The organism is Pseudomonas azerbaijanoccidentalis (assembly GCF_019145495.1).
GTDB classification, from domain to species: domain Bacteria; phylum Pseudomonadota; class Gammaproteobacteria; order Pseudomonadales; family Pseudomonadaceae; genus Aquipseudomonas; species Aquipseudomonas azerbaijanoccidentalis.
In genome coordinates, this window is the sequence record NZ_JAHSTU010000001.1 from 1,142,441 (window position 1) to 1,487,456 (window position 345,016).

Consider the following 345,016-nt stretch of genomic DNA (forward strand, 5'->3'; position numbering starts at 1 on the left):
GGCCACCACCAAACCGGCCAGATCCCGCAACGGAATCTGATGCCAGATGCCTTCGATCACCGCTTCACTGAACGCGCCATACACCACCAGCAAAATCGAACCCTGGTCCACGAACTTCAGCCAGCTCTTGTTGCGCGCCACCCACGCGCCGATCCAGCGACGGGCGATCTGCCCGGCCACGAACGGCAGCAACAGTTGCACGCTGATTTTCAGGATGGCATCGACTGTCGAGCCGCCATCGCCGTGCACGTCCAGCAACAACGTCACCAGCAACGGCGTGAGAAAGATCCCGAACAGGCTCGACGCCGCCGCGCTGCAAATCGCCGCCGGAATATTCCCTCGCGCCAACGACGTAAAGGCAATCGCCGACTGCACCGTGGCGGGCAATGCGCAGAGGTAGAGCATGCCCATGTAGAGGTTGTCGCCAATCAACGGCGACAGGAACGGCTTGAGCGCCAGACCCAGCAACGGGAACAGGACAAAGGTCAGGCCGAACACCAGCAAATGCAGGCGCCAGTGGCCGGCGCCGGCAATGATCGATTCGCGCGACAGCTTGGCCCCGTGCAGGAAAAACAGCAGGGCAATGGCAATGTTGGTCAGCCAACCGAAGCCAACGGCGACTTGACCGCTGGCCGGCAGCAAACTGGCGAGAATGACCACCCCGATCAGGGTCAGGGTGAAGTTGTCGGGTAAAAAGCGCGGGCGAGTCATCGGGATCATCCGGGTTGGCCAGGAACGTGATCTCGACTGTACGCCTGCGGCGAATTACCGACTAACGCTAATAAGCCAGTACATGTCGCCTAAAGGACAAATCAGCGCTTCAATTTGATCAAACCTTCGGCTGATGGCTGGTCACGCAGTGAATACCGCCGCCACCGGCAGAGATCGCGTCGATATTCAGCTGCACCACTTCCCGGTCAGGATAAAGCCCCGACAGCAGATCGAAGGCTTTGCGGTCGGCGGCCTTGTCACCAAACTCTGGCGCGATGATGGCGCCGTTGATCACGAAGTAGTTGATATAGCCCGCGGCGAAATCCGGGTTGTTACGGCTGAACTTGCTCTGCCGCGGCTTGAGCGGTGGCGACACGGTATGCACCTGCAACGGCCGGCCATCGGCGTCCGTGGCGTTTTTCAGGATCTCCAGGTGAACACGGGTGACCTTGTAGTCGTAGGACTGCGGGTCATTGTCGAGGTTGGCGATCACCACGCCCGGCTTGACGAAGCGGGCATAAAAATCGACGTGGGCGTCAGTGATGTCCTTGCCCTTGATGCCGGGCAACCAGATGATTTTGCGCAAACCCAGGCGCTCCTTCAGCGCCTGTTCGACCTCGGCTTTGGTCCAGTCGGGGTTGCGATTTTTATTGATCCAGCTGCTTTCGGTCATGATCCCGGTGCCGTGGCCATCGACCTCGATGCCACCGCCCTCACCCACCAGCTCGCTGCGCAAGTAACGTGCTTCTTCGGTTTCGGCCACCAGCGCGGCCACCTGCGCGTCCTTGCTGTGGCGCTGCTTGTTGCCCCAGCCGTTGAAGTTGAAATCCACCGCGCCGAGGCCACCCTTGTCATCGATGACGAAATTGGCGCCGATGTCGCGCATCCAGATGTCGTCGAGTTCGGTGATGACGTAGGTGACGTTCTTCGTACCGCAATGTTCTTCGGCCAGATCCCGTTCGCTGTCGCGACAGAACACGGTGACGGGTTCATAACCGGCGATGGTCCGCGCGATCAGGCCCAGTGCCGCTTGAACGTCGACGGTGAAGTCTTCCCAGATGGCGTCCTGGGCGCCAAACGCGATGAACGCCTGTTGATGCTTGTCGCCTTCATCCGGCATGTACCAACGGCCCTCGCCTGCTGCAAGCACTTGCGCGGGGCTCAGGCCAAGGCCCATGAAAGCGGCTGTCATGCCGGCGGCAACCGATACTTGTTTGATGAATTCGCGACGCGTGGGCATGTGTCTGTTTCCTGAAGGGTGGGCAAAGGCCGGCGTGGGTGTGCCGGCCTGCGATCATTGGCTTGTGGCCGTCTTGAACTTGGTCCAGGTGCGCATGCGGGCACGCATGTCGGCCTGGGGAATGTCCTTGCCCGGGATCAATCGAGCATAGGTGGCTTCATCGATATAGATGTCGGGGTTGTCGCGCATCGCGGCATCGACATCGGCCCGCGCCTTGGCGTTGGAGGTCGGGTAACCGGTGAAATTACTGATGGCGGCCATGTTTTGCGGGCGCATGACGAAGTTGATGAACGCGTAGGCGTATTCCGGGTGTTTGGCATCGACCGGGATCGCCATGGTGTCCATCCACACCGTGGTGCCTTCACGGGGGATGCGGTACTGGAACGTGGTTTTCTTGCCGGCCGAATCCGCCGTGCGCTGCGCCTGGGTCATGTCACCGCTGTAGCCGAGGGACAGACACAGGTTGCCATTGACCAGATCGGTCACCGGTTGCGACTGGAATTTGCGAATGTACGGTCGCAATTTCATCAGCAACTCGCTCGCCGCCTTCAGGTCTTCAGGCTTGGCGCTGCGCGGCTCGCGACCGAGGTAGTTGAGCACCACCGCCAGCACTTCGTCCGGCGAGTCGATCATCGAGATCCCGCAATCGGCAAACTTCGCCGCCAGTTCCGGTTTGAACAGCATGTCGAGGCTGTTGACCGGAGCGTCCGGCACGCGTTGTTTGACCTGCTCGGCGTTGTAGGTCAGGCCGATGGTGCCCCAGGTGTACGGAACCGTGGCCTGGCTGGAATGCTCGTATTGCTTGCGCAGCTTCTGCAGGCCGGGCTCGATATCGGCCAGCTCGGTGAGTTTCGAACGGTCCAGCGGCATCAGGCTGCCGGCGCGCACCAGCCGCTCGGCCACGGTATCGCCGGGGAAAATCAGGTCATAGCCGCTGCCACCCGCGAGCATCTTGGCTTCCAGGGTTTCGCTGCCATCCATCACGTCGTAGATCACCTTGATCCCGGTTTCGGCGGTGAAACGGCTCAGGGTGTCTTCAGCAAAATAGTCGGCCCAGTTGTACAGCCGCAGGGTTTTCTCCTCGGCGTGCAGCGATGGTAGAACGCAGCACAATGAGAAACCCAAAGCGGTGAGCAAGCGTTTGTGGGAAACCTGCATATCAAACTCCTTGGGTGTTCCAGCGAGCGTTGATGTGGCGACCGTCCTGACTCAACAGCGCCCCGTACATTTCCGGACGGCGGTCGCGGTAGATGCCCCAGCTCAGGCGCTCTTCGCGCATGGCCGCCAGGTCGAGGCTGTGCACAAGCACGCCGGTGCTGTCGCGGTCGGCCTCGGCGAGCAATTTGCCCTTGTGATTGCAGATAAAAGACGAGCCGTAAAAGCTCATCTGCAAAGTAGGGTCAGTGGTCGCGGCTTCCCGGCCGACGCGGTTGGACGCCACCACCGGCAGGATGTTGGCCGCCGCGTGGCCGCGCATGGTCATTTGCCAATGGTCGCGGGAATCGAGGCTCGCGCAGCCCGGTTCAGAGCCGATTGCCGTGGGGTACAGCAGGACTTCCGCGCCCATCAGCGCCAGGCAACGCGCTGTCTCGGGGAACCACTGGTCCCAGCAGATCCCGGCACCGATGCGCCCGAACGCGGTGTCCCAAACGCGGAAACCGGTGTCGCCGGGGCTGAAATATTCCTTCTCCTGATAACCGATGGCGTTGGGGATATGGGTTTTGCGGTACACACCGAGCAACTGCCCGTCGGCATCGGCCACGCTCAAAGAATTGAAGAACGCATTGCCGGCCTTCTCGAACCAGCTCAGCGGCAGCACCACGCCCAACTCTTTGGCCAGCGCAGCGAAACGCTTGAGGACCGGGCTGTCGCAAAACTCCTCGGCCAGGGCCAGGTGTTTATGGTTTTGCTCGATGCAGAAATACGGCGTGGCAAACAGCTCTTGCAGCAGGATGACCTGGGCACCCTTGGCCGCGGCCTCGCGAACCAGTTGTTCGGCTTGATCGAGGTTGTTTTTCAGGTCCCAGGTGCACGGCATCTGGGTGGTGGCGATGGTCAGGAGTGTCATTGCATCAACCCTCCACCGGCCAGGCAGGCTGTTGCTGGGTGATGCAATGCACACCGCCACCGCCATGGGCCAGATGATTGATTCGCACCGGCACCACTTCACGTCCGGGGAACGCCTGGGCGAGCGTTTCGGCGGCGACGTGATCGGCATCAATGCCGTAGGCCGGCATGATGATTGCGCCGTTGGCGATGTAGAAATTGGTGTACGAAGCGCAGAACACTTCGGCCTCGGTGTCCACGGCGTCGCTGGCTTCATACAACTCGATCAGTTGGAATTGACGCCCTTGTGCATCTGTTGCCAGTTCCAAGGCTCGGCGGTTTTCACGGGCCACTTCGGCGTACACCGATTGGGTGTCGTGGGTCGCGTCGAGCAGCAATACGCCGGGACGGGCAAATGCGCAGACGCCATCAACATGGCCGTCGGTCATGTCGCCGGTGACGTAGTCGCGATCGCCCGGCAGCCAGATGGTTTTCTTCACGCCCAGTAACTGCGCAAACATTTCCTCCATCTCGGCCTTGCTCATACCGGGATTGCGATTGGGGTTGAGCAACACCGATTCGGTGGTGATCAGCGTGCCTTCGCCATCGACGTGAATGGCCCCGCCTTCGTTGCTCAGCGGTGTGCCGAAGCACGGCAGGCCGAGGTGATTGAGTGCGCGACGCGCCAGGCCCTCGTCCAGCTCATGGGCCGACTTGCCGCCCCACGCATTGAAGCGCCAGCTGACCCCCGCCAGACCTTGCTGCGGATGGCAGACAAAGGTCGGGCCGGAGTCGCGGCACCAACTGTCGTTCACCGCCAACTCGATCAGTTCGATGTTCGGCCCGCACAACGCCTTGGCAGAGGCTACAGCCGACGGATCAACAACCATTTTCACCGGTTCGAAACGAGCGATGGCGTTGGCCACGCGGGCAAAGTCCGCCTGCACGTCCGGCAGGGTTACTCGCCAGCCGGATTCCCACAACGCCTGGTTGTGCGGCCAGACCATCCAGGTCGCCGCGTGCCGGACCCACTCCGCGGGCATCATCCATTCGCTGTTTTTAGAGTTGTTGTACTGCATGATGCTCTCCAGGTTAAATCGGCCTTATAGTTAAGCCATTGTGTTCAATGAAAACTGCTTCGGCGGTCTTGGCATGCATGCTACGGCTGTAAAAACAGGCAAACAAACGATGGATTTTGTAGAAAACTGATTAGAGGAACTTATCGATATGCTCAAACACTGGCCGCCACTGAGCACGCTTCGAGGCTTCGAAGCCGCTGCACGGCTGGGGAGTTTTCACAAGGCTGCCGAAGAGTTGCACCTCACGCAGTCGGCCATCAGCCAACAGATCCGCAGCCTTGAGGCGTACCTTGAACAGCCGCTGTTTTTTCGCAGTGGGCGCAGCGTCAGCCTGACCGATGCCGGTCACGACCTGCTCAGCACCACCCAGGCGCTGTTGCAGCAACTGGCGGTAGGCATTCGACGGTTGGGGCAGTATCAGAAGCCCAATCAATTGGTGCTCAACACCACCCCGGCGTTTGCCCGGCACTGGTTGCTGCCACGTCTGGGGGATTTTCGACGCCGGCATCCAGACGTCGACCTGTGGATTTTCAGCACCGATGAGGTGCCGGACATGACCACCCAGACCATCGACATCGCCGTGCGCGATGACATCAGTTCCCAGGCCGAATGCAGTTTCAAGGTGCTGCACGCTGACCGCCTCTACCCGGCCTGCCACCCGAACCTGCTGGCGCAACCACAGGAACAGCGCAGCACGCTGCATGGCGAACGGGAGATGGATTGGAGCCACTGGGCGGTCGAGGCCGGGATCGACGTCGGCCAGCGGGATCAGGGTTTGAACTTCTCCGATCCCGGCCTGCTGCTGGACGCCGCTTGCGCAGGCTTGGGCATCGCCCTGGTCAGCCAGTTATTGAGTCGGCAGGCGCGCGCCAATGGTTTGTTGCAGCCGTTGGTGGAGCAAACCATTCGCGGGCCGAACTGGGCCATGCTGACCCATCGCGACAGCGAAACCAATGCGCGCAGCTTCAACGAATGGTTGCTGAGCAACCTGGAAAACGACAGCCCGACGATGCCGGGCTGAGGGGCGGGAAACCGGCGCTCGATCAGCCGCGCCGGGCTTACGTCACTTAGTCGACTGGACGATGGCCTTGAGCTTGTCCAGCGCGTCACTGGCGTTCTTCTCGTCCGAATCTTTCTTGTCGAACCAGCTGGTGCCGTTCTGCAGAATCTCTGCAAGGATCGGGAAATACAGCTGCTTTTTCTTCGCCAGCTCCACCGGGTCGGCGGCGGTGGCCTGGTCCAGTGCGGTTTGCAGCGTGTTGCGCTGGGACAGCCATTGCGGCGTGGCTTTTTCCTCAGGGCTCATGTTGTCCATGAAGCTCAGCGCAGCCTTGGCCCGCCCGACCGGGTCATTGGCGAATGGATCCCGCCAGTTTTTCTTCTGATCTTCCGGCCCGACGTAGTAGCCGGTGGCGAGCTGAGCCTGCTGGCGCATGACGTCCTGCGCGGCGGTTTGCTCTTCCTTGGTGAACTTCCCGCCTTCGTTGGTGGCAACGGCGTACAACGAACGCCGGTCCAGATCGCCCATCAACGCATTGCGGTCGGCCATGCTGTTGTCGTAGGGCTTGCCGCTGTCCTTCATCAGCGCATATTTTTCATCCATGCGCTTGCGTGCATCGAGGGCGACGTCGGCAAAGGTTTTGTCCTTGGAACTGGAAATCGCTCCAGGCTTGGCCACACCGAGTATCAGCGCATCGGCGTTCATCCCCGCACGCACCGGAAAGTACGGCGCGTTGCTGGCAATCGCATCGCTGTAATCGGTGGCCGTGCTGGAAAAGCTCACCGCATCATCATTTTGCGTTGGGTCCGACGCCTGGCTGCTGTCCGCCACGCTGCCCTTGGCATCGCTCGCCTTGTTATTGTCGGCAGTGGTATAGGCAGCGATCAAGGCACTGGATGACGAAGAGGACGACGTGACGTTCATTGATTCTTCCTTGTGGACGAGGCACGAGTGCGGGCACATCGGGCGGCGTCATTCTATATCGGCACGTTACGCCGATCTTTATACCTTGGTGTTAAAACTTCACACCCTGGTCTGGTGGTCAGGACAAGGTTTTAACCCTAAATTCCTGCCCCCCGAAACCTTCACCGCCGCTGGCATCACGACAGGCTGTTGTTTGCAAAAAAAGCCTGTCGCACTTTGAACAGCCGGAACTAAAATCGGTTATAGCGGATGCAAGTTCGTGTGACGCAGAGTCTTGCTGAAGTGGAGATGTACGAAAACGGCCAAGGGATTGCAAAGCGACACCTTGCGCTGCTACTCATGCGTTTCCACGACCTTGGTTTTTACTGCCTGCTTCGACAACGGACACTCATCCATGGACATAGCTCCACACTTCATCATCCATGAAACGGCACACTGGATCGTTAATCACCACATGTCGTCGAAGCTCCCTGGCTATCTGGTGCTGGGGACGCGACACAATGCCAGCTCCCTGGCCGAATTGCCCGAAGCGGCGCTCGCCGAACTCGGTGGCCTGATGGGCAAGGTGCAGCGAATCCTGCAAACGCAGTTGCAGCCCAAATGGCTCTACATCAGTCGTTTCGGCCACGACCCAGGCTTCCCCATCCATTTTCACTGCATTCCGGTGTACCACTGGGTCGAAGAACTGTTCTGGCAGGATGAACGCTACAGGCTGCTGAAAAATTTCGGCGCGGGGGCCAACGCTCACACGCTGACCGACGGCGCCGAGCTGACGCTGTTCATCTGGCGCGAGTTTGGCGAAAGCCCGGAGCCACCGAGCATCCAGGGCCCTGGCGTCGACCCGATCATCGAGCGCTTGCGTCTGTCATTCCGGCATGAGGGCTGATTGACGCGTTCGCCTTGGGCTGGTGCACCGCTGCGTGCATCGCCATATAAAAGTGCATGCAGCGCGCGTACTCAACAGCCCTTCCTGCCCTGAACCCCCGACCCGGCGCGGCCCCAACCATTGTGGCGCGCTGTTTGCTAAGTACCTGAATCGCAGTCAACGCTGATTGCACCTATACGACAAAGGCGCCGTGTAGCCCCCGTTTAACGACGGAGGGCCGCATGGCGCCTTTTGCGTTTCTGGACCGGTCAGCTGCCGGCAGAGATTCGAGGGACGAGGATGGCAAACAAAACCGTGCGCAGCGTGTGCCCCTATTGTGGCGTGGGCTGCGGCATCGTCATGCAGGTCGAGGGCAACCGGGTCGTCAAGGTCACGGGGGATAAAACCCATCCGGCCAATTTCGGCCGGCTATGCACCAAGGGCACGACATGCGGCAAGGCGATTGCCGACTCGGGCCGCATGGAAAATGCCTACCTGCGCCAGGAACGCAGCCGCGATCCGGTGCGGATGGCGATGGACTCGGCCATCAGTGAAACGGCGGCCCGCCTGCGCAACATCCTTGATAACCACGGTCCCGATGCGTTGTCGTTCTACGTGTCGGGGCAGATGTCGCTTGAGGCCCAGTACCTGATCAACAAACTGGCCAAGGGCTTTGTGCGCACCGCCAACATCGAATCCAACTCGCGCCTGTGCATGGCCAGCGCCAGCAGCGGCTACAAACTGTCCCTCGGTGCCGACGGGCCACCGGGTTCTTACCAGGACTTCGACCGGTCGAACCTGTTCCTGGTGATCGGCGCCAACATGGCCGACTGTCACCCGATCCTGTTTTTACGAATGATGGACCGGGTCAAGGCCGGGGCGAAACTGATCGTGGTCGATCCCCGGCGCAGCGCTACGGCCGACAAGGCCGACCTGTTTCTGCCGATCAAACCCGGCACCGACCTGGCCTTGCTCAATGGCCTGCTGCACCTGCTGGTGAAAAACGGCCACACCGACCCGGCCTTCATCGCCGCCTTCACCCAAGGCTGGGAAGCCATGCCCGGTTTCCTGGAGGACTACCCGCCCGCCACCGTCGCGCAAATCACCGGCCTGCCCGAAGCGGACATCCGTCAGGCCGCGCAATGGATCGGCGAGGCCGCCGAGTGGATGAGCTGCTGGACCATGGGCCTGAATCAAAGCACCCACGGCACCTGGAACACCAATGCCCTGTGCAACCTGCACCTGGCCACCGGCGCCATCTGCCGTCCGGGCAGCGGGCCGTTTTCTCTGACCGGCCAGCCGAATGCCATGGGCGGCCGCGAGATGGGTTACATGGGCCCAGGCCTGCCCGGCCAGCGTTCGGTGCTGGTCGAGGCGGATCGCGCCTTCATCGAGGACTTGTGGGACATCCCCCACGACAGCCTGCCGCGCTCCGGCGGTGCCGGCACCGTGGCGATGTTCGAACAAATGCGCGCCGGCCAGATCAAGGCGTGCTGGATCATCTGCACCAACCCGGTGGCGTCGGCGCCGAATCGACAGACCGTCATCGAAGCGTTGCAGGCCGCTGAACTGGTGATCACCCAGGACGCCTTTCTCGACACCGAGACCAACCGTTACGCCGATATCCTCCTGCCGGGCGCACTCTGGGCCGAGGCCGAAGGAGTGATGATCAACTCCGAGCGCAACCTGACGCTGATGCAAAAAGCCGTGGATGCACCGGGAGAAACGCTGCCCGACTGGCAGATCATCGCCAGGGTCGCGTGCGAAATGGGCTTCGCCGAGGCCTTCAGCTACCGCAACGCTGATGAGGTGTTCGAAGAGATCAAACGCGCCTGGAACCCGCAGACCGGTTACGACATTCGTGGCGCCAGCCATGCCCGCCTGCGTGAGCAACCGCTGCAATGGCCTTGCGCGTCCGCCAGCGCAGAGGTGCGCAACCCGGTTCGCTACCTCAATGATGGCGTGAGCCAGGCACTCAAGGTCGAGGCCGACGGCAGCCAACCGGCCATCGTGTTCCCGACCGCGCACGGCAAGGGCATCTTCCTCCCCCGCCCGCATATGCCGCCCGCTGAAATGCCCGATGAATCCTTTCCGTTCGTGCTCAACACCGGTCGCCTGCAACACCAGTGGCACACCCTGACCAAGACCGGCAAGGTCGACACCCTGAACAAACTCAACCCCGGCCCGTTCATCGAGGTTCACCCCGAGGACGCCCGCCGCCTGGGCATCAGCGACAAAGACCCGGTCGAAGTGCGTTCGCTGCGGGGACGCGCGGTATTGCCGGCGGTCGTCACTGAGCGCGTGCGTCAGGGCAACTGTTTTGCCCCTTTTCACTGGAACGACGTGTTTGGCGAAAACCTCGCCATCAACGCGGTCACCAGCGACGCCGTCGATCCGATCTCGCAGCAGCCTGAATTCAAGTTTTGCGCGGTCGCCCTGCAACGGGTCGAGCTGATCAACCATCAGTTTTTGCAATCGCCAGCGCCTGCCGCCGCCCCACTCCCCGCTTGCACCCACTCCGAGGAACTCGCCATGTCGAGCATCGAGACCTTTGCCGATCTCGCGGGCATCCGTAGCCTGCCCTCCCCGCCGCTCAACGATCACGAACGCACGTACCTCGCCGGTTTTCTCAGTGGCCTGCAATCCACTGCCGGCCGCCAGGCCAGTGGCGTACCGGTCATGCCGCCTAACGCGCCCCTCGCCGCTGAAACCCGGTTATGGCTGGACGGCCTGCTGGGCGGTTTGTTCAGCCGCGTCGAACCGGCCGCCAATCCCTCGCTCACAGCGCCGGATTCCGCAGACGGCTCGCCTGCACTCACCCTGTTATGGGCCTCGCAAACCGGCAACGCCGAAGCGCTGGCCGAGCGTTTTGCTGCGCGCCTGCGTAGCGATGGAGTGGCTGTCGAGTTGAGCGCGATGGCTGACTTCCCCGCGAACAAACTGGCCAGCACCCACAACCTGGCGCTGATCAGCAGCACCTTCGGTGATGGTGACCCACCGGACAATGGCGAGGGTTTCTGGCACACCTTGAGCACCGCCCCGACGCGTCTGGAGTCGCTGCGCTTTGCCGTTTTGGCCTTGGGCGATCCGAACTACGACCAGTTCTGCCAGCACGGCAAGCACCTCGATCAACGCCTGCATGAGCTGGGCGCCACTCGCCTGCTGGAGCGGGTCGATTGCGACACCGAATTCGAAGAACGAGCCGATACCTGGCTCGCGCAGCTGCACGCCATCCTGAAACCATCGACCGTTGTCGAGGCAGCTGAAAGCACGCCTTCCAGCCCGCTCGAGGCCTCCGGCAAAACCCAACCGCACGCGTCACGCTTGCTGACCAACCTTCATCTCAACCGCCAGAGCAGCAACAAAGAAACCCGCATGTTTTCCCTGGACCTGGCGCAGAGCAGCCTCCGCTATGAGGCCGGGGATGCGCTGGGGGTGATACCGCGCAACTGCCCTGAACTGGTCGGCGAACTGCTCGAACTGACGCGGCTGAATGCCGACGCCGCCGTCAACCTCGGCAAATTCGGCGACGTGCCTTTGCACCAGGCGCTGACCGAACATTATGAAATCGCCCGTCCCAGCCCAGACACCCTGGCATTCATTGCCGAGCGCAGTGGCAACCCGACGCTGAAACAACTGCTGGGCAGCGATCGCAAGGCTGAACTGAAAGACTGGCTGTGGGGCCGGCAACTGGCGGACGTGCTGCAAGCATTTCCGGTCGACTGTTCGGCGAGCGAACTGCTGGGCACCCTCAAGCGTCTGCAACCGCGCCTGTATTCCATCGCGTCCAGCCCCAAGGCCCATCCGCAGGAAGTGCACCTGACCGTCGCCGCCGTGCGCTACGGCAAACGCAAGGGCGTGTCCTCGACGTTTCTGGCCGACCGGGCGCAGAACGGCGATGTGCCGGTTTTCGTCCAGCCGGCGAAACACTTCCGCGCACCGACCGATGGCGATGTGCCGATGATCATGATAGGCCCCGGCACCGGCGTGGCGCCTTTCCGCGCGTTCCTGCAAGAGCGCCGGGCGCGGGGTGATCAGGGCCGCAACTGGCTGTTCTTCGGCGAACAACATGCCGCGACCGATTTCTACTATCAGGATGAATTGCAGGGCATGCACAGCGATGGCCTGCTGACCCGGTTGAGCCTGGCGTTTTCCCGCGATCAGGCGCAGAAAATCTACGTGCAGGATCGCATTCGCGAACAAGGCGCCGAACTGTGGCGCTGGTTGCAGGAAGGCGCGCAGGTGTACATCTGCGGGGATGCCAGCCACATGGCCAAGGACGTCGATCAGGCCTTGCGGCAAGTCGCGCAACAGCATGGCGGCCTTGGTGCGGAGTCCGCCGCCGATTACTGGCGGCAGATGAGCGAGCAAAAACGTTATCTGCGCGATGTTTACTGACGGCGTCTGGCGGCTGCCTCGAGCCGCCAGACTGTCTGATCAGCGCCTGTAAACCGCCTTCATCGGCAATGCAGGAGTTCATGCTGTCGCTCCGTTTCGGCTACCCTCTCACTGCGCGATGCCACCCACCGCCCATGCGGGGCGCATCGCCTCTTTTTGTAGTGAATGAAACGGAGAACTTTCATGCTCAAGCGTACCCTGGCATTGGCCGTCGGCTTGACCCTGTCCATCAGTACTTTGCTGGCGCAGGCCGCCGACACCCTGAAAGTCAGCGCGATTCCTGACGAAGCCCCCACCGAACTGCTGCGCAAGTTCAAGCCCTTGGGCGCCTACCTGGAACAACAGTTGGGCATGAAAGTCGAGTTCGTGCCCGTCAGTGACTACCCGGCGGTGGTCGAGGCGCTGGCCACCGACCGCATCGACCTGGCCTGGCTCGGCGGCTTCACGTTTGTGCAGGCGCGCCTGAAAACCGGCAATGCCATTCCGTTGGTCCAGCGTGAGCAGGACGCCCAGTTCACCAGTAAATTCATCACCGCAGACCCGGCGGTCAAATCCCTCGCCGACCTCAAGGGCAAGACCTTTGCCTTCGGCTCGGTGTCTTCCACGTCCGGCAGCCTGATGCCGCGTTACTTCATGCTCAAGGACGGCATCAAGCCGGAAAGCTATTTCAGCCGCGTCGGCTATTCCGGCGCTCATGACGCCACGGTTGCCTGGGTCCAGGCCGGCAAAGTCGATGCCGGTGTGCTCAACGCCAGCGTCTGGGAAAAACTGGTGGCGGCCGGCAAGGTCGACACCAACAAGGTCAAAGTGTTTGCCACCACACCGGCCTATTTCGATTACAACTGGACCGTGCGCGGCACCCTCGACCCGGCGCTGGCCGCAAAAATCAAGGCAGCTTTCCTGGCCCTCGACCCGGCCAAACCGGCTGACAAGGAAATCCTCGACTTGCAGGCCGCCAGCCGCTTCATCGAAACCAACCCTGAAAACTACAAGGGCATCGAGGAAGCCGCGCGCGCTGCCGACCTGCTCAAATGACACTGCAACTGACGCGGGTCAACCTGACCCACAACAATGGGGTCCACGCGCTGCATGGCGTGGACCTGCACATCGGCGCCAGCGAACAGGTCGCCATCATCGGCCCGTCCGGTGCAGGTAAATCGAGCCTGCTCAACCTGCTGGGCACCGCACTGCAACCGAGCAGCGGTGAATTGCAGGTCTTGGGTGAGCATGCTTGGCAGCTGTCTGCCCGTCAGCGCCAGCGTTTGCGTGCACGCATCGGCCTGGTGCACCAGTCGCCGCCGCTGCCACCGCGGCAACGGGTGGTCACGGCGGTGCTGGCCGGCAAGATTGGCCAGTGGGGCCTGGGCAAAAGCCTGATGAACCTGCTGCATCCGCAGGACATTGCCGGCGCACGCGCGGCGCTGGCCCGGCTGGATTTGGGCGACAAGTTGTTCGCACAGTGCCAGCAACTGTCTGGCGGCCAACTACAGCGCGTGGGCATTGCCCGCGTGTTGTATCAGGCGCCCGAAGTATTGCTGGCCGATGAACCGGTGTCGGCGATGGACCCGGTGTTGGCCGAGCACACCCTTTCAGTGCTGTGTCGCCATGCCCGCGAGCGCAACGTCACGCTGGTCGCCAGCCTGCATGCGGTGGAACTGGCGCTGGCGCATTTTTCTCGCATCATCGGCCTGCGCGACGGGCAGATTCTGTTCGATCTGCCGGCCAGCGCGGTTGACCGCGAACTGCTCGACCGGCTCTACGCCAACGAACAATTGCTTTCCCCGCCGATCCCACCGGCACCTCTGGTTGTGCAGATTCCCCGATGCTGAAGCGCGATACCCGAGACCCCGCCACCCGCCCGCGCCTGTTGCTGACCCTGTTGGCCATCGCCTTGCTGTGGCCGGGCATCCGTTTCAGTGAGCTGGATTTGAGTGTGCTGGTGGCCAGCGACAGCCAAAGCGAAATGGGCCGTTTTGTCGCCGCGTTCTGGCCGCCGGCCCATGGCGAAGAATTCCTGCCATTACTGCTGCAAGCCACCCTGCAAACCCTGGCCATCGCCACGGCGGGCATGGCCCTGGCGCTGTTGCTGGCGGTGCCCGCCAGTTTGCTGGCCAGCCGCGCATTGTCGCTGTCGGCGGCGTCCCGTGCCGGTCATCCGGGCTATTGGGGACGATGGCTGCGCTGGCCGGTGCGTGGTGTGCTGATCTTCCTGCGCAGTGTGCCGGAGATCGTCTGGGCGCTGCTGTTCGTGCGCGCCGTCGGCCTCGGCCCCACCGCCGGGGTGTTGGCCATCGCCATTACTTACAGCGGCATGCTGGGCAAGGTCTACGCGGAAATTTACGAGTCGGTGGACCAGCGCCCGGCCCACGCCCTGCTGCAAGCCGGCAGTGGCCGCCTGGCTGCGTTCGCTTACGGCATCTTGCCCAATGTCGCGTCAGAATTGACGTCGTACACGGTGTACCGCTGGGAATGCGCGATCCGCGCCTCGGTGGTGATGGGGTTTGTCGGTGCCGGGGGCCTCGGCCAGCAGATGGACCTGTCGTTGCGCATGTTTGCCGGGGGTGAAGTGGCCAGCCTGTTGCTGACGTTCCTGGTGCTGGTGCTGTTCGCCGATCAACTCAGCCGCCTGCTGCGCTGGAGGCTGGCATGAATCGCCTGATCAACGTGGCGCTGTTGCTGGGCATCGGTGTGGCAGTCATCGCTTCCTTCATTTACCTGGGCATCGACCTTGCCGAGTTGGGCGCGACGGGCAACTTCGAGCGCATGACGGCGTATGCCCAGCGTTTCCTCAGCCCTGACCTGAGCGCCAATCACCTGCAGGCCATCGTTCACGGCGCACTGGAAACCATCGCCATGTCGGCGCTGGGCACGCTGCTCGCGGCGGTGTTCGGCCTGGTGCTGGCGTTGCCGGCGGCGGGACGATTCGGCTGGCCATTGCAGAGCGCCTCGCGCTTGGTGCTCAACGCCCTGCGCGCGGTGCCGGAGTTGGTGTGGGCCGCGTTGATGGTGCTGGCCGCTGGGCTCGGCCCCAACGCCGGCACCCTGGCCCTGGCCCTGCATACCACCGGCGTACTCGGTCGGCTGTTCGCCGAAGCGCTGGAAAACACCCCGCCGCAACCCGCCGACGCCATCCGCCTGCAAGGGGGCAACGCGGTGTGGGCATTCTGCTACGGCACGCTGCCCAACCTGTGGCCGCAACTGGTGGCCTACATCCTGTACCGCTGGGAAAACAACATCCGCATGGCCAGCGTGCTCGGTTTTGTCGGTGCCGGTGGTCTGGGACAGATGCTGTACGTCAGCCTCAGCCTGTTTCAGGAGGCGCAAGCCAGCACGGTCATCCTGGCCATGCTATTACTGGTATTCGCTGTCGATACGTTGAGCAGCTGGAGCCGTCAACGCTGGGTCAAGGCCTGACGGCTTTTGCAGCGCATCCGGCCCCTGAAAGATTTCGCCTATCGGCTGCCAATACTGCGGCTATTAGCTGACTTCCCAAGGGGCGACTAGCATTATCAAACGCCGGTGCCATCTGGCCGGCCTAGACCTGATAACGAGATAAGAACGAGTCAGCAACTGACTGGGCATACCGTGGGTCATCCTGTCGGCAATTGCGTTGCCAGCGTTCAGAATACCCGCATGGCCACAACGATCTGAGGATCGAAATGCAGGGCCAGAAGCCTGAGTCATTGATTTCAATCACCGCTGTCCGACCACGAACCGGGGCGGACAGCTGAATGACACGACCGAGGGTAGCTCACACATGGCAACTGAATCGAAATGCCCGTTTCATCAGGCCGCTGGCGGTGGCACAACCAACCGCGACTGGTGGCCCAACCAACTGAATCTGAAGATCCTTCACCAGCACTCGTCCCTGTCCGACCCCATGGACGAGGGCTTCAACTACGCCGAAGCGTTCAAGCAGCTGGACTTTGCGGCCGTCAAACGAGACCTGACGGCGCTGATGACCGACTCGCAAGACTGGTGGCCCGCCGACTTCGGCCACTATGGCCCGCTCTTCGTGCGCATGGCCTGGCACGCCGCCGGCACCTATCGCACCGGTGATGGCCGTGGCGGCGCCGGTTCCGGCCAGCAACGCTTCGCCCCGCTCAACAGCTGGCCAGACAACGTCAGCCTCGACAAGGCCCGCCGGCTGCTGTGGCCGATCAAGCAAAAATACGGCCGCAACATTTCCTGGGCCGATCTGATCGTGCTTACCGGCAACGTTGCGCTGGAGTCCATGGGCTTCAAGACCTTCGGCTTTTCCGGTGGCCGTGCGGACGTCTGGGAACCGGACGAGGACGTGTATTGGGGTTCGGAAAGCAAATGGCTGGCCGGCGACACCCGTTACGGCAAAAACGATGAACCCATGCAGAAACCTGGCGAAGGCCCGCTCGTGGCCGAGCCAGGGGAAAACGAAGACACCCGAGTCGAGCCTGGCCGCAATCTGGAAAACCCGCTGGCCGCCGTGCAAATGGGCCTGATCTATGTGAACCCGGAAGGCCCCGAAGCCAATCCGGACCCAGTCGCGGCCGGTTTGGACATTCGCGAAACCTTCGGCCGCATGGCGATGAACGATGAAGAAACCGTGGCGCTGATTGCCGGTGGCCACGCCTTCGGTAAAACCCACGGTGCAGGCCCGGCAGACAATGTCGGGGCCGAGCCCGAAGCGGCCGGTCTTGAAGAGCAAGGTCTTGGCTGGCGCAACAAATTCGGTACAGGTAAAGGCCCCGACACCATCACCAGCGGCCTGGAAGTGACCTGGACCACGACCCCGACCCAATGGAGCAACAACTTCCTGGAGAACGTGTTCGGCTTCGAGTGGGAACTGACCAAAAGTCCGGCAGGCGCGCATCAGTGGAAGCCCAAAAACGGCGCCGGCGCCGGCATCATCCCGGATGCCCACGACCCGTCAAAACGTCGCGACCCGACCATGCTGACCACCGACCTGGCGCTGCGCTTCGACCCGATCTACGAGCCGATTTCGCGGCGTTTCCTGGAGAATCCGGACCAGTTGGCAGACGCCTTCGCCCGTGCCTGGTTCAAACTGATCCACCGCGACATGGGGCCACTGTCACGTTACCTCGGCCCGGAAATGCCCAGCGAAGAATTGCTCTGGCAAGACCCGATCCCACCGCTCGACCATGCGTTGGTCAACGACAGCGATGTCGCGGCACTGAAGAGCAAACTGCTGGCCTCGGGGCTGACGGTTTCGCAACTGGTCTCTACCGCCTGGGCGGCGGCCTCGACCTTCCGCGGTTCCGACAAACGCGGCGGTGCCAACGGTGGGCGCCTGCGTCTGGCGCCACAGAAATTCTGGCAAGCCAACCAGCCGGAGCAACTGGGCAACGTGCTGGGCAAACTCGAAGGTATCCAGCAGGAGTTCAATGCGAGCGGCAAGAAGATCTCGCTGGCCGACCTGATCGTGCTGGCCGGTTGCGCCGGTGTCGAGCAGGCTGCGAAAAATGCCGGGCAAACCGTCACGGTGCCGTTCACGCCTGGACGTATGGACGCCAGCCAGGAGCAGACCGATGTCGAATCGTTTGGCTTCCTTGAGCCCATTGCCGACGGCTTCCGCAATTACCTCAAGGGCCGCTACACCGTCCCGGCGGAAAAACTGCTGATCGACAAGGCACAATTGCTGACCCTCACCGCACCGGAGATGACCGCACTGATCGGCGGCATGCGCGTGCTCAACACCAACGTCGGCAAAACCGCCCACGGCGTCTTCACCAGCCGGCCGGAAGCGCTGACCAACGACTTCTTCACTCACCTGCTGGACATGGGCGTGGAATGGAAACCCGTGTCCGAGGCCAATGAAGAATTCACCGGGCGCGACCGCAAGAGCGGGCAACAGAAGTGGACGGCGACCCGCGTCGACCTACTCTTCGGGTCCAACTCTCAACTGCGGGCCTTGGCTGAAGTCTATGCCAGCGCTGGCGGGCAGGAGAAATTGGTCAAGGACTTCGTGGCGGCGTGGACCAAAGTGATGAACCTGGATCGATTTGATCTGAAGTGAGATAGCGGCCGGGCTACCTCGGCGGTCAACGCCGGGGTGGCCCATTCCCAGAGCCATTCCCGATAAACAAGGGCAACGCAATGTTGCCCTTGCTGCTTTGATTCACGACTGCTGCGCAGCCGAACGCAGGCTTCGCCAGCGGCTACAAAAGATACTTTGCATGAACGGTTCAAATGTTTTTGCAAAGCTGGCCCCGCCTGGAACCCATTTCCAGCGGCCCCAACACCCTGTAGCAGCTGGCGCAGCCTGCGTTCGGCTGCGCAGCAGTCGTAAAACCATGCCCACCGTATTTGACCTCGAGATGTACGATCGCGTCGAAGTGCTGCGCGGCCCGTAGGGCCTGTATCAAGGGGCCGGCGAACCGGGCGGGACGATCAACGTGTTGCGCAAGCGCGCCCTGAACACTTTCGCCCTCGGTGGCCAACTGGCCACGGGATTTTACGACCACTACTGCGCAAGATGAAATCCGAAAACCATGCTTAGCTTAAGCATCAACGACACTACAGTCTCGGAGCGCACCCATGAAACGCTGTGCAATGCTCATCGCGATCTCTTTGCTGACCACGGCTTGTCAAAGCAACAACGACGGCATCACCCGCCTCGATAATTGTGTCTGCTACAAAGCGCCCGAGGCACAACATCTGAAAGCCTCGCAAATTGCCTGGAACGACCCCGACACGCTAAAAGAACAGTTCTCACATTGCGTTTGCCGAGCCTTGGTTGACCCGAAACAGGTGGATGATCCCGGTAAACTGTTCGTTCCCGGGACCGAAGTGAAATGACTGTGCCTTAATCGGTCGCTTTCGGTAGATGACTTTCAATGGTTGATCTCAGCCTCAAACTTTCGCAAACCGCTTCATAAAAGGAATTTAACCGTTGTCCGAACATCGCATCCGTCCCCTCGCCCTCTGTATTTTTCATCATCGTGGAAAGATTCTGGTCAATCAGTTCCAGGATACGGAACAAGAACAACGCACGCTCTATCGTCCCCTTGGCGGCGGTATCGAATTTGGCGAGCGAAGCGCTGACGCCATTGCCAGGGAAGTACAGGAAGAACTTGGTTTATCGATTCATGGCATTCGCTTGCTGGGCACATTGGAAAGCCTCTTCACCCACGCCGGTAAGCCGGGGCACGAAATCGTCCAGGTCTATGACGCGACGTTCGACGACGCGCGTGTTTACGAAAGAAACGAGATACAAGGCCATGAAAGCGACGGGGCAGCCTTTCAGGCGAAATGGTGCGACACCACAAACTTCAGCCCCGCCTCGCCTTTGGTACCTGAAGGTCTTGAAGACCTGCTCAAGTCCCTTTCGCTGCTGAAGTAAGTCAACGAGTTACGTGATGGGAAATGCCAATTGAAGTTGCCAACATCACGTCAGTCCTTCAGCCTGTAGCGCCTGTTGAACCGCTGGACGCTGAAGGACCCGGCCGTACCAGGCCTGAAGGTTTCTCAGTTCGTCGAAGTAAATGTCGGCCTTGTAGTAAGACTTCAACCAATCCGCCTGCCCCCACCCCGTCAGTGCAAACAAGTAGGCATCGGCGACCGTGAACGTATCGCCCAGCATCGTAGTAATCGGCGGCGCCATCAACAGTGTGCGAGCGGTGTTCGACTTTGCACAACGCCACATCAAGGCCCAATTCATTGATCACGATATGCGGCGAAAGAGAGCAACTGCCAGGGATGTAGTAAAGCTTCACACGCGATCTCCTAAGTAGGTCGGCTACATCACTTCCGTCTGAAAAGTGCTGAGCGGCCATCTTAGGGGCGTGGTATATAAATGGAAGAAGGCACTTTTTTATCATCTAGGTACATAAAATATACCTGCGACAACCCGGGGAAACGCCATGAAAAAGAATGTGACGGGCTGCTCCGTAGAAGAAGCCATGCGCCTGCTCGGTGGACGCTGGCGCCTGCTGCTGGTGTCCTACCTTCTCGACGGCCCCAAGCGTTTCAACGAACTGCGACGCGACGTCCCCGGTATCTCACAACGCATGCTGACCCTCGACTTGCGGGCCCTTGAAGAAATCGGCCTGGTGAAACGCACGGTTTACCCGACCGTCCCTGTGAAAGTGGAATACCAACTGACCGAAGACGGCGATCGACTCAGACCTGTCGTCAGCGTGATGCGCGACTTTGGGTTGTGGCTCAAGGAGAGTGGGAGAACCGGGATGGTTTTGGAGGAAGAGACAGAGGTTTGAAGGGTGTCTATAGCCTTCGCGACAGGTTGCAGTCGGCCAGGAGCGGCCATTGGCGCTCGTGCAAACTCCTCCGTACGCACTTTTCAAACTGCCAACGTTCGTGCAGCATGCGTTGACTTCTAAGCAGAGGCTGAGCACCCGTTCAGTCACTTTCGAAGCTAACCCTACACATGGAAGCGAGACGGGAAATGAAGCTAATCGCTGCGCAGATCCTCCCTGTACCCGGGGAATATGAGAAAAACATCACCAGACACATTGATGTCATCCACCAGGCTGCAAGCCAAGGCGCCGATCTCGTGCTTTTTCCCGAGCTTTCCCTCACCGGTTACGAACCGAGGCTGGCTGAGGTCTTGGCGGTGCATCCGAGTGACGGCCGTTTTGACGAGTTCCAGAGGTTAAGCGACCTATATGGGATGACCATCGCTGTTGGCGCGCCAACAAAGGGAACCAAAGGCACCGAGATCAGCATGATCACCTTCCAGCCCGGCCTGGAGCGCACGAGCTATTCAAAACAGCATCTGCATTTCGACGAATTACCTTTTTTCACTCCGGGAACCGAGAAGCTTGTGCTGAGTCAGGCAAATTTTGTCCTTGCACCCGCCATTTGCTACGAGTCACTGCAACCAAGCCACGCCGCACAAGCCGCAGAGTCAGGCGCTCAGGTGTATTTGGCAAGCGTGGCCAAATCTGAGAGAGGTATTACATCGGCAAACAGTCATTATCCGATGATTGCTAAAAAGCATTCCATGACGGTGATGATGGCGAACTGTATAGGCAGCGCCGACGACTTTGTAGCAGCAGGTTGTTCTGCCATCTGGAACAATCACGGTGAACTCGTTTGCAGCGCCAACGCCTTTCAAGAGGCATTAGTTGCGTACGATGTACAGACTGGAGAAGCGAGCATTTTCAGCCTGGCTTGAAATCCCATTCATGCTCACCGTCGCTTCCAGAATGACCGGCTGTTTTGGGCCGTTAACCGCCCTTTCACCACCTGCCGCATTCACGCGCGTAAAAAAGCCCGCTGACCATCATCGTCCAGCGGGCTTTCCCATTACAGCGCCATGTCGGCCGGCGCGTTTTCCTTCACCGGTTTACTCGCCTCTGTTTCAACATTCAGCGTAGCCACCTGGCTGATCGCCGGTGGTGGCATCAGTTCCAGCACCTTGGCGGTGTAAGTCCACGCAGTGCTAAGCCACTGAAAGACACGATGTGAGCCGCACCGGATCATCCCCTCCACTCTCGCGGGCTGACCCCGGTTTTGCGGCGAAACGCCCGGGCCAGTGCCGAAGGGCTTTCATAGCCGACCTCTTCGGCGATCAGGGCGATGGGCTTGCCCTCGCGCAAGCGTTTCTGCGCCAGGCTGATGCGCCAGCTCACCAGATAATCCACCGGGGCCTGGCCGACCACGCGTTTGAAATGCTCGGCGAAGCTGGCCCGCGACATGTTGGCCGCCGCCGATAATTCGGCCACGCTCCAGGGCTTGCCCGGCGCTTCGTGCATGAGGTTCAAGGAGCGCGACAGCCGTGGATCGGCGAGGCCGGCCATCATGCCCGGCTGTTGATGGCGACTGCTGAGGATGTGGCGCAACAACAGGATCACCACCAGCTCGAACAGCCGATCCATCACCGCTTCACGACCGCAGGTACCCGCGAAGGCCTCGTCGAACAACCATTGCAGCGTGTTGGCCATGGTGGGGATTTCATCCAGTTTCAGCACCATGAAGTCCGGCAGCGCTGTAGCCAAAGCATTGCCGGCCCCGCCGTCGAAATCCAGCGACGCGCATACCAACTGAGTGCCGAAGGTTTCAGGGGCAAACAAGCGGTGACGGTAGGGTCGCGGGAAAAAGATCAGCGTTGGTTCGCTGAGGTGCAGTTCGCGTTCATCTGCCAGTTTCAGGGACAACTCACCGCCCTGCAGCAGATGCAGGTGACCGCACGTTTGGCTGCCATCGAACGCCGTGGTGCCGCAAAACGCACCGCTGTGGAAAGTGCCGGCGTTGACGCCGAAGTGGCTGAGCAAAGTGGACAAGCGATCCATGGAGGCTCCCGAGAGCAGTTCTGGACGATGGGTCGCATATCGTCGACGATTTGCATCCAATTGACCAGCGCGAATCACTAGCATGAACTCCGTACCCAGCGCCTGTCGCGCTGCAAAACTCGGAGTATCACCATGACCCGCATTACCCCTGTCAGCCTCGAACTCGCCACCGACGCCACCCGCTCACTGCTGGAAGGTGTGCAGAAGAAAATTGGCTTCCTGCCCAACGTTTTCCGGGTGTTGGCCCAAGCGCCCGCCGTGCTGGCCTCGTACCTGCAAAACTCGACGGCACTGAGCAAGACCTCCCTCAGTGCTACACAGAAGGAAGCGATCTTCCTTGCCACTTCACAGGTAAATGGCTGCGATTACTGCTTGGCGGCGCACACGCTGTTCGCCGGCAAGGCCGGGCTTTCCAGTGAGCAAATCCTCAGTGCCCGCGAAGGCCAACTCAATGCCTATGCCCTGCTCGCGCAGCAGATCACTGAAAGCCGTGGCCACTTGAGCAGCGAGCAGATCGCCGCCGCCCGCGCTGCCGGGATCGATGACACGAAGATCGTCGAAGTGATCGCCCACGTGGCCTCGCAGACACTGACCAATTACCTGAACAACGTCGCGTTGACCGATATCGACTTCCCGGCCATCGACGCCTGATCAACCCCGCTGCGGAGACTACGCGCATGAACACCGTGACCCTTTACACCACCGACACCTGCCCTTACTGCCGCAGCGCCAAATCACTGTTGGCCAGCAAAGGCGTGACGATGCATGAGATCAACATCCAGCGTGAGGCGGGCAAGCTTGAAGAGATGATGGAACGCAGCGGCCGTCGCAGCGTGCCGCAGATCTTCATCGGCGACGCGCACATCGGCGGGTTTGATGACCTGGCCAAGCTGGATCGCCAGGGCGGATTGATGTCGATGCTGGCTTGAACACAGCCTGCGCCATCGCGAGCAAGCTTGCTCGCGATGACGTCAGCACATTCAACATCAATGCACCTGACACACCGCCGCGCGAGCAGACTCACTCCTGCACAGGACCTGCGCCAATCAGGTATTGGTTTTCAGTTTGGTCCACAGGCGTGTGGTCAACCGGGCGATGGAGGCGGGCAAATCTTCCACGGTGAACAGCTTGTCCATGACCGCTTTGGGCGGGTAGATCGCCAGGTCTTGCTTCACCGCGGGCACCACATCGGCATCCGCTGCGCTGTTGGGATTGGCGTAATGAATGCTGTTGCTGATGTTCGCAATCACCTGCGGTTGCAGCAGGTAATTCATGTAGGTGTAGCCGTTCTTTTCATGCGGTGCGCTCTTGGGCATCACCACCATGTCAAACCACAACGTGGAGCCTTCATCCGGAATCGAATACGCAATGTCGATCCCGTTTTTCGCCTCCCTGGCGCTGGCCGCTGCCTGGACGATGTCGCCGTTGAAACCGATCACCGCGCAGACATTGCCGTTGGCCAGATCGCTGATGTACTTGGAGGCGTGGAAGTACTGAACGTACGGGCGGATTTTCAGCAACGCCTGTTCGGCTTTCTTGTAATCCGCAGGCTCGTGACTGTGCGGTGGTAGCCCCAGATAATTGAGGGTGATGGGCAGCACTTGTGTCGGGTTATCGATGATCGCCACACCGCATTCGCTGAGCTTCTTGATATTGGCCTCATCGAAAAACAGGCTCCAGGAACGGGTGACGTCGGTGTTGCCGAAAATCGCCTTGATCTTCTCGACGTTGTAGCCGATGCCCGCCGTGCCCCACATGTACGGATAGCCGTATTGGTTGCCCGGATCGTTGACTTCAAGTTTTTGCATCAGCACCAGGTCGAGGTTCTTCCATCCCGGCAATTGGCTCTTGTCGAGTTTCTGGATCGCGCCGGCCTTGATCAGCCGCGACAGAAAATGGTTCGACGGGCTGACCACGTCATAACCGGTGTTGCCGGTCATCAATTTCGACTCCAGCACCTCGTTACTGTCGTGGATGTCGTAGGTCGCCTTGATCCCGGTTTCCTTGGTGAAATTTGTCAGGGTGTCATCGGCGATGTAGCCGTTCCAGTTGGAAATGTTCACGGTTTCGTCAGCGTACGCGGCTGCACAAAACGTCGAGAGCAAAGCCGCCAGGGAAAGTGTTTTGACGCGCATGTTCGATCACCTTCGTGTTGAAGTGCTTTTGTTGTGTGTGAAAGGCTGGGTTCTAGATTTCCGTTCTGGCTCGTGCGGTCTCGACGCGCATACGCAGCATGGCACCGATGTCGAGCAACGGTTTTGGCGGCAGCCAACCGGGCTGGGCGCGCTGGATGACCGATTGCAGCAGCGGCGAGCCGGTACCCGAGGCCATTTCCGCGAGCAACCGGCCCCACAGCGTGCCGCGCGCCACACCAGAGCCATTGCATCCGGCCACGGCAAACACGCCCTCCTCGACCTTGGCAAAGTACGGTTGCCCGGAACGCGAGGCGCTGAGGTGCCCGGTCCAGGTGTATTGGATGTCCCGCTCGCCGAGCATGGGGAAACGCCGTTGCAAACCCAGCACGTGGTGTTGGCGACGAATCGCCAGTTCCACGAGGGACAAATCCCGGCTGCGATATTCCGCGGTATTGCGGATCATCACCCGTCGGTCCGGCGTCAGGCGCACCGTGGCGCCCAATGGCCGGGTGGACAGCACGCCCCAGGGCTCGACGGCACCGATGGCTGTAAATTCCTCATCGCTCAGCGGCCGGGTGAGGCTGGCACTCAGCTCCATGGGGAACGTTCCACTGTCGCTGATGCCCGAGCGAGGAATGAAAGCGTTCAGGCAGACCAAAACCTGTTTCGCCTCGATGCAGCCGTTGACCCCGTTGGCGCGAACCCGTCCGCCGCCCAGGCGTTGCAGCCCGTTGATCTCGGTGTTCTCAAACAGCGTCACTGTTTCCGGCAACGCATCGAGTAAACCCTTCACGTACTTCGCCGGTTGCAGTAATGCGTTGCCATTGCCGCACCAGATGCCGGCCTGGTAGTGCCGGGTGCCCAGTTTTTTGATCAGCTGTTCACCTTGCAGAAATTGCGCATCGGCGCCGACGGCGCGCAGCGTCTGCAACTTGGCTTCGATATGGGTCAACTTGCGCGGGTCGCTGACCGCGAAGAAATAGCCCGACTCGCGGAAATCGCAGTTGATGCCATGCCGGGCAATGCGCGTGCACACTTCGTCGCTGGCGGCGCGGGAAATCGTGGTGTCCACTTGAAAGTCGGCAAATCCCGCGTTGCCTTGCAGCTCAGTCACGGCCGGGTGTTCGTGGGCCACCACGAAGCCCGAATTGCGCGCCGACGCCCCTTGCGCGGCGCGTTGTCTGTCGACCACAACGATGCGCGCCTGAGGATGCATTTCAGCCAGTGAATGCGCCGCGCACAAGCCGGTGATACCGGCGCCGATGACGAGCCAGTCGGCGTGTTGCGTGCCTATGAGCGAGTCGCGCAGCGGCGAATCCCCGGCTTGCGCAATCCAGCCACATACGTTTTCCATGCCTCACCTCATTGACGGTAGTCCTGCGAACCGCCTGGCAGAACTGCATGCAGTTTTTGCATGAGCTGTTTGAGATGACGGCCGCTATGACTAGAATCTAAAGGGACTTCACAACCACAACCAACGTTATTAAATCATCCAGGTATTCCGTAAACGCATGGATAACATTCGCCACATTCCGTCACTGCAAGGCTTGCAGGCATTGGTCGAGGTCGCTGATTCGGGCAGTTTCACCCAGGCTGCGCAAACGCTGTGCCTGACCCAAAGTGCTGTCAGCCGGAAAATTCAGCAACTGGAAAGTCATTTCGGTGTGCCAATGTTCGTCAGGACCAGTCGCAGCCTGCGATTGACCCCGGAGGGTGAGCAGGTGCTGGCCAGTGCGCGGCAAATCCTTGAGCAGCTTAAAACCCTTGAGGACCGAATCGCACCGCAAAAACGTCCGTTCCGCATTCGCATGCACGTGTCATTGGCAGTGCGTTGGTTGCTGCCCAAGCTGAGTGATTTCTACCGCCATCATCCGGAGGTGTCGCTGGCAATCGAGACCGTTGCCACGGAAATCGTCGAGCCCGCCAGCGACAGCGACGCCTACATCCTTTACTTGCCCGAACCGTCGGGCGCTGCAGATTGCCTGACGTTGTTCGAGGAAGCGTTGGTGCCGGTGTGCGCGCCAACGCTGGCGCTGACTTCGCAGGAGGACCTTGCGGGCTTTGCGTTGTTGCACCGTTCAAGCGACAAGAATGACTGGCGGTATTGGTTGATGGCCAATGGCGGCAAGTCGCTGGAGGACTTCCGGCACATCCCGTTCAACCTCGACGAACTTGCCCTCGATGCCGCGGCACGGGGCTTGGGTGTGGCGATGACCGACATGACCCTGGCGGGCGAATCGATTGACCGGGGCGTGCTTATTATCCCGTTCGGCGAGCCGTTGAAGACTCGCGGGATTTATTCGCTTTGCCTGCAACCCTCAGCCACCGCGCATCCAGCGTGCGGAGCGGTCATGCAGTGGTTTACCGCGCAGGCCTGCTGAGTCAATCGTCTTCGTGCAACTTGATCCCGCGCTTGTGCAGCAGGTATGGCACCAGCAGCACCAACAAGGTCAGGGCCAGGAAAAACGCCGAGATCGGTTGCGTTAAAAATATCGTCCAGTCGCCCTCGCTGATGGACAACGCATTGCGCAGTTGCTTCTCCGCCATCGGCCCAAGGAGCATGCCGACAATCACCGGTGCCACTGGAAAATCGAAGCGGCGCATCAGCACTCCGGCCCAGCCGATGGCCAACATCAGCAACAAGTCGAATGAAGAATGGCGCATGCCATAGACACCGATGGTGGCGAACACCAGGATCCCGGCGTTCAGGTAGGGCCGGGGAATTTGCAGCAGCTTGACCCACAACCCCACCAGCGGCAGGTTCAACACCAGCAGGATCACATTGCCGATGTACAGCGATGCCACCAGCGTCCAGACCAGGTCGGCGGAGGTTTCAAAGAGCATCGGCCCCGGTTGCAGGTTGTAGTTCTGAAACGCCGCCAACAGAATCGCCGCCGTGGCGGACGTAGGAATACCCAGGGTCAGCAACGGCACCAGCGAGCCCGTCGCGCTGGCGTTGTTGGCCGCTTCCGGGCCAGCTACGCCTTCGATGGCGCCCTGGCCTTTGTTGGCGGAAAACTCTTTCGGGTATTTGCTGAGCTTGCGTTCGGTGGAGTAGGACAGGAACGTCGGAATCTCCGCGCCACCGGCCGGAATCGAGCCAAACGGGAAGCCAATCAGCGTGCCGCGTAGCCAGGCGGGTACCGAGCGCTTCCAGTCGGCGCGGGTCATCCACAACGACGTCAGGCGATGCCGCCCTTCAGCCTGTTCGGTTTGATAAAGCAAGCTGTACAGCGCCTCGCCCACCGCAAACAAGCCGACCGCCACCAGCACCACTTCGATGCCGTCCACCAGTTCCGGCACGCCCAGGGTGTAGCGCGCAATGCCCGAGGTGGAGTCGAGGCCGATCATGCCGATGGTCAGGCCGATCCCCAGCGAAGCAAAGCCGCGCAGCATCGATGCGCCGAGCACCGCCGATACGGTGGTGAATGACAACACCAGAATTGCGAAGTACTCGGCCGGGCCGAAATTCAGCGCCAGCCTGGCCACCACCGGCGCGAACAACGTCAGCAAAATCGTCGCAATGGTGCCGGCCACGAATGAACCGATGGCCGCCGTTGCCAAGGCCGGCCCTGCCCGCCCGTTGCGGGCCATGAGGTTGCCTTCCAGCGCGGTGACCATGGATGACGATTCACCGGGCGTGTTGAGCAAAATCGAAGTCGTCGAGCCGCCGAACTGCGCGCCGTAATAGATCCCGGCGAACATGATCAGCGCGCCGGTAGGGTCGACCTTGGCGGTGATCGGCAGCAGCAAGGCCACCGTCAGCGCCGGCCCGATACCCGGCAAAACGCCAATGGCGGTGCCGAGCAAGCAGCCGATGAAACCCCACATCAGATTGATCGGCGTCAGTGCTGCCGAAAACCCCATTGCCAGGCTTGCAAGAATGTCCACGCGGTCGATCTCCTTCGGTCAAATCCAGGCGTTGACCAGCGGCGGCAGGGAAACTCCCAGCCCTGCGTTGAACAGCCAGTAAATCGGCAAGGTCAAGGCAATGCCGATCGCCAGATCGCGCAGCGGATGACGGCTGCCAAAGCCCCGTGCCGAGCAGGCAAACAGCAACCCGGCGGCCAGCACGAAGCCGATCAGGTTGATCAGCAACGCCACGCCCACCAACCCGCCGGTCACCCAGGCCGCACCGGTTCTTCCGCCGACAACGCGGCCATTGACGCTGTCGAGTTCACGAAAACCGCCCGTGAACGCCTGATAACTCAGCAGCACGCCCACCGCACAGAGAAACCCCGCCACCACATACGGATAGACATATGCCGGCAGAATCACGAAGCCCATTTCCGGTGGAAACCGAAAGGCGCCCACCGCCAACACGGCGCTGAGGGCGATCAGGCCAATGCCGATCGCCAATTGCACCGGCACGACTGCGCGCGCCCCGGCCATCTCAGAGCAACCCGACCTTGACCAGCATCGCGCGCAACCGCACGTGCTCTTCGTCGACGAATTTGCCGAACTCGTCACCGGTCAGCACGCTTTCGGTCCAGGCATTGATCCGAATGTTGTCCTGCCAGACTTTGCTTTTGCTGGCGGCCAGCACGGCGTCGGTCACTTCTTTACGCTGCTCGGGCGTGAGATTCGCCGCACCGTAGACACCCCGCCAGTTGCCGATCACCACGTCGTAGCCGCTTTCCTTGAGGGTGGGCGCGTCGATCTCCGGAACGCGCTCGGGCGCGCCGATGGCGAGGACGCGGATCTGGCCGTTCTTGATGTATTGGCCGAGTTCGGCGTAGCCACCGGTCAGCACTTTGATCTGGCCGCCCAGGGTCTGGGCAACGATTTCGCCGCCACCGCCAGTGGCGATGTAGTTCACCTTGTTGACCGGTACATCCAGCTTGCCAGCCAGTTCAGCGATGCCGATGTGGTCAATCGAACCTTTGGAACCGCCGCCCCAAGTGACGCTGGAGGGCTTGGCCTTGAAGTCCTTGATCAGGTCGTCGAGGGTCTTGTAAGGCGATTCCTTGCGCACCGCAATCACGTTGTATTCGGTGAAAAGCCGGGCGATCGGTGTCACATCCTTCAAGCTGATTTGCGGTTTGTTCTGCTCAATGCCCGCGACCATGATCGCACCGACCACCAGTAGCGCATTCGGGTCGCCTTTGGTGCTGTTGGCGAACTGCGCCAGACCCAGCGTACCGCCCGCGCCGCCCTTGTTTTCAAAGGTGACGGACTTGGCGACATTGGCCTCGATCAAGGCCTTGCCCAACACACGGGCCGTCTGGTCATAGCCGCCGCCCACGGAACCGGGGGCCATGAATTTAACGGTGTCCAGCGCCAGCGCGGGGGTGGTGAGTGCGGCAGCGACAAGGCCCACAGCCAGGCAATGACTGACGCGACGAAACAAAGCGGACATGGTGATTCTCCCTTTGGCATTGTTTTTATGGGTGCCATCGGCGCGTCGATCAGGGGATGAAACCTGTCCGATGCACATTGGCCTGCGCCTAAGCGTAGGACATGCCTGCGTTTATTGAAGTTCTTTCAATCAAAGCCTTGCGGCGGGCACGTCACAGACGGATACATACTTTTGGCCCGGGCGTTGCCGCCCTCCTGAATGCGCCGTCTATTCTGAAAACATCGACCCAAAACGCTCTGTAACAGGAGAACCCTGCCATGAACATTATGCTCAAGGGCATCGGCGCGTCATTGGCGCTGGTCGCCTCGGCGGCCTTCGCTCATCACGGCTGGAGCGAGTACGACGCCAGCAAACCCTTGCAACTGAGCGGCACCATCGAAGAAGCCGGTTATTCCCATCCCCACGGCTTCGTGAACCTCAAGACCGCAGACAAGACCTGGAACGTGGTCCTCGCGCCGCCTTCACGTATGGAAAATCGCGGATTGTCGAAGGACATGCTCGCGGTAGGCACTCAAGCCACCGTGGTCGGTTATCAGAACCGCAATAAACCTGATGAGTTGCGTGCCGAACGCATCACGATTGGCGAAAAAACCACCGAGTTACGCTAATGCCAACCGAGCAGGGGTGGATGGACTGGCTGAATGATTCGTCGCTGGGATCGGCCATGCGCGGTGATTTGTGGCTGTACCCGCTGGTTGAGGTGGTGCACATTCTCGGTTTTGCGATCCTGGTCGGCTCGGTGGTGATGTTTGACCTGCGGGTGCTCGGGGTGTCGCGCACTATTGCGGTGACCGCCCTCGCCCGACATCTACTGCCATGGTCGCTGGCGGCCTTGCTGTTGGTTGTCCCGGCCGGGCTGATGATGTTTTCGGCCCATCCGCACGACTTCGCGTCCAACGATATTTTCATCCTCAAACTGTGCCTGATTGCTACGGCAGGTCTCAACGCGGTGTTGTTTCACGTTGGCGTGTACCGCTCCGTTACAGCGTGGGATACAGCCAACCCGGCACCGAGCGTGGCCAAACTGCAGGCGGTGTTTTCCATTGCGCTGTGGGTCAGCGTGATCCTCTGCGGCCGATTGCTGGCCTACACCTGAACCTGCAAAGCGCTTCCTGTGGCTTTTGCGATGCCTCGAAAAGCGCCTGCTACGCAGCCGAACGCAGCCTCGCTGGGGCTTGACAGCTGCTACGCAGCGGACGCGGATCCTGTAGCAGCTGGCGAAGCCTGCGTTCTTCGGTGAATCGGGAAGCGTCTGCTACGCAGCGGTGTGGTCAAGAAGGTAGGTGTGGTTTGCATTACAAACTTGTCATTGAGTTGTCAGCGTAGCCAGCACCCTCGATTCATACAGTGGAGTCGTCAGTCACCCGCACCGGGTGACGCGCTTTCCACTGATGATGACAAGGGTCGATACCATGAATCCATTGAGCAAACTCTGCCTGATCGCCGCCAGCCTGTTCGTCCTGGGCACCGGTTCCGCCATGGCCGCCACCACCGCTCCGGTCAAAGCCAACAACGTCGTGCTGGTGCACGGTTCCTGGGCCGACGGCTCGAGTTGGTCGGACGTGATTTCCCGTTTGCAGGCGGCTGGCTTGCACGTCACCGCCGTGCAGAACCCGCTGACATCGGTGGCCGATGACGTCGCCGCCACCCAGCGTGTGCTCGATCAACAAGACGGCCCGACCGTGCTCGTCGGCCACTCCTACGCCGGCACCGTGGTCAGCGAGGCCGGGGTCAATCCGAAAGTCAGCTCCTTGGTGTACGTGGCAGCCCGGGCGCCGGATGCCGGGGAAGATTTCGTCGCGCTGTCGGCCAAATACCCGACCATGCCCGTGCGTGCCGGCACTGAAGAACACGACGGATTTGTCAGCCTCAAGCAAGACGCCTTCCTCAAATACTTCGCCAGCGATGTACCTCACGACAAAGCCATGCAGTTGTTCGCGGAGCAGCAACCCATCGCCAAAACCCTGTTCGGCGAGCGCACCACCGCCGCCGCCTGGCACACCAAGCCGTCGTGGTACGCCGTGTCCAGCCAGGACCAGACCATCAACCCGGACCTGGAACGCTTCCTCGCCAAGCGCATGGACGCCACCACCATCGAACTGCCGTCGAGCCACTTGTCGCTGGTCTCCCACTCCAAGGAAATCGCTGACTTGATCCTCGCTGCCGCCGGTCGCCAGCCGTAACCCGACGCCGTTTATTACAACTTTGTCATTGTTCTGTTGGTTGGCTGTTCGGATCGCCTGGTTAACCTGAACTCACTGCCAGGCTCACTCGCCGACAGCCACCTCAAACCTGAAAAGAGAGCACTATCATGAAAATGTACATCCTCGGTTTCGCCGCCCTCCTCGCCACCGGCTCGGCTTTTGCCGATACCCAAAGCACCGCGCCCGTGATCCACGACAAAGACGCAGCCTTCGTCCACCTCGACGTCGCCAAAGTCACCGGCAGTACCGACATTTCCCAAGCGTGCGGCATAATCCCCGCGCAACTGAGCTACCTCGACCATCAAGGTCGCCAGCATGAGCTGGATTACCTGGTCCAGGGCAGCGGTTGCACCAATGAGCATTGATCGTCATCCCTGCGTACCGGCAGATGAACGGGCTACACTGGCGGCACCGGTATGCCGCTGTAGCCCGCCCGCGCGGCGCTGAATTCAGCTGACTTCAAACCAGGCAGAGCCCATGAACATTCTTGTCGTCGAAGATGAACCCAAGGCTGGTAATTACCTGCTCAACGGCCTGCAGGAACTCGGTTACACCGTGAGCCTGGCTCGCGATGGCGTTGATGGCTTGCACCTGGCCCTGGAGCACGATTTCGATGTGATCGTACTCGACGTGATGATGCCGAAAATGGACGGCTGGGAAGTCCTGCGCCGCCTGCGCAAAGAAGCCGACACCCCGGTGCTGTTCCTCACCGCCCGCGATGACATCGCCGACCGCATCAAGGGCCTGGAATTGGGCGCCGACGATTACCTGATCAAGCCGTTTTCCTTTGCCGAACTGGTCGCCCGCCTGCGCACCCTGACCCGGCGCGGCCCCACCCGCGAAGAAGAACAGTTGCACATCGAAGACTTGCAGATCGACGTGCTCAAGCGCCGCGTCACCCGTGCCGGCACGCGCATCACCCTGACCAACAAAGAGTTCGCCCTGCTGCACCTGTTCGCCACGCATCAGGGTGAAGTGCTGTCACGCTCGATGATCGCCTCACGGGTCTGGGACATGAATTTCGACAGTGACACCAACGTGGTGGACGTCGCCGTGCGGCGTTTGCGATTGAAGATCGACGACCCGTTCCGGCTGAAGTTGATCCACAGCGTGCGCGGTATCGGTTACCGCTTCGATACACAGCCATGAATGGCCTGTCGAAGCTGCGCCACTCCCTGACGCTGCGCCTGGCGCTGGTGTTTGCGTTCCTCGCGTTTGTCTCGCTGACGGCTCTGGGCGTGGCGTTGTACCGCGATCTGGAACGCGAATTGATCCGCCGCGATGACGCGGCATTGATCAACCGCATCGATCAATTGCGCACATTTCTTAACGACAGCAATACCCTTGAGCTGATTCGCACCAAGCCTGCGCTGTTTCAGAACATGCTCGGTAACCACGAGGCGCTGTTAAGCATCAGTGCGCCCGGGCGACCGCCATTGCTGGTGGTCAATCCGGGCAATCTGAACATGCCCGCGTTGGCCCCCATGGCTATCGACCATCCGTTGAGCCTGAGCGATGTGCAGCATTTGCCCAACGTGAACGGCGTGCCCTTTTCGGCACTGGCGGCGACTATCGACTCTGGCGATCAAGGCACCCTGCAAGTGGTGACCGGGCGCCTGATGACCGAACGCACGGCGGTGCTCGCCAGCTACCGCTTCAATGTCTACCTGTTCGCCAGCCTGGCGGCGATTCTGCTGGCGCTGTCCGGTTACATCCTGGTGCAACGCGGTCTGTTGCCTTTGCGCCGCGTGGCCCGGCATGCCCACGGTATCGGCGTCGGCAACCTCGGCGAACGCCTCGACAGCCAGGGCGCACCGCTGGAGTTGCTGCCGATGATCGAGGCCTTCAATGCCATGCTCGACCGCCTCGGTAAAGGTTTCGTGCAACTGGGCCAGGTGTCCACCGACATGGCCCATGAGCTGCGCACACCGATCAACAATCTGCTGGGCGAAACCCAGGTCGCCTTGCAGCAAAACCGCAGCATCGAAGCCTATCAACAGTTGCTCGCCTCCAATGTCGAGGAACTGGAAAGGCTGGCGCGCATGCTCGACAACATGCTGTTCTTGGCCCGCACCGACCCGGCCAGCGCCCTGCGCCAGCGCCAGGAGCTGGACGCGGCCGATGAAATGGAACGCATGGCCGACTACTTTGAAGGGCTCGCGGCGGATGTCGGTATCCACATCAACGCCCAAGGCAGCGGCGTGATCTGGGCCGAGCCGATGCTGCTGCGTCGCGCCCTGGCCAACCTCTGCGCCAATGCCATCAAGTACGGCGCGGCGGACTCCGAACTGTCGATCTGCGCCACGCCGACCGCCGACGGCATTCACTTGCAGGTGCGTAACCGTGGCCAGACGATCCCCGCTGAACACCTGCCACGGTTGTTCGAACGTTTCTACCGTGTCGATGAATCCCGCGAACGCTCGGCGCAATCCAATGGCCTGGGGCTGTCGATCGTGGCGACGATCATGCAACTGCACAATGGCGGGTACAGCGTCACGAGCACCGATGGCGTGACCTGCTTCGAGCTGTTTTTCCCGGCACGGCGGGTAGGCGAGTAGACAAACATTCAAAAGATCGAAGCCCGCGGTGATCTCCTGTAGGAGCTGCCGCAGGCTGCGATCTTTTGATCTTGCCGTTGTGCATCCGACCAATAAACCTTCGATTGTGTGAGTCATGACCTAACCTCATAGGCTGAATGACACACAACCAGTCGAGCAAGCCGATGCGCAATGCTTTGAGCTTCGTGATTCTCATCGCTTTATTGTTCGGACCGAACGCCGGGATGCTGTCGGCGGCGCAAGCTCTGGATCCCTCTTCCGCCTCTGGCACGCCCGCGCCCACCAGCGTGTCAGAGGGCGATCTGGACGCGTTGATGGGGCAACTCAGCACGCTCAAACAGCAGGTGTCACTGGCCAGCAATTACAGCCAGCTGGAAGCCCCGCAGGATCTGGTCCAGGCCCTCATCCGGGAAATTGATCGGCTGACAGCGCTGGTCATGCCCGAGCAGGCACAGTTGCAGGCGCAGTTGGGCGTGTTGGGACCCACGCCGCTGGCCGATGCCGGGCTCGAAAAATCTGAAATCGCCGCGCAACGGATAGCCCTGACCGAACAAAAAATCCGCGTCGACGCCCGCCTGAAAACCCTGGCAACCCTCAAGACCAGCGCCGCCGAACTGTTGATCCAGATTGCCGCCATCCGCCGCAGCCTGCTGGAAACCGAAGTAACCCAGCAAACCCGCAGCGTCCTCAACCCCTGGTTCTGGGCACCGTTGTTCAACCCGCCGGCGGACGACCGGCAGAAATTTCGCGCATTCATCCAGGAGATCGGCGCGACGCTGGCCGCCGCGTGGCGGCCGGGCGAGCGTCTGTTGACCAGCCTGTTGCTTGCCGTGGCCGTGGCCTTCTGGATATTCGGTCGCCGGGTGGCCGAACGCGGACTGACCTGGTTGTGCATTCACCGAATGCCCGAAGGTCGCCTGCGACGCAGCGCCCTGGCGCTGGCTTCGGTCATAGCGACGATCTTGTCGGCGTGGATTGCCCTGCAATTGCTGTTTTTTACCGTCACTCGAGAGCTGCCATTGACGCCGCAGCTGATGGGGTTTTCTCAGGACTTTGAAAAGATCGTCTACACCTGCGTGATGATCACCGGCCTGAGCCGCGCGCTACTGTCCACCGAACACCCTTCCTGGCGGCTGCCGGCCTTCGCCGACCCCCTCGCGCTGGTGCTCAAGCCCTATCCCCTGCGCTTGGCCGGTGCGCTGCTGGTGCTGGTGTCGCTGGCGCAAATGACCAATGCCACCGGCATGAGCACGCAGATGGTGATTTCTGTCAGGGGCTTTGTTGCATTGGTCATTTCGGCATTGATCGCGACGTTGCTGGTGCGTGTCAGCAAAACCCGCCGGGCGATGGTCATGGCCGGCACGGCCCCCGAAGGAGGTCGAACGCTGGCCGGGGTGATCTATGCCGTTGCCAGCATTGCGATTGTGGTTTCGTTCCTGGCCTTGATGATCGGCTATGTGTCGCTCTCGCGCTTCATCACGTATGAGTTGGTCTGGTTTTTCATCATCTTTGCCGGCTTCTACTTGCTGATCCAACTGCTCAGGGACGGCTGCGAGTTCCTGTTTTCGCCGCGATATTCCACAGGTAAAGCCATCAAGCAGCTGCTGGGCATTGGCGATACACGCCTGGAGCAGATTTCGATCATCCTCTCCGGCGCCGGTCGCGCCGCCCTGCTGCTGATCGCGCTGATCACCTTGCTGGTGGGTGGGGTCGGTTCGACGCTAAGCCAACTGGCCACCAACATTCTGGCCATCCTCGGCGGTGATGGCCTGCGCAAACTGAACATCGTCCCTGCCAACCTGTTGCAAGCCTTGCTGGCATTGATCATCGGCGTCTACCTGATCCGTTCACTGCGCCGCTGGCTGGACAATGAGTTCCTGCCGAAAACCGAAATGGACCCCGGCATGTGTGCCTCGCTCAGCACCTTGTTCTCCAACATCGGCTACGCCTTGGTGTTGCTGTTGATGCTGTCTTCGCTCGGCGTGAAATGGACCAACCTGGCCTGGATCGTCAGCGCACTGTCGGTGGGCATCGGCTTCGGCTTGCAGGAGATCGTCAAGAACTTCGTCTCGGGCATCATCCTGTTGACCGAGCGCCCGGTGAAGGTCGGCGATCTGATCAGCATCAGCGGCGTCGAGGGCGACATCCGCCGCATCAACGTACGCGCCACCGAAATTCAGCTGGCCGACCGCTCCATCGTTATCGTGCCTAACTCGCAGTTGATCTCGCAGAATTTGCGCAACGTCACCCTGGGCGGCAGTGCCCAAGGGGTGGCGACGCTCGAACTGATGTTCCCGCTGGACATCGACCCGGAGCAGGTGCGCAGCCTGCTGTACAACACTTACGTCGAGCACGAGGCGATTCTGGAGAAACCGGCGCCGGTGGTGCGCTTCAGCCAGCTCAAGCCTGAAGGCATTACCCTCACCGTGACCGGTTATGTCAGCAGCCCGCGCATGGTGCTCGCGATCAAGAGTGAGCTGCTGTTTGAGATTCTCAAGCAGCTGAGCACCGCCGGGATTGAACTGGCAAAACCCCCTGCGGCGTGACGCCAACCACCCTGTAGGAGCTGTCGAGTGAAACGAGGCTGCGATCTTTTGATCTGGTTTCGAAAAACCAAAATAAAAAGATCGCAACCTTCGGCAGCTCCGACAAGTAGAACATCAATGCGCGATGCACACCGATTTGAGCTCGGTGTAAGCCTCGATCACAGCGCGACCGAACTCACGGCCCATACCGGATTGCTTGACCCCGCCAAATGGCATGGCCGGGTCGAGCAGCACGTGGGCGTTGACCCACACCGTGCCGGCTTCGATGCGTGGCACCAGATTCATGGCTTTGCCCAGATCGTTGGTCCACAGGCTGGCAGCCAGGCCGTAGCGGTTGTCGTTGGCCAGCGCGATGACCGCGTCTTCATCGTCGAACGGCATTACACCCAGCACCGGACCGAACACCTCTTCGCGGGCCACGGCCATGCTGTGGTCGATGTCGGCCAGGATGGTCGGTTGCACAAAGAAACCGTCGCCTTCGATCAACTCGCCACCCGTGACCACGCGCGCACCTTCCTTGCGCGCCAGTTCAATGTGCTTGAGCACGCTTTGCTGTTGCTTGCGCGATACCAGCGGGTTGATCGCGGCATCACAGTTCATGCCGTCGCCAATCGGCATCGACGAGACCGCTGCAGCCAGGGCTTCGACGAACTGGTCGTGAATCGAGCGATGCACGTAGAAACGCGAGGCCGCTGCGCACACCTGGCCGTTGTTCAGCAGACCGCCGAGAATCGCGCCCTGCACGGCTTTTTCGATGTCGGCATCGGCGAGCACGATCATCGGGTTTTTGCCGCCCAGTTCCAGGGAGAAACGCGTCATGTTTTCCATGCACGCCACGCCGACGCTTTTGCCCACGGCGGTGGAGCCGGTGAACGACACTTTGCTCACCAGCGGGTGCGAAGTCAGCACGCCACCCACCGAGGCACCGCCACCGGTGACGACGTTGAACACGCCGGCCGGAATCCCGGCTTCGAGGGCCAGCTCAGCCAGACGCATGGCGGTCAACGGGGTTTCCATCGCCGGTTTGATGATAACGGTGCAACCGGTGGCCAGCGCCGGCATCAATTTCCAGGCGGCAATCAGCAGCGGGAAGTTCCACGGCACGATGCCGACGACCACACCCACCGGCTCACGCTTGGTGAATGCAGTGAACTTGGCACCCGGTGGCAGCGGGATCGACACATCGAAGGTCTGGCCTTCGATCTTGGTCGCCCAGCCGGACATGTAGCGCATGAACTCCACGGTGGCGTTCAAATCCAGCGCGCGGGCCATGTTGATCGACTTGCCCTGGCTCAGGGTTTCCAGTTGCGCGAGTTCTTCAGCGTGCTCTTCCACCAGGCGGGTGAAATTCAGCAGGATGCGTTCTCGGTCGGCCGGACGCAGGCTCGACCAGACGCCGGACTTGAACGCCTTGTGCGATGACTGCACGGCACGCTCGACGATTTCCAGCGGCGCGTCCAGGGTTTCGCACAGGGTCTGCCCGGTGGCCGGGTTGACCACGGCAATGCGTTCGCCTTCGGCAAACACCCATTGCCCGTCGATGTAGCAACCGTGACGACGGTCGAGGAATGCAGCGACCTGCGGCAGAATTTCAACGTTGCTCATAAATCACCTTTCGTTAAGACGAATTGTTCAGGCGGCAAATCCGGCTGATTAGTGTTGTTCTTTGAGGTAGCAAACGACCGCCTGGCGATCGTCTGCCGAGGCCAGCCCCATGTAGGGCATGTAGGTGCCAGGCACATAAGCCTGGGGTTGGGTGATGAGTTGTTCGATGTTCTCGGCTTGCCAGTCGATGTTCTTGCTGCGCATGGCCTGGGAATAGTTGAAGCCTTCCAGCGAGCCGGATTTGCGCCCGACCACACCGGCCAGGTTCGGCCCCATCATGCCGGTCGTGCCTTTGCTCACCGCATGGCAGACCCCGCATTCATTGGCGAACACTTCGGCGCCCCGGCTTTGTACCGGTGCGCAATCGGCAGCCAGTGCGGCCTGGGCCAGGGTCAATGAGAGCAAACCAATGAGGGGCAAACGCAGGGAGGTGAACATAAGAAACGACCTTGAAAATCCACGCGCCCGCCAACAGACGAACGCCAACACTGAAAGCGCCGGGGCAACGGTGCTCCGGCAGGTTGAGCTGGATTGTCGGCGGTCGCTGACGCGCAGGATTTGCCCTGCGTGCCAGTTATGTTGGCGCTTCTGCCAAACCGACCAATCTGGCACGCACGACCAACTAATTGGCAAACAGGCAAAAGGCTGAAAAAAGGGCGCGACTTAGTATCCGGGCAGACCGCAAACCTGCGCTCAAGAACAAGAACGGATGCCACACCATGCTCAAGTCCCCCTTGCTTCGCCTTTCGACTCTCGCGCTGATGATCAGCGCCGGCCAGGCTGGAGCCTATGAACTCTACGCCGATGACGACAGTCACCTGAACGCTACGCTGGAAGCGGTTTTCGGCGTTTTCCACAGTCAGGAAAACTACGCCCTGTCGGGTCGTCTCGATGAAGGTTCGTCGTCGTGGCGCGAGGGCTACATCAAGTACGGCCTGAGTTTCGACCAGGGCCTGGCCGGTGTCGGCACGGCGTATGGCGCGGCAAACATGCTCAGTTCCGGCACCTGGGGTGACGGCGATGCGGCCGGCTTCAGTGACGGTTCAGAACGCACCACCAAGTTCGAAGACGCCTACCTCGGCTGGCGCTCGTCCGACCTGTTCCCGGCGCTGGGCGCCGATGGCATCGACCTGTCGTTCGGTCGCCAGAACATCATGGTCGGCGACGGTTTCCTGATCAACGGCGATGCCCTGAACCTGGGCAAAGGCCTGGCCGATGGTGAGTTCAACCGTGGCGGCGCCTACTGGCTGGCCGCGCGCAAGGCTTTCGACGAAACCGCCGTGTTGCGCATCGGTGGCAAGGAAGGCTGGCGCGGCGACCTGATGTGGCTCAAGTCCAACAACCGCGCCCAAGCCATGACCGAAATGTACGTCGGCACCCTGGAGCACGTGTCTGAGGTCGGCACCGTCGGCTTGACCTACATCGACACCAAAGACATCGACGAACAATACGCCTCCCCCGCGCAACTCGAACGCGACGGCATGAAAACCTACAGCCTGCGCGCGACCGGCAACGCCGGGGTCAAAGACTTGTTCCTCTCCGGCGAATACGCCAAGCAGGACAAACCGCACACCGCCACCGAAGACGCCTGGTACCTGGAAGCCGGCTGGACTTTCTCCGACGCGCCATGGACGCCGTATGCCGGTTACCGCTACAGCCGTTTCTCGGAAGGCTACGACACGTTGTTCTACGGTTTCAGCCGCGGTTTCGGCACCTGGTTCCAGGGTGAAGTGGCGGGTAACTATGCCGGCCCGTTCAACAGCAACTCGCGCATCCAGCAACTCAAATTCACCGTTACACCGCTGGAGAACCTGACCGTCGGCGCGATGTACTTCAACTTCGACACCATCGACCGTGACCTGGGCAACACCGATGGTCACGAAATCGACCTGTACGCCGAATGGCACCTCAACGACCACATCACGGTGATGCCGCTGGTGGGTCTGTTCCAGCCAGACAAGAGCGCCGACCAGGGTGGTACGCAGTTGGGCAACAACGACAAAAACCTCTACAGCCAACTGATATTCGCCACGACTTTCTAAACTCGCCGGCGGTCGCACACGACCTGTAGGAGCTGCCGCAGGCTGCGATCTTTTGATCCTGTTTTTAAAAGTCAAAAGATCGCAGCCTGCGGCAGCTCCTACGAGTTCGTGACAGCAGTGCAATTGCTTTCCAAGGAAAAAGGTATTTCCAATGCAGAAAAGATTCCTCACGATCCAGAGCAAAATCGCCCTGCTCGCCGGCCTCTGCCTGCTGTTGGTGGTGGGTCTGTTGATGGGGTTGTCGCTCTATCAAACCCATAAAAGCAGCCAGCAAGTGGCGACGGCCAGTGGCGACATGCTCGCCGATGCCGCCAAGGAACACATGCAGGCGCTGGGCAAAGTGCAGGCCATGCAGGTGCAACGCACCTTCATGCAAACCCATGAGTTCGGCCAGGGGCTGTCGCGGTATTTGCTTTACCTCAGGCAACTTCAGCATCAGGGCCATCTGTCCCGCCAACAACTGCGCCAGGAGCTGAGTACCCAGCTTCACCAGGCCCTGATCGACAAGCCCGACCTGCTCGGGCTTTACGTCATTTTTGAACCCGACGCCCTAGACGGTGCCGACGCCGGTTTCGCCGACAAAGCGGATCTGGGCAGCAACGAAACAGGACGCTTCTCCCTCTACTGGGTGCAGAGCAAACCCGGCGAGCTGCAAGCGGTGATCGGCGACGAGGGCCTGCTCGCCAACACCGAGCCCGGCCCGAGCGGCGCACCGTACAACGCCTTCTACACCTGCGCCCGCGACACCCGTCAGGCTTGCGTGCTGGAACCGTACTTCGACGAAGCATCCGGAAGCCGCAAACTGGTGACCAGCGTGGCCTTCCCTTTGCTGGAGAACGGCAAAGTCATCGCCGTGGTCGGCCTCGACATCAACCTCGCCGCGCTGCAAAAGAACAGCGAAGCCAGTGCGCTGGAACTGTTCGACGGCCACGGCCAGATCAGCATCGTCAGCCCCCGGGGTGTGATCTCCGCCGATAGCCAGGACATCAACCGTCTCGGCCAACCGATGGACAATACCGAGGTGATGGACGCCTTGCGTCAGGGCCAGCCAAAAGTGTTTGTCGACCCGCAACAGATCAAGGTCCTCGAACCGCTGCCACCGATTGCCGGCGCCGCGCCGTGGGGCGTGTTGGTCGGCGTGCCGCAGGACGTGTTACTGGCGCCCGTGACCACCCTGCAAAAGGAGCTGGACGCCCAAGGCGTGCAAAGTACGGCGCTGGAGTTGTTGCTGGGGGGTGGTTCTGCCCTGCTCGGCCTGCTGTTGATCTGGTACACCGCCCAGCGCATCACTCGACCGTTGCAAGTGCTGACGCGAGTCATGGAGGACATCTCACTCGGTGAAGGCGACCTGACCCGACGCCTGCAAGTGCAGTCGCGCGATGAAATCGGTCAGCTGGCCACCGCGTTCAACCGTTTCGTGGAGCGCATCCACCACTCGATTCGCGAAGTGTCGTCCGCGGCCCTCGGCGTCAACGAAGGTGCGCGCCGGGTGCTCGATGCATCCAATTCGTCGTTGAGCAACTTCGACGATCAGTCCAGCCGCACCAACAGCGTGGCCGCCGCGATCAACCAGTTGGGCGCCGCAGCGCAGGAGATCGCGCACAACGCCTCCGATGCCTCGCATCAGGCTTCCGCGGCACGGCAACAGGCCGAAGACGGACGCCAGGTGGTGCAACGCACGATCGAGGTGATGAATGAGCTGTCGGGCAAGATCAGTGCTTCGTGCGCCAACATCGAAGTGCTCAACGACAAGACCGTGAACATCGGGCAGATCCTCGAAGTGATCAAGGGCATCTCGCAGCAGACCAACTTGCTGGCGCTCAACGCCGCGATCGAAGCGGCCCGCGCCGGTGAAGCGGGACGCGGTTTTGCCGTGGTCGCCGACGAAGTTCGCAGCCTCGCCGGACGCACCCAGGCCTCGGCGCTGGAGATCCAGCAGATGATCGAAGAGCTGCAAGTCGGCGCCCGCGACTCGGTCATCACCATGACCGAAAGCCAGCAGCACAGCGAAGAAAGCGTCACCATCGCCAACCTCGCCGGCACCCGCCTGGGCAGCGTCACCCAACGGATCGGCGAGATCGACAACGTCAACCAGTCCGTCGCCGCCGCCACCGAGGAACAGACCGCCGTGGTCGAAGCCTTGAACGTCGACATCACCCAGATCAACACCCTGAACCAGCAAGGCGTGGAAAACCTGCAAGCGACGTTGCGCGCGTGTACCGAACTGGAGCAGCAGGCCGGGCGGTTGAATCAGTTGGTGGGGAGTTTTCGGATCTAACGTTTGTGTTATCTGACACTCCGTCTTCGCGGGCAAGCCCGCTCCCACAGTGATGTGTGGTGTACGCAAATTTTGCAGTCACCGCTAAAACCTGTGGGAGCGGGCTTGCCCGCGATGGGGCCGGCACTGGCTACCTCAACTGTTAAACAGAGGAAAGATCCATCTTGTAACCCGCCCCCGGAGCACCCTCGTGTAACGCCGCCTGTATTTTTGAGTACAAACTATTTGCCTCGGCCGCGGTGATTGAGCGCGAACAATCACGCAGTACAACGCGCAGCAGCACATTCTCCTGCCCAGGCAACATCCCCAGACGATCAATTGCCTGTGGCGGTAGATCAGAAATTTGCCAACGCCCCTTGATGTTCATCTCTTCGATCCAGTCAGAACAATCGCCAGCAGCCTGCAACATTTTTTCGGTCAATATTTCTTCGCTTTGTCCCGGTGTCACAGCTAACGAAATGTCGCGAGCAATCGAAGGCAAACGTGAGACGGCGTTCCACGGATTCAAATCATGCATTTGCGCCCTCACTCGTTCGTTCTGGTCACGCAACAAACGAATATCCGGGATACCTTTGCGCAGCATGGTCAGGCGATCCAGGCCCATTCCCAAGGCCAGACCTCCATGAAGCAAAGGATCAATCTCCAACCGTTCCAATAAGGATTTGGCAATTCGACCGCACTCCAGGACCTCCACTGGAAAACCATCATTCAGCACATTCACTTCGATCCCGCCCTCGGTGTAGTGATGCGGGCTGTCGCTGTAGATCCAGGTTTTGTCTGGCACGCAAGCGTGAAGAACATCGTTTACCAGTCGCAACAAGTGCTCATGAGTCGCCAACTCAGGATCACCGAGAACCCAAATATCCATCTGATGCGGTTCCGCACAATGCCAGCGGTCCCGGGTATCGCGACGGAATGTGATGCCAGGGGCGGCTAATAATATGGTCTGCCCTGACTGTCGTATTTTGGCCGCTCGCTGAAGTGCCGCCGGAATATGACTAGTGGTTTGCGTACGCAGCAAAGAGCATGCATCAACCCATCGGGTGTGCGCACTTCCAAGAGTGATTTCGGATGGGTCGTAACCCAGCAATCCGTAGTTTTCCTCCGCCGAGACAATTCTCGCTCCAGTCTGAACTTGGGCTGGCGGCCAACCCTGATCAACCAATCCCTGAAGGATGCCAGTGAGTAATAAACGGACGGCGTGATCGGGTGCCGCTGGTTCTGTTAAATCGGTCAGCAACATGGCTTTTTGTATGGATGTTTGTGTCAGATACTTTTTGGTTTCCTGCACTGAATAGGCCCCTAAAAACAGTTGATGGTTGAGACCGTCTAAAAATCGGCCCCAAAAATCAACCTAACGAGTTCTATTCGTCGCCGACAACCAAAACTCAACGAAACAACCAGATTTCAGAAGGAGACTACAGATATGCCTTACACAAATAACCTGCCCTAGCGCACATGAGCGATTAAAAGCATTATTAATTCTAAAAAACTAAAAATAAATAGTTCAAGACCTCAAAAAAATCTGTATTAATTATTCCGCGCCTCAAATTCACCGAGGAGCACATAACCAAAAAATTGAAAAAGGATGATCAAATGACTAACGAAATCACAACAAAAGAAAAACTCAACCGCATCACTTCCGGTCCGGAAAACTTTGGCTGGGCTCCACTGGCATGGGCTCACTTTGAAGGATAAATGATGTAAATGGGCGCCAAGGGAGATCTTGCCGCCCATCGACTAAACAGGGAGGTATTCATGTCCATATCAACAATGACAAAAACACTCTTTGGTGTAGATCAGCCTGCGATAATCGCCGACTCTCAATCATTCCTGCAGGAATGTTCAAAACTAGGATTCAAGACCGCCAACATATCCCACATTAATAAGTTACCGAAACACAGCATTGTTTTCTCTTTTTCCAATGACGCAGCAAAACGGGTGTTTGAGCTAGCAAATAACACAGAAAGCAAGAAGTGTGTTTTTTGCGCAACACAGGTATTCGATCCAACACTGGATAGCGCCCTTTATAGCTTGGACCTTCTATTGAAGAGTGACTTTGAGCAGGCATTAATCGCACAGAGGCGTGTGTTGAGCAGGCTGAATTCAAACGACTCATTTGCTATGACTGGAAATGGTGCCAATGCGCAGATAGAGATTTTTTCACACGCACAGCCCTATGCGTTGATTTCGGAAGATATTGAGGAAAACTTTATCCAGTCTGTAGCGGAATTTTTCGAAGTTCATTACGCCCACATGAATCCAAAAACCCCAAGTCCATTTTCCTTTCATGGAACCTTGGAAATTTCCGGCATACTCACAGTCCTCAGAAAACCCAATCCAACCCTGCCATCAGGATTGAAAATTGCTTTAAGATGGTTAAGCGATCTGATATCTGAAAATGGGGCCACGCTTTCCGTTACGAACAACGTCATTACATCATTAAAAACAAATAATGATGAGCATGTGAAATTACTTGATCTGGCTGCGGGCCATCGAGGCCTAAAATTGACAGAATTCGCCATCGGCGTGAACGAGAACATCGCGACGAGCATTAATTACAAAACCAACTCTCAATTAAACGAAGGCATCCGTGGAGTTCACCTTGCTATCGGGGATGGATCTTCTGGTTATCACATTGACTTCCTCAGCCCAGAAGTAAACGTAACTCCCACGTATCGATAGCTGCCTACATCAATGGTGTCTGACATGCCGCCATCGCTAGCAGGCTGGCACCCACATGGCCCGTGTCGAATCTGGCACCCACAACCAACCACATGGCATGCACGCAAACATGCCGCTCAACCCCCCCGGCGTAGTATCGAAACAGCCGCCTCCAGTGGGCGGCAAAGCAACGCTGAACCCTTCCATTTCTCACTAAAACAATAAATCGGCCTTCGGGTCGCGGGAGACTTTTGTGCTTAAGAAAAGTGCGTTGGGCTGGCCAAAAATCGCCGGCCTCGGAATTGCGTTGGTGGTGGCCGGGCAGTTTTCCGGCTGGAACTTCGGGTTGGCGGCCGGTGGCTGGTTGAACATGCTGATCGCCACGCTGTTGATGGCCCTGCTCTGCGGTGGCCTGGCGTTGTGCGTGGCGGAACTGTCCACGGCCCTGCCCAGCGCTGGCGGTGTGTTTGTTTATGCGCAAAGTGCCTTCGGGCCGTTTGTGGGTTATCTGGTTGGCGTGGCTTGTGCGCTGGCACTAGCCATCGGCACCGGTGCGGCGGCGACATTCATTTGCGCCTACACCGAATCGATTTTCGGCTTCGGAGGCTGGCCGGTGAAGATCGCCCTGTTCGTGGTGATCATCGGCATTCATCTGCGCGGTGTCGGTGAGGCCATGGGGCTGACGTTCATTGCTGGCGTGATCGCTGTCGTCGCGCTGCTGACCTTCGGCGTGGCCATGGCGCCGCATGTTGAACTGGCCAACCTGCTGACATTGCCAGCCAATGTCACAACGCCGGTCAGTCTCGGCGGCATCTTCGCCTGCGTGCCGTTCGCCATTTGGCTGTTCATCACCGTCGAGCAAACCGGCTCGGCGGCGGAAGAAGCTGCCAACCCCGGTCGCACCATGCCCCGCGGCATTCTCGCGGCCATCGGTACGTTACTGGTGACTGCTTTGGTCGTGCTGGTGTGCGCACCGGGCGCCGGCGGTGTCGAGCTGGTGGGCTCGGCGGGTGATCCGCTGTACGCGGCGATGTCCAGCAATAGCGCGTTCGGTGAAGGCTCGTGGCTGGCCAAGGTGATTGGCTGCGGCGGCGTGTTCGGCCTGATCGCGACATTCTTTTCACTGGTCTACGCAGCGTCGCGGCAACTGTTCGCCATGGCCCGCGATGGTCTGTTCCCACAATGGCTGGGCAAGACCGGCAAACGCGGCACGCCTTATCCGGCGCTGTTGCTGATCGGCGTGATCGGCCTGCCGCTGTCGGCAATAGACCCGGCCACCGTAATGCTCGCGGTCGTGCTGCTGCTCAACGTTTGTTACCTGTTCATTTTCGGCGCCTACCTGCGCATCAAAAACAGCCAGCCTGACTTGCCACGCCCGTTCACTTTGATCGGCGGAAAACTGGTGGCCTGGCTCGGCCTGGCCCTGACCCTGGTGGTGATCGCCGCCTGCTTCCAACTCGACATGCTGATGCTGATCGCCCTCGCGGTGACCTTCACCCTGTGCATTTTCAATTACCTGCTGCGCACTCGCCGCAGCGTTATCGAGGTTCCAGACCATGCCTGAAGACACTCTTCTGCAACGCCGCCATCGCGTACTCGGCAGTGCTTCGCCGCTGTTCTACGACAAACCGCTGCACCTGGTGCGCGGCGAAGGCGTCTGGCTGTTCGATGTCGATGGCCGGCGCTACCTCGACGTCTACAACAACGTGCCCTGCGTCGGTCACTGCAACCCCCACGTGACCGACGCCATGCACCGCCAGGCCACCACGCTGAACATCCACACCCGCTACCTTGATGAGCAAGTGGTGCGTTACGCCGAACGTCTGACCGCCACCTTCGCCGAGCCGCTGGACACCGCGATGTTCACCTGCACCGGCAGCGAGGCCAATGAGCTGGCGCTGCGCCTGGCGCGGTTCGCCAGCGGCGGCACCGGCATCATCGTCAGCGACTACAACTACCACGGCAATTCGGCGTCGCTGGCCGAGGTCACCACCGCCCTGCCCTCGCCGGAACCCTTCGCCGCCCATGCCCGTGCGGTGCCGATTCCCTGCCTGTACCACGCACCGGCCGGCACCACTGAGCTGCAACTGGCCGAGGAATACGCGGCGAACATCGCGGCGGCGATTGCCTCGATGCAGGCCCAGGGCATTCGCCCGGCTGCGCTGCTGATCGACACCCTGTTCGCCAACGAAGGGTTGCCGCGGGTGCCGGCCAGTTTCGTCAACAAGGCTGCGGCGCTGATCCGTGCGGCGGGCGGTTTGTTCATCGCTGACGAAGTGCAATCGGGTTTCGGGCGCACCGGCGATCACCTGTGGGGTCATCAGGCCCACGGCGTAGTGCCGGACATCGTCACCCTTGGCAAACCGATGGGTAACGGCTATCCGCTGGCCGGGTTGATCACCCACAAGGCCTTGGTCGAATCGTTCGGGCGCCACGCCATGTACTTCAACACGTTCGGCGGCTCGCCCGTGGCGGCGGCGGTCGGTATGGCGGTGCTCGATGTGATTGAGCAACAGCAACTGCTGAGCAACGCGAAGCGCGTCGGCGCTTATGTGCAGCAACGCCTGCAAGCGTTGGCCGCCAAGCACTCGATCATCGGCGATGTGCGCGGCAAGGGTCTGTTCTTCGCCATGGAACTGGTGCGCGACCACGCCAGCAAGGAACCGGCCGGGCTGGAGGCGCGCAAGGTGGTCAACGACATGCGCGAGAACGGCGTGCTGATCAGCAAGATCGGCGCCGGCGACAACATTCTCAAGTTACGCCCGCCGCTGGTGTTCAGCCGCGATCACGCGGACTTGTTCGTCGACACCCTGGACCACGCCCTGAGCGCCATTTGAGGCCCTGACATGAATGAATTCCACACCCTCCCCCACGATCAGCAAGTCAGCCGTCTGCACGAACTGGCGCGCCATGCCCTGCAACAGTGGGACGGCGAGTTCGCCGAGATAGAACTGGTGAAATTCCGCGAGAACGCGGTGTTCTCGGCTCGCCGTCACGATGGCCAGCGCGTCGCCCTGCGCATCCATCGCAACGGCTATCACTGCGAAGCCGCGCTGCGTTCCGAGTTGCAATGGATGGAGGCGCTGGCCAGTGCGGGTATCACCGTGCCGCAAATCATCCGTGCGCAGAATGAGCGTCACCTGATCGAAGTCACCCACCAGGCCATCGGCGAGGCGCGACACATCGACATGCTCGCCTGGCTGCCCGGCGCCACCGCAGGCACTTCCGAAGCCGGGGTGCAGGCCGATACCGAAATCGAATTTCTATTCAACGAAGCCGGTGCGATTGCCGCGCGTATTCATCTGCATTCGGCGGACTGGCAGCAGCCGGACGAATTTGTCCGGCATGCCTGGGATGAAGAAGGCTTGATCGGTGCCAATCCGTTCTGGGGGCGCTTCTGGGAGCTTGCGCAGCTCAGCGATGCGCAGCGGGATTTACTGCAGCAGGCCCGGCGTACGGCGCGCAAGGACTTGCGCCAGTACGGTCGGCATTTGGGCAACTTCGGCATGATTCACGCCGATCTGGTGCCTGAGAACCTGCTGGTCGAAGGCCCACAGCTACGCCTGATCGACTTCGATGACGCCGGGTTTGGCTGGCACATGTTCGAGCTGGCCACGGCATTGTACTTCTGCCTGGATGACCCGCGATATGAGCAGATCAAAGCGGCGCTGCTTGACGGCTACCACGCGGTCAAACCGCTGACAGAGGCCGATCGCAAGACCTTGGCGCTGTTCCTGATGCTGCGCGGTACCACGTACCTGGGCTGGATTCACACCCGCCAAGGCACACCGACGGCGATTGAGATGGCGCCGATGTTGATTGAGCGGGCTTGTGAGTTGGCTCGGGCGTATCTGCAAGTCTGATACATCGCCATCGCGGGCAAACCCGCTCCCACAGAGATCTCCAGCGAACAGAGCATTTAAGTACGACGCTGTTCCTGTGGGAGCGGGCTTGCCCGCGATGAACGATGACGCGGTCTCAATCAAGCCGCGCTGGCATGCTCAACGCGATGAAACAAGCGGTTGAAATACACCAGACTGTCACGCGGCTCGCGTACGCCGACCTTCGTCAACTCCACGAACATCACCGAATGCGAACCCACTTCCTTGCACTCGCTGATCCGCCCTTCCAGCTGAACCAGCGCATCGCGCAACACCGGCACATCAGCAGCGCCGTCGTCCCACAGGTCCCAGGCAAAGCGCTCTTCCATCGGCACCTTGGTCATGCCGGCGAAGTGGCGCGCCAGCTCTTCCTGCTCGCCACACAGCACGTTGACGCACAGGTGGCCGTTAGTGCGGAACACATCGTGGGTCGCGCTGTTGCGGTTGACGCACACCAGCACGGTGGGCGGCGAGTCGGTGACCGAGCACACAGCGCTGGCGGTGATGCCGCAGCGACCGCCAGGGCCGTTGGTGGTGATAATGTTCACCGCAGCCGGCAGCTGCGCCATGGCGTTGCGAAAGTCGATTTGCTGCTGGCTCAAGTCGGCCATGTCGATGCCCCTTCCTTCAGGAGGACCGCCATCGTGCGGCCCGTAGGTGATGGAACAAGACTAAGGCTGCGGCTACGGCGCAACCATTCTGACGATCCCCATGGTGAGGTTGGGTTTCCGCTAGTCGACTAGGTGGTTTCTTTATCGCAAGGGCCGGCCACAGTGGGTATTCTGCACACTGGCCTCACAAAGATGAGCCGCTGTGTGCCGTACGTTCGCGTGCGAAAACAATAATTAGAAGACTTTCGTGGCAGCCCTGATGGAAACCCGCAAACCGATTGTTTACATCGTTGACGACGACAAGGACCTGCGCACTTCGCTGGCGTGGCTGCTGGAGTCCGTCAGTGTGCAGGCGCAGTGCTTTGCCGGCGCCGAAGAGTTCCTGAGCCAATACGACCCCAAGCAGCCCGCCTGCCTGGTGCTCGACGTGCGCATGCCGGAGACCAGCGGTTTCCAGTTGCAGGAAATCCTCAACCAGCGCGGCAGCACCTTGCCGACCATTTTCGTCTCGGCCCATGGCGACATCCCGATGTCGGTCACGGCAATGAAGAACGGTGCGCTGGATTTCGTCGAGAAGCCCTACAACCCGCAGCAGATGATCGACCGCATCCAGGCCGCGCTGAAGACCGCCGTGCACGCCCAGGCGGACCAGCAGCAGCGTCAGAACCTGCAAGGCAAACTCGCACTGCTGACCACCCGCGAGCGTGAAGTGTTGATGCTGGTGATCGATGGCAAGGCCAGCAAGGTGATCGCCCGGGAGCTGAACATCAGCGTGAAGACCGTTGACGTGCATCGCACCAAGATCAAGGAAAAGATGGGCGTGAGCAGCATCGCCATGCTGGTGCGCGAGGTGCTGCATTTGCCGGTGGATGAGCCGGTGCGGCATTGAGGGATTTGTGGCGGTCATGAGGCCGCCATCGCGGGCAAGCCCGCTCCCACAGGGATCTCGGATGTACGCAACACTTGCGTACGACAACAATCACTGTGGGAGCGGGCTTGCCCGCGATGAACGATAACGCGGTGTCAGACCTGGCTATACCGCTTGCGATAAGCACCCGGCGACACGCCAAAGCGTGATTTGAACGCCGACGAGAAGTAGCTGGAATCCGAGAATCCCCACGCATAACACAACGCCGAGAGCTTCTGCTCGACATCGGCGCGGCGCAGGTTTTCCGCGCAGAAGTCCAGCCGGCGATGCTTGATGTATTGCGCCACCACCAGCCCGCGCTTGGAGAACATCCGGTACAGCCCTCGCACCGACACCCCCACCTCCCGTGCGATCAGCTCGGGGCAAAGCGCTTCGTCACTGATGTGCTGGTCGATGAAAGCGATGATCTTGCGAAATTGCCGCTCGTGGGAATCGCCGCCACTGTCCTGGGCGCTGATGCCCGGCAGCAACAGGCTGGCCAGCGCATCGAGCACGGCCTCGCTTTCCTGCATGTCCAGGCCTTCCTGCTGGCGCGTCTCCAGCACCAGCTTGTTGGCCATCGACGCCAAAGGGCTGCTGGCGGCGATGCGGGTGGCGCAATTGACCGCATTGAAATGCGAGCCACGCTCGACCACCTGACGCGGCAGAATCAACGACAACTGTCGGCAATCATCGTTGTAGATCATGTCGCTCGGACGGCTGGCGTCGATCAAGGCGATGTCTCCACAACCCAGTTGTGCGCGGTTGTCGCCCTGCTCCAGATGCGAGCTGCCACGCAGCTGGAACACCGCGTAATAGTGGCCGTCGCTGCTGGTGCTGACGTCCTTGCTGGTGCGATACAAATGCACGTGCGCCATGTCGACCACACTCAGGTTGATCGCACCGCTGCGAAATTCCGCCAGTTCGCCATAGAAATCGGAGTCCAGTGCCCGGGCATCGAAACGCCCACAGGCCTGGTTCACCTGGCTCAACCAACTTTCGAACGCCTCGTTGCGCACCGTCGATGCTGTAATCATGTCCGCAAAGCCTCACGTGTTTTTGTTGTTATTGCCGACCGCTTCGTCGAGCGGTTCGGTAAAAAAGTTTCGTCTTCCAGCCATCGCCTCCCTCGATGGTCGCCGGGCGCCATTCAACAGGCTCCGGCGTCAGCTTTCCAGTGAAGAAAGCGCTTAGATGTCCAATACCAGACGAGCGGAAAGTGCCCGGGAAACACAGGCGCAAATCTGCTTGTTGGAAGCCTTTTCCTTGTTGGAAAGGCAGTTGTCACGGTGCTCCGGCACGCCGTCAAGCACTTCGACGATGCAGGTGCCGCAGATGCCTTCGCGGCACTCGGTGTCGATGTCGCAACCGTGGGCCTGCAACACGTCGACCAGGCTGGTGTTGGCCGGCACTTGCAGCACCACGCCGGAGCTGGCCAGTTCCACTTCGAAGGTGCCGGCGGGGGCGCTGTTGGCGGCCGGGTCTGCGGCGAAGTGTTCAAGGTGAATCGAATCATCGGAGCGACTGCGCGCAGCCACTTCCACCACTTTGTTCATGAACGGTGCCGGGCCGCAGGTGTAGACGTGGGCCGCCGGATTGGCGCGCTCCAGGCACGCACTTAATGCGCCGTCCAGGTCCGCCGGCTCGATGCCGTAGTGGAACTCAACATGGTCGGCAAAGGTGTTGGCCAACAGCTCGGTAAACGCCGCGTATTGGGCCGAGCGCGCGAAGTAATGCAGGCGATACGGCTGGCCGCTTTCCGCCAGCTTGTAGGCCATGCTCAGCAGTGGCGTGACGCCAATGCCCGCGGCGAACAGCACATGTTCGCTGGCGCTTTCATCGAGACGGAACAGGTTGCGCGGCGCACCCATTTCCAGCTCCATGCCCTCTTCCACTTGCTCGTGCAGCGCCAGCGAGCCGCCACGCGACTGCGCTTCTTTCTTCACTGCCACCAGGTAGGCGCGGCGATCCTGCGGCGGGCTGCACAGCGAATACTGGCGGGTTACGCCGGTCGGCCCGGTGAGGTCGACGTGGGCACCCGGTTCATAGGTGTCGAGCGGCTGGCCGTCACTGCGCACGAGGCGAAAGGAACGGATATCCAGCGCTTCGTCGACGATCCTTTCGATCTTCACCTTCATCATTGCATCACCTGAATACTTATTTTTCGTTTAACACATCACTTGTAGGAGCTGCCGCAGGCTGCGATCTTTTGATCTTGACCTTAAAAACAAGATCAAAAGATCGCAGCCTGCGGCAGCTCCTACAGGGTCATTTTCCGGCCTTTGAATCAGCGCATGAACAAGCCGCCATTGACGTCCAGGCACGCGCCCGTCACGGAGGTCGCGTTATCGGCGATCAGCAGCAACACGCTGTCGGCGATGAACGCAGGGTCTCCGAGGGTGCCGGCCGGGATCATCTTGAGGATCTGTTCCAGACGCTCCGGGGCCACACTTTCACGCACTATCGGCAAGTCCAGCGGGCCCGGCGAAATGCTGTTGACCGTCACGCCCTGAGGCGCCAGTTCACGGGCGAAAACCTTGGTCAGTGTCGCCACGCCACCCTTGGCCGCCGCGTAATGCGCGCCGGTGGCGGTGCCGCCGTTCTGCCCGGCCAGGGACGCGATGTTGACGATTCGGCCGAAGCCACGTTCGGCAAAGTGCGCGCCGAACACCTGGCACGCCACGAAAGTGCCGCGCAGGTTGATCGCCATCGACTCGTCGAACTCTTCCGGCGTGATGTCCATCAACGCCGCGACTTTCGACACACCGGCGTTGTTCACCAGAATGTCGGTGCCGCCCCAGCGCTCGGCAAGCAGATCACGGGCAAGCTGGAACGCCGCTTTGCTGCGCACGTCGAGCTCGATGGCCATGGCGCTGGCGCCGCTGCTATCGAGTTCCAAAGCCAAACGTTGCACGCCATCGAGGCGCACATCCGCCAGACCGACGCGGTATCCCGCGGCATGCAGACGACGGGCGATGCACTCGCCCAGCCCGCGCGAGGCACCCGTTACAAGGGCTACTCGACTCATGATGTTGCCCTCACAAAAGGAAGCCGAGCGCGCTCAGGCTGTCGGTGGAGTTGATCAGGCGCACCACTTTGCGCTCCAGGCTCGGCACACCATCGGTGAAGCGAATGCGGTGGTTCAGGTCGGCCACGAACGGCGTGTGCACGCCGCGCTTGTAGGCGTACAGCAACTGCGCCGAGTTCACTTCGACGATGTCACCGGCCGCTTCCACCAGGCGGAAACGCGAAACCGTGCGAATGGTTTTCGCCGCGTCCACCGCAGACGGCGAGTAGCCGGCGGTCAGGCGTTCGATACGCAAATCACGCATGCGTGCATCGTCGTAGGCGTAGTTGAGCGTTGCTTCGAAATCTTCGGTGTCCGGGTCGATCGGCACGATGTACTTGCCGCTTTCGCTCCACAAGGTCGCCCATTCGGCGTAGTTCTTGTGATCGAGCAGTTCGGCTTCGCGCCAGATGAATTCGATGGCCTGGGCCAACGGGCCGGAAAAACCGTTCAGGGTGTCTTGATTGCTCATTGGCTCATCATCCTTTTCCACATGTCGTAGGCACCGCGCATGCCGCCTTCGTCGGTGGCGTGGCTGACCTTGTCGCCGTTTTCAGCGGTGATTTCGCGGTTCAGGCCGCGGTTGACCAGGATTGGCGCATCGACGCCGGCGTACGAGCCGCGCTGCACGCGGTCCCAGGCCTCGGCATCGTCTGGGCTGCCGAAACCGAACGGGCCCTGGAAGTGTTCGTGGATGCGCATGCGTTCGCGGTTGGCGATTTCCGGGCCGCCGTCCATGCCGAGGGCGACGTGACGGATCTCGGTTTCGGTGACCGACACCGGGCGCAGCACGCGGAAGAACGACATCGACATCGCCACGTTCGGGAACAGGTTCAGGTTGAAACCGGCGCCGTGCAGCGAGCGCACGATGCGACGGACCTGATCGGCCGGCATGGTTTTCGACAGTTCTTCGGTGACGTGAGCAAAGCGTTCCTGCAACTGCTCGGTGCCGTCGTCGTGATCAAGGTCGACGTGCTCCGGCACCATGACCATCACGCTGTGGCCGTTGCCCAGCGAATGGGTCACGGCTTGTTCGTCGGTCATGAACGAGAGCATTTCGGAGGTTTCTTCATCGACCGACGACATGAACGACTTGTGCACGATCGGGAAGTGGTAACCGTCGGTGGTGTTTTCCAGCTGGATCTTCCAGTTGCCCTTGAAGCTGAACTTGTGTTCGCCCTGGGTCTTGATCGGGTAGCCGGCGCCCTGCTTCATGAACAGGTCCATCCAGTGCTTGGCCCCGCCGAGGAAGTCTTCCAGCGGCTCGATCTCGTCGTTGTAGCTGGCGAACACCATGCCGGCGTAGCTTTCGACGCGCAGGCTGGTCAGCGGCAATTCGGATTTTTCCAGGATGCCTTCGTAGCCATCCGGATACGGCAGCGCACGCAATTTGCCGTCCAGGCCATACGACCAGCTGTGGTACGGGCAGGTGAAACCCGTAGCGTTGCCCTTGTGCTTCTCGCACACGGTCGCACCACGGTGGCGGCACCGGTTTTCCAACACATTGATGTTGTTCTTCTTGTCGCGCACGACGATCACCGGGCGACGGCCGATCATGGCGGTTTTGAAGTCGCCGCTGTTGCGCACTTCGCTTTCGTGGGCAACCCACACCCAGGTGCGGTAGAAAATCTTGTCCAGTTCGGCTTCGAACAGCGCCGGGTCGTTGTACAGCGAGACGTCAACGCGGTCGTGCTGGACCAGCTCTTCGGGGCTTTTCGACGTCGCGATCAGCGGATATTCATGAGTGCTCATGCGGTTCTCCTCATGGCTTCTTTTTATGATTGATTGGTTGAGGCTTGCAGCTGCGCACCAAAGGCGCAGACCAGTTCGTCCTGACCTTTGCGACCGACGATCTGCAGACCGACTTTCAGCCCGCCGCAATCGAGTTCCACCGGCACCGTCAGGGCCGGGTGGCCGCTGAGGTTGAAAGGCCGAACCAGCGGGGTCATGCCGGCCACGGCTTTGCTGCCTGCGCGGGCTTCGCTGAGGGTCGGCGGCAAGGTCGGCAGCGTCGGCAGCAGCAATACGGAAAAATCTTCCAACGCCGCGTCCACTTGTTGGGTGAACGCCGTGCGCACGGCTTCGGCCTGGGCCAGTTCTTCACGGGTGGTGCGGCTGGCCGCCAGCAGACGAGTCTCCACATCGGCGCCGATCAGGCCTTTGCCGGTGAGGTGACCGAACGCGGCCCAGTTTTCAAAATTGATCACGGTCAGGCCGGCGGCGAACGCTGCTTCGAATTCGCTCAGGTGCAGGTTGCCGCGGCGCCATCCGGCACGGTCGGCGGCGGCCCCCAGGCAGGCTTGCAGGTGCGGATCGCAGCCCACGTCAAGGAAGGCGACTTTTGCCCCGGCGCCCGGCAGGCCCTGCATTTCAAAGCCCGGGCAGATCACCTGCATCGCGGCAATCAAGTCATCCATGGAGCGGGCGAATGGGCCGACGCAATCGAGGCTGGATTCCAGAGGATGCGCACCGACGCGGCTGACGCGACCGTAAGTCGGTTTGAGTCCGGCCACCCCGCAGCACGCTGCCGGTACTCGCACCGAACCACCGGTGTCGGTGCCAATGGAGATGTCGGCCAAACCCGCCGCGACCGCCGAAGCCGAACCGCTGGACGAGCCGCCAGGCACGCGATCCGGCGCTTGCGGGTTGATCGGTGTGCCGGTCCAGTCGTTGATGCCGGTGACGCCGAACGCCAGTTCATGCAGGTTGGTCTTGCCGACAATCTGCCAGCCCGCGCCCAGGATCGCGTCGACCACTTCGGCGTTTTTGGTCGCCGCCGGTGCATCGGCAAACGCGCGGCTGCCCGAACGTGTCGGGTGACCGGTGATGTCGATGGAGTCCTTGATGGCGACGCGTTTGCCGTTGCCGCCGAGGAGGAATTCGCTGATGAACGTACTCATGCATTCAGCTCCGTATTGAACAAGCGTTGCGTGCGGAAATGCGCGATTTGCCAGACGCCGTCCACGCAGCGGAAATCAATGTTCAGGCGCGTGCCGAACAGCTCATTACGGCCATCGGCGTAGGTGGAAATCTGCTGCATGATCCACTGCCCTTGCGCCGCCCTGCCGTCGACCACGATCGACTCGCTGGTGAGGTAATGCAGGTTGAGCTGGAAGTGGTCAGACGGCGGCAGGTAACCACCGACGAACGCCGCGATGGCCTCACGCCCCTGATGCTGGCCGAAGGTTTTTGCGGTCTTGGTGCCGAGGCCTTCCCAGATCGCATCTTCGGTGAACAATTGCGCCAACTGGCTCAGATGAATCGCCGCCCGCGGCACATCGCACAGGTCCATGTAGCGCGCCATCAGGCGGCGCACTGCACTTTCCCCTTCGAGCGTCGCCAGACGCTGCAGCAAGGCTTCGTTCATGGCTTACACCTTGGCCGCATCAGGAATGGTCAGCGGACGACCGATGCGCGCTTCGATCTTGGCGTAGCGCCACAGGCTGTACTGGCCAACCGGCGTGGTGCGGAACAGGTTGCAGGCGTCGATCACCGACTGGTGGCAGTCGACGTCGGCCATGATGTAGACGGTCCACGGCGAGGTGGTGGACGGGCCGACCATCAAACGGTCGTCGTCCATCGCGCCGAGCACGGTGATGCCGGGCATGGCGCCGAGGTCACCCATCATCTGGCTGAAGCCCTTCCAGACGCTCAGGCCTTCACCGGTCGGCAGGTCGAAAAAGTTCTGGGTGATGCCGATGCAGAAGACGACGCGCAATGGTTCCTGGGTAGCTTGGGACATGCTGTTGATCCTTTGAAAAATGGATGGAAATTCAGATGTAGCCCGGGAACGGCGGGACGCCGAGGAACACCGAGCCGGCGCCGTCGTACAGGCCTTCGCTGAGGAAGGCGTGTTGGGTCACTACCATCGAGTCGCGCAGGTAGCGTTGCAGCGGATGGCGCAGGTAAATGGCGGTGGTGCCGGCGAGGCTGTAGGCGCTTTGCACCACTTCGGCACCGGCCTGGGAAACGTGGATCGCCGACAGGCGCAACAGGCTGGTCTGCTCCGGCGTGACCGGGTTGCCTTTGATGATCGAGTTCCACACCTGTTCGGTGGCGTTGTAGAAAAATCCGCGTGCGGCGGCGAGCTTGGCTTCGGCCTTGGCGATTTCGATGCGCACGTAAGCGCGGTCGGACAGTTTCGGTGCGCCGGTGATGCCCGAACCACCCGCCATGCGGCTGATTTCGTCGAGGGCCGCACGGGCCAGACCGAGGTTGACCACTGCCAGCACTTGCGCGGCGTAGGCAATCGACGGATAGCGGAACAGCGGTTCGTCGATGGTCGAGGCACCGCCACGGATGAAGGTCCAGCGTTCGTCAACGCGCTTATCGGTCACACGCAGGTCATGGCTGCCGGTGCCTTTGAGGCCGACTACATCCCAGTTCTCGACGATGTCGACTTGCTCCGGGCGAAATACCGCAGTGCGCGGCTTGCCGCCAGCGGCGCCGATGCCCACGCCCAACAGGTCTGCGCCTTTGCAGCCGCTGGCGAATTTCCAGGTGCCGTTGACTTGGTAGCCGCCTTCCACGGCTTCGGCCGGTTGCAACGGGAACAAGCCGCCGGCGAACACCAGGTCGGGGCTGTCGGCGTAGAGTTCCGCCAGGGTTTCGCGTGGCAAAGCCGCCAGGTAAACACCGGCGCTGCCGAAGCTGGCCACCCAGCCCGCCGAGCCATCGGCTTCGGAGATGCGTTCGATCATTTGCAGGAACAGCGCTGGCGCCAGCGCATCACCGCCGAAGCATTTCGGCGTGGCGGCACGGTAGATGCCCACTTGTTTGAAACGCTCGATCATGTCCCGTGGCACATGAGAGACCGCGTCGAATTCTTCACGACGCTGGCGCACTTCATCCAGTACCTGCGCAAAGGCCTGGCTATCGACGACGTTCTCGTCAACACCGATCAGAGCGTCTTGTTGCGCAACCGCTGAACGCAGCATGGGCTTTCTCCGTTTTGCTTATTGTTAGTGGGGCCTCACCGTTACCTGTAGGAGCTGCCGAAGGCTGCGATCTTTTGATGTTGATGTTCAAGAATCGAAAGATCGCAGCCTTCGGCAGCGCCTACAGGGTGTGGTGGTCACCCTTGCATTGCGGTCCAGTGTAAAAACCGCACCCCGGCGCAACTATTGGTGCGTGCAGCCCCCCGACTAAAGAAAACCCCTAGGCCGATACCCCATACCTCTGAGCGCATCCCCATGCGCGAGCGGGTATAAAACGCCATACTTCCGGCTCCACCGGTCGGAACTCACTGCCACCAAGGGCTGCGCGATGTACTTGCCGAAACCGAACGACTTTTATGCGCTGATCGAAGCCATGCCGCTGTGCATCATTCTTCACGACGCGCACACCAAGGAAATTCTCTGGGCCAACGCCGCCGCCCTGGCCGCGCTGGGCTTTACCCTGGAAGAACTGACGCCGCTCAAGGCGCCGGACATGACCCGCGACGCCCCGAAATACCGGCGCTCGGTGGGCTTGCGCTGGCTCGAAGGCGCCGCGCGCACAGGCCAGCGCGCCATCGAGTGGTGCTATCGCTCCAAGCAAGGCGTGGAGATTCTTTCCGAAGCGGTGGCGACGCTGGTGCACCTGGACGGTCGCGATGTGCTGATGGTGCAGTTCCGCGACATCTCCAAAGAAGACAAGGTCAAACGCGATCTCAAGCGCTTCGAGAGCCGGCTCAAGGCCTTCATGCAGGATCTGGCCGAAGGGGTGGCTGTGCTGGGGCCAGACGGTGATATCCGTTTTATCAGCGACTCCGGTGCGCACTTGCTCGATAGCGAAGTGCATCAGTTGATGGGCAAGAATTTTCTCGGCTGGTGCGACGACGCTTCACGCCAGCGGCTGTTGCAACAGCTCGCCAACGAAACGCCGGAACACGCGCCGTTCAGCGTTCACTACAAAGTGCAGCGGTGCGACGGCGAGTGGCGCTGGCATGACGCGACTTGCCGCTACATCGAGATTGAGGACGATCTGGTCGGTCATCTGCTGTTGTTCCGCGATGTCACCGAGCAGGTGCAGGCTGAAGAGGCGCGGCGGGTCAGCGAGCAGAAACTGGAATACCTGGCGCGTTACAACGCCATGGGAGAAATGGCCGTGGCCATCGCCCACGAGTTGAGCCAGCCACTGGCCGCGACGCGTAATTTCATTGAAGGCACGGTGATTCGTCTGGGCAACGTGGCCGATGCCGACCCCGGCGTCACCTGGGGTTTGCAGAGCGCCGTGCGGCAAATCGAGCACGCTTCGGTGATCATCAAGAGCGTGCGCGATTACGTGGTCAAGCTTGAGCAAAGCGAAGAGCTGGTCGACCTTAACGAGTTGCTGCGCGAGACCCGCTACTTCATCAGTTTGCGCGCCGATCCGAGTCTGGTACGCGTGGAAATCGTCACCTCGGCCGAGCCGCTGCGGGTGAGCTGCGAGAAAGTGTTGATCGGCCAGGTGATCCTCAATCTGGCGTTCAACGCCATTGAAGAAATGGCCGACCTGCCCATCGAGCGCCGATTGCTGCGCATCCATGCCCGCGCCGACAACGGCGTGGCGCTGGTGCGCATTGAAGACAGCGGGCGCGGCATCCAGGCCCAGGCGCAAGAAAAGCTGTTCGACGGTTTCTTCTCGTCCAAGGTCAGCGGCAACGGCATCGGCCTGGCGCTGTGCAAGAACATCATCGGCCGTCATCGCGGCGATATCTGGGCGCAAAACCAGGAGCCTTGCGGCGCTGTTTTCAGCTTCTCCCTCCCCCTCGCTTCCTCCCTCTAAAAGCAAAAGATCGCAGCCTGCGGCAGCTCCTACAGGAGAAATACGAACCCTGTAGGAGCTGCCGCAGGCTGCGATCTTTTGATCTTTGGCCATCACTGGCACAGATACACAAACACTTGGCAGACAGCGCAATTCCCCGATTTGCCGGGCGAGGCACTATTCGATGGTCAGAATCTGCCCACTCACCCGCGATCCGCGTTACCAACAATTCAGGAAGTTCCCCTTATGCGAACAAACAGGATCTCCGTACAGTCAGCGCTAGGCCTGAGCCTGCTTGTACTCGGCTTGAACAGTGCCCGTGCGGACCTGCCGGCCGACACCGGCATCGGCCAGACCACCCTGGCCTTCCCCGCTGAACCGCACCGCGCGTTCGTCGTCGATGTCGAATTCGAAAGCTTCGTCGCCGGCCGCGTCACCGTGGTCGACCCGGATCAGAAGCGCGTGTTGGGCATGGTGCCGACCGGTTTCGCCGCGCCTTCGGCCCTGAGCCATGACGGCAAGCTGCTCTACAGCGCCGACATCTGGTATTCCCGTGGCACCCGTGGCACCCGTACCGACGTGCTGACCGCTTGGGACACCTCGACCCTGTCGCCGGCCTGGGAAGTGCTGATCCCGAACAAGCGCGCCGAATCGCTGACCCAGCGCTACGGCCTGAAGACCAGCGGCGATGACCGCTTCGTCTACGTCTACAACTTCACCCCGTCGACCTCGGTGACCGTGGTCGATACCCAGAGCAAAGCCGTTGCGACCGAGATCGCGATCCCTGGCTGCGTGCTCAACTACCCGGTCGGCAAACGTCGCTTCGCCTCGCTGTGCGGCGACGGCAGCCTGCAAGTGGTGACACTGAACGATCAGGGACAGGAAACCGCTCGCAACCGCACGCCGTTCTTTGACCCGAACGCCGAGAAACTGGTCGAGCGTGCGGTCAACGTCGGCGACACCTACTACTTCACCACCACCACCGGCACCGTGCGCGGCGTGGACTTCTCCGGCGACACGCCGAAAATCCTGCCGAGCTGGTCGCTGACCACCGACGAGGAAAAGAAGGCCGGCTGGGCGCCGGGTGGCTGGCAGTTGATGGCCGTCGCACCCAAGCTGAACCGCTTGTACGTGCTGATGCACGACGCTCATGAACCGATGAAGTGGGAAGACCCAAGCACCTTCATCTGGGCCTATGACCTCAAGACCATGAAGAAAATCGCCACCCTGGAAGCCCCGGCACCGGTGTGGAGCATGCAGGCAACCGGCGACGACAAGCCGCTGTTGCTGGGCACCGATGTTGAAGGTGGCTTGCAGATTTTCGACCTCAAGACCAACAAGCACACCGGCAGCATGGCCAAGGTCGCCAAAACCGCGACTCAGGTCATGAGCTACTAAACGAGGTTCGGCCATGCAATCAGATCCGATCTTCATCATAGCCAGCGCGCTCGCCGTTTCGGCGCTGCTGGCCAGTGCCGCAACGCACAAGGTGCGGGCGCCGGCACGCTTCGCCAAACAGCTGGCGGACTACCAATTGCTGCCCGCTGCACTGGTGCGCCCGAGCGCTCGGTTGATTCCGCTGCTGGAACTCGCCATTGCTTTCGCGCTGCTGGTTCCGCTCAGCCGCGGCTGGGCGGCGTTGAGTGCGGCCAGCCTGCTGGCGCTGTACGCGGCGGCTATCGGCATCAACCTGTGGCGCGGTCGTCGTGACATCGACTGCGGCTGTGCCGGCCCGGACCAGGCGCAACCGCTGCGCCCGGTCCTGCTGCTGCGCAACAGCGTGCTGGTGGCGGTAGCGCTGCTGGCGAGCGTGGCGCCGGTGGTGCGTGACATGACTGTGTTCGATGGCTTTGTGACCGTGGCCGCCGCCGCTGTTGCGCTGCTCATCTACGCCGCGGCCGCAGGCCTGATGGCGAACTCCCCTCTTCTGCTCAAATTGATTGGTAGGTAATCAAAATGGAAGGCTTGATCGTTTCCAACGTTCTGCTCTGGGTACTGCTGGTGGCCGTGGCGTTCGTCGTCATGGGCCTGGTTCGTCAGATTGGTGTGCTGCACGGTCGCCTGGCCCCGGCCGGCGCGCTGATGGTCGACAAAGGCGTGGCCGTCAACGAAGCCGCACCGCAAATCACCGCCGCCGACCGTAACGGTCGCCCGGTGAACTTCGGTTATGCCGGCGAGAAATCGCAACTGCTGTTCTTCCTCTCGCCGACCTGCCCGATCTGCAAATCCTTGCTGCCGGCGATCAAATCCATCGCCAAGGAACAGGCCGGGACTCTCGACGTGGTGTTTGTCAGCGATGGCGACATGGACGCCCAGCAAGCACTGATCCGCGAACACAAACTGGAAGACGCGACCTACGTGGTCGGTCCGGAAGTGGGCATGACCTACCAGATCGGCAAGCTGCCGTACGCCGCGCTGATCGACAAGGCCGGCACCCTGCGCGCCAAAGGCCTGGTCAACTCTCGCGAGCACCTGGACAGCCTGTTCGAAGTCGAGCACTTGAAGCACGCCACGCTGCAGCAGTACCTCAATGCTCAGCCTCACGATCATGACCACAGCCACGGCCATAGCCACTGATAAGGCAGGGAGACGTTTATGAAACTGCTGGATCTGTTGTTCGAGCGCTCGACGCGCCGTGTTGCCGACACCACCTCGCGCCGCAAACTGCTGTCGCGCATGGGCTCGCTGATGGTGGCCGGTGCCGCCCTGCCGCTGCTGTTGCCACTGGATCGCACCAGCAAGGCGCTGGCCGCCACTGACCCGAAGGCGGGCGACCCCGGTGATCCGAACAGCTGCGACTACTGGCGTTACTGTTCCATCGACGGCTTTCTGTGCAGCTGCTGCGGTGGTTCGGTGACGTCCTGCCCACCGGGCACCGAAGCCTCGCAAGTGACCTGGATCGGCACCTGCCGCAACCCGGCCGACGGCAAGGACTACATCATTTCGTATAACGACTGCTGCGGTAAGCAAAGCTGCGCCCAGTGCGCCTGCACCCGCAACGACAGTGAAGAACCGGCCTACCGCCCGTTCAACAACAACGATGTGAACTGGTGCCTGGCCGCCAAATCGCACATCTACCACTGCACCGTTTCGATCATCCGCGGCGTGGCGGTCTGACACGCGCTTTGCCGCCGGTTGCCTGTGCACCGGCGGTTTTTTTACAAGATCGCAGCCTACGGCAGCTCCTACATTGTCCGCGTACTCCTGTAGGAGCTGCCGCAGGCTGCGATCTTTTCAGGGCACAACAAACAAGAAGGGGTTGTCATGCGTAAGTTGCTCATCTTCGGCCTGGCCTGCCTCATGACCACCCCGCTCGTCCATGCCCGGGCCATCCCAAACCCTGGCCAGCGCCATGCGCCGGGCAACGAAGAACTGCAAAAGCCCATCGCCGAGGCCAATTACAGCGTTGGCGTGAATTACCAATTGCAATGCGCGGGCTGCCACTTGGGCGACGGCAGCGGTTCCGCCGCCAACGACACGCCGCGGATGAAAGGCTTTGTCGGCAACTTCCTGAAAGTCCCCGGTGGCCGCGAATTCCTGGTGCGGGTGCCAGGCATGTCGCAGTCGGCGTTGAACAACGCGCAACTGGCAGACTTGCTCAACTGGCTGATGCGCGAAGACGGCATGGCCGGCCAGAGCATGCCGGCGGACTATCAGCCTTACAGCGCAGAAGAAGTCGCGGCATTGCGCGCCAAAACCATGCTCAACCTGCCGGGCACCCGAGGCGAGCTGATCAAGGCCATGCGTGCGCAAGGCATCGCGATTGATGACGGGATGAACTACTGAGGCGACTCGAAAGCAGTCCGCCTGAGTTGCTGGTAGGCAACCACCAATTGCTCCAGGTTGAACGCCAGGTTTCGTCCACTGGGGTTGGGCAAGATCCACACGGCGGCATTGCCGATAGTCCTATCCTGAAGTCCCCACTCCACGTTGCGCTGACCGGATAGCGCCGAGTACGCCGCTTTCCCGAGAAACGCCACATAGCGCGGTGCATAACGAGCGATTTTCTGTTCGAAAGCCGCCGCCGCTGCGGTGAACTCTTGCTTCGACAGCTGATCTGCCCGCGCCGTCGGTCGGTCGACCACCGCCGTCAAGCCGCACTGATATTGAAGAATCGTCCGATCGCTTTCCGGCGGCACTAGCCCGGGGGTAAACCCAGCCAGATGCAGCGTGCGCCAGAAGCGATTGCCCCGGCCCGCAAAGTGATGCCCTTGGGCGGCAGCGGTCATGCCGGGGTTGATCCCGCAAAACACCACCGCCAATCCCTCGGCCAATAAGTCTTCAAGCCCCTCACTCACCGCAGATCACGCTCACCGCATTGCGCGCCAACTCGGTCAGTTCGCTGCGGGACTTACCCGCCCGCGCTCGAATCGAAATGCTGTGCAGCAGCGATGACGCCAGTACCGCCAACGCCGCCACGTCGACATCGCCTTTCAATTCGCCGGATTCGATGGCCGTTCGCAGGCGCGCTTCCAGATCGGCGTCGAGGCGGCTGAGCCGATCCGAAAGAACCCCGCGAATTTCCGGGTCCTCAACCGCTTCGGTAGTCGCCGTGCCGATCGCGAAGCAGCCGCGTGGCTGGCCTTCGCCCGAGAAGTAGATCGACAACTGCCCTTCGTAGAAACGCATCAGCGCTTCACGCAGCGTCAGGCCTGGGTCTGTCAGCGCGCCCTGCATCTCGGCCGAGGCCACTTCCCAGTACTGCTCCAGCGCCTTGATGTACAGGGAATGTTTGTCACCGAAGGCTGCATAGAGGCTCGGGCGATTCATTCCCGCCGCCGTGGCGATGCTGTCCAGGGACGCGCCCGAATAGCCGGTGCTCCAGAAAACCCCGAGTGCTTGTTGCAGCGCTGTCTGCGGGTCATACGCACGGGGCCGGCCGCGGCCTTTACCCTCTGTCAGTTTATTTTGTGCCATGTCGTACAAAATCCTTGCAGGAAGGTGAATGTGGGGATATTTTTACACCATCGCACAAAAATAAGGAACCACAAATTCCTTGATCCATGTTTGTTCACGCGAAGCTCGAACCGGGTGTTGCAACGACGAAACAGAGGCGGCGGAGTGATCCTCCCAACCGCCTGCGGGTTTGCTTTCCAACAGCATTTATTCATGTCGGTGCCAGGCGATGACGCCAGGCCCGAATTCCCGGTTAAAGGTGCTTTCGATCATGACGACACAAATCGATATCCCCGCTTCGCAGGCCTTTGAGGCCCAATCGCCCATCAAGAAACCCTTGAAGGAAAAACTCCGGCCCTGGCTGATGGTTGGGGTGCCTGCACTCTTCGCCGCCATTGGCTACACCCACTACATGGCCGGCGTGCCTTTCGTCACCACCGATAACGCCTATGCCCGGGTGGCCAAGGCCTCGATCAACGCACGGATTTCCGGACAGGTTGTCGAAATCGCCGTTGAAGACAATCAGAAGGTGACCAAGGGCCAGGTGCTGTTTCGCATCGATCCCAAGCCGTTGCAGATCGCGATCAATCGTGCCGAAGCACAACTGAGCGTCGCGCGGTTGCGCATCGATGGCCTCAAGGCCAGCTATCGCCAGCAACAAGCGGAACTGCAATCGGCCAAAGAATCGGCGGGTTTCGATCAGAAGGAATTTGCCCGCAAGAAAGCGCTGGTGGCGACCGAGTTCGTTTCCCGCTCGCTTTATGAACGCTCGGAAACCGACCTCAAAGTGTCACGGCAGCGCATCGCCTCGATCGAGCAACAGATCGCCAGCACCGTTGTGGCCTTGAACGGCAACCCGAACATCGAAGCCGACAGCCATCCGAGCGTTCGCGAGGCCAAGGCGCATCTGGACGAAGCGCAGTTGTACCTCGCGTACGCCACGGTTTATGCGCCGGCTGACGGCATCGTTGCCAAGGTCGATGACTTGCAGGTGGGCAACTACCTGAACAACGGCGCACCGGCCTTTGCGTTGATTTCCGATCACGAGATCTGGGTCGAGGCCAACTTCCGTGAAACCCAGGTGACGCACATGCGCCCCGGCCAGGAAGCAACCATCCGCATCGACACCTACCCGGACCGCGTGTTCAAGGCCCACGTCACCAGCATGAGCCCCGGTGCCGGTTCGGACTTCGCCCTGCTGCCGCCGGAAAACGCCACCGGCAACTGGGTGAAGGTTGTTCAGCGGGTACCGGTTCGCCTCGAACTGGATGACGCCGACCCTGCCCTGCCGCTGTTTTCGGGCACCAGTGCCACGGTCAAGGTCGACACCGGATACAGCACGCCATGGTGGCAACCACTCAAATCGTTGCTGACGGCAGGTAACTTCTAATGAACGCCCATGCAGATACAACCCCGAATGCAAGCAGTGCGCGCTCGCTCAGGTTGGCCGTTCTGCTCGCGACTTACATGCAGTCGGCAAACCTGCCGTTGCCAAACGCGGTACTGCGGCTGATTCAAGGCAGCCTGTCGATGACCGACGACCAGGCGGGCTGGATTTTCACCGCGTACCTTGCGGCGAGTGCGATCACCATGCCCGTTGCGCAGTGGCTGGCCGCGCGTTTCGGTTTGAAGTTCGTGTATCAGGCTGCCCTGGCTTTCTTCGTCCTCGGCTTGCTGCTGGCCACGGTGTCCAGCACGCCGCTGGAATTCATCGGCGCTCGCATCATCCAGGGCCTGGCCAGTGGCGTGTTGGCGCCGTTGTCGATGGCGATTGCCATGGAGACATTGGCCCCCGAGAAACGCATGAAGTTTGGCGCGACCTGGACCGCCATCGTCCTCGTGGGCATTGTCAGCGGCCCGAGCATCGGTGGCTGGATCGCCGAGCATTACGACTGGCGTCCGATCTTCTACATCAGCCTGCCGTTGTCGGCGTACATCTTCCTGGTCGTGGCACTGCTGCTGGCGGAGAAAAAAGCCGCGAAGGCGCCGGCGTTCGATTTCTTCGGTTTCGGCACTTTCACGCTGGCGTTGATCAGCCTGCAAATGCTGCTCGACCGCGGCGAACGCCTGGACTGGTTCGACTCGCCGGAAATCTGGATCGAGGCGCTCGCCAGTGCGCTGGGCCTGTACTTGTTCATGATGCACAGGCTGACCAGACAGGTGCACTTCCTCAACAAGCGTCTGTTCGGCGATCGCAATTTCGTGCTGTCGACGATCATCTTTTTCGCCGTCGGTTTCGTGCTGCTGTCGACCATGGCGCTGACCTCGCCGATGCTCGATGAAATCCTCGGCTACCCGCCTGACACCACCGGTGCCTTGACCATCCCGCGCGGTATCGGGCTGGTTGGCGCGTTCCTGTTGATGGGGCGTGTGCCGGAGCGTTTCGACCGTCGGTGGTTCGTGGCGGCGGGTGCGGGCGCGGTGATTTACGCCAATTGGTTGATGCTCGGCTATTCGCCGTTGATGGACTGGTCGCCCGTTGCAGTCACCGGCGCGATCCAGGGGATCGGCATCGGCATGTTGATGCCGTCGCTGACCAAGGTGGCGTTCAGCACCCTTGACCCTGCGCTGCGTCCGGAAGGCACCGGTCTGTTCAATCTTTCGCGGGTGTACGGCAGCACCATTGGTGTGGCGATCGTGCAGGTTTTCTTCTTCAACAATACGCAGGCGATGCATCTGGCGCTTGGCAACAACGTGACGCCCTATAGCGCCGCCGCGCATTTCGGTACCGCGTCGTTGCCACTGCCGGCGCTTGAAGGGCTCAACCACCTGATCACCCACCAGGCTGCGTTCATCGCCGTTGTCGACCAATTCAAGATCCTGATGGTGGCAATGCTGGTGGTCAGCCCGCTGATTCTCTTTCTTCGCAAACCTGCTGCGGCCAACTAGTTTTCGTGGAGTGTGCCCAATGAAATCCAGTCATCTGTTCCAACCGAAACTCACGGCACTGTCGGCGCTGGTTTTTCTCTCGGCCTGCACCGTCGGCCCTGACTTCAAAACACCTGAAGCGAGCCCGTCACAGCATTACGATCAACAGGCCGAACAACATCTCGGCGGTCAGCAGCGCATCGCGCTCGGCCAGAAAGTCAGCGGGCAATGGTGGTCGGCTTTCCGCTCACCCAAGCTGGACCAGGTGGTGCGCCGGGCCATCGACGGCAACCTTGAGCTGGTCGCTGCCGATGCAACCATTCGCCAGGCGTCGCAATCCGTAGCGGCGGCGCAAGGTGCGCTGTACCCGCAGGTCGACTTCGGCGCGACGGCGGGTCGCCAACGGGTGCACAACGCCAAGGAGCCTTCGATCTCCAACTTCTACGCCATCGGGCCACGGGTCGGTTTCGACCTGGATGTGTTCGGCGGCAACAAACGTCTGGTCGAACAACAGCAAGCGTTCACCGATCTGCAAAAGCATCGCTTCGAAGCGGCGTATCTGACCCTGACCGGCGAGGTTGCCAGCCAGTCGTTGTTGATCGCATCGGCCAATGCGCAAATCCTGGCCGTGGAGAAACTGCTGGCCAACGACACCAAGAACCTCGAACTGGTGCGCGCGGCGCTGATCAACGGCACGACCACGCAGATTGATGTTTCGCTAGCCGAGACGCGGCTTGCCCAAGACCGCACGCTGCTGCCGCCATTGGCCCAGCAACGTGACGCGGCCCGCCATGCGCTGTCGATTCTGACCGGCAAGGGCCCGGCTGACTGGATCGCGCCGGACTTCCACCTTGACGAATTCGCTTTGCCGTCGAACGTGCCGGTGAGTCTGCCCTCGGAAATGGCCCACGACCGGCCGGACGTGCGCCAGGCCGAGGCCGAGCTGCACATCGCCAGCGCCGCCGTTGGCGTGGCGACCGCCAATCTTTATCCACGGGTGACGTTGTCCGCCTCGTTGGCCCAGGCCGCGTCAGGCAATGGAGGGGCCGCGCTCTGGGGCTTCGCGGCGGGCATCGCCGGGCCGATCTTCAATGGCGGAACGCTCAAGGCTGAGCAGCTGGCCGCCGTCGAAGGCTACAACGCGACGCTCGCCGGCTATCAGCAGACCGTCATCAGTTCGTTCGGCCAGGTCGCGGACACGCTGCAAGCCATCAACCATGACGCCGAAGAATTCCGCGCCCAGGAAGAGGCTCTGCAAGCGGCCGAAACCAGCCTGCGGTTGAACCGGCAAGCCTACGCCCAAGGTGAAAACAGCATCCTCCAGGTGCTGGAAGCCGAGCGCGCCTATGAACAGTCGCTGCTGGGCCATATCCGCGTGAAGACCGCGCAGTACCTCGACACCGTGCAGCTGTTTGTAGCCCTCGGCGGCAACTCGGTTGGCGTCTTCGAGCAACGGGTTGCCAGTCGCCAAGCCCCACAACGTGCGTATCAGTAGAGGCTGCGGCCTCGATATTTGGAGTAATGACATGTCCTACGAAGCGTTTCACGATGAACTTCGCGATACAAAATTTGCGCTGAATCACGGTACGGGCAAGATGCCTGCCGTCGGCTTCGGCACCCTGTTCAAAGACCTCAGCGTCACCACCGAGGCGATCACCCACGCACTGGAAACCGGGTTCCGTCATTTCGATTGCGCCGAGCGGTATCGCAATGAAGAAAGTGTTGGCGTGGCCTTCAAAGCGTTCATCGACGCGGGCAAGGCGCGCCGTGAAGATCTGTTCATCACCACCAAGCTGTGGAACACCAACCACCGCCCCGAGCGCGTGTTGCCGGCGTTCGAAGCCAGTTGCCGTCGGCTCCAGGTGGACTACATCGATTGCTACCTGATCCACACGCCTTTCGCCTTCAAAGCGGGTGACGATCAAGACCCACGGGACGCGTTCGGGCATGTCCTCTACGACGGCGACGTGAAGCTGATCGACACCTGGCGGGCGCTTGAGCAACTGGTGGATGACGGCCGTTGCGGCGCTATCGGCTTGTCCGATATCACCCTCGAAGCGTTGAATGAAATCGTCGCCGAGGCGCGGATCAAGCCTGCCGTGGTGCAAGTCGAATCCCACCCTTACCTGCCGGAATGGGAGTTGCTGGAGTTTTGCCAACAGCATGGAATTGTCGTCCTCGCCTTTGCTCCGCTCGGCCATGGCATGGAACCGAACGTGCTGGAAGACGAGGTGATTACCGGCATCGCCCGGCATTTGCAGCGCACTCCGGCCCAAGTCTTACTGGCCTGGGCTGTGCAACGCGGTGTAGCGTTCCTGACCACCTCGGCGACACCGAGACATATCCGCGAAAACTTCGACATCACCACCCTGCCCCACAGGGCCATGGTAGAAATTCGCGAAGAGATCACAACGCGGATACGCTTCAACTCGGTGGTAGAGACGGGTGTGCCCGGATTCATCCCGCGCAAGTCCTGACGTCATACATTTTTGTAGCAGCTGGCGCAGCCTGCGTTGGGCTGCGCAGCAGTCGTGAGTTCAGATGTTGCGCTCTGTCAGGTAGATCGCGCGCATGGATCTCACGACTGCTTCGCAGCCGAACGCAGGCTTTGCCAGCTGCTACAAAGTATGTGTTGTCGCTGATTTCGCTTGATCCCAGAGGTAAAGACGATGGATGTTTTCCAGACCATGCGCTTCTTTTCGGCGGTTGCCCAAACCGGTAGCTTTACCGCAGCGGCCCAGTTGCTGGACACCACCACGACCAACGTTTCCAAAGCGGTCTCCAGCCTGGAGGCCCGGTTGCAAACACGCCTGATCAACCGCACGACCCGACGCCTGGCCCTGACCGAGGCCGGCACACGCTATTTGCAACGCTGCGAGAAGATTCTGGAAGAGCTGCGCGAGGCAGAAGAGGAAGCCGGCACCGCACAGGTCACACCCGTGGGCCGCTTGAAGATTCATGCTCTGTCGGCCATTGGCAATCACTACGTGATCGACGCCATCGCCAAATACCGCGAGACACATCCCTCGGTGTTGTTTGATTTGACCCTGACCAATCGGCTGCCGGATTTGCTGGAAGAAGGCTACGACATGTCGATTGTGTTGGCGCGGGACCTGCCGGATTCAGGCTTCGTTGCGCAGCGGCTGGGCATCACTTACAGCATCCTCTGTGCCTCGCCGCAGTACCTGGAGAAACGCGGAATGCCCGACACGCCGGGTTCGCTGGGTGCGCATGATTGCCTGAGAATCGTCAACACGGTGATGCCGGCCGAGCACTGGGTTTTCGAGGGGCCAGAAGGCGTGGAAACCGTGAATACACCGGTGTCGCTGTTTCACGTCAACACCGCCGACGCCATGACCGTCGCCATCACCCGTGGCATGGGCATTGGCATTCAGCCCATTGCGTCTGCCGTGGCCGGCCTCAAGGCAGGCACCCTGGTGCGGGTCCTGCCGGACTATCACTTCGAAGAGTTGAACCTGTTTGCGATCTACCCTTCACGAAAATTCGTCGATGCAAAAATAAAAACCTGGGTGGAGTTTCTCAAAGACTACCTGCCCGGGTTGCTGGCGACCGATGACAAAATTGCGCGCTCGTCAATACGCGCCAAAAACAACTGAAAGAACCCGCCCTGGCCGGATGGAGTGTCGACCCTCCACCGTCATCACAGTACTCAACCGTTCGAGCATCCGGTGCCCATGACCTGATACTGCAGGACATGCCGTTGACCTTGGGAATCTTCATAAGTCATTTGCGCCGATACCGGGCCACATTCTGGCGGAACATCGGTCACGGAAATGACCTTTTTCACGTCCAGTTTCGAACCGTAGGTGTAGGTCTCAACCGGTGGCTGGTCTCTCGACACTTTGGCGTGGCTTTCTTCGGCAAAGCCCTGCGCGCCGATACAACTGAGTGCAAGGAAAATCGCGATTTTTGAGATGTTCATGAGGTTCACCGTCTCGTTCAAGTGGGTTTGCTTGTACGTTGTGAACCCATGGCGTGGGCCCATTCCGTAGAGACGATGCTAGGTGTTTACCCCGGCGCCAAACAGCGCAGAGCCGGACAAACACTGTGAACAGAATGAGGGGGAATGCAGGGCGCAATCGATAACGCGTAGGGTCTGAATAACCGCATCTGCGCAGTTTCGGCGACACCCGATAAAACTGTGGGAGCTAGCCTGCTAGCGATGAGGCCGGCACATCCAGCATTCCGGTTGCCTGACACGCCGCCATCGCGAGCAGGCTCGCTCCCACAGGGATTTGCAACGATGCCGCGCCTTACGCCTGCGCAGCAGCCAACGAACCCACACGCACCACAGCCGACTCTGATTCACGACGCTCAACTTCCGGCAAAACACCCGCCGTGGGTGCCCAGGCCGGCAGACTAGGCATCTCTTTGCGCAAGCTGTGAATCAAGGTGTACGACATCACCAGCAGCAACATCGCAATCGGCAACCCTGCCGCGATACTCGCCATCTGGATGGCCTTGAGTCCACCCGCCAGCAGCAACCCCGCAGCAATCGCCCCTTCTAGAATGCACCACAGCAACCTGATCCAGTTGGGCGGATTGGTGCTGCCCAGGGCACACAAGGTACACAACACCTGGGTTCCGGCATCTGCCGTGGTAACAAAGTGCACGCCCAGCAATACGCACACCAGTATCGAGAGTATGGCGCCAACAGTAGGGCCATCAAGTGACTGAACCAGCGTGAACATGGCCGCCGTGGTTTCTTTTTTGGTGGCGAGCAGCACCGTGCCGCCTTCGAACTTCGGCTGCTCCTGTGCAACAACCTGACTGGCGACAGTCGCCTGATACGCCTGACGGTCCTGCTGTTCGTTTTTCAACGCCGCACCACCGAACACCGACATCCACAGAATGGTCACCATGGTTGGCACCAGCAGCGCGCCGATCACCAGCTCACGGATGGTCCGGCCTTTGGAAATTCGCGCAATGAACAGGCCGACGAAAGGCCCCCAGGTCATCCACCACGGCCAGTAGAACGCGGTCCACCAGTTTTGCCATTCGCTGTCTTTTTGCGTGTCCATCCAAAAGCTCAGACCGACAATGTTTTGCACATAGTCGCCGGTGGACTCAAACATGAGGTTCAGAATGTAGCGAGTCGGGCCAATTGCAAGCACCGCCAACATCAAAATGAAGGACAGATACATATTAAGCGTGGAGATACGCTTCATGCCCTTGGACAACCCGGCCAGTAGCGAAATACAGGCAATAATACTGACAAACAGAATAATGGATAATTGCAATCCGACACTTACCGGAATACCGAATACCTGATGCAACCCGGTATTGATTTGAACGACGCCCAGCCCCAAAGATTGCGAAACACCGAACGCGGTAATAACCACGCCCATGATGTCTACGACATGACCTATCCAGCCGTAGATGCGGTCGCCAATCAACGGGTACAGCAACGAACGGAGGGCCAGCGGCAAGCCTTTACGGTAGGCGAAATACGCCAGGCTCAGGCCAATCATGGAGAAAATCGCCCACGGGTGCAGGCCCCAGTGGAACAGGGTGATGCGCATCGCCAGAGTCGCCGATTCGTCCGTCAGGCCCTTGGAAAACGGGTTGTCGGCATAGTGCAGCATGGGTTCGGCGACGGACCAGAAGATCAGTCCGATGCCCATCCCGGCGCTGAACAGCATGGCGATCCACGAGGCGAAGCTGAACTCGGGCCGGTCATGTTCGGTGCCCAGTTTGAGATTGCCGAAACGGCTGACGGAGATATAAAGCAGCAGACCGAGTACACCACTGATCAGGGTGAGGTAATACCACTTGAAATTATGCAGGATAAACACCGAAGCCATTTCGAAGGCCTTGGCTGCCTGCTCATCTTTAAATGCACAAAATAGAACAAATGAGATCACCGCTAATATCGAAGCGACTGTCACATTCGGGTTCAAGCCTTTTAACATGCCTGATTGCGCACGCATTGTTTTCCCCTTTTGTTTTTGTTTAAGGGTTTTAGAGAGTATTCCGCAAGATGCTTATCGCCTGATATCAACTGATGCCAGCGCGCTGTTTATCTGCAGTTTAATTCCGGTCTATCTCGGTTTTGGCAGCATCGCCAAGATGATTGATACCTGACCATCGTTCAAACCATTTTTAATCACCGACTCATGAGAAAAACGCATCAATAAATCCGTTCCGCCCTCCTTCGCTCAACGCCCGTCCACGCACTCACTGACAGGCTCGACCACCGACGCCAGACTGGAGCTGGCGATGCCGTTGGGAGTCGAGGGGTGTTGCAGTGGCGCATCCTTTTGCAGGTGCTTGCCCGTGACTTTCGCCTGGCCCACGCACAGCGCGAGCAACGCTGCACTGCCCGCATAGAACAGGTAAAAACTCGACGTGCCGAAGTGCTCCATCAACACACCCGCGATCAGCGGACCGAAGCACGCGCCGACACCGAAGGTGATCAACAACATGCCCGACAGCGATACGCGCAGTTGCGGCTCCATATTGTCGTTGGCCAACGCCACGCCGAGCGGGTACAGACAGAACTGCAAAAAGCCGATGCCTGCACCGAACCACAGCAAGGTCATGAACGAAGGCGCTTGATAGAAACCCAGCGGCAGGCTGATGAGCACCAGCAACACCGCCACGGCGCGGATCAGACTCGCGCGGGGCAATCGTTCCGAGAGCCAGCCCAGCGGTAACTGCGCCAACAGCCCGGCGCCGATGGTCAACGCCATGAACTGGCCGACCTGCGCCGTGCCCAGCCCCTGCTTGCTCGCATAGATCGAGGCCAGGCCGTAGAAGCTGCCGTTGATCATGCCCGACACCAGAATCGTCACCAGCGACTGAGGAATGCGCCGCAGGAACAACCGCAAATCAATCGAGGCCGACGGCACCGCCGTCGGATGGGCGCTGCGGGTGAGTGCCACCGGCACCGAACACAGCGCGAACACCATCGCCACCGCCAGCAACGCACGGATCCCCAAGCCCTCATCAAGGCTCAAGGCCAGTTGCCCGAGCATCATGCCGACGTAACTGGCGACCATGTACAACGCCAATACACTGCCGCGCTGTTCAGTTTTGGCCTGGTCATTGAGCCAGCTTTCCAACACCATCAATTGGCACATCATTGCCAACCCGACCAGCCCCCGCAGCACCAGCCAGAACGGCAAGGAGGTGCTGAACTCATGCGCCAGCACCGCCGCCGCAATCGTTCCGGCACAAGCCGCATAGGTTCGAATGTGGCCGACCTGTGTGATCAGGCTGCGCCCGACCCAGCCACCCAGCACCATCCCCAGCGCGTTGGCGGCCATCAACGCACCGCCAGCCGTTTCGGTCGCGCCCATCGCATTCAGGCGCAGCGCCAGGTAGGTCATCAGCAAGGTCGATCCCAACTGCATCAACAAGCTGGCCAGGTAGAGGGCGCCGAAGGTTTTTGTCAGTCTTATCACCGTGCGATCCCCGGATAATACGGCTCAAGCCAAGCCGTGAAGCTGCTTCCAGTTGCCCGGGTGCACCACATACCCGAACAACGCATGCCCGCCATAAACCAGTTCGGTGCCTTCGGGAATCCACAGCAACTGCCCGGGCGTGACGTGGAAAGGCTCGTCGCCGACCTGCAGTTCGAAGCAGCCCTCGATCACGAAAATCACTTCGTCGTAGAGCACCGTCCAGGCCACCTGCGCACCTTCCCAGCGGGCGAAGCCCACACCGATGTTCGGCGAGACTTCGTTGCTGAGGGCTCGCGCTACATAAGCGGCGCCGGGCGGACCGCCACGGAAGGTAAAGTCCAGGTCTTGATGATCAATGCGCAGCACCCGGCTTTTGCTTTTTTCCGCGTGGTTCATAGCTCGCTCCGACTGTTCCACGCCGCCAGATGAATGCGCGAGCGCACGCCCAGGCCGAGGAACGGCTCCGGCGGATTGAGCGACGGCATGCCGGTCACGGCGCGAATATCATTCAACTGCGCCGACTCGGCACCGACAGCGAGATCGGCCAGCATCGTCCCGGAAATCGTGCCCCAGGCCGCCCCCACGCCGTTGTCGCAGGCTGACGCGTGCACGCCAGGTTCCAGCTCACCGAAGAAATTGGTGAAGTTGCGCGAGATCGCATAAACACCGCCCCACGTATGGCTGAAAGGCACGTCGGCCAATTGCGGAAAGCGCGCCAGGAATGCCTTGCGGTGCGAATCGCGCACTTTCGAACGCATGCCATCGCTGGTGCTGCGACCGTATTTGGGCACGTGTTTGTAGGTGTTGCGGATGATCAGCCGACGATCCTGAGTCATGCGCACGGTCGTGCCGGCATGGTCCGCCGGGGTCAAGCCCCAGTCCAGTTGGCCGCCGTAAGTGGCCAGTTCCGCATCGGTCAGCGGACGAGTCCAGCTGGCGAACGTCATCACCGGCAACAGGCGATTGCGCAGGTAGCCGAACTCCTGAGTGAAGATGCTGGTTCCCAACAGCAGTTGCGGTGTGCGGATCAGTCCCGCCGTGCCGTGCAGAATCCAGCCGCCACGACCATCACGCTCCAGACGCTGGATGGGGGATTCTTCCAACAGTTCGATGTTGTCCGGCAAGGTACGAGCCAGGCCGGTGACCAGCGCTGCCGGTTGCATCAGGTAGCAGCCGGGGGTGTAAATCGCGCCGCTGTAATGACCGGTGCCCAATACTTTCGTCAGCTCGGCGGAATCGGCCCGGCGGAACGGTTCGCCGAGGTCGCTCATCAGGCGTTCGAAATGATCAAGATAAGCCTCGCCACGGGCGCCAACGGCACCTTGATACTTGCCGGCATGGGACCACTGGCAATCGATGCCATGGTTTTGCACGAGCCCTTGCAGCTGCGAAATCGCGGTACGGTTGAGCGACAACAGGCGTTGTTTGTGCGCGGGGTCCGGGTGCTCCAGGGCGAACTTGTGCGGCAGGTCAATCACAAAACCGGAATTGCGCCCCGAGGCACCGTGGGCCACCCGTTGCGCGTCCACCAGCAGGATACGGGCCTGCGGATGATGTTCGGCCAGGCGACGGGCAGCGGCCAGTCCAGCGAAGCCCGCGCCAATCACGGCGTAGTCTGCACGCTGTTCGCCCGACAGACGCTTGCAAGCCGGTTGCGCAGGCAGCGCTGAGTACCAGCCGCAACTCGTGTCATCGAATGGAAGGTTAATGGTGTTTTTCATGATTCGGGCCTCAGGCAACCGCCTGCTGGGAATGCTGACAGGACTGCAGCAACACGCTGCGTTGCGTTTGCGCTTGGCGACCAAGCAAGACAAAGCCATTGAGCCGACCCGACGCGTCGTAGAACCCGGCGCTCAAGCCATCATCGGTCGGCGTGCAGCGCCATTCACCTTCACTGGCTACTGCAGGCGCCAACAGACACAGCGGTGCGGCCGGCGTCTTCACCGTCACCGGCATCAACGGATAATCGACCGGCGTCGGCTGGCCGAGCAGTGTCTTGGCCAGCGCTGCAATCCCTTGATTGATCGGCGCCAGGTAAGGCAGCAGTTGCCCATCGATTTCGATGCAGTCACCCAAGGCAAAAATCCCCGGTACGCTGGTCTGCATCTGGGCATTCACTTGAATGCCCCGCCCAACCGCTGCGCCGGCGCTTTCTGCCAGGCTCAGGTCAGGGCGAAGACCCACAGCGGACAACACCAGATCGGCCTCGATGGCTTGGCCATTGGCAAGTTTCAAGTGATAACCCTGTGCGTTGGCTTCGATGGCCTCCAGGGTGTTTTGCAGATGCCACTTCACCCCCAGATCGCTGAGCGCATTTTGCAGTACGTGCCCGGCCTCAACCGGCAGCAGACGCTCCATTGGCCAGCGGCCCAGACCGATGACATTGACGTCAAAACCGTTGTGGGCCAGGTCATTGGCGAACTCGCAACCAATCAGGCCGTCCCCCAAAATAGCCACGCGCCGCACACCGGTCAGGCGCTCACGAAAGCCGTGGTAATCCTGCAGGTTGTTGACGCTGATCAACGCTGAAGTGTCGCCCTGAATCGGCAAGCGAATCGGTTGTGCACCGCTGGCAAGCACCAACTGGCCGTATTCCATTTCACCGAAACTGGTGCGCAAGCGTCGTGCCGAACTGTCGATGCCCAACACTTTGCAGTGCGGATACACGCGGATGTTCAGACGCTGCTCGATGGCCAGCGGCGATTCGCCGGACAACGCCTCAGCGCTTTTGCCCTGGGACAGTCCGATGGACAGCGCAGGCTTCGAATACAGGTGACCGGATTCTTGCGTCAGCACGCGGATATCGACCTTGGGGTCTGCCTTGCGCAATGCCTGGGCCAGGCCATAACCGGCATAACCGCTGCCGATGATGACGATCGGCTGGCGCGGTGCCGTAGCAACGACAGGCGCCGCTACCGCTACCGGCGGCGTGCTGACGGCGGTAACCGCCTGCGTGTACTCACTGATGTCGAGCATTTCGAAATCAGCCTTGCCGACATGACATTCCGGGCAGACCCAGTCTTCGGGCACATCTTCCCAGCGTGTGCCGGCGAGGATGCCATCCTCAGGCCAACCCAGCGCTTCGTCGTAAATCAGGCCGCAAACGATGCAAAGCCAAGTCTTGAACATGGTGTTCACTCCCCAGCAATCCGGATCGCTATGTTTTTGGTGCGCACGTAGCTGTACAAGGCTTCCTGGCCCTTCTCCCGACCGAAGCCCGACAACCCGACGCCGCCAAACGGCGTTTCGATGCCACCGGCGTACCATTCGTTGACGAACACCTGGCCCGATTTCAGGCGACGGGTGCAGCGCATGGCGCGGCTGATGTCCTGGGTAAACACCCCGGCCACCAGGCCGAACTCGGTGCCATTGGCAATCGCGATGGCCTCTTCTTCGGTGTCGAAGGCCATGATGGCCAACACCGGCCCGAACACCTCTTCCTGGGCGATGCACATGTCGGCGGTGACGTCGCGGAACACCGTCGGGCGCATGAAGTGCCCGGCACGGTCAGCGAAGGCTTCGCCGCCAGTGACTGCTACGGCGCCGTCTTCGATGGCTCGCCGGCACAAGGCTTCGATGCCCGCCAGTTGCCCGGCGCTGACGACCGGCGTGAGGTCGGCATTGTCGTGCCCCAGACCAACGCTGAGGCCTTCGGCCATGGCGACCACCGCCTCGACCACTTCTTCATAAATCTCGCGTTGCACCAGCAACCGCGACATCGCCGAGCAAACCTGGCCGGCATTGAAAAAGATGCCCGACTGAACACTGGCCAACAGTTGCTCGCGATCGGCATCGGCGAAAGCGATGGCGGCCGACTTGCCGCCCAGTTCCATCACACTCGGAATCGCATGCTGCGCGGCATCGCGCAAAATCGACTGGCCGGTTGGCACTGAACCGGTAAACACAATCTGATCGACACCCCGATGGCTGACCAAATGTGAACCGACTTCGCGACCACGACCGCAAATCAGGTTGACCGCGCCGTCTGGCAGACCAGCCTTGGCGATGGCACGGATCAGCACGCACATGCCCAACGGCGAAAGCTCGGGGGACTTGATCACCACCGCGTTGCCGGCCGCCAGTGCCGGCGCCAGCGAACGGGCGCAGATCGACACCGGGAAATTCCACGGCACGATCTGCGCCGAAACCCCCATTGGGTCGTACAGGGTGAAGTCGATGTAGCCGTTGCCCAACGGGATCGAGGTGCCCTCGATCTTGTCCGCCATACCGGCGTAGTACTCGAAGTAACGCGCCGCCTCGATGAATTCGTCCTTGGCATCGCTCAGGCGCTTGCCGTTTTCCTGGCACAGCACCCAGGCGCCTTCTTCCGCCACGGCGCGAATTTCTTCGGCAATGCGCAACAACCAGGTGACGCGCTGCGCCGGACGCTCGCGGGTCAACTCGCCGCTGTCAGCGCAACGACGGGCCGCGAGCAACGCACGCTCGGCGTCAGCCACGGTGGCCTGGGCGATGGTCGCCAGCTGTTCGCCGGTACCGGGGTTGCTCACCGTCAGGCGCTGGACGCTGTCGATCCATTGCCCGTCGATGTAATTGAGCCAGTGGGAGGCTATCGGATACATGGGACCTCCTCAGGCGGACGGCGTGGTGGCGAGCAGTTGACGCGCAGCCCACTGGTGGAAGAAGTGCGTCGGGATGTCCATTTCCGGAGAGAACGCGCCGCCCTTGTAGCCCGGGGAGTGACGGCCCTTCTGCATGCCTTCGACCGAGCTGATGTCTTCGGCGAACACCACTTTCCAGGACTCCAGAATCGCATCGCGGCAAGCGCTGTATTCATCGCTGCTCGCGGCTTCATCACCGACATAGAACAGGCGCAGGTGCTCGATGGTGCGGCCCGGCGCGACCGGCTCCAGCTGCATGGCAAAGGCATGGTCAGCCTGGATGCCGAGCAGAACGTTCGGAAAAAACGCGACGTATTCGGCGTTGCGCAAGCGGTCCAGCGGCCAGCCCGGGAATTTCGGCAGGTGCGTACCGGCGACGTCCGACAGGTTGTAGGCGTAGCTGCCCTGACCGGCGAAATGCTCGCCAAAAATGATGTTGTAGTGATCTTCCAGACGCGAGTACGAGTTCAGGCTCGGGTGCACCCACGGCAAGTGGTAGGCCTCGCAGTAGTTTTCGACGGCCAGTTTCCAGTTGCAGTTGATGTCCAGCGTGGTCGCGTCATGGCCCGGACGACGGCGCATCAGGCTCATACCGTCTTCGCCAAGGAACTGGGTCCAGCGTTGGGTCAACGGCGCCAGCATGTCTTCGAGCGGTTGCGCATCGCCGGACAGGTTGATGAACACCATGTCCATCCAGATCGCGCTGCGGATGGCCTTCAAGCCATGTTTTTCACAGGCGAAACGCTCATCTTTGTGCTGATCGATACCGCCGACGTGCGGCGTGCCACGCAGACCACCGTTGAGGTCGTAAGTCCAGGAGTGGTAAGGGCAGCGAATGACGCCCTGCACTTCACCGGCCTCTTCGACCAGCTTCATGCCACGGTGGCTGCACACGTTGTGGAACACTTGCACCAGGCCTTCGCGGTTGCGCATCAACAGCAACGGCAGGCCCATGAAATCGATTGGCTTGACCGAACCGGCCTTGCCCAGATCGCTGGCGAAACCGACGCAGGCCCAGGTTTTACCCATGACCTGATCGCGTTCCAGTTCGAAGTAGCGTTGCTCGGTATAGAACTCGTTGCTCAGGCCGGTGGCTTCGTGGATCGGATTGAGGACAGTTTCGAGATGATGCACAGGAATTTGCTGGATGCTGCTCATTATTGTTTTCCCCTGCTGGGCACGGTTTGGATGATCGGCGGGCTCATTGGCCCGGGGTCCGCTGGCAGCAAGTTTGGGAAAACGGGGAGTGTCTCGACAAACGATATTTCGGCAGGGATTAATGACTTTTGATCATAAATACAGACACACCAACCTGTAGCCGCGGGCTTCGCCAGCGGCTACCTGGATCTGTCGGGTTTTAACTTTGATCGGGCGCGGCGGGCAGTTGATTCATCAACCAGCTACGGAAGCGTTTTACGCTCTGGCGCATGCCACCGCGGGAAAGAGGTTCGAGCAGGCAAAACTTGGCATCGGTTCTCAGCACGGTATCCAGCGGTCGAACCAGCGCACCGGTTTGCAGGTGATCGTCGACAAGGTTGGACCAAGCCAGCGCAATGCCTTGACCGCCGATCGCCGACTGGATCAGCATCGAGTAACTATTGATGTTGATTCGGCGTTTGGGCTCGACGTTTTTCAGCCCCTGGCTCTGGAACCAATCGGCCCAGCCGATCCAGTCGCGTTGCGGGTCGTCAAGGAACAGCCAGGTGCAGGCTGCGAGGTCCACCGGTTTGTTCAGTGCCGGGTGTTTGGCGAGGTAAGTGGGGCTGCACACCGGGAACACCTCCTCGGAAAACAAGGGTGTGACCTGCATGTCTCTGGGCGGTGTCCGGCAGTAATACAACGCCAGATCGCAATCCAGGCGAGAGAAATCCTTGACCTGATCGTGGGCGATAATGCGCAGATCGATCTCTTCGTTCTCCCGTTGAAACTCGGCCACCTTCGGCAGCAGCCACAGCGAAGCCATGGCGGTACTGGTCGCGACGGTTACCTGTTCGGCGCCCTGCCAGTGGCGAATTTCCCCCGTGGCCTGTGCCACTTGCAGCAATGCAGCACGCACCGTTTCATAGTATTGACTGGCGGCCGGGCTCAGGTGAATGGTGCGGGTGGTACGCTCGAACAAGACCTTGCCCAGATAATCTTCAAGCAACCGAACCTGCCGGCTGATTGCACCTTGCGTCACGTTCAACTCTTGCGCTGCCAGGGTAAAACTCAAATGGCGCGCCGCCGCTTCAAACGCGACCAGACTATTGAGTGGCGGTAACGGGTGGATTTTCATACAAGGCCGATCACGTCGTTATTGTGGTTTTATCGCGGCATATTAGCCCCTGCCATAGACGCTGGACAGCGCCGTTAATAGCTCAATGGATCCATCGCTATAGTCTTGACTCTCACACTCTCTTGTAGGAGCTGCCGAGTGCAACGAGGCTGCGATCTTTTGACTTGGATTTTTATAGCAAGATCAAAAGATCGCAGCCTTCGGCAGCTCCTACAGGTTGGTCAACAACGGAGTCGCCTTCACCGATGACGCTGTAAACACAACATCGACCTGTGCCACCTCAGGCTTTTCCTCAACAACCTCACCATTCAGCGCCTTGTGCATTTTCACCGTATCCAGCGCGCCCACCCACTTGGCAATCGCCATGGTGCCGACGCCGTTGCCGATGGTGTTGGTGATCGCCCGCGCTTCCGACATGAAGCGATCAACGCCCAGCAGCAGGACCATGCCCGCCACCGGTATGGTGCCGAGGGACGACAGCGTTGCCGCCAGAATGATGAAGCCGGAACCGGTGACACCCGCCGAGCCCTTGGAGGTGAACATCAGCACCGCCAGCACAATCAATTGGTCGGTCAGGGTCAGCGGCGTGTTGGTCGCCTGGGCAATGAAAATCGCGGCGATGGTGTAGTAGATCGCCTGCCCGTCCGGGTTGAAGGTCAGGCCGGAGGGAATGATCATCCCCGCCACCGGTTTCGACACGCCGGCCTTCTCCATTTTGGAAATCATCTGCGGCAGCACCGATTCCGACGAGCTGGTGCCCAGCACGGTGAACAGTTCTTCCTTGATGAACTTGAGAAACTTCCACAAGCTGAAACCGCTGTAGCGGCAGATCGGGCCAAGGACAAAGATCACGAACACCGCGCAGGTCAGATACACGCAGGCCATCAGCTTACCGAGGGAGAACAGCGAGCCGAAACCGTATTTGCCGATGGTGAACGCAATGGCGCCGAAAGCGCCAATCGGTGCCAGGCGCATGACCATGTTGACGATGCGGAACATGCCCTGCATCAGGCTGTCCAGCGTATCGACAAAGACTTTGCCGCGCGGTCCGACATGGGCCAGGGCAATACCGAGCAGGATCGAAAACAGCAGGATCTGCAGGACGTTGCCCTTGGCGAAGGCATCGACAATGGTGTCGGGAATGATGTTCATGACGAAGTCCATGAACGAGGCATGTTTCACCGCCGTGGTGTAGGTCGCCAGGCTGGAAGTGTCCAGCGTCGCGACATCGATGTTCATCCCCGCGCCGGGTTTGAACACGTCCACCACGACCAGGCCGACCACCAGCGCCAATGTCGACACCACCTCGAAATACAGCAGCGCGCGAAAGCCCACGCGCCCCAGTTCCTTCATGTTTTCCATGCGCGCAATGCCCGTGACCACCGTCAGGAAAATCACCGGTGCGAGGAGCATTTTGATCAGTTTGATGAAGGCGTCGCCCAAGGGCTTGAGCGCTGCGCCGGTTTCGGGAACGAACACCCCGACGATGGCGCCGAGGATCACCGCGATGAGCACTTGTACGTAGAGTTTGCCAAATATTCTTTTCATGACAGGGCCCTGATTTTTATTGTTGTCAGGAAATGCCCAGGGGTCAGGTCCACGGACCTGCCCCTTGGCGTTATGCCGCAGCTTGAATCGTCGGAAAAAATCAGCGGTTGATCAGTGCGATGACCGCATCGGTGATCTGCCGGGTGGTGGCGTTACCGCCGAGGTCCGGGGTGTGCAAACCGCTTTCGGTCACCGCTTCGATGGCCGACATCAAGTGCTTGGCCGCCGCGGCTTCACCCAGGTGTTCGAGCATCATCGCAGCGGTCCAGAAGGTGGCGATCGGGTTGGCCACGCCTTTGCCGGTGATATCGAAGGCCGAGCCGTGGATCGGTTCGAACATCGACGGGAATTTACGCGATGGGTTGAGGTTGGCGGTCGGTGCAATGCCGAGGCTGCCGGACAGCGCGGCCGCGAGGTCGGACAGGATGTCGGCATGCAGGTTGGTGGCGACGATCACGTCCAGCGTCGAGGGTTTGAGCACCATGCGCGTGGTCACGGCGTCGACCAGTTCCTTGTCGATTTTCACGTCCGGAAAATCCTTGGCCACTTCGTAGAAAATCTCGTCCCACAGCACCATGCCGTGGCGCTGGGCGTTGGACTTGGTGACCATGGTCAGGTGCTTGCGCGGACGGCTTTGCGCCAGTTCGAAAGCGAAACGGTGAATGCGTTCGACCCCGGCCCGGGTGAACACCGACACTTCCGTGGCGACCTCTTCCGGCAGGCCCCGGTGCACACGACCACCGTTGCCCGAATATTCGCCTTCGGAGTTTTCCCGCACCACCACCCAGTCGATCTGGTCGCCGTTATGCAGCGGACTTTTCACCCCCGGCAAGACACGGGCCGGACGCACGTTGGCGTACTGATCGAAGCCCTGGCAGATCGGCAGGCGCAGGCCCCACAGGGAGATGTGATCCGGCACGTTGAGCGCACCGACCGCGCCGAAGAAGATCGCGTCGAAGGTTTTCAGCTCTTCAAGCCCACCTTCGGGAATGTAGTAACCGTTTTTCAGGTAGTTGTCGGAGTTCCAGTCGAAGTGCTTGAAGTCCAGATTGAAGCCGGACTTTTTCGACAGGGCTTGCAGCACCTCGACGCCTGCGGCGATCACTTCCACGCCGATGCCGTCACCGGGCACTGCAGCAATTTTGTATGCGCTCATTGTTGTCTCCACTCTTGTCGATTTCTTGTTGTTCCCGCTGTTCAGGCGGGGTGTGAGCGGAGTATATGTAGTGAACAAATAGGTGTGAGTTCCTCAAAATCACTACATAAATAACTTTGAGTTACGAATGAGCCAGACTCTGGATTTGTCGTTTTTCTATCTGTTGGCCAACAAAGGCAGCCTCGCGGCGACAGCGCGGGAACTGGGTATCACGCCGCCGGCGGTGAGCAAACGCCTGACGGCGCTGGAGGCTCGCTTGGGTATCCGCCTGGTCAATCGCACTACGCGCTCGATGAGCCTGACCTCCGAAGGCGAACTGTATTTCTCCCAGGCTGCGCGCATCCTTACCCAGATCAATGAGCTTGAGCAGTTGGTCAGCAGCAGCCGCGCCACGCCCAAGGGCTTGATTCGGGTCAACGCATCGCTCGGCTTTGGTCGTCGGCATATCGGCCCTGCCCTCGCTGCTTTCTACGCTCAATACCCGGAGGTGGAAATACAACTGGAGATCAGCGACCACCCGCTGGACCTGGCCACCCACGGCTTCGACTTGGGCATTCGTTTCGGCACCCTGCCGGACGCCGCGTTTCATGCCCGCAAAATCGCCTCCAACCGCCGCTTGCTGTGTGCTTCGCCGCTGTACCTGGACAAACACGGCACGCCACAGAAACTGGCTGACCTGCAAAACCACAACTGCATTTTCATCCGGCAGAACGAGTCGCCCTATGGTGTCTGGAGCTTCACCAATGGCGGGCACACGGACAACATCAAGGTGCATGGTGCTTTGGGTTGCAATGACGGAGAGGTGGCGCTGAACTGGGCGCTGGACGGGCATGGCATCTTGCTGCGGGCCGAATGGGACATCGCCCGCTATGTGCGCAGCGGCCGCTTGCGCCTGGTACTGGAAGACCAGACGCCCACCCGGGCCGACGTGTATGCGGTGTACCCGCAACAACTGCACTTATCGGCGCGGGTGCGCAGCCTGATCGATTTTCTGATCGAGCGGTTCAAGCACATCGACAATGTCGAGGAAGGCTGAGGCATGGGCTCAATTGCCCGACACCACTTTGAGCCCGATAACGCCCGCCAGAATCACCCCGATGCACAGCAACCGCATCGGCGCTGTTGAATCCCCCAGCAGCGCCATGCCGACAATCGCCGTGCCCGCCGCGCCGATACCGGTCCATACCGCATAAGCCGTGCCTACCGGCAGCGTGCGCAGCGACAGTGAAAGCAGGAAGACGCTCGACAGGCCGGTGATAACGGTCAATACGCCAGGGACCAGTCGCGTGAAACCTTCGGAACCCTTCATGTAAAAAGCGAAAGCGATTTCCAGGATGCCTGCGATACCGAGTAATGCCCAAGCCATGTGTCATCGCTCCTCTAAAGGGCTCGCCGGGCTGGATGCCTGGCGAGCGATGGAACCGATCAGGCTTTGGCGGCGGCCGGTTTCGAGCGGAATGCCACACCGAGTCGGTTGAAGGCGTTCATCAAGCTGATGGCGTAGGTGAGGTCTGTCAGTTCCTTGTCGCTGAACTCAGCGGCAGCGGCTGCATAGACGTTCTCGGGAACACCGGTTTCGGCGACTTGAGTGACACTTTCGGCCCAAGCCAACGCTGTGCGCTCACGTGGGATGAAGTGATCCCCGGCATCGCGCCACACGGCCAACAGCGCCAGTTTTTCGGCGGCAACATTGAGATTACGCAGATCGCGAGAATGCATGTCGATGCAGAACGCGCAGCCATTGATTTGCGAAACCCGCAGGTAAACCAGATCGATCAGTTCGGTGGGCAGGCCGCTCTTTTGCACGTAGCCGTAGACGTTGCCGAAAGCCTTGTAACCTTCAGGGGAAGCACTGGAGTAGTTGATACGTTGAGTCATGATGAGTCCTCGATTTGGCTGTTTGGAGGACTGCATCGTGCGACGGCTTGGCCTATGCTCAAAGGGCCATGTTCCGGTGAGTGAAATGGGCCATATGGCAGTCTTCATGGCCCAGTCGCCCAAACGATTCATGGACCTTTGAAGCAGGTCATAGCACTTGTACGATTCCTGTTTAAGTCGGCAACACTGTTGCCTTCAGAGCCTGACCATGAGCCAACCCGCCAAGAGCTTTTCACCCCTCGACCCCACTTCTCGGGAACCGATCTATCGGCAAATCTATTGGCGGTTCCGCGAAGCAATCAGCGACGGCGCACTCGCACCGGGCGAGCGCATTCCTGCGGCGCGGGCGCTGGCCAAAGAGCTGGGGCTGGCCCGGGGTACGGTCGATAACGCCTATTCATTACTCACGGCTGAAGGTTACATCCAGTCGCGTGGCCAGGCCGGCACGGTGGTGGCGGCAGGACTGAATGTCAGGCCCCTCAATGCCCATGACGACCGTGCGGTGAGTCCGCCCGCGGGAGCCTCGGTCCGGCACAAGGCGCCGGTACTGCCCTTTCAGATGGCCCTGCCGGCGCTGGATGAGTTTCCGCGCAAGATCTGGGCGCAGATCGGCGCTCGCTGCGTGCGCGCCACGGGCATTGCGGACATGGCCAACCCATCGGCCCATGGCCTGGAATCCCTGCGCAATGCGATTGCCAGCTACCTGCAAGTGGCGCGCGGCATCCATTGCCAGCCTGCGCAGGTGTTCGTCACCTCGGGCTACCGCAACACGCTGACGCTGATCGCCCACGCCTTGCTGCAACCGGGCGACCGCGTCCTGGTTGAAAACCCCGGCTACCGCCCTACCCGTCAATTACTCGAATATTTGCAGATCGGGGTGCAACCCGTTGCGGTGGATCAGGACGGCATGCAAGTGGCGCAAGGCGTCAGCGATTCAGCTGGCGCTCGTGCCGCCGTAGTTACGCCCGCCCATCAGAGCCCGTTGTGTATGTCGCTGTCATTGCCGCGACGCCTGCAACTGCTGGAGTGGGCAAGTCGCGAACACGCATGGATCATCGAAGACGATTACGACGGCGAGTATCGTTACATCAGCCGCCCACTGCCCGCGCTCAAAAGCCTGGATCGCGAAGGTCGCGTGCTCTACGCCGGCACGTTCAGCAAAGTGCTGTTTCCCGGTATCCGCGTTGCCTATCTGGTGGTGCCGCCAGCGCAGGTCGAGCGCTTCGAACACGTCAGCCAGACCTTTCTCGGCGGCGTCCCGGAACTGACCCAGGCCATCGTTGCGACGTTTGTCACCGAGGGTCATTTCGCCCGGCATATCCAGCGCATGCGCAAACTCTACGGCGAACGCCGTAAGGCCGCCGTCAGAGGACTGAACTCCGTCCTGAGCGAGCACATTCACATCGATACCCAACCCGGAGGCATGCACCTGATCCTGCGATTGATCCGCCCACAATCAGACCGGGCGCTGGTCGAGCGCCTACTGCAGGCGGGGATCTATGCCGAAGCCTTGAGCGAATGTTGCATCGGCCCTGAAAGCCATTGCGGGCTGATGCTCGGCTTCGCCAATATCGACTCGCAACCCCGTGCCGAACACCTTGGAAAACAAATTCTCGCGCTGCTCTGAAACACCATACATGGCCCACACGCGAAGGCAGTTCTTGGCTCTTTGTGACTGGTCCAAGCAGCCACATCATGAGGCCCTTGTCACCACAAACGTCAAAGGGTCCCATGAAAATACTCCGCGTGATTTGCAGCCCGCGAGGGACATCGTCCGAGAGTTATCGACTCTCGCAAACCCTCATCAATCAACTGATCGACAGACATCCCGGCAGCGACTTCATGATCACCGAGCGCGGTGTCACGGGGCTGGCGCATATCGATGCCGACTATGCCGAAGCCGTGAGCAAACGGCGTGATCCAACACGTCCAGTAGCCGCCAAAGGCGCCTTGCTGCAATCCGAGCAGTTGATCCGCGAACTGGAAAACGCTGACTGCGTGGTGATCGCCACGCCCATGCATAACCTGATGGTGCCTTCGGCGCTGAAGGCCTGGCTCGACCATGTGGTTCAGGCTGACCGAACCTTTCGCATCACCGCTGAAGGCAAGGTGGGCACCCTGCGCGACCGGCCGGTGTTTATCGCCATTGCTTCGGGCGGCACCTTCACCGGCGTCAATGCTCAGCAACCGGACTTTCTGCGGCCCTGGCTGCAGGCCGTACTGGCGGGCATCGGTTTGCTCGACGTGAGGTTTTTCTCGGTGGAAGGCACCGGGCAAAAGCCAGAGGTTGTCGATGGCATCCGGGCAAAAACCGAGCGCGAAACCGCGCTGTATTTTGCCGGCCATGTACCAACTCCCGCCTGAACTCGCCTAACAGGAATCATTCGATGAACATTTCTACTCCCCTGCGCAGCGTTGCCGTGTTCTGCGGTTCCAACTATGGCTTCAAGCCTGACTACGTCGAAGGCGCCCGGGCCCTGGGCCGGGAGATCGCCAGGCGTGGCTTGCGTCTGGTCTATGGCGGTACAGATAAAGGATTGATGGGCGTGATGGCCGATACCGTGCTCGCCGAGGGCGGTGAAGCCGTGGGCATCATCACCCGTCGGTTGTGCGACCTCGGGCATCTGCACCCAGGGCTGACCCGGCATGAAGTGACACCCGACATGCGCAGCCGCAAGGCACGCATGAGCGACTGCGCCGACGCATTCATTGCCTTGCCTGGTGGGCTGGGGACTTTTGAAGAGTTGTTTGAAGTGGCGACGCTGATCCAATTGGGTGATCACCACAAAGGGGTTGCCTGCCTGAACATCGGCGGCTTCTTCGAGCCGGTGCGCAACGTGCTCGAACATGCCGTGAATGAAGGTTTCATGAAAACCGAACACAGCCAAATGGTGCTGTTCGATACCGACCCGGTGGCGCTGATTGATGCGCTTGAACGGTGGCAGGCACCTACCGTGACGAAGTGGCTGGGCACGCCCGTAGCCTGACCTTTTTCAGGTCTTGGCGATGCTGCTCCCTGAAATCTGTCGCCAAGACCTTTTTTATTTCAGCTCAAACGAGCTTGACCACGGCGTTGATGTTGTTGCGCGTGGCTTTCGAATACGGGCAGTACTGGTGCCCGGTTTCGACGATTTTCTGTGCGGTTTCCCGGTCCAGCCCTGGCAGGCTTACATTCAAGCGCGCCTGGAGCAGGTAACCGCCTTCATTGGTACCCAGGTCGACTTCGGTATCGACGGCGACATCCTTGGGCAGTGCCACTTTCATTTCCTTGGCGGCGACCTGCATGGCACCGATGAAACAGGCTGACCACCCGGCGGCGAACAGTTGCTCCGGATTGGTGCCCCCGCCGCCGGCGCCCGGCGATGACAGTTTTACGTCCAGAATGCCGTCGGAACTGCGCGAGGCGCCATCGCGACCGCCAGTGGTGTGGGTTTTGGCGGTGTACAGAACTTTGTCGAGCTGGGTCATGATGATCTCCTGATTGAATTGAGGTTCATGCAATGTCAGGTGAATCAGAAAAATGGGTCGTCTGTTAAGCCGGAGTACGGCGTCGGACCCGGCCTTTCAATATAGACGTCGCCAGCAAAACAGGGGGCTGAACTGACAAAGACCAGATCACGAACCTTAACCCAGGCCCAAAAACAAAAATCCCGCCCAGAAAGACCGGGCAGGATTCAGTTCAAGCAATCAACATCAGGCAATCGGAATCAACGGATCCGCTGCTGCCCACGCCACTGCACGATCCGCCACCGGCGGGTAGATCCAGACCGTGTTGATCTGGGTCTTGAGCTCCTTGCCTTCCTGCCCGGTCAGTTTGACCTGACGATCCCAACCCTCGGTGTAAACCGCGCCCCACGCGCCCAGATCCAGACAGGTCACGTACTTTGGCTGGCTGTACGGCGTCGGGAACACGCCCAGGATCTGCGCCGCCACGTTATTGCCGGCATGTCGCCCCAGCACAATGGCGTGCTGACAGGTCATCAACGCATGGTTGCCGATGTCATCGCTGGCCGCGTAGGCAACGTCGCCGGTGGCGTAGATGTCGTCCTGGCCGATGACTTTCAGGTGTGCATCGACGTGCAGGCGGCCCAGGTTGTCGCGTTCGGCCGGGATCTGCTCGGTCAGCGAGCTGGCACGCACGCCAGTGGTCCAGACGACGGTTTTGGCGTCGATGCGCTGGCCATCGGACAAGGTCACACCGTTTTCATCGACCGCGACAACCGAGGCATTCAGGTGCCATTTCACCCCGGTTTCAATACTGGCTTCAGCGATTTTCTCTGCGATTTGCGGGCCCATGGAGCCGCCGACCTTACTGCCGCGGTCAACGATGATCACGTTGAGGTCCGCCTTGTCGCCCAGAATGGCACGCAGACGCGTGGGCATTTCAGTCGCCGTTTCGATGCCGGTGAAACCGCCGCCGGCTACCACCACGGTGTTACGTGCCTGGCTTTCAGGCTGGTCAGCCAGGGACTTGAGGTGGTTTTCCAGGCGCACGGCCTGTTCGATCTGATCAACATCGAACGCATGCTCAGCCACGCCCGGGGTGCCTGGCAACGCCAAACGGCTGCCGGTGGCCAGAACGAGTTTGTCGTAGATGCAAACCTGTTTTTCACCGGCGGCGTCGATGTAGCCCACACGCTTTTGCGCTACGTCGATGGTGTCGGCGGCGCCCTTTATGAACTTCACGCCGACCGCATCGAACAGCTCGCCAATCGGAGCGGCCAGTTGATGGGCGTTCGGTTCGTAAAAGCGTGGACGCACACGCAGCTCGGCCTGGGGAGCCAGCACGGTTACTTCAAAGTCGTTGTGACCGTGGATGTCGAACAGTCGCGTGGCGCTCAAAGCGGTCCACATGCCACCGAAACCTGCGCCGATTACCAAAATGTGCTGTTTCATTTGTCGCTCCAGAGAGGCATTGAAATTCGTTGAATGATCAGGGGATTGGTGGGCTCGTCCTCGTGAACGCAGCGCTTGGCTCCCGACCTGACAACGGCGACTCTATTAGTCCGAGTTAAAAGCCGCAACAGATATTTTCAAATGCTTGCAATCAATCAAATCGATACACCGGGCAACCCCGCTTAAATCCTGAGCTTCAGTGGATTTATCGGAAAAATTCAAAAGAGGATCGGCGCGTTGAATGGTCGGTCATCAGCTGTTAATATTTGCGACAACATTAGTCGGAGATCGAGATGTCTCTTTACAGCGCAGGTGTCGAGTACGGCATCCACTGCCTGATTTTCCTGGTGGGCAATTGCGGCGACACCCGTGAAGCGAGCGTGCGCGACCTTGCGGAACTGCAAGGCGTGCCTCTGGACTATCTGGCAAAAATCTTCACCAAACTGGCCAAGGCAAAACTGGTGGTCGCCACTGAGGGCGTGCGAGGTGGCTTCAAGTTGGCGCGGCCTGCTGACGAGATCACACTGCTGGATATCGTCAACGCCATCGACGGGCGCAAAGCCATTTTCGAATGCCGGGAAATCCGCGGCCGCTGCGCGTTGTTCGAGGGTGAAGCTCCCGATTGGGCGCTAGACGGGCATTGCTCAGTGCATGGCGCAATGATGACGGCGCAAAAGCGCATGGAAGAGGCCCTCGCCCAGCAAACCATTCTGGATATCGCCAGAAAAGTTGGGCGTAAAGCCCCGGCCGAGTTCAATGCGCAGGTCGACCACTGGATGAATGAGCGCCGGGAAAAGAAAGGCACAGCGAGTGCCCAGGCAGGCGACGATCAACTCATCCAGGTGACTGACATCTCCAGTTGAAGCCTAGATGCAATCACGCACTGCTTCGCGCAGTGCGCCTGATTTCGCCCAGGGTGGCCCCTGGTACAACGACACCCGGCTGCCGTCCTTCGATTTAACAATGTCCAGCACCTCGTCGGCCGTAATGATGCTCGGCGCGGTGATCCGGTAGCCATTGGAAATCGACGACTGACTGGTGTTGGAAACCTCTTTTTTCCAGACCGGCAATACGCACGCAGCAAAGTCCTTGGGTGTTTTTTCACTGTACTTGCTGACATTCGGTTCACCGGGCACCACCGACGCCGGTAACGAACAGCCCCCCAACAACGCCAAGACCACACCCCCCAACCACAACCGACTCTGCATAAAGCATCCTTATCCTGAAAACATGAAATGTAGCCTGCCCTGCGCACCTGAGGAAATTCGCTACGTCACTACGACAGCGAATTTTGCCGATCACGCAAATTTCCCGACCAAAGGAAGCTGCGAAGAACCAGACGAACACAACGTCCCAACGCGCTAAAGGGTCTAAAATTTCGTAGCAGCGCGTGACAGGAGAACATCATGTGGCTTAACGAAAGCGAACAAGCGCTTCGGCGCGACCTGCAAGGACTTGCATCGGATCTGCGCTGGTCGGCAGTAGAACTTTTGCGTATTGGGGAACAGTTGCGCCTGAGCGGCAATGATGTCGATGCCGAAGCCGTCAAGCGCCTGTGCGACCTGTTCCAGGGCGATGAACAGCGGTTGGCGGGCTATGCCGAAGAGGTCAAAGCCAAGGTCATCACTCGTAACAAGGCGGGTTAGCTGCCCGCACCCTCACCTTCCGACACAATAAAAAGCCCCGGCATGCCGGGGCTTTTGCGTACGCTTGATCCGCTTACTGGTTGTTCACTTGCCTGCTCGACTTCGACCGATAGCCGGGAAGGGACGCTGCAAACGCCAGTGCTTCCTCTCGGCTACCAAAGGACCCAAGCCGGTCACCTTTGGTGCAAACCCGCCATGGGCCGTTGTTCACGCTGAGTACGTCATAACCGTTCATGTGCATTTTGTTCAACATCGGAACACTCATGGTCACCTCCATTTCGGCAACGATATCCAAGGCTAACGCACCTACCTTACACCCACCCTTCGGCAAAATGACGACCAGACGTCGTGTGGGCTGTTCAGCAGAAGATGGCACTTTCCTGCCGTCGCGCTGCTCAAAACAGCCAAGCGCTCATGAAAGAGTATCGGCCTGAATATTGCAGTTTTGTTACCATTTGATGACAGCGATTGATCGAAGAACCCATGAAAGTACGCGCAACCGTCATTTGCGAGCAGGACCGACACATTTTGCTGGTACGCAAGCCAAGATGTCGCTGGACGCTGCCTGGTGGAAAAGTCGAGCCCGGGGAAACCACGGCGGCTGCCGCACTGCGAGAACTGCAGGAAGAAACCGGATTAGGCGCCGACGACATGCTGTACCTGATGGAATTGGAAACAGGCAGTACGCGGCACCATGTCTTCGAGGCCTCGGTACCGGACTACCACGCCGCCAGGCCCTTGAATGAAATCTTCGATTGCATTTGGTTCCCGCTGGATGCCGTACAGAACCTCAACACCAGCGACGCTACGCTGAGAATCGTCAAAGCGTTTCAGCGTCGCCTGTAGCGCATTCAACCCTGATCGCCGCCGCCCACGGGCATGATCATGCCGGTGATGTACGACGCCTCATCGCTGGCCAGAAACAGAATGGCTCCGGCCTGTTCATCCAGCGTCCCGTAGCGTTTCATCAAGCTGCTGTCGAGTGTCTGGTCGACGATTTGCTGATACCAGACTTTCTCCTGCGGGCTTTGCTCGTCGGTGTTGCGTGGCACTCGGCGCGGCGGCGCTTCGGTGCCACCCGGCGCAGTGGCATTGACCCGAACCCCGCGCCCGGCAGTTTCGAACGCCAGGCACGCGGTCAGTGCATTCACGCCGCCCTTCGCCGCGCCGTAGGGCACCCGGTTGACGCTGCGGGTGGCGATTGAAGAAACGTTGACGATGGCGCCACTGCCCTGCTCCAGCATGAACGGCAGTGCGGCGTGGCAGCACCACAACGTCGGGAACAGCGAGCGACGGACTTCGGCTTCGATCTGCGAAGCTTCGTAATGCTCGAAAGGTTTGGCCCAGATCGTCCCGCCGACATTGTTGATCAGCACATCCAGGCGCCCGAAACGCTCGACGGCGGTCTGCATCACGCGGTTGCACTCTTCGTACTGCTCAAGGTCGGCGGTTAGCGCCAGCACCTGGCAGTCCGGCGCCAATTGCTGCTGCAACTCGAACACCAGTTCGGAACGATCGACCAGAATCAGCTTCGCCCCTTCTGCCGCCATACGCTCGGCAACACGCCGACCGATGCCCTGCGCGGCGCCGGTGATCAGCGCGACTTTTTCATGGAATCTGTTCATGGACACCTCAAGATCGACTGCGCGACGCCACTCTTCTGTAGGAGCTGTCGAGTGCAACGAGGCTGCGATCCTTTGATTTTGTTCTTCAAAGATCGCAGCCTCGTTGCACTCGACAGCTCCTACATGGCGGGGCGTAGCCGCAGGGAATGGTTATGCCGCGCTGGCGGCGAACTTTTCGTAGTAGAAGTTCGCGGGCGCGATACCTTTTTCGCGAATGAACTGGCTGACCGCTTCGACCATGGGCGGCGGGCCGCACAGGTAGACGTCGACGTCACCATCGTTCAGGTGCTTGGGCTCGATGTGCTGGGTCACGTAGCCCTTGAGCGGGTGCTGGCTGTCCGGGCTGGCGACGCAGGCGCTGTAGGTGAAATTCGGGATGCGCGCGGCGAAGGCTTCCAGGCGATCGAGTTCCACCAGGTCGAAATCGTGGGTCACGCCGTAGATCAAATGCAGCGGATGATCACTGCCCTGCTCGGCGATTTTCTCCAGCATCGCGGTGAACGGCGCCAACCCGGTGCCGCCGGCCAGCAACAGCAACGGACGGCGGATATCGCGCAGGTAGAAACTGCCCAGAGGACCGGCCAGGCTCATGCTGTCGCCCGCCTTGGCCATGCCGGTGAGAAAACTGCTCATCAGCCCGCCCGGTACGTTGCGGATCAGAAAGCTGACCTCGCCGTCGCGCTGCAACGAGCTGAACGAATAGGCGCGGGTCTGCTCGCTGCCGGGAATACCAAGGTTCACGTACTGCCCCGGCAGGAACGCCAGTTTGCTCAACGCCTCGCCCTTGATCGACAGCGCAATGGTGCTGTCGGACAACTGGCGCACGGCGCTGATGGTCGCGTCGTAGCTGGCCTGGCGGGTACGGCAGACTTCCGAAGAGGTCGGCACGCGCACCACGCAATCGCTCTGGGCGCGCATCTGGCAAGTCAGGACGAACCCTTGCTCGGCCTCTTCCGGGCTGAGGGCATCTTCGATGTATTCCTCGCCCAGATCATAACGGCCGGCTTCGGCAAAGCACTTGCAGGTGCCGCAAGCGCCGTCGCGGCAGTCCAGCGGAATGTTGATGCCCTGGCGGTACGCGGCATCGGCCACGGTTTCGCCCACGTTGGCGTCGATGAAACGAGTGACGCCGTCTTCGAAATTGAACGCAATGGAATGGGTCATGACGGCAGTCTCACAAGTGGTAAACATCGATGACCTGGCGAACATAGTCGTTCTTCAGGATCACTTTCTTGGCCTTGATCAGCGGGTTTTCACCACGCACGTCGAGGGTGTAGAAACTGCTGCCGAAATAGCTGTCGACGGTCTTGTAGCGAAAGCTCAAGGTGTGCCAGTTGAATCGCAGCTTGCACAGTCCGTCGGCTTGTTCCAGCAGTTCGATGTTGCTGATGTTGTGGGAGGTTCGGGTGTCCGGCACGCTGGCGCTGGAACGCTCGGTCTTGATGCGAAAGATGCGGTCTTCAAGGCCGGTGCGGTTGCCGTACCAGATCAGCGAGATTTCCCGCTGCGGGTCTTCGGTCAACTCATCGTTGTCGTCCCAGGACGGCATCCAGTACGTCGCGTCGGGGGCGTACAGTTCCAGCCATTCATCCCACTGACGGTCATCGAGGTAGCGCGCTTCGCGATAGAGGAAATCGCGCACCGCTTCATAGGAAATGGTCATTGCACGTCCTCCACGGCGATCAGCTTCGACTGCTCGGCCGCCAGCGCCTTGAGCATGGTCTGCTGCCAATACTTGTGTTGCAGCACGAACAGGCCTTCGTCTTCGGTGCGCACGCCGCTGAGCAGCGGGTGCAGGTCAATTTCCTTGGCCGCATCGTCGGCGCCTTCGATCCAGTGTTCAGCGCCGCGGGACATGTCATTCCACGTCGTGACGCTGCCCTGATAGCTGGTTTGGCAAGAGCGGAACTCTTCCAGGTCGTCCGGTGTGGCCATGCCGCTGACGTTGAAGAAGTCTTCGTACTGGCGAATCCGGCTTGACCGCGCGTGGTCGCTCTCGCCTTTGGGGGCGATGCAGTAGATGGTGATTTCGGTGCGGTTGACCGAGATCGGCCGGGCGATGCGGATTTGCGAGCTGAACTGGTCCATCAGGTACACGTTCGGGTACAGGCACAGGTTGCGCGAGTTCTCGATCATCCAATCGGCGCGCGCCTTGCCGAAGTCTTGCGCCAGCTCATCGCGACGCTCGTACAGCGGGCGGTCCTCAGGGTTGGACCAACGGGTCCAGAGCAGCATGTGGCCCTTGTCGAAAGAATAGAAACCACCGCCCTGCTTGGCCCAGCTGCCGGCGCTCATGGTCGGGTTGGCGTCACCCGCTTCGCGCTGCTTGCGCTGATTCTGGGTGGCCGCGTAGTTCCAGTGCACGGAGCTGACGTGGTAACCGTCGGCACCGTTTTCGGCGGTGAGTTTCCAGTTGCCTTCGTAGATGTAGCTCGAAGAACCGCGCAGCACTTCCAGGCCATCGGCGGACTGGTCGACGATCATGTCGATGATCTTCGCCGACTCGCCCAGGTGTTCGACCAGTGGCAAGACATCGGCTTTCAGGCTGCCGAACAGAAAACCGCGGTAGGACTCGAAACGCGCGACTTTGGTCAGGTCGTGGGAGCCTTCGCAATTGAAACTCGATGGGTAACCGGCGTTGGCCGGGTCCTTGACCTTGAGCAACTTGCCGGAGTTGTTGAACGTCCAGCCGTGGAACGGGCAGGTGTAGGAGCTCTTGTTACCGGACTTGTGCCGGCACAGGGTCGCGCCGCGGTGGCTGCAGGCATTGATAAAAGCGTTGAGCACACCGTCCTTGTTGCGCGCGATGAAAATCGACTGGCGCCCCATGGTGGTGGTGTAGAAATCGTTGATGTTGGGGATCTGGCTTTCGTGGGCCAGGTACAGCCAGTTGCCCTCGAAGATGTGTTCCATCTCCAGATCGAACAACCGGGGGTCGGTGAACATCTCGCGTTTGCAGCGATAGAGGCCCTGCTCGGGATCGTCTTCAAGCAGGGAATGCACGTATTCGGGTCGCAGGGTCATGGCCGCCGCCTCCATTGTTATTGTTCAGGCAGGGGTCATGCTAGGACGGGGCGATGGGATGGACTATCCGCGGGGTGCAGACCTTTATCCGTTTTGTGCAGGGCTCACAGATCGCTATTGGCGGCGACTCTGTTATGAAATACGCACTCATGTAGGAGCTGCCGAAGGCTGCGATCTTTTGATTTGCTTTTTAGACAAGATCAAAAGATCGCAGCCTACGGCAGCTCCTACGGGGGATATTGATTCAGTGACGGCGCTTGAGGGTATCGGACGGCAATTCACCGAACTGCTTGCGGTAGCTGTCGGAGAACCGCCCCAGGTGCAGGAAGCCGTAGTCCATCGCCACTTCCGTGACATTTCGCACGTTGCAGGTCGGATCGCTCAGGCAGGCGTTGATACGCTCCAGGCGTTTTTGGCGCAGGTAGTTTTTCGGTGTAACGCCGGCATTGCGCTCGAACAGCCCATACAGCGAGCGCAGGCTCATGTGTGCCTGGCGCGCCAGTTCTTCGCTGTCGATGTCTTGCTTGAGGTTATTGGCGATGTAATCGGCAATCGCCTCGAAGGTGGCGGTCTGCGAGCCCAGTTCGAGGCGGCAGACATTGGTTTTCATCAGGCTGAGCATCTTGCTGACGATGATCTGCGTGTAATGCTCCTGCACCCTGGGAATCTGCTCGGTGGATTCGGCCTCCTGGCAAATCATTGCCAACAGGTTGACGAAACCTTCCAGTTCATTGAGCTGATAACGGTTTTCCAGAAACCGCACGCCCTGCCCCGGATAGCGCCAGCGCTGCTCATCGCAGACCGATTCAAACAAACGGGTCGGGACTTTGAGGATGAATTTTTCGCAATCGTCGGAGTACGTCAGGTCCACCGGATCGTCGGGATTGATCAACAGCAATTCGCCCGGGGCGAAGTAATGTTCCTGGCCGTGGCCACGCCACAGGCAATTGCCGCGCAACAGCACTTGCAGGTGATAAATGCTGTCCAGCGAACCGGACGTCACGCGCACACTGGCACCGTAGCTGATGCGACACAAATCGAGACTGGCGAACTTGCGATGATCGAGACTGGCCAGCGGGCTGCCGGCTCGGGGCATGAGAATGCAGTGGTTACCGACATGCTGATTGACGTAGCCCGACACCGCGTAAGGGTCGGCATGGTCGAATACTCTGCTGCGCTGACTCAACAGTTGAGCTTGCATCATCGGGTCACTCTCATTGTTGTTATGGATTGCGTCGGGTCATTCTAAGGCAGTCCTTGCAGCGGTGTATCAATGCACTGACCTGTGGGGGTCATCGAACAACGTCAATCCCCTGTAGGAGCTGCCGCAGGCTGCCATCTTTTGATTTTGAAAGATCGCAGCCTCGTTGCACTCGACAGCTCCTACAGTGGAGCGCGGTTATCAGTCTTCCAGGGCGCGAACCCGCTCGTGACGCTCCTGCTCTTCAGGCTGTGCAGACGATTGCAGGGTGAAATCGAAATCGATCTCGGCAAAACGACCGCTCACACCGTGAGCCGCTGCGCGCTGCTGGTCATCGCTGAAGGTGATCTTGGCGATCAGCTCGTCGCGGGTAGCGTAGGCGAAGTCGTCATGCAGGTACTTCTCGCCATCCAGGTTGATCTGGGTGGTCAGGTGGCGATGATCCGGCGCGGAAATGAAGAAGTGCACGTGCGCTGGACGCTGGCCATGACGGCCCAATTGGTCGAGCAGTTGCTGGGTCGGACCGTCCGGTGGGCAGCCATAGCCCGACGGCACGATGCTGCGGAAACGGTAGCGGCCTTCGGCGTCGGTGACGATGCGGCGACGCAGGTTGAATTCCGATTGGGTCGGGTCGAAGTACGAATAGGTGCCGCCCGTGTTGGCGTGCCACACGTCTACCACGGCGCCGGCCAGAGGTTCGCCAGCGGTGTTGAACACGCGACCTTGCATGAACAGGGTCACACCCGGATCGACGCCGTCGTCCAGACGCGCTTCGCCTTGCGACAGCGGCGCGCCGGCCACGTACAGCGGGCCTTCGATGGTGCGCGGGGTGCCACCGGATTTGCCTGCCTGTTCGTCTTCGGCGTCCATCAGCAGGTCAAGGTAATGTTCCAGGCCCAGACCGGCCACCACCAGACCCGCTTCCTGACGCGCGCCCAGCACGTTTAGGTAGTTGACCGCTTTCCAGAACTCTTCGGGGGTCACGGCGAGGTCTTCGATGAGGTTCACCGAGTCACGCAGGATGCGGTAGATCAGCGCCTTGGTCCGTGGATTGCCGGCGTCGTTATGCAGGCCGCTGGCCTCTTCGAGAAACTTCTGGACTTCGGCAGTGTGGGAAATCTTGACGTTCATTTTGGTGGGTTCCTCATCTTGTAATTATTAGGCTAGCGCGCTGAACAGGCTGGGCTCAGCGGTCGTCGTCACGGATGGAAGAAGGATGCCGGCACATCGCGTCGATTTCGATGGCCATGTACGGGAACAATGGCAGTTGCATCAACAGGTCATGCAATTCCTGGACGCTGTCGACATCGAACACGCTGTAGTTGGCGTAGTGTCCGGCTATTCGCCACAGGTGACGCCACTTGCCTTGATCTTGCAGGCGCAGCGCCAGGGCTTTTTCGTCAGCCTTCAATTTGGCCGCCGCTTCGGGATTCATGTCGACCGGCAGGTTCACGGTCATTTTTACGTGGAACAGCATAATGCTCTCCTCAGGCTTGATGAATGGCGGTGGATGTTTTGTCACGGCGGAAAAACGCCAGGCGTTCTTCATCCAGGCTCAGGCCCAGACCCGGAGTGTTCGGCACATGCAGTTCGAAATCGCGATAAACCAGCGGCTCGCTGAGAATGTCTTCGGTCAGCAGCAACGGGCCGAACAGCTCAGTGTCCCATGCCAGTTTATTCAGGGTGACGAAGGCGTGAGCCGATGCCATGCTGCCCAGGCCGCCTTCGAGCATGGTGCCGCCGTACAGGGCAATACCGGCTGCTTCGGCGATGGAGGCGGTGCGCAATACGGCGCGCGGGCCGCCGTTCTTGGCGATTTTCAGGGCGAACACCGAAGCCGCGCCTTCGCGGGCCAGGTTGAACGCATCTTCTACACATTCAATGGATTCGTCGGCCATGATCGGCGCCGGGCTCATGGCGTTCAGGCGGGCCATACCGGCGCGGTTGTTGCGTGAGATGGGTTGTTCGATCAGGTCGATGCCATTGGTCCCGAGAATCCGGCAGGCACGCAGCGCGACGGCTTCGTCCCAGGCCTGATTGACGTCGACCCGCACGCTGGCGCGGTCGCCGAGGGCTTTCTTGATGGCGATGACGTGGGCCAGATCGCGGTTGACCTCGCCGGCGCCGATCTTCAGTTTGAAGATGCGGTGGCGACGCAGGTCGAGCATTTTTTCCGCTTCGGCGATGTCTTTTTCGGTATCGCCACTGGCCAGCGTCCAGGCCACCGGCAGCGCATCACGCACGCGGCCACCGAGCAGTTCGCTGACCGGCAGGCCCAGGCGTTTGCCCTGAGCGTCGAGCAGCGCGGTTTCGATACCGGATTTGGCGAAGGTGTTGCCACGGATGCTGCGATCAAGGCGCAACATGGCGGCATTCACGTTGCCGCTGTCCTGGCCGATCAACAGGGGCGCGAAGTGCTTGTCGATGTTGGTCTTGATGCTGTCCGGGCTTTCGTTGCCGTAGGCCAGGCCACCGATGGTGGTGGATTCACCGATGCCTTCGATGCCGTCGGCGCACCGCACACGAATGATCACCAGGGTCTGGTTCTGCATGGTGTGCATCGCCAGCTTGTGCGGGCGGATGGTCGGCAGGTCGACGATGATCGTCTCGATCGACTCAATGGCGGTAGCTAGCATTTCAATACCCGTCAGGTTCTTGGAGTTCTTGAATCGATTCTCGTACGGCTTTTTTCTCGATGCCAATATAGAATTGGTCTGACTTGATACCTTTAAGGTATGCAATCGACTGACTTCTGGAGGCTCCATGGAACTGCGGCACCTGCGTTATTTCCAGGTTTTGGCGCAAACCCTTAACTTCACCCGCGCCGCCGAGTTGCTGCACATCGCGCAACCGCCCTTGAGCCGTCAAATCCAACAATTGGAGGATGAACTCGGGGTGATCCTGCTGGAGCGCGGGCGGCCGCTGAAGTTGACCGACGCCGGGCGGTTCTTCCATGAACACTCCACCGCCCTGCTCGAACAACTGAACAAGATTTGCGACAACACGCGACGCATCGGGCTGGGAGAAAAGACCTGGCTGGGCATCGGCTTTGCGCCGTCGACGTTGTACGGCGTGCTGCCGGAGCTGATCCGTCGGCTGCGCAGTGGCGAGCCGTTGGAGCTGGAGTTGGGGTTGTCGGAAATGACCACCCTGCAACAGGTGCAGGCGCTGAAGGCCGGGCGCATCGATATCGGCTTCGGGCGTATCCGCATCGACGATCCGGCCATCATCCAGACCGTATTGACCGAGGACCGCCTGGTTGCCGCCCTGCCCGCCGGCCACCCGCTGCTCGCTGGCCCCATCAGCCTGCGCGATCTAGCCAAAGAACCCTTTGTGCTGTACCCCGGCAATCCGCGACCGAGCTATGCCGACCACGTCATCGCACTGTTCGAATCCTATGGGGTGAGCATTCACGTGGCGCAATGGACCAACGAACTACAAACGGCGATCGGGCTAGTCGGGGCCGGAATTGGGGTCACGCTGGTGCCGGCCTCGGTGCAACTGCTGCACCGCGACGACATAGGCTTCACGCCCTTACTGGAAGACAACGCGACCTCGCCGATCATTCTCAGTCGGCGGGTGGGTGATGTATCACCGGGTTTGAACCATTGTTTGCGGATGATCGATGAGCTGCTGCCGCAGGGCTAAACCACATTTAACTGGGACGTTTCAGCCGGCAAACGCCCGGCGACCGGCACTCATCTCGGTGCGCAATTCGCCGATCAGGTCGGAGATGGCGCGCACGCTGGTCAGTTGCTCGGTCGAAACACCGTCGAGCAACAACTTGACGTCCCCGGAAACAGGTTCAAAAACTTCAATGCGCAGCAACCCCAAGGTTTCCGTGCACTCGCAGGACAAGGGCTCAAAACCAGACTCGACGATGTTGCAAAGAACCGAAATGGGAAGCATGGCTGACGCCTCCGGCGACAGTTGATCGGTTTGGATCCGTTTCAGCATAGATCGGCTTTTCAGAGTTTGCGCCAGCAAACAATGTTAAATACTTCTCACTTTGAGCAGATTGTTCAGTGAGGATTGTCCTTCCAGATCCAGTTCCACACGCCCGGCAGCTCAACAGGCTGCGAACTGTCACGCAACGTGCGCGCCATCGCCGCCCGTTGCAGTTCGGCGGTGTCGATGTAAAACGGCTGGTCTGCGGTCTTCACCCCCGTGGCCTGCGCACTGTCGAGCAGGATTTGCAGGTACTCGCGGGTATGCCGGGCGGTGTAGCGATTGAGGTCGTGGAAGGTCACCACCACCGGAATCACCCCGTCCACCACTGGCAGTTCACCCCGGGCGATGCGCTCGCGCACTTCAGACATCGAACGCAGCATGTGCGAGCGACGGCGCGGGCTGGCATTGAAGCCCCAGATCTTGCCGTCATTGGCGCTCAGGTCGGTCAGCAAGACGTGCAAGCCATGCTGTTGATAGGCGGCGAAGGTGCGCTTGTCGTAGCTCCAGAATGGCGGACGCACCAGGGTTGGCGGCGCACCGCTGATCGCGGCGATATCGGCACTGCCATCGGTGAGCGCTTGCTGCAGTGCTTGCGCGTCCAGAGAACGGTGGTTGGTGTGTGAAGGCGTGGCCGTATGAAAGGCCAGAATGTGCCCGGCATCGCGCTCGCGGTGCATGACCGCGCGGCCAATCTCACTGTTGCCAGCCCGAGTGGCGCGGGTCTGCACGAAGAACACGGCTTTGATATCCGGTTGCAGCGGATTCACCGCCAGGCTGTCGAGCACCGTTTCGGTGGGATTCCAGAAACTCGACGCACTGGGACCGTCATCGAATGTCAGCAGAAAGCGGATTGGCGGTTGCGCGCGCAGCCGTTGTTCGGTCTGCGGCGTCATTTCGATGGGGGCAGCGATGCAGCCCAGCAGACCGGCCGCCATGGCCAACACCGATAGAACCTTGAACATCTGTTTCATTTTTTGCCTTGGGCCGGACCGTTTCGGTCAACACGTCAAACGGCAAAATTACTTCGCCCGTTCATCCTTCTTCGGCCCGCAGAGTGCTGCGAGCCGAGGTTGGATAAGGGTACACAGTGTTTGGTTCCGAGGCTCGTTTACTGCGCCAGCGCCTGCTGGAATGAGCCATCGATGATCGGCGCGGTGGCCAGTTCCGCCGGCAGAGCCTTGACCTTGAACAGGAAGTCCGCGGTGCTCTGCAAATCCTTGGCAGCCTGCGCATCGACCGGGCCGACCGTCATGTGCGCCTGGCGCAGCCAGTGGCGGGATACGTTCTGGTCGAGATTGGCCTTCTTCGCCCACAGGTCGGCGTATTCGTCAGTGTTGTTATCGACCCAGGCCCGGGCTTTTTTCAGGCGACCGAGAAAGTCGGCAATGGCTTCACGCTTGCTGTCGATCGATGGCGTCGATGCGGCAATGGCACTCAGGCCCGGCATCAGGTTCTTGGCGGTGAGAATGGGCCGCGCGCCGGAGAACAGGATTTGCTGGGAAATGTACGGTTCCCACACGGGAAACGCATCAATGCTGCCCTGGGGCAATGCCGCAGCGGCATCGATTGGCATCAGCTTGATGAAGTCGACGTAGTCTTCCGGCAGGTCGGCTTTTTCCAGGGCGCGCAAGGTCAGCTGCTGGCTCCAGGCACCGGGCCAATAGGCGACTTTCTTGCCTTTGAGGTCCGCAATGGTTTTCACCGGCGAGTCCTTGGGCACCAGCAAGGCGATGGTGTCGGGGTTCTGCCGCGACACGCCGATCAACTTGACCGGTGCCTGCTTGGCCGCCAGAAACAGAAAGCCCGAATCACCGAGAAAGCCCAGGTCCAGCGCGCCGGTGTTAAGCGCCTCGGCCAATGGAGCGGCGGCCTGGAAATGTTTCCAGTCGACGGTGTACGGCGCGTCTTTCAACACCCCCGAGGCTTCCACCGAGGCGCGAATGTTGTAGTAGTTCTGGTCCCCGACATGCAGGACGACAGGCTCGGCAGCGTAGGCCAAAGGCGCGGTAAACAAAGCGCTGGTCAACAGACCGCGCACGAATCGGGACAGGTTCATCAGGGACTCCTTGAAGGCGAATGCGATAGACCATAACGCTCTTACAAGAAGCAGTTGAAATTCGATTTATGCATAAGCTCATGACTCGCCCGACCAAGTGTTCGCCCACCAACAGTGACTCAACAGACTGTGTTCTGCGGTGCAGCCCTGTGTCGCTTGAATCGCCCTGTAAGCCTTGAAAACCGCTGCATCCGCGAACATGGCACAGAGCCTGCAATATTCCTTTTATGCAGGAAGCAGCTGTGAAAAATAATTTTTTGGACATAAGAATCTCGCCGCCTTGCCCGGAGCCGCCCCATGAAACCCGCCTTCCGTTTTCCATTGATCAAGTCCCTGCTCGGCGCGTGCGCCCTGGCCCTGAGCTTGCAATCCGTCGCCCAAGCGGCGGAAGCGCCGCCGGCCGAAGTGCACCTGGATTACGCCTATTACTCACCGGTCAGCCTGGTGCTCAAGCATTTCGGTTTTCTGGAAAAGGCCCTGCCCCAGACCAAAGTCGGCTGGGTGCTGAGCCAGGGCAGCAACCGTTCGCTGGAATACCTCAACAGCGGCGGTGTCGACTTCGCCTCGTCCGCCAGCCTCGCGGCGGTTTTGAGCCGCGCCAACGGCAGCCCGATCAAATCGGTTTACGTTTATAGCCGCGCTGAATGGACGGCGTTGGTGGTGCGCAAAGATTCACCGTACAAAACCGTGGCCGACCTCAAGGGCAAGAAAATCGCCGCCACCAAAGGCACCGATCCGTACCTGTTCACCCTGCGCAGCCTGCAACAGGCCGGTCTGAGCAAAGACGATGTGGAGCTGGTGCATTTGCAGCACCCGGACGGTCGCACGGCGCTGGAAAAAGGAGACGTCGACGCGTGGGCCGGTCTCGATCCGCACATGGCCGCCAGCCAGGTCCAGGCCGGTTCGCGCCTGCTGTACCGCAACACCGGTTTCAACAGCTATGGCGTGGTCAGCGTCACGGACAGCTACGCCAAGGAACATCCGCAAACCATCGACACCGTACTGAAAGCCTACGAACAGGCCCGGGAATGGGCGGTAAAAAATCCTGAAGAACTGGCCAAACTGCTCGCCACCGAATCCGGATTGCCACTGGAAGTGGCCAAGCTGCAACTGTCACGTACCGACCTGAGCAGCCCGCAGTTGACCGCCAAGGATGTGATCGCCTCAAAAGCCGCCGCACCGATTCTGGTTTCCGAGGAACTGGTACGTCGTGGTGTGAACGTCGATCAGGTCATTGATCAATTGATCGACACCGGTTTCAAGGAAACCGTCGCTCGTCAGTAACAGCAAAAGATCGCAGCCTGCGGCAGCGCCTCCATTGGGTCCCTGTAGGAGCTGCCGCAGGCTGCGATCTTTTGATCTTGTCGTGACTGGAGAACCTCATGACCAGTAAAAGCAAAACCCTCCCCGCGCCTCTGGCTTTATCGGTGCCGCGTCGCCTGAACACGGTCTGGCGCCTGCGCCTCAAGGCTCTGGCGCTACCGGTGCTGATCCTGCTGATGCTGGAGTTCGTCGTGCGCATCGGCTGGCTGCCGTCCTACCAAATGCCTGCTCCCAGCGAAATCGCCCTGACCCTCAAGGAGCTGGCCGAAGGTGCGCTGTGGAAACACATTGGCGCCAGTCTGTTGCGCGTATTGCTGGGGTTCGTCATCGGCGCAAGCCTGGCCCTGGTGTTTGCCGCGTGGGTGGGGTTGAGCCGTGAAGCCGAAGCCTGGCTGGAACCGACGTTCGCCGGCCTGCGCTCGATCCCGAGCCTGGCCTGGGTGCCTTTGTTACTGTTGTGGCTGGGCATCGACGAGACCTCGAAAATCGTCCTGATCGCCATTGGCGCGTTTTTCCCGGTGTACCTCAACGGCGTCGCGGCCATCCGCAACATCGACCGCAAACTGGTAGAGGTCGGGCAAATGTACGGTTTCAGCCGTCGTCGCCTGGTGCAGCGGATTCTGCTGCCCGCCGCCCTGCCCGGCCTGTTCACCGGTTTGCGCAGCGGCTTGAGCCTGGCCTGGATGTTTCTGGTGGCTGCCGAGCTGATCGCTGCCACCAAAGGCCTGGGTTATCTGCTCAGCGACGGTCGCGAGACGTCACGCCCGGACATCGTGCTGGCAGCGATCATCGTTTTGGCGCTGCTGGGCAAACTCAGCGACGGCCTGCTTGCCAGCCTGGAAAAACGCTTCCTGGCCTGGCGCGATACGTTCAACGGCCAAAGCGCGGAGGGTTGAGCCATGACCGGACACTTGCTGGATATCCACGTCGAGCGCAAATCCTTCGCCGCGACGACCGTTCTCAACAACGTCCATTTACAGTTGAAGGCCCGGGAAGCCGTCAGCCTGCTCGGCCCCAGCGGTTGCGGCAAAAGTACTTTGCTGCGGATCGTCGCCGGGCTGGAAAAAGACTTCCAGGGCACGCTGCGCAGCAGCGCCGGTGAAGTGGCTTTCGTGTTTCAGGAACCGCGGCTGATGCCTTGGCTGACGGTCGAGCAAAACATCGGCTTCAGCGCCGACAAGCATTACGACAAAGCCTGGGTCGCGCAATTGATCAAGGAAGTCGGCCTCGATGGTTTTGCCCAGGCGTTGCCCAAGGCACTTTCCGGTGGCATGGCGCAGCGTGTGGCGATCGCCCGCGGGCTCTATTCGCGACCGCAAGTGTTGCTGCTCGACGAACCCTTCAGCGCGGTGGATGCGTTTACCCGGATGAAACTCCAGGACCTGCTGCTGCAACTGGCCGAACGCCACGCCATCGCCCTGCTGCTGGTGACCCACGATGTCGACGAGGCGTTGTACCTCAGTGATCGCGTGCTGGTGATGGACAATCGCCCCAGCAGTATTCGTCAGGAACTGGCGGTGCAACTGGCGCATCCCCGTGATCGGCGCGACCCGCTGCTGGCGCAACTGAAAGCGTTGTCGTTGACCGAGTTGCAACGGGCGCATGTGATTTGAGGCAACTAGACTGAAAATCCCGAGCGGAGGATTCAGTCGATGTGCGGACGCTTGTCGCAATACCGGGGCATCCACGACTTTGTGGCGGCGCTGAGCATTCCCGATGCGCTGATCAATCACGTCGGGGATCAGCCTTTGGCGCGTTACAACGCCGCGCCGACCACACAACTGGCGCTGTTGCATCTAGAGGAGGACGGCTTGCATGCCGACTCTCAGCGCTGGGGCTGGCGCCCGCACTGGGCCAAGGATCGCGCCGCACCGATCAATGCCCGGGTCGAGAAAGTGGCCCACGGGCCGTTTTTCCGGGCGATCTGGCCCCACCGCGCGATCTGCCCGGTCGACAACTGGTTTGAATGGGTCGATGCCGGGGACGGTACGCGGCAACCCTGGCTGATTCGACGTCGTGACCAAGGGCCGGTGTTCTGTGCCGCGATCGGCCAGTTTCCGACAGGCAATGCCGCGCCCAGGGAAGACGACGGTTTTGTCATCATCACTGCCGACAGCGCCGGCGGCATGCTGGACATTCATGACCGTCGCCCCGTGGTGTTTTCGGCGGAACTGGCACGGGAATGGCTGGACCCGGCCACGCCCAGGGAGCGCGCCGAGCAAATGGTACTTTTGCAAGGTGAAAACAGCGACGCCTTCAACTGGCACAAGGTCGGCAAAGCGGTTGGCAATACCCGACACCAAGGGCCGGAATTAATTGTTGAAGTGAACTGAAACTGTCAATAACGACAGTGATACAGACATAATTAACAGCATTGCCTGAAATATTAAGTTACTAACTTTACAACCACTGTTTCAATCATTTAACGCTTGCGTTGAAGCGTTAACCGCTGGTCTGACCACTCAGTCGCATTGCATACATTTTATGTCGCTAACGCTAGTATTCGCGCCGTATTTCCAGTTGCCTCACCAGTTGACCAAAGAGTCAATAATTCAGGAAATCCCATACACCAAGCCTTGCAGAGAACTAAATTGCGCGACGATTTTACAAATGATCAAGTCGTGAGTCTGGCGTGCGTTTATCTTACAAAGACAGAGCACTATCAACTCGACTGTTTCATCGGGCAATACATACAGACCCGTAACTTGCGTTCTATCCCCAATATCAATGAAGTCCTGGTTTCAACCCTCGAAAACTACCCTGGCAAACCGCCGGTAATGGTCAACGAGCTGAACGCCTGGATCGACAAGACATTGGGTTTTCGAGCCGCTCATCCGGACTTCCCGATCACTCTGGAATAATCCAGGTAACGGTCCGCAGACATGACAAAGCCCCGCTAAAAAACGGGGCTTTGTCGTGTCTGGAACCCGGTCAGGGTTTCAACGGACGCTCAATATCGCGATCCGACAGCTCGCGGCTGTCGTCGTGCTTCCAGGTCTTCTCCGCTTTTCTCTGCTGCTCCAGCTCTTCTTCAGTCGGTTCATCCTTGTCGTCTTCCGGTTCCGCACGCGTGGGGTCGTTTGCCATGTTCACCTCTCTTCCTGAAGGGATCAGCCATCCGTTTTAAGCGTAGAACAGATTCCCGTGCCCGGCTCACAGCCACCAGCGCAGCAAAAAGAAGAAGCCCATGCTCAACAACATGCTGAGCAACGTGTTGCGGGTATAAAGGACCAGGCCAACCGCCACCAGCGAGCTGATCAGGTACGGGTTGTGCCATTGCAGGTTCAATTGCTTGTCCGGCATGAACACAATCGGCCCGCAAATCGCCGTCAACATCCCCGGCACGGCGAAACCGAGAAACTGCCGCGCGTTGCTGCTCAGGCGTACCGGCAGCCGAGGTTCGAGGAACACGTAGCGATTGAGAAACACCAACACGCCCATGCCGATAATCACTGCCCAGACCATCATGTGCGCGCTCCCTGGAATTTGTTGCAGATAAAGCCGGCGGTCATCCCCGCCAGACCCGACAACACCAGCGCCGAGCCCCATTGCCAGTAGCTGAACAGCACCGAGCAGAACAACGAAACCGCGACACAGACCACCGTCGGCACGTTGCGCACCACCGGGGTGATCAACGCAATGAACGTGGCCGCGATGGAGAAATCCAGCCCAATGTGTTCAAGACCGGGAATACTGCTGCCCAGCACGATGCCGGCCAGGGTGAAGAGGTTCCACGCGATGTAAAACGTCAGACCGACGCCCAGCGCATACCAGCGATCAAATTGTTGTTTGTCGTGCTGGCTGGTCAAGGCAAACAACTCGTCGGTCAGCAGAAACCCCAACCCGACCCGCCAGCGACCCGGCAACGGCGAAATGACCGAACGCATGCTCATTCCATAGAGCAAATGCTGGGAAGTCAGCAACAGCGTGGTCAACAGGATTGAAAAAATCCCGGCACCGCCCTTCAGCATGCCGATGGCCACCAGTTGCGCGGCGCCGGCAAATACGATGCTCGACAAACCCTGGCCTTGCAGGGGTGTGAGATTGGCCTCGATGGCCATGGAACCGGCCAGCAAGCCCCAAGGCGCGGTGGCCAAAGACAACGGCATGATCGCTGCGGCACCGCGAAGAAACGCACTGCGCGGCAAGTGTGAATTGGACATAACACTCTACAACCAAAGAAAGTCGCCAGACTGTGCCAGCAGTCGCCGCCAATGGCTTGAACAATCTTGCGCACATTGCCGCTCATCGGCTGACCGCTTGCGCAGGCCCGGTAGTAGCAACATGATGGCGCTGCATTTTTTCCCACCCGGTGCAGCCCCATGAGTTCAGTCGATACCGACAGCGATGTCTACAAAACCCTGCTTGAATCGACCAAGGCGATTCCTTGGCGCATCGACTGGAAAACCATGACGTTCAGCTACATTGGCCCGCAGATCGAGAGCCTGCTGGGCTGGAAGCAGGACAGCTGGGTCGGCGTCAACGACTGGGTCGAACGCATGCACCCGGATGATCGCGATTACGTGGTGGGCTTCTGCGTCTCTCAGTCGCGGGCCGGCGTGGACCATGAGGCGGACTACCGCGCGTTGACCCTCAGCGGCGATTACGTGTGGATCCGCGATGTGGTGCACGTGGTGCGCAAGGACGGTGAAGTCGAAGCGCTGGTGGGGTTCATGTTCGACATCAGCGAGCGCAAGAAAACCGAAGAACACCTGCTGCGCCTGCAAAAGCAACTCGAAGAGTATTCCTTCCAGGACGGCCTGACCGGCATCGCCAACCGGCGAATGTTCGACACCGTGCTGGAACGCGAATGGAGCACCGCGCAACGCACCGGCTCGCCGTTGTCGCTGATCATTCTGGATATCGACTACTTCAAGCAGTACAACGACCACTACGGCCACATCAAGGGCGACGAATGCCTGCGCGAGGTGGCCCGCACGCTGTCGAAGGCCGCCAACCGCCCTCGGGACTTCATTGCCCGCATCGGCGGTGAAGAGTTCGTCTGGCTGTTGCCCGACACCGATGCCGAATCGGCCGGGCTGGTGGCGCACAAATGCCTTCACCTGATTCGCCAGCAGCGGATCACCCACGCGTTTTCCGCCGTTTCACCGTTGTTGAGCGTGAGCCTGGGTGTCGGCGTCACCCACGCGTCGTTGCACAATACGGCTCTGGAATTCGTCGAACAGGTCGACAAGTTGCTGTATCAGGCCAAGCACAACGGACGCGCGCGCGCGCAGATCAGCGATTTTCGCGATTGACAAACAGCGCGCCGACTTTTAAAACTGGGCGCCTCACTTAGGGTGTAAGCAAAGATGTCCGCAACCTTCAATCTCGACTCTTCCGTCATTGGCTTGATTGCCAAGGCGCAAGGTTGCGTTGCGAACGCCCTCAAATCGAAGAAACAGTCGCTCATGTGACCGGGGCGCGCTGTCCCGTCAGATGAGCTGACAGGACATTGAGCGCGACGGACCACCCTCCCCTTGCTTACTCTCCTTCCACGCTCCTGACGGTGACGAATTCGGTCAACCATCAGGAGAAAGTGCATGTCATCGTTTCAAGGTATCTGGGTTCCACTCGTCACACCGTTCCACAATGGCGCCATCGATTTCGTCGGGTTGCGGCGGCTGGTCAACCATTTGCTGGAAAAAGGCGTCGACGGCGTGATTGTCTGCGGCACCACCGGAGAGCCGGCGGCCATGGGCAAGCACGAACAACTGGCGGTACTCGATGCCGTGCTGGAGCAAGTGCCCCCCCATCGCGTTGTCATGGGCCTGGCCGGCAACAACCTGACCGAACTGCTGCAATTTCAGAGTGAAATTCTCAAACGCCCGGTCGCGGGCTTGCTGGTTCCGGCGCCGTATTACATTCGCCCGTCCCAGGCCGGGCTTGAAGGGTTTTTCAAGACCGTTGCCGATGCGTCCAGCGTACCCCTGATTCTCTATGACATTCCCTATCGCACCGGCGCGACCTTCGAACAGGCGACCCTGCTCAACATCGTTGCCCATGAGCGCATCGTCGCGATCAAGGACTGCGGCGGCAACCTGACCAACACGCTGGCGCTGATCGCTTCGGGGCATGTCGATGTGCTGTGTGGTGAAGACAACCAGATTTTCAGTGCCTTGTGCCTGGGCGCCAAAGGCGCGATTGCGGCGTCGGCCCATGTGCATCCCGAGCGCTTCGTGACGTTGTTCCAACAGCTGCGAGACCACCAATTAGCGCAAGGCCGCGCAACATTTTTCGAACTGCTGCCGCTGATTCAAAGCCTGTTCATCGAGCCCAATCCCGCCCCGGTGAAAACCGCCCTGGCCCTCCAAGGCTTGATCGGCGATGAACTGCGCGCCCCGATGCAACGCAGCAGCGAGGCCATGGTGGCGCGGTTGAAGGTTGTGCTGGCGGCGTTGAACAATCGATAGGGTGGCGGCCATCCGCCCGAGTACCATGGTGCGATCGCCTGACGCCTGCGGGAGTCAACATGTTCTACCGAATCGCCGCCGATGGGCTGGTGCTGTTTCATCTGGCGTTCATTGTCTTCGTTTTGTTCGGCGGGTTGCTGGTGCTCAAATGGCGCCACCTGATTTGGTGGCACCTGCCCGCCGCCGCGTGGGGTATGGCGGTGGAGCTTTTTCACCTGCCCTGCCCGTTGACACGCTGGGAAAACCTGATGCGCCACGCCGCCGGACAAAGCGGTTATGGCGCCGGCTTCATCGAACATTATGTGTGGCCGGTGATTTACCCGGCCGGCCTGACCCCGGCCATTCAACTGTGGCTGGGCGCTCTGGTGTTGTTGGTCAACGGGCTGGTCTATCTTCGATTGATCAAACAGTGGTCAGCCTGAAAAGATCGCAGCCTTCGTCAACTCCTAGACTCGATCACCGTAGGAGCTGCCGAAGGCTGCGATCTTTTGATCTACCCCTCAAGGAACTTGAACATGCTGTCGACTGAAGACCTGACGCTGCTGCAAGCCATCCGCGAAACCGGCAGCCTGTCGCGGGCCGCGGCCGCACTGGGCAAGGCGCCGTCGACCGTGTCTTATGCCGCGCGGCAACTGGAGGAGCGTTTCGATGCCCTGTTATTTGACCGTCGCCGCTACCGCCTGCAACTGACCCCGGCGGGCGAACTGCTGGTCAACGAAGCAGCGCGGTTGATGCAGGACGTCTCGCGCCTGACCAAACGGGTGCAGCAAGTGGCCAATGGCTGGGAGAGCCGCTTGTGGATCGTCACCGACGAACTGCTGGAGTTCGAAACGCTGATCCCGGTGATTCACGAATTCGATGCCCTGGGCTCCGGGGTTCCGTTGCGCATCACCCAGGAAGTGCTCAGGGGTGTCTGGGAAGCCCTGCGAGAAGGTCGCGCGGATCTGATCATCGGCGCCACCAACGAACCCCCGCCGATCCCGTCCCTGCGCTGGATGCAACTGGGCGAAATGGAATGGGTCTTCGCCGTCTCGCCCAAGCACGCGCTGGCCAAGGCCGCGGAACCGCTCTCCCGTGCCGTGGTGGCGCAGCACCGGGCGATTGTCGTGGCCGATTCCTCCCGCGCCACCGAGGGCAGCACGTATGGCGTTTCCGGTGGGCAAGCGGTGTTGGCGGTGCCGACCATGCGCGCAAAAATCCTCGCGCAATGCGATGGATTGGGCGTGGGCTGGCTGCCAAGGCATCGCGTCGGCTCGTTGCTGAAAAACGGTACGCTGGTTGAAAAACAGATGGCCGACCCGCGTGAACCGAACATTCTGTATGCCGGCTGGCGCGGTGATCACGATGGCCGAGCCTTGGGCTGGTGGCTGGAAAAGCTCAAGCAATCGTACCTGTCCAGCAAACTGGTGCAGGGCAGTGACCGTTTTGTCTGAACTTCAGTTGGCGATCACGCTCATGTTGCGACCGCTGGCCTTGGCCACGTACAACGCCTTGTCGGCCGCCCCGATCAAGTCGTCGGTAGCAAACTGCGAAGCCGGGTCGTAACCGCAGACGCCGACGCTCACCGTCACCACGCCTTCGGGACTTTCACTGTGCTGCAGGCCGCTGGCAAGTACCGCGTTACGGATTTTCTCCGCCAGCAGAAATGCCCCCACGTAATCGGTAGCGGGCAGCACCACGGCAAACTCTTCCCCGCCAAAACGTGAAGCCAGATCACCGGGACGCTTGATGTTGTCGACGATGATCGCGCCGATCTTGCGCAAGCAATCGTCGCCAGCCAGGTGACCGTAGCGATCGTTGAACGCTTTGAAATAGTCGACATCGATCATCAACAGCGCCAGACCGGTCATGTTGCGCCGGGCACGTCCCGCTTCGGCCTGGATAAACAGATCGAACTGACGCCGGTTGGCCAACCCGGTGAGCGCGTCTTCCAGCGCCAGCAGCTCCAGGTTGCGATTGACCTCCAGCAGTTTGTCCTGGGCACCGAGCAATTCCACTTGAATGCGGTTCTGCTGCTGCATCAACTTGATCAGGCGATAACCCAGTACACCCAGAAATCCCAGCAGCAACGAGACGATGGCCGCACTGAGTAACGACTCCTTGCGCCAGCTGGCCAACACTTCGTCCTGGTTCAGCGCGGCAAAAACCACCAGCGGATAACCTTCGACCCGTCGATAGCCCGTAACACGCTCAACGCCGTCGATGATCGATTTGAGTCTGGCTGTTCCCGAACTACTGGTGGGCAGCAGTTGGGTGAACAACGGGCTCTTGGCCAAACTGCTGCCGATGTCCGCTTCATGGAACGGCCGACGGACGACAATGCGGGCATCGTCGGCAATCAGGTTGATCACACCGTTGTTGCCGATGTCGATGCTGTCGTAGAGCTGCAGGAAGTGGCTGAGATAGATTGTCGCCAGCGCAACGCCGGCAAAGCTGCCGTCGGGGTGATTGATCCGTCGCGACACAGTCATGATCCATTCGCCGCTGGAGCGGCTTTTGATCGATGGCCCGATGTGCGGACCGCGATCAGGGTGATCGCGGTGAAAGATGAAGTACTCACGGTCGGAATTGTTGGCGACGCCCACTTCGGCGCCGTTTGAATTGGCAATCCACTGCCCGGTTTCGTCATACACGAACAGCCCGTGAATCTGGCTCAGTTCACTACGCTGGGCACTGAGCAGGCGCTGCAAGCGATTGATCCGGCCTTCGTCGATGCCCTCGTTTTCCAGGCGGTCGACCAGGGTAAACAGCAAGGTATCCGCCTGTTTGATCGACGCCTGCGCTTGCGAGGCCAATGTCTGCGCAAGGTTGGACATCGCCACTTCCTTGTCATGCAGATGATATTGGCGCGAACTCCAGGCTTCCCAGATGACAATCACCGCCATCGACAGGCACACCGCGACCATCAGCGTTACCGCAGAGCGGATCTTGAGCCGGGCCACGCCGGGGCGGCTTTTTTCGATTCGGTCGTAAATGGATGGATGGCCCATGAAGCTCGCTCCTTGAAGCTTACAAAAAACAGGCTTCCTGTCAGTCAGTCAAGCCATGACAACAATCCGTAGCAGTTGGCGAAGCCTGCTGCTACAAGGTAAGCAGCGGAACAGGATCAGCGCTTCACCGCCTCCAGCCACACCGGGTCCAGTTGTGTCTGTTCGGTGTCCAGGCCCAGTGCCTCCATTCGCACCTTGTGCTGCTCCATTTCCCGGGCCAGTTGCCCATGATCGCTGGAATTACCGTCCAGTTGATGCATCTGGTTCAACCCCAGATGATAGAACCGTAGCAGCTTCATCGCCGTCGGATCTCCCGCCTCTACCGCCGCAGTGACGTGGTGCATCACATTGGTGACGCTCATCAGGCTGCGCTTGAGCTGCCAACTATAGACCGCGGGCGCCATCCATTCCTGGGTCCAGAACACTTTGCGCATCAGGGCCGCCATCAGCAACACCGCGGCGAACACACCGCCGATGTTGAACCGCAGGTTGTCGCCGCCAGGCTCGCCGAACATGGCCACAGCCGCCGTGGAGAGCACCATCGCCAGCGCCACGAAAGTCAGCGCAATGATCAGCGTGCTGCGCCGCGTCTGCTGCCGGTAGGTTTGCGCGTCCATTGGCTGGATTTCGAACATTGCGTCGGGGTTCCTTGGCTTCAGTGGTAAAAAACAATCCGAGTCGAAAAAGACTGCGGGCCATTATCGCCTCTGCGAAGGACTTAGCTATGCTGGGGCTCCTTTTCATCTTTTCATCGTCAAACGGGGACATGGCGAGACCGCGCAGTTCGTGCCATCTTCTTTCATGGATACACACTATTCGGATGCCATTCGTTGTTTTTGTAGGAATGACATCGTTTTAAGGATCATTGAATGACCCAACGACAAGTAATCAACGCTTCGGTCAGCCCGAAAGGCAGCCTGGAAACACTCTCCCAGCGGGAAGTCCAGCAACTGAGCGAAGCCGGATCCGGCAGCACCTACAACATCTTCCGCCAATGCGCCCTGGCCATCCTCAACACCGGCGCCCATGTCGATAACGCCAAGACCATCCTCGAAGCCTACAAGGACTTCGAAATCCGCATTCACCAACAAGACCGCGGCGTGCGCCTGGAACTGCTGAACGCCCCGGCCGACGCTTTCGTCGACGGCGAAATGATCGCCAGCACCCGCGAAATGCTGTTCAGCGCCCTGCGCGACATTGTCTATACCGAAAACGAACTCGACAGCCAACGCATCGACCTGAGCACCTCCCAGGGTATCAGCGACTACGTGTTCCACCTGCTGCGCAACGCCCGCACCCTGCGCCCCGGCGTCGAGCCGAAGATCGTGGTGTGCTGGGGTGGCCACTCGATCAACACCGAAGAATACAAATACACCAAGAAAGTCGGCCACGAACTGGGCCTGCGCAGCCTCGACGTGTGCACCGGTTGCGGCCCCGGCGTGATGAAAGGCCCGATGAAAGGCGCCACCATCGCCCACGCCAAGCAGCGCATCCACGGCGGCCGATATCTGGGCCTGACCGAACCCGGCATCATCGCTGCCGAAGCGCCGAACCCGATCGTCAACGAACTGGTGATCCTGCCGGACATCGAGAAGCGCCTGGAAGCCTTCGTGCGCGTTGGCCACGGCATCATCATTTTCCCGGGCGGCGCCGGTACGGCCGAAGAGTTCCTGTACCTGCTCGGCATCCTGATGCACCCGGACAACGAAGGCCTGCCCTTCCCGGTCATCCTCACCGGCCCTAAACATGCCGCGCCGTATCTGGAGCAACTCGACGCCTTCGTCGGCGCCACGCTGGGTGAAGCCGCCAAGCAGCATTACCAGATCATCATCGACGACCCGGCCGAAGTCGCCCGGCAAATGACCGCGGGTCTCAAAGCGGTGAAACAGTTCCGCCGCGAGCGCAACGACGCGTTCCACTTCAACTGGTTGCTGAAAATCGACGAGGGCTTCCAGCGCCCATTCGACCCGACCCACGAAAACATGGCCAACCTCAAACTGAGCCGCGACCTGCCGGCCCACGAGCTGGCCGCCAACCTGCGCCGCGCGTTCTCTGGCATCGTCGCCGGCAACGTCAAGGACAAGGGCATCCGCCTGATCGAGGAACACGGTCCGTACCAGATCCGCGGTGACGCGGCGATCATGCAGCCGCTGGACCAACTGCTCAAAGCCTTCGTCGCCCAGCACCGGATGAAGTTGCCCGGTGGCGCCGCGTATGTGCCGTGTTATCGCGTGGTTGCCTGACAACCGACGCGACTCGACTGTAGGCGCTGTCGAGTGCAACGAGGCTGCGATCTTTTGATTTTGTTTTTCTAGAACAAGATCAACCGGTCGCAGCCTTCGGCAGCGCCTGCGAAGTCGTGATTTACCCCTATTTGCGCGCCAACTTGTACTTCACACAATCATCATAAAAACTCTGTCGGACCGCCGCCGGCTTCATCCGTGTCGGGCTGTCATAAGTTTGTTCAGTAATGCCCATCGCCATCATCCGCATCCACGATTTAGCGAACTTATAAGTCTGGAGTTTCTGCCGCGCGGCATACAGCGAAACCCCGGACAACTTGAGTTCCTGCGCTCTGGCAGCCGTTCCCGCCCCCCAACTGCACATATAAGTATCACCGGACTTCAGTTCCTTGGCCTGGGCAGAAACTGCAAGGCCCGCAACGCTGAGCGAGATCAGCCCGATCCACACATTCCGCATGTAAAAGCCACCCTAACCGCCTGAAAATACGGCGATTCTGGCGACAATCAACAGCCGTGGGGGCCAGCATATTGCCTTCCGTCAACAAACTGATCTGCGTCATTAAACAAAAGTCATTTTCTTGCGACATTTCAATCCTTTGCTATAGCTAAGACTCTCTCCGCCAACTAATGAGGCAACGGAATGTCAGTCGCAAAAAAAATGAGTGTGGGGCAACTGACAATGTTGACCGCCGTCAACATGTTGGGCTCAGGCATCGTGTTACTCCCTACAAAACTGGCGGAAGTGGGCGCCATTTCCATACTTTCCTGGCTGGTGACAGCCACCGGCTCACTCGCCTTGGCCTATGCCTTTGCGCGTTGCGGGATGCTCAGTCGAAAGACCGGCGGCATGGGCGGTTATGCCGAATACACCTTCGGCAAGGCCGGTAACTACATCACCAACTACACCTATGGCCTGTCACTGTTGATTGCCAACGTGGCGATCAGCATCACCGCCGTGGGTTACATCCAGGTGCTGTTCAACATCAAGCTCGACTCACTGCAAGTGGGCCTGGCGACCATCGCGCTGTTGTGGCTCACCACCTTCGCCAACTTCGGCGGTGCGCGGATCACTGGCCGGATCGGCGCTATCACCGTCTGGGGTGTGATCGCCCCCGTGGTGCTGGTGTCGACCGTGGGCTGGTTCTGGTTCGACAGCAGCATCTACGCCGCTGGCTGGAACCCTCACGACAAGTCCTGGTTCGAAGCGGCCGGTGCCTCGGTGGCGATCACCCTGTGGGCGTTCCTCGGCCTGGAGTCGGCTTGCGCCAACACCGATGCGGTGGAAAACCCCGAGAAGAACGTGCCGATTGCGGTCCTTGGCGGCACGCTGGGGGCGGCGGTGATCTACATCGTCTCCACCAACGTCATCTTCGGCATCGTCGGCAACGCGGAGCTGGTTTCATCCACGGCGCCGTTTGGCCTGGTGTTCGCCAAAATGTTCACCCCGCTGATCGGCGACATCGTGATGGCCGCGATGGTGCTCGCCTGCATCGGCTCGTTGCTCGGCTGGCAGTTCACCATCGCTCAGGTGTACAAAAGCTCGGCCGACACCGGTTACTTCCTGTCGATCTTCGCCAAGGCCAACAAGGCGGGCACGCCGATTGTCGGCATGCTGGTGCTCTTGGCGGCGCAGACTGCGCTGGCACTGCTCACCATCAGTCCCGACCTGAGCAAACAGTTCGACACCCTGGTCAACCTCGCAGTGGTCACCAACCTGGTGCCGTACATCCTGTCGATGGCCGCGTTGATGACCATGCAAAAGGTCTCCAACGTTCCTGCGAGCAAGGCCCTGGCCACCAACATCATCGCCTGGGTCGCGGCGGCCTACAGCTACCTGGCGCTGTACAGCTCCGGTGAACAGGCACTGATGCTCGGCGGCGTGGCGACCATCTTCGGCTACACGCTGTTCGGTTTCGTCAACAACCGCCTGATTCGTCTTGAAGCGCTCAACAACAGCGTACCGACACAGACCGTGAGTGCGCAGCACCTCACCGCTGAACCGGTACCGGTCAACAATCTGAAATCTGTCGCACTGGAGACTCAATCATGACGGAATATCGACACTCGCTCGGCATGCTGACCCTGCTGGTCAGCAGCCCGCCGGACAAACGCACCGTCTTCGGCCGCGCCCTGCAACAACTGGTCAACGACGTGGAAGAGCGAGCGATCCATGTGCTGGCCTCCGAATCCTTGAGCGACGCCACCTCGATCCTGCGTTCGGACCCGGCCATTCAATGCGTGCTGCTGAGCTGGGAAATGGACGACAGCGAGGACCACGAAGAATGCATCAAACTGCTGGTCAGCCTGCGTGAACGCAACACTCGCGTGCCGGTGTTCCTGATCAGTGACCGCAGCACCGCGTCGAACATTCCGCTGGTGGTCATGCAGCACGCCGATGACTTCATCTGGCTGCCGGAAGACACCAGCCGTTTCCTCAGCGGACGCATTTTGGCGGCCATCGAGCGCTATCGTCAGGCCGCCCTGCCGCCGATGTTCGGCGCGCTGGTGAAGTTCGCAAGGTCCTATGAGTACTCTTGGCACACGCCGGGTCATGCCGGTGGCACCGCGTTTCTGAAAAGCACCGCAGGCCGGGCGTTCTACGAGTTCTTCGGGGAAAACCTGTTGCGTTCCGACCTGTCGATTTCCGTCGGTGAGCTCGGTTCGCTGCTCGATCACAGCGGCCCCATCGGCCAGGGCGAGCGGTATGCCGCCAAGGTGTTCGGCGCCCACCGCACCTACTACGTAACCAACGGTTCGTCGATGTCCAACCGCGTGATCCTGATGGCCAGCGTCACGCGCAACCAGATTGCCCTGTGCGACCGTAACTGCCACAAGTCCGCCGAACATGCGATGACCCTCTCCGGGGCGCTGCCGACCTACCTGGTGCCGACCCGCAACCGCTACGGCATCATCGGTCCGATCCTCCCGCAGACCCTGAGCGCCGAAGGCGTGAAAGCGGCCATCGCCAACAACCCGATGGTCAAGGACGGCATCGACCCGACGCCGGTGCACGCGATCATTACCAACTCGACCTACGACGGCCTGACCTACAACGTCACGCGCGTTGAAGAGCTGCTGGGCCAGAGTGTCGACCGCCTGCACTTCGACGAGGCCTGGTACGGATACGCGCGCTTCAACCCGCTGTACCGCGACCGCCACGCCATGCACGGCAGCCCCGACGATCACGATGATTCGAAGCCCACCGTGTTCGCCACCCAATCAACCCACAAGCTGCTCGCGGCGCTGTCCCAGGCCTCGATGATTCACGTGCGCAACGGCCGTAACCCGATCGAGCACGGGCGTTTCAACGAGTCGTACATGATGCACGCCTCGACCTCGCCCAACTACGCGATCATGGCCTCCTGCGATGTCAGTTCGGCGATGATGGAAGCGCCCAGCGGGCAGATCCTCACCAACGAATCCATCGAGGAAGCCGTGTCTTTCCGGCAGGTCATCTCGCGCATGCACAACGAGATGCTGAGCAAGAACGACTGGTTCTTCACCTGCTGGCAGCCGCCGACCGTGCAAGTCGGTAATGCCACGGTGCCGTTCCATGAAGTCGACCCGGTGCTGCTCAAAACCGAACCGAACTGCTGGGTCCTGCACCCGAACGAGGTGTGGCACGGTTTCGGCGACATCGAAGAAGGCTACTGCATGCTGGACCCGATCAAGGTCTCGGTGCTCAGCCCTGGCATGGGCGACGACGGCAACCTGCTCCCGACCGGCATCCCGGCGTGCGTGTTGACTGCATACCTTGGGCGCCAGGGCATCGTCGTCGAGAAAACCACCGACTTCACCATCCTGTTCCTGTTCTCCATCGGCATTACCAAAGGCAAGTGGGGCACACTGGTCAACGCCCTCCTCGACTTCAAGCGCGACTATGACGACAACGTCGAACTGGAGCTGTGCCTGCCGGACCTGCTGGCCGGCAACCAGACCCGTTACGCCGGCATGGGCCTCAAAGACCTGGCCGACGAAATCTTCGCCGCCATGAAGCAACACAAGACCACCTCGGCTATGGCCAATGCATTCGGCACCTTGCCGCAAGCGGTCTTCAGCCCGGTGGAGGCGTACGAGAAACTGGTGCGCAACGACATCGAACTGGTCACCCTGGAGGAAGCCGCCGGACGCATCGCCGCCACCGGCATCGTGCCGTATCCACCGGGTATTCCACTGCTGATGCCGGGCGAAAACGCCGGCCCTGCGGACGGGCCGTTGCTGGCCTATCTCAAGGCGCTGGAAACCTTCGACAAATCCTTCCCCGGCTTCACCCATGACACCCACGGGATTGAGGCCGAGAACGGGGTCTATCGGATGTTGGTACTCAAGTAATAGGTCTGCAACAACCCCATGTGGGAGCTAGCCTGCTAGCGATGGAGTGTCAGTCGACATCAATGTGGCTGATCCACCATCGCCAGCAGGCTAGCTCCCACAGGGGATCTCCTGCAAATGCTCGATCCGTTCAATCCCTATGGGCAAACTCAATCACAGCGCTCTATGATTGAACCCCATGACCACCTCTGCTCCGATCCGCCAACCCTGCCCACCCGGCGCCTGCGATTGCGGGCGTGACCCGTTGCTTGAAACACCGGGCGCGGACGTGCGCATCCTGTTCCTGACGCGCACGGAAGAAAAGCGCCTGATCGAGCGCCTGGAAAACCTTTCCAGCCTCCAGGACCTAGAGCACCTGCAACGCCGAATGCTCGAGCAACTGGGCATCCGCGTCGACATCGTCCCAAGCTTCAATGAAGTGCGAACCATGCGCGGCATCGGCATCCACGTCGGCGACCTGCCGGGGCTGTGCAGAAAGACCCGCGCAGCCATCCCGGCCGCCATCCGCCGCGCCATGGAAAAACGCCCGGAGATCGCCTACGAAGTCCTTAACGCCAATGACCTGTTGCGCGATGCGTGATGCTCCGCTTCTGAGCGTGACTTATTGCTAGAAGCCCGCCGGCGTCATGCAGCGATCGCCATCATGGGCAATTAATACTGGCGATTTCCCAATTAAAACCTACTCTTTTCGCGGAGAGCTCAATGCATTGGAAGCATCGCCAGGGGAATGCTTTATGGGTGTCAAAAGACCACTGAGAACAACGACCCTTCCCACCTTTACATTACTTACCTTGTGCTGCCAGAACGCTTTGGCCGGCGGCATCATGCTGTACGAAGTCGGCACCGATAACGTCGGCCTGGCCAACGCCGGTGCCGCCGCCAGGGCACAAGGACCGTCGACCATTGCCAGCAATCCGGCGGGCATGAGTTATCTGCCGGGCACGCAAATCACTGGCGGCTTGCAGGTGCTTTACGGCAACCTCAAATTCAATCGCGACGACGACACCAATGTGCCCGGTACCGGCAGTGGCGCCTCGCTCGATCCAATGCCCGGCGCCAGCTTTTTCGTCAGCCATGAACTGGACGATCACTGGAGCGTCGGCTTTGGCCAGTACGGCGACTTTGGCCTGGCCGTCAACTACGACAACGATTGGTCCGGGCGCTACTTCGCCCAGAATTCCAGCCTGCTCGGTTTGTCGATGGTGCCCAGCGTGGCGTATCGCTTCAATGATCAATGGTCAGTGGGCGTTGGCGTCAGAGCGATGTACGGCATGCTGCAAGCACAAACGGCCATCGATCGCTCGCCGTTCGGCTTCACCGACCGCAGTGACGGGCAGTACAAATACAAGGACAACGACTGGGGATTCGGTGCCAATGTGGGGGTGATCTATGCCCCGCAACCCGGCACCCGCATCGGCCTGACCTATACCAGCAAAGTCGATCTGGAGTTCGAGGACGGCCTCGACATCAAGGGTGACGGGCCCTTGCTACGCCGACTGGACGGCGCCAAGACCGAACTGGACATGACCGTCCCCCAAACACTCACCTTGAGCCTGTTCCAGCAGCTGGACCCGCGGTGGGCGCTGCTCGCGTCCGTTAATTGGCAAGACTGGTCAGAATTCGGCGAGATCGCCGCGCAAATCGATACCTCGGCCGCCGACGCCCGATCGACAACGGTCGATGCCAACTTCAAGGACACCTGGCACCTCTCGCTCGGTGCGCAGTACCAGGCCACCCCGCAACTGCTGTGGAACGTCGGCATGGCTTACGACAGCAGCGCTGTGTCGGATGGCGATCGCAGCGTGACCATCCCCATGGCTGAATCCTGGCGCCTGGCGACCGGGGCCACTTATGCGCTCAACAAGGACACCGACGTCAACGTCAGTTGGGCGATGATCTGGATGGGCGACATGTCCGTGGACCAGACAAAATCCCTGACAGGCAGCCGAATTTCCGGACAGTTCGACAATGCCTGGATTCAAACAGTGACCGGCAACATGACCTGGCGTTTCTGATTTTTGCGATAAAAAAACGACTTTACTCAAGGAGCACACCGCACTATGAACCTGTCCAGAAAATTGCTGATCGGCGTCGCACTGTCCGGGCTTCTGCTCGGTGGTTGCACCTCGAAAGTCACCGAGAAAGAGCAGTACTCCGGCTACCTGTCCAACTACAACAACCTGCAGGAAGTCGAAACGCCCAGCGGCGGCACGGCCATGCGTTGGGTAAGCCCGTCGTGGAACCCGCATGCCTATGACACCGTGGCGTTTACCCGTCTGGAAATGTATCCGGCGCCCAAGCCCAACGAGCGGGTCAACCAGCAGACGCTGACTGACATTCAGAACTACATGTCCAACAAAGCCAAATCCACGCTGGGGCAAAAGTACCGGGTCGTTTCAAGCCCGAGCGCTGCCCCGGCCGGCGCCAAAACCCTGGTCATGCGTGCCGCGATCACCGGGGTAAGCGCTTCGCCGGAAGGCATGCACTGGTATGAAGTGGTGCCTATCGCAGCGGTCGTGGGCGGTGTTTCCGCCGCCACCGGCATCAGGGACGAAAACACCGAGTTGTATATCGAGGCCGAGTTCATCGACGCCAAAAACAACCAGACCGTAGCCAAAGTGGTGCGCAAGGTCTTCGGTACCACGCTGGAAAATGACAAACAGAAAATCACGGCCCAAGACTTCAAGGCAGCGATCGACAAACTGGGTTCCGACTTCCAGGCATTCATCAAATAACATCTGTGCTCTGTAGGAGCTGCCGCAGGCTGCGATCTTCTGATTTTAAAAAGCAAGATCAGAAGATCGCAGCCTGCGGCAGCTCCTACAAAATCACGTTTTCTTCATCCCCACCCGCCGTCGCATCTCGGCCGTGATCGTCTGCCGGGTTTTCTTCAGGTCTGCCCAAGGCTCGTCCCCCACCTCCGCCAGCCGTTCATGAACATTGTGAATATTCCACTGGTTGCCGCCCTTGAGCGTTTCAACCTCCTCACGAAAAATCGGCACCGACACCGGCAACCCTTCACGGGTGCGCGCGGCGTAGGCGCAAATGGTGGTCGCACCCAGACCGTTGCGCAGGTAATCGATGAAGATGCGCCCTACCCGATTCTTCGGCCCTGATACCGCGGAAAAGCGCTCCGGTAATAATTTGGCCATATGGCTGACGATGGCGTGGCTGAAGTCCTTGACCTCATCCCAACCCAGCTTGCGGGTCAGCGGCACCACCAGGTGAATGCCCTTGCCGCCGCTGGTCTTGAGAAACGCCTTAAGCCCCAGTTCATCGAGTATTGAAAGGGTGAGCTGCGTCGCCTCGACCATGCGCTTCCACGGCAATGCCGGGTCCGGATCGAGGTCGAGGACGAAACGGTCGGGCTTGTCGAGGTTGTCTGACGTGGCATTCCAGGTGTGCAATTCCACAGTGCTCATCTGCACCGCACCGATCAGCGCCTCGGCGTTGTTGATGACCATCATCGGCTGGCCCGTGAGTTTTTGATCCAGTGTGGTAATGCCCGGAATGGCCAGGCGCTCGGCGTTCTTCTGGAAAAACAGTTCACCGGCAATCCCGTCCGGCGCGCGCACCAGCGCCACCGGGCGATCCTTGAGCTGCGGCAAAATCCACTCGGCGACGCTGGCGTAATACTGCGCCAGTTGCACTTTGGTGGTGCCGCTGCTGGCATCGATGACCCGATCGGGGTGGGTGATGCGCACCTTGCCCTCATCCAGACCGATCTGTGAGGGTGCCGGCTCAGCTTTTTTCCTGGACGCGGCAGATGGCTTGGCAGCGGTTTTTTTCGCGGAGGCAGTTTTCACGGCAGTCGCACGCTCCTCAGTGATGTCTTGGGCGGGTTTGTCGTCACGCAGACCATGGAACACCGCGTGACGGACCGAACCGTCCTTGGTCATTTCAGCGAAGGCCACTTCGGCCAACAGTTCAGGCTTGAGCCAGTGCACACCCTTGAGTTCGACACCCGTAGGCGGGTTGACCACAGGCACCTTTTTCACCTGCAAGGGCTTGAGCTGTTGATGAATGCTGTTGAGCGTCGCTTCAGTGAATCCGGTGCCAACCTTGCCGGCATAACGCAGTTCGCCACTGTCACGGTCGTGCAGCCCCAGCAACAGGGCACCGAAGGCATTACGCGAGCCTTTGGGGTCGGTGAAGCCGACAATCACGAATTCCTGGCGATGCTTGCACTTGAGTTTGATCCAGTCGCTGCTGCGCCGGGAGACATAAGGCGACCCGAGGCGTTTGCCGATCAGGCCTTCCATGCGCATCTGGCAAGCGCTGTTGAGCAACGCTTGCGGGTCTTCGCCGAACGCGTCGGAGAAACGCAGCAGCGGATTTTTGCTGGCATTGAGCACCGTCGCGAGTGCGGCCCTGCGTTCTTCGACCGGCACCTCGCGCAGGTCCACGCCGTTGAGGTAGGGCATGTCGAACAGGTAATAAAGGATGCCGGCGCTGCGCCCGGCCTCGAAAGCATTCTGCAGCGCCTGAAAGTCCGGCACGCCCTGCTCGTCGGCCACGACCATTTCGCCATCGAGCCATGCCGATTCCAGGCCCATGCCGGCCAAGGCCTTGGCTTGTTCAGGTAGCTTGTGGGTCCAGTCGTGGCCGTTGCGGGTGAAGAGTCTGACCTCATCGTGGTCGATGCGCGCCATGATCCGGTAACCGTCGAACTTGACCTCATAACTCCACGGCCCGTCGGGGGCCTTTTCCACCAGGGTCGCCAGTTCGGGTTTTAACGTGTCGGGCAGTTTGGCCTTGCGGGCGCCGGTGAGTGGCGCTGACGCTGGCTTGCGCGCCGCAGCCGCCAGTTTCTTGATGGGTTTGGGTTTGCCGGCCTCGGGCGCCTTGCCGACAATGGTGCGTTCGCTGAGCACGCTGTCGGGTTCGGCGCTGACCACGTCGTAGTCACTTTCGGGGCGCGCCGCGCCATCCTGATGCTTGATCAGGAACCATTGCTCCTGCTTGCCCGGCATGTGCGTGCGCACCAGGTTCCACAGGCCTTCGAGCTTCTCGCCTTGCAACTCGAACTTGAGACGGCCCTTGGCGTAAGCCTTCGCCGGATCATCCTGAGGAATCCACACACCGCGGTCCCAAACAATCACATCACCCGCGCCATAGTGCCCTTCGGGAATGCTGCCCTCGAACGTGGCGTAGTCCAGCGGATGGTCTTCGACGTGCACTGCCAGGCGCTTGACCTTGGGGTCCAGCGACGGACCCTTGGGCACCGCCCAGCTTTTGAGCGCGCCGTCCAGTTCCAGGCGAAAGTCGTAATGCAGGCGCGAGGCGTCGTGCTTCTGAATGCAGAACTGCAGCGCGTGGTTTTTGGCGTTTTTTCTACCCGTGCGTTTGACGGCAGCCGGTTCCGACGTCGCCGAAAAATCGCGCATGCGGTTGTAGTCGTCGAGGTTTTTGTTCATGGCTCACCTGCGGATCGCTGCAGGGCGCTGAATCAGCGTGTCCCTTCACTCAGCAGAGCGAACGCCCGGGGCAAAAATTCCATCGGCGTTCAAAGTGCCCGGACAAACGGGCCTGAATGCCGCATCGGGTCTGGGGTTGAGGGAATATTGCCCAGACCGCCGAGCACCTGATCCCCAACACCCTCCATGAAATCGACTGATCTCTGTAGGAGCTGCCGCAGGCTGCGATCTTTTGATTTTTTGCGTTTGAAAATTGCTGAAGATCAAAAGATCGCAGCCTGCGGCAGCTCCTACACAACCCCGCCCTTGGCCTGCTGTTCCAGATGCACCTGCAAATCCGGATCTATCTGTAAAGCCGCAGCCAGTTCATCCAAATAATTGCGCTCAGCATCTTGCTGATCATCCACCAGCATCACGCTGGCCAGGTACATTTCCGCCGCTATGCCAGGGTCGGTAGCCGACTGAGCCACTTCATTGGGGTTCAACGGCTTGGCCACTTCGTCGTCCAGCCATTGCTGCAAATCGGGATCATCGGTGTGCTTACCGATTTCAGTGCTGATCATGTGTTTCTCGGCCTCATCAATCCGGCCATCGGCCTTGGCCGCCGCAATCAATGCACGCAGGATCGCATGGCTGTGCTCTTCGACTTCCGGCCCGGCGAGCATGTCCACCGTGCGCATCGCCTGTTGCGGCGCTTGTTGCTGCTGGGTGGCCTGACTGCGTTGCCAGGCTTGATAGGCCTGGAATGCCATCATGCCCAGAGACGCGAGCGCCGCGTAGTTGGTACCGCCGCCAGAACGCGATTGCGGCGCACCGCCCATCGGCGACCCTCCACCGAGCAAGCCGCCCAGCAAGCCACCCAGCCCGCCCATTCCACCGGCTCCGGCCCCGCCGCTGCTGGCCCCTCCACCCAACAGGCCTCCGAGCAATCCGCCCAGATCGCCGAGGCCGCCCGGAGCCGAAGCCCCGGCGCCGCCCTGTCGCGACATCGAGCCTTGGCCGGCCCGCAGTAATTGTTCGAGCAGATCGCTGGTGTTCATGACGACGTCCTCAACGAAGGGAGTGATCCGTCAGGCAACGATAGACCTCGCCGGTAAATGCGCCACCACCGTTTGGCTGACGCCCGGTCGTCAAGGCGCAGACTTGCCCAAGGTGTTTTCTGGCGCCTTGGCTAAGATTCATAGGTGGTGAACCTTATTCGCGCAAACCCGGTCGATACCTGCAACCCGACCCGGTTTGCCGCCGCCCGCTCAATGAAGGCAATGACTGGCTTGCTTCACTTTCTGGAGAACGCCCCCGTGATATCGACCCTACACATCGCCAGACTCAAAGCATGGGGAGCCCATGGATTCACCGCCACTGGCGTGGTCACCGCTTTTCTCGCCACGCTGGCCCTGCTCGATAACCAGCCGACCAATTGCCTGCTGTGGCTCGGCGTGGCCCTGATCGTCGACGGTCTGGATGGCGCGCTGGCGCGCAAGGTCAATGTGCAGTCGGTGCTGCCCAGTTTCGACGGTTCGATTCTCGATCTGGTGATCGACTATCTGACGTATGTGTTCATCCCGGCCCTGTTCATCTATCGCTACATTCCGCTGCCGGACTACACACTGTTGCTGACTGTGTCGCTGATCCTGGTGTCGTCGCTGTTCTGTTTCTGCAACGTCAACATGAAAAGCAAAGACAACTACTTCCAGGGTTTTCCCGCCGCGTGGAACGTGGTCGCCCTGTGCCTGTACATCATCGCCCCGTCACCGTGGATCACCTTCCTCACCGTCATCGGCCTGGCCCTGCTGACGTTGACCCGGATGAAGTTCCTGCACCCGTTCCGCGTGCGCCGCTTCATGCCGATCAACATCGCCGTGACTGCAATATGGTTGCTGTGCAGCTTGTCGCTGGTGATCAACCACCCGGTGATCAACCCGCTGGTGATGGGCTTGTGGCTACTGATGTCGGCGTACTTCCTGGGGATCTGCTTGTGGCGTACGGCGCTGGAGTGGTTCGATGGATCGCGGCATTGAACATCAATCACCTACACCCCCCTGTAGCAGTGAGCCTGTTCGCGATGGCGATGTGTCAGTCACTTCATTTGAATTGAAAGACCGCTATCGCGAGCAGGCTCGCTCCTACAGGGAAGCTGTGTTTTAGCGCCGGGTGATCACCACCTCCAGGTATTCACTCGGCACCACCAGTGACTTGTCCCCCGCCCGGTTAGAACGGTTGATCAGATCTGCCAGGTCATTTTCCAGGGCCAAACCGCTTTCCGGTGGCAGTGCCGCGAACGCCTTGTGCACCGGGCCGTACCACGCGCGGAAGGTGTCGATGAAATGCGCGGCGCTGCGATAGCGGAAATTGAAGGTCTTGCGCGTCACCTGCACCAGGAAATTGCGTTCATCGAAGTGCGTGTGCAGCCAGGCTTCAGTGCCCCACTGCGAAGGCGGTTGCGCGCCGGGGGGTGGCGGTAAATGTCGGCCGAGGGTCTTGAACATCTGGCCGACGAAACCTTCAGGCGTCCAGTTGGCCAGGCCAATCCGGCCACCGGGCCGACAAACCCGCGCCAGCTCCGCGGCCGCTTTGGCCTGATCCGGGGTAAACATCACGCCGAAGGTCGATAGCACGGCATCGAAACTGGCATCGTCGAATGGCAACGCTTCGGCATCGGCCACCTGGAACGTCACGTTCAGGCGTTCCGCCCTGGCGCGATCTTCGCCGCGTTCGAGCAAGGCGGCCACGTAGTCAGTGGAGATGACCCGGCAACCGCGACGCGCCGCCGCCAGTGTCGCGTTGCCATTGCCGGCCGCGACGTCCAGCACTTGCTCGTCGCACAGCAGGTCACAGGCTTCGGCCAGTTGCTCGCCGACAATTTGCAGGGTGGTGCCGATTACGGCGTAGTCACCGCTGGCCCAAGCGGCCATTTGACGGTTTTTCAAGGCAGTAAGATCAATGGGTGTACTCATGGAGACAATCTCTGGTTGGAGCACTGCTCAGTGTCCGACGGGGGTTATTCCGCCGTGGTGGGATCGATGATGTTCATGACCTGGGAAACACGATTGGCCGGGAAACCACTCAGCCGGGCATGCTCCTGGATCTGTTCTTCATTCGGCGCGATGTACACGCAATAGAGCTTGTCACCGGTGACATAACTCTGCAGCCACTGCACTTGCGGCAAATCGCGCAAGGTCCGGCAGGACTTTTGCGAAGCGGCTTTCAAATCCCTTTCTGACAGTGTTCCAGCACCTGGTATCTCGCGTTCTATAACGAACTTAGGCATGGCAACCTCTCATTCTTGTTATTGAAGACAGGGTCGGCAGACCCTGTGCAGCCACTATCGCGCTGCCGGCTGCCGCCGTCCTGCCCGATCGTCGGCCAACCCTGCCCGATCGTCCGGCGGTTTCACGCACGGCTGCGACAGGCTCACAATCGAGAACATTCGTCCGCACGGGAAACCCACCATGGATGCCCTGTCACAGACCCTGCGCGTCGTCCGCCTGGTCGGCGCGATTTTCATCAATGCCAGGTTCACCGCGCCTTGGTGCTATCAATCGCCAAGTGCCGACACGGCCGCACCGTTTCTGGAGCCAAATGCCGAGCGGGTGGTGATCTTTCATCTGATCACCGAGGGCGAGTGTTACGTCGAACTGGGGGACGATCCGCCCCTGCTGCTGAGTGCTGGCGATGTCGTGGTTTTCCCCCAGGGCCATGCCCATTGCATGAGCTCCCAACCCGGATTGCCCCCGGCCAGCGGCGGACGACTGGACAAGGTGCTGGCCCGCAGGCCCAGGCAATTAAGCTATGGCGGTGGCGGTGCGGTGACGCGTCTGGTGTGCGGTTATCTGGCGTGCGATACGCGATTGGCGGGGATGTTGTTGACCGGACTGCCACCGGTGGTGCGGGTCAATGTGCGCGGTTCGAATGCCGGGATCTGGCTGGAATCCTCGGTGCGCTATGCCTTGGCCGAAGCCCGTTCGCCAAGGCCTGGCGGTGAAGGGGTTTTGGCCAAGCTGGCCGAAGTGTTGTTCATTGAAGTGCTGCGCCTGCACATGCACGAACACGGCAAGGGCCGCACCGGATGGTTGGCGGGTGTGAGCGACCGGATCGTCGGCTCCGCCCTCAATGCCTTGCACAAAAAGCCCTGTCATACCTGGACCCTGGAAGAGCTGGCTCGCACTGCCGGCACCTCTCGATCGGTTCTGGCAGAGCGTTTTCAGCAATTGGTGGGCGTGTCGCCGATGCAGTACCTGACGCAATGGCGCATGTTGCTGGCGGCCAACCTGTTACGCAGCAGCAACAGTTCGTTGATGCGCATCGCCGAGGAAGTCGGTTACCAGACTGACACGGCGTTCAGCCGTGCTTTTCGTCGCGAGTACGGAGCGCCGCCAGCGGCGTGGCGGCGCAGTCAGGAGAATCGTTCAATGGCCCACGGTGAAGTGAGCCATTGATACCTCAAAAAGATCGCAGCCTGCGACAGGTCCTACGGGAAACGCGTTCCACCTGTAGGAGCTGCCGCAGGCTGCGATCTTTTGACTTCAAGCTGCCGGAGCAGCGGCCTTGGCCTCTTCCAGCAACTGCTGGATCATCTTTTCCTGAGTGTCGTACTGGCCTTCACCAAAGTGGGTGAAACGCACCTGGCCTTTGGCGTCGATCAGGTAATGCGCAGGCCAGTACTGGTTGTCGAAGTTGCGCCAGATTGCGTAATTGTTGTCGATCGCCACCGGGTAGGTGATGCCGTATTCCTTCACCTTGTCCTTGACGTTGTCGATGATGCGTTCGAAACCGTACTCAGGGGTGTGCACGCCGATTACCACCAGGCCGTCCTTCTCGTATTTCTTCGCCCAGTCCTTCACGTACGGCAGCGTGTGCTTGCAGTTGATGCAGTCGAAGGTCCAGAAGTCCACCAGCACCACTTTACCCTTGAGCGATTCGTTGGTCAGGGCCGGCGAATTCAACCATTGCACGGCACCGTCCAGCGAAGGCATGGCGCCCTGGGCGTTGTCCATGGACTCGGCCTTGACCTTGCTGACGAAGTAGTCGACGACCTTCGGCACCGTTTCCAGCACGCCTTTTTCGACGCTGCTGACACCTTGCGACGATGTGCCGGCGAGCAACACACTGTCGGCACCGGTGGAGATCACCGCCGCACCTGCCAACACCGCGACACCGGCGCCACGACGCAACCAGCCCGTCACCGGAATCGAGGGTTTCAAGCGATTGACCAGGCCGCGACCGGCAAAGATCAGGATACCCAGCGACAACGCACTGCCCGCCCCATAAGCCACCAGCAACAGGCTGGTCCCGGCGTTTGCGCCCTGCAACATGGCGCTGGTCAGGATGACGCCAAGGATCGGCCCGGCGCACGGCGCCCACAGCAAGCCGGTGGCGACGCCGATCATCAGCGACTTCAGCGGGCCGGAGGCTTTGCGGCTGTTGGGGTCCAGGCGATTGCCCAGCAACACGAACGGACGCGCCAGCCAGTCGCCGACCCGGGCGGAAATCAGCGACAAGGCGAACAACACCATCACGATCAACGCCACATGACGCCCGGCGTTGCTGGCTTGAATCACCCACTCGCTGCTGACCACCGCCAGGCTGGCGACCAGGGCAAAGGTCACGGCCATGCCGCCGAGGGTCAGCAGGATCGATGAACGTGTACGGTCGGCACCGGCGAACAGGAACGGCACAACCGGCAGGATGCACGGGCTGAGGACGGTCAATATGCCGCCCAGAAAAGCGATGAGAAACATGGGATCACCTGTTTAGATTTTGAGGGCGACATACATCTCCTGTTAGAGCGAGCCTGCTCGCTCCAACAGGGGTTCGGTGGTTATCAGTTGTCCGAGTTGCAGCTATCGGAAAGCTTGCGGTAGTCCAGGACCTGGGTTTTGCTCTGGGAGTCGAGGTAGGTCAGTTGGGCATCCACCACGCCGCAGGAAGGCGTGGCGTCCTGTTTCAGCGACACCACTTTCTTGATGTCCAGTTGGGTACCGTAGGTGTAGGGCTTGGCGCTGACATCGGATTCGGCACGGGCCGACAAGGTGCAGATGTTCAGGGCGGCAAACAGGCAAGCGGCGTAGATGGCTTTGGTGTTCATGGTGTTTTCCTCAAGGTTTCAATAGGTAGTTGTTCGTTGGGTAGAGGCAGCTGGGCTTGCCTCGATGGAACCTATTTAAAACTCGCGAGGTATCTCGTATGTGTCGGGAACAAGCCCGTGTAAATCGGTACGTATCTGAGCCGGCCCGGGATACAGAGCGATACAAAACCCCGGAAAATTCGCTTTTTTACCTCCGTGTGTATCCACCCACAAGCCAGATACACTGCAATACAAACCCCTGCGGGCGAGCAGGAAAAGGCTCGGTAGACTGTGCGACATCCCCCATTGATAGAGGCAAGCCCCATGGAACACGTCGATCACATTCTCATCGTTGACGATGACCGCGAAATCCGCGAACTGGTCGGCAACTACCTGAAGAAGAACGGTCTGCGCACCACCGTCGTCGCCGATGGCCGGCAGATGCGCACCTTCCTCGAATCCACGCCGGTGGACCTGATCGTGCTGGACATCATGATGCCGGGGGACGATGGCCTGATGCTTTGCCGCGAACTGCGCTCGGGCAAACACAAGGCAACGCCGGTATTGATGCTCACCGCACGCAACGATGAAACCGACCGCATCATCGGCCTGGAAATGGGCGCTGACGATTACCTGGTCAAACCGTTCGCCGCCCGCGAATTGCTGGCGCGAATCAACGCCGTGTTGCGCCGCACGCGGATGCTGCCGCCCAACCTGGTGGTCACCGAAAGCAGCCGGCTGCTGGCCTTCGGGCGCTGGAAGCTGGACACGTCCGCCCGCCATCTGCTCGACGGTGACGGCACCATGGTCGCCCTCAGCGGCGCTGAATACCGCCTGCTGCGGGTGTTTCTCGATCATCCGCAGCGGGTGCTCAACCGCGATCAGTTGCTCAACCTGACCCAGGGCCGTGACGCCGATTTGTTCGACCGTTCCATCGACCTGTTGGTCAGCCGCCTGCGCCAGCGCCTGCTGGACGATGCCCGTGAACCGGCCTACATCAAGACCGTGCGCAGCGAGGGCTATGTGTTCTCGCTGCCGGTGGAAATCGTCGGTGCGCCAGCATGAACCTGTCGCTACGCTGGCCCCGCACCCTGGCCTCACGGCTGTCGCTGATCTTCCTGATCGGTCTGATCCTCGCTCAGGCGCTGTCCTTCGGTGCGCAGTATTACGAGCGCTACGAAAGCGCGAAAAACACCATGCTCGGCAACCTGGAAACCGATGTCTCGACCTCCATCGCCATCCTCGACCGCTTGCCGGCCGATGAGCGCATGGGCTGGCTGCGTCAATTGCAGCGCAACAATTACGGCTACCTGTTGAGTGAAGGCGCCAGCGGCAAGCCCATGGACACGGACATGCCCGAAGCGCCCATCGCGATGGCTTCGATCAAGGACGCCATCGGCAAGGATTACCCGATGACGTTCACCGACATTCCGGGGCCGAGAAAGCACTTTCAGGTGCACCTGAAACTGTCCGACGGCAGCCCGCTGACCATCGACGTGCGGCCTTCGATGGTGCCACTGTCACCGTGGTTGCCCATCGTCCTGTTCGGGCAACTGGCGTTGATGATCGCCTGCACCTGGCTGGCGGTGCGCATCGCCATCCGCCCCCTCACCCGCCTCGCCGAAGCCGTGGACACCCTCGACCCCAACACCCACCCGGTGCTGCTGGACGAAAAAGGCCCGACCGAAGTGGCCCACGCCGCCAAGGCCTTCAACGCCATGCAAGCACGCATCGCTGCCTACCTCAAAGAGCGCATGCAACTGCTGGCGGCGATTTCCCATGACCTGCAAACGCCGATCACCCGGATGAAATTGCGCGCCGAGTTCATGGAAGACTGCATCGAAAAAGACAAACTGTGGAACGACCTTGGCGAAATGGAACACCTGGTGCGCGAAGGCGTGGCCTATGCCCGCAGCGTCCATGGCGCCACCGAAGAAAGTCGCCGCACCGATCTGGATTCATTCCTCGACAGCCTGGTGTTCGACTATCAGGACGTGGGCAAGGACGTGCAGTTGAACGGCAAGAGCACCACGGTCATCGACACCCGCCCCCACGCCTTGCGCCGGGTGCTGGTGAACCTGACCGACAACGCCCTTAAATTCGCCGGCGCCGCCGAGTTGCAGGTAGCAAAGAAAACCGATGGCAGCGTCTCGGTCAAAGTCATGGACCGCGGCCCGGGCATTGCCGAAGCGGAACTGGCCCAGGTCATGGAACCGTTCTACCGCGTGGAGAACTCGCGCAACCGCAGCACCGGCGGCACCGGGCTGGGGTTGGCAATCGCGCAGCAGCTGGCGTTGGCGATCGGGGGATCGCTGACGTTGAGCAACCGCGAAGGCGGAGGTTTGTGCGCCGAACTCATCCTGAAGAAAACATGATTACCCGACCACGCTTGTAGCAGCTGGCGAAGCCTGCGTTCGGTTCGGGCCGCGTTCGGACGCAGCAGGCGTGAAACCTGCGCACGGGATCTGCCTGACACACCGCGACGCCTGAATTTACGACTGCTTCGCAGTCGAACGCAGGCTGCGCCAGCTGCTACGGGTTGAGTGATGAAAAACCGGTAAAGCCGCTGATTGCATATGCGCTTAGTGAAACCCCGCGACAGGGACAGGATTCGATCTGCTTCGCCGCGCCGATCTTCTTTCACCTGACGCGGTACTTCTTTTGCGCGCAGTAAAGGATTGAAGCGCCGACCGTTCGTCACTACTGGCATATCTGACAGTAGCTGGAACCCCCGACATCCTGTGGGATAGGCCACTCTTCAGGATGACGGAAAACCGCCATGGAGCTGCTCCAACAGGTTACCAAGCTCTGCGCACGGTTGGCCCCCGGCGGCTGGCACTCACTGCTATTGGCCCATGGCCTGGACATCACGGCAGTACCACTTGGCACCGAGCTGATCAAACCGCTGAACATCGACCGCAGCCTGCGAGGATTCGAGGATTTCGCCAGCACCGGCAACCGCGCGATTGAACCGGGCCAACCGGCGTATAGCTTGCTCTATCACGCGCTGGCCTCACCCGAAGTAACCCACGACCAGACCGGGCAACCGTTGCGCCTGTTCCCCACGCCGGCCGAAATCGAAACCGTGCTCAATTTTGTTTATGCCACCAACCGTTCCTCGCTTCAGCGCCTGCGCAAGCAGGCTGGTGACAACCCCATGGCTGTGGTGGTGTTTGCCAGTGAATACCGCAACGCCGCCCAAACCGTGCACAGCGAACACGCCGACCTGTGCTTCTCGCGCACTGGCATCGCTCGGGTAGGCACAGCTCCCTGCCGCTACGACGCGCCACTGCGTAGCTTTCTGCCTTTTGTCGACGACGACCCCTACGGTATTCGGGTCATGCCGGTGCGGTACAGCGCCTACATCGCCATGCAACTCAAGGGCGATCCCAAACGCTTTGGGCCGATGGACGCGCAGCCAGGGGATGCAGAACTGGATTTCTGGGTGCCGATGCACAAATTGTTCAACGGCTCGCAGTGCCTGGTCGGGTTGAACCTGACACTCGATCTGGACAACCATCAAATCAACGAAAAATTGCGCCACATCCACCGCAGTTACACCGGAACCGGTTGGCAGGAGCCACAGATCAGTCAGCCGCCCTTTGTCGTCACCGACAATCTTGCGCACTGGGCCACCCCGCAGGACATGGGGCTGGGCCTGCTGCTGCCCAACGCCACACCGAAACTGGTGGAAGCGGCCAGCCTTGAGGGCCAGCCTTTGTCCTTCTGGATGCCGAGGGGCACCGGCGGCATGGTGCACGGCCGACACACACTGGATGAGGAAGGTCGCTTCGAGGATCTGAATGATCGAGAGGGAGTGGCTGAACTGGTCAAACAAGGCGGTTATCGCGCCCTGCACTATCACGACAATACGGCCGACGGCTGGGTCCGCGCACGCTGCCCGGCCTTGCAGAAGTTGTTGCCTTCGATAGCGGCATACTCGGTGATTGGCGCCCCGGATTTCTTTCCGCTGTGCAACCAGCGACAACTCTTGCGCTGGGCAAGTACGGAACCTGATCCGAACATCTGGCATGCCCGACTGGAGGCGTTGTCGAACGTTCGCTACTGCGCAAATCTGAGCTTGAAGCAACAGCCATTTTCGGCAAACGACCTTGGAGTGACGGCCATTGTGGGGTTGCCGCACCGGGCCAAATCCAAGTCATCGCCCTCAAAAAACCACCCCGTCGTTGACCGCCCTTCTTCGTTACCGGACGCCGCCGCCGGGATCTTTGGCCCCGGCTGGGAAGTCGGTCGGTATCCGCCCTTCGGGAGCGGACCTTTTTCCCTGTCCGGCTACCAGATGGCCAGCCCGTTTACCGAAGACGTGCGCATTTGCGCGGCGCTGGGTTCTTACTGGCCAGGTGTGGCGCCGGACTCTGCCCGGACCTTTGAGCCGCGATCTAACCTGCACAGCATCATCCCGCTGACCGATGAAGAAATCGGACAACACGGAGCAACGGCCTGGGACAATCAACAAGGGCCACAACTGATAGCGCACGAAGGCCGCATGATCGCTCGCTACCGCGCCTACGAATACACCGACTACACCCGGGTGGCCCTCGATGGGCGTTTTTCCTTGCATCTGACCGGGCGCATCACCCAGCGGCAATATCAGGACCGAGTGCGTTCGATGCGCCGTGTGTACAACGTGCTCGAGGCAGGCTCTGACCCTGTATTGCGTAAAGACTGGCCGTTGTTGTCCTTTCGCCTGATACATCGACCGGATGCCGAACTCGCAACCGCCGAGCAAGAGTCGGGGCTGACGCTCGCTGGCTGGACCCATCGTTTTCACGTGTACAAACGCGGAGCCGACTGGACGCCACAGAATGATTTCAAACTGCGCTACGTGGACATCGAACGCCAGGTAACACTGCTGATCAGTGAACAGGCGATGCTGATCAGATATGGGCAATTGCCTTGGCAGATCGCGCTTGAAGCCCTTTGATGCACTGGTGATCGGCGGCGGCCCGGCGGGCTCTGCAGCGGCGATCAGTTGTGCGCAGCGCGGCTTGCGCGTGGCACTGGTGGAGCGCCAGAGATTTCCGCGGTTTCGTCCTGGCGAAAGCCTGCATCCGGCCATCGAACCGTTGCTGGAGCAGCTCGGCGTTGCGCATTTATGTGCGTCAGGTGCGGTACGCTTTTCCGGTCAATGGGTGCATTGGGACGGCCCCTCACGCTTCATTGGATTTGGCGGTGACGACGCCGGCCCGTGGCAGGGATTCCAGATCGCCAGAAGCTCACTGGACAGCGCGTTGTTGCAGCAGGCCGCAGCGCTTGGCGTCAGCGTCATGCAGCCGTGTCACGCGCAACACCTGCTCACTCACGACCGCCGGGTAGTTGGCGTGGAAACCGACAAAGGCCCGATGTTGAGCGCCTATGTGATCGATGCCAGCGGCGTCGCGGGCTGGTTGAGCCGCCAGCACCAGTTGACGGTCCGGCGTTGTTCGCCGCTGCTGGTGGCTCGGTACGGTTATCTCTTTGGCAACCTTGAGGCTTATGCGCACGCTCCGCACCTGCAGGCGGATGCCGATGGCTGGACGTGGGTGGCACAAGTCGAGAATCACCGACTGCACTGGACTCGCCTGTGTTTCAGCGAAGGCACGTCCACCGCTCGAACCGTGCCTGAAGCTTTGCGCGGCTTGCCTCAGTCAGACTTGGTGCTGGGCGCCGACGTGACCTGGCGCCTCTGCACCGAAGCGGCCGGTGCTGGCTATTTCATGGTGGGTGATGCGGCGAGCCTGCTCGACCCGGCCGCGTCCCACGGGGTACTCAAGGCGTTGATGAGCGGCATGCAGGCTGCGCAAGCCGTGTTCGACTGCCTGCAACAACCTTCGATCCAATACTCCGCACACGTGCAATACAACCGCTGGGTCAACGATTGGTTTGAGCGCGATCTGACGCAGATGCGTCATTTCTACGCCACTCATCCAAGCCCGCCAGGCTGGCTCAAGTCATGGACCTGAAACCGGCCGGGCCTACACGCATCGCTTAAACGACGAACCGCGCCACCAGTGCGTTCAGATCCACTGCCAGACGTGACAGCTCATGGGTGGCGGTGCTGGTCTGGTTGGCGCCCGCGGCGGACTGCGTGGCCAGATCGCGAATGTTCACCAGGTTGCGATCGACTTCGCGGGACACTTGCGCCTGTTCTTCCGAGGCACTGGCGATCACCAGGTTTCGCTCGTTGATCAAATGGATCGACTGGGTGATCTGCTCCAGCGCCACACCGGCGGCGCGGGCCATTTCCAGGGTGCTTTGGGTGCGTTGATTGCTTTGTTGCATCGACGCCACCGCTTCACCGGTGCCGTTCTGGATGCCGGCGACCATCTTCTCGATTTCCTGGGTCGATTGCGCCGTGCGATGGGCCAGCGCCCGCACCTCGTCCGCCACCACGGCAAAACCGCGCCCTGCTTCACCGGCACGGGCCGCTTCGATGGCTGCGTTCAGCGCCAACAGGTTGGTTTGCTCGGCGATGGCGCGAATCACGTCCAACACCTTGCCGATGTCACGTCCCTGCGCCGCCAGGCCTTCGATCATCAGCGACGTGTTGTGCACATCGTGAGTCATGGTCTGGATCGCATCGACAGTTTGCACTACCCGGTCACGCCCCTCGCGGGCCGCCTGGGTCGACTCGTTCGAGGCTTCGGAAGTCGACACGGCATTGCGTGCCACTTCTTCCACGGCGGCGGTCATTTCGTTGACGGCAGTGGCGGCCTGTTCAATTTCGTTGTTCTGTTGTTGCAGGCCACGGGACGCGTCCTGCGTCACTGCACTGAGCTCTTCGGCGGCGGTGCCCAATTGGGTGGCAGAGCCGGCGATCTGTTCGATGGTCTTGCGCAGACTGGCCTGCATGGACGCCAAGGCTCCGAGCAACCGCGCCGGTTCATCCTTGCCATCGACCTCGATGGTTTTGCTCAGATTGCCTTCGGCGATGGTCTGCGCGGCCCGCACGGCGCGGTTCAACGGGGTGACGATGCTGCGGGTCAGCAACCAGGCCAACAGCACGGTCAGTAATGCCGCGATCACGGCGACCAAGATGATGCCGGTGATGGCGCTGTCGTAGTTGTCACCCGCAGCGGTCGAGGCAGCCTTGGCATCGGCGTTATTGAGCGCCACCAGCTTGTTCAGTTGCTCGCCCATCTGATCGGTGCCGTCCTTGATCCGCGTGTTGATCAGCGAGCGCATTTCATCGAGTTTGTTCTGCCGCGACAGTTCCATCATCTGGTTCTGCGCCTGCATGTAGTTTTCCAGCGTGGTCTCGAATGTTTTATACAACTGCGCTTCTTCGGTGCCGGCCGGCAGCGCGGCATAACTGGCTTGCGCACTGCGCAGCTTGTCGACCAACACACCGATACGCGTCTGGGCTTCCTGCAAGGCTGCGGGATCACGGTTGACCAGTACCCGAAACGACAGAATGCGCATGCGCAGGACGTTTTCGGTCATATTGCCGAGAAACCCGACGCTGGGCAGTTGTGTGGTTCCCATGTCGATGGAGGCCTGGCGGATAACGGACATGCGGTTCACGGCGAACACACCCAGCACGATGACCAGCAAGGCAATGAAGGCAAAACCCAGGAAAGCTCGAGGCGCGATGTTCAGATTACGCAATGACATAGGACGATACTCGGGTGGTGTGGCTGCGAGCATCCTTGCCGTTTTTTCTGAAAGGCGGGCATTGGCGCACCACCCTTCAGGCCGGCGCCATTGTTGGAATCAATTTGTCTGCGCCTGAAGGTTGTATCGGCCAGGCTTGAGGTTTATTGCGGGGATTTAGCAAATAATTTTCAAAGAGTTAGCGTTGTTTCACAGGCGAGACATTTGGGACGGATGTACCCATATTCCACCGACACCCACACGCCCTGTAGGAGCGAGCCTGCTCGCGATTAGCCGACTATCAGCCGATATAGATGCTGCTCCTACAAGGGAAGTGCGTTCCGTCAATGAGCCATGCCCACCACACCTTGATCATGCAACTGCTGCAACAACGCCAAACCGTTATCGAAGAACTCGACTGAACCGGTCATTCCCGCCTCTTGGGCCAGTGCTTGCAACTGCGCTTGCCCATCCAGCCCGGGAAGCTCATCGATGCGCTGCAACAACCGAAACGCCAACGGGCTCAACCCGGAAAACTTCACGCTGAAATCCAGGTCCCTACGCACCAGTAATAGCGTCGGCTGGTCCGGTGCCGCGTCCGGTTGATAATCGGCCCCCAACAATTGCACCGGCCAGGCATACGCCAACGGCCAGGCCAGCGGCGAAACCCTTAACGGACGTTCCAGCAACAACTCGGCATGATCCGTTGGCAAAGGCTCGGCTTCGGATTGTTGCAGGGCCATTTCCACCCATTCGTAATGCGCCAGTTCCACCATGAACGGCGGCCATTTGCCGTCAGCCAACGCCGCAGGTTCGGAGGCGAGAAACTCGACAAACTCCTCAGCGATCTCACCGAATTTTGGCGTGTGGGCGCGGTAGTCGCGCAAGAAAATCCGCACCAGCGCCCGCCACTGTTGGTCACCCAGAACCTTCACCAGCACCGGAAAAGTGCCGCTGATCAACGCCGACAGATTGGCAAACACCAGGTCGCGATACACCTGCGCCCGTGCCGGATCCATCTCGGGCGGTGGTGCGCACTGGTCGGGGTCGCGCAGGTACAGGCCCATGCTGTTTTGCTGTTCGAGCAGCGAGCGCTTAACCACGGTTCACCTCCTCGCCCTGCAAGCGGCGGATGGTCTGCAATTCTGCAACCAGTTCGGAAAACGCCGGGAAGTTGAAATCGCGCTCCAGCAAGGTCGGCTGGGCGCCGAACCGGGCGTAGGCCTGAGCGAGCAACGACCACACCGCCGGTTTGACCGAGGCGCCGTGAGTGTCGATTTTCAAAGTGTCGGACTCATCGAAGTGCCCGGCGATGTGCATCGCCACCACGCGATCCGCATCGATGCCCGCCAGAAACGTGCGTGGGTCGAAGCCATGGTTGATCGAGTTGACGTACACGTTGTTGACGTCCAGCAGCAGGTCACAATCGGCCTCGCGCAGCACGGCGTTGGTGAACGTCACCTCGTCCATGTCCTGCTGCGGTGCGGCGTAGTACGAGACGTTTTCCACGGCCAGGCGCCGGCCGAGAATGTCCTGGGCCTGACGAATGCGCGCGGCAACGTGATGCACCGCTTCTTCGGTGAAGGGCAGCGGCAACAGGTCATAGAGATGACCGTCATCGCTGCAATAACTGAGGTGTTCGCTGTACAGCGGCACGTTGTAGTGATCGAGGAAAACCCGCACCTCCTGCAGAAATCCGACATCCAGCGGCGACGGCCCGCCCAGCGACAGTGACAAGCCGTGGCAGGACAACGGATAACGCTCGGCCAGGCCTCGCAACGCCGCGCCATGGGCGCCGCCGATGCCGATCCAGTTTTCCGGTGCGACTTCGAGAAAATCGAAATGGCCGGCCGGGGCTGCTTGCAGGTCTTTCATTAAACCGCGACGCAAGCCGAGCCCGGCGCTGACTTTGTCTGAAGTGGAGGTTTGCATGATGTCGATCTCAAGGTTGTCAGGACGTAAGCACAGTTAACCGGGGCGATGTATCGGGCCTGTGTTGCGGGCCGACTGAAAACAGCAGGACTTGTATCGGCAGCGGGTCTGTACTCACTCTGGTACAGACCCGCTGCCCGGCCTTACACCAGGGCGTATTTCTCGCGTACCAGATGGCCGATGCCCATGCGATCGAGCACATGCATCGGGCACAGGAACGTCACGCGGATGGTGCCCGGCAGGCGGCTGATATCGATCGAACCGGTGATGGTGGCGCGGTTGAGCACTTCGTCATACGGCAGGCCGGTGACGGAGGCCGCACGCTGCAAGCCGTTTTCCACCGCGAGGTTGAGGTTTTCGCCGCTGCCGATGAAGGTGATCGGGCCACTCTGCTCAATCTCGTGCTGGCCCCACCGCTCGCCTAGCTCCCGGACTTTGGCCCGCTGTTCGGCGCTCATCGGCCGGGCCATCGGTGGCAGGTCATCAAGGTTTTGCAGGAGGATCGGCCCTTCCAGCGTGAGGTTTTTCACCACTTGCACCACCACTTCGGTTTCCCCGGAGCAATCGGTGGCGTGCCCGGCAATTTCGCCGTTGCCCTGCTGGGCATGCATGTCGCCCATGTACACCCCGGCGCCTGGCACTTTCACCGGGCAAATCAACACGCAGCCTTCGCGGATCGAGTTGGTGTCCATGTGGCCGTCGGTCTTGGCCGCGTGCAGTTCTTCGCGGCTCATGCCGAAACGGTGCGGTGCGTTGATCAGGTACTGGCCGAAATCGGCGCAGTTGTGCGAATCGGGAATGTCCCGCGATGGCATGGTGCCGATGTTGCCGAGGAACGGGCGCATGTGCGCGGCGACGCCGGGGATGTCGGCGCGGGCCAGCGACAGGATCGAGTGCTGTGCGGCGAATTCCGGAAGCGCCGACATTTCGGAGGCATTGCCGGCCAGTTGATTGGCGATGTCCTGGTTGACCGTCAGGCTGACCTGGTTCTGCGCATCGAACACAATCACGTAACCGTGGCTGAAGCGAAATGCACTGACCTCAGCGTTGCAGTTATTGCAGCGAATGGCGTCTTCGCCGATGCCTTCGACATGGCTGGGCGGATGTTCGGTGCCGCACTTGGAGCAGAACTTGGCGACGAACGGATCGCCGTTGTAGCGCCCTTCGACGAAGCTCATGACCCCGGACGAAGTGGCCAGCGAGGTAACGCGCATGCTCTTGATCTTGATCGCCACGGCATCGCCGATTTCCGCACCGGCGATGGCCACCGGTTGCGTGACTTCGTGGCCGCCTTCGAAGGCCGGCGTGATCATCGGCCCCCAGCAACCCGGCGGCGTGCCGGTGATCAGGGTGCCACCGTCGGCCAGCGGACCCAGCATCGGCTGGCTCGGGCCGATGATGCCGTTGGTGTAGCGGTCGACCCGCAGGCGATTGACCGGCGTGGCGTCGAGATTGGATTCAGGCACAAGCGTTGTCATTGTGGTCCCCTTGTCCGCATCAGGCGCGGAACAGAGTCAGTGCAAATGGCCGCCGGTGAATGCGGCCAGGGAAAGTGGCTTGCACAGTTCAGCGCAGGTTTGTATCTGGTCTGTGTTCGGCTGTGCGCCGCAATTGAGCGGGACTGTATCGGGAGACCTGTTAGATACAGTGGGATACATGCAAAACCGGTGGTCACTGCAAAACCCTGTGGGAGCGGGCTTGCCCGCGATAGCGTCCTTTCAGCGATGGAAATGTAGGCTGACCCATCGTCATCGCGGGCAAGCCCGCTCCCAAGGGGGCAAGTGTCAGCCACAGGGGCTTTCGTCGCTCCAGGCCACTCTGTACGGCCCGGGAACTAGACTTAATGCACACAGGACCTGCTCAGCGTCCTGTTCATTCCCACGACCACCGCCCGGATGAACAACGCCTCCGGACCGTGATCCTTCTGAAGGAGCACACGTGATGGACGAGGCCAGACTCAATGACTTCATGGGCAAACTGGTGAATGACATGGGCGGCGCGGCGATGCTTGCCAACGTCATCCTCGGCGAGGAGCTCGGCCTGTACCGGGCCATGGCCGACAGCCAGCCGATCAGCCCTGAAGCACTCGCCGACAAGACCGGCTGCAACCCCCGACTGGTGCGCGAATGGCTCAGCGCCCACGCCGCCTCCGGTTACATGGAACACAGCGACGGCCAATTCCGCCTGCCCGAAGAACAGGCCCTGGCCCTGGCCATCGAAGATTCACCGGTCTATATCGCCGGCGGTATCGGCGTGGTCGCGTCGTTCTTTCATGACAAGGACAAACTGGTCAAAGCCATGCGCGGCGATGGCGCCCTACCGTGGGGCGATCACCATCCGTGCATGTTCAGCGGTACTGAACGGTTCTTCCGGCCCGGCTACAAGGCGCACCTGATCGCCGAATGGTTACCGGCCCTCAACGGGGTGATGACCAAACTGGAGGAAGGCGCCAAAGTCGCCGACATCGGCTGCGGCCATGGCGCGTCGACGGTAATCATGGCTCAGGCATTTCCAAATTCGCGGTTCGTCGGTTTCGACTACCACGCGCCCTCGGTCACCGTGGCCACCCAGCGTGCCGAAGAAGGGGGTGTGTCCAGCCGCGCACGGTTCTTCCAGGGCACCGCCAAAAGCTACCCCGGCGACGACTATGACCTGGTCTGCTATTTCGACTGCCTGCACGACATGGGCGACCCGGTGGGCGCGGCGAAACATGCCTACGAATCGCTGAAACCGGATGGCACGGTGTTGCTGGTGGAACCGTTTGCCAATGACTCGCTGGATGACAACATCACCCCGGTCGGCCGGTTGTTCTACGCCGCCTCGACCTTCATCTGCACCCCCAACTCGCTGTCCCAGGAAGTCGGCCTGGGCCTCGGCGCCCAGGCCGGTGAAGCGCGGTTGCGCAAGGTGTTCACCGAGGCCGGGTTCTCAAGTTTCCGCCGGGCCACGGAAACGCCGTTCAACCTGATCCTTGAAGCACGCAAGTAACCCGCCCGCACCCTGTAGGAGCTGCCGCAGGCTGCGATCTTTTGATTTTGATGTTAAAAAGCAAGATCAAAAGATCGCAGCCTGCGGCAGCTCCTACATGCGTTCGTCCGTGGCCCCCGGAGTGTTGAAGATGCTCGACCACCAGATCCACGAACAACTCGATCGCCTCCAGCACCTGATGGCCGACGAGCCGTTCGCGGTCCTGACCGGTGCCGGTATCAGCACACCATCGGGCATTCCAGACTATCGCGACAATCAGGGCGTGCGCCGTGGCCGCCAACCGATGATGTATCAGGAGTTTCTCTCCGCTCCCGAATCCCGAAGGCGCTACTGGGCGCGGGCGATGCTCGGCTGGCCGCGGGTGCGTCAGGCGCAGCCCAATGTGGCCCATGAGACATTGGCCCGTTTGCAGAGCACCCGGCAGATCTGCGAGCTGATCACGCAAAACGTCGACACCCTGCACGACCAGGCCGGCAGCCACGATGTGATTGAACTGCACGGCAGCCTGCACCGGGTGCTGTGCCTGGACTGCGGCCAGCGCAGCGAGCGGGACTCGATCCAGCACCTGATGGAAACCCAGAACCCGTACCTCGCAGGCGTAGACGCGGTGCAGGCACCGGACGGCGACACCCTGCTCGACCCGGCCTTCGAAGCGCGCTTTCAAGTGCCGCACTGCCCGCACTGCGCCGGGGAGCGCATGAAGCCGGACGTGGTGTTTTTCGGGGAGAACGTCGCGCAGGCCACTGCCGCCAAAGCGATGGCCGCGGTGGAAAAGGCAGCGGGGTTGCTGGTGGTCGGTTCGTCGCTGATGGCGTACTCGGCGTTTCGCTTGTGCCGCGCGGTGGTGGATCAGGGCAAACCGCTGATTGCGATCAACCTGGGCAAGACCCGGGCGGATGAGATTCTGGACTTGAAGATCGAGGGGTCGTGCGAACAGCTGCTGCCCTTGTTGGCCCAACGCCTAAACCACTGACAAAACCACACACCGTAGGAGCTGCCGTAGGCTGCGATCTTTTGATCTTGCTTTTATTAAGTCAAAAGATCGCAGCCTGCGGCAGCTCCTACAGGGCAATTGTGATCAGCTCATAGCCACTCGCTGGCCCAGGTTTTCTTCTTTCAACACATCAAACAACGCCTGCGCCGCCGCCGACAGCTCGCCCCCCGGTAACGTCAAAACTCCAAGCGCCCGCTCCACAATCGGATCACGCAACGTGATGCAACGCGCACCCAGCTCACGCATCTGCCCGGCACACAACGCCGGCACCGCGCTCACCCCCAACCCGCTGGCGACCATTCGCCCGACCGTCGCCAGTTGATGGCTCTCGAACTCCACCGGCAGTTTCATGCCCCTCGCCTGCAAGTGTTCCTCCAGCATCACCCGCACGGTAGAAGGCCGCTGCAAGGTGATGAACGGTTCCTTGAGCAAGGTCTGCCAATCGATTTCGTCCAGCTCGACCAGCGGCGAATCATGGGGCACCACCGCGACGAAACGGTCGATGTACAGCGGCGTGAATTGCAGCGACGAACTCTGGGTCGGCTCGAACGCCACGCCCAGTTCCACCTGGCGGTCGCGGACCATTTCCAGCACCTGCTCGTTGATCACGTCGTTGACCGTGACATTGACTTTCGGATACCGGGCGCGGAATGTCTTGAGGATCGGTGGCAGCAGGTTGCCGGCAAATGAAGGCATGGCGGCCAACGTCACGCGACCGCGTTGCAGGGTGAAACGCTGGCGCAGTTCATCCTCGGCATTGTCCCAATCGGCAATCAAGCGGCGGGCCAGCGGCACCAGGGATTCGCCCTCGGCCGTCAACGCCACGTTGCGCGTGTTGCGCGTGAAGAGACGCCCGCCCAGCCCCTCCTCCAGCGCCTTGATGGTCAGGCTCAACGCCGATTGCGACAGGTGCAGGCGCTCGCAAGCCACGGCAAAACTCAGGCTCTGGGCCACGGCCAGAAAGGCGCGGATCTGCTTGACGGTCATGTTTGGTCTCTCCGAGGTCTTGTAGGAGCTGCCGAAGGCTGCGATCTTTTGATCTTGTTTTGGCCGGTCTCGAATCGTTGAATATCCAAATCAACAGATCGCAACCTTCGGCAGCGCCTACGAACTATTGAGTTTTATCTATCAATCAACATTAAAAATCAACTTAACAAATGAATCTCGCGGCGTGACACTCATCCCATACGGCTAGCCAGCCGCCCACAAAGAATAAAAGAGGTGCATATGGCAGGTTTCGACAAGCGCGTGAGTTCCTACGAGGAAGCTCTGGCAGGTCTTGAAGACGGCATGACCGTGATCGCTGGCGGCTTCGGCCTGTGCGGCATTCCGGAAAACCTGATCGCCGAGATCAAGCGCAAAGGCACTCGCGACCTCACCGTCGTTTCCAACAACTGCGGCGTCGACGGTTTCGGCCTGGGCGTACTGCTCACCGACCGCCAGATCAGCAAGGTCGTGGCCTCCTACGTCGGCGAAAACAAGTTGTTCGAAGAGCAACTGCTCAAAGGCGAAATCGAAGTCACCCTGACCCCGCAAGGCACCCTCGCCGAAAAAATGCGCGCAGGCGGCGCCGGCATCCCGGCCTTCTTCACCGCCACCGGCGTCGGCACCCCGGTTGCCGAAGGCAAGGAAGTACGCGAATTCAATGGCCGCAAGTACCTGATGGAAGAATCCATCACCGGCGACTTCGCCATCGTCAAAGGCTGGAAAGCCGACCATTTCGGTAACGTGATCTATCGCCACACCGCTCAGAACTTCAACCCGCTGGCCGCTACCGCCGGCAAGATCACGGTGGTCGAAGTCGAAGAAATCGTCGAACCCGGCGAGCTGGACCCGGCGCAGATCCACACCCCTGGCATCTACGTCGACCGGATCATCTGCGGCACGTTCGAGAAGCGCATCGAACAGCGCACCGTACGTAAGTAATCCCCTGCCCCCGGACCGAATGAAGGAATAACAACAATGGCACTTTCCCGCGAACAAATGGCTCAACGCGTCGCCCGCGAAATGCAGGACGGCTTCTACGTGAACCTGGGCATCGGCATTCCGACCCTGGTTGCCAACTACATCCCCGAAGGCATGGAAGTCATGCTGCAATCGGAAAACGGCTTGCTCGGCATGGGTCCTTTTCCAACTGAAGAAACCATCGATGCCGACATGATCAACGCCGGCAAGCAAACCGTGACCGCACGGACCGGCGCGTCGATTTTCTCCTCCGCCGAGTCCTTCGCGATGATCCGCGGCGGTCATGTCGACCTGACCGTGCTGGGCGCGTTCGAAGTGGACGTGCAAGGCAACATCGCCTCGTGGATGATCCCCGGCAAACTCGTCAAGGGCATGGGCGGTGCGATGGACCTGGTGGCTGGCGCCGACAACATCATCGTGATCATGACCCACGCGTCCAAGGACGGTGAGTCCAAGCTGTTGTCGCAATGCAGCCTGCCGCTGACCGGCGCCGGGTGCATCAAGCGCGTATTGACCGACCTGGCCTACCTGGAAATCGAAAACGGCGCGTTCATTCTCAAGGAGCGTGCACCGGGCGTCAGCGTTGAAGAGATCGTCGCCAAGACCGCCGGTAAACTGATCGTGCCCGACCACGTGCCGGAAATGCAGTTCGCTGCCCAGTGAGGAATCATTCCATGCAAGAAGTCGTCATTGTTGCCGCCACGCGCACCGCGATCGGCACTTTCCAGGGTTCCCTGGCCAATGTGTCCGCCGTCGACCTCGGCGCTGCGGTGATCCGTCAGTTGCTGGCGCAAACCGGCCTCGACCCCGCTGAAGTCGATGAAGTGATCATGGGCCAGGTGCTGACTGCCGGCGCCGGGCAAAACCCTGCGCGCCAGGCCTCGATCAAGGCCGGCTTGCCCTTCGCCGTGCCGGCCATGACCCTGAACAAGGTCTGCGGTTCGGGCCTCAAGGCCCTGCACCTGGGCGCCCAGGCGATCCGTTGCGGCGACGCCGACGTGATCATCGCCGGTGGCCAGGAAAACATGAGCCTGTCCAATTACGTCATGCCCGGTGCCCGCACTGGCCTGCGCATGGGTCACGCACAAATCGTCGACACCATGATCAGCGATGGCCTGTGGGATGCGTTCAACGATTACCACATGGGCATCACTGCCGAGAACCTGGCCGAGAAGTACAGCCTGAGCCGGGAGCAGCAGGACGCGTTCGCCGCGGCCTCGCAGCAGAAAGCCGTGGCGGCCATCGAAGCCGGGCGCTTCGTCGATGAAATCACCCCGATCCTGATCCCGCAGCGCAAAGGCGATCCATTGTCCTTCGCCACCGACGAGCAGCCACGGGCCGGCACTACCGCCGAATCCCTGGGCAAGCTCAAGGCCGCTTTCAAGAAAGATGGCTCGGTGACGGCCGGTAACGCTTCGTCGCTGAACGACGGTGCCGCCGCCGTGATCCTGATGAGCGCCGAAAAAGCCAAGGCTTTGGGCCTGCCGGTATTGGCGAAAATCGCGGCCTACGCCAACGCGGGCGTCGACCCGGCGATCATGGGCATCGGCCCGGTGTCAGCGACTCGTCGTTGCCTGGACAAGGCTGGCTGGAACATTGGCCAACTGGACCTGATCGAAGCCAACGAAGCCTTCGCCGCACAATCGCTGGCCGTGGCCAAGGACCTGGAATGGGACTTGAACAAGGTCAACGTCAACGGTGGCGCAATCGCCCTCGGCCACCCGATCGGTGCCTCGGGCTGCCGCGTGCTGGTGACCCTGCTGCATGAAATGCTCAAGCGTGATGCCAAGAAAGGTCTCGCCACCCTGTGCATCGGTGGTGGTCAAGGCGTGGCCCTGGCGCTCGAACGAGCGTAAACGCGTTCAACAGATTGCGCGGGGACCCACGAATAACCGCGCGGTTTGGCAAACACCCGGTGCGACTCACGTCGCACCGGGTTCTTTTTGTCTGGCACTCAGGCAAATTTCACCAGATTCAGTGCTGGCAGCGGTCCGCCCGGAAACTGCACCAGCCGCCCGCCGACACTCAAGCTGCCAAGGTCGACGCCGAAGAAGCCAAGACGCTCGATCAGCGCCGCCACTCCAACCTTGGCCTGTGCCGAATCGCCCGAGAAAAACAGCACTCTGCGACCACCTTCCGCCGCTGGGTCGCCATCGACCAGATGCGCCTGAAGATGATTGAACGCCTTCACCACCCGCGCGCCCGGCACCCATTCGGCAAAGACTTCGCTGGACACCCGGCCCTGCAAATCCACGGCCTTGAACAGCGGTGCCTCGATCGGATTGTTCGCATCGATCACGGTCCGTCCGGCGAAATCCGGCAGACCGGCCAGTGCCATCGGCAGTTTCGACCAGTTCACCGCGACCAGCACGATGGGCTGGGCGGCGGCTTCTTCGCGAGTGCCGGCACGAGCCGTTGGCCCGAGTTCAGCCACCAATGAAGCCAGTGTTTCTGGCCCGCGACTGTTGGCGATGACCACTTCAATGCCTTGACGCGACAGTGACCGGGCGAAGGCTGCACCGATTGCACCGGCACCAATAATTCCAATTCTGCTCATGGTTTTGTCCTCTCAGGAAGGTGATCAGGCGGTGAAACCGCCATCGGCAATGATGTCTGCGGCGGTGACGAACGCCGCTTCCGGGCTGGCCAGGAAAGCCACGACGCTGGCGATGTCTTCCGGTTTGCCATAGCGGCCAATGGCGATGCCCGGGCCGACGATTTCGCTGACCGGGCCGCCGTCCGGGTTCATGTCGGTGTCGGTCGGGCCGGGGTGAACGGTATTGACGGTGATGCCCAGCGGACCGAGATCACGGGCGAGGCTACGGTTGAATCCGGCGATAGCGCCCTTGGTCAAGGTGTACAGCGATGCGGTGGGAAACGCCGCGTAATGGGTCATCGACGAACCGATGTGGATGATCCGACCGCCCGTCTTCATGATCCGCGCCGCTTCCTGGGTAGCGACAAATACCCCGGTCACGTTGACCGCGATCATGCGCTGGTAGTCTTCGAAGCTGATGTCCTGGATCGGCCCGCCGAGGGCGATGCCGGCGTTGTTGACCAAAATATCCAGGCTGCCGAACGCCTCGACGGTGCGGGTGACGGCTGCACGCACGGCGGCCGGATCACCGGCATCGGCGGCAATCGCCAGGGCACGGCCGCCCGCGGCTTCAATGGCCTGAACCACCTCAAAGGCTTTGCCCGGGGATGCACTGAAGGTCAGCACAACATTGGCTCCGTCGGCGGCCAGGCGCTTGGCAATCGCCGCGCCGATGGAGCGGGAACCGCCGGTGACCAGTGCGGTTTTGCCTTCAAGTGGAAGTCGGTTCGTCATGGAATTTCACTCCGTGGGTTGGGGATGGAGTGAATACTGCGCTTGCCATTAGTGCGTTATTAGCCGGTAATGCCTTGAATGATTTTCAAGCATCAGTAGCAGGTGTGTTGCCATGGAAACCCTCGCCAACCTCGAATCCTTTGTGCGCAGCGCCGAAACCGGGAGCTTTTCCGCAGCCGCCCGCTTGCTCGCGCTGACCCCCGCTGCCGTCAGCCGCAACGTGGCGATACTGGAACGCAACATCGGCGTGCGCCTGTTCCAGCGTTCGACCCGCAAGCTATCCCTTACCGAGGCCGGTGAAAGCTTCCTGGCCAACATCGGTGGCAATCTGGAAGCGCTGCAAACAGCGATCAACGCGGTCACTACCGATCAGGGTGAGCCGGCAGGTGTGCTCAAGGTCAGCCTGGCGCCGACCTTCGGCATCGGCCATATCCTGCCGCTGCTGCCGGCGTTCCTGGCCCGCTACCCGCTGATCCGCCCGGAATGGCACTTCGAAAATCGCGCCGTGGATTTGATCGCCGAGGGTTATGACGCCGCCATTGGCGGCGGTTTCGAACTGACGCCCGGGGTCATCTCGCGAACCCTGGCACCCGCTGAAGTGGTGGCGGTTGCTTCACCGGCCTATCTGGCGCAGCGCACCCTGCCCGCCAGCCCCGCAGACCTGGCCCGGCACATCGGCATCGTGATGCGCGGCAGCCGCACCGGGCGAATTCGGCAATGGCTCATGCGTGATGGTGCAGGCAATGAGGTGCCGGCGAGCATGAACGAAAGCATCGTCCTGAACGATCCCGCTGCCATGCGCGAGGCAGCGGTCTTGGGATTGGGGGTGACGTTACTGGTGCTGTCCGATGTGCAGCCGAATATTCAGCGCGGTGAACTGGTGCGCCTGTTACCGGATTGGCAGGCCGATGCGGGGGCTATTTCGCTGTACTACCCGAGCCGGACGCTGATGCCAGCCAAGACCCGGGTGTTCATTGATTTTGTGGTGGCGGCGTTTGAAACAAAGACCGCGTAATCGTTCAACGCGAGCAAGCTCGCTCCCACAGGGGAACGCGGTTAACTGTAGGAGCGAGCCTGCTCGCGATGAGGCCGGTACAGTCACTCAAAAAGCTGCAAGATCAACCAGCTATTCGCCCCACTGATCACCACGAACAACCCCCACGCCAGCACCCGCGTCGGCAACCGATTCACAAACGGCCCCATGAGTTTTTGATCATTGGTCATGCGTATCAATGGATACAGCGCAAACGGCAACTGCAAACTCAACACCACCTGACTCAACACCAGCAACTTGCCGATTGCATCGTCGCCCATCAGCCAGACGCCGATGAACGCCGGGATCAGTGCCAGCCCGCGTGTAATCAAACGCCGTTGCCAGCACGGCAGGCGCAGGTTGAGGAAACCCTCCATGATCACCTGGCCGGCGATGGTGCCGGTGAAGGTCGAACTCTGCCCCGACGCCAACAGCGCAACGCCGAACAACACACTGGCCAACGCCCCACCCACCAGCGGATCCAGCAAGTGATAGGCGTCTTGAATGTCCACCACATCGGTGTGCCCGGTCTTGTGAAACGCCGCTGCCGCGAGAATCAGGATCGCCGCATTGACCAGCAGTGCCAGCGCCAGGGAGCCGATGGTGTCGATGCGCGCCAGTTTCACCGCGTCCTGCTTGCTGGCCAGGTCCTTGCCGATCATCCGGGTCTGCACAATCGATGTGTGCAGGTACAGGTTATGCGGCATCACCGTGGCGCCGAGAATACCGATAGCCAGATAGAGCGGTGCGGCATCACTGATTGCCGCCAGTGACGGTTTGAAGCCTTGGGCAACCTCCGGCCAGTACGGTTTGATGAGCAGCAATTCGACGAAGAAACACGCGCCGATGGTCGCCACCAGCACCAGCATGATCGCTTCCAAACGGCGAAAACCGCGGTTCTGCAGGGCCAGCACCAGCAAGGTGTCGAACGCCGTGAGGGCGATGCCGAAGGTCAGCGAACACCCCAGCAGCAAATGGAAAGCCAGGGCACAGCCGAGCACTTCGGCCAGGTCGGTGGCGATGATCGAGATTTCCGCCAACACCCACTGCGTGCGCGCCGTCCACTTGCTGTAGCGCTCCCGAGACAATTGCGCCAGGTCACGTCCGGTGGCAATGCCCAACCGCGAACACAGGCACTGCACCACCATCCCCGCCAGGCTCGCCAGCAACACCACGAACAACAGGTTGTAGCCGAACCGGGAGCCGGCCTCGATGGCGGTCGCCCAGTTGCCCGGGTCCATGTAGCCGATGGAGACCAACAGCCCCGGGCCGGCAAAGCGCAGGACGCGTTTGAAGAACGAGGCACCGGGGTCTACGGCAACGGAGCCGGCGACTTCCGGCGGGCAGAACGGCGCTGTGCCGACTTTGGGCAAACTGAATTTCACACGATGATCCATCAACAGGTGGGAGGGCGCAGGGACGCCGGGTGATCATCGCAAACTTTACGGGGCGATGCCCAGCAACTGCTGGCGCAACTCGGGATTGCTGGTGCGCGGATCGAGCCAGATGGCGAAAAACGCCTCGGCAAACTGCAGGTCGTCCACTTCACGCAGCAACTGCTGGCCGATATAGAAGCGCGCCCCCTGCCCTGGCAAATAGACCCCGGTCAGCCGTGTTCCGGCCTGCACATCGACGAACGACTGCTGCATCTGCGCTTTCCATGCGGCCAGTTGTTCGTCGCTCACCGAACTGCCGGACAGACGCTTTATCTCCCTGACGCTGGCCTGCACCAGATTCTCACGGGAAATCGAGCGCTGGTAGATCAATTCAAGAGCGAACGGCTGGCCGCTGGCCAATGGACGCGAGGTACTCCAGAGCCGGGCGCTGTAGACGTCGAAGCCGAACTTGCGGAATTCACCGGTGCCGATGATCTGCGCACCGGGCAGAGTCTCCTGCCAACCGGCCAGTGTCTGACCACCGAGCAATACCAGAAGCCACAGGACATGGCGCAATGCTGAGCGTTGGCGGTTCATGCTGAGTTCAATCTCATCGAGCAAGGCCTTACTGAAACCTATGCGTAAAAGTCGAGTTCGTACAATTTTCAATGCTTTTATTTTTGTATACAAAATCACTGAACCTGCAGCGCAATCTACTGCCTGAAATGTTACCGTTGCTACCTCACACTGAGGGAGATGTGCGCGTGTTGATCCTTAAACTGCTGGTGATTCCTGGTTTCCTGCTGCTGATTTCCCTGGCCGGCAAACGCTGGGGGCCAAGCGTGGCGGGTTGGTTGTCGGGGTTGCCGGTGGTGGTCGGGCCGATTCTGTTTTTCCTCGCCATTGAACAAGGCGAGGCGTTTGCCGCCCAGTCGGCCATGGCCGCCTTGTCGGCGATGTTCGCCATGATTGCCTTTTGCGTGACCTATGCGCAGGTCTGCCAACGGTCGGGATGGCCACTGGCATTGATGGTTTCGTTGCTGGTGTGGGCCGTGATCGCCGTGGTGCTGTCGCTGATTCCACCCTCGCTGCTGCTATCCGTGCTCGCCGCCGCGACAGCGCTTTTGGCCGCGCCCTACCTGTTCCCGTCGGTGAAGCCGATCCTTGCTGGCCCGGCCCCGAAGTCCGACAAACTGCTGCTGCGCATGCTGGCCGGCGCCCTGCTCACCCTCGCGGTGACCTGGCTCGCCAGTACCGTCGGCGATCGCTGGAGCGGTCTGCTCGCCGTGTTCCCGGTGCTGGGCAGCGTGATGGCGGTGTTCTCCCAGCAAACCCGTGGCCCGGCATTTACTGCCGCCCTGCTGCGGGCGACGGCCACCGGCATGTATTCGTTTTCGGCGTTCTGCCTGGTGGTAACGCTGACCCTGCCCAGCCTGGGCCTCACCGGATTCGTTCTCGGCGTCGCTGTCTCAGTGGCCATGCTCGGGGTGACCAAACGCCTGTTGGCAAAACCGGCACGGACTACAACACCTTCAACAATTTCGAACGAGTAGGACAACAATCCCGTACGTCAATCGAACGGGTTTCGCCCAACATCAGCCTCAGTTCAAACCCCTGACCACTGAGGCCTACACCATGAAATTTTTTTTCCACCCTTCGCCAAACCCGATGAAAGTCGCCCTGCTGCTCGAAGAACTGCAAACGCCGTACGAACTGATTGGCGTCGATACCTTCAAGGGCGAACAGCATCAGCCAGAATTCCTGGCCATCAACCCGAACGCCAAAGTGCCCGCGCTGATGGATGGCGACGCCACGGTTTTCGATTCCCAGGCAATCCTGTTGCACCTCGCGCAAAAGCATCAGCGCTTTATGCCGACCAGCGTCGCCGGGAATGCCGAACTGTTGTCCTGGCTGATGTTTATCGCCACCGGTCTGTCGCCGTTTTCCGGCCAGGCCGTGCACTTCCTGCACCACGCTCCGGAAGACCTGCCCTACGCAAAAAACCGCTACTTCAAGGAAGTCGAACGCCACTACCGCGTCCTCGACCAGCGTCTGGCCGACCATCAGTACCTGGCCGGCGACACTTACAGCATCGCCGACATGGCGCTCTGGGGCTGGGCCAACTACGCGCCGTACATCCTCGGTGAAAACGGCCTGGCCGCGTACCCGAACGTCAAGCGCCTGTTCGACGAAATCAGCGCCCGCCCGGCCGCCCAACGCGCGCTCGGCCTTAAAGAGAAACTGGTCCTGAAAGCGGAATTCGACGAAGAAACCCGTCGCAGCCTGTTCCCGCAGAACCAGGCGTAATCCAGCACTTCCGGCATTCGAGGGTGATGAAATGAGTGATCAAATCGCGTTTATCGTTTACCTGCCGGCCAAGCCGGAACGATTCGCCGAAACCAGAGAACGCTTGCTTGAAGTCGTGCACCAGATGTCAGCCGAGCCGGACTTCGTCAACACCTGGGTACACCAACTGCAGGACGAACCGAACACCCTGGTGCTTTACGAAACCTGGAATTGCAGCAAAGAAGACTTCATCGCTCGTCACCTGAGCAAACCGTATCGCCAGGCATACGAAAAACTGCTGCCCGAGTTGTTGGCCAGCGATCGGCGGATCGAGTTTCTGGATGTGATTGAGCGTTATCCGGTGCGGCGGGAGGTTTGATGGTGGCTGTCCCCTCTGCGGTGACCAGCGGTCACTGCAGAGCTATTGCCTTGATGAGGTCCCACAAGGAGTGGCGAAATAATCAAAAACCAAGAAATCTCCCACATGTTTTTCGGGTTGGCCGTCGGAAGCCGGGGGTTTAGCATTTGATCCGTGAAGTGAACAACCGGCGCTAATCGGGGGTGTACTTCATCCCGACCGCGACGACAATGAACCGCATAATCATTAGACTGCTACGCATTGATCATGGAGATCACTATGAGCGCCCAACTGTCCCCCATCGATTCAGAATTCGACACTGAAGAACAAGCGGCCAGCTATGACCGCTGGTACCGTGCCAAGGTACAGGCATCGCTCGACGATCCGCGCCCCAGCGTTGCACACGATGAAGCCATGGCTCAGGTTGAGCAAATGTTGGAAGTCAAGCGCAAAGCTCGCCGTGCGGCTCGTTAAGTGGAAGCTTCCGGCTCTCGACGCCTTGACCGACATCATCGATTACATTGAGCAATTCAACCCCATAGCCGCCGCTTCCCTGCACAGCACGATTGTGACTTCCACTAAAGGTCTATCTGAAATGCCCCACAGTTTCAGGTCCGGCCGATTGCCCGGCACCCGGGAAATGGTTGTCCACCCGAACTACCTGGTGGTCTACCAAGTGGTAGATCATGTTGAGATCCTGACCGTTTTGCACGCCAAGCAGAAATACCCGTGACACCGAAGCATTGATGACCGTCCGTTACCCCGCACTGGAACGCCTCACAACCTCCGTGGGATGATCGCCCCCCACCGCGCGACCATCCCTGGAGATTTCGAATGTCACTGTTGAGTAAAAAAGCCGTTGTCCTGTTGTTGGCAGCGGCTGCCAGCCTGGGGGCCATGAGTGCGCAGGCGGCGAAGGCGCCGGCCAAGGAAGCGGCGCAGACCCAAAAGGTTTCGATGCTGGGCGGCAAGTTCACGTTCACCCTGCCCAAGGGTTTCGTCGCCAATCCGCTGCCAACCAGCCCTACCGGCGCAAGCGGCACCATGTACGCCAACGAAGCCACCAAGACAGTGGTGATCGCCGCAGAAAACAATTTGCCGGAAGGGGTGAAGGTCAAGGACAACGACGGCGAATTTCTTGACGGCACGGCGGCCGATTTTGACTCGGCACAACGCAAGGCGCTGGCGGATTACAACAAACTCAGTGAAAAAAGCCTGACCCTGAAAAGTACCGGCTTGGGCCTGCGCCAGGTCGACAGCACCGCCACCCAGGGCGGCGGCCAGACCCTCAACACCACACTGATGGCCGCGTCCGGCGGGCGCATGACGGTGGTTCAGGTCATTTCCCGCCCCGGTGACATGGCCGCCCACGAAACGCTGATCAAGCAGATCGTCAGCGGCAAGTGAGTATCAAGGGTTGAGCCGCTGCAACCAGGCGTTCAAGTCCTGCATTTCTTCGGCGCTGATGCTGTGGCCAACGCCCTGATAGGCGTGAAATTCGGGCTCCAGTGACACGCTTTGCAACAGGCTGTTGGCTTCGGTGCCGTCGCTCAGAGGCAGGCGTTTGTCTGCGGTGCCATGACCGATGAAAATCGCCAGTGACTGGCGTTTTTCATCCGGTTTCAATTCAGCCTGCAGCACCGGCAGAATTCGCCCGCTCAACGCGGCAATTCCGCCCACGGCCTCAGGATGGCGCAGGGCAACTTCGTAGGACATGATCGCGCCCTGGCTGAACCCCACCAGGTACACCTTGTCCGGTTCGGTGTGATATTTCTTCGCGGCCTGAACGACGAAATCCAGCAGCAACTGGCCGCTGGACTTCAAGTCGTCAGTCTCGCCGTTGTAGGCGCCTTCGCCTTTCTTGCGAAACCATTGATAACTGCCCTCTTGCATCACCATCGGCGCCCGCACCGACAGATAGGTGTATGGCTTGGGCAATTCATCCTTGATGCCGAACAGATCCTGCTCGTTACTGCCGTAACCGTGGAGGAAAATCACCAAAGGTTGATCGCGAGAATCGGCGGTGGCCTGCTCCAGATATTTGAGGGGCAGATCGGTTTGCAGCGGGGTTTGAGCGTGTACAGCGGCGGATGCCAGCAGCGTGAGCAGAGCGAGAATCTTCAACATAAGCCTTCCTTCACAGTGCGCAGGATTCGGGGAAGAGCCTAACACTGTGAAGCGGGCCGAAGCATCTCGGGTGTGGCTAAAACCGTCATCGCCAGCAGGCTGGCGCCCACCGGGGACTGCATTGCAAATGTGGGAGCCAGCCTGCTGGCGATGGGGCCTTTTGCGATGCCAACGAACATCCAGCTCAATCGTTGATCAATTTACCCACCCGAATCGGCTCGCGTCCCGCCACTTTCGCCTGCCAGGTCCCAGGCTGCGTGTATCGCCCACGATCAATCGCGAACAGCACGCCGCTGGTGCCCGCGCACACCGTCGTGACCTTGTCGCTCAACGGGTCAACCACCTCAAACAGGGCATCGCCCTTCTCCACCCACTCACCCGCCTCACGCAGGAAACTCACCACGCCGTGATGCGGTGCGAACAGGTATTGAGTGCCTTCGAACGGCATGCCCTCGCAGCATTCATCCGGCGCCTTCGGCCACTGCCCCAGGATAAACCCCTGTTCGGCGAGAAAGCCCAGGATCGCCTCGCAATTGGCTTGTGCCTGATCAACCCGGGTGTCGCCCATGCTGCCGAGCTCCAGGGTGGTAGCCAGGTTGGCCGGCGGAATCGCTGCCTCGGGGAATGCTCTGGCCAGGCGCAACCACGGCGAAGAGCAGGACTCGTCGAATGAACTGCCGCCGGAATCCTCGCACAGCAACGCCACGCCCGCCCGCAAACGCGCGGCCAGGGATCGCCACTGCGGCCAATGCTGCGGCAGCGCATAAATGTGAATCGCCGCCTCGAAATCGCAATGCAGGTCGAGGGTGATGTCAGCGTCGCAGGCATGGCGCAGCAACAGACGATGCATGGCTTCGAGCTGTGAGGCCGGAGCCGGCAAATCATCGAGCACCTGGCCCATGGTCTGGCGGATCAGCGCGATGTTCGCTTCGGCATCGCTGCCCAGACGATCACCGATCAACTGCGCCACGGGCGTGCTGAGTTCAACGAACGAGCGGTTGAAGTTCTTGCCGCTGCCCAGTTCAAAGCGGCCCATGTGACTGCCTTGCAGGTGCTGATCGAGCCCGATGGGGTTGGCCACCGGCACCAGTTCGATCACGCCTTGCAGTTGCCCCTGGCTTTCGAGTTCGGCCAGGCGCTTTTTCAGCTCCCAGGCGGTGCGCATGCCCGGCAATTCGTCGGCGTGCAGGCTGGCCTGGATATAAACCTTGCGAGTACCCGCGCCATAACGAAACACGCTGAGAGTGCGCTCGCTACCGAGGTGGCTCCAGGGCAGTGGATGGTCGATGCGTTGCATGGCAAAACTCCAGAGTTTGCGTAGGAGCTGTCGAGTGCAACGAGGCTGCGATCTTCTAACAGGTTTAAAAGATCGCAGCCTGCGGCAGCTCCTACACCTACGGCGTATTAATGGCCGTAAACGTCAAAGTCGAAGTACTTGTCCTGCACTTGCTTGTACTTGCCGTTGGCGCGGATTTCAGTGATGGCGGTGTTGAACTTGTCCGCCAGCTCTTTATCGCCTTTGCGCACAGCGATACCGGCGCCGCCGCCGAAGTACTTGGCGTCTTCATAGGTCGGACCTACGAAGGCGAAACCTTTACCGGCGTCGGTCTTCAGGAAACCGTCGTCCAGGTTGACCGAGTCAGCCAGCAATGCGTCAACACGGCCCGAGACCATGTCCAGGTTGGCTTCCTGCTGGGAGCCGTAGCGCACCAGTTCAATACCGGCCGGCACCAGCACTTCAGTGGCGAAGCGGTCGTGGGTACTGGCGCGCAGCACACCGACTTTCTTGCCTTTGAGTTCGGTCAGCGGGTCTTTGATGTCAGTGCCGGCCTTCATCACGAAGCGCGCCGGGGTGTGGTAGTACTTGATGGTGAAATCGACGTTCTTCTTGCGGTCGTCAGTGATGGTCATGGACGACAGGATTGCGTCGATTTTCTTGACCTTCAGCGCCGGGATCAGGCCGTCGAACTCTTGCTCGACCCAGATACACTTCACTTTCATCTGCTCGCACAGCGCGTCGCCGATGTCGACGTCGAAGCCGGTGAGCTTGCCGTCAGCGGTTTTCATCGAGAATGGCGGGTAACCGGCTTCGATACCGATGCGGATCGGTTTGGCGTCTTCGGCCACGGCGGTCAGGGACAACATCGACAGTGCCAGGGCACCGAACATCACTAGCTTCTTCATTTATAACTCCTGTGTGCGGAGGCTTTTATTGGCAGCTTCGATTGGCAGCATTCGGTCGCAGCTTGTGGCTGACGAGGACCGAAGTGGCCGGCAGTCTATGGTGGCTTCAGCCACGTCAATTATTCCGAAGCGACAAATAAATACAGAAAAAGGCCAGGATGTTGCGGTGCCGCTGGATGACTATTTAAGAGATCAGCACTCGCAACCGATTACGTTGCTCACCGGGCGCGACGTTGCCACATTGAGCGCGAACCCTTCATCCAGCCAGCCGGTGACGCCGCCAATCATTTCCTTGACCGGGTAGCCCAGCGCCGCCAGTTTCACCGCGGCCTTGTTCGCGCCGTTGCAGTGCGGCCCCGCACAATAGACCACGAACAAACTGTTTTTCGGGTAAGCCGCCAAGCCCTCAGCGTTGAGCAGTCGCCCCGGAATGTTGATCGCACCCGGTACGTGCCCGCGCTCGAACGCCAGCGGACCGCGCACATCCACCAAAATAAAATCCACTTCGCCAGCGGCTTGGCTGCCATGAACGTCGGAACAATCGGTTTCGAATGTCAGGCGATTGCTGAAGTGCATCAGGGCAATGGCTGAAGGGGCGGCAGGAATTTCGCGAACCAGGCTGGTCATGGGTGGTGCTCCAGAGTGTCATTGGGTGTGAACAGACTTTATCCGCCCGCGACTTACGGCTAAAGTGGCGCACAAGACACTCACCGGGAACTTTCCGCCAAATGCAGCCTACCCCTGGATTGGTCGCGATTCTGGCCTATGACGGCCTGTGCACATTCGAATTCGGCATCGCCGTGGAGATTTTCGGCCTCGCGCGCCCGGAGTTCGAATTCCCTTGGTACAGCCATCGGATCGCCGCTGTCGATCCAGGACCGATGCGCGCCATGGGCGGCATTCAAGTGCTGGCCGATGGCGGCCTGGAACTGCTGGAGCAGGCGCGGACCATCATCATTCCCGGTTGGCGTGACCGCAGCGCTGCAGTGCCCGAAGCTCTACTCGCCGCCCTGCGTCAGGCTCACGCCCGGGGCGCGCGCTTGCTGTCGATTTGCTCGGGTGTGTTTGTGCTGGCCGCCACCGGTTTGCTCGACGGTCGCAGCGCTACCACGCACTGGCGCTACACCCGCGAATTGGCGGAACGCTTTCCAAATATTCTGGTGGACCCGGATGTGCTGTATGTCGACTCAGGCCAGTTGATCACCTCCGCCGGCAGTGCGGCCGGCATCGACGCTTGCCTGCATCTGGTGGCGCGGGACTTCGGCACCCAAGTGGCCAACTCGGTCGCTCGACGGCTGGTGATGTCGCCGCAACGCACCGGTGGTCAGGCGCAGTTCATTCCGACGCCGGTCAGCCCTACCCCACGCAGCGATCTGTCCCGCGTCATGCAGTGGGCGCGCGAGCGTTTGCATGAACCGCTGGAGGTGCGCGACCTGGCCAGCGAAGCCGCCATGAGCGAACGCACATTTCTGCGGCGCTTCACTGAGGCCAGCGGCCAGTCTCCCAAGACGTGGCTGCAACACGAACGCCTGGGCCGGGCCCGCGAGTTGCTGGAGAGTACCGATCAAAACACCGAGCAGGTTGCCCTGCGCTGTGGTTATCGCTCGGTGGAAAGCTTTCGGGTGGCGTTCCGCAGTGTGGTCGGAGTGCCACCGTCGGTGTATCGGGAGCGGTTTGGCCGGGAGACAAGGGCCATTTCCTGAGGCGGCCTTCGGGCCGCCATCGCGAGCACGCTTGCTCCTACAGGGGAGCAGCTTGTCCGGGCCTCGGTTTACTGGTCAGAACCTTCGCCTTCAGGGGTCACTTTGTTCTGGCTCAGGTAGCGTTCCAGCGTCTCGTTCTGCGGCGGCTGGGAGTTGTCCCCGGCGATCTGCCATAAGCGCCGCTCGATCCCCTGCGCCAGCAGATGCCCCACCGCCGATTCGATCGCCGACAGTACACACAATTGCGCGGGCTCGTTGGTGGTGTAGCCGACCTCGGCCTCGAGCAGTTTCTTGAACTCGATGAACTTGAACACCCCTGCACTGCGGCCCACGGAGTAGATGGTTTTGCTGGTCATCACGTTGGCGAGTATCTGGCCGCTACGCACGTCCACCGCCCGCAGGTTCACGGTGACCTGGTCCACCCGATATTCGCGGGAGATGTCGATACCCAGGTAGCGTGCCCCTTCCCCGCCGCTCTTGACGTTGGTGTCGTAGGCGATGATCCCGCCTTCGAGCATCATGTTCGCCGCTTGCAGCGGTGGCAGTTCAGCCTGGATGTTCACCGGCGTGTTCGGTTTCTTTTGCGACGCGCGGATGATCTTGCGTTCGGTCAGCAGGTTTTGCAGCCCTTCACGCTCCAGCACCACGAACCATCCGCTGGCCTGCATGGCGTCCATCAGCATGCTCGCCGCACCTTGGGTGACGCTGGTGGAAAACGAGCTGGCGGGGGTCGGTTTGTACTGTCCGGTCTGGTCACGGAAACCGTACACCACCGCCATCAACCGGCCTTTGGGCCGTGGCATGTTGATCAAGTCGTAGTAGGTCGACGCCCGGGGTGTCAGGGTCGGGGTTTCGGTGTCCTGCTCGGCACCGATCGGCTCACGCAGGCTGCAGCCTTGAAGCGCTGCCAACAGCATCCCTAGCAAAATTATCTTTTTCATGTCCGTTGCTCCCCATCCGCCCAATTCCCCGTCAAGGGGCCAGGCCATTAACCTTGATTTCCGAAATTTCACCGGTCGCTCGGTCAGTCACTTCAATCGTCAGTTGCCCCGAATCGTCGAGGACGTTGACGATAAAAGCGTCTGTGGACAGGCTCCCGGTGTTGCCGGTGGAGATGTTGTCCAGCAGTTGCCCCAGCAATCGCGATTGCAACTGGCTGCTGAAGCGTTCCAGGGCCGAGGTGCCGGTCAGGGCGGCGCGGTCCTTCAGGTCCGGGTCGTCATAATCGTTTTGCGCCTGGGCGTTGTTGAGCAGCCAGGTGCCGTTCAACGGGTTGCCGCCAAACGATGGATTGATCGGCGTGTACACCAGCTCCGTGGCCTGGACCAGGCCGTAACTGCCGAGGCCGAGCAAGCACAAACCGGTGCGCTGCAAGAACGTTTTCGTTTTCATAGTTCGTCCCTCTCAAGGTCCGTGGTGTCCTGCAACAAGGCTTCCAGCTTGCGCTGGACAATCTGCCCGCGTACCCAGTCGGCGGCGTCATAAGCCTCGTCCTTGAGCTCCACGGTGTTCGGCGGCAGGAAGCGCCGATAAACCAAACGTTGTTGAAATTCCACGGTCACCAGGCTGCCCCAGCGAGCCGAAGGTCGTTCGCGAACCACCAGGTTGAAATCCATCGGGCTGGTGGCGCGCAGGCGTTCACTGAACGAGTAGTAAAAGTCGTGACCGATGTGCGAGATCGTGTCGTCGATGATGAAGCCGAGCATTTCTTCCTCTTCGCCCGCTGAGGCTGCAGAGGTGCTCAACACCAGAATCAATGCCAGGCAATATCTGTTCATGGCTGCAACGCCTGTGGCTGTTGCGACTGACCCTTGGCCGGGCCGGATGCGCCGTCGATAAAGGCTTTCTCGGCCACGAACTGCCAGTCCTTGTAACTGGCCATGCCGTTGAAATCCGACCATTGCGTGGGAAAGTCCGCCTGCTTGAGCGGCTTGTCCGTGGCCGGGCTGCTGATGCCGGTGATGCGTCCGTCGAAGCCGCGCATCAGGAACCATTCGCCGCCGCCAATCGGGTCCGGGTACAGCTGGCGGATGTGGTGTTTGGCGTTGGGAAAACGCTCGTCCTGCAACAAGTCGGCGAGTTCTTTCGGGTACTGGGCCAGGCCTGGCGAACTGCGGTAATAGCTGCGCAGCGCCTGAGCGTACTGGGTGCCGACCCAGAGCAACTGACGTTCACGATCACGCCGCGAAGCGGTGGACCACAACTCGCCGGCACTGGCCAGGCCCATGCCCATCACCATGATCAGAAACAGCACACCCAGGTAGGTGAAGCCGTCTTCTGAAGCAGGCTTACCACTCGGAATAAAGGCTGCCATCACGCGCCCTCCCTGTGGCACCGCTCTTGATATCGGCGACGCCGCCGGCCACGCCATCAGGCGGTGCAACCATGACCCAGGCGTCTTTGCGTTCGGTAATCGGGTCAGTCGGCGGGTTGCGCAGGTAACGCTGCTCGACCAGTTGCTCGATGGAGTCCGGATAGCGCCCGGTGTCGCCGTAGTAGTGATCCAGGGCTTCGCGCATGGCCGACAGGCTCTGGCGCAAGGTGGTCTCTTTCGAGGCCTCCAGACTGTTGAAATAGCGTGGCAAGGCGATGGTCATCAGCGTCGCGATGATTGCCATGACCACCATCAGTTCCAGTAGGGTAAAACCCTTTTCCCGACGCATATGCTCACCACTCCCGGTACGCGATGCCGTTGAGCCCTTTGCCCCGGGCCTTGGAGTACACATCGAAGATGTCCTCGCCTTCACGCGGGTTTTGCGCCGTGCTGTCGTAGGAGCGCACACCCCAGCCGCCTTCATCGTCACGCTTGACCGGCGCCAGCGGGTCGTGGGGCACGCGCCGCAGGAAATAGAACTTGGCCCCTTTGGCGCTGCGCACATCCCGTACGCCTTCGACCAGTACTTGCAGGTTCGGCGGGTAGCCGCTGCTGTTCAGCGATTTCTCGATGTAGCCGGCGTCGAATGCACGCTTGTAGGCATCGATGGCATCGCGGATCTGGTACAGCGCCGTACGCAGTTCCTGCTCTTTACCCCGGCGCACCACGGTCTCGGTCAGCGGCGCGGCCATGCCGGCCAGCAGGCCGATCAGGGCCAGCGTCACTACGACTTCGATCAAGGTAAAACCGCGTTGCGAGGCGTTCATGATCAAGGCTTCCCGACGGTAACGGTGGTAGCGATCGGGGCGCTCATGCCATGGGTCCGTACCTCTTCAACGCCGACCTTCGAACGGTCTGGCGCCTGGATGTGCATGCTGGTTTCAGTGCCGGTAGGGAACTCCATGTCCGACGGGCTCTGGTACGGCAAGTTGCGCACGATCCGCGGGGTGATCGACAGCACCAGCTCGGATTTGCTGACGTCGTCCTTGTTGCTGCCGAACAACCGGCCCAGGCCAGGAATGTCACCCAAGCCAGGAATCTTGTTGCCGGTGCTGCCGTGGTCGTTGCGCATCAGGCCGGCGAGGATCTGGGTTTCACCGTCATGCAGGCGCAGCGTGGTCTGCGCGTTACGGGTATCGACCTGGACCGGAATCGTGCCCTGGCGGGTCGGCTCCAGCGGCGTGGCGTTACTCACTTCCAGCGCCACTTTGATCGCCACTTCGTTGTTCAGGTGCACGGTAGGCTGGACTTCCAGTTTCAAACCGACATCGAGGTAAGTCACGCTTTCGGTGATCACCGGCCCTTGGGTCGAAGGCACCGACGTGGCGCTGATGATCGGTACGCGTTGGCCGATGTGGATGCGCGCCTGCTCACGGTTGCTCACGCGGATCACCGGGCTGGCCAAGGTGTTGATGTCCTTGTCCTGGGCGTTGATCTTGGCTTGTGGCGATGGCGAGATGGTGATGCGGCTGGAGTTGATGCCTTTGAGCTGATCGAGGATGGTCACCGCCGACCCGTCGCTGTTGACCACGCCGAAGGTGTTGGGCCATTGCAGGCCGAGGTCGAGAATCCGCTGGGTGGCGACTTCCATGACCTCCACTTCCAGCACCACTTCGGGGTTGGACTGATCCTGCGATTGCAGGAGTTTCTCGGCCATGCGAATCGCGTCACCGGTGTCGCGCATGGTCAGGGTGTTTAGGCGTTCATCGACGAACACATCGCGGGTCTTGAGCATGGTCTTGATCATGTTCAGCGCGGTGTTGGCGTCGATGCTGGTCAGGTAGAAGGTGCGCATGACCAGTTCCTGGTAATCCTTGAGTTTTTGCGGCGAGTCCGGGTAGATCAGCAAGGTGTTTTCGTTCACCACTTTCTGGTGCAGCTGGTTCTGTTGCAGCAGCAGCTCCACGGCGTCTTCGATGCGAACGTCACGCACGAAGATCGTGGCTTTCATGTCCGGGCGCAGGTCTTTGTCGAAGATGAAATTCAAACCGGCAACCTGAGACAGCACTTCGAAAATGGTTTTCAGGTTGGCGTCGCGAAACTCCAGGGTCACCGGCTTATCGAGGCGGGTGCGCAGTTGCGGATACGCCACCACGTTGCGGCTCTGCACCAGTCGGACGTTGCCTTGCAGTTCCAGAGCGCCTTCGTTGTTGGGGTCCAGTTCGAGGATCTGCCGCACCTGACGCTCGGCACCGTAGATGTCGCCGCGACGCAAGTCGCCACGGGCCAGTTCGAGTTTTTCATCGAGGCTGCGCATGTGTTCGAGCTGACGCATGGCGTCCTGGGCGCGACGGTTGTTCGGCTCGATGGTCAGCACCCGGCCGTACCCCATGCGTGCTGAAGCAAAGTCACGTTGCGTGCGATCCATGTCGGCCTGGGTCAACAGCGCGGTGATGGCGCGGGCGCGGGCACTGTTGAGCGCGATGTGCAGTTCGGTGTCGCGAGGGTTTTCGCGCAATCCTTCCTCGATCCGCGCCAGGCCGGCTTCATACTGACCCTGCTCGATCAGATCAGAAGCCTCTTCCTTGGCAACCTGCGCCGAGCTGCACGCGGCCAGCCCTGCACAGAGGCAAAGGCTCATCAGCAAACGGGATTTGTTCATTGCGCGCTCCCCACAGACAAGGTCTGGGACAAATGCAGAGGCAAATAGACCAGGCTCAGTTCCAGATCGGAAATCCCCTCGATCTTCCATGTTTCGTCGATCACATCCCCCTTGCGCACGACGTAGATCTTTTCGCCGTTCTGCAAAAACACTTGCAGGTCGGTGCGATCATCCATCCGGCCAATGAACTGGAAAGGCATCGGCGGTGCAGTGGGGGCCTGCACGACCGGCGCAACGTTGACGGCTTGTTCGGTGACACTGGCCAGTGTTGGCGCCGCCTTCCAACTACGGGCGGCAAACAGGTCGCCGGCCGGGCTCAGGTCCTTGATCGGTGCTGACGCGGCGGCGGCTTTGGCGGCCGACGAGGTCTTGCCTTTGGCAGGCGTGGCGACGGCAGCCACGTCGACGTCAGCGTCGTCGGCCTGCTTGAAATATTCGGGCAACCAGGTCAGCGCCGCTGCCACACCGAAGAAAGCCACCCAACCCACTACTCGTTTGCTGTTCATCATGACCTCGACAGGTAAAGGGTCATGCGGATCCGGCCGTTGAGGTCGGTGTCGGCGATCTTTTTGCGCTGCAGTTCCAGGTCCTCGACCACCACCGCCGGCAACTGGCGGAGCAAGGCGTGCATGAAGCGCCGCAGTTGCGGGTAGCTGCCCCGCACCGGCAGCAGAATCTGATAGCGCGCCAGGTGTGTCTTCGGATCAATGCCCAGCGAGTATTCGCCACGGGACAGGGTGATGCGTTCCTGGGCGGCCAGCGCGTAGATCTTGTCGATGGCGACGGTGGCCTGTGGCTGGGTCGGCAATTTGCTGCGGAAATCATCAAGCTGACGCTGCGGCACCACCGGTGCAGCGACGCTGCCCTCCTCGACCTTGGCCAGGTATTCGCTGGCTTCGCGGGTCTGCTGACTCAGGTCCTGGAGTGACTGCCAGTCCGGCAGCAAACCGCCCAGACCCCAGGTCAGCGCAACCACCAGCATGACCAGCCCCGCCAGGCCGGGCACGCCCAGGCTTTGCAGGTATTCGTGGACGATCAATCTAGGGATTTGCATCGCCGATCTCCCAGGTAGCCGACAGGTTGAAGCGGACCGGTTGTTCCGGCACGTTGGCGACGATTTCGTGGCTGAGCAGCGACACGTCGGACAACTCGTCGCTGGCTTCCAGACGACGGTGGAAGTCGAGCATCGCGTCCAGGTCGCGTGCCTCAGCGCTGATCCGCACCTGGCCTTTACGGGCGTCCGGGGTCAGGGCCAGCAAGGCAATGTTGTCGCGGGGCATGGATTCGAGCGTGGCGAACAGGCGTTCCCAAGGGCGGCGCAGCTGTTGCGACACCTTGCGCATCTCGGCCAGGTTCTGCGCTTGCTCGCGGGTTTCGGCCGGGGTCAGGCTGACCTTGGTGCCGGTATCGCCGGTGAGCACACGTTGCGCGGTTTGCAGGTGACCTTGCTGTTGCTCGGCCTCCCCGCTCAAATGTTGCTGGATCAGCATGCAGCTCAGCGCCAGCAGCACGCCCCCGGCCAGCAGGCTCCAGCCCAGAGGGCTCGAGCGGCGGCGCGGTTGAAAGTCGAGCATCAGCGGGCGCATGTCAGGCCACCGCCCGGGACATGACGTACAGGCAATCGCGTACGGCAGTCCGGTCCTCTTCAAGGGTGCGCAGGTGCACACCGGGCACTTCAGGGTGCGAGTCGATGCGGGCCGGTGCGTGCAGGTAAACGTTCAGTGGCCGTTCACTGCTGGAAGCCTGCAATTGGCTCTCACGGCCGATCAGTGCGGTGAGTGCCGCATCGCTGTCGCTGCTGCCCACCGAACGCACCGACGTCCAGCGGCCTTCGCGTGCCAGCAGCAGCACACTGCGCACTGGCTCGGCGACGACGAACAGGAAGTCGCCGGCGTCGAAGCTTTTGTCGAAGTGATTGAACGCCGCCATCAGGTACGGCTGCACCGAGCGCAGACGCAGGCCACGACCACTGACCAGCGTGCGCAGACGGTCGAGCAAGTCTTGTGGCAGCGCGGTCGCGATGCGGTCGTAACCGGCCGGCTCAGCCGAGAGCACCAGGCTCCAGGGTTGGTTCATCGCACCGTAGAGGTCTTCGAAGCACAGCTGGGCAAACCCGCGCAGCTCATCGGGGCTGCTGATCTGATCGCTCCAGGGCACCAGGCAAAAACGGCTGAAGTGCCCGGAAACCACCACGGTCAATTCCGCACCGGCGCGGGTGTGTTCACCCAGCAGACGGTCGAGGGTTTCCAGGGCAACAGCCCAGGCGTGGAAACCTTCATCGATGAAGCCGACGCTGCCCAGCCACAGGGTTTCGCTGCCCTTGCGTTGGCCGAGGCCGACACCGCTGGCGCCGAGTACGGCGACATAACGCTCACGAGATAAATGTGACACGATTGATCTCCTCGAGAGTGGTCCGGCCTTGTTGCACCAGTTCCAGGGCAGACTCGCGCAACAGGCGCAAGCCACGTTTGCAGGCATGCGCCTTGATTTTCGAAATGGGTTGGCGCTCGACGATCATTTGCCGCAGTTCGTCGTCCAGGTGCAGCAGTTCGGCGATTGCACTGCGCCCGCGATACCCGGTGCCGCGGCAGTGACCGCAACCTTTGCCGTGGACGAACTGGTAGTGAGCGACCTGCTGCGGATCGAGCCCCGAGATTTCCAGTTCTTCTTCGCTCGGGCTGTACGGTGTGCTGCAACTGCCGCACACCAGGCGGATCAAGCGTTGCGCCAACACTGCGTTGAGTGCCGAGACCAGGCTGTAGGGGTCGATTTCCATCTGGGTGAAACGGCCGATCACGTCGAACACGTTGTTGGCGTGAATGGTGGTGAACACCAGGTGCCCGGTGAGGGCCGATTGCACGGCGATCTGCGCGGTGTCCGGGTCGCGGATTTCACCCACCATGATCTTGTCCGGGTCGTGACGCAGGATCGAGCGCAGGCCCCGGGCGAAGGTCAGGCCTTTCTTTTCGTTGACCGGAATTTGCAGCACGCCCGGCAGCTGGTACTCGACCGGATCTTCGATGGTGATGATCTTGTCCACGCCGTGGTTGATCTCGGTGATCATCGCGTACAGCGTGGTGGTCTTGCCGCTACCGGTAGGGCCGGTCACCAGCACCATGCCGTAGGGTTCGGCGGCGAGGCGGCGCAGTTGGCGCAGGGTTTCTTCTTCGAAGCCCAGGGCCTGCAGCTGCACGCCGCAGACCTTGTCGGCCAGGTCCTGTTTGTCGAGGACCCGCAGTACCGCGTCTTCACCAAAAATGCTCGGCATGATCGACACCCGGAAGTCGATCTGCCGGCCACTGATACCGATTTTGAAGCGACCGTCCTGGGGCACGCGTTTTTCGCCGATGTCCAGTTCGGCCATGACTTTCACCCGGGAAATCACCTGTTCAGCGAACTCGTTGCCCTGGATCTTGCTGATGTTGTTCAGCACGCCGTCGATGCGGTATTTGATCACCAGACCGCTGCCGGTGGTGCCCAGGTGGATATCGCTGGCGTGCATTTTCAGCGCGTCATACAGGGTCGAGTTGACCAGTTTGACGACCACGCTGGAGTCTTCGCTGATGCTGGTCAGGGACAGACTTTGCAGGTTATCGATTTCGGCGCCGGCGTCGCTCTGGGCGTTGAGCGATTCGACCGCGTGGAAGCTCTCTTCGTGACGCGCCAGGTAGGCTTTCAGGTCGTCGGCATGCACCAGGTACAACGCCGCGCCGTGCAGGCAATCGTCGATCCAGGCCAGCCGTGCGGTGTCGAAGGGGTCGGCAAACACACCGATGATCGCGTCTTCGTGACGCAGCAGGGTGAATTCGCGCTTGAGGCATTGGGCCAGGGTGACCCGATCGAAAACAGGGGTGGATTGAAACAGGCTGTCGGTGTCGAGCACCGGGTAGTGCAAGGTGGCGCCGAGGCAGTGGATGAAGGGCATCGGGGCCAGTTCAGACAGTTCCCCCAGAGCATCCAGCATGCGTTCGCCGGAAGTGGCGGCCAGTGCCCGCGCCTGGGCCAATTGCTCACTGGTAAACCGGGTCGGTACACAGTCCAGCGGCGCAGCATCGACGACAAGTGATAGACGGTCCATGGCTTGCTCTCCAACGCCCGGGGCTTTGAGCCCTGTCGGCGCGGCGAGCTATTTCGGCGGGGGCCGGAACGTCTTGTCGCGCCACTACTCCCCGGTGAGCAATTGTTCGTCGTCTGGCGCTGTGGAGACCGATGAACCTCGTCGGCGATCCGCAAGCACCCAACTACCGTCGTACAACTGCAGCGGGAAACTTTCGGTCCTGCTCTGGCGTCGTTCGACGAATCCTTCGGAAATGCTCGCACCTGCTCTGGGTTCGCGCTCCCTGCCTAGAAGGTCCAGCACTGCCCGGGCCAATTCCGCCAATGGAAACGGTTTGAACAGGATGTGGCTGACTCCCAGTTGGTGCGCCCGTTCGCAAACTTCTGCGGTGGGGTGCCCGGTGATCAGCACAAAATGACAGTTCCTGTTCTGGCGGACGGCATCGAGCACCTCAAAGCCTTCCATATCGGGCAAGCGGTAATCGAACACCATCACATCGGGTGCGAAATCGTTAGCTTCAGCGATTCCCTGTGCACCGTCGTGAGCAATCCGGACGTCCAACTCTTGCGCCTGCAGGTAACCCTGGAGGTTTTCTGCAAGAAGTTGTTCGTCGTCAACAACCAGTACTTTGTTTAACAAGGTGGACTCCTTGAAACCGCAGGTCCGAATACCGAGCCTGGTGGAGTGTGCGCCTTGATAGGTCTAACGCACACTTCATGCCAGGCTGAGCGCCGGTAATTTTATGTATTCATGTCCTTGAATTTAAACGCAATGCCCTTTCGCCCACATGCCCCACCCCCCAAAAGCGGGGAAAAGCGAACGGATGTGCATTGATGCTTTTCCCCACTGTTGGGGAATGCTCAATCGTCGTCAACCCGTTCGATTCGATTGCTGGAACGCAGCTGTGCCAGCGCCTGTAGACGAGCCTGGACCTGTTTCTGTCGGGCAAGGTAAGCCCGAACCATGTCAAGTCCTTGCTCTTGTGTGACATCGGCGGCCTCCATTCGGTTCTGTACGTAAATCAAATGCCATCCCACCGCTGTACGCACCGGCTCACTGACCGATCCTGGCGCCAGGGCAAATGCTGCGGCCTCGAACTCAGGCAGCATGCGCCCGCGCGGGAAATAGCCCAGATCACCGCCGTCACTGGCCGAAGCGTCTTCGGAGCCGGTCTGGGCCACACTGGCAAAATCTTCGCCTGCAGCGATACGTTTACCCATTGCCTCCAAGCGTAGTCTCGCGGATGAAACAGTGGAAGCATCCGCACCCTGAGGCACTTTGATCAGGATATGCCTGGCCTGGACTTGCTCGGGCCGGTTCATTTCGGCGCGATGCGCCTGGAAAAACGCCTGCACTTCTTTTTCGTCCGGCTCGCTGATTCTGGTCAGCTCGGCAAACATCTGCTGGGCCGCCAGGTCGCGGCGGGTGTATTCGATGTAGGCCGCTTCATCGAAACCGGCATCCTCCAGGCGCCGGGCAAACACGTCGGCACCGCCGAAGGCCTGACGCGTTTGGTCGACCTGGCTTTGCACCGTGGCATCGCTGATAACCACGCCGCGCTTGACCGCCTCCTGCCAAAGCAATTCTTTGTCGATCAAGGCGTCCAGCGCGGCCTTGCGTAATTGCTTGTACGCCTTCGGATTGCGGATGCTGCCGACCGCGCGGCCCTGATCTTCCAGGTACTCGACGAAATAGCGCTCCAGGCGTAGCTGGGAAATTTCCTCGCCATTGACCCGTGCCACGGCCGGGCCATTGCTGCAAAACGCAGCCGGAACCCACAACATCAACAGAACCAGCACAGTCTTGAGTCTCATGGTGGGCCTCCGGTCAGGGCATGGCGGCAATGGGTTTGTACGGGGCAACCAGATAAAAACGCTGATCGGGCAGATCCACGGTGACAATGTGCGCGCCGCTCAGGCCGAGCCGGCGCCCCGGTCCGAAGCTGATCAGTGGGGTCAGGCCGGTGTCGAAGTCATGCAGGCCCTCCAGAGCGGTGATCAATTTCTCGCGACTGGCATCCCGCCCCGCCTGCTTCATGCCTTCGCTGAGCAGCATCAGCGAACTGAGTGCGCCGACCTGCAGAACCGCGTGCTCGCCACCGAGCTTCTGACGCTCGCGCAACTGGGTCAGCGCCAAGCGTCCAGCAATCGTCCAATCGCTGGGCACGAACGGATAGGCGAGAAACACCCGTCGGGAAAATCCGCTGGGCACCTGCAACAGATCACCCGCTACCTGATTCGACGCGGCAAACAGATAAGGCACCTGCCCCGCCATTTGCAGACGCTCGGCCAACCGGCTGAAACCACCGCTGCTGCCCAGGTAAAACACCGAACGCGAGCCCAAGGGCAGCTCGTCCTGCGCCGATTCGTAAGGTTGCAGGCGTACTTTTTGCCAGGCGTTGTCTTGCAGGTATTGCGCGAGTTTTTCCGCTGCCAGGCGCTGGCCGGGTTCGTCCGGGTAGGCGATCAGCGTCGGCCCTTGCAGCACGCGCAAACTGGTGGCGGCGTAATTAGCCAAAGCGATCATCTGTTCACGCAGTCCCGGCAGCGGTTCGAAAATCTGCCGGCTGAGCTGGGCCGTGCCTTGCAGTGACAGCGGTCCTATCAGCGGCACACCGGCATGTTCCAGACGCGGTGCCAACTCGTTATCCAGCGCTGGCGCCAGCGGTGCAATCAGGGCGAAGACCTGTTCCTGATCGATCAATTGGTCCAACGCCTGCTCGGCGCTGGCACGGTCAGGCCCGGGATCGAGAATGGTCAGGCGCAACTGCCGGCCGTGTATCCCGCCCGTTTCGTTGATCCGCGCGACACTGCCCCGCAACACTGCCGCGACCGTCGCGCCTTCCTCGCTCAGGGCCCCGGTGCTCGGCAACAGCGTGCCCAGGTGCAGGCTGTCGGGGTTCAGCCCCGGATCACGTTCATCGGCCAGACGCTTGAGGTACGCTGTGAGGTTGCGCTGATCATTCATCGACAGCACGAACCGCGGCATCGCCGGGTCGAGCCGATTATTGCCAGGATCGCGCCCTTCCTGGATCGCTCTGGCCAAGGTGCCTTCGGTATACGCAGGGTAAGCGCGCCCATTGATGTGCTGCTGGCCATAGGTGCTGGTCAGCCGCGACCAGCTCAGGTCCGGCGGCCGTACCCCGCCTTCGGGTCGCCCCAGGCCATCGCTGCCATGACAATTGGCGCACGGCAGGCTGCTGGCCGGCAGCAACATGCCTGACGCCCCGACCCGGGCCATGATCGGCTCACCGCTCGCCGACACGCCCTCGCGGTACAACCGCTTGCCCGCACTTTCGCTGGGGCTCAGCGGCAATGCATGGGCGGCGCAGCTGATGCCACCGAGAATGAGCAGGCCGAGGATGAGGGCGTTTTTCATGGCGCGGACTCAACGGCCAGCCACAGGCATTGTCAGCAACTGCAAGCGCTGGGCAATGGCCGCGGCCGGGGCATCAGGACGGATTTTACTCCAGCGTTTGTTGGCCACATCACCCACGATCAACTGTGTGGAGTGCTGCTCGGGGCTCGGGATGATCTGACCGATGCGTCCCAGTACCAGGTCCATTTGCGCTTTGTCGCCGGTAAGAAAAAGCCAGTGGGGCTCATCGACGCCCTGCTTCAAGGTGTAAGCCTTGAGTACCGCCGGTGTGTCTCGCAGCGGATCACTGGTAAGGGAGATGAAGGTGACGCCGTCCGCCTTGTCGCCCAGCGCTTCACGTACTTCTTTGAGCTTTTGGGTGATCAACGGGCAGGCATCGGTGCAACTGGTGAAAATCACATTGAGCAGCACCACGCGGTTTTGCAGGGCGTCGCTGTAGAAACGCAGGGTGTTGCCGTTCTGGTCCTGCAACGGCGTGTCGGTGAACCAGGTTTTCGCATCGCGGGTTCCCGTAGCCGGTTGTGCGGCAGCCACTGCCGGCGCCGTCGCTCCGGCCGGTGCAGCCTGCTCATGCCCTTCATGGGAAAACGCCAGAAAACTGATCAGGCAAAAACACATGGTCAGGAAGATCAAGGCGAGCGCTTTCATGGCTGGTGCTCCATGGCAATGGCGGTGTGCTTGGCGTGGGCGTTGCGCTCGCCGCTGAGTTTCTCGACTTCACGACTCAACACCGTCGGGTCGGTGAAACCGTAGTAGCGGGTCCAGTGGCGACTGTTGCCGTCACCCACCAGGATCAACGGCTGGTGATTCTTGAAGTCGCCGCTGAACGAGCCCAGTCCCTTGAGCGTTTCGTTGACCGACTGTGGTGAGCCCGTCAGCCAGCTCCAGCCCGGCCCTTTCTGGAACGTGCGCGCGTAGTCATTCAGGCGCTTGGCGTCGTCGCGCTGTGGGTCGATGCTGATCGACACCAGTTGCACCTCGGTGCCGACCCGCGCCCCGAGCTGTTTCTGCACCTTGCCCATGATCGACGACACCACCGGGCACACCGTGGTGCAGCTGGTGTAGATGAAGCTCATGACCACGATCTTGTTGCTGATCAGGTCTTTCTCCAGGCGCACGGTCTTGCCGTTCTGGTCCACCAGCGCCACGTCGGCGAACTTGACCTGGGCGCTTTCCGAACTGGCGCTTTTGGCCGGTGTGTGGCCGGCGTGTTCATCGGCCGAGTGAGCCAGTGCCTGGCCGATACCGACCGCCAACAGGCAAAGCGTCAGCAGTCCACGATGTGCAAATCGGTTCATGTCGATACCCTCTTCAATGAGCGGCGCCGGGCAGCACCCGGACGCTGGCAAAAGTCTGGTCGCCGAATTCCGCGCCCAGCGACGCGGCACGTACGTGCAGGTACCAGGCGCCCTTCTGGTCGAGGGTCACCGGTGCTTCATAAATCCCGTTGCCGACGTCCAGCGCCGCGACGATCTGAGGCCGAGAGGATGGCGCCAGGAAGTAGCGCACCTGAACATCCTTGACGCCGCTGCGCTCGACCTTCTGCTTGCCCTGCACGATGCGGAAACGCACGGTGTACGGGCTGCCCAGGGCGGCGGTGGTCTTGTCCAGCAGGAACTCCACTTTCGCCGCGCCCAGCGGCTGGTCAATCGATGGATTGGCCTGCACCACTGTGCTGAAGCAATGGATGATGTTCGGCTGATTGAGCAGGAACGCCACGTCGAAACGCCCGGCCGATGGCAACTGGATCCGCGCGCTGTACACCCCCGGCTCGACTTCGCGCAGGCTGCGATCAATGACCATCGCCGCCCGCGCCACTTGCCCGCGATTGGGGTAGCCGGACATCGGCGCGTTCATGCCCTCGGCGTAGAAGTACGTGGTGTTGTCGGTCGGGTTGACCACGAACACCGCATTGTCGTCCCGCGACACCGCCAGGCTCGACGCCAGCGGCAGGTCACCGGCCAGCCGTGGCGGTTTGGGTCCGGCTTCGAAACCCTGGGTGATCGGCTTGCGGCCTTCGCCCAGGGAAGCCAGGTTGATCATCGTCACCTTGGGCGAGGCCAGCCCACGGATGTAGGCGTAAGCCTTGGTGAACACCACTTGATAGGGTTCGGCAGCCACGTCCAGTTCGTGTATCAGCGAGTCGTTGGCTGCGTCGATCACCGAAGCCTGGTTCTCCAGGGTGTTGAGCACGACGCCGAAACGGCCATCGGCGCTGAACCCCATCGGGCCAAGTCCCTGTTTCATCTTGATCACCCGGCGCACCGACTGGCTGCTGGCGTCGACCACGGTCACCGTGCCGTCCTTGCCATCGGCCACATAGGCAGCGCCGGACAGCGACGAGTACACCACCGACAACGGGTGCGAACCGGTCTTGAGCTGTTTGCTGATGGTCAGGCTGGCGATATCGATGATGCTCACGGTGCCGTCGTCGCGGTTGGTCACGAAGGCAAAACGGCTGTCCTTGCTGAAGGCGATTTCGTGATGGCCGCTGCCGGTGGCCAGGTGTTTGAGAGTTTTCAGGCTACCGGTGTCGATCACCGTGACCCCCGATTGCTCGGCTGACGAGGCATTATTGCCCACCCACAGCAGGCGTTCGTCCGGCTGCAAGACCACGCGCACCGGGTTGCTGCCCGCCGCGACCGAATCGATGACTTTGAATTGTTCGCTGTCGATCACCGCCACTTCGCCCGCGCCGGGCATCGAGACAAACACCCGTTTGTTATCGCGTGGGGTCACCCAATCCATCGGTGCCTGTTTGATGTCGATGCGTGCCATGGTGCTGGTGATGCCGCCCACCGACACCGACGGGTCCACCACCGAAATGCTCGCATCGCGGTTCATGACCAGCAGGAAGTAGCTATTGAGGTCCAGCAACGGCCGTGCGCCGATGCTCGACTTGAGGAACACCCCGACCCGGGATTTGCAGCTCTTGTCACGGCCCTGGGCCAGGTCGGCAGCCACGGCTTCCGGGTCCAGCCAGGCGCCGGGGGCGACACCGGAAAGTGGCTGGCCGGAGGCCTTGTCGGTGACCCGGAACTGCACGTCGGCGAACTCACCTTCGCGCAGCACGCCATCATCGGCCAGCGGCCGCAACTGCAGCGCGACCGCTACGCCGTCACGCTCAAGCGTCTGGCCGGTCCAGGTGTCGGGCAACGCCACTTCGCTGAGCAAGGTCGGCGGCGTGGTACGCGATACCCCGAGCCAGATCAGCGCCCCGGCAACAACCAGCGCACAACTGGCGAACGTGATGGTCCTGTTCATGGCAAAACTCCCCTTCAGATCTGTGTCTGCCTCACTGCCCTAATGTGGGAGCGGGCTTGCCCGCGAAGAGGCCGGCACATTCACCATTGATGTGCCTGACACTCCGTCATCGCGGGCAAGCCCGCTCCCACAGGTGCTGCGTTGTTTCCATGCCTACGGCGCAGGCGCGGGCGCCGGCTCCGGCTCGTTGGTCACCCGCAACAGCCCCCACAACCCGGCGGTATTACCGAAGGACGCGTTGTCGCGGTACAGGTAGTCCCCTGCGATTGCATTGCTGCCCCCGGCGCTCGGGTGCATGAAGCTGAAGTGAGCCGCCGGCAACACGCTCTCCCGGGCGCCGATGTACATCGACATCGGGTTGTAGCCGAACTTCACTGAACCGATCCCCGGTGTGCCCATCGGGTACCCGCCCACATCGCTCTTCTCCGACACGAACGGGTTGACCGACCAGACGTGACCGTCAAGCTGGAAAGTCGAACCTCGACTGCCGCCGGACGGCATCAGGATGTGCGTGCGGAACGGTTGCCCCGGTTTGACGTAGAACACCGGTGTTTGCGGATCGCCGCCGACCAGGGCATTGCTGTAGGCCATGTGCGCGTTCGGCACGTCGCCGTAGGTGCCAGGGCTGCCGGCGTGGCCGAACGGTGCATCCGGGGCCAGGCCGAAGCGGAACCACATCGGTTCGATCTTGTAGTTGATCGCCATGCTGGCGTTGTCCTTCGGATCGTTCGGTACGCCGTTGCCTTCCGAGGCAATGCCTTCCACCGGCCGCCCGTTAGCCCAACGGGTGTTCAAGGCGCGCTGCCAGACCATCGCGAAATCACGGTAAGTGGTCTGGCCCAACGCGGTCACTGTGGCCGACGCGCGTTTGGCATCTTCAACCCAGGTGGAACCGATCGGCAGGACACTCATCGCACCGCCCAAGCCTTTTTGCGGTTGCTTGATCACGTCCGCCGGGGTGAAGTTCAAGCCGCCGAACTCCACCGCCGTGGCGTTGATGTTGTCGACATTGCGCCCCAGTTGAGTGATCGGTTTGCCTTCACGCTCCAGGTGTCCGGCGTAGTACTGATAGGTACGGGTCGGGTACGCGCCAGTGTTGCCGACGCGCGGTGGCACGGTCTGGATCGGGTTGGCGCCAACGTTGGCACCGTCGGATTTGGTGATGTCATACGCCAACAGTTGCGCGTGCAGGCCGACATGGCTCGATGGCCGCAGCAGGTTGTTGTTGAACGTGGTCGAGCCTTGGCCGTCGTTGCGGTCACGCTTGGCCAGGCCTTGCAGGATCGCAGTCTGGGCCAGGTCCGGCATCACGCTTGGCAGACGGTTTTCCAGGGTGATGTTGATGCAATCACCGGCCGCTGCGCGCAGGATCAGCGGTTCGACAGGCACACCGGGTTTCAACTTGCCGGTGATCGGGTCGAGGTCGCCCTTGCGCACATACAGGATGGCGGTAGGGTCGTGCAGCGGCCCGCTTTGCCCGCCGATGGTGAAGGTCTCGCCATCTTCCGGATCGATCACCGTGACCTGCGGAATGCTCACCGGCCGCGAGTTCAGCACCAGAGTGCCGCCCGCCGGTTTCAGCGGCCCGCCGACATGCTGGCCGAGACCCGCCGGGTCCGCGATGGACAGGCCCAGCGGATTGCTGAGGATGTCGTTGGCCAGTGCCGCGACCACTTCATAATTGCGTTGCACGGTTGGCCGGGTGCCGATGCCATTGGGGTTGGCGCCAATCCGTGGGCAAATCCCGTCGAACGCCACGGTGTTGCGCATGCCGGTCGGTTTCGGGTTGTTCGGCACCGCGAACAGATCATTGCGTTGCGCAGTGTAGTTGCGCATCACGCCCCAGATCCCGTTCCAGTAACCCTCGATGGACGCGTCCATGGTGTACAGATAATCACCGGTGGTCGCCGCCGCGCTGGAGATCATCGACACCGGCGCATTGAAGCCCATTTGCTCGGAGATCCCGACCATCTGCGACGCGCGCCAGCCGGAGTTGGAGCTGTTGCCGAAGCCGGAGCCGCTTTGCAGCCACTTCACGCCGTGCAGGGTGACGTTGTGCTCCTCTTCGTGGCCGCCGGCATGCACCCGCAGCCTGACGTTGTCGCCGGTGTAAGTACGCAGCATCGGTGTGAACGGATCGCCAGGTTCGGCGCCGCCCTTGTTGATGTGCGGCGGGAACTGCGTGGTGCCGCCGGTTGGGCCGGTGGCCGCAGTGATCAGGTTTGGCGCCAGGTTCATCGCCGGGATCGCACGGTCGGTACGGCTTTGCATGGCATACGCCAGGTCGCCGCCCAGGCCATCGGCCTGCATGCCGCGCTTGCCGTCCGGGCCGACCTTGTTCGGGTCGTACACCCGCAGGGCCAGCGGTTCGTTGCGATAGTTGACGACGAACATGCCTGGGTCATCCACCGAGATGGCTTGTGGGCAAGGCCGGCTCGGGCAACCCGGCATCACGCCGCCACGCAACTCGACTACCGCTTCGAGCAACTCGCTGGTGTTGTCGCGTACCGGTGGGTTGATGGCGTAGCGGAAGCTGTCGGCCGTGGCCGGGAACGCTTGTGGGTTCGGCACGCCATTCGGGCCGGCGCCGACGTACACACCGGCTTCATAGGCGTGCTGGAAGTCGCTGTATTCGAGGAAGAACTCACGGAAGCTGTCGTTCTTGCCGTCGCCATCCAGGTCACCGGTAGAAATCACCGCTTGCCACGAGGTCGGCCCGCCGTCCTGCCGCGCGCCACTGTACAGAGGCTCGCCGGTTTCAGCGTGGAACCAGGTGGAACCGGCCGGTTCAGCCAGGACAGTGGCGTACAGGCCAATCTGTTGGTGCGTCGATGGGCCGAGGTGGTCGTGGGTAAAGATGGTGCCCAGGCCGCGGTCGACGCCATAGGTGTTCACCACCGGATCGACGAACCAGCGCTGCATGGCCGTGCGTGCGCCCACCCAGTCAGCCCGGCCGTATTGACCGAAGAACGGGTGATTCTTGGCTTTCGGGCAGGCCGGCGTGCCGTCACGCGGGTCGGTGCCTTCGCATTGGTTGAACTCGCGAATGGCGTGGATGCGCTCTTGCACGGCACCAGGGGAAAGTACGCCGTCCTCGTAGTTCCAGCCGTTGGACGAACCATCGGCGGACACCAGGTCCCACTTCGGCAAGTGAATGTGCTGGCCGATCACGTCGGTCGGCGTGCGCACTTGGTAGTCGTCCATCTCGTAGGTGGCCGGCACCAGGTTGGTTTGCTGGTACTGCACGCAATCGAAGGTGTTCATGCGCATCACCAGAGGCTCTGGCGGACGCTGTTTGGTGATCACCGGCCAGGCGTCTTCCCACAACGCCAGGATGCGCGCTTGCGGGAAGTGGTAGCCGACCTTGTTGTACACCGCGTCGAACTGAATGTTCGCCGCTTTGTAGACCCGAGGACGGTCCGCGGTGAACGTCGAAGCGCCGAGATACGACATACCGTCGAGGCGCTCGCCACTGATGAACTCACCGGTGCCAGCACTGCTGGTCAGGCGTTTTTGCCGGTCATCCATGCACGGTTCGTAGTACGGCGCACCGGCCACCGGCAAGGCGCCGTTGGTGCGGAAGTTGCGCGCCACGATCTGGTTGCCCGGCAGCACGGCGTAGCTTGGGTGATCTTTTTTCGCGTGGAAGGCCATGGCCGCCTGTTCGACTTCGGTGCCCTCTTCGGGCATGTAGATCGGTTTGGCACGGGTCACAGTCTTGGAGAAGTCCAGCGACGTGGTGATGGTCTCGGCTTCGCCCCCGTCGGACACACCGCCCAGGGCATGACGCGGCAAGCCGCCGTCCCAGCCACCGGACTGGTTCGGATCGAGGTTGGCCCACAGGGCTTTGCCACTGGCCTTCAAGGATTGAGCGGTGGCGGCATCAAGCATGTCCAGCGGTGGGGTCGGTGGGCGTTGGCCGACCGAACTTTCCATGCCGCCGATCCAGAATGGATAGCCAGGGTTTTTCAAGGTGCCATCGGCGTTGCGGTTGGCTTCGCTGCGGTCGATCAGCGCCAGCGAGCCAATAGCCCCGGTCACGCCGCTGCCACCGTGATGTTCGCCATCATCGTCGCCTTCTTCATCGTCATCGTCGTCGTTGGCAGCCACCAGGGTTTCGCCGATTTTCGGCACGACCGCGACTTTGCCTGGCATCGGCGGCATGGCTTTACCTGGCAACGGGACCACTGCCGGAATCGGCGTGCCGGCAACGATTTCGCCATCGGGCAAGGCCCGTGCGTCCGCCGCCGGTTTGCCGCTGCGCAAGGCATACGGTTCGCTGTGGAAGCCGTCGGCGCCTTGTTGCGAGACTTCGAGTTTGGTGCCCTCTTCAAACACGTCATGCACCCGCCACATGGCCCACATGCCCTGGGCAAAGTGCGGGTAGAAGTGGCAGTGATAAATCGCATCGCCCGCGACCCGGTTACGGTTGCCCGACCCGCCGTTGGCGATTTCATAGGTGTACCCGGCGCCCGGCCCGATGCCTTGGGCATCGACGTAGTCGGAGTTGTCGTCGTTGGGGTTGAACAGCCACTGATGGCCGTGCAGGTGGAAAATATGGTGCTCGTAGCCGTTGTGCGTGTTGCGGAATTTGACGAAGTCGCCGATGTAGCTGTGGGCCACGTTCGAAGGCTCCGACGGGTACAGCGCGGTAGTCGCCTTGACCCCGACCTGATCAGCGTTCGGCGTCTGGCCGGGGGTGATGCCTTCCAGCCCGGCGTTGGCCGGTACGTCCACCAGCATCGCGACGTCGCCGACAGTGTGGGCACTGAGGAAGAACTCTTCATAGGCGCACGACAGGCAATCGTGCATCGGCCCCACGCCCAAGCGGTTGGCCAGGACCTCGGCGCCCATGCCACCGGCGCCATAGTTGATCATGAACGAGTCGCGGGTCGGCTCCAGCACATGGGCCATGACCGGGTCGGCGAAATAAGCGGGGAACGCTTGGGTCACTGCGGTTTCATCCTGGAACTGCGCGGAGAAATCGCGGAACGGCTCCAGCCGGTTGGGGATCGCCGGGTTGCGTTTGCCCAGGGCTTCCAGCGGATAGGTTGACGCGGGGAAACTGCCGTCGGCGTTGCTGCCCATGACGATGGCATCGGCTTCACTGGAAATGATTTCATTGCCGTCGACCATGTTGATGATCGGTTTACCGGCCTTGCCTTCGCGAATCCACGGCTCGCGTTGCGGATAGCGCGCCTGGTAATCGACGATCGGCTGACCGGCTGGCGTGCGCCCGGTACTGGCCAGACGCATTTCTTCTTCGGTAATAGTGTTGCGGTAGTTGCGACCGCCCTTGGGCATGACCGCTACCTGGCCGAACAGACCGTTGGCATTGTTGCCGGCCGCGCCCTCGCCACCGAATGTCGCGCCACGACTGCTTACCGTGAACGCTCCTTCGCGTTCGGCGTACAGCGTGTAGGAACGGCTGGCGCCGGGCGCTACCAGGGTGTTTGCGTTGCGCCCGGTGTAGGACGAAATGTCATCGATGCTGTTGACCGCTTGCATGCCGTTGACCTGGAAGCCAACGTGACGGTCAGCCACTTGCTCGTCGGCCTTGAACTGGGTCGCCGCGCCACCGATTTCGATGCCTTCTTCCTCTTCACCTTCCGGCTCCTCGCCGCCCTCGCTGTGGGAGCCGGGGTTGGGCTGGTAGGCCAGCAGGTTTTGCAAATTGATGGTCAGGCAGTCACCGGCAGCCACGCGCAGCACCAGCGGACGCGGGCGCTTGTCGGGCCGCAGGGACACTTTGCCCGGTACCGCAGCGCCACCCTGGTCCAGAGAAACCTGACGCTCATCGACCACGTCACGACGCAGGGCGAACATCATGCCGTTGACGTTCTGCGCACCGAGGCGGTTGAACATCAGCGGCTGGTCCAGCGCCACGACGTTCGCCACCAGATTGCGTTCACATCGCGCAGCGGCTTCAGCGAACTCGATGCCGAGCATCGAAGCGGCCAATAGCAGCCAGGGGAGTATTTGTGGAGCGTGGTAAATGCCAGTCATGATCACGGGCCTCACTGTGGGTGCTCACAGGGAATAATTCTCGACAAAACCCCTTGAGCAATCTGCATGCCATAAAAAATTCAGTGGTTTTTCAATACTTTGCGATTAGCACTTCACACGTCGGGGGAAATCCCCCACTTATTCCCCACTTTTTCCCTGGGGCCACCATGCCCCAATGTTGGGGAAACCCGCCCCAGGGTTTTCGATCACAGCGGGGCATCCGCCGCCAGTCCCTGCAAGCGCCGGTATTGGCGCAAAACGCTGGGTACATAACGCTGGGTTTCGGCGAACGGCGGGATCACTCCGCCACGGCTGAGCACCGCTTGCGGCCCGGCGTTATAGGCCGCCACGGCAAGGGCGATGTCGTTGTCGAAGAGGGTCATCAGGCGTTTGAGGTAGCGGGCGCCGCCCTGGATGTTGGCCTTGGGGTCGTAGACGTCCTTGACCCCCATTTCGCGGGCGGTGTCGGGCATCAACTGCATCAGTCCGCCGGCACCCTTGGGCGATACCGCGCTGGCGTTGTAGCTGGACTCGGCCTGGATCACCGCGTGCAACAACGCCGCCGGCAGCTGGTTGTCCGTGGCGGCCGCCGCCACCAGTTCGGCATAGGGCCGGGCGGCGATCATTTGCGGTTGCTGATCGAGGCTGACGACCGCGGCCTCGGCCTCGCGAATCACCCGCTCATACTGGCGACCGGGGCGGTGGACGTTGGACAGGACAAAGTTGCCCTTGGCGTCCACGGAAACGAACACATCAGCCTGAACAGCGCCGGCCAGCAGCATCAAACCGAGCATTCCTGTGGTGAGAGTCTTCATCGTTCTGTCTCCCCTGCCCGGCCCCGAAAAATGGGGGTAATGCCCCAATGGCCGGTCGTTTATCAGCCATACGCAAGCACTGTGCCGAAAGCGCGGAAGCCCGTACGACGGGGGTTGCAGACGCACGCCAAACCTGATGCAGACCTTTGCATGGCAATTGCATAAGCCCTTGATGCGACCCTTCTGCCGACTGTGTGAGGTCATCATGAAACAGTGTCTGCGCTTCGCCCCGCGTACCCAGCGCGGGTTCACATTGCTTGAACTGTTGGTGGTGCTGGTGGTGCTCGGGCTGTTGGCCGGCATCGTCGCGCCGAAGTATTTCGCTCAACTGGGCCGTTCCGAAGTGAAAGTGGCCAAGGCGCAAATAGAAGGCCTGGGCAAAGCCCTGGACCTGTATCGCCTGGAGACCGGCCACTACCCCTCGACCGAACAGGGCTTGCAGGCACTGGTCACCGCGCCCAGCGACGAAACCCACTGGACCGGTCCGTACTTGCAGAAGAAATTGCCGCAGGACCCGTGGGGCCGTAACTACACCTACCGCTACCCCGGTGAAAACGGCGAGTACGACCTGTTGTCGATGGGTAAGGATGGCCAACCCGGCGGCGAAGGCGAAAACGCCGAAGTCACCAGTTGGCAGTGACGGACATGGCGACCATGCGTTTTCATCTCAAAGCGGTTGGCAAGGCCGGTGTGGTTTCAATGACCGTTGAAGCACCGGGGCACAGCGAAGCCCGGCGCATCGCCGAAGACCAGGGCCTGCGGGTAGTCAGCCTGCACGCCGAGCGGCACTGGCGGGCACTGCGCCTCAAACAGCGCGAAACCTTCAACCTGGTGTTGTTCAGCCAGGAGCTGACCACGCTACTCAATGCCGGCCTGCCGTTGATCGACGCGCTGGAAAGCCTGGCGGAAAAAGAATCCGCGCCACAGGCCCGCAAAACCCTGAGCGAACTGGTGCGCCTGCTGTACGAAGGCAAATCGTTCTCCCAGGCCCTGGGCCAGTTGTCGGCGGTGTTTCCTCCCCTCTATGTGGCGCTGGTGCAGTCCAGCGAGAAAACCGGTGCAGTGGGCGAAGCCCTGGGCCGTTACGTCAGCTATCGCCAGCGGATGGACGAGGTTCGCCAGAAGATCGTCAGCGCCTCGATCTACCCCATGCTGTTGCTGGTGGTGGGCGGTGGCGTGGTCTTGTTCTTGATGGGGTACGTGGTGCCGCGCTTCAGCCTGGTGTTCGAAGGGCTGGGGTCGAACCTGCCATGGTTGTCGCAGGTGCTGATGACCAGCGGCATGTTCCTGCACGCGCATCAGGGCGAATTCTTCGGCGCCTTCATGGCCCTCGTCGTTGCCCTGGCCCTGCTCCAGCGACAGCCGTCCTTTCGTCGTGGGCTGGATCGGCTGATTGAAAAACTCCCGGCAGTGCACCAGCGCATCTTCATGTATGAGCTGGCACGTTTCTACCGCTCACTGGGAATTCTGCTACAAGGCGGCATACCGCTCGTCACCGCCATGGGCATGGTCCGCAACCTGCTCACCGTCGCCTCGCGAACGCGCCTGGATCAAGCCTGCGAGCGAGTGCGCGAGGGGCAATCCTTGTCGGCTGCGCTGGAACTCAATCACCTCGTGACCCCGGTGTCCCTGCGCCTGCTGCGCGCCGGTGAACAGTCCGGCAACCTCGGGCAGATGATGGAGCGCAGCGCCGACTTCTACGACGAGGAAATCAGCCGCTGGATCGAATGGTTCGTACGGCTGTTCGAACCGTTGCTGATGACGTTCATCGGTTTGTTGATCGGGGTGATCGTGATCCTGATGTACATCCCGATTTTCGAGCTGGCCTCCAGCATCCACTAACCCCTCTGGACCGCGGTCTGGCGGCACGTGCTCGGTTAATCGACGTGCCGACCGAATAAATCGCTGCCTTGGCGTGTTCACCGTCTGAATATGGCAGCACGTTGCAATGTTCATTCACGTTCCAACCTGAACAAGAAGACGGAGAACGACATGCACATCAACAAGCTTTTACTGGCAGTAGCTATTGGCGCGGTTTTGTCGGCGTCTACCGTACTGATTCCGGACAGCCTGTCGGGGGGGTCAACCGCTCAGGCAAGAGATGGGGGTAGTGGAGGTGGCGGCGGTGGCCACGGTGGTGGTGGCGGTGGCGGTGGCGGTGGCGGTGGTGGCCATGGTGGTGGTGGTGGCGGCGGAAGCGGTGGCGGTGGTGGTGGCGGCAATGGCGGCGGTCACGGCGGTGGTGGTGGCGGAAACGGTGGTGGTGGCAATGGCGGCGGCAGCGGTGGCAGCGGCAGTGGTCACGGCGGCAATAGCGGCAATAGCGGCAGTGGTCACAGTGGCAGTAGCGCCAGTGGTCACAGCAGCGATCATTCCGGCAACACAGCCTCAAACTCAGGACGCAGCAGCACCCATTCCGAACCGGGTGATGATCACGGCGTCCATCGTTCGGGCGACGACAACGGGGTTCATCGCTCAGGGGATGACAACGGCGTTCACCGCTCTGGCGATGACAATGGCGTCCATCGCTCAGGCGAAATCGGCGATGACCACGGTGTTCACCGGTCCGGGGAAGTGGGCGACGATCGCGGCCTGCATGCGGCGGGTGAAGTGGGCGACGACAAACGCGTTAACTGACTTGCACTCAACCCTGTAGGAGCGAGCCTGCTCGCGATGGCGTCAGCACATTCAAAATCTCTGTGCCTGACCCACCGCTATCGCGAGCAGGCTCGCTCCTACAGTTGAATGTGTAAACTTGCACCGGGCCGCCTAAACCCGATCCAGCCGCTCACGCAAAAACTCGATCAACGCCTGTACCGGTCGCGAAGACTGGCGATGTTGCGGGTACACCGCCGATAACGTCAGCGGTTCCGGCTGAAACGCTTCCAGCACCGGCACCAGCCGCCCATCCTTCAACGCCGCCCCGACGATAAACGTTGGCAAGTAAGTAATCCCCATTCCGGCAATCGCCGCGTCCTTGAGCAACTCGCCGTTATTGACCCGCATCCGCCCGGTGACATTCACGTTCAGCGGCTTGCCCTGCCCCGCGAATCGCCACTGCACCTGACGACCATGGCCGTAAGGCAGGCAATCATGCTGGTACAAATCCTCAGGCTTGAGCGGCGTGCCGCGTTCGGCGAGGTAAGCCGGGCTGGCGCAATACACGCGGTCGATGGATGCAATGCGGCGAGCGATCAACGTCGAGTCTTCAAGGGTGCCGATGCGCAATGCCAGGTCGTAGCCCTCGCCGAGCAAATCCACCGGGCGATCGCTCAAATCGACTTCCACCGTGACCTCCCGGTAGCGCTGTAAAAACACCGGCAACAGACACCCCAGATGGGCCAATGCAAACGACAGCGGCGCACTGACGCGAAGAGTGCCACGCGGTTCGGTGGTCTGCCCGGCGATGCCCTGCTCCACTTGTTCGACTTCAGCCAGCAGACGCAAAGCCGATTCGTAATAACTCTGTCCCAGAGGCGTGATGTCCAACCGCCGGGTTGATCGATTGAGCAGGCGCACGCCCAGGCGATCTTCCAATTGCATCAGGCGACGGCTGACGAATTGCTTGGACAATCCCAGTTGATCGGCGGCAGCCGTGAAACTGCCGGAATCCATCACCTGGCAAAAAATACGCATGTCTTCGAACGGGTTCATTGTCACGCCCTGGTTGACGGTCAAATGCGTTATAGCGGTTTTTACCCTTTTCAGCATCCCATCAACCTGGAAAGCAAAAGATCGCAGCCTGCGGCAGGTCCTACATTGGAATGCGTTTCCCTGTAGGAGCTGCCGCAGGCTGCGACCTTTAAGGTTGTCGGCCGAAGCCGACAGCCGATCACTTACTTGGCGGTGAAAGTGGTGTAGCTGTTGATCAGGTTGCGGTAGTTCGGGATGCGTTCGGAAAGCAGGTTGGCCAGGCCTTCCATGTCGTTGCGCCAGTCGCCTTGCAGCTCGCAGGCCACGGAGAACCAGTTCAGCAGCTGTGCACCGGCCGCCGACATGCGTGCCCACGCCGCTTGCTGCACGGTGGTGTTGAAGGTCCCGGAAGCGTCAGTCACCACGAACACGTCAAAGCCTTCAGCCAGCGCGGACAACGTCGGGAACGCCACGCACACGTCGGTCACCACACCGGCGATGATCAGTTGCTTGCGGCCGGTGGCCTTCACTGCCTTGACGAAGTCAGCATTGTCCCAGGCGTTAATCTGGCCAGGACGGGCAATGAACGGTGCATCGGGGAACTGCGCCTTGAGTTCCGGCACAATCGGACCGTTCGGGCCGCTGTCGAAACTGGTGGTGAGGATGGTCGGCAGGTTGAAGAACTTGGCAATGTCGCCCAGGGCCAGCACGTTGTTCTTGAATTCGTTGGGCGAGAAATCCTGCACCAGCGAGATCAGACCGGTCTGGTGGTCGACCAGCAGCACAACGGCATCGTCTTTGTTCAGGCGTTTGTACGGAACGTTGCTCATGGAAAAACTCCTTGGTTTATGAATGTCGCTTACAGCGCCGGCCATAACGACCGGCGTTTTTCAAGAGTGTCAGAAGGCAAAGCACGAGCAGCCAAAGGCGCCCCAGAAACCGGCGAAATCGCTGACCGGCGCATTCGACAGACGCGCCCGCTCATGGCTGTGGGAATGCACCGCACACGGGCCGCTGCACTGGTGAACCTGCGCTTGCAGGGGCGAACTCGGACGCCAGTGACCTGGCACTTTCACCACCGGCGACCAGTCCGGCAGCACCGGCACACTGGCCGGCCCGAGTTTTTCGAAATCGCCTGCGGCGTAAACGACCTTGCCGCCGACAACGGTCAACACCGACTCAATCCACTTGATTGCTTCTTCATCGACGCTGAAAAAGTCCGCGCTCAATGCCGCGACGTCGGCCAGTTGCCCGACCTTGATCTGGCCTTTCTTGCCCTGCTCGGACGAGAACCAGGCGCTGCCGTGGGTAAACAGTTCCAGCGCGGTTTGCCGCGACAAACCTTCGGCGTGCAATTCCAGGCCGCCGACGGTGCGGCCGCTGACCATCCAGTACAACGAAGTCCACGGGTTGTAGCTCGACACCCGCGTGGCATCCGTACCGGCACCCACCGGCACGCCCTCGGCAAGCATGCGCTTGATCGGCGGTGTCGCTTCAGCGGCTTTCGCACCATAACGCTCGACAAAATATTCGCCCTGGAACGCCATGCGATCCTGGATCGCAATACCACCGCCCAGCGCCCTCACCCGCTCGATGTTCTGCGGTGTAATGGTTTCGGCGTGGTCGAAAAACCATGGCAAACCGTTGAACGGGATGTCGCGGTTGACCTTCTCGAACACGTCGAGCATGCGGCTGATCGATTCGTTGTAAGTGGCGTGCAAACGGAATGGCCAGCGTTGTTCGACGAGGTGGCGCACCACCGGCTCCAGTTCGTCCTCCATGCTTTGCGGCAAGTCCGGGCGCGGCTCCAGGAAGTCTTCGAAGTCCGCCGCCGAGAACACCAGCATTTCCCCGGCGCCGTTGTGACGCAGGTAGTCGTCGCCCTGATGCAACTTTACGCTGCTGGTCCAGTTGGTGAAGTCGGTCAGCTCTTCCTTGGGTTTCTGGGTGAACAGGTTGTAGGCGATGCGCACGGTCAGTTGCTCATCCTTGGCCAACTGCTCGATCACCTGATAGTCGTCCGGATAATTCTGGAAACCACCCCCGGCATCGATCGCGCTGGTCAGGCCCAGGCGATTGAGTTCGCGCATGAACTGTCGCGTCGAGTTGACCTGATACTCCAGCGGCAACTTCGGCCCCTTGGCCAGGGTCGAGTAGAGAATCATTGCGTTGGGCCGCGCCACCAGCATGCCGGTGGGGTTGCCGTTGGCGTCACGGACAATTTCGCCACCCGGCGGATTCGGCGTGTCGCGGGTATAACCGGCCACCCGCAGTGCGGCGCGGTTGAGCAAGGCACGGTCATACAAATGCAGGACAAACACCGGCGTATCGGGTGCGGCCTGATTGAGCTCTTCCAGGGTCGGCATGCGTTTTTCGGCGAACTGGAACTCGTTCCAGCCGCCCACCACCCGCACCCATTGCGGCGTCGGTGTACGATCGGCTTGCTCTTTGAGCATGCGCAGGGCATCGGCCAGCGAGGGCACACCTTCCCAGCGCAGCTCAAGGTTGTAGTTCAAGCCGCCACGGATCAGGTGCAAGTGCGAGTCGTTGAGACCGGGAATCACGCATCGGCCCTTGAGGTCGATCACTTGCGTGCCCGATCCGCGCAGCGCCATGGCTTCGGCGTCACTGCCAACGGCAACGAACCGCCCCTCGCGAATCGCCACCGCGCTGGCGAGCGGATTCTCGCGGTCGACAGTATGAAATTGGCCATTGAACAAAATCAGATCGGCGTTCATCGCAGTTCCTTAACGTAAAGGGGAAGTGGGCTGACCGGCTTCCAGCCACGGCGCGAACAAACGCGTGGCCAGCGGCATAAAGATGTACACCACTGACAACACGATAGTCAGGGTGATCAGGAACGTGGCGACCACGTAACTGGAAAGGAAGGCGTTGAGCTGCAACAGCGGCCCCCACAGCAGTGGCACCAGCAGCGTGTGCGGGAAAATCACCAGCAGCGTGACAACCGCCTGCTTCCAGCGCGGCGCAGGCGCAGCGGTTTCACCCTGCGGCGTGAACCAGAATTCGTTGACCGGATTGACTTCGGTCTGGTCGCCATCCGCGAGCATCGGCACGGCTTCTTCGACCAGCGCTTGGCGTTGCGGCGAATCGAGCCAGGTTTGCATCGCTTCGGTGGAGCAAAAGCGCAGCACACAGGTATAGGTGTCGAGGCCTGCGTTTTTGCCACGCACCACATCCACCCCCAAGTGCCCGACGTTCTGCCCGGCCACTTTGACGATGTTGCGCAGCCAGGCTTCGTACGGCACCTCGAAACCGGGCTTGACCCGATGCTTGACGACCAAGGTGACAACTTCGTCGAACCCAGGCGTTGGTGTGCTCCGGGACTGGATTTCAGGCATAACGAAGGGCTCCGGCGAATCAAGTGGGATAACACTTGAATGGTGCCGGGAGCGCGAAGAAAAAAATTGGATGTACGTGCTCTTTTTGCCACGCCGGAAAACGCTGGGGCTGACCGTTCGGTATCGCAGGGGTGCGAACAGGTCAGCCAGGGTTCAGGGCTTGCGCAGCAAATAGGTGTCCATGATCCAGCCATTGACCAGCCGGGCAGCCTTGCGTACCCGCTCGATCTCGTCCGCCACATCCTTGAGCTTGCCGCTGATCAGGATCTCATCCGGCGTCCCGAGGTAGGCGCCCCAATAAATCTCTGTGTCCTGATCGGCCACCTGCCGGTAGGCATCCTGCGCATCCAGCATCACCACCAGGCTGTCGGCATCGCTCACCTGCCCGGCTGCCAGTCGCCGCCCCGTGGTGATTTCAACCGAGCGGCCGATTTGATTGAGCGGCACCTTGTGCTGCGCCGCCAGCGCCTGAACGCTGGTGATGCCGGGGATGACCTCGAACTCGAAAGCACAGGCACCCGTGTCGAGCATGGCCTGCAGGATTCGCACGGTGCTGTCGTACAACGCCGGGTCACCCCAGACGAGGAAACCGCCGCATTGGCCGTCAGTCATTTGCTCATTGATCAAAAGCTCGAAGGTTCGCTGCTTGGCCAGGTTCAACTCATCGACGCTGGACGTGTAGTCCACATCGCCACGCTCGCGTTCCGGGCTTTGGGCTTCGACAAAGCGATAATCGTGATCGCTGATGTAGCGTTCGCAAATTTCGCGGCGCAGGTCGATTAGCTTGTCCTTGCTCTGGCCCTTGTCCATGAGGAAAAACACGTCAACCCGGTTCAACGCCTTCACCGCCTGCATCGTGATGTAATCGGGGTTGCCGGCGCCAATGCCGATGACCAGTATTTTCTTCATCAAGCCACCCCTTCGATATCAGTGCCCGGCAAGCGCAAGCGCCAGCAACCATTGAACTGCAACTCGATAGCCGACAACGGTGCGACATCGATCAAGTTGAATGCCGGGCTTTGCAGCACATGGGTCAGCGCGGCGCGAATGACAAACGGATGGGTCACGGCGATGACATGGCCGGGGGTGCCTTGCAGCGTCACCAGCCACGCGGCGGTGCGTTCGCAGACTTGCGCCACCGACTCGCCGCCGTGCGGCGCTGTCTGCGGGTCGGTAATCCAGCGCTCAAGCAACTCCGGCTCGCCGGTTTGCACGTCATTGATTCTTTCGCCGCACCAACGCCCAAAATCGCAATCCCTCAGCGCGCTGACGACGTCCACGGTGCTGCCGAACAATTCGGCGGTTTGTCGGGTGCGCGACTCCGGGCCGCATAAAAGCCTGGGTGTGCCCTTGAATTGACTGCTGCGCGATCCCCGCGCCGATTGCCAATCCATTTCCACCGGCTCATCTGTAGGAAATCGCGCAAGTTTCTGTGCGACGGTTCGAGCGTGGCAGATCAAGGTCAAACGAGTCGCCTGCACGGAGGGTTTCTCTGTCGGTAGAAAGGATAAACGGCGTTTGACCGCCAGTTCTTAAGCAATTGTGCCGCAAGAACCGCCGTCGGGGGGCTTTTCATGGAACAGGATCAGCCATATCTGACCGTTTTATAGGCCATGGCCTACAAGACGAATGGACTTCCCCGTAGCCCTGATGCACCACAATCCAGCGCCGCTACTGAACGTTGAAATCGCACACGAAAATTAACTAGACATGTAGTGCGGCTTAAATAAATACTGCTTTCAACGGATTACCGATAGCCCACATCCAGCAGGAGCCCGGATGCCTTTATTGAAAGACCCGATCATCGATTCCGGTCTGCACCCAGATCCGTACAAGCGCCAAGACGTACACACCACAACGAGCCCTTTTGCACTGACTGAGGCGAGCACGTAGTGCGTGTGGTCATACCCGGTAACGACTGAAAAAAAGAGCGACGCCCTGCGAGGCTACCGCCGATGAAACGCGTGGAAAACCGACAGTGATTGTCAGGTTGGGTGCCCGGCACCCAGCCCATTGAGACAGGAGTGCATCCATGCTGGTCTTGCGTCCAGTGCAGTTAACCGACCTGCCCCAGTTGCAGCGCCTCGCTCACGAAAGCCTGGTGGGCGTTACGTCCTTGCCGGACGACAGCGAGCGCTTGCGCGACAAAATCCTCGATTCGTGTACGTCGTTCGAGCAAGACGTTCAGAGCCCCGGGCCGGAGAATTACTTCTTCGTACTGGAGGACCTGACCAACCGGTCTCTGGTGGGCTGTTCGGAAATCCTGGCCACTGCCGGGTTCAACGAACCGTTCTACAGCCTGCGCAATCGCCACTTCAACAGTGCCTCGCGGGAACTGAACATCGAGCACGACGTGCCGGCCTTGTCGCTGTGCCACGATCTGAGTGGCCACACGCTGCTGCGCGGTTTCCACATCGATGCCGCATGGGTGCGAACCGCCGCTTCCGAACTGTTGTCGCGAGCGCGATTGTTGTTCATTGCTGCCCATGCCCTGCGCTTTTCCGACACCGTGATCACCGAAATCGTCGGCTACAGCAGCGATGAGGGCCATTCGCCCTTCTGGGATGCCGTGGGCAAACACTTTTTCGACCTGCCCTACGTCGAAGCCGAGCGATTGTGTGGGCTGGAAAGCCGCACGTTTCTTGCCGAATTGATGCCGCAATACCCGATCTACGTGCCCATGCTGCCCCAGGCTGCGCAGGACTGCATCGGCCGGATCCACCCGGATGGCCAGGACGCCTTCGATATCCTTGAGCGCGAAGGATTCGAAACCAACAGCTACGTCGACCTCTTCGATGGCGGTCCGACCTTGTATGCCCGTACCGGCAACATACGCTCCATCGCCCAGAGCCATACCACCGAGGCCAGCCCCGGCGTATCCATCGACGCCCGTGGGCGTTATCTGGTCAGCAATGATTCGCTGGAGAATTTTCGCGCGATCGTTGCAGAACTCGACTACACCCCCGGGCAACCGGTGACCCTTGACGCCGGAATGTGTGCAGCCCTGAAGGTCACCGAAGGCCGTCACGTTCGGTTGATTGCCCTGTGAGCGTCGTTGCACGCGGTGCCCGACAACCACACCCGTACACGTGCGAAGCAGGAGCGGCCTCATGATTGTTCGACCGGTGCAGGTGACCGACCTGCCCGCCTTGCTCGCGCTGGTGCGCCAAGCGGGTCGCGGGCTGAGCGCTTTGCCGGCCGAAGAGGAACGGCTTAACCACCGCTTGCGCTGGGCGAAAAGAACCTTCGCCGAACAGGTCGAACGCGCCGATGCCGATTACCTGTTCGTGCTCGAAGACGATGACCAGCAAGTGGTGGGCGTGAGTGCCGTGGCGGGCGCCGTGGGCTTGCGGGAGCCCTGGTACAACTACCGCGTCGGCTTGACGGTCAGTTCGTCCCAGGACCTGGGCATCCAGCGACACATGACGACCTTGTTCCTGAGCAATGAAATGACCGGTCAATCGGGACTCTGCACGCTGTTTCTGCGCCCCGATCAGCGTCTGGGCGGTCAAGGTCGATTGCTCTCTCTGAGTCGCTTGCTGTTTGTCGCAGAGTTTCCGCACCTGTTCGGCGACAAGCTCATCGCCGAGCTGCGCGGCAGTGCTGACGAGCAAGGCTGCTCGCCATTCTGGGACAGCGTGGGCCGACACTTTTTCAAGATGGATTTCAGCCACGCCGATCATCTGTCGGGGCTGGGTAACAAGTCGTTCATCGCCGAGCTGATGCCACGCCAACCCATCTACACCTGTCTGCTCACCGAACAGGCTCAAGCCGTGATCGGCAAACCGCATGCGAACAGCGAAGCAGCCCTGAAAATCCTCAGCGCCGAAGGTTTTGCCCACAAGGGCTATGTCGACATTTTCGACGCAGGGCCGGTCATCGAAGCCCCGACGTCCGACATCCGCACCGTGCGCGACAGCCAGTTGCTGGATTTGGTCATTGGCGCCCCGGACGACCAGGCCCCCGTATGGTTGATCCACAATCGTCGGCTGGAAAACTGCCGGGTGACTGCTGCCCAGGCTCGCCAGTCGGGTCACAGCCTCGTGGTTGATCGCGCCACCGCCAAACGCCTGCAATTGCAACCCGGTGATTCGGTTCGCGCCGTGCCACTGCTCAATCAACAGCAGCAGGCGGTGGCGGCATAGCCGAAAAAAAACATTCGATAACAACTAACAACATCAGCTAACAACAAGCAAGTTGCCCGGCTAGCCACCCAACTCCATACTCAAACCACACCCACTTTGAGTATAGGGATCATGAACAAAGCAAATCACAACTGGTCCAGCGTGCCTGTTCTACGCGCCGCAGCAAACATCATCACCACGCCCATACAAACAAACCGCACATCAAATTGCTGGGCAACAACACCACGCTTGAACATTGCGAACATTCACGAAATAAAGAAGCACCTGCAATCAATGTAAGCTCACCCATTCAACACCCACACAAACCCGTAGAAAAGCACCTGACAACAAGAGTCCATCATGATCGAGACGCTTTTAAGTAGCGAGTTTGTGCCTGCACAACTAATGGCCACCCTAAAAAAACTCGACACAACTTTAAACATCCACCGATTGATCGAGACCCTTCAAAAAAATACCGCAAACCCGGATCGAGCGTCTCAAAGTGCAACCATCATGAAGGTGACCAACCTGCACACCGGAACATTGGTACTGCACTGCAATGAACATGGAAATATCAGCCTCAAGGCACCGGACAGCGCTCGTGCATCACCACTGCTATATAGCGTTCCAGGCAAAAGCTTCCTGTTCGCCATCAACCACCAATCATTTCCCGTGCAGTTGTATGAGCGGCAGTTAGACCAATTGATCCCCGCACAGAAGATTACGGTCGATAGCGACAACCCGCTGTTCATCGACGGGGCAATGAATTTGTTTGATACCAACCCGGAGGGAGTCGGTCATCAGGCATTCGTCGGCAGCATCAACCTCCCCGACAGAGGTAAAGACATTGATGTGTTTGATCGACACTCGTTGCGCAAAATCGCCTGGTTCCCCCATGACGACAGCGCCGCACGCTATCTGGTCAGCCTCGAATTGCTAGAAGCCGTAGACGATCCCCAGGCCGCAAAAGTCGCCGAAGAGTTGATATACCACTACCACCCTGCCGTGGCGTGGAAGGCGTTTCAGGTGATTCAGAATGTCGACCCGATTGCCGCGCAACGCCATGTGCCGCTACTGAGAAAACTGCAACACACTCGCCTGAACTATCTGCTTGATCAGCAAGGTGCAGCGGCATGAGGCTCAAGACATTCATTCAACGCATCGAAACCTACGATTTTCAGCATGACAATCAGAAAATTATCGACGACCTGTGTCAACTGGCGACCAACCAGACTTTACTGAGCGAACATCTTTATAACACCATTCAGCGAGATGGATTCAGTAGTAAAAACAGCCTTTATAGCGCTTATGCCTTTGTGTTGCATACCTGCGACTTATTTACCATCCGCTTGGGATTCTGGTCACCAGCATCTTTACAAGATGAACGTGAAACATTCATTTATGATTTGAATCATAGCCATGACTTTGAGCTCTACGCAGTGGGATATTGTGGCGATGGCTACACAACTGTCACACGCAAAATACTGGACCCCACACCGATCAAGGCCGGCGTAATTCCACCATTGAGTGAAGAGAGATCATTCAAACTTGGACCTGGCAAAGTTATACACATGCTCCCGCTTCATGAAGTACACAAACAACTCCCCCCGAAAACAATGTCCGCCTCGCTGAGCCTGCTCATACATCCTCCGCGCTGGGGTGCGACTGAAACATCCTGGTGCTTCGATGAGAACTTTGTGCCGACTTATCCCGGCATTGCCACGCAAGAAACAGCTTTTTATGAAAAAACGCTGTCTTTGCTAAAACCAGGCAGTGATTCACTGCCCCAATAAAAAAAAGAGGAAAAACCATGATTAAGCCAACAAACCACTGGAACGACGCCCCACTCCTGCGTGCTGGAGCCAACGTGATCAGCATGCCAGTCAAAACCACGAGCGAGGCTTCGTGCACCAGTTTCATGCCTCGTTACAACGTGGGAAACATTCACGAAATCAAGCAATTCTGGAACGAAACCGCTGAGGTCTGAAAGCGCTTAAGCTAAACGCACCATCAAGGCTGCAGATCTGACCGGATCTGCGGCTTTTTTTTGTGAATCAACCAATGGCCTACACCAAAAGGCAGCAAACACGGCAAATTCGTCATCATTCTCGACCCGCCACCGTGATAGCCTTTTACATCTTCGGCGTTGACAATTTTGCTCAAGCCCTTCCATTTCCATTGGTGGAACTCATATGTCCAGGCTGTCTCATCAAGATTTGCGCCGCAATTTTCGCCAACTGTTCGCCTCCAACACCTGCTATCACACGGCATCGGTCTTCGATCCGATGTCGGCACGCATCGCTGCCGACCTGGGGTTTGAGGTAGGAATCCTCGGCGGTTCGGTGGCCTCGCTGCAAGTGTTGGGCGCGCCCGACTTTGCCTTGATCACCCTCAGTGAGTTCGCCGAACAGGCGACCCGCATCGGTCGTGTCGCCCAGTTACCAGTCATTGCCGACGCCGACCATGGCTACGGCAACGCGTTGAACGTAATGCGTACCATCGTCGAACTGGAACGTGCCGGCATCGCCGCCCTGACCATTGAAGACACCTTGCTGCCCGCGCAATTCGGCCGCAAATCCACCGACCTGATCACCGTCGCCGAAGGCGTCGGCAAGATCCGCGCGGCACTGGAAGCGCGCTGCGATTCGGAAATGGCCATCATCGCCCGCACCCACGCGGGGATTCTGCCAGTTCAGGAAATCATCAGCCGCACCCAGCAATACCAGCGCGCCGGTGCCGATGGCATTTGCATGGTGGGGGTGAAGGATTTCGACCATCTTGAGCAAATCGCCGAACACCTGAGCGTGCCGCTGATGCTGGTGACCTACGGCAACCCGCTGTTGCGCGACGACAAACGCCTGGCCGAACTCGGCGTGCGCGTGACCATCGATGGCCACGGCGCCTACTTCGCCGCCATCAAGGCGACCTACGACAGCCTGCGCGAACAGCGCCAGATCTTCACCCAGGCCTCCGACCTGAGCGCGACCGAACTGACTCACACCTACACCCAGCCAGAAGAGTACATCCGCTGGGCCGAGGAGTTCATGAGCGTCAAGGAATGATCGGCAATGGTTAGTCCTGCAGCGACGGCCTGGATGCCATCGCGAGCAGGCTCGCTTGTTAACTGGATCGGCGGTGAATGATCAAACCGAGCCCAGCAACTCTTGCCGTGGCCGTTCGTCACTGCAAATCACCCGATTGCGCCCGGTGCTCTTGGCCCCATACAAAGCCTGATCCGCATCATTGAGCCACAGGGTGGCGTCGGTGTGACGTGGGTTGAACGCCGCAAGACCAATGCTCAGGCTGACTTTCAACGCCGGGTTCTGTTCGTAACCCAACGTGGCGAAACGATCCCGCAGGGCTTCCATGGCCGCCGCCGCGCTGTTGAGCGGCAGGTCCGGCAGGATCACGCAAAACTCATCCCCCCCGTAACGCCCGGCGACATCGGTGGCCCGCAGGTTCTGCTTGAGCATTTTGCTTAGCTGCCGCAACACGATGTCACCCGCGACGTGGCCGTAAGTGTCGTTGATGCTCTTGAAGTGGTCGATGTCGATCAGGGCAATCGCCCCGCCCTGCTGCTGGCGCTGACAGCGCTGGAACTCGACTTCCAGTTGGTCTTTCCAGGCGCCATGATTGAGCAGCCCCGTCAGGCTGTCTGTGCGGCTCAGGGCCAGTAATTCGCGCTTTTGCCGCCCGAGCGTATAGGCCTGGCGATAGCAGATCCAGCCCAGCGCCAACGGATAAAAACACATCAGCGGCAAACAGGCATAAAGCTGGATCTGGCTGGTTTCAGGAATAAAAAAGGGCCTGAAAATCAGCCAGCCGACGCCGACCCCAAGTATTTGTGCGGCAGTCCCTGCCAGCAGAAAACGCATACCGCCGATGGCGACATTATTCATCGCCATCATCGAAATCGTGGTGGCGCTGGGTAGAGGATTGAACTGCATGGCGACCACCCAGAACCCACCGAGGAAGGCGTCGATCAGCAGATTGCGGTGTTCGGCGTGATAGGGACGCTTAGCGCGTCGCGCCCACTGAAAGGCCAGGTGGGGCCAGAGCAGGCCATTGAACAGCATGAGGCCCCACACCCAGGGCGCCGGGTTCAGTGGGTACATCGCCACACTCACGCATAACAAACCCAGGGCGAGGCCGAGGGTGCGCGATGTGTAGAGCCTCCTGGCCAGTGAAAATCCTTTTCCTCCCATCTTTCCCATTGGGACCTCTGCCGCACGGAGCGAAACCTGATAACAGCGGGGATGCGGGTTTCTTTGGAGTCTAACAGGGCAACGTTAAATAGCCATCACCGGCGGGCGGGCTGAACAGGGGCGATAGTCAGGCTTCAATGCGCTCTGTAGCAGCTGCCGAAGGCTGCGTTCGGCTGTGCAGCCGTCGTAATCAAAACGCGGGTTTTGTCAGATAAACCGCATACGGCGGGTCTGCGACTGCTACGCAGCCGAACGCAGCCTTCGGCAGCTGCTACATATAGTGTGTCGGGGCAAAACCAAGTGGGATTCCATGCAGACTTTTCAGGTGCTGATTATCGGCAGCGGTTTTGGTGGCCAGTGCGCCGCCGTCAATTTGCTCAAGGCCGGCATTACCGACTTTCGCCTGCTGGAGCGGCGGGACTTCTTCGGGGGCACCTGGTGCCAGAATACCTACCCCGGCGCAGCGGTCGACGTGCCCTCGCCGCTGTATTCGCTGTCCTTTGCCCCTTATCGCTGGACGCAGATGTTCGCCGCGCAAGCCGAGCTGCATCGCTACACCGGCTATGTGATGGAGCACTTTGGTCTGCGCGACCGGGTGGAGCTGCAGGCCAATGTCGAACGCGTCGAATGGGACGAGGCCGGCAAACGCTGGGCAGTGCACACCGCCGCCAAGGGCACGTTCCACGCGCAGTTCCTGATCAACGCCACCGGGCCGCTGAGCCAGCCGGTCATCCCGCACTTCGAAGGGCAGGAACGCTTTCAAGGCAAAACCTTTCACACCAACAATTGGGACCATTCCTACGATTACCGGCGAAAACGTGTGGCCATTGTCGGCAGTGGCGCCAGCGCGGCCCAGGTGATTCCGGCGATAGCCCCGGATGTCGGGCACCTGCATGTGTTCCAGCGTACGCCGCATTGGGTGTTGCCTCGGGCGGACCGCACATTCGGACGTTTCCAGCGTTGGTTACTCGGGTTCAAACCCGCCTACAAGCTGCTGCGCTGGATGATCTACTGGCAATTCGAAACCCGGGTGATTGCCTTCAAGTACTCGAAGCCGGCAGTGCGCATGGTCCAGCAACAGGCACTGCGCTTTCTCAAACGCCAGGTCCCCGACAGCGATCTTCGGCGGAAACTGACGCCGGACTACACCATCGGCTGCAAACGGGTGATTTTGTCGAGCACCCTGTACCCGGCGCTGGCGCGCAACAACGTGACGTTGCACAGCCGCGAACAGGGGATTGCGCACATCGATGCGACCGGCATCGTCATGCAGGATGGCCAGCACCTCGACCTTGACCTGATTGTCTGGTCCACCGGTTATGACGCCACCGACGGCGTCATTTCCTACCCGGTCACCGGCAAGAACGGCACGCAACTGCGAAATGTCTGGGCCGAATATCCCCGCGCCTACCTCGGTACCGCCCTGCCGGACTTTCCCAACCTGTTTATCGTCACCGGCCCGAACACCGGCATCGGTCACACGTCGGCGCTGTTCATCATCGAATCGCAGATGAACTACATCCTCGACTGTATTCGCACGTTAAAAGCACGAGGTTTGCGCAGCATTGAGGTTCGCCCCGAGGCAGAACGTACCTACACTGAAATGATCCATAGAGAAATGGAACGTACGGTGTGGAAGTCGGGAGGCTGCCACAGTTGGTATCAAAGCAAGAGCGGTCATGTGATTGCCATGTTTCCGGGGTTCAGTTTCAGCTTCCACCGTTTGACCCGAACCCTGAAACCGGCCGACCACATATTGTCCTGATCCGTCAGAAGGAAGGCGCCTGATGCTTCTATTGGTTGTCGCTATCGCGGTTTTCGCTGCCTGGAGCTGGTTGAGTTACCCGGCCATCGGCTATTGGATTTATGACTTGAGCACGGCCGCCGAAGCCAAGTTGTACAAGCTGCACAAGATCGTTGTGCCCATCGCCGAAATGACCGTCTCGACCTGGCAAGGCGGCCCCTACGAAGCCTCCAGCAACGTGCTGATGCTCCATGGCTACAGCGCTGACAAAAACATCTGGCTGCGCTTCGCCCGCTATTTTGTGGGCAATTATCGGGTCATCATCCCGGACATCGCTGGCCATGGCGAAACCGGCTTCAAGGCCGGGGGTGGCTATGACATTCCGCTGCAAGCCAAGCGCATGATCCAGTTGCTGGATGTTTGCGGGGTGGAGAAGGTCCATGTCATCGGCAACTCCATGGGCGGCTATCTGGCGGCCTGGATGGCGGCCACGTACCCGGAGCGCGTCGTCTCGGTGGCCCTGATTGATCCAGCGGGCGTCACCGCGCCCGAACCCAGTGATCTGGAACGTCATTTGGCCAAAGGCCACAACCCGTTCCTGATTAACTCTCGGGAAGAATTCAAATACTTCTATGCCATGACCATGGCTGATCCACCGTGGGTACCGAAGGTAGTGCTGGACGCCATCGCCCATCGCTATGAACAGGCACGCGACGAACTGGAAGAAATCTTCAACGACTTCCGCGCCAGCCCGCCAATGGAGCCCCGGCTCCCGTCGATCAAAGCCCCGGCGCTGTTGCTGTGGGGGCGCAAGGACCGCTTGATCGATGTCAGCAGCGTGGCGATCTGGAGCAAAGGCATCGCCGATCTGCGGGTGGAAATCTGGGAAGGCATCGGCCACATGCCGATGGTCGAGGCGCCCGCCGGTTCAGCTCACCTGTATCGGGAGTTTTTGGCATCGCTGCGCTCGGAAAGCCCACAGGACCAACGACTGCATTAACGCCACACCAAGGCCTGTAGCAGCTGCTACGGGGCGAGTACGGGTCGCGGTCGCGTTGCAGTCCATTGCAGAATGAAGTTCGTCAGAAACTTCGTTTGTCGGCGACGCCCAAGGCTGCGATCTTTTCTCCCATCCTTCTCGTCACCGCGCCAGGAATTCTGTTTATGAACCACCCGAACTTCGTCAGCCCTGACCTGATCCGCCAACGCTTCTCCAAAGCGATGTCCGACATGTACCGCGAGGAAGTGCCGCTTTACGGCGCGTTGATGGAGTTGGTGGAAAAAACCAACCGCCACGTGCTCGACAGCGATCCGCAGGTGGCTCGTCAGCTCAACAGCACCGGTGAAATCGAGCGACTGGACCTGGAGCGCCACGGCGCAATCCGCGTCGGCACCGCTGCTGAACTGGCGACCCTGGCCCGTCTGTTCGCGGTGATGGGCATGCAGCCGGTGGGTTATTACGACCTGACCCCAGCCGGTGTGCCGGTGCATTCCACGGCGTTTCGTGCGGTGCATGAAACGGCGCTGCAGGTCAGCCCGTTCCGCGTTTTCACCTCGCTGTTGCGTCTGGAGCTAATCGAAGACCTGGAGCTGCGAGCCTTCGCCCAGTCAGTGCTGGACAAGCGCTCCATCTTCACCCCAACCGCGCTCACCTTGATCGAACGCGCGGAATCCCAGGGCGGCCTCACCGAACAAGAAGCGGCAACATTCGTCGCGCAGGCGCTGGAAACATTCCGCTGGCACCACAGCGCCACCGTCACCGCCGGCCAGTATCAGAAACTCAGTGCTCAGCATCGCCTGATTGCCGACGTGGTGGCCTTCAAAGGCCCGCACATCAATCACCTGACGCCGCGCACCCTGGACATCGACATCGTTCAGGCGCAAATGCCCGCCCACGGCATCACCCCCAAAGCGGTGATCGAAGGTCCACCACGCCGCGATTGCCCGATCCTGCTGCGCCAGACCAGTTTCAAGGCGCTCGACGAGCCGGTGGCGTTCACCGACCAAGGCGAGACTCGCGGCAGCCACAGCGCGCGTTTCGGCGAAATCGAGCAACGCGGTGCTGCCCTGACCCCCAAAGGCCGAGCGCTGTATGACCGCTTGCTCAATGCGGCACGGGACGAACTCAAGGACTTCCCCAACGAAGCCAACGCCGAACGTTACAACGCGTTGATGGCGCAACACTTCAGCGAATTTCCTGACACCTATGAAGGCATGCGCCGTCAGGAACTGGCGTACTTTCGCTATTTCGTCACGGAAAAAGGCCTCGCCGCAGCCGAGCTGAAAACCTTGCCACTGGAAGACCTGGTCAGCGCTGGTTTTCTGCGGGTTGAACCGTTGGTGTACGAAGATTTTCTGCCGGTCAGTGCGGCGGGGATTTTTCAGTCAAACCTGGGGGACGCTGCGCAAACCCACTATGGCGTGCACTCCAACCAGCAAGCGTTCGAGAAGGCGCTGGGGCGCCCGACCATTGATGAACTGGGGTTGTATGCCGAGACGCAGCGGCGCTCGATCGAGCAGTGTTTTGCCGCACTGAGTAATTGACCGCTAAAAAAGATCGCAGCCTTCGGCAGGTCCTACAGGTAACGCATTCCGTGTAGGAGCTGCCGCAGGCTGCGATCTTTTGATCTGCTATTTCAGTTTCGCCAACAGGGCTTCAGCCGTCGCCTGCGATGATGCCGGGTTCTGCCCGGTCAACAACAGGCCGTCAGTGCGCACATAGCTTGCCCAATCCGACCCTTTGGAAAATATCCCGCCCTTGGCCTTGAGCTCGTCCTCCACCAGAAACGGCACCACATCAGTCAACTGCACAGCGTCTTCTTCACTGTTGGTGAACCCCGTCACCTGCTTGCCCTTGACCAACGGCTGGCCGTCCGCACTTTTTGCATGCCGCAGAACGCCCGGGGCATGACAAACGGCCGCCACCGGTTTTCCAGCGTTGTAGAACGCTTCGATCAGGGCAATCGAGTGCTTGTCTTCGGCCAGGTCCCAGAGCGGGCCGTGGCCGCCGGGATAGAAAATCGCATCGTAATCATCAGCCTTTACCGAGCTCAGCAGCACTGTCGACGCCAATGCCGATTGCGCGACCGAATCTTTGCGAAAACGCTCGGTGGCTTCAGTCTGCGCATCCGGCTCATCGCTTTTCGGGTCCAGCGGCGGTTGGCCGCCCTTGGGCGAGGCCAGCGTCAGTTGAGCGCCGGCATCCTTGAAGGCGTAATACGGGGCCGCGAACTCTTCCAGCCAGAATCCGGTTTTCTTGCCGGTGTTACCCAATTGATCGTGGGACGTTAAAACCATCAGGATTTTCATGTCGTCACTCCGTCTCGGGATTACAGTGGTGGCTTATAGCCGTGATGCGCAAAAGGTTGCGTACTTATCCTTGCGTCGGGTCATGTCGCGAGCGGGATCATTCGATCTGTCAGGCGATTGGACACGGTGCGCCACAATCCGCCCGGTGTCGCGCAACTTTCTGCGCAGATTTGGAGGTTTTTTTGCGTATGAACGTTCCCTGAATCGACTCAAACCCAGGTGCCAAAGGACATTGGGCTTTATGGCACAAACCTTGTTAACCGTGAGGCCCCACCAGGCGATCGTGCCTTTCGGGAGCCTCACTCAACTCTAGCAAGGAGAGCATCCATGGCTACACCCGCGTATATGTCCGTGACTGGCGAGAAACAGGGTCTGATTACTGCCGGCGCCTTCACCGCCGATTCTGTGGGCAACACCTATCAGGAAGGCCACGAGGATCAAGTCATGATTCAAGGCTTCAGCCACGAACTGACCATCCCGCGTGATCCGCAATCAGGCCAGCCAACGGGCCAACGTATTCACAAACCCGTGGTCATCACCAAGGTGTTCGACAAAGCTTCGCCATTGCTATTGGCCGCGCTGACTTCCGGCGAGCGGATGACCGCCATCGAAATCAAGTGGTATCGCACCTCGGCGCAAGGCACTCAGGAGCATTACTACACCACCCAACTTGAAGATGCGATCATCGTCGACATCAAGGACTACATGCACAACTGCCAGGACCCTGCGAATTCACACTTCACGCATTTGCAGGATGTGCACTTTACTTACAGAAAAATAACCTGGACTCACGAAGTATCAGGCACTTCGGGTTCCGATGACTGGCGTGCGCCAGTCGCAGGGTAGTTTTTCCAAGGTGCTGAAAATATCGGCCAGTTGTGACTGGTCGATTTTTTAATGGGGTATGAACATGCCGGGACTTGCCAGAGGCGAGAGTTCGCCCAGTGCAATGGCCTCGGCAATCCATGCACTGGTAAAGAGCCATAACACTGGGCGAACGGGGCGTATTTTAATGCAAGTCGATGAAGTTGTGGGCGACTATAAATATGAAATTTAGTGATACATATTTATTAAATGTCGAATCAAATATTAATCGGTCCGTCACTTAAAACTCACCACACAGCTCAAATCAGTGATTATTCCTATACAAAAAGTTGTACGGGAACAATCAACTATTAGAGCAGCTACTCAACTTCCGCTTTTGCTGGTCACTGTCAGAATATCGGTATAAGTCACATATACGCTTTGGCCGACTTTCAGGTCCTTCAATTTGGCTTGAACTTCCGGTTTAACCACATCGACTGTTTTGGACTGGCCTTTAGGGTTTTCGAAGGTCACCCGATTGTTCTTCGCGTCGATACCGGTGATTTTCAACTGCACCTGTACCTGACGGTAGGCTTCACCACCCGGATTGTCGCTGCCCGGTGCCGCTCGGACTTCACCGGTACGTTCGGTGCTGCCTGGCAGGCCCTTGTCGATATCGGTGTCGAGGTAAGCCGCGACCGCTCGGGTCACTTTGATGTCGACCAGATCGCCGGCTTTCAGCTTGCCGAGGTTTTTGGCTTTATCAGTCAGTTGCACATGCACCTGATTGCCTTCCGGCCCTTCAAGGACGACTTGATGGTTGGCGGCATCGACAGAAACGACCTTGGTGGTGACTTGATCCGCTTCCACAACGGCAGACAGCGGGATGTCCGCGGCCATGGCGCTCAGGCTGGTGGCAGAGAGCAAGGTGGCAAGGGTGATGGCTTTGGTCAGTGCGTGGCGTTTCATAGGCAGAACATTCCCTGTGATCATTGGCGACAAACGGCGTTGAACCCACGTTCAACGCCGCGTGCGATGAGCATAGACGCTGTTCTGAGAGTGCGACGCTAATCTGGAATGCGCTTGGCAGTTTCTTGCGCCGTGGACTCACCGCTGGCCGTGCCCTTGCCGCTTTCCTTGCGCCGCGAGGGGTCGGTGGGACGCAAAGCATCGTTGTCGCACTCGGTTTCTCCCGGTGGCCGCGGCTCGTCGGGGTTTTCTGTATCCGGTGTCGGTTTCATGGCCGATGTCCTCAAGCTTCAGGGTCGTCAACTTCCCGGGCGACGTTGATGGCCGGTGAGTCTTTGTGTGATTGCTCCGCCCGGGCCCGCAAGTCCTGCCACTGTTGAAGGTCAATGGCGCCCTGCCCCAACAAGTCGTCAGCCAGGCGCTGCAAATCCATGTAATGAGCATCAGGCGATTGTTGCCAGTAAGCCTGGTCTTCAAACAGGCGCTGCCAGTCGTCAAGATCAGGCGGTGTGAGGTCTTCGCGCATGGCAGGCTCCAGTCAAAGGGCTTATTGATTAGGAGGCCTGCGCTTCACCGAGAGTTCCGACTCAATACCCGGTCATCTCCAGATAACCCTGCCCGGCATGACTGCCGCTCAACCGCACAGGGCCTTCCCAATAAGGGATGCGCAAATCCATCCAGGCCTCGGGATTGAGGGCGTTGATGACGATGTCGAGGTGTTTGTCGGGGATCTGGATCGACCAGCGCACCGGCATCCGGCGTCCGGCAACGTTGGCGGTGTCCTGGGGTGTGAGGCGGATGTCGCGGGCGTGCAGCAACTGTGTCTGGCCTTGGGCGTCAATCCAGGTGCCGGTCAGATAGGGCTCCCCGTCCTTTTGCCGCATGCGATAGAGCATCACTTGCTCGCCACTGTCCAGGTGCAGGGAAAACCAGTCCCAACCGGTCTGGTTGGCGGTCAGGGGCTGGCTGCTCCACTCGCGGTCGAGCCAGGCGGGACCGCTAACCTGATGCGGCTTGCCATCGATTTCCAAGGTGCCGCTGGCCTTGAAAAACGGCTGGCTGTAGTAGTACGAGGCCTGGCCTTGCTCGGATTTCTGGCTGAACCCCTTGTCACCTTGCAGCACCAGCGGACGCGTTGAGGTCAGCCGCAATTGATAACTGAAAGCTTTGTCGCGCGCGATGAGTTGCAGGTCGGCCAACGGGTTTTCAGCCGTCGCCTGACTGCTGAAACGCCAATCATCGATCCACGCATTGAACGGCGTCAGGCTGACACCCGCCTGCCCGATGCCACCCCGGGCATAACGTTCTGCGGCGTGATGCATCGTCGCCGACGTCACGGCCGCATGCCCGAGCCAGATGGTCTGGTTCTCCCACCCAGGCACTTCAGGGGTGGCGTTCAAGGCGCTGCGAAACAACGTCCACTGCGCGCCGAATTCCTGACCCTGCTCGTCCTTGAGGTTGGCGGTGACGTACCACCACTCGATGCGAAAACCGTCGTGGGGGCCGTGATCCGCCGGAAAGCTGAATGCCCGGCCAGGCACTACCGGCGTGAAGGCGGTCGCTTGGTTGCCCAGCCCGGCGAAGCCTTTTTCCGTTGGCGCCGGTTGATCGCAACCGCCCAACGTCAATGCCAACAGGCACACGGTGAGCTTAATCCTCATGGGCAAACGTCCTCAGCAAGTCCGCCGGTTGCGTGCGATACAACGAATACAACGGCCAGGCCGACGCCAGCATCGTCGCCAGCAATGCCAGCCCCATCAACTGCAACAACTGCAACGGAAATACTCGCAGCGGCAGGCGCCAGCCGAACGCCTGAACGTTGATCACCGTGTCCAGGCACCAGGCCAACGCAATGCCCAGCGGCAACGCCAGCACGAGTGTCAGCACCGCCAGCAACCAAGTCTGCCCGAGATTGAGCAGCATCAATTGCCGTCGCGTCACGCCCAGCGCCCAGAGCGGCGCCAGTTGGCCGAGGCGGCTCTGGCTCTGGGTCAGCAGGCTGATGAACAAGGCCACGCCGGCCACACACAAGGTCAGGCTGTTGAGCGCGGCGGTGGCGGCGAAGGTGCGTTCGAAGACTTGCGTGGACCAGCCCTTGAGCCGGGCCTGATCGACGATGCGGCTGTCTTCCAGCGCGAAGCGTGCTTGCAGTGTTTGCACAAAAGGCGCGATCAACGCCGGCTCGATACGCAGGTTGAATCGATTGGGCGTCAGTTGCGGCCAGCCGCGCAGCAGATGCTTGAAGTTGACCAGCACATGTCCCTTGGGATTGCCGTAGTCGGCGTAAATCCCGACGATACGCGGCGACCACCGGCCATTGGGCGTCGTCATCGGCAAGTGATCGCCCAACCCGACTTTCAAACGCCGGGCCAGTTGTTCGCTGAGCATCACGGCATCATCCGTCGCCAAATGCACCCAGGGGTTATCGCCCAAGGCTTCCAGCAGCGGCCAGTGCTGACGATAGGTCGGGTGATCGATCACCCCGAACACATCCGCCGGCCAGCCTTGCAATTGAATCGGTACTTGCCAGTTGGGCAACACCGCCGTCAGCTGCGGTTGCTGTTGCAACCAGCTATACAGCTCCCGGGCCTGCGCGGGGTTTTGCGGGTTGAGGTAAAGCTCGGCGGTCAGCCGTTGTTCGAGCCAGTCGCTGAACGTCTGGCGAAAACCGGCGGTCATGCTGCCGGCGCCGATGTTCGCCGCCAGTGCCAGTAACAGCGCCATCAACGCCAGGCTCAGGGCCGGTAATTGCTGGCGACAATCGGCGAGAAACCACTGGCCGAGCACCGAACGGCTGCGTTGCAGCAGCAGGTTGAGCAGCGCGTTGAGCACCACCGGCAGCGCCAGTGCCGCCCCGACCAACAGCGTTGCCATCAGGACAAATCCGCTGATCAGGCTGTCACCCAACATCAACGCCAACCCAGCGACCACCAAAGCCAGCGCCGCGATCCAGCCCTGGCGCCGCAGCCAGCGGGCATGCGCCTGATGCCACGCCTGTGGGTCGGCCAGCGCCAGCAACGGCAAGCGCGACGCCCGCCACAGACTATTGGCCCCGGCGAGCAAAGCGCCCAGCAGGCTCAAGCCGATACCGCTGAACCACCACCGCGGACTGAGGCTCAACTGCCCCGCCACTTCGGCGCCATACAGCCCGCGCAGGCTGGCGGCGACATCCGGCAGCAGCACCCCGGCCAACAGGTAGCCGCTGACGACCCCGGCCAGTCCGCCGATCAACGCCAGTCCGCCCAGTTCGACCGCCAGACAGGTAATCAACATGCGCGCACTGACCCCGCAGGCGCGCATTGTCCGCAGCAAACCGCGGCGCTGCTCCAGCGCCAGACCGATGGCGGCATGCACGATAAACAACCCGACCACGAACGACAGAAAGCCCAATGCCGTGAGGTTCAGATGAAAGCTTTCGGTGAGGCGCGCCAGATTGTTTTCTTCACCGCTGCTGGTGAGTTGCAACGTGCCCTTGAAAGCGTCGGGCAACGGCGCCGTGAAATCCTTGGGTAACAGCAAGCGCGACAGCTGATCCGGCAAGCCGAGAATCTGCTGGGCAAACCCGATGTCCACCAGCAGCACCCCGGGGGCCATATCGGCTTGCACCTGCAAGGGTGGCAAGCGCATGCCGTTGACGCTCGAAGGCTGCTCGCCTTCGCGCAAGCCCAATACCTGCAAGGTCGACGGTGAAATCCAGGTACGACCCGGAGGCGTGAAAAACTCGACAACCTGTTCGATCGCCAACGCCTGCCCCGCCACTGGCGAACCGGTCGGCAGCGACACCGGCTCGATGCCCATCAGTTGCAGACGCTGCGCCTCATGGCCCTTGAGTGTCACTCGCCCCTGCACCACCGGTGATACCGGCCAACCTGCTCGTCGCAAATCGACAAACCATTGCTGAGGAAAGGTGCCGCCTGCGGTTGCACTCAGGCTGGCCTGCGGTTCACCGCCGATCAACTGGCTGGCGCGGGCGTAACTGTCGCGGGCCTGGCTGTTCAGCGCCTGCACACCGGTCAACAGGCTGGTGGCCAACCACAGCCCGGTCAGCACGCTGAAAAACTGCACCGGGTGCTGTCGCCAGTGGCTGAGCAGCGCTCGCAGGGTTTCGCCGAAGATGCGCACTTCAGCGCCCGTCCACACCGGCCAGACGACCACCGTGCAGCACCACTTTTTCTGCCAGTTGCGCCGCAACGCCGGGACTGTGGGTGACCATCAACAAGGTCGTGGCGCTGTCATCGAGCAGTTCCAGCAATAACCTCAACACCTCGGCGCTGGTGGTTTCATCCAGGCTGCCGGTGGGTTCGTCAGCCAGCAACAGTTTCGGCTGCGAGGCCAGCGCCCGCCCCAGCGCAACCCGCTGCTGCTGGCCGCCGGAGAGTTGTTCCGGATAGCGCTTGAGCAATTCGCCCAGCCCCAGGCGCTGCACCAGATGCGCTTGCCAGCGCGGGTCATGACGGCCGGCCAGACGCGCCTGAAACGCCAGGTTGTCCTCCACCCGCAAGCTGCCGATCAGGTTGAACTGCTGGAACACCAGGCCGATCTCAGTGCGTCGCCAGCTCGCCAGTTGCCCTTCGTTCATCTGTTCCAGCCTATGTTCGCCACTGCGAATCGTGCCACGGTCGACCTTGTCCAGCCCGGCGATCAGGTGCAGCAAGGTGCTTTTGCCACTGCCCGACTCGCCCATCAGCGCCAGGCTGCTGCCGGGTTTCAAGGTCAGGTCCACACCCTGCAGCACCGGCAACGGGCCTTGCGGTGTGGCGAAGCTTTTGAAGACACCGTGGACTTCGAGCATGGCAGAACCCGTTCGATAAGCGTGGGCCAAGGATAGCGGGCCTGCATGGTTTTTGTCCGTTGACGATAACCGCCACTCCCCGGCGACGCCCTACCCTCGAGGCTGGTCTAACCATAATGATAAAAAGCGGAGACTCCATGCCTCGTTTCACTTTGAGCCCTCGTGGCCTGCTCGCCTGCCTCATCACCGCCTGCCTGACGCAATCGGTGGTTGCCGCCGATGCACCGGTCGCCGCCAGCGCGCTAACCGCCGCCAACAACGCGGCGGTGTTGCAACAACTGCCCTTCAGCGACCGCACCGATTACGAGTCGGTCAGCAAGGGCCTGATCGCGCCGTTCAAGGGCCAGGTCAAGGACGCCGCCGGCAAGGTCATTTGGGACGTGCAAGCCTATGACTTTCTCGCCAAGGACCAGGCCCCCGACTCGGTCAACCCGAGCCTCTGGCGCCTGGCGCAACTCAGCACCCATGCCGGATTGTTCGAAGTCAGCCCACGGCTCTATCAGGTACGCGGACTCGATCTGGCCAACATGACCATCATCGAAGGTGACGACGGACTGATCATCATCGACCCTCTGACCATGACCGAAACCGCCAAGGTGGCGCTGGAGCTTTACTACCAGAATCGCCCACGCAAACCGGTGGTGGCGGTGATCTACAGCCACACCCACGTCGATCACTTCGGCGGTGTGCGCGGAGTGATCGACGAGGCCGACGTCAAGGCCGGCAAGGTCAAGGTGTTCGCCCCCGTCGGTTTCATGGAACACGTGATGAGTGAAAACGTGTTCGCCGGCAACGCCATGAGCCGCCGGGCGCAGTACCAGTTCGGTAGCCTGTTGCCTCGTGGTGATCACGGCCAGGTCGACGCAGGCCTGGGCAAGAGCTCGCCGAGTGGCGGCACGGTCACGCTGATCCCGCCCACCGACCTGATCGACAAGGAGCTGGAGACCCGCACCATCGCCGGCCTCGACGTGGAATTCCAGCTCACGCCGGGCACCGAAGCGCCAGCGGAAATGAACCTGTACCTGCCGCAGCTGCGTGCCTTGTGCATGGCGGAAAACGCCACGCAGATGATGCATAACATCCTCACCCCGCGTGGCGCGCAAGTGCGTGACGCCAAGGCCTGGTCGCAGTACCTGGACAGCAGCCTGGCGCGTTACGGCGACAAGAGCGACGTGCTGTTCGCCCAGCACAACTGGCCGACCTGGGGCGGTGAACGCATCCGCACGTTCCTGGCTGACCAGCGCGACATGTACGCCTTCCTCAACGACCGTACCCTGCACCTGCTCAACCAAGGCATGACGCCGCTGGAAGTCGCCGACGCCATCAAGAAACTGCCGGGCAGCCTCGACCAGAAGTGGTACACCCGGGGTTACTACGGTTCGCTGAGTTTCAACGTGCGCGCGGTGTATCAGCGCTATCTGGGGTTTTATGACGGCAACCCGGCCAACCTCAACCCGTTGCCACCGGTGGAAACCGCCAAACGCAGCGTCGAGGCCATGGGCGGCGGCGCCGCGGTATTGGAGAAAATGCGCGCTGCGATGGCCAAGGGTGATTACCGCTGGGCCGCACAACTGGGTAATCAGTTGCTGTTCAGTGATCCGGACAACAGCGAGGCGCGCAAAGCCCAGGCCGAAACACTGGAACAAATGGGTTATCAAAGCGAAAACGCGACCTGGCGCAACATGTACCTGACCGGTGCCATGGAACTGCGCAACGGCGTACCGCCCCATGCCGGCACTTCGGTGTCGGCGGACATGGTGCGAGCGATGAGTCCGGAGATGTTCTTCGATTTCCTCGCCATTCGCCTGGACAGCGAAAAAGCCGTGGGCCACGACATGACGTTGAACTGGACCTTCGAAGACCCGAACAAGGATTTCACCCTGACGTTGCGCAACGGCGTACTGACCCACCGAGCCGGCCTCAGCCCGCAGGCCGACGCCGGTGTGAGCATGAGCAAGGCCACCCTGGAGCAGATCAGCCTCAAGCAACTGGACTTCCCGACGGCGATCCAGAAAGGCTTGGTCAAGCTGCAAGGCAATGGCAAGAAGCTTGGCGAATTGATGAGCAGCCTTGATACGTTTGCGCCGCAGTTCAATATCGTTACGCCTTAAGCCAGATCAAAAGATCGCAGCCTGCGGCAGCTCCTACATTGGAATGCTTTTCCCTGCAGGAGCTGCCGCAGGCTGCGATCTTTTGTTTCTAGACTTGTTCAACCACCGGCATCCGCCAACGCTGCTCGATCACCTCTTGCTTGGGTCCGTACAACCGCAGGATCACGGTAAACGCGCCACTGGCCGGCGTCGGCAACCAGTTGTTCGATGTTTGCGGTGCGGACGGCTGCATCACCAGCGTCAAGCCGCCGTCTGCATCCGCCTGCAACGCATCGCGGCTACTCAAGCAATAACGGTCAATCGAGTTGGCGACCAGTTGCCGATCCGGCAAGTCATACAGGGTCAGCGACCAGAACTCAGTCGCCGGTGGCAGTTGCCCCGGTGCAAAACGCAGCCGATAACCGCGCCCGCCTTGCAGCGGTTGGCCCTGATTGTCGAGCCGGGCGCCGGTGTAGAACGCCTCCTCGACGCTGTTGCCATAGATGCCGATGTTCGCCGCCACGGCTCGGTTGAGGTAATTGCCGTGCAAGGCTTCGCGAGTACCGAACAGCCCCAGCGTGGTGCGCGTTTGAGTCACTGCCGTTTGCAGTTGTAGCTGCGCATCTGCAATCCCGGCGAGCAAAGCCCCCCGCACTTCCGCAGACATCGCTGCCACATCGAATGCTTGACCGGGCACGATGCCGATCCGGGCGAAGCGTTCGCGCAAGGTCTGCTCCGATGGATGCGTCGGGCACAGTGAGAGGATCTGATTCAACGCGGCAATAAACCTTGGCCCCAAACCGGTCTTGCTGTCCCACGCTTGCCAGGCAATCGCCGGCGCGGCAAGCGGCGGCGCGCTGCCGATATACTCATGCAAGGCGCGCAAACGGTATTGCTGCTGCAACGCACGCACGGCGGGCAAGTCCTCGGCGTTTTTCAGGCCGGTACGGCCCAGGACCATGACGATCTCGGTTTCACTGCGCAGCACTGCCTTGATTCCGTTCGGCGTCGCACCTTGCCAGCCCGGCCCGACGATCAGGTAATCCCCCGCTTCACGGCCAGTGCTCAGCACGCCGACGTAGGCAAAGTTGTGGGTGTATTGATCGACCAGTTGATGCACGTAGTAGCGATCGGCATCGACCGCCGGCACGCTGAGCACCTGCGGCTCGCTGCGCAGGTCGAGCCAGGCCCAGGAGTACGGCGTGTCGTTGTTGGGCGTGACGATTTCGCGGTTGTTCGGCGTATACAACTCGCTGTAGTGACGAAAGCGATTGAAGCCACCGACATACGCCGGCGCGGCCGGATCGAGCGCCTGTTTTTCCATGGTCTGATAATGCATGAGCATCGGGTAGGCGTAGATCCACGCATCCCGGGCAATCGCTCGCAGGTCATCGGCACCGGCGGCCAGCAACCAACGCGGCAGCATCAGGCCACCGCCCAATACGCCCATGCCACCCAGTACATGGCGGCGGCTGACATTCATGTTCATGGTTCGACCCTCGCGATGGTGGGCAAACGATAACTGCCATCGAGCACCCCGCCCTTGGGCAGGTACAGGCGCAACAGCAAGTTGAAAGGACCTTCAGGCGTTGGCAGCCAGTTGCTGTGCTGCGCGGGGGCGTCGGGTTGCAGAATCAGGGTCAGGCCACCATCGGCGTCGTACTGCAAACCTGGGCTGCGATCACCCAGGGCGTAACGCTGGATCGGATTGGCAGCGAGCAATTGCGTCTTGCCGTCATACAGCGTCAGCGACCAAAACGCGCTCACCGGCGGCAATTGCCCGGCCGCGAAATGCAATCGATAGGCGTGCCGGCCATCCAGCAACTGCCCTTGGGCATCGTGCAGCGCCATCGGGTAAACCGCTTCCACCGGGTCGTTGGCGTAGATGTAGCGCCAGGCCACTGCGGCGCGCGTCAGGTCGTCGTCGCCGAATTTACCGACATTGGTCGGTGAACGCAGCCAGCCTTGTTGCTCCACCGAGATCTGGCTGGACGCCGTGCGCACCTGCTCTCGCCCGGCTTCGGCACCTTGGGTGATGGCTTCGCTCAGGTCTGCCGGCGCCTGGAATACCGCGCCGGGCGCCACGCCGATGGCCGCAAAGCGCTCAAGTTTTTTCTGTTCGCGGGTACTCCATTGATGCAATGGCGCCAGCGCGTTGAAGGTGCTGAACAGCGCCTGCGCCGGACCCTGTTTAGTGTCCTGGTAGGTCGGCAGTTGCAACGGTTGCAGCGCGGCGGGCGCCACAGAACCGGTGACGCTGGACAGCGATTGCAGGACATAGCCGGACATCAACTGCGCGGCGTCTTTCTGATCCGCCTCACCCTTGACCTCGGTGCGCCCGAGCAAAAACACCAGGCGACTGGGTGAACGAATCACCGCGTTGAAACCGCTGGGCACTTTACCCTTCCAGTCCGGCCCGACGATCAAGTAGCGCCCGGCCTGATCGCCAGTGGCGCGGGTGCCGATGTAGTCGAGGTTGTCGGTGCGCATGTCGACCAATTGAAAGCTGTAGTAGCGCCCTTTCACCACCGGCACTTGCAGCACTTGTGGTTCAGCACGCAGGTCGAGCAAGGCCCGGGAATAGAACGTGTCGTTGTTCGGCGACACCACTTTGTTGTCTTGCGGGCCGAGCAAACGCGGCTCGCTGTAGAGACGGTTGAACGGCAGCTTCGCGGCGATGGCGCTGAGCACTTTGTCGTGCTCGACGGTGGCGTAGGCAAATACATAAGCCTCTTGCGCCAGCGCCTTGGCCTGCTGCTGATCGAGGGTTGCCGCGTGAGCGGAGCCCAGGCTTGCGCCCAGGGCCAGAGCGGATATCCAGTAGCGCACGGTTGATCTCCTAACCAATGTGAAACCGCATTCCTTTGTAGGAGCTGCCGCAGGCTGCGATCTTTTGACTTTGATTTTTCAAGATCAAGATCAAAAGATCGCAGCCTGCGGCAGCTCCTACAGGGAGTGATGTGTCAGTAATGACTGGGTTACTTCGCCCAGCGCCGCAGGTCCGACGGGGTGTAGTCATCGGTCTTGGCGGCGAAGCCGACGCGCATCGGTTCGGTCTCTTCGTTGGCCAGGCCACCGGCGTAGTAGCGTCCGGAAATCAGGTCATAGGAGGTTTCCAGCACGGTGTAGGTGAAGCCGTGGTCGTACTGCTGAATCGCATGCAGTTCACCGCTGCGCCACAGTTCACCGCGGCTGTCGTACTGGTCCGACTGGGCGATCTGCCAACTGTCCTCATCGACATAGAACCGACGCTTGGCGTAGATGTGACGGGCATCCGGCTTGAGCGTGGCTTCGACCACCCACACCCGATGCTTCTCGTAACGGGCCAGATCCTGGTTGACATGGTTGGGCTTGATCACCTCGTCGTACTTGATGTCGCGGCTGCCGATCTTGTAGCTGTTGTACGGGATGTACAGCTCTTGCTTGCCCACCAGTTTCCAGTCGAAACGGTCCGGCGCACCGTTGTAGCCGTCGATGTTGTCGGCAGTGATCAAGCCATTGCTATAACGGGCGCTGTTGTCATAGGCGATCATCGGTGCACGACGCACCCGACGCTGGCCCGGCAGGTATTGCCACGCCGAACGCGGCTCGGCGACCTGGTCGATCGGCTCATGCACCAGCACTGCTTCACCGGACAAACGCGCCGGTTCCAGTACACGGCTCTTGAACATGAACAACACGTTGGAACCTGCCTCCAGGCCGCCGACGGTGTCGGCGAAGTTGATCAGCGACTGGTTGCGCACATAACTGGTGGCGCCGTTTTCACGCACCAGCGCGGCGCTGCTGATGCGCTCGTAACTGCCGCCGCGATAACGGGTCATGTGGTTCCACATCACCTCAAGGCCTTCGGTGGGCAGCGGAAACGGAATACCCCGCGCATAGTCGTGCAAGCCGTTGCCGCCGTCGGCCATGCTGGTCTTGGCGACGTTGTCTCGGCTGGCCGTGAGCACTTCCTTGGGCAGGTTGGCGCTGCGGTGGCTGGGGTAGATGTTCATCTTGTAGCTGTCCGGGAAACGCTTGAACAAGGCGACTTGACCCGGGCTGAGAAATTTCTCGTACTGCGCGACGTTCTTCGCCGTGATGGTGAACAACGGTTTTTCGGCGGCATACGGATCGCTGTAACCGCCCTTGCTGTCGACTGTACCGGCGTTGGCGGCAAGGCCTCCGGTCCAGGCCGGAATAGTGCCGTCGGCATTGGCCGCCATTTCCGATCCCATGGGTGTCAGTGTTTTGCCCAGGGCCGCCGAGTCGGTGCCTTTGGCCTGAGCCAGGCCCACGGTGCAGGCCAGGGCCAGCACGCACAATTGCATACGCATAATGGTTCTCCTTAGAAGTCTGCCTTGAAGCTGACGGATGCGAAGTCGCGGTCGTCGAGGGTGCTGTAGTCGTTGGAACCGAAGAAGGCGTTGTAGGCCAGTTCCACGCTGTAATCGTTCATGTAGGTGCCGGTCAGGCTGACGCCCATGGCTTGCTGACCTTCCTGGAACGGCCCTTGCGGATCGTAGGAATAACCCTCGACGTCATGCCGCCAGTTGAGCGCCGGGATCAGGTTGATACCCGGCAGCACATCGCTGTATTCCAGGCTGGCGCGCAGGCGATAACCCCACGACCAATCGGTGGCGAACCCCTTGTCGGTGCAGTATTGATTGGTCACACCCGACGCCACGGTGTTGCACGGCGTGCCGTTGCGCGTCGAGCTGCGACCGAACGCGGCGTTGCGGCCCAAGCGCTCGTCGCCCAGATCGTCGATGTGCACCACACCGGCCTCGCCGAACAGGCTCAGGCGCGTAGCCCCCAACACGTTGTCGATGGCTTGCGTCGCCGATGCCGTCGCCTGCCAGACACCTTTGCGCTCCCACCCGTCGTAACGGTCGCCACGGTTGATGTTGAAACCGGTCGGCAACTGCACCCAGGAACTGCCCGCCGCCCCGGTAATCACCGCGACGTTGATGTCCGGCGCGTTGATCGCCAACGGCATGTTCGGCCGGTAGCTCACCTCACCGGCCAGCGAGATTCCGGTGTTGGGCTCGACACCGTTGAGGCTGATGCCGTACAGGCGAATATCTTCGGGAAATGCCGCGGCATACGTCGGCGGCTGAACACCGCCGGGGAACGTACCGCGCACGGCGGTGTTCTTCGCATCGAGGGTGAAATACGGCAGGCGCGAGTGGTAGTTGATGAAATAAATCGCCGCTTCGGCATCGTTCAGCGCCGGGATCATCTGGCGCAAGGCAAAGCCGAACTGACCGTTGTCGGACGGCGATTCGTTACCCCGCGAAGGGGCATACAAACCGCTGGCCTGCATCTGTTGATCGGTCAACACCTGGCTCAGGTACAACGGCCCACAGCCCTTCTGGATCGCATCGCTGCTGGCGAAAAACGTGCCGCAACCATCCAGCACACTGGGCCGCCAGTTGTACTGGTAGAAGCCTTCGAGGTTGGTGGTGTCCGTCAGGCCGAAGCTGAAGGAGACCATCTCCACCGGCAACTGCCCTTCCTTGATCTCCACGCCCGGGCGGTTGAACGCCGAGACGTCCAGTGGGTTGATGACGTTGATGCCGTTCTGGATCAGCAGCGACTCGCCCCAGGACAACACCTGGTTGCCGACTTTCACGCTCAAGGGGTGCTCGGCGATCTGGAAGTCTTTCCAGACGTAAGCGTCGAGCATCTCGAAACCCTTGAACTTGGACAGGTCGTCCCAGCCTGAATCATCGAAATCCTTGAACCGCCCCTGACGGGTTTCATAGGCGTGGTCGTACCAGTATTTGAAGCGTATGAACGCGCCCTGGCCCTGGCCATCGAGACTGAAATCCGTGAGGCCCTTGAACACCTGCGAGATGGGATCGCCCTTCTCGAAATTCAGCCGGTTATCGTCGGCACTGACACTGGTGCCATTGGCCTGCACGCCTTGCGCCTGAAAGGCGTTGGCGCGGGTCATCAGGCTTTTGTCGGGGCCTTGGGTCGACCAGCTACTGCCCAGGCTCAATGTAGTTTTGGTCGACAGGCTCCAGTCTTCGTTGATGTCGAACGTGGTCGCACAGGCGGGTCCCGTCAATACGGCAATGATCGCCAGCGCAAGAGGTTGCGGGCGGGTGTGGCCAGGCCGATGCAGTCGTTGGCGGACTGTGGCGGTGGCCGAGCGTTTTTTTATCATTATTAGGCTCCGGTCAGGTTTGCTCAGCCTGGTCACGGTGCCTGAGGCGCTTTGATGACACGCAAGCGATGACTGACAAAAAGCAATCATCCTGGGGTTCTGGGTTGCAGCTTTTTGGTAGCGTACATATCCGTTGCTGCGGTAACGGTCAATTACAGCCCCAACCGAAACTGCTTCGGCGTAATCCCAAAGTGCTTACGAAACGCCCGAATAAAATTACTCGGCTGCCGATACCCAAGCCGCTCGGCAATCCGCTCGATCGGCTGATCCCCCGCCGTCAACCAATGCCGCGCCAACTCCAGACTGTCACTGCGAACATGCTGCGCAGCTTCAACCTGCCAATGCCGCAACATGCTCTGATGCAAAAACGGATTAGCCCCCAGCAACGGCTCATCAAGAGTGTCCAGCGCCATCAACAGGCACGGATGCGGACCGCGCGACACCTTGATGCCGACACTGCGCAACCACTCGCCAGCCGCCTGCTCCGGCGTCAACGTCACCCCGACAAACACCTCACCCGGCGCCCGCCCCAGCCGTCGGGCGATGTTGCGTACCAGGCTCAATGTCGCCGCATCCAGACCGAAAAAATGCGGTGCCTGATAAACCCCGCGCAAGTGCAGGCGGGCCTGGCCATCGACCTCTTCCAGATGCGCCTGCACGTAATTGGTCACACGGGGCAGGTACTCGGTGAAACACGCCAGACTGGCGCGAAGGGTCGCGGCGGAGTCCAGCAAAATGTTCAAGCCTTGCAGGCTGGTAGTCGCCATGCCGTTGACCAGTTCACAGCCAAACGTTGCGCCCGCACCCTGTCGCTCGCACTCACTCCACAACTGTTCGACCAGGTGCGCCGGAACGTGCAGCCCCTGCCCGTCCAGCCACGACAGGCAAATGCCGGCGCGTTCAAGCAATTGATCGCGACACAAACCCGACTGCTGGGCGTGGCTGAGAATGGTGCGGGTGAAGGCGCTGGAGATGAACGGTTGGCTGGTCATGGCAAGCTACGACGAGAAGACAGGCGTGTACTTATGCCAGCCCCTGTGATATCGATCCAATGCATTAAAAGTATCCGCCGAATGCAGGAGACGCATGATGGACCTACGACAGCTTCGCCACCTCGTCGCACTGGCCGATTACCGCAGTTTTGGCCGAGCTGCCGAGGCGATCAATCTCAGCCAGCCGGCCTTTAGCCGAAGCATCCAGACCCTGGAACGGGATCTCGATTGCCTGCTGGTGGAGCGCAGCAGTCGTGAATTCCGTCTGACCGGTCAGGGCGAACTGGTGCTGCAACATGCCCGGCGCCTGCTCGCCGGCAGTCAGGCACTGCACAACGAAATCACTCAATACAACGGCCTCACCGGCGGCGAACTGCGTTTCGGTTGCGGCCCTTATCCGGCACAACTGCTGGTGCCCGAAGCCTTGGCGCAATTCATCCAGGCCCATCCGGCAATCCGCATCAGTTTCCATCAGGGCGACTGGGAACAACTGGCGCTGTGGTTGCGTGAGCAACAGATCGAATTCCTGGTGGCCGACGCGCGCCATTTCACTGGTGATCCGCAATACCTGGTGCAGCTGTTGCGCCCTCGACGCGGGCGCTTTTTCTGCCGTGTCGATCACCCCTTGGCCCAGCGTGAAAACCTGTCCTTGCGCGCCCTGCTCGACTACGCCGTGGTGGGCACACGCATTCCGCCGATGATTCGCAAGATCCTCGCCGATGCTCAGGGCGAGCCGGACTTCAACCCCAGTGTCGAATGCGCCCAGTTCGATGCCATCTGCCGCGTGGTGAGGCGCTCCGACGCAGTGGGCATCGCCACCATGGAAGCCCTGGCCGAACAGGTCGAACAGGGGCTGATACAGCTGCTTAGTTTTGACGATATCCCCAGCGACGACCCCGGATTGCTGCTGCACTATGGCATTGTCAGCCGCGTCGGTTATTCCCTGACACCGGCGGCGTTGGCGATGGTGGAGGCGATTGTGCGGGTCGACGAATATTTATTGGCAGGAATGCCACGCCCCCTGTAGGAGCTGCCGCAGGCTGCGATTTTGCCTTTGAAACAAGATCAAAAGATCACAGCCTGCGGCAGCGCCTACAAAGTGCTTTTAATGGCAAGTTTAGGCGCGGCGTGCCAATGCTTGCGTGGTGCGAGGTTCGCCCAATGCGCGCAGCAAACAATGCATCGCCTCTTCGCGGCTGCGTTCGAAGCGATAGCGGGCCTCGATGTACAGCGCCAGTTTCAGCTGCACCGGCTCATCCAGTGGCAATGGCACCTGATGCAAGCCCAACACTGTGGCTACGCGGCTCGGCAGGCTCATGCCGAACGGTTGCCGGTCGGCCATCAATTTCGCCGCCAGGGTGCTTTGGGTGCTCACCGCCAAAGTACGGCGCAATCCCTTCAGGCCGAGTTGAAGATCCACAGGGCTGAGCCCGTCGCGGCGGCTGGAGATCTGGATCTGCGGTTGTTGCAGGTAGGCCTCCAGCGTGCGCGGCGGCTCCTTCAACGCGGCGCCATAGGCAAACACGTAGTGATCGGCCGGGAGCACTTGTTTGTGCAGGCCGGCCAAACCGGCCAGGGGCTGGTCGAGGTCGATCAGGATGTCCAGTTTGCCACTCGCCAGTTCCTGCAAGGCGTCGCGTCGCCGAGGCTGGAAGTAGCGGACCTGCCAGTCGGCATGGGGCGATTCAAGCAAGGCATCGAGCAACACCGGTTGCAGGCAGTCCAGGCAACTGACGCGCAACAGCGGATTGTTTTGCCGTGCGGCGGGAATCATCCGCAAGCCATCGCGCAAGGACTCCAGTGCAGCGCGCACGTAATCAGCCAGGCGATGGGCGACCAGCGTCGGGGTCACGCCCAGGCGACTTTTGATGAACAGCGGATCACCGCACAACTCGCGCAGACGGCGCAGCGCATTGCTCATGGCCGGTTGCGACAGGCACATCACTTCAGCGGCGCGGGTGACACTGCGCTGCTGGTAGATCGCATCGAAGGCGAGCAGCAGGTTCAGGTCGAGCTGGCGTAAATCAAGCATGGTCTTGCTCCGGCAAATCGCTTAACGTCGAGCAGCCTAACCAGTGTTTCGCCAGACGCCGTGAGCCCTACATGACAAAAAGCGATCAGGCATCGGACAATCAACCTTTGCCCAATGCGTTCTACGCCCCGACCTTGCTGCCAGCCATCGAAGAACTGCTGGCGCGCGGGGTTGCCCGGGAGCGTATCGAAGCGTTGTTCCGCCGCAGCCTGTTCGAATTGCGCACGCCGTTCATGCGCGTGCCGCTCTTTCTGTCGCGGCGTTTCTGGGCGTTTGCGCTGGAGCAGACCGGCGATCCGTTGATCGGTCTGGCGGCAGGTCGGCGCTTTGTTTCCACGGCCACCAATGGCCTGACGTATTTGTTCGACGTGGCCGCGTCACTGGACAGCGCGTGCCAGTATTTCGTACGTTTTTTCCCATTTTTCAACGGCCACTTTGAAGCGCGCATTGTGCGCGGCGAGCACGATGTGCAGCTGCAATTGCTCGACCGTGGCAGCGTCAGGGCCGGCGCGCCGACCGCTGATTACATCCTCATCAGCCTGTGCAGCATGCTGCGGCGCAAGTTTCTGGCCAGCGGCCTCGGACGTGATCCGATCCTCGGCGTCGACCTGGCATCTGCCTGCACGCACAACCCTGGACAGCACGAGCAAGCACTGCGGGTGCCAGTACGCTGGGGGGCGCCACAGCATGCGATCCGCCTCGACCCGCAACTGTTCGTCACGGCGCTGACGCCCGGCAATCATGAACTGGAGCAGACCCTGATCGAACTGCTGGAGCAAACCCGCCACAACAGCGAGCCGACCTTGCTGGAACAGGTCAGTGATCACCTGATCGCCGACCTCGCCAACGCCAACTGGCAGCAGTTCTGCACCGCCCAGCATTTGATCGAGCGCACCGCAGCGCGTCGTTTGAAGGCGTTGGGCTGGAGTTTTTCAGAGGTGCTGGATGAGTATCGCCGCTGCCGTGCCGAAGACTATTTGCAGGCGGTGGATCTGGAGTTGGTGGAGATTTCCGACCGACTGGGTTACAGCGATGTGCAGAGTTTCAACCGGGCGTGTTTGCGGTGGTTGGGCTGTGCGCCGGGGGTGTATCGGGCGCGGTGTGGGCAGGCTCTGAACTTGAGTTGATTGGACCGACGCCATCGCGAGCAGGCTCGCTGCCACATTGAAATGCATTTCACATGTGGCAGCGAGCCTGCTCGCGATAGGGCCAGACCAGGCTACCAAAACCTCACTGCCCCACTGCCACACTGGACCCCGCCTGCTCCGGTGTCACAATGCTGTTGAGGTCGATGTGTTTCCACTCGGGCTTGGCGCCCAGCCGCGCATTGAACCGATAGTTGAAGGTGAAATCATCACCTGTGGCCACGTTCAACGGTTTGCCATACACCGCCTCCACTCCCGCCAGGTCGTAGCCCATCAACTGCAGCAAGGTCGGGAAGATGTTGTAGTGGCTGGAGCGATCCTTGTTGCCGACCAGCTGCGCCTGCCAGTCTAGGGTTTTCAAACCGCTGCCCTGGATCACCACCAAAGGCACCAGACCTTCTTCCTCCACCGGGTCGCCACCGCAATGGGTGTTCAGGCCAGGGTTGCCGCGCTCATGCAAGTCCTGTCCGTGATCGGAGGTGTAGATCAGCAGCGCGTTGTTCAAATTAGCCTGGGCGAACACCCGCGAGAAAAACTCCCCGACATTCCACAGCAAGGTGTTTTTGTAGGCATTGCGGTACAACACCCAGTCATCGGGCTGGCCGTTGAAACCATCGCGCTTGCCGGTGTCGGCCACTTCGACGAATTGCCCCCGCGGCAGCGTCGGTCGGTAAGCCATGAAGGCGTCCGGGTATTTGTCATGCACGGGAAAGTGTGCGCCGACCTTGTTGATCACCACCAATTGCGCCTTGTCGTCGTTGAGCAGTTCGATCAGTTTCGCCGCTGCGGCCATGTCGCGGTCGCGCACGCTGGTCTGGTCGAATTGCACGAACTCGTCGATGTCCTTTTTCTCGGTGTCGTTCATCAGGTTCTGCAGATTGCCGCCGGTACGTTGCGCGTCAATGTAGACCGTGCGCAGGCCCGCCTTTTTCGCGTACTGCCAGATCGACGGCAGCGTGCTGTTGATGCGCATGTAATCGCCGCGAGTACCGCCGTAACGCAAGGTGATGTTGGTGTCGGCGCTGCAATTGGCGATTGAAGCGGCGTAGCCGTAGTTGAAGATGTCGACCCCGGGGCGCGGCTCTTTCAGGTTGCTGTGCACGCCGAACGGCGCGTTGATGTCGAGGTAATTGCCGGAGATGCTTTCGTCGATGATCAGCACAATGTCGTGGCTCACCGCTTGATCGACGCGCGTCAGGCTCACCGGTTCGCGCGGGCCAACGGTGTTATGCAGGGATTCGTAGGCGAACAGGTTCAGATAGGCCAGTGGCGTGTACATCTGCGGCAGGCCACGTGCGCCCTCACCCGCGCGCACGAACAGCACCGCACTCAGGAGCAACACACCCAGCAGCGGCGCCGCCACCAATACCGGGCCGGACACGGGAAAGCGTCGCCGTGGCTTGAGGCCGACACCTAGCAGCAGCGGCAAACCGCCGAGCACGCCGCTGATGATTGCATCGCGGTACTGGATGATCGCTTCCTGGATGAAGCCCCCCGAGTACACCAGCGAGACGAAGCTGCTGTAGGTCAGGTAATCGGCGGTGACTTTTGAATACACATCAAAAAACACGGCCGAGCCAAATATCGCCAATGCAAATAAATGTCTAATAAATGTTTGGCGAATGTGGGCCGACATCAACAGTGCAACTGTCAATACGACGAACATTCCGACAAATAAAACTAACGGAAAGGTTATTCCGATCGCACTGATACGCCCAAAGTAATAGTCGTAATGGGTAATCAAATAGACAGCAATTAATATTTCTTTGATATATCGAATCATAGACATTCCCAAACTCTTTCACGGCGAGGGTCAATAAGTAGTCGGCCATTTTTTGACACTAGCACCTTGCCATCAAAGCGCAAGAAATGACGCAAACGAGACGAAAGCGTCAAAAAATAATCGTCTCAAATCTGACACACTCAAGTGCCTACAAGCCTTGTATTTCAAGCCTTACGACCGTTTATCGCTTTCCTGAAAATTGTTCATGCTGCTTAAAATCACGGTAAACCCAACTGCGGCAAGCCTTTGATGGCAATTGGCCCCCCAAAACCGGGGGTGTCTTACACTTTTAACATGTCATTTTGCTGACACGGTTTTCCAAGGCTGGGCTATACCCCTTTTGACAGTCTCATTTCTGATCTTTCCAGCGAACTTACGAGGCACGCCAATATGGACGTGAGCGTATTTGGTACGGGCTATGTTGGCCTTATACAAGCAGCGGCACTGGCCGATGTCGGACATCGTGTCTTATGTGTCGACATTGATCCCAATAAGATCAAGCAACTTCAACAGGCCGTACCGCCGATCAGTGAACCGGGACTTTCCGGCACGCTGGAAGAAAACATCAAGGCCGGTCGTTTGCTCTTCTCCACCCAGGCCAGCGACGCGGTCGAACACGCCGAGCTGATTTTCATCGCCGTCGGCACGCCTGCTGATGAAGACGGCTCCGCCGACCTGACTCACGTGCTGAATGTGGCCCGGCAGATCGCCAGTTACATGGAGGCTGATCGCACCCTGATCATCAAGTCTACAGTGCCGGTCGGCACCGCTGACCAGGTCGCCGCCTCCGCTCTCAAGGAACTGCAACGCAGGGACAAGGGCGCGCTGAAGGTGCGGGTGGTGTCCAACCCCGAATTTCTCAAGGAAGGCAGCGCCCTGGCCGACTGCATGCGCCCGGACCGGATCATAGTCGGCACCGACGATGACGAAGCCCGCAACCAGATGAGCGAGTTGTACGCGCCCTTCTGCCGCAACCATGAAAAGCTCATGTTCATGGACAACCGCAGTGCCGAGCTGACCAAGTACGCCGCGAATGCGATGCTCGCCACCCGCATCAGTTTCATGAACGAACTGGCCAACCTTACCGAATTGCTGGGTGCCGACATCGAAGCGGTGCGCAAAGGCATCGGTTCGGACCCGCGCATCGGCTACCACTTCATCTATCCCGGTTGCGGCTTCGGCGGTTCGTGCTTCCCCAAGGATCTGCGCGCCCTGCTGCACACCGCCGAACACAACGGCATGCCCCTGCGCCTGTTGCGCAGCGTCACCGACGTCAACGACAGCCAGCGCCACATCCTGTTCAGCAAACTCAAGGCGCAGTTCCCGCAAGGGCTGGCCGGCAAGTCCATCGCGATCTGGGGTCTGGCCTTCAAGCCCAACACCGATGACATGCGCGAAGCGCCCAGCCGCTATCTGATGGATGCCCTGTGGGCCGAAGGCGCCAGCGTGCAGGCCTATGACCCGGAAGCCATGTCCGAATGCCGGCGTATTTATGGCTATCGCAATGACCTGCACCTGTGCGCCACCCGCGACGACACCCTCGAAGATGCCGACGCACTGGTGATCTGCACCGAATGGAAAAACTTCCGCGTGGTCGACTTCGACCTGCTGGCGAGCAAGCTGCGTTCGCGGGTGATCATCGACGGGCGCAACCTCTACAACCCGGAACACGTCGCGGCGGCCGGCCTGCACTACAGCGGCATCGGCTTGCGTCACGTCGTACCCGAGGCGCCACGCCCATGAAGATTCTCGTGACCGGAGCGGCCGGATTCATTGGTGCCCATTGTGTGTTGCGGCTGTTGCGCGACGGGCATCAGGTGTTCGGGCTGGATAATTTCAACGATTACTACGACCCGCAACTCAAGCACGATCGCGTGCAATGGGTGCAGGAGCAGGTCGGCCATTTCCAGCTTTCAACGGTTGACCTGGCCGATGCTCCGGCCATCGAGACACTGTTTGCCCAAGAACAACCCGAAGTGGTGATTCACCTCGCGGCCCAGGCGGGCGTGCGCTACTCCCTGGACAATCCCCGGGCCTACCTCGACAGCAATCTCAATGGTTTCCTCAACATTCTCGAAAGCTGCCGCCGGCACCCGGTCGAGCATTTGATCTACGCCTCTTCCAGTTCGGTGTACGGCGCCAACCAGCACACGCCGTACTCGGTGCAGGACGGCGTCAATCACCCGCTGTCGCTGTACGCCGCGACCAAGAAAGCCAACGAACTGATGGCCCACAGCTACAGCCACCTGTTCGGCATTCCTTGCACTGGCCTGCGTTTTTTTACCGTGTACGGCCCTTGGGGCCGGCCGGACATGTCGCCGATCCAGTTCGCCCGGGCGATTGCCGAGGGCCAACCGTTGAAGCTGTTCAACTACGGCGAGCATCAGCGCGACTTCACCTACATCGACGACATCATCGAAAGCATCGCCCGGCTGATCGACCGCGCGCCACAAGCCAACGCTGAGTGGGACCGTGAACAACCGGACCCGGCCAGCAGCATGGCGCCTTGGCGGATCTACAACATCGGCGGCCAGCACCCGGTAGAGCTCAAGGATTACCTGGCCTTGCTGGAAAAACACCTGGGGCAAAAAGCCCGGGTCGAGTTGCTTCCACTGCAACCCGGCGATGTGCTGAACACCTGCGCCGACGCCAGCGACCTGGCCCGCGCCACCGGTTTCCAGCCCCGTATCGAGCTGGATGAAGGACTCGGGCGGTTCATCGCCTGGTTTCGTGACTACTACCCACTGCCTATCGCCCACGCGCCGCTCGCGGCTGAATTCCAGCGGAGGACTGCTCAATGACTGGACATGAAAAAGGTGTACCCATCCAACACCTGCGCCGTGACAAGCGCCTGGACCCCGAACACCGAATGCGTCTCGATGCGGCCATTCACATGCAGGGTCGCGGCTGGGTGACGGGCCGTGACGGTGGCCGGCCATGGACGTTGTCACGCACCAACCGGGTGTTCGCCTGTTTCGGTGCGCTGGTGATTTTGCTGTTGATCTCGCCAGTCCTGCTGGTGTTGGCACTGGCCATCAAGCTCACCAGCCAGGGCCCGGTGATGTTCGTGCAGAAACGCACCGGCTATCGCGGCCGGATGTTCGGCATGTACAAATTCCGCACCATGGTGGCCAACGCCGAGGAGCTCAAGGAGTCGCTGCGGCACCTGAACAAACACGGTGCCGACGCCATCGACTTCAAGATCGACAAGGACCCGCGCATCACCGGCATCGGTGGTTTCCTGCGGCGCACCAGCCTCGACGAACTACCCAACCTGATCAATGTGGTAACTGGCGACATGCGACTGGTAGGCCCACGGCCAACGTCGTTCAACGCCTACCGCTACAAGGACAATCATCTCGCTCGCCTGAGTATCTACCCCGGCATGACCGGTCTATGGCAGATCTCCGGGCGCAGCAATATCGACTTCGACCAGCGCGTTGAGTTGGACCTCAGCTATATCGCCGAGCAGAGCCTGCTGCTTGATCTGAAGATCCTGTTGAAAACCCCCTTCAAAGTATTCAGCGGCCACGGAGCAAGCTAATGGACGGTTCAACTGCAAAAAGCCTCAGCATCGCCAACCCGAGCGAGTCCAACCTGACATCCGCCGTGCTCGATCAGGATCTGCGCATCCTGTTTCTGACCGCGGCCAACCCCGGCGCAGGCACCACCACCAGTGCCCTGGCGCTGGCCAGCCAACTGGCGCAAATGAGCAGCGGCCTAGTGCTGCTGGTCGACGCCAGCCAGTCCTCGACCAACCTCACCCAGCAACTGGGGCTGAGCAAGGAGCGCGGTTTTCGCGACCTGCTCTTCAACGAGCAGAGCCCGCCGCTGTTGCAGGACTGCGTGGTGAATGTGTCGAGCCTGCCCTTCCACGTCTTGCCGTTCGGGCGCTTCTCGCGGGGCACTGAACACCTGACGCCGGAGCGCCTGAGCCCGTTGCTCGATCAGCTCGGCAGTCAGTACCGCTTCGTGGTGATCGACGGTGACGCGGTGTATTCGGCCGCCGACACGCTGGTCATCAGCACTCAGGTGGACGGCGTGATCATGGTCGTGCGCTCTGAAGACACGCGCTGGGAAGTGGCGCAGGCGGCGGTTCAGCGCCTCACCCAGGCCGGGGCGAAACTGGTTGGCAGCGTGTTCAACCGGCGCAAGTACTACATGCCCAAGTGGCTGTACAAAAACCTGTAAGCCAACGCAAAAAGGATGACGCCATGAACGCCAAGATGCTTGTCCTGCTGTTGCTGCCGCTTGCAGGTTGCACCAGCACTTCCGAAACCCAGAACATGCCGGTGAATATCCTCACGGCCTCACCCGCCAACGCCCAGGCCACCGACATGCCCAAGATCGAACAGACCTTGCGGCCCCAGGATGTGCTGGACGTGATCTTCCACATCAGCACCAGTGGCTCGGACGCCTACCGCGTACAGTCCGGTGACCAGATCGGCCTGAACTTCACCGCCGCCAGCCAGCTCAACGGCAACCAGTTGGTGCTGCCCGACGGCACCATCGAACTGCCGGGCGCCAACACTTCGGTGAAAATCGCCGGGCTGACCAGCGAGGAAGCGCGCCAGGAAATCCAGCGTGCCTATCAGCGCAAACAACTGTTCCAGCCCAACCGTAATCAGCTGACCGTGCAAATCATCAGCCCGCTGACCAACGAGCAAAACCTCAAAAGCGCGCTGAACCACCCGGCCACCGGCATGAGCCGGGAGATCACCGTGGGCACCGACGGCTACGCCAGTTTTCCGGAGATCGGCGCCGTGCCGCTGCAAGGCATGACCGTCAACCAGCTGGAAGCTTTCCTCAACAAAAAGTACGCACAACTGCCGGGGCGAATGACCGTCGACGTGCTGCTCAAGTCCACCGCGGGTAACGAGATCTACGTGCTCGGTGAAGTCGGCCAGCCGGGTTCCTACCCGATCCGCCGTCCGGTCTCGGTGCTCGAAGCCCTGACGCTGGCCCGTGGTTCCAACGTCAAGGCGCGCCTGGACTCCGTCGTGATCATGCGCCGCAACGGCAATCAGGTTGAAGCCCGTCGCTACGACGTGGAAAAAGCCCTGGCCGGCGATGCCTCGCAGATCGCCTACCTGCAGCCGGACGACATGCTCTATGTGCCCAAGACCAAACTGGCCAGCGCCGGTGAGCTCGCGCGGCAACTGGCGGATGTGGTGCTGTTCCAGGGTGTGGGCTTCAGCTTCGGCTACCGCGTCGATAACAAAGACAGTGACGACTAACTTACTCTCAGGTGACCCGACATGAATCCAAAGGAAAACTACCTGCACGAGTTCTTCAGGATCTTCTTCGCCAACAAACAATTGGTGAAGCGTGTATTCCTGGTCTTTGCAGTGATCGCACTGGTACTGCCGTTGGTGCTCAAACAGAGCTTCGATATCACCGCCCAGGTGATCGTGCAGTCGAAAAAACTCTCGCAGGGTGACGCCACCACGTCGCTGAATCAGGAGAACGCGCAGTTCATTCCACCGTCGCTGGCCGACATGGAAACCGAGAGCAACATCCTGCGCTCACCGGCGCTGATTCGGCAGACCATCAGCGAGCTGCGGGACAAGGGTGAATACACCCCGCCTCCCGGCATGCTCAACAAACTGCTGGCGCAACCGTTCAAGAACTACGTCAGCACCCCACTGCGTGAGCACGTGATCAACCCGATGAAATCGGCGCTGGGCATGGAAACCGATCCAGTACGCGACACCACGCTCGACGCCCTGACCCAACAGGCCATGGACAGCCTGAAGATTGAAACCCTGCCGGGCTCCAACGTGATCTCGATCATCTACAGCTTTCCTGATCCTTCCCAGGGCACCAAGTTTGTCGCGGCGCTGCTGCAAAACTACCTGGTCAGCCGTCAGGCGCTGCAATCGATCGACTTGCCGCAGAGCTTCTACGAAACCAAGAAGATGCAGTATCAGGTGCGCCTCGATGGACTGGAAAACAATCGGCAGGATCTGCTGGGCGCTATCGGTGCATCCGATCCCAAGGAAGAGATTACCTTCCGCCTGAACGCGATCAACACCGAGGAGCAAGCGCTCAACCTGTACCGCGACCGCTTGCTGCAAAGCCAGCGCTGGCTCGATTACCTGAAAACCAGCCTGGCCGCCGCCAGCAATTCCAAGCTCAACGACTACACCTTCCCCTACACCTTCACCACCACCGTGGATAACGTTGCCTTCGAAGACCGCGAGATCAAACAGATGGGTGAAGCGCTGACCACACAAGTCAGCCGCTACATGAACGACCTCGCCATCTTCCAGCCAAGCAGTGAACCGATGCTGCTGACCCGCGAGCAAATCGCCCGCACCCGTCAGCAGTTCCTCAAAGTGGTGAGCAACCGGATTCAGGAACGCACCAATGACCTGGCGATTGTCAGCTCGGTGATCGACCAGAAAACCGCGCGCATTGCCGAGTTCAAGAACCGCATCCACCAGTTGCAGGAAACCCAGAGCAAGCTGCGCCAGGTGGACACCGAGATCGACGCCTTGCACGCGGCGTTCTCCACCTACGCCCAGCGCTTTGCCGAAAGCAGCACGGCCCGTTCGCTGGACAACGACCTGTCCAACGCCCGGGTGCTGAGCCCACCGTTCGAACCGACCGAGGCGGCGTTCCCCAAACCGCTGCTGATCATTCCGTTCGGCTTGTTCACCGGGCTGTTGCTGGCGATTGCCTTCGTCTACGTGCGTGAGTTCTTCGATCACCGCTTCAAGCACCCAGCGCAAATCACCCACGAACTGGGCTTGCCGGTGCTGTTGGTGATCAACGATCAAAACGTCGAGCCCAGCAACCCGCACAAGAACTGGAGCGTGCCGAGCTTCGTCCATTGGGTGCGCAATTGAACGCGCCCCTGTCGTCCGGGCACAGCAGCCCTTCACTGCCGATCATTCATTTGCTCAGCAGTGGCGGCTTCTATGGGGCCGAGCGGATGTTGCTCGACCACTGCCTGGCGACACCGGGGCAACATCAGGTGTTGTTTCTCGATGCACCGTACGAATTGCTCGCACGGTTTCGCGAGGCGGGGGTCGACTGTCGCGGTTGCACCGGTCTTGGGGCGTTGCTCGCGCATTTGCGTGAGCGACGGGCCGAGCGGCCGCTGATCAACACGCACAACTTCAAGGGTTTGTTGTTCGGCTGGGTGGGCGCGAGCTTGTTGCGCCTGCCGCTGGTGATCACGCAGCACGGTTTCACCCCGCGCAGTCGCAAGCAGAAGTTCTACACCTGGCTGAGCCTGCAACTGTGCCGCACCGCGTCGGTCAATCGCGTGGTCTGTGTCGCCGAAAGCATTGCCGCGCTGCACCGTCAGGCCAGCGTCTGTGCGGAGAAACTGCAAGTGATCCCCAACGGCCTGCCGGCCGCCAACGATCTGCAACCGCACAACGCCCAACGGCAACGCTGGCTGGCCGGTTACGTCGGGCGCTTGAGCAGTGAAAAAGGCCCGGACCTGTTTCTCGACGCATTGATTCCGTTGTGTCAGCAGTACCCGCAACTGGACGCCGTGATGCTCGGCGACGGCCCGGAACGGGACAGCCTGTTGGCGCGAATCAATGAGGCCGGTTTGCAGGCTCGCATCACATTGCCGGGGTATCAGACCGACATGCGTGCGTGGTGGCGGCAACTCGATGCGCTGGTGATCAGCTCGCGCACAGAGGGTACGCCGATGATTCTGCTCGAAGCCATGCAGGCCGGGGTGCCGGTGGTGGCGTTTGGCGTCGGCGGGATTCCCGATGTGCTGGAAGACCGGCACAACGGCCTGCTGGCGACACCCGCCGACAGCGACGCCCTCGCCCGGCAGATTGGCACCCTGCTGCGTGAACCGGCGCTGGCGCACCACCTGATCGACAACGCACGACGCACACAACTGGATCGCTACGACCTCAAGGCCCTGGCCGAACGCTGGTCGCAGCTTTATATCCGTACTGCACGGGAGGCACGCGCGTGATTTTTCCGCTCTCGATCGTCAGTTTTCTCGGTCTGGCCTGCCTTGCATTGCTGGCCAGCCCTTATCCATTTCTGGCGCCGGGAGCGGTGTTGGGCCTGGTGGGAGTCGCCGTGCTGTACCGCAAACCGGCGTGGGGCCTGTTGGGCATCGCCGCGCTGGTGCCGCTCGAAGGGTTCTTCAAGGACAACGCGCTGTCGGGCACCAAGCTGATCGGTGCGTCACTGGCGCTGATCCTGATGCTGCAACTGGCGATGCACCAGATTCCCTCGGACCGCCTGCGCAGCAACATCTGGCGTTTCCTGATCGGCTTCATGGCGCTCTACCTGCTGAGCATGCTCAACACCGATGACCTGGGCATGTCGCTGGGGCATCTGCGGGAGCTGAGCGTCGGCCTGATCCTGTTTGTGATCACGCTGTTGATCGGCCGTGAAATGAACCTGGACCTGTTCGCCAAACTGGTCACCCTCAGCGTCACCCTGACCTGCGCGCTGGCGATGTTTTCCAGCAAATACCAGGACCAGGGCCGCGCCGCCGGGCTGCTGGAAGACCCGAACGCCTTTGCCATGCTGATCGCGTTTGCCGTGCCGTTGGCATTGCTGCTGGTGATCCGCTCGCCGAACCTGCTGCATCGCCTGTTCTGGCTGGGTTGCTTCATCTTGCTGCTGGGCGGCATGACCAAGACCGAGTCCCGCTCAGGGCTGGTGGTGTTGTTTCTCAGCCTGATCATTGGCGCCTGGCACTACCGCGCCCACCTGACACGCATTCGCCCGCGTCACCTGGGCTTTGCCATGCTCGGGCTGGCCATCATCATTCCCTTGGCCATCTACGCGATGCCCCCCGGTTACGTCGCGCGCATCCAGTCCTTGAGCATCCTGAGCTCCGGCGCCAAGGCGCAGGACGAATCCCTCGGCCGTCGCGCGTCGTACATCGTCGTCGGTAGCGGCATGATCCGCGAAAACCCGCTGCTGGGCACCGGCCCAGGGACCTTCCCGTTGCACTACGCCACCACCGGTTACGCCAAGGCGTTTTCCGCCAACCGCAAAATCGGTGACCTGTACCGCCGCGCTCACAACACCTACCTGGAGATCTTCAGTGAACTGGGGATTCCCGCCGGCCTGTTGTTTGTCGGCATGCTCGCCCTCGGCTTGTACAACATGATGCGCGCCCGCCGCGCCTGGATGCAGCGCCGCAACTGGCAGCAGGCTGACATGATGACGCACCTGGGCATGAGTTTCCTGTCGCTGACGCTGTTCTTGATGTTCCTCAGTGCCCCGAACCAAAAGTACGTGTGGATCATGCTCGCCCTGACCAGCGTCCTGCGTTTGAAAGCCGAAGAAAGTCCAATCCCGGAGGCCAAGGCATGAGCCGCGTCAGTATCGTCATCCCGATGTACAACGAAGCCCGGCACATCGCCCGGACCTTGCTCGCGGCACAACACGCCGCCGATGCCGCCGGCATGGAATGCGAGTTGATCGTGGTCGACAACGGCTCCAGCGACCAGGGGCCACAGATTGCCCGGCAATTCGGCGCGCAGGTGCTGGTCGTTCCCGGCGTGCTGATCGGTGCCCTGCGCAACCGTGGCGCCGAGATCGCCACCGGTGAATGGCTGGCCTTCATCGACGCCGATATTGAAATGCCCGAAGACTGGCTCACTCATCTGTTGAAGCTGGAGGACGCCGGCGTTGCCGACGTGTTCGGCCTGGACTTGCACACCCCGGCCCAAGCGCCGTGGTACGCCACCGCTTGGCAACGACGCACCTTGCGCCCCTCCCGTCATACGGTGCAGACCGTGGACTGGCTGCCCAGCGCCAACCTGCTGATGCGCCGCGCATGGTTCGACAAGGTCGGCGGTTTCAACGAAACCCTGCGCACCGGTGAGGACAAGGATTTCACACTGCGCCAGAGCGCCAACGGTGCACGGCTGATGTCGATCAACGAAAACATCGCCCTGCACTGGGGTTACGAAATGAACTGGCGCGAGTGGATGGGCAAGGAAATGTGGCGTCAGGGCAGCCACCTGCAACTGTTGCGCACCCATGGCATGAGCCTGCGCCTGCTGCGCTTTCCACTGCTGTCACTGTGTGCCTGGCTGCTGGACCTCATGGCGATTTCTGCGCTGTTCAACGGCTTTCCTCACCATGCGCTGCTCATGGTGCTGCTGACCACTGTCCCGGCGCTGGTATTGAGCGTGCGCCAGACCGCCAAGCACCGTAACCCGTGCCTGACCGTACAACTTTGGGGCCTGCATTGGGTGCGCCTGCACCTGGCTGGCGCCGCTTTCATTCTCAGTCTGTGTCATTGGAATGCCAGGAGGCCCGCCCGTGGCTGAACTCATTTTCTGGTTGTGCCTGTTATTACCGGTCTACGCCTACCTCGGCTACCCGTTGTTACTGACCTTGCTCGCGCCGTTCTTTGCCGCGCGCCGGCACGGTCCGGCGGCGCCGATGGACGTGAGCATTGTAATTGCCGCGCACAACGAGGCGCGGCACATCGAAGAAAAACTGCGCACCGTGCTGGCCCAGGATTATCAAGCGCGCACGCTGCAAATCATTCTGGCGAGCGACGGTTCCACCGATGACACCGTGGCGTGCGCGCGCAAGGTCATCGATCCGCGCATCACCGTGCTCGACCTGCCGCGTCAGGGCAAGGCGGCGACGTTGAATGCCGGCGCCGCACTGAGCACGGGCGAGATTCTGGTATTCACCGATGCCGACAACCAATGGTCCCAGGACACCCTGGGGCATTTGCTCGCACCGCTGGCCGACCCTCAAGTGGGCGCTTGTGCCGGGCACATGCTGATCCCCGTGACCGGCAAGGGCCTGAGCATCGGCGACAGTCTTTATCGGCACTACGAAGGCTGGCTGCGCTACGTGGAAAACCGCACCGGGTGCATGGTGTCCGCCGACGGCGCCCTGCTCGCCTTGCGCCGCGAGTTGTTCCAGAACGTGCCGGCGGAGGTCAACGACGATTTCTTTATCAGCACCTGCGCGCCGGTGGCGTTCAAGCGAATCATCTACGTGCCCGAAGCCCGGGTGATCGACACTGGCGTCGATGAGGCCGACAAGCAATTTCGCCGTCGCCAGCGGGTCACCGTGGGCGGTTTGCAGAGCCTGGCCCAGCGCCGCGAACTGCTCAATCCGCTGAAGCATGGCCTGTATGCGATTGCCTTGATCAGCCACAAGCTGATCCGTCGTCTGGCGCCGATCCTGTTGTTGCCGCTGCTGCTCAGCAACTTCTGGCTGTGGGACGACCATGGTTTTTATCGCCTGAGCCTGATCGCGCAATTGCTCGGATACACGGCAGCCATCGCCGGTTTGCTCGACTCGCAGCACCGCTTGCCCAAACCCTTTCGCCTCGCCGCGTTCCTCCTGGTGACTCTCGCCGGAATGAGTATCGGTCTGTGGCAATTCCTGCGCGGTCAGCGTTATGCGCAATGGAACCCCGAGCAAAATCGTTGAGAGGCACGCGCCATGGCGATCAAGCAATTACTCAAACGCACCAGCGGCTGGCTGTACCTCAATTCCTCGGTGGGCCGCCAGCAACTGCATGGCGCCGGAGTGATCCTGATGCTGCATCGGGTGCTGGCCGACGACAACGCCGCCAACCTGCCTCACCGCAATGAACTGTGCGTCGGGCCTAAGGCCTTTGAACACCTGCTGGGCTGGTTGAAAAAGCATTTCGATTGCGTGCCGTTGATGGACATCCTGCAACCGGGCAGCCTCAGGTCCGAGCGGCCGAAAGTGGCGTTGACCTTCGATGACGGCTGGCGCGACAACGCGGTGAATGCCTACCCGCTGTTGCAGAAATATCAGGTGCCGGCGAGCATTTTCCTGTCCACCGATTTCATCGGCAGCCGCCAGCGTTTCTGGTGGGAAAGCATTGGTGAAACCCTGTGGAACAGCCACGGCGAAAAGGCCCGCGCACATTTGATCGAATGTTTGCAGCAGTTGGGGCGTCCGTTGCCGGTGTTGTGCGACGACCCGGATGCACAACGCCGCAGCCTGGCCCTGCTGCACTTTCTGCAAGCGCTGAAAACCCTTTCGCCCCAGGACCTCAATCACCTGACCGACGCGTGCCCGCAAGAGTCATTGCCGCAAGCGCTGGACTGGCATCAGGTACGCTCGCTGGAGGCCAGCGGCCTGATCCGTTTCGGCCCCCATGGCGCCAGTCACGCGATCCTCACCGGCCTGGATGATCAAACCCTGGACGAAGAACTCAGCCGCAGCCGCCAGGCACTGTTGAACGGTTGCAACCGGCCGCTGCCGGTCTACTGCTACCCCAATGGCGACAACGACGAGCGCGTGCGGCAACACGTGGCCGACCATGATTTCCCGTTTGCCCTGGGCACCGGCACCGGGATCTATCGCGGCGCCAACGACCCGCTGGCCCTGCCGCGTTTTGGCGTCAGCCAGCGCACCGCACGCAATCCGGATTTGTTGTCCTGGCGCATCTACCGTGGGGCCCGCCCATGAGTCGCAGCCATTACCTCAAACACCTTGCCCTGAGCATGGGGACCAAACTGGCAATGATCGCCCTGCGCTTGCTGCGCAACGTGTTGCTGGCGCGGATTCTCGGGCCGAGCGAACGCGGCCTGTTCGCGCTGCTCAGCACCCTGCCGGACCTGATCAGCGCCGCCACCAGTGGCGGGCTGAATTCGGCGGTGGGTTACCAGGCGGCCAAACAACGGCCGATGGGATTGTTGCTCAGCCAGGTGTTGGTCTTTGGTTGTTTGCTCGCCGGTTTGCTGACCTTGCTGGTGGTGGCGCTGAACCGAGAGTTCGGCAGCGAACTGGACATCACTACGCAACTCGGCCTGCTCGCCTGGCTGTTGCTGCTGGCGGTGCCGCTGACCGTGCTCAAGAGCGGGCTGCTGACACTGCACAACGCTTCGGGCGGCGTAATGGCGTTCAACGCCTTGCGCCTGATCGAATCGCTGGCGCCGCTGTTGCTGTTTCTCGCGTTGTTCTGGATGTGGAAAAGCGCCGCCCTCGAAGCGGCGCTGATCAGCTGGCTGGCGGGCATCAGCCTGGTGGTGCTGGTCGGCTGGGTCTGGCTCAAGCGCAATCAACCGCTGAGCCTGCAATGGGACCGCGCCAGCCAGAACGAGCTGCTGCGTTTCAGCGCCCGTAGCCATCCCGATTTGCTGTTCCAGCAAGTGATCCTGCGCTCCGATTATCTGTTCATCGGCGCCCTGCTCGGCAGCACCGCGCTGGGTCATTACGCGATGGCCAGTGCCGCCGCCGAATTGCTGTTGATCGTGCCTGAAGCGGTGACCACGCCACTGATGAAACGCTTGCTGCAACAGGAAGAAGGCATCGAAAAGGTCACGCCACTGGCCCTGCGCCTGACGGCCACGGTGATGCTCGGCGCGTGCCTGACCATGGCGCTGATCGGCGAGTGGCTGATCGTCACCCTGTTCGGCATCGCCTATCAGCCGGCCTATCCCGCCTTGCTGGCGCTGCTGCCGGGGCTGCTCGGCCTGTGCTACGCGAGCATTCTGCGCCTGGATCTGCTGGGCAAGGATCGTCCCGGTTCGATTTCGCTGATGATGGGCCTCGGCGCCCTGCTCAACCTGGCGTTGAACCTGTTGCTGATCCCCGCCTACGGCATCGTCGGCGCCGCCGCCGCGTCGTCCATTGCCTACCTGGCGGTGACCGTCGCGTTGCTGGTGATGTATTGCCGCCTGAGCCACGTGCCGCTGTGGCAAACCCTGATCATCCTGCCCAGCGACGTGATGCCGATGCTGCACATCCTGCAACGGAAATCGGCATGAAACATTTCGCGCTGGCAGTGAGCCTGGGTCTGTCGCTCGACGCCTATGCCGGGCCGATGCGCTGGGCCGACATTCGCGACGGCAGCCTGTACCTGCAAGCGGACCGCCCCGACAACGTGACGGTGCGCTGGGTGCCGGCGTGGCAAGCGGATGCCAACGAAGAACACCTGTACCTGGTCGACGGCAAGGGCCGATTGGCGGCCGAGCGTCTGATTGCCGCCAGCGAAACCCGGGGGACCCAGAGCTGGCCGCTGTTGCCGGGCGCCAGCAGCTATCGACTGGAAATTCCCGGCTACAGCTTTCGCCGCTACAAGGTCGAACACGACGAACGCACGGTGGCACTGTTCGCCCCGGCCAAGGTGCATTTCAGCGCCGAAACCCGTGACGGTGACGAACTGTTTTTCAAGGTGGCGGCGGGCGAGCACGCGGTGCTGGCGGGCAAGTTCCACGGTGGTGTCGGCGCCCTGCAAGCGCAGCGTGTCGGCGACGGTAAACTGTTGTCGATGGCACTCAAGCCGTACCGTGCCTACTGGCAGTTCGATCAGGTCGCGCTGCCCGTGGCCGATATCGATCAAGTCTGGCGCCTGCGTCTGCAAGGCAGCGGTAAAGCGGCGTTCTGGCTCGACGGCACGGCCAACCTGTTCGCGCAGAACCCGCAGCAACTCAAACCCTTGCGCGAAGACGAGGGTGAAACGCGGCTGACTTTGCACAAAGGCGTGGCCGGCAACACACCGAAACTCGGCATCGCCCTGCCCTACGTGTTGCCGCCGCCGTCCAGTTATGCGGTGCTCGACGCGATCAAACCGCAGGCCGGTGCCTATTACAGTTTTGTCGACATCACGGCAAAACAACCGCGTTACGAAGATGCGTTCCGCCAGTTGTATCAGGATCGCTTCGGCATCACCCAGGACATCACCCTGCTCGCCGGCAGCCAGCGCCAGGCGGACTTGCGCGCCGATACCCTGAGCAACGCCGGTCTCGATGCCTGGCTCGCCTCCACCCGTGCGCTCGGTGACAAGGGCACCCATTACATCGGTTTTGCCGACGAGCCGAACCTCAATTACCCGGACTACGCCAGCTACCAAAGCATTTTCACCAGCATGGCCCGGCAGGTGCGCAGCAACCCCGACAACGCCAAGGCCGGTGTGCGCATCGCCATGCCGGCCAGCTCCCGGTTGATCAACGGCCCGTTCGCCGACAACGCCGCCGACAAGCGTGGCATCGATTGGGCCAAACGCCTGCTGAAGGAATCCGGCGACCAGATCGACGCCCTGGCCTGGCACGAATGGATGGTCCGCGATCTGTTGGCCACCCGGGTCTATCGCGACAGCGTGCGCCGTGCCGCCGACCTCGTCGGGCTCGACGCCAACGGCCGGCCCCGCAAGGCCTTGTTGCTGGACCAGACCAACCTGTCCAGCGGTTCGAGCCTGAGCCCCTACGATCAGGAAACCCACTTCACCTCGTTGTGGTGGGCCTCGGTGGTGATCAACGCCTCCCAGGACGGTTTGCTGGACATGCTCAACTGGTTCCAGGCCGCCGACGAGCCCGAGTACCCCAAGGGCATGTTGCGCGTGCTCGGCGAAGACCGTTTCGAACTCAAACCCGTGGGGCTCGCCCAGCAATTCATCCGGCAGCACTGGCTGCCCCACGTGATGCAGTTGCAAAACGATGCGTTCGAAGTCGACGTGCTGGCCATGGCCGACGATCTCAAGCGCAGCCTGTTGGGGGTCAACAAAGGCTCGCGTTTGCAGCATGTCAGCCTCAATGGCGCAGCCTGCCCGCTGGCCAAAGGTTCATTGCGTTACTTCGGCGCGGACAACCGCAGCCGCGACGCACCGTTCAACTGCACCAACGGTCGCGTGAGTTTCGAGCTGCCAGGGCAAACCCTGTTCGCCCTGAGCTGGAACGCATCATGACCGCCGCTCTATTGCTTGGCCGCGCAGGCAATCTGCCGCGCGTTGGTTTACTCCACTTGCGGGTCAACCCGTCAGGAGCCAATAACATGAGTGCATTGCAGAAGCTCAGCCAACACATCAAACAGAAAGGCCTGCGGGCCACCCTGAAAAAAGCGTGGAAACACTACGTGTTTTCCCACCAGGAACTGCTGTGGATGGAGCGCGACCTGGTCAGCCCCATCGCACCGCACAAACTCAAGTCCTACCCGCCGCTGCAAGTGGTCAGCATCACCCCGGAAAACGCCGTGGCGTTCACCCGCTACTTCGGTGATCGGGTGGAAACCATGGCCGAACTGGCCCGGGAGGGGCACACCGGGCATATGCACCTGGACGACAAAGGCGACGCGGTGGCGTTCATCTGGGGCGCCGCCCGCGACTACCACGACCGCCACTATTACGGGTGCTGGTTCCCGGTGAAAGAAGGCGAGTTTTTTGAGTTTGGCGGCGAATTGACCCGCGGTTATTGGGGCACGTCACTGTCGATGGACCTGCAAACCGAGCTGTGGAAAGCCATGTATGCCCAGGGCTGCAACAAGGTGGTGGATGTGTGCGAGTGGCACAACATCCCGGCCCTGAAACTGCACATTCGCACCGGATACAACGAACAGGGACGCATCATGAACGTGTATGAACTGTTTGGCCGTTGGCGCTTTTACCGTGAAAGCCGCTACACCGGTTCGCGCCTGGATGCCCTGCGCAAACCGGAACGTTCACCTGCGACAGCTTCGGTGGCCTGAGCCTATGACCGTGCGATTTGAATGGCGTATTTCGCTGTGCGCCGCTGATTTTCCCGCAGCGGCGTACGAAGCGCTGCGTCTGCGAGTGATGGACCACACGCCGTTCAACGCACTGGCCTGGATGGCGGCGTCGCAACAGGCACTGACGGCCGGCGAACGCTTGCACGTTCTGCTCGGCTGGCAAGCTGATGAGCTGGTCCTGTGTCTACCTCTGGTGGCGTCCGTCGAGCGGTTCGGCGGGTTGCCGTTTCGGGTGTTGCATCACTTGGGTTATCCCCTCGCCGATCGGCTCGCGCTGCTCGCGTGCGTGGATGCCGAAGGCATGCGCCAGGCCTTGGCCGAGGTTCGCCGTCAGCTGCCTCATGCTGTGCTGCAACTCAATGAACTGGCCGGTGAGGACAGTGCGTTGACGTCGTGGCGGGCGCGCAGTTCTACCGCCGAGCGCCGTCTCAGTTGTCGCGCGCCGGTGCACCTGATCACCGATGCGGATCGCCAGGAAGTCTCCGGCGATCCGCGCTACAAACTGCGTCGGGCGCGCAAGCGTATAGCCGCGTGTGGCGCCGAGATCCGCCGTATCACCCCCGATGCAACGACCATGGGGCCGTTGCTCAAGGCCATCGCCGAGGTCGAAGCGGTGAGCTGGAAAGGCGATGAAGGCGTGGGCATATTTGCCGATGAACGTCACCGCCAATGGATGGACAAGGCCTTCACCGCACTCGCCGCTCAAGGCCTGGTGCGCGTGGTGATACTGGAGCTGGACGGACGCTGCATCAGCTATCGCCTCGGCTTGCTGGAACAGGGACGGCTGTACGATTACAACCTCGCGTTCCTGCCGCAATACGCCGATCTGGGAAGCGGTCGGGTGCTGCTTGAAGAGTGGATTCGCTGGGGACTGGACGACAACTGGCGCTGGATCGATGCCTCGCGGGTCAGCCTGGAAAACTCCAGCCATCAATTGCATGAACGCATGACCGGACACATGGAACACTGGCGCTGGAGCTTCTACTCCTGGCGCCCGAGCGGCCTGGCTCTAGGCCTGGCCCTGCGCCTCTGGCAACAGCTAAAACCCGTGATGCAGCAATGGCGGGCCAAGCGTGCGGCGGCGGTCAACTCACCTGCCCCTGCCCCCGTTGCGGCCCCCGTACCCAAGGCGCCTGCATCCACCGACAAACTCATGGAGGGCGAACATGCCACAGCAAGTCATAGTCAACGCTGACGACTTCGGCCTCAGCGCCTGCGAAAACGCTGTGATTCTCGGCGCGTTCCAGGCCGGGGTCATCAGTTCCGCCACCGCCATGGCCAACATGCCGGCCTTCGAAGCGGCGTGTGTCCTGGCCCAGCATCCCTTGCTGGCCGGGCGCATCGGCCTGCACTTCAACCTGACCTACGGCCGCCCCTTGAGCAGGCGCATTCTCGCGCGCCGGACTTTCTGTGACAGTGCCGGGGTGTTCGACCTCAACCTGTCGCGCACGCGTCTGTGGCTGGGGCGCCAGGATCGCCTGGCGGTCGAGGAAGAGCTCGAAGCGCAATGGCAACATTGCCTGGATAACGGCGTGCGCCCCAGCCATCTGGACTCCCATCAACACGTGCACAACATCTGGCCGATCGGCGAAATCGTCGCGCGTTTCGCAGCCCGGCAAGGCGTGCCTGTGCGGCTGGCGCGCAACCTGGGGCAAAACCTCAGCCTGCCCAAACGCCTGTTCAAACAATTGCTCAACCACCGTTTGAACAGCCTGGCCGGCGCCACCGCCGACTACGTCTGTACCCCGGTGGATTTGCGTGACGCCGCACCACCCAGCGACGGTTTACTGGAGATCGTCGCCCACCCCAACCAGCTCGGCGCCGATTTTGGCGATGCCTATCTGGAACAGGGCGAGTCGCTGAGCGCGCTGCTGGAAAAACGGTTGCCGGGAGTGCCAAGAGTTGCCTACAGCGAGGCCGGCAACAGCGTCGGCAGGCGGGTGCAAACCGTGATGGAGTAAGCGTGGCCACCTCGTTTTTTGCCTGTTCCAAGCGCCTTCGGAAGTACCGGAGCGCGGCTTTTTGACGCCGGAAAAACTGTGTCAATACTGAAACACAAATTGAAACAAATTGCTGTCAAAGGACGTGCCATGCAATTGCCATGGTGATCTATACCCATCAATACCACCCAACGCACGGCCAATCCCGGCCAAGGAGGGCTTCATGAGCCTGATCGACAAACTCCGCGAACGAATCAAACAAAAAGGCTTGAGCCGCACGTTCAGCACACTGTGGAAACGCTATGTGTTTTTCCATTGGGAGTTGTTGTGGATGGAGCGCGATCTGGTCAGCCCTGTCCCACCGCACAAGTTGCGCCCCTACTCCGGCGTGCGTCAGGTAACCATCACCCCGGAAAACGCCGTCGCGTTTACCAAACACTTCGGTGACCGCGTGCAAACCATGGCCGAACTCGCCGCCGAAGGTCACACCGGGCACATGTACCTGGACGAACAAGGCGATGCCATTGGCTTCATCTGGGGCAGTACACGGGACTACCACGACCGCCACTATTACGGTTGCTGGTTTCCGGTCAAACCGGGTGAGTTCTTCGAGTTTGGCGGCGAAATGATCCGCGCCTACTTCGGCAGCAGCCTGTCGGTGGACGTACAGGTCGCGCTGTGGGAAGCCATGGCGGCGCAAGGCTGCAACAAGGTGGTGGACGTGTGCGAAACCCACAACATCCCTGCCCTGAAGCTGCACATCCGCATGGGCTATCACGAACAGGGCCGGGTCACCCACGTCTACGGTCTCTTCGGCCGCTGGCGCTTCTTCCGCGAAACCCGCTACAGCGGCTCACGCCTGGACCCACTGCGCAAACCAGGAAGGCCAGTGGTGACGGCGGCGGCTCAGGTTTGACCCGGAGGTCGACCGGAATACCGAGTCGCTCTATTCGCGAGCAGGCTCGCTCCTACATTGGGAATGCAAATCCCTGTGAGAGCGAGCATGCTCGCGATGGCGTCAGTTGCACCAATAAATCACTCAGCGTTTCACCGCCACCCATGTAAAACACATCGGCAATTGCGCATCCTGCTGCTGATAGCGGTCATAGAGTTCCTCGCGGTTGGAATGCGGGTACTCCTTGAAGTGGTTGATCTGCAGCCCGGCCGCGATGGCACCGCTGAAAATATCGCCCAGGGAGTGGACGAACCAGTAGGACGGGGCCGCCTGCTGTTCGACTTTGCCTTCATAGACGATCGGTTCGTTCTGCACGAACGGTTCGCGGCGAAAGTACGAGGAACTCAGGGCATAGGGATCGGCTGAATCGGGGTCGAACATTTCCAGGAACGGATGGGTTTCGTACACCACCAATGCGCCCCCTGGCTTGAGCGTTTGCGCCACATGGCGGAAGAACTCAGCGATGTCCGGCATCCAGTTCAACACGCCGATGGTGATCAGGGCCACGTCGAAGCGCTCCTGCAATGTCGGCGGCAAATGATGAATGTCGGATTCGATGAACTGCGGCGCATGGGGCGAACGTGACGCCAGCTCGCGCGCCTGATCGAGAAACGCGGCGGACTGATCGACGCCCACCACATGCCGCGCCCCCAGGGCAAACAGGGAGAGGCTTTCGCGGCCATTATTGCAGCACAATTGCACCACGTCCTTGCCGTCGATTCCGACCTGGCTCAGCACTTCGGTCAGGGTGTCATCGAGGCAGGAGAAATCCGCATGGGTCACGGCGGCCCAATGTTCTTGCCACTCGGCAGAGTCTTTGTGATGGCGGGCGGAGTCATTCCAGGCATCGCGGTTGCTGGCGATGGCTTGTTCGTTTGTCGGCATTTCCATTGCGCGCTCCAGATCAGATTCAACTGCCCGCACTGTAGCAGCTCGCTCTCCCATTGCACCGCAAAAACCACGCGGACTGCGTCCTCGAACGCAGGCTTCGCCAGCTGCTACAGCACTGCGCCAACCCGTAGCAGCTGTCGAGCGCAGCGAGGCTGCGCAGCAGACGCACTCGAAACCCGGCGGCAAATCGCATTGCGCCAAGTAGCGCTATAGTTAATGACCTTGGGGAAAAGCGGGAAAACCGATTTCGCAGGTGCTGCCATGAACAAAACCGAACACTCGCTATTGCTTGCCCTTTGCCTGACCGCCGCCAGCGTTGCGCAGGCGGACGACAGCTTGATGCAAACCGACCAGTCGAGCAGTGAATTCCACTATTACGGGGCTGACCAACCCTTCGCCCACCCTGCGCCACCTTCGCTGAGCACGGTGCCACCGGGCGCGTACATCCCGGCTTCACCCCAGACATTTATTCCGGTGTCCAGCGAGCACGTGTTTTCCGACTCGCAGTTGCCGACGGTAGCCGATGCCACCGTGCGCGTGTTCATCCGCACCTACGATGAGGTGCGCGGCGTCTATGTGAACCAGGAGGTCATCGACCCCACGTGCATGCTGGCCTGCCTGAGCGCTCCAGGCCCGGCCTTGTAACAAGGCCGCTCTTGCTTGCCGCTTGAAGCTTGAAACTGCGCCTCTACCACTGCCGCTTGTCCGGACGCGCAAGGCCGAGTTTTTCGATCCGGTAACGCAGCATGTCGCGGCTCAGGCCCAGCAGCCGTGCGGACTTGGTGACGTTCCAGTCGGTCTTGTCGAGCATCTTGCGCACCATGTCGCGCTCCACTTCCGGCAGGTTCATCGACTCGGTGCCGTTGTAGGTCGGGCGTGGTTCGCTGGGTGGCATCTCATGCTGAAACATCGGCGGCTCGTCCACCAGGCTCATGCAGACATTGAGCTGATGTGCAGCAATGGTGTCGCTTTGTGCCAGCAACACCGTTTGCTCCAGCATGTTGCGCAGTTCGCGCACGTTGCCCGGCCAGGTGTAATTGAGCAGCAGCTCTTCGGCCTGATCGCTGAAATGCAGGTTCGGCTTGCCGTAGCGTTTGCCATGGGCCGCCAGAAAGTGTCGGGCCAGCAGCAGGATGTCTTCGCCACGGGCATACAGGCGCGGCACCTTGATGGAAATGATGCGCAGGCGGAAAAACAGATCGCGGCGGAATTTGCCCTGCTGAACCATTTGCTCCAGGTTGCAGTTGGTGGCGCTGATCACCCGCAGATCGACTTTGCGCTCCTTCACCGAGCCGACACGGCGGATGGTCCGGTCTTCCAGCAGCTTCAGCAGCTTGGCCTGCAGAATCAGGTCCATCTCACCGATTTCATCGAGGAACAGTGTCCCGCCATCGGCCGCTTCCACCAGGCCCAATCGACGATCCTTGGCGTCGGTAAAGGCGCCCTTCTCGTGGCCGAACAGCTCGGACTCCACCAGGTTGGACGGGATCGAGGCGCAGTTGAATTCAATGAACGGGCCTTTGCTGCGCGGGCCGTCAAAATGCAGTGCCCGAGCCACCAGTTCCTTGCCGGTCCCGGTTTCCCCTTCTACCAGTACCGGCGGCAAATCGCTGTTGGCCATGCGCCGCTCGGCGTCGAGCAACTGGGCGATGGTGCCTTTGAGGTAAGCCATGGGCGCTGAGTCGCCAATCAGCGCCTGCACCCCGGATTTCTGAGCCTCGCGCTCCTGATAGAACGACAGCGTGCGCTCCATCCGATCGGTGGCCAGGGCCTTGTCCAGCAACAACTTGAGTTCGGGCAGCGCCACCGGTTTGGTGACGTAATGGAACGCGCCCTCTTTCATCGCCACCACCGCGTCTTCGACATTGCCGTAGCCGGTCATCATGATCACTTTCAGATCCGGCGCGCTGATGCGCAGCTTCTGGATCAGGTCGTGACCACTCATGCCCGGCAACGAATTGTCGGTGAGCACGACATCCGGTGCGAAGGTCTTCAATTGCTCCAGTGCGTCTTCGGCCGAGTGGCAGACTGTAACCTCGAAGTCCTTGCGCTCCAGGTAGGTCTGAATATTCTCGGCGAGGAGTTCATCATCCTCGACCAGCAGTATGCTGTGTTCCATATTCCCCTCCCGTTGCCACTTTGAAATTGAGACAAACGCGGGTTCCTTCCTGCTCCTGGCTGGTCAGTTCGACCGAGCCATCGAAACGCTCCATTATTCTTTTGACCAGGGCCAGGCCCACGCCCAGCCCCCCTTGTTTGGTGGTGAAAAATGGCTTGAAGACCATTTGCTGCTGCTGTTTGCTCATGCCCTTGCCGGTGTCATTGAGAATCATGCACACCTCATCGGCCGTCGGCTGGTCGATGTCGATGCTCAACACGCCCCCCTTGGGCATGGCTTCCAGGGCGTTGGCAAACAGGCTATTGAGAATTTGCGTGAGCAGCACCTGTTGGCTGACGACCGCAGGGACTGTCGTGGGGATGAATCGCACCTCGACATTCGAGCGTTTGATTTGCGGCTCGAACGCACTCAGGGTGTCGTCGATGGCCAGGACCAGATCCACATTCTCGAAGTCATCGTTGACCGGTCGCAACGACACCAGCAATTCACGGACCCAGCGCGACATGCGGTCGACCTGGTTGATGATGTCGCCGATGTTTTTCTGCGCCGTCTGGCTGGCAATTTCCTGGGCCAGTTCGGCACTCGACCGAATGTTCGCCAGAGGATTGCGCAGGCTGTGGGCGACCGCCGAAGACATCTCCCCCAAGGCGACAAAGGTTTCATTGGCCACCAGTTGCTTTTGCTGGCTCTGCAAGAGCATCGCCGCCCGGCGCACGATCCAGAACAGGCCCAGGTAAATGACCGCCCCGCCGAGCAAGGTTGTTAACCAGATCGCCTTGAAGCCACGCTGGATGCGTTCAACCAGATCCGTCGGCTCCTTGTAGATCTCGACCATGGCGATCACTTTGCTTTTGTCGGCGTTGAACATCGGGATGTAGTTTTCGATGAACAGGTATTGAGGCTCACGCAGCAGGCGCTGCTCGGGACGCTCCTCATCGATTTCGTGATAGCTGGTGGACACCGCTTCTTTCATCTCGAAGGACTCGTCCAGCTCATCATCATCCTCGATGCGCACGCCGATCAGTTCCGGGTTGGTCGACCACACCACCGTGCGGTCCAGCGCATACACCGTGGCCAGCAGAATGTCCGGCAGATGCTCCACGTGATCGAGAAACTCGATCCGCGAAGAGGCGCGGGCAGCAGGATCGACATCGGGATAGGCGTTGTCAGCCCGGGGGTCGAGCATTTCCGCCATGGTTCGGGTCGGCGTGATCGCTGCATGACGAACTTCGGCTTCACCGATGGCCTGGACAAATTGCGCGGTCAACATCGAATCGCGCTCGATGCTCTCTTCGACCACGAAGCGTGTGGAGATATAACCGAGCCCCAAAGCCACCGCGGCGATGATGAAAAAGCTCGCCAGGGAAAACCAGCGGACCAGATTGAAAGGCGGACGCCAATCCTTGCCTTCTACGGCGGCCGGTGTCGTCGGCACTGCTGTTTTTTGTTCTTCCAGTGTCTGCATGGGACTGTCCTGGTCGCGGGTCTACAAGCCTTTTCTGCTGTGTTTCGAATCAGTGTAGGTGGCATTGATCGCAATGCCTGAGCAATGAAGCTATTTCGCCACTATTGCACCTGGGCCTTCTCCGGCGCGGCGATGGCGTGGTGGTGTTCGGGCTCTTCGTTACCGGCCGCCAACGCGCCCGCCGGTGGGTGTTGGCGATCGGATTCCTCCTGCAAAAAGGTGATGATCGACTGCGCGGAGTTTTCATCCATGCGCAGGTTGGGCATCGGAATCTTGTCGAAGCGCTCGAACAACTCCATTGCAATCGGGTCCTTTTCCGCCAGCATGCGGTCCGGCTCGCGGATCCAGCGACTGAGCCAGGCAGGATCGCGCTGACGGGTCACACCGATCAGGTCCGGGCCGATGCTGCGCAAGCCGATGCCCTGACCGTCCAGCGGCCCCAGGCTGTGGCACGACGCGCAGCGGGTCCGAAACAATTCCTCGCCATTGCTCGGCGGACGGATTTCAGGAGCATTGGCGTAACTCTGTTCGACGCTCGGTTGCTTCCAGTTCTGCAAGGTATTGGCCAACTGATCGGCCAGAATCCACGGATTTTCGAACGGCGACGCTTTCATCCAGCGCCCGGTCGACTGGTTGCCGACGATCAGGCTCAGGTTGTGGTCCTTGCTGCGGCCGTTGTCGACGCCCTCGATGAACAACCCGAGCTTTTGCCGCAGCTCGGTGACGTCGGCGAATTCCCCGGTGAGGAATTGCCAGCCCGGCCCGACCTGAAAGCGTTGCGCATAACCCTTGAGCACCGCGGGGGTATCGCTCAAGGGATCAATGCTGATGGAGTAGAAAAAAACGTCTTTGCCGACCCGGTCGCCGAGCAGCTTTTGCACCTGGCGCAGGCGTGCGGTCTCCAATGGGCAAGAGTCGCTGCACGAGGTGAAGATGAAGTTGATGACCACCACTTTGCCCTTGATCAGGTCATCGAAAAAACGCACCTGGCGTCCGTCCTGGTCGGTCAGCAAGGTGTTGGGGAAATAGTCGGCGCCCCACGGTGTGGCGGTATCGGCGACGGTGGTTTCTTTCGCCGGTACGGGTGACGGTGGCGCCGGTTTTGTGACCAGCAACTGGCTGGCCAGTAAACAGACCGACAATACCAGCACCAGGTGCATGCCCAAGGCGCGTGAGCGAGTCGAAACCGGGTTTGTGACCATCACCAACCGCCTCGAATACAGGAAGGGTGATGGGAGGATTGCAAGGAGCCCGCCATCTTTGTAACTGTTTTATACAAAAGCGCTAATAGTCGACAAAACAATGGTTTATCGATATCAATTGATCACGACCGGAAAAACGACTGGGGAATGTCACCCGCAAACGGGGAAAGCCATTCCCCATTTTCAAGGGATTAACTTGAACACCAGTCGCACGCTGGTGCCCTCGCCTTCACGACTATCGAGCGCCACCGAGCCGCCAAAACGCTCCATGATCCGCTTGACCAGTACCAGCCCGACACCGAGGCCACCTTGCTTGGTGGTGAAAAATGGTCGGAAGGCCATGCGCCGTTGTTCTTCGGTCATGCCTTTGCCGGTGTCGCTGATCGTGACACTCACGCGCTGGGAATCGCTGGGGTCGAGATCGATCGTCAACGTACCGCCAACGTCCATAGCCTCCAGCGCATTGGCCAGCAAGCTGTTGAGAATCTGCGTCAGCTGCACGTATTGACTCAAGACCATCGGCGTCTCTTTAGGGGTAAATACCACCGTGACCCGGCCCTTGGCGATCTGCTGTTCGAACGCGTTGAGGCTGTCGTGCAGCACGGCGACCAGGTTGACCGGTTCGGCTTCGTCGTTGAGCGGCCGTAGCGATTGCAGCAATTCCCGGACCCACTTCGACATGCGATCAACCTGGCCGATGATGTCGTTGATGTTCTTGTGCGCCGGGCCGCTGTCGAACTCCAGAGCCAGTTCGGCGCTTGAGCGAATGGTCGCCAACGGGTTGCGCAGGCTGTGGGCCACCGCCGAAGACATCTCGCCCAACGCCACGAACGTTTCGTTGGTGATCAGTTGTTTCTGCTGCGTCGCCAGCAAAATCGCCGCTCGCCGTACGATCCAGTACAACCCCAGGTAAATCAGCCCGCCGCCCAATGCGGTGGCTAGCCAGATCAACACCAAACCGCGTTCCATGCGATTGATCAGGTCCTTGGGTTCCTTGTAGATCTCGACCATCGCCGTGACGTTGTTGCCCTCGGCGTCGAACAGCGGAATGTAATTTTCGATGAAGATGTATTCCGGCGGTATGACGAACTTCTGCTCCATGCGGGCTTTGTCGACATCGTGGTAACTGGCCGACACGGGCATTTTCGAGGCGAAGGCCTGATCCAGATCTTCATCGACATGAATCGTGGTGCCCATCAGGGCCGGGTTGGTCGACCAGATGATCATCCGGTCGGGGGCATAGATGTTGGCCAGGATCACGTCCGGCAAATGTTCGATGTGATCGAGAAACTCACCCCGTGCATTGGCCCGGGCCAGCGGATCGACGTCGGGGAAATCCCGGTCTTTGCGCGGATCGAGCAGCTCACCCATGGTCCGCACATTGGGGATCGAAACGTGTCGAACTTCAGCGGCGGCGATCGCCTGGATGAATTGTGAGGTCAGCAACGCATCGCGCTGCACGCTCTCGGTAATCACGAACCGGGTCGACACCGAGCCCAACGCCACCGCCACCGTACCGATCACCGCCATGCTGATGAGCGAAAACCAGCGCAGCAGGTTGAACGGCTGTTTGCGCGTGCTCAGGCGGATGTCGGCCTTGTCGGAGGCCAGGGTTTTGGCAAGCGTGGTCATGGACGTTGTTCCCGGAAAAGCCCTATAGGGTTTATAGCCCACTGCTGGCAGTTTGCCCGTTTCCGGGAGTGTTTCCCCCAATCTTTGTAGCAGCTGGCGAAGCCTGCGTTCGGCTGCGCAGCAGTCGTGAAATCAGCTAACACGGTGGATCAGTAAAACCGCGCGCACAGGTTTTGCGACTGCTTCGCAGCCGAACGCAGGCTTCGCCAGCTGCTACGCGTTTTGGCTTGCCCCGCTGCCCCCATCTACCCCCAATCCTGGGGAAAGAGGCCCGTTCCCACAATCGGGGGAACGCAGCCCCATCGTCGGGCGAACGCCTGTGGACCGGGCCTCTCACAGCCGTTTTCGGCGGTTGGCATGGGAGTTGCCGAAGCCCTCTCAACTGACCCATATCCAAGGGGCAGGTACTCTGATAGAGGGATTACACATGCACCCTTTACTGTCCAAAACCACGATCGCCCTGATCGTAAGTGCTCTGGCCCAAGGCGCCGCCCAGGCTGCGCTGTTTGCTGTAGATCCTGGTCCGTATCAGCCAACCACGGGCGGTTTCGCCGCCTGGTATCAAGATAGCCACGGTCGAACCCTCGACTTGTGCCTGTCAAAGGCTGTCAGTTCCAGGGTACCAGGCGCCCCCGGCGCGCCTTCCTACATGTGTGTTTTGAATCCGGCTCCCGGGGTTTTCGACGACACACAACCCATCGTTTTTCCGAGCAACTTTCCCGATGAAACGTTCTGGTTCACGGGTGAGGGTTCTCTCGTAGACGCCGCCCGAGGCATCGACTTGACGTTTGTCAGTGCCGTCGAAGCAGCCTTCGGCGCAGAAGAAGTGAAAGAAGGTGACCAAGTCAGTTTTGGCCGTATCCGTATTCGGGTCGACGTACCCACCGCCGGGGTCTACACCATCACTCACCCCTATGGCGTCGACATCTTTGACGTACCTGCCGCTGGACGCCGCGCGATCAACATGACTCGCGACATCGGAATCGGCACGCCGAAAACCTACGATGGCGCGCTCAAAAGTGACATCGGCCCTTTCCTGCGCAGCGTCAACGGCCCCTACACCGAGATTAACCCGGTCACGGGTGCAGCCGATCAATTCATCGGTGATCCAAACCTGGCCGAGGCTTTCACCGGCAGCCCCTTCAACACCAACTACATCCGTATTGAAGGCCCTAACGGCCTGGATATACGCACCAACGTCATGACCATTTCCGGCAAGTTGTCGACGGTGGTCCGCCCTACCCCGATCATCGCCGAGCGCAGCACCTACTCGCGCAAAGCCGGCGCCAGCGCACCGGTCGCGCAACAGGACGTCTTCGTGTTGGCCCCACCGCCACCCGCTACCGTGACGCTGGACAGCAACAGCCCGGTGTTGAACCTGACCGAGGCAAACACCACCGGCCACTGGTACGCCCAGTCCGCCACCAACCCGACGTTGCCGAGCACCCTTGCGGTAACCGCCGACAACCACCTGGCCATCCCTACCAGCACCCCTACCTCCATCTCCATGCCGTTGACCGACCTGGTGGTGATCTCACAGGCGCAGTACAGCCTGAGCAGCGGGCAGATCACTGTCGTGGCCTCGACCAGCGATGAAACATCGCCACCGGTCCTGACCGTCACCACCGGAACCGGAGTCGCCATCGGTGCGCTCAGCGGCGAAGGGGCGGTGAAATCGCTGTCGACCGGCATCTCGCCGATTCCACCGGCCAAGGTTCGAGTGACGTCATCCAATGGCGGCAGCGATACCGAAGAAGTGGTCGTCGTGCAATGAACGCACATATGCCCAGATCCTCATCAGGAGGCATCATGAACAAATTGCCACGCCTGGCGCTCAACGCCCTGGGACTGACTTTATCGTTGTCCGGCAGTGCATTCGCGCAACTCGCTGCCGTCGACCCCGGCCCTTACACCTATGCCACGGGGAAATTCCCCATGTGGTATCAGGACAACAATTCGCTGTCGCTGGAACTGTGCCAGTCGCGGGCGACCAGTTCGCGGTCACCTGGTGCTCCTGGCGCGCCAGCCTACATGTGCATCCTGAATCCGGAGCCCGGGTTTTACGACGACACCCTGCCAATGGTGTTCCCGGATAACTGGCCGCCGGAAACGTTCTGGTACCTCGCCGAAACCAGCATCAACGATGTCGGTGGCTATGGCGTAGACGCCTATGTGGCCGGGATTGAAGCGGCATTCACTGCCGAAGACCCGATCGACGGCGACCAGGCCAGCTTCGCGCGGATTCGTCTGCGGATAAACGTACCGGTTGCAGGCACCTACACCATTACCCACCCGTACGGTGTGGAGACGGTCAACGTCACCACCCCGGGTCGTCGGGCGATCAACATCACCCGCGACATCGGCATTGGTGCACCAGGCAACTTCAGCGGTGCACTCAATGGCGAGGTCGGGCCTTTCCTGCGCAGTGTTAACGGTCCTTACACCGAAGTGAACCCGGACACCGGTGCCATTGAGACGTTCGTGGGTGATCCGAATCTGTCCGAAGCGGTGACCGGAAGTCCCAACAACACTAACTTCCTGCGTGTCCAAGGCCCGCCGGGGACCATCCAGACCACCCTCTTCACGGTGTCCGGCAAAGTCCTCGACAGCCGCGCACAAACCCCGGTGGAAATCGGCCGTGCCACTTACCGCCGTGTCGCTAGCGGTACCCGGGTCGAAGTGTTCGGCAAATCGGCGAACACCTCGAGCCTGTGCTTCCGCGAAACCGTGGCCCTGGTTCCCGGACCACCGCAGTCGCCATGCCTGACCGGCATGCTCGGCGACAACACCGGCCAGTTCTTCGGCCATCGCCTGACCGGCAGCACCGTACCGCCCGTGGTGGTGGTCACTGCGACCGACCCGACGAATACCACCCGGCCAACCGCGGTTTCGAGCAAAGTCTCTGACGTGGTGAAAGTGCAAACCGCTCGCTACAACTGGACCACCCATAGCCTGCTCATCGAAGCCACCTCGTCTGACGAAGTAGTGGTGCCGGACATGGTTGCCCAAGGTTACGGACGGTTGACCAAGTCTGGCACCCTGCAACGCCTGACCGTTGCCGACCTGACGCAGCCACCGGCCACCGTGACGATCAAATCGGCCTCGGGCGGCAGCGATACCGAGCCGGTCGTCGTGGTCGGCACCGCACCGGACACCGGTGAGAATCAGGCGCCAGTCGCAGTCGCCGACAGTGGCACCACCACTGCCGGTGTGCCCGTCACCCTCAACCTGGTGGCCAACGACAACGATCCGGACAACAACACGCCACTGAGCATTGCGGCGTTGACCCCAGCGGTCGGCGGCGGCTCCGTGGCACTGAGCAGCACTTCGACGGTGGTCTATACCCCGCCAGCGGTGGTCACTGCTCCGTTGACCGCGACCTTCACCTACAAGGCTCAAGACGCCAAAGGCCTGGCCTCCACCACAGCGGCGACCGTAACGGTCACCGTGAATCCGCCGCCTAACCAGGTGCCGGTGGGTGTGGCTGACAGCGTCGCGACCCAAGGCACCGCCGCAGTCAACATCAACGTGTTGGCCAACGACAGCGATCCAGACGGCAACGGACCACTGGTAATCGCCAGCGTGGCGCCGCCACCGGCCGGTCGCGGCACGACCACCACCAATGGCACAACGGTGACCTACACGCCTCCGGCGGTGATCCTCGCGCCTTTCACCACGACCTTTACCTATGTCGCACGGGATAGCCTCGGCGCCCTGTCGGCACCGGTCACCGTCACGGTGCAAGTCTCGCCAGCCGTGGTACTTGAAGCCTTCAACGTAACGGCTGCCAGCGTCACCGCACGTGCCGGCAACCGCTTTACCTGGAACTTCACCGGTACGTCCTCGGCGATCCTCGGCAACACCGTGACCGTCCAGGTCACCACGCCGACCGGTCTGGTCACCCTGGGCACCGCCACCGTGGCGATTACCGGACGCTGGACCTTGAACGTCACCAACGCGATCGCCCCATCGGTCAACCCGACGGCGACCATCCGTTCAACCCCGGGCTCTGTGCGGACCGTCAACGTCACCGTGCAGTAAGCGCTCGCCCCACCGGCCGAGTCGGCTGGTGGGGCAAGCCCTCAACCAAAAGGACAATGCGATGAAAACGCCGACCGCCGCCCTGCTCTGCCTGCTTCTGCTTTGCAGCAGCGCGGGTGTGCGCGCCGACGACTTGATGGAGAACGACGACCTGGCGCCCGGCGCCGATCTCGGCGAGCTGCCACCCCCTGTGGGCCAGCAGGCTTTGATCGACCAGAACGGCCAGGCCAACGTTGCGCTGCTGCAACAGAACGGCCAATCGCTGCTCGGCCAGATCGTGCAGTCCGGCAGTAATCAGGAAGCCTACATCCTGCAACAAGGCAGCGACCTGATGGCTTTGATCAACCAGCAAGGTTCCGGCAACGCCGCGTCGATTACCCAGACCGGCAGCCACAACCGTGCGCAGATTACCCAGAACGGCAATAACAACGACGCCAACATCGTCCAGGCAGGTACGGGTCAGCAAAGCGCTGTCACCCAGGCTGGCAATGGCATGAGCGTATCGGTCACTCAATATCGCTAAAGCACTGCACCACTTGGAGGTTTCATCATGTTCAAACTGACGCCCCTCACAGCCGCCATCCTGGTCATTGTCAGTGCCCAGGCAATGGCCGATGACAGCGTGTCCACCCAAAACCAGTTCGGTACCGCCAACATCGCCGATGTGAAACAGAAAAGCGCTCCGTTCAGCACCGCCACCCAGCAGCAACTTGGCTCGGGCAACGATGCGGCCGCCGTCCAAGACACGGCGACCAGCACCATTACCCAGACCCAGATCGGTGACTACAACGCCGGTTACGCCGAGCAACTGTTCGAAAATAACAGCACCATCACCCAGACCCAGACCGGCACCTTCAACACCGCCCACGCCAGCCAGTCGATCGGGGTCGGCGGCGGCGAAGCGCTGCAACAACAGCAAGGCAATGGCAACTTCTCGTTCGTCTATCAGGACAGCCAGGAAAACACCTCAGGCCAGACCTACCAATTCGGCGACGGCAACGAGGCCAACATCGAACAGATCCAGCTGGGCACGGCCAACAACGCCGTGATCATCCAGTACGGCACCACCAACTACGCAACTGCCGAACAGATCGGCCATATGAACGGCCAGATCAACATCAACCAGGCCGGCAGCACCAACTATGCCTATGGCGACCAGCGCTACGGCGAAGGCGGCACGCTGACCATCAACCAATATGGCGACGGCAACGGCACTGAAGTCTGGCAAGACACCCAGATCAACGCTCAGGCGACCATCAACCAGTACGGGCAGACCAACGAAACCATCGTCGATCAGAGCTTCGGCCAGGACAACGTGGCCACCGTGCTGCAAGTGGGCGATCTCAACGCCATTTACGCCGACCAATTCGAGTCCCTGGGCTCAACCGTGGCGCTCTATCAACAGGGCACCGGCAACGTGCACTTCACCACCCAGGGCGGCGACGGCCATGTGCTCAACGCCAACTCGGTGGGTAACGACAACAAGGTCTACGCCAGTGACTGGAAAGGTCCGCAGCTGGGTGGCCAGTTCGGCAGCAATCAGCGCGCCACCGTCAACCAGGCCGGCAATGGCAACGTCGCCAGCTTCACCCAGGATGGCATCGGCCACATCATGACCACCAACCAGACCGGGACCGGCAACAAAACCACGGTCAGCCAGACCAACTCGTTCAACGAGTTGTACTTCGATCAGAACGGCAGCGACAACATCCTGATCTCCGATCAACGCGGCACCACCAACCTGGCCCAGGGCAGCAGCAACGGCTCCGGGAACAGCACCGAGTTCAACCAGGAGGGTCTGGGCAACCAGGCATTCACCACGCAGCTGTATGGCGACGACAACATGATCACGGTCAAACAGGCTGACACCATGAACGTGGCCTCCGTCACCCAGGGCGGCACTGGCAACATTGCCAGTGTGGATCAGAGCGGCAACTACCAGAACGCCAACGTGCAGCAGTTTGGTACAGCCAACCAGGCAACAGTGTTGCAGCAATAATCGCGCAGCGTGAGTAACCGCGGCCCTCGGGGGAGGGTCGCGGTTTTTTTATGGGTGCATGTAGATCAGATTCAGGCGGGTTCCGGGATATCCAGTGACACCGACATGAACTGACTGATGCGCGAACGCAGCCAGCGCTCTGCCGGGTCATTGTCGTGCACCCCGCTCCAGGCCATCGACAACTGCGCCGCCTCGATCTCGAACGGTGGGTCTTCCGCGCGCAGGCCGCAGCCTTCGACCAGTGCACAGGCGGCATAATCGGGCACTGTGGCAATCATTTCGGTTCCGGCGAGCAAGGCCCGCAAGCCACTGAACTGCGGCACGCCGAGCACCACTTTGCGGCACCGCCCGACCTTGGCCAGATCCAGGTCGATGTTGCCACTCAGGTCCCCCGAAAACGACACCATCGCATGGGGCCGTGCGCAGTACTCGTCCAGCGTCAAAGGCCCGGGCCGATCATCGCCGCGCAGCACCTTGCAGGGAATGTCACGCAACTTCTTGCGCTTGGCATTGGCCGGCAGTTCGGTGGTGTAGCTGACGCCAACCGATATTTCCCCGGACGCCAGCAACGCCGGCATCAACAGGTAATTGGCCCGGCGCACCACCACGACAATACCCGGTGCTTCTTCCTGCAACTGGCGCAGCAACGGTGGAAACAAGCCGAACTCGGCATCGTCCGACAGCCCGATGCGAAACACATCGCAACTGGTCGTCGGATCGAACTCCTTGGCGCGGCTGACCGCTCCGGAAATCACGTCCATCGCCGGTTGCAACTCCTTGAGAATCGACAGGGCCCGCGCCGTTGGTTCCATGGCGCGGCCGTTGCGCAGCAGCAACGGATCGTCGAACAGATCACGCAGGCGACCGAGCGCCGCACTCACCGCCGGTTGGCCCATGAACAGTTTTTCGGCAACGCGGGTCAGGTTCTTTTCGAACATCAGCGCTTCGAAAATCACCAACAGGTTCATGTCGACGCGGCGCAGATCGTTACGGTTCATGCACGGGTTCCTTGTGAATGCAGTCAGGCGCGAGTGTGCCGATTGTGTCTGACTTTACTCAAGACTTCCCGTACTGCAGAAGGAATTAACAACGTTTAACTCGCAAGCCAGAGCCCCCGGACCCAAGAATGAGGCCTACCGACTCGGACATTCGCCATGGCTCACTTCCAGCAAAACGCCGCCCGCGCGACCGTCACACAGGCACTGAAAAAAAACGCCGGAGGCCTGAGCCTCCAGCGCGAACGGCTGGTGAAACAATTGATCCTCGAACGCCTCGGCGAAACCCTCGAGGTCACCGAACTGGCCGACGCCTGTGCCTTGTCACGCAGTCACTTCTCCCGCGCCTTCAAGTGCAGCACCGGCTTCTCGCCTCAGGAGTGGATTCGCCAGCAACGCATCGCCCGCGCCAAATTGCTGATCCAGCACACGGACCTGAGCCTTACGCAAATCAGCCTCGAATGCGGGTTCTGTGATCAAGCGCACTTCTGCCACATGTTCACCCGCAGCGAAGGGATCAACCCGTTTGCCTGGCGCTGCCGGGTCATGCGGGATACAAAAAACCCTTGTGGAAGCGAGCCTGCCCGCGATGGCGCCGGCACATTCGACATCAATGTCGCCTGCCAGTCCGCCATCGCGAGCAGGCTCGCTCCCACAAGGGATCGAGCGCTGCCTCAGCCCAACGGCACCAATCGTTCCAACGCCTCGGCCACGCCGCGACCATAGGCCGGATCAGCCTTGGTGCAGTTGTCGATGTGGCGCTGGCGAATCATTTGTGGCACGCCGTTCATGGCCCGGGCGGTGTTTTCGAAAAGCAGTTGCTGACGCGCCGGATCGAGCAAACGGAACAGGTTGCCCGGCTGCTCGTAATGATCCTCTTCAAGCCGATGGTCATAATGCTGGGCAAAGCCTTCCAGCGGCAGCGGCGGTTCGGACAACTCTTTGGAATCTTCCCATTCGCCGACGCTGTTCGGGAAATAGCTGGCTGTGCCGCCAAGGTTGCCGTCGGTGCGCATGGCACCGTCGCGGTGGTAGCTGTGATGCGGGCAGCGCGGTGCATTGACCGGGATGTGATTGAAGTTCACCCCGAGGCGATAGCGCTGTGCGTCACCGTAGGAAAACAGCCGCGCCTGAAGCATGCGGTCTGGCGAGAAGCTGACGCCGGGCACCACGTTGGCCGGGGAAAATGCCGCTTGTTCGATTTCAGCGAAGTGGTTCTCGGCGTTGCGATTGAGCTCCATGGTGCCAACTTCGATCAGCGGAAATTCACCATGGGGCCAGACTTTGGTCAGGTCGAACGGGTTGTGCCGATACGTGTTGGCCTGTGCTTCTTCCATCACCTGAATGCACAGTTTCCATTGCGGGAAATGGCCTTGCTCGATGCTCTCGTACAAATCCCGCAGATTGCTTTCCCGGTCGTTGCCGACCACCACCGCGGCCTCGGCATCCGAGAGGTTTTCGATGCCCTGCTGGCAAACGAAATGAAACTTCACCCACACCCGCTGGTTGTCGCGGTCGATCAGGCTGAAGGTATGGCTGCCGAAGCCATGCATGTGGCGGAAACTGGTGGGAATGCCGCGATCGCTCATGACGATCGTCACCTGGTGCAACGCTTCGGGCAGCAGGGTCCAGAAATCCCAATTGCTGGTGGCATTGCGCAGGCCGGTGCGCGGGTCGCGTTTGACCACATGGTTAAGGTCGGAAAAACGCAGCGGATCACGGAAGAAAAACACCGGGGTGTTGTTGCCGACGATGTCCCAGTTGCCTTCATCGGTATAGAACTTCACCGCGAAACCACGAATGTCGCGTTCGGCATCGGCGGCGCCGCGTTCACCGGCCACCGAGGAAAAACGCACGAACAGCGGGGTCTGCTTGCCCACTGAGCTGAAAATATTGGCTTTTGTGTAACGAGTGATGTCATTGGTTACAGTGAAGGTGCCATAGGCACCCGCACCCTTGGCGTGCATGCGCCGCTCGGGGATCAGTTCGCGGTCAAAGTGAGCAAGTTTTTCCAGCAACCAGATGTCTTGCAGGAGCGCCGGCCCGCGAGGCCCGGCGGTCTGGATATTGAGGTTATCGGCTACCGGGGCGCCGGTGGCGTTGGTCAGCTTTTTCATGGATGGATTCTCAATGGACTGCTGCTCATCAGGAGCGAAAACCGCCGCGGATCTACGCCCGCGTCGGGGTGCATCAACCCATGGGTCACGCCGTAGGCGCACCGGGGCAGACATTCAGCGTAGAACCTTTCAACGATTTTGCTGGCGCGCGATCACTGCGCTCTTGATCCGGGTCAATCGATGACTCTCCCCATGCGCGCGGCCAGTCGCGCCACCCGCTCACCCAGATGCGCAGCCGTGCAGCGGTCCTCGGCAGGCGGCGCCAGCTCGGGGGATTGCTCGACGTTCGACTGGGCCATGGCACCCAGCGAGCTGCCCAGGCGATTGAGCTGCCCGTCGAACGCGCCGACGGCTGAGCGTGCGGGCAGCAGATCAAGGCCGACCCAGATCATCGAATGTTGCGCGGCAAACACAGCCATTTGCAGCAGGGTGTTGAGTTTGTCGCCGCACAGGCAGCCGGAGTTGGTGAACCCGGCCGCGAGCTTGTCACGCCAGGGTTGCGCCAGGTAGAACGAGGCGGTGGCTTCCATGAAGCCCTTGAAGGCCGCCGAGGCGCTGCCCATGTAGGTCGGGGCGCCGAAGATGATCGCGTCGGCGTGGTGCAGGCAATCCCAATGCTGGTCAACGTCTTCGACGGCGATCAACCGGCAGGTGCTGCCGGGGTGGCGTTGCACACCTTGGACCACGGCTTCGGCCATGACCCGGGTATGCCCGTAGCCACTGTGATAAACCACCACCACCTTGCTCATGCCGCTGCCTCCAGACGTGTTACTTCCTTGTAGGAGCTGCCGTAGGCTGCGATCTTTGATATTTGCACCTAAAAGATCGCAGCCTGCGGCAGCTCCTACTGCAGAGTGTTGGGTGCAGGCCGCGTGCACGACGAGTTAAAAGATGTTAATTCTCCATGGCCGACTAAAAGTCATTACCAGCTACCTTCCGACGCTTCGCTCAACAAACACGGAACCTGCCGACTATGCTGGAAACCCGCAGTCGCAGCGAACACCCGGCAGTCATCCTGCCAGCGCATTGCACAGATGAAAAAACTTGAGGAATATGCTCGAAACCGCGATCTAGACGGATGCAGCAGGAGTGAGCGTTGACCCTTTCCCTAGAACAGGCTGTGCATTTCGGCCCCTACAGGATCTACCCCGAACAGCGCCTGGTAATGGAGGCCGACCAGCCCCTGCGCCTGGGCCGACGGGCCATGGACATCCTGCTGATCCTGTTGAAGCACGCCGGGAACGTGGTCAGCAAACAGCAACTGATGGCCGAAGTCTGGCCCAACAGCGTGGTCGAAGAAATCAACCTGCGCGTCCACATGGCCGCCCTGCGCAAAGCCCTCGGCGACGGCCAGGCCGGGCAGCGCTACATCGTCACCGTGGCCCAGCGCGGCTACAGCTTTGTTGCGCCTTATTCGCTGGAGCATGTCGAGCAACACCCGGCCAATCCTGCCAAGGCCTCACACGGCCATAACCTGCCCTTGCGCCGCACCCGCCTGATCGGCCGCCAGGCGTTGGTCGACAGCCTGGTGATGCATCTGCCCCGCCAGCGTTTCATCACCCTGGTCGGCCCCGGCGGCATCGGCAAGACCACCGTGGCCCTGCGTGTCGCCGAACAATTGATCGGGCGTTACCGCGACGGCATTCGTCTGCTCGATCTGGCTCCGGTCAATGACCCGCGGCTGATTACCGGCCACCTGGCAACGCTGCTCGACCTGTCTCTGCACGATGGCGAACCGATGAGCAGCCTCGCGAGCTTCCTGCGCGAGCGGCAAATGTTGCTGGTGATCGACAACTGCGAACACCTGATCGATGCGGTGGCGCTGCTCAGCGAAAACCTGCTGCGCGGCGCACCGCAGGTTCACATTCTGGCGACCAGCCGCGAGAGCCTGCGAGCGGAGGGCGAGTTCGTCCAGCGCCTGGAGTCGCTGGACTGCCCTCCTCCCATTGCCGTGCTGGACCGCGCCCAGGCCCTGAGCTTTTCCGCGCTGCAGTTATTCGTCGAGCGCGCCATGGCCAGCCATGACAGCTTCGAACTGAGCGATGCCGAGTTGCCGTTGGTGATCGACATCTGCCGCCGCCTCGACGGTATTCCACTGGCCCTGGAACTGGCGGCTGCGCAAGTCGCCAGCCTTGGCCTCGAAGGGTTGTTCACACAACTGCAAGACAGTTTTCGCCTGCTGACCCACAGCAGCCAGGCGACGCTTGCCCGGCACCAGACGCTGCACGCCACGCTGGACTGGAGCTTTGCCCTGCTCAACACCTGCGAACAAACCTGCTTGCGCCGCTTGGGTGTGTTCCGTGGCGGTTTCACCCTTTCATCGGCAGCAGCGGTGATCGTCGGTGAACACATCGAGCCGTGCGAGGTGTTTGGGTCGATCACGCAACTGGTGGCCAAGTCCCTGCTGAGTGTGGACGTCGGCGACGAAGAGGTGTTCTACCGCCTGCTCGACACCACTCGCAGCTATGCGCTGGAAAAACTCGAGCAGGCCCACGAGTTGCCCGGCACCCGGGAGCGCCACGCAGAACGCTGTCTGGCCCTGATGCAACAGGCACAGACCGACTGGGAACTCATCCCCACCACGTTGTGGATCGAGCGTTATGCCCGGGGTCTGGAAGACATCCGCGCAGCACTCGATTGGGGCCTGAATGCTCGGGGGCCCGAGGCGCTGGCGATCCGCCTGACCGCCGCCTCCACGCCGCTTTGGCAAGAACTGTCGCTGCTCAAGGAACACGGCGGTTACGTGCGCAAGGCCCTGGCCTTGCTCGACGCGGCGGCCGAACCTTGCCTGCCGCTGAAAATGGCCCTGAAGCTGGCCCTCGGCAGTGCCTGTTATCACGCTCAGGGTGGCAGCGCGGAAACCGTTGGCGCCTTCGTCACCGCCCGCTCCCTGGCCAGACAGTGCAACGACGTCGTCGGCGAGTTGCGCGCCGTCTCCGGCCATCTGGCGGTCAACCTCAGTTGTGGCAACTATCAAATGGCGTGGGTACAGAGCCAGCAATTCGATCGACTGGGCCTCGACGGCGATCCGGTGCTGTCGCTGAGCACCCATCGCCTGCGGGTGCTGGCCCTGCATTTTGTCGGGGATCAGCAACAGGCGCGGGTGAATGCCGAGGACGTGATCCAGCGCATGGCCCAGAGTGGCCATCTCAACCGGTTCACCCATGGCTTTGGCGTGCAATACGATCAGAGCGTCGCCGCCCTGACCATCCTGGCACGCATCCTCTGGTTGCAGGGGCATCCGGAACAGGCCTGGCGCACGGCGCGGCAGGCCTTGGACATTGCGTTGCAGATCAACCATGGCACCTCGATCTGCTACACGCTGGCCCTCTCGGGCTGCCTGATCGCCCACTACAACGGCAACACCCGCACTGCACGCGACTTGTTGCACCTGCTGCTGGAACAGGCGCAAAAACACTCGGTGCTGCTGTTCTACTCCTGGGCGCAACACTATGCACAAATCATCGACAGCGCAGAGGCGACGCCATCGCCCCGCGCGGCGGTCGGCCTGATCAAGGAAATCATGGTCACCCTCGACACCGCGCGCGTCGACGACGACCTGTTGCAACGCGCCGACAGCGGCGCCGCAGGCTGGAGCACGGCGGAGATTCTGCGAGCCCGCGCCGAGGCGCTGCTGGCAGCCGATTGCCCGGCCAAAAACAGCACGGCAGAAACCGTGCTGATCAAAGCGATAAACGTGGCGAAATCCCAAGGCGCCCTGGCCTGGGAACTGCGCAGCGCCACCTCGCTGGCGCGGCTTTGGCAGCGTCAGGGTCGCTACCGTCAAGCTCACACATTATTGGCGCCGATCTATCAGTGCTTCACCGAAGGTCACGCCACGCCTGACTTGAAAGCCGTACGGCGCTTGCTCGACGAGCTACAAAGCCACGTGCCGGTCTGAGGACCGCGCGTGGCTGATGTATCCGGCATAGCGCATTTCGTACGTACGCAATGCGCCGCTGTGTTCGAGTTTTTCCAGGGCATAGCTGCGGGTGGTATTAAGGAAGCGGTAACGACTCGCGCCATTGACCAGTTCCAGTGACAACAGCGACTTTTGCACCAGGCTTTCCATCACGCAGGTCAGGTTCGCGGATTGCAACGTGGCGCAACTGATCACGCCCTTGGCCGCCTCCAGGTTGAACGCCGACTTGAACACCGCCAGCCGCTGCAACACGGTTTGTTCCTGCGGGCTCAGGCGTTCGTAACTCCAGTCGAGGGCAGCCTTGAGGGTCTGGTGCCGGGGCACGGCGGTACGACGCCCCTGGGTCAGCAGCTGAAAACAGTTGTCCAGTTGCGCCTGCACTCCCACCAGCGCCAGCGCATCGATCTGCGCCGCCGCCAATTCAAGCGCCAGCGGCAAGCCATCGAGCCGCCGACAGATTTCCCGAACGGCCTTGAGATCCTGTTCGCGCAGGGCAAAACCCTGCTGGCGAGCCCGGGCACGGCTGACAAACAATTGCACTGCCGAGTAGCCCATGAACTCCTCGACACTGCGCAACGCCGAAGCGGGTGGCACCACCAGTGGCGGCAAAGGCATGAGCGTTTCCCCGGAGGCCAACAGCGGCTCGCGGCTGGTGACCAACAGTGACAGGCGCGGTGCCGAGGTCAGCAGGGTTTCGATCAGCGTCCGACAGCTTTCCTGCAAGTGTTCGCAGTTGTCGAGGATCAACAGCGCGTGCCATTGCTCCAGCGCTTGCAGGGTGGTGCCGACGCCCAAACCGAGGGTGCGCGTCAGGTGATCAACCACCTGCGCCGGGTCGTCGATCATTGCCAGATCCACCAGCCACACGCCATCGCGATAGTGCTGCAACAACAGCTCGGCGACGCGCAAGGCAACGGTGGTCTTGCCGATGCCACACGGCCCGACCAGGGTCATGAAGCGCCGCACCGGCAACTGTCGCACCAGACTGCCGACCATCGCATCACGCCCGATGACCGGGGTCAGCCGTGCCGGCAAATTATGTCGAGGTTGATGCGCGGTTTCGATCGGCACCGGCACGGCCTGCGAGGCTTGTTGCACCGAGGCGACAAAACTGTAGCCACGCTGGGGAATGGTGGCGATGTAGCCATCACCGTTGTGCTCGTCACGAAAGGCCCGACGCAACGCGGCGATGTGCACGCGCAGGTTGATGTCCTCGACCACCGACCTCGGCCAGACTTGAGCGATCAGCTCGTCTTTGCTGACCACCGAACCTGCGTGCTCGACCAGCACCTGCAGGATATCCAGGGCCCGGCCGCCCAAACGTAGCGGCTGATCACCGTGCAGGACCAGTCGCTGGTTGAGGTGGAACGTGTAGGGGCCGAAGCGCAGCACCGTGTCGCTGTGCAAATCTTTAAGGCTGTTCATGCTTCACCCGCCGGGAGCCTGCTCGGCACGGGAGTCCGTCCAGGCTCCGTACCTTCCTTGCAATGAGTTCACGGTTATCTTGGCAGGCCTCGGTTACGGTACAACCGCCACGGGGGGAGCGTCACGGCCATAACGGTGCCCATGACAGCCAAGAGCGCTAGCTGAACTGTTCGCGGTACTGAATCGGGGTCAGGCCGAGTTTCTCACCGAACAGAAAACGCATGTGCCGCACGCTGCCGAAGCCGCTTTTGAAAGCCACGGTCTTGAGCGGCAGCTCAGTGGTTTCCAGCAGATTGCGGGCGCAATCGATGCGTGCACTTTGCAGAAATTCCATGGGCGTCATGTTCACTTCCCGGGCGAAAACCCTGGCGAAGTGACGCGGACTCATGGCCGCCAGACTGGCCATGCGTTCAATGCTGTACGCTTCATCGAGGTGCTCCAGCACGTGGTTCTGCACCCGGGTGATCGCTGTTTCGTGGGGCGCCACGGCGGCCATCAACGGGCTGAACTGCGCCTGTCCACCTTGGCGTTTCATGACCACCAGCAGCACCTTGGCCACATCCTGCGCGACTTTTTTGCCATGGTCCCGAGCGACCACCGACAGCGCAAGGTCAATACCGGCGGTGACGCCACCGGAAGTGATCAGGTCGCGGTCCTGGATAAAAATCTGGTCGGTTTCGACGCTGGCCGACGGGAACGCCTTGATCAGCCGTTCGGTGTAATGCCAGTGCGTGGTCACGCGATAACCGTCGAGCAACCCCGCATGCCCGAGGACAAACGCGCCCGTGCAGATCGAACCGTAACTGGCCGAACGGCCAACGTTGTGCTTGAGCCAGTCGAGCAACGGCGGATGTCTTTCGTTGTACGCACCGGGGCCGCCGGGCACCAGCAACAAGTCATAGCCGTCGCAAGCCTGATCGATAGTCAGATCGGCTTGCACGCTGACTCCGTTGGATGCGCGCAACGCGCCGGGCTCGGTACCGATGGTCGACAGCACATAATGATCGTCAGGTTTCAGATAACGATTGGCGATGGAAAACACCTCCATTGGCCCGGCCATATCGAGCAGGAGGAAGTCGGGGAACAGCACCATTGCCACGGTTTTCATGGGTTGCACATCACTGAAAGTAAAAAAGTCCTGACTGACACCGTCCCCTTTTAGAAGCGAGCCCGCTCGCTCCTTCAGGTCACGTGTCGTGAATTATGACGAAGTATGCCTCAAACCCCGGCAATTCATCCCACCCAATACTGTCAACTTGAAGGAGACAGTATTTCAATTTTCATCTACTTATTGCACCAACCAGTAACCATTAACCTTCTCCTCACTCGGACGAATCAACGTCCCCGCAGGAGATTCCATCATGCTGACCCTTCGCAAAGCTTCTGATCGTGGCATGGCCAACCATGGCTGGTTGAAGTCGTTCCACACCTTTTCCTTCGCCAACTATCGCAACCCCAAAGAGCAGGGTTTTTCCGACCTGCTGGTGATCAACGACGACCGTGTGGCCGCCGGCAAAGGCTTTGGCCAGCACCCCCACCGCGACATGGAGATTTTTTCCTATGTGCTCGAAGGTGCGCTGGAACACAAGGACACCCTCGGCACCGGCTCAGTGATTCGCCCGGGTGACGTGCAGTTGATGAGCGCCGGCAGCGGCGTGGCCCACAGTGAATACAACCACTCGGACTCGCGGCCCGTGCACTTTCTGCAAATCTGGATCGTGCCTGAAGTCAGCGGTGCCAAACCGCGCTATCAGCAGGAGCACTTCAGCACGCAGAAAAAACGCGGTCGCCTGCAACTGATCATCTCCCCCGACGGCGCCAAGGGTTCGTTGAAAGTGCGTCAGGATGCACGGGTGTACGCCGCACTGATCGATGGCAAGGAAAGCGTCACCCTGGAACTGCCGGCAGATCGCTACGCCTACGTGCATGTGGCGCGCGGCAGTGTCGAACTCAACGGCATGCCATTGCAGGCAGGCGACGGCGTGCGGGTTCGCAAAGAACAGCTGCTGACCTTGAGCAACGGCGTGGATGCCGAAGTACTGGTGTTCGACCTGCGCCCGCAAGAGCTGCCTGAAATGCCGTAACCGAAAGATCGCAGCCTCGCTTTGGCTCGACAGCTCCTACAGGTGTTCGCAATCTCTGTAGGAGCTGTCGAGCCAAAGCGAGGCTGCGATCTTTTCACTCACCGGTCCCGGAAAACCCCGCCACAATCTCGTCAATCACCACCCGCACCCTGGCGGTATGGCGCAAATCGGCATGGGTCACCAGCCAGATGTCATAGGGCACCGGCTTCGTACGCTCCGGCCACAGCCTGACCAACCCGTCCAGCTCGCCCATGTGCACCGGAGTCTCGCCAATCCCGATGCCCGCAGCGATGGACCGTCGCACCAGCAAACTTGAACTCAGGCTGGAGACAATCCGCCCGCGTCCAATCGGTTCGCCCACCAGCGTTATGTCCTTCCCGGCCTGCACATACGGCTGATACACCACCAGGTCATGCCCCTCGAACGCCATCCCCGGCTCCGGGATGCCATGCGCGTCGACGTAAGCTTGCGAAGCGAACAAACCCAATGGCCAACGGGCGATCCGTCGGGCGATCAGGTCGGGGTTTTCCGGCCGGGTATTGCGCACGGCGATATCGGCCTCGCGCTTGGCCAGACTGAGGATTTGCGTCGAGGCGTCCAGTTGCACCCGCACATCGGGGTGCTGTTGATGCAGGCGTGCGATGGCCGGGATCAAAAAATCGATGGCCAGCGAGTCCGTGGTGGTGACCCGGACAGTCCCGGTCAACCGATCATCCAGGCCTTGAATGCGCCGCTCAAGCTCCAGCGCCGAGGTTTCCATCTTCTCCACGGCTTTCAATGCTGCTTCACCGACAGCCGTCAGCGCGTACCCCTCGGAGGTGCGCAGAAACAGCGTCGCGCTCAAGGATTTTTCCAGCGACGTGATCCGTCGTCCGACGGTGGCCTGATCCACCCCAAGCACCCGCGCCGCGCCCCTGAGTGTCGATTCGCGGCACACCGCCAGAAACACCCGTGCGTCATCCCAATTCATAGGGTTCTCCCCGTGATGCATTTACGCATCACAATAGCGCGAAATCGCTGCATTATCGCAACAGCCAATCTGGATAAGCTGGGGGCCATTGAGAAACCATCAGGAGAGCTCCCATGCTCAGCCCCACGCCCACCTCACGCCAAGGCATCTGGCTGCCAATCTTTGCCGGTCTCTGCGCCAGTCTGGTCAGTATTGGCCTGGCGCGTTTTGCCTACACGCCGCTGATTCCTTCATTGATCCAGGCCCACTGGTTTTCCGCCAGCGACGTGGTGTACCTCGGCGCCGCCAACCTGGTGGGCTATCTGGTTGGTGCGCTGACGGGTCGCCCGCTCGCCCGTGCTACATCGAACAAAACCGCACTGCGATTGATGATGCTCGCGGTGACGATGTCGTTTTTCGCGTGTGCCTTTCCGCTATCGGTCAGTTGGTTCTTCGGCTGGCGCTTGCTGTCCGGCATTGCCGGAGGAGCGATCATGGTGTTGGTCGCAGCCACCGTGCTGCCCCACGTACCGGCCTCGCGCAAAGGCTTGGCCAGTGGCGCAATTTTTCTCGGCCTCGGGTTGGGCATTGCCGGCTCGGGGACCATTGTTCCGCCTCTGCTGAGCCTGGGGTTACAGCAAACCTGGCTCGGCCTCGGTCTGTTGGCGCTGATTTTGACGGCGGCAAGCTGGTTCGGCTGGCCGTCGACTGCAGTACCTGAAACAGCGGCTCCGCCGGTCAAGGCCGCCACCCCTCCCGGTGTGTATCTGCTGTTTGCCCAATACGCGTTCATGGCGACGGGCCTGGTGCCGGCGATGATGTTTCTGGTGGACTACGTGACTCGCGGGCTCGGCGCCGGGCAACACCTCGGGGCGCTGATTTGGGTGATGTATGGCATTGGCGCCATTATCGGCCCGGTCAGTTATGGTTTTTTGGCGGATCACCTCGGGGCCAAGCGTGGCATTCGTCTGGTGCTGGGGGTGCAGGCAATCGCGGTCGGCCTGTTGTCGATGTCCAGTTCATTCACCGCCCTGGCATTGCTGGCCGTGATCATCGGTTCCTTTCCGCCGGGCATCGTGCCCCTGGCATTGGCACGGGTTCATGAGCTGATCCCCGAGCACCGTCAACAGCAGATCGCCTGGAGCCGAGCCACCGTTTCCTTTGCCACGTTCCAGGCAATCGCCGGGTTTGCTTATTCGGCATTGTTCAATGCCAGTGGCGGGCACCACGAGTTGATGTTCGTGATCGCGGCCGGGGCGATTGTTGTCGCGCTGTTGCTGGAACTGGCGATGCGCCTGCTGGCCCAACCCAATGAACATGCCTGCACCCGACCCACCACCGCATGAAAAATCACTCCTCATCCCCAAAGGTATCCAACATGTCTCTTCCCCAAACCATGACTCAGATTGAAATTGACGAGCCCGGTGGCCCCGAAGTCCTGCAACCGCATCAGGTGCCTGTTCCCACGGCCGGCGCCGGCGAAGTGCTGATTCGCGTCCACGCCGCCGGGGTCAATCGCCCCGACGTGCTTCAACGCGCCGGCCAGTACCCGATGAAACCGGGCATGAACCCGATCCCTGGCCTGGAAGTGGCCGGTGAAGTGGTCGGGGTGGGCGCAGGTGTCAGCGACTTCGTGATCGGCGACAACGTGTGCGCTCTGACCAACGGCGGCGGTTACGCGCAGTATTGTGTCGTGCCGGCCAGTCAGGCCCTGCCGATTCCCGATGGTCTGGATTGGGTACAGGCTGCAGCGATCCCGGAAACTTTCTTCACCGTGTGGGCCAACCTGTTCGAGATGGGTGGCGCGCGCAAGGGTCAACGGGTGTTGATTCATGGCGGCACCAGCGGCATCGGCACCACCGCGTTGATGCTCTGCCGCGAGTTCGGCATCGAGGCGTTCGCCACGGCGGGCAGCGAAGAAAAGTGTGCGGTGATTCGCGAGTTGGGCGCCACGGCAATCAATTATCGCGAGCAGGATTTTGCCCAGGCGATTCTCGAACAAACCGCAGGCCAAGGCGTGAACGTGGTGCTCGACATCATGGGCGGTTCATACCTCAACAATAACGTCAAAGCCCTTGCCTTTGAAGGTCGGTTGGTGATGCTGGGTTTCCTCGGTGGCGCCGTGGCCAAGGACATCGACCTGCTGGCGATCATGGCCAAACGCGCTTCGGTCACCGGCTCGCTCTTGCGCTCACGCACCCGGGAAGAAAAAGCCGAGATCGCTCAACAACTGCGTGAACACGTGTGGCCGGTGCTGGCGGCCACTCGTTGCCTGCCGATGATCGACGAGGTTTATCCCCTGACCGAGGCAGCCCGAGCCCATGCACGCATGGAGGGCGGCGATCACATCGGCAAGATCGTGTTGCGGGTGGACTGACCCGCAGCAATTGACCTACGCAACTCCCCTGTGGGAGCGAGCCTGCTCGCGATGACGGAAGCACATTCAACAGCAGCGTCGACTGATACACCGCCATCGCAAGCAAGCGCCACCCCCACAGGTCGAAATTGTTCCCCTCGCCGTCACACATCTGCTAAAACGCGAACTTCATGTCCGTGCTGGTGAAACAACCGATGCCCACTGCCCTCCTCACACGTTTGCGCCGACGCTGGCTGCCGCTGCTGTGCATGGCCGCGCTGGTCGTCGGCCTGCCCGTGGGTTGCGGCGCGCTCCAATACAAGGAGCGTGAGTTGCTGTTTCGTATCGAGCCGGGCACCGCCGGCTGGTACCGCGGCTTGCCGCAGGACGTCCAGGAAATCGACATCAAACCCGCCAGCTTCAAGGCCGGACAAAACCTGCATGCCTGGTGGTGGCCGGCGGCTCGGCGTGATGCACCGTCGATTCTTTACCTGCACGGTGTGCGCTGGAACCTCACCGGCCAGGCGTTCCGTATCGAGCAGTTGCGCGCCATGGGTTACTCGGTGCTGGCCATCGACTACCGCGGGTTTGGCCAAAGCAAAGGCGACCTGCCCTCGGAAGCCAGCGTCTACGAAGATGCCCGGGCCGCTTGGGAGCGCTTCACGCTCATGCAACCCGATGCCAACAAGCGCTTGATCTACGGCCACTCGCTCGGCGGCGCGGTCGCCATCGATCTTGCGGCAGACCTGGCCGCCCAAGCCCAAAAAAACCATGACCCGGTACCGGTGCGTGGTCTGGTGATCGAGTCCACTTTCACCTCCCTGGGCGATGCCGTGGCGGAAGTGGCCGGCAACAATCTGCCGGTGAACTGGCTGCCGGTACGCTGGCTGCTGTCGCAGAAGTTCGACTCCATCGACAAGATCGTCGACATCGACATGCCTCTGTTGGTCGTCCACGGCCTGGCCGATCAGTTCATGCCATCGCGGTTCAGCCAGCAACTGTTCAATGCGGCCAACCAGCCCAAACGCCTGTTGCTGATCCCCGGCGGTACGCACAACAACAGCATGAGCCTGGGCGGTTCCCAGTATCGTCAGGCGCTCGATGGCTTGATGAAAGCCAAGCCATCGCAAATGGCCGGACCGACCGTGGCACGCAGCGCTCAGGATTCCTGAGGTTCCGGCGCACACTCATCGATACCCGTCACACTGCTGCGGGGTACGAACTGCACGGCCTTGGCTTCAGCTCGCCAGGGACGAACGATGTACATACCATCCGCTTCGGCCAGTAGACGCAGGCGGATACTGCTGCCGGGATTGCCCGGGTCCTTGATCGCGTCCAGTAGCTGGGTGCTGGGTGCCCAGGTCATGACCGTGCAATTGCGCGCACCGGAGGATGGCAACTGCAAGGTCACGCCGGCCAATTTGGCACTCGTCTGCGGGATGAGCCCCACAACAAAGATGACCACCATCGCCACCAGCGCCGAATGTGCGACCGGGTGCTCATGGCGACGCACAACCACAACAAAATAAGCACCGCCCAGCTGGATCAACCACAGCAACACCAGCTCAAGAAACATGAACGGGATAAACAGCCAGACATCTTCGACGTACTCGCTGACGCTACGGGCAACCACCACCGTGACATTGAGGATCGCGACCCATTGAATGAATGCCGACATCACACAGGCAAACCAGAACTCTAAGGAAACCCTGGTTTTCCAGACCCGCGTGATCATCCAGGCATGCCCCAGCAACGTGGCGATTCCCAACACCACCAGCCCGAGAATCCACCCGCCACTGTTGTAGCCATAGGACGCGAGCGCACCGATCAACCAGACGAAAAGCCCCAGCAGCAACACCCCATATAACCAATGCATTATCAGGCGTCGATGCAGAGGCGACAGTGCGGACTTGCCCCGATCAAAACTCAAGTGGTCACTCAGCCGCTCGCCGGCATCATTCAAGCGGTGAAAGAGAATGAACGCCGGCATGACGATCAACGCCCCCAGCATCGCGATCACGAACACCAGCATGGCGAACATCGCCGGCAGTGCCGCCACCACGGCCGAAGACGTGATGCTCAAGGGTATTTTTTCGACCTGGATGTACTGGAACAAGTAAATCCCGGCAATCAGCAAAACACTGCCGCCCAACGGCCAGGCTCGCTCATTGAGCCATAACAAGCCTTGGCTCAATTGGGCATAGCGGTGTCGTGAGAGTTGTGTGGTGGGTTCAACTTTTGTTTCGCCGTGGGTGACGTCGACCGGTTCCAGTTCCATGAACACAAAATCCTTGTTTCAGCAGTTTTTGGCAGCGAGAGCAGGCCTCGAATGTACAGGCCGACACCGGCAAAAACATCAGTCGCCCAACGAATCAGAAGCCTCTGTCAGAAAATTCGCTTCGCCGCTTTGAAAACGCGCCCGATACCGGCCCGGACTCTCCCCCGTCCATTTCTTGAACGCCCGGTGAAACGCACTTGGCTCCTGAAACCCCAATTGTTCGGCAATGTCACTGATACTCGCTCGGCTTTCACGCAGTTGCTCGAACGCCACGCCCCGTCGCACTTCGTCCTTGATCTCTTGGTAAGAACAGCCCTCACGTTCCAGTTTCCGGCGAAAGGTGCTGGGGCTCAGGTGTTGCTCCAGGGCAAAGGCCTGCAGCGTCGGCCATGCGCTGTAATGGCTGTTGCGCAAGCGTTGATGCACTTGCGACGCCAGGCCATGCTGATTGCGAAAACGGATCACCAGCCATTGCGGCGCGGTGCGCAAGAATACTTTCAGCGAAGCCAGGTCCTGGACCACCGGTAAACGCAGGTAGTGGCTGGCGAATTCGATTTCGGTGCGCTCGGCACCGAAGGTCAGGTTGGGCCCCCAGAGTAACCGGTCATCGCTCAGTGACAGGCGTTCATGACGAAAGTCCGCACGGTCGATGGGGATGCGCCGGCCGCCCAGCCAACAGAGCAAACTGATCATCAGTACCAGGAAGGTTTCTTCGCCGAAGCGACTGGCATCGTCGTCGTGCGATTGCGTGTCCAGACTGATCACCGCCCGTTTGCCGCGCACGGTCAGCGTGCCGCGAAAGTCGCGCAAGAACAGGGCGAAGTTGGCCAGGCACTGGCGCATGGCCTTGTGCAGGTCGGGCTCTTGAATCAATGCCCGGCAAATCAGCGCAAACGCACCGGGCGGCATGCCATGGGAGTCGAGGCCGAAGAACTCGTCGTTCAGCTCACGGATCTGGATCAGCCACAACGCCGCGAAGGCACTGGCCGGCACCCGCGCCGACGGCTGCTGCATCACGGCCGGATCGACGCCAGCCTGTTCCAGCACGGAACGCACGCGCTGCGGATCGTCCCTCAGCCCATGGATCATTGCCTGCACGAAGTAGGCGGCCACTGAATCCTTTTCCCGCATGTGAACGCTTCTCTCCCGATCACCCGAAATGGCAAAAAACATCAGCCCCGTTGAACAGTTTCGGCATAGGACAACCGCCCTGCCGGTTCTAGACTCGCGGCAATAGTACGCTTTCGGCCGCCACGGCGGCCAAGGTATCGCAGGGTTTATCGGAAGGATGGCAACATGAATCTGCAAAACATTGGCGTGATCGGCGCCGGCACCATGGGCAACGGCATCGCGCAAGTCTGCGCCCTCGCCGGGTTCAACGTGACCTTGCTCGACATCTCTGAAAGCGCGTTGCAAAAAGCCATCGCCACGGTCGGCAAAAACCTTGACCGGCAGATCGCCAAGGAAACCCTGACCGCCGAGCAAAAGAACGCCGCCCTCGACAAGATCCGCACCAGCACCGATTACAGCAGCCTGCACAACGCGCAGTTGGTCATCGAAGCCGCCACCGAGAATCTCGACCTGAAACTGCGGGTGCTGCAACAGATTGCCGCGCAGGTCAGCGCCGAGTGCGTGATCGCCTCCAACACTTCGTCGCTGTCGATCACCCAACTCGCTGCCAGTGTCAGCCAGCCTGAGCGCTTCATCGGCCTGCACTTCTTCAACCCGGTACCGGTGATGGGCCTGATCGAAGTCATTCGCGGCCTGCAGACCAGCGACGCCACCCACGCCCTGGCGCTGGACATGGCAACCACCCTGGGCAAAACCGCGATCACCGCCGGCAACCGCCCGGGGTTTGTGGTCAACCGGATTTTGGTGCCGATGATCAACGAAGCGATTCTGGTGTTTCAGGAAGGCCTGGCCAGCGCCGAAGACATCGACGCCGGCATGCGCCTTGGCTGCAACCAGCCGATCGGCCCGCTGGCCCTGGCCGACCTGATCGGCCTCGACACCCTGCTGGCAATCATGGAAGCGTTCTACGAAGGCTTTAACGACAGCAAATATCGCCCGGCGCCACTGCTCAAGGAAATGGTCGCCGCCGGTTACCTGGGACGCAAAACGGGGCGCGGCTTCCATGCCTATGCCTGAGCGTTGCTCGCGTTTCGCCGAATATCGGGACAAGGTGCTGGAGCTGTTCGCCTGCAAGGGTTTCGGCCAGGTCGGCATGCGCGAGCTCGCGACGTGCCTGGGGCTGTCCCCGGGCTCGTTGTATCACCATTACCCGAGCAAACAGCACCTGCTGCTGGACCTGATCGAAGAGTTCTACGAAGAGTTGCTGGCAACGCTGGGACGCATCAAACAAAAGGCCCCGGCGAAACGGGACCGACTCAACCACGTGATCCGCGCCCACCTCAATCTGCACCGCGACATGCCCTGGCATTTTCGCTTGGTCGAGCGCGACAGCGGCTGCCTCAATGAAGAGCAGCAGGCACGGGTTCAGCAACTGCGCGAGCAGTACGAGCGCACCTTGTTGGTGGTGCTCGGCGCCCGTTCGCGCTTCAGTGAATCAGGACAACTGGCCGCCGGGCATGCCATTGCCTCGCTGCTCAACAGCGCGCCCAGTTGGCTGACCACCCACGCACTGGACGAGCAAGAACACAATGAGTTGCTGGAGAACCTGGTGAGTGGCGCCATCGAGCGCTTACTGGCGCCCCGTCGCACAGGCGAAGCCATAAGCATCGCCCGAACTATCGAAAAATCATCTAACAATATTCAGGCAGCCGCCGCGTTTTAGCGCTTTGCTGTCCCCGGTCAGCCCCATCAGAATTCATCGCGCCAAACGATGTCAGATCCGATGTGCACCTCCATTGACCGGGAGCAGAACCATGAAAATCAATCCCTACCTTATCTTCAACGGCGACTGCAAAGCCGCGTTCACCTTCTACGCGCAAGCTCTGCAAGGCAAACTCGAAGCAATGATGAGTTTCGGCGAAACGCCTGCCGCCGAGCATGTGCCCAAAGAACACCACCACCTGATCATCCACACCTGCCTGAAAGTTGGCGATCAAATGCTGATGGCCTCGGACACCACCCCAGACCGTCCGACCCCAGGCATGAGCGGCTGCTCAATTTCGTTGAATGTCGACAGCGTCGCCGAAGCCGATCGAGTGTTTAACGCGCTGGCCGAGGGTGGCAAAGTCGAGATGCCATTGGAGGCCACGTTCTGGGCGGCTCGCTTCGGCATGCTGGTCGACAAGTTTGGTGTGGCATGGATGGTCAACTGCGAAAAAGACCAATAACACAGCCTTCCTGTTCGACGATGTTCCAATGCTGAAACAGCCCAATCTGAAAGGTTGGGCTTTCTGGCAACTCACCGGCCGTCTGCTACCGTCAACATTACCGTTGCGGCCGCCGCGGTAGTGGCCGGATATAGCCGGGCCACAGGCGTTGCACAACCTTTCGTCGCAAAGCAAATCACGGGGCGCCATTCATACCCGTGTCTGGCTTACGGCTTGCACAGGCGGAGCGTCGCTGCCCGGAATGACATAATTCTGACACGGCAGCACCTCAAACTAATGCTTAAGGACTCCAGCGAAACGCTTGGTCAGTCACCGGAGATGTAACGTGTCAACTCTCAATGAAATCGCAGCGAACCACGCGAGAATGGCCAAGGCAAAAGAGTTGGAGGCGACCGGGTTGGGCGAGCGACAGCTTCAGATCGTGGGTAGTTTTGAAATCCCGTCACTGGAACACCAACAGCCGGTTATTCCGCTGCACCTGGTGGCTGGCGCACAGGACAACAACCTTGGGCAGGCGGCTGGGTATCTGATTTAACCCGAGAGTCCTTTGGGACCGAGGACGAGCCTTCTGTTCAGAGAGGGCTTAACGCGTGATCATTTCATAACAGCGGCGCTTGGCTGGCTTGCGCGCCGCTGTTTTACCAGAACCCGGGGCCCCCTCACTTCGCCGTAATCACCGACAATTTGGTAATCCCCGCCCGCTCAATCGACGCCATCGCCCGCGCCACTTCACCGTAGTTAACCCCGTTATCCGCCTGCAACTGCACGCGCACTTCAGCGTCTTTGGTCTTGGCTGCCTTGAGGTTGGTTTCCAGCAAGTCAGGCTGGATCTCGTCCTTGTTGATGAACACTTTGCCCTTGTCGTCGATGCTCACCACCAGCGGATCTTTTTGTTCCACCGGTGCCACCGCTTCGGTTTTTGGCAGGTTGATCGGTATGGCGTTGGTCAGCAGCGGCGCAGTGACGATGAACACCACCAGCAGCACCAACATGACGTCCACCAGCGGCGTGACGTTGATTTCGCTGAGTACTTCATCGCTGTCTTGGGTTGAGAAGGCCATATCAGGACGCCTCCTTGATTTTCTGGCCGGCGACGGTCGCGCCGGACTTGCTCAACACCGGGTGCAACAGCACACGGAACGAATGCTTCTGCGCCAGGCTGTAAAAGTCGTGGGCAAAGTCATCCAGATCGGCGGCGGTCAGTTTCAGGCGACGCAGGAAGTAGTTGTAAACCAGTACTGCCGGCACCGCGACGGCGATGCCGACACCCGTAGCGACCAGGGCTGCACCGATCGGCCCGGCCACGGTTTCCAGGCTCGCCGAGCCCGCCGCACTGATTCCCTTAAGCGCCGACATGATGCCCCACACTGTCCCGAACAGGCCGATGAAAGGTGACGTGCTGCCGATACTGGCGAGGATCGCCAAACCGGTTTCCAAGGAACGCCGCTCACGGACAATCTGCTGGCGCAGGGCGCGTTCGAGACGGTCTTGATGGTTGATCGACTGGCTCAGGTCGGTGCTCTGACTGTCGCTGCCGTGCTGCTCGCTGACCTGAATCGCCGCATAACCGGCCAGCGCCACGCGGGCCGCCGCACCGGGCTGGTTATGGGCAAGTTCGGCGGCGGAATCGAGGCTGGAAGCGGCCCAGAATTGTTTATGGAACTTGCGGTCTTGCGTCTTCAAGCGAGTGAACTGCACGCCCTTGAGCAAGGCCAGGCCCCAGGTCGCGACGGAAAAGAGGATCAACAGCCAGATGACGGCGTGTTCGATGGATTCAAACGGGGATGCAATCAGGTTCATGGTCAGGCTCTCCAGCAAGGCATTGGATCGGTTGTAGCGATGCGCCTTGTGTCAGGTAGCCCGCGATGTCTTTCAGTAGGGTTCAGTTATTTGATTTTGAAATCGATCGGCACGCTGACCCAGCCGTCCTGGGCGACATCGCCCTGCTTGGCCGGTACGAAACTCCAGCGCTTGACCGCTGCCAGCGCCGCGTCATCAAGTTGATCGCGGCCACTGCTTTTCTGGATCTGGATTTCCCCCGGTTTGCCGCTGGCCAATACATGCACCCGCAACAACACCGTGCCTTCCCAGCCGCGACGCATTGCCAGCGACGGGTATTCCGGTGCCGGGTTCTTCAAGTAAGCGGCGCTGGCCGAGGCCGGCGTCACCGGTTTTGGCGCAGGCGGCGCGGGTGCAGCTGGCGCGGCAACCGGTTGTGGCGGTGCAGGCGGTGCCGGTGGCTGTTCCACCGGTTTTGCCACGGGTTTGGGCACAGGCTTGACCACCGGCTTGGGCTTGGGAACCGGTTTGGGCGGTGGTGGTTTCACGGCCAGCTCATCCTCCACCGGCGGTGGTGGTTCGACCACCGGCTGCGGGATCGGCTCCGGCGGTGGCGGGACCACCACGGGTGGTGCCGGTTGCGAAAACTCGATGGTCATCGGCGGAATCTCCGGCGGTACCACGGGCAGTGGCGGCGTCGGTGCCTGGTTGACCCAGACAATCACCGCGCCATGCAACACCAGCGCGAACACCCCCAACAAAACCACTTCACGACGGCTCAACACGCGCTGGGGTGTGCTGTGCAGCCGCGACAACCCCAGGGGTTCGCGGAACACCCGACCGATGTCGAGCAGTTCGCCACCGGGTAGCGGGCGTTGGAACACCTCTAGGGCACGGGTGGCGCTCTGGACATTGCCCATTGTTAGACTCCTGTAAGGCTTCAGATTGAACGCACGCCGCAACCCGGACTATCGCGCGGCGCCGGACTGCGTCACGGTCAACGGCGTTGCGGAAAACACCTCGGTGTCCGTGAGCTCTTCCACGTCGACGCGATGGGGAAAGATGTTCTTGGCCACGAACAGATCATCGACTTGCTGCAAGGCCTGGACATCCCGCTGTTCGAGCGGCAGCAGCGATTCGTCGCCCCAACTGCGCAGGCGTTGCGAGACGTCCAGCGGTATGTCGTTGACCTTGGCAAACACCCGCGCGTACTCGTCAGGGTTTTGCCTGGACCACTCGAACGCCTTGGCGAAACGCTGCAACACGTCGCTGAGCGCCTTGCGCTTGAGCGGGTCAGTGAGCGCTTCGTCCGAAGCGGTAATAAACGTCAGCCCGGTGTTGATGCCCTCGCCGCTGATCAACACCCGTGCGCCCTGCTGCTCGGCAAACGCCTGATAGATACCGAACGTGGCCCAGGCTTCGATCTTGCCGGCATTGAAGGCCGCCAGTGCGTCGGTCGGCAGGACGAAACCAACGTTGACGTCTTTCTCGTCGACCCCGGCATTGGCCAATGCGCGAATCAGCAGGTACTGGGAAATGCTGCCGCGGGCCGACGACACCACCACGTTGCGGCCTGTGAGGTCCGCCACGTCATGGATGGGCGAATCAGCGGGCACCAGAATCGCAATGCCTCTGGATTGGCTGCGCCGCACGGCAACGATGCGCAACGGTGTGCCGCCGGTGGCAGCCGCTAGCACCGGCGTATCACCGGCGGGCGCAAGGTCGACGGCGCCGGCGCGCAAGGCTTCGAACAATGGCGCCGCGCCCTGGAAATTCGCCCACTCGATCTTGTAGTCGATACCCTCCAGCGCATTCGCTGCCTCAACCACCGTGCGCAAGCCTTTGGCCTGATCGCCCAGCACCAGCGTCACGCCGGACAGGTCGGACTGCGCGGTGGAAGCCGCTTTGTTGTCGACCGTTTCACCGCAACCGCTGAGCAGCAGCGCGATGCCCGAGAGCAACACCGCAGCAGGTTTCCAAACGCGAAGCGACATGGCGGACCCTCCCTGGATCAAAGCGTAATCAGCCATGGGCGAAACGCCGGATCGATGCATTCGGTGCCCGGCGCTCAGCGGCCGCAGCGGTATCCACTTCAACACCCAACAGGCTCAGCAGCCGCGCGCGGATGGCCTGGAAACCTTCCTGACCGGTGTCTCGGGCGCGGGGCAGATCGATGGTCAATTGATCGGCGATCTTGCCGTTGGCCAGCACGATGACCCGGTCGGCCAGCAGGATGGCTTCATCGACGTCATGGGTCACCAGCAACACTGCCGGCGTGTGTTTGCGCCACAATTCGATGATCAGCCGATGCATGCGAATGCGGGTCAACGCATCGAGTGCGGCGAACGGTTCATCCAGCAACAGCAGTTTCGGTTCGCGGACCAGACCTCGGGCCAGCGCCACGCGTTGCGCTTCCCCGCCAGAAAGCGTGGCGGGATAGGCTTCGAGCCGATGCGCCAGCCCCACTTCCGTTAACGCCTGCACTGCGCGAGCTTTGGCGTCCGGGATGTGCAGGCCGAGAATCACGTTTTTCCAGGCGCGTTTCCAAGGCATCAGACGCGGCTCTTGAAACACCGCCGCCCTCGCCTTCGGTACCAACAACTGACCACTGTCGATACTGTCGAGCCCGGCCAGGCTACGCAGCAGCGTGGTCTTGCCCGAACCGCTGGCGCCCAGCAACGCGACAAATTCGCCGGGGGCAATATCCAGGTCCAGGCCGTCGATGACCCGCTGCTCGCCGAACTGGCGCACGACGTTGCGCAGTTGTACCGGCGCTGGCGAATGTGCGGGTTTGGTCGTGTTCAAAAGATCGATGCTCGACATATCAATTCCTCACAAAAGATGGGCGCCAGGCCAGGGCAAAACGTTCCAGCGTACGGATCAGACCATCGATCAACAGACCGAGGACGCTGTAAATCAGCAGGCAGATCACGATCACGTCGGTGCGCATGAAGTCCCGCGCATCACTGGCCAGGAAGCCGATGCCGGCGGTGGTGTTGATTTGTTCGACGAACACCAGCGCCAGCCAGGAAATCCCCAGCGAATAACGCAGGCCGACAAAGAAGGAAGGCAAGGAGCCCGGCAGAATCACGTGCCAGATCAGTTCGCGACGATTGAGCCCCAGGGTGTTGGCGGCTTCGATCAGTTTAGGGTCGATGTTGCGGATGCCGGCGAACAGGTTCAGGTACACCGGGAAAGTCGTGCCGGTCACGATCAGCGCAATCTTGGTGAATTCGCCGATGCCGAACCAGAGGATGAACAGCGGCACCAGCGCCAGCGAAGGAATGGTGCGCAGCATTTGCAGCGGTGAATCGAGTATCACCTCGCCGCGCTTGGACAGCCCGCTGATCAGCGCCGCAACCACACCAATGCTGACGCCGATACTCAGGCCCACCAGCGCCCGTTGCAGTGACACCAGCAAATGCTTGCCCAGTTCGCCAGAGGCGATCATCGCCCAGAGCGTGCCGCCAATCTGCGAAGGCGCCGCAATGACACGTTGCGGAATCAGACCGGCTTGCGACGCCAGTTCCCATAACAACAACAGCGCGATCGGGCTGAGCAAACGCAGCAACACTTCAGGCGTCCGCCAGTTGCGCACCCAATTGGGCAACAGCCTCGACGCGCCCTGTAGCTCACCCGTGTGGCGAGCAGCCTTGTTGACGGAAAACGAGCTGCTGGCGCTCGATGGATCGAAGGTCTTTTCAGTCATCAGGCTTCCTTCCTCATAAAGAACATGGCCAGAAATGCCATGCGTCAGCTTCGGTTTTCATGCTATTCGCATAAAAAACCTCAGTGAAATTCTTTTTAGGAATAACCTAATATGATTAAAAATCAGATATCGGGTGCGCCTGATAAATTGTTTGCATAATAAATAGGCTTGGTCCTTTCCTGCCGCGGGCTACAGGGAAGGCACCCCTTAAAATGCATATTTTTTATTCAGACCAATTATCTTAATTCTTTATTTTAATAATTAACTTAGAACCAAACGGCATTTCACAGCCCCGACCGCTACGCCTATTTTTGGCCCTACAGACCGACCCCAATGCCAGGTGGAGGCTTGAACCATGCTTATCCAACGACAAGGAACTCCCATGAGTATTGAATTCATCGGCTACATCGGCGGTCACCATTCTTCGGAAATCCATCCGCGCAGCGGCCCTGTTCTGCAGCCTGACTACGTGGAAACAGTGGCCCGCGCACACGACGAGGCCGGGTTTGATCGGGCCTTGATCGCCTTCCACTCCAACAGCCCGGACAGCACACTGATTGCCTCGCAGGCTGCCAGCGTGACCAAAAACCTCAAGTTTCTGATTGCCCACCGCCCGGGTTTTGCCGCGCCGACCCTGGCTGCACGCCAGTTCACCACCCTCGACGTTTTGAATGGCGGGCGCACCGCCGTGCACATCATCACCGGCGGCGATGATCGTGAACTGCGCGCCGATGGCAGCTTCATAGGCAAGGACGAGCGCTATGCGCGCACCGACGAATACCTCGACGTGCTGCGTCAGGAATGGACCAGCGAAAAGCCGTTCGACTATGAGGGCAAGTATTACCAGGTCGAGGGTGCGCACTCTTCGGTGAAGTCGCCGCAACAACCGCACATTCCCTTGTACTTTGGCGGTTCATCGAAGGCGGCCATCGAGGTCGCGGGCAAGCATGCGGACGTGTACGCGCTGTGGGGCGAAACCTACGAACAAGTACGCGATGTGGTGAAGCAGGTCCGCGCTGAAGCCGCCAAACATGGCCGCAAGATTCGCTTCAGTTTGTCGTTACGCCCGATTCTGGCGGACACCGAAGACCTGGCCTGGGAACGTGCCGAGCGTATCCTGCAACAGGCCACCGCACTGGCCGAGCAGAGCGGTTTCGTGCGCCGCGAACCACCGAACGAAGGCTCACGCCGCCTGCTGGCCGCTGCCGCCCAAGGCTCGCGCCTGGACAAGCGCCTATGGACCGGCATCGCCGGCTTGCTGGGCGCACAAGGCAACTCGACCTCACTGGTCGGCACGCCGGAACAAGTGGCAGAAGCGTTGCTCGACTACTACGACCTGGGCATCACCACCTTCCTCATCCGCGGCTTCGACCCGCTTGAAGACGCCATCGACTACGGCAAACGCCTGATCCCGCTGACCCGCAAACTGGTGGCCGAGCGTGAGCGGCAAGCGGCGGAAAAAGTCGCCTGATCCTGACGTCATAACCACAAAGATCGCAGCCTGCGGCAGCTCCTACAGAGACGTGGACACCCGGGAATTCCCGGGTGTACTCAAAACCTGTAGGAGCTGCCGCAGGCTGCGATCTTTTTGATCTAGCCTCCAGCTATTCCTTGTAAGACGTATCGCTACGTTCCAGCTGACGAATCAACGCATCCCAGTGCCGTGCCACGCCCGGTCCGGTGCCACTCTTGAACACTTCGGCCTGTTTCTCGACTTTGGCCACGACTTCGGCCGGCGGGAAAATCAGTTCAACGTTACCGGCAGCCTGCGCTGCGATCTGAATGTTGCACGCCCGCTCCAGGCCATGCAGCTGTTGAAACGCATGCTCGACACTGACGCCCGCCGTGAGCAAGCCGTGATTGCGCAGGATCAACACACTTTTATCACCGAGATCCGCCACCAGACGCTCGCGCTCGTCGAGGTCCAGCGCTACGCCCTCGTAGCCGTGATAAGCCACGCGCCCGGAGAAACCAATCGAATGCTGGGAAATTGGCAACAACCCGTCGCGCTGTGCGGACACGGCAATGCCGTCGCGGGTATGGGTATGCAGGACGGCTTGCAGGTCGGGACGTGCCGCGTGAATCGCGCTGTGAATCACATAACCGGCAGGGTTGATGCCGAGCCCGGTGGGGTCATCGACAATGCTGCCGTCGATGTCGACCTTGACCAGGTTCGAGGCGCTGATTTCATCGAACAACAGACCGAAGGCATTGATCAGGAAATGCTCGTCCGGCCCCGGCACCCGTGCCGAAAAATGCGTGTAGATGTGGTCGGTCCACTTGAACAAGGCCGCCAAGCGATAGGCGGCGGCCAGTTTGACACGCACTTCCCACTCTTCGGGAGTGACGCGTTGACGTACATTTTTCGAAATGCTGGATAACGGACTGACGCTACTCATGGCAAAACTTCCTGGATGGCCTTAAGGACTTCCAGCAAGCCTAGGGGAAGGCAAAAAATAATAAAAAGCACATTTTAATCTAAGCTAATTATTATTTTTTTTTATTATCCACCAGGGCGTCACGCTGCACTCTTGATCTTGTGCAACGATCCGGCAACCAGTTTGCCAAAGGCATCGACCGGTCCTTGCAGGTTGCCAAGGAAGTGCGGATAGATCAGCCACAGGTCCATCACCGGTTTGAAATCCTTGAGCGGCATCACCGCCAACTGATCGAAATGCGCGCTGCGCTCCAGCAACGGCCGTGGCACCAGCCCCAGACCCAGGCCATCGGCGACCAGCCCCAGTTGCAGTTCGGTGCCGAAGGTTTCCAGATTAACCCTCAAGGCCAGGCCCTGGTCCGACAAGGTTCGTTGCAGCCCGGCGCGGAAGCCGCAGCCGTCGGGGTTGAGAATCCAGCCATGCTGATAAATGTCGGCGAGCTTGCACGGTCGCTTGGGCAGTTGCGCCTTGGCGCACACCACCACCAGCTCCATCTTGCCGATCGACTCACCGACAATGTTGTCCGGGAAAATCTTCCCGGCCGGGAACAATGCCGCCGTCGCGTCCAGCTCTCCGCGCTCGATCTTGCTCACCAGTTGGCTGCCCCACCCCGTGGCTACTTGTGCCCGCAGCTCGGGGTATTCGACGCGCAGGTGCTTGAGCGCATCGAGCAGCACCACATCGCCAATGGTTTGCGGAACACCCAGGCGTAAAAGCCCGGTGGGCGGCGCATCAGTGGCCACCAGTTCGCGCAGTGCATCCATTTCCCGCAGGATCACCCGGCACTGCTCATACACCCGCGTACCGATCAGCGTGGGCTTGAGCGGTTTGGTGTTGCGATCGAACAATTCCACACCCAACGCCTGCTCAAAGTTCTGCACGCGCCGCGTGATGGCCGGCTGAGTCAATTGCAGCGACTCGGCGGCATGGCTGATGGACTGGCAACGAATCACTTCGACGAAGGCGTCGATATCATCAATTTTCATTTGGCCCGCACATAGAGAACAGTCAATAAGATGTCTGAAAAGCATAGTTCTATTGCCCAAAGAAGGATAGCCCGGCCCACGCCGGCCCTTCGATCAATAGCGTCTGGCGCTATGCGATAGGGTTATAAATTCCTTTCAGCTATAACCTAATCATTAAACAATCGCATATTGATATAAAACATTATGCTTAAATCAAAGGGTCAACATTCACAACGAACGATGGAATCGCCATGACCCAGGCCCGACACCCGGAGAGACTCAGAGCATTCATAGGCGCCTTGGCGGAACTGATCGACAGCCACCCTCGCGAGGGTGACCTGTTGCATCGTGGCGGCAAGCTACTCGGTCAACTGGTCAGCCATGACGACTGGCTGCCCGAAGACTTTGCCCGCCCCGACCCGGAGCGCTATCAGCAATACCTGCTGCATGCCGATTCACGGCAGCGGTTCAGCATCGTCAGTTTTGTCTGGGGGCCGGGGCAAAGCACACCGATCCATGACCATCGGGTATGGGGGTTGATCGGCATGTTGCGCGGCGCGGAGTACTCGCAAGGGTTCCAGCGCAACCGCGACGGCGCCTTGATCGCCGACGGTGGCCGGGTACAACTGCGGCCGGGTCAGGTCGAAGCGGTGTCACCGAAAATCGGTGACATCCACCAGGTCAGCAACGCTTTCGATGATCAGGTCTCGATCAGCATTCATGTCTACGGCGCCAACATCGGGGCTGTGCGCCGCGCGGTGTATCAGCCCGACGGCAGCGAAAAGCTGTTCATCTCCGGTTACTCCAACGCCCTTCTCCCCAACATTTGGGATCTGTCCAAAGAGAGCCAAGCCCTATGAGCACTGCACTCACCCGCTCCTACGCCGACATTCGTCAGGCCCTGCTGAACCGTGAAGAACTGGCGCTGGTGGATGTGCGCGAGGAAGCGCCCTTCGCTGAATCGCACCCGCTGTTCGCCGCCAACATTCCCTTGTCGAAACTTGAGCTTGAGGTGTACTCGCGGATTCCAAGGCCCGATACCCAAGTGACCGTCTACGACAATGGCGAAGGTCTGGCGAGCATCGCCGTGCAACGTCTGCAAGATTTGGGCTACACCCATGTCAGCCTGCTCGAAGGCGGACTGGACGGTTGGCGCCGCGCCGGTGGCGAACTGTTCATTGACGTCAACGTGCCGAGCAAAGCTTTTGGTGAACTGGTGGAAAGCCAGCGCCACACACCGTCGCTTGCGGCGGAGGAAGTCCAGGCATTGCTCGACAGCGAAGCCGACGTGGTGGTGCTCGATGCCCGGCGTTTCGATGAGTACCAGACCATGAGCATTCCCACCGGCATCAGCGTACCGGGGGCCGAACTGGTGTTGCGCGCCCGCGAGCTGGCACCGGACCCGGCCACGCGCATCATCGTCAATTGCGCGGGCCGCACGCGCAGCATTATCGGCACGCAATCGTTGATCAACTCCGGCATCGCCAACCCGGTTTCGGCTTTGCGCAACGGCACCATCGGCTGGACTCTCGCCGGTCAAAAACTGCAGCACGGCCAGTCGCGCCGCTTCGCGCCAACCAGCGAAGAGCATCGGCAAATTGCCGCACGCGATGCCCGTCGCGTCGCCGACAAAGCGCTGGTGGGTCGCGCCACACTGGCGGATTTGCAGCGCTGGCAACAGGAACCGACCCGCAGCACTTACCTGTTCGACGTACGTACCCCGGAAGAATTTGAAGCCGGCCACCTGCCCCACGCCCGCTCGACACCCGGCGGCCAATTGGTCCAGGAAACCGATCACTTCGCCAGTGTGCGCGGCGCCCGTCTGGTGTTGGTCGATGACGACGGTGTGCGGGCCAACATGTCGGCGTCCTGGCTCGCACAACTGGGGTGGGAGGTGCACGTGCTCGATGACGTGCAACCTGCGCACTTCCGCGAAATAGGTGCATGGCAGGCGCCCGTTCCCGCGCCACGCCAGGCCGAAGAAATCAGCCCCGAGACACTGTCGCAATGGTTGAGCCATGACGACATCGCCGTGCTGGATTTCACCAGCAGCGCCAACTACGTCAAGCGCCACATCCCCGGTGCATGGTGGGCCTTGCGCGGGCAACTGCGTGAAGCGTTGGCCAAGGTGCCGCCAGCGGAGCGCTATGTGCTGACCTGCGGCAGCAGTCAACTGGCTCGACTGGCAGTCGCCGAGGTCGAGGCGTTGACCGGTAAAGCGGTGTTCCTGCTCAAGGGCGGCACGGCCAGCTGGATCGCCGCGCAACAGCCTCTTGAGGAAGGCGAAACCCGCCTCGCTTCGCCACGCATCGATCGCTATCGCCGTCCTTATGAAGGCACCGACAACCCGCGCGAAGCGATGCAGGCCTACCTCGATTGGGAGTTCGGACTGGTCGACCAGTTGGCCCGCGACGGCACCCACGGCTTCTTCGTGATCTAACCCCCACCCGTAGCAGCTGCCGAGCCTGCGAGGCTGCGTCCGGCTGCGAAGCAGTCGTCGATCCCGGAACGTTGTGTTTCTGACACACCGCGTCGCCTGAATTTACGACTGCTGCGTAGCCGGACGCAGCCTCGCACGCTCGGCAGTTGCTACGGGGCTGTGTTACCCCCCCACATCCGACCCCTCTCCAGGTGGAGGCTGAACAGGCAATCTTCCAGGAATTGGTGTCATGCGTTCATCCAGCCCCCGAGTGAAATACGACTATTACGCCGCTGCTGCCTTGAGTTTGCTGGCAGCGAGCATTCAGGCTCATGCCGAGAGCAGTGAGCCGGACAAGACCCTCAACACCGTGGTGGTGACCGGTAACCGCGGCAATCAGCAGCGCACCATCACCGACAGCCCCTCGCCCATCGATGTAATCAGCGCCGAGCAACTGCAAGCCAGCGGCAAGGTCGGCCTCAAGGAACTGCTCGCCCGTTTGCTGCCCTCGTTCAACCTGCCGGCGATCAACGGCGGTGGTACGTCGTGGTCGGTTCGCGGCGTGACCATGCGCGGTCTGTCGGGTGATCAAGTGCTGGTGTTGGTGAACGGCAAGCGCCGGCACAACACGGCGTTGATCAACAACCTCGCGCGCATCGGCACCGCCGCCGTGCCGGTCAACCTGGACCTGATTCCGGTCTCGGCAATCGACCATATTGAAGTGCTGCGCGACGGTGCCTCCGCGCAATACGGCTCGGACGCCATTGCCGGGGTGATCAACATCATCCTCAAGGAAAATGACAGCGGCGGCAGTGCCGAAACGTCGTTCGGGCGCTATGACAGCGGCGACGGCGACACGGTGCACCAGACCATCAACTACGGCCTGGCGCTGCCGAACGACGGTTTCGCCAACCTGGCGCTCGACAGCAAGGAGCAAGAGCCGTTCGACCTCAGCGGCAGTGCCACCGGCAACCTGTATTCATCGCCGGGGTTTCCCGACAGCCGCGACCAGACCGTCAACCGTCACGGCTGGAACCCCAGTTATGGCTTGGGACGCGAGCAGGTCACCAACGTCAGCTACAACCTCGAATTGCCCTTGCACGACGATTTGCGCTTCTACTCGTTTTCCACCGCCAGCTACATGGAAACCACCAAGGTCACCGGCAACTATCGACCCAACGATATCTATTCCCTGGCGGGCGACCCCGATACTCCCTACCCCGACGGCGTCCACGCCCAACGTCGCAATCGCACCAAAGACTTTCAGATCGCGGGCGGTTTCAAGGGCGAGGTCGGTGGCTGGAGCTATGACGCCAGTTCCACCTGGGGCGAAGACGACTCGACACTCAATGCCAGCAACACGCTCAACCCGTCCTGGGGGCCGACCAGCCCCACCTCGTTCCATCTGGCCTCGCAGATCTTCGATCAGTGGACCAACAATCTCGACTTCAACCGCGGCTTCGACATTGGCCTGAAAAATCCGCTGCAAACGGCGTTCGGCTTCGAATACCGCTGGGAGAAATACCAGATCGAACCTGGCGACTATGCCTCCTATACCCCCGGCAACTACGTCATTCCCAGCGGACCGTTTGCCGGCAGAACCCCGTTACCCGGCCTCGCCTCCTACAACGGCACCAGCCCGGCGGACGCCGGCGAAATCAGTCGCAGCAACGTCGCCAGTTATGTCGACCTGGGCCTGGACGTGACGGACAAATGGTATGTCGGTACGGCGGCGCGCTACGAGCGCTACACCCAGGACATCGGCAGCACCTGGAGCGGCAAGTTCTCGACGCGCTATGCCTTTACCGACGCCTTTGCCCTGCGCGGCACAATCAATAACGGCTTCCGAGCGCCATCGCTGGCTCAAACCATTTATGCCTCGTCGACCTTCACTTCGGGCGGCGTCGTCAATGGTCAGCAGGTTTCGGTGCCGGTCAAGGTGCTGCCGGTCGACACGCCCGAGGCCCAGGCTCTGGGCGCGGAAAAACTCAAACCGGAAAAGTCCCTGAACTACAGCGTCGGCTTCACCTACGAGCCCACGCCGAACTATCGGCTGACCACCGACCTCTATCAGATCGACATCCGCGACCGCATCGTTTCCACCAGTCTGCTGGGCGGCCCGGCGGTGTCGCAGATTCTCGCTGCCAACGGCTTGTCGCCCGGTCTGTTCGCCCAGTACTACACCAACGCGGTCGACACCCGTACCCGCGGCATCGACATCATCAACGAGTATCGCCAGCAACTGGATGAGTACGGCCAGGTTCGCTGGAGCGCCGCCTACAACTGGAACCAGACCAAAATCGACAAGCTGCAGGACAGCCCACCGCAACTCAGCGGCTCGAACCTGCAACTGTTCGACCGACGCCTGCAAAAGGATCTGACCGTCGCCACGCCGCAATCGAAACTGATCCTGGCCGCCAACTGGAAAGTCACCGACTACAACCTCAACCTGGCGCTCACCCGCTTCGGCAGTTACATCGAGGGCGATAACAATCCGGCGAACGACCGCAAGTTCAGCGCCAAGTGGATCACCGACCTGGATGCCGCCTACGAGCTGACCAAGCACCTGACCGTGGCATTGGGCGCGAACAACGTGTTCAACGTGTACCCGGACAAAAACGGCATTCAGGACTGGGGCGGCGGCTACAAGTACGGGCAGTTCTCGCCGTTTGGTTTTGGCGGCGCCTATTACTACACACGGCTGGCTTACAACTTCTGACAACCAATCAGGCGTGCAGACCGTAACAGCTGCCAAAGGGTGTTACGGTAGCGAAGTGACATTAAATGCATTTATTTAATAATCATCACCATGATAATCAGCTAACTTCATAATTAGCATATAACCATAAAGAATTTCACAGACGATTCTTATAGAGATAACTTCAAACCTAGACCGACCCCTTCTCCAGGCGGAGGCCACACGAAGCGCAACAACTTTCGCCTGGAGTTACCCCATGTCAGCAAAATCCCTGTTGTTGAGCCTCTTTTGCACCCTCGGCTTCGCCGCATCCAGCCACGCCGCCGACCTGCAACCGCTGCTGGTTGCCAATCAGAAATCCACGATCAAAGTACTGTTGGAGGTGTCCGGCGAACTGAAGAACGTGCCTTACGACATCCAGTTTTCCGAGTTCCCCGCCGCCGCCCCTCTCGGTGAAGCGCTGAATGCCGGCGCCGTGGACATCGGTGCGCTGGGCGATGCGCCTTACGTGTTCGCCCTCGGCGCCGGTGCGCCGATCAAGGTCGTCAGCATTGTGCATGCCGAGGGTCGCTACACCACCGCCATCCTCGCGCCCAAGGATTCACCGCTGAACAACGCCAGCGACCTGAAGGGCAAACGCATCGTCACCACCCGCGGTTCCATCGGCCATTTCCTGGCGATCAAAGCCCTGCGCAGTGCCGGTCTGAGCACCCAGGACGTGCAGTTCATCTACCTGCTGCCGAGCGAATCGCGAATCCTGCTGGACAACGGCAGCGCGGACGCCTGGTCGACCTGGGACCCCTACACCACCATTTCCACCACCCAGAACCAGGCCAAGGTGCTGGTCAGCGGCGAAAAACTGCTGACCAATCATCTGTACTTCGCCGCCACCAGCCAGGCCATCGCCAACAAGCGCCAGCAACTCGACGACTTCATCGCCCGGGTCGATCGCGCCTATCGCTGGACCAACGCCCATCCCGAGGAATATGCCGCCGCCCAGGCGCGCGTCACCGGCCTGCCGCTGGACGTGCACATCGCCGTGGCCAAGGGCACGCACATGCAACCGGTGCAGATTGACGACCAGGTCATCGGCGGCCTGCAAACCACCGCCGACATCTACCAGCAAGAAGGCATTCTCAACAAACACATCGACGTCTCCCAAGGCTTCGACAAGAGCTTCAACGCCAAGCGTGCCCCACTCAATCAGGCATCCCGCTAACGCTGCGACGGATAAAGGAGAAACACCATGAGCAAACAACGCCAACTGAAACTCGGTGCAATGGTCCATGGCGTCGGTCACGGATGGGGCGAATGGCGCCACCCGCAGGCTCAGCCTAACGCCAGCGTGAACTTTGGTTTCTACCAGCAGCAGGCGCATCTGGCCGAGGCCGCCAAGTTCGATTTCGTGTTTATCGCCGACAGCCTGCACATCCACGCGAAGTCCAGCCCGCATTACCTCAACCGCTTCGAGCCACTGACCATTCTTTCGGCATTGGCCGCCACGACCCACAACATCGGCCTGGTGGCGACCGTCACCGTCAGCTACACCGAACCGTTCCAGGTCGCCCGCCAGTTCGCTTCGCTGGACCACATCAGCGGCGGGCGCGCCGGCTGGAACGTGGTGACATCGTGGCTGAGCGGCACTGCCGACAACTTCGGCAAGACCGAACATCCGCCCCACGCCGTGCGCTACCGCATCGCCAAAGAGCACGTGAATGTGGTCAAGGGCCTGTGGGACTCCTGGGAAGACGATGCCTTCGCCTATGACAAGCAAAGCGGCGAGTTCTTTACCCCTGGCAAACTGCATGCACTGGAGCACAAGGGCGAGTTCTTCTCGGTGAAAGGTCCGCTCAACATCTCCCGTTCGCAGCAAGGCCAGCCCGTGATTTTCCAGGCCGGCACCTCTGAGGCCGGGCGCAATTTTGCGTCGGAAAACTCCGATGCGATTTTCGTCAGCCCCGAAGGTTTCGACGATGCGCGCGCCTACTATCAGGACCTGAAAAAACGCGCTGCCGACTTCGGCCGCGACCCGCTGCAACTGTCGATCCTGCCGGGCATCCGTCCGATCGTCGGCCGCGACGAAGCTGAAGTGCAAAGCCGTTACCAGCAAGCCGTGGAGTTGGTGACCATCGAGGACGCCATCGTCGCCCTCGGCCGTCCATTCAACGACCATGACTTCAGCCAATACCCACTGGATGAGCCGTTCCCCGAGTTGGGCGATTTGGGCTCGAACAGCCAGAAAGGCGGATCGGACCGGATCAAGCAACTGGCCAAGGACGAAGGCCTGAGCTTGCGTGAAGTGGCGTTGCGTTTCTCAAGGCCGCGCCGCGACTTTGTCGGCACGCCCGAGCAAGTCGCCGATGCCCTTCAGAAATGGTTCGAGCAAGGTGCGGCAGACGGTTTCATCATCAACTCGCTGCTGCCCGATGGTCTGCAATATTTCACCGAACTGGTGGTGCCGGTTCTGCAGCAACGCGGCCTGTTCCGCGACGAATACAGCGGCAGCACTTTGCGCGATAACTTCGGCCTGCCAGTGCCTGCCAACCGTCACGCACAAACCACCGAAGTCCGGGAAGAAAGCGAGGCACTGGCATGAGCGAATCACTCAATCACCTGCTGGCGGATTTGCACGCTCAACGTGTGGCGACCTGGGAACCCGCGGCCCTGCAGATCAATATCGACCAGCGCCAACGCCTGGTGAACGAGGCCAGGACCGAAGACTTCGTCAGGGCTGGCGACACACTTGAGCCCTTCACTTTGTTGAAGGTCGAAGGCGGCAGCCTGAGCCGTGACCAGTTGCTGGCCAAGGGACCGGCGGTGCTGATTTTCTTCCGCTTCGCCGGTTGCCCGGCCTGCAACATAGCGCTGCCTTATTACCAGCGTCAGCTCTATGCGCCACTGCGCGCATTGGGTGTGCCGCTGGTGGCGGTCAGCCCGCAAGTGCCGGAGCGCCTGGTGGAAATAAAGACCCGCCACAACCTTGAGCTGCAAGTGGCCAGCGACCCGGACAATCAACTGGGGCGACGCCTGGGGATTCTCTACAGCTTCGACGAGGCTTCGCGCAACGCCGCGTTGGCCAAGGGCAACAGCATCGGGGAAACCACCGGCACCGGCACCTGGGAGTTGCCGCAACCGACCGTCGTGGTCATCGCCCGGGACGGCAGCGTGGCCTTCGCCGAGGTCAGCCCGGACTGGCTGGTGCGCACCGAAGCCGCGCCGATACTGCGTGCGGTTGAACACTTGCTCGGACAAACACCCGTGCAAATCGCCATCTGACAAGAGCCTGACCATGACGAAAAAGATCACACAGGGACAGTTCAATCGTCGCGGCTTTCTGACGGCCAGCTCGATTGCCATTGGTGCGCTGGGGCTGTCCTCACTCGGGCTGACGTCCCGTGCATTCGCCAAAGCCAACAGCCTTTCGGACCTGACCCTGGGCGTCGCCACATACCGCGGCCAGGACTCGTACTTCACCGAAGACGCCGGTACCGCCAATACGCCTTACAAGGTCGAGTATGCGGAATTCGCCGGCGGCAACCTGATCGTCGAAGCGCTGGCCTCGGGCAGTCTGGACGTGGGCGGGATGAGTGAAATCCCGCCGATCTTTTCGATCCAGAGTCACCGTCAACCGAAGCTGGTCGCGGTGCTGCAAGGCGACGTGAACAATCAAGTGTTCCTGATTCCCAAGGACTCGAAGATCGAATCGGTCGGGCAATTGCGCGGCAAACGGGTGGGTTACGTGCGCTCCACCACCTCGCACTACTTTCTGATCAAGGCCTTGAAGGAACAGGGCCTGACCATGAAGGACATCACCGCAGTGGCGCTCACGCCTCAGGACGGCTTCAGCGCTTTCCAGAGCGGGCAACTCGATGCCTGGGTGATCTACGGCGTGTTCATTCAGCTGGCGAAATTCCGCAGTGGTGCGCGCGTGCTGAAAACCGCGCTGGGTTATTTGTCCGGCAACTACCTGATCGCGGCGCGCCCCGCTGCGCTGGAAGACCCGCTGCGCAAGCAGGCCATTCAGGACTACCTGCAACGCCAGGCGCGCACGCTGGAATGGATCAACAACAACCCCGAACCCTGGGCCGCCAAATCCGCGCAGTTGCTGGGCGTCGACAAAAGCGTGTTCCTCGACATGTACAACAACCGCAGCCAGTCCTCGAGAATCATCGAAGTGAACGACCAGGCCATCGCCTCGCAACAGGAAGTGGCGGACCTGTTTTTCGACGCCGGTGTGTTGAGTGAACGGCTCGATGTCAGCCCGCTGTGGGACAAAAACTTTCCGTTGCTGCCGCTATGAGTCAGGCCGAACCCTGACCCTGTAGGAGCTGCCGAAGGCTGCGATCTTTTGATGTTGTTTTTAAAAGATCGCAGCCTTCGGCAGCTCCTACAGGGATTGTGCTGCGCTCACTTGCGGCTCTCATCTTTTTTGATCGAGTGAAATCACCATGAGTCTTTCATCCCAACACCCGCCCCTGCTGCGCTCGGTCGAAGTGGCCAACTTCGAGGCGTTGCTTGAAGGCATCAGCGAACAGCTGTCCGCGACCGCGCACATTTATGACGAGAGCGGCGACTTTCCCCATGACAACTTCAAGCTGTTGCAGGAGCACGGTCTGCTTGCGTTGACCGTGCCCAAAGCGTTCGGCGGTGGCGGCGCTAGCCTGGCACAGGCGCGCAAGGCTATCGGCGCAATCGCCAAAGGTGAGCCTTCGACGGCGTTGATTCTGGTGATGCAGTACCTGCAACACTCGCGCCTGCAAGACAACCGCAACTGGCCCGAAGCGTTGCGCGTGCAGGTGGCGCGGGACGCCGTCGAGCATGGCGCACTGATCAACGCGTTGCGCGTCGAACCTGATCTCGGCACCCCGGCTCGCGGCGGTCTGCCCGCGACGGTGGCGAGACGCACGTCGGCTGGCTGGCGGATCAGCGGCCGCAAAATCTACTCCACCGGCAGCCATGGCCTGAGCTGGTTCAGCGTCTGGGCGCGCAGCAGCGACGAGGACCCGCTGGTCGGTGCCTGGCTGGTGCACAAGGACACGCCGGGCATCAGCATCATCGAGGACTGGGACCATCTCGGCATGCGCGCCACGTGCAGCCATGAAGTGGTGTTCGACAACGTGCTTGTGCCGCTGGATCACGCGGTCAGCGTCAGCCGTTGGAGCGCGCCGCAAGCCGAACTCGATGGCGATGGTTTTCTATGGATGTCGGTGTTGCTGTCCTCGGTCTACGACGGCGTTGCCCAAGCCGCCCGCGACTGGCTGGTGCAGTGGCTGGAAACCCGCGCGCCGTCCAACCTCGGCGCCCCGCTGTCGACCCTACCGCGCTTTCAGGAAACCGTCGGCCACATCGACACGTTGCTGTTTGCCAACCGCAGCCTGCTCGACGCCGCCGCCGAGGGCCACACCCCGGCCAGCAACGCGGCGCAACTTAAGTATCTGGTGACCGGCAACGCGATTCGCGCCGTCGAGCTGGCCATCGAAGCGTCCGGCAACCCGGGGCTGTCACGAAGCAATCCGCTGCAACGGCATTACCGCGACGTGTTGTGCAGCCGTGTCCACACCCCGCAAAACGACGCCATCCTGCAAGGCGTCGGCAAAGCCGTATTCGCCCAGCGCCAGATCAAGGAACGCCCATGAGCCAGCTTGTCATCGCCAGCCAACTGGATGAAGACTTCAACGAAGTAATCCGCCAACGCCTCAGTCAAACCCATCCCGAGGCCCGCGTCATTGGCGTACCGGCCGGTGTGCCGAGCGACCTGCCGGGGGAAGTCAGCGTCCTGCTCGCGCGGCCCATCAATGTGCGCGGCTATCAGGCACCGGATACACCGCCACCGGGCTGGCCCTATGGGCTGCAATGGATTCAAGTGGTGTCTTCGGGCATCGACTTCTACCCGCAATGGTTGTTCAACGGTCCACCCGTGAGCACCTCGCGGGGCAGCGCAGCGGAAAATATCGCCGAGTTCGCCTTGGCCGCGATCTTCGCCGCAGCCAAGCATCTGCCGGACATTTGGGTGCATGACGCGCAATGGAATTTCACGGCGCTGACACCGCTCAAGGGCACCACGCTGGGGATACTCGGTTTTGGTGCGATTGGCCGCAGCCTGGCGACCAAGGCGCATGCGTTGGGCATCAATGTAGTGGCGCTGCGTCAGAGCCAAACGCCGTTCGAGGTTGAAGGGGTGGAAGCGGCGCGAGATATCCATGAGTTGTTTGCGCGCGCCGATCATCTGGTGCTGGCCGCACCGTTGACCGAGGCCACTCGGCATATCGTCGACAGTGCAGTGCTCGCCAGCGCCAAGCCGGGGCTGCACCTGATCAACATCGCCCGGGGCGGGTTGCTTGACCATGGGGCGTTGCTGGAGGCGCTGGACAGCGGGCGCATCGGCCTGGCTTCGCTGGACGTCACCGAACCCGAACCCTTGCCGGACGGCCATCCCCTCTACAGCCATCCGCGGGTGCGCCTGTCGCCCCATACCTCGGCTATCTCCAGCAACAGCCGCCACGAGATCGCCGACAGCTTCCTGGCCAACCTCGAACGTTTCCTCAATGGTCTGACGCTGGAAAATCAAGCGAACGTGCAACACGGGTATTGATCCTCCCCCCCCATATAACCCCCCTGTGGGAGCTAGCCTGCTAGCGATGAGGCCTTCAGTTTCAACATATATGTTGCCTGACAGACCGCAATCGCTAGCAGGCTAGCTCCCACATGGGTTATGCGTACCCGCAAAAAAATAACATCAGCTTTGCGCATTTAGTTTTTTTAACTTAATGCCGTTTTTTTATAATTAACTTATAACTAATCGGACTTTTACAGCCGCTACTTATGTAAATATTGTTACAGCCATCACCGACCCCTGACCAGGTGGAGGCCCACGGAACGACAGATTTTCCGGCCGACACCACTCCACGGTCACCGCTGAACCCAAACCAGAAACCGGCTCAAGCCACCGCCGCCACGGCTCTAAAACCCTGGCCCCGGCAACGCTTTGCCGAAAAAAACCGACAACGCCAACACAGTACCTGGGGATCACCATGCACAGCACTTTCCGTTCAAACCGTCTGACGCTGGCCGTGTCGCTGGCACTGTTCGGCTTGTCGGCCCACGCCGAAGAAAACACCAAGGATGGTGCCCTCCCCGTCGTCACCGTCACCGCCGAACACCACAGCGAAGACCTACAAAAAACCCCGCTGGCGATTTCCGCTTTCGATGAAAAAGCCCTCGAAGACAAGCAGATCAAAAGCATCCGCGATCTCTCCGGGCAGGTGCCGAACCTGACCCTCAGCCGCCAGTCGATCTCCTACAGCGCGCAGACCTACGGGATTCGCGGCATCGGTGAAACCGACCCGATCCAGGAATCAGCCGTCGCGGTCTACGCCGATGACCTGTACATCCCGCGGGCCATTTCTTCGATGCTCGACTTCAACGACGTCGAGCGCGTCGAAGTGCTGCGGGGCCCACAAGGCACGCTGTATGGACGCAACAGCAGCGCCGGGGCGATCCGCGTGATCACCCGCGATCCGACTCAGGAAACCCGTGGCTTCTTCGAACTCGGCGCCGGTGATTACAACGCGCAGAACGGCCGCCTGCTGATCAGCGGGCCACTGGTGGACAACGCGTTGTTCGGCAGCTTCTCGGCAATCCGCCTGACCCGTGACGGCACCGTCTCCGACCCGACACGCGGCTCGGACGTGAACAACATCGACATCCAGTCTTACCGCGGCAAGCTGCGCTACAACCCGGATGACTCGCCCTGGGATGTGCAACTGACCCTGGCCGGCACCTTCGACCGTGGTGACACCACCAGCTACACGCCGTTCGACGCCAATGGCCGCTTCGACAAGTTCAAAAGCTACAGCAGCCTCAATCCGAAAAACCGCCTGGACCAAGGCAGCTCGGTGCTGCGCGCCATCTACGCCATCGACGATCACCTGAACATCAAATCGGTGACCGCCTATTCGGCGTTCCATCAGCCGGTGAACTATGACAACTCGGGTCAGGCGGCACTGATCCAGAACAACCTGATTCTCTACAAGCAGGATTACGCCACCCAGGAACTGCAACTCAATGGCGACTACGACGATTTCAGTTTCAGCACCGGCCTGTACCTGTACCGCGAAACCTTCGATGCCGACCGCGACAACCTCACCTACTCCGTGGCGCGCAACCGGGTCATTGGCCAGGGCCAATACAGCACGACCAACACCGAAAGCTACGCCCTGTATGGCCAGGGCAGTTACAAGGTCACGCCAAAGCTGTCGCTGATCGCGGGGCTGCGGTTCACCCGCGAGCACAAGAACTTCGATTACACCAACTACGCCATCACCACCGACCGGCAGATCACCGGCACCAACTTCAGCGCCGATTCGAGCAAGTCGTGGCAATCCACCAGCCCGAAAATCGGCTTCGAATACGCCTGGACGCCGAACCTCAACCAGTACGCTTACGTGGCCAAAGGGTTCAAGGCTGGCGGCTATGACAACCGCGCACCGACGCAGGCAGCGGCGGAACAGGCGTTCTCGCCGGAAGACGTGACCACTTGGGAAACCGGCTTCAAGGGTGACTTCTTCGACCGTCGCCTGCGCGCCAACCTGGCGCTGTTCTACAACGACTACGACGACCTGCAAACCAACGCCTATGACCCGGCGCTGGGTGTGAGCCTGCGGACTAATGTCGGCCAGGCGCACACCTACGGCGTCGAGCTGGAAACCTTGACCGCGCTGACCCGCGACCTGCAACTGACCGCCAACATCGGCTATCTGCAAAGCCAGTACGACGACTTCGAAAATGCCAGCGGTGCCGGCGTCGATGCCAACGGCAAACAGTTGGTGTTCTCGCCGAAATGGAACGCCAGTGTCGGCCTCAACTACACCATTGCGGCCGGTTTGCCCGGCGACTGGCTGGTCGGCACAGACGCGCAGTTCCAGACCAAGTCCTACGCCAACGCACTGAACGATGACATCCAGGAGATCCCCAAGCAGACCTTCTGGAACGCCAACACCCGCTACATCTCCGGCGACGGCCACTGGACCACCACGCTGTCGGTGAAAAACCTGCTCGATCGCGCCTACCCGCAATCGGTCGGCTACGTGCCCTCCAGTGGCGCCCGTTACTACGCGATCAACGATCCGCGAACCCTCTTGCTGTCCGTGCGCTACGACCTCTGATTCCCAAATCCCCCCTGTAGGAGCTGCCGCAGGCTGCGATCTTTTGATGTTGCCTTTCAAGATCAAGATCAAAAGATCGCAGCCTGCGGCAGCTCCTACAGGGAATCTACAAAGCAAGATCTAAGGAGCATCACTATGGCTTTCACTCGCAGGGAACTGATTTCCCGCATTGCCGCCGTCGGTGGCTATTCCGCCACTGTCAGCGCCCTCGGTGCGCTGGGGCTGACGCCTCAGGCCGTGGCGTCGACGTTCAATCCGTTGCAACTGGGCAGCAGTGGCAAAGGCAAACATGTGGTGATTGTCGGTGCCGGGATTTCCGGCCTGGTCAGCGCCTATGAGCTGCGCAAGGCCGGTTTCACCGTGACCATTCTTGAAGCCCGGGAGCGGGTCGGTGGACGCAACTGGACATTGCGTCGGGGCAGCAAAATCGACTTCGACGACGGTGTCAGCCAGACCGTCGACTTTGATGACGGACAGTTTTTCAACGCCGGCCCCGCACGCATTCCCAGCCACCACCAGACCATCCTCGGCTACTGCCGTGAGTTGGGTGTAGAGCTGCAAGTGCTGGTCAACAGCAGCCGCAACGCTCTGGCTTTGCCGGACCCGAAACAACCGGCGTTCCAGTTGCGCCAGGCCGTCAATGACACCCGCGGACAACTGTCCGAACTGCTGGCACGGACCGTCAGCCGCAAAGCCCTGGATCAGGATTTGACCGCCGACGACCGTCAGGCGCTGTTGAGTTTCCTCAAGGTCTATGGCGACCTCAATGCCGATTTCAAATACAAGGGTTCGGTACGTTCGGGTTATACACGAGTGCCCGGTGCCGGTGATCAGACCGGCATCACCCGCGCCCCGCTGGAACTGCAAACCCTGCTCAACCCCAAACTTTGGGGCGCGTTGGTGTTCGATGAAATTCCGGAGTTTTCCTCGACCATGTTCCAGCCGGTCGGTGGCATGGACCGCATTCCCTATGCGTTCTATGACAAGGTCAAAGACGCGGTGCGCTTCAATGCCGAGGTCAGCGATATCCAGACCGCAGAACTTGGCAGCCGCATTACCTACCGCGATCGCAAGACCGGCGCCACGCAAACCCTGAACGCCGATTACGCCATCGTCACGGTGCCGCTGCCGTTGCTGGCCAAGCTGCCGAGCAACTTCAGCCAGCCGTTCAAACAAGCGATCCTCACCGCGCAAAGCGATCAGGCGAACAAGGTGGCCTGGCAGTCGCCACGATTCTGGGAAACCGATTTCAACATCTACGGCGGCCTCTCTTACCTCGACCATGAAGTCAAAGGCCTGTGGTATCCCAGCGATCGTCTCAACAGCGCCCAAGGCATTCTGGTGGCGGCTTACAACACCAGCGAATCGGCCCAGGCCTTCAGCAGGAAATCCCTCGCCGAACAGTTCGCCTCCTCCCGCCAAGCCGTGGAGCTGCTGCACCCCGGACACAGCAGCAAGCTGCAAAAACCGGTGGCCATCAACTGGGCCAAGGTGCCGTTCAGCAAAGGTCCGTGGATCGTCAACGACGAGGTCGGCGAAAGCGCCTACCAGATTCTCAATGAACCCCAAGGCCGCACCTATCTGGCCAGCGATGCCCTGGCCCATGGCGGTGTCGGCATCTGGCAGAACAGCGCCGCCGACTCAGCCCGGCGCATCGTTTCGTTGATCGGCCGACATGCCGAACGCAACCAACCGGGCGTTGCCGCCTGACCCATTCAATAAAAGGACTGAACGATGAAAACCATCACATTGCTGACAGGACTGCTCATGACCGCCACCGCCCTCGCCAGCCACGCCGACGAGATCAAACGCGTCGCCTTGCCCAACTCGAATTTCCCGATCTCGCTGGCGGTGTCGGTACCGGCACAAACTGAACTGCTGTTCGTCAGTGGTCTTTTGGCCGACCTGCACGACCCGAAAGCGTCGAAGGATTCCTTTGCCGCCTACGGCGATACCGCGACCCAGACCACCTCGATCATCAACAAACTCAAAGGCGTCTTGGAGAGCCAGGGCCTGGGGCTCGGCGATGTGATTCAACTGCGGGTGTTCCTGGTGGGTGACCCGGCCAAGGGCGGCAAGCTGGATTTTGCCGGACTGCAGGAAGGCTATACGCCGTTCTTCGGCAGCAGCGCGCAGCCGAACAAACCGGCACGCACCGCCATTCAGGTGGTGGCCCTGCCGCTGCCTGGCGGCCTGGTTGAAATCGAGGCCGTCGCCGCTCGCAAGAAGTGACACGGAATTCACCCGCCATTCAGGAGTTTCACGTTCATGCTCAACTGCCCAGCGCGCCGAACGGCGCCGCCCTATCGTCCCTTGTTAGTCCCGTTGTCCATTGCCTGCGGCCTCGTCTCGTTCAGCCTGGAGGCCGCTGAAACCAGTTCGCCGACCCTCAATACCGTAGTCGTCACCGGCAACCGTGGCGCCGAACAACGCACCGTCACCACCAGCCCGACGCCGATTGACGTGGTGACTGGCGACCAACTGCGCGCGGTCGGCAAACCGAGCCTGTTGGAAGCGCTGAGTAAATTCATTCCGTCGTTCAATCTGCCAGACCGGGCGGGTTGGGATGCCAGCGGCGTGGTGCGTTCGGCGACCCTGCGCGGCCTGACCGCCTCCCACGTGCTGGTGCTGGTCAACGGCAAGCGCCGCCATACCAGCGCGACGCTGAACATCAACGGCATCAACAGTGGCGCAGCGCCCAGCGACCTCGACCTGATCCCGGTGGCCTCCATCGATCACATCGAAGTGCTGCGCGACGGCGCTGCCGCGCAATACGGATCGGATGCGATCTCCGGGGTGATCAACATCATCCTCAAGCAAACCACTGGCGGCAGTTCCGACACCACGCTGGGCCAGAACTACGACGGCAAGCGCGGCACCGCCACGGAGGCGCTCAATTACGGTTTTGAAGTCGGCGAGGCCGGCGTGCTCAACGTCTCGCTCGACACCCGATATCAGGAGCGTGACAACAAGGCCGGCAGCAACGGCTACAGCTCGCATTACTATCCACAATCGGACGGCTCACCCGACCCGCGCGAGGCCACAGCCAGCCATCACACCTACAAAGGCTATGGCCTGCCGCGCAGCCAGTTGGCGGATGTCGCCTACAACCTCGACCTGCCGCTGAACGACGCCGTCACGCTCTACTCGTTCTCGACCCTGGCCACCCGCGAAAACAACGACGGCCAGAACTTCCGCCTGCCCAACGGGCGCAACACCATCACCACTGGCCCCAACGGTTTCCCCGACGGCTACAGCCCTTACTGGCTGGTCAACGAGACCGACTTCCAGTCAGCCTTCGGCGCCCGCGGCGACGACATCGGTATCGGCGGTTGGGCCTGGGACCTGAGCAGCACCTATGGCCGCAACTACGCCAAGCAACGCACCTACGACAACCAGAACCCGTCACTGGGGGAAAACACGCCGAACAAATTTACCTCGGGCATCTACATCGCCGATCAATGGACCAGCAACGTCGACCTGAAAAACAGCTACGACATCGGCTTGGCCAAGCCACTGGATGTCGCCTTCGGTTTCGAGCATCGACGCGATGGCTACGAGACGCGCGCCGGCTCCGAAGCTTCTTACATCGATGGCGGCTACGTGTTCCCCGTCGGCCATCCCCGCGCCGGAGAACGGCCTGATCCCGGCGCGCAGGTCACCAACGGCATCACCCCTGACGACGAGCAAAAAGTCAGCCGCAACAACGTCGCCACTTACATCGACCTGGGCTTCTACCCCGTTGAACAGTGGTACCTGGGCGTCGCTGCGCGATACGAGCACTACAACGAAGGCGTGGGCAGCACGCGCAGCGGCAAGCTCAGCACCCGCTATGAGTTCAACCCGGTGTTTTCGGTGCGCGGCACCATCAGCAACGGCTTCCGAGCGCCGTCACTGGCCAACGAAGTCTTCACCGCACGCTCGACCGGTTTCGACACCATCAATGGCGTCTACCAGTCCTACAACTACGTGATTCTGCCGGTGGATTCGGCGGGCGCACAGGCCCTCGGGGCCGAGTCCTTGAAGCCGGAACGCTCGACCAACTTCAGCCTCGGATTCGCCCTGACACCCAGCGAAGACCTGAGCCTGACCGTGGACGGCTACGTGATCAACCTGCGCGATCGCCTGGTACTCAGCGAACGCTTCCAGGGTCCGGGTGTTGCGTCCCTGCTCGAGAGCATCGGCGTACCCGCCACCGCCGGCGCGCAGTACTTCACCAACGGCGCCAGCACGCGCACCTCCGGGGTCGATGTGGTGGGTAACTATCGGCAGAACCTGAACAGTTTCGGCACGGTGCGATGGACCGCCGCGCTGAACTACAACCACACGCAAATTCTCAGCGTCAACGAAACCCCGGCGCAACTCACGGCCCTCAATAGCGGCTACCAGTTGATGGGACGCCAGGCTCGCGCGCTGATCACCAAGACCTCCCCCAGCAGCAAGGCGATTTTCTCCGCCGACTGGGCGATTCACGACTTCGACGTCAACTTGCGGCTGACCCGTTACGGCACCTACACCGAGGTCAACAGCTCCGCCGACCCGAGCCTCGACCGCGACTATTCCGCGAAATGGATCACCGACCTCGACGTGGCCTACGCCCTGACCAAACAACTGACCGTCGCCGTTGGCGCCCAGAATCTGTTCGACAAATACCCCGATCACATCGGCGTGCCCAACTCTTCGTTCGGCGATAACTGGGGCAGTTACTCGCCCTTCGGTTTCACCGGCGGCTACTACTACACGCGCTTGCAGTATGCGTTCTGAGGCCCGTGCAGAAGCCACTAAGCTAATGCCAATAAATTATTTATAAATTGTTTTTTAGAACCATATGCTTGATTGCAGATAGCCCTTCTTTCTTGCCGAATAGCGAGCGTGCCATGTCAAAACCCATCAACGATGCTCAAGCGAAATTCCGTCGTCCACTGCTGACCGGACTGGTCGTGGCCTTGGCCCTGTCTTTTGCATTGCCGTCCCAGGCTCGGGAAACGCTGCGGATCGGTTACCAAAAATCGTCGACCCTCATCACCCTGCTGAAGACCCAGGGCACTCTGGATAAAACCCTCGCCGAACAGAACATCGACGTAAGCTGGCATGAGTTTCCTAGCGGCCTGCCGCTGCTGGAGGCGCTGAACGTCGGCAATGTCGACATCAGCGCCGACGTCGCCGACACCGTGCCGATTTTCGCCCAAGCGGCGCAGGCCAAACTCACCTACTTCGCCCAGGAAGCCCCCTCGCCGTCAGCCCAGGCCATCGTCGTGCACAAGGACTCGTCCCTGCATCAATTGGCCGATCTAAAAGGTAAAAAAGTCGCCGTCACCAAAGCCGCCGGCAGCCACTACCTGCTGATCGCCGCCCTGACCAAAGCCGGCCTGGCGTTTTCGGACATCCAACCGGCCTACCTGTCACCCGCCGATGGCCGCGCCGCGTTCGAAAACAACAAAGTCGACGCCTGGGTAACCTGGGAACCCTTCCTCACCAGCGCCCAACAGCAACTGCCCACCCGCACCCTGGCCGACGGCGCCGGCCTGGCCAGCTACAAACGCTACTACCTGACCAGCACCAACTACGCCAAGGCCCACCCGCAAGTACTCAAAGTGGTTTACGACCAACTGGAAAAAACCGGCCACTGGGTAAAAACCAATCCCCGTGACGCCGCCCAGGTGTTGAGCCCATTGTGGGGCAACCTTGGCCTGGAAACGGTCGAGACCGCCAACAGCCATCGCAGCTACAAGGTGCAGCCGGTGAAAAGCGATGAGTTGGGTGAGCAACAGAAAATCGCCGATGCTTTTTTTGCCGCGGGTCTGTTGCCTAAATCGGTGGATGCGAAGGATGTGGGGATTTGGCGGCCTTGAGGCGGGAGTGATTGAAGGTGTTTTGCAGTCTAGAAAAGCCCGGCTAAATGCCGGGCTTTAACTTGGTGAAAGTGTGGCGTGCTGCTTCCACGATTAAAGGTGGTTACTGGATCATAAATAGTCTGGGTTTTGTTACCAGTAAACCTGTTGGCTGCGTGGTGCTTTGCAACGCAGATCCATTCCCATGCCACCCTGGAACATTGGCGTGCAGGTTGTGCGGGTTGTCGCTGTTGCTTCCGTACATCACACAATCCGGCTATCGACGTCCACCCGGCCCGGAGGGATGCCTTGGCTACAGGTGAATTTGAGGCATAAAGAAGCCCGCTTGAGCGGGCAATCGGAATGCTTCTAACTTGTCAGGCACCGGATTCAGGATCACTCGCCGGCACGCTGCGCTGCTCCCTTTCGTCTTCATCCTGTTCGTTCATCTGTGGGTCGGCATCAGGATCATCGACGTGCCCATTCCTCCCGGCTTCAGAGTGAGTCGTCTGTGCGTCAGCCATATCTTCATCGACGGGAGATTCATCGTCGGGCGGAAGTGGAACTTCGTAATCGTTCCAGCCCGAGTCATGACCCGTTTCGTTGTCCGTTGTACGTGTTTCGCGTTGTTGTGATTTGTTGCCGGGTGCGCTCTCGTCAATTTCCATGGTGGCTCTCCCTTCTCGTGCACAGTTGATCGGTGCATAAACGTGAGAGCGTCACACCACGGTCGAGTGCCCGGTATTGGACAAGCGGTGGGCGATAAGAAAGCCGGGGTGAAAGCAGGACCTAGGAGCCCGCCCAACTCTGGCCTAGCAATCCGTGCCTGGTAAAGAGCCAGAGTCAGGCGGGTCATCAGATTCTAGCTGATTGGATCCAATAAATTCAGACTTTTTACTCAATTTAATATCACTTTGACAGCACCCCGCCCTCAACAGGCTCTGGCAGGCGTACAAGAGGTGGCGGCGACGAAGTCAAGATCGCTTGTTTCCCTTCGCCCAGCCAGCAACCATCAATGCCAAACCGGGAATCCAGAGACCTGGCGCGGTGATAGCGATGCCGCAGATCACCAGCGGCAGCCCGGTTAAGAACAACGGATTTCGAAACGCCTTTTCCATAGCACCCACTCGTTAAGAACGTATCTCATTACACCACAAACCCTGTTGGCGAACGGTGGGAACGGCAGCAGGTAAGCTCCCGGCGCAATGGCATTCATGGCAACGATGATGAATTAAACTCTGGATTTGACCGTAGGGATTGCGATCATGAGTTGGCAAATTAGACAGGCTGTCCTCAGCGACTTTAAATGGCTGGTGCGCGTGGATTCTTTGGCGGAAAACGACCATGGTCGTCGGAGGCAAATTGCAAGAGCTATTAGCAAAAGTGAATGCTGGGTTGCTTGTGATGCGGACGATCTCGCTGCCCCTGTCGGCTACGGATGCCTGGATAAAAGTTTTTTCGGTGAGTGGTTTGTTCCGCTCGTGGTCGTCTCGAATGCACACAGACGATGCGGGATAGGCAGGAAGATCGTTGCTCACTTAGAGCATTGTTCCTCTGCCAAAAAGATCTTTACTTCGACCAACATGTCCAACACACCCATGCGGGAATTGCTCTCGCAGCTTGGATACCAATCTAGCGGTGTAGTGGAGAATCTTGATCCTGGTGATCCGGAGCTGATTTTTATGAAGATTCTTGAGGAGTAGAGATGCCTGCATTTCTCTGAATTCATCTTCATCGATAGCGGCTTACCATTGATGTTCAAATCTTGGGGGGGAGTCCGAGCTCTACGACTTCGGCATCCGCCTGACTCCCGCCCTTGAAGTATGGAATGGCTTCAGCCGGCCAGGCTGAGCAGGTAGCGTTCGACGCCGATGGTTGGCAGAAGGCTGGTGGAGATGTGAAGAACTGCCGTCTGTTGCTGGTGAAGATCCTTGATCACCTGGACTGAAGGCCGCCACGGAACTGGAGCTTACATTAAAACTACAAGGCGTCAGAGACTTAGGCGACTTTCAGAGTATCGACAACTACCCGCCCATCAGCCATGAGCTGAAGATACTCGCGCCATTTTTGGAAGGCTTGCTGCTGCCTGGTGGATGCCGCGAGCCACTGAGCGCCACCAATCAGTCCTACTGGGATGGACATCATCTGTTCGATTGCAAAATCAAGTTCATTTGCGAGCTCACGCCCATTCGGCAAATCGAGGATTAGTGGTCGCATAAAAAACCTGTTTTATTTTTTGGGCTTCTTCATCGACTTTTCAATGTGCTGATCGTGCGCCAGCTCCGACGAACGGCTTGCCCAATCACCACCTTCTGCCGCCCGGCGCTGGGGCGAGAATGGCGGACCTCCCTGCCCTAAAGCGTTCCGTAACTACATCCGAAAAGGCCAGGTGCCGGCGAGCAGAACCGCAAACTCGGGTACGTTGAGCGTTCAGTCGGTCAGACGGCAATGACCTGGTCGCGATGGTATTGAAAGGAGCTGCATGGTGGTCGCACGGGTTAGCGACCTAGCATTGATTACCGCACAGACGCGCACGGATTTCTGAATATGTGGTTTTACGCCAGTTTTGCGCGGGTTTTGCGCAGACACAAAAAAGCCGATCTAGCTGATCGGCTTAAGTGCCTGAATTTAATCAGAAAATATGGTCGGGACGGAGTGATTCGAACACTCGACCCCTAGCACCCCATGCAAGCAGATGGGGCTACAACCCGCTGAAACCATGACTCCTGACCGGGCGCTCGCTGCAACGATGCCCAACAGCGTTTAACGTCGAGTGACTTTGTCACTCGGAAATCCCTCGACCCCTAGCATTTCCAATCTCCGGCGTTCTGCCGAACCCCACCCTACCCTTGTGCCTGCTACGCTTTCCTATTTCACGGAGTAATCCATGCCAAACTCAGACTTGCTCCCTTCTCTACTGCTCAAGCTCAACGAAAACCAGCTCGCCCTTGAAGCCGCCATCATGGAGCTATCCAACTGGGTCGAGCAACGCGGTGCAACCGAGGTTGCCGAAAACGTCCGCGGTGCCCTGGAAGCGATCGACCGCAACGAGGAATTCATTAAGATCACTCTGGCGGTGATGATGACGCCGGAGTGACTGAGCGAAAACCTTCGATAGCGCCGACCGATCCGCATGAGCATGCGCAACCCCGTCCGGTCAAACCTAGCGAAAAACGCGTCTACACTCACCGATGTAACTTCCTCGGGGAGCGGTTTATGAAAATCCTATTGACTGCTTTTTTATGGATAGCAAGCCCGATTGTTTTCGGCGCGACATCCGTCCCACATATAACTAACGAGGGTTGCAAGGTAAATCTTGAAAAATTTGCATCTATCAGCTCCGCATCTTGGTCTGGCAAGTGCCGAGATGGCGCGGTGGACGGAATTGGCGTAATGAGCCTGACAGGTGCCAGTGGTACTTTAAAGCTGATACAAGAGTACTACGATGGAGAATGGGCATCCTCCCAGTACTTCCTGGACAGCAACTCTATAGTTCAAGCACAAAGACAAGGGCAAGTAATAACAATTAAGGCTTGCAAACTGTCAGCGGATTGCGATTTATTATATCAAACAGCCATAAAAAGTGGATTATTAAAAAAAGCCAATAACTCTGGACTGACTGGGGTGGTTAGATTTTTTGATGATAGAACCATCGGAGAGGAAGCCCTTGCGAAGCTGGAGTCAAATTTTTCGGCCGGTGGGCCGAATACAGCGAAGGCAAATAAAAGTAACGGCGCAATCGGAACAGCAGACGGCTTAGATTTTCGTTTACAGAACGGCTACATCGTAGCAACTGGCGGACCTTGTACCGCCCCCGGGCTGTACAAGGTTTCTGTAGGAGAAGGAGCCTTCAAAGAGGTTAAGGATGGCACCTTCCGAAATAACTACTACTTGGATGGAGTTATGCGTTCAAATCGTGGTTTTGACATCCACACGATGCTTTCTCCAAATGTTAATTGGAGTGAAACAGTCAGACAAAATCGAAGCGAAGCCAGTAACCTTCCCCTAGGACATGAGGCAAAGGTAGATGCAGAAAAAGAAGCAGATGTCGTTGAGTGCTTGGCAAGGAGCCAAACACAGTATGCAATCGCTTTTGAAAATTGGATGAAAGCCAATATGCATCTATGCAAAATCTGTAAGCCCGAACCAAACAAGCCAGATCAACAGTACAAAAAACCCGCTAATGCTGCGATATGTCCAAAGACTGTTACCGTTAAAGACAATATTAACGGCGGCCCATGGACTGATTTTCAGTGGGAGCTTGACGCGGAAATAAAAAACGACCAAAAGAAGCTGGCAACCCTTTTGGAACAACTTAAGGACACTCGAGACTGCAACGGTTGCGGCTCCTCCTTCAGCGAATATTTCCATACTACCGTCGGTGAATATCCCGGTTTATATCTTCTTAGCGATTACGACTTAAGAGATCCAGCCAAATCACATTGGCAGTTTCAGCAAAAGTCCACTCATCCTTTTATAAAAATGGTTAGTTGCGAGTTGGGCATTGTCTCTGAGTGAGATCAGATTTTATTATGCGGTAGTCGTGGGTAATGAGCGGCCTACGATTACCGGAATAGACCGCTTACAGTATATCTGTATAAACGCTCCACACGCTTGCCAGACATGCCGACAGCACGATTTTTCATTGGTGTCCAGCGTCGGTGATGGCAACAATTCGTTGAGCATGCGCTGCAGCAGTCGAGTGTGCCTTCCTCCTTAAATCATTAGGGCTAATGACTTGATGACGTCAGACACATGAAAACTGAATGTACCAGTAGTTTGATTGCATCCAGAAACTGCTGGGGCCTGAATGTATGACTGACCCTCCCTCCGCGTTTGCACCCTCAGCATCTATTTTGTATTGGCCGTTGCAAGCGTCATGCATCTTCTTATAGGCATCCTCGCGGCGCTGCTTGCGAACATACTCCGCTCCGTCGTTCAAGTACTTCACAATCCCTGATCTCGAGCTTTCGTTTACAGGGGCGTAGGCAGACCCAGAGTTTGGAGAAGAAACCATATCAGCAGTGCAGCTCGACAGGCTTGCAACGCTAATGACGACAAAAAAATATTTGACGTACTTCATGTCGCGATTTTCTCCATGAACAAATGAACAATCCCAAGTAGCTACAGAGTTCCATCGAATTAGACACTTTGCAGCTGAATCTGCAGGATAGTTGTCATTTTGTGATAGCTCCATATGCCGCTTCGCAGGTTAATCCCCGGGCTCGGGCTTGGTCAGCGCCTTCAGCCAGGTCGCCCGCTCGCTGGTCAGCGCGCTTGAGCACGTCGGCAAGCACCATTGCGGCGCGGGTAGCTGCCGCGCTTGTGGCGGCAGTACAGGAATGGCCGCTGGCTTGACTGGCTGCGAGTCGAGCGGCAAGGGCGTCGGCTGCCCCGCGCAGGCTGTCAGCAGAAGCGCGAGCAGCTGCAGCATCAGCAGTGAGTTGATCGATCGTGCGTTGACCATCTTGGATCGCCTTGTTGATGGAGAGTTGGCGGGCTTGCTCTTTGGCGCGCTCAGCGGCTTCGTTATCTGTCCGGGCCTGTGCGTCTCTGGCGTCTCTGGCATTCCACTCTGCCTGCCAGCGACTTTCAGTGACCGACACACCGTGGTGATAGGCGCCGAACAGCGCAGCGCCCATCAGAGCAAGCGCAGTTATATAAGGGAGGATCCTGAGCAGGATGGTGTTCATGCTGCAGCCACTCCAATGGCAATGGCCTGGGTGGCAGTCTTGCCAGCAAACAACGCAGCTTCGGCCGCGCGCCGGCGTGTCAGGCCACGCATCGGTTTTCCGTTCGCACGGTTCCAACGCGGGAATTGCTCGATGGCTTCATCCATGTCGCCAGCATTCACCAGCCTCAGCAGCGTCGATCCTTCGAAATTGCCATGCCCTAGGTTGTAGACGAACGCCACCAGCGCATCGAACTGGCCCTGATTGATACTGGAGATGACCGCACACGATACGGACATCTCCCGCTCAGCCAGATCGGCCAGCAGCTGGGCATCGGCCTTGGCCTGGGTCCAGACGAGTCCACGCACCACTTCCGGCCCGGTATGCCCCCAGCCTATTGTCCAAGGCGCACCGCCGGTGGCTGGATCTGGATAGGCACTGAGCGAGCATGACTCGAAATACTTCAACACGGCGATGCCGTTTTGTGATGTGCGCATTTCTCAAACTCCAGAGACAAAACCGCCGGCTTGTTTGCCGGCGTTCGGGAGAATCTTCAGCAGTTGCTGCGCGGTGATTGGCATAACTCTCCCTCGGCGTCACACAGGACGAACCGGACGGTGTGAAAGAGCAGGGAAGAAGTCTGCGCCATCTTTCCAGTTACTCACTTGGCCTCGGTACTTCAGCCATTGCTTTTTGGTGCCTGGCAGAAGGTCCGGCGGCGACTCATCTGCCTCACCTTCTTCAATTGCCTCCAGTTGACGGGAAATCACAACCAACTCGGTTGCGCGCCAGAGGTTTTCTGTTTCGGCGTCTTTAGCCAACTGCATTGCCGCCAGCTCTGCTTCTGAAAATTGTGGCTCTGGGGTGTTCCCCAGTTCCAACCAGGCACAATATTCCTGATATTCAATATTCCCGTCATCGAATGGGATGCACGCCCCATCAATCAGCCTGATAACGGAGTCTGACCCTGAAAGCTTGTACATGAGCAAACTCCTAAATGTCTGCTGAAATTAGAACTGAGCCACCGTAGGTAATCAGCGGGAAGCTTGCAGTTGGGAATGCTCCACCAGCAATCACCGGCTGAAACTTTATTGCAGAATCGACACTGTTATTGGCGGTTACTCCGGTGATCGTGCGGCCGCCGTTAGTACCATCGAAGATGGTAATCGGCGAAATAATCGTAATGGTTGGTGTCGCCCGCATAGGCGGTTCCAGGCTCAGGGTAATATCTTGAGCACCAAAACCTGATTGCACATAACCAAAAGCATTGAGCTGATGTTGTCTTGCGTATCTTCGGCAGAGAAACAGTTCATTTGCGTAGATACGCTTTTCGATAGGAGTGGCGATTAAGCCAAGCTCAAACTGGACTGCCGTGAATGTGCCGCCTGTGAATCTGATAGTCACATTTGAGCCGGCAGTTAAAGAGGCGGTTTGGCCTCGATTTGTGACTGCAGCACCATTTACTGCGGCCGTTGCAGTGCCAGTCCATGACAGCGTGTAAACCCCGCCCTCGATCGTGCTCCCCTCAAGAACCTGTTCAACGCCACCAGCGGGCGCAGTCATGATGAATCCAATCCCACTCGCCGTAAAAGTCAGGTTCTGCCCAGAAACAACGACCTTCATTCTATCAATGGTGAACTGATTGGCCGCAATCGTCGCGGTGCCAGATACGTATCCTCGCTGGTTGACGGCGCCAACCGGGTTCAAGAAAAGATTTTTGGAGGTAGTCTGTTGTTGCTGGACGGCAAGCGCGCCGCCGCTGCTATAAACCAGGATCCAGGAACCGCCGCCAACACTTGAGTTGTACTGCAGGCAGATCTCGCCATTTGCAACGATCTCACCGCCAAGCAGCGCAGTATGTGCGAGACTTACCACTGGTTTTGCAGTCAGGCCGTTCGGGCTGAAGGTCGTAGCGCCAGTGTTCGGCGCAGCAGCCTTAACCAGAAGCACAGTGCTGTCGCTGAGCACGGTGATCGCTGGCGAGTAAGTAGCCGTTATCGCGTTGGCCGAACCTCCGCCCGCAGCAAAATTGAATGAATTGCTTTGCGCCCCATCGCGCAACAAGGCGATGTAAGATGCATAGGTGCGCAGGTAGTCGTCGATCAATGATGGAGATTCGGAGCCAGCCGGGCTGTTACTGCCAGCAGTGGTCGAAAGGTCATTGATTGAAGAAGGGATAGGCATGTTTTTTCATCCCAATAAAAAAGCCCGCTCAAGGCGGGCTCTTGTTGAGTGAGGGCGTTACACCCTGGAGGTTTTGGTGGTGGACGAGCACTTATTGAAAATACTTCAGCTTTCCGCCGTTTTCATCGGCGTGCAACTGTTGGTCAGACTTGAAGACTGGTTGACGTTCCTGGCAAAAAAACACCTACCTAAGGGCAGCAGGATCAGGAAGTTCGTTCTGATCAATCCCGACGAGGACTAAGTCGTTACTGCTCCGTGATTCCAAGCAGGCCTGGTGCCGTGATCAGCGGTAACAGGCTTGGTTGTGGAGTTCGCGGAACAACGATATTCAGCGGAGGGTTCAGCGCTGAGCCCACATCGGACATCTGCTTGGCCTTGCCGGCAGCAGTGACTGTCATGTTGAGTAATCCATTCAGGCCTGGAATATTTGGCATCGCCTGGATGAACCGCAGCGCATTCGATGCGGTGGTAGAGCCAGCAGGCTTCATTGGCGGATTCATAATGCTGCCGCCGGTTCGGAGGATGCGCTGATAGTCAGCCCAGCCTGCCTTCCCGAACAGCTCCCTACCCTTTTCCGGTCCGATTTTGTCGAGCGCCTTGCGCATGCCATTAATGGTGAAGGAGCCTCCAGTCTCCCCTTGCGTCGTAGCAGAATCACGGATGTAGGTTTGGGCAGCATCACGCAGGGAACTCATGATGGGTACGCCGCGGTCCCGCTCAAGTTGTGAAAGACCCTTGAGCTGATCGACCTTCATTTTCCCGACGATATCCGGCAGATCCTCCGGCGCGTAGTAGCCCTTCAGGATCTTCTCGATAAGAGGGCTGGCTTCCTGGAACCTAAATCTGTCAGCAGCGGCGGAACGTGCGGCGCGGAATGCCTCCGCGATACCCGGCGCTGTTTGCTCGCCTGCCTGCTCTGCGACTCCAGTTGCAGGGCCAACGCCACCTTGGAAAGGCACCATTGCGCCTTCACTGGCGGCCCGCGTAGCACCGGGAGGTCTTGGGTGGCCGCCGATTTGCGCCGCGGTGAACGGCTGGCTGGAGGCCCCAGAAGTAGATGCCGGGCTGCGCATGCCGGGGGCTGTGTTGAAAGGCGCTGACTCGCCGGCATCGATCGCGTTAATCAAGTGTTTCTTTACGATCCCAAGCGCTACGGCTTCTGCCCTGTCATTCGTACTGTAAATTCGACCATTCAGCGCTTGCAGGCGCTGCATAGCCGTACCCATGTCGAACGGTTCCTTGCCGCCAGTAGCCTTCTGGAACCAGGACAGGGTGTCGGCTGGTAGTTTCGAGCCAAGCATCTGCTGATCAAGCTCTACGGATGCGTCATTGACGAACTTGTGCGGGTCGAGCGGGATGTCGCGGCCGGCAGTATTGCGTGCAGCTTGGTACAGGCTGTCTGCCTTGGATTTTAGCCCTGCGTCATAGTCACTAACGGATTTTTGCAGGACCTGCCCGCGCTGATAATCCGTTGCATCACCGGTGCCTTTGCGCACCCCGTACAGAAGCGACCGGTTTGCATCCACGAAGCGTTTTTGCATCTGATCGTCAACGGTGTTCAGCGTGTTCTCTTGCCACCATTGTTTAGGATCACGATTCAGCCAGCCTTTCGTAGGCTTAATCCCTAGCGCATTGAAGTCTGCCATGCGCCCAAGCTGGGTAGCGTCAAGGTTTTCCACGTCTTCCATGGACTTCTTGCCGATATTGATGACCTGATCCTTCACAGCCTGCGGCAAAGAACTAAAGTCGATACCTTTCTGGGAAAGCTTGGCCGAAACTTCCATCTCGATGGGTGCATCTGGTGTTATTAGGGCTTTGACACCGCCCGCCACTTTACCTACGCCACGACCAACAGCAAGCCCGGCGCTACCACCAACTGCGCCAGTCAGCGAATTAGCGCTACGGTCAAGAATGTCACCTGGCTGGGATAGCGCGCCAAATGCCGCACCTGCTCCGGCAGCCTGTTTGTAGTTCGCAGGATTAATGACGGCATTGCCGGCGGTCTCCAGCAACCCGCCCACCGTTTTAAGCGCAGGGATCGTGCGAGCAGTACTCGCTGCCTGGATAGCTTTACCGCCAGCCTGCAAGCCGCGGCCGCCAAGATAGGCCAGCCCAATTTGCCCACCGATGTTTCCGCCGATCCCGGCCGGGTCAGACATCAAATCATCGTCTGCGCCAGGGGCGCGCTGCCACCCGCGAGGCCAAAGAACACCGCCAAGGCCGATACCTTCCATCAAATCAGCAACAGCCTTGCCAGCCCCCAGCGTTCCGCGCTCCAGCCAATTACGCTCTTTTAGGCGGTCAGGTGGCGCGAGCGCGGCCTGAGGATGTTCTGCAATCTGCGGTTGAAATTGAGCCGTTTGGGCCGGAGGCTCTCCAGAGGACTGCACAGCTTGTTCCTGCTCCAGGCGCATACGGAATTCGAATTCTTCCTGTTCGGTCATGTTTTATTGCCCCTGACGCCGTTTGAACTCTTGGTAACGGGCTTCTTTGTCTGGGTCAGCGAATGCGCCCGCTTGTGGCGCAGCCATAGGCGCCTGAGGTTGCGCGGTCCGCTGCGCGGCTTGCTCTGCACCACGACCTGCAGGAATTCGCATGTCTATGACCGCTTGCTCGCGAGCGCGCTTCTTTTGCGCGATCACCGCATCGCTGTCGCCTACCACTGGAAAAAAGGTTCGGAGGTTTTCAGCTTTTTCAGAAGGCGTTGAAGCCGCGCCCGTCTTGGCGCGTAAAAAACCCTCGGCCCATTGCTCTTGTGCCTGGGCGATTTGCTGGGCTTCCCCACTAGCAAGTGCATTGGTGTAAGGACTACGAGCGAGTGCTACGCGCGCAGGGGTAGCCGCCCTGGCGAGTTTATCAAGAACGTTTTCTGCCCCGGTCATTTGACTCAGATACAGCGTACTCTTGCCTTCAAACTCCGTGAGCCTGGAGGACGCGCCGTCCTGAAACGGCGTACCGGTTTGCGTAACTATGGGCGAGACTTGGCCTGTGCCTTTGTCGACTCGGTAGCTGTTTCCGTCAGGGCCGGTAATAATTTGAATGCGACCAGCCTCCCGCTGGACATTGTTGGCATCCTGCATCGTGGCATTCTGCTGATGCTGGTTCACAATGCCGGCCCATCCACGGGCATTGGCCGCGCTCTCGCCCGGCGACATACCCATGGCAAAGCTCTGCCCGGCCTTCGGAATGGCGAACTGCTTGGCTGCACCCGTGTCGACCAGCTGCGGCGCGACGTATGAGTCGATGGCCTGGCCCACTGGTTGGCCGTATTCATCGTACTGCATGGTCTGCTTGCCGCCGTCAGCGCTCGGGATGTCTACGGTGCGCGCCACCTTGCTCATCCCGGCCCGGGGCAACTGGGCAAACTTTGCGATTTCATCGGGGGCAAGACCAAGCGCCGCCGCCGACTTCCAGTCGAAGGTGTCTCCACCATCGGCGCCCTTCCCATACAGGGTCGGGATTGCTTGTCGCTGCTGCTGGAGCATCTGAGCCTTCTGCTGTTTCAGCGCGTTGGCACTGGCCGCAGAATACCCGGCGATACCTGACAGGCCGGCCGCGCCCAAGGTATTGACCGGGCCGCCACGTCCAGCAGTTGCCGCCGCACCAAACGCAGCCGCGAGCAGCCCCTGGCCAGCCGGTGTTTGTACAAAGTCAAGAAGTCCATTCATGTCAGGCATTTCAATACCCTCTCTGCGCGCGGCGTTGCTGCGCGTACTGCTGACGCTGGGCGATCAATGGGTTGGGCTGGCCTTGCGCAAGCTGGGTGAGCGTTTGCATCCCGCCGTCTGGCTGTCGTGGTGCTGGCCCTGATGCCTGTTGTTGGCCCTGCCCCTGATTCAGCAGACCGTAAACCTTTTGCCCGGTGCTTGCGGCGTCCATGTAGGGTTTGGCAGCCGTGCTGAAGTTTGACAGGCTGGTCCCCATGGAGCTCAGCAGGCCAGGGGATTGGACGCCGCCTGCATAGGCTGCATTGCCCATACCGCCAGTGACTAAAGGCTGACCGATGCCGTAACCAGCCGCAGATGCACCAGCACCCGCCCCGGCTCCAGCGCCGGCACCTGCCGCCCCAGCTGTCCCGGCTGTACTCGCAGCACCTCCCGCGGCACCGGCCGACCCACCAAGCAGGCCACCCATAGCACCAGCACCCGCACCACCTGCAAACATCGAAGCAATGGCCTTGGCCACCGTGTGCATGGACTTGCCAGGACCGGTATTAATGCCGGCCTCCTGGGCTTCTTCATAACGTTGCGGCGCGGCACCGCCCCACTGGTCAACCAGCGGTTTGTCATTGGTGCCAAGCACCTTGTTCCACATGCTGGTGGAAAATGGGTCAGCAGATCCATAGAACAGGCGAGCCGGGTTGTCCTTTACTTGGTTGCCCATGGCGCCAAGGTTGAACATTTCAAAGCTGCCAACATCTCCCAGGAAGCTCATTTGCCACCCCCGGACTGTTTGGTGGTTGCGGTATTACCCAGCCCTGAGCCGAACACTCCCGACATCGCGGCGAGTTTCTTGTATGGGTCGTTTTGCTGGTCGGTCCAGTTCTGATACAGAGCATCAAGCTGTTGCTGCTGGTTGTCTTGGTATGCGTTGCCGGCGTTCGTCAGTTGGGCTGCATTCGTGAACGCCTGGTTGCCATAGGTCGGTGCCAGATTAAGCATCTGCCCTTTCATCTGATCGTTACGCGATGCGTAGTCATTGCCCATGCTCGAATTGAACTGGCTGGTCTGCATGTTTCTGTTGATCTGGCTTTCAGCCAAACCTTGCTGCGTGGTGTAGTCCTGCATGCGCATGCCAGAAGCGGTGTTGCCAAGATTCTTGGTCAGGTCATTGAGTGCGTTTTGCGTGCTGGCCTGGGCTCCGGTATTGCCAAACGAGCCAGAGCTAACCATTTGCGTAGTCAGTCCTGGCGCTACCGCATCGTTGTAGTTGCGGGTGATGTCGCCCATGGCCGCATCGATATTTTGTTGCAGATACGGGTTGGAGCCGGCGTATTGGTTGGCTCCACCGTTGCTGGCATAACCAGCTGGATTGGCTGTCGCCGCGTTGCCTGAGGCCAGCGCGTTTTGCATCGTGCTGTTGGCTTGATCCATCAGCGGATCGCCATACATCACGCGATTTTTGATGATGTCGGTGGCTGCGTTTTGATACCAGTTCGGAGAGGCAACCTGCTGGCCGCCATAGCCCTGATAGCCTTGGTTTGCCAAATCCATAGCTTTGTTGCTGTATGCCGTGGCGAGCGGCTTCAATTCTTCCGGGATGGATTGAGTTGTAGAGCTACTCGACCCACCGCCCTTATGCGGGCGAATCACGTCGCCGACGAAGGCCGGCAGAGCCCCCATGGCCGGGCCGCCGAACTCTGCGTTGATCTGTTCGTGCAAGTCATCAATATTCACAGTTCGACCTCCAGGACTTGGTAGACAGGCGCAAAACCACAGCGCTGTCGATAAAGGCGTGCTTGGGCTGGAGCTGCGGCGCAACGAAGGCGCAGGCAGCCAAAAGACTTGGCCATGCTGCCAAGCTCATCAAAGAATTCATCAAAATGGCCATGCGGGGCGTACAGCTCATAGACGTACATGACGCGGAAGTTCGGTAGCTGCTCTACCCCAACGACAGCCCAGCCGACGATATTCGTGTCGTGATCGAGCCTGACAAGCGTTCGCTCGCCACGACTGAGCATCATCTTCAGCTGGTCACCTGTGATCTCTCCGCCAGAGGTGGCGCAAGCGATACCCAAGTTATGCGCGCCTTCTTTCCAGGCCACATCGATGTGCGTTGTGGGAACCACGATCAGTTTGTTCATCAGTTACCCGTCAGGAAGCGGCGCTGCACCCAAGTGCCAGGCGTGCCGGATGCAACGCAGGTCCAGCCCTCGATTACGTACTTTGAACCTGCTGTACCAGCCTCTACGGGCGCCGAGTTCATCATCGAATCCCCCTGCATCCACGGACCGGTAGTGGGTGCGGCGGTTGCCGCAGCGTAGAACCCGGCGATCCTGCCCTCGGAGATCAGGTTGACCTGAGTGGCATGCTCGCGCAGTTCACGCTGCAGGACTGGATCAGTTGTCGCGACCGTAGGGGTTGTTCTGAGCTTCATCAGCGACCTCCTGCCGACTGAAGGTCAGCATCCATGTGCGTCACCCTTACCGGCCCAGTGAAGCTAAATGATGCCCGATGCCACCGCGCTGACTGCCGGAGGTCAAATTTCCCATCAAGTACGGCGCCCGCAGCGGCTGACGTAAAGCCAACGCCGGAATTCATTTGGATAAAGGTCTGCACTGACGCGGAAGTGGGGGCCATGGCATACCGCATGCGGATTTTGTTGAGCGCGGTAACAGCGTCATCGTCGCCTACATCGCCAGTTGTCATCGAACTGGACACAGACGTTCCGGTCATCGCTTGGAGCTGGTGCGAGGTATTGAAAATCGACAGAGATTTTCCGCCGGCCAGCCAGAACTGCGAATCGAACGAGTACGAGACCAGCCCATCGATCGTTGGCGAGATAGCAGAAAGCCCATCAATGGTTACGCCATTGGCGACGTAATTAAGGGCCGCCTCGATGCTACGGTTGGCGACTCCCCACTTCTTGGCGGTGATGTGATAGACAAGCGCCGAATCTGGCGTTGTGGCGCCAAGCGATGGATAAAACACCCACACAAGGTTCTTCTGCCGATCAAACACGCAGATAGTCCGGTAGCGATAAGAAGGACTTGAGTTGTCGAAGAAATACTGCCGCACATAGCCATCAGCGACTGGAACTGGGCGGGTGCCGTCGAAGATCCACAGGTTGTCATCACCGACAAAGAAGTGCGCACCGCCAATGTCGCAGATGGCTTCTTTGCCGATACAGCCAGCCTCGCCGCCAGGGACCTGCATCCAGTTCCACACTGTCGGGGCGCCAACATACTGGCCAAGGTAGATCGAACGAGCTTTGTAGGCGATGGCGTACTCACCAAGGCGCATCCCGGCAGTGAGCCTGCCCGCAGTAGCAACTAGCCGCCCCGAGGTGGCCTGCGTCGCCAGGTTTGGCGTCCACGACGTGTCATCGAATGCGGCGCAGCAATGCCAGCCATCAGGCTTTTCCGAGCCGTCATTGGTGTTCAGCGCCATTACAAAAGCGCCAACCGTGAACAGAACTTCAGCCTTTGGCGCTGTGGCCACGTCCGCAAACGAGGCGCCTGTTGAGCGCTGGATTACGTCTGAGCGGTTCGAACAGAGTGTCGCGTCACCGAACTGAGTGATAGACCAACGAGTATCCACACCGCCTGTGTAGGCAGCAACTCGGCCGATATCGACCCAGGCACCGGCGGACAGCTCGTAAAGTTTGGTTCTTGTTCCGGCGATAATTCGCCGCGTATCGTCCAGCTTGGTCACCACGGCTGCACCATTGCAGGCTGCCACCAAGACAGGCGTTGATGCAGGAGTTGCAGGCTCTGGAGCTCCTTCCATGCCGTTCTGATAGGGGATCAGGTTAGAGCACGACGTGAGTATGCCAGGCGTTGTCAGGTCCGCATCTGGCGCAAAACCGAGCAGTGGAATCATCACCGCGCCCTCGCAGCCATAGGACCAGAACGGCGCTGGTCATTGCCACGCAGTTCGTCGATCACCTGAAGGAACCGACCCTCCCAGGTCGCCGCGTCAGCGGCATTCTTGACGAACAATGCCGCCTCCATCAGTGCACCCCACAGGTACAGGCTCCACGGGCCTTCGCTGACCCAGTTCGTGGCGGCTGTGGCCAAGGCAGGGATGCGCACATACAGCACGCCCTGCACGCTACCAGCGCCATCGAACCGCAGATCCGCACCATCCCATGCGTACATGGTCGGCGTGCCTTGATAGCCGCCTGCGATGACTGACTCAAGTCCTTGAGGCTTGAGCGGCGTGCGCTCATAGTTCGGCACCCAGAGGGCTTTTACATCGATGACATCAGCCGCGGGCGTAATCAGATTATCCGTGATCGCCGTTGCGACAAGCGATGACTCCATCTGACGCACGCGCAACGCGCGATTCATGCGCTCTTCTGCCAATTCGATGAAGTCTGGAATGCGCGGTGACAGGTCGCCGCGGTTGATCCAGTCTGCAACCCTCTCGCTGATATCGGCGTAATTCATTTGAGTGCCTTGCTGAAGGTGGCCATCATTGGATTGGCTTTGAGCCATGCGACCAGGCGCTTTTGGTCAATGCCACCGTCTTGGCGCATCATGGTTCCCAGTACGGCATTGGGGATGAAGCCGATGTGCCGCATCTCGCCCCAGCTCTCGCCCTCTGTTTCTGCGCGCATCTCTTTTGCGCGCTCGAGGAATGGCTCGGCGTCATACGACTTCTCGAACACGATCTTGTCGCCGAGGTCGTGAACGGTTGTCTTAACGCCGGTTTGTGGGTCGTATTCGGAAAATTTAGGCATTAAAAAACCCGCCCCAGTTGCCCAGGGCGGGCCTCATCATCGAGTGATTATGGAGTCAGGTCAGCGATCTTGCCGTGCGCTTTCTCGGAGGTGACAACCAGCGCCGCCTCGACCGAGACCAGCTCCTTCTCGGTGTGACCGGTTTTCGCCAGCGCATCCGACTTGAAGCCACCCAGGTACGCAATGCCCGCGTATTCCGGGTTCAGAATGAACACAGTGCCGCTGTTGGCGGTGGCCTGGATGTAGTTAGGAACCACGGTCAATTCGCCGAAGTCCGACACGTACACGTCAGCACCGCCAACGATGGTGGCCTGACCGCCTTTCTTCAGGTTGACGCGGTTGAGCGCGATACCAGTGAACGCGGAGAACCCACCCTTGTGGCTTGGCGTCATGCTGATGATGGTCGGCATTTCACCGCTGTTGGTGTAAATGCTCTGCATCACGGTCTTCAGCTGGGCCTCAGCGAAGGCGCGGGCAGTACCTGCGACCGGTGCAACAGTGGCCAGGCCCGAAGTGTGGGCAGTGGTCGAGCCACCGGCGCCGTGGCTGGTGTTGGAGTACAGCAACACGCCCAGACCGGCCGACTTGCGCGCGGTGGTGCTGTTGCCCTGAACGGCCGGGTTGTTCGAGAGAACCATTGCTTCCAGGTCGCGCTTCAGTTCGACCATGCACTTGGAGACCTGATACTTCATCTCGCTGGAGCGGCCGGCAGACTTGGTTTTTTCCTGGGTGCTGGACACCACAGCCGTCTTGTCGAACAGCTGCACGGTGTTGGCCACACGATCAGTCGGGGTCAGCGACGTGCCGGTGCGATCATCACCTTCGATTACGGCGTTGTCCTTGTTAGGAGTAGCCAGGTTGTCGCGCTGCCATTCGTGCAGGCGCTGGGTAGCCTTGAAGCGGCCGATGGCGGAGACGATCGGGGTTTTCTCTGGCGAGACCATGTAGATCTTGTCTTGCAGGTCTTCGCGGTTACCGATGGCGTCGTAGGAGTCAAAGGTATTGGTAGGTTGGGTCATGGCTTACTCTCCTCAGAGCAAAGCAGCCAAATCCTCGACACGGCCATTCTTTTTCAGGCGGTCGAAGGCGGCTTGATTGGTTCGGGGCTTTTGTGGGGCTGCCTGCGGCTTGATTGCCGGGGCTGCCTCAGCGACTTTCCGCATGGCTTGAGGCTGTTTGGCCTGAAGCTCCCGCCACTTCATGGCGTCATGCAGGATGTGGACGTGGCGGGCATCTACGAGGCCATTCAGCTCCTCGGGCTTGATGCCGTAATGCTCTTCAGCTGCTTTGCGAATCTGCTGAGCGGTCTGCGGCCCAAAGCCCGGCAGGCGTGCGTGCAGATCCTGTTGAGCCTCGGTGAGCATTTGCTGACGTTGTTGCTCCGTCAGGTGCTGCGCCTGGGCTTGGGTCTGCTGCAGTTCTGAGAACTTGGTTTGCGCTTCGCGCTGAAGCTGTTGATAGGCAATGGTCAGCTTTTGGGCCTGTGCCGGGTCCGCATCAACCAACGCGTTCCAGTCCAGAGCCTCGAATTGGGCTAGCCGATCCTGCACTTGGCGGAACTCGACAGCCTTCTCAAAGGAGGCGCCCAACACCTGCTCGCGCTGCTCAAGAGCGTGCGCGCGCTCCTCAACAGCCCGACGCTGATCGGCTACCTCTTGGGTTTTCTGGGTGTAATCCTTGTGCATGAGAACCATGCCCTTGAGTTCCTTGGGAACCCGATAGGCCTTGCCCTCGATCTCGACCAGTTCGCCGTCGTCTTCTTCCGTGGCTTCGGATTGCTCACCCTCTTCGGGGAGTTCTTCGGCCTCGGCTACTTCGCCTTCTTCGACCTGCTCGGGCGCCTCATCCAGAAGCTCGGATACGTCATCCAGCGACACTCCACTTTCTTGGTTGGTGTCCATCACTCACTCCAGTTCGCCCGTGTGACGGGCATAAAAAAGCCCGCTCAAGGCGGGCTGTAGTTGAATTCGTTGTTATTGGCGGAACAGCTTGGCAATCCGGCCCTGCTCTTCGTACTGCTTGAGCTTGTGCGCGGCCAGCTTGCCGGTGTCGATGTAGCCAGTCAGGACCTCGCGGAACTTGCGGCTGGTCTTGATGAGCTGCCAGAGCGCTTCTTTGCCCTCCTTGTCGCGTGCCGGGCAGCCAATCCACTGCTCCATGACTTCGCGATCGATGGCGTCCAGCGCTTCTTTCAACAGCTCGTTTTCCAGCAGCTGAAGTGCAACCTGTCCACGGCCTTGCTGGTCAAGTAGATCCGCGTCATTGCTCACTGTTCGTAGCTCCCGCGATATGGGCCCGGGAGCTTGTCACCGGGCTGCCAATTTGTCTGGAAGTTGTTATCGAAGTAGGGGCCACGTCCGATTTTCCTCTGAGCCTCAGCATGGTCGGCGGCTTTGGAATACAGTAGGTCTGGCACTCGTCCAGATCCCAGCAACCCGAACTCTTTCTGGGTCATCCCCGGGACCATCGACGGGAAAGTGCGCCCCTCGTCGTCCGTTACGCTAATTTCCGTACTCACGCCATCATGATTCCGCATGGGCCCAAGCCACCCCATGCCCTTCGGCGCCGGCACTTCCCCAGATCCAGGCTCAACCCAGCGCTGACCATAGCCATAGTCATATATCCCTGGAGCTGGCGTTACCGCTTGGGCTGGATGCCCGGCGAGAAGTTGTCGAATTACCGCCCCAATACCAGAGCCTGGCTGCAGGCTAGCCATGTCGGCATCACTGGCCATTCGGGTATTCCTCGTCGCGATGGGCGTGTGCGGCGGCGTGATCGAGGCGAAGAAGCTCCATCTCCAGCTTGAACTGGCGGTCCTTTTCGGCCTCGGATGCCTTGAATTGACGATCCTTATCGGCCTCTTGGGACTTCTGCACCATCTCGGCCTGGGTCTTCATCTGCTCGTTCTTGAGCTTCTCCTGCTCAAGCACCACCTTGGGGTCTGGCGGTGGCGGCTGCTCAGCTTCTTGCGGAGCGGTGGATGGATCGACCCAGAACTCTTCTGGATTCTTGAAGCCGGCGTTCTCGGCCAGTCGCGCCTGCACGTTGTAGAACTTGTCAGGGCTCATCAGCGCCTTGGCGAATGGCGACTGAGCCACCATGGCCTGAGTCTGAGCAATCTGCTGCAGGAACAGGTTCTGCTGCTGCACATCACCAGTGCCGATGCCGACGTTGATCGTCATGTCGTACTGATCGCGCCACTCTTGCGGGTCAGCCTGCACATACTTGCCATTGAGGCGGTAGCTCAGCTTCTCCATGCCGTTGTCCGTCAGCACCTTGAAGATGCCCTGGAACATCGGCGCAACCAGGCACTCGGCGGCGATGCGGGCCATCAGCTTCATACGCTTCTGGCTGGCGTTCATGATCATCTGGGCCCCGGTGGCAGTCTTGTTCAGACTATCGCCATCAAGGCCCTGGCTGTATCGCGTCCAGCCGGTGCGGTTTTCCTTCTCGCCCTGCAGCTGCTCAAGCATCGGCATAGCTTCGATGCCCTGCCAGCGCTCGGTGTATGGACGCACAGCGCCTGGCTGCTTCTCCATGATGATTCCGCCAGGGCGACGGTTAAGCAGGCTATCGATATCGGCCTGCGGGTTGCCTTGGGAGTCCATCGTGACGATGGTTTCCTGGTTGTTGGCCAAGTACAGGTTGTCGAGCTGCTGACGCATGATCGTGGTGTGAATGCGCTGGAAATCTTCAACCAGATCCGCCACGGACATGCCGTTGAAGGCGTGCGTCATGATGTACGGCGTCCAGGCCGCGATCGGCACATGGCTGCACTCTTGGTTCTTCAGGATGCGGTCACCAAGGCGCACGATGTTGCGGCGCTCTGCGATGCCATCACCGTCGTAGTCGACCAGCACGTACTCGTCGCGCAGGTAGCCACGGACCATGGTCTGGTCTACCGGGTCTTCGTCTTCCCAGTCATCGAAGCGGCCACCGTTGTTCTCACGGTAGTCGGTCACGTTCTCGTAGGTCGCAGCCCTGACCTCGGACGCTTCTACGTCGTAGCCCATCTCACGCAGCTCAGACACGCTACGGCGAGTGACGTGGCAGACGTAAGGGCAGTCCTTCAGCAGAGGCGAGTCGTGCCGGCGCGAAACCTGCAGCTCTTCAGGAGGGATCGCCACAACGCAGCAATAGCCCTTCTCCTGAATCGTCTTGACCTTCACGTTGAAGCGGCGCGGCACCGGTGGCATGGCGCCAGTCATCTGGAACTGTTCAGTGGCCATCTGCTGGAACTGCTGGGCCTCCTCCTCGGACAGCTCAGCCTCTTCCTGCTCGACGATCTCGGCCTCAGGATTGTCCTGCAGGAACAGCGCGATCTGCATCTCGTCGACGCCGTTGTAACGTGTGAACGTCGGGACGCGCTTCTTCTCGTGGAACCACTTAACGGCGCCAGTCTTGAGCAGCAATGCATCCTTGAGCGCGGTGTAGAGGATCAGGAAGCCGTTGTTTTGCTTGTAGAACACGTAGTTGCAGGCGTTGGTGACCTGCTCGGCGCCTTCTTCATCCTCGGGGCCGACTGGCTCAAAGACCACCGCCTTTTCTGAGCTGGTGAACACCTCGATCAGGTCCGGCAGCATGCCCTCGACCGCATCGAACACGTCAGAGGCGACGACAGCAGAACGGCCCTCCTCCTCATTGCCATATGGCTCGCGGGTGTACGCACGCATAGCCATGACGCGCTCTTCTTGCAGCTCCCCATCGTTGAACAGGTGAGCTTGGCGCGCCTCATCGCTGAGATAGGAAACCAGTTCGGCGTCGGTCATCTTGGTCATGCGATCACTCGGTTTCGGTATTTGATTGGGGCCGGCGCCGTAGCGGACGGCTGCTCGTAGGCGATGCACATTAGGCCGAACGCGTCTGAGCTGTGGCTGGCCCAGTCATGCGCAGGACCCAGGCCAATGCCGCGGATTTCGTCTCGTTTTTCGTGATACCAGCCAAGGGCCTCGCGACCAGCCTGGGTTGGCGTCTCGTCGAACCACATGGCCGGGAACAGGCGGCGACCAGCCTCTACACGAAGCATCGCAGCGCCTTTGCCCTGGTTCGGGATGACTGTGACGATGTAGCCGGCAGCCTCGAAGGCCGAGCGGTACGACACGTCATGCACTTTGTCCTGCGTGTCGCCGTCGTGCGGCAACCAGATCTGCGCCTTGTCCGGTGAGTAGCCTTTCGACCTGAGCCAGTTCAGGTGCGCCTCAAGTGGCTGACCCTGCTGCTCGTAGTGGTCGAGGACGCGTATCTCTCTGCCGATGAACTGGGCAGCCCAGAACACGAAGTTGTCGGCCTTTGCACCAGTGCCGCCGATGTCAGCGAACAAACGGATGGTCATCAGCGGATCAGCAGCAACTCGGCCGATTCGGTTCTCTGCCTTCGCCTTGGTCAGGGCCTGCGCAAAATATGCACCTTCATGCACTTGCTCGTAGCCCCCTTCCCAAATGTGGTCGTACTTCTCAGGCTGCAAGCGGAGACAGTCCAGGCGCTCTTGCTCCAGCTCGGCGGTGAACCATGGGTTGTCGCGCCAGTTCGCTTTGACCACCACTGCGCCAGTCGGCAGCTCGAGCCCCCGGAACATTTTGTCCACCGGGTCTTTCTTGTGCCGCGGGTTCCAGCCAAACCAAAGCTGAGAGCCCGGCGCACGGATCGTTGGCCTTAGCAGGTCCAAAGACCGCTGAGTAGCCGTCTGAGCCTCTTCCCACCACGCACGCTTAAACCCCTCAAGGGACTTCACGGAATCCGCCGTGTAGTCGTTCATGCCCTTGAAGATGATTAGCCCATCGCCCGGAGTAGAGATGACGTCGCTGTAAACTTTGAAGCCATCCGCCTGAGTGATCCTGTGAGCGTTCAGCTTCGACTCAAGCAGCGCCTTGGATGACTGGCTCAAGTCCTTCTGGATCTCACGGATACAGACGCCTCGCATCCCCTCACCGCTTTCACCTGGCGCCGCCATGCAGTCTTCAATGAGGTGTTCTGCGAAGAAGTGTGACTTGCCTGAGCCTCGGCCTCCCCACGCAGCTTTATACCGGGCAGGCTCCAGCAGCGGCTCGAATACTGCGGCCGTTGGCAGGCTAAGGTTTCTCATTGCGGCTTGACGATAATTCGAGTGATCTTGCCAATGGTCTCGTCTTCAGGCGCACTTTCAAGGTCATACGCTTGGCGCTCCAACGTAACCAGCGTCTTCAGCGTATCGCTAAGTTCCTTCATGGTTTTGGAGCGCCCAGGCAGGCTAATGACTTTGCTGTACAGATCGTTGCGCCTGTCGATGCCCTTATCATCAGGCTCATGCAGCAACTCGCCCAGCTGTTCGAACAGGTCGCGGTTGTCGGTCAGGCAGTCAAGCTCGTCAAGCAGCTTGTTGGCCAACCGACGCGAGCGGCGAATATCAGTGCGATGCGCCAAGCGGACGTTGGCGATCGCCTGCGCGTTGGCATCGATGACTGCGAGATCTGTAACAGCACGCTCAGCTGTTTCACTTTCTGTTACAGCCTGCCTTGTTACAATGTCTTCAGCCTTCGCCTTGATCTTGGCCGATAAGTCTTGGACCCATCCAAACTTCTTGGCACGCCGCGCAATGGCCACATGGTTTGCACCAGGGCATGCGATGGCGATCTCTCTCAGCGAGAGCAGGCCAGCCCGGTAGAGCTGCTCAATGCGCTCCCAGTCTGGCGTTGTCTTCTCAGTCATTCTGGTCTGCCGAGCAATTTATCCATTGCCGGGTCACCCATGCCAAAGAACGCTGAAGATACGTTCAGTTTCTTGGGCTCTTCAATGACCTCAAACTCGCCCTCAATGAATGGCGGCTTACAATGATCGGGCGGTTCTTTTCCGCATTGGCGGTACTGCGCGGCGAGCGCAGCATCAGCGGCAGCCTTCATCTGCTCCTGCTGATTCCTGTATCCATCTGGATCACACATCCCCATGTTATTCAGCCTCGCTTCTTTGATCTTCGTGCGGCTCGATCTCGCGGTACCGGGTCGCCCTTCTTCCATGGGCATGCAGCTTGTCGTCGTCGACTTCAAGCCCTGTCAGGTAGGCAAAGGTGTAAACCCCTACCACGTACAGGCGGAACCACCATGGGTGATAGGCAGTGAGGTAAACCTTGCGGGACATGGATTCACCTGCAGATGTGACCGCGCTTGGCGATTGCGTAAAGAATCACCGCGGCGTGCATCACCATCGTAAATGGGCTGACCGGGTGACCTTTGATGTTCATGATGAAGCTGCCGAACGCGGCAATGGCCACCAGATAGAACGAGATGCTAAGCAGTGGCTCGTCCATGGGGCGCACGCGGCGCAGATACTCGGCAGCGGCAATCACTACCAGCACACAAAGGAATGCGTCGACGACCTGCAGGATGGTTTGCATCATTGACCTCCTGTGACGCCAAACACTCCCGGCATTACTTTCTTCAACAGGGGAATGATGTTCATGGCCAGGAGGCCAATCAGGAATGCGACGCCGTACTGAGTTTCACCGCCTGGTTCCAGCTTGAAGAAGCTGATGGCGAGCGGTGTACAAAAGATCGCTGAGCTGAAGCCAGTGAAGAAGGCCCAGAACGCCTGCTTGCGGGTCAAGCCCTGCAGGAAGGTCAGCGAGAGGATCGCACCAGCAAAGCCCGCGATGATAATGCCGTACTTGGCCAGTAGCATCCCGGCAGCAGTAGTGCTCGCAGGTTCGGCCATGGTGTGACTCCAAGGAATAAAAAAGGCGCCGTGTGAGGCGCCAAGACCGCCGGGGAGCGGTATCAGGGGAAATCTGCTAGTGGAGTGTTTCGGTGTTCTTGATGCTTTGTGCCAGGAGGTCAGCAGCAGCCTTGGCGAATGTCTCAGCGAGCTTAGGCATCCCGCTTTCCTTGCACTGCGATGCCGTGGCTGCGAGACACTGAGCGATCTCGATCAGCCTGGCGTCGACAGTGAGGGTCATTCGTGCTAGCTCCTGTCCTTTGTCCTAGGACGGCGGACATAAAAAAGCCCCGCACTGTGGCGAGGCTTGATAAGCAGTACGTGGTCTACTTGTTCAGTGCTGCGTTGACCGTGCCAATACACAGAGCTACCGGCGCATCGGTCGAAGGATAGGCAAACAAATTGCCTGTCCCGCCAATTGTTGGACGATACATGTCCTCTTGTGCAATTCGATCAGCAAGGCTCTTGTCTGCACAGTAAGCGACAAGCTTTCCTTGGTAATCGACTTGCCACAGATTTTTATGTCCGGCCAACAGACCAACGTCGTCTTTGATGGCTGTCGCTGCAACCAGGGTTAGCGCGTAAGTGGTGCTCATCTCTACTTCCTTTTGAGTGAAAGCGAGAATCATACAGCCAGTAACGCAAAAGCCCGACGCAATGGCCGGGCTTTCACTGTGGTGTCGCGCAGAAACAGCTGAACACCGTGCCATGAAAACAGGTCGTTATCCGCGTGGAAAGATTTTTTTACGCAGCCTCTCGAATCGTCTCCAGAGCAGAATCAATCCAAGCGATTCCGGCCTTTATAACCTCCCGAGCCTTCGCCTCACCCATGTCATTTTCCCGGGCGATCCTCAGTGCCGGCCATTTAGCGCCGAAGTAAAGCCAGATGAAATTTCCCATCTGCTGATCCCGCTTCGTTAGTCGAGCGACAGCTCCATCCAACACCAGCGCCAGGTCATCGGTCACTGAGTACTCCTTCACTTCTCCATGGCACTGCGTGTTGTCGCGAATCAGCGCGTAGAGAGGCGACACATACCTCGGTACGCCCATCCCATCCATCCGCCAAAAGCCCCACTGTTCCAACAACCACTCGGTATCCCCCAAGGCTTTACCGATGTACGTTCGCTTTTTCATGCGGCTTTCCTCGGGTCTGGATCACTCAGGCCGAATAGGTCACGCAGCAAGCGATCGACAGGCTTGCTCTTCGCATTACCCTCAATCAACCAACGCTGGCCGAAGTCGTGGAACCCGATCTCTGCTCGGCTCCCGTGCCAGCTGGCAACCATGTCCAGGAGGCACGCCAAAGCTGCAGCGCCGCCGATCTTCATATTGGCAAATTCTTCACCGGCGACTTTCAAAAACATCCGCTCCAGTTCACTCATGCTTTTACGCGGGATCGGTGTAGCGCTTTGATCGTTCATTGTGCTTTCCCCCTGTACTTGCTGACGAAGGGGCGATTCATCTCGACCTCTTCGTTTGATAGTTCGCGGCCGGCGAAGTTGACGAAGCGGGCGAACTGGCCTTGCTGCTGGACAAGGCAGGAGCCTACCGGTGCGTGCCTACACTTGGGCATGATCAGTTCGGTGACGCCGTTCTGCCCTTCTTCTGAGTCGTTGTCGCGGTGAACCAGGATGATGCAATGGGCGTCTGCCTCGATCTGTCCAGAGTCGCGCAGGTCGGAGGCGATCGGCTTCTTGCCCGGGCGCTTGGTCGAGTCCCGGTTGAGTTGGGCCAGCAGGATCACCGGCACGTTGAGCTCCTTGGCGATGTTGACGATCCCGGTTGAGATCTTGCCAAGCTCCGCGGTGCGATTGAACGCCTTACTGTCTGAACCGATCAGCCCGATGTAGTCGATCACCACTACGTCGAGCCCATGGGCGCGTTGAACCTGACGGCAGATGCTTCGGATCCGCGCGACCGTGAGACCCGACTTGTCGGTGACGTAAAGCGGGGCGTCCATCAGCTTGCTCACCGCCGAAGTGAGCCGTGGCCAGTCATCGTCCTGAAGCTGTCCGTCGTCGAGCCTACGTAGATCCACCCCACCAATGGACGCCAGTGCGCGATTACCCAGTTCCTCCTCTGGCATCTCCAGGGAGAACACCATTCCAACACCGGCGCCCGAGCAGGCTATGTGCTGGGCGATCTGCAAGCCGAGCGTTGTCTTGCCGCTGCCGGGTAGGCCGGCCATGACGGTCACGGTCTTTTTGCGCAGTCCGCGGATCATCTTGTCCAGTTCCACCAACCCCGTGGACAGTCCGGACTGCACTACCCCGCTGAACTTGGCGTCGATGATGTCGATGTTGCGGGCCACCACCTCGTCCATGCGCTTGTAGTCAGGCTCGTCTGTGTCAAGGTCGCGCAAGTCCGCCATGGCCTGCTGGGCGCTGGCGATGATCTCCGCCACGGGCCTATTCTCGTTTGCCGAGTCGCGCACGACGTCCGCAGCATCCACTAGACGGCGCAACACCGCCCGCTCTCGGACGGTGCTAGCGTAGGCCTTCCAGTTGGCGGAACTGGGCGTGTTCTTCGCCAGCTCCCCCGCATAAGCCAGGGTGATATTCCCGCTTGGCAAATATGGACGGAAGTCGTGAAGCGTCACCGGGTCAATTGGGGCGCCCGTGCCATGCAGGTCGATCATTACCTGAAACAGCGCGGCGTTCTCTGGGTCGTGAAAGTCAGCCGGCTCAACACTCGTGGTGATCGAGTCGAACAGATCACCGTCCAACAGAAGGGAACCCAGCAAGGCATGTTCGGCTTCGTCGCTGAATAACTCGCGATAGTTGCTCATACTGCACCTCGTGCAGATGCCCAGTTGAAACCGATAGCTTGCCCACCAGCTTGCCGCAAGCGATCCAGTGCGCGATCCCCGATGTAGCGAGCGAGATCCTCAGTGACCAGATTGGAGACAACTACCGTCGGCAGTACGAACTGGTAGCGTCGATCGATCACTTCATGAAGAACTCCCAGCTCATACGCGCTACCACTTTGAGCGCCGACCTCATCAATCACCAACAGATCAAAGCTGGAAAGTTCTTCGAGGACATCTCTTTCCGAATACTCGGCGCTGCGATCCATAGTGCTTTTGAAGACCCGGATGATCTCAGCTGCCGTGGCAATTACCGCTTGAGCCCCATGCTCACGGATGATCGACTGGACCATCGCGCAAGCGAGATGGGTCTTGCCGTTACCGACATTGCCGGAAAGAACAAGTGAACGGCCGGCAGCGTAGTTGTCGGTGAATTGGGCAACATAGTGCTTGCAGGCAACTAGGGCTTTACCCATAGCTGCCCCCCCGTCGACGGTCCTGTAAGTGTCGAATGTGCACCCGCTGAAACGTGGGGAGATACCAGAGCCTACGAGTAGCTGGTTCAGGTCTTCAGCCTTCTTCCTACCCTTCGCCAAGGCGTACGCCTCAGTTGATTTCGCAGCCGTGTGCAGAGCCTCCCAGTGGCAATGCTTGCAACCACGTGGCAACACTGAGCCGTCGAACTGCTCCGTCTCGGAACTGTTCACCGATCCATGCAACGGACATTCGAGATCAAAAAAGCGGACACGAGGCTGTCTGCAAAAATTAGAAATTCGCGCCACTCTGCACCTCCGGATACATCTCTTGCGTATGGTTCGGCAGGCCGTGATAGGCCGATGCTTTCCCGGTCTTTGCGCTAGCGCCAGTCAGTACCGAATCTGGGTAGATGTCGCTCCACGAATTGGTGGTGGAGTTATCCAGGACCGCATCAGGATCGGGGTGGTTAGCCAGCTTCTTGGCGATCAACTGACAGGCGCGCTCGGTCAGATCCTTGCGCTTGGATTTACGCATTTCGCAGAACCCAACCCAGGACTCGGTCGATGCGTTCTCCGGCTTGGCTGTGAGAGGATCAAACTTGCTCAATTTTTCCTTCGACTGCGCACCAGCAGGCTTCCCTGCGCCTTCTTTTGGTTTATTAACGGGTAGTTGACGGATAGATGAAGGATTGGGTGCACGTGGTGCACCCCGTTCTGTCGTCATTTGCACGTCGTTCTGTTGTGAGTTGCACCCCGTTACGTCTTCATTTGCACCCCGTTCATCACGGGGTGCATCAGGTGCACCCCGCTCAACGGCCATGTCGTAGACCACTGGACGACGATCGTGCCTGTCGATATAGGCCGCTGCGATCGCTTGATTCCCGCGGCGAATCGCTCCTAGTGCTTCAAGCGCCTCGAGCTTGTACTTGACCGTTCTCACGGCCAAGCCAGTGTCATCGCTCAAGCTGTTCGTAGAGGGAAATGCCCCTTTACCGTTCTTGTCGGCATAGTTGGCTAGGCAAAGGAGAACGTGGCGTGCAGTGGACTCATCTACCAGACGCTGCTCAAGAGCCCAGACCATTGACTGAATGCTCATACGTCAGAGCTCCATCTCGTCAGTGACGCGCTTGATGAAAGCGTCGTAAGACTCGGCCATGACGAACCCTTGATCCTCCAGAGCCTGCCTATATGCCTTAGCGCTGCCGTAAAGCACCCAGCGCTCGCGCTCAGGGAGCTTCCGGAAGCTGGCATAAGAAGGCCAAGGGCCTGCGATTTTGCATGCACTGGAGGTCTGCTGAGGCGTTACCGGTAGAGTTCTCATTTAGCAGCCTCCTCACTATCTACTCTCTCGATAAATGCAGTCAGACTCTCACCGCGAGACATCAAATCGGTGCCGACAAGGCGGAGTCCGGCAGCGATCCCGCCAAGCGTGTAGCCATTGAGAACTTTCTCGACCTCGTCCGGCGCTTCACCAGCAAGGTCTTGAAACAGGCGGCCAATGGCATCGACGAAATAACCTGCCGAATGCATGGAGTTCGCGTCATTAGCGACACGGACTTGTGCAGTGAGTGATGGACGCATTAGCTGTCCTCCCGATCGACAGGAACAAATTCAGATGCACCGTCTCGCATTGCGTGCAAGCCCACCACTGCAGCTGCAGCAACTCGCTCAGCAAAACCAATTTCAAGGTTCGTGTAACGACCGCCCATACCCATGATTGCGAACTGAATCGCATGGAACGCTTCGGTTTCGTCAAACGCCGCCAATGCGCTGACTTCTTGATCGAAGAAATACATGCCCTTTTCCCAGTCAGCAGCGACGCCAGGGTTGTTCCGGGGCCAATTGACCATGCGCCCCTGAACGTCACGAGCTGTAAAACTCAGGTCGTCCCGCGTACGAATCAGCGGGTAGTTGATCACCATCAGTCGTTGAGCTTGTTCACTACGGTTTACGTGTGCCATGATAAATACCTCTACGAGATGTGTTGTCCTGGTTGCACAGGACGATTTAATAAGCCCGGTTCCCGCCGGGTTTGTTGCTTTCTGGGCCGGGCGATTTTCATCATCCACCCGATTGAAAATATGCAAGTCCTGCGCTGTCAGCGTCTTTACGCCGCCTTCACCGACTCCTCCAAAATCAGCAAACTCTGCCTCACATGGCCGATTTCCTTCTGGATGCCCGCCTTCTCGATCTGCGAGACATGTCCGTCGGCTATGGCGTCGTGAACGGCGCGAGACACATCGCCGGACTCGGCAGCCAAGTGGACGAGCGCTTGAATCAGGCTGACCCCCTCGGGCTTAACCTGCGGAACCAACTCGTACCCCAAGGCACTTGCCAACAGCTGCAGTGGCTCAGGATTTTTGCTGTGCACCAGAATCTGTAGGAACTGCTCCAGGTTCAGTCGATGTGAGTCGTCATTCGGATTGCTGCGATTGAGCAGCGCGGTGTGGCTCATGCCCATCAGGTGAGCCAATTGCTTTGGCCCCGCATCAAGCACTGCTTCATGAATTGCGCGATGTACTTGTTCCATTCGGGAAACCTCTTGGCGGTTGTCGTGGCAGCACATCCTGTCAGTGAGCGAAAATTTGCTCGTCGGATCAGGCGGCAGATTGCTCGGAGCTGGTAGGTGAATTGCGCAGATAAGCCCAGTCGATATCAGGGCGCAGTTCTTCACACGTCACCGCCCTCCCCGACTCGCGATCAAGATTGATGGCGAGTCCAGGACCAGCCAGGCGATACCCGTACGCAATCTGTTTGAGGTTGCCGACGCTGGTGCCACTTCGCTCGGCTAGAGCATCCAGCTGGGTCGGCTCCAAGGAGCGAATGAGGTCGAGTAGGGTCATGGTGATCTCCGAAAGAGCTCCAGATTACACTTTGCTAATTCATACCGCAATAGCTATATGTAATTTACCAATTGCTAAATCGAGACCACTATTCGCCTATGGATATGAAAACTCTTCGGGTCGAAGCGCTGCGGCGTGTAATCGGCCAACTCAGTCAGAAAGATTTCGCCGACCAGCACGATCTGGACGCGTCCTATTTGTCCCAGATCCTCAATGGGCATCGAGGCCTAGGCGAGAAAGCCGCGCTCAACCTTGAACAGAAGATCGGCTTGGCGCCTGGCGTTCTGGTCAACCCGGGTAACTACGGTTCGAACGTCATCGAGGGTGAGTTCACCCGTCATGAGATCGTTCGTGAACCGTCCCCTGCTTACCAAGCGATGCTAGGAACCGCCTCGCCGAGAGCGGTAGCCATCATCGATAAGCTGGCCAGAGCCGCGGCTAAGGGCAAGCTCAAGGAATCGGACCTGGTGCTGCTGGAAGGCATCGCCGGCCTGCTCGAAAAAACTAATTCCGAAAAGTCCTGAACTCCAGATAACACAAGCCCGGCACTAGGCCGGGCTCTCTCCTCTACTATTTCAGCAAGTCCTCATCCCTGCTCTGCCACATTGCTTGAAGCTTGGTCAGCCCCTTGCCGGTGATCAGCGTCGAGCACGTCGGGATCGTGCCGTCGATTGGATGTTCAAAGGTACCCAGCTTCACATCAAGCAGGCCCGCCTCGATCTTCGCCTGGTAGGGCTCGTTGTTCCTCGTCACCCAGCCCTTCTGCCGTAGGAACTGGAGTAACCGAGTACGGCCTGTGCCGATGACCTTTGCGGCCTGCGCAGCGTTGTAGGTCTTGTGGGACACCGCGACCATGTCGTGGAAGGCCACCTTCGGCGCATCCTGCTCAACCTTCACTTCCAGCAGATGGTTCTCTTTGGTCAGTTCAGTGTTGTCCGCCTCCAACGCAACGACCTTCGTCACGTTTTCGGTGAGCAGCGCCAGGAGAGTTCGGGGATCGCTCAGTGCTGCTGCGTAGTCGAAGGCCGGCTTAGCAATTTGCTCTTCCAACTCCTGCCAGCGATCAACCAGGCGAGCCGTAAACTCAGGGCTGAGCTGGGCGACCACGACGAAGCTATCGCGCTTGCAAACCTGGAACTGCTCGATGACCTGTCGCAGATGATTTTTAACTACCACCAATGGTGGGAGTTGGATGGCGCCGCGCTCTGCCAAGCGTTCAATGGTCCGCTTCACGCTATCGTGACGCGACCCGACCAATTCGGAGATCTCAATGGACGACATAGTGCGCGACACATTCTGTTGAATCTGAAAATGTGTCGCGACGCCAGCCTGCCGGTGCTGACTAGAGGAAATCATTGCGCTCTCTCCAAGCCTGCATGCGTCGAATCGACAATAACCTTCGCCGTATTCGCAGCCCGGAACAGTAGCCATGCCTGATTAGGTGTGATTCCATCGACTCCCATAGCCGCTGCCTCCAGTGAGGATTTCAACTCACTAAGAATGCAGGACGCCTCCTCAAGGGCATCGGTTACTGGAATTCCAGGCCGAACAGCCAGCAAGTGATCTTGGTCCGGGTTGCAGATCGTGAAAGACAACTCAACCGTGACCGGCATACAGATAGCACCAGCATTGAGTTTTCCGTTTACTGCGGTATGCTTATCCATGACGTTTTTCCTAGAAGATTGACGTTCTGCTTCATGGCCTCAAGCGTTGGCGCGCTTGGGGCTTTTTCATGCCTGTTGTTTTTCATACAACAGTTCCTGCTCCATCATTTTCCTCAACCGGAAAACCACCTCTCCGTTCGTTGACCTCCCGTTATCCTCTGATTTCGCGTCCAACCACTCTCTGACTTGCACTGGTAGACGAATAACCAGCGGTGTCTTCGTTTGCTTCATTTTTAACCTCCCGGCTCTTCTTCAGGTGATCATTTATGATCATTTGATACCTCTTATGATCACATGTCAATACCGATCATAGGAGATCATTTCGTGTCTGGTATAGTGATATGAAACCTAGTGACTGAAAGGCAGCTATCCCTGATGACCGACTCCAGAACTTTCTCAGAACGCCTCCTATGGGCTCGATCTGAAGCGGGGTTAACCCAGAAAGACCTCTCAGAACAGAGTGGCATCAGCCTGCCTCAAATCGTCCGGTATGAAGCAGGTCGATCTAAACCCCGTCTAGGTGGCGCCCTTAAATTGGGGCGTGTTCTCAAACTAGATGCGTACGATCTGATGCCTGAGCTGCGAAAATCCACTCACGAGATAGAGATAGAATTTTCCGCTGAAGAGGCAAAGTTTCTGGACACGACAGCTTCTTCCCTTGGCATCACTACTGAAGAATTAATCCGCAAATTAACCATGGCCGGCCTGAGGGCACGGGCTAGCGATCCAGAAACGCGCAATTTGATAGAAGCAGATGAGCCTGGGTTGCTAGATCGAATTGAAGCGATTGATGAAGACGGGGAAATACCCATCAGTAAAAATTGATATAGAAAATTCCTTTGAAGCAAGTCCCTACGACCTTTCACTGCCTGTAAAAACTACCCGCAGACTGTAATGGCTCTCGAGCACCCAGGCCCTAGAGGCTCGCCCCCCAGTAGACAACATGCAAGTTCACCCGTAATGTGCCCTCGTGGAATTAAATGCTAGAGAGCAGCCAATGGATTTGAAATTCGCATGGTGGAACTGCGGACTATCGCCGCCATCTACAAAAGCCAAGAAAAAAGAACCTAATTTAGGATTTGTCATATCCATAATAACTCTTCTCGATATCAGAAAAGTTGATGTACTTGGAATCTGCGAAGTAAACGAACAAGATATAGATTACATCAACGGCATAATTCAAAGCCTTGAAAACCCAGATCTACAACTAGTTAATTTATACAAAAAACACGGCAACTCAATCGAAGACTTCTGCCTTGTATACAACTCAAAAAAACTAAGCATTACCAGCTTCGGGGAATCATTAAACACCTGGGATAGTGTAACCGACAAAAAATTGAAAGCTGGAATATCAGCAAAATTTATTCTCAACGACGAAGTTCCACTTTCAATAATACTCTGCCATTGGCAGAGCAGAAAAAGCTATCCACACGAGAGCCCTCAAAGAATAAAGCTTGGCGCGACATTAAGAGCAAACATAGACGAAATTTTAGCCGTCAACGCTAACTCATTAATCGTGGTGCTGGGAGACTTCAATGATGAGCCCTTCGACAAACCAATCCAGGATCACCTTTCGGCTAGCAGAGACGCAGCTTTCGTCATAAGAAAACCGCGAAGTCTCTTCAACCCGTTTTGGAGTTGTTTAGGTACGATGGATGAGATTGAGCACCACCCTAAGTCTTCAGGTAGCTGTTACTACCAAGACGATGGCAACATGACACACTGGAAAACGTTTGATCAAATCCTTTTCTCATCAGCGTTTCTGAAACCAAATTGGGAGTTTGTAGATAAGGGGGCAGAAATAGTAAATGACATCCCCATTCAGGATGTCGACCTCGCTTGGAGCGAAATATCTGACCATTACCCAGTACTCAGCCACATAAGAAGGATTGCATAATGGACTTTCTTGAAGCCGTAAATCAAGGACTTGCAAAAGCCACAGCTGCTGACCAAGCAACTAGAGATGTTAACGATGCATTTCAAAAAGTTAATTCCTCGTTGGAAATGTATCCATTAGCGACCATTTCCATCGAACGAGGAACTGTTAGCAACTTATTCGACTCCCTTAGCAAATTTCAAGAGTCAATGAATAACAACACACCCGAGTACCTTTCTTACAATACAATTTTTCTTGTCGCAAAACACCGCGAAGGAGATGGTCGTGAGCGTAAGAAAATTGCAGCTTGGAAACAGCATGTTAATGGATTTCCATGCACTATTAGTTATGAAGGCGAAAAACAGACCTGTTACTCTGGCGAGGACTTAACGGCGTCATTCGGAGAGCTTTTTTCATCTGTCAGCTTCGGCAAAGCCCTCTTAGAGTTGCTGGCTAATCCTGCGGTCGGCGGGGAACCAGGAGAGATATGATTTCGTATTCCATCCCCCTAGGCAATCCCGGATGTTCAAGGTAAGGCAGGCATCCGTAGCGATACTGTCTACTGTGTTCCGAGCGAGTGTTTTTCTACTCAGTCTGAGAGACGACAAATGGACTTTGATTATCGCTATCTCGTTACCCTTATCTTTGCTGCGGCGGCTTTCTTCGAGGCCGTAACTATCCGGAAGCTGCTGCAGAAGCTAAACGACAAAGTAGACAACTTGGATGCCATTGTCGTTAACCTTGAGAGCCAGGCGGCAGATACAGCTCACGAAGCGGCATCAGCCAAACAGGTGGCGCTGAATGCTTGGGACGATGCGAAGATGCGGCATATCGAGATCATCTCGGCGATGAACAATTCGAAGGACGACAGACTTGTGTAGGGCTCCCTGAACTTCTGTACTGGCAGGGCATTCGTATCGCTGTACCCATTGCTAATGGTGAATTAGCTACCCAGAGTGATACGGTCAATCTCTTCTCCTCCTGAAGAGTTGAGAGCATGGCCGCACTCGAAAAGCGCTATCCCCGCGAGTTCTTCACCAAGAAGCTGGAGCGGATCTGCCAGAGGCTGGATGAAGCATCCACCCGCACAATCGCTCATAAAGATTTCTTCAACAAAGCAGCAACGTCCCAGGTCGAGATCACTTCGCTATGGGTCGTCGGCTCATACGCCCGCGGCGCACTGACGTGCGGCGACCTTGATCTCGTCCTGGAGTATCGACTCGTTGAAGGCCCCCACCCCGCGCCCAGGAGAATAACGAAAACTTTCTTCGGCGTCCTTCCGTACGTTAGCTATTACTTCGGAAAACCGGAGAGCAGCACGTCAGGTGTGGCATTCCCTGACGCAATCCCGATCTGGACACAGCCAGGCTGCGATTGGAGAACGGCGATCGATTCAATTAAACCTGTCACCAGCGCCGGCCGGGCAACACGGGAGACAGACTCGATCCCATTACGACCGGAACAGTTGTACATGGAACCGGAGCGTCTGCAGGTATTAGCGGCCCAAGAGAAAGAAGGCCTACTTGAGTGGGAGTTCGTAGAGTTCACGCCGACGGACCTCGAGCCAGTACCGCTAGAGGAAATCAGCCACCGAGATAAAAAGCTCCTTCGGATTGCCCCCATGATGGCGAAGAAATCCCAAGTGCTGATACCCGCGATCATTAGGCTGATGAAAATACACGAGCGCTTTGGGATATGGGAATCCTCGGACAGCTATCGCATAAAGTTGGACTGCGGGGCGACAGCGTTGCATCTGGGTCGCCCAGTCTTGCCGTACAACGCCTTCGATGATGAACCCACTATCAAGCAGTATGTTCTCATTCCACATGTAAGCGCGAAGGGCCCGAACGGCGCC

General features: G+C 60.1%; 336 protein-coding genes, 1 tRNA gene and 4 pseudogenes (1 of these 341 only partly in view). 155 read left to right on the forward strand and 186 right to left on the reverse strand.

Features of this window, described 5'->3' with window-relative positions; genetic code table 11:
* The 5 genes from KVG88_RS04805 to KVG88_RS04825 all read right to left on the reverse strand — a co-directional run.
* A protein-coding gene (locus KVG88_RS04805) for a bile acid:sodium symporter family protein (protein WP_150702455.1) crosses the window boundary here: on the reverse strand, positions 1-711 show its 5' portion. 288 nt of this gene lie to the left of the window's left edge; the window shows 711 of its 999 coding nt (coding positions 1-711); its start codon is at positions 709-711; the stop codon falls past the left edge of the window.
* Between the two features lie 118 nt (positions 712-829).
* A complete protein-coding gene (locus KVG88_RS04810) occupies positions 830-1,951 on the reverse strand; it encodes an agmatine deiminase family protein (RefSeq protein ID WP_150702454.1) in 1,122 nt (373 codons plus the stop codon).
* A gap of 54 nt (positions 1,952-2,005) precedes the next feature.
* Entirely contained in the window at positions 2,006-3,109 is a 1,104-nt protein-coding gene (locus KVG88_RS04815) for an extracellular solute-binding protein (RefSeq protein ID WP_217870499.1), read from the reverse strand.
* 1 nt (position 3,110) lies between these two features.
* Positions 3,111-4,019, reverse strand: coding sequence for an N-carbamoylputrescine amidase (gene aguB, locus KVG88_RS04820; RefSeq protein WP_217870500.1), 909 nt, complete (start codon positions 4,017-4,019; stop codon positions 3,111-3,113).
* Positions 4,020-4,023: 4 nt separating this feature from the next.
* A complete protein-coding gene (locus KVG88_RS04825; protein WP_217870501.1) occupies positions 4,024-5,076 on the reverse strand; it encodes an agmatine deiminase family protein in 1,053 nt (350 codons plus the stop codon).
* A gap of 148 nt (positions 5,077-5,224) precedes the next feature.
* Here KVG88_RS04825 and KVG88_RS04830 point away from each other — a divergent pair, with 148 nt between their 5' ends.
* The gene (locus tag KVG88_RS04830; RefSeq protein WP_150702450.1) at positions 5,225-6,097 is read left to right on the forward strand and encodes a LysR substrate-binding domain-containing protein; all 873 of its coding nucleotides are present in this window, start codon (positions 5,225-5,227) and stop codon (positions 6,095-6,097) included.
* 42 nt (positions 6,098-6,139) lie between these two features.
* On the opposite strand, the gene KVG88_RS04835 is transcribed toward KVG88_RS04830, so the two are convergent.
* Positions 6,140-7,000: a hypothetical protein gene (locus tag KVG88_RS04835; protein ID WP_217870502.1), complete on the reverse strand. Its 861-nt coding sequence runs from the start codon at positions 6,998-7,000 to the stop codon at positions 6,140-6,142.
* Between the two features lie 394 nt (positions 7,001-7,394).
* Here KVG88_RS04835 and KVG88_RS04840 point away from each other — a divergent pair, with 394 nt between their 5' ends.
* From KVG88_RS04840 to KVG88_RS04880, 9 genes are all read left to right on the forward strand, one after another.
* Complete coding sequence (locus KVG88_RS04840; protein ID WP_150702448.1) at positions 7,395-7,886, forward strand: HIT family protein; 492 nt, start codon at positions 7,395-7,397, stop codon at positions 7,884-7,886.
* A gap of 279 nt (positions 7,887-8,165) precedes the next feature.
* Positions 8,166-12,263: a bifunctional nitrate reductase/sulfite reductase flavoprotein subunit alpha gene (locus KVG88_RS04845; RefSeq protein WP_217870503.1), complete on the forward strand. Its 4,098-nt coding sequence runs from the start codon at positions 8,166-8,168 to the stop codon at positions 12,261-12,263.
* A 183-nt stretch (positions 12,264-12,446) separates the two neighbouring features.
* The gene (locus tag KVG88_RS04850; RefSeq protein WP_217870504.1) at positions 12,447-13,298 is read left to right on the forward strand and encodes a putative selenate ABC transporter substrate-binding protein; all 852 of its coding nucleotides are present in this window, start codon (positions 12,447-12,449) and stop codon (positions 13,296-13,298) included.
* Positions 13,295-14,092: a phosphonate ABC transporter ATP-binding protein gene (locus KVG88_RS04855; protein WP_150702445.1), complete on the forward strand. Its 798-nt coding sequence runs from the start codon at positions 13,295-13,297 to the stop codon at positions 14,090-14,092. The genes KVG88_RS04850 and KVG88_RS04855 overlap by 4 nt, the downstream gene beginning before the upstream one ends.
* The gene (locus KVG88_RS04860; RefSeq protein WP_217870505.1) at positions 14,086-14,913 is read left to right on the forward strand and encodes a PhnE/PtxC family ABC transporter permease; all 828 of its coding nucleotides are present in this window, start codon (positions 14,086-14,088) and stop codon (positions 14,911-14,913) included. The genes KVG88_RS04855 and KVG88_RS04860 overlap by 7 nt, the downstream gene beginning before the upstream one ends.
* Positions 14,910-15,677, forward strand: coding sequence for a phosphonate ABC transporter, permease protein PhnE (gene phnE / locus KVG88_RS04865; RefSeq protein ID WP_150702443.1), 768 nt, complete (start codon positions 14,910-14,912; stop codon positions 15,675-15,677). Before KVG88_RS04860 ends, phnE begins: the two co-directional genes overlap by 4 nt.
* Positions 15,678-16,020: 343 nt before the next feature.
* Positions 16,021-18,276 carry a catalase/peroxidase HPI gene (gene katG, locus KVG88_RS04870; RefSeq protein WP_217870506.1) on the forward strand — a complete coding sequence of 752 codons (2,256 nt, stop codon included), beginning with the start codon at positions 16,021-16,023 and terminating at the stop codon, positions 18,274-18,276.
* A gap of 521 nt (positions 18,277-18,797) precedes the next feature.
* Positions 18,798-19,058 (forward strand): hypothetical protein, encoded by a 261-nt coding sequence (locus KVG88_RS04875; protein WP_150702441.1) that lies wholly within the window; start codon positions 18,798-18,800, stop codon positions 19,056-19,058.
* Between the two features lie 94 nt (positions 19,059-19,152).
* Positions 19,153-19,602 (forward strand): NUDIX hydrolase, encoded by a 450-nt coding sequence (locus KVG88_RS04880; RefSeq protein WP_217870507.1) that lies wholly within the window; start codon positions 19,153-19,155, stop codon positions 19,600-19,602.
* A 45-nt stretch (positions 19,603-19,647) separates the two neighbouring features.
* Here KVG88_RS04880 and KVG88_RS04885 read toward each other — a convergent pair whose 3' ends face one another.
* The gene (locus KVG88_RS04885; protein ID WP_225933850.1) at positions 19,648-19,905 is read right to left on the reverse strand and encodes a glutathione binding-like protein; all 258 of its coding nucleotides are present in this window, start codon (positions 19,903-19,905) and stop codon (positions 19,648-19,650) included.
* A 217-nt stretch (positions 19,906-20,122) separates the two neighbouring features.
* Here KVG88_RS04885 and KVG88_RS04890 point away from each other — a divergent pair, with 217 nt between their 5' ends.
* Positions 20,123-20,476, forward strand: a complete 354-nt coding sequence (locus KVG88_RS04890) for a winged helix-turn-helix transcriptional regulator (protein WP_150702439.1) — start codon at positions 20,123-20,125, stop codon at positions 20,474-20,476.
* A gap of 188 nt (positions 20,477-20,664) precedes the next feature.
* Positions 20,665-21,396: a carbon-nitrogen hydrolase family protein gene (locus tag KVG88_RS04895; RefSeq protein ID WP_217870508.1), complete on the forward strand. Its 732-nt coding sequence runs from the start codon at positions 20,665-20,667 to the stop codon at positions 21,394-21,396.
* 131 nt (positions 21,397-21,527) lie between these two features.
* Here KVG88_RS04895 and KVG88_RS04900 read toward each other — a convergent pair whose 3' ends face one another.
* Together KVG88_RS04900 and KVG88_RS04905 are read right to left on the reverse strand one after the other, a co-directional pair.
* A complete protein-coding gene (locus KVG88_RS04900; protein ID WP_217870509.1) occupies positions 21,528-21,704 on the reverse strand; it encodes a hypothetical protein in 177 nt (58 codons plus the stop codon).
* Positions 21,701-22,513, reverse strand: a complete 813-nt coding sequence (locus tag KVG88_RS04905) for an AraC family transcriptional regulator (RefSeq protein WP_217870510.1) — start codon at positions 22,511-22,513, stop codon at positions 21,701-21,703. The genes KVG88_RS04900 and KVG88_RS04905 overlap by 4 nt, the downstream gene beginning before the upstream one ends.
* A 132-nt stretch (positions 22,514-22,645) precedes the next feature.
* Between KVG88_RS04905 and KVG88_RS04910 the strand changes: the two genes are divergently transcribed.
* Together KVG88_RS04910 and grxC are read left to right on the forward strand one after the other, a co-directional pair.
* Positions 22,646-23,164, forward strand: a complete 519-nt coding sequence (locus KVG88_RS04910; RefSeq protein WP_217870511.1) for a carboxymuconolactone decarboxylase family protein — start codon at positions 22,646-22,648, stop codon at positions 23,162-23,164.
* A 26-nt stretch (positions 23,165-23,190) separates the two neighbouring features.
* Positions 23,191-23,442, forward strand: a complete 252-nt coding sequence (grxC, locus tag KVG88_RS04915; RefSeq protein WP_150702435.1) for a glutaredoxin 3 — start codon at positions 23,191-23,193, stop codon at positions 23,440-23,442.
* A 117-nt stretch (positions 23,443-23,559) separates the two neighbouring features.
* Here grxC and KVG88_RS04920 read toward each other — a convergent pair whose 3' ends face one another.
* Together KVG88_RS04920 and KVG88_RS04925 are read right to left on the reverse strand one after the other, a co-directional pair.
* On the reverse strand, positions 23,560-24,648 hold the full coding sequence (locus KVG88_RS04920; protein WP_217870512.1) for a polyamine ABC transporter substrate-binding protein: 1,089 nt from the start codon (positions 24,646-24,648) through the stop codon (positions 23,560-23,562).
* A 52-nt stretch (positions 24,649-24,700) separates the two neighbouring features.
* A complete protein-coding gene (locus KVG88_RS04925; RefSeq protein WP_217870513.1) occupies positions 24,701-26,002 on the reverse strand; it encodes an NAD(P)/FAD-dependent oxidoreductase in 1,302 nt (433 codons plus the stop codon).
* A gap of 157 nt (positions 26,003-26,159) precedes the next feature.
* Here KVG88_RS04925 and KVG88_RS04930 point away from each other — a divergent pair, with 157 nt between their 5' ends.
* A complete protein-coding gene (locus KVG88_RS04930) occupies positions 26,160-27,029 on the forward strand; it encodes a LysR family transcriptional regulator (RefSeq protein ID WP_217870514.1) in 870 nt (289 codons plus the stop codon).
* 1 nt (position 27,030) lies between these two features.
* Here the strand turns inward: KVG88_RS04930 and KVG88_RS04935 are convergent, their stop codons facing one another.
* From KVG88_RS04935 to KVG88_RS04945, 3 genes are read right to left on the reverse strand one after another with little or no spacing between them, the layout of a single operon-like run.
* Positions 27,031-28,539 carry a tripartite tricarboxylate transporter permease gene (locus KVG88_RS04935; protein WP_217870515.1) on the reverse strand — a complete coding sequence of 503 codons (1,509 nt, stop codon included), beginning with the start codon at positions 28,537-28,539 and terminating at the stop codon, positions 27,031-27,033.
* An 18-nt stretch (positions 28,540-28,557) separates the two neighbouring features.
* Positions 28,558-29,040 carry a tripartite tricarboxylate transporter TctB family protein gene (locus KVG88_RS04940; RefSeq protein ID WP_217870516.1) on the reverse strand — a complete coding sequence of 161 codons (483 nt, stop codon included), beginning with the start codon at positions 29,038-29,040 and terminating at the stop codon, positions 28,558-28,560.
* A 1-nt stretch (position 29,041) separates the two neighbouring features.
* Positions 29,042-30,007 carry a tripartite tricarboxylate transporter substrate binding protein gene (locus KVG88_RS04945; RefSeq protein ID WP_217870517.1) on the reverse strand — a complete coding sequence of 322 codons (966 nt, stop codon included), beginning with the start codon at positions 30,005-30,007 and terminating at the stop codon, positions 29,042-29,044.
* A 257-nt stretch (positions 30,008-30,264) separates the two neighbouring features.
* Between KVG88_RS04945 and KVG88_RS04950 the strand changes: the two genes are divergently transcribed.
* The 7 genes from KVG88_RS04950 (at position 30,265) to KVG88_RS04980 (ending at position 37,315) form a co-directional block, all read left to right on the forward strand.
* Positions 30,265-30,615: a DUF6152 family protein gene (locus KVG88_RS04950; RefSeq protein ID WP_217870518.1), complete on the forward strand. Its 351-nt coding sequence runs from the start codon at positions 30,265-30,267 to the stop codon at positions 30,613-30,615.
* Positions 30,615-31,103 (forward strand): DUF6644 family protein, encoded by a 489-nt coding sequence (locus KVG88_RS04955; RefSeq protein ID WP_150702427.1) that lies wholly within the window; start codon positions 30,615-30,617, stop codon positions 31,101-31,103. Before KVG88_RS04950 ends, KVG88_RS04955 begins: the two co-directional genes overlap by 1 nt.
* Before the next feature lie 316 nt (positions 31,104-31,419).
* Positions 31,420-32,190 carry an alpha/beta hydrolase gene (locus KVG88_RS04960; RefSeq protein WP_217870519.1) on the forward strand — a complete coding sequence of 257 codons (771 nt, stop codon included), beginning with the start codon at positions 31,420-31,422 and terminating at the stop codon, positions 32,188-32,190.
* 128 nt (positions 32,191-32,318) lie between these two features.
* Positions 32,319-32,576 (forward strand): DUF2790 domain-containing protein, encoded by a 258-nt coding sequence (locus KVG88_RS04965; protein ID WP_150702425.1) that lies wholly within the window; start codon positions 32,319-32,321, stop codon positions 32,574-32,576.
* 112 nt (positions 32,577-32,688) lie between these two features.
* Positions 32,689-33,360, forward strand: a complete 672-nt coding sequence (locus KVG88_RS04970; RefSeq protein WP_217870520.1) for a heavy metal response regulator transcription factor — start codon at positions 32,689-32,691, stop codon at positions 33,358-33,360.
* Entirely contained in the window at positions 33,357-34,769 is a 1,413-nt protein-coding gene (locus KVG88_RS04975) for a heavy metal sensor histidine kinase (protein ID WP_437179930.1), read from the forward strand. Before KVG88_RS04970 ends, KVG88_RS04975 begins: the two co-directional genes overlap by 4 nt.
* A 164-nt stretch (positions 34,770-34,933) precedes the next feature.
* Positions 34,934-37,315, forward strand: coding sequence for a DUF3772 domain-containing protein (locus KVG88_RS04980; protein WP_150702423.1), 2,382 nt, complete (start codon positions 34,934-34,936; stop codon positions 37,313-37,315).
* 114 nt (positions 37,316-37,429) lie between these two features.
* Here KVG88_RS04980 and KVG88_RS04985 read toward each other — a convergent pair whose 3' ends face one another.
* Entirely contained in the window at positions 37,430-38,920 is a 1,491-nt protein-coding gene (locus KVG88_RS04985) for an aldehyde dehydrogenase family protein (RefSeq protein WP_150702422.1), read from the reverse strand.
* Between the two features lie 48 nt (positions 38,921-38,968).
* Positions 38,969-39,358 carry a c-type cytochrome gene (locus KVG88_RS04990; protein WP_150702421.1) on the reverse strand — a complete coding sequence of 130 codons (390 nt, stop codon included), beginning with the start codon at positions 39,356-39,358 and terminating at the stop codon, positions 38,969-38,971.
* A gap of 281 nt (positions 39,359-39,639) precedes the next feature.
* Between KVG88_RS04990 and KVG88_RS04995 the strand changes: the two genes are divergently transcribed.
* The 3 genes and pseudogenes from KVG88_RS04995 to KVG88_RS31300 form a co-directional block, all read left to right on the forward strand.
* A complete protein-coding gene (locus KVG88_RS04995; RefSeq protein WP_217870521.1) occupies positions 39,640-40,962 on the forward strand; it encodes an alginate export family protein in 1,323 nt (440 codons plus the stop codon).
* 370 nt (positions 40,963-41,332) lie between these two features.
* Positions 41,333-42,382 (forward strand): annotated as a pseudogene (locus KVG88_RS31295) (methyl-accepting chemotaxis protein); the annotation flags it as partial.
* Between the two features lie 258 nt (positions 42,383-42,640).
* Positions 42,641-43,240 (forward strand): annotated as a pseudogene (locus KVG88_RS31300) (methyl-accepting chemotaxis protein); the annotation flags it as partial.
* 142 nt (positions 43,241-43,382) lie between these two features.
* Here KVG88_RS31300 and srmL read toward each other — a convergent pair.
* Positions 43,383-44,531: a PheS-related mystery ligase SrmL gene (gene srmL, locus KVG88_RS05005; protein WP_217870523.1), complete on the reverse strand. Its 1,149-nt coding sequence runs from the start codon at positions 44,529-44,531 to the stop codon at positions 43,383-43,385.
* Between the two features lie 467 nt (positions 44,532-44,998).
* On the opposite strand from srmL, the gene KVG88_RS05010 reads away from it, so the two are divergent.
* The 4 genes from KVG88_RS05010 to KVG88_RS05025 all read left to right on the forward strand — a co-directional run bounded on the left by KVG88_RS05010 (position 44,999) and on the right by KVG88_RS05025 (position 49,767).
* Positions 44,999-45,925 carry a CgnE/CgnB domain-containing protein gene (locus KVG88_RS05010; protein ID WP_217870524.1) on the forward strand — a complete coding sequence of 309 codons (927 nt, stop codon included), beginning with the start codon at positions 44,999-45,001 and terminating at the stop codon, positions 45,923-45,925.
* A 232-nt stretch (positions 45,926-46,157) separates the two neighbouring features.
* Positions 46,158-47,468 (forward strand): amino acid permease, encoded by a 1,311-nt coding sequence (locus KVG88_RS05015; RefSeq protein WP_217870525.1) that lies wholly within the window; start codon positions 46,158-46,160, stop codon positions 47,466-47,468.
* Positions 47,461-48,741 (forward strand): aspartate aminotransferase family protein, encoded by a 1,281-nt coding sequence (locus KVG88_RS05020; RefSeq protein ID WP_217870526.1) that lies wholly within the window; start codon positions 47,461-47,463, stop codon positions 48,739-48,741. Before KVG88_RS05015 ends, KVG88_RS05020 begins: the two co-directional genes overlap by 8 nt.
* A gap of 9 nt (positions 48,742-48,750) precedes the next feature.
* On the forward strand, positions 48,751-49,767 hold the full coding sequence (locus KVG88_RS05025) for a phosphotransferase enzyme family protein (protein WP_150702414.1): 1,017 nt from the start codon (positions 48,751-48,753) through the stop codon (positions 49,765-49,767).
* 119 nt (positions 49,768-49,886) lie between these two features.
* Here the strand turns inward: KVG88_RS05025 and hpaC are convergent, their stop codons facing one another.
* On the reverse strand, positions 49,887-50,396 hold the full coding sequence (gene hpaC / locus KVG88_RS05030; RefSeq protein WP_150702413.1) for a 4-hydroxyphenylacetate 3-monooxygenase, reductase component: 510 nt from the start codon (positions 50,394-50,396) through the stop codon (positions 49,887-49,889).
* A gap of 259 nt (positions 50,397-50,655) precedes the next feature.
* Between hpaC and KVG88_RS05035 the strand changes: the two genes are divergently transcribed.
* Positions 50,656-51,285: a response regulator transcription factor gene (locus tag KVG88_RS05035; protein ID WP_217870527.1), complete on the forward strand. Its 630-nt coding sequence runs from the start codon at positions 50,656-50,658 to the stop codon at positions 51,283-51,285.
* Between the two features lie 134 nt (positions 51,286-51,419).
* Here KVG88_RS05035 and feaR read toward each other — a convergent pair whose 3' ends face one another.
* The 9 genes from feaR to KVG88_RS05080 form a co-directional block, all read right to left on the reverse strand.
* Positions 51,420-52,340, reverse strand: coding sequence for a transcriptional regulator FeaR (gene feaR / locus KVG88_RS05040; RefSeq protein ID WP_150702411.1), 921 nt, complete (start codon positions 52,338-52,340; stop codon positions 51,420-51,422).
* 153 nt (positions 52,341-52,493) lie between these two features.
* Positions 52,494-53,444, reverse strand: coding sequence for a PDR/VanB family oxidoreductase (locus KVG88_RS05045; RefSeq protein WP_217870528.1), 951 nt, complete (start codon positions 53,442-53,444; stop codon positions 52,494-52,496).
* 146 nt (positions 53,445-53,590) lie between these two features.
* Positions 53,591-54,331, reverse strand: a complete 741-nt coding sequence (locus tag KVG88_RS05050; RefSeq protein WP_150702409.1) for an SDR family NAD(P)-dependent oxidoreductase — start codon at positions 54,329-54,331, stop codon at positions 53,591-53,593.
* A 10-nt stretch (positions 54,332-54,341) separates the two neighbouring features.
* Complete coding sequence (locus KVG88_RS05055) at positions 54,342-54,842, reverse strand: aromatic-ring-hydroxylating dioxygenase subunit beta (protein ID WP_150702408.1); 501 nt, start codon at positions 54,840-54,842, stop codon at positions 54,342-54,344.
* Positions 54,839-56,122 carry an aromatic ring-hydroxylating oxygenase subunit alpha gene (locus KVG88_RS05060; RefSeq protein ID WP_217870529.1) on the reverse strand — a complete coding sequence of 428 codons (1,284 nt, stop codon included), beginning with the start codon at positions 56,120-56,122 and terminating at the stop codon, positions 54,839-54,841. The genes KVG88_RS05055 and KVG88_RS05060 overlap by 4 nt, the downstream gene beginning before the upstream one ends.
* Before the next feature lie 23 nt (positions 56,123-56,145).
* The gene (locus tag KVG88_RS05065; RefSeq protein WP_217870530.1) at positions 56,146-57,270 is read right to left on the reverse strand and encodes an amidase; all 1,125 of its coding nucleotides are present in this window, start codon (positions 57,268-57,270) and stop codon (positions 56,146-56,148) included.
* Positions 57,267-57,737 carry a nuclear transport factor 2 family protein gene (locus tag KVG88_RS05070; RefSeq protein WP_217870531.1) on the reverse strand — a complete coding sequence of 157 codons (471 nt, stop codon included), beginning with the start codon at positions 57,735-57,737 and terminating at the stop codon, positions 57,267-57,269. Before KVG88_RS05070 ends, KVG88_RS05065 begins: the two co-directional genes overlap by 4 nt.
* Before the next feature lie 3 nt (positions 57,738-57,740).
* A complete protein-coding gene (locus KVG88_RS05075; RefSeq protein WP_046040355.1) occupies positions 57,741-58,112 on the reverse strand; it encodes a hypothetical protein in 372 nt (123 codons plus the stop codon).
* A gap of 31 nt (positions 58,113-58,143) precedes the next feature.
* A complete protein-coding gene (locus KVG88_RS05080) occupies positions 58,144-59,307 on the reverse strand; it encodes an acyl-CoA dehydrogenase family protein (protein ID WP_217870532.1) in 1,164 nt (387 codons plus the stop codon).
* 328 nt (positions 59,308-59,635) lie between these two features.
* Here KVG88_RS05080 and KVG88_RS05085 point away from each other — a divergent pair, with 328 nt between their 5' ends.
* From KVG88_RS05085 to KVG88_RS05110, 6 genes are all read left to right on the forward strand, one after another.
* Positions 59,636-61,117: a PAS domain-containing sensor histidine kinase gene (locus KVG88_RS05085; protein WP_217870533.1), complete on the forward strand. Its 1,482-nt coding sequence runs from the start codon at positions 59,636-59,638 to the stop codon at positions 61,115-61,117.
* A gap of 225 nt (positions 61,118-61,342) precedes the next feature.
* Positions 61,343-62,494, forward strand: a complete 1,152-nt coding sequence (locus KVG88_RS05090; protein ID WP_217870534.1) for an amine dehydrogenase large subunit — start codon at positions 61,343-61,345, stop codon at positions 62,492-62,494.
* Positions 62,495-62,507: 13 nt separating this feature from the next.
* The gene (locus KVG88_RS05095) at positions 62,508-63,047 is read left to right on the forward strand and encodes a MauE/DoxX family redox-associated membrane protein (protein WP_150703478.1); all 540 of its coding nucleotides are present in this window, start codon (positions 62,508-62,510) and stop codon (positions 63,045-63,047) included.
* Positions 63,048-63,052: 5 nt separating this feature from the next.
* The gene (gene mauD, locus KVG88_RS05100; RefSeq protein WP_150703479.1) at positions 63,053-63,673 is read left to right on the forward strand and encodes a methylamine dehydrogenase accessory protein MauD; all 621 of its coding nucleotides are present in this window, start codon (positions 63,053-63,055) and stop codon (positions 63,671-63,673) included.
* An 18-nt stretch (positions 63,674-63,691) separates the two neighbouring features.
* Positions 63,692-64,213 (forward strand): methylamine dehydrogenase light chain, encoded by a 522-nt coding sequence (locus KVG88_RS05105; RefSeq protein ID WP_027620621.1) that lies wholly within the window; start codon positions 63,692-63,694, stop codon positions 64,211-64,213.
* Positions 64,214-64,360: 147 nt separating this feature from the next.
* Positions 64,361-64,882: a cytochrome C gene (locus KVG88_RS05110; RefSeq protein ID WP_150703480.1), complete on the forward strand. Its 522-nt coding sequence runs from the start codon at positions 64,361-64,363 to the stop codon at positions 64,880-64,882.
* On the opposite strand, the gene mug is transcribed toward KVG88_RS05110, so the two are convergent.
* Both mug and KVG88_RS05120 read right to left on the reverse strand, forming a co-directional pair.
* On the reverse strand, positions 64,876-65,394 hold the full coding sequence (gene mug / locus KVG88_RS05115) for a G/U mismatch-specific DNA glycosylase (RefSeq protein WP_217870535.1): 519 nt from the start codon (positions 65,392-65,394) through the stop codon (positions 64,876-64,878). The two genes, KVG88_RS05110 and mug, sit on opposite strands and share 7 nt — an antisense overlap.
* Positions 65,387-66,013: a TetR/AcrR family transcriptional regulator gene (locus tag KVG88_RS05120; protein ID WP_150703482.1), complete on the reverse strand. Its 627-nt coding sequence runs from the start codon at positions 66,011-66,013 to the stop codon at positions 65,387-65,389. Before KVG88_RS05120 ends, mug begins: the two co-directional genes overlap by 8 nt.
* Positions 66,014-66,263: 250 nt before the next feature.
* On the opposite strand from KVG88_RS05120, the gene KVG88_RS05125 reads away from it, so the two are divergent.
* The 5 genes from KVG88_RS05125 (at position 66,264) to KVG88_RS05145 (ending at position 72,477) form a co-directional block, all read left to right on the forward strand.
* Positions 66,264-67,382 carry an HlyD family secretion protein gene (locus KVG88_RS05125; RefSeq protein WP_217870536.1) on the forward strand — a complete coding sequence of 373 codons (1,119 nt, stop codon included), beginning with the start codon at positions 66,264-66,266 and terminating at the stop codon, positions 67,380-67,382.
* A complete protein-coding gene (locus KVG88_RS05130) occupies positions 67,382-68,881 on the forward strand; it encodes a DHA2 family efflux MFS transporter permease subunit (RefSeq protein ID WP_217870537.1) in 1,500 nt (499 codons plus the stop codon). The genes KVG88_RS05125 and KVG88_RS05130 overlap by 1 nt, the downstream gene beginning before the upstream one ends.
* Positions 68,882-68,900: 19 nt before the next feature.
* Entirely contained in the window at positions 68,901-70,355 is a 1,455-nt protein-coding gene (locus tag KVG88_RS05135) for an efflux transporter outer membrane subunit (protein ID WP_217870538.1), read from the forward strand.
* 31 nt (positions 70,356-70,386) lie between these two features.
* Positions 70,387-71,337 carry an aldo/keto reductase gene (locus KVG88_RS05140; protein ID WP_217870539.1) on the forward strand — a complete coding sequence of 317 codons (951 nt, stop codon included), beginning with the start codon at positions 70,387-70,389 and terminating at the stop codon, positions 71,335-71,337.
* A 192-nt stretch (positions 71,338-71,529) separates the two neighbouring features.
* Entirely contained in the window at positions 71,530-72,477 is a 948-nt protein-coding gene (locus tag KVG88_RS05145; protein ID WP_217870540.1) for a LysR family transcriptional regulator, read from the forward strand.
* A 53-nt stretch (positions 72,478-72,530) separates the two neighbouring features.
* On the opposite strand, the gene KVG88_RS05150 is transcribed toward KVG88_RS05145, so the two are convergent.
* The 12 genes and pseudogenes from KVG88_RS05150 to KVG88_RS05200 form a co-directional block, all read right to left on the reverse strand.
* A complete protein-coding gene (locus KVG88_RS05150; protein ID WP_217870542.1) occupies positions 72,531-72,803 on the reverse strand; it encodes a DUF2790 domain-containing protein in 273 nt (90 codons plus the stop codon).
* 331 nt (positions 72,804-73,134) lie between these two features.
* A complete protein-coding gene (locus KVG88_RS05155) occupies positions 73,135-74,811 on the reverse strand; it encodes a BCCT family transporter (protein WP_225933851.1) in 1,677 nt (558 codons plus the stop codon).
* A 228-nt stretch (positions 74,812-75,039) separates the two neighbouring features.
* Positions 75,040-76,287, reverse strand: coding sequence for an MFS transporter (locus KVG88_RS05160; RefSeq protein WP_217870543.1), 1,248 nt, complete (start codon positions 76,285-76,287; stop codon positions 75,040-75,042).
* Positions 76,288-76,311: 24 nt separating this feature from the next.
* Positions 76,312-76,683 carry an ethanolamine utilization protein EutQ gene (locus tag KVG88_RS05165; RefSeq protein ID WP_217870544.1) on the reverse strand — a complete coding sequence of 124 codons (372 nt, stop codon included), beginning with the start codon at positions 76,681-76,683 and terminating at the stop codon, positions 76,312-76,314.
* On the reverse strand, positions 76,680-78,008 hold the full coding sequence (locus KVG88_RS05170; protein ID WP_217870546.1) for an NAD(P)/FAD-dependent oxidoreductase: 1,329 nt from the start codon (positions 78,006-78,008) through the stop codon (positions 76,680-76,682). Before KVG88_RS05170 ends, KVG88_RS05165 begins: the two co-directional genes overlap by 4 nt.
* Before the next feature lie 10 nt (positions 78,009-78,018).
* Positions 78,019-79,263: an FAD-dependent oxidoreductase gene (locus KVG88_RS05175; RefSeq protein ID WP_225933894.1), complete on the reverse strand. Its 1,245-nt coding sequence runs from the start codon at positions 79,261-79,263 to the stop codon at positions 78,019-78,021.
* Positions 79,252-79,416: pseudogene (locus KVG88_RS31035) on the reverse strand (rubredoxin); the annotation flags it as partial. The gene KVG88_RS05175 and the pseudogene KVG88_RS31035, both read right to left, overlap by 12 nt.
* A gap of 5 nt (positions 79,417-79,421) precedes the next feature.
* A complete protein-coding gene (locus tag KVG88_RS05180; protein WP_217870549.1) occupies positions 79,422-80,867 on the reverse strand; it encodes an aldehyde dehydrogenase family protein in 1,446 nt (481 codons plus the stop codon).
* A gap of 9 nt (positions 80,868-80,876) precedes the next feature.
* Positions 80,877-82,064 (reverse strand): aromatic ring-hydroxylating oxygenase subunit alpha, encoded by a 1,188-nt coding sequence (locus tag KVG88_RS05185; RefSeq protein ID WP_191630510.1) that lies wholly within the window; start codon positions 82,062-82,064, stop codon positions 80,877-80,879.
* A 199-nt stretch (positions 82,065-82,263) separates the two neighbouring features.
* On the reverse strand, positions 82,264-83,181 hold the full coding sequence (locus tag KVG88_RS05190; RefSeq protein WP_150703492.1) for a LysR substrate-binding domain-containing protein: 918 nt from the start codon (positions 83,179-83,181) through the stop codon (positions 82,264-82,266).
* 210 nt (positions 83,182-83,391) lie between these two features.
* Complete coding sequence (locus tag KVG88_RS05195) at positions 83,392-84,729, reverse strand: dicarboxylate/amino acid:cation symporter (protein ID WP_217870551.1); 1,338 nt, start codon at positions 84,727-84,729, stop codon at positions 83,392-83,394.
* Positions 84,730-84,829: 100 nt separating this feature from the next.
* Complete coding sequence (locus KVG88_RS05200) at positions 84,830-85,885, reverse strand: tartrate dehydrogenase (protein WP_150703494.1); 1,056 nt, start codon at positions 85,883-85,885, stop codon at positions 84,830-84,832.
* Between the two features lie 127 nt (positions 85,886-86,012).
* Between KVG88_RS05200 and KVG88_RS05205 the strand changes: the two genes are divergently transcribed.
* Entirely contained in the window at positions 86,013-86,921 is a 909-nt protein-coding gene (locus KVG88_RS05205) for a LysR family transcriptional regulator (RefSeq protein ID WP_150703495.1), read from the forward strand.
* 9 nt (positions 86,922-86,930) lie between these two features.
* Here the strand turns inward: KVG88_RS05205 and KVG88_RS05210 are convergent, their stop codons facing one another.
* Both KVG88_RS05210 and KVG88_RS05215 read right to left on the reverse strand, forming a co-directional pair.
* Positions 86,931-87,251: a DMT family transporter gene (locus KVG88_RS05210; RefSeq protein ID WP_217870553.1), complete on the reverse strand. Its 321-nt coding sequence runs from the start codon at positions 87,249-87,251 to the stop codon at positions 86,931-86,933.
* 59 nt (positions 87,252-87,310) lie between these two features.
* Positions 87,311-87,763, reverse strand: coding sequence for a carboxymuconolactone decarboxylase family protein (locus KVG88_RS05215; RefSeq protein ID WP_150703497.1), 453 nt, complete (start codon positions 87,761-87,763; stop codon positions 87,311-87,313).
* A 208-nt stretch (positions 87,764-87,971) separates the two neighbouring features.
* Between KVG88_RS05215 and pdxR the strand changes: the two genes are divergently transcribed.
* From pdxR to KVG88_RS05230, 3 genes are all read left to right on the forward strand, one after another.
* A complete protein-coding gene (gene pdxR, locus KVG88_RS05220) occupies positions 87,972-89,390 on the forward strand; it encodes a MocR-like pyridoxine biosynthesis transcription factor PdxR (RefSeq protein ID WP_217870554.1) in 1,419 nt (472 codons plus the stop codon).
* A gap of 104 nt (positions 89,391-89,494) precedes the next feature.
* Positions 89,495-90,127 (forward strand): FMN-dependent NADH-azoreductase, encoded by a 633-nt coding sequence (locus tag KVG88_RS05225; protein ID WP_217870558.1) that lies wholly within the window; start codon positions 89,495-89,497, stop codon positions 90,125-90,127.
* Positions 90,128-90,150: 23 nt separating this feature from the next.
* Positions 90,151-90,750, forward strand: a complete 600-nt coding sequence (locus KVG88_RS05230; RefSeq protein ID WP_217870561.1) for an LOG family protein — start codon at positions 90,151-90,153, stop codon at positions 90,748-90,750.
* Between the two features lie 64 nt (positions 90,751-90,814).
* On the opposite strand, the gene KVG88_RS05235 is transcribed toward KVG88_RS05230, so the two are convergent.
* Complete coding sequence (locus KVG88_RS05235) at positions 90,815-91,231, reverse strand: organic hydroperoxide resistance protein (RefSeq protein ID WP_150703501.1); 417 nt, start codon at positions 91,229-91,231, stop codon at positions 90,815-90,817.
* A gap of 225 nt (positions 91,232-91,456) precedes the next feature.
* A complete protein-coding gene (locus KVG88_RS05240) occupies positions 91,457-92,659 on the reverse strand; it encodes an NAD(P)/FAD-dependent oxidoreductase (protein ID WP_217870562.1) in 1,203 nt (400 codons plus the stop codon).
* 293 nt (positions 92,660-92,952) lie between these two features.
* Here KVG88_RS05240 and KVG88_RS05245 point away from each other — a divergent pair, with 293 nt between their 5' ends.
* Positions 92,953-93,522 carry an RrF2 family transcriptional regulator gene (locus KVG88_RS05245; RefSeq protein WP_150703503.1) on the forward strand — a complete coding sequence of 190 codons (570 nt, stop codon included), beginning with the start codon at positions 92,953-92,955 and terminating at the stop codon, positions 93,520-93,522.
* A 3-nt stretch (positions 93,523-93,525) separates the two neighbouring features.
* Here KVG88_RS05245 and KVG88_RS05250 read toward each other — a convergent pair whose 3' ends face one another.
* Positions 93,526-93,867 (reverse strand): hypothetical protein, encoded by a 342-nt coding sequence (locus KVG88_RS05250; protein WP_217870563.1) that lies wholly within the window; start codon positions 93,865-93,867, stop codon positions 93,526-93,528.
* 198 nt (positions 93,868-94,065) lie between these two features.
* On the opposite strand from KVG88_RS05250, the gene KVG88_RS05255 reads away from it, so the two are divergent.
* The gene (locus KVG88_RS05255; RefSeq protein ID WP_150703505.1) at positions 94,066-94,305 is read left to right on the forward strand and encodes a hypothetical protein; all 240 of its coding nucleotides are present in this window, start codon (positions 94,066-94,068) and stop codon (positions 94,303-94,305) included.
* A gap of 73 nt (positions 94,306-94,378) precedes the next feature.
* Here the strand turns inward: KVG88_RS05255 and KVG88_RS05260 are convergent, their stop codons facing one another.
* Positions 94,379-94,570 carry an SPOR domain-containing protein gene (locus tag KVG88_RS05260; RefSeq protein WP_217870564.1) on the reverse strand — a complete coding sequence of 64 codons (192 nt, stop codon included), beginning with the start codon at positions 94,568-94,570 and terminating at the stop codon, positions 94,379-94,381.
* Between the two features lie 218 nt (positions 94,571-94,788).
* On the opposite strand from KVG88_RS05260, the gene KVG88_RS05265 reads away from it, so the two are divergent.
* Entirely contained in the window at positions 94,789-95,151 is a 363-nt protein-coding gene (locus tag KVG88_RS05265; RefSeq protein WP_150703507.1) for an NUDIX hydrolase, read from the forward strand.
* Between the two features lie 5 nt (positions 95,152-95,156).
* Here the strand turns inward: KVG88_RS05265 and KVG88_RS05270 are convergent, their stop codons facing one another.
* From KVG88_RS05270 to KVG88_RS05305, 8 genes are all read right to left on the reverse strand, one after another.
* Positions 95,157-95,930, reverse strand: coding sequence for a 1,6-dihydroxycyclohexa-2,4-diene-1-carboxylate dehydrogenase (locus KVG88_RS05270; protein ID WP_150703508.1), 774 nt, complete (start codon positions 95,928-95,930; stop codon positions 95,157-95,159).
* A 150-nt stretch (positions 95,931-96,080) separates the two neighbouring features.
* Entirely contained in the window at positions 96,081-97,094 is a 1,014-nt protein-coding gene (gene benC, locus KVG88_RS05275) for a benzoate 1,2-dioxygenase electron transfer component BenC (protein ID WP_150703509.1), read from the reverse strand.
* 10 nt (positions 97,095-97,104) lie between these two features.
* On the reverse strand, positions 97,105-97,593 hold the full coding sequence (gene benB / locus KVG88_RS05280; RefSeq protein WP_217870565.1) for a benzoate 1,2-dioxygenase small subunit: 489 nt from the start codon (positions 97,591-97,593) through the stop codon (positions 97,105-97,107).
* A complete protein-coding gene (gene benA / locus KVG88_RS05285) occupies positions 97,590-98,954 on the reverse strand; it encodes a benzoate 1,2-dioxygenase large subunit (RefSeq protein WP_217870566.1) in 1,365 nt (454 codons plus the stop codon). Before benA ends, benB begins: the two co-directional genes overlap by 4 nt.
* Before the next feature lie 244 nt (positions 98,955-99,198).
* Positions 99,199-100,158, reverse strand: a complete 960-nt coding sequence (locus KVG88_RS05290; RefSeq protein WP_150703512.1) for an AraC family transcriptional regulator — start codon at positions 100,156-100,158, stop codon at positions 99,199-99,201.
* A gap of 198 nt (positions 100,159-100,356) precedes the next feature.
* The gene (gene catA, locus KVG88_RS05295; protein ID WP_217870569.1) at positions 100,357-101,286 is read right to left on the reverse strand and encodes a catechol 1,2-dioxygenase; all 930 of its coding nucleotides are present in this window, start codon (positions 101,284-101,286) and stop codon (positions 100,357-100,359) included.
* A gap of 55 nt (positions 101,287-101,341) precedes the next feature.
* Positions 101,342-101,632, reverse strand: coding sequence for a muconolactone Delta-isomerase (gene catC / locus KVG88_RS05300; protein ID WP_034150962.1), 291 nt, complete (start codon positions 101,630-101,632; stop codon positions 101,342-101,344).
* 10 nt (positions 101,633-101,642) lie between these two features.
* Positions 101,643-102,791: a muconate cycloisomerase family protein gene (locus tag KVG88_RS05305; RefSeq protein ID WP_217870570.1), complete on the reverse strand. Its 1,149-nt coding sequence runs from the start codon at positions 102,789-102,791 to the stop codon at positions 101,643-101,645.
* Positions 102,792-102,918: 127 nt separating this feature from the next.
* On the opposite strand from KVG88_RS05305, the gene KVG88_RS05310 reads away from it, so the two are divergent.
* Entirely contained in the window at positions 102,919-103,803 is an 885-nt protein-coding gene (locus tag KVG88_RS05310) for a LysR family transcriptional regulator (RefSeq protein ID WP_217870572.1), read from the forward strand.
* 21 nt (positions 103,804-103,824) lie between these two features.
* Here KVG88_RS05310 and KVG88_RS05315 read toward each other — a convergent pair whose 3' ends face one another.
* The 3 genes from KVG88_RS05315 to KVG88_RS05325 form a co-directional block, all read right to left on the reverse strand.
* Positions 103,825-104,064, reverse strand: a complete 240-nt coding sequence (locus KVG88_RS05315; RefSeq protein ID WP_150703515.1) for a DUF1652 domain-containing protein — start codon at positions 104,062-104,064, stop codon at positions 103,825-103,827.
* A gap of 113 nt (positions 104,065-104,177) precedes the next feature.
* A complete protein-coding gene (locus KVG88_RS05320) occupies positions 104,178-105,077 on the reverse strand; it encodes a polysaccharide deacetylase family protein (RefSeq protein WP_150703516.1) in 900 nt (299 codons plus the stop codon).
* A gap of 137 nt (positions 105,078-105,214) precedes the next feature.
* Positions 105,215-106,162 carry an ABC transporter substrate-binding protein gene (locus KVG88_RS05325; RefSeq protein ID WP_217870574.1) on the reverse strand — a complete coding sequence of 316 codons (948 nt, stop codon included), beginning with the start codon at positions 106,160-106,162 and terminating at the stop codon, positions 105,215-105,217.
* Positions 106,163-106,459: 297 nt separating this feature from the next.
* Between KVG88_RS05325 and KVG88_RS05330 the strand changes: the two genes are divergently transcribed.
* The 5 genes from KVG88_RS05330 to KVG88_RS05350 all read left to right on the forward strand — a co-directional run bounded on the left by KVG88_RS05330 (position 106,460) and on the right by KVG88_RS05350 (position 110,346).
* A complete protein-coding gene (locus tag KVG88_RS05330; RefSeq protein ID WP_150703518.1) occupies positions 106,460-107,446 on the forward strand; it encodes an aliphatic sulfonate ABC transporter substrate-binding protein in 987 nt (328 codons plus the stop codon).
* Between the two features lie 98 nt (positions 107,447-107,544).
* The gene (locus KVG88_RS05335) at positions 107,545-108,381 is read left to right on the forward strand and encodes an ABC transporter permease (RefSeq protein ID WP_217870576.1); all 837 of its coding nucleotides are present in this window, start codon (positions 107,545-107,547) and stop codon (positions 108,379-108,381) included.
* A 3-nt stretch (positions 108,382-108,384) separates the two neighbouring features.
* Complete coding sequence (locus tag KVG88_RS05340; protein ID WP_150703520.1) at positions 108,385-109,098, forward strand: ABC transporter ATP-binding protein; 714 nt, start codon at positions 108,385-108,387, stop codon at positions 109,096-109,098.
* Positions 109,099-109,137: 39 nt separating this feature from the next.
* Positions 109,138-109,818, forward strand: coding sequence for an SOS response-associated peptidase family protein (locus KVG88_RS05345; RefSeq protein ID WP_217870580.1), 681 nt, complete (start codon positions 109,138-109,140; stop codon positions 109,816-109,818).
* Positions 109,819-110,076: 258 nt separating this feature from the next.
* Positions 110,077-110,346, forward strand: a complete 270-nt coding sequence (locus tag KVG88_RS05350) for a hypothetical protein (protein ID WP_217870582.1) — start codon at positions 110,077-110,079, stop codon at positions 110,344-110,346.
* 70 nt (positions 110,347-110,416) lie between these two features.
* Here KVG88_RS05350 and KVG88_RS05355 read toward each other — a convergent pair whose 3' ends face one another.
* The 3 genes from KVG88_RS05355 to KVG88_RS05365 all read right to left on the reverse strand — a co-directional run bounded on the left by KVG88_RS05355 (position 110,417) and on the right by KVG88_RS05365 (position 111,648).
* The gene (locus KVG88_RS05355; protein WP_217870584.1) at positions 110,417-110,572 is read right to left on the reverse strand and encodes a hypothetical protein; all 156 of its coding nucleotides are present in this window, start codon (positions 110,570-110,572) and stop codon (positions 110,417-110,419) included.
* A gap of 66 nt (positions 110,573-110,638) precedes the next feature.
* On the reverse strand, positions 110,639-110,950 hold the full coding sequence (locus KVG88_RS05360) for an AzlD domain-containing protein (protein ID WP_217870893.1): 312 nt from the start codon (positions 110,948-110,950) through the stop codon (positions 110,639-110,641).
* Positions 110,950-111,648: an AzlC family ABC transporter permease gene (locus tag KVG88_RS05365; protein ID WP_150703523.1), complete on the reverse strand. Its 699-nt coding sequence runs from the start codon at positions 111,646-111,648 to the stop codon at positions 110,950-110,952. The genes KVG88_RS05360 and KVG88_RS05365 overlap by 1 nt, the downstream gene beginning before the upstream one ends.
* 159 nt (positions 111,649-111,807) lie before the next feature.
* On the opposite strand from KVG88_RS05365, the gene KVG88_RS05370 reads away from it, so the two are divergent.
* The 4 genes from KVG88_RS05370 (at position 111,808) to KVG88_RS05385 (ending at position 115,331) form a co-directional block, all read left to right on the forward strand.
* A complete protein-coding gene (locus KVG88_RS05370; protein WP_150703524.1) occupies positions 111,808-112,743 on the forward strand; it encodes a sensor domain-containing diguanylate cyclase in 936 nt (311 codons plus the stop codon).
* A gap of 285 nt (positions 112,744-113,028) precedes the next feature.
* The gene (gene dapA, locus KVG88_RS05375) at positions 113,029-113,898 is read left to right on the forward strand and encodes a 4-hydroxy-tetrahydrodipicolinate synthase (protein WP_217870585.1); all 870 of its coding nucleotides are present in this window, start codon (positions 113,029-113,031) and stop codon (positions 113,896-113,898) included.
* Positions 113,899-113,957: 59 nt separating this feature from the next.
* Positions 113,958-114,320: a DUF2784 domain-containing protein gene (locus KVG88_RS05380; protein ID WP_217870588.1), complete on the forward strand. Its 363-nt coding sequence runs from the start codon at positions 113,958-113,960 to the stop codon at positions 114,318-114,320.
* Between the two features lie 93 nt (positions 114,321-114,413).
* Positions 114,414-115,331: a LysR family transcriptional regulator gene (locus KVG88_RS05385; protein ID WP_217870590.1), complete on the forward strand. Its 918-nt coding sequence runs from the start codon at positions 114,414-114,416 to the stop codon at positions 115,329-115,331.
* A 3-nt stretch (positions 115,332-115,334) separates the two neighbouring features.
* On the opposite strand, the gene KVG88_RS05390 is transcribed toward KVG88_RS05385, so the two are convergent.
* Together KVG88_RS05390 and KVG88_RS05395 are read right to left on the reverse strand one after the other, a co-directional pair.
* Positions 115,335-116,888 (reverse strand): sensor domain-containing diguanylate cyclase, encoded by a 1,554-nt coding sequence (locus tag KVG88_RS05390; protein ID WP_150703528.1) that lies wholly within the window; start codon positions 116,886-116,888, stop codon positions 115,335-115,337.
* Between the two features lie 116 nt (positions 116,889-117,004).
* The gene (locus KVG88_RS05395; protein ID WP_217870596.1) at positions 117,005-117,523 is read right to left on the reverse strand and encodes a DUF3087 domain-containing protein; all 519 of its coding nucleotides are present in this window, start codon (positions 117,521-117,523) and stop codon (positions 117,005-117,007) included.
* A gap of 234 nt (positions 117,524-117,757) precedes the next feature.
* Here KVG88_RS05395 and ppnN point away from each other — a divergent pair, with 234 nt between their 5' ends.
* On the forward strand, positions 117,758-119,131 hold the full coding sequence (gene ppnN, locus KVG88_RS05400) for a nucleotide 5'-monophosphate nucleosidase PpnN (RefSeq protein WP_217870598.1): 1,374 nt from the start codon (positions 117,758-117,760) through the stop codon (positions 119,129-119,131).
* 127 nt (positions 119,132-119,258) lie between these two features.
* Here ppnN and KVG88_RS05405 read toward each other — a convergent pair whose 3' ends face one another.
* A complete protein-coding gene (locus KVG88_RS05405) occupies positions 119,259-119,588 on the reverse strand; it encodes a hypothetical protein (RefSeq protein WP_150703531.1) in 330 nt (109 codons plus the stop codon).
* A gap of 183 nt (positions 119,589-119,771) precedes the next feature.
* On the opposite strand from KVG88_RS05405, the gene potE reads away from it, so the two are divergent.
* The 5 genes from potE to KVG88_RS05430 all read left to right on the forward strand — a co-directional run bounded on the left by potE (position 119,772) and on the right by KVG88_RS05430 (position 126,198).
* A complete protein-coding gene (gene potE / locus KVG88_RS05410; RefSeq protein WP_217870599.1) occupies positions 119,772-121,181 on the forward strand; it encodes a putrescine-ornithine antiporter in 1,410 nt (469 codons plus the stop codon).
* Positions 121,178-123,463: an Orn/Lys/Arg family decarboxylase gene (locus tag KVG88_RS05415; protein WP_217870600.1), complete on the forward strand. Its 2,286-nt coding sequence runs from the start codon at positions 121,178-121,180 to the stop codon at positions 123,461-123,463. Before potE ends, KVG88_RS05415 begins: the two co-directional genes overlap by 4 nt.
* Positions 123,464-123,641: 178 nt before the next feature.
* Positions 123,642-124,043, forward strand: coding sequence for a hypothetical protein (locus tag KVG88_RS05420; protein WP_217870601.1), 402 nt, complete (start codon positions 123,642-123,644; stop codon positions 124,041-124,043).
* Positions 124,044-124,197: 154 nt separating this feature from the next.
* The gene (locus KVG88_RS05425) at positions 124,198-125,478 is read left to right on the forward strand and encodes an OmpP1/FadL family transporter (RefSeq protein ID WP_217870602.1); all 1,281 of its coding nucleotides are present in this window, start codon (positions 124,198-124,200) and stop codon (positions 125,476-125,478) included.
* A 45-nt stretch (positions 125,479-125,523) separates the two neighbouring features.
* Positions 125,524-126,198 (forward strand): DUF3313 domain-containing protein, encoded by a 675-nt coding sequence (locus tag KVG88_RS05430; protein WP_150703536.1) that lies wholly within the window; start codon positions 125,524-125,526, stop codon positions 126,196-126,198.
* 93 nt (positions 126,199-126,291) lie between these two features.
* Here KVG88_RS05430 and ligD read toward each other — a convergent pair whose 3' ends face one another.
* Positions 126,292-128,880 carry a DNA ligase D gene (gene ligD / locus KVG88_RS05435; RefSeq protein WP_217870603.1) on the reverse strand — a complete coding sequence of 863 codons (2,589 nt, stop codon included), beginning with the start codon at positions 128,878-128,880 and terminating at the stop codon, positions 126,292-126,294.
* 290 nt (positions 128,881-129,170) lie between these two features.
* Positions 129,171-129,920, reverse strand: a complete 750-nt coding sequence (locus KVG88_RS05440) for a tellurite resistance TerB family protein (protein ID WP_217870604.1) — start codon at positions 129,918-129,920, stop codon at positions 129,171-129,173.
* Positions 129,921-130,178: 258 nt separating this feature from the next.
* On the opposite strand from KVG88_RS05440, the gene pcsA reads away from it, so the two are divergent.
* The gene (pcsA, locus tag KVG88_RS05445; protein ID WP_150703539.1) at positions 130,179-130,898 is read left to right on the forward strand and encodes a phosphatidylcholine synthase; all 720 of its coding nucleotides are present in this window, start codon (positions 130,179-130,181) and stop codon (positions 130,896-130,898) included.
* 123 nt (positions 130,899-131,021) lie between these two features.
* Here the strand turns inward: pcsA and KVG88_RS05450 are convergent, their stop codons facing one another.
* Together KVG88_RS05450 and KVG88_RS05455 are read right to left on the reverse strand one after the other, a co-directional pair.
* Positions 131,022-131,834 (reverse strand): class I SAM-dependent methyltransferase, encoded by an 813-nt coding sequence (locus KVG88_RS05450; protein WP_150703540.1) that lies wholly within the window; start codon positions 131,832-131,834, stop codon positions 131,022-131,024.
* 44 nt (positions 131,835-131,878) lie between these two features.
* On the reverse strand, positions 131,879-132,148 hold the full coding sequence (locus tag KVG88_RS05455) for a DUF4242 domain-containing protein (protein ID WP_150703541.1): 270 nt from the start codon (positions 132,146-132,148) through the stop codon (positions 131,879-131,881).
* Between the two features lie 181 nt (positions 132,149-132,329).
* Between KVG88_RS05455 and KVG88_RS05460 the strand changes: the two genes are divergently transcribed.
* A complete protein-coding gene (locus KVG88_RS05460; RefSeq protein WP_217870605.1) occupies positions 132,330-133,316 on the forward strand; it encodes an AraC family transcriptional regulator in 987 nt (328 codons plus the stop codon).
* A gap of 87 nt (positions 133,317-133,403) precedes the next feature.
* On the opposite strand, the gene KVG88_RS05465 is transcribed toward KVG88_RS05460, so the two are convergent.
* Positions 133,404-134,618: a cytochrome c biogenesis protein DipZ gene (locus KVG88_RS05465; RefSeq protein WP_150703543.1), complete on the reverse strand. Its 1,215-nt coding sequence runs from the start codon at positions 134,616-134,618 to the stop codon at positions 133,404-133,406.
* A gap of 83 nt (positions 134,619-134,701) precedes the next feature.
* Positions 134,702-134,965, reverse strand: a complete 264-nt coding sequence (locus KVG88_RS05470; protein WP_150703544.1) for a DUF2790 domain-containing protein — start codon at positions 134,963-134,965, stop codon at positions 134,702-134,704.
* A 303-nt stretch (positions 134,966-135,268) separates the two neighbouring features.
* Between KVG88_RS05470 and KVG88_RS05475 the strand changes: the two genes are divergently transcribed.
* The 4 genes from KVG88_RS05475 to KVG88_RS05490 all read left to right on the forward strand — a co-directional run bounded on the left by KVG88_RS05475 (position 135,269) and on the right by KVG88_RS05490 (position 140,907).
* Positions 135,269-136,009, forward strand: a complete 741-nt coding sequence (locus tag KVG88_RS05475; protein WP_075949170.1) for a response regulator — start codon at positions 135,269-135,271, stop codon at positions 136,007-136,009.
* Entirely contained in the window at positions 136,006-137,319 is a 1,314-nt protein-coding gene (locus KVG88_RS05480) for an ATP-binding protein (protein ID WP_217870606.1), read from the forward strand. Before KVG88_RS05475 ends, KVG88_RS05480 begins: the two co-directional genes overlap by 4 nt.
* Positions 137,320-137,723: 404 nt before the next feature.
* Entirely contained in the window at positions 137,724-139,889 is a 2,166-nt protein-coding gene (locus tag KVG88_RS05485) for a hypothetical protein (protein WP_217870607.1), read from the forward strand.
* Positions 139,876-140,907, forward strand: coding sequence for an NAD(P)/FAD-dependent oxidoreductase (locus tag KVG88_RS05490; RefSeq protein ID WP_217870608.1), 1,032 nt, complete (start codon positions 139,876-139,878; stop codon positions 140,905-140,907). Before KVG88_RS05485 ends, KVG88_RS05490 begins: the two co-directional genes overlap by 14 nt.
* 25 nt (positions 140,908-140,932) lie before the next feature.
* On the opposite strand, the gene KVG88_RS05495 is transcribed toward KVG88_RS05490, so the two are convergent.
* The 4 genes from KVG88_RS05495 to KVG88_RS05510 all read right to left on the reverse strand — a co-directional run bounded on the left by KVG88_RS05495 (position 140,933) and on the right by KVG88_RS05510 (position 145,947).
* Positions 140,933-142,558: a methyl-accepting chemotaxis protein gene (locus KVG88_RS05495; protein WP_217870609.1), complete on the reverse strand. Its 1,626-nt coding sequence runs from the start codon at positions 142,556-142,558 to the stop codon at positions 140,933-140,935.
* Positions 142,559-142,881: 323 nt separating this feature from the next.
* On the reverse strand, positions 142,882-143,640 hold the full coding sequence (locus KVG88_RS05500) for an HvfC family RiPP maturation protein (RefSeq protein ID WP_217870610.1): 759 nt from the start codon (positions 143,638-143,640) through the stop codon (positions 142,882-142,884).
* Positions 143,633-144,469: an HvfB family MNIO-type RiPP peptide maturase gene (locus tag KVG88_RS05505; protein ID WP_150703551.1), complete on the reverse strand. Its 837-nt coding sequence runs from the start codon at positions 144,467-144,469 to the stop codon at positions 143,633-143,635. The genes KVG88_RS05500 and KVG88_RS05505 overlap by 8 nt, the downstream gene beginning before the upstream one ends.
* A 143-nt stretch (positions 144,470-144,612) precedes the next feature.
* A complete protein-coding gene (locus KVG88_RS05510) occupies positions 144,613-145,947 on the reverse strand; it encodes an acetamidase/formamidase family protein (RefSeq protein WP_217870611.1) in 1,335 nt (444 codons plus the stop codon).
* Between the two features lie 463 nt (positions 145,948-146,410).
* Here KVG88_RS05510 and KVG88_RS05515 point away from each other — a divergent pair, with 463 nt between their 5' ends.
* Positions 146,411-147,457, forward strand: a complete 1,047-nt coding sequence (locus KVG88_RS05515; protein WP_217870612.1) for a class I SAM-dependent methyltransferase — start codon at positions 146,411-146,413, stop codon at positions 147,455-147,457.
* A 130-nt stretch (positions 147,458-147,587) separates the two neighbouring features.
* The gene (locus KVG88_RS05520) at positions 147,588-148,430 is read left to right on the forward strand and encodes an NAD-dependent protein deacetylase (protein WP_150703596.1); all 843 of its coding nucleotides are present in this window, start codon (positions 147,588-147,590) and stop codon (positions 148,428-148,430) included.
* A 105-nt stretch (positions 148,431-148,535) separates the two neighbouring features.
* On the opposite strand, the gene KVG88_RS05525 is transcribed toward KVG88_RS05520, so the two are convergent.
* Positions 148,536-149,438, reverse strand: a complete 903-nt coding sequence (locus tag KVG88_RS05525; RefSeq protein ID WP_150703554.1) for a LysR family transcriptional regulator — start codon at positions 149,436-149,438, stop codon at positions 148,536-148,538.
* 240 nt (positions 149,439-149,678) lie between these two features.
* Here KVG88_RS05525 and KVG88_RS05530 point away from each other — a divergent pair, with 240 nt between their 5' ends.
* Genes KVG88_RS05530 through KVG88_RS05540 form a run of 3 tightly spaced genes read left to right on the forward strand, consistent with a single transcriptional unit; the run spans position 149,679 to position 152,272 of the window.
* Positions 149,679-150,377, forward strand: a complete 699-nt coding sequence (locus KVG88_RS05530; RefSeq protein WP_150703555.1) for a CoA transferase subunit A — start codon at positions 149,679-149,681, stop codon at positions 150,375-150,377.
* A 36-nt stretch (positions 150,378-150,413) separates the two neighbouring features.
* Positions 150,414-151,079: a CoA transferase subunit B gene (locus KVG88_RS05535; protein ID WP_008026717.1), complete on the forward strand. Its 666-nt coding sequence runs from the start codon at positions 150,414-150,416 to the stop codon at positions 151,077-151,079.
* Between the two features lie 11 nt (positions 151,080-151,090).
* Positions 151,091-152,272: an acetyl-CoA C-acetyltransferase gene (locus tag KVG88_RS05540; RefSeq protein WP_217870613.1), complete on the forward strand. Its 1,182-nt coding sequence runs from the start codon at positions 151,091-151,093 to the stop codon at positions 152,270-152,272.
* Positions 152,273-152,370: 98 nt separating this feature from the next.
* On the opposite strand, the gene KVG88_RS05545 is transcribed toward KVG88_RS05540, so the two are convergent.
* Together KVG88_RS05545 and KVG88_RS05550 are read right to left on the reverse strand one after the other, a co-directional pair.
* Entirely contained in the window at positions 152,371-152,973 is a 603-nt protein-coding gene (locus KVG88_RS05545; RefSeq protein WP_217870614.1) for an NADPH-dependent F420 reductase, read from the reverse strand.
* A gap of 24 nt (positions 152,974-152,997) precedes the next feature.
* Entirely contained in the window at positions 152,998-153,747 is a 750-nt protein-coding gene (locus KVG88_RS05550) for an SDR family NAD(P)-dependent oxidoreductase (protein ID WP_217870615.1), read from the reverse strand.
* Between the two features lie 112 nt (positions 153,748-153,859).
* Here KVG88_RS05550 and KVG88_RS05555 point away from each other — a divergent pair, with 112 nt between their 5' ends.
* On the forward strand, positions 153,860-154,762 hold the full coding sequence (locus KVG88_RS05555) for a LysR family transcriptional regulator (RefSeq protein WP_217870616.1): 903 nt from the start codon (positions 153,860-153,862) through the stop codon (positions 154,760-154,762).
* 83 nt (positions 154,763-154,845) lie between these two features.
* Here the strand turns inward: KVG88_RS05555 and KVG88_RS05560 are convergent, their stop codons facing one another.
* Together KVG88_RS05560 and KVG88_RS05565 are read right to left on the reverse strand one after the other, a co-directional pair.
* On the reverse strand, positions 154,846-156,165 hold the full coding sequence (locus KVG88_RS05560) for an Nramp family divalent metal transporter (protein ID WP_217870617.1): 1,320 nt from the start codon (positions 156,163-156,165) through the stop codon (positions 154,846-154,848).
* 57 nt (positions 156,166-156,222) lie between these two features.
* Complete coding sequence (locus KVG88_RS05565; protein WP_217870618.1) at positions 156,223-156,753, reverse strand: chalcone isomerase family protein; 531 nt, start codon at positions 156,751-156,753, stop codon at positions 156,223-156,225.
* 167 nt (positions 156,754-156,920) lie between these two features.
* Between KVG88_RS05565 and KVG88_RS05570 the strand changes: the two genes are divergently transcribed.
* The 6 genes from KVG88_RS05570 (at position 156,921) to KVG88_RS05595 (ending at position 160,207) form a co-directional block, all read left to right on the forward strand.
* A complete protein-coding gene (locus KVG88_RS05570) occupies positions 156,921-157,709 on the forward strand; it encodes a hypothetical protein (protein ID WP_217870619.1) in 789 nt (262 codons plus the stop codon).
* 82 nt (positions 157,710-157,791) lie between these two features.
* Positions 157,792-158,463: a glutathione S-transferase family protein gene (locus KVG88_RS05575; protein ID WP_217870620.1), complete on the forward strand. Its 672-nt coding sequence runs from the start codon at positions 157,792-157,794 to the stop codon at positions 158,461-158,463.
* 31 nt (positions 158,464-158,494) lie between these two features.
* Positions 158,495-158,821, forward strand: a complete 327-nt coding sequence (locus tag KVG88_RS05580; protein WP_217870621.1) for a putative quinol monooxygenase — start codon at positions 158,495-158,497, stop codon at positions 158,819-158,821.
* A gap of 258 nt (positions 158,822-159,079) precedes the next feature.
* Positions 159,080-159,274 carry a type II toxin-antitoxin system RelB family antitoxin gene (gene relB, locus KVG88_RS05585; RefSeq protein ID WP_150703562.1) on the forward strand — a complete coding sequence of 65 codons (195 nt, stop codon included), beginning with the start codon at positions 159,080-159,082 and terminating at the stop codon, positions 159,272-159,274.
* 25 nt (positions 159,275-159,299) lie between these two features.
* On the forward strand, positions 159,300-159,533 hold the full coding sequence (locus tag KVG88_RS05590) for a type II toxin-antitoxin system RelE/ParE family toxin (RefSeq protein ID WP_318184655.1): 234 nt from the start codon (positions 159,300-159,302) through the stop codon (positions 159,531-159,533).
* A gap of 101 nt (positions 159,534-159,634) precedes the next feature.
* Positions 159,635-160,207, forward strand: a complete 573-nt coding sequence (locus tag KVG88_RS05595) for a DcrB/PsbP domain-containing protein (RefSeq protein WP_217870622.1) — start codon at positions 159,635-159,637, stop codon at positions 160,205-160,207.
* Positions 160,208-160,210: 3 nt separating this feature from the next.
* Here KVG88_RS05595 and KVG88_RS05600 read toward each other — a convergent pair whose 3' ends face one another.
* The 4 genes from KVG88_RS05600 to KVG88_RS05615 all read right to left on the reverse strand — a co-directional run bounded on the left by KVG88_RS05600 (position 160,211) and on the right by KVG88_RS05615 (position 163,738).
* On the reverse strand, positions 160,211-160,927 hold the full coding sequence (locus KVG88_RS05600) for an alpha/beta hydrolase (protein ID WP_217870623.1): 717 nt from the start codon (positions 160,925-160,927) through the stop codon (positions 160,211-160,213).
* A gap of 184 nt (positions 160,928-161,111) precedes the next feature.
* On the reverse strand, positions 161,112-162,224 hold the full coding sequence (locus KVG88_RS05605; RefSeq protein ID WP_217870624.1) for a succinylglutamate desuccinylase/aspartoacylase family protein: 1,113 nt from the start codon (positions 162,222-162,224) through the stop codon (positions 161,112-161,114).
* A gap of 107 nt (positions 162,225-162,331) precedes the next feature.
* Positions 162,332-163,111, reverse strand: coding sequence for an ABC transporter substrate-binding protein (locus KVG88_RS05610; protein WP_217870625.1), 780 nt, complete (start codon positions 163,109-163,111; stop codon positions 162,332-162,334).
* A gap of 192 nt (positions 163,112-163,303) precedes the next feature.
* Entirely contained in the window at positions 163,304-163,738 is a 435-nt protein-coding gene (locus KVG88_RS05615; RefSeq protein WP_150703568.1) for a rhodanese-like domain-containing protein, read from the reverse strand.
* A gap of 101 nt (positions 163,739-163,839) precedes the next feature.
* Here KVG88_RS05615 and ftrA point away from each other — a divergent pair, with 101 nt between their 5' ends.
* Positions 163,840-164,814: a transcriptional regulator FtrA gene (gene ftrA / locus KVG88_RS05620; protein WP_150703569.1), complete on the forward strand. Its 975-nt coding sequence runs from the start codon at positions 163,840-163,842 to the stop codon at positions 164,812-164,814.
* Positions 164,815-164,882: 68 nt separating this feature from the next.
* Here the strand turns inward: ftrA and KVG88_RS05625 are convergent, their stop codons facing one another.
* From KVG88_RS05625 to KVG88_RS05720, 20 genes are all read right to left on the reverse strand, one after another.
* On the reverse strand, positions 164,883-165,755 hold the full coding sequence (locus tag KVG88_RS05625) for a CsgG/HfaB family protein (protein ID WP_150703570.1): 873 nt from the start codon (positions 165,753-165,755) through the stop codon (positions 164,883-164,885).
* Between the two features lie 31 nt (positions 165,756-165,786).
* Positions 165,787-166,206 (reverse strand): curli assembly protein CsgF, encoded by a 420-nt coding sequence (locus KVG88_RS05630; protein WP_150703571.1) that lies wholly within the window; start codon positions 166,204-166,206, stop codon positions 165,787-165,789.
* Positions 166,203-166,592, reverse strand: coding sequence for a curli production assembly/transport protein CsgE (csgE, locus tag KVG88_RS05635; RefSeq protein WP_150703572.1), 390 nt, complete (start codon positions 166,590-166,592; stop codon positions 166,203-166,205). Before csgE ends, KVG88_RS05630 begins: the two co-directional genes overlap by 4 nt.
* A complete protein-coding gene (locus tag KVG88_RS05640) occupies positions 166,589-167,128 on the reverse strand; it encodes a type II secretion system protein (RefSeq protein WP_150703573.1) in 540 nt (179 codons plus the stop codon). The genes csgE and KVG88_RS05640 overlap by 4 nt, the downstream gene beginning before the upstream one ends.
* Entirely contained in the window at positions 167,103-167,477 is a 375-nt protein-coding gene (locus KVG88_RS05645; RefSeq protein WP_150703574.1) for a type II secretion system protein, read from the reverse strand. Before KVG88_RS05645 ends, KVG88_RS05640 begins: the two co-directional genes overlap by 26 nt.
* A gap of 4 nt (positions 167,478-167,481) precedes the next feature.
* The gene (locus KVG88_RS05650) at positions 167,482-167,955 is read right to left on the reverse strand and encodes a type II secretion system protein (RefSeq protein WP_150703575.1); all 474 of its coding nucleotides are present in this window, start codon (positions 167,953-167,955) and stop codon (positions 167,482-167,484) included.
* Between the two features lie 2 nt (positions 167,956-167,957).
* Positions 167,958-169,790, reverse strand: a complete 1,833-nt coding sequence (locus tag KVG88_RS05655; RefSeq protein ID WP_150703576.1) for a type II secretion system protein GspD — start codon at positions 169,788-169,790, stop codon at positions 167,958-167,960.
* Positions 169,787-170,296: a hypothetical protein gene (locus tag KVG88_RS05660; RefSeq protein WP_217870626.1), complete on the reverse strand. Its 510-nt coding sequence runs from the start codon at positions 170,294-170,296 to the stop codon at positions 169,787-169,789. Before KVG88_RS05660 ends, KVG88_RS05655 begins: the two co-directional genes overlap by 4 nt.
* Positions 170,296-170,844 carry a GspMb/PilO family protein gene (locus KVG88_RS05665; protein WP_150703578.1) on the reverse strand — a complete coding sequence of 183 codons (549 nt, stop codon included), beginning with the start codon at positions 170,842-170,844 and terminating at the stop codon, positions 170,296-170,298. Before KVG88_RS05665 ends, KVG88_RS05660 begins: the two co-directional genes overlap by 1 nt.
* Positions 170,831-171,376 (reverse strand): PilN domain-containing protein, encoded by a 546-nt coding sequence (locus tag KVG88_RS05670; protein WP_217870627.1) that lies wholly within the window; start codon positions 171,374-171,376, stop codon positions 170,831-170,833. The genes KVG88_RS05665 and KVG88_RS05670 overlap by 14 nt, the downstream gene beginning before the upstream one ends.
* Position 171,377: 1 nt before the next feature.
* Positions 171,378-172,181 (reverse strand): hypothetical protein, encoded by an 804-nt coding sequence (locus KVG88_RS05675; protein ID WP_217870628.1) that lies wholly within the window; start codon positions 172,179-172,181, stop codon positions 171,378-171,380.
* On the reverse strand, positions 172,162-173,868 hold the full coding sequence (locus KVG88_RS05680; protein ID WP_217870629.1) for a GspE/PulE family protein: 1,707 nt from the start codon (positions 173,866-173,868) through the stop codon (positions 172,162-172,164). Before KVG88_RS05680 ends, KVG88_RS05675 begins: the two co-directional genes overlap by 20 nt.
* Positions 173,869-173,952: 84 nt before the next feature.
* Positions 173,953-174,486 carry a response regulator gene (locus KVG88_RS05685; protein ID WP_150703582.1) on the reverse strand — a complete coding sequence of 178 codons (534 nt, stop codon included), beginning with the start codon at positions 174,484-174,486 and terminating at the stop codon, positions 173,953-173,955.
* Positions 174,487-174,707: 221 nt separating this feature from the next.
* A complete protein-coding gene (locus KVG88_RS05690; protein ID WP_217870630.1) occupies positions 174,708-175,661 on the reverse strand; it encodes a peptidylprolyl isomerase in 954 nt (317 codons plus the stop codon).
* A gap of 13 nt (positions 175,662-175,674) precedes the next feature.
* Positions 175,675-177,225, reverse strand: a complete 1,551-nt coding sequence (locus KVG88_RS05695) for a cytochrome c/ABC transporter substrate-binding protein (protein ID WP_217870631.1) — start codon at positions 177,223-177,225, stop codon at positions 175,675-175,677.
* A 9-nt stretch (positions 177,226-177,234) separates the two neighbouring features.
* Complete coding sequence (locus KVG88_RS05700) at positions 177,235-177,873, reverse strand: SCO family protein (RefSeq protein WP_217870632.1); 639 nt, start codon at positions 177,871-177,873, stop codon at positions 177,235-177,237.
* Entirely contained in the window at positions 177,870-178,523 is a 654-nt protein-coding gene (locus KVG88_RS05705) for an SCO family protein (protein ID WP_150703586.1), read from the reverse strand. Before KVG88_RS05705 ends, KVG88_RS05700 begins: the two co-directional genes overlap by 4 nt.
* A 13-nt stretch (positions 178,524-178,536) precedes the next feature.
* Positions 178,537-180,489 carry a YncE family protein gene (locus KVG88_RS05710; protein ID WP_217870633.1) on the reverse strand — a complete coding sequence of 651 codons (1,953 nt, stop codon included), beginning with the start codon at positions 180,487-180,489 and terminating at the stop codon, positions 178,537-178,539.
* Positions 180,490-180,642: 153 nt separating this feature from the next.
* On the reverse strand, positions 180,643-186,495 hold the full coding sequence (mnxG, locus tag KVG88_RS05715) for a manganese-oxidizing multicopper oxidase MnxG (RefSeq protein ID WP_217870634.1): 5,853 nt from the start codon (positions 186,493-186,495) through the stop codon (positions 180,643-180,645).
* A 206-nt stretch (positions 186,496-186,701) separates the two neighbouring features.
* The gene (locus KVG88_RS05720) at positions 186,702-187,310 is read right to left on the reverse strand and encodes a lytic transglycosylase domain-containing protein (RefSeq protein ID WP_217870635.1); all 609 of its coding nucleotides are present in this window, start codon (positions 187,308-187,310) and stop codon (positions 186,702-186,704) included.
* Between the two features lie 205 nt (positions 187,311-187,515).
* On the opposite strand from KVG88_RS05720, the gene gspG reads away from it, so the two are divergent.
* From gspG to KVG88_RS31165, 3 genes are all read left to right on the forward strand, one after another.
* Positions 187,516-187,950, forward strand: a complete 435-nt coding sequence (gene gspG, locus KVG88_RS05725) for a type II secretion system major pseudopilin GspG (protein WP_150703590.1) — start codon at positions 187,516-187,518, stop codon at positions 187,948-187,950.
* A 14-nt stretch (positions 187,951-187,964) separates the two neighbouring features.
* Positions 187,965-189,152 carry a type II secretion system F family protein gene (locus KVG88_RS05730; RefSeq protein WP_150703591.1) on the forward strand — a complete coding sequence of 396 codons (1,188 nt, stop codon included), beginning with the start codon at positions 187,965-187,967 and terminating at the stop codon, positions 189,150-189,152.
* 150 nt (positions 189,153-189,302) lie between these two features.
* Positions 189,303-189,947 (forward strand): hypothetical protein, encoded by a 645-nt coding sequence (locus KVG88_RS31165; RefSeq protein WP_217870636.1) that lies wholly within the window; start codon positions 189,303-189,305, stop codon positions 189,945-189,947.
* A 132-nt stretch (positions 189,948-190,079) separates the two neighbouring features.
* On the opposite strand, the gene KVG88_RS05740 is transcribed toward KVG88_RS31165, so the two are convergent.
* The 6 genes from KVG88_RS05740 to KVG88_RS05765 all read right to left on the reverse strand — a co-directional run bounded on the left by KVG88_RS05740 (position 190,080) and on the right by KVG88_RS05765 (position 195,783).
* The gene (locus KVG88_RS05740; protein WP_150704837.1) at positions 190,080-190,964 is read right to left on the reverse strand and encodes a LysR family transcriptional regulator; all 885 of its coding nucleotides are present in this window, start codon (positions 190,962-190,964) and stop codon (positions 190,080-190,082) included.
* A gap of 182 nt (positions 190,965-191,146) precedes the next feature.
* Positions 191,147-191,773, reverse strand: a complete 627-nt coding sequence (gene ycaC / locus KVG88_RS05745) for an isochorismate family cysteine hydrolase YcaC (RefSeq protein WP_150704838.1) — start codon at positions 191,771-191,773, stop codon at positions 191,147-191,149.
* A gap of 69 nt (positions 191,774-191,842) precedes the next feature.
* On the reverse strand, positions 191,843-193,681 hold the full coding sequence (locus KVG88_RS05750) for an amidohydrolase (RefSeq protein ID WP_150704839.1): 1,839 nt from the start codon (positions 193,679-193,681) through the stop codon (positions 191,843-191,845).
* A gap of 9 nt (positions 193,682-193,690) precedes the next feature.
* Positions 193,691-194,302 carry an antibiotic biosynthesis monooxygenase gene (locus KVG88_RS05755; protein ID WP_150704840.1) on the reverse strand — a complete coding sequence of 204 codons (612 nt, stop codon included), beginning with the start codon at positions 194,300-194,302 and terminating at the stop codon, positions 193,691-193,693.
* A gap of 153 nt (positions 194,303-194,455) precedes the next feature.
* On the reverse strand, positions 194,456-195,211 hold the full coding sequence (gene cobF, locus KVG88_RS05760; RefSeq protein WP_217870637.1) for a precorrin-6A synthase (deacetylating): 756 nt from the start codon (positions 195,209-195,211) through the stop codon (positions 194,456-194,458).
* Complete coding sequence (locus KVG88_RS05765; protein WP_150704842.1) at positions 195,211-195,783, reverse strand: histidine phosphatase family protein; 573 nt, start codon at positions 195,781-195,783, stop codon at positions 195,211-195,213. The genes cobF and KVG88_RS05765 overlap by 1 nt, the downstream gene beginning before the upstream one ends.
* Positions 195,784-196,334: 551 nt before the next feature.
* Between KVG88_RS05765 and KVG88_RS05770 the strand changes: the two genes are divergently transcribed.
* The 6 genes from KVG88_RS05770 to KVG88_RS05795 all read left to right on the forward strand — a co-directional run bounded on the left by KVG88_RS05770 (position 196,335) and on the right by KVG88_RS05795 (position 201,488).
* Positions 196,335-197,351: an arginine N-succinyltransferase gene (locus KVG88_RS05770; RefSeq protein WP_217870638.1), complete on the forward strand. Its 1,017-nt coding sequence runs from the start codon at positions 196,335-196,337 to the stop codon at positions 197,349-197,351.
* A gap of 61 nt (positions 197,352-197,412) precedes the next feature.
* Positions 197,413-198,447 carry an arginine N-succinyltransferase gene (astA, locus tag KVG88_RS05775; protein WP_217870639.1) on the forward strand — a complete coding sequence of 345 codons (1,035 nt, stop codon included), beginning with the start codon at positions 197,413-197,415 and terminating at the stop codon, positions 198,445-198,447.
* Positions 198,448-198,786: 339 nt separating this feature from the next.
* On the forward strand, positions 198,787-199,563 hold the full coding sequence (locus KVG88_RS05780) for a hypothetical protein (RefSeq protein ID WP_150704845.1): 777 nt from the start codon (positions 198,787-198,789) through the stop codon (positions 199,561-199,563).
* Positions 199,560-200,219: a transposase gene (locus tag KVG88_RS05785; RefSeq protein WP_217870640.1), complete on the forward strand. Its 660-nt coding sequence runs from the start codon at positions 199,560-199,562 to the stop codon at positions 200,217-200,219. The genes KVG88_RS05780 and KVG88_RS05785 overlap by 4 nt, the downstream gene beginning before the upstream one ends.
* A gap of 17 nt (positions 200,220-200,236) precedes the next feature.
* Positions 200,237-200,413 (forward strand): hypothetical protein, encoded by a 177-nt coding sequence (locus KVG88_RS05790; RefSeq protein ID WP_191630547.1) that lies wholly within the window; start codon positions 200,237-200,239, stop codon positions 200,411-200,413.
* A 205-nt stretch (positions 200,414-200,618) separates the two neighbouring features.
* Entirely contained in the window at positions 200,619-201,488 is an 870-nt protein-coding gene (locus KVG88_RS05795; RefSeq protein WP_150704847.1) for an isocitrate lyase/PEP mutase family protein, read from the forward strand.
* Between the two features lie 81 nt (positions 201,489-201,569).
* On the opposite strand, the gene KVG88_RS05800 is transcribed toward KVG88_RS05795, so the two are convergent.
* Complete coding sequence (locus KVG88_RS05800) at positions 201,570-202,640, reverse strand: diguanylate cyclase (RefSeq protein WP_150704848.1); 1,071 nt, start codon at positions 202,638-202,640, stop codon at positions 201,570-201,572.
* A gap of 301 nt (positions 202,641-202,941) precedes the next feature.
* On the opposite strand from KVG88_RS05800, the gene KVG88_RS05805 reads away from it, so the two are divergent.
* From KVG88_RS05805 to hglS, 3 genes are all read left to right on the forward strand, one after another.
* Positions 202,942-204,396: a flavin-containing monooxygenase gene (locus KVG88_RS05805; protein WP_217870641.1), complete on the forward strand. Its 1,455-nt coding sequence runs from the start codon at positions 202,942-202,944 to the stop codon at positions 204,394-204,396.
* Between the two features lie 22 nt (positions 204,397-204,418).
* Positions 204,419-205,375, forward strand: a complete 957-nt coding sequence (locus KVG88_RS05810) for an alpha/beta fold hydrolase (RefSeq protein WP_150704850.1) — start codon at positions 204,419-204,421, stop codon at positions 205,373-205,375.
* 164 nt (positions 205,376-205,539) lie between these two features.
* On the forward strand, positions 205,540-206,919 hold the full coding sequence (gene hglS, locus KVG88_RS05815) for a 2-oxoadipate dioxygenase/decarboxylase HglS (protein WP_150704851.1): 1,380 nt from the start codon (positions 205,540-205,542) through the stop codon (positions 206,917-206,919).
* Between the two features lie 87 nt (positions 206,920-207,006).
* On the opposite strand, the gene KVG88_RS05820 is transcribed toward hglS, so the two are convergent.
* Positions 207,007-207,684 carry a type 1 glutamine amidotransferase domain-containing protein gene (locus tag KVG88_RS05820; RefSeq protein WP_217870642.1) on the reverse strand — a complete coding sequence of 226 codons (678 nt, stop codon included), beginning with the start codon at positions 207,682-207,684 and terminating at the stop codon, positions 207,007-207,009.
* Positions 207,685-208,011: 327 nt separating this feature from the next.
* Here KVG88_RS05820 and KVG88_RS05825 point away from each other — a divergent pair, with 327 nt between their 5' ends.
* Positions 208,012-208,530 carry an Hcp family type VI secretion system effector gene (locus tag KVG88_RS05825; RefSeq protein ID WP_217870643.1) on the forward strand — a complete coding sequence of 173 codons (519 nt, stop codon included), beginning with the start codon at positions 208,012-208,014 and terminating at the stop codon, positions 208,528-208,530.
* Positions 208,531-208,872: 342 nt separating this feature from the next.
* On the opposite strand, the gene KVG88_RS05830 is transcribed toward KVG88_RS05825, so the two are convergent.
* The 6 genes from KVG88_RS05830 to KVG88_RS05855 form a co-directional block, all read right to left on the reverse strand.
* Positions 208,873-209,457: a hypothetical protein gene (locus tag KVG88_RS05830; RefSeq protein ID WP_150704854.1), complete on the reverse strand. Its 585-nt coding sequence runs from the start codon at positions 209,455-209,457 to the stop codon at positions 208,873-208,875.
* A 98-nt stretch (positions 209,458-209,555) separates the two neighbouring features.
* On the reverse strand, positions 209,556-209,729 hold the full coding sequence (locus tag KVG88_RS05835; protein WP_217870644.1) for a hypothetical protein: 174 nt from the start codon (positions 209,727-209,729) through the stop codon (positions 209,556-209,558).
* An 11-nt stretch (positions 209,730-209,740) separates the two neighbouring features.
* On the reverse strand, positions 209,741-209,983 hold the full coding sequence (locus KVG88_RS05840) for a hypothetical protein (RefSeq protein ID WP_150704855.1): 243 nt from the start codon (positions 209,981-209,983) through the stop codon (positions 209,741-209,743).
* 61 nt (positions 209,984-210,044) lie between these two features.
* Positions 210,045-211,118: a lipocalin-like domain-containing protein gene (locus KVG88_RS05845; RefSeq protein WP_217870645.1), complete on the reverse strand. Its 1,074-nt coding sequence runs from the start codon at positions 211,116-211,118 to the stop codon at positions 210,045-210,047.
* Entirely contained in the window at positions 211,108-213,579 is a 2,472-nt protein-coding gene (locus KVG88_RS05850) for an ABC transporter permease (protein ID WP_217870894.1), read from the reverse strand. The genes KVG88_RS05845 and KVG88_RS05850 overlap by 11 nt, the downstream gene beginning before the upstream one ends.
* Before the next feature lies 1 nt (position 213,580).
* Positions 213,581-214,249 (reverse strand): ABC transporter ATP-binding protein, encoded by a 669-nt coding sequence (locus KVG88_RS05855; protein ID WP_217870646.1) that lies wholly within the window; start codon positions 214,247-214,249, stop codon positions 213,581-213,583.
* Positions 214,250-214,386: 137 nt separating this feature from the next.
* On the opposite strand from KVG88_RS05855, the gene KVG88_RS05860 reads away from it, so the two are divergent.
* Positions 214,387-216,360: an alkyl/aryl-sulfatase gene (locus KVG88_RS05860; protein ID WP_217870647.1), complete on the forward strand. Its 1,974-nt coding sequence runs from the start codon at positions 214,387-214,389 to the stop codon at positions 216,358-216,360.
* An 88-nt stretch (positions 216,361-216,448) separates the two neighbouring features.
* On the opposite strand, the gene KVG88_RS05865 is transcribed toward KVG88_RS05860, so the two are convergent.
* The 5 genes from KVG88_RS05865 to KVG88_RS05885 form a co-directional block, all read right to left on the reverse strand.
* Positions 216,449-217,828, reverse strand: coding sequence for a DUF1254 domain-containing protein (locus KVG88_RS05865; protein ID WP_217870648.1), 1,380 nt, complete (start codon positions 217,826-217,828; stop codon positions 216,449-216,451).
* Entirely contained in the window at positions 217,825-219,168 is a 1,344-nt protein-coding gene (locus tag KVG88_RS05870; RefSeq protein WP_217870649.1) for a DUF1254 domain-containing protein, read from the reverse strand. Before KVG88_RS05870 ends, KVG88_RS05865 begins: the two co-directional genes overlap by 4 nt.
* 149 nt (positions 219,169-219,317) lie before the next feature.
* On the reverse strand, positions 219,318-220,655 hold the full coding sequence (locus KVG88_RS05875) for a DUF1329 domain-containing protein (RefSeq protein WP_217870650.1): 1,338 nt from the start codon (positions 220,653-220,655) through the stop codon (positions 219,318-219,320).
* Positions 220,656-220,666: 11 nt separating this feature from the next.
* Complete coding sequence (locus KVG88_RS05880; protein WP_217870651.1) at positions 220,667-222,493, reverse strand: DUF1302 domain-containing protein; 1,827 nt, start codon at positions 222,491-222,493, stop codon at positions 220,667-220,669.
* Between the two features lie 152 nt (positions 222,494-222,645).
* Positions 222,646-223,485: an AraC family transcriptional regulator gene (locus tag KVG88_RS05885; RefSeq protein WP_217870652.1), complete on the reverse strand. Its 840-nt coding sequence runs from the start codon at positions 223,483-223,485 to the stop codon at positions 222,646-222,648.
* A 97-nt stretch (positions 223,486-223,582) separates the two neighbouring features.
* Here KVG88_RS05885 and KVG88_RS05890 point away from each other — a divergent pair, with 97 nt between their 5' ends.
* A complete protein-coding gene (locus KVG88_RS05890) occupies positions 223,583-224,512 on the forward strand; it encodes a LysR family transcriptional regulator (RefSeq protein ID WP_217870653.1) in 930 nt (309 codons plus the stop codon).
* A 90-nt stretch (positions 224,513-224,602) separates the two neighbouring features.
* Here KVG88_RS05890 and KVG88_RS05895 read toward each other — a convergent pair whose 3' ends face one another.
* The gene (locus tag KVG88_RS05895; protein ID WP_217870654.1) at positions 224,603-225,517 is read right to left on the reverse strand and encodes a LysR family transcriptional regulator; all 915 of its coding nucleotides are present in this window, start codon (positions 225,515-225,517) and stop codon (positions 224,603-224,605) included.
* A gap of 71 nt (positions 225,518-225,588) precedes the next feature.
* Here KVG88_RS05895 and KVG88_RS05900 point away from each other — a divergent pair, with 71 nt between their 5' ends.
* Entirely contained in the window at positions 225,589-226,644 is a 1,056-nt protein-coding gene (locus KVG88_RS05900; RefSeq protein ID WP_217870655.1) for a helix-turn-helix domain-containing protein, read from the forward strand.
* 103 nt (positions 226,645-226,747) lie between these two features.
* On the opposite strand, the gene KVG88_RS05905 is transcribed toward KVG88_RS05900, so the two are convergent.
* Complete coding sequence (locus tag KVG88_RS05905; protein WP_217870895.1) at positions 226,748-228,445, reverse strand: sulfatase-like hydrolase/transferase; 1,698 nt, start codon at positions 228,443-228,445, stop codon at positions 226,748-226,750.
* Positions 228,446-228,835: 390 nt separating this feature from the next.
* On the opposite strand from KVG88_RS05905, the gene KVG88_RS05910 reads away from it, so the two are divergent.
* From KVG88_RS05910 to KVG88_RS05990, 17 genes are all read left to right on the forward strand, one after another.
* On the forward strand, positions 228,836-230,188 hold the full coding sequence (locus KVG88_RS05910; protein ID WP_217870656.1) for a UDP-glucose dehydrogenase family protein: 1,353 nt from the start codon (positions 228,836-228,838) through the stop codon (positions 230,186-230,188).
* A complete protein-coding gene (locus tag KVG88_RS05915) occupies positions 230,185-231,246 on the forward strand; it encodes an NAD-dependent epimerase (protein WP_217870657.1) in 1,062 nt (353 codons plus the stop codon). Before KVG88_RS05910 ends, KVG88_RS05915 begins: the two co-directional genes overlap by 4 nt.
* Positions 231,243-231,989, forward strand: coding sequence for a sugar transferase (locus KVG88_RS05920; RefSeq protein ID WP_150704860.1), 747 nt, complete (start codon positions 231,243-231,245; stop codon positions 231,987-231,989). The genes KVG88_RS05915 and KVG88_RS05920 overlap by 4 nt, the downstream gene beginning before the upstream one ends.
* Positions 231,989-232,636: a CpsD/CapB family tyrosine-protein kinase gene (locus KVG88_RS05925; protein ID WP_217870658.1), complete on the forward strand. Its 648-nt coding sequence runs from the start codon at positions 231,989-231,991 to the stop codon at positions 232,634-232,636. Before KVG88_RS05920 ends, KVG88_RS05925 begins: the two co-directional genes overlap by 1 nt.
* Positions 232,637-232,659: 23 nt before the next feature.
* Entirely contained in the window at positions 232,660-233,682 is a 1,023-nt protein-coding gene (locus KVG88_RS05930; protein WP_150704862.1) for a polysaccharide biosynthesis/export family protein, read from the forward strand.
* Between the two features lie 21 nt (positions 233,683-233,703).
* A complete protein-coding gene (locus tag KVG88_RS05935) occupies positions 233,704-235,296 on the forward strand; it encodes a GumC family protein (protein WP_150704863.1) in 1,593 nt (530 codons plus the stop codon).
* Complete coding sequence (locus KVG88_RS05940) at positions 235,281-236,396, forward strand: glycosyltransferase family 4 protein (RefSeq protein WP_191630551.1); 1,116 nt, start codon at positions 235,281-235,283, stop codon at positions 236,394-236,396. The genes KVG88_RS05935 and KVG88_RS05940 overlap by 16 nt, the downstream gene beginning before the upstream one ends.
* Positions 236,393-237,760, forward strand: coding sequence for an O-antigen ligase family protein (locus tag KVG88_RS05945; RefSeq protein ID WP_217870659.1), 1,368 nt, complete (start codon positions 236,393-236,395; stop codon positions 237,758-237,760). The genes KVG88_RS05940 and KVG88_RS05945 overlap by 4 nt, the downstream gene beginning before the upstream one ends.
* Positions 237,757-238,725, forward strand: coding sequence for a glycosyltransferase (locus KVG88_RS05950; RefSeq protein ID WP_150704866.1), 969 nt, complete (start codon positions 237,757-237,759; stop codon positions 238,723-238,725). Before KVG88_RS05945 ends, KVG88_RS05950 begins: the two co-directional genes overlap by 4 nt.
* Complete coding sequence (locus tag KVG88_RS05955; protein WP_217870660.1) at positions 238,718-239,854, forward strand: glycosyltransferase; 1,137 nt, start codon at positions 238,718-238,720, stop codon at positions 239,852-239,854. Before KVG88_RS05950 ends, KVG88_RS05955 begins: the two co-directional genes overlap by 8 nt.
* 12 nt (positions 239,855-239,866) lie before the next feature.
* Complete coding sequence (locus KVG88_RS05960; RefSeq protein WP_150704868.1) at positions 239,867-240,868, forward strand: polysaccharide deacetylase family protein; 1,002 nt, start codon at positions 239,867-239,869, stop codon at positions 240,866-240,868.
* Positions 240,865-242,169 (forward strand): lipopolysaccharide biosynthesis protein, encoded by a 1,305-nt coding sequence (locus tag KVG88_RS05965; RefSeq protein WP_217870661.1) that lies wholly within the window; start codon positions 240,865-240,867, stop codon positions 242,167-242,169. Before KVG88_RS05960 ends, KVG88_RS05965 begins: the two co-directional genes overlap by 4 nt.
* Complete coding sequence (locus KVG88_RS05970) at positions 242,166-244,085, forward strand: hypothetical protein (protein WP_217870662.1); 1,920 nt, start codon at positions 242,166-242,168, stop codon at positions 244,083-244,085. The genes KVG88_RS05965 and KVG88_RS05970 overlap by 4 nt, the downstream gene beginning before the upstream one ends.
* 86 nt (positions 244,086-244,171) lie before the next feature.
* The gene (locus KVG88_RS05975; protein ID WP_217870663.1) at positions 244,172-244,861 is read left to right on the forward strand and encodes an N-acetyltransferase; all 690 of its coding nucleotides are present in this window, start codon (positions 244,172-244,174) and stop codon (positions 244,859-244,861) included.
* 4 nt (positions 244,862-244,865) lie between these two features.
* The gene (locus KVG88_RS05980; RefSeq protein ID WP_217870664.1) at positions 244,866-246,077 is read left to right on the forward strand and encodes a GNAT family N-acetyltransferase; all 1,212 of its coding nucleotides are present in this window, start codon (positions 244,866-244,868) and stop codon (positions 246,075-246,077) included.
* The gene (locus KVG88_RS05985) at positions 246,049-246,843 is read left to right on the forward strand and encodes a ChbG/HpnK family deacetylase (RefSeq protein WP_217870665.1); all 795 of its coding nucleotides are present in this window, start codon (positions 246,049-246,051) and stop codon (positions 246,841-246,843) included. The genes KVG88_RS05980 and KVG88_RS05985 overlap by 29 nt, the downstream gene beginning before the upstream one ends.
* Before the next feature lie 202 nt (positions 246,844-247,045).
* Positions 247,046-247,738, forward strand: coding sequence for a GNAT family N-acetyltransferase (locus KVG88_RS05990; RefSeq protein WP_150704874.1), 693 nt, complete (start codon positions 247,046-247,048; stop codon positions 247,736-247,738).
* A 123-nt stretch (positions 247,739-247,861) separates the two neighbouring features.
* Here the strand turns inward: KVG88_RS05990 and KVG88_RS05995 are convergent, their stop codons facing one another.
* Positions 247,862-248,668: a class I SAM-dependent methyltransferase gene (locus tag KVG88_RS05995; protein ID WP_217870666.1), complete on the reverse strand. Its 807-nt coding sequence runs from the start codon at positions 248,666-248,668 to the stop codon at positions 247,862-247,864.
* A gap of 261 nt (positions 248,669-248,929) precedes the next feature.
* Between KVG88_RS05995 and KVG88_RS06000 the strand changes: the two genes are divergently transcribed.
* Positions 248,930-249,313, forward strand: a complete 384-nt coding sequence (locus KVG88_RS06000; protein WP_217870667.1) for a hypothetical protein — start codon at positions 248,930-248,932, stop codon at positions 249,311-249,313.
* A 43-nt stretch (positions 249,314-249,356) separates the two neighbouring features.
* Here KVG88_RS06000 and KVG88_RS06005 read toward each other — a convergent pair whose 3' ends face one another.
* The 4 genes from KVG88_RS06005 to KVG88_RS06020 all read right to left on the reverse strand — a co-directional run bounded on the left by KVG88_RS06005 (position 249,357) and on the right by KVG88_RS06020 (position 255,086).
* Complete coding sequence (locus KVG88_RS06005; RefSeq protein ID WP_217870668.1) at positions 249,357-250,787, reverse strand: sigma-54-dependent transcriptional regulator; 1,431 nt, start codon at positions 250,785-250,787, stop codon at positions 249,357-249,359.
* Complete coding sequence (locus KVG88_RS06010; protein ID WP_217870669.1) at positions 250,756-252,252, reverse strand: sensor histidine kinase; 1,497 nt, start codon at positions 252,250-252,252, stop codon at positions 250,756-250,758. The genes KVG88_RS06005 and KVG88_RS06010 overlap by 32 nt, the downstream gene beginning before the upstream one ends.
* 101 nt (positions 252,253-252,353) lie before the next feature.
* Positions 252,354-253,454 carry an SCO family protein gene (locus KVG88_RS06015; RefSeq protein ID WP_217870670.1) on the reverse strand — a complete coding sequence of 367 codons (1,101 nt, stop codon included), beginning with the start codon at positions 253,452-253,454 and terminating at the stop codon, positions 252,354-252,356.
* A gap of 183 nt (positions 253,455-253,637) precedes the next feature.
* Entirely contained in the window at positions 253,638-255,086 is a 1,449-nt protein-coding gene (locus KVG88_RS06020; RefSeq protein ID WP_217870671.1) for a sensor histidine kinase, read from the reverse strand.
* Positions 255,087-255,513: 427 nt separating this feature from the next.
* Here KVG88_RS06020 and KVG88_RS06025 point away from each other — a divergent pair, with 427 nt between their 5' ends.
* The 4 genes from KVG88_RS06025 to KVG88_RS06040 all read left to right on the forward strand — a co-directional run bounded on the left by KVG88_RS06025 (position 255,514) and on the right by KVG88_RS06040 (position 261,126).
* The gene (locus tag KVG88_RS06025) at positions 255,514-256,860 is read left to right on the forward strand and encodes a hypothetical protein (protein ID WP_150704973.1); all 1,347 of its coding nucleotides are present in this window, start codon (positions 255,514-255,516) and stop codon (positions 256,858-256,860) included.
* A gap of 35 nt (positions 256,861-256,895) precedes the next feature.
* On the forward strand, positions 256,896-259,127 hold the full coding sequence (locus tag KVG88_RS06030; RefSeq protein ID WP_217870672.1) for an Ig-like domain-containing protein: 2,232 nt from the start codon (positions 256,896-256,898) through the stop codon (positions 259,125-259,127).
* A gap of 61 nt (positions 259,128-259,188) precedes the next feature.
* Complete coding sequence (locus KVG88_RS06035; RefSeq protein ID WP_150704971.1) at positions 259,189-259,650, forward strand: curlin; 462 nt, start codon at positions 259,189-259,191, stop codon at positions 259,648-259,650.
* Positions 259,651-259,677: 27 nt separating this feature from the next.
* A complete protein-coding gene (locus tag KVG88_RS06040; protein ID WP_217870673.1) occupies positions 259,678-261,126 on the forward strand; it encodes a curlin in 1,449 nt (482 codons plus the stop codon).
* 71 nt (positions 261,127-261,197) lie between these two features.
* On the opposite strand, the gene KVG88_RS06045 is transcribed toward KVG88_RS06040, so the two are convergent.
* The gene (locus KVG88_RS06045) at positions 261,198-262,124 is read right to left on the reverse strand and encodes a LysR family transcriptional regulator (RefSeq protein WP_150704969.1); all 927 of its coding nucleotides are present in this window, start codon (positions 262,122-262,124) and stop codon (positions 261,198-261,200) included.
* Positions 262,125-262,280: 156 nt separating this feature from the next.
* Between KVG88_RS06045 and KVG88_RS06050 the strand changes: the two are divergent.
* Positions 262,281-262,676 (forward strand): annotated as a pseudogene (locus tag KVG88_RS06050) (helix-turn-helix domain-containing protein); the annotation flags it as partial.
* Between the two features lie 119 nt (positions 262,677-262,795).
* Here KVG88_RS06050 and KVG88_RS06055 read toward each other — a convergent pair.
* Complete coding sequence (locus KVG88_RS06055) at positions 262,796-264,238, reverse strand: catalase (RefSeq protein ID WP_150704967.1); 1,443 nt, start codon at positions 264,236-264,238, stop codon at positions 262,796-262,798.
* Positions 264,239-264,411: 173 nt separating this feature from the next.
* Positions 264,412-264,987, reverse strand: coding sequence for a flavodoxin family protein (locus KVG88_RS06060; RefSeq protein ID WP_150704966.1), 576 nt, complete (start codon positions 264,985-264,987; stop codon positions 264,412-264,414).
* A 347-nt stretch (positions 264,988-265,334) separates the two neighbouring features.
* On the opposite strand from KVG88_RS06060, the gene KVG88_RS06065 reads away from it, so the two are divergent.
* A complete protein-coding gene (locus KVG88_RS06065) occupies positions 265,335-268,139 on the forward strand; it encodes an ATP-binding protein (RefSeq protein ID WP_217870675.1) in 2,805 nt (934 codons plus the stop codon).
* On the opposite strand, the gene KVG88_RS31170 is transcribed toward KVG88_RS06065, so the two are convergent.
* Both KVG88_RS31170 and KVG88_RS06075 read right to left on the reverse strand, forming a co-directional pair.
* Positions 268,116-269,585 carry an ATP-binding protein gene (locus tag KVG88_RS31170; RefSeq protein ID WP_217870676.1) on the reverse strand — a complete coding sequence of 490 codons (1,470 nt, stop codon included), beginning with the start codon at positions 269,583-269,585 and terminating at the stop codon, positions 268,116-268,118. The genes KVG88_RS06065 and KVG88_RS31170 overlap by 24 nt on opposite strands.
* Before the next feature lie 157 nt (positions 269,586-269,742).
* Complete coding sequence (locus tag KVG88_RS06075) at positions 269,743-270,693, reverse strand: GlxA family transcriptional regulator (protein ID WP_217870677.1); 951 nt, start codon at positions 270,691-270,693, stop codon at positions 269,743-269,745.
* Positions 270,694-270,946: 253 nt separating this feature from the next.
* Between KVG88_RS06075 and KVG88_RS06080 the strand changes: the two genes are divergently transcribed.
* Complete coding sequence (locus KVG88_RS06080; RefSeq protein ID WP_217870678.1) at positions 270,947-271,669, forward strand: pirin family protein; 723 nt, start codon at positions 270,947-270,949, stop codon at positions 271,667-271,669.
* 94 nt (positions 271,670-271,763) lie between these two features.
* On the opposite strand, the gene KVG88_RS06085 is transcribed toward KVG88_RS06080, so the two are convergent.
* Complete coding sequence (locus KVG88_RS06085; protein WP_217870679.1) at positions 271,764-272,639, reverse strand: LysR family transcriptional regulator; 876 nt, start codon at positions 272,637-272,639, stop codon at positions 271,764-271,766.
* Between the two features lie 113 nt (positions 272,640-272,752).
* On the opposite strand from KVG88_RS06085, the gene KVG88_RS06090 reads away from it, so the two are divergent.
* The 3 genes from KVG88_RS06090 to KVG88_RS06100 all read left to right on the forward strand — a co-directional run bounded on the left by KVG88_RS06090 (position 272,753) and on the right by KVG88_RS06100 (position 276,146).
* The gene (locus tag KVG88_RS06090) at positions 272,753-273,964 is read left to right on the forward strand and encodes a YbfB/YjiJ family MFS transporter (protein ID WP_217870680.1); all 1,212 of its coding nucleotides are present in this window, start codon (positions 272,753-272,755) and stop codon (positions 273,962-273,964) included.
* A gap of 32 nt (positions 273,965-273,996) precedes the next feature.
* Positions 273,997-274,995 carry an NAD(P)H-quinone oxidoreductase gene (locus KVG88_RS06095; RefSeq protein WP_217870681.1) on the forward strand — a complete coding sequence of 333 codons (999 nt, stop codon included), beginning with the start codon at positions 273,997-273,999 and terminating at the stop codon, positions 274,993-274,995.
* A gap of 194 nt (positions 274,996-275,189) precedes the next feature.
* The gene (locus KVG88_RS06100; RefSeq protein ID WP_217870682.1) at positions 275,190-276,146 is read left to right on the forward strand and encodes an alpha/beta hydrolase; all 957 of its coding nucleotides are present in this window, start codon (positions 275,190-275,192) and stop codon (positions 276,144-276,146) included.
* Here the strand turns inward: KVG88_RS06100 and KVG88_RS06105 are convergent.
* Complete coding sequence (locus tag KVG88_RS06105; RefSeq protein WP_217870683.1) at positions 276,134-277,252, reverse strand: hypothetical protein; 1,119 nt, start codon at positions 277,250-277,252, stop codon at positions 276,134-276,136. The two genes, KVG88_RS06100 and KVG88_RS06105, sit on opposite strands and share 13 nt — an antisense overlap.
* Positions 277,253-277,330: 78 nt before the next feature.
* Entirely contained in the window at positions 277,331-278,383 is a 1,053-nt protein-coding gene (locus KVG88_RS06110) for an AraC family transcriptional regulator (RefSeq protein ID WP_217870684.1), read from the reverse strand.
* 165 nt (positions 278,384-278,548) lie between these two features.
* Between KVG88_RS06110 and KVG88_RS06115 the strand changes: the two genes are divergently transcribed.
* The 4 genes from KVG88_RS06115 (at position 278,549) to KVG88_RS06130 (ending at position 281,086) form a co-directional block, all read left to right on the forward strand.
* Complete coding sequence (locus tag KVG88_RS06115) at positions 278,549-279,400, forward strand: 3-hydroxybutyryl-CoA dehydrogenase (RefSeq protein ID WP_217870685.1); 852 nt, start codon at positions 278,549-278,551, stop codon at positions 279,398-279,400.
* A complete protein-coding gene (locus KVG88_RS06120; RefSeq protein WP_217870686.1) occupies positions 279,387-280,046 on the forward strand; it encodes a TetR/AcrR family transcriptional regulator in 660 nt (219 codons plus the stop codon). The genes KVG88_RS06115 and KVG88_RS06120 overlap by 14 nt, the downstream gene beginning before the upstream one ends.
* A 91-nt stretch (positions 280,047-280,137) precedes the next feature.
* On the forward strand, positions 280,138-280,551 hold the full coding sequence (locus tag KVG88_RS06125; protein ID WP_150704954.1) for a VOC family protein: 414 nt from the start codon (positions 280,138-280,140) through the stop codon (positions 280,549-280,551).
* A 325-nt stretch (positions 280,552-280,876) separates the two neighbouring features.
* Complete coding sequence (locus KVG88_RS06130; protein ID WP_150704953.1) at positions 280,877-281,086, forward strand: hypothetical protein; 210 nt, start codon at positions 280,877-280,879, stop codon at positions 281,084-281,086.
* Between the two features lie 124 nt (positions 281,087-281,210).
* Here the strand turns inward: KVG88_RS06130 and KVG88_RS06135 are convergent, their stop codons facing one another.
* From KVG88_RS06135 to KVG88_RS06160, 6 genes are all read right to left on the reverse strand, one after another.
* Positions 281,211-281,612 carry an ExbD/TolR family protein gene (locus KVG88_RS06135; RefSeq protein WP_150704952.1) on the reverse strand — a complete coding sequence of 134 codons (402 nt, stop codon included), beginning with the start codon at positions 281,610-281,612 and terminating at the stop codon, positions 281,211-281,213.
* Between the two features lies 1 nt (position 281,613).
* Positions 281,614-282,351 carry a MotA/TolQ/ExbB proton channel family protein gene (locus KVG88_RS06140; RefSeq protein WP_217870687.1) on the reverse strand — a complete coding sequence of 246 codons (738 nt, stop codon included), beginning with the start codon at positions 282,349-282,351 and terminating at the stop codon, positions 281,614-281,616.
* An 86-nt stretch (positions 282,352-282,437) separates the two neighbouring features.
* On the reverse strand, positions 282,438-283,250 hold the full coding sequence (locus tag KVG88_RS06145) for an energy transducer TonB (RefSeq protein WP_217870688.1): 813 nt from the start codon (positions 283,248-283,250) through the stop codon (positions 282,438-282,440).
* A gap of 48 nt (positions 283,251-283,298) precedes the next feature.
* Positions 283,299-284,324 carry an ABC transporter substrate-binding protein gene (locus KVG88_RS06150; RefSeq protein ID WP_217870689.1) on the reverse strand — a complete coding sequence of 342 codons (1,026 nt, stop codon included), beginning with the start codon at positions 284,322-284,324 and terminating at the stop codon, positions 283,299-283,301.
* A gap of 28 nt (positions 284,325-284,352) precedes the next feature.
* Entirely contained in the window at positions 284,353-285,153 is an 801-nt protein-coding gene (locus tag KVG88_RS06155; protein WP_150704948.1) for an ABC transporter ATP-binding protein, read from the reverse strand.
* Between the two features lies 1 nt (position 285,154).
* On the reverse strand, positions 285,155-286,039 hold the full coding sequence (locus KVG88_RS06160; RefSeq protein ID WP_150704947.1) for an ABC transporter permease: 885 nt from the start codon (positions 286,037-286,039) through the stop codon (positions 285,155-285,157).
* Between the two features lie 382 nt (positions 286,040-286,421).
* Between KVG88_RS06160 and KVG88_RS06165 the strand changes: the two genes are divergently transcribed.
* The gene (locus tag KVG88_RS06165) at positions 286,422-287,510 is read left to right on the forward strand and encodes an LLM class flavin-dependent oxidoreductase (RefSeq protein ID WP_217870690.1); all 1,089 of its coding nucleotides are present in this window, start codon (positions 286,422-286,424) and stop codon (positions 287,508-287,510) included.
* Between the two features lie 133 nt (positions 287,511-287,643).
* Here the strand turns inward: KVG88_RS06165 and KVG88_RS06170 are convergent, their stop codons facing one another.
* Both KVG88_RS06170 and KVG88_RS06175 read right to left on the reverse strand, forming a co-directional pair.
* Positions 287,644-288,438, reverse strand: coding sequence for a class II aldolase/adducin family protein (locus KVG88_RS06170; RefSeq protein ID WP_150704945.1), 795 nt, complete (start codon positions 288,436-288,438; stop codon positions 287,644-287,646).
* Between the two features lie 119 nt (positions 288,439-288,557).
* Positions 288,558-289,463, reverse strand: a complete 906-nt coding sequence (locus tag KVG88_RS06175) for a LysR family transcriptional regulator (RefSeq protein WP_217870691.1) — start codon at positions 289,461-289,463, stop codon at positions 288,558-288,560.
* Between the two features lie 230 nt (positions 289,464-289,693).
* Between KVG88_RS06175 and KVG88_RS06180 the strand changes: the two genes are divergently transcribed.
* The 14 genes from KVG88_RS06180 (at position 289,694) to KVG88_RS06245 (ending at position 309,575) form a co-directional block, all read left to right on the forward strand.
* A complete protein-coding gene (locus KVG88_RS06180) occupies positions 289,694-290,302 on the forward strand; it encodes a cysteine dioxygenase family protein (RefSeq protein WP_217870692.1) in 609 nt (202 codons plus the stop codon).
* Complete coding sequence (locus KVG88_RS06185; protein ID WP_217870693.1) at positions 290,299-291,882, forward strand: rhodanese homology domain-containing protein; 1,584 nt, start codon at positions 290,299-290,301, stop codon at positions 291,880-291,882. The genes KVG88_RS06180 and KVG88_RS06185 overlap by 4 nt, the downstream gene beginning before the upstream one ends.
* Positions 291,883-292,111: 229 nt before the next feature.
* On the forward strand, positions 292,112-294,580 hold the full coding sequence (locus KVG88_RS06190) for a TonB-dependent receptor plug domain-containing protein (RefSeq protein ID WP_217870694.1): 2,469 nt from the start codon (positions 292,112-292,114) through the stop codon (positions 294,578-294,580).
* A 235-nt stretch (positions 294,581-294,815) separates the two neighbouring features.
* Complete coding sequence (locus tag KVG88_RS06195) at positions 294,816-295,778, forward strand: ABC transporter substrate-binding protein (protein WP_150704940.1); 963 nt, start codon at positions 294,816-294,818, stop codon at positions 295,776-295,778.
* 27 nt (positions 295,779-295,805) lie between these two features.
* Positions 295,806-297,155, forward strand: coding sequence for an LLM class flavin-dependent oxidoreductase (locus tag KVG88_RS06200; RefSeq protein WP_217870695.1), 1,350 nt, complete (start codon positions 295,806-295,808; stop codon positions 297,153-297,155).
* Complete coding sequence (locus KVG88_RS06205) at positions 297,152-297,835, forward strand: peroxiredoxin-like family protein (protein ID WP_217870697.1); 684 nt, start codon at positions 297,152-297,154, stop codon at positions 297,833-297,835. The genes KVG88_RS06200 and KVG88_RS06205 overlap by 4 nt, the downstream gene beginning before the upstream one ends.
* A 13-nt stretch (positions 297,836-297,848) precedes the next feature.
* Positions 297,849-298,859 (forward strand): ABC transporter substrate-binding protein, encoded by a 1,011-nt coding sequence (locus tag KVG88_RS06210; RefSeq protein ID WP_217870699.1) that lies wholly within the window; start codon positions 297,849-297,851, stop codon positions 298,857-298,859.
* Between the two features lie 148 nt (positions 298,860-299,007).
* Positions 299,008-300,195 (forward strand): acyl-CoA dehydrogenase family protein, encoded by a 1,188-nt coding sequence (locus tag KVG88_RS06215; RefSeq protein WP_217870700.1) that lies wholly within the window; start codon positions 299,008-299,010, stop codon positions 300,193-300,195.
* Positions 300,192-301,151, forward strand: coding sequence for a D-isomer specific 2-hydroxyacid dehydrogenase family protein (locus KVG88_RS06220; RefSeq protein ID WP_217870706.1), 960 nt, complete (start codon positions 300,192-300,194; stop codon positions 301,149-301,151). Before KVG88_RS06215 ends, KVG88_RS06220 begins: the two co-directional genes overlap by 4 nt.
* A 439-nt stretch (positions 301,152-301,590) precedes the next feature.
* Entirely contained in the window at positions 301,591-303,723 is a 2,133-nt protein-coding gene (locus KVG88_RS06225) for a TonB-dependent receptor (protein WP_217870708.1), read from the forward strand.
* Between the two features lie 135 nt (positions 303,724-303,858).
* Positions 303,859-305,433, forward strand: a complete 1,575-nt coding sequence (locus tag KVG88_RS06230; protein ID WP_217870709.1) for a flavin monoamine oxidase family protein — start codon at positions 303,859-303,861, stop codon at positions 305,431-305,433.
* 24 nt (positions 305,434-305,457) lie between these two features.
* The gene (locus KVG88_RS06235; protein ID WP_217870711.1) at positions 305,458-305,955 is read left to right on the forward strand and encodes a RidA family protein; all 498 of its coding nucleotides are present in this window, start codon (positions 305,458-305,460) and stop codon (positions 305,953-305,955) included.
* A 36-nt stretch (positions 305,956-305,991) separates the two neighbouring features.
* A complete protein-coding gene (locus KVG88_RS06240; protein ID WP_217870713.1) occupies positions 305,992-308,487 on the forward strand; it encodes a TonB-dependent receptor plug domain-containing protein in 2,496 nt (831 codons plus the stop codon).
* A gap of 113 nt (positions 308,488-308,600) precedes the next feature.
* The gene (locus KVG88_RS06245; RefSeq protein ID WP_217870715.1) at positions 308,601-309,575 is read left to right on the forward strand and encodes an aliphatic sulfonate ABC transporter substrate-binding protein; all 975 of its coding nucleotides are present in this window, start codon (positions 308,601-308,603) and stop codon (positions 309,573-309,575) included.
* Positions 309,576-309,931: 356 nt separating this feature from the next.
* Here the strand turns inward: KVG88_RS06245 and KVG88_RS06250 are convergent, their stop codons facing one another.
* A complete protein-coding gene (locus KVG88_RS06250) occupies positions 309,932-310,222 on the reverse strand; it encodes a hypothetical protein (protein ID WP_217870716.1) in 291 nt (96 codons plus the stop codon).
* A gap of 306 nt (positions 310,223-310,528) precedes the next feature.
* On the reverse strand, positions 310,529-310,672 hold the full coding sequence (locus tag KVG88_RS06255; protein WP_217870718.1) for a hypothetical protein: 144 nt from the start codon (positions 310,670-310,672) through the stop codon (positions 310,529-310,531).
* Between the two features lie 147 nt (positions 310,673-310,819).
* Between KVG88_RS06255 and KVG88_RS06260 the strand changes: the two genes are divergently transcribed.
* Positions 310,820-311,257, forward strand: coding sequence for a GNAT family N-acetyltransferase (locus KVG88_RS06260; protein ID WP_217870725.1), 438 nt, complete (start codon positions 310,820-310,822; stop codon positions 311,255-311,257).
* A 939-nt stretch (positions 311,258-312,196) separates the two neighbouring features.
* Here the strand turns inward: KVG88_RS06260 and KVG88_RS06265 are convergent.
* Positions 312,197-312,265: transfer RNA gene (locus tag KVG88_RS06265), tRNA-Ser, on the reverse strand.
* A 176-nt stretch (positions 312,266-312,441) separates the two neighbouring features.
* Here KVG88_RS06265 and KVG88_RS06270 point away from each other — a divergent pair.
* Both KVG88_RS06270 and KVG88_RS06275 read left to right on the forward strand, forming a co-directional pair.
* Complete coding sequence (locus KVG88_RS06270; RefSeq protein ID WP_217870726.1) at positions 312,442-312,651, forward strand: hypothetical protein; 210 nt, start codon at positions 312,442-312,444, stop codon at positions 312,649-312,651.
* Positions 312,652-312,770: 119 nt separating this feature from the next.
* Positions 312,771-314,072 carry a hypothetical protein gene (locus KVG88_RS06275; RefSeq protein ID WP_217870727.1) on the forward strand — a complete coding sequence of 434 codons (1,302 nt, stop codon included), beginning with the start codon at positions 312,771-312,773 and terminating at the stop codon, positions 314,070-314,072.
* A gap of 659 nt (positions 314,073-314,731) precedes the next feature.
* On the opposite strand, the gene KVG88_RS06280 is transcribed toward KVG88_RS06275, so the two are convergent.
* The 35 genes from KVG88_RS06280 to KVG88_RS06445 all read right to left on the reverse strand — a co-directional run bounded on the left by KVG88_RS06280 (position 314,732) and on the right by KVG88_RS06445 (position 339,621).
* Positions 314,732-315,247 (reverse strand): DUF2514 family protein, encoded by a 516-nt coding sequence (locus KVG88_RS06280; protein ID WP_217870732.1) that lies wholly within the window; start codon positions 315,245-315,247, stop codon positions 314,732-314,734.
* Positions 315,244-315,723 carry a lysozyme gene (locus tag KVG88_RS06285; protein WP_217870734.1) on the reverse strand — a complete coding sequence of 160 codons (480 nt, stop codon included), beginning with the start codon at positions 315,721-315,723 and terminating at the stop codon, positions 315,244-315,246. Before KVG88_RS06285 ends, KVG88_RS06280 begins: the two co-directional genes overlap by 4 nt.
* A 99-nt stretch (positions 315,724-315,822) precedes the next feature.
* Positions 315,823-316,209, reverse strand: a complete 387-nt coding sequence (locus KVG88_RS06290; RefSeq protein ID WP_217870738.1) for a hypothetical protein — start codon at positions 316,207-316,209, stop codon at positions 315,823-315,825.
* A gap of 10 nt (positions 316,210-316,219) precedes the next feature.
* Positions 316,220-317,410: a hypothetical protein gene (locus KVG88_RS06295; RefSeq protein WP_217870742.1), complete on the reverse strand. Its 1,191-nt coding sequence runs from the start codon at positions 317,408-317,410 to the stop codon at positions 316,220-316,222.
* A 245-nt stretch (positions 317,411-317,655) separates the two neighbouring features.
* Positions 317,656-319,854, reverse strand: coding sequence for a hypothetical protein (locus KVG88_RS06300; protein ID WP_217870744.1), 2,199 nt, complete (start codon positions 319,852-319,854; stop codon positions 317,656-317,658).
* A 3-nt stretch (positions 319,855-319,857) separates the two neighbouring features.
* On the reverse strand, positions 319,858-321,087 hold the full coding sequence (locus tag KVG88_RS06305) for a hypothetical protein (protein ID WP_217870746.1): 1,230 nt from the start codon (positions 321,085-321,087) through the stop codon (positions 319,858-319,860).
* 1 nt (position 321,088) lies between these two features.
* Entirely contained in the window at positions 321,089-321,844 is a 756-nt protein-coding gene (locus KVG88_RS06310; RefSeq protein ID WP_217870748.1) for a hypothetical protein, read from the reverse strand.
* On the reverse strand, positions 321,841-322,806 hold the full coding sequence (locus KVG88_RS06315) for a thioredoxin domain-containing protein (RefSeq protein ID WP_217870751.1): 966 nt from the start codon (positions 322,804-322,806) through the stop codon (positions 321,841-321,843). The genes KVG88_RS06310 and KVG88_RS06315 overlap by 4 nt, the downstream gene beginning before the upstream one ends.
* On the reverse strand, positions 322,803-323,213 hold the full coding sequence (locus tag KVG88_RS06320) for a hypothetical protein (RefSeq protein ID WP_217870753.1): 411 nt from the start codon (positions 323,211-323,213) through the stop codon (positions 322,803-322,805). The genes KVG88_RS06315 and KVG88_RS06320 overlap by 4 nt, the downstream gene beginning before the upstream one ends.
* Entirely contained in the window at positions 323,213-323,506 is a 294-nt protein-coding gene (locus KVG88_RS06325; RefSeq protein WP_217870754.1) for a hypothetical protein, read from the reverse strand. The genes KVG88_RS06320 and KVG88_RS06325 overlap by 1 nt, the downstream gene beginning before the upstream one ends.
* Positions 323,506-324,951, reverse strand: a complete 1,446-nt coding sequence (locus tag KVG88_RS06330; protein ID WP_217870755.1) for a hypothetical protein — start codon at positions 324,949-324,951, stop codon at positions 323,506-323,508. Before KVG88_RS06330 ends, KVG88_RS06325 begins: the two co-directional genes overlap by 1 nt.
* Positions 324,951-325,520, reverse strand: a complete 570-nt coding sequence (locus KVG88_RS06335; RefSeq protein ID WP_217870757.1) for a phage adaptor protein — start codon at positions 325,518-325,520, stop codon at positions 324,951-324,953. Before KVG88_RS06335 ends, KVG88_RS06330 begins: the two co-directional genes overlap by 1 nt.
* Positions 325,517-325,813 carry a hypothetical protein gene (locus KVG88_RS06340; RefSeq protein WP_217870760.1) on the reverse strand — a complete coding sequence of 99 codons (297 nt, stop codon included), beginning with the start codon at positions 325,811-325,813 and terminating at the stop codon, positions 325,517-325,519. The genes KVG88_RS06335 and KVG88_RS06340 overlap by 4 nt, the downstream gene beginning before the upstream one ends.
* 47 nt (positions 325,814-325,860) lie before the next feature.
* Entirely contained in the window at positions 325,861-326,832 is a 972-nt protein-coding gene (locus KVG88_RS06345) for an SU10 major capsid protein (RefSeq protein WP_217870761.1), read from the reverse strand.
* Positions 326,833-326,844: 12 nt separating this feature from the next.
* Positions 326,845-327,714 carry a hypothetical protein gene (locus KVG88_RS06350; RefSeq protein ID WP_217870763.1) on the reverse strand — a complete coding sequence of 290 codons (870 nt, stop codon included), beginning with the start codon at positions 327,712-327,714 and terminating at the stop codon, positions 326,845-326,847.
* Between the two features lie 72 nt (positions 327,715-327,786).
* Positions 327,787-328,083, reverse strand: a complete 297-nt coding sequence (locus KVG88_RS06355; protein ID WP_217870765.1) for a hypothetical protein — start codon at positions 328,081-328,083, stop codon at positions 327,787-327,789.
* A gap of 453 nt (positions 328,084-328,536) precedes the next feature.
* Positions 328,537-330,591 carry a portal protein gene (locus KVG88_RS06360; RefSeq protein ID WP_217870766.1) on the reverse strand — a complete coding sequence of 685 codons (2,055 nt, stop codon included), beginning with the start codon at positions 330,589-330,591 and terminating at the stop codon, positions 328,537-328,539.
* Entirely contained in the window at positions 330,588-331,895 is a 1,308-nt protein-coding gene (locus KVG88_RS06365) for a PBSX family phage terminase large subunit (RefSeq protein WP_217870772.1), read from the reverse strand. Before KVG88_RS06365 ends, KVG88_RS06360 begins: the two co-directional genes overlap by 4 nt.
* On the reverse strand, positions 331,892-332,497 hold the full coding sequence (locus KVG88_RS06370; protein WP_217870773.1) for a hypothetical protein: 606 nt from the start codon (positions 332,495-332,497) through the stop codon (positions 331,892-331,894). The genes KVG88_RS06365 and KVG88_RS06370 overlap by 4 nt, the downstream gene beginning before the upstream one ends.
* A complete protein-coding gene (locus KVG88_RS06375) occupies positions 332,494-332,688 on the reverse strand; it encodes a hypothetical protein (protein WP_217870775.1) in 195 nt (64 codons plus the stop codon). Before KVG88_RS06375 ends, KVG88_RS06370 begins: the two co-directional genes overlap by 4 nt.
* A gap of 46 nt (positions 332,689-332,734) precedes the next feature.
* Positions 332,735-332,923 carry a hypothetical protein gene (locus KVG88_RS06380; protein ID WP_217870777.1) on the reverse strand — a complete coding sequence of 63 codons (189 nt, stop codon included), beginning with the start codon at positions 332,921-332,923 and terminating at the stop codon, positions 332,735-332,737.
* A gap of 4 nt (positions 332,924-332,927) precedes the next feature.
* Positions 332,928-333,179, reverse strand: a complete 252-nt coding sequence (locus KVG88_RS06385; RefSeq protein ID WP_225933855.1) for a hypothetical protein — start codon at positions 333,177-333,179, stop codon at positions 332,928-332,930.
* Complete coding sequence (locus KVG88_RS06390; RefSeq protein ID WP_217870781.1) at positions 333,179-333,496, reverse strand: peptidase M48, Ste24p; 318 nt, start codon at positions 333,494-333,496, stop codon at positions 333,179-333,181. The genes KVG88_RS06385 and KVG88_RS06390 overlap by 1 nt, the downstream gene beginning before the upstream one ends.
* A 76-nt stretch (positions 333,497-333,572) precedes the next feature.
* Positions 333,573-333,737 carry a hypothetical protein gene (locus KVG88_RS06395; protein WP_217870783.1) on the reverse strand — a complete coding sequence of 55 codons (165 nt, stop codon included), beginning with the start codon at positions 333,735-333,737 and terminating at the stop codon, positions 333,573-333,575.
* 85 nt (positions 333,738-333,822) lie between these two features.
* Positions 333,823-334,092, reverse strand: coding sequence for a hypothetical protein (locus KVG88_RS06400; protein WP_217870785.1), 270 nt, complete (start codon positions 334,090-334,092; stop codon positions 333,823-333,825).
* A 148-nt stretch (positions 334,093-334,240) separates the two neighbouring features.
* Positions 334,241-334,630: an antiterminator Q family protein gene (locus KVG88_RS06405; protein ID WP_217870787.1), complete on the reverse strand. Its 390-nt coding sequence runs from the start codon at positions 334,628-334,630 to the stop codon at positions 334,241-334,243.
* Complete coding sequence (locus KVG88_RS06410) at positions 334,627-334,878, reverse strand: hypothetical protein (RefSeq protein WP_437179931.1); 252 nt, start codon at positions 334,876-334,878, stop codon at positions 334,627-334,629. The genes KVG88_RS06405 and KVG88_RS06410 overlap by 4 nt, the downstream gene beginning before the upstream one ends.
* 35 nt (positions 334,879-334,913) lie before the next feature.
* Positions 334,914-336,284 carry a replicative DNA helicase gene (locus tag KVG88_RS06415; protein WP_217870790.1) on the reverse strand — a complete coding sequence of 457 codons (1,371 nt, stop codon included), beginning with the start codon at positions 336,282-336,284 and terminating at the stop codon, positions 334,914-334,916.
* A complete protein-coding gene (locus KVG88_RS06420) occupies positions 336,281-336,778 on the reverse strand; it encodes an ATP-binding protein (RefSeq protein WP_225933856.1) in 498 nt (165 codons plus the stop codon). Before KVG88_RS06420 ends, KVG88_RS06415 begins: the two co-directional genes overlap by 4 nt.
* A gap of 289 nt (positions 336,779-337,067) precedes the next feature.
* Complete coding sequence (locus tag KVG88_RS06425) at positions 337,068-337,874, reverse strand: phage replication initiator YdaU family protein (RefSeq protein ID WP_217870792.1); 807 nt, start codon at positions 337,872-337,874, stop codon at positions 337,068-337,070.
* Between the two features lie 3 nt (positions 337,875-337,877).
* Positions 337,878-338,099, reverse strand: a complete 222-nt coding sequence (locus KVG88_RS31055) for a hypothetical protein (RefSeq protein ID WP_225933857.1) — start codon at positions 338,097-338,099, stop codon at positions 337,878-337,880.
* Positions 338,096-338,359 (reverse strand): hypothetical protein, encoded by a 264-nt coding sequence (locus tag KVG88_RS06430; protein ID WP_217870793.1) that lies wholly within the window; start codon positions 338,357-338,359, stop codon positions 338,096-338,098. Before KVG88_RS06430 ends, KVG88_RS31055 begins: the two co-directional genes overlap by 4 nt.
* On the reverse strand, positions 338,359-338,865 hold the full coding sequence (locus tag KVG88_RS06435; RefSeq protein WP_217870794.1) for a hypothetical protein: 507 nt from the start codon (positions 338,863-338,865) through the stop codon (positions 338,359-338,361). Before KVG88_RS06435 ends, KVG88_RS06430 begins: the two co-directional genes overlap by 1 nt.
* Before the next feature lie 20 nt (positions 338,866-338,885).
* Complete coding sequence (locus KVG88_RS06440; RefSeq protein ID WP_217870795.1) at positions 338,886-339,308, reverse strand: phage regulatory CII family protein; 423 nt, start codon at positions 339,306-339,308, stop codon at positions 338,886-338,888.
* 67 nt (positions 339,309-339,375) lie between these two features.
* On the reverse strand, positions 339,376-339,621 hold the full coding sequence (locus KVG88_RS06445) for a transcriptional regulator (protein WP_217870804.1): 246 nt from the start codon (positions 339,619-339,621) through the stop codon (positions 339,376-339,378).
* Between the two features lie 98 nt (positions 339,622-339,719).
* Here KVG88_RS06445 and KVG88_RS06450 point away from each other — a divergent pair, with 98 nt between their 5' ends.
* Positions 339,720-340,145, forward strand: a complete 426-nt coding sequence (locus KVG88_RS06450; protein WP_225933858.1) for a helix-turn-helix domain-containing protein — start codon at positions 339,720-339,722, stop codon at positions 340,143-340,145.
* 46 nt (positions 340,146-340,191) lie between these two features.
* On the opposite strand, the gene KVG88_RS06455 is transcribed toward KVG88_RS06450, so the two are convergent.
* The 3 genes from KVG88_RS06455 to KVG88_RS06465 form a co-directional block, all read right to left on the reverse strand.
* The gene (locus tag KVG88_RS06455; protein WP_217870809.1) at positions 340,192-340,977 is read right to left on the reverse strand and encodes a phage antirepressor KilAC domain-containing protein; all 786 of its coding nucleotides are present in this window, start codon (positions 340,975-340,977) and stop codon (positions 340,192-340,194) included.
* Positions 340,974-341,285, reverse strand: coding sequence for a DUF3077 domain-containing protein (locus KVG88_RS06460; RefSeq protein ID WP_225933859.1), 312 nt, complete (start codon positions 341,283-341,285; stop codon positions 340,974-340,976). Before KVG88_RS06460 ends, KVG88_RS06455 begins: the two co-directional genes overlap by 4 nt.
* Before the next feature lie 66 nt (positions 341,286-341,351).
* Positions 341,352-341,516: an Arc family DNA-binding protein gene (locus KVG88_RS06465; protein ID WP_217870810.1), complete on the reverse strand. Its 165-nt coding sequence runs from the start codon at positions 341,514-341,516 to the stop codon at positions 341,352-341,354.
* Between the two features lie 144 nt (positions 341,517-341,660).
* Here KVG88_RS06465 and KVG88_RS06470 point away from each other — a divergent pair, with 144 nt between their 5' ends.
* From KVG88_RS06470 to KVG88_RS06490, 5 genes are all read left to right on the forward strand, one after another.
* Positions 341,661-342,110 (forward strand): helix-turn-helix transcriptional regulator, encoded by a 450-nt coding sequence (locus KVG88_RS06470; protein ID WP_217870814.1) that lies wholly within the window; start codon positions 341,661-341,663, stop codon positions 342,108-342,110.
* A 172-nt stretch (positions 342,111-342,282) separates the two neighbouring features.
* Entirely contained in the window at positions 342,283-343,182 is a 900-nt protein-coding gene (locus KVG88_RS06475; protein WP_217870816.1) for an endonuclease/exonuclease/phosphatase family protein, read from the forward strand.
* On the forward strand, positions 343,182-343,652 hold the full coding sequence (locus KVG88_RS06480) for a hypothetical protein (RefSeq protein ID WP_217870817.1): 471 nt from the start codon (positions 343,182-343,184) through the stop codon (positions 343,650-343,652). The genes KVG88_RS06475 and KVG88_RS06480 overlap by 1 nt, the downstream gene beginning before the upstream one ends.
* A gap of 117 nt (positions 343,653-343,769) precedes the next feature.
* Positions 343,770-344,042, forward strand: a complete 273-nt coding sequence (locus KVG88_RS06485; RefSeq protein ID WP_217870819.1) for a hypothetical protein — start codon at positions 343,770-343,772, stop codon at positions 344,040-344,042.
* A 116-nt stretch (positions 344,043-344,158) separates the two neighbouring features.
* The coding region (locus KVG88_RS06490; protein ID WP_217870820.1) for a hypothetical protein at positions 344,159-345,016 on the forward strand (858 nt) is incomplete at its 3' end.

What these genes read in the sequence shown, in the direction of transcription:
- KVG88_RS04810 (WP_150702454.1), bottom strand. Translation starts at nt 1,951, where the DNA reads ATGCCCACGCGTCGCGAATTCATCAAACAAGTATCGGTTGCCGCCGGC.
- KVG88_RS04815 (WP_217870499.1), bottom strand. Translation starts at nt 3,109, where the DNA reads ATGCAGGTTTCCCACAAACGCTTGCTCACCGCTTTGGGTTTCTCATTG.
- aguB (WP_217870500.1), bottom strand. Translation starts at nt 4,019, where the DNA reads ATGACACTCCTGACCATCGCCACCACCCAGATGCCGTGCACCTGGGAC.
- KVG88_RS04825 (WP_217870501.1), bottom strand. Translation starts at nt 5,076, where the DNA reads ATGCAGTACAACAACTCTAAAAACAGCGAATGGATGATGCCCGCGGAG.
- KVG88_RS04830 (WP_150702450.1), top strand. Translation starts at nt 5,225, where the DNA reads ATGCTCAAACACTGGCCGCCACTGAGCACGCTTCGAGGCTTCGAAGCC.
- KVG88_RS04835 (WP_217870502.1), bottom strand. Translation starts at nt 7,000, where the DNA reads ATGAACGTCACGTCGTCCTCTTCGTCATCCAGTGCCTTGATCGCTGCC.
- KVG88_RS04840 (WP_150702448.1), top strand. Translation starts at nt 7,395, where the DNA reads ATGGACATAGCTCCACACTTCATCATCCATGAAACGGCACACTGGATC.
- KVG88_RS04845 (WP_217870503.1), top strand. Translation starts at nt 8,166, where the DNA reads ATGGCAAACAAAACCGTGCGCAGCGTGTGCCCCTATTGTGGCGTGGGC.
- KVG88_RS04850 (WP_217870504.1), top strand. Translation starts at nt 12,447, where the DNA reads ATGCTCAAGCGTACCCTGGCATTGGCCGTCGGCTTGACCCTGTCCATC.
- KVG88_RS04855 (WP_150702445.1), top strand. Translation starts at nt 13,295, where the DNA reads ATGACACTGCAACTGACGCGGGTCAACCTGACCCACAACAATGGGGTC.
- KVG88_RS04860 (WP_217870505.1), top strand. Translation starts at nt 14,086, where the DNA reads ATGCTGAAGCGCGATACCCGAGACCCCGCCACCCGCCCGCGCCTGTTG.
- phnE (WP_150702443.1), top strand. Translation starts at nt 14,910, where the DNA reads ATGAATCGCCTGATCAACGTGGCGCTGTTGCTGGGCATCGGTGTGGCA.
- katG (WP_217870506.1), top strand. Translation starts at nt 16,021, where the DNA reads ATGGCAACTGAATCGAAATGCCCGTTTCATCAGGCCGCTGGCGGTGGC.
- KVG88_RS04875 (WP_150702441.1), top strand. Translation starts at nt 18,798, where the DNA reads ATGAAACGCTGTGCAATGCTCATCGCGATCTCTTTGCTGACCACGGCT.
- KVG88_RS04885 (WP_225933850.1), bottom strand. Translation starts at nt 19,905, where the DNA reads ATGTGGCGTTGTGCAAAGTCGAACACCGCTCGCACACTGTTGATGGCG.
- KVG88_RS04890 (WP_150702439.1), top strand. Translation starts at nt 20,123, where the DNA reads ATGAAAAAGAATGTGACGGGCTGCTCCGTAGAAGAAGCCATGCGCCTG.
- KVG88_RS04895 (WP_217870508.1), top strand. Translation starts at nt 20,665, where the DNA reads ATGAAGCTAATCGCTGCGCAGATCCTCCCTGTACCCGGGGAATATGAG.
- KVG88_RS04900 (WP_217870509.1), bottom strand. Translation starts at nt 21,704, where the DNA reads ATGATCCGGTGCGGCTCACATCGTGTCTTTCAGTGGCTTAGCACTGCG.
- KVG88_RS04905 (WP_217870510.1), bottom strand. Translation starts at nt 22,513, where the DNA reads ATGGATCGCTTGTCCACTTTGCTCAGCCACTTCGGCGTCAACGCCGGC.
- KVG88_RS04910 (WP_217870511.1), top strand. Translation starts at nt 22,646, where the DNA reads ATGACCCGCATTACCCCTGTCAGCCTCGAACTCGCCACCGACGCCACC.
- grxC (WP_150702435.1), top strand. Translation starts at nt 23,191, where the DNA reads ATGAACACCGTGACCCTTTACACCACCGACACCTGCCCTTACTGCCGC.
- KVG88_RS04920 (WP_217870512.1), bottom strand. Translation starts at nt 24,648, where the DNA reads ATGCGCGTCAAAACACTTTCCCTGGCGGCTTTGCTCTCGACGTTTTGT.
- KVG88_RS04925 (WP_217870513.1), bottom strand. Translation starts at nt 26,002, where the DNA reads ATGGAAAACGTATGTGGCTGGATTGCGCAAGCCGGGGATTCGCCGCTG.
- KVG88_RS04930 (WP_217870514.1), top strand. Translation starts at nt 26,160, where the DNA reads ATGGATAACATTCGCCACATTCCGTCACTGCAAGGCTTGCAGGCATTG.
- KVG88_RS04940 (WP_217870516.1), bottom strand. Translation starts at nt 29,040, where the DNA reads ATGGCCGGGGCGCGCGCAGTCGTGCCGGTGCAATTGGCGATCGGCATT.
- KVG88_RS04945 (WP_217870517.1), bottom strand. Translation starts at nt 30,007, where the DNA reads ATGTCCGCTTTGTTTCGTCGCGTCAGTCATTGCCTGGCTGTGGGCCTT.
- KVG88_RS04950 (WP_217870518.1), top strand. Translation starts at nt 30,265, where the DNA reads ATGAACATTATGCTCAAGGGCATCGGCGCGTCATTGGCGCTGGTCGCC.
- KVG88_RS04955 (WP_150702427.1), top strand. Translation starts at nt 30,615, where the DNA reads ATGCCAACCGAGCAGGGGTGGATGGACTGGCTGAATGATTCGTCGCTG.
- KVG88_RS04960 (WP_217870519.1), top strand. Translation starts at nt 31,420, where the DNA reads ATGAATCCATTGAGCAAACTCTGCCTGATCGCCGCCAGCCTGTTCGTC.
- KVG88_RS04965 (WP_150702425.1), top strand. Translation starts at nt 32,319, where the DNA reads ATGAAAATGTACATCCTCGGTTTCGCCGCCCTCCTCGCCACCGGCTCG.
- KVG88_RS04970 (WP_217870520.1), top strand. Translation starts at nt 32,689, where the DNA reads ATGAACATTCTTGTCGTCGAAGATGAACCCAAGGCTGGTAATTACCTG.
- KVG88_RS04975 (WP_437179930.1), top strand. Translation starts at nt 33,357, where the DNA reads ATGAATGGCCTGTCGAAGCTGCGCCACTCCCTGACGCTGCGCCTGGCG.
- KVG88_RS04980 (WP_150702423.1), top strand. Translation starts at nt 34,934, where the DNA reads ATGCGCAATGCTTTGAGCTTCGTGATTCTCATCGCTTTATTGTTCGGA.
- KVG88_RS04985 (WP_150702422.1), bottom strand. Translation starts at nt 38,920, where the DNA reads ATGAGCAACGTTGAAATTCTGCCGCAGGTCGCTGCATTCCTCGACCGT.
- KVG88_RS04990 (WP_150702421.1), bottom strand. Translation starts at nt 39,358, where the DNA reads ATGTTCACCTCCCTGCGTTTGCCCCTCATTGGTTTGCTCTCATTGACC.
- KVG88_RS04995 (WP_217870521.1), top strand. Translation starts at nt 39,640, where the DNA reads ATGCTCAAGTCCCCCTTGCTTCGCCTTTCGACTCTCGCGCTGATGATC.
- KVG88_RS05010 (WP_217870524.1), top strand. Translation starts at nt 44,999, where the DNA reads ATGTCCATATCAACAATGACAAAAACACTCTTTGGTGTAGATCAGCCT.
- KVG88_RS05020 (WP_217870526.1), top strand. Translation starts at nt 47,461, where the DNA reads ATGCCTGAAGACACTCTTCTGCAACGCCGCCATCGCGTACTCGGCAGT.
- KVG88_RS05025 (WP_150702414.1), top strand. Translation starts at nt 48,751, where the DNA reads ATGAATGAATTCCACACCCTCCCCCACGATCAGCAAGTCAGCCGTCTG.
- hpaC (WP_150702413.1), bottom strand. Translation starts at nt 50,396, where the DNA reads ATGGCCGACTTGAGCCAGCAGCAAATCGACTTTCGCAACGCCATGGCG.
- KVG88_RS05035 (WP_217870527.1), top strand. Translation starts at nt 50,656, where the DNA reads ATGGAAACCCGCAAACCGATTGTTTACATCGTTGACGACGACAAGGAC.
- feaR (WP_150702411.1), bottom strand. Translation starts at nt 52,340, where the DNA reads ATGATTACAGCATCGACGGTGCGCAACGAGGCGTTCGAAAGTTGGTTG.
- KVG88_RS05045 (WP_217870528.1), bottom strand. Translation starts at nt 53,444, where the DNA reads ATGATGAAGGTGAAGATCGAAAGGATCGTCGACGAAGCGCTGGATATC.
- KVG88_RS05050 (WP_150702409.1), bottom strand. Translation starts at nt 54,331, where the DNA reads ATGAGTCGAGTAGCCCTTGTAACGGGTGCCTCGCGCGGGCTGGGCGAG.
- KVG88_RS05055 (WP_150702408.1), bottom strand. Translation starts at nt 54,842, where the DNA reads ATGAGCAATCAAGACACCCTGAACGGTTTTTCCGGCCCGTTGGCCCAG.
- KVG88_RS05060 (WP_217870529.1), bottom strand. Translation starts at nt 56,122, where the DNA reads ATGAGCACTCATGAATATCCGCTGATCGCGACGTCGAAAAGCCCCGAA.
- KVG88_RS05065 (WP_217870530.1), bottom strand. Translation starts at nt 57,270, where the DNA reads ATGAGTACGTTCATCAGCGAATTCCTCCTCGGCGGCAACGGCAAACGC.
- KVG88_RS05070 (WP_217870531.1), bottom strand. Translation starts at nt 57,737, where the DNA reads ATGAACGAAGCCTTGCTGCAGCGTCTGGCGACGCTCGAAGGGGAAAGT.
- KVG88_RS05075 (WP_046040355.1), bottom strand. Translation starts at nt 58,112, where the DNA reads ATGTCCCAAGCTACCCAGGAACCATTGCGCGTCGTCTTCTGCATCGGC.
- KVG88_RS05080 (WP_217870532.1), bottom strand. Translation starts at nt 59,307, where the DNA reads ATGCTGCGTTCAGCGGTTGCGCAACAAGACGCTCTGATCGGTGTTGAC.
- KVG88_RS05085 (WP_217870533.1), top strand. Translation starts at nt 59,636, where the DNA reads ATGTACTTGCCGAAACCGAACGACTTTTATGCGCTGATCGAAGCCATG.
- KVG88_RS05090 (WP_217870534.1), top strand. Translation starts at nt 61,343, where the DNA reads ATGCGAACAAACAGGATCTCCGTACAGTCAGCGCTAGGCCTGAGCCTG.
- KVG88_RS05095 (WP_150703478.1), top strand. Translation starts at nt 62,508, where the DNA reads ATGCAATCAGATCCGATCTTCATCATAGCCAGCGCGCTCGCCGTTTCG.
- mauD (WP_150703479.1), top strand. Translation starts at nt 63,053, where the DNA reads ATGGAAGGCTTGATCGTTTCCAACGTTCTGCTCTGGGTACTGCTGGTG.
- KVG88_RS05105 (WP_027620621.1), top strand. Translation starts at nt 63,692, where the DNA reads ATGAAACTGCTGGATCTGTTGTTCGAGCGCTCGACGCGCCGTGTTGCC.
- KVG88_RS05110 (WP_150703480.1), top strand. Translation starts at nt 64,361, where the DNA reads ATGCGTAAGTTGCTCATCTTCGGCCTGGCCTGCCTCATGACCACCCCG.
- KVG88_RS05120 (WP_150703482.1), bottom strand. Translation starts at nt 66,013, where the DNA reads ATGGCACAAAATAAACTGACAGAGGGTAAAGGCCGCGGCCGGCCCCGT.
- KVG88_RS05125 (WP_217870536.1), top strand. Translation starts at nt 66,264, where the DNA reads ATGACGACACAAATCGATATCCCCGCTTCGCAGGCCTTTGAGGCCCAA.
- KVG88_RS05130 (WP_217870537.1), top strand. Translation starts at nt 67,382, where the DNA reads ATGAACGCCCATGCAGATACAACCCCGAATGCAAGCAGTGCGCGCTCG.
- KVG88_RS05135 (WP_217870538.1), top strand. Translation starts at nt 68,901, where the DNA reads ATGAAATCCAGTCATCTGTTCCAACCGAAACTCACGGCACTGTCGGCG.
- KVG88_RS05140 (WP_217870539.1), top strand. Translation starts at nt 70,387, where the DNA reads ATGTCCTACGAAGCGTTTCACGATGAACTTCGCGATACAAAATTTGCG.
- KVG88_RS05145 (WP_217870540.1), top strand. Translation starts at nt 71,530, where the DNA reads ATGGATGTTTTCCAGACCATGCGCTTCTTTTCGGCGGTTGCCCAAACC.
- KVG88_RS05150 (WP_217870542.1), bottom strand. Translation starts at nt 72,803, where the DNA reads ATGAACATCTCAAAAATCGCGATTTTCCTTGCACTCAGTTGTATCGGC.
- KVG88_RS05155 (WP_225933851.1), bottom strand. Translation starts at nt 74,811, where the DNA reads ATGCGTGCGCAATCAGGCATGTTAAAAGGCTTGAACCCGAATGTGACA.
- KVG88_RS05165 (WP_217870544.1), bottom strand. Translation starts at nt 76,683, where the DNA reads ATGAACCACGCGGAAAAAAGCAAAAGCCGGGTGCTGCGCATTGATCAT.
- KVG88_RS05170 (WP_217870546.1), bottom strand. Translation starts at nt 78,008, where the DNA reads ATGAAAAACACCATTAACCTTCCATTCGATGACACGAGTTGCGGCTGG.
- KVG88_RS05175 (WP_225933894.1), bottom strand. Translation starts at nt 79,263, where the DNA reads ATGCTCGACATCAGTGAGTACACGCAGGCGGTTACCGCCGTCAGCACG.
- KVG88_RS05180 (WP_217870549.1), bottom strand. Translation starts at nt 80,867, where the DNA reads ATGTATCCGATAGCCTCCCACTGGCTCAATTACATCGACGGGCAATGG.
- KVG88_RS05185 (WP_191630510.1), bottom strand. Translation starts at nt 82,064, where the DNA reads ATGAGCAGCATCCAGCAAATTCCTGTGCATCATCTCGAAACTGTCCTC.
- KVG88_RS05190 (WP_150703492.1), bottom strand. Translation starts at nt 83,181, where the DNA reads ATGAAAATCCACCCGTTACCGCCACTCAATAGTCTGGTCGCGTTTGAA.
- KVG88_RS05195 (WP_217870551.1), bottom strand. Translation starts at nt 84,729, where the DNA reads ATGAAAAGAATATTTGGCAAACTCTACGTACAAGTGCTCATCGCGGTG.
- KVG88_RS05200 (WP_150703494.1), bottom strand. Translation starts at nt 85,885, where the DNA reads ATGAGCGCATACAAAATTGCTGCAGTGCCCGGTGACGGCATCGGCGTG.
- KVG88_RS05205 (WP_150703495.1), top strand. Translation starts at nt 86,013, where the DNA reads ATGAGCCAGACTCTGGATTTGTCGTTTTTCTATCTGTTGGCCAACAAA.
- KVG88_RS05210 (WP_217870553.1), bottom strand. Translation starts at nt 87,251, where the DNA reads ATGGCTTGGGCATTACTCGGTATCGCAGGCATCCTGGAAATCGCTTTC.
- KVG88_RS05215 (WP_150703497.1), bottom strand. Translation starts at nt 87,763, where the DNA reads ATGACTCAACGTATCAACTACTCCAGTGCTTCCCCTGAAGGTTACAAG.
- pdxR (WP_217870554.1), top strand. Translation starts at nt 87,972, where the DNA reads ATGAGCCAACCCGCCAAGAGCTTTTCACCCCTCGACCCCACTTCTCGG.
- KVG88_RS05225 (WP_217870558.1), top strand. Translation starts at nt 89,495, where the DNA reads ATGAAAATACTCCGCGTGATTTGCAGCCCGCGAGGGACATCGTCCGAG.
- KVG88_RS05230 (WP_217870561.1), top strand. Translation starts at nt 90,151, where the DNA reads ATGAACATTTCTACTCCCCTGCGCAGCGTTGCCGTGTTCTGCGGTTCC.
- KVG88_RS05235 (WP_150703501.1), bottom strand. Translation starts at nt 91,231, where the DNA reads ATGACCCAGCTCGACAAAGTTCTGTACACCGCCAAAACCCACACCACT.
- KVG88_RS05240 (WP_217870562.1), bottom strand. Translation starts at nt 92,659, where the DNA reads ATGAAACAGCACATTTTGGTAATCGGCGCAGGTTTCGGTGGCATGTGG.
- KVG88_RS05245 (WP_150703503.1), top strand. Translation starts at nt 92,953, where the DNA reads ATGTCTCTTTACAGCGCAGGTGTCGAGTACGGCATCCACTGCCTGATT.
- KVG88_RS05250 (WP_217870563.1), bottom strand. Translation starts at nt 93,867, where the DNA reads ATGCAGAGTCGGTTGTGGTTGGGGGGTGTGGTCTTGGCGTTGTTGGGG.
- KVG88_RS05255 (WP_150703505.1), top strand. Translation starts at nt 94,066, where the DNA reads ATGTGGCTTAACGAAAGCGAACAAGCGCTTCGGCGCGACCTGCAAGGA.
- KVG88_RS05260 (WP_217870564.1), bottom strand. Translation starts at nt 94,570, where the DNA reads ATGAGTGTTCCGATGTTGAACAAAATGCACATGAACGGTTATGACGTA.
- KVG88_RS05265 (WP_150703507.1), top strand. Translation starts at nt 94,789, where the DNA reads ATGAAAGTACGCGCAACCGTCATTTGCGAGCAGGACCGACACATTTTG.
- KVG88_RS05270 (WP_150703508.1), bottom strand. Translation starts at nt 95,930, where the DNA reads ATGAACAGATTCCATGAAAAAGTCGCGCTGATCACCGGCGCCGCGCAG.
- benC (WP_150703509.1), bottom strand. Translation starts at nt 97,094, where the DNA reads ATGACCCATTCCATTGCGTTCAATTTCGAAGACGGCGTCACTCGTTTC.
- benB (WP_217870565.1), bottom strand. Translation starts at nt 97,593, where the DNA reads ATGACCATTTCCTATGAAGCGGTGCGCGATTTCCTCTATCGCGAAGCG.
- benA (WP_217870566.1), bottom strand. Translation starts at nt 98,954, where the DNA reads ATGACCCTGCGACCCGAATACGTGCATTCCCTGCTTGAAGACGATCCC.
- KVG88_RS05290 (WP_150703512.1), bottom strand. Translation starts at nt 100,158, where the DNA reads ATGATGCAAGCTCAACTGTTGAGTCAGCGCAGCAGAGTATTCGACCAT.
- catA (WP_217870569.1), bottom strand. Translation starts at nt 101,286, where the DNA reads ATGAACGTCAAGATTTCCCACACTGCCGAAGTCCAGAAGTTTCTCGAA.
- catC (WP_034150962.1), bottom strand. Translation starts at nt 101,632, where the DNA reads ATGCTGTTCCACGTAAAAATGACCGTGAACCTGCCGGTCGACATGAAT.
- KVG88_RS05305 (WP_217870570.1), bottom strand. Translation starts at nt 102,791, where the DNA reads ATGCTAGCTACCGCCATTGAGTCGATCGAGACGATCATCGTCGACCTG.
- KVG88_RS05310 (WP_217870572.1), top strand. Translation starts at nt 102,919, where the DNA reads ATGGAACTGCGGCACCTGCGTTATTTCCAGGTTTTGGCGCAAACCCTT.
- KVG88_RS05315 (WP_150703515.1), bottom strand. Translation starts at nt 104,064, where the DNA reads ATGCTTCCCATTTCGGTTCTTTGCAACATCGTCGAGTCTGGTTTTGAG.
- KVG88_RS05320 (WP_150703516.1), bottom strand. Translation starts at nt 105,077, where the DNA reads ATGAAACAGATGTTCAAGGTTCTATCGGTGTTGGCCATGGCGGCCGGT.
- KVG88_RS05325 (WP_217870574.1), bottom strand. Translation starts at nt 106,162, where the DNA reads ATGAACCTGTCCCGATTCGTGCGCGGTCTGTTGACCAGCGCTTTGTTT.
- KVG88_RS05330 (WP_150703518.1), top strand. Translation starts at nt 106,460, where the DNA reads ATGAAACCCGCCTTCCGTTTTCCATTGATCAAGTCCCTGCTCGGCGCG.
- KVG88_RS05335 (WP_217870576.1), top strand. Translation starts at nt 107,545, where the DNA reads ATGACCAGTAAAAGCAAAACCCTCCCCGCGCCTCTGGCTTTATCGGTG.
- KVG88_RS05340 (WP_150703520.1), top strand. Translation starts at nt 108,385, where the DNA reads ATGACCGGACACTTGCTGGATATCCACGTCGAGCGCAAATCCTTCGCC.
- KVG88_RS05345 (WP_217870580.1), top strand. Translation starts at nt 109,138, where the DNA reads ATGTGCGGACGCTTGTCGCAATACCGGGGCATCCACGACTTTGTGGCG.
- KVG88_RS05355 (WP_217870584.1), bottom strand. Translation starts at nt 110,572, where the DNA reads ATGGCAAACGACCCCACGCGTGCGGAACCGGAAGACGACAAGGATGAA.
- KVG88_RS05360 (WP_217870893.1), bottom strand. Translation starts at nt 110,950, where the DNA reads ATGGTCTGGGCAGTGATTATCGGCATGGGCGTGTTGGTGTTTCTCAAT.
- KVG88_RS05365 (WP_150703523.1), bottom strand. Translation starts at nt 111,648, where the DNA reads ATGTCCAATTCACACTTGCCGCGCAGTGCGTTTCTTCGCGGTGCCGCA.
- KVG88_RS05370 (WP_150703524.1), top strand. Translation starts at nt 111,808, where the DNA reads ATGAGTTCAGTCGATACCGACAGCGATGTCTACAAAACCCTGCTTGAA.
- dapA (WP_217870585.1), top strand. Translation starts at nt 113,029, where the DNA reads ATGTCATCGTTTCAAGGTATCTGGGTTCCACTCGTCACACCGTTCCAC.
- KVG88_RS05380 (WP_217870588.1), top strand. Translation starts at nt 113,958, where the DNA reads ATGTTCTACCGAATCGCCGCCGATGGGCTGGTGCTGTTTCATCTGGCG.
- KVG88_RS05385 (WP_217870590.1), top strand. Translation starts at nt 114,414, where the DNA reads ATGCTGTCGACTGAAGACCTGACGCTGCTGCAAGCCATCCGCGAAACC.
- KVG88_RS05390 (WP_150703528.1), bottom strand. Translation starts at nt 116,888, where the DNA reads ATGGGCCATCCATCCATTTACGACCGAATCGAAAAAAGCCGCCCCGGC.
- KVG88_RS05395 (WP_217870596.1), bottom strand. Translation starts at nt 117,523, where the DNA reads ATGTTCGAAATCCAGCCAATGGACGCGCAAACCTACCGGCAGCAGACG.
- ppnN (WP_217870598.1), top strand. Translation starts at nt 117,758, where the DNA reads ATGACCCAACGACAAGTAATCAACGCTTCGGTCAGCCCGAAAGGCAGC.
- KVG88_RS05405 (WP_150703531.1), bottom strand. Translation starts at nt 119,588, where the DNA reads ATGCGGAATGTGTGGATCGGGCTGATCTCGCTCAGCGTTGCGGGCCTT.
- potE (WP_217870599.1), top strand. Translation starts at nt 119,772, where the DNA reads ATGTCAGTCGCAAAAAAAATGAGTGTGGGGCAACTGACAATGTTGACC.
- KVG88_RS05415 (WP_217870600.1), top strand. Translation starts at nt 121,178, where the DNA reads ATGACGGAATATCGACACTCGCTCGGCATGCTGACCCTGCTGGTCAGC.
- KVG88_RS05420 (WP_217870601.1), top strand. Translation starts at nt 123,642, where the DNA reads ATGACCACCTCTGCTCCGATCCGCCAACCCTGCCCACCCGGCGCCTGC.
- KVG88_RS05425 (WP_217870602.1), top strand. Translation starts at nt 124,198, where the DNA reads ATGGGTGTCAAAAGACCACTGAGAACAACGACCCTTCCCACCTTTACA.
- KVG88_RS05430 (WP_150703536.1), top strand. Translation starts at nt 125,524, where the DNA reads ATGAACCTGTCCAGAAAATTGCTGATCGGCGTCGCACTGTCCGGGCTT.
- ligD (WP_217870603.1), bottom strand. Translation starts at nt 128,880, where the DNA reads ATGAACAAAAACCTCGACGACTACAACCGCATGCGCGATTTTTCGGCG.
- KVG88_RS05440 (WP_217870604.1), bottom strand. Translation starts at nt 129,920, where the DNA reads ATGAACACCAGCGATCTGCTCGAACAATTACTGCGGGCCGGCCAAGGC.
- KVG88_RS05450 (WP_150703540.1), bottom strand. Translation starts at nt 131,834, where the DNA reads ATGAGTACACCCATTGATCTTACTGCCTTGAAAAACCGTCAAATGGCC.
- KVG88_RS05455 (WP_150703541.1), bottom strand. Translation starts at nt 132,148, where the DNA reads ATGCCTAAGTTCGTTATAGAACGCGAGATACCAGGTGCTGGAACACTG.
- KVG88_RS05460 (WP_217870605.1), top strand. Translation starts at nt 132,330, where the DNA reads ATGGATGCCCTGTCACAGACCCTGCGCGTCGTCCGCCTGGTCGGCGCG.
- KVG88_RS05465 (WP_150703543.1), bottom strand. Translation starts at nt 134,618, where the DNA reads ATGTTTCTCATCGCTTTTCTGGGCGGCATATTGACCGTCCTCAGCCCG.
- KVG88_RS05470 (WP_150703544.1), bottom strand. Translation starts at nt 134,965, where the DNA reads ATGAACACCAAAGCCATCTACGCCGCTTGCCTGTTTGCCGCCCTGAAC.
- KVG88_RS05475 (WP_075949170.1), top strand. Translation starts at nt 135,269, where the DNA reads ATGGAACACGTCGATCACATTCTCATCGTTGACGATGACCGCGAAATC.
- KVG88_RS05480 (WP_217870606.1), top strand. Translation starts at nt 136,006, where the DNA reads ATGAACCTGTCGCTACGCTGGCCCCGCACCCTGGCCTCACGGCTGTCG.
- KVG88_RS05485 (WP_217870607.1), top strand. Translation starts at nt 137,724, where the DNA reads ATGGAGCTGCTCCAACAGGTTACCAAGCTCTGCGCACGGTTGGCCCCC.
- KVG88_RS05495 (WP_217870609.1), bottom strand. Translation starts at nt 142,558, where the DNA reads ATGTCATTGCGTAATCTGAACATCGCGCCTCGAGCTTTCCTGGGTTTT.
- KVG88_RS05505 (WP_150703551.1), bottom strand. Translation starts at nt 144,469, where the DNA reads ATGCAAACCTCCACTTCAGACAAAGTCAGCGCCGGGCTCGGCTTGCGT.
- KVG88_RS05510 (WP_217870611.1), bottom strand. Translation starts at nt 145,947, where the DNA reads ATGACAACGCTTGTGCCTGAATCCAATCTCGACGCCACGCCGGTCAAT.
- KVG88_RS05515 (WP_217870612.1), top strand. Translation starts at nt 146,411, where the DNA reads ATGGACGAGGCCAGACTCAATGACTTCATGGGCAAACTGGTGAATGAC.
- KVG88_RS05520 (WP_150703596.1), top strand. Translation starts at nt 147,588, where the DNA reads ATGCTCGACCACCAGATCCACGAACAACTCGATCGCCTCCAGCACCTG.
- KVG88_RS05525 (WP_150703554.1), bottom strand. Translation starts at nt 149,438, where the DNA reads ATGACCGTCAAGCAGATCCGCGCCTTTCTGGCCGTGGCCCAGAGCCTG.
- KVG88_RS05530 (WP_150703555.1), top strand. Translation starts at nt 149,679, where the DNA reads ATGGCAGGTTTCGACAAGCGCGTGAGTTCCTACGAGGAAGCTCTGGCA.
- KVG88_RS05535 (WP_008026717.1), top strand. Translation starts at nt 150,414, where the DNA reads ATGGCACTTTCCCGCGAACAAATGGCTCAACGCGTCGCCCGCGAAATG.
- KVG88_RS05540 (WP_217870613.1), top strand. Translation starts at nt 151,091, where the DNA reads ATGCAAGAAGTCGTCATTGTTGCCGCCACGCGCACCGCGATCGGCACT.
- KVG88_RS05545 (WP_217870614.1), bottom strand. Translation starts at nt 152,973, where the DNA reads ATGAGCAGAATTGGAATTATTGGTGCCGGTGCAATCGGTGCAGCCTTC.
- KVG88_RS05550 (WP_217870615.1), bottom strand. Translation starts at nt 153,747, where the DNA reads ATGACGAACCGACTTCCACTTGAAGGCAAAACCGCACTGGTCACCGGC.
- KVG88_RS05555 (WP_217870616.1), top strand. Translation starts at nt 153,860, where the DNA reads ATGGAAACCCTCGCCAACCTCGAATCCTTTGTGCGCAGCGCCGAAACC.
- KVG88_RS05565 (WP_217870618.1), bottom strand. Translation starts at nt 156,753, where the DNA reads ATGAACCGCCAACGCTCAGCATTGCGCCATGTCCTGTGGCTTCTGGTA.
- KVG88_RS05575 (WP_217870620.1), top strand. Translation starts at nt 157,792, where the DNA reads ATGAAATTTTTTTTCCACCCTTCGCCAAACCCGATGAAAGTCGCCCTG.
- KVG88_RS05580 (WP_217870621.1), top strand. Translation starts at nt 158,495, where the DNA reads ATGAGTGATCAAATCGCGTTTATCGTTTACCTGCCGGCCAAGCCGGAA.
- relB (WP_150703562.1), top strand. Translation starts at nt 159,080, where the DNA reads ATGAGCGCCCAACTGTCCCCCATCGATTCAGAATTCGACACTGAAGAA.
- KVG88_RS05595 (WP_217870622.1), top strand. Translation starts at nt 159,635, where the DNA reads ATGTCACTGTTGAGTAAAAAAGCCGTTGTCCTGTTGTTGGCAGCGGCT.
- KVG88_RS05600 (WP_217870623.1), bottom strand. Translation starts at nt 160,927, where the DNA reads ATGTTGAAGATTCTCGCTCTGCTCACGCTGCTGGCATCCGCCGCTGTA.
- KVG88_RS05605 (WP_217870624.1), bottom strand. Translation starts at nt 162,224, where the DNA reads ATGCAACGCATCGACCATCCACTGCCCTGGAGCCACCTCGGTAGCGAG.
- KVG88_RS05610 (WP_217870625.1), bottom strand. Translation starts at nt 163,111, where the DNA reads ATGAAGAAGCTAGTGATGTTCGGTGCCCTGGCACTGTCGATGTTGTCC.
- KVG88_RS05615 (WP_150703568.1), bottom strand. Translation starts at nt 163,738, where the DNA reads ATGACCAGCCTGGTTCGCGAAATTCCTGCCGCCCCTTCAGCCATTGCC.
- ftrA (WP_150703569.1), top strand. Translation starts at nt 163,840, where the DNA reads ATGCAGCCTACCCCTGGATTGGTCGCGATTCTGGCCTATGACGGCCTG.
- KVG88_RS05625 (WP_150703570.1), bottom strand. Translation starts at nt 165,755, where the DNA reads ATGAAAAAGATAATTTTGCTAGGGATGCTGTTGGCAGCGCTTCAAGGC.
- KVG88_RS05630 (WP_150703571.1), bottom strand. Translation starts at nt 166,206, where the DNA reads ATGAAAACGAAAACGTTCTTGCAGCGCACCGGTTTGTGCTTGCTCGGC.
- csgE (WP_150703572.1), bottom strand. Translation starts at nt 166,592, where the DNA reads ATGAACAGATATTGCCTGGCATTGATTCTGGTGTTGAGCACCTCTGCA.
- KVG88_RS05640 (WP_150703573.1), bottom strand. Translation starts at nt 167,128, where the DNA reads ATGGCAGCCTTTATTCCGAGTGGTAAGCCTGCTTCAGAAGACGGCTTC.
- KVG88_RS05645 (WP_150703574.1), bottom strand. Translation starts at nt 167,477, where the DNA reads ATGCGTCGGGAAAAGGGTTTTACCCTACTGGAACTGATGGTGGTCATG.
- KVG88_RS05650 (WP_150703575.1), bottom strand. Translation starts at nt 167,955, where the DNA reads ATGAACGCCTCGCAACGCGGTTTTACCTTGATCGAAGTCGTAGTGACG.
- KVG88_RS05655 (WP_150703576.1), bottom strand. Translation starts at nt 169,790, where the DNA reads ATGAACAAATCCCGTTTGCTGATGAGCCTTTGCCTCTGTGCAGGGCTG.
- KVG88_RS05660 (WP_217870626.1), bottom strand. Translation starts at nt 170,296, where the DNA reads ATGAACAGCAAACGAGTAGTGGGTTGGGTGGCTTTCTTCGGTGTGGCA.
- KVG88_RS05665 (WP_150703578.1), bottom strand. Translation starts at nt 170,844, where the DNA reads ATGCAAATCCCTAGATTGATCGTCCACGAATACCTGCAAAGCCTGGGC.
- KVG88_RS05670 (WP_217870627.1), bottom strand. Translation starts at nt 171,376, where the DNA reads ATGCGCCCGCTGATGCTCGACTTTCAACCGCGCCGCCGCTCGAGCCCT.
- KVG88_RS05680 (WP_217870629.1), bottom strand. Translation starts at nt 173,868, where the DNA reads ATGGACCGTCTATCACTTGTCGTCGATGCTGCGCCGCTGGACTGTGTA.
- KVG88_RS05690 (WP_217870630.1), bottom strand. Translation starts at nt 175,661, where the DNA reads ATGAGACTCAAGACTGTGCTGGTTCTGTTGATGTTGTGGGTTCCGGCT.
- KVG88_RS05695 (WP_217870631.1), bottom strand. Translation starts at nt 177,225, where the DNA reads ATGAAAAACGCCCTCATCCTCGGCCTGCTCATTCTCGGTGGCATCAGC.
- KVG88_RS05700 (WP_217870632.1), bottom strand. Translation starts at nt 177,873, where the DNA reads ATGAAAGCGCTCGCCTTGATCTTCCTGACCATGTGTTTTTGCCTGATC.
- KVG88_RS05705 (WP_150703586.1), bottom strand. Translation starts at nt 178,523, where the DNA reads ATGAACCGATTTGCACATCGTGGACTGCTGACGCTTTGCCTGTTGGCG.
- KVG88_RS05710 (WP_217870633.1), bottom strand. Translation starts at nt 180,489, where the DNA reads ATGAACAGGACCATCACGTTCGCCAGTTGTGCGCTGGTTGTTGCCGGG.
- mnxG (WP_217870634.1), bottom strand. Translation starts at nt 186,495, where the DNA reads ATGACTGGCATTTACCACGCTCCACAAATACTCCCCTGGCTGCTATTG.
- KVG88_RS05720 (WP_217870635.1), bottom strand. Translation starts at nt 187,310, where the DNA reads ATGAAGACTCTCACCACAGGAATGCTCGGTTTGATGCTGCTGGCCGGC.
- gspG (WP_150703590.1), top strand. Translation starts at nt 187,516, where the DNA reads ATGAAACAGTGTCTGCGCTTCGCCCCGCGTACCCAGCGCGGGTTCACA.
- KVG88_RS05730 (WP_150703591.1), top strand. Translation starts at nt 187,965, where the DNA reads ATGCGTTTTCATCTCAAAGCGGTTGGCAAGGCCGGTGTGGTTTCAATG.
- KVG88_RS31165 (WP_217870636.1), top strand. Translation starts at nt 189,303, where the DNA reads ATGCACATCAACAAGCTTTTACTGGCAGTAGCTATTGGCGCGGTTTTG.
- KVG88_RS05740 (WP_150704837.1), bottom strand. Translation starts at nt 190,964, where the DNA reads ATGAACCCGTTCGAAGACATGCGTATTTTTTGCCAGGTGATGGATTCC.
- ycaC (WP_150704838.1), bottom strand. Translation starts at nt 191,773, where the DNA reads ATGAGCAACGTTCCGTACAAACGCCTGAACAAAGACGATGCCGTTGTG.
- KVG88_RS05750 (WP_150704839.1), bottom strand. Translation starts at nt 193,681, where the DNA reads ATGAACGCCGATCTGATTTTGTTCAATGGCCAATTTCATACTGTCGAC.
- KVG88_RS05755 (WP_150704840.1), bottom strand. Translation starts at nt 194,302, where the DNA reads ATGCCTGAAATCCAGTCCCGGAGCACACCAACGCCTGGGTTCGACGAA.
- cobF (WP_217870637.1), bottom strand. Translation starts at nt 195,211, where the DNA reads ATGAAGAAAATACTGGTCATCGGCATTGGCGCCGGCAACCCCGATTAC.
- KVG88_RS05770 (WP_217870638.1), top strand. Translation starts at nt 196,335, where the DNA reads ATGCTGGTCTTGCGTCCAGTGCAGTTAACCGACCTGCCCCAGTTGCAG.
- astA (WP_217870639.1), top strand. Translation starts at nt 197,413, where the DNA reads ATGATTGTTCGACCGGTGCAGGTGACCGACCTGCCCGCCTTGCTCGCG.
- KVG88_RS05780 (WP_150704845.1), top strand. Translation starts at nt 198,787, where the DNA reads ATGATCGAGACGCTTTTAAGTAGCGAGTTTGTGCCTGCACAACTAATG.
- KVG88_RS05785 (WP_217870640.1), top strand. Translation starts at nt 199,560, where the DNA reads ATGAGGCTCAAGACATTCATTCAACGCATCGAAACCTACGATTTTCAG.
- KVG88_RS05790 (WP_191630547.1), top strand. Translation starts at nt 200,237, where the DNA reads ATGATTAAGCCAACAAACCACTGGAACGACGCCCCACTCCTGCGTGCT.
- KVG88_RS05795 (WP_150704847.1), top strand. Translation starts at nt 200,619, where the DNA reads ATGTCCAGGCTGTCTCATCAAGATTTGCGCCGCAATTTTCGCCAACTG.
- KVG88_RS05800 (WP_150704848.1), bottom strand. Translation starts at nt 202,640, where the DNA reads ATGGGAAAGATGGGAGGAAAAGGATTTTCACTGGCCAGGAGGCTCTAC.
- KVG88_RS05805 (WP_217870641.1), top strand. Translation starts at nt 202,942, where the DNA reads ATGCAGACTTTTCAGGTGCTGATTATCGGCAGCGGTTTTGGTGGCCAG.
- KVG88_RS05810 (WP_150704850.1), top strand. Translation starts at nt 204,419, where the DNA reads ATGCTTCTATTGGTTGTCGCTATCGCGGTTTTCGCTGCCTGGAGCTGG.
- hglS (WP_150704851.1), top strand. Translation starts at nt 205,540, where the DNA reads ATGAACCACCCGAACTTCGTCAGCCCTGACCTGATCCGCCAACGCTTC.
- KVG88_RS05820 (WP_217870642.1), bottom strand. Translation starts at nt 207,684, where the DNA reads ATGAAAATCCTGATGGTTTTAACGTCCCACGATCAATTGGGTAACACC.
- KVG88_RS05825 (WP_217870643.1), top strand. Translation starts at nt 208,012, where the DNA reads ATGGCTACACCCGCGTATATGTCCGTGACTGGCGAGAAACAGGGTCTG.
- KVG88_RS05830 (WP_150704854.1), bottom strand. Translation starts at nt 209,457, where the DNA reads ATGAAACGCCACGCACTGACCAAAGCCATCACCCTTGCCACCTTGCTC.
- KVG88_RS05835 (WP_217870644.1), bottom strand. Translation starts at nt 209,729, where the DNA reads ATGAAACCGACACCGGATACAGAAAACCCCGACGAGCCGCGGCCACCG.
- KVG88_RS05840 (WP_150704855.1), bottom strand. Translation starts at nt 209,983, where the DNA reads ATGCGCGAAGACCTCACACCGCCTGATCTTGACGACTGGCAGCGCCTG.
- KVG88_RS05845 (WP_217870645.1), bottom strand. Translation starts at nt 211,118, where the DNA reads ATGAGGATTAAGCTCACCGTGTGCCTGTTGGCATTGACGTTGGGCGGT.
- KVG88_RS05855 (WP_217870646.1), bottom strand. Translation starts at nt 214,249, where the DNA reads ATGCTCGAAGTCCACGGTGTCTTCAAAAGCTTCGCCACACCGCAAGGC.
- KVG88_RS05860 (WP_217870647.1), top strand. Translation starts at nt 214,387, where the DNA reads ATGCCTCGTTTCACTTTGAGCCCTCGTGGCCTGCTCGCCTGCCTCATC.
- KVG88_RS05865 (WP_217870648.1), bottom strand. Translation starts at nt 217,828, where the DNA reads ATGAACATGAATGTCAGCCGCCGCCATGTACTGGGTGGCATGGGCGTA.
- KVG88_RS05875 (WP_217870650.1), bottom strand. Translation starts at nt 220,655, where the DNA reads ATGCGTATGCAATTGTGCGTGCTGGCCCTGGCCTGCACCGTGGGCCTG.
- KVG88_RS05880 (WP_217870651.1), bottom strand. Translation starts at nt 222,493, where the DNA reads ATGATAAAAAAACGCTCGGCCACCGCCACAGTCCGCCAACGACTGCAT.
- KVG88_RS05885 (WP_217870652.1), bottom strand. Translation starts at nt 223,485, where the DNA reads ATGACCAGCCAACCGTTCATCTCCAGCGCCTTCACCCGCACCATTCTC.
- KVG88_RS05890 (WP_217870653.1), top strand. Translation starts at nt 223,583, where the DNA reads ATGGACCTACGACAGCTTCGCCACCTCGTCGCACTGGCCGATTACCGC.
- KVG88_RS05895 (WP_217870654.1), bottom strand. Translation starts at nt 225,517, where the DNA reads ATGCTTGATTTACGCCAGCTCGACCTGAACCTGCTGCTCGCCTTCGAT.
- KVG88_RS05900 (WP_217870655.1), top strand. Translation starts at nt 225,589, where the DNA reads ATGACAAAAAGCGATCAGGCATCGGACAATCAACCTTTGCCCAATGCG.
- KVG88_RS05905 (WP_217870895.1), bottom strand. Translation starts at nt 228,445, where the DNA reads ATGATTCGATATATCAAAGAAATATTAATTGCTGTCTATTTGATTACC.
- KVG88_RS05910 (WP_217870656.1), top strand. Translation starts at nt 228,836, where the DNA reads ATGGACGTGAGCGTATTTGGTACGGGCTATGTTGGCCTTATACAAGCA.
- KVG88_RS05915 (WP_217870657.1), top strand. Translation starts at nt 230,185, where the DNA reads ATGAAGATTCTCGTGACCGGAGCGGCCGGATTCATTGGTGCCCATTGT.
- KVG88_RS05920 (WP_150704860.1), top strand. Translation starts at nt 231,243, where the DNA reads ATGACTGGACATGAAAAAGGTGTACCCATCCAACACCTGCGCCGTGAC.
- KVG88_RS05925 (WP_217870658.1), top strand. Translation starts at nt 231,989, where the DNA reads ATGGACGGTTCAACTGCAAAAAGCCTCAGCATCGCCAACCCGAGCGAG.
- KVG88_RS05930 (WP_150704862.1), top strand. Translation starts at nt 232,660, where the DNA reads ATGAACGCCAAGATGCTTGTCCTGCTGTTGCTGCCGCTTGCAGGTTGC.
- KVG88_RS05935 (WP_150704863.1), top strand. Translation starts at nt 233,704, where the DNA reads ATGAATCCAAAGGAAAACTACCTGCACGAGTTCTTCAGGATCTTCTTC.
- KVG88_RS05950 (WP_150704866.1), top strand. Translation starts at nt 237,757, where the DNA reads ATGAGCCGCGTCAGTATCGTCATCCCGATGTACAACGAAGCCCGGCAC.
- KVG88_RS05960 (WP_150704868.1), top strand. Translation starts at nt 239,867, where the DNA reads ATGGCGATCAAGCAATTACTCAAACGCACCAGCGGCTGGCTGTACCTC.
- KVG88_RS05965 (WP_217870661.1), top strand. Translation starts at nt 240,865, where the DNA reads ATGAGTCGCAGCCATTACCTCAAACACCTTGCCCTGAGCATGGGGACC.
- KVG88_RS05970 (WP_217870662.1), top strand. Translation starts at nt 242,166, where the DNA reads ATGAAACATTTCGCGCTGGCAGTGAGCCTGGGTCTGTCGCTCGACGCC.
- KVG88_RS05975 (WP_217870663.1), top strand. Translation starts at nt 244,172, where the DNA reads ATGAGTGCATTGCAGAAGCTCAGCCAACACATCAAACAGAAAGGCCTG.
- KVG88_RS05980 (WP_217870664.1), top strand. Translation starts at nt 244,866, where the DNA reads ATGACCGTGCGATTTGAATGGCGTATTTCGCTGTGCGCCGCTGATTTT.
- KVG88_RS05985 (WP_217870665.1), top strand. Translation starts at nt 246,049, where the DNA reads ATGCCACAGCAAGTCATAGTCAACGCTGACGACTTCGGCCTCAGCGCC.
- KVG88_RS05990 (WP_150704874.1), top strand. Translation starts at nt 247,046, where the DNA reads ATGAGCCTGATCGACAAACTCCGCGAACGAATCAAACAAAAAGGCTTG.
- KVG88_RS05995 (WP_217870666.1), bottom strand. Translation starts at nt 248,668, where the DNA reads ATGGAAATGCCGACAAACGAACAAGCCATCGCCAGCAACCGCGATGCC.
- KVG88_RS06000 (WP_217870667.1), top strand. Translation starts at nt 248,930, where the DNA reads ATGAACAAAACCGAACACTCGCTATTGCTTGCCCTTTGCCTGACCGCC.
- KVG88_RS06005 (WP_217870668.1), bottom strand. Translation starts at nt 250,787, where the DNA reads ATGGAACACAGCATACTGCTGGTCGAGGATGATGAACTCCTCGCCGAG.
- KVG88_RS06010 (WP_217870669.1), bottom strand. Translation starts at nt 252,252, where the DNA reads ATGCAGACACTGGAAGAACAAAAAACAGCAGTGCCGACGACACCGGCC.
- KVG88_RS06015 (WP_217870670.1), bottom strand. Translation starts at nt 253,454, where the DNA reads ATGGTCACAAACCCGGTTTCGACTCGCTCACGCGCCTTGGGCATGCAC.
- KVG88_RS06020 (WP_217870671.1), bottom strand. Translation starts at nt 255,086, where the DNA reads ATGACCACGCTTGCCAAAACCCTGGCCTCCGACAAGGCCGACATCCGC.
- KVG88_RS06025 (WP_150704973.1), top strand. Translation starts at nt 255,514, where the DNA reads ATGCACCCTTTACTGTCCAAAACCACGATCGCCCTGATCGTAAGTGCT.
- KVG88_RS06030 (WP_217870672.1), top strand. Translation starts at nt 256,896, where the DNA reads ATGAACAAATTGCCACGCCTGGCGCTCAACGCCCTGGGACTGACTTTA.
- KVG88_RS06035 (WP_150704971.1), top strand. Translation starts at nt 259,189, where the DNA reads ATGAAAACGCCGACCGCCGCCCTGCTCTGCCTGCTTCTGCTTTGCAGC.
- KVG88_RS06040 (WP_217870673.1), top strand. Translation starts at nt 259,678, where the DNA reads ATGTTCAAACTGACGCCCCTCACAGCCGCCATCCTGGTCATTGTCAGT.
- KVG88_RS06045 (WP_150704969.1), bottom strand. Translation starts at nt 262,124, where the DNA reads ATGAACCGTAACGATCTGCGCCGCGTCGACATGAACCTGTTGGTGATT.
- KVG88_RS06055 (WP_150704967.1), bottom strand. Translation starts at nt 264,238, where the DNA reads ATGAAAAAGCTGACCAACGCCACCGGCGCCCCGGTAGCCGATAACCTC.
- KVG88_RS06060 (WP_150704966.1), bottom strand. Translation starts at nt 264,987, where the DNA reads ATGAGCAAGGTGGTGGTGGTTTATCACAGTGGCTACGGGCATACCCGG.
- KVG88_RS31170 (WP_217870676.1), bottom strand. Translation starts at nt 269,585, where the DNA reads ATGAACAGCCTTAAAGATTTGCACAGCGACACGGTGCTGCGCTTCGGC.
- KVG88_RS06075 (WP_217870677.1), bottom strand. Translation starts at nt 270,693, where the DNA reads ATGAAAACCGTGGCAATGGTGCTGTTCCCCGACTTCCTCCTGCTCGAT.
- KVG88_RS06080 (WP_217870678.1), top strand. Translation starts at nt 270,947, where the DNA reads ATGCTGACCCTTCGCAAAGCTTCTGATCGTGGCATGGCCAACCATGGC.
- KVG88_RS06085 (WP_217870679.1), bottom strand. Translation starts at nt 272,639, where the DNA reads ATGAATTGGGATGACGCACGGGTGTTTCTGGCGGTGTGCCGCGAATCG.
- KVG88_RS06090 (WP_217870680.1), top strand. Translation starts at nt 272,753, where the DNA reads ATGCTCAGCCCCACGCCCACCTCACGCCAAGGCATCTGGCTGCCAATC.
- KVG88_RS06095 (WP_217870681.1), top strand. Translation starts at nt 273,997, where the DNA reads ATGTCTCTTCCCCAAACCATGACTCAGATTGAAATTGACGAGCCCGGT.
- KVG88_RS06100 (WP_217870682.1), top strand. Translation starts at nt 275,190, where the DNA reads ATGCCCACTGCCCTCCTCACACGTTTGCGCCGACGCTGGCTGCCGCTG.
- KVG88_RS06105 (WP_217870683.1), bottom strand. Translation starts at nt 277,252, where the DNA reads ATGGAACTGGAACCGGTCGACGTCACCCACGGCGAAACAAAAGTTGAA.
- KVG88_RS06110 (WP_217870684.1), bottom strand. Translation starts at nt 278,383, where the DNA reads ATGCGGGAAAAGGATTCAGTGGCCGCCTACTTCGTGCAGGCAATGATC.
- KVG88_RS06115 (WP_217870685.1), top strand. Translation starts at nt 278,549, where the DNA reads ATGAATCTGCAAAACATTGGCGTGATCGGCGCCGGCACCATGGGCAAC.
- KVG88_RS06120 (WP_217870686.1), top strand. Translation starts at nt 279,387, where the DNA reads ATGCCTATGCCTGAGCGTTGCTCGCGTTTCGCCGAATATCGGGACAAG.
- KVG88_RS06125 (WP_150704954.1), top strand. Translation starts at nt 280,138, where the DNA reads ATGAAAATCAATCCCTACCTTATCTTCAACGGCGACTGCAAAGCCGCG.
- KVG88_RS06135 (WP_150704952.1), bottom strand. Translation starts at nt 281,612, where the DNA reads ATGGCCTTCTCAACCCAAGACAGCGATGAAGTACTCAGCGAAATCAAC.
- KVG88_RS06140 (WP_217870687.1), bottom strand. Translation starts at nt 282,351, where the DNA reads ATGAACCTGATTGCATCCCCGTTTGAATCCATCGAACACGCCGTCATC.
- KVG88_RS06145 (WP_217870688.1), bottom strand. Translation starts at nt 283,250, where the DNA reads ATGGGCAATGTCCAGAGCGCCACCCGTGCCCTAGAGGTGTTCCAACGC.
- KVG88_RS06150 (WP_217870689.1), bottom strand. Translation starts at nt 284,324, where the DNA reads ATGTCGCTTCGCGTTTGGAAACCTGCTGCGGTGTTGCTCTCGGGCATC.
- KVG88_RS06155 (WP_150704948.1), bottom strand. Translation starts at nt 285,153, where the DNA reads ATGTCGAGCATCGATCTTTTGAACACGACCAAACCCGCACATTCGCCA.
- KVG88_RS06160 (WP_150704947.1), bottom strand. Translation starts at nt 286,039, where the DNA reads ATGACTGAAAAGACCTTCGATCCATCGAGCGCCAGCAGCTCGTTTTCC.
- KVG88_RS06165 (WP_217870690.1), top strand. Translation starts at nt 286,422, where the DNA reads ATGAGTATTGAATTCATCGGCTACATCGGCGGTCACCATTCTTCGGAA.
- KVG88_RS06170 (WP_150704945.1), bottom strand. Translation starts at nt 288,438, where the DNA reads ATGAGTAGCGTCAGTCCGTTATCCAGCATTTCGAAAAATGTACGTCAA.
- KVG88_RS06175 (WP_217870691.1), bottom strand. Translation starts at nt 289,463, where the DNA reads ATGAAAATTGATGATATCGACGCCTTCGTCGAAGTGATTCGTTGCCAG.
- KVG88_RS06180 (WP_217870692.1), top strand. Translation starts at nt 289,694, where the DNA reads ATGACCCAGGCCCGACACCCGGAGAGACTCAGAGCATTCATAGGCGCC.
- KVG88_RS06185 (WP_217870693.1), top strand. Translation starts at nt 290,299, where the DNA reads ATGAGCACTGCACTCACCCGCTCCTACGCCGACATTCGTCAGGCCCTG.
- KVG88_RS06190 (WP_217870694.1), top strand. Translation starts at nt 292,112, where the DNA reads ATGCGTTCATCCAGCCCCCGAGTGAAATACGACTATTACGCCGCTGCT.
- KVG88_RS06195 (WP_150704940.1), top strand. Translation starts at nt 294,816, where the DNA reads ATGTCAGCAAAATCCCTGTTGTTGAGCCTCTTTTGCACCCTCGGCTTC.
- KVG88_RS06200 (WP_217870695.1), top strand. Translation starts at nt 295,806, where the DNA reads ATGAGCAAACAACGCCAACTGAAACTCGGTGCAATGGTCCATGGCGTC.
- KVG88_RS06205 (WP_217870697.1), top strand. Translation starts at nt 297,152, where the DNA reads ATGAGCGAATCACTCAATCACCTGCTGGCGGATTTGCACGCTCAACGT.
- KVG88_RS06210 (WP_217870699.1), top strand. Translation starts at nt 297,849, where the DNA reads ATGACGAAAAAGATCACACAGGGACAGTTCAATCGTCGCGGCTTTCTG.
- KVG88_RS06215 (WP_217870700.1), top strand. Translation starts at nt 299,008, where the DNA reads ATGAGTCTTTCATCCCAACACCCGCCCCTGCTGCGCTCGGTCGAAGTG.
- KVG88_RS06220 (WP_217870706.1), top strand. Translation starts at nt 300,192, where the DNA reads ATGAGCCAGCTTGTCATCGCCAGCCAACTGGATGAAGACTTCAACGAA.
- KVG88_RS06225 (WP_217870708.1), top strand. Translation starts at nt 301,591, where the DNA reads ATGCACAGCACTTTCCGTTCAAACCGTCTGACGCTGGCCGTGTCGCTG.
- KVG88_RS06230 (WP_217870709.1), top strand. Translation starts at nt 303,859, where the DNA reads ATGGCTTTCACTCGCAGGGAACTGATTTCCCGCATTGCCGCCGTCGGT.
- KVG88_RS06235 (WP_217870711.1), top strand. Translation starts at nt 305,458, where the DNA reads ATGAAAACCATCACATTGCTGACAGGACTGCTCATGACCGCCACCGCC.
- KVG88_RS06240 (WP_217870713.1), top strand. Translation starts at nt 305,992, where the DNA reads ATGCTCAACTGCCCAGCGCGCCGAACGGCGCCGCCCTATCGTCCCTTG.
- KVG88_RS06245 (WP_217870715.1), top strand. Translation starts at nt 308,601, where the DNA reads ATGTCAAAACCCATCAACGATGCTCAAGCGAAATTCCGTCGTCCACTG.
- KVG88_RS06250 (WP_217870716.1), bottom strand. Translation starts at nt 310,222, where the DNA reads ATGGAAATTGACGAGAGCGCACCCGGCAACAAATCACAACAACGCGAA.
- KVG88_RS06255 (WP_217870718.1), bottom strand. Translation starts at nt 310,672, where the DNA reads ATGGAAAAGGCGTTTCGAAATCCGTTGTTCTTAACCGGGCTGCCGCTG.
- KVG88_RS06260 (WP_217870725.1), top strand. Translation starts at nt 310,820, where the DNA reads ATGAGTTGGCAAATTAGACAGGCTGTCCTCAGCGACTTTAAATGGCTG.
- KVG88_RS06270 (WP_217870726.1), top strand. Translation starts at nt 312,442, where the DNA reads ATGCCAAACTCAGACTTGCTCCCTTCTCTACTGCTCAAGCTCAACGAA.
- KVG88_RS06275 (WP_217870727.1), top strand. Translation starts at nt 312,771, where the DNA reads ATGAAAATCCTATTGACTGCTTTTTTATGGATAGCAAGCCCGATTGTT.
- KVG88_RS06280 (WP_217870732.1), bottom strand. Translation starts at nt 315,247, where the DNA reads ATGAACACCATCCTGCTCAGGATCCTCCCTTATATAACTGCGCTTGCT.
- KVG88_RS06285 (WP_217870734.1), bottom strand. Translation starts at nt 315,723, where the DNA reads ATGCGCACATCACAAAACGGCATCGCCGTGTTGAAGTATTTCGAGTCA.
- KVG88_RS06290 (WP_217870738.1), bottom strand. Translation starts at nt 316,209, where the DNA reads ATGTACAAGCTTTCAGGGTCAGACTCCGTTATCAGGCTGATTGATGGG.
- KVG88_RS06295 (WP_217870742.1), bottom strand. Translation starts at nt 317,410, where the DNA reads ATGCCTATCCCTTCTTCAATCAATGACCTTTCGACCACTGCTGGCAGT.
- KVG88_RS06300 (WP_217870744.1), bottom strand. Translation starts at nt 319,854, where the DNA reads ATGACCGAACAGGAAGAATTCGAATTCCGTATGCGCCTGGAGCAGGAA.
- KVG88_RS06305 (WP_217870746.1), bottom strand. Translation starts at nt 321,087, where the DNA reads ATGCCTGACATGAATGGACTTCTTGACTTTGTACAAACACCGGCTGGC.
- KVG88_RS06310 (WP_217870748.1), bottom strand. Translation starts at nt 321,844, where the DNA reads ATGAGCTTCCTGGGAGATGTTGGCAGCTTTGAAATGTTCAACCTTGGC.
- KVG88_RS06320 (WP_217870753.1), bottom strand. Translation starts at nt 323,213, where the DNA reads ATGAACAAACTGATCGTGGTTCCCACAACGCACATCGATGTGGCCTGG.
- KVG88_RS06325 (WP_217870754.1), bottom strand. Translation starts at nt 323,506, where the DNA reads ATGAAGCTCAGAACAACCCCTACGGTCGCGACAACTGATCCAGTCCTG.
- KVG88_RS06330 (WP_217870755.1), bottom strand. Translation starts at nt 324,951, where the DNA reads ATGATTCCACTGCTCGGTTTTGCGCCAGATGCGGACCTGACAACGCCT.
- KVG88_RS06335 (WP_217870757.1), bottom strand. Translation starts at nt 325,520, where the DNA reads ATGAATTACGCCGATATCAGCGAGAGGGTTGCAGACTGGATCAACCGC.
- KVG88_RS06340 (WP_217870760.1), bottom strand. Translation starts at nt 325,813, where the DNA reads ATGCCTAAATTTTCCGAATACGACCCACAAACCGGCGTTAAGACAACC.
- KVG88_RS06345 (WP_217870761.1), bottom strand. Translation starts at nt 326,832, where the DNA reads ATGACCCAACCTACCAATACCTTTGACTCCTACGACGCCATCGGTAAC.
- KVG88_RS06350 (WP_217870763.1), bottom strand. Translation starts at nt 327,714, where the DNA reads ATGGACACCAACCAAGAAAGTGGAGTGTCGCTGGATGACGTATCCGAG.
- KVG88_RS06360 (WP_217870766.1), bottom strand. Translation starts at nt 330,591, where the DNA reads ATGACCAAGATGACCGACGCCGAACTGGTTTCCTATCTCAGCGATGAG.
- KVG88_RS06365 (WP_217870772.1), bottom strand. Translation starts at nt 331,895, where the DNA reads ATGAGAAACCTTAGCCTGCCAACGGCCGCAGTATTCGAGCCGCTGCTG.
- KVG88_RS06370 (WP_217870773.1), bottom strand. Translation starts at nt 332,497, where the DNA reads ATGACTGAGAAGACAACGCCAGACTGGGAGCGCATTGAGCAGCTCTAC.
- KVG88_RS06375 (WP_217870775.1), bottom strand. Translation starts at nt 332,688, where the DNA reads ATGAAGGCTGCCGCTGATGCTGCGCTCGCCGCGCAGTACCGCCAATGC.
- KVG88_RS06380 (WP_217870777.1), bottom strand. Translation starts at nt 332,923, where the DNA reads ATGTCCCGCAAGGTTTACCTCACTGCCTATCACCCATGGTGGTTCCGC.
- KVG88_RS06385 (WP_225933855.1), bottom strand. Translation starts at nt 333,179, where the DNA reads ATGCAAACCATCCTGCAGGTCGTCGACGCATTCCTTTGTGTGCTGGTA.
- KVG88_RS06390 (WP_217870781.1), bottom strand. Translation starts at nt 333,496, where the DNA reads ATGGCCGAACCTGCGAGCACTACTGCTGCCGGGATGCTACTGGCCAAG.
- KVG88_RS06395 (WP_217870783.1), bottom strand. Translation starts at nt 333,737, where the DNA reads ATGACCCTCACTGTCGACGCCAGGCTGATCGAGATCGCTCAGTGTCTC.
- KVG88_RS06400 (WP_217870785.1), bottom strand. Translation starts at nt 334,092, where the DNA reads ATGAGCACCACTTACGCGCTAACCCTGGTTGCAGCGACAGCCATCAAA.
- KVG88_RS06405 (WP_217870787.1), bottom strand. Translation starts at nt 334,630, where the DNA reads ATGAAAAAGCGAACGTACATCGGTAAAGCCTTGGGGGATACCGAGTGG.
- KVG88_RS06410 (WP_437179931.1), bottom strand. Translation starts at nt 334,878, where the DNA reads ATGAGTGAACTGGAGCGGATGTTTTTGAAAGTCGCCGGTGAAGAATTT.
- KVG88_RS06415 (WP_217870790.1), bottom strand. Translation starts at nt 336,284, where the DNA reads ATGAGCAACTATCGCGAGTTATTCAGCGACGAAGCCGAACATGCCTTG.
- KVG88_RS06420 (WP_225933856.1), bottom strand. Translation starts at nt 336,778, where the DNA reads ATGGGTAAAGCCCTAGTTGCCTGCAAGCACTATGTTGCCCAATTCACC.
- KVG88_RS06425 (WP_217870792.1), bottom strand. Translation starts at nt 337,874, where the DNA reads ATGAGCATTCAGTCAATGGTCTGGGCTCTTGAGCAGCGTCTGGTAGAT.
- KVG88_RS31055 (WP_225933857.1), bottom strand. Translation starts at nt 338,099, where the DNA reads ATGAGAACTCTACCGGTAACGCCTCAGCAGACCTCCAGTGCATGCAAA.
- KVG88_RS06430 (WP_217870793.1), bottom strand. Translation starts at nt 338,359, where the DNA reads ATGCGTCCATCACTCACTGCACAAGTCCGTGTCGCTAATGACGCGAAC.
- KVG88_RS06440 (WP_217870795.1), bottom strand. Translation starts at nt 339,308, where the DNA reads ATGGAACAAGTACATCGCGCAATTCATGAAGCAGTGCTTGATGCGGGG.
- KVG88_RS06445 (WP_217870804.1), bottom strand. Translation starts at nt 339,621, where the DNA reads ATGACCCTACTCGACCTCATTCGCTCCTTGGAGCCGACCCAGCTGGAT.
- KVG88_RS06450 (WP_225933858.1), top strand. Translation starts at nt 339,720, where the DNA reads ATGGATATGAAAACTCTTCGGGTCGAAGCGCTGCGGCGTGTAATCGGC.
- KVG88_RS06455 (WP_217870809.1), bottom strand. Translation starts at nt 340,977, where the DNA reads ATGATTTCCTCTAGTCAGCACCGGCAGGCTGGCGTCGCGACACATTTT.
- KVG88_RS06460 (WP_225933859.1), bottom strand. Translation starts at nt 341,285, where the DNA reads ATGGATAAGCATACCGCAGTAAACGGAAAACTCAATGCTGGTGCTATC.
- KVG88_RS06465 (WP_217870810.1), bottom strand. Translation starts at nt 341,516, where the DNA reads ATGAAGCAAACGAAGACACCGCTGGTTATTCGTCTACCAGTGCAAGTC.
- KVG88_RS06470 (WP_217870814.1), top strand. Translation starts at nt 341,661, where the DNA reads ATGACCGACTCCAGAACTTTCTCAGAACGCCTCCTATGGGCTCGATCT.
- KVG88_RS06475 (WP_217870816.1), top strand. Translation starts at nt 342,283, where the DNA reads ATGGATTTGAAATTCGCATGGTGGAACTGCGGACTATCGCCGCCATCT.
- KVG88_RS06480 (WP_217870817.1), top strand. Translation starts at nt 343,182, where the DNA reads ATGGACTTTCTTGAAGCCGTAAATCAAGGACTTGCAAAAGCCACAGCT.
- KVG88_RS06485 (WP_217870819.1), top strand. Translation starts at nt 343,770, where the DNA reads ATGGACTTTGATTATCGCTATCTCGTTACCCTTATCTTTGCTGCGGCG.